The 461373-nt window shown below is 39.4% G+C and carries 407 protein-coding genes, 8 tRNA genes, 6 rRNA genes, 10 pseudogenes and 1 riboswitch (2 of these 432 only partly in view); of the genes and pseudogenes, 209 read left to right on the top strand and 222 right to left on the bottom strand.

Translation table 11 applies throughout. The features are described from left to right. Positions 1 to 907, top strand: the 3' portion of a protein-coding gene (locus ACPF64_RS05070) for a Dyp-type peroxidase (RefSeq protein WP_426455741.1). Its footprint begins 14 nt before the window's first position; the window shows 907 of its 921 coding nt (coding positions 15-921); its start codon lies off the left edge, out of view; it ends in the stop codon at positions 905 to 907. 43 nt (positions 908 to 950) lie between these two features. Here the strand turns inward: ACPF64_RS05070 and ACPF64_RS05065 are convergent, their stop codons facing one another. Next, positions 951 to 2648, bottom strand: a complete 1698-nt coding sequence (locus ACPF64_RS05065; RefSeq protein WP_426455740.1) for an NAD-dependent malic enzyme — start codon at positions 2646 to 2648, stop codon at positions 951 to 953. A 495-nt stretch (positions 2649 to 3143) separates the two neighbouring features. On the opposite strand from ACPF64_RS05065, the gene argS reads away from it, so the two are divergent. After that, positions 3144 to 4934, top strand: coding sequence for an arginine--tRNA ligase (argS, locus tag ACPF64_RS05060; protein ID WP_005037465.1), 1791 nt, complete (start codon positions 3144 to 3146; stop codon positions 4932 to 4934). 155 nt (positions 4935 to 5089) lie between these two features. Further along, positions 5090 to 5704 carry an SPOR domain-containing protein gene (locus ACPF64_RS05055; protein ID WP_311084136.1) on the top strand — a complete coding sequence of 205 codons (615 nt, stop codon included), beginning with the start codon at positions 5090 to 5092 and terminating at the stop codon, positions 5702 to 5704. A gap of 39 nt (positions 5705 to 5743) precedes the next feature. Here ACPF64_RS05055 and ACPF64_RS05050 read toward each other — a convergent pair whose 3' ends face one another. The 7 genes from ACPF64_RS05050 to ACPF64_RS05020 form a co-directional block, all read right to left on the bottom strand. Next, entirely contained in the window at positions 5744 to 6412 is a 669-nt protein-coding gene (locus ACPF64_RS05050) for a glutathione S-transferase family protein (RefSeq protein ID WP_426455739.1), read from the bottom strand. A gap of 112 nt (positions 6413 to 6524) precedes the next feature. Continuing rightward, the gene (locus ACPF64_RS05045) at positions 6525 to 6932 is read right to left on the bottom strand and encodes an OsmC family protein (RefSeq protein WP_426455738.1); all 408 of its coding nucleotides are present in this window, start codon (positions 6930 to 6932) and stop codon (positions 6525 to 6527) included. Continuing rightward, positions 6929 to 7876 (bottom strand): pirin family protein, encoded by a 948-nt coding sequence (locus ACPF64_RS05040; protein WP_426455737.1) that lies wholly within the window; start codon positions 7874 to 7876, stop codon positions 6929 to 6931. Before ACPF64_RS05040 ends, ACPF64_RS05045 begins: the two co-directional genes overlap by 4 nt. Before the next feature lie 157 nt (positions 7877 to 8033). Further along, entirely contained in the window at positions 8034 to 8339 is a 306-nt protein-coding gene (locus ACPF64_RS05035; protein ID WP_311073967.1) for a DUF3861 domain-containing protein, read from the bottom strand. A 22-nt stretch (positions 8340 to 8361) separates the two neighbouring features. Beyond that, positions 8362 to 8751, bottom strand: coding sequence for a Fur family transcriptional regulator (locus ACPF64_RS05030; protein WP_426455736.1), 390 nt, complete (start codon positions 8749 to 8751; stop codon positions 8362 to 8364). 13 nt (positions 8752 to 8764) lie between these two features. Further along, positions 8765 to 9292, bottom strand: coding sequence for a PadR family transcriptional regulator (locus ACPF64_RS05025; protein ID WP_426455735.1), 528 nt, complete (start codon positions 9290 to 9292; stop codon positions 8765 to 8767). 229 nt (positions 9293 to 9521) lie between these two features. Beyond that, entirely contained in the window at positions 9522 to 9866 is a 345-nt protein-coding gene (locus tag ACPF64_RS05020) for an SMI1/KNR4 family protein (RefSeq protein WP_426455734.1), read from the bottom strand. Between the two features lie 177 nt (positions 9867 to 10043). Here ACPF64_RS05020 and ACPF64_RS05015 point away from each other — a divergent pair, with 177 nt between their 5' ends. Beyond that, on the top strand, positions 10044 to 10439 hold the full coding sequence (locus ACPF64_RS05015) for a tautomerase family protein (protein ID WP_270903600.1): 396 nt from the start codon (positions 10044 to 10046) through the stop codon (positions 10437 to 10439). Between the two features lie 179 nt (positions 10440 to 10618). On the opposite strand, the gene hemG is transcribed toward ACPF64_RS05015, so the two are convergent. Next, on the bottom strand, positions 10619 to 11152 hold the full coding sequence (gene hemG / locus ACPF64_RS05010) for a menaquinone-dependent protoporphyrinogen IX dehydrogenase (protein ID WP_151743805.1): 534 nt from the start codon (positions 11150 to 11152) through the stop codon (positions 10619 to 10621). 427 nt (positions 11153 to 11579) lie between these two features. Next, positions 11580 to 13148, bottom strand: a complete 1569-nt coding sequence (guaA, locus tag ACPF64_RS05005) for a glutamine-hydrolyzing GMP synthase (RefSeq protein WP_004640513.1) — start codon at positions 13146 to 13148, stop codon at positions 11580 to 11582. A 385-nt stretch (positions 13149 to 13533) separates the two neighbouring features. Here guaA and ACPF64_RS05000 point away from each other — a divergent pair, with 385 nt between their 5' ends. Beyond that, the gene (locus ACPF64_RS05000; protein ID WP_171058524.1) at positions 13534 to 14751 is read left to right on the top strand and encodes a DUF445 domain-containing protein; all 1218 of its coding nucleotides are present in this window, start codon (positions 13534 to 13536) and stop codon (positions 14749 to 14751) included. 66 nt (positions 14752 to 14817) lie between these two features. Here the strand turns inward: ACPF64_RS05000 and ACPF64_RS04995 are convergent, their stop codons facing one another. Further along, a complete protein-coding gene (locus ACPF64_RS04995; RefSeq protein ID WP_003655588.1) occupies positions 14818 to 15255 on the bottom strand; it encodes a DoxX family protein in 438 nt (145 codons plus the stop codon). A gap of 194 nt (positions 15256 to 15449) precedes the next feature. Here ACPF64_RS04995 and ACPF64_RS04990 point away from each other — a divergent pair, with 194 nt between their 5' ends. Next, on the top strand, positions 15450 to 16091 hold the full coding sequence (locus ACPF64_RS04990) for a DedA family protein (RefSeq protein ID WP_042898425.1): 642 nt from the start codon (positions 15450 to 15452) through the stop codon (positions 16089 to 16091). A gap of 7 nt (positions 16092 to 16098) precedes the next feature. On the opposite strand, the gene ACPF64_RS04985 is transcribed toward ACPF64_RS04990, so the two are convergent. The 5 genes from ACPF64_RS04985 to ACPF64_RS04965 all read right to left on the bottom strand — a co-directional run bounded on the left by ACPF64_RS04985 (position 16099) and on the right by ACPF64_RS04965 (position 18932). Beyond that, positions 16099 to 16689, bottom strand: coding sequence for a LysE family translocator (locus tag ACPF64_RS04985; RefSeq protein WP_005037489.1), 591 nt, complete (start codon positions 16687 to 16689; stop codon positions 16099 to 16101). 214 nt (positions 16690 to 16903) lie between these two features. Further along, entirely contained in the window at positions 16904 to 17290 is a 387-nt protein-coding gene (locus ACPF64_RS04980; RefSeq protein WP_133976430.1) for a hypothetical protein, read from the bottom strand. A gap of 10 nt (positions 17291 to 17300) precedes the next feature. Next, the gene (locus tag ACPF64_RS04975; RefSeq protein WP_003655596.1) at positions 17301 to 18143 is read right to left on the bottom strand and encodes a ParA family protein; all 843 of its coding nucleotides are present in this window, start codon (positions 18141 to 18143) and stop codon (positions 17301 to 17303) included. 76 nt (positions 18144 to 18219) lie between these two features. Further along, a complete protein-coding gene (locus ACPF64_RS04970; protein ID WP_004640503.1) occupies positions 18220 to 18612 on the bottom strand; it encodes a SirB2 family protein in 393 nt (130 codons plus the stop codon). Between the two features lie 11 nt (positions 18613 to 18623). Then, a complete protein-coding gene (locus ACPF64_RS04965) occupies positions 18624 to 18932 on the bottom strand; it encodes a BolA family protein (protein ID WP_426455733.1) in 309 nt (102 codons plus the stop codon). Positions 18933 to 19162: 230 nt separating this feature from the next. Here ACPF64_RS04965 and ACPF64_RS04960 point away from each other — a divergent pair. Then, a tRNA-Gly gene (locus ACPF64_RS04960) sits at positions 19163 to 19238 on the top strand. Positions 19239 to 19283: 45 nt separating this feature from the next. Continuing rightward, a tRNA-Gly gene (locus tag ACPF64_RS04955) sits at positions 19284 to 19359 on the top strand. 169 nt (positions 19360 to 19528) lie between these two features. Here the strand turns inward: ACPF64_RS04955 and ACPF64_RS04950 are convergent. The 9 genes from ACPF64_RS04950 to abaR all read right to left on the bottom strand — a co-directional run bounded on the left by ACPF64_RS04950 (position 19529) and on the right by abaR (position 36582). Next, positions 19529 to 20278: a 4'-phosphopantetheinyl transferase family protein gene (locus ACPF64_RS04950; protein ID WP_426455732.1), complete on the bottom strand. Its 750-nt coding sequence runs from the start codon at positions 20276 to 20278 to the stop codon at positions 19529 to 19531. Next, on the bottom strand, positions 20278 to 22131 hold the full coding sequence (locus tag ACPF64_RS04945; RefSeq protein ID WP_426455731.1) for an alpha/beta fold hydrolase: 1854 nt from the start codon (positions 22129 to 22131) through the stop codon (positions 20278 to 20280). The genes ACPF64_RS04950 and ACPF64_RS04945 overlap by 1 nt, the downstream gene beginning before the upstream one ends. A 53-nt stretch (positions 22132 to 22184) precedes the next feature. Beyond that, entirely contained in the window at positions 22185 to 23459 is a 1275-nt protein-coding gene (locus ACPF64_RS04940; protein WP_426455730.1) for a porin, read from the bottom strand. Continuing rightward, entirely contained in the window at positions 23456 to 27097 is a 3642-nt protein-coding gene (locus tag ACPF64_RS04935; RefSeq protein ID WP_424614320.1) for an outer membrane lipoprotein-sorting protein, read from the bottom strand. Before ACPF64_RS04935 ends, ACPF64_RS04940 begins: the two co-directional genes overlap by 4 nt. A gap of 24 nt (positions 27098 to 27121) precedes the next feature. Further along, the gene (locus tag ACPF64_RS04930; protein WP_426455729.1) at positions 27122 to 31081 is read right to left on the bottom strand and encodes a non-ribosomal peptide synthetase; all 3960 of its coding nucleotides are present in this window, start codon (positions 31079 to 31081) and stop codon (positions 27122 to 27124) included. After that, positions 31078 to 31338 carry an acyl carrier protein gene (locus ACPF64_RS04925; RefSeq protein WP_056483985.1) on the bottom strand — a complete coding sequence of 87 codons (261 nt, stop codon included), beginning with the start codon at positions 31336 to 31338 and terminating at the stop codon, positions 31078 to 31080. The genes ACPF64_RS04930 and ACPF64_RS04925 overlap by 4 nt, the downstream gene beginning before the upstream one ends. Further along, complete coding sequence (locus tag ACPF64_RS04920; protein ID WP_426456105.1) at positions 31335 to 33110, bottom strand: acyl-CoA dehydrogenase; 1776 nt, start codon at positions 33108 to 33110, stop codon at positions 31335 to 31337. Before ACPF64_RS04920 ends, ACPF64_RS04925 begins: the two co-directional genes overlap by 4 nt. Positions 33111 to 33160: 50 nt before the next feature. Next, positions 33161 to 35050 (bottom strand): fatty acyl-AMP ligase, encoded by a 1890-nt coding sequence (locus ACPF64_RS04915; RefSeq protein ID WP_426455728.1) that lies wholly within the window; start codon positions 35048 to 35050, stop codon positions 33161 to 33163. A gap of 815 nt (positions 35051 to 35865) precedes the next feature. After that, positions 35866 to 36582, bottom strand: coding sequence for a LuxR family transcriptional regulator AbaR (gene abaR, locus ACPF64_RS04910; RefSeq protein ID WP_426455727.1), 717 nt, complete (start codon positions 36580 to 36582; stop codon positions 35866 to 35868). Between the two features lie 635 nt (positions 36583 to 37217). Between abaR and ACPF64_RS04905 the strand changes: the two genes are divergently transcribed. Together ACPF64_RS04905 and abaI are read left to right on the top strand one after the other, a co-directional pair. Further along, positions 37218 to 37634 carry a DUF4902 domain-containing protein gene (locus tag ACPF64_RS04905; protein ID WP_004795349.1) on the top strand — a complete coding sequence of 139 codons (417 nt, stop codon included), beginning with the start codon at positions 37218 to 37220 and terminating at the stop codon, positions 37632 to 37634. Positions 37635 to 37697: 63 nt separating this feature from the next. After that, positions 37698 to 38264 carry an acyl-homoserine-lactone synthase AbaI gene (abaI, locus tag ACPF64_RS04900; RefSeq protein WP_132072310.1) on the top strand — a complete coding sequence of 189 codons (567 nt, stop codon included), beginning with the start codon at positions 37698 to 37700 and terminating at the stop codon, positions 38262 to 38264. 141 nt (positions 38265 to 38405) lie between these two features. Here abaI and ACPF64_RS04895 read toward each other — a convergent pair whose 3' ends face one another. The 7 genes from ACPF64_RS04895 to ACPF64_RS04865 all read right to left on the bottom strand — a co-directional run bounded on the left by ACPF64_RS04895 (position 38406) and on the right by ACPF64_RS04865 (position 47006). Then, positions 38406 to 39767 carry an MFS transporter gene (locus ACPF64_RS04895; RefSeq protein WP_426455726.1) on the bottom strand — a complete coding sequence of 454 codons (1362 nt, stop codon included), beginning with the start codon at positions 39765 to 39767 and terminating at the stop codon, positions 38406 to 38408. Positions 39768 to 39887: 120 nt separating this feature from the next. After that, positions 39888 to 40913, bottom strand: a complete 1026-nt coding sequence (locus ACPF64_RS04890; protein WP_426455725.1) for an enoyl-CoA hydratase/isomerase family protein — start codon at positions 40911 to 40913, stop codon at positions 39888 to 39890. Positions 40914 to 40925: 12 nt separating this feature from the next. Then, the gene (locus tag ACPF64_RS04885; protein ID WP_416660067.1) at positions 40926 to 41699 is read right to left on the bottom strand and encodes an enoyl-CoA hydratase; all 774 of its coding nucleotides are present in this window, start codon (positions 41697 to 41699) and stop codon (positions 40926 to 40928) included. Between the two features lie 21 nt (positions 41700 to 41720). Further along, entirely contained in the window at positions 41721 to 42848 is a 1128-nt protein-coding gene (locus tag ACPF64_RS04880; protein ID WP_311084153.1) for an acyl-CoA dehydrogenase family protein, read from the bottom strand. An 11-nt stretch (positions 42849 to 42859) separates the two neighbouring features. After that, positions 42860 to 44509, bottom strand: a complete 1650-nt coding sequence (locus tag ACPF64_RS04875) for an AMP-binding protein (RefSeq protein ID WP_426455724.1) — start codon at positions 44507 to 44509, stop codon at positions 42860 to 42862. Between the two features lie 77 nt (positions 44510 to 44586). Then, on the bottom strand, positions 44587 to 45477 hold the full coding sequence (gene mmsB / locus ACPF64_RS04870) for a 3-hydroxyisobutyrate dehydrogenase (RefSeq protein WP_426455723.1): 891 nt from the start codon (positions 45475 to 45477) through the stop codon (positions 44587 to 44589). Between the two features lie 11 nt (positions 45478 to 45488). After that, on the bottom strand, positions 45489 to 47006 hold the full coding sequence (locus tag ACPF64_RS04865) for a CoA-acylating methylmalonate-semialdehyde dehydrogenase (RefSeq protein WP_151767853.1): 1518 nt from the start codon (positions 47004 to 47006) through the stop codon (positions 45489 to 45491). Between the two features lie 166 nt (positions 47007 to 47172). On the opposite strand from ACPF64_RS04865, the gene ACPF64_RS04860 reads away from it, so the two are divergent. Then, positions 47173 to 48054, top strand: coding sequence for a LysR family transcriptional regulator (locus tag ACPF64_RS04860; protein ID WP_016142532.1), 882 nt, complete (start codon positions 47173 to 47175; stop codon positions 48052 to 48054). Positions 48055 to 48111: 57 nt separating this feature from the next. On the opposite strand, the gene ACPF64_RS04855 is transcribed toward ACPF64_RS04860, so the two are convergent. The 5 genes from ACPF64_RS04855 to ACPF64_RS04835 all read right to left on the bottom strand — a co-directional run bounded on the left by ACPF64_RS04855 (position 48112) and on the right by ACPF64_RS04835 (position 54277). Beyond that, positions 48112 to 49539, bottom strand: coding sequence for an amino acid permease (locus ACPF64_RS04855; RefSeq protein WP_081407769.1), 1428 nt, complete (start codon positions 49537 to 49539; stop codon positions 48112 to 48114). Positions 49540 to 49915: 376 nt separating this feature from the next. After that, positions 49916 to 51355 (bottom strand): amino acid permease, encoded by a 1440-nt coding sequence (locus ACPF64_RS04850; protein WP_005049120.1) that lies wholly within the window; start codon positions 51353 to 51355, stop codon positions 49916 to 49918. Positions 51356 to 51517: 162 nt separating this feature from the next. Then, positions 51518 to 51877 carry a RidA family protein gene (locus ACPF64_RS04845; RefSeq protein WP_426455722.1) on the bottom strand — a complete coding sequence of 120 codons (360 nt, stop codon included), beginning with the start codon at positions 51875 to 51877 and terminating at the stop codon, positions 51518 to 51520. A 10-nt stretch (positions 51878 to 51887) separates the two neighbouring features. Further along, entirely contained in the window at positions 51888 to 52991 is a 1104-nt protein-coding gene (alr, locus tag ACPF64_RS04840) for an alanine racemase (RefSeq protein WP_426455721.1), read from the bottom strand. A 20-nt stretch (positions 52992 to 53011) separates the two neighbouring features. After that, a complete protein-coding gene (locus tag ACPF64_RS04835; RefSeq protein ID WP_056484021.1) occupies positions 53012 to 54277 on the bottom strand; it encodes a D-amino acid dehydrogenase in 1266 nt (421 codons plus the stop codon). 136 nt (positions 54278 to 54413) lie between these two features. Here ACPF64_RS04835 and ACPF64_RS04830 point away from each other — a divergent pair, with 136 nt between their 5' ends. Continuing rightward, entirely contained in the window at positions 54414 to 54881 is a 468-nt protein-coding gene (locus ACPF64_RS04830) for an Lrp/AsnC ligand binding domain-containing protein (protein WP_003655656.1), read from the top strand. Between the two features lie 42 nt (positions 54882 to 54923). Here the strand turns inward: ACPF64_RS04830 and ACPF64_RS04825 are convergent, their stop codons facing one another. Beyond that, positions 54924 to 56069 carry a DUF1624 domain-containing protein gene (locus ACPF64_RS04825; RefSeq protein WP_426455720.1) on the bottom strand — a complete coding sequence of 382 codons (1146 nt, stop codon included), beginning with the start codon at positions 56067 to 56069 and terminating at the stop codon, positions 54924 to 54926. A 74-nt stretch (positions 56070 to 56143) separates the two neighbouring features. Between ACPF64_RS04825 and ACPF64_RS04820 the strand changes: the two genes are divergently transcribed. After that, on the top strand, positions 56144 to 58243 hold the full coding sequence (locus ACPF64_RS04820; protein WP_426455719.1) for a TonB-dependent siderophore receptor: 2100 nt from the start codon (positions 56144 to 56146) through the stop codon (positions 58241 to 58243). Between the two features lie 45 nt (positions 58244 to 58288). Here the strand turns inward: ACPF64_RS04820 and ACPF64_RS04815 are convergent, their stop codons facing one another. From ACPF64_RS04815 to ACPF64_RS04785, 7 genes are all read right to left on the bottom strand, one after another. Beyond that, the gene (locus tag ACPF64_RS04815) at positions 58289 to 58666 is read right to left on the bottom strand and encodes a nuclear transport factor 2 family protein (RefSeq protein WP_426455718.1); all 378 of its coding nucleotides are present in this window, start codon (positions 58664 to 58666) and stop codon (positions 58289 to 58291) included. 28 nt (positions 58667 to 58694) lie between these two features. Beyond that, positions 58695 to 59075 carry a ribonuclease E inhibitor RraB gene (locus ACPF64_RS04810; RefSeq protein ID WP_016139626.1) on the bottom strand — a complete coding sequence of 127 codons (381 nt, stop codon included), beginning with the start codon at positions 59073 to 59075 and terminating at the stop codon, positions 58695 to 58697. 128 nt (positions 59076 to 59203) lie between these two features. Beyond that, a complete protein-coding gene (locus ACPF64_RS04805) occupies positions 59204 to 59869 on the bottom strand; it encodes an RluA family pseudouridine synthase (protein WP_035364002.1) in 666 nt (221 codons plus the stop codon). A 104-nt stretch (positions 59870 to 59973) separates the two neighbouring features. Further along, complete coding sequence (locus ACPF64_RS04800) at positions 59974 to 60681, bottom strand: DUF1003 domain-containing protein (protein ID WP_426455717.1); 708 nt, start codon at positions 60679 to 60681, stop codon at positions 59974 to 59976. A gap of 78 nt (positions 60682 to 60759) precedes the next feature. After that, on the bottom strand, positions 60760 to 61263 hold the full coding sequence (locus tag ACPF64_RS04795) for a DUF2867 domain-containing protein (protein ID WP_426455716.1): 504 nt from the start codon (positions 61261 to 61263) through the stop codon (positions 60760 to 60762). Between the two features lie 489 nt (positions 61264 to 61752). Continuing rightward, positions 61753 to 62952: an MFS transporter gene (locus ACPF64_RS04790; protein WP_426455715.1), complete on the bottom strand. Its 1200-nt coding sequence runs from the start codon at positions 62950 to 62952 to the stop codon at positions 61753 to 61755. 195 nt (positions 62953 to 63147) lie between these two features. Beyond that, entirely contained in the window at positions 63148 to 63732 is a 585-nt protein-coding gene (locus tag ACPF64_RS04785) for a TetR/AcrR family transcriptional regulator (RefSeq protein WP_426455714.1), read from the bottom strand. 252 nt (positions 63733 to 63984) lie between these two features. On the opposite strand from ACPF64_RS04785, the gene ACPF64_RS04780 reads away from it, so the two are divergent. From ACPF64_RS04780 to ACPF64_RS04770, 3 genes are all read left to right on the top strand, one after another. Continuing rightward, positions 63985 to 64686 (top strand): SDR family NAD(P)-dependent oxidoreductase, encoded by a 702-nt coding sequence (locus ACPF64_RS04780; RefSeq protein WP_426455713.1) that lies wholly within the window; start codon positions 63985 to 63987, stop codon positions 64684 to 64686. Positions 64687 to 64775: 89 nt separating this feature from the next. Next, positions 64776 to 65393 (top strand): FMN-dependent NADH-azoreductase, encoded by a 618-nt coding sequence (locus ACPF64_RS04775; RefSeq protein WP_426455712.1) that lies wholly within the window; start codon positions 64776 to 64778, stop codon positions 65391 to 65393. A gap of 4 nt (positions 65394 to 65397) precedes the next feature. Next, positions 65398 to 66468: a zinc-binding alcohol dehydrogenase family protein gene (locus ACPF64_RS04770; RefSeq protein ID WP_426455711.1), complete on the top strand. Its 1071-nt coding sequence runs from the start codon at positions 65398 to 65400 to the stop codon at positions 66466 to 66468. 78 nt (positions 66469 to 66546) lie between these two features. Here ACPF64_RS04770 and ACPF64_RS04765 read toward each other — a convergent pair whose 3' ends face one another. The 8 genes from ACPF64_RS04765 to ACPF64_RS04730 form a co-directional block, all read right to left on the bottom strand. Next, a complete protein-coding gene (locus ACPF64_RS04765) occupies positions 66547 to 67023 on the bottom strand; it encodes a hypothetical protein (protein WP_426455710.1) in 477 nt (158 codons plus the stop codon). 45 nt (positions 67024 to 67068) lie between these two features. Next, positions 67069 to 67491: a hypothetical protein gene (locus ACPF64_RS04760; protein WP_426455709.1), complete on the bottom strand. Its 423-nt coding sequence runs from the start codon at positions 67489 to 67491 to the stop codon at positions 67069 to 67071. Between the two features lie 106 nt (positions 67492 to 67597). Then, on the bottom strand, positions 67598 to 67843 hold the full coding sequence (locus ACPF64_RS04755; protein WP_426455708.1) for a hypothetical protein: 246 nt from the start codon (positions 67841 to 67843) through the stop codon (positions 67598 to 67600). Between the two features lie 9 nt (positions 67844 to 67852). Then, positions 67853 to 68341, bottom strand: coding sequence for a hypothetical protein (locus tag ACPF64_RS04750; RefSeq protein ID WP_426455707.1), 489 nt, complete (start codon positions 68339 to 68341; stop codon positions 67853 to 67855). A 5-nt stretch (positions 68342 to 68346) separates the two neighbouring features. Next, entirely contained in the window at positions 68347 to 68688 is a 342-nt protein-coding gene (locus ACPF64_RS04745; protein ID WP_426455706.1) for a hypothetical protein, read from the bottom strand. Positions 68689 to 68694: 6 nt separating this feature from the next. Further along, positions 68695 to 69051 (bottom strand): hypothetical protein, encoded by a 357-nt coding sequence (locus ACPF64_RS04740; protein ID WP_426455705.1) that lies wholly within the window; start codon positions 69049 to 69051, stop codon positions 68695 to 68697. Continuing rightward, a complete protein-coding gene (locus tag ACPF64_RS04735) occupies positions 69051 to 70292 on the bottom strand; it encodes a hypothetical protein (protein WP_426455704.1) in 1242 nt (413 codons plus the stop codon). Before ACPF64_RS04735 ends, ACPF64_RS04740 begins: the two co-directional genes overlap by 1 nt. 7 nt (positions 70293 to 70299) lie before the next feature. Further along, complete coding sequence (locus ACPF64_RS04730; RefSeq protein ID WP_426455703.1) at positions 70300 to 73080, bottom strand: DUF2345 domain-containing protein; 2781 nt, start codon at positions 73078 to 73080, stop codon at positions 70300 to 70302. 261 nt (positions 73081 to 73341) lie between these two features. On the opposite strand from ACPF64_RS04730, the gene ACPF64_RS04725 reads away from it, so the two are divergent. The 3 genes from ACPF64_RS04725 (at position 73342) to ACPF64_RS04715 (ending at position 75555) form a co-directional block, all read left to right on the top strand. Beyond that, entirely contained in the window at positions 73342 to 74034 is a 693-nt protein-coding gene (locus ACPF64_RS04725; protein ID WP_426455702.1) for a tetratricopeptide repeat protein, read from the top strand. A 682-nt stretch (positions 74035 to 74716) separates the two neighbouring features. Further along, positions 74717 to 74992, top strand: coding sequence for a hypothetical protein (locus tag ACPF64_RS04720; protein ID WP_426455701.1), 276 nt, complete (start codon positions 74717 to 74719; stop codon positions 74990 to 74992). Between the two features lie 221 nt (positions 74993 to 75213). Beyond that, positions 75214 to 75555: a hypothetical protein gene (locus tag ACPF64_RS04715; RefSeq protein ID WP_133975968.1), complete on the top strand. Its 342-nt coding sequence runs from the start codon at positions 75214 to 75216 to the stop codon at positions 75553 to 75555. A gap of 250 nt (positions 75556 to 75805) precedes the next feature. On the opposite strand, the pseudogene ACPF64_RS04710 reads toward ACPF64_RS04715, so the two are convergent. The 4 genes and pseudogenes from ACPF64_RS04710 to ACPF64_RS04695 all read right to left on the bottom strand — a co-directional run. Next, positions 75806 to 76307: pseudogene (locus ACPF64_RS04710) on the bottom strand (NUDIX hydrolase). Between the two features lie 268 nt (positions 76308 to 76575). Continuing rightward, positions 76576 to 77085, bottom strand: coding sequence for a GNAT family N-acetyltransferase (locus tag ACPF64_RS04705; RefSeq protein ID WP_151743772.1), 510 nt, complete (start codon positions 77083 to 77085; stop codon positions 76576 to 76578). A gap of 169 nt (positions 77086 to 77254) precedes the next feature. After that, a complete protein-coding gene (locus ACPF64_RS04700; RefSeq protein ID WP_426455700.1) occupies positions 77255 to 78220 on the bottom strand; it encodes a carbon-nitrogen hydrolase family protein in 966 nt (321 codons plus the stop codon). 82 nt (positions 78221 to 78302) lie between these two features. Next, a pseudogene (locus ACPF64_RS04695) lies at positions 78303 to 78416 on the bottom strand (AraC family transcriptional regulator); the annotation flags it as partial. A gap of 4 nt (positions 78417 to 78420) precedes the next feature. Here ACPF64_RS04695 and ACPF64_RS04690 point away from each other — a divergent pair. Further along, a pseudogene (locus tag ACPF64_RS04690) lies at positions 78421 to 78525 on the top strand (Mpo1-like protein); the annotation flags it as partial. 65 nt (positions 78526 to 78590) lie between these two features. On the opposite strand, the gene ACPF64_RS04685 reads toward ACPF64_RS04690, so the two are convergent. The 8 genes from ACPF64_RS04685 to ACPF64_RS04650 all read right to left on the bottom strand — a co-directional run bounded on the left by ACPF64_RS04685 (position 78591) and on the right by ACPF64_RS04650 (position 87708). Next, positions 78591 to 79169 carry a DUF4126 domain-containing protein gene (locus ACPF64_RS04685; protein ID WP_426455699.1) on the bottom strand — a complete coding sequence of 193 codons (579 nt, stop codon included), beginning with the start codon at positions 79167 to 79169 and terminating at the stop codon, positions 78591 to 78593. A gap of 122 nt (positions 79170 to 79291) precedes the next feature. Then, the gene (locus ACPF64_RS04680) at positions 79292 to 79426 is read right to left on the bottom strand and encodes a zinc ribbon-containing protein (RefSeq protein WP_004640417.1); all 135 of its coding nucleotides are present in this window, start codon (positions 79424 to 79426) and stop codon (positions 79292 to 79294) included. 408 nt (positions 79427 to 79834) lie between these two features. Further along, entirely contained in the window at positions 79835 to 81052 is a 1218-nt protein-coding gene (locus ACPF64_RS04675) for a hypothetical protein (RefSeq protein ID WP_426455698.1), read from the bottom strand. Between the two features lie 329 nt (positions 81053 to 81381). Then, positions 81382 to 81897: a hypothetical protein gene (locus ACPF64_RS04670; protein WP_426455697.1), complete on the bottom strand. Its 516-nt coding sequence runs from the start codon at positions 81895 to 81897 to the stop codon at positions 81382 to 81384. Between the two features lie 218 nt (positions 81898 to 82115). Beyond that, positions 82116 to 84722: a Fe/S-dependent 2-methylisocitrate dehydratase AcnD gene (acnD, locus tag ACPF64_RS04665; protein ID WP_426455696.1), complete on the bottom strand. Its 2607-nt coding sequence runs from the start codon at positions 84720 to 84722 to the stop codon at positions 82116 to 82118. Further along, a complete protein-coding gene (gene prpC, locus ACPF64_RS04660) occupies positions 84722 to 85879 on the bottom strand; it encodes a bifunctional 2-methylcitrate synthase/citrate synthase (protein ID WP_426455695.1) in 1158 nt (385 codons plus the stop codon). The genes acnD and prpC overlap by 1 nt, the downstream gene beginning before the upstream one ends. Positions 85880 to 86120: 241 nt before the next feature. Beyond that, positions 86121 to 87005 carry a methylisocitrate lyase gene (prpB, locus tag ACPF64_RS04655; protein WP_003655707.1) on the bottom strand — a complete coding sequence of 295 codons (885 nt, stop codon included), beginning with the start codon at positions 87003 to 87005 and terminating at the stop codon, positions 86121 to 86123. Then, positions 86998 to 87708 carry a GntR family transcriptional regulator gene (locus tag ACPF64_RS04650; RefSeq protein ID WP_003655709.1) on the bottom strand — a complete coding sequence of 237 codons (711 nt, stop codon included), beginning with the start codon at positions 87706 to 87708 and terminating at the stop codon, positions 86998 to 87000. The genes prpB and ACPF64_RS04650 overlap by 8 nt, the downstream gene beginning before the upstream one ends. A 515-nt stretch (positions 87709 to 88223) precedes the next feature. Here ACPF64_RS04650 and ACPF64_RS04645 point away from each other — a divergent pair. Beyond that, positions 88224 to 89438, top strand: a complete 1215-nt coding sequence (locus ACPF64_RS04645; RefSeq protein ID WP_003655711.1) for an aromatic amino acid transaminase — start codon at positions 88224 to 88226, stop codon at positions 89436 to 89438. A gap of 50 nt (positions 89439 to 89488) precedes the next feature. On the opposite strand, the gene dld is transcribed toward ACPF64_RS04645, so the two are convergent. The 4 genes from dld to lldP form a co-directional block, all read right to left on the bottom strand. Further along, entirely contained in the window at positions 89489 to 91195 is a 1707-nt protein-coding gene (dld, locus tag ACPF64_RS04640; protein ID WP_426455694.1) for a D-lactate dehydrogenase, read from the bottom strand. 297 nt (positions 91196 to 91492) lie between these two features. Next, positions 91493 to 92644 (bottom strand): FMN-dependent L-lactate dehydrogenase LldD, encoded by a 1152-nt coding sequence (gene lldD / locus ACPF64_RS04635; RefSeq protein WP_004640408.1) that lies wholly within the window; start codon positions 92642 to 92644, stop codon positions 91493 to 91495. After that, the gene (lldR, locus tag ACPF64_RS04630) at positions 92641 to 93375 is read right to left on the bottom strand and encodes a transcriptional regulator LldR (RefSeq protein WP_426456103.1); all 735 of its coding nucleotides are present in this window, start codon (positions 93373 to 93375) and stop codon (positions 92641 to 92643) included. The genes lldD and lldR overlap by 4 nt, the downstream gene beginning before the upstream one ends. Before the next feature lie 37 nt (positions 93376 to 93412). Continuing rightward, positions 93413 to 95080, bottom strand: a complete 1668-nt coding sequence (lldP, locus tag ACPF64_RS04625; RefSeq protein ID WP_426455693.1) for an L-lactate permease — start codon at positions 95078 to 95080, stop codon at positions 93413 to 93415. A gap of 376 nt (positions 95081 to 95456) precedes the next feature. Here lldP and ACPF64_RS04620 point away from each other — a divergent pair, with 376 nt between their 5' ends. Further along, a complete protein-coding gene (locus ACPF64_RS04620) occupies positions 95457 to 96827 on the top strand; it encodes a phosphomannomutase CpsG (protein WP_426455692.1) in 1371 nt (456 codons plus the stop codon). 27 nt (positions 96828 to 96854) lie between these two features. Here the strand turns inward: ACPF64_RS04620 and ACPF64_RS04615 are convergent. The 18 genes and pseudogenes from ACPF64_RS04615 to tviB form a co-directional block, all read right to left on the bottom strand. After that, a pseudogene (locus tag ACPF64_RS04615) lies at positions 96855 to 96974 on the bottom strand (hypothetical protein); the annotation flags it as partial. 459 nt (positions 96975 to 97433) lie between these two features. Beyond that, complete coding sequence (locus ACPF64_RS04610) at positions 97434 to 99236, bottom strand: acyltransferase family protein (protein WP_426455691.1); 1803 nt, start codon at positions 99234 to 99236, stop codon at positions 97434 to 97436. 337 nt (positions 99237 to 99573) lie between these two features. Then, on the bottom strand, positions 99574 to 100593 hold the full coding sequence (galE, locus tag ACPF64_RS04605) for a UDP-glucose 4-epimerase GalE (RefSeq protein ID WP_426455690.1): 1020 nt from the start codon (positions 100591 to 100593) through the stop codon (positions 99574 to 99576). After that, positions 100586 to 102256, bottom strand: a complete 1671-nt coding sequence (gene pgi / locus ACPF64_RS04600; protein WP_426455689.1) for a glucose-6-phosphate isomerase — start codon at positions 102254 to 102256, stop codon at positions 100586 to 100588. Before pgi ends, galE begins: the two co-directional genes overlap by 8 nt. Further along, a complete protein-coding gene (locus ACPF64_RS04595; RefSeq protein WP_426455688.1) occupies positions 102253 to 103515 on the bottom strand; it encodes a nucleotide sugar dehydrogenase in 1263 nt (420 codons plus the stop codon). The genes pgi and ACPF64_RS04595 overlap by 4 nt, the downstream gene beginning before the upstream one ends. 117 nt (positions 103516 to 103632) lie before the next feature. Further along, the gene (gene galU, locus ACPF64_RS04590; RefSeq protein WP_426455687.1) at positions 103633 to 104508 is read right to left on the bottom strand and encodes a UTP--glucose-1-phosphate uridylyltransferase GalU; all 876 of its coding nucleotides are present in this window, start codon (positions 104506 to 104508) and stop codon (positions 103633 to 103635) included. Between the two features lie 11 nt (positions 104509 to 104519). Beyond that, positions 104520 to 106394: a polysaccharide biosynthesis protein gene (locus ACPF64_RS04585; RefSeq protein ID WP_426455686.1), complete on the bottom strand. Its 1875-nt coding sequence runs from the start codon at positions 106392 to 106394 to the stop codon at positions 104520 to 104522. 141 nt (positions 106395 to 106535) lie between these two features. Further along, on the bottom strand, positions 106536 to 107711 hold the full coding sequence (locus ACPF64_RS04580; protein ID WP_426455685.1) for a DegT/DnrJ/EryC1/StrS family aminotransferase: 1176 nt from the start codon (positions 107709 to 107711) through the stop codon (positions 106536 to 106538). 23 nt (positions 107712 to 107734) lie between these two features. After that, positions 107735 to 108394 carry an acetyltransferase gene (locus tag ACPF64_RS04575; RefSeq protein ID WP_426455684.1) on the bottom strand — a complete coding sequence of 220 codons (660 nt, stop codon included), beginning with the start codon at positions 108392 to 108394 and terminating at the stop codon, positions 107735 to 107737. Then, on the bottom strand, positions 108391 to 108999 hold the full coding sequence (locus ACPF64_RS04570; protein WP_426455683.1) for a sugar transferase: 609 nt from the start codon (positions 108997 to 108999) through the stop codon (positions 108391 to 108393). The genes ACPF64_RS04575 and ACPF64_RS04570 overlap by 4 nt, the downstream gene beginning before the upstream one ends. 1 nt (position 109000) lies before the next feature. Then, positions 109001 to 110134, bottom strand: a complete 1134-nt coding sequence (locus ACPF64_RS04565) for a glycosyltransferase family 4 protein (RefSeq protein WP_426456102.1) — start codon at positions 110132 to 110134, stop codon at positions 109001 to 109003. Then, entirely contained in the window at positions 110131 to 111231 is a 1101-nt protein-coding gene (locus ACPF64_RS04560; protein ID WP_426455682.1) for an O-antigen ligase family protein, read from the bottom strand. Before ACPF64_RS04560 ends, ACPF64_RS04565 begins: the two co-directional genes overlap by 4 nt. Then, entirely contained in the window at positions 111232 to 112500 is a 1269-nt protein-coding gene (locus tag ACPF64_RS04555) for a hypothetical protein (protein WP_426455681.1), read from the bottom strand. It lies immediately after the preceding gene. 1 nt (position 112501) lies between these two features. Then, positions 112502 to 113914 carry a lipopolysaccharide biosynthesis protein gene (locus ACPF64_RS04550; RefSeq protein WP_426455680.1) on the bottom strand — a complete coding sequence of 471 codons (1413 nt, stop codon included), beginning with the start codon at positions 113912 to 113914 and terminating at the stop codon, positions 112502 to 112504. A 14-nt stretch (positions 113915 to 113928) separates the two neighbouring features. Continuing rightward, on the bottom strand, positions 113929 to 115041 hold the full coding sequence (locus ACPF64_RS04545) for a glycosyltransferase (protein ID WP_426455679.1): 1113 nt from the start codon (positions 115039 to 115041) through the stop codon (positions 113929 to 113931). Positions 115042 to 115198: 157 nt separating this feature from the next. Beyond that, complete coding sequence (gene wecC / locus ACPF64_RS04540) at positions 115199 to 116449, bottom strand: UDP-N-acetyl-D-mannosamine dehydrogenase (RefSeq protein WP_426455678.1); 1251 nt, start codon at positions 116447 to 116449, stop codon at positions 115199 to 115201. A gap of 34 nt (positions 116450 to 116483) precedes the next feature. Then, entirely contained in the window at positions 116484 to 117608 is a 1125-nt protein-coding gene (gene wecB / locus ACPF64_RS04535; protein WP_426455677.1) for a non-hydrolyzing UDP-N-acetylglucosamine 2-epimerase, read from the bottom strand. 13 nt (positions 117609 to 117621) lie between these two features. Continuing rightward, positions 117622 to 118896, bottom strand: coding sequence for a Vi polysaccharide biosynthesis UDP-N-acetylglucosamine C-6 dehydrogenase TviB (tviB, locus tag ACPF64_RS04530; protein ID WP_426455676.1), 1275 nt, complete (start codon positions 118894 to 118896; stop codon positions 117622 to 117624). 355 nt (positions 118897 to 119251) lie between these two features. Here tviB and ACPF64_RS04525 point away from each other — a divergent pair, with 355 nt between their 5' ends. The 5 genes from ACPF64_RS04525 to ACPF64_RS04505 all read left to right on the top strand — a co-directional run bounded on the left by ACPF64_RS04525 (position 119252) and on the right by ACPF64_RS04505 (position 124634). After that, positions 119252 to 120337 carry a polysaccharide biosynthesis/export family protein gene (locus ACPF64_RS04525; RefSeq protein WP_426455675.1) on the top strand — a complete coding sequence of 362 codons (1086 nt, stop codon included), beginning with the start codon at positions 119252 to 119254 and terminating at the stop codon, positions 120335 to 120337. A 5-nt stretch (positions 120338 to 120342) separates the two neighbouring features. Further along, positions 120343 to 120777, top strand: coding sequence for a low molecular weight protein-tyrosine-phosphatase (locus ACPF64_RS04520; RefSeq protein ID WP_426455674.1), 435 nt, complete (start codon positions 120343 to 120345; stop codon positions 120775 to 120777). 11 nt (positions 120778 to 120788) lie between these two features. Next, the gene (locus tag ACPF64_RS04515; protein ID WP_426455673.1) at positions 120789 to 122972 is read left to right on the top strand and encodes a polysaccharide biosynthesis tyrosine autokinase; all 2184 of its coding nucleotides are present in this window, start codon (positions 120789 to 120791) and stop codon (positions 122970 to 122972) included. A gap of 191 nt (positions 122973 to 123163) precedes the next feature. Further along, a complete protein-coding gene (locus ACPF64_RS04510) occupies positions 123164 to 123889 on the top strand; it encodes an FKBP-type peptidyl-prolyl cis-trans isomerase (protein ID WP_056484159.1) in 726 nt (241 codons plus the stop codon). A gap of 49 nt (positions 123890 to 123938) precedes the next feature. Continuing rightward, on the top strand, positions 123939 to 124634 hold the full coding sequence (locus tag ACPF64_RS04505; RefSeq protein WP_426455672.1) for an FKBP-type peptidyl-prolyl cis-trans isomerase: 696 nt from the start codon (positions 123939 to 123941) through the stop codon (positions 124632 to 124634). A gap of 49 nt (positions 124635 to 124683) precedes the next feature. On the opposite strand, the gene murJ is transcribed toward ACPF64_RS04505, so the two are convergent. Both murJ and ampD read right to left on the bottom strand, forming a co-directional pair. After that, a complete protein-coding gene (gene murJ / locus ACPF64_RS04500) occupies positions 124684 to 126234 on the bottom strand; it encodes a murein biosynthesis integral membrane protein MurJ (protein WP_171058522.1) in 1551 nt (516 codons plus the stop codon). 72 nt (positions 126235 to 126306) lie between these two features. Further along, positions 126307 to 126876 (bottom strand): 1,6-anhydro-N-acetylmuramyl-L-alanine amidase AmpD, encoded by a 570-nt coding sequence (gene ampD, locus ACPF64_RS04495; RefSeq protein ID WP_426455671.1) that lies wholly within the window; start codon positions 126874 to 126876, stop codon positions 126307 to 126309. 171 nt (positions 126877 to 127047) lie between these two features. On the opposite strand from ampD, the gene nadC reads away from it, so the two are divergent. After that, positions 127048 to 127893 carry a carboxylating nicotinate-nucleotide diphosphorylase gene (gene nadC / locus ACPF64_RS04490; protein ID WP_426455670.1) on the top strand — a complete coding sequence of 282 codons (846 nt, stop codon included), beginning with the start codon at positions 127048 to 127050 and terminating at the stop codon, positions 127891 to 127893. Here nadC and ACPF64_RS04485 read toward each other — a convergent pair. Next, a complete protein-coding gene (locus ACPF64_RS04485) occupies positions 127890 to 128057 on the bottom strand; it encodes a hypothetical protein (protein ID WP_005049256.1) in 168 nt (55 codons plus the stop codon). The two genes, nadC and ACPF64_RS04485, sit on opposite strands and share 4 nt — an antisense overlap. Before the next feature lie 424 nt (positions 128058 to 128481). Next, positions 128482 to 130650 carry a phosphocholine-specific phospholipase C gene (locus ACPF64_RS04480; RefSeq protein WP_426455669.1) on the bottom strand — a complete coding sequence of 723 codons (2169 nt, stop codon included), beginning with the start codon at positions 130648 to 130650 and terminating at the stop codon, positions 128482 to 128484. Positions 130651 to 130690: 40 nt separating this feature from the next. Here ACPF64_RS04480 and ACPF64_RS04475 point away from each other — a divergent pair, with 40 nt between their 5' ends. Next, positions 130691 to 130828, top strand: a complete 138-nt coding sequence (locus ACPF64_RS04475; RefSeq protein ID WP_016801802.1) for a hypothetical protein — start codon at positions 130691 to 130693, stop codon at positions 130826 to 130828. Between the two features lie 111 nt (positions 130829 to 130939). Here the strand turns inward: ACPF64_RS04475 and rph are convergent, their stop codons facing one another. From rph to ACPF64_RS04460, 3 genes are all read right to left on the bottom strand, one after another. After that, positions 130940 to 131656 carry a ribonuclease PH gene (rph, locus tag ACPF64_RS04470; protein WP_003655775.1) on the bottom strand — a complete coding sequence of 239 codons (717 nt, stop codon included), beginning with the start codon at positions 131654 to 131656 and terminating at the stop codon, positions 130940 to 130942. A 174-nt stretch (positions 131657 to 131830) separates the two neighbouring features. Beyond that, on the bottom strand, positions 131831 to 132994 hold the full coding sequence (locus tag ACPF64_RS04465) for a fatty acid desaturase family protein (protein WP_426455668.1): 1164 nt from the start codon (positions 132992 to 132994) through the stop codon (positions 131831 to 131833). A gap of 33 nt (positions 132995 to 133027) precedes the next feature. Next, the gene (locus ACPF64_RS04460) at positions 133028 to 134053 is read right to left on the bottom strand and encodes a ferredoxin reductase (protein WP_426455667.1); all 1026 of its coding nucleotides are present in this window, start codon (positions 134051 to 134053) and stop codon (positions 133028 to 133030) included. 173 nt (positions 134054 to 134226) lie between these two features. Here ACPF64_RS04460 and ACPF64_RS04455 point away from each other — a divergent pair, with 173 nt between their 5' ends. Then, on the top strand, positions 134227 to 134865 hold the full coding sequence (locus tag ACPF64_RS04455) for a TetR family transcriptional regulator (protein ID WP_003655781.1): 639 nt from the start codon (positions 134227 to 134229) through the stop codon (positions 134863 to 134865). 137 nt (positions 134866 to 135002) lie between these two features. After that, positions 135003 to 135650, top strand: coding sequence for a TetR/AcrR family transcriptional regulator (locus ACPF64_RS04450; protein WP_004640346.1), 648 nt, complete (start codon positions 135003 to 135005; stop codon positions 135648 to 135650). Positions 135651 to 135758: 108 nt separating this feature from the next. Here the strand turns inward: ACPF64_RS04450 and ACPF64_RS04445 are convergent, their stop codons facing one another. Next, positions 135759 to 136376, bottom strand: coding sequence for a thiol:disulfide interchange protein DsbA/DsbL (locus ACPF64_RS04445; RefSeq protein WP_080026060.1), 618 nt, complete (start codon positions 136374 to 136376; stop codon positions 135759 to 135761). A 180-nt stretch (positions 136377 to 136556) separates the two neighbouring features. On the opposite strand from ACPF64_RS04445, the gene ubiG reads away from it, so the two are divergent. The 12 genes from ubiG to ACPF64_RS04385 all read left to right on the top strand — a co-directional run bounded on the left by ubiG (position 136557) and on the right by ACPF64_RS04385 (position 147511). Further along, positions 136557 to 137270 carry a bifunctional 2-polyprenyl-6-hydroxyphenol methylase/3-demethylubiquinol 3-O-methyltransferase UbiG gene (ubiG, locus tag ACPF64_RS04440; protein WP_003655787.1) on the top strand — a complete coding sequence of 238 codons (714 nt, stop codon included), beginning with the start codon at positions 136557 to 136559 and terminating at the stop codon, positions 137268 to 137270. Then, positions 137267 to 137968: an HAD family hydrolase gene (locus ACPF64_RS04435; RefSeq protein ID WP_426455666.1), complete on the top strand. Its 702-nt coding sequence runs from the start codon at positions 137267 to 137269 to the stop codon at positions 137966 to 137968. The genes ubiG and ACPF64_RS04435 overlap by 4 nt, the downstream gene beginning before the upstream one ends. 68 nt (positions 137969 to 138036) lie before the next feature. Next, positions 138037 to 138783: a YciK family oxidoreductase gene (locus tag ACPF64_RS04430; RefSeq protein WP_005049267.1), complete on the top strand. Its 747-nt coding sequence runs from the start codon at positions 138037 to 138039 to the stop codon at positions 138781 to 138783. 217 nt (positions 138784 to 139000) lie between these two features. Continuing rightward, positions 139001 to 139414 carry an RcnB family protein gene (locus ACPF64_RS04425; RefSeq protein WP_426455665.1) on the top strand — a complete coding sequence of 138 codons (414 nt, stop codon included), beginning with the start codon at positions 139001 to 139003 and terminating at the stop codon, positions 139412 to 139414. A 243-nt stretch (positions 139415 to 139657) separates the two neighbouring features. Further along, positions 139658 to 139987: an RcnB family protein gene (locus tag ACPF64_RS04420; protein WP_004640333.1), complete on the top strand. Its 330-nt coding sequence runs from the start codon at positions 139658 to 139660 to the stop codon at positions 139985 to 139987. 121 nt (positions 139988 to 140108) lie between these two features. After that, on the top strand, positions 140109 to 141464 hold the full coding sequence (gene argA / locus ACPF64_RS04415; protein WP_426455664.1) for an amino-acid N-acetyltransferase: 1356 nt from the start codon (positions 140109 to 140111) through the stop codon (positions 141462 to 141464). 332 nt (positions 141465 to 141796) lie between these two features. Beyond that, complete coding sequence (locus tag ACPF64_RS04410) at positions 141797 to 142765, top strand: sulfonate ABC transporter substrate-binding protein (RefSeq protein ID WP_017389269.1); 969 nt, start codon at positions 141797 to 141799, stop codon at positions 142763 to 142765. A gap of 72 nt (positions 142766 to 142837) precedes the next feature. After that, entirely contained in the window at positions 142838 to 143821 is a 984-nt protein-coding gene (locus tag ACPF64_RS04405; protein ID WP_426455663.1) for a sulfonate ABC transporter substrate-binding protein, read from the top strand. Positions 143822 to 143847: 26 nt separating this feature from the next. After that, positions 143848 to 145023 carry an FMNH2-dependent alkanesulfonate monooxygenase gene (gene ssuD, locus ACPF64_RS04400; RefSeq protein WP_426455662.1) on the top strand — a complete coding sequence of 392 codons (1176 nt, stop codon included), beginning with the start codon at positions 143848 to 143850 and terminating at the stop codon, positions 145021 to 145023. Then, complete coding sequence (ssuC, locus tag ACPF64_RS04395; RefSeq protein ID WP_003655804.1) at positions 145020 to 145817, top strand: aliphatic sulfonate ABC transporter permease SsuC; 798 nt, start codon at positions 145020 to 145022, stop codon at positions 145815 to 145817. Before ssuD ends, ssuC begins: the two co-directional genes overlap by 4 nt. Positions 145818 to 145830: 13 nt before the next feature. Next, entirely contained in the window at positions 145831 to 146631 is an 801-nt protein-coding gene (locus ACPF64_RS04390) for an ATP-binding cassette domain-containing protein (RefSeq protein ID WP_133747859.1), read from the top strand. Positions 146632 to 146890: 259 nt separating this feature from the next. Further along, positions 146891 to 147511 (top strand): TetR family transcriptional regulator C-terminal domain-containing protein, encoded by a 621-nt coding sequence (locus ACPF64_RS04385; protein ID WP_003655809.1) that lies wholly within the window; start codon positions 146891 to 146893, stop codon positions 147509 to 147511. Positions 147512 to 147547: 36 nt separating this feature from the next. On the opposite strand, the gene ACPF64_RS04380 is transcribed toward ACPF64_RS04385, so the two are convergent. Both ACPF64_RS04380 and ACPF64_RS04375 read right to left on the bottom strand, forming a co-directional pair. Then, entirely contained in the window at positions 147548 to 148114 is a 567-nt protein-coding gene (locus tag ACPF64_RS04380) for a hypothetical protein (RefSeq protein ID WP_004640319.1), read from the bottom strand. Between the two features lie 81 nt (positions 148115 to 148195). Beyond that, a complete protein-coding gene (locus ACPF64_RS04375; RefSeq protein WP_426455661.1) occupies positions 148196 to 149329 on the bottom strand; it encodes a TDT family transporter in 1134 nt (377 codons plus the stop codon). Positions 149330 to 149537: 208 nt separating this feature from the next. On the opposite strand from ACPF64_RS04375, the gene ribF reads away from it, so the two are divergent. From ribF to ACPF64_RS04350, 5 genes are all read left to right on the top strand, one after another. Then, entirely contained in the window at positions 149538 to 150539 is a 1002-nt protein-coding gene (gene ribF, locus ACPF64_RS04370; protein ID WP_056484194.1) for a bifunctional riboflavin kinase/FAD synthetase, read from the top strand. Positions 150540 to 150600: 61 nt separating this feature from the next. Further along, the gene (gene ileS / locus ACPF64_RS04365) at positions 150601 to 153438 is read left to right on the top strand and encodes an isoleucine--tRNA ligase (protein WP_426455660.1); all 2838 of its coding nucleotides are present in this window, start codon (positions 150601 to 150603) and stop codon (positions 153436 to 153438) included. Continuing rightward, positions 153431 to 153961 (top strand): signal peptidase II, encoded by a 531-nt coding sequence (gene lspA, locus ACPF64_RS04360; RefSeq protein WP_005037701.1) that lies wholly within the window; start codon positions 153431 to 153433, stop codon positions 153959 to 153961. Before ileS ends, lspA begins: the two co-directional genes overlap by 8 nt. 1 nt (position 153962) lies before the next feature. Beyond that, entirely contained in the window at positions 153963 to 154445 is a 483-nt protein-coding gene (locus tag ACPF64_RS04355; RefSeq protein ID WP_426455659.1) for an FKBP-type peptidyl-prolyl cis-trans isomerase, read from the top strand. A 136-nt stretch (positions 154446 to 154581) separates the two neighbouring features. Then, positions 154582 to 155124, top strand: a complete 543-nt coding sequence (locus ACPF64_RS04350; RefSeq protein WP_347739405.1) for an NAD(P)H-dependent oxidoreductase — start codon at positions 154582 to 154584, stop codon at positions 155122 to 155124. Positions 155125 to 155170: 46 nt separating this feature from the next. Here the strand turns inward: ACPF64_RS04350 and ACPF64_RS04345 are convergent, their stop codons facing one another. The 8 genes from ACPF64_RS04345 to ACPF64_RS04310 form a co-directional block, all read right to left on the bottom strand. Further along, positions 155171 to 155482 carry an ankyrin repeat domain-containing protein gene (locus ACPF64_RS04345; RefSeq protein ID WP_198078012.1) on the bottom strand — a complete coding sequence of 104 codons (312 nt, stop codon included), beginning with the start codon at positions 155480 to 155482 and terminating at the stop codon, positions 155171 to 155173. Positions 155483 to 155663: 181 nt separating this feature from the next. Beyond that, positions 155664 to 155778, bottom strand: a 5S ribosomal RNA gene (gene rrf / locus ACPF64_RS04340). A gap of 182 nt (positions 155779 to 155960) precedes the next feature. Then, positions 155961 to 158854 (bottom strand): 23S ribosomal RNA (locus ACPF64_RS04335). A gap of 370 nt (positions 158855 to 159224) precedes the next feature. Further along, positions 159225 to 159300: transfer RNA gene (locus ACPF64_RS04330), tRNA-Ala, on the bottom strand. Positions 159301 to 159356: 56 nt separating this feature from the next. Continuing rightward, positions 159357 to 159433 (bottom strand) — tRNA-Ile (locus tag ACPF64_RS04325). 59 nt (positions 159434 to 159492) lie between these two features. Continuing rightward, positions 159493 to 161030: ribosomal RNA gene (locus ACPF64_RS04320) — 16S ribosomal RNA — on the bottom strand. Positions 161031 to 161452: 422 nt separating this feature from the next. Then, positions 161453 to 162004 carry a peptidylprolyl isomerase gene (locus tag ACPF64_RS04315; protein ID WP_426455658.1) on the bottom strand — a complete coding sequence of 184 codons (552 nt, stop codon included), beginning with the start codon at positions 162002 to 162004 and terminating at the stop codon, positions 161453 to 161455. A gap of 156 nt (positions 162005 to 162160) precedes the next feature. Continuing rightward, entirely contained in the window at positions 162161 to 163231 is a 1071-nt protein-coding gene (locus ACPF64_RS04310; RefSeq protein ID WP_215901184.1) for an alpha/beta hydrolase, read from the bottom strand. Between the two features lie 211 nt (positions 163232 to 163442). On the opposite strand from ACPF64_RS04310, the gene ACPF64_RS04305 reads away from it, so the two are divergent. Beyond that, positions 163443 to 163847, top strand: coding sequence for a hypothetical protein (locus ACPF64_RS04305; protein ID WP_426455657.1), 405 nt, complete (start codon positions 163443 to 163445; stop codon positions 163845 to 163847). A 166-nt stretch (positions 163848 to 164013) separates the two neighbouring features. On the opposite strand, the gene ACPF64_RS04300 is transcribed toward ACPF64_RS04305, so the two are convergent. Both ACPF64_RS04300 and ACPF64_RS04295 read right to left on the bottom strand, forming a co-directional pair. Beyond that, positions 164014 to 164244, bottom strand: coding sequence for a hypothetical protein (locus tag ACPF64_RS04300; RefSeq protein WP_000733015.1), 231 nt, complete (start codon positions 164242 to 164244; stop codon positions 164014 to 164016). 392 nt (positions 164245 to 164636) lie between these two features. Further along, complete coding sequence (locus ACPF64_RS04295) at positions 164637 to 165503, bottom strand: MBL fold metallo-hydrolase (RefSeq protein WP_426455656.1); 867 nt, start codon at positions 165501 to 165503, stop codon at positions 164637 to 164639. 107 nt (positions 165504 to 165610) lie between these two features. On the opposite strand from ACPF64_RS04295, the pseudogene ACPF64_RS04290 reads away from it, so the two are divergent. From ACPF64_RS04290 to ACPF64_RS04260, 7 genes and pseudogenes are all read left to right on the top strand, one after another. Next, positions 165611 to 166539, top strand: a pseudogene (locus tag ACPF64_RS04290) (LysR family transcriptional regulator). Positions 166540 to 166667: 128 nt separating this feature from the next. Continuing rightward, positions 166668 to 167222 carry a nucleotide exchange factor GrpE gene (grpE, locus tag ACPF64_RS04285; RefSeq protein WP_003656003.1) on the top strand — a complete coding sequence of 185 codons (555 nt, stop codon included), beginning with the start codon at positions 166668 to 166670 and terminating at the stop codon, positions 167220 to 167222. A gap of 118 nt (positions 167223 to 167340) precedes the next feature. Beyond that, on the top strand, positions 167341 to 169281 hold the full coding sequence (dnaK, locus tag ACPF64_RS04280; protein ID WP_017387642.1) for a molecular chaperone DnaK: 1941 nt from the start codon (positions 167341 to 167343) through the stop codon (positions 169279 to 169281). A gap of 342 nt (positions 169282 to 169623) precedes the next feature. Next, complete coding sequence (locus ACPF64_RS04275; RefSeq protein WP_005037720.1) at positions 169624 to 170067, top strand: hypothetical protein; 444 nt, start codon at positions 169624 to 169626, stop codon at positions 170065 to 170067. A 329-nt stretch (positions 170068 to 170396) separates the two neighbouring features. Continuing rightward, positions 170397 to 171314 carry a matrixin family metalloprotease gene (locus ACPF64_RS04270; protein ID WP_426455655.1) on the top strand — a complete coding sequence of 306 codons (918 nt, stop codon included), beginning with the start codon at positions 170397 to 170399 and terminating at the stop codon, positions 171312 to 171314. 111 nt (positions 171315 to 171425) lie between these two features. Continuing rightward, positions 171426 to 172407 (top strand): annotated as a pseudogene (locus ACPF64_RS04265) (M57 family metalloprotease). Between the two features lie 101 nt (positions 172408 to 172508). Next, on the top strand, positions 172509 to 172883 hold the full coding sequence (locus ACPF64_RS04260; protein WP_003656007.1) for a hypothetical protein: 375 nt from the start codon (positions 172509 to 172511) through the stop codon (positions 172881 to 172883). Positions 172884 to 172945: 62 nt separating this feature from the next. On the opposite strand, the gene ACPF64_RS04255 is transcribed toward ACPF64_RS04260, so the two are convergent. From ACPF64_RS04255 to ACPF64_RS04240, 4 genes are all read right to left on the bottom strand, one after another. Next, positions 172946 to 174238, bottom strand: a complete 1293-nt coding sequence (locus tag ACPF64_RS04255) for a lytic murein transglycosylase (RefSeq protein ID WP_426455654.1) — start codon at positions 174236 to 174238, stop codon at positions 172946 to 172948. Positions 174239 to 174949: 711 nt separating this feature from the next. Beyond that, on the bottom strand, positions 174950 to 176071 hold the full coding sequence (locus ACPF64_RS04250; protein ID WP_426455653.1) for a 5-(carboxyamino)imidazole ribonucleotide synthase: 1122 nt from the start codon (positions 176069 to 176071) through the stop codon (positions 174950 to 174952). A 9-nt stretch (positions 176072 to 176080) separates the two neighbouring features. Then, entirely contained in the window at positions 176081 to 176596 is a 516-nt protein-coding gene (purE, locus tag ACPF64_RS04245; protein ID WP_002115451.1) for a 5-(carboxyamino)imidazole ribonucleotide mutase, read from the bottom strand. Between the two features lie 362 nt (positions 176597 to 176958). Next, positions 176959 to 177321, bottom strand: coding sequence for a DMT family protein (locus ACPF64_RS04240; protein WP_174753208.1), 363 nt, complete (start codon positions 177319 to 177321; stop codon positions 176959 to 176961). Positions 177322 to 177562: 241 nt separating this feature from the next. Here ACPF64_RS04240 and mpl point away from each other — a divergent pair, with 241 nt between their 5' ends. Beyond that, a complete protein-coding gene (gene mpl / locus ACPF64_RS04235; RefSeq protein WP_426455652.1) occupies positions 177563 to 178936 on the top strand; it encodes a UDP-N-acetylmuramate:L-alanyl-gamma-D-glutamyl-meso-diaminopimelate ligase in 1374 nt (457 codons plus the stop codon). Between the two features lie 64 nt (positions 178937 to 179000). Here mpl and ACPF64_RS04230 read toward each other — a convergent pair whose 3' ends face one another. Beyond that, positions 179001 to 180251: a low temperature requirement protein A gene (locus ACPF64_RS04230; RefSeq protein WP_426455651.1), complete on the bottom strand. Its 1251-nt coding sequence runs from the start codon at positions 180249 to 180251 to the stop codon at positions 179001 to 179003. Positions 180252 to 180386: 135 nt separating this feature from the next. On the opposite strand from ACPF64_RS04230, the gene ACPF64_RS04225 reads away from it, so the two are divergent. The 8 genes from ACPF64_RS04225 (at position 180387) to ACPF64_RS04190 (ending at position 187877) form a co-directional block, all read left to right on the top strand. After that, positions 180387 to 180983 carry a phosphatase PAP2 family protein gene (locus ACPF64_RS04225; RefSeq protein WP_045437741.1) on the top strand — a complete coding sequence of 199 codons (597 nt, stop codon included), beginning with the start codon at positions 180387 to 180389 and terminating at the stop codon, positions 180981 to 180983. A 320-nt stretch (positions 180984 to 181303) separates the two neighbouring features. After that, positions 181304 to 182260, top strand: coding sequence for a TerC family protein (locus ACPF64_RS04220; protein ID WP_045437743.1), 957 nt, complete (start codon positions 181304 to 181306; stop codon positions 182258 to 182260). 188 nt (positions 182261 to 182448) lie between these two features. Beyond that, on the top strand, positions 182449 to 182808 hold the full coding sequence (locus ACPF64_RS04215) for a hypothetical protein (RefSeq protein ID WP_035358681.1): 360 nt from the start codon (positions 182449 to 182451) through the stop codon (positions 182806 to 182808). Positions 182809 to 182830: 22 nt separating this feature from the next. Continuing rightward, on the top strand, positions 182831 to 183991 hold the full coding sequence (locus ACPF64_RS04210; protein ID WP_426455650.1) for a glutathionylspermidine synthase family protein: 1161 nt from the start codon (positions 182831 to 182833) through the stop codon (positions 183989 to 183991). A gap of 281 nt (positions 183992 to 184272) precedes the next feature. Then, complete coding sequence (locus ACPF64_RS04205) at positions 184273 to 185328, top strand: Rieske 2Fe-2S domain-containing protein (protein ID WP_426455649.1); 1056 nt, start codon at positions 184273 to 184275, stop codon at positions 185326 to 185328. Positions 185329 to 185384: 56 nt separating this feature from the next. Continuing rightward, positions 185385 to 186707 (top strand): guanine deaminase, encoded by a 1323-nt coding sequence (gene guaD / locus ACPF64_RS04200; RefSeq protein ID WP_426455648.1) that lies wholly within the window; start codon positions 185385 to 185387, stop codon positions 186705 to 186707. Positions 186708 to 186924: 217 nt separating this feature from the next. Beyond that, positions 186925 to 187452 carry a hypoxanthine phosphoribosyltransferase gene (gene hpt / locus ACPF64_RS04195; RefSeq protein ID WP_004640259.1) on the top strand — a complete coding sequence of 176 codons (528 nt, stop codon included), beginning with the start codon at positions 186925 to 186927 and terminating at the stop codon, positions 187450 to 187452. A gap of 173 nt (positions 187453 to 187625) precedes the next feature. Further along, positions 187626 to 187877: a GlsB/YeaQ/YmgE family stress response membrane protein gene (locus ACPF64_RS04190; protein WP_045437771.1), complete on the top strand. Its 252-nt coding sequence runs from the start codon at positions 187626 to 187628 to the stop codon at positions 187875 to 187877. Positions 187878 to 187927: 50 nt separating this feature from the next. On the opposite strand, the gene ACPF64_RS04185 is transcribed toward ACPF64_RS04190, so the two are convergent. Further along, complete coding sequence (locus ACPF64_RS04185; RefSeq protein WP_426455647.1) at positions 187928 to 188626, bottom strand: DsbC family protein; 699 nt, start codon at positions 188624 to 188626, stop codon at positions 187928 to 187930. Positions 188627 to 188719: 93 nt separating this feature from the next. After that, entirely contained in the window at positions 188720 to 189700 is a 981-nt protein-coding gene (dmeF, locus tag ACPF64_RS04180; RefSeq protein ID WP_426455646.1) for a CDF family Co(II)/Ni(II) efflux transporter DmeF, read from the bottom strand. A gap of 42 nt (positions 189701 to 189742) precedes the next feature. Between dmeF and ACPF64_RS04175 the strand changes: the two genes are divergently transcribed. Then, the gene (locus ACPF64_RS04175) at positions 189743 to 190006 is read left to right on the top strand and encodes a metal/formaldehyde-sensitive transcriptional repressor (protein WP_003656024.1); all 264 of its coding nucleotides are present in this window, start codon (positions 189743 to 189745) and stop codon (positions 190004 to 190006) included. A 49-nt stretch (positions 190007 to 190055) separates the two neighbouring features. Here the strand turns inward: ACPF64_RS04175 and mnmE are convergent, their stop codons facing one another. From mnmE to rpmH, 5 genes are all read right to left on the bottom strand, one after another. Further along, entirely contained in the window at positions 190056 to 191411 is a 1356-nt protein-coding gene (mnmE, locus tag ACPF64_RS04170) for a tRNA uridine-5-carboxymethylaminomethyl(34) synthesis GTPase MnmE (RefSeq protein WP_127494847.1), read from the bottom strand. Positions 191412 to 191501: 90 nt separating this feature from the next. Next, positions 191502 to 193262 carry a membrane protein insertase YidC gene (gene yidC, locus ACPF64_RS04165; protein WP_017391213.1) on the bottom strand — a complete coding sequence of 587 codons (1761 nt, stop codon included), beginning with the start codon at positions 193260 to 193262 and terminating at the stop codon, positions 191502 to 191504. A 5-nt stretch (positions 193263 to 193267) separates the two neighbouring features. Beyond that, a complete protein-coding gene (yidD, locus tag ACPF64_RS04160) occupies positions 193268 to 193588 on the bottom strand; it encodes a membrane protein insertion efficiency factor YidD (RefSeq protein WP_003656027.1) in 321 nt (106 codons plus the stop codon). 10 nt (positions 193589 to 193598) lie between these two features. Further along, positions 193599 to 193991 carry a ribonuclease P protein component gene (gene rnpA / locus ACPF64_RS04155; RefSeq protein ID WP_004640245.1) on the bottom strand — a complete coding sequence of 131 codons (393 nt, stop codon included), beginning with the start codon at positions 193989 to 193991 and terminating at the stop codon, positions 193599 to 193601. A gap of 30 nt (positions 193992 to 194021) precedes the next feature. Next, positions 194022 to 194156 carry a 50S ribosomal protein L34 gene (rpmH, locus tag ACPF64_RS04150; RefSeq protein WP_000831329.1) on the bottom strand — a complete coding sequence of 45 codons (135 nt, stop codon included), beginning with the start codon at positions 194154 to 194156 and terminating at the stop codon, positions 194022 to 194024. Between the two features lie 681 nt (positions 194157 to 194837). On the opposite strand from rpmH, the gene dnaA reads away from it, so the two are divergent. The 6 genes from dnaA (at position 194838) to ACPF64_RS04120 (ending at position 202590) form a co-directional block, all read left to right on the top strand. Further along, positions 194838 to 196244 carry a chromosomal replication initiator protein DnaA gene (gene dnaA, locus ACPF64_RS04145; protein ID WP_004640242.1) on the top strand — a complete coding sequence of 469 codons (1407 nt, stop codon included), beginning with the start codon at positions 194838 to 194840 and terminating at the stop codon, positions 196242 to 196244. 97 nt (positions 196245 to 196341) lie between these two features. Further along, positions 196342 to 197490: a DNA polymerase III subunit beta gene (gene dnaN, locus ACPF64_RS04140; RefSeq protein ID WP_005045339.1), complete on the top strand. Its 1149-nt coding sequence runs from the start codon at positions 196342 to 196344 to the stop codon at positions 197488 to 197490. A 14-nt stretch (positions 197491 to 197504) separates the two neighbouring features. After that, on the top strand, positions 197505 to 198587 hold the full coding sequence (gene recF, locus ACPF64_RS04135) for a DNA replication/repair protein RecF (RefSeq protein WP_127494849.1): 1083 nt from the start codon (positions 197505 to 197507) through the stop codon (positions 198585 to 198587). Positions 198588 to 198639: 52 nt separating this feature from the next. Continuing rightward, positions 198640 to 201108, top strand: coding sequence for a DNA topoisomerase (ATP-hydrolyzing) subunit B (gyrB, locus tag ACPF64_RS04130; RefSeq protein ID WP_005037763.1), 2469 nt, complete (start codon positions 198640 to 198642; stop codon positions 201106 to 201108). A 37-nt stretch (positions 201109 to 201145) separates the two neighbouring features. Continuing rightward, positions 201146 to 201538, top strand: a complete 393-nt coding sequence (cybC, locus tag ACPF64_RS04125) for a cytochrome b562 (protein WP_209832160.1) — start codon at positions 201146 to 201148, stop codon at positions 201536 to 201538. 125 nt (positions 201539 to 201663) lie between these two features. Next, positions 201664 to 202590 (top strand): hypothetical protein, encoded by a 927-nt coding sequence (locus ACPF64_RS04120; RefSeq protein ID WP_426455645.1) that lies wholly within the window; start codon positions 201664 to 201666, stop codon positions 202588 to 202590. A gap of 50 nt (positions 202591 to 202640) precedes the next feature. On the opposite strand, the gene ACPF64_RS04115 is transcribed toward ACPF64_RS04120, so the two are convergent. Next, a complete protein-coding gene (locus ACPF64_RS04115) occupies positions 202641 to 204569 on the bottom strand; it encodes an ATP-binding cassette domain-containing protein (protein ID WP_005045347.1) in 1929 nt (642 codons plus the stop codon). 253 nt (positions 204570 to 204822) lie between these two features. Here ACPF64_RS04115 and ACPF64_RS04110 point away from each other — a divergent pair, with 253 nt between their 5' ends. The 4 genes from ACPF64_RS04110 to erpA all read left to right on the top strand — a co-directional run bounded on the left by ACPF64_RS04110 (position 204823) and on the right by erpA (position 208905). Further along, positions 204823 to 205827: a putative solute-binding protein gene (locus ACPF64_RS04110; RefSeq protein WP_426455644.1), complete on the top strand. Its 1005-nt coding sequence runs from the start codon at positions 204823 to 204825 to the stop codon at positions 205825 to 205827. A gap of 254 nt (positions 205828 to 206081) precedes the next feature. Continuing rightward, a complete protein-coding gene (locus ACPF64_RS04105) occupies positions 206082 to 207089 on the top strand; it encodes a putative solute-binding protein (RefSeq protein ID WP_003656045.1) in 1008 nt (335 codons plus the stop codon). A 351-nt stretch (positions 207090 to 207440) separates the two neighbouring features. After that, positions 207441 to 208445, top strand: coding sequence for a putative solute-binding protein (locus ACPF64_RS04100; RefSeq protein ID WP_045437800.1), 1005 nt, complete (start codon positions 207441 to 207443; stop codon positions 208443 to 208445). 124 nt (positions 208446 to 208569) lie between these two features. Next, positions 208570 to 208905: an iron-sulfur cluster insertion protein ErpA gene (erpA, locus tag ACPF64_RS04095; RefSeq protein ID WP_003656048.1), complete on the top strand. Its 336-nt coding sequence runs from the start codon at positions 208570 to 208572 to the stop codon at positions 208903 to 208905. A 59-nt stretch (positions 208906 to 208964) separates the two neighbouring features. On the opposite strand, the gene ACPF64_RS04090 is transcribed toward erpA, so the two are convergent. Together ACPF64_RS04090 and ACPF64_RS04085 are read right to left on the bottom strand one after the other, a co-directional pair. Continuing rightward, a complete protein-coding gene (locus ACPF64_RS04090; protein WP_426455643.1) occupies positions 208965 to 209807 on the bottom strand; it encodes an alpha/beta fold hydrolase in 843 nt (280 codons plus the stop codon). Positions 209808 to 209935: 128 nt separating this feature from the next. Continuing rightward, entirely contained in the window at positions 209936 to 211063 is a 1128-nt protein-coding gene (locus tag ACPF64_RS04085) for an anhydro-N-acetylmuramic acid kinase (RefSeq protein ID WP_004640222.1), read from the bottom strand. A gap of 61 nt (positions 211064 to 211124) precedes the next feature. Here ACPF64_RS04085 and tyrS point away from each other — a divergent pair, with 61 nt between their 5' ends. The 8 genes from tyrS to ACPF64_RS04045 all read left to right on the top strand — a co-directional run bounded on the left by tyrS (position 211125) and on the right by ACPF64_RS04045 (position 219470). Next, the gene (gene tyrS, locus ACPF64_RS04080; RefSeq protein WP_199991548.1) at positions 211125 to 212357 is read left to right on the top strand and encodes a tyrosine--tRNA ligase; all 1233 of its coding nucleotides are present in this window, start codon (positions 211125 to 211127) and stop codon (positions 212355 to 212357) included. A gap of 164 nt (positions 212358 to 212521) precedes the next feature. Beyond that, positions 212522 to 212824, top strand: coding sequence for a hypothetical protein (locus tag ACPF64_RS04075; RefSeq protein WP_426455642.1), 303 nt, complete (start codon positions 212522 to 212524; stop codon positions 212822 to 212824). 504 nt (positions 212825 to 213328) lie between these two features. Then, a 16S ribosomal RNA gene (locus tag ACPF64_RS04070) occupies positions 213329 to 214866 on the top strand. Between the two features lie 59 nt (positions 214867 to 214925). Continuing rightward, a tRNA-Ile gene (locus tag ACPF64_RS04065) sits at positions 214926 to 215002 on the top strand. 56 nt (positions 215003 to 215058) lie between these two features. After that, positions 215059 to 215134, top strand: a tRNA-Ala gene (locus tag ACPF64_RS04060). A 370-nt stretch (positions 215135 to 215504) separates the two neighbouring features. After that, positions 215505 to 218398 (top strand): 23S ribosomal RNA (locus ACPF64_RS04055). A gap of 182 nt (positions 218399 to 218580) precedes the next feature. Next, a 5S ribosomal RNA gene (gene rrf, locus ACPF64_RS04050) occupies positions 218581 to 218695 on the top strand. A 175-nt stretch (positions 218696 to 218870) separates the two neighbouring features. Beyond that, a complete protein-coding gene (locus ACPF64_RS04045; protein ID WP_426455641.1) occupies positions 218871 to 219470 on the top strand; it encodes a glutathione S-transferase family protein in 600 nt (199 codons plus the stop codon). A 60-nt stretch (positions 219471 to 219530) separates the two neighbouring features. Here ACPF64_RS04045 and ACPF64_RS04040 read toward each other — a convergent pair whose 3' ends face one another. After that, positions 219531 to 220223 (bottom strand): TIGR04219 family outer membrane beta-barrel protein, encoded by a 693-nt coding sequence (locus ACPF64_RS04040; protein WP_005037779.1) that lies wholly within the window; start codon positions 220221 to 220223, stop codon positions 219531 to 219533. Positions 220224 to 220878: 655 nt separating this feature from the next. On the opposite strand from ACPF64_RS04040, the gene ACPF64_RS04035 reads away from it, so the two are divergent. Then, positions 220879 to 222357 carry a sodium-dependent transporter gene (locus ACPF64_RS04035; protein ID WP_426455640.1) on the top strand — a complete coding sequence of 493 codons (1479 nt, stop codon included), beginning with the start codon at positions 220879 to 220881 and terminating at the stop codon, positions 222355 to 222357. 12 nt (positions 222358 to 222369) lie between these two features. Next, positions 222370 to 222513: a methionine/alanine import family NSS transporter small subunit gene (locus tag ACPF64_RS04030; RefSeq protein ID WP_004640212.1), complete on the top strand. Its 144-nt coding sequence runs from the start codon at positions 222370 to 222372 to the stop codon at positions 222511 to 222513. Between the two features lie 41 nt (positions 222514 to 222554). Here the strand turns inward: ACPF64_RS04030 and rsmB are convergent, their stop codons facing one another. After that, entirely contained in the window at positions 222555 to 223859 is a 1305-nt protein-coding gene (gene rsmB, locus ACPF64_RS04025; protein WP_426455639.1) for a 16S rRNA (cytosine(967)-C(5))-methyltransferase RsmB, read from the bottom strand. Beyond that, positions 223856 to 224818 (bottom strand): methionyl-tRNA formyltransferase, encoded by a 963-nt coding sequence (gene fmt, locus ACPF64_RS04020; protein ID WP_426455638.1) that lies wholly within the window; start codon positions 224816 to 224818, stop codon positions 223856 to 223858. Before fmt ends, rsmB begins: the two co-directional genes overlap by 4 nt. 348 nt (positions 224819 to 225166) lie before the next feature. Here fmt and ilvD point away from each other — a divergent pair, with 348 nt between their 5' ends. The 3 genes from ilvD (at position 225167) to ACPF64_RS04005 (ending at position 229413) form a co-directional block, all read left to right on the top strand. Next, a complete protein-coding gene (gene ilvD / locus ACPF64_RS04015; protein ID WP_003654323.1) occupies positions 225167 to 226996 on the top strand; it encodes a dihydroxy-acid dehydratase in 1830 nt (609 codons plus the stop codon). Between the two features lie 317 nt (positions 226997 to 227313). After that, complete coding sequence (locus tag ACPF64_RS04010; protein WP_080028056.1) at positions 227314 to 228603, top strand: hypothetical protein; 1290 nt, start codon at positions 227314 to 227316, stop codon at positions 228601 to 228603. 78 nt (positions 228604 to 228681) lie between these two features. Further along, positions 228682 to 229413, top strand: coding sequence for a sulfite exporter TauE/SafE family protein (locus tag ACPF64_RS04005; protein ID WP_426455637.1), 732 nt, complete (start codon positions 228682 to 228684; stop codon positions 229411 to 229413). Positions 229414 to 229422: 9 nt separating this feature from the next. On the opposite strand, the gene ACPF64_RS04000 is transcribed toward ACPF64_RS04005, so the two are convergent. From ACPF64_RS04000 to ACPF64_RS03985, 4 genes are all read right to left on the bottom strand, one after another. Further along, complete coding sequence (locus ACPF64_RS04000) at positions 229423 to 230313, bottom strand: LysR family transcriptional regulator (RefSeq protein WP_426455636.1); 891 nt, start codon at positions 230311 to 230313, stop codon at positions 229423 to 229425. Between the two features lie 106 nt (positions 230314 to 230419). Beyond that, the gene (locus ACPF64_RS03995; protein ID WP_017388876.1) at positions 230420 to 231715 is read right to left on the bottom strand and encodes a solute carrier family 23 protein; all 1296 of its coding nucleotides are present in this window, start codon (positions 231713 to 231715) and stop codon (positions 230420 to 230422) included. Positions 231716 to 232013: 298 nt separating this feature from the next. Then, on the bottom strand, positions 232014 to 234698 hold the full coding sequence (gene ppc, locus ACPF64_RS03990; RefSeq protein ID WP_003654312.1) for a phosphoenolpyruvate carboxylase: 2685 nt from the start codon (positions 234696 to 234698) through the stop codon (positions 232014 to 232016). Positions 234699 to 234868: 170 nt separating this feature from the next. Then, complete coding sequence (locus ACPF64_RS03985; RefSeq protein ID WP_426455635.1) at positions 234869 to 235492, bottom strand: TetR/AcrR family transcriptional regulator; 624 nt, start codon at positions 235490 to 235492, stop codon at positions 234869 to 234871. Between the two features lie 148 nt (positions 235493 to 235640). Here ACPF64_RS03985 and ACPF64_RS03980 point away from each other — a divergent pair, with 148 nt between their 5' ends. The 4 genes from ACPF64_RS03980 to dnaJ all read left to right on the top strand — a co-directional run bounded on the left by ACPF64_RS03980 (position 235641) and on the right by dnaJ (position 241601). Next, on the top strand, positions 235641 to 236747 hold the full coding sequence (locus tag ACPF64_RS03980) for an efflux RND transporter periplasmic adaptor subunit (protein WP_426455634.1): 1107 nt from the start codon (positions 235641 to 235643) through the stop codon (positions 236745 to 236747). Beyond that, positions 236744 to 239869, top strand: a complete 3126-nt coding sequence (locus ACPF64_RS03975) for an efflux RND transporter permease subunit (protein WP_426455633.1) — start codon at positions 236744 to 236746, stop codon at positions 239867 to 239869. The genes ACPF64_RS03980 and ACPF64_RS03975 overlap by 4 nt, the downstream gene beginning before the upstream one ends. Positions 239870 to 240007: 138 nt before the next feature. Continuing rightward, on the top strand, positions 240008 to 240385 hold the full coding sequence (locus ACPF64_RS03970; RefSeq protein WP_016139760.1) for a hypothetical protein: 378 nt from the start codon (positions 240008 to 240010) through the stop codon (positions 240383 to 240385). 103 nt (positions 240386 to 240488) lie between these two features. Next, positions 240489 to 241601: a molecular chaperone DnaJ gene (dnaJ, locus tag ACPF64_RS03965; RefSeq protein ID WP_003654301.1), complete on the top strand. Its 1113-nt coding sequence runs from the start codon at positions 240489 to 240491 to the stop codon at positions 241599 to 241601. Positions 241602 to 241715: 114 nt separating this feature from the next. On the opposite strand, the gene ACPF64_RS03960 is transcribed toward dnaJ, so the two are convergent. Beyond that, positions 241716 to 242078, bottom strand: coding sequence for a hypothetical protein (locus tag ACPF64_RS03960; RefSeq protein WP_426455632.1), 363 nt, complete (start codon positions 242076 to 242078; stop codon positions 241716 to 241718). Between the two features lie 184 nt (positions 242079 to 242262). Here ACPF64_RS03960 and dapB point away from each other — a divergent pair, with 184 nt between their 5' ends. Together dapB and ACPF64_RS03950 are read left to right on the top strand one after the other, a co-directional pair. Then, entirely contained in the window at positions 242263 to 243084 is an 822-nt protein-coding gene (gene dapB / locus ACPF64_RS03955; protein ID WP_017391117.1) for a 4-hydroxy-tetrahydrodipicolinate reductase, read from the top strand. Between the two features lie 50 nt (positions 243085 to 243134). Further along, entirely contained in the window at positions 243135 to 243788 is a 654-nt protein-coding gene (locus ACPF64_RS03950; RefSeq protein ID WP_005037811.1) for an START domain-containing protein, read from the top strand. Between the two features lie 41 nt (positions 243789 to 243829). Here ACPF64_RS03950 and ACPF64_RS03945 read toward each other — a convergent pair whose 3' ends face one another. After that, complete coding sequence (locus ACPF64_RS03945) at positions 243830 to 245020, bottom strand: MFS transporter (protein ID WP_005037814.1); 1191 nt, start codon at positions 245018 to 245020, stop codon at positions 243830 to 243832. Positions 245021 to 245024: 4 nt separating this feature from the next. Continuing rightward, entirely contained in the window at positions 245025 to 245828 is an 804-nt protein-coding gene (gene dkgB, locus ACPF64_RS03940) for a 2,5-didehydrogluconate reductase DkgB (protein WP_426455631.1), read from the bottom strand. Positions 245829 to 245948: 120 nt separating this feature from the next. Here dkgB and ACPF64_RS03935 point away from each other — a divergent pair, with 120 nt between their 5' ends. Beyond that, complete coding sequence (locus ACPF64_RS03935) at positions 245949 to 246851, top strand: LysR family transcriptional regulator (RefSeq protein ID WP_426455630.1); 903 nt, start codon at positions 245949 to 245951, stop codon at positions 246849 to 246851. Here ACPF64_RS03935 and ACPF64_RS03930 read toward each other — a convergent pair. Continuing rightward, positions 246835 to 247209, bottom strand: a complete 375-nt coding sequence (locus tag ACPF64_RS03930) for a hypothetical protein (RefSeq protein ID WP_426455629.1) — start codon at positions 247207 to 247209, stop codon at positions 246835 to 246837. The genes ACPF64_RS03935 and ACPF64_RS03930 overlap by 17 nt on opposite strands. A gap of 90 nt (positions 247210 to 247299) precedes the next feature. Here ACPF64_RS03930 and ACPF64_RS03925 point away from each other — a divergent pair, with 90 nt between their 5' ends. Continuing rightward, the gene (locus ACPF64_RS03925; RefSeq protein ID WP_426455628.1) at positions 247300 to 248724 is read left to right on the top strand and encodes a PLP-dependent aminotransferase family protein; all 1425 of its coding nucleotides are present in this window, start codon (positions 247300 to 247302) and stop codon (positions 248722 to 248724) included. A 2-nt stretch (positions 248725 to 248726) separates the two neighbouring features. Here ACPF64_RS03925 and ahr read toward each other — a convergent pair whose 3' ends face one another. The 8 genes from ahr to ACPF64_RS03885 all read right to left on the bottom strand — a co-directional run bounded on the left by ahr (position 248727) and on the right by ACPF64_RS03885 (position 254019). Beyond that, positions 248727 to 249755, bottom strand: a complete 1029-nt coding sequence (gene ahr, locus ACPF64_RS03920) for an NADPH-dependent aldehyde reductase Ahr (RefSeq protein ID WP_426455627.1) — start codon at positions 249753 to 249755, stop codon at positions 248727 to 248729. Between the two features lie 38 nt (positions 249756 to 249793). Continuing rightward, complete coding sequence (locus ACPF64_RS03915) at positions 249794 to 250354, bottom strand: DNA-3-methyladenine glycosylase I (protein WP_426455626.1); 561 nt, start codon at positions 250352 to 250354, stop codon at positions 249794 to 249796. A 30-nt stretch (positions 250355 to 250384) separates the two neighbouring features. After that, a complete protein-coding gene (locus tag ACPF64_RS03910; RefSeq protein WP_001287364.1) occupies positions 250385 to 250630 on the bottom strand; it encodes a hypothetical protein in 246 nt (81 codons plus the stop codon). A gap of 9 nt (positions 250631 to 250639) precedes the next feature. Then, positions 250640 to 251176 (bottom strand): M23 family metallopeptidase, encoded by a 537-nt coding sequence (locus tag ACPF64_RS03905; RefSeq protein ID WP_004640170.1) that lies wholly within the window; start codon positions 251174 to 251176, stop codon positions 250640 to 250642. A 47-nt stretch (positions 251177 to 251223) separates the two neighbouring features. Beyond that, positions 251224 to 252258 carry an A/G-specific adenine glycosylase gene (gene mutY, locus ACPF64_RS03900; protein ID WP_017391107.1) on the bottom strand — a complete coding sequence of 345 codons (1035 nt, stop codon included), beginning with the start codon at positions 252256 to 252258 and terminating at the stop codon, positions 251224 to 251226. Positions 252259 to 252401: 143 nt separating this feature from the next. Next, positions 252402 to 252764, bottom strand: coding sequence for an HIT family protein (locus ACPF64_RS03895; protein ID WP_005037836.1), 363 nt, complete (start codon positions 252762 to 252764; stop codon positions 252402 to 252404). A gap of 184 nt (positions 252765 to 252948) precedes the next feature. Continuing rightward, a complete protein-coding gene (locus ACPF64_RS03890; RefSeq protein ID WP_426455625.1) occupies positions 252949 to 253686 on the bottom strand; it encodes a dienelactone hydrolase family protein in 738 nt (245 codons plus the stop codon). 174 nt (positions 253687 to 253860) lie between these two features. Then, the gene (locus ACPF64_RS03885; RefSeq protein WP_000490267.1) at positions 253861 to 254019 is read right to left on the bottom strand and encodes a DUF1328 domain-containing protein; all 159 of its coding nucleotides are present in this window, start codon (positions 254017 to 254019) and stop codon (positions 253861 to 253863) included. A gap of 195 nt (positions 254020 to 254214) precedes the next feature. Here ACPF64_RS03885 and ACPF64_RS03880 point away from each other — a divergent pair, with 195 nt between their 5' ends. From ACPF64_RS03880 to ACPF64_RS03870, 3 genes are all read left to right on the top strand, one after another. Beyond that, positions 254215 to 254673 (top strand): YcgN family cysteine cluster protein, encoded by a 459-nt coding sequence (locus ACPF64_RS03880; protein WP_426455624.1) that lies wholly within the window; start codon positions 254215 to 254217, stop codon positions 254671 to 254673. 108 nt (positions 254674 to 254781) lie between these two features. Beyond that, entirely contained in the window at positions 254782 to 255954 is a 1173-nt protein-coding gene (locus ACPF64_RS03875; RefSeq protein WP_426455623.1) for a PQQ-dependent sugar dehydrogenase, read from the top strand. A 105-nt stretch (positions 255955 to 256059) separates the two neighbouring features. After that, the gene (locus ACPF64_RS03870) at positions 256060 to 257325 is read left to right on the top strand and encodes a replication-associated recombination protein A (RefSeq protein ID WP_003654262.1); all 1266 of its coding nucleotides are present in this window, start codon (positions 256060 to 256062) and stop codon (positions 257323 to 257325) included. Between the two features lie 27 nt (positions 257326 to 257352). Here ACPF64_RS03870 and ACPF64_RS03865 read toward each other — a convergent pair whose 3' ends face one another. Next, positions 257353 to 258204, bottom strand: a complete 852-nt coding sequence (locus ACPF64_RS03865; protein WP_056481961.1) for a formate/nitrite transporter family protein — start codon at positions 258202 to 258204, stop codon at positions 257353 to 257355. A gap of 193 nt (positions 258205 to 258397) precedes the next feature. Between ACPF64_RS03865 and ACPF64_RS03860 the strand changes: the two are divergent. After that, a pseudogene (locus tag ACPF64_RS03860) lies at positions 258398 to 258514 on the top strand (hypothetical protein); the annotation flags it as partial. On the opposite strand, the gene ACPF64_RS03855 reads toward ACPF64_RS03860, so the two are convergent. The 4 genes from ACPF64_RS03855 to dapA all read right to left on the bottom strand — a co-directional run bounded on the left by ACPF64_RS03855 (position 258511) and on the right by dapA (position 261175). Next, positions 258511 to 258714, bottom strand: a complete 204-nt coding sequence (locus ACPF64_RS03855; RefSeq protein ID WP_005037849.1) for a hypothetical protein — start codon at positions 258712 to 258714, stop codon at positions 258511 to 258513. The pseudogene ACPF64_RS03860 and the gene ACPF64_RS03855 sit on opposite strands and share 4 nt — an antisense overlap. A 190-nt stretch (positions 258715 to 258904) precedes the next feature. After that, entirely contained in the window at positions 258905 to 259624 is a 720-nt protein-coding gene (gene purC / locus ACPF64_RS03850) for a phosphoribosylaminoimidazolesuccinocarboxamide synthase (protein WP_004790203.1), read from the bottom strand. Between the two features lie 36 nt (positions 259625 to 259660). Then, positions 259661 to 260266, bottom strand: a complete 606-nt coding sequence (locus ACPF64_RS03845; RefSeq protein WP_209831881.1) for a lipoprotein-34 precursor (NlpB) — start codon at positions 260264 to 260266, stop codon at positions 259661 to 259663. Between the two features lie 15 nt (positions 260267 to 260281). Continuing rightward, entirely contained in the window at positions 260282 to 261175 is an 894-nt protein-coding gene (gene dapA, locus ACPF64_RS03840) for a 4-hydroxy-tetrahydrodipicolinate synthase (RefSeq protein WP_005037855.1), read from the bottom strand. Between the two features lie 329 nt (positions 261176 to 261504). Here dapA and pncA point away from each other — a divergent pair, with 329 nt between their 5' ends. The 3 genes from pncA (at position 261505) to ACPF64_RS03825 (ending at position 264647) form a co-directional block, all read left to right on the top strand. After that, positions 261505 to 262149: a bifunctional nicotinamidase/pyrazinamidase gene (gene pncA / locus ACPF64_RS03835; protein ID WP_426455622.1), complete on the top strand. Its 645-nt coding sequence runs from the start codon at positions 261505 to 261507 to the stop codon at positions 262147 to 262149. Between the two features lie 40 nt (positions 262150 to 262189). Beyond that, a complete protein-coding gene (locus ACPF64_RS03830) occupies positions 262190 to 263125 on the top strand; it encodes a bile acid:sodium symporter family protein (RefSeq protein ID WP_426455621.1) in 936 nt (311 codons plus the stop codon). Between the two features lie 178 nt (positions 263126 to 263303). After that, entirely contained in the window at positions 263304 to 264647 is a 1344-nt protein-coding gene (locus ACPF64_RS03825) for an MATE family efflux transporter (RefSeq protein ID WP_426455620.1), read from the top strand. A gap of 15 nt (positions 264648 to 264662) precedes the next feature. Here the strand turns inward: ACPF64_RS03825 and ACPF64_RS03820 are convergent, their stop codons facing one another. Then, positions 264663 to 265133 (bottom strand): DUF523 domain-containing protein, encoded by a 471-nt coding sequence (locus ACPF64_RS03820; RefSeq protein WP_426455619.1) that lies wholly within the window; start codon positions 265131 to 265133, stop codon positions 264663 to 264665. A 527-nt stretch (positions 265134 to 265660) separates the two neighbouring features. On the opposite strand from ACPF64_RS03820, the gene hppD reads away from it, so the two are divergent. Continuing rightward, on the top strand, positions 265661 to 266716 hold the full coding sequence (hppD, locus tag ACPF64_RS03815) for a 4-hydroxyphenylpyruvate dioxygenase (protein ID WP_005037867.1): 1056 nt from the start codon (positions 265661 to 265663) through the stop codon (positions 266714 to 266716). Between the two features lie 71 nt (positions 266717 to 266787). Here hppD and ACPF64_RS03810 read toward each other — a convergent pair whose 3' ends face one another. The 4 genes from ACPF64_RS03810 to fahA form a co-directional block, all read right to left on the bottom strand. Continuing rightward, positions 266788 to 267567, bottom strand: a complete 780-nt coding sequence (locus ACPF64_RS03810) for an IclR family transcriptional regulator (RefSeq protein ID WP_045126127.1) — start codon at positions 267565 to 267567, stop codon at positions 266788 to 266790. Positions 267568 to 267863: 296 nt separating this feature from the next. Further along, entirely contained in the window at positions 267864 to 268412 is a 549-nt protein-coding gene (locus ACPF64_RS03805; RefSeq protein ID WP_004790185.1) for a VOC family protein, read from the bottom strand. Positions 268413 to 268429: 17 nt separating this feature from the next. Beyond that, positions 268430 to 269062, bottom strand: coding sequence for a maleylacetoacetate isomerase (gene maiA, locus ACPF64_RS03800; protein ID WP_202743227.1), 633 nt, complete (start codon positions 269060 to 269062; stop codon positions 268430 to 268432). Further along, positions 269049 to 270356 (bottom strand): fumarylacetoacetase, encoded by a 1308-nt coding sequence (gene fahA / locus ACPF64_RS03795; RefSeq protein WP_426455618.1) that lies wholly within the window; start codon positions 270354 to 270356, stop codon positions 269049 to 269051. Before fahA ends, maiA begins: the two co-directional genes overlap by 14 nt. A 357-nt stretch (positions 270357 to 270713) precedes the next feature. On the opposite strand from fahA, the gene ACPF64_RS03790 reads away from it, so the two are divergent. The 3 genes from ACPF64_RS03790 (at position 270714) to zigA (ending at position 274355) form a co-directional block, all read left to right on the top strand. After that, entirely contained in the window at positions 270714 to 272102 is a 1389-nt protein-coding gene (locus tag ACPF64_RS03790; protein WP_004640132.1) for an amino acid permease, read from the top strand. A 158-nt stretch (positions 272103 to 272260) separates the two neighbouring features. Continuing rightward, a complete protein-coding gene (gene zrlA / locus ACPF64_RS03785; RefSeq protein ID WP_426455617.1) occupies positions 272261 to 272941 on the top strand; it encodes a D-Ala-D-Ala carboxypeptidase ZrlA in 681 nt (226 codons plus the stop codon). A 148-nt stretch (positions 272942 to 273089) separates the two neighbouring features. Then, positions 273090 to 274355 carry a zinc metallochaperone GTPase ZigA gene (gene zigA, locus ACPF64_RS03780; RefSeq protein WP_426455616.1) on the top strand — a complete coding sequence of 422 codons (1266 nt, stop codon included), beginning with the start codon at positions 273090 to 273092 and terminating at the stop codon, positions 274353 to 274355. 33 nt (positions 274356 to 274388) lie between these two features. On the opposite strand, the gene ACPF64_RS03775 is transcribed toward zigA, so the two are convergent. Continuing rightward, on the bottom strand, positions 274389 to 275501 hold the full coding sequence (locus ACPF64_RS03775) for an acyltransferase family protein (RefSeq protein ID WP_426455615.1): 1113 nt from the start codon (positions 275499 to 275501) through the stop codon (positions 274389 to 274391). 353 nt (positions 275502 to 275854) lie between these two features. On the opposite strand from ACPF64_RS03775, the gene hutC reads away from it, so the two are divergent. The 9 genes from hutC to murI all read left to right on the top strand — a co-directional run bounded on the left by hutC (position 275855) and on the right by murI (position 287397). Next, on the top strand, positions 275855 to 276607 hold the full coding sequence (gene hutC, locus ACPF64_RS03770; RefSeq protein WP_426455614.1) for a histidine utilization repressor: 753 nt from the start codon (positions 275855 to 275857) through the stop codon (positions 276605 to 276607). Beyond that, positions 276604 to 277179 (top strand): HutD/Ves family protein, encoded by a 576-nt coding sequence (locus ACPF64_RS03765; RefSeq protein ID WP_426455613.1) that lies wholly within the window; start codon positions 276604 to 276606, stop codon positions 277177 to 277179. Before hutC ends, ACPF64_RS03765 begins: the two co-directional genes overlap by 4 nt. 250 nt (positions 277180 to 277429) lie before the next feature. Then, the gene (gene hutU / locus ACPF64_RS03760; RefSeq protein ID WP_004640122.1) at positions 277430 to 279109 is read left to right on the top strand and encodes a urocanate hydratase; all 1680 of its coding nucleotides are present in this window, start codon (positions 277430 to 277432) and stop codon (positions 279107 to 279109) included. A gap of 88 nt (positions 279110 to 279197) precedes the next feature. Next, positions 279198 to 280736, top strand: a complete 1539-nt coding sequence (hutH, locus tag ACPF64_RS03755) for a histidine ammonia-lyase (RefSeq protein ID WP_003654215.1) — start codon at positions 279198 to 279200, stop codon at positions 280734 to 280736. Positions 280737 to 280800: 64 nt separating this feature from the next. After that, positions 280801 to 282213 carry an amino acid permease gene (locus ACPF64_RS03750; protein ID WP_132070679.1) on the top strand — a complete coding sequence of 471 codons (1413 nt, stop codon included), beginning with the start codon at positions 280801 to 280803 and terminating at the stop codon, positions 282211 to 282213. 51 nt (positions 282214 to 282264) lie between these two features. Beyond that, the gene (hutI, locus tag ACPF64_RS03745) at positions 282265 to 283470 is read left to right on the top strand and encodes an imidazolonepropionase (protein WP_426455612.1); all 1206 of its coding nucleotides are present in this window, start codon (positions 282265 to 282267) and stop codon (positions 283468 to 283470) included. Between the two features lie 11 nt (positions 283471 to 283481). Next, positions 283482 to 284402 carry a formimidoylglutamase gene (gene hutG / locus ACPF64_RS03740; protein WP_426455611.1) on the top strand — a complete coding sequence of 307 codons (921 nt, stop codon included), beginning with the start codon at positions 283482 to 283484 and terminating at the stop codon, positions 284400 to 284402. Between the two features lie 252 nt (positions 284403 to 284654). After that, the gene (locus ACPF64_RS03735; RefSeq protein ID WP_426455610.1) at positions 284655 to 286481 is read left to right on the top strand and encodes a DUF885 domain-containing protein; all 1827 of its coding nucleotides are present in this window, start codon (positions 284655 to 284657) and stop codon (positions 286479 to 286481) included. A gap of 115 nt (positions 286482 to 286596) precedes the next feature. Then, positions 286597 to 287397, top strand: coding sequence for a glutamate racemase (gene murI, locus ACPF64_RS03730; RefSeq protein WP_426455609.1), 801 nt, complete (start codon positions 286597 to 286599; stop codon positions 287395 to 287397). Here the strand turns inward: murI and ACPF64_RS03725 are convergent. Both ACPF64_RS03725 and ACPF64_RS03720 read right to left on the bottom strand, forming a co-directional pair. Continuing rightward, the gene (locus ACPF64_RS03725; RefSeq protein WP_005300472.1) at positions 287384 to 288007 is read right to left on the bottom strand and encodes a LysE family translocator; all 624 of its coding nucleotides are present in this window, start codon (positions 288005 to 288007) and stop codon (positions 287384 to 287386) included. The two genes, murI and ACPF64_RS03725, sit on opposite strands and share 14 nt — an antisense overlap. A gap of 186 nt (positions 288008 to 288193) precedes the next feature. After that, the gene (locus ACPF64_RS03720; protein ID WP_426455608.1) at positions 288194 to 289414 is read right to left on the bottom strand and encodes a hypothetical protein; all 1221 of its coding nucleotides are present in this window, start codon (positions 289412 to 289414) and stop codon (positions 288194 to 288196) included. Positions 289415 to 290495: 1081 nt separating this feature from the next. Between ACPF64_RS03720 and ACPF64_RS03715 the strand changes: the two are divergent. Further along, a pseudogene (locus ACPF64_RS03715) lies at positions 290496 to 290790 on the top strand (hypothetical protein). A 239-nt stretch (positions 290791 to 291029) separates the two neighbouring features. Here ACPF64_RS03715 and glmS read toward each other — a convergent pair. The 8 genes from glmS to ACPF64_RS03675 all read right to left on the bottom strand — a co-directional run bounded on the left by glmS (position 291030) and on the right by ACPF64_RS03675 (position 299292). Then, positions 291030 to 292868, bottom strand: coding sequence for a glutamine--fructose-6-phosphate transaminase (isomerizing) (gene glmS / locus ACPF64_RS03710; protein WP_426455607.1), 1839 nt, complete (start codon positions 292866 to 292868; stop codon positions 291030 to 291032). A gap of 12 nt (positions 292869 to 292880) precedes the next feature. Beyond that, positions 292881 to 294245, bottom strand: a complete 1365-nt coding sequence (gene glmU, locus ACPF64_RS03705) for a bifunctional UDP-N-acetylglucosamine diphosphorylase/glucosamine-1-phosphate N-acetyltransferase GlmU (RefSeq protein ID WP_426455606.1) — start codon at positions 294243 to 294245, stop codon at positions 292881 to 292883. A gap of 15 nt (positions 294246 to 294260) precedes the next feature. Continuing rightward, positions 294261 to 294776, bottom strand: a complete 516-nt coding sequence (locus ACPF64_RS03700; RefSeq protein ID WP_005044357.1) for a phosphatidylglycerophosphatase A family protein — start codon at positions 294774 to 294776, stop codon at positions 294261 to 294263. After that, positions 294754 to 295671, bottom strand: a complete 918-nt coding sequence (gene thiL, locus ACPF64_RS03695) for a thiamine-phosphate kinase (RefSeq protein ID WP_056482025.1) — start codon at positions 295669 to 295671, stop codon at positions 294754 to 294756. The genes ACPF64_RS03700 and thiL overlap by 23 nt, the downstream gene beginning before the upstream one ends. A gap of 16 nt (positions 295672 to 295687) precedes the next feature. Next, a complete protein-coding gene (gene nusB / locus ACPF64_RS03690; protein WP_005037915.1) occupies positions 295688 to 296137 on the bottom strand; it encodes a transcription antitermination factor NusB in 450 nt (149 codons plus the stop codon). A 3-nt stretch (positions 296138 to 296140) separates the two neighbouring features. Then, positions 296141 to 296611 carry a 6,7-dimethyl-8-ribityllumazine synthase gene (gene ribH, locus ACPF64_RS03685; RefSeq protein WP_002119264.1) on the bottom strand — a complete coding sequence of 157 codons (471 nt, stop codon included), beginning with the start codon at positions 296609 to 296611 and terminating at the stop codon, positions 296141 to 296143. 11 nt (positions 296612 to 296622) lie between these two features. Next, positions 296623 to 297744, bottom strand: a complete 1122-nt coding sequence (gene ribBA / locus ACPF64_RS03680; RefSeq protein WP_003654193.1) for a bifunctional 3,4-dihydroxy-2-butanone-4-phosphate synthase/GTP cyclohydrolase II — start codon at positions 297742 to 297744, stop codon at positions 296623 to 296625. Between the two features lie 240 nt (positions 297745 to 297984). Next, positions 297985 to 299292 carry a hypothetical protein gene (locus tag ACPF64_RS03675; protein ID WP_080028018.1) on the bottom strand — a complete coding sequence of 436 codons (1308 nt, stop codon included), beginning with the start codon at positions 299290 to 299292 and terminating at the stop codon, positions 297985 to 297987. 59 nt (positions 299293 to 299351) lie between these two features. Between ACPF64_RS03675 and serB the strand changes: the two genes are divergently transcribed. The 3 genes from serB to ACPF64_RS03660 all read left to right on the top strand — a co-directional run bounded on the left by serB (position 299352) and on the right by ACPF64_RS03660 (position 302051). Then, positions 299352 to 300575, top strand: a complete 1224-nt coding sequence (gene serB, locus ACPF64_RS03670; protein ID WP_017391083.1) for a phosphoserine phosphatase SerB — start codon at positions 299352 to 299354, stop codon at positions 300573 to 300575. A 409-nt stretch (positions 300576 to 300984) separates the two neighbouring features. After that, on the top strand, positions 300985 to 301320 hold the full coding sequence (aciT, locus tag ACPF64_RS03665; RefSeq protein ID WP_002119105.1) for a ciprofloxacin tolerance protein AciT: 336 nt from the start codon (positions 300985 to 300987) through the stop codon (positions 301318 to 301320). 251 nt (positions 301321 to 301571) lie between these two features. Then, positions 301572 to 302051: a hypothetical protein gene (locus tag ACPF64_RS03660; protein WP_003654185.1), complete on the top strand. Its 480-nt coding sequence runs from the start codon at positions 301572 to 301574 to the stop codon at positions 302049 to 302051. A 43-nt stretch (positions 302052 to 302094) separates the two neighbouring features. Here the strand turns inward: ACPF64_RS03660 and dtd are convergent, their stop codons facing one another. After that, on the bottom strand, positions 302095 to 302538 hold the full coding sequence (gene dtd, locus ACPF64_RS03655) for a D-aminoacyl-tRNA deacylase (RefSeq protein ID WP_003654183.1): 444 nt from the start codon (positions 302536 to 302538) through the stop codon (positions 302095 to 302097). A 168-nt stretch (positions 302539 to 302706) separates the two neighbouring features. Between dtd and pncB the strand changes: the two genes are divergently transcribed. The 5 genes from pncB to ACPF64_RS03630 all read left to right on the top strand — a co-directional run bounded on the left by pncB (position 302707) and on the right by ACPF64_RS03630 (position 307963). After that, positions 302707 to 303921, top strand: coding sequence for a nicotinate phosphoribosyltransferase (gene pncB / locus ACPF64_RS03650; protein WP_205468350.1), 1215 nt, complete (start codon positions 302707 to 302709; stop codon positions 303919 to 303921). A gap of 147 nt (positions 303922 to 304068) precedes the next feature. Further along, complete coding sequence (locus ACPF64_RS03645; protein ID WP_426455605.1) at positions 304069 to 304917, top strand: sulfurtransferase; 849 nt, start codon at positions 304069 to 304071, stop codon at positions 304915 to 304917. Then, a complete protein-coding gene (asd, locus tag ACPF64_RS03640) occupies positions 304914 to 305765 on the top strand; it encodes an archaetidylserine decarboxylase (protein ID WP_252611207.1) in 852 nt (283 codons plus the stop codon). The genes ACPF64_RS03645 and asd overlap by 4 nt, the downstream gene beginning before the upstream one ends. A 428-nt stretch (positions 305766 to 306193) precedes the next feature. Beyond that, entirely contained in the window at positions 306194 to 307414 is a 1221-nt protein-coding gene (locus ACPF64_RS03635) for an acetamidase/formamidase family protein (RefSeq protein WP_311084409.1), read from the top strand. A gap of 129 nt (positions 307415 to 307543) precedes the next feature. Further along, positions 307544 to 307963, top strand: coding sequence for a hypothetical protein (locus tag ACPF64_RS03630; protein WP_426455604.1), 420 nt, complete (start codon positions 307544 to 307546; stop codon positions 307961 to 307963). 72 nt (positions 307964 to 308035) lie between these two features. Here the strand turns inward: ACPF64_RS03630 and ACPF64_RS03625 are convergent, their stop codons facing one another. Further along, positions 308036 to 308797 (bottom strand): AcfC family putative adhesin, encoded by a 762-nt coding sequence (locus ACPF64_RS03625; RefSeq protein ID WP_426455603.1) that lies wholly within the window; start codon positions 308795 to 308797, stop codon positions 308036 to 308038. Positions 308798 to 309038: 241 nt separating this feature from the next. Here ACPF64_RS03625 and ACPF64_RS03620 point away from each other — a divergent pair, with 241 nt between their 5' ends. Continuing rightward, the gene (locus ACPF64_RS03620) at positions 309039 to 310235 is read left to right on the top strand and encodes an alpha/beta fold hydrolase (RefSeq protein WP_426455602.1); all 1197 of its coding nucleotides are present in this window, start codon (positions 309039 to 309041) and stop codon (positions 310233 to 310235) included. Between the two features lie 65 nt (positions 310236 to 310300). Here the strand turns inward: ACPF64_RS03620 and ACPF64_RS03615 are convergent. The 4 genes and pseudogenes from ACPF64_RS03615 to ACPF64_RS03600 all read right to left on the bottom strand — a co-directional run. Beyond that, positions 310301 to 310393 (bottom strand): annotated as a pseudogene (locus ACPF64_RS03615) (hypothetical protein); the annotation flags it as partial. A gap of 899 nt (positions 310394 to 311292) precedes the next feature. Then, positions 311293 to 312651 (bottom strand): phosphate regulon sensor histidine kinase PhoR, encoded by a 1359-nt coding sequence (gene phoR / locus ACPF64_RS03610; RefSeq protein WP_003654168.1) that lies wholly within the window; start codon positions 312649 to 312651, stop codon positions 311293 to 311295. Between the two features lie 9 nt (positions 312652 to 312660). Continuing rightward, complete coding sequence (gene phoB / locus ACPF64_RS03605; RefSeq protein WP_003654166.1) at positions 312661 to 313371, bottom strand: phosphate regulon transcriptional regulator PhoB; 711 nt, start codon at positions 313369 to 313371, stop codon at positions 312661 to 312663. A gap of 254 nt (positions 313372 to 313625) precedes the next feature. Further along, entirely contained in the window at positions 313626 to 314297 is a 672-nt protein-coding gene (locus ACPF64_RS03600; RefSeq protein ID WP_003654165.1) for a TetR/AcrR family transcriptional regulator, read from the bottom strand. A 212-nt stretch (positions 314298 to 314509) separates the two neighbouring features. Between ACPF64_RS03600 and ACPF64_RS03595 the strand changes: the two genes are divergently transcribed. Next, on the top strand, positions 314510 to 315343 hold the full coding sequence (locus ACPF64_RS03595; RefSeq protein ID WP_003654163.1) for an SDR family NAD(P)-dependent oxidoreductase: 834 nt from the start codon (positions 314510 to 314512) through the stop codon (positions 315341 to 315343). A 57-nt stretch (positions 315344 to 315400) separates the two neighbouring features. Here ACPF64_RS03595 and ACPF64_RS03590 read toward each other — a convergent pair whose 3' ends face one another. From ACPF64_RS03590 to ACPF64_RS03570, 5 genes are all read right to left on the bottom strand, one after another. Further along, on the bottom strand, positions 315401 to 316768 hold the full coding sequence (locus ACPF64_RS03590; protein WP_426455601.1) for an MATE family efflux transporter: 1368 nt from the start codon (positions 316766 to 316768) through the stop codon (positions 315401 to 315403). 106 nt (positions 316769 to 316874) lie between these two features. After that, positions 316875 to 318029 (bottom strand): pyridoxal phosphate-dependent aminotransferase, encoded by a 1155-nt coding sequence (locus tag ACPF64_RS03585; protein WP_209831693.1) that lies wholly within the window; start codon positions 318027 to 318029, stop codon positions 316875 to 316877. Positions 318030 to 318056: 27 nt separating this feature from the next. Then, positions 318057 to 319367, bottom strand: a complete 1311-nt coding sequence (locus ACPF64_RS03580; RefSeq protein ID WP_426455600.1) for a DUF445 domain-containing protein — start codon at positions 319365 to 319367, stop codon at positions 318057 to 318059. Positions 319368 to 319380: 13 nt separating this feature from the next. Continuing rightward, positions 319381 to 319944: a CC0125/CC1285 family lipoprotein gene (locus ACPF64_RS03575; protein WP_426455599.1), complete on the bottom strand. Its 564-nt coding sequence runs from the start codon at positions 319942 to 319944 to the stop codon at positions 319381 to 319383. A gap of 59 nt (positions 319945 to 320003) precedes the next feature. After that, positions 320004 to 320543, bottom strand: a complete 540-nt coding sequence (locus tag ACPF64_RS03570; RefSeq protein ID WP_426455598.1) for a DUF924 family protein — start codon at positions 320541 to 320543, stop codon at positions 320004 to 320006. 168 nt (positions 320544 to 320711) lie between these two features. Here ACPF64_RS03570 and gshA point away from each other — a divergent pair, with 168 nt between their 5' ends. The 6 genes from gshA to ACPF64_RS03540 all read left to right on the top strand — a co-directional run bounded on the left by gshA (position 320712) and on the right by ACPF64_RS03540 (position 328393). After that, a complete protein-coding gene (gene gshA, locus ACPF64_RS03565; protein WP_426455597.1) occupies positions 320712 to 322289 on the top strand; it encodes a glutamate--cysteine ligase in 1578 nt (525 codons plus the stop codon). 16 nt (positions 322290 to 322305) lie between these two features. Then, positions 322306 to 322821 carry a disulfide bond formation protein B gene (locus tag ACPF64_RS03560; RefSeq protein WP_004640053.1) on the top strand — a complete coding sequence of 172 codons (516 nt, stop codon included), beginning with the start codon at positions 322306 to 322308 and terminating at the stop codon, positions 322819 to 322821. A gap of 166 nt (positions 322822 to 322987) precedes the next feature. Beyond that, the gene (locus ACPF64_RS03555) at positions 322988 to 325864 is read left to right on the top strand and encodes a type VI secretion system Vgr family protein (RefSeq protein ID WP_426455596.1); all 2877 of its coding nucleotides are present in this window, start codon (positions 322988 to 322990) and stop codon (positions 325862 to 325864) included. 3 nt (positions 325865 to 325867) lie between these two features. Next, positions 325868 to 327463 (top strand): pesticin C-terminus-like muramidase, encoded by a 1596-nt coding sequence (locus tag ACPF64_RS03550; protein WP_426455595.1) that lies wholly within the window; start codon positions 325868 to 325870, stop codon positions 327461 to 327463. Further along, on the top strand, positions 327456 to 327815 hold the full coding sequence (locus ACPF64_RS03545) for a lysozyme inhibitor LprI family protein (protein WP_426455594.1): 360 nt from the start codon (positions 327456 to 327458) through the stop codon (positions 327813 to 327815). The genes ACPF64_RS03550 and ACPF64_RS03545 overlap by 8 nt, the downstream gene beginning before the upstream one ends. A gap of 38 nt (positions 327816 to 327853) precedes the next feature. Continuing rightward, entirely contained in the window at positions 327854 to 328393 is a 540-nt protein-coding gene (locus tag ACPF64_RS03540) for a hypothetical protein (RefSeq protein ID WP_426455593.1), read from the top strand. Positions 328394 to 328453: 60 nt separating this feature from the next. Here ACPF64_RS03540 and ACPF64_RS03535 read toward each other — a convergent pair whose 3' ends face one another. Further along, positions 328454 to 329797 carry an alpha/beta hydrolase gene (locus tag ACPF64_RS03535; protein WP_198078379.1) on the bottom strand — a complete coding sequence of 448 codons (1344 nt, stop codon included), beginning with the start codon at positions 329795 to 329797 and terminating at the stop codon, positions 328454 to 328456. A 210-nt stretch (positions 329798 to 330007) separates the two neighbouring features. On the opposite strand from ACPF64_RS03535, the gene ACPF64_RS03530 reads away from it, so the two are divergent. Both ACPF64_RS03530 and parE read left to right on the top strand, forming a co-directional pair. Then, a complete protein-coding gene (locus ACPF64_RS03530) occupies positions 330008 to 330589 on the top strand; it encodes a YqiA/YcfP family alpha/beta fold hydrolase (RefSeq protein ID WP_003654140.1) in 582 nt (193 codons plus the stop codon). Positions 330590 to 330603: 14 nt separating this feature from the next. Further along, positions 330604 to 332487: a DNA topoisomerase IV subunit B gene (gene parE, locus ACPF64_RS03525; RefSeq protein ID WP_005037976.1), complete on the top strand. Its 1884-nt coding sequence runs from the start codon at positions 330604 to 330606 to the stop codon at positions 332485 to 332487. A gap of 118 nt (positions 332488 to 332605) precedes the next feature. Here the strand turns inward: parE and ACPF64_RS03520 are convergent, their stop codons facing one another. Continuing rightward, positions 332606 to 333109, bottom strand: a complete 504-nt coding sequence (locus tag ACPF64_RS03520) for an ureidoglycolate lyase (RefSeq protein ID WP_426455592.1) — start codon at positions 333107 to 333109, stop codon at positions 332606 to 332608. Beyond that, positions 333106 to 334116, bottom strand: a complete 1011-nt coding sequence (alc, locus tag ACPF64_RS03515; RefSeq protein ID WP_426455591.1) for an allantoicase — start codon at positions 334114 to 334116, stop codon at positions 333106 to 333108. Before alc ends, ACPF64_RS03520 begins: the two co-directional genes overlap by 4 nt. Positions 334117 to 334315: 199 nt before the next feature. Between alc and hpxO the strand changes: the two genes are divergently transcribed. Next, a complete protein-coding gene (gene hpxO / locus ACPF64_RS03510; RefSeq protein ID WP_426455590.1) occupies positions 334316 to 335473 on the top strand; it encodes an FAD-dependent urate hydroxylase HpxO in 1158 nt (385 codons plus the stop codon). Positions 335474 to 335526: 53 nt separating this feature from the next. Here the strand turns inward: hpxO and ACPF64_RS03505 are convergent, their stop codons facing one another. From ACPF64_RS03505 to puuE, 5 genes are all read right to left on the bottom strand, one after another. Next, positions 335527 to 336252 carry an outer membrane protein OmpK gene (locus ACPF64_RS03505; RefSeq protein WP_004640025.1) on the bottom strand — a complete coding sequence of 242 codons (726 nt, stop codon included), beginning with the start codon at positions 336250 to 336252 and terminating at the stop codon, positions 335527 to 335529. Between the two features lie 121 nt (positions 336253 to 336373). Then, positions 336374 to 337741 (bottom strand): nucleobase:cation symporter-2 family protein, encoded by a 1368-nt coding sequence (locus ACPF64_RS03500; protein WP_426455589.1) that lies wholly within the window; start codon positions 337739 to 337741, stop codon positions 336374 to 336376. 24 nt (positions 337742 to 337765) lie between these two features. After that, entirely contained in the window at positions 337766 to 338089 is a 324-nt protein-coding gene (uraH, locus tag ACPF64_RS03495; RefSeq protein ID WP_426455588.1) for a hydroxyisourate hydrolase, read from the bottom strand. Continuing rightward, on the bottom strand, positions 338086 to 338589 hold the full coding sequence (uraD, locus tag ACPF64_RS03490; RefSeq protein WP_426455587.1) for a 2-oxo-4-hydroxy-4-carboxy-5-ureidoimidazoline decarboxylase: 504 nt from the start codon (positions 338587 to 338589) through the stop codon (positions 338086 to 338088). The genes uraH and uraD overlap by 4 nt, the downstream gene beginning before the upstream one ends. 99 nt (positions 338590 to 338688) lie before the next feature. Further along, positions 338689 to 339654 carry an allantoinase PuuE gene (gene puuE, locus ACPF64_RS03485; protein WP_426455586.1) on the bottom strand — a complete coding sequence of 322 codons (966 nt, stop codon included), beginning with the start codon at positions 339652 to 339654 and terminating at the stop codon, positions 338689 to 338691. A gap of 252 nt (positions 339655 to 339906) precedes the next feature. Here puuE and ACPF64_RS03480 point away from each other — a divergent pair, with 252 nt between their 5' ends. From ACPF64_RS03480 to dsbD, 4 genes are all read left to right on the top strand, one after another. Continuing rightward, entirely contained in the window at positions 339907 to 340257 is a 351-nt protein-coding gene (locus tag ACPF64_RS03480) for an HPF/RaiA family ribosome-associated protein (protein ID WP_004640014.1), read from the top strand. A 153-nt stretch (positions 340258 to 340410) separates the two neighbouring features. Next, positions 340411 to 340956 carry an ankyrin repeat domain-containing protein gene (locus tag ACPF64_RS03475; protein ID WP_004640012.1) on the top strand — a complete coding sequence of 182 codons (546 nt, stop codon included), beginning with the start codon at positions 340411 to 340413 and terminating at the stop codon, positions 340954 to 340956. 12 nt (positions 340957 to 340968) lie between these two features. Next, positions 340969 to 341736 (top strand): transporter, encoded by a 768-nt coding sequence (locus ACPF64_RS03470; protein WP_005037991.1) that lies wholly within the window; start codon positions 340969 to 340971, stop codon positions 341734 to 341736. An 18-nt stretch (positions 341737 to 341754) separates the two neighbouring features. Beyond that, on the top strand, positions 341755 to 343575 hold the full coding sequence (gene dsbD, locus ACPF64_RS03465; RefSeq protein WP_426455585.1) for a protein-disulfide reductase DsbD: 1821 nt from the start codon (positions 341755 to 341757) through the stop codon (positions 343573 to 343575). Here dsbD and ACPF64_RS03460 read toward each other — a convergent pair. Then, positions 343570 to 344763 (bottom strand): GGDEF domain-containing protein, encoded by a 1194-nt coding sequence (locus ACPF64_RS03460; protein ID WP_426455584.1) that lies wholly within the window; start codon positions 344761 to 344763, stop codon positions 343570 to 343572. The genes dsbD and ACPF64_RS03460 overlap by 6 nt on opposite strands. A gap of 174 nt (positions 344764 to 344937) precedes the next feature. After that, the gene (locus ACPF64_RS03455) at positions 344938 to 345849 is read right to left on the bottom strand and encodes an alpha/beta hydrolase (RefSeq protein WP_426455583.1); all 912 of its coding nucleotides are present in this window, start codon (positions 345847 to 345849) and stop codon (positions 344938 to 344940) included. Positions 345850 to 346000: 151 nt separating this feature from the next. Between ACPF64_RS03455 and ACPF64_RS03450 the strand changes: the two genes are divergently transcribed. Beyond that, a complete protein-coding gene (locus ACPF64_RS03450) occupies positions 346001 to 346438 on the top strand; it encodes a DUF2147 domain-containing protein (protein ID WP_198496663.1) in 438 nt (145 codons plus the stop codon). Positions 346439 to 346476: 38 nt separating this feature from the next. On the opposite strand, the gene ACPF64_RS03445 is transcribed toward ACPF64_RS03450, so the two are convergent. Beyond that, positions 346477 to 346827, bottom strand: a complete 351-nt coding sequence (locus tag ACPF64_RS03445) for an arsenate reductase (protein ID WP_426455582.1) — start codon at positions 346825 to 346827, stop codon at positions 346477 to 346479. Between the two features lie 454 nt (positions 346828 to 347281). After that, positions 347282 to 348106 carry an exodeoxyribonuclease III gene (locus ACPF64_RS03440; RefSeq protein ID WP_426455581.1) on the bottom strand — a complete coding sequence of 275 codons (825 nt, stop codon included), beginning with the start codon at positions 348104 to 348106 and terminating at the stop codon, positions 347282 to 347284. Positions 348107 to 348144: 38 nt separating this feature from the next. Between ACPF64_RS03440 and pyrE the strand changes: the two genes are divergently transcribed. From pyrE to ACPF64_RS03420, 4 genes and pseudogenes are all read left to right on the top strand, one after another. Then, complete coding sequence (gene pyrE / locus ACPF64_RS03435; protein WP_004639998.1) at positions 348145 to 348795, top strand: orotate phosphoribosyltransferase; 651 nt, start codon at positions 348145 to 348147, stop codon at positions 348793 to 348795. Between the two features lie 361 nt (positions 348796 to 349156). Further along, complete coding sequence (locus tag ACPF64_RS03430) at positions 349157 to 351295, top strand: DEAD/DEAH box helicase (protein ID WP_426455580.1); 2139 nt, start codon at positions 349157 to 349159, stop codon at positions 351293 to 351295. Between the two features lies 1 nt (position 351296). Further along, on the top strand, positions 351297 to 351968 hold the full coding sequence (locus ACPF64_RS03425) for a DUF2290 domain-containing protein (protein ID WP_347016809.1): 672 nt from the start codon (positions 351297 to 351299) through the stop codon (positions 351966 to 351968). An 89-nt stretch (positions 351969 to 352057) separates the two neighbouring features. Beyond that, positions 352058 to 352123, top strand: a pseudogene (locus tag ACPF64_RS03420) (hypothetical protein); the annotation flags it as partial. 51 nt (positions 352124 to 352174) lie between these two features. Here ACPF64_RS03420 and ACPF64_RS03415 read toward each other — a convergent pair. After that, positions 352175 to 354364 (bottom strand): TonB-dependent receptor, encoded by a 2190-nt coding sequence (locus ACPF64_RS03415; RefSeq protein WP_426455579.1) that lies wholly within the window; start codon positions 354362 to 354364, stop codon positions 352175 to 352177. 228 nt (positions 354365 to 354592) lie between these two features. Beyond that, positions 354593 to 354805: a DUF1737 domain-containing protein gene (locus ACPF64_RS03410; protein WP_002122004.1), complete on the bottom strand. Its 213-nt coding sequence runs from the start codon at positions 354803 to 354805 to the stop codon at positions 354593 to 354595. A 160-nt stretch (positions 354806 to 354965) separates the two neighbouring features. Between ACPF64_RS03410 and gshB the strand changes: the two genes are divergently transcribed. The 8 genes from gshB (at position 354966) to lpxC (ending at position 364201) form a co-directional block, all read left to right on the top strand. After that, the gene (gene gshB, locus ACPF64_RS03405; protein WP_017390128.1) at positions 354966 to 355910 is read left to right on the top strand and encodes a glutathione synthase; all 945 of its coding nucleotides are present in this window, start codon (positions 354966 to 354968) and stop codon (positions 355908 to 355910) included. Positions 355911 to 356147: 237 nt separating this feature from the next. Further along, a complete protein-coding gene (murG, locus tag ACPF64_RS03400) occupies positions 356148 to 357245 on the top strand; it encodes an undecaprenyldiphospho-muramoylpentapeptide beta-N-acetylglucosaminyltransferase (RefSeq protein WP_003654098.1) in 1098 nt (365 codons plus the stop codon). A gap of 11 nt (positions 357246 to 357256) precedes the next feature. Continuing rightward, positions 357257 to 358705 (top strand): UDP-N-acetylmuramate--L-alanine ligase, encoded by a 1449-nt coding sequence (murC, locus tag ACPF64_RS03395; protein WP_003654096.1) that lies wholly within the window; start codon positions 357257 to 357259, stop codon positions 358703 to 358705. 36 nt (positions 358706 to 358741) lie between these two features. Then, positions 358742 to 359668, top strand: a complete 927-nt coding sequence (locus tag ACPF64_RS03390; RefSeq protein WP_003654094.1) for a D-alanine--D-alanine ligase — start codon at positions 358742 to 358744, stop codon at positions 359666 to 359668. A 2-nt stretch (positions 359669 to 359670) separates the two neighbouring features. Continuing rightward, positions 359671 to 360525, top strand: a complete 855-nt coding sequence (locus ACPF64_RS03385) for a cell division protein FtsQ/DivIB (RefSeq protein WP_426455578.1) — start codon at positions 359671 to 359673, stop codon at positions 360523 to 360525. A 60-nt stretch (positions 360526 to 360585) separates the two neighbouring features. After that, a complete protein-coding gene (gene ftsA / locus ACPF64_RS03380) occupies positions 360586 to 361848 on the top strand; it encodes a cell division protein FtsA (RefSeq protein WP_045433761.1) in 1263 nt (420 codons plus the stop codon). 164 nt (positions 361849 to 362012) lie between these two features. Continuing rightward, on the top strand, positions 362013 to 363188 hold the full coding sequence (gene ftsZ / locus ACPF64_RS03375) for a cell division protein FtsZ (RefSeq protein WP_017388958.1): 1176 nt from the start codon (positions 362013 to 362015) through the stop codon (positions 363186 to 363188). A gap of 110 nt (positions 363189 to 363298) precedes the next feature. Further along, positions 363299 to 364201: a UDP-3-O-acyl-N-acetylglucosamine deacetylase gene (gene lpxC, locus ACPF64_RS03370; protein ID WP_080027985.1), complete on the top strand. Its 903-nt coding sequence runs from the start codon at positions 363299 to 363301 to the stop codon at positions 364199 to 364201. 97 nt (positions 364202 to 364298) lie between these two features. On the opposite strand, the gene ACPF64_RS03365 is transcribed toward lpxC, so the two are convergent. Continuing rightward, positions 364299 to 364739, bottom strand: coding sequence for a DciA family protein (locus ACPF64_RS03365; RefSeq protein ID WP_003654086.1), 441 nt, complete (start codon positions 364737 to 364739; stop codon positions 364299 to 364301). 107 nt (positions 364740 to 364846) lie between these two features. Between ACPF64_RS03365 and ACPF64_RS03360 the strand changes: the two genes are divergently transcribed. The 5 genes from ACPF64_RS03360 to ACPF64_RS03340 all read left to right on the top strand — a co-directional run bounded on the left by ACPF64_RS03360 (position 364847) and on the right by ACPF64_RS03340 (position 371725). Beyond that, positions 364847 to 365539 (top strand): M23 family metallopeptidase, encoded by a 693-nt coding sequence (locus ACPF64_RS03360; protein WP_045433755.1) that lies wholly within the window; start codon positions 364847 to 364849, stop codon positions 365537 to 365539. Positions 365540 to 365789: 250 nt separating this feature from the next. Beyond that, positions 365790 to 368507, top strand: a complete 2718-nt coding sequence (gene aceE, locus ACPF64_RS03355; RefSeq protein ID WP_005300635.1) for a pyruvate dehydrogenase (acetyl-transferring), homodimeric type — start codon at positions 365790 to 365792, stop codon at positions 368505 to 368507. Positions 368508 to 368509: 2 nt separating this feature from the next. Then, positions 368510 to 370492 (top strand): 2-oxo acid dehydrogenase subunit E2, encoded by a 1983-nt coding sequence (locus ACPF64_RS03350; protein ID WP_426455577.1) that lies wholly within the window; start codon positions 368510 to 368512, stop codon positions 370490 to 370492. A 149-nt stretch (positions 370493 to 370641) separates the two neighbouring features. Next, positions 370642 to 370920 (top strand): hypothetical protein, encoded by a 279-nt coding sequence (locus ACPF64_RS03345; protein ID WP_426455576.1) that lies wholly within the window; start codon positions 370642 to 370644, stop codon positions 370918 to 370920. Between the two features lie 28 nt (positions 370921 to 370948). Continuing rightward, a riboswitch (yybP-ykoY riboswitch) is annotated at positions 370949 to 371134 on the top strand. A 15-nt stretch (positions 371135 to 371149) separates the two neighbouring features. Further along, the gene (locus tag ACPF64_RS03340; protein ID WP_426456101.1) at positions 371150 to 371725 is read left to right on the top strand and encodes a TMEM165/GDT1 family protein; all 576 of its coding nucleotides are present in this window, start codon (positions 371150 to 371152) and stop codon (positions 371723 to 371725) included. A 61-nt stretch (positions 371726 to 371786) separates the two neighbouring features. On the opposite strand, the gene ACPF64_RS03335 is transcribed toward ACPF64_RS03340, so the two are convergent. Then, positions 371787 to 373925, bottom strand: coding sequence for a TonB-dependent siderophore receptor (locus ACPF64_RS03335; RefSeq protein WP_426455575.1), 2139 nt, complete (start codon positions 373923 to 373925; stop codon positions 371787 to 371789). 228 nt (positions 373926 to 374153) lie between these two features. Between ACPF64_RS03335 and ACPF64_RS03330 the strand changes: the two genes are divergently transcribed. The 5 genes from ACPF64_RS03330 to recJ all read left to right on the top strand — a co-directional run bounded on the left by ACPF64_RS03330 (position 374154) and on the right by recJ (position 380476). Next, complete coding sequence (locus ACPF64_RS03330) at positions 374154 to 374951, top strand: MBL fold metallo-hydrolase (protein WP_426455574.1); 798 nt, start codon at positions 374154 to 374156, stop codon at positions 374949 to 374951. Between the two features lie 203 nt (positions 374952 to 375154). After that, positions 375155 to 376621: an IMP dehydrogenase gene (guaB, locus tag ACPF64_RS03325; protein ID WP_003654069.1), complete on the top strand. Its 1467-nt coding sequence runs from the start codon at positions 375155 to 375157 to the stop codon at positions 376619 to 376621. 149 nt (positions 376622 to 376770) lie between these two features. Then, on the top strand, positions 376771 to 378108 hold the full coding sequence (gene glmM / locus ACPF64_RS03320; RefSeq protein ID WP_004639966.1) for a phosphoglucosamine mutase: 1338 nt from the start codon (positions 376771 to 376773) through the stop codon (positions 378106 to 378108). Between the two features lie 10 nt (positions 378109 to 378118). Beyond that, entirely contained in the window at positions 378119 to 378775 is a 657-nt protein-coding gene (gene pdxH / locus ACPF64_RS03315) for a pyridoxamine 5'-phosphate oxidase (RefSeq protein WP_151744165.1), read from the top strand. Next, positions 378776 to 380476 carry a single-stranded-DNA-specific exonuclease RecJ gene (recJ, locus tag ACPF64_RS03310; RefSeq protein WP_426455573.1) on the top strand — a complete coding sequence of 567 codons (1701 nt, stop codon included), beginning with the start codon at positions 378776 to 378778 and terminating at the stop codon, positions 380474 to 380476. A gap of 49 nt (positions 380477 to 380525) precedes the next feature. Here the strand turns inward: recJ and ACPF64_RS03305 are convergent, their stop codons facing one another. Beyond that, positions 380526 to 381293, bottom strand: coding sequence for a putative porin (locus ACPF64_RS03305; protein WP_198496652.1), 768 nt, complete (start codon positions 381291 to 381293; stop codon positions 380526 to 380528). 392 nt (positions 381294 to 381685) lie between these two features. On the opposite strand from ACPF64_RS03305, the gene prfB reads away from it, so the two are divergent. The 5 genes from prfB (at position 381686) to ACPF64_RS03280 (ending at position 386554) form a co-directional block, all read left to right on the top strand. Then, positions 381686 to 382781, top strand: a protein-coding gene (gene prfB, locus ACPF64_RS03300; protein ID WP_100222431.1) for a peptide chain release factor 2 whose coding sequence is annotated in 2 segments (ribosomal slippage) — positions 381686 to 381757 and positions 381759 to 382781 — 1095 coding nt in all. Because the reading frame shifts where the segments join, the coding sequence is not laid out codon by codon here. A 221-nt stretch (positions 382782 to 383002) separates the two neighbouring features. Next, positions 383003 to 383305: an ArsR/SmtB family transcription factor gene (locus ACPF64_RS03295; protein WP_002121891.1), complete on the top strand. Its 303-nt coding sequence runs from the start codon at positions 383003 to 383005 to the stop codon at positions 383303 to 383305. 32 nt (positions 383306 to 383337) lie between these two features. After that, positions 383338 to 384396 carry an alkene reductase gene (locus ACPF64_RS03290; RefSeq protein ID WP_017388964.1) on the top strand — a complete coding sequence of 353 codons (1059 nt, stop codon included), beginning with the start codon at positions 383338 to 383340 and terminating at the stop codon, positions 384394 to 384396. Between the two features lie 158 nt (positions 384397 to 384554). Then, positions 384555 to 385847: a 3-deoxy-D-manno-octulosonic acid transferase gene (locus ACPF64_RS03285; protein WP_426455572.1), complete on the top strand. Its 1293-nt coding sequence runs from the start codon at positions 384555 to 384557 to the stop codon at positions 385845 to 385847. Next, entirely contained in the window at positions 385844 to 386554 is a 711-nt protein-coding gene (locus ACPF64_RS03280; RefSeq protein WP_426455571.1) for a 16S rRNA (uracil(1498)-N(3))-methyltransferase, read from the top strand. The genes ACPF64_RS03285 and ACPF64_RS03280 overlap by 4 nt, the downstream gene beginning before the upstream one ends. Here the strand turns inward: ACPF64_RS03280 and ACPF64_RS03275 are convergent. Both ACPF64_RS03275 and ACPF64_RS03270 read right to left on the bottom strand, forming a co-directional pair. After that, positions 386551 to 387525, bottom strand: coding sequence for a mechanosensitive ion channel family protein (locus ACPF64_RS03275; RefSeq protein ID WP_056482190.1), 975 nt, complete (start codon positions 387523 to 387525; stop codon positions 386551 to 386553). The two genes, ACPF64_RS03280 and ACPF64_RS03275, sit on opposite strands and share 4 nt — an antisense overlap. 112 nt (positions 387526 to 387637) lie before the next feature. After that, positions 387638 to 388213, bottom strand: a complete 576-nt coding sequence (locus tag ACPF64_RS03270; protein WP_426455570.1) for a DUF805 domain-containing protein — start codon at positions 388211 to 388213, stop codon at positions 387638 to 387640. A 563-nt stretch (positions 388214 to 388776) separates the two neighbouring features. Between ACPF64_RS03270 and acs the strand changes: the two genes are divergently transcribed. Beyond that, positions 388777 to 390726 (top strand): acetate--CoA ligase, encoded by a 1950-nt coding sequence (gene acs, locus ACPF64_RS03265; protein WP_426455569.1) that lies wholly within the window; start codon positions 388777 to 388779, stop codon positions 390724 to 390726. A 43-nt stretch (positions 390727 to 390769) separates the two neighbouring features. Here acs and ACPF64_RS03260 read toward each other — a convergent pair whose 3' ends face one another. After that, positions 390770 to 391312 (bottom strand): cysteine hydrolase family protein, encoded by a 543-nt coding sequence (locus ACPF64_RS03260; protein ID WP_004639941.1) that lies wholly within the window; start codon positions 391310 to 391312, stop codon positions 390770 to 390772. A 105-nt stretch (positions 391313 to 391417) separates the two neighbouring features. On the opposite strand from ACPF64_RS03260, the gene ACPF64_RS03255 reads away from it, so the two are divergent. After that, on the top strand, positions 391418 to 391831 hold the full coding sequence (locus tag ACPF64_RS03255) for an Lrp/AsnC family transcriptional regulator (RefSeq protein WP_005044234.1): 414 nt from the start codon (positions 391418 to 391420) through the stop codon (positions 391829 to 391831). 93 nt (positions 391832 to 391924) lie between these two features. On the opposite strand, the gene sfnG is transcribed toward ACPF64_RS03255, so the two are convergent. Both sfnG and msuE read right to left on the bottom strand, forming a co-directional pair. Next, entirely contained in the window at positions 391925 to 393037 is a 1113-nt protein-coding gene (gene sfnG / locus ACPF64_RS03250; RefSeq protein ID WP_005038056.1) for a dimethylsulfone monooxygenase SfnG, read from the bottom strand. Positions 393038 to 393082: 45 nt separating this feature from the next. Then, entirely contained in the window at positions 393083 to 393820 is a 738-nt protein-coding gene (msuE, locus tag ACPF64_RS03245) for an FMN reductase (RefSeq protein ID WP_004639934.1), read from the bottom strand. Between the two features lie 376 nt (positions 393821 to 394196). On the opposite strand from msuE, the gene ACPF64_RS03240 reads away from it, so the two are divergent. Next, positions 394197 to 394847, top strand: coding sequence for a response regulator (locus tag ACPF64_RS03240; protein ID WP_003654038.1), 651 nt, complete (start codon positions 394197 to 394199; stop codon positions 394845 to 394847). Positions 394848 to 394893: 46 nt separating this feature from the next. Here ACPF64_RS03240 and ACPF64_RS03235 read toward each other — a convergent pair whose 3' ends face one another. Together ACPF64_RS03235 and ACPF64_RS03230 are read right to left on the bottom strand one after the other, a co-directional pair. Continuing rightward, positions 394894 to 395661: a hypothetical protein gene (locus ACPF64_RS03235; protein ID WP_426455568.1), complete on the bottom strand. Its 768-nt coding sequence runs from the start codon at positions 395659 to 395661 to the stop codon at positions 394894 to 394896. A 387-nt stretch (positions 395662 to 396048) separates the two neighbouring features. Continuing rightward, positions 396049 to 399546, bottom strand: coding sequence for a hybrid sensor histidine kinase/response regulator (locus ACPF64_RS03230; protein ID WP_426455567.1), 3498 nt, complete (start codon positions 399544 to 399546; stop codon positions 396049 to 396051). Positions 399547 to 399728: 182 nt separating this feature from the next. On the opposite strand from ACPF64_RS03230, the gene ACPF64_RS03225 reads away from it, so the two are divergent. The 4 genes from ACPF64_RS03225 to ACPF64_RS03210 all read left to right on the top strand — a co-directional run bounded on the left by ACPF64_RS03225 (position 399729) and on the right by ACPF64_RS03210 (position 404777). Beyond that, complete coding sequence (locus ACPF64_RS03225; protein ID WP_426455566.1) at positions 399729 to 400061, top strand: DUF485 domain-containing protein; 333 nt, start codon at positions 399729 to 399731, stop codon at positions 400059 to 400061. A 1-nt stretch (position 400062) separates the two neighbouring features. Next, positions 400063 to 401778 carry a cation acetate symporter gene (locus ACPF64_RS03220; RefSeq protein ID WP_056482207.1) on the top strand — a complete coding sequence of 572 codons (1716 nt, stop codon included), beginning with the start codon at positions 400063 to 400065 and terminating at the stop codon, positions 401776 to 401778. 171 nt (positions 401779 to 401949) lie between these two features. Then, positions 401950 to 402642 (top strand): ion channel, encoded by a 693-nt coding sequence (locus ACPF64_RS03215; RefSeq protein WP_426455565.1) that lies wholly within the window; start codon positions 401950 to 401952, stop codon positions 402640 to 402642. A 167-nt stretch (positions 402643 to 402809) separates the two neighbouring features. Beyond that, complete coding sequence (locus tag ACPF64_RS03210) at positions 402810 to 404777, top strand: BCCT family transporter (RefSeq protein WP_005038064.1); 1968 nt, start codon at positions 402810 to 402812, stop codon at positions 404775 to 404777. Positions 404778 to 404846: 69 nt separating this feature from the next. Here the strand turns inward: ACPF64_RS03210 and omp33-36 are convergent, their stop codons facing one another. Continuing rightward, complete coding sequence (omp33-36, locus tag ACPF64_RS03205; protein ID WP_005038066.1) at positions 404847 to 405755, bottom strand: porin Omp33-36; 909 nt, start codon at positions 405753 to 405755, stop codon at positions 404847 to 404849. Positions 405756 to 406764: 1009 nt separating this feature from the next. Between omp33-36 and ACPF64_RS03200 the strand changes: the two genes are divergently transcribed. Beyond that, positions 406765 to 408474 carry a GGDEF domain-containing protein gene (locus tag ACPF64_RS03200; RefSeq protein WP_426455564.1) on the top strand — a complete coding sequence of 570 codons (1710 nt, stop codon included), beginning with the start codon at positions 406765 to 406767 and terminating at the stop codon, positions 408472 to 408474. A 40-nt stretch (positions 408475 to 408514) separates the two neighbouring features. Here ACPF64_RS03200 and uvrA read toward each other — a convergent pair whose 3' ends face one another. Next, complete coding sequence (gene uvrA, locus ACPF64_RS03195; protein ID WP_426455563.1) at positions 408515 to 411346, bottom strand: excinuclease ABC subunit UvrA; 2832 nt, start codon at positions 411344 to 411346, stop codon at positions 408515 to 408517. 295 nt (positions 411347 to 411641) lie between these two features. Here uvrA and ACPF64_RS03190 point away from each other — a divergent pair, with 295 nt between their 5' ends. The 4 genes from ACPF64_RS03190 to ACPF64_RS03175 all read left to right on the top strand — a co-directional run bounded on the left by ACPF64_RS03190 (position 411642) and on the right by ACPF64_RS03175 (position 414038). Then, a complete protein-coding gene (locus ACPF64_RS03190; protein ID WP_426455562.1) occupies positions 411642 to 412244 on the top strand; it encodes a TetR/AcrR family transcriptional regulator in 603 nt (200 codons plus the stop codon). Between the two features lie 3 nt (positions 412245 to 412247). Continuing rightward, positions 412248 to 413225 carry a zinc-binding dehydrogenase gene (locus tag ACPF64_RS03185; protein WP_426455561.1) on the top strand — a complete coding sequence of 326 codons (978 nt, stop codon included), beginning with the start codon at positions 412248 to 412250 and terminating at the stop codon, positions 413223 to 413225. Between the two features lie 65 nt (positions 413226 to 413290). Continuing rightward, on the top strand, positions 413291 to 413644 hold the full coding sequence (locus tag ACPF64_RS03180; RefSeq protein WP_004639914.1) for a DUF1304 domain-containing protein: 354 nt from the start codon (positions 413291 to 413293) through the stop codon (positions 413642 to 413644). 52 nt (positions 413645 to 413696) lie between these two features. Next, a complete protein-coding gene (locus ACPF64_RS03175) occupies positions 413697 to 414038 on the top strand; it encodes a GlpM family protein (protein ID WP_426455560.1) in 342 nt (113 codons plus the stop codon). Positions 414039 to 414080: 42 nt separating this feature from the next. Here the strand turns inward: ACPF64_RS03175 and ACPF64_RS03170 are convergent, their stop codons facing one another. From ACPF64_RS03170 to tenA, 3 genes are all read right to left on the bottom strand, one after another. Beyond that, positions 414081 to 414887 carry an SDR family NAD(P)-dependent oxidoreductase gene (locus ACPF64_RS03170; protein ID WP_426455559.1) on the bottom strand — a complete coding sequence of 269 codons (807 nt, stop codon included), beginning with the start codon at positions 414885 to 414887 and terminating at the stop codon, positions 414081 to 414083. A 102-nt stretch (positions 414888 to 414989) separates the two neighbouring features. After that, the gene (locus ACPF64_RS03165) at positions 414990 to 415361 is read right to left on the bottom strand and encodes a MerR family transcriptional regulator (protein ID WP_005038081.1); all 372 of its coding nucleotides are present in this window, start codon (positions 415359 to 415361) and stop codon (positions 414990 to 414992) included. Between the two features lie 66 nt (positions 415362 to 415427). Beyond that, positions 415428 to 416102, bottom strand: coding sequence for a thiaminase II (gene tenA, locus ACPF64_RS03160; RefSeq protein WP_004639906.1), 675 nt, complete (start codon positions 416100 to 416102; stop codon positions 415428 to 415430). A gap of 264 nt (positions 416103 to 416366) precedes the next feature. Between tenA and ACPF64_RS03155 the strand changes: the two genes are divergently transcribed. The 3 genes from ACPF64_RS03155 to ssb all read left to right on the top strand — a co-directional run bounded on the left by ACPF64_RS03155 (position 416367) and on the right by ssb (position 419606). Further along, positions 416367 to 417449 (top strand): DUF475 domain-containing protein, encoded by a 1083-nt coding sequence (locus ACPF64_RS03155; protein ID WP_003654009.1) that lies wholly within the window; start codon positions 416367 to 416369, stop codon positions 417447 to 417449. A gap of 147 nt (positions 417450 to 417596) precedes the next feature. Then, on the top strand, positions 417597 to 418961 hold the full coding sequence (locus ACPF64_RS03150) for an MFS transporter (RefSeq protein ID WP_003654007.1): 1365 nt from the start codon (positions 417597 to 417599) through the stop codon (positions 418959 to 418961). A 51-nt stretch (positions 418962 to 419012) separates the two neighbouring features. Continuing rightward, positions 419013 to 419606, top strand: a complete 594-nt coding sequence (gene ssb, locus ACPF64_RS03145) for a single-stranded DNA-binding protein (protein WP_004639902.1) — start codon at positions 419013 to 419015, stop codon at positions 419604 to 419606. Positions 419607 to 419646: 40 nt separating this feature from the next. Here the strand turns inward: ssb and ACPF64_RS03140 are convergent, their stop codons facing one another. Continuing rightward, entirely contained in the window at positions 419647 to 419970 is a 324-nt protein-coding gene (locus ACPF64_RS03140) for an AzlD domain-containing protein (RefSeq protein WP_045433646.1), read from the bottom strand. Next, positions 419967 to 420662, bottom strand: coding sequence for an AzlC family ABC transporter permease (locus tag ACPF64_RS03135; RefSeq protein WP_426455558.1), 696 nt, complete (start codon positions 420660 to 420662; stop codon positions 419967 to 419969). Before ACPF64_RS03135 ends, ACPF64_RS03140 begins: the two co-directional genes overlap by 4 nt. Positions 420663 to 420730: 68 nt before the next feature. Between ACPF64_RS03135 and ACPF64_RS03130 the strand changes: the two genes are divergently transcribed. Both ACPF64_RS03130 and ACPF64_RS03125 read left to right on the top strand, forming a co-directional pair. After that, positions 420731 to 421279 (top strand): helix-turn-helix domain-containing protein, encoded by a 549-nt coding sequence (locus ACPF64_RS03130; RefSeq protein ID WP_426455557.1) that lies wholly within the window; start codon positions 420731 to 420733, stop codon positions 421277 to 421279. 326 nt (positions 421280 to 421605) lie between these two features. Beyond that, positions 421606 to 423048 carry an amino acid permease gene (locus tag ACPF64_RS03125; RefSeq protein WP_005038094.1) on the top strand — a complete coding sequence of 481 codons (1443 nt, stop codon included), beginning with the start codon at positions 421606 to 421608 and terminating at the stop codon, positions 423046 to 423048. Positions 423049 to 423113: 65 nt separating this feature from the next. Here the strand turns inward: ACPF64_RS03125 and ACPF64_RS03120 are convergent, their stop codons facing one another. Next, the gene (locus ACPF64_RS03120) at positions 423114 to 424613 is read right to left on the bottom strand and encodes a PLP-dependent aminotransferase family protein (protein WP_005038096.1); all 1500 of its coding nucleotides are present in this window, start codon (positions 424611 to 424613) and stop codon (positions 423114 to 423116) included. 155 nt (positions 424614 to 424768) lie between these two features. Between ACPF64_RS03120 and gabT the strand changes: the two genes are divergently transcribed. Then, positions 424769 to 426061: a 4-aminobutyrate--2-oxoglutarate transaminase gene (gene gabT, locus ACPF64_RS03115; RefSeq protein ID WP_426455556.1), complete on the top strand. Its 1293-nt coding sequence runs from the start codon at positions 424769 to 424771 to the stop codon at positions 426059 to 426061. Next, positions 426058 to 427506 carry an NAD-dependent succinate-semialdehyde dehydrogenase gene (locus tag ACPF64_RS03110; RefSeq protein ID WP_017391016.1) on the top strand — a complete coding sequence of 483 codons (1449 nt, stop codon included), beginning with the start codon at positions 426058 to 426060 and terminating at the stop codon, positions 427504 to 427506. The genes gabT and ACPF64_RS03110 overlap by 4 nt, the downstream gene beginning before the upstream one ends. Positions 427507 to 427610: 104 nt before the next feature. Here the strand turns inward: ACPF64_RS03110 and ACPF64_RS03105 are convergent, their stop codons facing one another. Both ACPF64_RS03105 and ycaC read right to left on the bottom strand, forming a co-directional pair. Next, positions 427611 to 428585, bottom strand: a complete 975-nt coding sequence (locus tag ACPF64_RS03105; RefSeq protein WP_426455555.1) for a LysR substrate-binding domain-containing protein — start codon at positions 428583 to 428585, stop codon at positions 427611 to 427613. 20 nt (positions 428586 to 428605) lie between these two features. Further along, positions 428606 to 429232, bottom strand: a complete 627-nt coding sequence (gene ycaC, locus ACPF64_RS03100; protein ID WP_002052204.1) for an isochorismate family cysteine hydrolase YcaC — start codon at positions 429230 to 429232, stop codon at positions 428606 to 428608. A 277-nt stretch (positions 429233 to 429509) separates the two neighbouring features. Between ycaC and ACPF64_RS03095 the strand changes: the two genes are divergently transcribed. The 4 genes from ACPF64_RS03095 (at position 429510) to ACPF64_RS03080 (ending at position 433383) form a co-directional block, all read left to right on the top strand. Further along, a complete protein-coding gene (locus tag ACPF64_RS03095; protein ID WP_426455554.1) occupies positions 429510 to 430382 on the top strand; it encodes a pirin family protein in 873 nt (290 codons plus the stop codon). 439 nt (positions 430383 to 430821) lie between these two features. Further along, positions 430822 to 432120 (top strand): FAD-dependent oxidoreductase, encoded by a 1299-nt coding sequence (locus tag ACPF64_RS03090; RefSeq protein ID WP_044425777.1) that lies wholly within the window; start codon positions 430822 to 430824, stop codon positions 432118 to 432120. 4 nt (positions 432121 to 432124) lie between these two features. Then, entirely contained in the window at positions 432125 to 432952 is an 828-nt protein-coding gene (locus tag ACPF64_RS03085) for an SAM-dependent methyltransferase (protein WP_426455553.1), read from the top strand. Positions 432953 to 432960: 8 nt separating this feature from the next. After that, entirely contained in the window at positions 432961 to 433383 is a 423-nt protein-coding gene (locus tag ACPF64_RS03080) for a GFA family protein (RefSeq protein WP_424608049.1), read from the top strand. Between the two features lie 537 nt (positions 433384 to 433920). Here ACPF64_RS03080 and ACPF64_RS03075 read toward each other — a convergent pair. The 3 genes from ACPF64_RS03075 to ACPF64_RS03065 all read right to left on the bottom strand — a co-directional run bounded on the left by ACPF64_RS03075 (position 433921) and on the right by ACPF64_RS03065 (position 435852). Further along, entirely contained in the window at positions 433921 to 434298 is a 378-nt protein-coding gene (locus tag ACPF64_RS03075; protein ID WP_005038121.1) for a hypothetical protein, read from the bottom strand. A gap of 471 nt (positions 434299 to 434769) precedes the next feature. Next, positions 434770 to 434845 (bottom strand) — tRNA-Thr (locus ACPF64_RS03070). Between the two features lie 92 nt (positions 434846 to 434937). After that, positions 434938 to 435852, bottom strand: a complete 915-nt coding sequence (locus tag ACPF64_RS03065) for a LysR family transcriptional regulator (protein ID WP_426455552.1) — start codon at positions 435850 to 435852, stop codon at positions 434938 to 434940. Positions 435853 to 435953: 101 nt separating this feature from the next. On the opposite strand from ACPF64_RS03065, the gene ACPF64_RS03060 reads away from it, so the two are divergent. Next, on the top strand, positions 435954 to 436286 hold the full coding sequence (locus ACPF64_RS03060) for a nuclear transport factor 2 family protein (RefSeq protein WP_003653967.1): 333 nt from the start codon (positions 435954 to 435956) through the stop codon (positions 436284 to 436286). Then, a complete protein-coding gene (locus tag ACPF64_RS03055) occupies positions 436283 to 437065 on the top strand; it encodes an SDR family oxidoreductase (RefSeq protein WP_426455551.1) in 783 nt (260 codons plus the stop codon). The genes ACPF64_RS03060 and ACPF64_RS03055 overlap by 4 nt, the downstream gene beginning before the upstream one ends. A 51-nt stretch (positions 437066 to 437116) precedes the next feature. On the opposite strand, the gene ACPF64_RS03050 is transcribed toward ACPF64_RS03055, so the two are convergent. Then, on the bottom strand, positions 437117 to 437446 hold the full coding sequence (locus ACPF64_RS03050) for a gamma-glutamylcyclotransferase family protein (protein WP_426455550.1): 330 nt from the start codon (positions 437444 to 437446) through the stop codon (positions 437117 to 437119). Between the two features lie 23 nt (positions 437447 to 437469). After that, positions 437470 to 438714, bottom strand: coding sequence for a multidrug efflux MFS transporter SxtP (sxtP, locus tag ACPF64_RS03045; protein ID WP_426455549.1), 1245 nt, complete (start codon positions 438712 to 438714; stop codon positions 437470 to 437472). A gap of 139 nt (positions 438715 to 438853) precedes the next feature. Here sxtP and sxtR point away from each other — a divergent pair, with 139 nt between their 5' ends. Continuing rightward, positions 438854 to 439765, top strand: a complete 912-nt coding sequence (gene sxtR / locus ACPF64_RS03040; protein ID WP_132070549.1) for a multidrug efflux pump transcriptional activator SxtR — start codon at positions 438854 to 438856, stop codon at positions 439763 to 439765. Positions 439766 to 439776: 11 nt separating this feature from the next. Here the strand turns inward: sxtR and ACPF64_RS03035 are convergent, their stop codons facing one another. Continuing rightward, positions 439777 to 440661: a DMT family transporter gene (locus ACPF64_RS03035; protein ID WP_198078429.1), complete on the bottom strand. Its 885-nt coding sequence runs from the start codon at positions 440659 to 440661 to the stop codon at positions 439777 to 439779. Between the two features lie 374 nt (positions 440662 to 441035). On the opposite strand from ACPF64_RS03035, the gene ACPF64_RS03030 reads away from it, so the two are divergent. The 6 genes from ACPF64_RS03030 to ACPF64_RS03005 all read left to right on the top strand — a co-directional run bounded on the left by ACPF64_RS03030 (position 441036) and on the right by ACPF64_RS03005 (position 446412). After that, positions 441036 to 441716, top strand: a complete 681-nt coding sequence (locus tag ACPF64_RS03030) for a hypothetical protein (RefSeq protein ID WP_003653956.1) — start codon at positions 441036 to 441038, stop codon at positions 441714 to 441716. Between the two features lie 15 nt (positions 441717 to 441731). Beyond that, entirely contained in the window at positions 441732 to 442622 is an 891-nt protein-coding gene (locus tag ACPF64_RS03025; protein ID WP_426455548.1) for an FAD-binding oxidoreductase, read from the top strand. 14 nt (positions 442623 to 442636) lie between these two features. Continuing rightward, positions 442637 to 443848, top strand: a complete 1212-nt coding sequence (locus ACPF64_RS03020) for an ATP-grasp domain-containing protein (protein WP_426455547.1) — start codon at positions 442637 to 442639, stop codon at positions 443846 to 443848. Further along, a complete protein-coding gene (locus ACPF64_RS03015; RefSeq protein ID WP_426455546.1) occupies positions 443845 to 445041 on the top strand; it encodes an ATP-grasp domain-containing protein in 1197 nt (398 codons plus the stop codon). The genes ACPF64_RS03020 and ACPF64_RS03015 overlap by 4 nt, the downstream gene beginning before the upstream one ends. 212 nt (positions 445042 to 445253) lie before the next feature. Continuing rightward, on the top strand, positions 445254 to 445997 hold the full coding sequence (locus ACPF64_RS03010) for a hypothetical protein (protein WP_426455545.1): 744 nt from the start codon (positions 445254 to 445256) through the stop codon (positions 445995 to 445997). A 22-nt stretch (positions 445998 to 446019) separates the two neighbouring features. Further along, positions 446020 to 446412 carry a hypothetical protein gene (locus ACPF64_RS03005; RefSeq protein ID WP_035360711.1) on the top strand — a complete coding sequence of 131 codons (393 nt, stop codon included), beginning with the start codon at positions 446020 to 446022 and terminating at the stop codon, positions 446410 to 446412. 44 nt (positions 446413 to 446456) lie between these two features. Here the strand turns inward: ACPF64_RS03005 and ACPF64_RS03000 are convergent, their stop codons facing one another. Further along, entirely contained in the window at positions 446457 to 447458 is a 1002-nt protein-coding gene (locus ACPF64_RS03000) for an aldo/keto reductase (protein ID WP_127493581.1), read from the bottom strand. Between the two features lie 112 nt (positions 447459 to 447570). Beyond that, positions 447571 to 448473, bottom strand: coding sequence for a helix-turn-helix domain-containing protein (locus ACPF64_RS02995; protein WP_086399956.1), 903 nt, complete (start codon positions 448471 to 448473; stop codon positions 447571 to 447573). A gap of 1128 nt (positions 448474 to 449601) precedes the next feature. Between ACPF64_RS02995 and ACPF64_RS02990 the strand changes: the two genes are divergently transcribed. Then, positions 449602 to 450150, top strand: coding sequence for a TetR/AcrR family transcriptional regulator (locus ACPF64_RS02990; protein ID WP_426455544.1), 549 nt, complete (start codon positions 449602 to 449604; stop codon positions 450148 to 450150). Positions 450151 to 450386: 236 nt separating this feature from the next. After that, positions 450387 to 451016, top strand: a complete 630-nt coding sequence (locus tag ACPF64_RS02985; RefSeq protein ID WP_426455543.1) for a tetratricopeptide repeat protein — start codon at positions 450387 to 450389, stop codon at positions 451014 to 451016. A 101-nt stretch (positions 451017 to 451117) separates the two neighbouring features. On the opposite strand, the gene ACPF64_RS02980 is transcribed toward ACPF64_RS02985, so the two are convergent. Both ACPF64_RS02980 and ACPF64_RS02975 read right to left on the bottom strand, forming a co-directional pair. Then, entirely contained in the window at positions 451118 to 451336 is a 219-nt protein-coding gene (locus tag ACPF64_RS02980) for a DUF6500 family protein (RefSeq protein ID WP_005038153.1), read from the bottom strand. Between the two features lie 27 nt (positions 451337 to 451363). After that, complete coding sequence (locus ACPF64_RS02975) at positions 451364 to 451699, bottom strand: winged helix-turn-helix transcriptional regulator (protein ID WP_426455542.1); 336 nt, start codon at positions 451697 to 451699, stop codon at positions 451364 to 451366. Between the two features lie 116 nt (positions 451700 to 451815). On the opposite strand from ACPF64_RS02975, the gene ACPF64_RS02970 reads away from it, so the two are divergent. From ACPF64_RS02970 to ACPF64_RS02955, 4 genes are all read left to right on the top strand, one after another. Then, positions 451816 to 452373: an NAD(P)H-dependent oxidoreductase gene (locus ACPF64_RS02970; RefSeq protein WP_426455541.1), complete on the top strand. Its 558-nt coding sequence runs from the start codon at positions 451816 to 451818 to the stop codon at positions 452371 to 452373. Between the two features lie 167 nt (positions 452374 to 452540). Then, complete coding sequence (locus tag ACPF64_RS02965) at positions 452541 to 453497, top strand: AbaSI family restriction endonuclease (protein ID WP_426455540.1); 957 nt, start codon at positions 452541 to 452543, stop codon at positions 453495 to 453497. Beyond that, on the top strand, positions 453491 to 453949 hold the full coding sequence (locus ACPF64_RS02960; RefSeq protein WP_426455539.1) for a hypothetical protein: 459 nt from the start codon (positions 453491 to 453493) through the stop codon (positions 453947 to 453949). Before ACPF64_RS02965 ends, ACPF64_RS02960 begins: the two co-directional genes overlap by 7 nt. 80 nt (positions 453950 to 454029) lie before the next feature. Beyond that, entirely contained in the window at positions 454030 to 454371 is a 342-nt protein-coding gene (locus tag ACPF64_RS02955; protein WP_045126063.1) for a DHCW motif cupin fold protein, read from the top strand. A 158-nt stretch (positions 454372 to 454529) separates the two neighbouring features. On the opposite strand, the gene ACPF64_RS02950 is transcribed toward ACPF64_RS02955, so the two are convergent. After that, positions 454530 to 454910: a hypothetical protein gene (locus ACPF64_RS02950; protein ID WP_426455538.1), complete on the bottom strand. Its 381-nt coding sequence runs from the start codon at positions 454908 to 454910 to the stop codon at positions 454530 to 454532. Positions 454911 to 454961: 51 nt separating this feature from the next. After that, a complete protein-coding gene (locus tag ACPF64_RS02945; RefSeq protein WP_426455537.1) occupies positions 454962 to 456143 on the bottom strand; it encodes an MvaI/BcnI family restriction endonuclease in 1182 nt (393 codons plus the stop codon). Positions 456144 to 456225: 82 nt separating this feature from the next. On the opposite strand from ACPF64_RS02945, the gene ACPF64_RS02940 reads away from it, so the two are divergent. Next, complete coding sequence (locus tag ACPF64_RS02940) at positions 456226 to 457788, top strand: DNA cytosine methyltransferase (protein WP_426455536.1); 1563 nt, start codon at positions 456226 to 456228, stop codon at positions 457786 to 457788. A 200-nt stretch (positions 457789 to 457988) separates the two neighbouring features. On the opposite strand, the gene elbB is transcribed toward ACPF64_RS02940, so the two are convergent. From elbB to ACPF64_RS02925, 3 genes are all read right to left on the bottom strand, one after another. After that, positions 457989 to 458651: an isoprenoid biosynthesis glyoxalase ElbB gene (gene elbB, locus ACPF64_RS02935; RefSeq protein ID WP_426455535.1), complete on the bottom strand. Its 663-nt coding sequence runs from the start codon at positions 458649 to 458651 to the stop codon at positions 457989 to 457991. An 89-nt stretch (positions 458652 to 458740) separates the two neighbouring features. Then, the gene (locus ACPF64_RS02930; protein ID WP_426455534.1) at positions 458741 to 459553 is read right to left on the bottom strand and encodes a helix-turn-helix transcriptional regulator; all 813 of its coding nucleotides are present in this window, start codon (positions 459551 to 459553) and stop codon (positions 458741 to 458743) included. Positions 459554 to 459689: 136 nt separating this feature from the next. Continuing rightward, positions 459690 to 459779 (bottom strand) — tRNA-Ser (locus ACPF64_RS02925). A gap of 118 nt (positions 459780 to 459897) precedes the next feature. On the opposite strand from ACPF64_RS02925, the gene ACPF64_RS02920 reads away from it, so the two are divergent. Then, positions 459898 to 461373, top strand: the 5' portion of a protein-coding gene (locus tag ACPF64_RS02920) for a potassium transporter Kup (protein ID WP_151744118.1). The gene runs 402 nt beyond the window's last position; the window shows 1476 of its 1878 coding nt (coding positions 1-1476); it begins with the start codon at positions 459898 to 459900; the stop codon falls past the right edge of the window.

Below are 461373 nucleotides of genomic sequence, written 5' to 3'. Positions count from 1 at the left end.
TGTCATTTTGCCGTTGCCATCAGATCATGCTCGTTTCATTGTTCTTCGTTTAAAAGACTTATCAATTGATGAATTAAAAAAACAAATTGAAGCTTTATTTGAAGCACGTGACCGCCTCATGACTCAGCATTCTGATGCTCAAATAAAAACAGCAGTCGCTTTTGGTCCGGAACTATGGAAACAGCTCTATTCGCAAATTCCGGTAGGATTTAAACAACTTGAGCCAGAACAAGGTGCATTCAATATGCCCGCTGTGCCAGCAGATGTACTCATTCATATTGCCAGCATGCGCTCTGATATTTGTTTTGCATTAAGCCAAGCATTTTTTGAAGGTATTCAAGATAAAGTCGAAGTTCTTGATGAGCGTGTTTGCTTCCGCTATTTCGATGGTCGAGATATGACTGGCTTCATAGACGGAACTGAAAATCCTCAGTTCCCAGACGACCGAGCTGAGACAGCGCTCTTACCAGAAAGTGCTGGGGTATTTGCAGATGGCAGTTTCATTTTCGCGCAGCGCTATGCCCATGATTTAGAAAAGTGGAAAAAATTGAAAGTTGATGCGCAAGAAAATGTTATGGGGCGCACCAAACTTGAATCTATTGAATTAAATGATGACGTTAAACCAGAAAACGCCCATGTTGCCCGTACTGTTGTTGAAGATGATGAAGGCGAAGAAATGGAAATTCTACGTCATAGCCTACCTTATGGAGATGGTCGAGGTGATCAAGGCCTATTTTTTATTGCCTACACCAAAGACTTGACCATTATTGATGCCATGTTAAAGCGCATGTTCGGCACAAGTGGAGATGGTATCCACGACCGCTTATTGCACTTCGTGACCCCACTTGATGGTGCTTATTACTTTGCACCTAGTGAAGAGTTGCTAGAAGAAATTCTAGAAGATTAAAATAAAAAGAGGAGCTTAAGCTCCTCTTTTTATTTTCTCATTCTTAGAAAGGAATACGCTTATATTTACGGTATTCAGGTTTCCAGAATGACTGATCAATTTTCTGTTTCAACAAATCATCACTAATTGTTACAGCGACACCATCAGCCATAGCAGCTTTTGCAACTTCGAACGCAATAACTTTAGAAACTTGTTGAATCTCACCCAATGGCGGCAATAAATCAGCTTGTGGATCTTTAAGCAATGGAGAGCAATTTGCTAAAGCACTACTTGATGCCATTAACATATTTTCTGTAACCCGCTTAGCGCCCGATGCCACAACACCTAAACCAATGCCTGGGAAAATGTACGAGTTATTACACTGCGAAATATTGTAAAGTTTGCCGTGATGATTCACAGGAGCAAACGGACTACCTGTTGCAATTAATGCTTTACCTTCAGTCCACTCCACAATATCAGCAGGTACAGCTTCAACACGTGAAGTCGGATTAGATAATGGCATTACAATTGGTCGTTCACAATTTGCTGCCAAAGTCCTAATAATTTCTTCTGTGAACAAGCCAGGCTGTCCAGAAACACCAATTAACACTGTAGGCTTAGCATTTTTAACAACATCGAGTAGTGAAATAACTTCTTCGATATTGCCCCACTGATCAACCACCTCAGCTTTTTGTGCTAACTTACGCTGGAAGTCGAGCAAGTTTGGTTGATTCTCAGTGATCAAACCAAAACGATCTACCATATAAACGCGAGCACGCGCTTCTGCATCGGTTAAACCTTCTGCAATCATTTGTGCAACAATTTGTTCTGCAATACCACAACCTGCCGAACCCGCACCTAAGAAAGCAATTTTTTGATCTTTTAATTGCTTGCTGGCTGCACGACTCGCAGCAATCAAGCTACCTACAGATACCGCTGCTGTTCCTTGAATATCATCGTTAAAACAGCAAATTTTATCGCGATATTTTTCTAAAAGTGGCATCGCATTTTTTTGTGCGAAATCTTCAAACTGAATTAATGCTTTTGGCCAACGACGCTTCACAGCTTCAATCACCATATCTACAAATGCGTAATATTCATCGCCACTAATACGCGGCTGACGCCACCCCATATAGATTGGATCATTTAACAATTGTGGATTATTCGTACCAACATCAATTGTAATTGGCAATGTATAGGCTGGGCTAATACCACCACAAGCTGTGTAAAGCGAAAGTTTCCCAATCGGGATTCCCATTCCACCAATACCTTGGTCACCAAGGCCTAAAATACGCTCACCATCTGTAATGACGATAACTTTTACATTATTTTTATTTACGTTTTGCAAAATATCATCAATCACATCACGATCTGGATATGAAATGAAGATACCGCGGTGACGACGATAGATATCAGAGAAACGCTGACATGCCTCACCTACGGTTGGGGTGTAAATAATCGGCATCATTTCTTCGAGATGATTTTCGATTAAATGATAGAACAAGGTTTCGTTGGTATCTTGGATATTACGCAAATAGATATGTCGATTGATATCATCAGTGAAAGCGCAATATTGCTGATAAGAGCGCTGGCTTTGCTCTTCAATAGTTTCAATAATATGGGGGAGTAAACCGTGTAAGTTAAAGTTACTTCTTTCTTCTTCAGTGAAAGCCGAACCTTTATTTAAAAGTGGTAACTCTAAAAGTGTAAAACCTGCATATGGGATATAAAGGGGATGTTTACTTGGGTGTCCTGATATCATTGCCTATCTCATTTTCCAGCTTAGAGTAGAGAAAAACACGTTTTGTATGGTCTCTAAAACTCTTTGTGCGTATAAGCTTAAGCCTAATTCGTTCAAAATAGATATTTTAAACCGTGATGTTAAAATTAAAGACTATTTAGTTAAAACATGTTTAAAAATAATTAATAAATATCAATACTTTAATAATTTTATATTTTTAAAAATTCTTTTATTTATCTAATTTCAAAAGCTTTTAATATATATTTCTCCTTACATAGCCATTTTTATAAGAAATAATGGTGGGATTCAAAGCTAATCTACTTTTTAAAACTTCTTAGAAGGCTTGTATTTGTTTGTTTTTAGAATAGTGAAGTGATTCACCCTGCAATATTCATTTAAAAAATAATCCTCAGTAAATTGCACAAAAAGAATTACTGGAATATTAAATCCACTCCCCTAACTCATAGGAAATTTGCTATATTTGACGTTTTTCTGCGACATCTATTTTCGATTGATATGAATACGGCAATACAAGCAGCTCTCGACCATGCAGTGCAAACTCTTCAACAAGAAGGGGTGCTTCCTTCCGACTGGAATAACACAAGCAACTTAACACGCACCAAAGACCGAAGCCATGGCGACTTTGCTTCTAATATTGCCATGATCGGCTCGAAAGCTGCTGGTATGAAACCACGTGATTTAGCTGAGAAAGTTCTAGCTGCATTACCAGAAGTTGCAGATATCAGCAAAGCTGAAATCGCAGGACCTGGTTTTATTAACTTCTTTTTAAATGCAGACCAGCGCTTTGCTATTCTTGACCAGATTCAAGCACAAAAAGAATTTTTTGGTCGCAGTCAGGCAAATGCAGCGAAAAAGATCCAAGTAGAATTCGTTTCTGCAAACCCAACGTCTAGTCTACATGTAGGTCATGGTCGTGGTGCTGCATATGGTATGACTGTTGCCAAATTACTTGAAGCAACGGGTGCTAAAGTTGACCGCGAATACTATGTGAATGATGCTGGCCGTCAAATGGATATTTTGGCGACTTCTACTTATTTACGTTATTTAGAATTACTAGGTCAAAACCTTGTATTTCCAAAAAATGCTTATCAAGGCGATTACGTTAAAGAAATAGCACAGACTATTATTGATAAAGATGGCGATGCATATCTTCGTGAAGTGGCTGATGTCTATAAAGATGTGCCAGAAGATGTACAGTATGCAGAAGAACTAGATAGCGACGGCAATAAAGTCGTTTTATCTGGCGACAAAGAAAAACATATTGATGGTCTTATTGCCAACTCTCAACAATTACTGGGTGAAGGCTACCGCGTATTCCACCAAGCAGCACTACATGCCATTTTAGATGATATTAAAGATGACCTTGCTGACTTTGGTGTAACGTTCAACCAATGGTTTAGTGAAGCATCTCTTAGCGCAAAAATTGACGAAGCTTTAGAAACACTTGATCAACGTGGTTTCCTTTATGAAAAAGATGGCAACATCTGGTTTAAATCGACTGAATTTGGCGATGAAAAAGACCGTGTTGTTAAGCGTCGTAATGGCCAAACGACTTACTTTGCATCAGACATTGCTTACCACTTAAATAAATTACAACGTGGTTATACCGACCTAATTGATATCTGGGGTTCTGATCACCACGGCTATATTTCTCGCGTAAAAGCGGCAATTGATGCAATGGGTTACGACTCTAAAAAATTGACTGTGCTTTTGGTTCAGTTTGTAAGTTTATGGCGTGGCGGAGAGATGGTTCAAATGTCATCTCGTTCAGGTCAGTTCGTGACTTTACGTGACTTGCGTAAAGAAGTGGGCAACGACGCGGCTCGTTTCTACTATGTGATGCGTAAGAGTGAACAACACATTGACTTCGACCTTGACCTTGCTGTGTCACAAAGTAAAGACAATGCTGTGTATTACATTCAATATGCACATGCACGTATTTGCCGTATGTTAGAAAAAGCGTTAAGCACAGGCTTACAATTCGATGTAAATGCTGCACGTACACATGCTACTCGCCTATCTCTTGATGCTGAAACTGAGATTCTTGCTAAACTGGCAGCTTATCCAGATGCAGTGTTGCGTGCTGCAAATGCGTATGAACCACATCAGGTGGGTAACTACTTAAAAGAATTAGCTGCCTTGTTCCACGCTTGGTACAATGAACATAAAGTATTAGGCGATGATGCTGAGCTTACACAAGCACGTTTATTGCTTTCAATCAATGTACAACAAGTGTTGCATAATGGTTTAGAATTACTTGGTGTATCTGCACCAGACTCTATGTAAAAATTATATTGCATGGCAGTAAAATAAAGGTCATGCAGCATATAGTAAGCAGTGGTTTGTAGAGTTAAAATAGCTTATACAAGCCACTGTTTTAGCATCGTAATACGAGAATCAAACTCGAATTAAAACAATCAAAATACAGAGGAATAATCCACGTGTTTGGCAAAACGCAACGCGGTGTATCTGAAAGACCTAACAAGCCTAAAAAGCCCCTAATTCCCAAATGGTTAGGGACACTTGTCGCTATTTTGGCGGTCTTATGTATCGCTGTAATGCTTATGCTTTGGAAACCTTGGCAACCTGTTCCTGCAAAAAATCAGATTACCTCTGAACATTATCAAGAAGAAGATACGAATAAAGACTATCGTTTCTACGATCTATTACCCCAACAGCAAGTAACACCTATTCCGGAACAAGCGATTCCTGAAAGCAAAAATCAAGGCACAGCCATGATTGTTGAGGCACCAAGTGCAACTCAACCAGCTGCTTCAGAAAGTGCAGGAATTGATACGAATCCATCAGTCACCGCTCCTCAGCAACCTACTTATATTTTACAGGTTCGCAGCTATAATGACCCAGATCAAGCTGATGCTCGCCGTGCAGAAATCATTTTAAATGGCTTATCTGCAGATGTAGTTAAGAGTACTGAAAATGGGCAAATATGGTACCGTGTTATTTCAGGACCTTATGACACCCAAGACGCTGCATTGGCTGCCCAACAGACTTTACAACACAGCGGCATTGACTCTATCGTGATCAAACGAAAGTAAAGTGAAAATAAAAAGGAACAAATATTTGTTCCTTTTCTTTTAAATATCAGCACAATTCCTTTCATTAGAACCAATTCCCTTTTTTTTCGCTTTTTGAAACGCTACCCTTCGCCGAATACGATGTAAAAAAGCCTGAATATTAGGGTATTTCCCTTGTAAGCGTGATTGCAAAGCTTCTAGAGGAAAACTCATTTGAATATCTGCAAATGAAAAATTGCCTGCGAAATATTCATGCTCTGCCAAATAATTTTCTAAAAAACTAATATGATCTTTCATACGTGGGCGGACAAAATTTGCCTTCACCCCTTCCGTGATTTTTTTTGCTACGGGTTGAATTAACCACGGCACATGCTTATTTACACTATTCATGACCAAAGTCATGACTAAGAGTGGCATGAGTGAGCCTTCTGCATAGTGCATCCAATAAATATACTGCTGTAAATCTTGGGGCTGTGTAGGTTTAAATTGCTGATTCTGATCATAACGTTGCTGTAGATATTCCAAGATCACAGCAGATTCTGCGATGACTTGCTCATCATCTGTCAGAATTGGAGCCTTACCCAAAGGATGAATACATTTCAATGTTTCTGGAGCGGAATAGTTAGGTAGGCGCTGATAATAATGAATATCATAATCTAAGCCTAATTCTTCTAAAGCCCATAAAATTCGAAACGATCGCGAACATTCCAGGTGATGTAAACTAATCATGTTATTGCCTGCTTTTATTTTTCTTTTTACATAAAAAACAGCATGTGAACATGCTGTTTTATTCCATTTGTGGAATGGATATAAAATCATCCACCTCCACAAAATAGCATTTTTACACTGTAACAAGCACAGTATGAATGTCTAAACTACGTAACAAAGTTTTAGTGACCGGAGTTTTACTACATACCACTAAGATTTTTTGTTGGAGCTCTTCATCTGGTAAGTCTTTAAAAACAATACGACGTTCTATATGTTCTTCATGCTCTCTATTGGTATGAAAATCAATTTCAACCGAGAATTCACCAAAATCATAACCTTTATGCTTCGCATACATTCTTAAAGTAATGAGCGTACACGCGGCTAAACTTCCGGTGAGCAAATCATAAGGCGCTGGGCCTTGATCTTGCCCTTCTAGCTTTTCAGGCTCATCACAAAAATACTGATGGCTACCACTGGTAATCTCACCCTTCCATTGCTCGGCAAGGGGCTTTGCTTTACTACTTGCGATTACTGCTGTCATTTTGATGCTCTCATTTGATCTGGAAGAACAGGGGCTTCTAAACGTGCACCAACATAATCTGGGATTTCACCAAAACGCGCATCATGATTAATCCATTGCTCACGGGCTTCTTTTAAATCATCCATTGTACGCGCAACAAAATTCCACCAGAGCAAAATCGGCGTTTCAAACGGTTCACCACCAATTAAAAGAACACGATTGCCTTTTTTTACTTCAATCTCAATTTCACTCAGTCCAATATCCAAAACAACCATGTTATCAGCAGTTAACTCATGGCCATTCACATGGGCAATACCTTCTAATGCCATAAAACCATATTCATAATTAGGATTTAATGGAATACGGGTTTTCGTATCTTCGGTAGCAATTAAGTCAACACCAACCAAAGGTGTATGTACCACTACTGGAGAAGTAGTTGCCAGATATTCGCCCACAAGAACAGTAAATTCTAGACCGTCCTTTTCAACAACAGGCAACTCAGGATAATGTTCAAATTTCGGATCCATGTTGCGCTTTTGATCTGGCAAAGCAATCCAAAGCTGCGCAGCGTGCATTTGAGTTTCTGTATCAGGTGCAACTTCTGTATGAGAAATGCCGTGACCTGCTGTCATTAAGTTCACTTGCTTAGGACGAATAAGTTGTTTTGAACCTAAGCTATCAGTATGCATCATGGTCCCTTCAATCATCCAAGTGAAGGTTTGCAAACCAATATGAGGATGAGGTCCAACATCTAAACCATCACCCGCAGGAAAGGTGACTGGGCCTGCATGATCTAAGAAACACCACGCTCCAATCATTCGTTTTTGTCGGCTAGGTAAAGCCCGCTTAATGACTGTCCCCTGTCCAATTTCAGCAGAGCGAATTGGAAATTCCTGAATAAACTGATTGGCAAATTTCTCGCAATCGTTTGAATCAGAAATATCGTAATCATTATTATTGCTCATGATATTACTCTCTTTTACCTATGCTTTTGCAATGAGTTGTTGTACTGATCTTAACAATACACTCATTATTCAATATAGTCTTTTAGTAATACACAGGGTGTTATGAATGAGACAATCCATTTTTAATTATAGAAAAATTAAAGCTGCATGAAGCAGCTTACGATGATTGTGTTTTAACGAGCTGTTTTAGGTTTTTCATGAACAATCCAAATTGTGGGAAAAACTCTTGAAATAGAGGGTGGTCTCGATTTTCCAACATAACTTCACTAAAAAGTTTTAATCCAACCCCAAAAGATTTTGTAGTTTCATCATCAAAAAAATTTGCTTTTTTTAAGCGTTCGACAATTTCAAAGATATCGTCATGATTACCCACATAGAACTCAAGACGCTCTGTATATGTAGAGGCCTCTCCTTTTGCATTCTTTAAATGTTGTACAGTGACATGATATTGATGTTGTTTCATATATAAATTCTCTATTAAAAATTTAATGACTTTGGATGATTTCGACCTGTTTAAGATCGATTTGAAATTGTGTAAATACTGACTGTAAAGATGCTAAAAATTGCTCTTGTTTAGCGGCTGTTAGATCTGTACAACGAATTTGCAATAATTGATTATTCTTGACTGCTGGTAAGTTAAATTTAGCTTCATCCCGTTGTGGTTGACGATTTGAAATTAAACCCGCTCCCGCCAAGTCGTTCACTACCCGATAAACTGTGGCTAAACTTAATTTCTGTTTTTGGGCATATAACTTTTGGTAAATCTGTTTGACAGTTAGATCTTCTACTTGCTGGTGAATTAAAGACAAAACAGCAAGCCTTGGATGAGTGACTTTTAGGCCAGCTTCTTTGATTTTATGCTGTAGGTCTAACATTTCGATTTCCAACCTATAATCGCCCAATCGAAACCGCAGCTTGATCAATTTTTTCGGCAATTTGATAAATCTGCTCTTGCTGTAAACTCGCCGAGTTCAACTTCAAACGTAAGGCTGTTTTTAGGTTTTCCATCGCACGGTGAATTTCAATTAATTCATCATTACTGTGAATTTCACGTCTAAGTCGTAATTTTTCTAGTAGCTCGGTCAACTTGTCTTGTTGTTCGGTTAAGTAAGCTTTACCCAATTCTGTGATTTGATACTGCTTACGTTCCACGTCTAACAAGATAATGAAATTCATTTCTTCCAGACTAGTTAAAGTTGGGTAAATGGTACCTGCACTCGGGGTATAGCCGTCGCCCACAAAATCACTTATTTCTTTAATAATTTCATAGCCATGCTTTGGGCTTTGCTGAATGAGATGAAGCACCAAAAGTTTCATTTTTCCCGCTTCAAAAAGTCTCCCACGACGCCCTGAACGGTGATGGCTGCGATGATGCTCATTGTGTTCATCATGATGATGTTCTGATTGCTGTCTCATCTTTAAAGTTTCTCCAATATGTTTAATTTATGTTTATTAAGATATATCTTAATATATCTTTTATCAAGTGTAAGTAATAAAATCAGATCTATTATTTTGATATTTATTAAAATTAATTTTAATCGTTAAAGTTTAAGTAATAAAAAAGAGTGCTTAAGCACTCTTAAAATCTATTCTCATCAAACCAATCTTGGTTTATTTATCTCATTTAAAATTCATTCGCCAAAAGCTAAATTTGGCATCCAGCTTTAAACCACTTCATTAAGGAATCACTAATTTTACTCATATCATTAGGATCCATACTGCCCTGATCTACTACAAAAACACCTGTCCCTAGAAACGGTATAAGAATAGATATTCCACCACTATCATCACCAATAGCCAAATAGTCTCCTGCATATTTTTGAACTTCAAAGGTTTGATTTCTTTCAAAAACTTCATCAGAAGAATAAATAACTACGCCACTTTCAAATAAAAAACCATCCGAAAATTCTAATAACTGAAAATATATATCAGGTAGTTGTCTATGGAAATCATTTTCAATTTTGGTTCTTAGTTCATTTAATAGTGGCATAACCTTATTTCCCTCTATGCTTCTTACAAAATTTTAGCTATTACCATAAAGTCTAAAAATAACTATCCGTTCTTAATAGATAATTTTCTATTTACCTACCTAATATAAAATTAGAAAGAAAGTGTTATCTAATCGATGTACTATTGTGCTCTTAATATTATAAAAGCACTAAAAATTATGCCTACAATAAGTATTGATATTAGAAATAAATATTCATCTCAGTTTGAGGAACAACTTATAAATGCTGTTTATATCGCATGTAAACAGGCATTAAAGTTACCTGATTATGATAGAGATATACGCTTAAACATACATGAGCCACATTTATTTCTCTGCCCGCCAAATTTGACGAAACCAGAATGCTTTACTTTAATTCAGATTGACTGCTTTGCTGGCCGCACAATAGAAACCAAGAGAATTTTATATCAGTCAATCGTTAAAAACTTATCCACACTAGATATACCAGATGACCATATAAAAATTCTTATTCGCGAACTACCCACAGAAAATTGGGGGATACGCGGAGGACAAGCGGCTTGTGATGTAAACTTAGGATTTGATATTCATATTTAATAAGCTCTATAACTTTTCTATTACAAAACCTAAGCAGTAGGAAAAGTACTTATGCACTCTTTCTACTGGTAATATCCAATAAATGTGTATCTCTAATATCTTTTGTTTTCTATAGATTTGATAAATATATAACTAAAAAACAAGAATAATTTTTAAATTTAGATAATACCCAATTATATTTAACTTTTTAATTTATTAGATATTTCAAGACTAAATAGCCTCACTTTATGCCAATTAGTAAATTCAAATCTCGCAGAAGTATCTATAGGTCCATCAGTTATTAACATAATCATTTGAATCATAAAACGATCAAAAAGCTTATATTTAGGGTAATCAATTGCTCCTGCTATAATTTTAACAAGAAAAGGAGTCCAACCTGTTCTTTTCTTAAGTTTTTGAACATATCTGTCTACTAAAGGATCATCTCGACCAACTTTTCTAGCAGTTGCACTCACCGAAAGAAAACCATTAGCTGTTTGCTCTATTGTACGTAAATTATCCTCAATGAATTTATAAACGGATTTATGATAATTTCCATATCGAATGCTGGCACCAATAAGAATAAATGCATAGCCCTCTTTAATTTTAGAACACTCATTAATAGAGACGATGTCAATTTGGTACCCATCATTAGCTAATATATGTCTAATTGCATTGCAAATTTTAAATGTTTGTCCATCTACACTTGAGAAGGCTATTAATATTTTTTTCATAAAGTTATTTCTTCAGCTTAAAGCTACTTATTAATAATAAATTAATTTTTCTCTTAAAAAATTGTACCTATAAAAGCATTTTGATAGGCCCATTTACCCTCATATTTCTTGGTTTTCAATTATCTATAAAATTAACAGCATAGTGCCGCTTATATGAAAAAATTAGAGCCTTTAATAGAAATCTATTACTAAGACTCTAACTTGGTTACAATATGGAAAAAGCCGACTTGGAAAAGTCGGCTTTTTATTAATCTATTCTAGAAATACCACACTGCCGTAGGCATCTTGCACTTCACTTAAAACAATGTTTTAAGTTCGTTCATGGCATAAATTTAGCTAAAAGCTACTGCTTTTAGAAAACCCTCTGCCGCGAGCATAGCTCTTGGCGTAAAATCGGCAAAATGCATTGCATTTTGAAACTCCGATTTTACTCCCATTCAATCGTTGCTGGTGGTTTAGATGACACGTCGTATACAACACGTGATACATCTTTAATTTCATTCATAATACGCGTTGAGATTTTATCAACTAATTCGTATGGTAAATGTGCAAAACGAGCTGTCATAAAGTCAACTGTTTCAACTGCGCGAAGTGCAATAACCCATGCATAACGACGACCATCACCTACTACACCAACAGACTTAACTGGTTGGAACACAGCAAATGCTTGAGCTGTTTTGTCATACCAACCGCTATCGCGAAGCTCTTGCATAAAGATGTCATCAGCAAGACGAAGAATATCTGCATATTCCTTTTTCACTTCACCCAAAATACGAACACCTAAACCAGGGCCCGGGAATGGATGACGGTAAATCATGCTGTGTGGTAAGCCAAGTGTCGTACCTAATTTACGTACTTCATCTTTAAACAAGTCACGTAAAGGCTCAACCAATTCAAATTCTAAATCGTCTGGTAAACCACCCACATTGTGGTGAGATTTAATCACATGTGCTTTACCTTGTTTGCTTGCAGCAGATTCGATCACATCTGGGTAAATCGTACCTTGCGCCAAGAATTTCACGCCATCAAGTTTACGTGCTTCTTCAGCAAAAACTTCAATAAACTCACGACCAATGATTTTACGTTTTTTCTCTGGATCAACTTCACCAGCTAATGCAGTTAAGAAACGTTCTTCAGCATCTGCACGAATTACACGGATACCCATGTTTTCAGCAAACATTTGCATTACTTGGTCGCCTTCGTTTAAACGAAGTAAACCGTTATCAACAAATACACATGTTAATTGGTCGCCAATTGCTTTGTGTAAAAGTGCAGCAACTACAGATGAGTCAACACCACCTGAAAGACCTAAAAGAACTTTTTCATCACCAATTTGCTTACGTAACTGCTCTACACGTAAATCAATGATGTGTTCAGGTGTCCAAAGGCCACCACATCCACAAATTTTATGAACAAAATTTGCAAGTAATTCTTCACCTTTTGCCGTGTGCGTTACTTCTGGGTGGAATTGCACACCATAGAAACGGCGTGTTTCGTCACTTACAGCAGCAACTGGACAACTTGGCGTGCTTGCAGTAATGCTAAAACCTTCTGGAATCTGGCTCACTTTGTCGCCATGACTCATCCAGACATGAAGTTGGTCTTCACGGTCTTGTAGGTTGCCAATCAGTTGGTCACGTTTAACGATATCAACTTCGGCATAACCAAATTCATGTACAGTACCCGGCTCAACTTTACCGCCTAACTGTTCAGACATGGTTTGCAAACCATAGCAAATACCCAATACTGGAACACCCAACTCAAACACCACTTGCGGTGCACGTGGGCTGCCTTCTTCATGCACACTCTCAGGTCCACCTGACAAAATAATGCCATTTGGCTTAAAAGCGCGAATGTCTTCTTCAGACATATCAAAAGCATACATTTCAGAGTAAACACCGGCTTCACGTACACGACGTGCAATGAGCTGGCTATATTGAGAGCCGAAATCCAGAATCAGGATACGATCTTCAGTAATTTGAGTATTGGTAGTCATGACAAACCACTAAATGGCAAAAGAATTAAGCGCGCCATTTTAACATTTTTCACGCTTCGGCGCACCGCAAATCATCATATATCTTATTTTTTTCATTTCTGAATCATTTCTATAGCTAGATTCTGTGACAAAAATCAATATTTAATTATATTTATCAATAATCTGAGTTAATCTTAAAAACTTCACACGTATTGATAAATTCATCACATTCTATGCAGCATCACCATGAATTTGATGTTAAGATGACCCGATAAAACAGGCATTACCATGGAAAGGTAAATACCATAAGCGATATTTGTCTGTGCTTAAACAATTATCCATTTTTATGGCTTGTTGCCCCCTATCAAAATCAATAGAAATCCAAGGAACAACAATGCTTCAAACTATGATTGCAGATTTCCAGCAACATTTTTGGTTGTATATCTCTATTCCTTTTATGAGTGGTTTAATTGGCTACATCACCAAGGTGATTGCCATTCAGATGATGTTTTCACCACTTGAATTTAAAGGCATTAAACCATTTCTAGGTTGGCAAGGCATCGTGCCACGCAAAGCCGAGAAAATGGCAACAATCGCCGTTGAACTGATGACAGCCAAGCTCATTAAACCTGAAGAAATTTTTGCCCGCCTAGATCCTAAACGTATTGCTAAAGAAATAGAAAAACCATTGCTGGCCGCAGCTGAAGATATTACCCGTGATGTTGCGCAAGAATATCAGCCTGGGTTATGGGAAGGCATGCCAGAGTTTGCGCGTCAAAGACTGATTCGTCGTGTGCAATCAAAAGCACCCGAGATTGTTGAACATATCATGGGTGAAGTACAACGTGATGTGAACCGATATTTTGATATTAAACATCTGGTTATTAGCAACTTGCTTAAAGATAAACGCCTACTCAATAATATTTTTAAACGAGTAGGAAAACAGGAATTTAAATTTTTCAGTAATGTCGGATTTTTCTTCGGTTTTGGTATTGGTGTGATCCAAATGTTTTGCTGGATCGTCACACAAGGAAAATACCCGTGGATGCTTCCAATGTTTGGCGGCTTTGTGGGTTTTTTCAGTGACTGGATTGCATTACAAATGATGTTTAGACCACTTTATCCTAAAAAAATATTGGGTTATACATGGCAAGGTTTATTCATTAAACGCCAAAATGAAGTTGCGGCCGATTATGCTGCGCTCATTTCTAAACAGCTTCTGACTTCACGTCATATGATGGAAGAATTATTTTCTGGTACACATTCTGATCGTGTTATTGATCTAGTTAACCGTCATGTAAAACAAGAAATTGATATGCAAGCAGGCGTTATTCGCCCGTTGGTCGTATATGCAATTGGCGGAGAAAAATATCAGGATATGAAATCGCAAGTTGCTGAACGCATTATGCAACGGCTTCCAGAGACTATGAAATACGTAGAGTCTTATGCAGAAGATGCCATGAATATTCGTAGTACTTTAATTGAACGCATGCAGAAATTAACGCCTTCTGAATTTGAAGGCATGTTACGCCCTGCATTCAAAGAAGATGAGTGGGCACTCATTGCAGTTGGTGCAGTACTTGGTTTTGTTGTCGGGGAATTACAAATCCAGTTCATGCTCTAATTTTCAAATCATAGAAATAAAAAAACCGGATGAATTGATCATCCGGTTTTTATTTTGTCTTAAATATTATTTCTCGATTGCATGATCCAGACTAATACGACCAGCACCATGAAGCATCAAGAAGAATAAGCCACCTGCCATTGCAAGATTTTTCATAAAATGAATGCCATTGTTATATTGCGCCGCTGCATCAGCACCGCCTTGGTGGAATAAAAAAGCAGTAAGAATACTAAAGATCCCAAGCCCAAAAGCCGCAAAGCGTGCTTGAAAACCAAATAACAAGGCTAAACCACCACCGAACTCAACCAAGATAACTAAAGGAAGAATTCCAGCTGGAACTCCCATTGCTTCCATATATCCAGCAGTTGCTGCATAACCGGTAATTTTCCCCCAACCAGCAACAAGAAAGATATAGGCAATAAGAAGACGCGCAACGAGGCTAATGAAACTATCTGCGCCTGATTGCGTTACGATATTTTTAACAACTACATTTGGATTAAACATATTGCCACCTTTATTTAAATGCTTATTTATTGATGAGCTCATTCTAGGTTTGAGACATTGATAATTAAATACTCAAAATCCATATATATCGTTGCATAAATGAGATGATCAATTTGTATTTTTTTGATGTTTTATACTGACTTTCTATAGGCTCACTGCTAGGATTTGAGCACGGTTTACCACTTGCTCTTATCATGGAACTTCTTGATTTTATTCTACACGTTGATCAACATCTCTCCGAATTTATTATAAATTATGGGACGTGGATTTATGGCATTCTATTTTTAATTATTTTTGTTGAAACCGGTTTAGTGGTTATGCCGTTCTTGCCGGGAGATAGTTTGCTATTCGCGGCAGGTGCTTTAGCTGCATCTACAGGTGCGATGGATCCATGGGTATTAGGCACTCTACTCTTCATTGCCGCTGTTTTAGGTGACACGGTCAACTACCATATTGGGCGTTTTATCGGTCCACGTGTGTTTGAAATGAATTCTCGATTCATCAATAAACAGCACTTAGTTAAAACTCAAGAATTCTTTGCTCGTCATGGCGGCAAAACCATTATCTTTGCTCGTTTCATACCATTTGCCCGTACCTTTGCACCTTTTGTTGCTGGGGCTGGTAGCATGAACTATAAGTTTTTCCTAACTTATAACATTATTGGCGCATTCTGTTGGGTCGCTTCTTTTGTAACTCTAGGCTACTTATTTGGAAATATGCCAATCGTTAAAGATAATTTTACCCATCTTATTTTTGGCATTATTATTATTAGCGTTTTACCAGGCATCATCGCATTTATACGTGAAAAACTAAAAAATCGAAAAGCCAACGTTTGAGATTAATTTAGAAAAACCGGAATACTACTGGAAGCATACATAAAATAAGTAACATGGCCGATCCTTTATATAAATGATCGGCTTTTATTTTTTTGATTGGACCCGTTAACAATGCCCGTCCAAAAATCATCCAGAAACTTGCAGCCGGAATTAGGATTAAAGTAAAAATACCAAACACTATGAGAAAATTTTCAGGCGAATTCCATGCTTCAGCAGGAAAGATACCCGCTGCAAACAGCAAAGCTTTAGGATTTTTTAAGGTAGATAAGAATAATTGGCGGGGGCGAATATTACGGTGACTTTGACTGAACTGTTGTAAATGGGTGTTCTTCCATAAGTGAAAAGCAAGCCAGAATACATAAAATACACTCGTAATATGCAAAATGAGTAGCAGTGCTGGCCAAATTGGAGCGGCTAAATGAATAAATACAGCCCAAAAGCTAATCCCGTAGGCATAGCCTAACCACTCCATTGGAATAAGCCAGAATGCTTTAGATAAACCTTGAGAATGAGCAGCGGTTGCAAGTAAAGCATTTGTCGGACCCGGAATAAGCAACACAGCCAACATTGCCAATACAAAAAACCAACTCTCAATCATAAAATTTCCACAACATCCAAGATGGGGCCACCTTAAACGAAATAGGCAAAATATAGCAAGTTGATGAGGCCTTTTGATTATATAAAATACAGAATTTATGAAGCTTGAAAATTTAAAATGTATTGATTTATATTAATTTTATTATGAAACATTTTGCTAAACTTTATTCATCACAATATGCCTTAACTAGCATATTGTGATGCAAAATCGCCTATTAATTGGTCTTTTTTCGAACAATAATCGGGCAATTCTTAAACTGGGCAGCCTGAACTATTGCTTCTTGCTGACCTAAAACACGTGAAAGTTCGGTGTTCTTGGTTGAAGAAGATTGTCCCATATTTACAGAGATGGATGGACCGAATCCCCAACCGCCTCGTCCCCAGCCGCCACCGAGTCCAAGTCCAACACCCATACCGGTACTTTTCGGAGTTTGTACGCCATTATCGATATATTGTTGAATACGGTTATATTCACTTTGTAGCTGCTGGCAGCCCAAAGATTGATATTGTGTCGGAGACACATAAGTCGGTTTTACCGTCGTCGCACAAGCGCCTAGTAATAAAGTGGCTGCCACCAAAGGCACAATATATAAGCCTTTCATCATTTTTCTCTTATCGTTTTGGCTCAATTTCACCAAACAATGTCTCATAAGCTTGAGTCAATTTATGTTCTGGTGCCAAATGAGCCAAAGGTAAATTTTTCTGATGCGATTCTTTCATTAAAACCGAAGGCGGTAACATGCTATTAAGTACAGGCAACCCTTCATCTTTCAACTGCTGAACCACTTCCCGAGGTAATTTTGCTTGAGCTTGAAATTGGTTGACGACAATTCCTTCAATTTCCAAGCGATCATTATGATCATCTTGCGTTTCGAGAACATTTTCAATCAATGTTTGTAACGCGCGCTTTGAAAAGACATCACAATCGAAGGGAATTAAGACTTTATCTGCTGCTATCAGTGCTGACAAAGTAAAAAAGTTAAATGCAGGTGGCGTATCTATATAGATACGATCATATCGTCCAATTAAGTTTTGAATTGAATCACGTAATTTATAGATTTTATGTTTACTTTCAAGTGCATGTTCAAGAGCACCAAGTGTTGGGCTGGCAGGAAGCACGTCTAATTTTGCAAAAGGAGTTGAGTGCACAAAGCTATCAATATCTTTATTTCGTGGGGCTTTTAAAATCGAACCTAACGCATTACCGATTAAACCCTTTTGTTGATTGTTTCCCAACACATCATCAAAGAAATTTTCGATATTTGGTTCTATAATTGATTTTTCAGCAGAATAAGTTGCGTCATCCCCTAAAAGGTACTGACTAGAGTTGGCTTGAGGATCAAGATCAATGACCAATGTCCTTAAGCCATGCTTGGCACTAATTGCGGCCAAATTTACAGTAATACTTGATTTCCCTACACCGCCTTTTTGGTTAAACACCACACGAGTTAACATGTTTCCCTCTGCATATTTTTTTACTGTACGCAGTTTAACCTAGAGCTTAAGCAAAAAGGCAAAGAATGTAGAACAATTAAGCAAAAACAGGCTTCACAATCACTAAAATAATAATAGCAATAAATGCGATAGCGCTAATCATTAAACCGGCCCTACGTTGCGCTAATAAAAGAGTGTCATCTTTTTTAAAGGCTTTCATAAGGGAAGATAATAAGACTAAAAATAGAATAATTTTAGCGTAAAACCACGGCTGTACCTGAAAGTCTTTCATAACCAATAAAATTGCGCCAGTAATAAAAACTACGGTAAATGATAGATGTTGTAAGGCAACTAATATTTTACGTCCCGCCGGATTTGGTTGTTCGCCTTGCACACCCACAAACAGAGTCGAAGCGCGTAATACAAAAACCATAAGGGCGGCAGCCACCGCGGTCATGTGAATAATTTTAGTCAGTAAATGTGCATCCATGAAATTAACCCTTAACTTTTAGGTGCATGAGCACATTCTGGGCTAGCGGGTGCCTGACCTTGCCACTCACTTGGTAAATAGGCATGAATTGCTAAAGCATGGATTTTCCCTGGATTCATTAAATCTGAAGCTAAGGCATAAACTTTTTGATGACGTTGAACCAAACGCAATCCATTAAATTCATGGCTCACTACAATCACTTTAAAATGTGATTCTTTACCCGGGAAATAACCACCGTGTCCGGCAGATTCATTGATGACTTCCAAATGGCTGGGTGCAAGGGTCTGTAACCGTTCAATCAATTGTTGTTCAAGGCTCATAGCTTTTCCTTTTACGATTATCCGTATATTTGAACCTAGTATACCCTGTCTGCACACAAACAAAAGTTGCTCTTGTACGCTTTGGCTTCAAACAAAATGTCTATTTATTCGGCAACTTAACGAGAAAAATACATCTAATTACCCATTTCTGATTTTATTTTATGCAATCAGCATATTTATTTGCATAAAGTTGTTGACCCATGTTTCGCTTAATGTATTATAAGCGGCACGCGGGAATAGCTCAGTTGGTAGAGCATAACCTTGCCAAGGTTGGGGTCGCGAGTTCGAGTCTCGTTTCCCGCTCCAAATTGGTTTTTTTTGAGAAAGTTTTCGTAAAAACTGCTTATATATGCGGGAATAGCTCAGTTGGTAGAGCATAACCTTGCCAAGGTTGGGGTCGCGAGTTCGAGTCTCGTTTCCCGCTCCAAATTTAAAAGGCCCTAGTCGAAAGACTGGGGTCTTTTTCTTTTCATTGATTTATAATTTTTGTACGGTCTATCTATTCACAGCATAATTCATTGAGAATGGTTCAGCTCAAAGCCAAATATTTCCTTACTAGATTCACATTTTTAAATCGTCAGTTATAACGATTCAATCTAGCTATATTTACAAGGCGTTGGAGTTATTCGATGCGTAGATATAAAGGGTAATAATTGAAAACAGTCCAAATTAAATCTTTCTAAGTTATGGCTTTGCTGTAAGCATATGGAAAAGATGAAGTTAGAATCATAGATATAACTTTCAAAATAATACTCGTCTGTTTTTTGAGCATTATTGGTTGAGTCGAGAAACTGTATACGTTCGGACAACACATGAAAGTTGAGCATCTTTAAATGACGACTCATTCCATCGCCAGTACATTTAATATAAGCCTCTTTTAAAGTCCATATTTGAAAAAACCGCTGATATACACTGAATGGATCAATAAGTTCATTCCCCTTAATCCATTCAATTTCACTGGCTGCTAACACACTATCAACACGCATCCAATCGAACTCACGATCCACTCGTTCAATATCGACTCCTATTTCCCCCTCTTCAGTCACAGCAAAGACAATAACGTCCGCTGAGTGAGTAAGATTAAAATACACAACCTTACTACCTTGTACAAAAGGCTTGCCGTTGGGATGTAATTGGAGGCTGACCTCATGAGGGGAGATGCCTAGTTTATCTGCCAACACAGACTTCACTAATACACGAGAGATCAAGAAAAGGCGAGCTGCCTTAGGGTGATATTGATCATATCTCAGCTTCTCTGCCGAACTAAGAAAGCCGAGATAATGACTCAATACCAAATGGTCTTGTGGTACCCGTGAAACTGGGCAGACATAAACCTGTACTTGCATTAGGAAGCTGTAGTGCTGATGTATTTCGTCAGAACCGGCGCGAGGTAGTCAGAAACCGCATCTACATGTGTAACGTGTGGATTATGGCCTGCGCCAGCGATAATATGTATAGGGATCTCTGAGCTTATTGTGGTAACAATTGGATCTTTATCTCCCACAATGATTTCAACTTTAGAACTAAGTTCATTTAACAAAGCTGTCTGAGTTGCTCGCTGCTGCGGCAAACTAATACGGTGCATATACTCACTAATATGCTTGGCTACAGACACCCGACGCAATGAATCCATCGCATAACCAACAGACGGATTTTGCTGTCCATCTGGATGTAGATCTTTAGCAATCATATCTTTCGGTACAAAACGGAAAATTAGTTTAGATATGGCTTGTATCTGAAACATTTTAGCAGCCTGCGCCTGAACAAAATAAGGCGATATGAGGATAAGGCGTGCAACTTTATCTGGATATTTCTTTGCAAGATTCAATGCAAAGAGACACCCTAGCGAGTGTGCAATAACAACACTATTTGGCGCTAAAAGCTTTGCAGCAGTGTCGATAAACTGACGGTTGTTATCCTCCACCACCTCATAACTGCCTGAACGCCCAAGTCCCGGCAAGTCCATCATAGCGACTTGATCGTATGTGATTTTATTAATTATTGGAGACCAGCATGCACTATCGAATGGAATCCCATGTAAAAATAATGCAGATGATTTTTCTGATTTAACTGGCTGTTTAGTATAAATTTCTGTCCAATATCGATTCTGATAGCCAAAACCACTAGGTGTAGGTACTTGCATGCGACCAAAACGTGTAAGAACCAAGCGATCAATCCAGCGCGAGAAATAAGGACTGATATTGATCAGGTCAGCGATACCCATCTTCGCTGCCATCGCCTCTGCCCCAGCAACATGATAGTGCTCGGTAGAAATGAAAGAGAGTTGTTCTTTAGAACCGTCAAGCAATACCTCAGGTAATTTCTCGAGTAGACCTTTGGGTACTTGTAAATGTGGTGAGCTGACTCCTAAGTGCTCAGCAGCTAGGTGAACGAGGCTATGAAATTTCGGTGTCGCAGGATCAAGCAGCATATACTCCTGAGCAATGGTCTCAGGATAAGACATCGTTCGGATCAGAAAGCTCACGATATACTGCATATTGCACAGCGGCAGGAATGTGTCACGCCCACCTGGCAATGCCAGCAAGCGGCCCTGATATAGCTTATCAATCATGTCGGCGACACCTATATACTGCATATCGCCATATGTATAGAAACCATCAATGACTGTCGCTGGATTTATTGCAGTCCATGGCACATTTAAACGCTTACAGGCCTCAATGAAGGCTTGATAACCCAAAATTTTCGAAGCTTCATAACCACCATGTTTGCAATACAGCTCATCAGCCGACTCTTGCGGTGGAGCAGCCACACGATATCCGCCAATCCAGATGAATCGCTCAAGCTGCTTCAATGTTGCAGCCCATTCAATCAAAGCGAGTCCTGATTTAATGTTCGTACGCTCTGCTTCAGCTTTGCTAATGCCCCAATTAAATGATGCAGCAAGATGATAGACAACATGAATCTTTGCCTGAGCATCCGCTAGCAGAGAGTCCAGCTTAAAATCGCGGCTTAAATCATATTCGACAAACGAAATAGAGGGATCAACTAGCCCTTGTGTTGCAATGAAACCTAACAGCTTATCTTTCTTGGTTGCGGCATTACGCAGCGCAGCAATCACCTGATGACCTTCACGTAAAAGTTCAACGATCAGTCTGCTGCCAATAAAACCTGCTGCACCTGTTACTAATATGGTCTTCCGTGAAAAATTATCTTTTTTTGCGTTATTTAAATTATCCATAAATCACCTTATTAGGGACTGGGCACTCCAGCATTGTTTTGGAGCGAATTATCTTAAAAATTATATCGAATCTGGGCATACACCAGACTGTTATCTCTAAATTGTCCTAACACCGTATCATTTTTACCCCAGAAGCGATCTCCACCTGCATTCAACTGCCAGTGATCATTGAGGCTGTAATTAATACGTACTCTCAACAATTCATTAGGCTCTGGTGCAAAATAGAATCCCGTTACTTCCAGCTTTAGATTATCGTTCAGTAAGTTAAGTGCATAGCGCAGCATAGCTCCATACTGATCCTGCTCATATTGGTCACTGATTGTTTGCTGATAACGGTAAACTGTTCTCAATGATGGATTTGTTAGACTGTCGGCAGATCTAAAGTCCTCCGTATGTTTGTACACGCCTACTAAACTCAGCGTGGAGTTCTTTAATGACAATTCCGGTCCCATGACCACAGTTAAATTATTTTTCTTATGTGAAAGATCTTCGCTACCATCCGAGTCTGTCTTTGTATACGCAGCTTCACCTCGCCACACTAGATCGTTATGGTTATAACTGAAATCAAAGCCATAGACGGACATCGGATTATTTTTCAGTTGCAATGTTGCCTCCCCTGTTGGAGATACAGAAAGAACTGACAGATCGGGCATGTGATCCAAACCTGAGAAATACGATGCCCCAACATCCAGACCATCTACGGAATAATCCCAGCGCATTGCAAATGCAGGACGACTCTTACGGTCTATGTCATACTGAACACCAGCAATCTGACGTAATGGAATCACATCTGAACGACTACGCGGATACCACAATGCCGTCCATTTATTGGTTCCAGATTCAGGAATATACGTCAATTTGAGAGCATCATTTCCAAGACGTTGATCTGTCTCATCTGGCACTAGACGCGTATAGTCACGGGGCGATAGGTTATCCGTTGGGTTAATCCCGTCAGCTCTCCCCCAGACTACAATTTGGCGACCAACATCGAGATAAAACGTCTGATCCCAGTTATAAGATGCGTACAACTCACGTAAGTTGCGATTCACCTTACTTACCTGATCTGGGTTTACAGTATGGTCCGTTTCGTCTCCAATATTTATGTCGTAATGGATCTTAAACTCAGGGTTAAACTTGAGCGTACCATTGGACCAGAAACTTGCTTGCCCAATGTTTTTTAACGAGCTTAGATCACGATCCGATGACCACACATCGAATCTGGCTGAGTTCTGGCTCACAAAACTAATTTCGCTGTCATCTGCATAAGCATGCTGCAGTAGCATAAAGCTACTGCAGCATGCAAATACCCAATAGGCACCTTGCGTCATTTTTCAAGGCTCTGCGGTGAGAAAATCTTATCAGATAAGGTTTTTTCTGCGACAAAATCACTGACGATAACTTGTGTCATATGCTGAGTTTGCAGATTCTTTGCCATAGATTTCATGGCCTGCCATCTTGGTTTCACTTTGCCGTAAGGACGGATATCCGTGAACTCAATATGTTTTAACGGCTTACCTGCTGTATCCCAAATGTCGATGGTTGCTGTAACAAAGTTGTCTTTGAGTATGCACATGCGACGTTTGCTATAACCAAAGTCACTCTTCACAGTATTATTGATTGGCGTTGCTTCAATCATGTAGCAATCTTTGCCATTAAATTTGCCATCTGCCAGTTTCGTGTATTTCCAGTCACTTAGCTTATAGCCAAGTACATCACCATAACTAAAGTCCGTACCAATAAAAGCATCGCCCTTATTCGCCGATGCAAGACGACGCACTTTTTTCAATGCAGGCAAATAGACAAACATGCTATCACTGCCTTTTGAGTTCTCAATCAACAGCGTCGTGGTACCTTGTACATCTGCTGGTGAGATGAATTCAGTCAAACGCATATTGTTCTGAGTATTTCCAGCAAGCTTAGTCATATTTTTAGTCAGACGCACGCGTTGCTCGCCGCTTTTAGACGTCAGCACAAATTTAGCACTAGCACTTGAAGACAAGAACTTAGAGGCATCATCACTACGATTAACAATGTCTTGAACTTCATCTGCATAAGATGTTTTAGGCATCGACATGGTGAGTGCAGTACCCAACAAAAGACTTGTCACAACAGTTTGTGCAACGGTAATGTTCTTTTTATTTGAGGGAAAGATAAAACGAGGTTTCAACATTAGAATCATTGTAGGTACCATAATTAAGGTTGCAAATACACTGAAAAGCATCGCAATCACAATAAACATCGCTAGCCATTGATGGACGTGGAAGCCTTGCGACAAGGACAGCACACCGTAACCACCAGCAACCGCAGTCGCGACAAAAAGTGAAGCCTTACCAGCAGTACTTAAAGTTTTACGAATAGCATCTTTGATATCGCCCCCTTCTTCGCGCAAGATTTCACGCAAGCGATAGAGGAAGTAAATGGCATAATCTGCACCAATACCGACAGCCATGGCCGAGATGAGGGAGTTCGGAATATTGAGCGGAATGTCGAGCCAGCCCATCACACCAAAGATTGCAAGAATCGAGAATAGAAGTGGTGTCAGGACAATGAGCCCCGCAGAGAGCGAACGGAAAACTAGCGCTGAGATAAAGAATACGGCAAATGAAATCTGTAGAATGTTCATGAGCTTGCCGTGAACCATCGTTTCAGTTAAAGCAATGGTCTGAGTCACATCACCACCAAAACTCACGACAGCTTTATCACCCAATTGACCCGCCATATACGTTTTTAGCGACTCAAGAATTTCTTTGATACGATGATTACTACCTGTTTTTAACAGAATCGTGATCTTGGCATAGCGCTGAGTCGTATCAATGTAAGATTCAAAATCAGTCGGTTCACCAGACATTGAGTACAATAGCAGATACTGAGCAACAACATCTTTGGTTGCTGGAACCTGAAATGCCTGTGGCTGATCGGCATTCATTGCCTGATTCATTCTCTTGATATAGTCCACGATAGAGATGGTTTTACCGACCTCTGGAATTGAATTCGCGAACTTTTCTGTATTATCAATCGCTTTTAGAATTTCTGGATTTTCAATACCATCACGAACTTTAGTATCGACCATGATGTAGAGACTGTTTGTGCCACCAAGAGACTGATTCAGAAACCTGTCATCTTGCTGCATTGGTAGGTCGCGCGAGAAGAAGTTACGGCTATCGTTATCCACCACAATACGGCTAGTGCCAATAGCAAGAAAAACACCCAGTACTGCAATCACAGTCATTAGCATCATTCGCGGACGAACTGACAAAATGACATCGCCAATGCGTTTTGGAATCCAGTCCCAGATCGGTAAACCTTTGCGTGCGACCTTGGTAACCGAAGGCGGTGGTAGCATCGAGCGAAGTACAGGAATAAAAGTCATCTCAATGATCAGCGTACTGATGATCCCGATTCCTGTAAAAATACCGAATGAACGGATGGTCGGAATATTAAAGGTCAACAGCGAGAAGAATCCAGCCGCTGCAATTCCGCCAGCCAATATCATAACCGGACCAACACGAACCATAGACTGCACCACGGCTTCGCTATTCGCAGCTTTAGGTTCCATACCTTGGGCAGTCAGTCGATCAAAGTCTTCATAGTATCGCTTGAGCAACTGCACGGCGTGCCCTGCCGCAATGGCTAGAATCAGAATAGGTGTAGGAGAGTTAAAGATATCCATTGGCTGTTTGAACAGACCCATCATACCCATACCCCATGCCACAGCCAGTAAAGCTGTAACTAGTGGAAGGATCAAACCCTGCTTACTGCGGAATGCTTCGAAGTGCAATAACCCAATGACCAGTATGGCAATCGGGAACAAGATATTGATCCGTTTAGAGTAATCTTCAGCTTTATCCAAATAAACAGGATTGCCGCCGACACTGATGGTCATATCCTTAGACTGTTCAGCCGCTACGATTTTGTTGATCGGACCCATCATCTTTTGGAAGCCCTCTGGACTTTCCTCAAGCTCAAGCAAAATAGCAGCAGTTTTCTGATCTTTAGATACGACCGAATTCATGTAGATTGGATTCAGTGCCAACAGTTTTTTCAGCTGATCGACATCACCTTCGGTCACAGAACTGTTCGGCAGTAGTTTCTTAGCATCAAAGCCATCCGAATTCGCCGTGATCCCTTTGGCCTGACGTGCAGCCAGACTCATCAGAGTAGATCGAACCACACCCGGAGCATTATCAACCTCTTCGGTAATGCGTTTGACTTTTTCTAACACTTGCGGCTGATAAATATCACCCTGCTTCGGTGTAATACCAATCACGACCATGTACTTGGAGCCGAATTTCTTTTCTATCAGCTTGGTCGAGGTGATATAAGGATGTCCTTTGGGCGCAAGCGCATCTGGATCAATAATAATTTTTACACCAGATGCGAGATACGCCAGTGCAATCGTCAAAAGCATCACCACCGTCAGCACAATACGGCGATGTTTGAGAATCCAACGCGCATATTGTTCCATCACCTGATGAGTCTTGCGGCGTGGTTTATTGGTCTCGTGCGTCTGCTTACCAACCGACTCATAGGCTTCGCCCTTCTGAGCCAATGCTTCAAGATTAGCAACGTCTTTCTTGAACTGGGCGAGAACCATTTTTTTTAGCAGCGCTGGGGGCAATACACCAAAAAAACTGCCTGGCTCAGCCTCAAACACCCATTCAATCCATGTACCTTCTGGATGTGGTTTGAAGCGGTAAGTACCTGTGTAGTGGAAAGGTCCTTCCACTACTTTGAACGCATACAATTCGTTCGGTACTAGATGGGTGATTTCACCTTTAAAGGACATCTCACGACCAATAAAGCTAAAACCGATTTCGTACTTGCTGCCCACACGCGGAGTATTGTCTAGCAGTTCAGAATGCTTACACGACAATTGCCAGCCTGCATCATTGGCCGGGTTTGCAAGATAGTTGAAAACCTTGTCAATCTCGGCCGGTATGAGGAAAGCATGTTCTATGGTCACCATAGTGGTTCTACCTTCTTGTATTTCTTATGCGGGAATTGGATACATCTGATCAATTGTCTGGGCAACAGCCACGACATTCTCAGCGTACATAATTGATGAATGGTCACCAGGCAGATCTACCTGTGTAAATCTGTCTTTGACCAGTTGGTCCCAGCCTAGACTTTCGCCAAAATCTTCCAGCTCATCTTTAGCCTTAACCAAGAGGATCGGAAAATCTTCAGGCTCTGGGAAATAGGTCTGGAGTGCGATGCCATTCGCCAAATAGGTATCAAAGTAAAGTCGGAAATCTGATGGGTCTGCATCTAGAGGTAGAACATTGATGGCCTTGGCTTCTTTAAGCACATGATCAAACATGTGATCTGGACTCAATTCACGCAAGTATTGCGCTGGTATCGTCAACTTCTTGCCATAAGGCGCAGCCAGATCACGGGCAAACCAAGACAAAAGCATTGCATCGTCGGCATCTTCAGGCACATTCTCTGTAATTGGAGCTCGGGTATCGATCATGACAATCCCTGTGACCTGCTGCCCCATTTGACGCAACTGATGACTGATCTCGTATGCAATCGCACCGCCAAAGCACCAGCCACCGAGGAAATAAGGTCCCTCAGGCTGCGTCTTTTGCATTTCAGCAATATAGAGCGTCGCCATATCTTCGATTGCCACTTCTGCAGCATCTGCTTCAATTAGTCCAGGAGACTGAATAGCGCGTAAGGTACGATTCGGATTAAGATGACGCGAAAGTTCCATATAACAGAAGGTACTGCCACCAATTGGATGGAAGAGCCACAAAGGTTGCTCGTAAGTTCCACGGCGCAGTTCAATTACGATGGAAGGCTTAATTTCTTTATTTTCACGAATGATCTCGCCCAGACTCGCCACAGTGGAATATTGGGCCAGCAAAGCAACTGATAGTTCAGTACCAAAAGCTTTTTTGAGGTGATTAACAAGCTTCACAGCCAGTAATGAATGTCCACCCAAGTCAAAGAAGTCATCATGTATACCAACCCGTTTAACCGACAAAATCTGCTCAAAGGTAGTACAGAGTTCAATTTCAATCGGATCACGTGGCGCAACATAATCGTTACTTTGCTCAAACACAGGCTCAGGAAACGCTTTACGATCTAGCTTATTGTTAGCCGTCATTGGAAACTGGTCCAATGTAATAAACGTATTTGGCACCATGTAAGCTGGTAGATGGATTTGCATCGTCTTTTTCAGATTAGCAATGTCAATCTCATGTCCGGTTAAATAGGCCACCAGTTTCTGATCATTGCTGGTAGTCGTCTTAACCAACACAACTGCGTCTGTGATACCGTCGATCTGTTTGAGAACATTCTCGATTTCGCCTAGTTCAATACGGAATCCACGAATCTTGACTTGGAAATCTAGACGTCCATGATGAGTCAGATGTCCATCCGTACGCAGACAGACTTTATCTCCGGTGCGATAGAGTCGACCAGCATTTGGTAGAGATGGCAAAGTTCTAAATTGCGCATCTGTCAGCTCAGGTCGATGCCAGTAATCAACTGCCAGACCATCACCTCCAATCCAGAGCTCTCCCATAACGCCTGGCGGGACTAAACGCTGCTGTTCATCAAGGACATAAAGCTGGGTGTTCGCCAGTGGTTCGCCTAAATCAATAAATTTTGCATCAGTGATACGAGCCGCACTTGACCATACCGTAGTTTCAGTCGGGCCATAAACATTCCAGAGACAGCCAACTTTACCCAGCAGTTTTTCTGCCAGAATAGTATCTAGCGCTTCGCCTCCACAGAGTGCAGTCAACCCTAGATTGCCGCTCCATTCGCTGTCTAAAAGCATCTTCCAAGAAGCCGGAGTTGCCTGCAAGACATTGATAGACTTAGCATTTAGATAATCTACCAATTGATTGCCATCTTGTGATACCTCACGTGGGCAAACATGCACCACACCGCCGTACATCAGTGGAATCAGTAACTCAAGAATTGAAATATCAAACGCATAAGTGGTGATTGCTAACAACTGAGTCTCAGTCGTTACTTGCAATCTATCATTCATGGATAGCAAGAAATTGATGATTGAAGGATGCCCAATACGCACACCTTTAGGCTTACCTGTCGAGCCTGAGGTATACATCACATAAGCGGTCTCACCAAAGGCAAGCGTCTCGCGTACTTGCTCAAGGGGCACAACACCAGCTTGATTGATATCCAAACGCGGTACAGAAACGTTAAGAGCATCCATCAACTCGGTTTGAGTTAAGATGACTTTAGGTTCAGCATCTTCGATGATGTTATGTAGACGTTCACTTGGGAAATTAGGATCTAGTGGTACATAGGCTGCCCCTGCCGCCCAGATCCCGAGGATTGCTGCTGGTAATAATGCCGTGCGGTCTAACATCAGACCTACACGATCGCCACGGGTAACGCCATGTACACGCAAATATTCAGCGATACCAGCGATATGTTGACCTAACTCACGATAGCTAACCGCATGATCCTTCGAGGTCAGAGCATGATGATCACCACGCTCATCGATCTGCTTTAGAATCATTCCCAATAGATCATGTTGAGGATAATCAGTAGCCTGTCCACGTAGGGCATCGAACTGGATACCATCCTTATAATCAGGTGCGATATCTAACTCAACGATCTTACGCTCAGGATGAGCCACCATTTCTGATAGTACAGCTTGCAGCAGTTGCACCATATTATCGGCAGATTGTGCAGAAAATAGCTCGGAGTTGTATTTCAGTACGCCAACGAGTTCGCCTTGATATTCACCGCCCATTTCCAGCGTAAGATCCAATTGACCTTCTTGCTGGCGAACTGGAAAACTTCCTAAGGTCAGGTCTTGGCCGACCAAAGTCGCTGGGGTCTGGATTGGCAAGAGTAGTTCTTTAAACTCATCCATGCCACCTAGACGTTCCCAGAACATTCCAACCTGCGCCAATGGATTAATACTGCCATCACGCTTTGGTGAAACAGCCTCAACTACTCTGGAAAAGGCAACTTTTTGATGCTTGAGACTTTGTCTTAATTGTTCCTGCACCTGCTGTGTAAACTGACGTAAAGTCTGATCAGCATCGATGTTCATGTGAATAGCAATCGTATTGACAAACTGTCCCAGTGCATTGCGCAGAGAACGTTCAAGTCGACCAGCTACTGGTGTGGCAATAACAAGATCATTTTCATTCGATAGCTTGTGTAGCAGGATATAAAAGCCAGATAGTACGAGTCCAAACAGCGTGATCTCATAATCTTTCGCCAAGTTCACAAGACCAGAAGACACTGACTCAGGCACACGGAAAACCAGTGAGCTGCCTTTATGTTGCTGCACAGCAGGACGTGGATAATCAAGCGGAATGCTATGCACGTGTGGTGCATGTTGCAACGCATTTTTCCAGAAGAGTAGACTCTCATCAGCATCATCGGTCACAGTGCTCTGCTGCTTATCTGCATACTGTGCAAACTCGACTCCGTTCACTACGTCTGACTCTGTAACTAGTCCAAAACGTTTGCAGACATCACGCAACAAGAGACCAATCGACCAGAAATCCATTAAGGCATGATGAATCACAACCGCAATCACATAGTGATTTTGACCGCGCTCATAGCAATGAATACGCCACAGCGGTGGCTGGGTCAGATCAAAGGGCTGCTTCGTATCCTGCTCGACTAATTGCGTCAAATCAGATGCATCGACATGGCGGGCATCCGACACGATAATATTAGGATAGATACGATCCCAGATAAGTTGCTCAATACCCTGATCACTGGCAGGCATGCTTACACGCAGCAGCGGATAATCATGCATTACCGCCTCTAGAATCTCCATCGGCTTGTTGCCCAAAGGTTGGTTGACCTTCACATCAAAGGCCACCACCATATTGTAGGCACTGCAAGTTGACTCAAGCCGCTGGATATACCAGATGCCGAGCTGTTCTGCAGAAATCGCATGGCGCGATAGAATTGCAGGTTCCAGTCGTACAAGGTTGTTCACGAAGCAACTCCCTGCTCCAACTGAGAAACGATATATTCAGCCAACGCATTAATGGTTGGGTAATCCCATAGTAGTGTCGGCTCAAGTTCCAGTTGTGTTAGATCCTCTAGATCCCCAGACACCGACAAAGCGACGATAGAATCAAGACCGTAACTGGTAAATTTTTGCTGTGGATCAAGAGTCTGGGGCTCTACACGCATTTCTTTGGCTACTAGCGTACGAATGATTTCGCTCCAGTAAGCTTTATCTTTATTCATGGGGTAATATCCTCTTTAACCGGTTTGGCATCACGCGGTGCCAGTGCAAAATCGATGACAGATAACATATGGTTGTTTGAAATTCGGTCTAGCAGATCTGCCAATGTGTTTTCACGTAGTGATGTCATTGGAGGGGACGTCTGCCCTTCAGCAGCATTTAGGAAAATGATCAGCCATGCACCATCCTGCAAAGCAGGTCTTAAGCCATGACGGTTAAAGACCCAAAAACCCAGCACAGCAATGCGGGCAAACAACTCGGCATAGTCGCGGGCTAAGCTGAAACGTAATGTTTCGAACTCTTTAGCCGCATCTGAACTTGAGAAATAATCTTGAATTTTTTGATCTAGCGTACGCTGCTCGATAAGAAGCTGATCAGCGCGCTCACGTAGCGTGGACAGCGTCTCAGCAGCCAGCCCCACTGTAACGTCAGCATCGTTGAGCATCTCGATGATCGTTCCCAGTGACTCCATCACCAAGTCACCATCTCGGTTGAAAATCTCAAGCTCGCGGAAATCAATAGCGTCGGTTTCCACCTGTAAGTCATACAACTGGCGATAGCGTGCTTTAGCTTCGGCTTGGTTGAGATAGTCGGCTTTTTTGCTACGCCCTTTATTGGCAGATTTGAGCTGAAAACTTAAGCTGTCTAGACAGACGGTACTACTGCCGTCAAATACACTAACGATCAGATGATCTCTGAAAGCTTTCTGGTACATTCCATCAGCATATGCATTTCTTAAGAAAAAACGCGACCCAAGCACTGAGGAAGTAATTTTGGCCAGTGACTCTACATACTCAGGTACGAGTACCTTGATGATAGGTGACCATGTGCTGAACTGATTAATACAGACATGTAACCCGCGCGCGCCAACGAGTGATAACACCTCAGCTGCTAATAGATAGGCATAAGCTGTAGCAAGTTGCTCACGCACCAACGGAATGCTTATTACTTTTTTGTTATACAACTCGCGTTCGATAGCAAACTCGGTCGCGATGCGTAGCATCGTATCACCCGCACCTAGAGAGAAGCTGCTGCAATATGCACGCGTCACCTGTAGCGTCTTGAGTCCAAGCTCCAATCCCTGACCTTCTTCACCGATCAGGGCATCTTTGTGAATTTCAGCATTATTAAAGCCAATACCGCTAATATCTAACCCACGCATACCCACCGTCGGCAAGCGGTTCAGGCTATAGGTTCCTTTAGAAGCCATGTGACGCTTATCAAGCCAAAATGCACTCAGACTACGCGGTCCACGATCATCTGATGTTTTAGCAATCAGACTTAAAGAGTCACCTAGAGTCGCACGATTGATTGACCATTTTTCGCCATTTAAGACGTACTTACTATCGGCAGCTTGTGCAGTTACTTCACTAGATAATAGATCGGCTCCATGCGCTTTCTCGCTATAAGCAAGCGCTGGTGCAGCACCACTCAAAATCCGACTAGCGATGTTTTGGCATTGATTAGGATTACCGCCGATCCATACGATCACAGACCAAGCATTCGTGCTATAGGTCGAATTGATTGTTAGATCACGTCGTGCCAGCACGCGATGCAGATATAGCAACTCTTCACCAATTTCCATGCGACCTCCAAGCTCTGAAGGTACATAAAAACGGTTCATGCCCACAGCATTCAAAAAGTCAACAGCACGCTGAGGGTACTGCTCCTTCTCATCACGCTCGATGGCCGCGGACCAAGAAAAATCATTATTAGTATCATGTACGGAGCCTAAAATTTGCTCCAGACGAGCAGCAGATTGAAACTGCCGCAAATTGGACGTAAGTGACATGAGTTTTTGCTCAAATGATTAAAGGGTAAGGATTAAAACAAAGCACTTTTCAGTCGATTAAAAATGAGCGCGCGCACTTCTCGTTCCTTGATCATTGAATTGAGTAGATTGGAGCTATAACGAATCAGTTGCCCCCGCTGCTCACGATCACGGATGACTTCTAAGCCGTTCTTGACATAGTTTCGGGCCATCACCGTTCTACGGTTTGGATGGGTTAAACAGATCAGTTGACCGCGCTCGATCTGCTCTTTAATTTTTCTTCTTCTAATTTTGCCGCTGGTGGTCTTGTTGATCCGACCTTGATGCAGTAAATAGACACCTTCTACAGGCAAGCCGATATCAGCCGCCACTTGCTCTTTAACCTGAGTTCTGATGGTTTCAAAATTAAGGGTCTTGTCTATCGACTTCTTCTTGATCTCAAGTACAACCGTAACACCGTCAGAATTACCGAAATTCACTGCTGCGACACAACCCTTACGGACAGCAGGATGCGCTACTTCGACGGAGCACTCGATATCTTGCGGGTAATAGTTTTTGCCACGGATGATGATCACATCCTTAAGGCGACCAGTCACATATAGGTCTCCATCTTTGACAAAACCCATATCACCAGTTCTTAAATAATGCACTTGACTAGGCTTACCTGCTTTATCGAGGATGGTTGCAGCAAAGGTTTCCTGATTGACCTCCGGCTTCTGCCAGTAACCCGCAGTGACACTCTCACCTGCTAGCCAGATTTCACCGACTTCATCAGCCCCCACCTCTTTGTGGGTATGCGGATTGACGATACGGCAATCAATGTGTGCTGATATCTTGCCACAGCTCACCACTTGCACAGCTGTCTGATCTTGGCTGGTCTGCACCAAGTTGGCATTCAACTTTTCACGGTCTATCGAGATAGCATTGAGAGGACCAGTTACACCACTGACTAAGAGCGTAACTTCTGCCAAGCCATAGCACGGCAAGAAAGTATCTAGTCTCAATTGCGACTGAATATTGAACTTCTCCATGAAACGCTGCATGACGTTGGCCTTGATCGGCTCTGCACCGTTAAACAGCACACGCACACGGCTCAGATCAAGCGATGCAGCCTCATCATCCGAGATGCGGTGTAGGCACAATTCATACGCAAAGTTTGGCCCACCACTAATCGTGACCCCTTTTTCGCTAATGAATTGCAGCCATTTAAGAGGTTTACGGATAAAATCCAGCGGTGACATCACATAGCAAGTCAGACCTACATACACGGTCTGTAAAACCGAGCCAATCAATCCCATATCGTGATAGACAGGTAGCCATGTAAGACCGATATCATCGGCTTGTGTGCCAAAAGCTTCAGCAATCATGACTTCATTTGCCATGATATTTTTATGGGTGACGATCACACCTTTAGGCCAACCTGTTGATCCTGAAGTGTATTGTAGGAAGCAAATATCTTCTTCAGAAATCAAAGGAAAATCTTTTTCCACCAAATCACGTTGCAATTCGGCATCAACGGCATGCAATATTAAATTTTCATTTTGAGCTTTTAATGTGATCAGTCCTGATAGCTCAAGAATCTTCTGAGTTGTGAGTACGATCTTTGGCTCACAGTCATTCATAATATTCAAAATATTAGAAAAACCGTTGCGATTAAAAGGCAAGCTGACAGGTACTGCGATAATTTTAGCTTTCAGACAAGCAAAGAACGATACGATAAAGTCCAGTCCAGGCTCGAACAGCAATACGGCACGATCACCACTGTCTACAAGGTTCATTAATATTTGAGCTTGATATTGAACCCGCTCGTTCAGATCTGCATACGTCAGAGATTGAATACCACCAGATTGGCGTCCCAAATATTCAAAAGCAATCCTGCCTCCATTTAAATTTGCGTGGGATTCCAAAGTTGCAATGATATTATCCATACCCATTACAGCCATAACTTACTCCAATTATTTATAATTCACCCTTAAAACTCGCTAATTCAGAAATTACATGTCTAGCTGGGGCTTTTAATAAAAAATGAATATACTTTTTTTGTTTAAAATATAAATTCACATTATATTTTATGTGCGAGTGTTTTTTATTACACCTGTAAGGGTTTACAGGTTGGCCTGTATTTATTGAAAATGAAGACACTAGATCTCTTTCATAAATTATTTTTATTCAGTCAATTTTGTGAAATCTGGAAATTAAAACTCAAATTCAATCTTTTGCATCTATTTCGATAATATTTAACAAGGTTTTTAGCCTGCCAACTTACACCCAGTTCGTATTCTTATTTTGTTGCTCTCTTGATTGTAGATCTTGTATTCAAGATCTAATTTACTGTGTGCTTTCTCTTTTTAAGAGCAATAAAAGATTCAGGTAAAATCCTCTAATAGCCTTTATTTACAAGGATAAAGCTCATAAAGGAATCTGCTTTAAATTGTATTTGAATAGCTCGAAATCATGTACAGCACCATGACTAATATATAAACTTAGAATCGATATATTTCACCCACAGATAATACAAAAAAATATTTATTATTAATATCAAAATAATAGAAAAATTAAAAATACTCAATTAGTTAAAATTTAAAAAATACAGACCCCACAGCAAATAATTTTTATACAATAATTCAATTTTAATTAAAATTTTATTAAATTAAAAAATAATTTTTAAATAATTAATTTTATTTTAAAAACACCTTTAATAATATTTTATTTTCTTAAAATCCAATATTAAAATTCTCTATCTTTTATATATCCACCTTTATAAAATCCCCAACATCACAGCCCGAATAGCTGCTGAAATTTTATTATTCACATTTAGCTTTTGCATTGAATTTCCAAGATGAAAATTTATGGTTCTTTCAGCCACTCCCAGAATCTGAGCTATCTCTGCTGACGTTTTTCCTTCCGCAGTCCAACGTAGAACCTCTTTTTCACGGTTCGTTAAATAAAGATTAAACTGAGAAAATTCTGCATCATTCACAATTTTAGCAATGCTGGAATGCACGGTCTGAGACAACCAATACATATTTGTATATTGAGCTTTCTGCTCTTTTTCTGATAATTGGTCAGCGGATCTTGCTAGTGTTAACATCCCCCTTGTACCAATAAAGTCACGGCTTGACTGTGCCCAGCCAACATTTAAACCATAAGAACGCGCCTCCTCCCAAAAATCTTTTTGAGATTGTGTGTTCGCAGATTGACTCGACCAGATAAGAGGTTGAAGTGACAGCATACAATGCTGTACAGTTGGATCTACCCTCACATATTGCTGTTTAACATAACGCTTCTGCCATGCTTCGGGATAATTATTCAACATAATCGTTTTTGGTTCAGCAATAGATAATGGCGACTGCATACCATAAGCACAATAATCAAATCCGAGCTTTAAAGCTGTAGATTTGACGACCTCAAATAGCTGATATTCATTTTTTACCATCAGAGATGCTGATAGTAGATCTTCTTGCCAATTTTCCATTTACTCTTATTAAACCTCATGCATAAATCATTTTTATTTAGTTGCATATAGTGAATTCATAATCCAATTAACAACATTTTTGAGCTTGAGAGGGTGGTAAATTCTTCGGATAAACTAGTTTCAGAAAGCTTTTAAGGTTGTTATATTGCATATGTGAATTATGCTTGAAAGTCTCAAATATAAAGAACGCATTTTATTCCAAAAATGAGTATTTTTTACTTTCAAAAGAAGTCTATTATTTACCCTTATTTGCATGTTTCTATTAATTTAACTAAATAATAATCTCTACTAACAATACACTCCGTATAAGTTTTCTATTTATTATCTGGTGAAGCGTAGAATAATTATAATGATCTCGAAAATATTATTTTAATAATAGGATAGATATTATCTACAATACATATGAAAAACTTAAACTATTGATAATCTTGCAACAAGCAACTCTCATATCGAAGCTATAGATGGCTCAATTTCTGCATAAGTAAAACTCGCTGCCCGAAGTACTTTCTAAAGAACAGCTTAACGTTGTGTACCACCAGATTACGGCTAACCTGTAAAACTTAACAGTATTTTGTTGGCAATAATTTATGTTATTTATCTATAGAACTGTAATTCAAGTCACTTGAATAGGTAGCATGGTCACAATCCCCCCTGATTTTTCAATCTCAACAGATGGTTTTATTCGGATGAATGAAATCCAGCTTATGAATTACCCCCTCCAACACCTCATATCTATTGTTGAAACTACACAAATTGAAGACTCTCAAATTCTATATTGTGGGTTTACTGAATGGGCAACATCACGGAGCCCAGCTTTAAGTACTGGATGGGACTGGGAATTTATTGAGAACAATGGAATTGCTAGCTTAAAACGAATTGGGCTACCTCGAAGCAATATCATGATTGTTGATTTATCTGGTACAGATATTGGATTTGATGTTACTGAAACATTAATCGAAAAAAAAATAGATTCTTTGTTTTGGGAACAGTTCATTTATGCTCAAATCAATACAACGCAAACAAAGACTAAATTAAGTCCAAATTTCTCTTAGAAACCTGTAAATTCTTACAGTTACCACCTTTTCAGCTGTCGAGTAAAGTCGCCTGAAAAATAAGTGGAAGCACTTGTAATGAATGTTATTGCTGGATTCCAAAACAATTTTTCAGAAGTCCTATATACCAAATTTAAAAGTTACCGCTACAAGGTATTTGTTGAACATTTGGGTTGGGAGTTGAACTGTCCAAATAATGAAGAACTAGATCAATTTGATAAAATCGATACAGCTTATGTCGTCGCTCAAGATAGAGAATCCAATATTATTGGTTGTGCCAGACTACTACCAACGACTCAACCCTATTTACTGGGTGAAATATTTCCTCAATTAATGAATGGAATGCCTATTCCTTGTTCACCAGAAATTTGGGAATTATCAAGATTTTCAGCCGTAGATTTCTCGAATCCGCCGACCTCTGCTAATCAAGCAGTGTCATCCCCAGTCTCTATTGCAATTTTGCAAGAAGCAATTAACTTTGCAAGAGAACAAGGCGCAAAACAACTCATTACGACCTCACCTCTTGGGGTAGAGCGGTTATTACGTGCCGCGGGTTTTCGCGCTCATCGTGCAGGACCGCCAATGGTTATCGATGGATATGCTATGTTTGCATGCTTAATTGAAGTGTAGTTAGTTAAATCAAAGTCTAAGAATATTGGTGACATAGCAAAGATTAAGGTCTTAAGCCAGAATCTCGTTTCGCTCATTAAATTTCAAAAGCCCTAGTCAAAAGATTAGGGCTTTTCTTTATTTGAAGATTCAAACTTAATATTAAGACTGCTCAGTAATTTTGGTTTTCAAATTTAATTCTGATTTCTTATGGTAAGCCTCATCAGTTTTAGTCTGCCAATCACGTGGCATAAATGAAGTCGATATGATCGCAACGATAGCCATAGATCCAATATAAATCATAATTAAGTAAGGATTACCCTGCCCGATACTTAAAAGTTTCGTCGCAATTAGCGGTGCTAAACCACCACCCAATACGCCAGCTAACTGTACCGAAATTGAAATTCCGCTATAACGAATTTCAGCGGGGAATTGACGCGCAAAAAGCTGAGCTTGTGGTGCATACATAATCGGGAAGACCACGCCAATCGCTAAAACAATTGCTGTCCAAACTAATACAGGATCTTTTGTGTTGAGCATGGTAAAGAATGGATAGCAGTAAAGCGCCAATATGCATAGACCAAACATAAACATATTGCGTTGGCCGACTTTATCCGACAAATGTCCACATAACGGTGTCATAAATAAAATGACGGCTGCGCCGCAAATGGTGGCAAATAAAATGTCTTGGCGTGGGATTCCAAGTTGTGCAGTGGTATAAGCCAATGTAAATGTTGAGGCAATATAAAACCATGCATTCTCAGCTGCGCGAGCCAAAATAATGGTGATGAGTTGCTTTGGATGGTTTTTAAAAACCTGTAAAGCAGGAACTTTGACTTCTTCAGACTGTTGTTTTACTTTTTCGAAATCTGGCGACTCAGGCACTTTTACACGTATATACCAACCCACTGCCAGTAAAATAATGCTGGCAAGAAATGGTAAACGCCAACCCCAGCTAAACAGTGCTTCTTCAGGTAATAACGACACTAGACCCAACGCGATTGAGGCTAGCATTAAGCCACCACCTGTACTGGCTTGAGGCAAGCTTCCCCAAAAACCCTTACCGCCTTCGGGTGCATGTTCAACTGCCATAAGCACAGCACCGCCCCATTCGCCGCCCATTGCCATACCCTGAATAAATCGCAAGACAACCAAGCCAATCGCAGCCCAATATCCAATTGATTCATAAGTCGGTAATAAGCCAATCAGTACGGTTGGGATCCCCATGAGCATTAGAGTCAGTAGCAACATCGATTTACGGCCAATCTTGTCACCAAAATGACCAAAGACTAGGCCCCCTAGTGGTCGCCCAATAAACCCAACGGCATAGGTTGCAAATGCGGCAAGTACACCTGTAAGTGCATCTAGATTGGGGAAAAATAATTTATTAAAGATGAGAGCTGCTGCTGCGCCATAAATAAAGAAGTCATACCACTCAATGGTGGTGCCGACCATGCTAGAGATGCCTGCTAATCGATGTGACGACTTTTTAGAATGTGAACCGTTTCCTTGTATTGTTTGCATCGCAATTTCCTTTCTTGGATTTTCTTGTTTTGTCTTTTTTATGCTTATGACCAGCCCTGACCATAAGCATTTTCAGGTCTCGCTTTATCTCCTTAAGCTTTTTTGTTTTTGTAATGCGGTTTAGCTCAATTTTTCTAAAATCTGTTCAAGCTCCGGATTACGTTCTTGCCACTGCGGTTGTTTGTCTTTATCAACAATGAGCGCACGAACACCTTCGATAAAGTCACCATGCTCAAACCAAATGTCCTGTAAATCACGCTCAAGCTGCATACATTGTGGCAAAGAAAGCCCACGGCCTAAATGTTGCAGCTTCAAACTCGTTTGTTTGGCAATAAATGAACGTTGCTGCAAAATGCTGAGCATCTTACTTGCCCAAGCTTTTAAGCTTTCATCTTGTTCATTTTCAAGACTTTGTTCAATTTCATCTAAATGCTGAAAACCGAAATGTTTACGGATGCCTTCGGCTAGTTGCTTTAACTCACTTTCGGCAGGACGAGTAATAAATCGGGTAATGATTTGCTCAATTCCTTCTTTACTTAAACTTGGCGTATCAACAAGTGCTTCTTGCAATGTTTGTAACTGCTCGCTTGGCACATGGTAGTCAATTAAATCGAGATAGAGTGCATCGCTACTGCTGATCTGCTCACCCGTAATTGCCATATAAACGCCGATATCATCAAGTCGAGACAAGAAATGCGTTGCGCCAACGTCTGGGAAAAAACCAATCGCTGTTTCAGGCATGGCAAATCTAGACTTTTCACTGCTCACCACAATGTGACAAGCCTGAGCTAAACCAAAACCACCACCTAACACATAGCCATCGAGTACAACGATAACTGGCTTTTCATATTCACGCAGCGTGGTCAGCATTTTATATTCGGCACTAAAGTAGCCTTTATAGTCAGCCGTACCATTTTTATAACTGTCGTAGAGATAGCGGATATCTCCACCTGCACAGAAGGCTTTCGGGCTATTTGACTTAATTAACACTGCCTGAACAGCAACATCATTTCGCCACAGTTCCAATTGGGCACCAATGCCTTCAATCATATCTAACGACAATGCATTGAGATGAGTCACACGGTCTAAGGTAATAACGCCCAACTTACCCTGTTGCTCAATCATTAAGTGACTTTCTGTATTCATTTTATTGATCTCTTATTGATTTTTAAAATTTGGCTGGCGTTTTTCAACGAAAGCCTGCATTCCTTCTTTTTGGTCAGATGTCGCAAAAATTGAATGGAACATACGTCGCTCAAAGCGTAAACCTTCGGTTAGATTCACTTCATAAGCTCGGTTGATGGTTTCTTTAAGCATCATGTTTGCTGTTAAAGATCGTGCCGCAATTTTTTCAGCTGCTTGCAAGGTTTGTTCAAGTAATTCTTCTTTGTTAAACACACGTGCGACTAAACCACTTTGTTCTGCTTCTACAGCGCCCATTTGACGAGCGGTAAAACACATTTCCATTGCTTTGGCTTTACCAATGGCATGGGTTAAGCGTTGTGTGCCACCAATACCCGGAATTACCCCTAAGGTGACTTCAGGTAAGCCAAACTTGGCGTTGTCAGCACAATAAATAAAATCACACATAAGCGCCAATTCACAGCCACCACCTAACGCATAGCCACTCACCGCTGCAATTAGAGGTTTACGGCGCTGTGCAATACGGTCTGCAAGATGAAAAAAGTCATCAAAATAAATATCTGGAAATACTAAATCAGCCATTTCTTTAATGTCTGCACCTGCGGCAAAAGCTTTTTCTGAGCCTGCTAATACCATGCAACCAATTTCGCGGTCTTTTTCGAGCTGATCTAATGCCTGATTAATTTCACTAATTAATTCACTGTTTAAAGCATTGAGCGCTTGAGGGCGATTTAATGTAATCAGTCCAACCCCATTACGCTTTTCTAATAAAATACTTTGCCACTGCATCATTCATTCCTTGTTCTGGTTTTATAGACTACGTGCGATGACTAAACGTTGAATATCGCTCGTGCCTTCGTAAATTTGGCAAATACGAGCATCACGATAGATGCGCTCAATTGGAAAGTCTTTGAGATAGCCATAGCCACCAAACACTTGTAAGGCGCTCGAGCACACACGCTCAGTCATTTCTGAAGCAAATAACTTAGCCATTGAGGCTTCATTTAGACACGGTTGCCCTGCTTCTTTTAAACGTGCAGCGTAGTGAACAAGTTGTCTGGCAGCTTCAATTTCGGTTGCCATACTAGCAAGGCGGAAAGCGATAGCTTGATGCTCAAAAATCGGTTTGCCAAAAGTAATACGTTCTTTGGCATAGCGAGTTGCTTCTTCGAGCGCTGCACGTGCCAAACCTACTGCCTGTGCAGCAATACCAATACGTCCACCTTCTAAATTGGCAAGTGCAATTTTTAAACCTTCGCCTTCTTGGCCTAGCATGAAGCTTTTATGGATGCGTACATCTGTCAGTGCAATCTGGCAAGTATCTGATGCATGCAGGCCTAGTTTTTCTTCAACACGAATCACTTCGTAACCCGGTGTATCGCGTGGGACTAAAAAGGCACTAATCCCTTTTTTACCCGCGCTCGGATCAGTCACTGCAAACACAATAATCACGCCAGCATTGTTGCCAGAGGTAATAAACTGCTTAGCACCATTTAAAATGTAATCATCGCCATCTTTCACCGCACGGGTTTTAAGAGCTGCCGCATCTGAGCCCGTATGTGGTTCGGTTAAAGCAAAAGCACCGATCATTTCACCTTGCGCCAAAGGTTTTAAAAAGCGCTCTTTTTGCTCATCGGTACCAAATTTTAAAATAGGGACACAGCCAACCGAGTTATGTACACTCATGATGGTTGAGGTTGCACCATCTGCTGCGGCGACTTCTTCGAGTGCCAATACATAGGCTAAGTTGCCCGTGTCTGAACCTCCCCATTGTTCTGAAACAAGCATGCCCATAAAACCAAGTTGCCCCATTTGAGCCAAGGTTTCCTTTGGGAATGTCCCGTCTCGATCCCAATCGCTGGCATTGGGCTTGATTTGTTCTTGGGCGAAACTTTTCGCCATATCACGAATGAGTAATTGTTCTTCGGTAAATTGCATTATTATTTCCTTTACCCTGCTTTAGCTTGTTGTTTAGCAATTTCTTGATTACGCAATAAAAAGCGCTGAATTTTACCACTTGGAGTTTTAGGTAATTCACTCACAAATTCAACTAAACGTGGGTACGCATGTGCAGAAAGTCGTCTTTTAACAAATTGGCTGAGTTGTTCAGCAAGTGCATCTGAAGGTTGAGCATCGGCAGCTAAAATCACGAATGCTTTAACGACTTCGGTACGATCTGGGTCAGGCACACCAATCACTGCTGCTTCAATGACAGCATCATGTTCGAGTAAGGCACTTTCCACATCAAAAGGTCCAATGCGATAACCCGATGTCGTGATCACATCATCACTGCGGCCAACAAAGCTCATGCTGCCATCAGCATGTAACTCGGCAGTGTCGCCAGTTAAATAGTAATGACCAACAAATGGTGATTTTCGGCTTTCTTTATAGCCGCCGAACCACATCATTGGAGACTGGCTAATATCTACCGCTAAAATTCCCGGTGTGTCTGGCGGAAGTTCTTCACCTTGTTCATTGACAATCGCAACACGGTAGCCCGGACTTGGGAAACCTGCTGAACCAGCATGAATTTCATGTTTTAAACCATGATGATTGCACACCACCATACCGACTTCGGTTTGTCCGTAATGGTCATAAATCGGAGCATCTAAGATTTGTTTAAACCAGCGAATCACTTCTGGGTTAAGCGGCTCACCTGCACTGCTAACAACACGGAACAACCCTTTTAACGGCGCCATTTGTGCTGGGTCAGCCGCCATCATCATGCGGTAAGCCGTCGGTGCGCCTGCCAAGTTGTTAATTTTATAATCTTTCACAATTTGGCATAGGCTATCTGTGCTAAAACCACCTTCATAGAACAAAGTAGCGTGGCCCAAGAATAACGGCCCAGTAATCGCATAGTACAGACCATAAGCCCAACCCGGATCGGCAATATTCCAAAACGAATCCTCTTCGGTTAAACCAATGGCATCTTGCATATATCGCCCAAAGGCAATCAATGCTTTTAAAGGCACTTCCAAGGGTTTCGCTGGCCCTGTAGTGCCTGAAGTAAACATCAATAAAAATGGATCTTGGATGCTACGCATGACCAAATCGCATTGATCAGACTGCTGCTTCACTTCATTCCAAAAGTTAAAATCACCAGCTTTGAGCGGAGTACCTTGCACATCGGCAACCGTCACAATTGGAGGGCAATTTTCAATTTCATCAAGCTTGCTGCGGTTACCTACATCGGTCACCACCAGCTTGCTTTGTGCAAGCTGAATACGGTGTTCAATCGCTTTTGGACCAAATGCAGTAAATAGTGGCTGGTAAACAGCACCAATTCGCCAAGCTGCAAAAATAGTCACGATCAGTTCAGGTGTTCTTGGTAATAAACCTGAAATACGGTCGCCTGCTTTCACACCTTGTGATTTTAAAAAGTTGGCAAACTGACTTGACCATTCTTTTAGTTCACGGAAGGTATACTGTTCTTTTCGCCCGTCTTTTCCTTGCCAATACAGTGCAATTTTATCGCCATCTGCGTGTCGATCACAGCATTCATAACAAGCATTTAAGGCATCAAGTGAACCTGATAACATCTGTTTTGCAGTACTTTCCAAATCGAAAGCCTGTGCAGCATTTTGATAATCCATCATATCTTTTCCCTCAGTCCGGATTTGTTGTTATTCACGACAGGGTTTAATTGAGTTAAAGCCATCCTTTGGCTTTACCGTTATGCCTCTTGAGGCAGGTATTGCTGAATAATGCTCGAAAAATCGAGATTGGCATTACCACGCATGCACATTTGCTGATAAAGCTGCTGTACCATGCCACCTAATAAAATTGGCTGTTTAACTTGACCTGCGGCTTCGACAGCGAGACCTAAATCTTTCAACATCAGCTGAGTTGCAAAGCCGTCTTGATAGCCTCGAGATGCTGGCGCATTTTCATTAATATGCGGCCATGGGTTACACACATCCGAGCTCCAGCAACGACCACTTGAGGTGTTAATGACGCCTGCCAATGCTTGTGGGTCGATGCCCAGCTTTACACCGAGTGCCATACCTTCGGCAACAGCAGCCATTGAAATACCTAAAATCAGGTTGTTGCAGATTTTAGCAATTTGACCTGCACCGACATCACCACAATGAACAATATTTTTGCCCATGTGGCTGAGTACAGGTTTCACTTCATTAAAGGTTTGCTCATCGGCACCCACCATGAAGGTTAGAGTTCCTGCTTGGGCACCAATGGTTCCACCAGAAACTGGTGCATCACAGATTTTAATATTTTTGCTATGTGCAACAGTGGCAATGTCTTTAATGGTTTGTGGATCAATGGTACTGCTATCAATGCATAAACTACCTGCTTTTAGCACTTCCAATACACCATTTTCACCTAAGTAAACTTCTTTAACATGCTTGGCCGCAGGTAGCATGCTAATGACCACATCAGCTTGTTTTGCTGCTGCCTGTGGGCTCTCGCATACTACGCCACCTGCCTCGGCGAAGTGCTGAATAGCAACTTCACTGAGGTCATAACCATAAACTTTGATTCCGGCTTTAAGTAGGTTATGGGCCATTCTGCCGCCCATATTCCCTAGACCGATAAAGGCGATATTCATCCGTGATCCCCTTAACGTAAACTAATGGTTGTATTTACACCGCCAACTTCATGGCTATCTTCAAACCAGCGACTGGTAATGGTTTTAGTCTGGGTGTAGAACTGTACAGCCTGTTTGCCGTATGGTCCCAAATCACCAAGTTTTGAGCCTCTTGAACCAGTAAAACTAAAGAAAGGCACTGGTACAGGAATTGGAATATTGATACCAACTTGACCCACATCAATTAAGTTTTGGAAAGTACGCGCAATCGCACCGCTTTGCGTAAATAAGCCCACACCGTTACCGAATGGGTTGGCATTGATTAAAGCAATCGCTTCCTCAAGGGTGTCTACACAAATAATGGAAAGTACAGGGCCAAAGACTTCTTCTTTATAAATACGCATGTCGGTATTTACGCCGCTAAAAATCGTTGCACCTACAAAGTTGCCCGATTCATAGCCTTGAACTTGAACATCGCGACCATCGAGCAGCAACTCTGCACCTTGCTCAACACCGCTATTAATTAAATCAAGCACACGCGCTTTGGCACGTTTTGAAATGACAGGGCCAATATCGGTATTTGGCTCATGGCCTGCATTCACTTTTAAGGTTTTCGCTTTTTCGACTAATTCTTGAATCCACTGTTTGCTTTCACCCACCATCACTGCAACCGACAATGCCATACAGCGTTGCCCTGCTGCACCAAATGCTGCGCCCACCAAGGCATTTAAGGTTTGCTCTTTATTGGCATCTGGCATAACGGCAACATGGTTTTTTGCACCCATCATCGACTGCACACGTTTGCCATGTTGCCCTGCAAGGTTATAAACATGCGTTCCAACTGCAGTTGAACCTACAAATGAAATGGCTTTAATATCTTTATGTGTACATAAACGGTCAACCACTTCTTTACCGCCATGCACAACATTCAGTACACCTGCCGGAATACCTGCTTGAATCGCAAGTTCAACGAGCATCATGGTCGATAACGGGTCTTGTTCTGATGGTTTTAAAACGAAGGTGTTGCCGCAAACGATCGCCATTGGGAACATCCACAGTGGAATCATCGCTGGAAAGTTAAACGGCGTAATGCCGGCACACACACCCAAAGGTTGCTGCAAGGTATACGTGTCTACACCACGTGCTACACCTTCAACATATTCACCCATTTGTAGAGTACCGATTGAACAAGCATGCTCAACCACTTCTAAACCACGTTGAATATCGCCTTCAGCATCTGCCAAGGTTTTGCCTTGTTCAGCCGTCAGTACTTGCGCAATTTCCTTCATGTTGGCACGAATCAAATCTTGCAGTTTAAGCATGATGCGCATACGTGCTTGAATTGGGGTTTGACGCCAAGAAGCAAAAGCATCTTGTGCAGCTTGAATAGCAGCGTCAACTTCTTTAACCGTTGCAAATGGTACACGACCAATTACTTCCTGAGTCGCAGGGTTAACAATGTCTTGCCATTCCTGTGTTTCAGATTCGATAAAATTTCCGTTAATGAGTAATTTAGCGGTTTCCAATTCGATTTTTTGGATTGTGTTCATAACCTCTCCGTAGGCCATATTTTTATTGTGTTCAATTATTGGAAAATACTTTTTGATCGTATTTTCTTTATTCCAGTTTCAATTGAGACTAGCAAAGAAAACTTTGACCACCAACGCAAATTCATGCACGATTGTTGTGCAAATATGCACAAGGATTACAACAAAAATGAAAGTGGATTGGGATCATCTACATTTTTTTCTGGTTTTAGCTCGTACTAAAACGCTGACCAACGCTGCGCGGATTATTGGTGTCGAGCACAGTACAGTAGCTAGACGGATTCAGGCACTAGAACTTGCTTTGGGTACAACGCTATTTAAGCGTGAAGCGACTGGTTATGAGTTGACACTCGAAGGAATGGCACTTGTTCCTCGAGTTGAGCAAATGGAACAAGCTTTCTTACAAATTGAAAAACCACATCAACCCTTGCAAGGTCGTGTGCGAATTGGCACACCTGAAGGTTTTGGAACTGCATTTTTAGCCCGTTTACTGGCTGAGTTCTCTATTCAATATCCATTGCTCACCATCGATCTGATTCCAGTGCCAAAAATGATTAAGCTCTCACACCGTGAGGCCGACATTGTGGTGTCAATTGACCGCCCAACTTCTGGGCCATATATCATTACGCGCTTGTCTGACTATTGTTTAAAAATTTATGGTAGCCAAAACTATCTGGCTCAGAACCCACCCATTCGTGGTTTAGAAGATTTAACCCAACACCGCTTTGTGAATTATATTGATGATCTGGTCTATAGCCCTGAGCTGTATTGTTTAGAACGATTGCCCTTAAAGCTTAACGCGAACTTCCGTAGCAGCAGTATTTTGGCTCAACAAATTGCGGTGAGTGCTGGTGCAGGACTTGCGATTTTGCCCAAATTTTTGGCCGATGATAAACCGGAACTTGAAGAAGTGTTAGAGCAGCAAGTTCGCTTTACCCATACGTTCTGGATGCTGACCTTTGTTGATTTACAACATGAACCGCGCATTAAGTTGGTTTGGGATTATCTACGTAAGCAAGCCGATAAATATCAACATTTATTGGTTGATTAAATAGTCTAAATAAAAAAGCCAATCATGATTGATTGGCTTTTTTGAAATTATGAATCATTAATCAAAAGTTTCTTGGCCTAGTTTTTTCATGCGCGGTTTATAAAACACATGATAGCTAACGCCTAAAACAACTAGCCATAATGGACTAACATATACCGCTTTTAATGTATCTGGCTCTAATGCCAAAATCACTAAAGTGAACAAGAAAAATGCAATGACAACATACGCCATCAACACCCCACCCGGCATTTTAAAGGTCGATTTAGCATGTAACTCTGGACTCAACTTACGGTAACGTAAATAGCACGCCATGATCAGAAGCCATACGCTAATAAAGAGAATCACACAGAGTGAACTTGCCAAAGTAAATGCTTCCATCGTGTTTGGGACAAAGTACTGCAACACTGCCCCACCCATAATGAAAATACATGAGAAGATTAAACCATTTGAAGGTACGGCACGTTTTGATAAACGCCCCAATGCACTTGGCGCCTGACCATCTTTCGATAAACCGAACAGCATACGACTGGTTGAAAACACACCGCTGTTCATAGAGGACATCACCGAAGACAGCACCACCAAATTCATAATGATGGCAGAAACTGGAATACCTGCATTTAAAAACAACTCAACAAACGGGCTTTTATCTGCGCGAATGTGATCCCATGGTGTCACTGACATCACTACAAAGAGTGCTAACACATAGAATAAAATAATACGAATTGGAATCGCGTTAATCGCTTTCGGTAGATTTTTCTCTGGATCTTTCGTTTCAGCCGCTGTTGTACCAATCAGTTCAACGCCAATAAAGGCAAACACGGCAATCTGGAAACCTGCCAAAAATCCGCTTACGCCTTTTGGAAATATGCCGCCATGCGACCATACATTACTTACACTCACAACCTCGCCATGTGGAGCTTGAAAATGAGTGAGGATCATGTAACCACCGACACCAACCAGGCCAATAATGGCCAAAATCTTAATGAGTGCGAACCAGAATTCAACTTCACCAAACAACTTCACCGTAAGAAGGTTAAGCCCTAAAATGAATAGTACACAGCCTGCACTAATCATGGCCTGTTGCATTGGTGAGAAACTGGCGCCTTCGGGCAGCCAGAAACTTAAATAGTTAATGACCGCAGACAAATCAGCAATACCGACCAGTACCCAGCCTAACCAATAAGTCCAGCCTATATAATAGCCAGCCCATGGTCCGATCAAGTCATAAGCCATATCGACAAATGATTTGTAATGTAAGTTGGCAAGCAGTAGTTCACCCAATGCACGCATCAGAAAAAAGAACATGCCACCAATTAACATGTAAATCACAAGAATTGAAGGACCAGCGAGGGATATGGTTTTGCCCGAGCCCATAAATAAGCCGGTTCCAATTGCACCGCCAATTGCAATCATTTGTAGATGGCGATTATTTAATTTCCGTTGTAAATGATCAGGGGAGCCTGCCTCATCTGGATGATGAACCATTGTCATATTAGAAGTCCTTTTTATATTTTGCTTAACTTAAAATCAGCAACCTATAGGGAGAAAAACGAACCGTATATCGTGGGTTGCTGAGTCTATACCTCAGGACAAGATGTTCAAGTATATTTTTCCTTAATTGATAAATCGTTTGTCCTGTTTTTTTAAGTCACATTATTTATGTAATGCCTTCACGGCAATTTTAATTAACATATCTGGATTCTCCAGATTAGCCGAAGTGTAGCACGCGATAATGCTATATGTACTTTTCCAATACCCTCAAAATCGCACCATTGACTCAAAAATAAACAATATTATTCCGATAAAAAATCGAAAGAAAATAAAAAAAGCCAATCATGATTGATTGGCTTTTTATTAAAACTTAATGATCGTTGACGAGCTCACGTCCTAGTTTTTTCATGCGTGGTTTATAGAGCACATGATAAGTGACGCCTAAAATAACCAACCATACTGGACTGACATATAGTGCTTTTAAAGTATCTGGTTCTAATGCCAAGATCACCAAAGTGAAAAGCATAAATGCCAGAACTATATAGCTCATCCAAACACCGCCCGGCATTTTAAAAGTTGATTTTTCATGTAATTCAGGACGTAATTTACGATAGCGTAAATAGCACACCATGATGAGACTCCATACACTAATGAATAGAATCACACAGAGTGAACTTGCCAAAGTAAATGCTTCCATTGTGTTTGGAACAAAGTACTGAAGTACAGCTCCGCCCATAATGAAAATACATGAGAAAATCAAACCATTTGAAGGTACTGCACGTTTTGATAAACGGCCAAATGCACCCGGTGCCTGACCATCTTTTGATAAACCAAATAGCATACGACTGGTTGAAAACACACCGCTGTTCATTGAAGACATCACCGAAGACAGCACCACCAAGTTCATAATGATCGCAGAAACCGGAATACCCGCATTTAAGAATAACTCAACAAACGGGCTTTTATCTGCGCGAATGTGATCCCATGGTGTTACTGACATCACAATAAATAGTGCCAATACATAGAACAAAATAATACGTATCGGAATCGCGTTAATTGCTTTTGGTAAATTTTTCTCTGGATCTTTCGTTTCAGCAGCCGTTGTACCTACAAGTTCAACACCGACAAAAGCAAACACGGCAATCTGGAAACCAGCCAAGAAGCCTTCAGTACCTTTCGGGAATAAACCACCATGCGACCAAACATTACTCATGCTTGCTACAGCACCTTGAGGAGCTTGGAAATGGCTGAAAATCATGTAACCACCCACTCCGATCAGGCCAATAATCGCCAAGATCTTAATGAGTGCAAACCAGAATTCGATTTCACCAAACAAACGTACTGTCAGAAGGTTAAGACCCATCACAAACAACACACAGCCTGCGCTAATCATGGCTTGTTGAGTTGGAGAGAAGCTCGCACCATCGGGCAGCCAGAAACCTAAATAGTTGATGACCGCTGAAAGGTCCGCAATACCCACCAGCACCCAACCTAACCAATAGGTCCAGCCCAAATAATAACCAGCCCAAGGACCAATCAGGTCATGAGCCATATCCACAAAAGATTTGTAATGCAGATTTGCAAGGAGCAACTCGCCCATTGCACGCATTAAGAAAAAGAACATTCCTCCAATGATCATATAGATCAAAAGGATTGAAGGACCTGCGAGGGAGATGGTTTTACCCGAGCCCATAAATAGGCCGGTTCCAATCGCACCGCCAATTGCAATCAGTTGTAAATGACGGTTAGACAGTTTTCGTTGCAGATGATCAGGAGAATTTTCTGTATCTGAATGACGAGCCGTTGTCATATTAAAATTCCTTTTTGAATTCCTTTGTTAAGATCAGCAACCTATGATGAAAATTGAACCGTATGCCATAGGTCACTGAATCTGTTCACCAAAAAATGACTGGTTAAACCGTATCTATCTTCCTTCTGTTAGATACATCATCATTTTTGGAGTAAAAACGAATTACTTTTGTGCTGCCGTCACGGCAATTTCAATGAGCCAGTCTGGATTAACCAGATCGGCCTGAATTGTGGCACGCGATGGAGCAACACACCCTTTTAACCAATCAACCCAAATGGCATTTACAGTTGAAAAGTCAGAAAGATTTTTTAAATAGAGCTGCACAGAAAGCAAGCGAGATTTATCAGTATCGGCAAGCGCCAAAAGTTCATCAATTGTTGCAAGAATTTCACGAGTTTGGCCTGCCACGTCTTGCTCGGTATTTTTAGGTACCTGACCTGACAAATAAACCACTTTGTTAAAAACAGTCACGGCACTCATGACTTCGTTAGTGTTAATCTTTTGTATATCTGAATTAGACATTCGGATTTCCTTATACCTGATTAATAAATTGAACACGGGCGGTGACGGCACACATCAGTTCATACCCCACCGTACCGGATGAAACTGCGATATCATCAATAGGCAAAATAACGCCTGTACTTGATTGCCCCCAGAGCACCACTTCACTGCCAACTTTGGCATTTTCAATACCCGTTAAATCGACTGCCAACATATCCATGCTGACGCGGCCGATTGTACGAGTGCGTACAGAGTCCACTAAAACTGGAGTACCTGTCGGTGAAATTCGCTGATAACCATCGGCATAGCCACAAGCGACAATCCCAATCGTCATTGCTTGCTCTGCGACAAAGTTTGAGCCATAACCTACGCTTTCATTCGCATCTAAATGCTGAATGGAAATAATTTCACTGCGTAAACTCATGGTGGGTTGTAACCCCCAATCGGCAATACTATGCGTTGGATAGTCTGGCGAGCTGCCATAGAGCATGATGCCGCTACGGGCATAATCTGATTTGAGCTGGTCTTGATAGCGCAAAATTGCCGCGCTATTACTTACCGACCTTTCACCCGGTAAATCTTTAATAATTTCTTCAAATGCAGTGATTTGATAATCAATACCTTGCTGGCCGAAACGATCGCCATCTGCATCTGAAAAATGCATCATGTGCGTAATCTTGTTTACGTTGGACAAGTTATTTAAACGTTCCCATGCCTGAACATAGTGCTGTGGTTTAAAACCAAGGCGGTTCATGCCACTGTTCATTTTTAGGCAAACATCAAATTGAGCTGGATAGGGATGCTGTTGAACCCACTCAATTTGCTCTTCACTATGAATAGTGAAACTGAGTTGGTACTGCACACAATCAAATAAATCTTGAGGAGAAAAAATCCCTTCGAGCAACAAAATTGGACCTGTCCAACCCAGAGCACGAATTCGTTTTGCTTCATCAAGATCAAGTAAGGCAAAGCCATCTGCTGCTTTAAATGCTTCATAAACACGTTCAACTCCATGTCCATAAGCATTGGCTTTTACAACGGCAAAGATCTTACTGTTTGGCATAGCCTTGCGTACCACCGCCAAGTTATTTTGCAAGGCTTGACGGTGGATAACTGCGGTAATAGGACGAGGCATGATTTATTTCCTAACGTCCGTTATGCAGCATGCGCATGAGAATAGCGCTGAATTGAAAGACCATCTGTACTGATTTCAGTCTTATGATTCAAGACGATGTCACTGATTAATTTCCCTGAACCACACGCCATAGTCCAACCTAAAGTGCCGTGACCTGTATTCAAGAACAGATTTTTAAAGCGAGTCGCACCAATAATTGGGGTACTGTCAGGTGTCATCGGACGTAAACCCGTCCAGAAAGATGCCTGTGCCATATCACCGCCCGGGAACAAGTCCTGAGTCACCATTTGCAAGGTTGCACGGCGGTCTTCGTTCAGACCTAAATTGAAACCACTTAACTCTGCCATTCCACCTACACGAATACGTTGGTCAAAACGGGTAATCGCAATTTTATAGGTCTCATCAAGCACTGTAGATTGCGGAGCAAAAGCTGGATCGACAATTGGAATCGTCAACGAGTAACCTTTTACAGGATATACAGGCAACTGTAGATCGAGTGGTTTCAAGAAATCACGTGAATAACTACCAAATGCTAAAACATAACGATCTGCGGTTAAGACTTTGCCATTGACCTGAACGCCCTTAATTTCATCGCCTTCAACAATCAATTTTTCTACGTTCTGGTTGAACTGGAAGTTAACCCCAAGCTCTTTAGCAATTTGAGCTAAAGCATTGGTAAATAAATAACAGTCGCCTGTCTCGTCATTTGGTAAATGCAAACCGCCAACCAGTTTATCTTGGGTGTTTGCTAAAGCTGGCTCTACACGACCAAGCTCATTGCCATTTAATAATTCGTAACTTACGCCACACTCTTGTAGCACGCTAATGTCGCGTTGAACCGCTTCCATTTGCGCTTCTTTACGGAATAACTGCAAAGTGCCTTTCGCACGGTTTTCGTAATTAATACCTGTATCTTTTCTTAATTCACGTAAGCAGTCACGGCTGTATTCAGCCACACGCATCATACGTTCTTTGTTCACGGCATAACTTTGTGGATTACAGTTTTTTAGCATTTGCGCCATCCACTGTAACTGCCACATGCTGCCATCTAAATTAATTGCAAGCGGTGCGTGGTGTTGGAACATCCACTTCACAGCTTTAAAAGGAATTCCTGGTGCTGCCCAAGGGGTCGAATACCCAGGCGAAATTTGCCCTGCGTTACCAAAACTTGTTTCTTCAGCAGGACCTGACTGACGATCAAGAACAGTGACCTCAGCTCCTTGTTGAGCTAGATAATAGGCACTTGCCACTCCGATAACGCCGCTGCCTAATACAATTACGCGCATTTCCATTCCCTCACGCACACCAGTTTATTTAACTAGTATATTTCCGCCTCAATAGTTTATTTCACTGTTTTTCTGACTATAATCTAGGTAAATTTATGTTTTTATCACAAGAATTTTAAAAAAAGAGGAAATATCTATGCGCCCCCTAGATCGTATAGATCGCATGATTCTGGATATTTTGCAGCGTGAAGGACGAATTGCGATCAGTGAATTGGCATCGAGAGTCAACCTGTCGACCACCCCCTGTTCAGAGCGTGTCAAGCGACTTGAACGCGATGGCATCATCATGGGTTATTTCGCACGACTAAACCCAGCCTACGTTGACCGCAATCTGCTTGTTTTTTTAGAAATTAAGTTATCTGCCAAATCTGGCGATGTATTTGATCAGGTTGCCAGAGACTTAGTCGAGATTCCGGAAGTACTCGAATGTCACCTCATTTCAGGTGAGTTTGACTATCTTGTAAAAGCTCGCTTAAAAGAAATGAGTGCCTACCGCCGCTTATTGGGTGATCTGTTAAAGAAACTCCCCGCTTCGGCATCTTCACATAGTTATGTAGTCATGGAAGAAGTTAAAGAAACTCTATATCTAGATGTGAGCAAGTAAAGCGAGGCCACTATTGAACTCGCTTTACCCACATTTTGAACATTAGAAATATTTTAAAATCGAAATATGTTTATTTTGATGTTTGAATTTTGAGAACCATTTAACAGCAGGATAAAGCGCAAAAGACAACACAATCGTGATTAACCACAGCATCCACACATGATTAACCGATAAATAGTTGCCATGGTTGGCTCCCCACATATTCACTGCAAACACATACATCAGTTTCAACACATATAAATGCAGTAAATAAAAGAACATAGGCACCGAACCAAACACCACTAATGGTTTTAAAAATGAATATTGCTGCATACGTTCAAAAGCAACCAGCACAATTAAACCGATTCCAACATTCAGCAAAATAAACAGTAAAGATGGTGGATACTTGGTGAGGTTAAAAAAGCTCATTAAAGTGAGTTGTAATGACTCAAAATGCTGCCACGGCTGGTCGCCATAGATATTGATAAAACGCAATAAAACGAATAACCCAATACTTACCAGACCGATACTCAATAAATAGTGGCTTCTTTGCTTTGCAGTATATTTTGAACTAAAAACTTGGCCTAGAACATAACCCAGCAAAATAACACCAATCCAAGGTAAAACAGGATAGCTTGTTCTGAGCTTTATACCTGCAAACTCAATCCAACCACGCTCATGTAAAACGAACCATATATTCTGTAAAAAACCATTTGTAAAATGCACAGAATCTAATAAGTTATGCCCCAAAATAATAACCAAAGCTGCGCCAGTAAGAACAGGTAAAGGCAAACTCACACAGCCTGCCAACACCACCATGCTAATACCAATCGCCCATATCACCTGTAAATAAATGACTTCTGGTGGAAAAGTTGCTGTCCAAGCAAAGTTCACCAATGTCAGCTCTAACACAATTAAAAATAAACCACGCTTCAATAAAAACGCACGGGTTTGCTGTAAATCTTGTTTTTTTGAATGAAATAAAAAAGCCGAAATACCTGTTAAAAGAACAAAAACCGGAGCACAAATATGTGCCAATAACCGACTACCAAATAATGCAGGTTCAGTCATTGTTACATCCATTGGATCTATGACCTGCTTATGCAAATAGAAAGTTTCTCTTACATGGTCGAGCAACATAATCAAGATGACCAAACCACGTAAGGCATCAATCGACTGTAAACGCTCAATATTTTTTTCTAAAGACATAGCGATAATCAATAAAATAATGTAACGTTATACTATTACATTTAATCCCTTTTGTCTTTCATGGCTGCTCATTTATGCAACACAAATTAGGTTTGTTGTCTTCCTTAGGTCTATCGTTTATCTCGACACTTAGTTGGGGAGAAGAAACGTCAACGGTACTGGCAACCATACGCGTTCAGGCTGAAACTACCCAAGAAGATGTAAGTCAAAATAATTCAGCGACTAAATTTTCTCATGATGTTTTGGATGTGCCTTTTAATCGTGCTTTTGTTTCTAAGCAGGTGATGGAACAACAAGACGTTCAGCGCATTGATGATGCATTAACCTTAGTCAGTGGGGTTTTTCATCAGAATAATTATGGTGGTGGTTTTTGGGATAATTACTCTTTCCGTGGTTTTAGTGGTGATCCAAATTTAGGGGCTGCCATGATCCGTAATGGTTTGAGTGTAAACCGAGGTGTTAGTGCTCCCAAAGACATCGTAAACATTGACTCTTTAGAATTTTTAAAAGGACCAATGGCTGCCCTCTACGGACGTGGAGAAACAGGTGGTTTGCTCAATCTAAATAGCAAAAAGCCACAGTGGGAACGTGAAAGTGAAATTAACTTACGCGCCAATAGCCAAGAACAATATCGAATGAGTCTAGAGCATACCGCCCCGATTAACGATGAACTGGCCTATCGTTTAGCTGTTGCCCATGAAGATAATCAAAGCTTCCGTGATCATGTCAGCAGTGAACGCTGGTTCTTTTCGCCGCAGCTCACATGGAAAATTTCAGACCAAACGCAACTCGACTTTGATAGTGAATTTACTCAGCACAAAGGAACCTTTGACCGTGGGGTAAGCACCGTTAATCACCAGTTTGTGATGGACCCGAAAACCTTTACAGGCGAGCCTGATGACGGCGATATGAAAGTAAAAGATTACTTTTACCAGCTACGTCTTAGCCATGAATTTAACTCTGACTGGAAAATTAATAGTGCGGTCAGTTATAAAGATGCTCAAATGGTCGGCTTTTCGACCGAACCACGACGCATACAAGCCGATAGTCGTACTTTAGAACGCCAACGCCGCTATCGTGATTATCAAAGTGAAGATGTGCTCGCTCAGACAGAATTACTTGGTAAGTTTGATACGTCTTGGGCTCGACATGAAATTTTAGTTTCAACTGAACTTGGTCAACTCGACTATCAACAATATCAACTGCGTCGGAACCATGACTCAAATTCCCCCACTACAATAAACACAATTGATATTTACCAACCTGAATATGGGAAATATTTACCAGATTTAGCACCGTTCACCAACACCAAAGAACAGCAACGTTACTTTGCTCTTAATGTACAAGATCAAATCTTTTTTAATGATCAATGGAGTGTACTTTTCGGCAACCGTTTTGATCAGGTCGAACAAGACTTTAAAAATCACCTGACTCAGACCGAAAGTAACCAGACCCTTCATCAAAATAGTCCGCGTTTCGGAGTAAATTTTAAAGCCTCTGACCAATGGGCTTTTTATACAAACTATGGTCGCTCATTTGCGATGAATAGTGGTATGAACAGAAATGGACAAACCTTCGCTCCTGAAAAAGGCGAAAGCTATGAGGTCGGCACAAAATATAAAATAAACGACCAAAGTGTACTCAGCCTTGCTCTGTTTAAAATGAAAAAACAGAATGTACTAACCACAGATCCAATCGACAATGCATTCCAAACAGCCGCAGGTGAAGTTAGCAGTAAAGGGATTGAATTTGACTTCAATAGCCAGATCAATGACCGATGGCTCGTCAATGCCAACTATAGTTATACCGATGCTCAAATTGAAAAAGACCAAGACCTAGCAAAAGGTGCACGTCTGAGCAATGTGCCAAAACACCAAAGCTCAGTGAGCACCAATTATGAATTCCTGCAAGAAGTCACGAAAAAGGCAGGCATAGGTGCCAACCTCACCTATGTGGGTGAGCGCAGTGGTCATAACCTAGATAATGGCTTTAATTTACCGAGTTATACACTGGTCAATTTAAATGGCTACTACGCCCCGTCTGACCGCCTGCGTTATCAGCTGAATGTAAATAACCTATTTGATAAAACTTACTATGTCTCAAGCTATAGCGATTTATGGGTTCAACCGGGTGAACCACTGAACGCTTCAATTTCGGCACAGTGGAAATTTTAATTCATCTATAAAATAAAAAAGCCCGAATCATTTTCGGGCTTTTCATTAAAACATACCGTTTTCATTGACGAGTGGATCAGGCTGTATTTGCCCAATGTCCCAAAACTCAGCAATTTTTCCATTTTCAAAACGACAAATGTGAACCACTGCCAAGGTTGTTAACCCGTTCATTTGCATTTCAATTTTAGAATGCACAGCAACTAAATCACCATCTTCAATGACATGTTGAACTTCAAAGAATTTATTTGGAGTTTCAATTGCACTTTCACGCATTCCCTCCTTCAAAGAAGTTACATCACCCGCATAATAAGAGTTGTGATGCTTGAAGTTAGGCGCGGTGTAATTGCTATAGGCTTCATCGACTTCACCAGCTGCGGCAAGCTCTAAGAACCGTACGGCAATTTGTTTTTGAGATAAGTTCATGATTATCTCCTACCCGTTATTTTAGACCTTACTGTAACAGGTCATCTTCTTCGTCGCCTTCCTCGAAGACATAAGCCATACAGCCCCATCCATCATATTCACCCTGAAATTTTTCAGCGATGCTGGCAAACCATTGTTCTAAGTCAACAATGTCTGAATAGTCGGGTTCCATATTAACGAAGATCGTAATAATCCATTCATTTGGCTCAACGGCATCATCTTGAAAGAGTGAAACCTTTTGTTCTTGGTACAGTAAATAGAGTGCACATTGCTCTGCATTTTTCTGATCTTGAAAAGCAATAGAAAATTCAATTTCATGTAGATCGGTTAAATCATCCCCGTCTTCAGCCATTTGCCAAAGTACATTGCCGTTATCGTCATCTGGAAATTGTTCGTAATCACGAGTCATAATATGATCCCTTGTTGTTGTTGCCGTATTAATATTATTCGGCATTAAGAATACCCGACTTTTATTGCAGTTTGGGTATATATTCCGTTCCCAATTGCATCAAATTAATTTTTTTAATTATATAAATTTTAAAAAGGCACCTTCGATTCAATCACCACATCGGTTCCATTTAATGGATGCTGAAAAGCCAGATATGCAGCATGTAGCGCCATACGGTTTAAGTGAAATTGCTTTGGTTCAGGGTGATATAACTTATCACCCATAATCGGATGTCCAATATGCATCATGTGTACACGTAGCTGATGTGAACGCCCTGTTACTGGTTCAAGCAATACTCGACTTTGATCTGTTTTTTCATCATAGATGAGAGGCTGAAATAAGGTTTTGGCATGTTTGCCCAACTCAAAATGCACGATTTGTCTCGGGCGATTTTCCCAATCGGTAATGAGTGGAACCTCGACGCTCCCCTCTTGATTTACTCGCCCTTGTACCAAGGCAATATAGTGCTTTTTGACCGTTCTAGCCTGAAACATTTTACTTACCGCGACTTCTGCATCACGGTGTTTAGCAAACATAAGCAAACCCGAAGTCGCCATATCTAAACGATGAGTCACTTTGGCTAAAGGGAACTTTTCAAGCACCCGTAAATAGGCACTATCATGATGTTCAGGCAACCTCCCCATAACCGACAATAGACCCGCTGGCTTATCAACCACGACCAAATCGTCATCTTCAAATAGGATTGAAAGCGGATCTTGTGGCGGAGCATAAACAAAGTGGTCGTTTAAAGGCATTGTCGTAGAAACAGCAAGGGAGCATGGCGGCAGATCATAAAGAAATTTCAAATTTATCGCAAAATATTCTATACAGCTCATCATGTTCCACGTGAAACTCAGATTCAGTTTTTACCGTTTTTATTCATTTCAGATAAAAGATCGAGCTGAATTTCTTGAATATGCGCAAGTCTTTCCCATTGATGCGATAAAAGATGATCCATTTTTTCATGTAAATGGCGAATCTCCAGCTCAGCTTTTAAATTAATTTGATAATCATGTTGAGCGCGTAACCGATCTTTTACCTCTTGCCGATTTTGACTCATCATAATGACAGGTGCCTGAATTGCAGCTAAACATGACAACACCAGATTAAGCAAAATAAATGGATAAGGATCAACTGGATGCACCACCATCACTACAGTATTTAAAATGATCCAAGCCACTAAAAATAGTCCAAAACAAGTTAAAAAGACCCAACTTCCGCCAAAAGAGGCTATTTTATCTGCTAGTTTTTCACCCAAAGTCCAATTCTGATCGAACTCTGTCTCTGTATTTCGACTAATCAGCTCATGCCGTTGCATACTGCCAATCACTTCATTTTCTAAAGTTGTTAACTCACCTTTTTCTGAACGTAATAGTGATTGCACATACTTAATACGGTAGTCCGCCAAATCAGCGCGACAAATAAAGGTTGAAAAAGACCAAGCCGGATAATCTTTCAAGATTTCTTCACCAATGACATCTCGAATGACTTCACCAGAGACCAGATCTTTTAAGGGAAAACTCTTTCCACAAACGGCGCATTGGCGACACTGGTTTTTATTGTCCATTTTATTCAGCTCGCAATTTATAATGCGTATATTATATAAACGATTTCAACAGATAACATCGTAAATAAAAATAGTACTCTAGCCCAATATCTGTAAAGTGGCTGGTACTATTTTTCGGTGGGCAGGAATCACAGGCAACATGTACAGCCGCCCAAGTAAATTTTTAATATGCACTACTGTGGTTATGGTCAGTACTTGAGTCTTTTCATTCTTATAAATAGATAAAGTCACATTTAAATGTTTATCGTCATCGCCAACCACTAACTCATTTTCGGTACGCTGTAACAAGGTAAAAATTCCAATCCGATCACCAGCTACATATTCATTTTCTTTTTTATTCGAATCAATTTGCTTAAAACTTCCTAAATCTTTAAGCCCAATCTTTGAAGTAATTTTATTACGTAAATTCATACTCCATTCTATCCATTGAGGCGTGTGATGGAACAGTTTAATGAGCTGCCCAAATACATTCAGGTCTGGTTGACCAAGCACAATACTCCACGAATCGTGGAAGTAAGCATTGTTCAATTGAGATGAGATTTGGCTGTCATGCGGCAAGGCAGAAAGATAAGGCTTATTCATAAATTATATTCTTGTAAAGTATCGTTTTTATTATAAAGAATTTTTTAGGGTGTCAAGGGAAAACATCTATGGTTTACTTCAACAATTATAACTTTGTAAGTTAGAACCTTATGCCTATAAACTTTTAATCTATAGCGTCCTAAGCCGAATCGAGACCTTTTGGGTGAGTACACACTAACGTTATACGTTTTGGTGCATGCTACTCTTTTCGATCCCTATCACACCCTTGAGATATAGTTTAGCCAGCACCCTGCGGGATTGTTTTTCTAAGAACAGCTAATTTTCATTATTTTTGGAAATTTTTACGCCATTAAGTAAATTAAAAAGAATTTATTCCCATTTCATCATAATTACTTAAATTTAAATTCCACTTTATTTGTATTTTACGGTTTATTTTACCAACTCATTAACTATTTTTTATAGCATTGCATCAAAATATGAAAATTAAATCACCCTTCACTTCTTCAGTCATGAAGGGCAAAAATCTTTTTATGAAGAAATAAAACCATGCTTACGAGCGTTGTAAACGGTGCATAACGCGATGAGAGCAAAAACCAGCATTATCCATGGAAAAGAAGCTGCACCAAAGCTTTCAAGTAGCCCACCGCCAACCATTCCACCGAATGCGATAGCAAGGTTAAACATAGTGACCAACATGGACTGTGCGACATCTGCCTCATGACCCGCAGTATTTGCTAAGGCTGTTTGTAATAATGTTGGAGCACCACCAAAAGTTACTCCCCATAACACTACGCCAGTTATAACTACAAAACTCGAAGAGCTGTAAGCACCTAACAGTATTGTTGCAATAGCAAATACAAATAAGCTTAAAAGCGTTATTTTTCTTAATGATCGATCGATAAATACACCTGTAATCAAGATGCCCACAATTGAAGAAATACCAAATACAAAAAGTATCGTCTCGACTTTGTATGCCTGCCCTGTCGAAGCCAAGAAAGGCGAAATATAAGTATAAAGAATGCTATGGGCTAATATCCAAAGGAATACGACTGCTAAAATAGCTCTAATGCCGGGCATTAAAAGAACTTTTAAAATGGGCAACCTTTTTTGTGCTGACTGTCCCGCAAAATCAGGAATACTAAAACGAATCCAGACAAATAAAATCAATGCCAGTAAAGACATTATCCAAAATACGCCACGCCACTCAAACAGCGTTCCTAACCAAGCACCCAAAGGAACACCAATAGACAAAGCAATTGGCTGCCCAACCCCAGCAATTGCTAAAGCTCGACCTTGATAAGATGCAGAGACCATGCGTCTTACATAACCCGCTAAAAGCCCCCATATAACGCCCGCCGCCATACCTGCAATGAAACGAGCAATCAAAGTCAAAATATAATCATTTGATAAGGCAGTAATCGCATTAAATAAAAGTAAACCTGCAATAGCACTGAGTAACAAGGGTCTCCGATTCCAACTACGGGTAAGACTAATGAGAGGTATTGCCGCTAAAACTGAGCCCAAGGCATACACTGCAATAAGCTGCCCTGCGTATGCCTCTGAAATATTTAGCCCTTGACTGATTTGGGGCAAAAGCCCTGCTGGCATGGTTTCTGTCATAATGGTTAGAAAACCTGCAACAGTAAAAGCCAACAGTTTCCAAATCGGTAATTGAGCAGAGAACTCTTCACTTAACTGATGAGATGTTTCATCACTCTTAATATTCATAAGGGTTTACTCTCAAATTCTTCTTCAGCGGACTTACCATGCTCTGCATAGCTATACGCTTGTTTTACAACGTTAGGATAGGAAGACATTTGTTCTCCATGTGTACTAAAAATTATTATGGAATGATCATTCCAATTTAAGTTAAATAAAAACCTTAACTATCCAGCTCAACAATAGTTAAGGTTTAAATGAGTTTTATAAAACGTTTAAAGCAACTTCGACCACATCCATTAAGCATTGCTTTCTTTGTTCAAGCGGGCTGCCTTTGCCTAAAACACGTAAACCTTGCATGGTATTTAGAAAGAAACTTGCTAATGCACGTGGGTTTTGGGTAGAAGCAATTTCACCAGATTGTTGAGCTTTAATTAACAAACTCTCTAAAGCATGTTGTAGTTTCTGTAGATTACTTACAACAAATTGAGCGACATCTTCATCATGGCCAGACAACTCTAAACAAGCATTTGCGACCAGACAGCCTTTGTGTTCTGCATCATTTAGCTCATCTTCAACCACATTAATCAGTAATTGCCGAATAAGTTCTTTCGGTGATCCTGAACCAGACAGCAACTTCACATTGTTAAGCGTGGTTAAAAGTTCATAGCGTTGTAACGCTTTTTGATAAAGCCCTTGCTTACTTTCAAAAGTACTGTAAAGGCTACTTCTAGATAATCCCGTACCATCGACTAAGTCTTGAACTGAAGTCGCTGCATATCCATGACGCCAAAAAACATGCATGGCTGCATCAGCAATTTCATCAGTTTCAAATTCTTTTGTTCGCATAAGCAGCCTTAACAGGAACGATCGTTCCAATTAATTTATGATATGAAGATAAATAAGTCAAATTAAAAATTATTTTATCAATCGTTGTCCCATCTGGATCATTCAAACCAAACTTACTCATTACTGCTTTTAAGATTTTTTGTTTTGCTCTTTTCAGTATCATTTTTTATAGATAACTTTTTCGCTTGAATACATTATAAAAACATATTATAAACTATTTCTAACCAAATAATTGGTTTTTGGAACTTTATAATGAACAACAATATTATAATCTTTGGTTATGGAACAGGTATTTCTAAAGCCGTAGCACATAAATTTGGTAAAGAAGGCTATAAAATCGGGTTAGTGGCACGAAATGCCGAAAAACTCGAAAAGGCCATTTTAGAACTTAAAACACATGGTATTGAAGCTTACGCTTTTACATGTGATTTAGCGGTTCTTGAAGATATACCAAATCTTATTCAACGCATTAAAGATCAATTAGGAGAGATTAAAAATATTCATTGGAATGCTTCCCATGATATTGAAGGCAATATCTTAGAAACCCCTCCACTGGAGCTCACCAAAAGCTTTCATATTCGCGTTTCGAGCTATATTGCTACGGTACAAGCTTGCCTACGTGATTTAGAAAAAAATCATGGCAGCATTTTATCGACAAATGGAATTTTCGCGTTCGATGCGGTCGGAATAGATTTAGTTGCTAAAGAATATTCATCTTTAGCAATTGCTGCCGCCGCTCAATATAAAACCACCAACTTACTTGCTCATAGTCTCGCTGACTCAAATGTTTACGTAAGCCAAGTAATTGTGAATGGCTTTGTTGATGGAACACCGGGTGCACAAGATAAAAGCTACACGGTACATCCAGAAACGATTGCGGAGCAGTTCTGGTACTTACATCAACATAAACAAGAAACTGTCTCTCTTTGTGGTGAAGCAATTCAAGCTGCTTAAAACAATTCCTAATGAAAAATTTATTTAATGAATTTAAAATTATTTATTAAATAACAATACATTAAAATATTTCTAATATAGAGAAAACTATGAAAGTCCTTCATATCAACTCATCAACTCGTGGTGAGAATAGTCAGTCTTTACTTATTGCTGAACAAGTAATTACTCAGCTTAAAATAAAGCACGCTGATTTGGTTGTTGATGAATTTAATCTTTTTGAAGATGATCTGCCTGCGTTCGATAAAAATGCTGTGGGTGCCAAAATGGCATTATTTACAGGACAAGATTCAAACTCGAAAGAAAAAGAAGCATGGACAAAAATTAAAGAGGTTTATGACCGCTTTGCATCTGCCGATATCTATGTATTTAACGTACCTCTTTGGAACAACAACATTCCTTACATCTTAAAACAGTTTATTGATGTCGTAACTCAGCCGGGTTGGGCATTTGGTTTTGACCTATCTACTGGTTACACAGGCTTGTTAAATAATAAAAAAGCATATGTCGTGATTGCTAGTGGCGTGTATTACCAAGGTATTTCTAATAATTTCGGTTCTGACTTTGCAACGCCTTATCTTAATGACTGGTTAAAGTTTATTGGTGTAAGTGATATTGAGAATATCCATATTTCACCTACAGTAGTGAATACAGACTATGAGAAAACAAAGCAAGATGTGATGAGTGATGTCGAGAAATTGATCGCATAAAACTATGGATAGCAAAATAAATTATGCAGTTGCTATTTGTGAACCATTAGAACTTGAGCATCCAGATTCGTTTATGGATGTTCAAATTCCTTACCCAGAAGCACTGCCTCACGATGTTATTGTTAAAGTTCAAGCAATTTCAATTAACCCTGCCGATACGCGTGCGCGACGTAGAAAAACGAAAGATAACCAAACTACAGTTCTAGGATGGGATGTTGCAGGAACAATCGTTGAAATTGGTTCTAAAGTCTCTGGAAAATTCAAAATTGGAGATACAGTCTATTATGCAGGTGATATCAATCGATCTGGGGGAAATTGTGCTTACCATGCAATTGACTCAAGACTGATTGCTCACGTACCTCAGAGTATTTCTATAGAAGATGCCGCTGCTCTACCCTTAGTATCTTTAACCGCTTGGGAAGCGTTATTTGAAAGGTTATCAGTTCAAATTAACACGAACCATGTAGATCTTCTTTTAGAAGATGATGAAAACCAGCCAAGATCTTTGCTGATGATTGGTGGTGCTGGTGGTGTAGGCTCAATGGCAATTCAACTTGCTAAACTTGTACCGCAGTTAACTGTTATTTCTACTGCTTCACGGCAAGAAACGAGTGATTGGTGTAGAAAATTGGGAGCCGATCATATTATAGATCACACTCAAGACATCCCTACTCAATTAGCCCAATTGGGTTACTCTGAGGTCGACTATGTCTTGATCTGTAACTCACCAGATTCATATTTTGACCAATTATCTAACATGACTCGGCCATTTGGAAAAATTTGCAGTATTGTGCCCTTTTCTCATCCACAAGATTTCAATCTATTGATGAAAAAGAGTTTGTCATTTCATTGGGAACTTATGTTCACTCGATCCAGTTTCCAAACCCCAGATATGGCAAAACAGTCTGAAATTTTAGGTCATGTTGCAAAGTTAATTGATCAAAATATTATTATCTCACCAAGACTTACATCTCTACATCCTATTAATGCTAAAACCATCAAACAAGCACATCTGTTGATTGAGTCAAATAAGACAATTGGTAAGATTGTAGTGGTTAATGAAAAGGCTAATTAAATAAAAGTAGAAGAAGCGTAATTGATTACGCTTCTTCTACTTTTTAAATTTATGCTTATATACCGCAAAATTATTTAACTATTTCTCATACTCTGAAGGATCAATTTTGTATTTTTTAAATAAAATAGAACGTACGGAGTCATTTATACTGTCATCATGTTTAATAATTAAATAAATATCCTTTTTTGTCAGAGGAATTTCTTTTAATAAATCGGGTAAGTCCGTTGTTCTTATAGCACTGACTTCACTAGGTTGTTTCAGGATATCTGGATCTTGTTCTTCAAATTTAAAATCAACACCTTGCAAGTTAAAATAAACCATAACTCTTCTATTTAAAGAATCACTATCATCATATAAAACAGTACCTTCTGGTAAAATATAATATTCTGGCAAAGTGCTATTTTTCGAATATTTACTTTCAAATGAATATATCTTTAAAGGTTTTTCTAAAACATGAATTTCGGGTGTTTTTGTACGGTTCCAGAAGTAATAGTTTATTAAGGACTGTATGATGAAAAGTAAAATTAGTAGGGAAATTAATAAATTCTTTTTCATACGTATCTCTTATTTAAACGAAATAAAATCATATGGTTAAATATCTTATTCATTTACAATAAATTCATAGGTCTTATCTAACTTCCCATCCCCACTAGCATAAAAACCAGCATATATATGAATCGTAAAAGTTCCCTTATATTTTGGAACTCCAGAAATTTTTAAATTGTTATAAGCATCCGCTTCATTTTCATCTATTGGGCTAATAGAGATATTCATATCACTAGGGAAATTAGTTTCAATTTCAAAAGAATATGGTATTACTCTACCACCTGATATGTTCAATTGCTGATTATATGCCTTTCCTACATAGGCTACTGGAAGACTATCAGGCTCAATTGTATATTCGTGACTACACCCTGCCATAACTAACAATGAAACACGCAAAGTTATTAATTTAAGTTTCAAATTTTTAAACAAATTATTTTTCTTCCCATACAACTGAAAATTTTTCTGATTTAGAGACATTACCAATCATTGCAGAGAAAATTGTTTGGCATTCTAAATTGATTTTTTTTAACTGAACTTATATCTATAGGCTGGCAGCTTCTATTATCATGATTTGTGCAAAATTCTACAGATACATCACAATCTTATTTATATAAGTATCTAATGTTTGCTGATGATCAATCATATTTTTACAAATAAACTTTTTTGATGATGATTTTTTTATTTTATTTAAAACTTCCTTATCTTCAATCTTGATAGAAAAATTTAATTTTTCATTACTTTTTACAATATCATCTATTGTGAAATTTGAAAAACTTTCACTACAACCAGTTAATAAAATTAATCCTAACAAACAAAGAAATTTATCCATTTAAACATTTCATTTAAAGTAAGATTTTCTTATAGCTTCTTTTGATATTAAAATATCATCTGCTATGACTTTATCTCCTTTTAAAAAGCCACCAAAAACCACTCTACAAGACATATCATTAGATAATATTTTTTCTAACTGGCTCTTATTGATACATACATTCATTGACTCATCTTTGCAGACTTTAAAGTATCCATGCGAAGTATATTTTCCATTTACCAACTTCTCGTCCTTAACTGAGATAGCACCTACAACAAGATAGTTTTTAATATTATCGCACTTAAAATGCGAGTATTTATAATTATTTTCTTGAGAAATATTATTTAATTCATTATCCGTTTCTAAATTAAATTTAAAAATATCACCACTCATACCATACATATGAGAATAAGTTAAATTCTTAAGGGTCATATCCTTAAAATTTTCTTTCTCATTTTTCGAGAAAGGATTACAACCTGAAAATAAAATAGATAAAATTATTAAAAAATATTTATACATCCATTTTATTCTACAATAATTAATTTATATTTTTTATTCAGTTCATCACTACCACCGCCATAAAAACCTGTTGAAATATTTATCGTATACTCGCCTTTATATTTTGGAATACCTTTAATTGAAAAGTCATTAAAACCGCTAGCATTATTATTTGATTGAATTTTTAATCCTAAATCATCAGGCATATTAGTATCTATTTCAAAATACTTATCCACTACTTTTCCGCCAGTAATTTTTATATTCTGGGAATATGATTTATTAACATAAGCTACAGCGAGTTCCTTTGGTTGTGCATCATAGTTGCTACAACCATTAAGAGTCATTGCCAATAGAATATATCGAAACATGTCTTTTTATTCTTTAACTACAAATTCATAGGTTTTATTTAGCTTGTCATCGCCTCGCCCATAAAAATGTGCATTAATTATAATTTCATATTTCCCTTTATATTTTGGAATTCCATCAATTTTTAAATGATTGTATCCATCTATATCATCTACAGGAGTAATTTTAATCTCCTGATCTTCTGGAATATTGGAATTTAATTCAAAATGTTGTTCAGAAACTTTCCCTCCTGTAATTTTAATAAACTGTGTATATGACTTTCCAACGTGAGCTTCAGGTAATTTATTGGGAGAAATATCATACTTATGTCCACATCCAGTTAGTATAAAAAAACTTAGAACTATTGAAAATTTATAAAGCTTCATTAAAAACCCTCTCTTTTAACAACCATTGCAAAAAAAACATTCTTACAAAAATTAGTGTAAGAAATATTCTTCCCTAATCTTTGCCTATTTTCTCCCCATGAAAACAGTTTCAATGATACTAAAGTTTTGTTAGGGTCTAATTCCTTTGTAATAGGATTCCCATTAGCTTCTCTTAGCTTATCTGTCCAAACCACCCAATGATCAGGTAAGTTCCGTGTTCCAGAACTAAAACCATTACTCAATATACTTGCAGATATTAAAGTAACTACATAAAACCCAGATTCTATATATTTATTAAGCTGATCAACCAAACTAGGAGTAAATCCCGTTATAGAGAAGGAAAATGTTTCCACTCCTTTAAAACCACTTTTCTTAAACCAATTAGTTACCTCTGTCCAGAAAGTTACACCCGGAACTTCTTGGCTAGGGTCTTTTAAATGTAATGCTATATTTTCGGACTCTCTTAAACTAGCTAATGTGATCCAATCAATTGGTGGAATTTTAGGTAATTCACCATCATAAAAATTTTTTACACGCACACATCCATCTTTAGCCGGCTTTATTTCTAATTCACCTATTCTAGTCACTCCCGTTTCCCATAATTGCTTAACTGCAAGCTTATAATTATTAGGACTGAGATTAATAAGACAAAAAAAGTAGACTGCCGGACCACATAATGAAGCCAAGTCTTGATTTGGTAAAGGTTCATTCAAACGAGCTTGTAAACCAGCTTCAATTTGTAGTTTTGAAAATGGGTCTTTCGCTTCCCCAGGCTTACAGCCAGGATCTATACATTGAAAAACTCTATCTCTGCTCAAATTTAGCTGGAATGTATTTTTAGACTTAACCTCTTTAACAACCTTAGTCATGTAAGTTGCTTCGTTATACTTTACTTTAGATATTTTAGTGTTTTGGCTAAAATTTGCAGATGGATAAGACTCAATCTTATCTGGCAAAATATAATTACTTAATACTAAAGCTTCTTTCCCACTGATACTTAGTCGGTATAAATCAAAAAAAATTACGCAGTCTCTTATATTTTCAATACCTAACTTACTACCATCTATCTCAGCAGATCTCGTTTGATAAAGATTATTTCCTACTTTTTTGAATTCCTTACTTGTAAAAAGTATCGAAGTTTCTGCTTTATTTTTTACGGTATTGTAAACATACAACCTATATTTCAATAAGCTAGGTTTTACATTTGTTTCTAAAACAACATATGGATAATACTTTGCCATTATTCTTTTACTCTATATCAATTTTTTCATCTTTAAATAAATGAAGTGATATCTCTTCTGGTTGGTAGGATTTAAATAGATCTGTATATCCTTTATCATCCGTACAACCTTCTACAATCTCCCCATTAGGTAAGAAAGCGATATATTTGTGATTTGCAAAGTTATTGCCATCTTTATCTTGCAAAAAATATCTCAAGTTATATTTATTAATTTCTCCTAATACTGGCAACGCAGGAACATTCGCATTCGCACTCCCGCCCCCCATAAACAAATGCTGCCCAGCCTTCACTTCAAACTTACCGCCTGTCGTCATAAAAATGCCTGAACCAGTAATTTTGACTTGAGAGCCACCTGCGGTGAGCACAATTTCTTTGGCTGCGGTCGCTTCAATTTTGTCTTCTGCTGAAATAATCTGAACAGCTTTAAGGGCAATTAAATCTGCTCCATCGCCTTGCGCTTGTATCTCGACCTTGCCTTTGCCTGCATAGAGTCTTGCGCCTTCTTGCGCTGCAAAAAGGCTAATTTTATTTTGGGCGTGTGCAATCAGGTTCTTTTGTGTAGACAGATTTATGCTGTCCCCAGCAGTTTGGTTTATCTGACCATCTGCGCTTAAGTGAATGTCTTCGTTACTGCTCAGCGCGATGCTATTTGGGCTCGCCAACAGCATGATCGCCTCTTTAAAGGTTTTAGCTTTTGCGTTGTCTTGCAGCTCGAGTTTTTCAATAAAGGATTTTAGGTTTTCTAAATTTTCTAAAGGGTCAGTTTGCTGATTTTTGGCAACTTCACTGAGTGCCTTGGCATTATTAAGGCCACCGTCTATTTGTTGCTTGGCCTCGTTTGCATCGAGGTGTACGCCTTGGGCTTGATCCTGTTTATGGGTACTAACGAGTAAACCACTGCCAGCTCGCACCGCTCCCCACTGGTCTGTTCTAAGTTCAAAACCTTCTCCACGACCATCACTTTCCGCTTTGTCTTTTGGATGGCTTAAGTTACCCAAGTTGAGCTGGCTTGCCGCATGGCTGCTTTGTAGCTGGGCACTGATTTGGCCTGTGGTGTCATCAAAACGGAGTTGGTTAAAACCTTTGCCATCCACTTCTTCTGAACGAATACCACTGAGTTTTTTAGTGTCGGGTAATTGGCCTTTCTGGTCGAATTGGGTTGGGTGACGTTCAGCTTCATGAATTCGACCCACCACAAACGGACGGTCAATGTTGCCGTCAAAAAAGTCGATGACAACGATTTCACCCACGCGAGGCAGGAAGCGTGCGCCATAACCTGCGCCTGCCCACGGGGTCAGCACATCGACCCAAGCCGAGTCAGTGTCATTATCGTTACTGCCTGCTCCACCGTCATGACTATGGTCGTCAGTTCGGGTAAATAGGAAACGGACTTTAATGCGTCCCCATTGATCAACATGAATGCTCTCGCCTTCCAGTCCCACCACTCTAGCGCGCTGTGGGTAAGCCGCGGGGCGATGCTCGAGCGGGTGATATTCAGGCACAGCTTTAATGTTGCGTCGAACAACATTCAGCTCAGCAAAGTGGCGCTGCTCAGGGTTTTGCGTGTCGAGTTGGGCCGCCTTGAGCTTGTCTTTTGGTAATAGGCGCTCGAGTTGCTGTTGTAATTCTTTCGGCAAATTATTCTGGTTATAGTAGTGCTTGCTTAAGATTAAAAATTCTTTATCCGCACTGTCGTGTCGTTCAAGTTCAGGGTGGTCATTGAGTTCAAACCAATAACCCACTTGTGCATCACGAACGTTGCCTGAAACGATAAACTGTTTAGAGCTCAGGTGATGGTAAGCATTGATGTGCTGGTTTAACTGTTCAATCTGGCTATTGCCTGAAGCTGTGGCTTGGTCTTCGCCTTTTAAGTCCTGCATCCACGCTGGGCTAACGTGCCATGCATCTTCAAGGTTCAGGCTAGCATTGTCAAAGTGTTCGCTGTGCTGCTGGGTGCCTTGTACGCTGCCACTGCCTTCTTCTTGTTGGAGGGCATCTGCTTGCCAACGTTGAACATGAACCGAAGTTGGTTGTAAATGGCGCTCAGCTTTAACTTGGGTAATGGTATCGAACTGTTCTGTGGCACTGCTGCGTTGGTAACGTAGGCTACGACGTTCAAGGGCCTGATAATTTTGGTTATCGTCAATTAAACGTAACACTTGTGGCTGAATGGACGCATTCGGGTCAGCGACTAAAAGCTGAGATTCATCGATTAGCCAGTTAATGCCCTCACTACGCCACAAGCGGGTTAAAAAGTCATAGTCGCTTTCGTTTGACTGCATCACAAACGGACGCACATCGTAGTCTTTAGTTAAGTCTGCCGTGTCAAGCGTTAAGCTTGAAGCAAATAACGGGCTTTTACCTTGCCATTCTTTAAACAGAATTTCACTAATATCACGTACGCTTTTGTTCATAAACACACGGCTATTGCGGCGTTTATGCCAGAGTGCAGTTGGATCTTTTAAGGTTAAGTTATAAATAGTGAGTGAGCCATCGCTTTGCCCTTGGCTGGCTTCGGTAATAATGCCTGTCGTTCTAAAAAACTGGCCCATGTCAGTGACCTGATCGACGGCAACCTGACAGCCAATAAATTGTTTTAATGCAATATGTGCGTTCGTCGACAGACACAGTAACTCAGCAACGCTGCCCTGATTGAGCGTATGTTCGCCTTCAATGCGTTGCAAGAAGACTTGCTGATTTAAAGACTGATTTGAGAATTGGATATGAACAGCGCGATTTTGTGAAACAAGGCCTAAACGCTCCAATATACTCGACACACTCATCTGCATTTTTATTATCAATCAAACTTATATTTAGGCCGCATTTTAATTAAAAAAAGACTAACCTGTCTATCTATACTCATTTTCAAAATGTAACTAGTCTAAATATGCGGTTCTACGTTAATTTGTTATTTAATGGGTATTTTGTGAGTAAAATTAGATCATTTTAAAGCGCTATAAACCAGCCAAATATATTTAATATTTTTCTTTTATATTCAAACAGATATTAAAGAAAGTAACTACTCAAATTAATAAAATTCAGGATGAGATATGAAAATAAAAAAGTCTGCTTTTTATATATTTACGGTGATTTTCTCACTTCACTCTTCAGCATTTGCTGAACCGAGTGTCGCCGATATTCAATATCGTGCGGAACAAGGGCAACCCGTGGCTCAATATCATTTGGGCATGATGCTTTTAAGTGGCGAACAAGGCGTTGTTAAAAATTATGAGCAAGCTTTTAAATGGCTAACTGCGGCTGACCAAAATGGAAGCGTGGGCGCAAAATATAGTTTAGGCATGATGTATTACACAGGCACAGGCGTCGAAAAAGATGCCAAGCGCGCTTTTGATTATTTTACTAAGGCTGCGGCCAAGGGTCATGCTAAAGCGCAATATAACTTAGGAGTTTTATATGACAAAGGTGAAGGAACTGCGCAAAATTATGTGCAGGCGTTTGAATGGTTTAGTCGTGCTGCCGAGCAATGCTATCCACCCGCAGAATATAATTTAGCTCAGCTATATAAAAAGGGTCACGGCGTCACCCAAAGTGATGAGCAGGCACTGAAGTGGTACACCAAAGCGGCTGAGCATGGCGAAAGTGATGCCCAGTACAACTTGGCCCAGATGTATTTAAATGGTGAAGGCACACCGAAAAACCTACAACTGGCAAAGAAATGGTTTCAGCAAGCTGCCAATGCAGGCGATGGAGATGCAAAAGAAATGCTTAAAAGTTTAGAATAAGGCAGCCATCTCTATAATATTTTATTTATAAGATGATGAATCTCTATTGTTAACAACATTACACTTATAATTTATTTTATTCTTTATTTTTTCTAATTAAATACAAACATTAATTTCATTATTTTAAAAATACATTTAGATTCATTATTAAATCAAAAATATTTTAAATATTAAATTGACGTAATTAAAATCACCGATTATTATCTCGTTGCTGGCCTACATTTGCCAGTCGGTTATGACAGACCGCGAATAACAAAGACGATGTGCAAAATTCTTATTTTGTGTGTCGGGAACTCGTTCGCCCCCTTTTTCTCTATGGTAGGGCGGAAGGGGGACACCTTTGTGTGTGCTGGTTCCTTTGTTTCCAGTCTGTCAACCCTCTTTCGTTCTACCACCATAATCAATTGACGGTGATCTGGTGGTAGGACTCCATTTTTTAAGGAGTTGACCATGACACTTTTCAAACTTATTTCCTCTCTAATTTAACTATTTTATTTATTTAAAATTTGGGTTTTCTATTGCCTATTTTTTTAAATTTATAAAGTATTTTTTATTTTAAAACTTAAATTATTTTATTTTCCTGTGTTTATTAGAGGATTAATTATTACCTAAAAATTATTTTAACCCCTAAACCAATTATATTCTTATTCTACTCATAGATATAAATCATTATGAGAATAATATGACAATTTATAAATCTATTTTGGCTTTAAGTTTCATTCTAGGTATTTCGGGTTGCAACCGACACACTCAGCAGGAGTTTGAAAAAATTTGCCTGTCGGGTGGGCACACCCAAGCCAGTTGCGACTGTATTTACCAACGGCTTGAACAAGCTTACTCCCCTAAGCTGATGCAGCGCCTAGAACATGTCAGTTTGCAAAGTCCTGTTCTCCCACAGGACTTTGCCCCTACTTTTTTCAGCGTCATGCAGCGGTGTGACAAAAGTAGTATGGGCTAAGCATTTGGCTTAGCTCCTTTATCTCTGTGTTGCAATGGTTTCTTACTTTAAATCAGCGCAAAAGATTAAAGCCTGTTGTGGCACGGGGGCCTAAAGAAGAATATTTTTAAGAAATTTGAACTCTTATAGTTTAGATATTTCTATACTCAGCTCGTTTTTAACGATAAAGTCATGTTTAATAAGTAGTATTTTTTATCATTAATATCATAGAGCTAATAAAAATGAGTTTTTATACAGAACTACAAGTCCGTTATACAGATTTTGACACGATTGATTTATCTACTGAAAAGCAAAAAATTCTAGAAATATTAACGGAGGATTCAATCCACGAAGATGTTTATGGTGATTTAGTAGAAGCCTTTACTAATGGTCATGCAGGTCTTCGTATTGATTCCGTTTATTGCCTAGAACTCATAGAAAAAATTACCGCCCTATTTCCAAATGCAAATTTTGAATGTCGAGGGTTAGGAGAAGAGTACTTCTATACGTGGATCCTCTGTGTTGAAAATGGCCAGATCATTTTTAGCAGCAAGCCTTGGGAAAGTGAAAATCCTTTTATATAAGAATAATCATACGTTCATATTGTTTTGTACGTTTTAACCTACAAACTTTTAGGGATTTTGCGGATTGGCTGCACCCCGCTTTTTTCCTATGATGAGTTCATACAGGAACAGGATGTTCCAGAACATAAAACTACAATAATAGGTTCATGCACTAGGAGCGTGAGATACGACAGGAGTCATATCTAGCAACCAAATACGAAAAAGCTCGACAGGATGTCGGGCTTTTTTTATATCTGCATATTAAGAGATTTTAGGGTTTGAAAATCTCAGGTAGGCTATCAATAAGAATATTAGGAATGTTATTTGGATAAACAATCTCATTTGTTTGGCTCAGTTCATCAAACGTCCACCAACGACTTTTACTAATCACAAGCTTTTCATGTTCTGACCAGTTGGCTGTATTCACTTCTTCATTTTTAATAAAAACAATAAAGAGTCTTTCATTAGAAATCACAACTTCTGCACTCGGTAGCATCATTTCAAAATTTCGTGTTGCGACATGAGTGCCCACTTCGCTTCTTACTACACCTAACTCTTCATAAAGCTCTCGGCAAGCTGCTTGCTCGAAGGTTTCCCCTTCTTCAAGCCCTCCACCGACAGTTGCCCAATATGATTGTCCAGCTAAGGCATCATTTATATGAGTAAATTGAAATAATAAAATTTGATGATTTTCATTAATCACTAATAGTCTTGAAGATTTTCTAATACGCATTTGATTTTTTTCTTGAAGTAACAAGGTGGCTATTATTCATATTCGCTTTGAAAAGTTAAATTATTTCTCAATGTACGTTTTATCCTACAAACTTTTAAGGATTTTGCGGATTGGCGACTCCCTACTTTTTTCCTATGATGGGTTCATACAGGAACAGGATGTTCCAGAACATAAAACTACAATAATAGGTTCATGCACTAGGAGCGTGAGATACGACAGGAGTCATATCTAGCAACCAAATACGAAAAAGCCCAACAGGATGTCGGGCTTTTTTTATTGCTGTTTAAAAATAATCTGAAAGAAAATTCTTATAGTGTTTTATTCACAACATACCTTTGAACTACTTGATCTTGAGTAATTTCAGAATGAAGACGGCCATTGTTTGCTTGAATTACTTTTGCGGACGCTAAATTAGATTTATAACAATGTATATGTAATTCCGTTAGGCCTAACTTCCATGCCTCCTGAATCGTAAGCTCTAATAATTTTGAACCAAAATCATTTCTACGTTTAGAAGGGCGAATACCTAGGCCAATATGCCCGCCACAATATTGAATCTGTTCATTAAGCTTAGGTCGTAAGTTAGATACACCAATAATTTCACTGCCTTCTACTAACCAATATGTAATATTGGCAACATGTCCTTCCTGTAAAGATTCCCCATTTTCATACTCTCTTAGTTTATTCAAAAACGAATCAAAATTTGTATGATCAAAATCCATTGTCAAAGGGTAACGTTCTTCATTAGCTAATTCATTAATATAGTTGTTATAGCTCTCTTTAAACCTCAAATGAGGTTTTACCAACATAACGGTCATTTCTTACTCCCGATAAAATTGTTCTTTTTACAACCAAACTTAAACATAACATATTGTTATCAATAGCAACTCTTATTCTTCTCATCACCCTAAAGCGTACTATTAAATCAATACCACGTGAGCATCTTCACGACCTGTTAATCGCTATTTGTTTAATTGGAATCTATTTTTACTTCAACTCATTTTGCCAAGGAAACTTTTTCAGTCGATGTCTCACGCGATACATCAATCCGCCATGCAGGTTGCCGACATGCCATGCTAATTTTGAAGTCAGGGTCATATCAGGAATCCAATAACGTGATTGTAAGGGTAAGACAGGTTTAGGTTCAGCCAATTCAATCTCTGCGGCGATATAGCCTTCACCATCCGCTAAACTCATACGTGCCAACACATTTCCAGTAGCATCACAGATTTGTGTTTCACCCACCATTTCCGTTAACCATTTGACGTAAGGTAACATCGGCATATCACTCAGGATTTCTCCGACATGAGCAGCATGTACCACTGGAATACCTGTTAAACGTGCCATTTGTGCAGGCAGTGCTTCACTTTGATGTTTATATATTTCATGTTCACGACGCATCCATGTACCCAAAAACCCATACCAATTGATCGGCATGGAGTACCAACACATTCCGCCTAAAATCAACTGTGCTTGCTGTTCTCGCACACGTTTGGCTGTGCGAAATCTTGCCCACTCCCAGCCCGACAGCAAAGCAACTTTACAGTTTAAGCTTGTCGAATCCACCTGCCCATCGTCCGAACCACCACGATAAAAGTTTTGCTCCCATGCAGTTGGAATATCTTTGTCATGCAGATGATAATCACCATTACGCTCCACCATGACATAACTGCCATAAGTATGCCCATCACGTATCGCTACAAATCCACCTGTGATCACCACATTTAATTGCTTAGCTAAGCGGATTAAAAGCTGTAAGGGCCTGCCCTCCAAAGGTTGTGGTGTAAGCAACGCCTGTGGTGAATAGACGTTTGGAGAAGTCATCGACTCAGGAAGTACGATCACATCAGGCGTATGCTCTTGATGTGCAGCTAAAATCAATTGTTCAAGTTTTTTTAAATTTGCTTCAACCTTTCCTAACTGTAATGCAGGCTGAATGGCAACGATTTTCATATATGTAATTCTTTTGAGTACTCATAAAAAGCTTAGCATCGAATCTTAGAAATACTTTGACCCTACTGCCTCAATGCTTGGTTTATTTTTCTGTAGAGCGACCGCTGATAAAACTAGTATTAGCTCTAAACATCGACGGCGCAAAATCCACCATACCGCGTAAAGTTCGGGTGAAATGGACTTGAACTGAAAAGCCGATCTTTTATAAGCATAATAAACCTGCGACCTTTAAACAGCTGTTCTTTGGCCTCGCCTGCGATTTTACTATGTATAAAGATATTTTATTAAAACGTGTGAAGTGGTGATATACATGGAAAACTTAGATTATAAAATTACGTCTAAGTTTTCTTATTCAACTAAATTTAAAAACTCACGATGTTGAATGAGTGATATTTTCTTGCTTTTTATGGCGTATCCAACGTATTGCCAAAATAACAGCAATAACCACCACAATCGCAACAAGCCCGGGAACTAGCAAAGCTGAAACCGAAAGTAAGATGGCTCCAATCCACTCACCTGTCGCAACTACAAAATTCCCTAAGCCACCCGTAGTTGCAGTTGAAACACCGCGTGCAGCGACTGTACTCATTTGCACCACACCAGCCGTGCCACCGCCCACAATAATGGCTGCCGCCCAACCTGCGAATTGTGACATTTCACCACTACTCACAGCCATCGTCGCTAACGTACCGGCAATCATAGCCGCAGGGGTTGCGACCGTGTCTAAGGCATTATCGACCCATGGAATATAATAGGCCGCAACTTCGCACATCGTTGCCACACCTAAAGCCAAGCAAACCGACGGCATAGCCAACCACTCAAAACCTTTTGATGGCTCAAACCATCCCATCATGGTTGCAATGCTCATGACCAATAGCGGCACAAACACGCGAAAACCGCAGGCAGCGCTCAAACCTACGCCAATACATAAACCCAATATTGTTTCCATAAAGGTTTCCTTTTTCATGCCCATCGCGGGTCTTGTTATGTAAGTCTTATTTTAAACTAACAAAAAGCCCCATCGGGTGACAGGGCTTTTTGTTAAATGCGAACGCAAATATTATTTTATTTTTAACGTTTAAACTCAGTGCAATAGCATTTAGTGCACGGCGGCAAACGATCTGTATTAATTTCTAAAAACACTCTCTGGCCACATTGAGCGCAGAAATAGAAGCCTGTTCCGGGTTTTTCGCCAGCTGTTACCATGATTGCGTTCCTATAATCGTATAGATATTAAACAGGAATATAACCCAGTTAGAGTGATTGTCAATTGTCCATTTCGCCCGATGATGATGGCATAAATGCAAAAAATGTTATTTGTACGATTTATCTTACAAGCTTTTAGGGATTTTGCGGATTGGCGACTTCCTGCTTTTTTCCTATGATGAGTTCATACAGGAACAGGATGTTCCGGAACACAAAACAACAATAATAGGTTCATGCACTAGGAGCGTGAGATACGACAGGAGTCATATCTAGCAACCAAATACGAAAAAGCCCGACAGGATGTCGGGCTTTTTTTATGTGCTTATATTCAGTACTACCAAAATCAAATAGCTTAAAAAATTTAAGCAATCTCGCACCCACTCCATTTTTCATCAAAATTTAAAATCATTAAGTGATATCTTCAAAATACTCTTTTAATAAATCCTTATTTTCGAAAAAACTATTGAGCACAATAAATAAAAAGTACTCATTTTTGTATTTACTAAAAAAAGGTATACGAGAATCATCTATTTTAAATGTTTTGACCTTTTTATGGCCTTTAATTTCAGGATTTGTTAAACGTTCACAATACTCATCTAAAGAGTAAACAATATGCTCATGATCAAGATGCACAATAAAATATTCTTCATTTTCAATTGAATATTCTAAGTGCACCAATTGTGTTACTATATTATCACCAAATAATTCAAAATCATCACACGTTTCTTCAAATGTTAAATGCTTTTTAATCCTATTATGCTTTATCAATAAAGCATTTTGATAATTATCCAAATCAAATAACTTAGATAAATCTGGAAGACTTGAAATATTATTTCTTAATTTAGCACCATGATCGAATGAGTCAAAAACGTAAAATTTATCTGTCATTCTATCTACTCTAAAAGCTAATTTTTTGATTAGCCCAGAATCATAATAATTTGATAATGCCTCCAATAAAAACCTAGGAATAGGCAAACAAAAATATATACCCAACCTTTTATCTACTAAATATCTATTAGCCTGATTACATATAATATTAGTATGCTCATTAACAGAATTTAATTTATTTTTATGAAATTCATGATCTTCTGCCAAGATATCAACTTCGACCTCCTTATATTTTAAAATTATCTCATCATATAAATGGTTTTTTATAATATTTTCTCTATTAATTTTTCCCACATAATCCTCAAAGTCACTTTCCATTAAGCACAGGTATATAAGATTAGATAAAATTTTCTCCTCCAACTCAGCATTTTCAGTTAGAAAAATATCTAAAAAACAACTTAATTCTTTTTTATAATATTCAAAAACTTCTTCTTCACTTTCATATTCTAATAAGGTCATATTTGACTTTATTTTTGATTGAATAAAAAAGACCTTACTATCTTCTAAATCACTACTATTCAACTCTTTATTAAAAGATGAAACAACTTTTTTTATATTATTCTTAAATAATTCTATAATATTTATTTTTTCAACTTCTAATAAATAATTTTTATATTGAGGAATTGCTATATCATAAAAATACTCAAAATCAGATATTACTATTTGTTGAAATTTACCAAAAAACTGATATTTATTTGAAGTCTCTTTTTTCATTATAAATTCAAAAATTTCCTGCATTACTTTCCCAATTAACAAAGGCGCACATAAATGTAGGGCTATTTTGAATAAATTTCAATCAGTTATAGACTAAATATCAAGCCATTTGGACTTCTAAAAAGTCTTGCGCAATTTCATTTTGTACGCTTTAACCTACAAACTTTTAGGGATTTTGCGGATTGGCGAATTACCACTTTTTTCCTATGATGAGTTCATACAGGAACAGGATGTTCCGGAACACAAAACTACAATAATAGGTTCATGCACTAGGAGCGTGAGATACGACAGGAGTCATATCTAGCAACCAAATACGAAAAAGCCCGACAGGATGTCGGGCTTTTTTTATATTCTTATTTTTCTGCTAAATAGCTTCTTACACGTGCATCATTGAGTAAAGTCATTACCCCTTCTGCAATACATCCATTTAAATCTTGTACTAACACACCACTCGTATGAGGAACGGTAAATGGAATAGTTTGCCCATTTCCTAAAGTCACTTCGAATTTAATTTTACTGCGCCAGAAAAGCAGATTGGTGTAGGTACTACGTAATGAATTTACTTTAATCGCCATCGATTTCGAGCCATTACCATCAATAGCTTGACCATTTTTCAATAGTTCCTTTTGAGTCTGTTGTACCATCGTTTCTGTAATAGACTTAATGCTAGAGTCCAGTTTTGTGCCCATATAAGAATATACAATCACTCGGTCATCTGAAGTTTGAGCATTGGTCACATCTGCCTTGCCAACCACTTTCACAGGTTGAATTAAACCTGCACGCAGAGGGTACTCTGTACTTACATAAGGCATCGTCCCACAAGCAGTTAATATAAGAGAGCAAATTGAAATAATGAATAAGTTACGCATTGATATTTTCCAAGAAATCTATTGTGATTTATATTTAAGTGTAAGCGCCGCGTATCTTAATGTAAGTTAAAGAGAATTTGATGACAAAAATAAAATAATTTTAAAAAATATAATATATGCAGTCATTTTTTATAATTAATGAGCTACGTGTAAATAAATAAAAACCCCACTCAAAAGTGGGGCTTTTAAAACTATATCAATTATTTTTAACTAAAGTATCAAGCCACTTGGCCTTCTAAAAAGTCTTGTGCAAAACGTTGTAATACACCACCCGCTTCATATACAGAAACTTCTTCTTCTGTATCTAAACGGCAAGTCACAGGCACTTCCACAATTTCATTTTTACCATCGGCAGTTGAGCGCTCAATCACCAACGTTAAATCAGAACGTGGCGCGATATTACCAATTACGCTATAAAGCTCAGTACCATCTAGTTTTAAAGTCTTGCGGTTTACACCTGCTTTAAACTCAAGCGGTAACACGCCCATACCCACCAAGTTCGTACGGTGAATACGCTCAAAACCTTCTGCCACAATCGCTTCAACACCCGCAAGGCGCACACCTTTCGCAGCCCAGTCACGGCTTGAACCCTGACCGTAGTCAGCACCCGCAACAATAATTAATGGCTGTTTACGGTTCATGTAGGTTTCAATTGCTTCCCACATACGCATTACTTCGCCTTCTGGCTCTACACGCGCTTTTGAACCTTGCTTAATGGTACCGTCTGAACGAACCACCATTTCGTTATAGAGTTTCGGGTTAGCAAATGTTGCACGTTGTGCAGTCAAATGGTCACCACGGTGCGTTGCATATGAGTTGAAGTCTTCTTCTGGTAGACCCATTTTGTGAAGATATTCACCCGCAGCCGAATCCATCAAAATCGCGTTTGAAGGCGACAAGTGGTCAGTGGTGATGTTGTCACCCAAAATGGCAAGCGGACGCATGTTCGCTAAAGTACGTGGTGCAGCCAACGCCCCTTCCCAATATGGTGGACGGCGGATGTAAGTACTTTGTGGACGCCAGTCATAAAGCGGACTTTCGGCCTCTACGGTTACGCCTAAATCAAACATTGGAATGTAGACTTTACGGAACTGTTCAGGCTTCACAGCTTCTTTAACTAACGCATCAATTTCAGCGTCAGATGGCCAGATATCTTTCAGGTAAATCGGGTTACCGTCTTTATCGTGACCCAAAGCATCTTTTTCGATGTCAAAACGAATCGTACCTGCAATTGCATAAGCCACAACTAGCGGTGGAGATGCCAAGAACGCCTGTTTTGCATATGGATGGATACGACCATCGAAGTTACGGTTACCAGACAGTACTGCTGTTGCGTACAAGTCGCGGTCAATAATTTCTTGCTGAATGACTGGATCTAACGCACCAGACATACCATTACAAGTCGTACAAGCGTAAGCCACAATACCAAAACCAAGTTGCTCTAAGTCTTTTAAAACACCCGCTTCTTCAAGGTAAAGTGCAGCCGCTTTTGAACCCGGTGCAAATGATGATTTCACCCAAGGTTTACGAACTAAACCTAGCTCATTTGCCTTACGTGCCAACAAACCTGCTGCCACGGTATTACGTGGGTTAGAAGTGTTGGTACATGAAGTAATTGCGGCAATAATGATTGCACCATCTGGCATTAAGCCGTCAGAACGGTTTTCAACAACACCTGCAATGCCTTTTTCTTTTAGGTCGGCAGTTGAAACACGTGCATGTGGGTTTGATGGCCCAGCAATGTTACGTGTTACTTTTGATAGGTCAAAACGAAGTACACGTGGGTACTCTGCTTTGGTCATATCAGATGCCCAAAGGCCGATTTCTTTTGCGTACTGCTCAACCAATGCCACTTGTGCATCTTCACGGCCTGTTAAGCGTAAGTAGTCGATTGTGTTTTGGTCGATGTAGAACATTGCAGCCGTAGCGCCATATTCTGGTGTCATGTTCGAAATGGTTGCACGGTCACCCACAGACATGCTGTCAGCGCCTTCACCAAAGAACTCAAGGTATGCACCAACCACACGTTCTTTACGCAAGAATTCAGTTAAAGCAAGTACGATATCTGTTGCAGTAATGCCTGCCTGACGCTGACCTACAAACTCAACACCAATAATGTCTGGCAGACGCATCCAAGATGCACGGCCCAACATCACGTTTTCAGCTTCTAAACCACCAACGCCTACAGAAATTACGCCCAAAGCGTCGGTATGTGGAGTGTGTGAATCTGTACCTACGCAAGTGTCTGGATATGCCACGCCATCACGCGCCTGAATCACCGGAGACATTTTCTCTAGGTTAATCTGGTGCATGATGCCGTTCCCCGCAGGGATCACATCGACATTTTTAAATGCTGTTTTAGTCCACTCAATAAAGTGGAAACGATCTTCGTTACGACGGTCTTCAACAGCACGGTTTTTTTCAAAAGCGTCTGGGTCTGCACCACCGAATTCCACTGCTAAAGAGTGGTCGACAATGAGCTGTGTTGGTACAACTGGATTGACTTTAGATGGGTCGCCGCCTTTGTCGGCAATTGCATCACGCAAGCCTGCAAGGTCAACCAAAGCAGTTTGACCCAAGATGTCGTGACACACCACGCGCGCTGGGTACCAAGGAAAGTCCAAATCCTGACGGCGTTCAATTAACTGCGTTAAATAAGCAGTTAAATTCTCGGCATCGGCACGGCGTACCAATTGCTCTGCAAGTACTTTAGACGTGTAAGGCAGTTTTTCGTATGCGCCTGGCTGAATATCTTCAACGGCTTGACGCACGTCGTAATATTCAAGCTGGGTTCCTGCCAGCGGTTTACGGTATTTTGTGTTCATTAACCACGCTCCGCCAATGGTTTAAATTTGAGGTTTTCAGGACCTGTGTAGTTCGCGCTTGGACGAATGATCTTGCCGTCTTGGCGTTGTTCAATCACGTGCGCTGACCAACCTGCTGTACGTGCAATCACGAATAATGGCGTGAACATTGCAGTTGGAACGCCCATTAAGTGATAGCTCACAGCACTGAACCAGTCGAGGTTCGGGAACATGTTTTTCGCATCTTTCATCACTGCTTCTAAGCGTTCAGCGATGAGGTACATTTTTGTGTTCTCTTGTGCTTGTGCCAAGTCATGTGCCACTTTTTTGATGACTTCGTTACGTGGATCAGAAATTGTATAGACTGGGTGACCAAAACCGATCACAACTTCTTTCTTCTCAACACGGCTACGGATGTCTGCTTCTGCTTCGTCTGCGTTGTCGTAACGTTGTTGAATGACAAATGCAACTTCGTTTGCACCACCATGTTTAGGTCCGCGAAGCGCACCAATACCGCCTGTAATTGCCGAGTACATGTCAGAACCTGTACCTGCAACCACACGTGATGTAAATGTAGATGCGTTGAATTCGTGCTCAGCATACAAAATGAGTGATGTATGCATTGCTTCAATCCACTCTTCAGATGGTTTTTCACCATGAAGTAAATGCAAGAAATGCGCTGCAATTGAGTCGTCATCAGTTTCAACTTCAATGCGACGACCATTGTTGCTAAAGTGATACCAATACAACAACATTGAACCTAGGCTTGCCATTAATTTATCAGCAATGTCTTTTGCGCCCGCTTCGTTGTGGTCTTCGTGTTCTGGTGTTAAACAACCTAAAACTGAAACACCAGTACGCATTACATCCATTGGGTGTGCAGACGGTGGTAATTGCTCAAGTGCAGTTTTAAGTGCTGCTGGTAAGCCACGAAGTGCTTTTAATTTTGCTTTATACGCTTTGAGTTCAGCTTTGTTTGGTAATTTGCCATGTACGAGCAAGTGAGCAACTTCTTCAAACTGGCTACCTGCTGCAAGGTCAAGAATGTCATAGCCACGATAGTGTAAGTCGTTACCGCTACGTCCTACGGTACAAAGTGCTGTGTTGCCTGCAACTTGTCCGCTAAGTGCAACTGATTTTTTTGGTTTGAAGCCTGTTGTTGTTTCATTTGAGCTCATAAGATTGTCCTTTCCTATCTATCTGAATTTATTTATTAAGCACGACGGAGTCGTACCATTTTCACTTCTTATATCGGGATTAACCTGCCGTTCGCCTTACTTTTCACGGATGAAAAGTAAGCAAAAATCCTTGTTGGCCTGACGATATATCCCTATATCGCAGTCCAACGTAGCGGCATCCATGCCGCCCTCACGATAGCCAAGACCATCGCTTCCCCCTTCTTTTAAAAAGAAGGTTGGTTTATTTCTTTTTAGCAAATGCGTTGTCTAAGTAGTCTTCAAACGCATAGTAATTAATGCGTTCATATAACTCTTTACGCGTTTGCATAATATCAACCACGTTCTTTTGAGTACCTTCTTTACGCAAGGTTTCATATACAGTTTCGGCTGCCTTGTTCATGGCACGGAAAGCAGAAAGTGGATAAAGCGCAAGGCTTACATCGGCAGATGCTAACTCTTCAGTAGTAAACAGTGGTGTAGAACCAAACTCGGTAATGTTTGCCAAAATTGGTGCGCCAGTTGTCTGAGCAAATTGCTTGTACATATCAAGCTCAGTAATTGCTTCAGGGAACAACATGTCTGCGCCTGCCTCAATATAGGCACCTGCACGGTCAATTGCAGCTTGCAAACCGTCTACAGCCAAGGCATCAGTACGCGCCATAATTACGAAGCTATCATCACCACGTGCATCAACCGCAGCCTTAATACGGTCAACCATTTCTTCTTGAGTCACAATGGCTTTGTTCGGACGGTGACCACAACGTTTTGCGCCCACTTGGTCTTCAATGTGCATTGCCGCAGCACCGAACTTGATGAGTGCTTTTGTGGTACGCGCAATGTTAAATGCAGAAGCACCAAAACCTGTGTCAGCATCGACCAATAATGGAAGATCACATACATCGGTAATACGGCGTACATCGGTTAACACATCATCAAGGTTACTGATTCCCAAATCAGGTAAGCCTAAAGAACCAGCGGCTACACCACCACCTGATAAGTAAATCGCTTTATAACCTGCACGTTTTGCCAAAAGTGCATGATTGGCGTTGATGGTTCCAACCACTTGTAATGGCTTTTCTTGGGCTACGGCATCGCGAAATAGCTGACCTGCGGATTGTTTAGCCATTGTTATGTTCTCCTTGTGCTTGTAGCAGTGTTTGCTCAATAATTTTGTAAGAGGCATTGATATGTCGATGCATGAGCAGCTCGGCAAGTTCACCATCGCCTTCTGCAATTGCATCTAAAATACGGATATGTTCGTCCCAAGCTTTGCTCGGTCGATCAGGTGTGTTTGAAAACTGAATTCGGTACATGCGGATGAGATGATAAAGCTCATCACACAGCATTTTTTCTAGGGTTTTATTGCCACTACTTTTAATAATGCAGTAGTGAAAATCGTCCTGCCCTTCTTGCAAGTAATATCCTTTACCTGCTTTAAAATTTTCATCTTCAGCATGCATACGCAATACATCACGCAATGCCAAGATTTGCTTTTTATCAATATGCTGTGCAGCAAGTTTGCAAGCCAAACCTTCTAAAGACGCACGAATCTGGTAAAGCTCTTTAAATTGTTGCAGCGAGAGCGAAACCACACGCGCGCCCACATGTGCAGTGCGCTCAACTAATTTTTGACCTTCAAGACGATGAATCGCTTCACGCAAAGGTCCACGGCTAATGCCATAAGTCCGTGCCAGTTCAGGTTCAGATATTTTGCTACCTGCCGGAATTTGACCCAAAACAATAGCCGTCTGTATTTGTTTAAATACATTCTCGGTCAGTGTTCTACCCTGACTTTGTAGAGGCTCTGGTGCGAAGGTCAAATCTTGCATATTGTCGACAATTTTTAATCAATTATGGCTTTTATAGCGGTATGAATGAAAAAAATCAAGGTGATTGTTGACACTTCGGAGAACGCATCAGGTCAATTTTTATAGATTGACCTCTTATTTCACCTTATATTTAGACTATTACACCGCCTATCTATTAGTATTTATAAAACAAAGATTTAATATAAATTTATCTATAGTTTTATAGTTCTTTCTCAAGTGTTTTTTGGGCGCTAAACTTTTGTTTCAAACTTTAGTCTACAACCCGTGTATGACAGTAAGATTGTAGACAATCTGTTGGAATGAAATCATGAGTTATAAATTAGTATCTATTTACCGTAATTTCTTTTAAATCTTTTTTATCGTTTCTTCTGGAAAATATCGATATTAGTGAAATTATCTGGTGCTTCACAGTAGCTTTATTGGTACATTATTGAGCATCGACATAGATGTAATGTATTTTTCGAGACAGAAAAAACTTAACTCTATGCATATTGTTGAATGAAAGGACTTTTTTGATGTTTCAACATATCCCCCCATACGCAGGCGATCCAATTCTCTCTTTAATGGAACAGTTCAATGCTGATACTCGTTCTGAAAAAGTAAACTTGAGTATTGGTCTTTACTATAACGAAGACAGTATTGTTCCTCAGTTAGAGACCATTATTGAGGCGCAAAAGCGTATTGAGCCGAAGAACGGTAAAACCAAACTTTATTTGCCAATGGAAGGCTTCAAACCTTACCGTGAAGCAATTCAAGCACTTTTATTTGGTGCAAACAGCCCAGCAGTTAAAGCTGGCCGTGCTGTAACCATCCAAACACTTGGTGGTTCAGGTGCATTGAAAGTTGGTGCTGACTTCTTAAAAACTTATTTCCCAAATTCAGACGTTTGGGTAAGCCAACCAACTTGGGATAACCACGTTGCGATTTTCAATGGCGCTGGCATCAAGACTCATTTCTACCCATATTTCGATAACGAAACTCGTGGTGTAGATTTTGACGGTATGTTGTCTACGCTTAAAACTTTGCCTGAGCAAAGCATTGTTTTATTGCACCCATGCTGCCATAACCCAACAGGCGCTGACTTAAACCCAGCGCAATGGGACCAAGTGATTGCGGTATTAAAAGATCGTAACCTTATTCCTTTCCTAGACATCGCTTACCAAGGTTTTGGCGATGGTATGGAAGAAGATGCGTATGCAATCCGTGCTTTAGACCAAGCGGGTCTAAACTTCATTGTGAGCAACTCGTTCTCTAAAATCTTCTCTTTATATGGCGAGCGTGTTGGCGGCTTAACTTTCGTATGTGACGATGCAGAAGCTGCTCAGTGCACATTCGGTCAGTTAAAAGCGACTGTACGCCGTATTTACTCTAGCCCTCCTACAACAGGTGCATGGTTAGTTGATGAAGTGTTAAATGACGCTGAACTTAACCAACAATGGCAAGGTGAAGTGAAAGAGATGCGTGAGCGTATTATTAAAATGCGTAGCATCTTAAAAGATGAACTCACTAAAGCATTACCAGACCGTGACTTTAGCTACCTTGTAAACCAAAAAGGTATGTTCAGCTACACAGGTCTAACTGCTGAGCAAGTTGATATCTTGCGTGAAGAATATGCAATCTACTTAGTACGTAGTGGTCGTATTTGTGTAGCAGGTTTAAACATGAACAATGTTTACACTGTTGCTAAAGCAGTTGCTGAAGTGCTTGCTAAATCAACAGAAGCAGCATAAAACAGCTTTAAAAGAAAAGGCGCTTCGGCGCCTTTTTTTATATCTCTAACTTAAGATTTCATTTTGCCCCAATACTTCAGTTTTGAGGTATGACCAATACCCACATTAAAGCTATTGGTTGGGTCGAGTTTTTGGTAAAAGTTCGCTAAGGCAGGTTTGGCAATGTAAAGATGCCCAACATTATGCTCTGCCGGATATTCAGCACGACGCGCATCCAGCAATTTCCACATTTGATGTTCCATTTCTAATGGATCATTGCCTTTTTTAAGGATATAGTCCTGATGGAAAACATGGCAAAAGAAATGTCCGTAATAGAGTTTATGGATAATATTCTTTTCCATCTCGGCAGGTAGTTGTTCCACCCACTCACGATCATTACGACGCAAAGCAATATCAAGCGCCACAATATCTTCAACTTCACTACGGTGCGTGTCACGATAACGAATCGCCGCTCCTGCAATCGCAAAACGGTGTAAGAAAGCTTTTCGGCCTTCCTCTTCGCTACATACGAAATAGCTACCTGACTGATGTACTGCAAAATATTCTTTTAAAAATTGCTCGGTTTGAGCTTTTGAATTATTTTCGACACGTAGCACTAAATGGTGCTCATAACGATCTCGATATTCGGTCATACGCTTAGGCAAATGGCTTGGTAAAAAGAACGTAATAGCCTGTAAAATATGATCAGTTAAGCCTTTTATTTTAAATCTTTCTAAAAAGCCATCGACTTTATCTTTCATCGCAAAAGCTTTGGGAACATTGGCTGTACCGAACTTTTCAATAAACAAAAAAGTATCTTTTCCATACTTTTCACCAATCAGATAAGCATCTCGGTGAATATACTCACCCGCAATCGGTAGGCTTGGCAAAGAGGTGAGTAAATAACGACGAATGGCTGTTAAATCATCGGCATCATTAGTCCCAATATAAAAGACATTGCTCTCTACTTTTTCATACGTATCAAGGCGTACAGCAAAAACACAGACTTTACCCGCCGAACCAGATGCTTCAAATAAACGTGACGGGTCAGCATTAAAACGTGCTGGTGAATCTTCATCGACTTGAGTCACATCATGTGCATAGCGATGGTCTGATGCCTGCTTTTCACCATCATCTAAAATATCTAAGGCTTGGTATTGTTGCTTCTCTAAACGAGTCAAAATTTCTTCGGGTGTCGAGCCTAAATTCACACCCAAATGATTCACCAGTTCTAATTGACCAGTAGCATTCACCTGAGCATAGAGTGCCAGTTCCGTATACGCAGGACCACGGCGTACCAATGCACCGCCAGAGTTATTACATACACCGCCGAGTACCGATGCACCAATACAAGATGAACCAATCACCGAATGCGGTTCACGGTCATAACCTTTTAAAATTTGCTCCAAATTGTCTAAAGTCGCACCCGGTAAACAAATGACTTGCTTACCATCATGAATGACTTGAATGCCCTTTAAACGGCGCGTACTCATGACCAACACAGGGCGATCATAATCATCACCATATGGGGTTGAACCACCAGTGAGTCCTGTATTTGCCGCCTGCATAATCACCACACAATCTGCATCAATTGCAGCTTGTAGCACCTGCCATTGCTCTAGCAATGTGCCCGGCACCACCACAGCCAGCACTTTCCCCTCACCAAAACGACGACCTTGGCGGTACTGGCGTGTGCTTTGATCATCGGTCAAAACATGCGAACGCCCTACAATATTCTGTAAACGTTCAATCATTGCTTGAGGAGAAAATGTTTGCATGATGGCTTCCTTCTGGTCATCCATTTATCAAATTAGACCAACACGACGGCGTCTTACCGTTTGTAATTTATAATTTAATTAGCTCATTCTCTAATTCGAATCAGCCCTATATTTACTATCTCGGTTGGCGGCATGGATGCCGCCTGTTGAGTAACTGTACAAGGAAGTACGGTTTGCTCAACAAAAGGTTTTTGGTTACTTTTGACCTTTCAAAAGTGACAAATGCCTATACGCAAAACATTAGCAAATCACCAAATTTTAAGGCTGTGCTTACTGCTTCACTTAAAAAGTTATTTCTTAAAAACCTTGCTTCATTGCCTGTACTAAACAATCCGCATTAATATCCGAAATCGACTTAGCACCCGTGAGCGTCATCGCAACACGCATTTCCTTATCAATCAAATCAAGTAAGTTCGATACCCCTTGCCCACCTGCTGCTGCCAAGGCATAAACAAATGCACGACCCAGTAACACTGTATCCGCACCGAGTGCCAACATACGCACCACATCTAAACCATTACGAATGCCCGAGTCAGCCAAAATAGCCAAATCACCTTTAACTGCATCAGCAATTGCAGGCAATGCACGAGCAGATGACATCACGCCATCTAACTGACGACCACCATGGTTCGACACCACAATACCATCCGCACCAAAACGCACAGCATCTTTGGCATCTTCAGGGTCTAAAATGCCTTTAATTACCATTGGGCCATCCCAAAATTCACGAATCCACTCAAGGTCTTTCCATGAAATTGATGGGTCAAAGTTCGAGCCTAACCAACCAATATAATCTTCAAGACCAGTCGGTTTACCTAAATATTTAGAGATATTACCCAAGTCGTGCGGACGTCCCATTAAGCCGACATTCCACGACCAGTGTGGATGGAACATAGACTGCATATAACGACGCATCGCAGCATTTGGCCCACTCATACCCGAATGTGCATCACGGTAACGTGCACCTGGCACAGGCATATCTACGGTAAACACCAGTGTTGAGCAGCCTGCTGCTTTTGCACGTTCCAAAGCATTACGCATAAAACCACGGTCACGTAATACATAAAGCTGGAACCACATTGGTCGGCTAATTGCAGGTGCAACTTCTTCAATCGGACAGACCGAAACCGTTGAAAGCGTAAATGGAATACCCTTTTTATCGGCTGCCATCGCGGCTTGAACTTCACCACGGCGTGCGTACATACCCGTTAAACCAACAGGAGCCAATGCAACCGGCATCGACAATGTTTCATTAAACAGTTTTGTCTCTAAACTTAACGCCGACATGTCATTGAGTACACGTTGACGCAATGCAATTTCTGACAAATCTTGTACGTTACGCTTTAAGGTATGTTCCGAATACGCTCCACCATCGATGTAATGAAATAAAAACGGGGGTAAGCGACGCTGTGCCGCGGCACGATAATCATTGCCAGAAGAAATAATCATTTTGAATCAACTCTATTTAAACGGTTTGCACGTTTCTGGCGAGCTTCGTCTTCATCCAGAGAACGCACATGATTAATCACAAATTCAATATGACCGCAGACAGCTTGGCGTGCGGCCTCGGGATCTTTACGATCGATCGCATCCATGACCTGAAAATGCTGTTCACTCAGCAAGTCACTATTTATTGGATCGTTATAAACTTTTTTACGTCCCAACAAGACGTTGTATTGCAGTAGATCAAACAGGCTACGCATCATTTGAATCAACACCACATTGTGCGATGCTTCTGCAATCGCCAAGTGGAATTCAGCATCCGCCACCGCAGCCTGCGCTGAGTCACCCGCATTTTGATGGCGACTAATTTCATTAAAATAATGATGAATTTTGACACGGTCTTCAGGCGTTGAACGTAATGCGGCATACCATGCGGTACCGCCCTCAAGTAATAACCGCGCCTCTTGCACATCAAAACGATAGAGTGGATCTTCTTCAATCAGGTTGCTAATCGGGTTCACAATGAGTTGCTGTGGCCACTGTTCAGGTAACTGCTGAATATAAGTCCCATCACCCCGACGGCTAATAAGCACACCTTGACTATTGAGCTGTTGAATCGCTTCACGCAAAGACGGACGAGAAACCCCCAAGCTAGTTGCAAGCTGGCGCTCGGCAGGCAAACGGTCACCTTTTCTCATGTGACGTTCTTCAATTAATGCCTGCAATTTCATGACCACTTGATCGGAGATTCTCATCGCGTTTCCTTCACTCGAGTTATGGAATCATCCACGGAACCAGATAAGCCTGAACCGTAATAATGATGCCAACAAAGACAGTGAATATGATGCTATGTTTTACCGTGAAACGGAACAAGTCAGATTCTTTTCCAACCAAGCCTACTGCTGCGCAAGCAATTGCAATCGACTGTGGAGAAATCATCTTACCTGTCACACCACCACTGGTATTCGCTGCTACAAGCAATACTTCTGGAATACCAATCTGCTGAGCAGTGGTCGCTTGTAATGCGGAGAACAAAGCATTTGAAGATGTATCTGAACCCGTAAGAAACACACCAAGCCAACCTAAGAATGGTGAGAAGAAAGTAAAAGCATGACCCGTATGCGATAGAGCCAAAGCTAAAGTTGCAGATAACCCTGAATAGTTCGCAATAAAAGCAAACGCCAACACCATACCAATTGAATAAATTGGTGTTTTTAACTCATTTAGCGTTTCACCAAAGGTCGTTACTGCCTCACTCGCTTTCATTTTCAAGAAAATAGCAGTGATGATTGCAGCAATAAAAATTGCAGTACCTGTCGCAGAGAACCAGTCAAACTTATAAATCGCTTCATATGGCTTCATCTCTGAGACAATCGGCGGCATTTTTTCGACTAATTTATGTAAGTACGGCACTTCAATTTTAAAAATTAAATGTTCCAGTGCACCATCTTTTGCAAATAATGCTTTAAACGGCTTAACACTCCAGATGGTTACCATCACTGTTAAGATGGCAAATGGAGACCATGCCTTAGCAATTTTCCCAATACTATAACGCTGAATCGTTGTAGGTTGCTGAGTTAGCGTTTGACCAGCTTCAGGTTCAAAACGGAAAATATGTTTTGGTTTCCAAAAACGGAACAACACAGTCAGGCTGACCAATGAAGCAATTGCCGCTGTAATATCCGGTAATTCAGGACCAATAAAGTTAGATGTTAGATATTGTGCAATCGCAAAAGCGCCACCACCCACCAACACCGCAGGCCAAGTTTCCTTAACACCACGCCAGCCATCCATGATCGCCATAATCCAGAACAGCACAATCAGCGTTAAAAACGGCAACTGACGTCCAACCATCTGGCTAATTTCCATGGTATCTACACCAGAAACCTGCCCCGCCACAATAATTGGAATACCCATCGCACCAAATGCAACTGGCGCAGTATTCACAATCAAACATAAACCAGCTGCGTAAAGTGGTTTAAAACCTAAACCAACGAGTAGTGCAGCGGTAATTGCGACAGGAGCACCAAAACCGGCAGCCCCTTCAAGGAAAGTACCAAATGCAAAACCAACTAATAGCATTTGTAGGCGCTGATCTTCGGTAATTGACAAAATGCTTGAGCGAATCACCTCAAACTGGCCTGTTTTTACCGAAATTTTATATAGAAAGACTGCCCCAATAATAATCCATGAAATTGGCCATAGACCGTAGAAGAAACCATAAATGATGGATGCAAAGGCCATTTGACCCGGCATTTGATAGAAAAAGAGAGCGATCAACAATGCAATAATGACTGTGCCCGTACCCGCAATACTGCCTTTTAAACGAAAAACCGCCAAGGCCAAAAAGAAGAAAATAATCGGGATTAATGCAACCGCACTGGACAGCCAAATATTATTTAAAGGGTCATAAAGTTGTTGCCACATATTGAGCATTGTCATCTCCTTGAAATGCTGGGGCGAATTTTTTGTACCTTAAAATTTTAAACATTTAACACAATTGGTATGACCAATTAAAATTTACGTGCAAATGTTATTCCTTAAACCACAGATCGCATCATAAACACGAGCATTAGCAAGTTCAAGCATTAAATAATTAACACAATTGGTATGACCAATAGTACCAAGTAAAATCAAGCTATTTCTAATTCATAAATTTATTTATTAGACTAAAGTCGTAAAAATACTTTCTTATAAACTTAAATATAAACTACAGAAATGAAGCGTAGAACTTGAATATAAAAACTATAAACATAACCATTAATTGATAAATGTATAATAATGCTCAAAACTCAAATCATTTGTATTGAACTGAATAATGACTACTTTAACGTGTTTTAAAGCCTATGATATCCGAGGTAAACTCGGCACCGAATTGAATGAAGAAGTCGCCTATAAAATTGGCCGCGCTTACGGACAAATCTATAAACCAAAGACTGTAGTTGTAGGTTGTGATATTCGTCTAAGCAGTGAGTCTTTAAAACAAGCGACCATTCGCGGCCTAAATGATGCTGGTGTGAATGTGCTTGACTTAGGCATGACGGGTACTGAAGAGGTCTATTTCGCCGCTTTTCATTTAGATGTACAAGGTGGTATTGAAGTTACAGCTAGTCATAACCCAATGGACTATAACGGTATGAAACTGGTACGAGAAAATGCTCGTCCAATTAGTGCAGATACGGGTTTAAAAGAAATTCAGGCTTTAGCAGAAACTAATACCTTTGAAGAAGTTAGTCAAAAAGGTACTACTCAAAGCTATAACATCTTGCCTGAATTTGTCGAACATTTAGTCACTTATATTGACCCAGCAAAAATTCGCCCGTTAAAGTTAGTGGTAAACGCGGGTAATGGTGCGGCTGGCCACGTCATTGATGCCGTTGAAGCAAAATTTAAAGCGCTTAACGTACCTGTTGAATTTATTAAAATTCATCATGAAGCAGATGGTACGTTCCCAAATGGGATTCCCAACCCAATTTTAATTGAAAACCGGGACAGTACCCGTAATGCTGTACTTGAACATCAAGCAGATATGGGTATTGCTTGGGATGGCGACTTTGACCGCTGCTTCTTGTTTGATGAAAAGGGTCAGTTCATTGAGGGCTACTATATTGTTGGCCTATTGGCTCAAGCTTTCTTGATTAAGCAACCTGGCGAAAAAATTGTTCATGACCCACGTTTGGTTTGGAACACCTTTGATATAGTCGATGAATATAAAGGTGTTGCAGTACAGTCAAAATCTGGTCATGCCTTCATTAAAGATGTCATGCGTGAACATAATGCCGTATACGGCGGCGAAATGAGTGCCCATCACTACTTCCGTGACTTTGCTTACTGCGACAGCGGCATGATACCGTGGTTACTCACCGTTGCTCTACTCTCGGAAACTGGACAATCTCTTTCTACCCTCGTTGAAAATATGATTGCCAAATTTCCTTGTAGCGGTGAAATCAACTTTAAAGTGGCTGATACACAGACCACTATTCAAAAGATTTTCGATTTCTATGCTGATCAAAACCCGCAAATTGACCGTACCGATGGTGTAAGTCTGGACTTTGGAACATGGCGTTTTAATGTACGTGCATCAAACACAGAGCCATTGCTACGTTTAAACATTGAAAGCCGTGCAGACCGTCAAGCCCACCCTATGCAGTATTATGTAGATGAGTTGACTAGATTAATTCAGTCTTAGTAGCATTCGTATTAAAGAGATGGAACATTATTTTTCCATCTCTTTTTGCCTATTCTGTATAATCTTATAAGTATGATTATGCCCATCTAATACATCCTTATTTAGATTTTCATAACCTTTTAACAATACTTTCTTATCAAAAACACAAAAAAAATGTCTTCACAACTTGAATTACCAGATAGATCTTGTGGCTTCCTTTTGTTAATAAAATTTAAAACAAAGCCCCCATTCGAATTCAAATATGTAAAAACTTGCTTAAGCTTGCTGCATACCACACTCAACATACAATCCCAAATAAACTGAAAGAAAAAGAAACTGTTGATGCAAAAAGTTGTAACCTTTAACAGAAGGACAAAATACAATAGCATATATTACTATAAAAACTAGTTGCACAGTTATTAGAGTTAATTGATTTAGAAGTCTCGAAATCCAGATAAATATTAATTATAGAACAGTCAATATTAAATTTTAATCAAAATTTAATATAAATGAATTAAAAATCTTATATCTAAATAATCTAAATGAAATTTTCAGTTTAAAAAATAGGGCTATAGCTATTAAATAGCTACAGGATGTTTTAGTATTTAAAACATAAATTATTTATTATTAATTTATATTTTTCTCTATGGGATAATAAGAAACGATTTTTTGAAACACTGGTATTAGCAACTTAGCTCCAGTAAGGTTCAAATGGTTACTATCAAAATAGTATGGATATTTATTTTCATCACTAATTATACAAGTAGGTCTACAAAGTATTTGCTTCACATGATATACCTTAAAATTACTATATTTAGACTCTAACGTTTCAAGTTTATTAAAAAATATAGCATTATCACTCATATACTTTTTTACATCATATTGTGCAGTAGTATTATTCTCATAAAGAATTTTTGGTACTGGTTCTTTATAGATAGGTACAGGCATAATAAAATCAATTAGAATATTTTTCTTTTTAAGAAGAATTTCTATTTTTTCAAGTAACTTATCATCTAATGCTGGTGATGAATAATGCATTACAATTCGATCTATTTTCAATCGATTAGATTCTTTAAGCAAAATATCTAGAGTAAAAGGTCCTTCAATTAAGGGAGTATTAGAAACTACAAAATAAGTATTATATTTTTTCTTAGCAGCCTCTTCAGAAAATGCCATTTTAATTGAATCAGAATGACTGTTTCCTACTAACAAAATTGATTTATCAAAATTTTCAGTATTAATCTTACACGTGAAAGCTTTAGGATTAGAAATACGTTTAAGCCTACCACAGCGATATGTTGCTCGGTCCTTCACACCTTTAGAAATATTTTTTTCTTGAGAATTGTAGAAATAATTTTGTATAAATTTAGTTATACTGATTAACGCAACTATTGAAATAATAGAAACTAAATACTCCTTTTTTATATTTTTAAAGTTTCTAGTTTCTATCAACTTATGCATTAGTATAGAAGATACTGTAATTATAAAAAATAAAATAACTTTATCCACTAAGCTTTCAGGGTGTAAATTAGTTCCAGTAAAAGGTTTATATAAATAGAGGACAATTATAGGAAAATGTACAAGATAAATAGAATAAGAATAGTCACCAATTCTTGAAAAAAGTAATCCTAATTTACTATTTTGTAAAAATTTAGGTAATCCAAAAGTTAAAACTAATGCTGTAGCAATACAAACGATTAATGCATGTACACCAGGATGTGCATTTAAACGATTTACAGAGTTCCCATCAATATGAAAAAATGGTATAGCACAAATTATAGTTAAACCAACGAATCCTAAAAAACTATAATTATTAAATTTAATATTACCATTAATTGTTAAATAATAAGCCACCAGAAATCCTATTAAAAACTCCCAAATACGTAAAGGCATCATAAAAAATGATGTTTGAGGAGCAATACCTAGAATAAAAATACAGCTTAGAAATGAGCCGATTAGTGCGAATAGAAATAGAAAATTAGACTTTCTAAAGAAAAAAACTAAAATAGGTACTATTAAATAAAACTGGATCTCAACACCAAGAGACCAAAGATGAAGTAGAGGCTTAAAATCTGATTTACTAAAATAAGAGTTTTGTAGCCAGAAACCAAAGTTGTTAGCAAAGAATATACTGTATATTGATTGAGTTATAACGGCTTCCTGTTCAGATGGAAGAACAATAAATATGGCAAAAATTAATGTAAGAATGACCGTTACAAAATATGCAGGTAGTAAACGCTTAGCTCGTCTTTTGAAGAACTTTTTTGCCTCTCCTGGTCTATAGAGAATAGCCATTAAAAAACCGCTTACTACAAAAAAGACATCAACACCAAGGAAACCACTTTGTATACCAGTAACTTCGAGATGGAATAGTACGACAAAAATAACAGCACAAGCTCTTAAAATTTGTATATCAACTCTTTTATTCATATATTAATATCATGTATAAAAAATATTTTCAAAATTCTATCAACTACCCTATTCTTTTCTCTCTAGATTACTTAGATCAGAACAAGCTGTAAGATATAGATTTAAAAAATAAGGAAAACATTAAGTCACCTTACTCAATAAAGTTGCTTAATCTAGAGCCACACCATCTAAATCTATCATTTTTCAACTTCTAAGATTTTTCCTTTATACTTAAAATTACATTTCTCTAAACAAGAGTTTGTTTTAAACTAAATAAAAAATAGTGATAAAGTTTTAAATTAAAATCTCTCTTATAACTGTCCAAACTTTATCACCATCATTATTTAAGCAATATAACCTAATTTTTATAACCTATCGGATTCTGCTTCTGCCAGTTCCAACTATCCTTCAGCATATCCTCTAAGCCATATTGAGGCTGCCAACCTAACTCAGCAACTGCACGACTATTGTCTGCAAAAGATGTTGCAACATCGCCAGCTCGACGTGCTACAAACTCAAAGGCTACAGGTATGCCATTAACTTGTTCAAATGTGTCTTTAACTTGCAAAACAGATGAACCATTACCTGTGCCGATATTCCATGCTCGGCAACCCTTCGACTGTAAACGGTTATTTAGAGCACACAAATGCGCATTCGCCAAGTCAACCACATGAATATAATCACGTACACCAGTGCCATCTACTGTGTCATAGTCATTGCCATAAATGGACAATTTTTCACGACGGCCCACAGCAACTTGAGTCACATACGGCATTAAATTATTTGGAATACCTTGTGGATCTTCACCAATACGTCCACTCTTATGTGCACCTACTGGATTAAAATAACGAAGCAATGCGATTGACCATTCTGGATTAGACGCTGACAACTTTTGCAATAATTGTTCAACAATCAACTTAGTATAACCATAGTTGTTACTTGGCATACCTGTTGGCATGTCTTCATTTAATGGCGATATATTGGCTTCGTCATACACCGTTGCAGAGGAGCTAAATACAAGTGTATAAACACCAGCCTTTTCCATCGAGTTAACCAGTTGAATGCTACCCGCAATATTATTATCAAAATAAATGAGCGGTTTTTCTTGGCTTTCACCTACGGCTTTTAAACCCGCGAAGTGGATCACAGCGTCAATTGAATGGCTCTGAAAAACACGATCAAGCTCATCTGCATTACGAATATCGCCCTGTACAAAAGTTAAACTTTTTTGAGCGATATCTTGAACTCTATTTAGAGATTCTTCTGAACTATTCGAAAGGTTATCAAAAACGATAACTTCATGACCAGCCTGCAAAAGCTCAACACATGTGTGTGAACCAATATAACCTGCACCACCAGTGACTAGAATTTTAGCCATCTACTTTTCCTAACAATATTTTAATTAATCCACGCGTTGAAGCATCAAGTGCTGAAAGGTCATTTTGAACACCGTTTAAAATCGGAAGTAGCTGATCAGCAATCTGCTTACCTTTCTCAACTCCCCACTGATCAAATGGATTAATATTCCAGATCACAGACTGCACAAAAACTTTATGCTCATATAAAGCAATCAACATTCCTAAACTATAGGGATTTAATTCTTTCAATAATAATGTAGAACTTGGTTGATTACCTTCATATTGCTTATAAATTGGTAAATTCTCTAATTCAGTCGAGTCTAAAGCTTCATTACCAAAGGCTAGTAATCTTGATTGTGCTAAACAGTTTGAAAGTGCAAGATGATGTTGTTCGACCAGAGCTTCTGCATTTTCCACATAGGTAAAATGATCTGCATTATAACGTTGGACTGGGGCAATAAAGTCACAACTTACAGCTTGCGTTCCTTGGTGTAACAATTGATAGAAGGCATGTTGAGCATTTGGTCCAACCTCACCCCATATAATAGGACAAGTATCAAGCTCAACTTTTAGGCCATTGCGCTGTACTGACTTCCCATTAGATTCCATTTCTAGCTGTTGCAAATAGGCTGCAAAATACTTTAATCGTCCATCATAGGGTAATACGGCATGAGTCTGAATATTTAAAAAGTTATTATTCCAGATTCCTAACAATGCCATCAAAACTGGAATATTTTGATCAAAACTCGTATTTTGAAAATGCTCATCGACTGCATGAGCCCCTGCTAAAAGTTGCTGGAAGCCTTCCACACCAATCGTCAAAGCTATAGGTAAACCTATACAAGACCATAGAGAATAACGTCCACCTACCCAGCCCCACAGCAGTAACTGGTTTTCAGGCGCGATTCCCCATTCTGACATTTTGTCAGCTTTTGTAGATATGCCAATAAAGTGACTTTTTAATACACGGGCATGTGTGCCTAAGGCTTTTTCAAGCCACTGACGCACCGTTTGAGCATTTGATAAAGTATCAACCGTACCAAAAGACTTAGATGAAATAATAAATAATGTTGTTTCAGGACGAAGTTGATGGAGTAATTCTGATAACTGGCTACCATCCATAGTCGAAACAAAGTGAACATTTAAAGGCTTAGCCGTTTTCACCTTGAAATCAGACAACGCATGAGTGACCATTTGCGGTCCTAAATCAGAACCACCCACCCCAATATTAACAACATCTTGAATCACCTCACCAGTTGAACCACGATATTGTCCAGCATGGATTTTTTCTACTAAGGCATACATACGTTGTAACTGGTTATGAACTTGTTCTGTTAAATCTGGGAACTTCGAATAGTCAGCAGGTAAACGCAATGCCCAGTGCATTGCTTCACGTTGCTCAGTACAGTTAATTTTAGTTTGTGAAAAAAGGCGATTAATCCATTCAGTTAAGTTTTTAGTATTCGCAAGAGCTACTAATTGTTCTAAAATATCTTTGGTTAAGCGATGCTTACTATAATCAAAAAATAATTGATCAAATTTTACAGAATAATTTTGAAAACGATCTGGCTCTAAAGCAAATAGCTCTTTTATATGTAATTTCGAGTTTTTTTCACCTAAAGTTTGCAGATGAGTTAAAGGCGAGACTAATTCCTTTGGAAATTGCTCAATTGATTTACTCATAAGCGACCTACTCCTTCATAAGCAAAACCTTTCGCCTTTACATACGCAGGATCATAGATATTACGTCCATCTAAAATTAAAGGATGGTTCATTAACTGTTGTAGCTGTTTAAAGTCAGGACTCCAATATTGCTTCCATGGCGTGACTAGACATAGTGCATGAGCATCTCGTACCGTCTCATATTGATTAGTACATAAAATTAAATCATCACGAGGTCCATAAGTTGCAGCTATTTCATCTAAAGCTTGAGGGTCATGCAGACGCACTACTACACCCTGCGCCCATAATGCAGCTAATAAAATATGAATCGGTGAATTATGTATATTTGAAGTGTTCTCTTTAAATGATGCACCCCAAATCGCAACCGTTTTGCCATTTAGACTACAGTGATAATAATTCCATAACTTACGGAATAAAATTTCTTTCTGCTGCTCATTAATAGCCCAAACTTGTTCCAGAAGGCGGCTTTTTGTTCCAGTTTCAGACACAGTGCTCGAAAGTGTTAAAATATCATGCGAAAAATTCTCACCGCCAAATCCTACGCCTGGCGATAAATATGCAGCACCAATACGTGTGTCAGCAGCTATACCATGCTTTACATTCGCAATATCAATGCCTAACTTTTCAGCAACCATAGCCAAGTCATTCATATAACTAATGCGGGTAGCCAACATGCCTGAAATACTAAGTTTTGTGAACTCAGCATCTAAAATCGGCATAAATAAATATTGGTAACTAAATTGGAAAAAAGGACGCAATAACTCCTGCATAGTTTCACTTCCATCTCTAGACTCCACACCGATAATGACATGCTTTACATTCAATACACTATTAATGGCATTACCTTCCTGAATCACATCAGGGAAGTAAACCCACTCATCTTTTGGCAAATGCTGTTTTAATTTTTCTGTACCGTGCAAACCAAAAGTAGAACCATTAATCATTAACCGTGGGTGAACAATTGGTCGTTCACCCAATTTTTCAACTGTTTTTAATCCAAGTTCAATTTGTGTTGGGCTAAAACAGAATAAATAAACTTCAATATCTAAAGGAATCTCAGAAAAAGGGCTCTCTTTTAAGAAACCCGCTTTTCGCTGCTTATTTAAGTAATTATTTACGTCTTGATCTTGATACGAAAGTACAGAAATATTTTCTTCACAGGTGACACTTGTACACCAGTAAATTTGATTACCATATTCAGCTAATAACGCTGCCATCACGCCGGCATGTAACGTTGTTCCAAATACTGCGATTTTCATTGCACACCTGATTTTTTCGTATTTTATAGATTTCTCTTCCCTTTACAGGAAGAGAATATACTGCTCAGCTACTATATTCAGTAGTTTTTACAAATGCTTAAGCAGAACTACAAAACTTTATAATTTAAGTTCTTGAATCAGCTGTTTAAATTCCAATCCTAACTTAGGGTGTGCAACACCATAGTGTAGTACAGCTTTCAAATAGCCAAGCTTGCTACCACAGTCAAAAGTTTGGCCTTGCATCCGGTAGGCTTCAACGGTATCAGTTTCTTGAAGCATCGCAATAGCATCAGTTAACTGTATTTCATTGCCCGCACCTTTGGGTGTATTTTCCAAAAGCTGCATAATCTTAGCAGGTAAAATATAACGCCCCACCACGGATAAATTAGAAGGCGCAGAACCTATAGCAGGCTTTTCGATAATTCCCTGCATAGCAATACTTTCACCCTCATTCGGGCTCTGCTTCACATCAACAATTCCATATTGATCTACAAGATGATCTGGTACTGCCTCAACCATGATTTGAGCAGCTTGACTTGCTTCATAGCGTGAAATCATACGCGATAGATCATTTTTCCCTGAGTTATCTTGAACCAATACATCTGGCAATAACACAGCAAAATCATCTTGCCCAACAATACTTTTTGCACATAAAACAGCATGCCCCAAACCCAAAGGTTGAGGCTGCCTTACACTTACCACACTCACATGAGATGGAATAATCTGTGTAATTTCTTCAAGTAAATCGAACTTTTTCTTTTGCTCTAGAGTCGTTTCTAGTTCAAAGTTTCGATCAAAATAATTTTCAATTGATGCCTTAGATGAATGAGTGACCAAAATAATTTGCTCAATTCCAGCCTCTACAGCTTCACGCACTACATATTCAATTGCAGGACGATCTATCACTGTGACCATTTCTTTGGGAATTGACTTACTTGCTGGTAAAAAACGTGTACCTAATCCAGCTACCGGTAAAACTGCCTTTTTAATCACACATTCACTCTCTAATTAACCATAATATCTTTGCTACGTTTATAACCATCGACATAGTGTTCGAGTTGACAAAGAGCCCAATCAATATCTTTTTGAACCGCAGTCATATTATTAACCCGCTCAAAAACTTCTTGAATCTCTGTAAGAGGATAAAACTTTTCAAATGACCGAAGAATTCTACTGTGCTCGGTGTATTCAGTATTTTCTTGATCAATTAATAATTCTTCATAAAGTTTTTCACCTGGGCGTAATCCACTGTAGTGAATTGCGATATCCCCTTGCTCTGAGTCTTGTTCACGCACAGTTAAACCACTTAAAGAAATCATTTGTCGAGCTAAATCCTGAATACGGACAGGTTCACCCATATCAAGTAAAAAGACATCTCCACCTTTACCTAGGGCACCAGCTTGAATAACTAACTGAGATGCTTCAGGAATGGTCATGAAGTAGCGCGTTACATCTGGATGAGTCACAGTAATAGGACCACCTTTTGCAATCTGATTTTTAAATAAGGGAACTACAGAGCCTGAAGACCCTAATACATTACCAAAACGTACAATACTAATTTGAGTCCGTTGCTGGGCTTCAGCCATTGCCTGACAATAAAGTTCGGCCATGCGTTTTGATGCACCCATAACATTGGTTGGACGTACTGCTTTATCAGTCGAAATTAAAACGAATGTCTCAACACCCTTTTTCACAGCTGCATTTAAACTATTCGCTGTTCCAATCGCATTGTTCTTGAGGCCAGCAATAGGGTTACATTCTACTAAAGGTACATGTTTATAGGCAGCGGCATGATAAACCGTCTGTACACTATACTGCTCAATAATACGCTCTAATTTTTGTTGATCCTGAACAGTACCTAAAATTGGAACAATCTCACATTGAGCGCTTAGACGTAATTCTCTATCTATGCTGTAAAGAGCAAATTCCGTAATTTCATAAATGATCAACATTTTAGGTCGATTTTTAATAATTTGTCGACATAACTCTGAGCCAATAGAACCACCGGCACCAGTTACCATTACGATTTTATTATGAATATTTTTTGCAAGTAAATGATCTACAGGTGGTACTGGGTCACGTCCCAATAAATCAACAATGTCTACTTCACGAATATCAGCAACTTTTAGTTCACCATCAACTAGCTGAGTAAGGCCAGGAAGTTCAGTAATTTTGAGATGTGCAGGTTCTAACTGTTGAATAATTTCACTTTTGCGTACGCGACCTACTGAAGGTAATGCTAATAAAATTTCATCAGTTTTATATTTTTCAAACCGTTGTAAAGCTTTTTCTAAAGATAGTACTTTTAAACCACCAACCATATGGTCTTGCAAAGAACTATTATCATCAATGAAGAAGACAGGTAAATGGTTGCCTGAACGATAAAGCACAGCTGCAATTTGCTGACCAGCATCACCTGCACCATAAATTGCTATACGCTTTCTCTCTTCCCCTGTGAGTAATGCAGACTTTACAATAAATCGGATAAATGCACGGCTACACCAAACCCAACTAAACATTAAGAAACCAAACATCAATGGAATGGATGTTGGAACAAAAGCTGCCGAGAACGCATTTAGGCCATATAAAACAACTACCATCAATGCAACAGCAAGCGCTAATTTTGCAATAAAGGCTTCGTTAAAAGTACGAACAATAAAGCGATATACCCCAGTTACCATTAAACTTAAAATAGCAACGATAGTAACGATCGCTACTCCATAGTTAATCCCTGGGATAACTTCAGCACCTAAATCAAACAGTCGAATGGCATAACATAGCCACAAAATAACAGGAAACGCAAAAAGGTCTACAAGAACCAAAAAACATTGTTTGGCGAGTCTTGGGGCAGACGCAAACTGATAAATAATCTTTTTCACAATACTCTTCTATTCGTTTTAGTAACCGTGCGATAGTTATACTCATTTCTTATTTAACTAGAAATGAATTTTACGCAGCGGTTACATAACTTTAAATCAGATCATAATTCAAAAGAAAGCTATGCGAATAGCTTCACATTTTTATGATTGTATAGCCCTACTAACAGCATTAATTGCAATAATTGTTTTTTCTATACTGTCTGGACTCAAAGTCGGATGCACCAAAAACATTAAGCTTGTTTCACCTAATTGCTGCGCATTTTCCAAACGTTTTTCTGGACGCCATGGGGTATTATCAAATGCATGCTCTAAATAAACTTCTGAACAAGAGCCACTAAAGCAAGGGACGCCTTGCGCATTAATTTCTTGCATTATACGATCACGTGACCAACCCTCTGGTAACGCCTCTAAATTTACTTGCACATAACATTTATAATGCGCATGAACATACTCATCTGAAGGGATATGAACGTTAAAGTAAGGAGAATTTTCAAACGCTTTTAAAATCTTTTCTGCATTTTCAGTACGCTTTTGTGTCCATTCAGTCATACGTGTTAACTGAATTCGACCAATAACTGCTTGCATTTCCATCATGCGCCAGTTGGTACCAAATGAGTCATGCAACCAGCGGAAACCTGGAGGGTGTTGTTTATTATAAATACTGTCATAGCTTTTACCATGGTCTTTATATGACCACATTTTTTTCCAAAGCTCTTCATCATTTGTGGTGACCATACCGCCCTCACCACCAGTTGTCATAATTTTATCTTGGCAAAAAGACCAAGCAGAGATATGACCGATTGACCCAGCAGCTTTACCTTTATATTTTGCACCATGAGCCTGTGCGCAATCTTCAATAACATAGATACCACGCTCAGCAGCAAGTTGCATAATCGGATCCATATCACACATCCAACCCGCCAAATGCACACAAATAATCGCTTTAGTATTTGGTGTAATTACAGCTTCAATCGTACGACGTGAAATATTCTGAGAGTCCAACTCTACATCTGCAAAAACAGGATTAGCACCCGCCGTTACAATAGAACTTGCTGAAGCAAGAAAAGTACGAGACGTCACAATAACATCATCACCTGCGCCAATGTTTAAAGCTTTTAATGCAACATCCAATGCAACAGTTCCGTTTGCCAAAGCTACCGCATATTTTGTACCAGAAAAATCGGCAAATTCTTTTTCAAAAATTCTACATTCTTGTCCGGTCCAATAATTTACTTTATTTGATAGTAATACATTTTTGACTGCGTCAGCTTCTTCTGTTGTAAAACTTGGCCATGGTTCAAATGCAGTGTTTAACATTCTGATTTCCTAATAAAAAATTTTTACTTTCTTTCTAAAATTCTTGCAGGGTTACCTACAACGGTTACACCTGGTGGTACACTTTTAGTCACTACAGCACCCATTCCAACGATAGCACCTTTACCAATCACTAAAGGCCTATCAGGTGTACCTTGCTTTATTAATGCTCCAGCACCAATGTAAGCATGATCTTCAATACGAATATTACCATTACACTTAACACCCGGTGCAAAAGTTACATAGTCACCAATCACGCAATCATGCTCAACATAGCTGTATAAATTAGCATGAAAACATTTACCGATTTTTATATTTGATGTAATTGAAACGAAAGGACTCAAAGCAGCACCTTCACTCATTTCAACATTATCCATAATTACTGTATTATCAGCTTGTACCGACCAAAGCTTAATACCATCAGCAACCAACTGATTTGCAATTTTTTCACGAATTTGACTATTCGCAATAGCAATTAATACATATTTATTAGAGCACTCTATTGATTTAAATATTTGATAGTTTAAAGCTGTATGTCCGTTTACTATTTTTTCTTCTTGTAAACTATCATCAATAAAATAAATTTCAGCTGAAATGCCCTGACGTTGAAGCTGTTGCCTTGCAACCGGCATCAAACTACGACCACAGCCTGAAGCGCCATAAATAGCGTAGATCTTCTTACTCATTTATCTGCTTCCGACTTTGAACCAGTAAACTTGGTCATCGTGGCTTCACCCGCTTCATTAATATCATCTTTAGCGATTACTTTTTTAACGGTTTGGAGCATTATTTTAAAATCTAACCAAAGCGATCTGTTTTCAACATACCATGTATCAAGCTTAAATTTTTCTTCCCAGCCTATTGCATTACGCCCATTGACTTGAGCATGGCCAGTCATTCCAGGACGTACTTTATGACGTTTCGCCTGCTCTTTGTTGTAAAGCGGTAAATATTCCATAAGCAAGGGCCGTGGGCCAACAATACTCATATCTCCTTTAATTACATTCCAAAGTTCTGGCATTTCATCAAGGCTTGTAGAACGTAACATTTTACCAAAGGCAGTTAAACGTTCACTGTCTGGTAAAGGATTACCCTGAGCATCTGTTGCATCTTTCATCGTTCGAAACTTAATCATTTCAAATGCTTTACCATGTAGACCTGGACGGACTTGACGAAACAAGACTGGAGAGCCTAGATTCTTTTTTACCTTATAAGCAACATAGAGGTATAACGGTGAAAGTAGAATTAAAGCAATAGTTGCAATAATAATATCCACAAAACGTTTTAACATTTTATAGTCCTAAGATATCCATCAGTTTTTGATTCACTTTATTAGCATCAAATTTCTCAATTGCTATTTTATGACTAGCTTCACCCATTATTTGAGTTTTTTCTGGATGCTCGATAAAGTAAATCATTTTCTCAGCTAACATTTCAGGGTTCCATCGAGGTACAATAAAACCATTAACTTCATCTAAAACCGTTTCACGACAGCCTGGCACATCTGTAGTAATTACTGCCCGTCCAATTGCCATCGCTTCTTGTGTACTTCTTGGTACACCTTCCCTATAAGAAGGCAAAACAAAAACATCACTTTTTACGATCCATTCTTGAATATTGTCAACATGCCCAGGATATTCAATTATTCCAGCTTGTTTTAAATTACTAACTTCTTCTTCAGATAAAGCACCTAAATTACTCTTATCAACAGCACCTAATACTGTAAATTTAGTATTGGGATATTTTTGTTTTACCAACTTAATAGCTGCAATAAAATCATGAATGCCCTTTTCTTTTAACAAACGACCTATAAATAAAAAATTAAGGTTGACTGGTACTTTAGAAATAGGTCTATAAGGATAACTTTCTAAATTTAAACCAATCCCACCTAAAATATTAACTGCTTTTACAGGAAGGTTATGCTTTTCTAAAAGATCAACAGGGTCATCAGGATTAAGGAAAACAAGCTGATCAAGACAAGGCAGGGCAATTCTATATAAAAACACCTGAATATTACGTATAAGTTTAGTTTTAGGTGATAAACCTTCAGGCTGCTCAGTAAAGGTATAACCTAAACCTTCTAACATACCAATAATTTTAGGTACTTTCGCCCACTTAGCAGCCAATGAACCAAAAATTACAGGCTTAGTAAAATAAGAAAATACTAAATTTGGTGAAATTTCTTTAATTTTTTTTGCGAGTAAGTATGTTGCTTTAATATCTGCTAATGGATTTAAGCCACCTCTATTCAAGTCATAAGTTACAGGAATAGCACCTAGGTTTTCTATCTTCCGTAAATCAGCTTCTGAATATTCTGAGGTAAAGGCATATACAACATGACCTTTTTTATATAATTCGCGAATTAAGTCTGCCCGAAAGCCATAAAAGCTACTAGCTACGGTACCTATTAAAACAATCTGCACTATATTGATCCCTTTTTATATTTATTCAGTAGAGACATCTGATAAAAACAAGCTAATAAAATCCAGAAAATTACTGTCCGAGCACCAAAAGTTGAGAAACTATACATTAAGGGCACTAAAAATAGTATTTTTTGATAAATATTTAAATTCTTAAAAATATTTATTAAAAAAAACAAGAATAAAGATATACCTATTATACCGTAATAAAAAAAGATACCAGCCCAAGTTGAATGAATCTCAACTGGGGAGTTGAATCTCATATCCAACCCTTGCCCAGCACCAAATAGTAGATATTCTTTAAAGTTAAGAATACGTGTATAGCCGCGTACGTCCGACTGCTCGCCGATATCAGCTTCAGAAAATCTCTCAACAACAGACTGAACATAACTAATTTGTAACAAATACTCTGAAGAAATCATTAAAACTAAAGAAACAACAAGCACTAAGCTCATAAAAACTAAAACTGAGTTTTTATTTCCGCGCCAATACAAAAATAATAAACTAGAAACCAGCATAAAAACACCCAAAATAGCAGAGCGAGATTGAGTAAAAAGTATTAATGCAAGTGCAAAAAACAAAGTTAAAGAAAATAAATAAATATTTTTTATATATAAGCAGGCTATCGTAGTAACGCATAAAACAAAGAAAGCCATTTGGTTCGGATCATTAAAATAACCATTATAACGAGGATAATATTTATACTCTCCCAACCCAAAAAACCACACGGAGAATAACATGATTAAAATAGTGAAAACAAAGTATGGGACTTTTTCTATTATATTACTATTTGCTTCTTTTAAAAAAGTAACCAATGAAAACATTATTAATAAATCAAAAGTTAAGTTTAAAGGATAACTGAAAAAACTAGTATCTTGATAATACAATGAATAAACCAAATTCACTATAAGTACATATGCAAAAAAAGGCATAGTCATTAAAAATAATTTTTTCTCAACATAAAATCCTTTCTTATATATTAAGAAAAAAAATACAAATAAAAGCAAGAAAAAATGGGAGGGCTGTAGACTTCCACTTGAAAATATATAAAAAGGTGTAGTGAATATACCTAACAAAAGGAAAGTTTTTGAAATCCCATTCATTTAACCACCTACTTTCTTACTTTCAATAAACTGATAAATTTTATTAACTTGACTATTCCTACCTGCAATTTCTTCAATAAATTTTATATTTTGGCTATATTCTTGATCATTTTTTTTATATTTATCAATATATCCAGCAAACTCATTTAACTTAACTAAAAGTCCTGTTGATTTTAATAATTGAACAGATTCAAAATTATCTTGCGGACCTACATTAATTATTGGCTTACCTAGTGCAATTAACTCGAATATTTTCCCAGGTATAACACCTTTTGCATCACTTTCACCTGATTCCAAAAATAAATTAAAATCACTTGCCTTTAAAACACCAAACATTTCATTTCGTGGCAATGGATCATGAAAAAAACAATATGAATTTGCATTATTTATATCCACTAACTCTTTAAGGTTGGCCAGATAATAACCAAAAAAATGGATATGAATTTTATCCTCTAAATTATGTTTTTTAATAATTTGAAAAAGAGCTGTAGGGTCACGGCGATTCTTATAAATGTTACCAGCATATACTATATTTATTTTATTTTTATCTAAAAATAAATCTTCCTTCTTTATAATATCATCATATTCTTCAGGAACGAATCCATTTCTAACCAAAAGCACATCTTTATTATGAAAATTACGCATCTGATCAGATAAATCTTCTGATACCGTTGTTATTAAATCAGCTTTCGATAAAAACTTTTTTTCAAAAAAAGTATCAATTTTTTTTGAAAAAAAGTTATATTCTACCAAATGGTTTAATGTCCACAAATCTCTAAAATCAGCAATCCATAAAGTTTCTTTATTTTGACATTTGATATACCACCCCAACCAAGTTACACATGCTGGCAAACTTGAAGTCAATAGAACATCATATTTAACATCACTATTTTTAATATACTCAATAGAATTATACGCCCATACTGTCCTATAATCGAATAATTGACCAGTAAATTTCACCAAAATAGATTTAATTTTTTTTAAAAAATCACGTCTATTATTCATAAAAGAATTGGTATCAACTACATCATTTTTTTTATTATTACTCTTATTTTTAAAATTACTGGGTATTTCTATAAAATTAGCTTTATCTTTTAATTTATTATATTTTTCAAAATCCTTGATAGGACCATCTACAGCACGTTTTTTTGATGTAAGAACATCTACGTGATATCCTTTAGCACAAAAGAAATCAATAAAATGATTAATCCTCTGTGATGAAATTAAATCTAAGGGAGCAACATCATATGCAACAATCAAAATTTTCATATTAAAATCCTTTCCTGAGTTGCATTACAACTTTTTTAAGTGTATGCCAGAAAATAAAAAAACCTGCTATTAACAATAAAAACCATACCAAAATAAAGCCAACTAAATAATCTTTTAAAAAAAACATACTCGTAATTGAAGTAAAAATTAATATACCTGTCACTATATAAGCTTTTTTCACGGGGATTTTACGCCAAACCAATTTGGAAAATTCAGTTCTTAAAATAAAAAAGAACCAAAATGCCACAGCAGTTGAGGCAGTAGCTCCTATTGCACCATACTTTAAAACAAGAAAGTAATTTCCTAATAAATTTATAAGCATAGCAGAAATAGAAGCAAGCATAGACAATTTAGTTTTTCTAACCAAAGTAATACCTACTGCCGTTGTTTCAGATAAAGTATACAATAATGGTCCTAGTAGGCAGGAAGTAATTAAAAATTGTATTATTTGATAATCCTGTGGTAATAACAATGGAATAATCCATGAAAATAATCCTGAAATAACGATGATAAAGTAAATAATAGTCAAGATTATTTCTGAAATATAATCTATTTTATCTATATCAACTAAATTTTCACTTTCCCACTTATACACCATTGGAGCCCAAATCGTATTAAAAACACTTGACAAGATTGCTGCAACTGCAGCAATACTCATTGCAACAGAGTAAACACCTAACTCCGAATAACTAGACATTGTTCGAAGAAAAAGTCTATCCATTACATTTAACCCCCAGAAAGCTAATCCACCAATGACTAAGGGCAAACCAAATGCGAATAATTTTTTCAATTGCTCTTTATCAAGAGAATTATTTAAAAATGCACACCAATCCTCTCGTGTATTCCAAGAAAAAATAATGAATACACAAATTATTGATAAAATATTAGCTGTAATTAAATTAAATGTATCTCTTGAAAAACCCATCCACACAGTTATTAGTATAAAAACTAAAAATAATATCTTAGGCAACAATTGACTCATTGAAAAAGCTATAGCTCTTTCCTGCATTCTGATTACTAAAGACAAAAATCTAGTTATCAAGGCAACAATAAAACAAATTATAGTTATTAAGCTTAAATATAAATCAGATATTCCATATAACCATTTTGAAATAAGATTAGAATCATATAAAAATATAGTAGCGAGAAATATAGTACCAAGAAAAACACCAGGTAATAATGTTGATTTTAATAGTAGTATTTTTTGTTCCGATCTATGGTATTCTCTCACATATGCCTGATCCAAGCCCAAACAAAATAACATTACAAAAAAGCTAGTGAAAATTTGTAGCATAGAAACGCGCCCAACATCTTCAACAGAGTAATACCATGTAATAACTGGCAATGTTACAAAACCTAAGATGCTAGCACCTACTGGACCAATAGCGTAACCTGCTAGTTTCTTAATATCCATAGCTCTTTCTACAATTAACTTTTAAAAACTATTTTATCCCAAATTGGTAAATTTCTTTCCCAACTGGACTCATTTTTTATAAATGCTCTAATATTCTGAGTATTTTCTAAAGAATTGGTAGCATTTGCATTAATCAACTCGACAAGTTTTATTCCAACCTCTTCTTTCTCCTCAATCAGAATCATTTTTGGATTTAATTCCATTATTTTTTCATATGGTAACCACGCACCAGTCAATATCCAGCCGCCAGCATATAATGTTTCTTGCATTGATCCACTAAATTGATCTGTAGGTTGTATATTAATTAAAATATCTGTTATTTTTCTTAATTTTGCTACCTCATCAAAATTATAAAATTTATCTAAAATTGTATATTTTATATTTATATTTTCATTTAAAATATTTTCAATTAATTTTTTATTTTCTTTATTTCCATACCCCATAGGGAATATTAAATGAATTTGATCCAATATATCATTTTCAAACTTGACAATTTGACTTGCTATTAATTCCTGTTGGTGTGCTAAACTTGCATTATAACCAACGGCTATTTTAATTTTATTCTCAGGCACATTAAAGCCACCACACAATTGAGCCTTTTCACAGTTTTCTAAATTATCTATTTTATCAAGTACAGGAAGTCCAAATCTCGCGACCGCTAATTGAGTACGAATATATGATTTTCTTTTAGTGAACAACTCCTTAGTTTTAGGATTTGTAAAAACAATAATATCTGATTTTTTATATATAATATCTTGAAGAAATTTCTTGACTATTGAAGTCACACGATAAAAGTCACTCCCCCATACTACTGAAACAATTCTCTTTGTTTTATGTTTTAATTGAAATATATAAGGAGCTAAAAAAAAATAAATAAAATGAATAACGATAACATCATAATCACTATCTATTTTATCTATAATTTCTGTTCTAAATTTATAAAAATTCTTCAGAGAAGAAAAACTAAGACCTAATTGAACGTGAAAATTTTTCTGAATCCTAACTTCATTATTATTCTCCTTACCATAAGAAATGAGATCTACCAACACACCACGTTTATGATATTGAGTTATAAAGTCTTTGACAAAGGCAGAATCACCATCTCCTATAACAAGCATTTTTTGCATTATTTCACCAAAAATTAAAATCTACTCAGAACATTGATTCGAATATATGATAAGGGCCATCACACCCTTATCCCACGACAAAAAACTTAACTATCCCATAGTATTTCATAATTCATATTATGGGACGAGTATGATAATCTCAATACAAAAAATATTATTAGGATTTAACACTAACAACCCACTTTTTCCCAGCCGTGTCTAACACCCTAAATTCTTTATGCGCGACAAGTAATACTGCTATCTCTGCTGAATCTGCCTGTTCTATAGAATTAAGTTGAATATTTTCAGATACACTCTCGGGTAACGCTAGAATATTCGGTTCTACTGCAAGAATATTTAAACCTTGTTCTGCCAATTTCTTAGTGATCTCTAATGCTGGACTCTCACGAAGATCATCAATATCAGGTTTAAAAGCCAAGCCATAGCAAGCAATAGTTACATCTTGAATTGTCTTATTTGGATTCGCTTGTAAAAATTCGGCAATTTTAATTTTAACTTGATCGATAACCCATTCAGGTTTTGCATCATTTACTTCACGTGCGGTACGAATCAACCGCGCTTGCTCTGGTGTTTTAGCAACAATAAACCATGGATCAACAGCAATACAGTGCCCACCCACACCTGGACCTGGTTGTAAAATATTTACTCGAGGATGACGATTTGCTAGAGATATTAACTCCCAAACATTAATATCCAACTTATCACAAATAATAGAAAGCTCATTTGCAAAAGCAATATTAACATCTCGGAAAGAGTTTTCTGTTAATTTACACATTTCTGCGGTGCGTGCATTTGTTTCTATACATTCACCTTTGACAAAAGTTTTGTATAGCTCACAGGCTGCTTTTGAACAACGCGGTGTCATACCACCGATAATACGGTCATTGCTAATCAGCTCTTGCAAAACCTTACCTGGTAATACTCGTTCCGGGCAGTGGGCTACCAAAATATCTGCTTCTTCACCTTTTTGCTGAGGAAAACTTAAATCTGGACGTGCTTCACTCAACCATGCTGCCATTTGTTCCGTGGCTTCCACAGGGGAGGTAGATTCAAGAATAACAAGATTACCTTTTTTCAAAAAAGGGGCTAAAGCTTTGGAAGCTGCTTCAATATATTTTAGATCAGGCTGATAATCATCTTTAAAAGGAGTAGGAACTGCAACTATATATGCATCTGCTTCTAATGGTGTAGTTTGAGCAGACAACTTTCCTTGTGCAACAACATCACGTACCAATGCATCTAAATCAGGTTCAACAATGTGGACTTTTCCTTGGTTAATCATATCTACAGCATGTTGGTTAACATCCACACCCGTAACTTTTATTCCATGTGCAGAAAAAGTTGCTGCTGTTGGTAAACCAATATAACCTAAACCTATAACGCAGATATGTTTAAATGACTTATTCATATTCAATACTTTAAATTAAAATAATAAAAATAAATTAATTTCTTTTTAAGAAATCAATAATTTGCTGACAAGAGGTGCCATCACCGTAAGGATTATGTGCGGCAGCCATAGCATTATATAGTGAGGTATTTTCCAATAACTCCGACACTGATTTTTCAATTGTACTCACATCAGTACCAACTAAACGTACAGTGCCTGCATCAACAGCTTCTGGTCGTTCAGTAGTATCACGCATAACCAAAACAGGTTTTCCAAGCGAAGGAGCCTCTTCTTGGATACCACCTGAGTCAGTCAGAATAAGATAACTGCGGTTCATTAAATATACAAATGGCAAATAATCTTGGGGTTGAATTAAAAAGATATTATCTATACCTGATAGCAATTCATTTACAGGCTTTTGCACATTAGGATTCAAATGAACGGGGTATACAATTTGAATATCACTATATTTTTTTGCAAGATTAGCTAATGCAGTACAAATATTTAAAAAACCTTGACCAAAGTTTTCGCGTCTATGGCCTGTAACTAAAACTAGCTTTTTACTTTTATCAAGAAATTTAAATTCTTGCTCGAACTTCTGAATTAAATCTTCATCTTGTTCAACTTTATCTTTCACTTGTAATAGTGCATCAATAACTGTGTTTCCAGTCACAATAATTGTTTCTGGATTAACATTTTCTTTAATTAAATTTTGATAAGAAGAGTTCGTAGGCGCAAAATGATAATTTGCCAAAACACCTGTAAGTTGGCGGTTCGCTTCTTCGGGCCATGGAGAGTAAAGATCGCCCGTTCTTAAGCCAGCCTCAACATGCCCAATTTTAATTTTATGATAATAGCCAGCCAATGTAGCGGCAAATGTAGTAGCCGTATCACCATGAACTAAAATAATATCTGGCTTCCATTGTTCAAAAACTTGCTCCAAGCCTTTGAGTACTCCTGAAGTAACATCAGATAATGTTTGTCCTGGCTTCATTAGATTTAAATCAAAATCGGGTTTTAAATTAAAGAGCTCTAAAACTTGATCCAGCATTTGACGATGTTGCCCAGTTACACAAACTTTGGTTTCGAAGTCTTCAATATTTTGCTGTAACTTTAAGGCCAATGGCGCCATTTTTATTGCTTCTGGTCTTGTTCCAAATACCAATAAAACTCTTTTCACCTGAACTAATTCCTTATAAACGTATCGATGATTCTTGTTGATCTAATACATATTTCAAATCATAAAGTACATGATTGGTTTTACCTAACGCGTGAAACTCTTCTGCGGTCATTGCCTTAAACTGATCGTGAGCAACAGCAATAACGACCGCATCATACACACCTTGCTTCAATTCTTTAACTGGCGCTAAACCATATTCGTGTTGGACTTCTGTATCATCTACCCACGGATCACAAATATCTAAATCTAAGTCGTACTCTTTAAGGGCTTTAATAAAGTCAATAATTTTTGTATTACGAATATCTGGACAGTTTTCTTTAAAACTAAGGCCCATTACTAAAATACGAGCACCAACAACCTGAATACGCCGTTTTACCATTTCTTTAATGAGTTGAGTCGCCACATACTCCCCCATACGATCATTTAAACGACGAGCTGCTAAAATAATTTCTGGGTGCAACCCAATAGATTGGGCTTTATGAGTTAAATAATATGGGTCGACTCCGATACAGTGCCCACCGACTAAACCTGGGCGGAATGGTAAGAAATTCCACTTGGTTCCTGCAGCCTTAAGTACATCTTCTGTATCTATACCCAATTTATTAAAAATAAGGGCTAATTCATTAATAAGAGCAATATTGACATCACGTTGAGTGTTTTCAATAACTTTAGCAGCTTCTGCTACTTTTATATTCGGTGCCTTATGAGTTCCTGCTTCAATAATCAGGTTATATACTTCATCAACATAATCAGCCACTTCAGGAGTCGAACCTGAAGTGATTTTTAAAATGTTAGTTACACGATGCAACTTATCGCCAGGATTAATTCGTTCAGGGCTATAGCCTGCAAAAAAATCTTGGTTAAATTTCAAACCTGAAACTTTTTCCAAAACAGGTATACATACCTCTTCTGTTGCACCCGGATACACAGTAGATTCATAAACGATAACATCCCCCTTTTTAAGCACTTGACCAATACTAGTTGATGCTTTAATTAAAGGGGTGAGATCTGGTTGTTTAAAGTCATCAATTGGTGTTGGAACGGTTACAATAAAAAAGTTACTGTCTTTTAAATCGTTCAAGTCAGCGGTATAGCTTAATTGCACCGCCTGTTTTAATTCTTGTGGCGACACTTCTAAGGTATGATCCTTATCGCTTTTGAGCTCATCAATACGTTTTTGATAAATATCAAAACCAACTACGGGTACTTTTTTCCCAAACTCAACTGCCAATGGCAAGCCTACATAGCCCAACCCAATAATTGCTATTTTTAAATTGGCAATTTGCATATAAACGAGCCTTTTTCCTTAGAGTTTATATCTAATAAATCATGCTTTTGGCACTTACAATGCAGCGTACTATATCAGATTTTAAGTGAGCTCCGCATACCAATTGTATAAATGTGTTTACTACACTTAGAAGTAGAATTTATTAGTTTAGCTAAAATAGTACATTTTTAATATTTCTGATAAGTGACTATAGTCTAAATGGGCAGTTCAGATAAACTAAACATACAAAGCTATACGATTTTTCGATGTTTTTTGGTTTCTTTTCAGCTAGAATCTCTTCAGCCTGCGTTTAATAGACACTTGTTACTATGCAGTGGACAATATCAATTAAAGATAAATACACAAAGGGTCGCGTGTGAAGTATTGCCAGTTTTTTTCTGTTCTTGCCTTGAGTCTAAGTGCTGCCAGCTGTGCGGTTACTTCTGGTTTACAAACTTATGATGTTCCAAATGAAGGTATGTATAAAACAGACCTCGGAACTACAGTTAACGTGGTTAAAATTTCTCAAGAAACTCTACCAGCAATTCAACCAGCTCAAATTGACTATCAACGCGACTACGCATCTTTATTTAAAAATCAACAACCTATATATCGATTAAGCCCTGGAGATGTGCTCTCGATTCAACTTTGGGCATACCCTGAAATTTCTGGTAATACCTCTACTGATCCTAAAGTAAATGGTTATACTATCGATCAAAATGGATATATTCAATTACCATTGGTTGAACGATATAAAGCTGCAGGAAAGACAGTAGCTCAAGTTAATAAGGAATTACGTAATAAGTATTCTCAATTTTTAAAAACACCAGATGTTGTTGTACGTGTACTATCTTATGAGGGTCAACGATTCTCTGTTCAAGGTAGTGTTACTAAAGGTGGTCAGTTTTATTTAAGTGATCAACCAGTAAGTATTTACACAGCACTAGGTATGGCTGGTGGATTATCTACAACTGGAGACAACACCTACATTCAACTCATTCGAAACGGCGTAACATATAATTTAAATACAATTGAGTTAGAAAGAGCAGGCTATTCATTACATAAGCTGTTGGTTCAAGCTAATGATACAATTTACGTAAGTAATCGAGAAAATCAGAAAATTTATGTTATGGGCGAAGCTGGCAAAAATCAGGCAATTCCTATGCGCGATCAAGGCATGACTTTAACTGACGCATTAGGTGAAAGCTTAGGGATTAACCCGAACTCAGCAAGTGCTAGTCGAATTTATGTATTACGTACAAATCCAAATGACCGAACAACTGAACTCTATCATTTAAACTTAATGAGTATTGGTGACTTTGGTTTAGCCAATCAATTTAAATTGCGCAGTAATGATATTGTGTATGTTGATGCGACTGGCTTGACTCGTTGGCAACGTATTATTAATCAAATTGTTCCTTTCTCAAATGCAATTTATAGTTTTGATCGTTTGGGACAATAGTTTATATGCACTTTAAAAATATTCTCGTAGTTTGTATAGGAAATATCTGTCGTAGTCCTATGGCAGAGTATTTCTTAAAACAGCAACATCCACAGTTAAATATTGAGTCGGCTGGTATATCAGGGCTTATTGGTCATCAAGCTGATGAAAAAGCCCGACTTTGTATGCAACGATTAGGTATTGATATGCAACCACATGTTGCACGTAAACTTAGTGCTGAACATATTAAAAAAGCTGATCTGATTTTGGTTATGAGTCATAACCAACAAAAACATATTGAACAAACATGGCCCTTTGCAAAAGGTAAAATCTATCGATTGGGTCATTGGCAAAACAAAAATGTGCCTGACCCCTACCAGCATGATCAAGCTTTTTTTGATGAAACTTGCCAACTCATTCAGCAATGCGCGGCTGACTGGAAATCTCATTTTAACGTTTAGATTTTAAGCTTATGAACCCAAAAACTAATACTGAAGATACAATTGATTTAAAAGAATTGTTTTTCTCATTGATCGCACAATGGAAACTTGTTGCTTTATGTACTATTTTGAGTTTGGTATGTGCTTTACTCTATTTACGTGCAACACCAGATATTTACTCAGTTGATGCTTTGGTTCAAGTAGAAGATAGTAAAGGAGCTTCTGCAGCATTATTGGGTGATCTATCTAACATGATGGAACAGAAGTCTCCGGCACAAGCAGAAATTGAAATTCTGAAGTCTCGTTTGGTTTTAGGTTCTGTAATTAAAGATTTACATCTGAATATTCAAGTTTCTAGTACAGAAAACACCTTAACTCATCGCTTATTGACCAACCCTCAATACAAAACTGAATACAATAAAAATTTGGTTATTTTCAAAGATGGCATAAAAAGTTTTGAGATTCAAAAACTTGAAATTCCTTCTTATTATTTAAATAAAAATTTACATCTTAATTTTGATAAACAATCTTTACGTTTAACTGACCCTAATACTAAACAGACTATTTTAACTGTACCACTTAATCAGTTAAACCAAGTTTCTGGGCCCCATGGGACTTGGAAAGTTGCTATTTTTACAAAAGATCAACTTGATGCAACCTATAATATTAGAAATCTTTCTTTACCTGCAGCAGTAAATGCAATCAGTTTAAATTATTCAGTTGCAGAAAAAGGAAAACAAACAGGCATCCTTGGTCTAAATTATCAAGGTCAGGACAAAGAACATATTACTCAAGTCTTAAATGAAATTTTAACAGCTTATAGCGCACAAAATATCGAGCGAAGAACAACAGAAACTACCCAAACTTTAAAATTTCTTGATGAACAACTGCCAGATTTGAAAAAACAATTAGACGATGCTGAACGTCAATTTAACAAGTTTCGCCAACAATATAATACGGTTGATGTAACCAAAGAATCTGAGCTGTATTTAACTCAAAGTATTACTTTAGAAACGCGAAAAGCAGAGCTTGAACAAAAACAAGCTGAAATGGCATCTAAATATACTGCAGAACACCCAGCAATGCGTGAAATTAATGGTCAGATTACTGCTATTAACAAACAAATTGGTGAGTTAAATAATACGCTAAAACAATTACCAGATGTACAACGTCAATATTTACAACTCTACCGTGAAGTAGAGGTTAAAACTCAGCTTTATACGGCCCTGCTCAACTCTTACCAACAACTTCGTATTGCGAAAGCAGGAGAAATTGGAAATGTACGTATTGTTGATACCGCTGTTGAACCTATTGCTCCAATTAAGCCACAAAAATTTCTAGTTCTTATCTTATCAATATTTATTGGCGCATTTATTGGTATATTATTTGCCTTATTACGTAATATGTTACGTACGGGAATTAAAGATTCTAGCCAAATTGAAAACGAATTGGATTTACCAGTCTATGCAACTGTACCACGCTCTCCAATTCAAGAAAGTCGCGTTAAAATTTTAAAGAAGAAGAAAAATATTCCTATTCTGGCAGTTAAAAATAGTGATGATATTGCAATTGAGAGCTTACGTAGTATCCGTACTGCAATTCACTTTGCATTGGCGAGTGCGAAAAATAATATCATTATGATTGCAGGCCCGTCACCAGAAGTCGGTAAATCATTTATTTCGACGAACCTAGCAACGATTTTTGCACAAGGTGATAAACGTGTATTACTGATTGATGCCGACATGCGCCGCGGTTATATGCATAAGTACTTCGATGTTGATGTCAAACCAGGTCTTTCTGAATTATTGAGTGGACAAGCTGATCTACAAAAAGTATTGCACAAAACTCAAGTTGCTAACCTTGATGTGATTACACGTGGTAAGAGCCCAACAAATCCTTCAGAAATTTTAAGCTCAAACCAATTTAAAGAATTACTTGAACAGCTACAAAGTCAATATGACCACATCATTATTGATACTCCACCAGTACTTGCAGTAACCGATGGTATTATTATTTCGCAATATACTGGTGTGAACTTAATTGTTGCTCGCTATGCTAAGTCACAAATGAAAGAGCTTGAATTAACACTTAATCGCTTTGAACAAGCGGGTGTTAAAGTCAACGGCTTTATTCTCAATGACATTCAACGTGCTAGCGCGGGTTATGGTTACGGTTATAACTACGCCTATGCGTATAAAGCACAAAAAGAAGATTAATCGTAAAGTGAGAATTAAAACCGGATCAAATGATCCGGTTTTTTATTTAAGATTTTTTAAGTATATCCCTACTAAAACTAACTAAAATATATAAAAAACCACTCGTTTTTTTTCTTAAACATTCTATGCTTAAGCATGCTAAGATCAAAAGCAGCCTTTTTAGACTCAAATGATTATTTTTGGAACCTTTTATGAGTAAAGCCTTACCCATTGCTGTCGCTGTAGTTTTAGGCGGTGCTGCACTTGTACCAGTATATTATGCAAGCCAACATCCGACCACAGAAGTCGGAAGCAAAGCAAATAAAAATGCCACCCCAATTGAAAAAATTAGTTATGTTCTTGGATATGAAGTTGCTCAGCAAACTCCGCCTGAACTAGATACAAAATCATTTGTGAAAGGGATTCATGATGCTCGCAGCAAGCAGCCAAGTGCTTATACTCAAGAAGAGTTAAAAGCTGCTGTAACCGCTTATGAAAAAGAATTACAGCAAAAAATGCAGCAACAGAATAAACCAGAACAAGCTGCTGGTGTTGCTCCTGAGTCTGCCGATGCTCAATTTCTTGCAGAAAATAAAACAAAAGCTGGTGTAAAAACTACGGCGTCTGGCTTGCAATATATCATTACTAAAGAAGGCACAGGTAAACAACCCACTGCGCAGTCTATGGTTAAAGTACATTATGAAGGCCGTTTAATTAATGGTCAGGTTTTTGATAGTTCATATAAGCGTGGTGAGCCAGTTGAGTTTCCACTCAATCAGGTTATTCCAGGCTGGACTGAAGGACTTCAATTGATGAAAGAAGGCGGTAAAGCGACGTTCTTCATTCCATCAAATCTTGCCTATGGCCCTCAGGAAGTTCCTGGTATTCCAGCAAACAGTACACTGATTTTTGATGTAGAACTCATTTCAGTGAAATAAAAACATTCAGGAGAGTAGAACACTACTCTCCTTTTTTTTGGAAAACGGCATGAAAAAAATTGGTCTAATTATTGCAACATCAACAATGAGTTTATCTGTTCTTGCTGCAACTCCTATAACGAATAAAAGCCCAGCAAAAGAACAATTTAGCTATAGTTATGGCTATTTGATGGGTCGTAATAATACTGATGCATTAACAGATCTAAATCTTGATACTTTTTACCAAGGTCTTCAAGAAGGCGCACAAAGTAAAACAGCACGCCTAACTGATGAAGAAATGGCAAAAGCGATTAATGACTATAAGAAAACCTTAGAAGCCAAACAACTCGTCGAATTTCAAAAAACAGGTCAACAGAATGCCCAAGCAGGTACAGCATTTCTTGCTGAAAATGCAAAAAAATCAGGTGTAATCACGACTAAGTCTGGTCTTCAATACCAAGTATTAAAAGAAGGTAATGGTCAAAAGCCGAAAGCCACATCTCGTGTTAAAGTGAATTATGAAGGTCGTTTACTCGACGGGACCGTATTTGATAGTTCGATTGCCCGTAATCATCCAGTTGAGTTTCAACTCAGTCAAGTGATTACAGGTTGGACAGAGGGTCTACAGACCATGAAAGAAGGCGGAAAGACTCGCTTCTTTATTCCAGCTAATCTTGCTTATGGTGAGGTCGGTGCTGGCGACAGTATTGGCCCAAACAGTACTTTAATTTTTGATATTGAATTACTACAAGTTTTACCGAAATAAATTCATTAGATATAAAAAAAGCGATCAGTTAAGATCGCTTTTTTTATTTTTAGTGTTTTAAGTCTCTAGGACGAAAACCTGTAACGACGAGAGCAACCAGATAAGCGACTACGCCGACTACACACAATCCAACCACTTCGGCAACACGTAACCACTGTGAAAGTTCACCGTTATACCAATTTAACGCAAACCAAAGTGCTCCAATCATGGCAAGGTTCGCTAAACCATATTGAAGAAACAGCTTTTTCCAATGTGAACCAAATCGAAAAATATTCCGCTTATGCAAATAGAAGTAGAGTAAACCTGCATTCACCAAAGCCGAGCCTGAAGATGCCAAAGCAAGTGCCATATGCTCTGCGTGCCAATCAATCAGCTTAAAGAAACCAATAAATATAACGTTTAAAATAGCATTCGCTGCGACTGACATTAAACCGACACGTACAGGTGTTTTGGTATCTTGCTGTGCATAGAAACCTGGAGCAAAGACTTTAATCAGCATAAACGAAATCACGCCAGCGCTCATACATTGCAGTGCTAGAGCTGTCATTTGTGTATCACGTAGGTCAAACTCGCCACGCTGGAATAATGCCTGAATAATCGGTGTAGAAAGCATAAATAAGGCAATACTTGCTGGTAAGCCAACCAATACAATAATTTTTGCAGCCCAGTCGATCATACCGCGGAACTTTGCTTGATCTTGTTCTGCATGACGGGCAGAAAGTGAAGGTAAAATCACTGTACCAATCGCAACACCAATTAAACCTAACGGCAATTCAGTCATACGCTCTGCACTGTAGAGCCAAGATACTGAACCATCTTGCATGAAAGAGGCCCAAATCGTATTTAATAACAGGTTAATCTGGGTAACAGATACCCCAAATAATGCTGGCAGCATTAATTTTAAAATACGTTCTACACCTTCGTGTTTAAAATCAACTTTAGGTGGGATCAGAAGATTTTTACGCCATAGCTCTGGAATTTGTATCGCTAACTGCAAAACACCCGCCACAACAACTGACCAGCCTAATGCTTTGATCGGTTCAGCCATATACGGCGTAAGCCACCATGCACCAGCAATCATCGCGACATTCAGCAAAACTGGTGAAAAAGCTGGTGAAGCAAAAGAACCATAACTATTTAAAATACTGCTGGCAAAAGCAGTCAGTGACATAAACAGTAAATAAGGAATGGTCAGTCGGAACATGCTGACAGCTAAATCGAACTTTTCAGGATCGCTATGGAAACCTGGTGCGTACATATAGATGATCGCAGGCGCTAAAACCATAGCCACAAAAGTCAGTAAGGTCATGATTGTCAGCAAACAGCCAAATACCCGACTAATTAAGATCTGCACTTCAGCGTGTGCTCGGCCTGTTTTATATTCAGTGAGTACCGGAATAAAGGCCTGAGAAAAGGCGCCTTCGGCAAATAATCGTCGAAAGAAGTTGGGAATACGAAAAGCGACGACGAAGGTATCAAAATCTTTACCCGCACCAAACACGTTGAGCAATACGACGTCACGCACTAACCCTAACACTCGTGACAACATCGTCATTGCACTGACAATAAAAGTCGATCGCCATAATGCCATCGTACTCACCTACAGCTATATTCGAAAGACGCTATTGTAATGAAACTAGAAAATCTTTTCGTTGTGAAATGATGAACAAACTCAAGTTTTTTTCTTACCCAACAATTGTCTAAAGTGCTGCCATTTAAAATAAGGTCCCGGATCAGTTTTTCGGCCAGGTGCAACATCTGAATGTCCTGCAATATGGTTTTTAATTTCAGGATAAGCCTGACGAATGGCAGTAACGACGTCGGTTAATACATTGTATTGTACTTCTTCAAAGGGCAAATCATCACTCCCTTCAAGCTCTATACCAATTGAATAATCATTGCATTCCACTTTGGCTAAATAACTCGAACGCCCTGCATGCCATGCCCGATCATTAAAATTAACGAACTGTAGCACTTCCCCACTACGTAAAATCAGCAAATGCGTAGAAACCTGCATCCCTTCAATGGTCTGGAAATAAGGATGGACTGACCAATCTAACTTGTTTTGAAAAAACTGCTCAATATACCCGCCTCCAAATTGAGACGGCGGCAAACTAATATTATGAACCACAATCATTTGAATTTCGGTACCAGTCGGACGCTGGTTAAAATTTGGAGAAGGGATTTGTCTCGCCCCTTTTAATTGCCCATCTATAACTTCATACGGTGTGATTTGCTTCATTGAGATGCCAATAAATTGCTTGCCAATTGTTTTAGTTTAAAACAGTTATCTACTTTTCAAAGTAGTAAATGCGATTGTTTATCGCGATTAATCTGATAAAACAGCTTATTTTTAAAGTCGACGGTGCTAATATATCGCAAGTTTTAGGGTCATCGACAAAATGGAAACCGTATGAGCATACCTCAGTCTTTGCTTGAACAATCAATTCAAATCAATATTCAACAAGCATTACAAGAAGATATTGGGGACGGTGATATTACCGCTATGCTCACACCCGAAGATGAGCAAGCCACTGCGACTATTATTAGCCGTGAAGATATGGTCTTAGCTGGCCAACCTTGGGTAAATGCACTCATCTCAGCTTATGACAATACCGTTCAGGTGACTTGGTTAAAACAAGAAGGTGAGCGTGTTGCTGCAAACGAAGCATTTTTAAAGCTTGCTGGTTCTGCACGTAGCTTACTCACTGTAGAGCGCCCTGCTTTAAACTTTATTCAAACTTTATCTGCGGTTGCAACAAAAACAGCTGAATATGTTCAACAGCTCGAAGGTTTAAATACAAAACTCCTCGATACACGCAAAACCTTACCGGGCTTACGCATTGCACAAAAATATGCTGTAGCTATCGGTGGTGGTCAAAACCATCGTCTAGGTTTATTTGACGCTTTCTTAATTAAAGAAAACCATATTATGGCGGCTGGTGGTATTGCTCAGGCAATTACCAAAGCCCATCAAATTGCACCGGGTAAACCTGTTGAAGTCGAAGTTGAAACTTGGGATGAGCTAAACCAAGCACTTGAAGCAGGTGCTGATATTGTTATGCTAGACAACTTTAGTCAACAAAAAATGATTGATGCTGTAAAACATGTTGCAGGCCGTTGTAAGTTAGAGGCATCAGGTAATATCACCATTGAAAACTTGCGCGAAGTTGCCACCACAGGTGTTGACTACATTTCTATGGGCGTGCTGACTAAAGACGTTAGAGCTGTTGATTTATCAATGCGTTTTAATGCTTAAATAAAGTCCACGTCGTTATTCGTATTTTTTTGCGACTTGGTCATGTCCGCTGCTTGTGTTTTTTGCCATGCTGACTGAGTCGCTTGTGCCCCACTATCACGTGGGTCAGCAGCCATTAAAACAAATGTCACTACTGCTAATAATACAATAAAACCTTGTAGCATAAATTTTCCCCATCACTCTTAAAAAATTAAGATCCTACAATAAAAGATAAATATGACCAGGCTTAGGAGATTCTGTTACAAAAGGTAAGTCTTTATTTTTATTATTCATCTACACAACAAGATATTACCTCTCTTAATTTATATTTCCCATCATTAGATTGTGCGAGATGTCATCTACAACCTGAGCAAGACAAAGCGATTATAGCTTTGTCGAAGCGCAAAAATGTTTTAAGCCTGTCTTTGTCTTTCGGTACGTAACAAAGATTAATTAATCTTTGTTACGTACCTCACTTTGGGCAAAACCAAAGTAACGAATTAGCTACTTCCACTGGATGAATAAGCGATAAGACTCCATCGTGCTAGCTAATTTAAAATAAATTATTAACCCAAAACTTCAGCTTAATCACTCATCCGTTATAGCAACTTAAGACTCTAAATAACCCATATATGGATCAGAAATTGAATCTTCTTGAGTTTCAATACGTCCTGCAAAGCGACGGCTAAAAGTAGCATCATCAGCTAATGTCACAGTGAAGTCATACCAACCACCAAATTCAGACATATCCCAAACCAGTTCTTTTTCAGAATGATCGGTTTCTATATTCCATGTCTTATTTGCAAGATAAGCATTTGCTTTGACTGTCAGCTTGACTGACTTACTACCATCATGACGAACTTTTAAATATAAATTCGCATCACACTCTTCTACACACACTCTAATTTCCGGCAATGCTTGAGTCTGGTTAACTTGGCTTAAATTACCTTTAAATGCGCGATGGAAACCATTTGGACCGAGTACCCACAAATCGTACTGCCCATTTGTAGCATTCCAGACATCATCTAACTGTTTACCCGCTTCAACCATATAACGGCGTGGAATCGCTGTAAGATCTAATCGGTTATACACATGGAAAACCGCTGCCTGTTTACCTGTATTTGAAAACATCAGCTTGACTGTCTTTTGTGCTGCATCAACTTTAGCACTGGTATGCAAAATATAAGGCAAAGCACGTGAAGGTCTAATACCCATTTCCTGCTGTGCAAATTGTTGCTGGCTTGGAACCGGAACTTGTGGCAATAAAGCTTGAGCAACACGAATCGCATCGGCTTCTGCTTTTGTTTTCTTACCTACTAACTCATTTACAGGCAAAAGGTTCGGAGTTTTAAAATCAAAAGCCGTCGTTAAATCACCACATACAGCACGGCGATATGGGCTGATATTCGGCTCTTGCACACCAAAGCGTTTTTCCAAGAATTGTAAAATAGAAGTATGGTCAAAGACTTGTGAATTCACCCATCCCCCACGACTCCATGGTGAAATCACATACATTGGAACGCGTACACCCGGTCCATAAACACGTCCATCTGTTGCGGGTTGAGATTTTGCTGTAGCTACTGCTGGATGATTAAAGTACTCATAAGACACTTGTTGATCACTTAAAGTCGTTTTCCCCTGAACTACACCTTTTTCATCTTTAGATGGTGCACTTGGTGAAGGAATATGATCAAAGAAACCATCATTCTCATCAAAGTTCACTAATAAAACCGTCTGACTCCAAACTTGAGGGTTTTCAGTTAAAGCATTTAATACTTCCTGAATATACCAAGCACCCTGTACAGGGCTAGATGGCCCTGGATGTTCACTGTAGGTCGCAGGAGCAACCAACCAACTGACTTGCGGTAATTTTCCTTGAGCAATATCTGTTTTAAAAGTTCCTAAAAAACCACCATCCGGCATGGTATTGGCAATACCCTTATAAAGCGGCTGTGTTGCATCGATTTTTTCATCGTATGCAGGGCAAACGAGAACATCATTACTTACAGGTTGCCCTGACTGCTCATTTGCACGGCGGTACTGTTTGAAACCGGCTAGAGGATTGTCGGTAAAGTTATCCGGCATATTTTGATAGATTTTCCAACTAACGCCAGCCTGTTGTAAGCGCTCAGGATAAGTCGTCCATTCATAACCCTCATTTGAAGGACCAATACCATCAAACTCATTTACCACACTGGCAACACCTGCACCCGTAGGGCCATTCGTTCCAGTCCAGATAAATTTACGGTTTGGATTGGTACCTGCATGCATCGCACAGTGGTAAGCGTCACAAATGGTAAAAGCATTGGCTAATGCAAACTGATATTCCACTTCCTGTTTTTTGTAGTACCCCATTGACTGCGGCTTTTTATGCGCTACCCAATCACTCATACGACCATTATCCCAAGCGGCTTGACCATCCGACCATGAATGAGGCGTACCTGAAACGCGCTGTGCATTTCCTAAGCGGCTATCCAAATGGTAAGGCAATATTTTATTTTTCTTAGCATCATATTGTTCCCAAACCTTTCGGCCTTCGGTCATTGGAATGGTAAAGCGGTCTCCAAAACCACGCACACCTTTTAGTGTTCCAAAATAATTATCAAACGAGCGGTTTTCCTGAGTCAAAATCACGATGTGTTTAACATCTTGAATAGTTCCACTTTCAACTTTGGCATCAATAGCTAAGGCTTTTTGGATACTAAGCGGGAAACTCGCTAAAGCAGCTGTCCCAAACATGGTTTTTGTAGAATTTAAAAGAAATTCGCGACGATTCATTAGTTCTATCCTGAGTTCTTATTATGGTGCACAGTGCATTTTGCAATTACTGGTCGGCGGTGTTGTTGGCGATGAATTATCTGAGTCGTTATCATCGTTACAAGCACTGAGCATGAGTGCTAAAGACGTAATTAATAAAAGTGAAAGTTTTCGCATTGGTTTTTTCCAAACGGTTTAAATGCGAACTACTAATAAAGCGTAAAAGTGACAAGCAAGTGATGTTTTTATGTCGATTTGATGAAGGCATAAAAAAACGCATCCGAAGATGCGCTTTTTGGAAAGCGTAAAATTACCAGCCTAAAGCTTCTTGTTGCTTTTTAACGAGCTCGGCAATGCCCTTTTCAGCCATTTCTAACATGGCATTGCTTTGTGCGCGAGTAAACGGTTTGTCTTCAGCAGTACCTTGAATTTCAATAAATTCGCCAGCTTGTGTCATCACTACATTTAAGTCAGTTTGACAGTTCGAATCTTCTTCATAACAAAGATCAAGTAGTACTTCATCTTGATACATACCCACAGAAATTGCAGCAACTAATCCTTTAAGCGGATCATGCTTAATTTTCTTTTGAGACAATAAAACATTCATAGCATCAACCAATGCTACAGCTGCACCAGTAATTGCTGCCGTACGTGTACCACCATCTGCCTGAATCACATCACAGTCGATGGTAATCGTGTTTTCGCCAAGCTTTTTCAAATCGACCATAGCACGTAAGCTACGACCAATCAGACGTTGGATTTCCTGTGTCCGGCCCGACTGTTTACCACGCGCTGCTTCACGGTCACAACGTGAGTGTGTTGAGCGCGGTAACATGCCATATTCAGCAGTGACCCAGCCCTGTCCTTTTCCTTTTAAAAACCGTGGAACCGAATTATCGATACTTGCAGTACAAAGGACTTTGGTGTGACCAAACTCAACCAGAACTGAACCTTCTGCGTAACGGGTATAGTTACGTGTGATTTTTACTTCACGTAACTGGTCTAATTCACGTTGGTCAATACGCATAATCCTTCCTAACTTCTCTTAAATACAAATCTGGGCATAGTATAGCAAAGGATTTTGACAGGTTGAGTTTATTCCCTACTTTCAAATGTAAGTCTGCACTTTTAATGACTCAAAAATAAAAATAGCCCCCTAAAAGGAGCTATTTGGAATACCTTAAACAATGCTCTATCTTTATTAAGCAGTTTTGCCAAACATACCTTTTACCGCCTCAACAAAGGTCCGCTTGGTCGCCACTAAACGATCAACCACATTGTCAGGCAAAGAGTGAACAGCCAGACGTTTATACACACTCAAAATTTGAGATCCAAAGGGCGCGGTATTGTACTGTTGACCGAACTCTGCACAAACTTCACGTACTTTAGGTGCCATCTCTTGATAGCGGTTGGCAGGCACATCAGGAAATAAGTGATGTTCGATTTGATGACTCAAGTTGCCACTCAAGAAATGCATGATTTTACCGCCAGTAAAGTTTGCTGAACCACGGATCTGACGCAAGTACCACTCTGCTTTGGTTTCATTATCAATATTGTCAGTGATAATTTCAGAGTCTTCTGTGAAATGACCACAATAAATCACGGTCGATGCCCAGTAGTTACGGATCAAGTTAGCAAAAAAGTTACCAGCCAATACTGGCAAGAACATTGGTCCTGCAATTAGTGGGAATAGCACATAATCTTTACCAAACTGACGTACCATTTTTTTACGTAGATTTTTAGATTCTACATACACTTCTTTCCAAGTTTTGGTGCCATCAAACAATACTTTTTCCATCTCTAGACGTTGCAAAGCCAGTAGCCATTCAAAACCCGTTGATAATACAAAACCCATTGGCACGTTGAATAAAAAACGAGGTTCCCACTTTTGTTCACGGCTCATGCGCATCACACCATAACCGCTAATATCATGATCCATGCCAAACACATTGGTATAGGTATGATGCTTATAGTTATGGGTATATTTCCAGTCTTCACCCGTACACACCGTATCCCAGTCATAGGTTGCACCATTAAGCGTTGGATCATTTAACCAGTCAAACTGACCATGCATCACATTATGACCGAGTTCCATGTTTTCAACGATTTTAGATACGCCTAGCATAGCCGTACCCAACAACCATACTGGTGGAATCCAACCACCAAACATCAACATGCCACGTGATGCAATTTCGGTGTAGCGTACAAAATTACGTACTTTGTAAATATATTTTGAATCTTTTTCACCGAGATCTTTCATCACTTCAAGACGAATTTCTTCAATGCGGCGACCAAAAGCTTCTGTTTGCTCTGGGGTTAAATGTGCCGATTTTGATGTTGCTTTAATTTCCACTGCCATATTCATAAGGGTATCCTCAAATCTCTTTTATGTTTGTTTTTATAGATCAATCGTGACTGGGCTAAGGGCTTGGTTCACGCATAACTTAATTGCACGATTTGGTTGATCGTCAATTTCACCTGTTAATATATTCTGGGTGACACCACTGACTTTGGTACACGTACATTGGTTGCATACACCCATACGACAACCATGCTGTGGACGTAAACCAGCTTGCTCTGCACTGCTTAATAACGTTGTCGTGGCAAGAAAGTTTTGTTGCGAACGACGGAATATGATTGGTTGTGCTTCATTAAACTGTTCGATTTGAACAGGCATGAAAAACTCTTGATGGAAGTTTTCCAACACATCATGTTGCTTATAAATATCTTGTGCCTGACGCATCATGCCGTGATGACCACATGCATACATTTGTAGGTCTTTAAAGTTCGGGACCAGTTTCGTCAACAATTTCGCATCTAAATGCTGCTTTTGCTCAGCGGTATTAAAAAAATGATATTGAAGCTCTGGATGCTTTTCTGCCAAAGCTTTTAATTCAGCATGAAAAATTTCTGCACGATTAAAGTAAATGACATGAATCTGTTCGAGCTGCTGTTTCAAAGCTTGCTGCAAAAGTGAATAAATTGCAGTAATGCCACTACCTGACGCAATTAAAATCGCAGGTTGCTTGCCTTGGTGCAAAGTAAAATCACCTTGTGGCTGTGAAATCTCAATGCACTCTCCAACATGTAATAGTTGAGCTGCACTAGACACTAAGCCCTGTACTTTAATACCTAAAGAGATTTCACCTTCATTCGTTACTTCAATAATTGAATAACTACGCTGGTGGTAAACCCCATCTATAAGTAGGGTCAATAAAATACTTTGTCCAGCACATACCTGATCGAATTTAAAATTACGATTCGGTTTTAGCTTGATAAGCACCATATCGGTATGTAGAGACTGAACTGCGGTAACTTCTGCAAGTACGCGTTTCCAAGCCCAAGTCACGTTAATTTTCTGCAAAACAAAATCAACGAAATCTTCTCGAACCAAATGTGGCTGATAACTAAGTGTTGCGTTCATACGTTCCTCTTTTGTATCTGGCTATTTATTTGAGTGAACACATGTTCGTATAGTGAACATATGTACACTATATTTATAACTGTTCACTCAGTCAACACTTGTTCACTATTTTTTTTATGAAAGTTTGCTCTTTTTTGTTAGACTCTGGCTCACGGTTTAAATAGGTTCTTTTAATGTCGATACGGGATGAACGAAAACAGCAAAGTCGTCAGGCACTCCTCGATGCAGCCTTGCATCTGAGCACGTCTGGGCGTTCGTTCAGTAGTATCAGTTTGCGTGAAGTTGCACGTGAAGTTGGTTTGGTGCCGACAGCGTTCTATCGTCATTTTCAAGACATGGATGAACTTGGTAAAGAACTGGTTGATCAAGTCGCACTACACTTAAAAAGTGTTTTACATCAATTGGGTCAAAGTTATTTACAACATAAATCTACTAAAACTCAGACCAGCATTGAGCTATTTGTTCAGGCGGTAAATCATAGCCCTAAGCAGTGGCAATTTATGATTTCCGAACGTTGGGGAGGTTCAGAAACAGTTCGTGCAGCAATTGCACGAGAAATCGAATTTCTGATTGAAGATTTGACTACAGATCTCACCAAACTCGAAAATTTCAAACATATTCAACAACCTCAAGACTTAAATGTCTTGTCTACTATTTTGACCAACATGTCATTTACGTGGGCAATGACGTGGCTCAACCTATCTAAACAATATCAAGACGAGCAGCTCAAACAGCAACAAACTGCCTTTATCGAAAATGCCTCTACACAAGTTCGCTTACTCTTTAGAGGGATTGCAAACTGGGAACGGTAAAAGCGGCAAATGACAAAAAACAGGTTATGTGGTAATACGTAAAGAGAGAAAGAAAAAGGCTAAAAATTTCGAGAAAAGTCTTTTTCTTTTTACAGGAAGTAAACTATTAGTTAGGCCAAACTGGTGTGGGAATACCTATGAATCTTGATCGTCATACACAGTTTTTGATGCGCAAAGAAAAAATTCTGAGCGTGGCAGAAAAATTGTTACTAGAAAACAATCAGGAAATTACTCTAGATGAGTTAGTGGCCGAGCTGGATATTGCTAAAGGCACACTTTACAAGCACTTTAGAAGCAAAAATGAGCTTCTACTTGAGTTAATTATTCAAAATGAAAAGCAAATTTTAGAAATTTCTAAAAAATATAATACAGATTTCAAAGAATACGCTCCTCATTACATGCTTCATCATTTGCTTACGCCTGGAAAAACGATTCTATTGCATCAACTTGAAGAAAATCTGACGATGACAGAGTCTAAGTTGAAGCATCTTTTCGAAGAGCTTTATGAAATCCGCCAACAGCGTATTTTGGCTATTAAAGATATTACGGAAAATTATTTAAAATCATTAAATTATGATATGTCGATTCGTGATTATTTGTCTTACATCTGGTCACTGACTTATGGCGCATCATTGCTTTTAAATTCTACGTATTACCAGCGTTCCATTGGTTCTCGCCAGAAATTAATTAATTTATATATTAATCAGGCTTTATCCCTACCTACACAAACTGCTAATTTTGATGTTTTAAATTTTCAAATTGAAGATGAAAACCCAAAAAATTAATTGAAATATTTCGTGATAATTAACAAAAATTTGAACATCGATATAAATTTTAATTGAATAAAAATGGGCTTCAGATGAAGCCCATTTTTGAAGTAAAGCCTAAACAACTTATTTTGCTTTACGTTCTTTCTCAATTAAATAATTAAGAACTTGAGTGACTTTACCATCTTCACCCTGCACAACATATTTACCATTAACTACAACCGCAGGTACGCCGGTTAATTGGTACTGTTGAGCAAGTTTATTTGACTCGGCAACTTTTGCAGTCACAGCAAATGAGTTGTAAGTGCTATTAAATTTCTGCTCAGGAACACCGTAACGAGTAAAGAACTTCGCAGCAGAAGCCTGATCAAAAATTTGTTGACCGTTTACCTGAATCGCATGGAATAATGGTAAATGCGTGCGCTTACGTACACCTAATGCCTCAGATGTATAATATGTACGCGCCCCTTGTTCCCACATTTTATTCATTGCAGCCGGTGTACGTACAAAACGCACATCTTTAGGAATCTGTTTTAACCACGTTTGCATATGTGGTTCAAGTTTAAAACAGTGTGGACAACCATACCAAAAGAACTCTCGAACTTCGATTTTCCCCGGAACTTCCACTTTGCCTGGATTGGCAATCACGGTGTAGTCTTTACCAGCAACAAAATCTGCTGCCATTACACTACCCGATACGGCCATAATTGCTGCACTCAAACCACCCAAAACCAATTTTTTCATTGCTACAGCTTTTCCTCTAAGTTGTTATGCATTAGCTTATGCCCTAAATATAAAACAAATATGCTAAATTCGTTTTGCTTCTGTGAAGTTTTTTATTGGGTTTATCGCTTTTTTCCCAATAATCGCTACACTAACGGCGAACTACATCCAAAAAGATAACTCAAGTTTAGAGGTAGCACCATGTCGCAATTGAATGTTGATTTACAAGAAATCGCAAAGTTTGAAGCACTTGCTGCCAAATGGTGGGATCAACATTCTGAATTTCGCCCACTTCATCAAATTAATCCACTACGTTTAAACTGGATTGATGAGCGTGTAGGTGGTCTTGCTGGAAAAAAAGTACTTGATGTCGGCTGTGGTGGCGGCATTTTGGCCGAGAGCATGGCACGTCGTGGAGCAGATGTACTCGGTATTGATATGGGTGAAGCACCGCTAGCTGTAGGCCGTTTACATGCTCAACAAGACAATGTTCAAAATATTGAATATCGCCAAATTCCTGTAGAAGAATTAGCACAAGAACAAGCTGGTCAATACGATGTGGTGACGTGCATGGAAATGATGGAACACGTTCCAGATCCTGCATCTATTGTAAGAGCTTGTCAGGCTTTGGTTAAACCGGGTGGTCATGTGTTCTTTTCAACCATTAACCGTAACCCAAAATCTTATTTATTTGCCATTATTGGTGCAGAATACGTACTACGCATGTTGCCAAAAGGTACACATGACTATCATAAATTTATTCGCCCATCTGAAATGGCACATGACATTCGTAATGCAGGCCTTACTTTAAAAGAAATGACTGGACTGCACTACAACCCACTGACCAAGCATTACTGGTTAGCGCCAAATGTCGACGTTAATTATATGGTTCACACGATCAATACAGGTGCATGATGAAAGCTGTTTTATTTGATTTAGACGGTACTCTTATCGATACGGCTGCCGACTTCATTCGTATTATTCAGCAAATGTGCCGTGATGAAAGACGTCCGGTTGTTGATGCCGACCTCATTCGCACTCAGGTTTCTGAAGGTGCACGTGCGATGGTTAAATTGGTCTATCCAGAGCTGGATGTGGCCAATCCAATTTTCTTGGCACATCGTCAAAACTTTTTAGATATTTACGGCAATAATATTGTGGTTGATACAGACCTGTTTGAAGGCATGTATCCACTTTTAGAAGAGTTAGAGGCTCAGCAAATTCCGTGGGGTATTGTGACCAATAAACCACGCGGATTAAGTGAATCTCTTTTAGAAAAGTTAAATCTGACCGAACGCTGTGCGGTTTTGGTGTGTCCTGAAGATGTCAGTAAAACCAAGCCAGATCCAGAACCAATGTATTTGGCGGCTAAACAGTTAAATATCCCAGCAAATGAAATTATTTATGTGGGCGACCACCCACGTGATATTGATGCTGGTCGATATGCCAATATGTATACTATTTTGGCTGCATATGGCTATTTACCAATCGAACATCGTGATGATCTCGCTGCATGGCAGGCCGATTCGATTGTAAATACGGTGACAGAATTACACGATATGTTACGTCAAAAGCTTCCTGCTCTACAGGAAAATCAGCGTATGATAAGTTAACATAAGAGTTTTATAGGCTTTTTTAACAGTTATTCGTTTTATCAATATAAAAAGAAGGAGGTTTACCAATGAAATATTCAGAATACCAACCTCGTCCGGATCTACTCAAAGATCGAATTATTTTAATTACTGGTGCTGGCGATGGAATTGGGCGAGCTGCAGCTCTGACTTATGCTCTACATGGCGCAACCGTTGTACTGCATGGTAGAACCTTAAATAAACTTGAAGTTATTTATGATGAAATTGAAAGTCTAGGTGCACCGCAACCAGCAATTTTACCATTACAGCTTTCGAGCGCTTCTGACCGTGATTATGACTTTTTAGTCGATACGCTCGAAAAGCAGTTTGGACGCCTAGACGGTATTTTGCATAATGCGGGTATTTTAGGTGAGCGCGTAGAACTAGCACATTATCCAACCGAAACTTGGGATGATGTCATGGCGGTTAACTTGCGCGCGCCTTTTGCTTTAACTCAAGCATTATTACCACTTTTGCAAAAATCAGAAAATGCCTCTGTCGTATTTACCAGCTCTGGCGTAGGTCGCGAAGCACGTGCCTTATGGGGTGCATATTCTGTTTCAAAAATTGCAATTGAAGCGGTCAGCAAAATTTTTGCAGCGGAGAATACTTATCCAAATATCCGCTTTAACTGCATTAATCCAGGCGCGACACGTACCGCAATGCGTGCTAAAGCCTACCCACAAGAAGATCCGAAAACACTACCTACACCAGAGTCAATCTTACCCGCTTATCTCTATTTGATGGGTGAAGATAGCTTGGCGCTCAATGGTCAAAGTATCGATGCACAGGATTAAAATGTTAAAGATGAAAAGCTAAAGAAAATTACAGCCGATCATCAAATCTGGCTTGCCTATACCTGAAAAGATATATACAAGCCTTTTTTATTATTGATAAAAACTCTTGATCTATCCGTAATTTTAATTGAACCATTAAATGATCTTCACAGTTTCTCTGCATTTTGCGCGTAGAGTATTCAACATGAGAGACATCAGATGTAAACGAGGATGCATCATGAAAAAGTTGTTCACAATCTTAACCCTTTCCATAGCCGTGCTCACTACAAGTATAGCGAGCTTTGCTGATCCTCCTTTTGACCGAGGCCATGGCCACAAAGGTCCTAAAGGTGGAGGACCACGCGGCGAATGGAACGATCGTGGGCCAGGATTTGGACGTGATCATGATGAAGATCGTGTCCGTGACGAACGCCGTATGCGCGAGGAACGTGGCTTTGAACGGCTTAAACAGCATCGCTGGCAGCCGGGCTATGTCATGCCACAGCACTATCGTGGTAATGGCTACAAAGTCGACTATAAAGACAGTAACTTGCCGAAACCAGGCCGCAGTCAACAATGGTATAAAATCAATAATGACTATATTTTAGTCGACACTGATTCTAATAGTATTGTTAGCATCCGTGGTTTTTAAAACGATAGATCCTCGCTATCGCTGAATAAAAAAAGGATAAAGCCTCTGGGTTTTATCCTTTTTTTATTACTTATATATTTTAAAAATAAAAAGATTTTTTATAGTCTTACACTTCGTATTTTCTTAATTTCTTCTTATTTCATCGTTAGTTTTCACATTTATTCTTCGTAGCCTCCACGATTTATCTGTAATTGTTCACTAATCTTTAGTTATTGAAATTTAATTCATCATTCGAGGTTTACAATGAAAAAACTAACAACAGCAATTGTTCTTTCACTCAGTGGTTTAGTTGCAACAACAGCAATGGCAGCACCTAACGATCATAATCACCATGGCAATTACCAAAACCATGAAGTAAAAACCGTTAAAGTAATTAAAAAAGATGACCATCGCAATGTATGGCGAGCAGGTCAGGTTGTACCCCGTGAATATCAACACTCACGTTACGTAATTGACTATCGTCAACATCAGAAATTAACTAAACCGGGTCGCTACCAGAAATGGTACAAAGTGAACGGAAATTATGTGCTGGTAAATGAACAAAGCCACAAAATCATTAGAGTTGTTCACTAATTCTAAAATTCTTTAAACACCCAAACTCTGATTTGGGTGTTTTTTTATCTAAAACATGCGGCTTTAATCTTTTTTGTTTAGAATCATCTCTATATCTTTTTGCTGTTGATTCGAGATCGGTATGCCAAGCAAGTCTTTAGAAAAGTCGCATAATAACACCCAGCATTATGTACACTGGTTTCGACACTCAGCGCCCTACATTAATGCTCACCGCGATAAAACATTCGTATTGATGTTTGGTGGTGAAGCAGTCCGTCATCCTAATTTCGAACATATCATTCACGATATTGCTTTATTACACTCTCTTGGTATCCGTTTAATTCTCGTGCACGGCGCACGTCCGCAAATTAATCAAAATCTTAAAGAAAAAGGAATTGAAACCCCTTTTTATGACAACTGCCGCATTACTACACGTGAATCTTTAGGCTGTGTCATGAGTGCCGTAGGTTCCATTCGCCTAGAAATTGAAGCATTGCTTTCTATGGGCTTAGCGAACTCTCCAATGTACGGCGCTCGAATAGATGTGATATCGGGTAATTTTGTGACTGCTAAACCTTATGGCATTCGTGATGGAATGGATTTCCAGCTCACAGGTGAAGTTCGCTCTATTGATACCGATGCGATTGATCGACACCTCGATAATCATAATATTGTGCTACTGGGACCAACAGGTTATTCCACTACAGGCGAAGTATTTAACTTAAGAGCAGAAGAGGTTGCGACCAAAACTGCAACTTATTTAAAAGCAGATAAACTCATTTTTCTTGGGGAACAACAAGGGCTTCTTAATGAGGGTGAACAAATATTACGTGAGTTAAGCCCACATCAACTCGACTACTATATTCAACAATACCAAACTATTAGTCCGACACTCACTTTACATTTGCAACAAGCCAAAAAAGCGTCTTTATCTGGCGTACATCGCGTACATCTCATTTCATACGCCTATGATGGCGCCCTTCTTCAAGAGTTATTTACTCGAGATGGTATAGGGACCATGATTACCGATGCACATTATGAAGAAGTTCGTACAGCCCATATCCAAGATGTGGGTGGTTTAATGAATTTATTACGCCCTTTAGAAGAAGAAGGCATCTTGGTTTATCGTTCACGTGAACGTCTGGAGCAAGAAATCAGCCAGTTTGCTGTCATTGAACGCGACGGTATGATTCTAGCGTGTGCTGCACTTTATCCAATTCCGACTGAGTTTAACGAAACTCGTTCTGCAGAAATTGCCTGTGTTGCCGTGCATCCAAGTTATCGTAAATCAAACCGTGGTAGCCAAATTCTGCAATTCCTTGAAGAAAAAGCCAAAGAACAAGGTATTCATCAATTATTCGTTTTAACAACGCGTACCGCTCACTGGTTTTTAGAACATGGTTTCCATCAAGTCAGTGTTGATGAGTTGCCCAATGCTCGTCAAGCGCTCTATAACTACCAAAGGAATTCTTTAGTGTTTAAAAAGCTGCTCCCTTAGCCTTTGCTCTTTTTAAGATATTCTTATTTCAGATAAGCTTAGTTAAAAAAGTACAACCATAAATGCTATTAATTTATGGTTGTACTTTTTTTAAATCTCTATTTTTAATGTTTTAATATTTTTTATTTTATTTACATCAACTTAATCACAATTCATTAAACATATTTCTTTTAGATAAATCATTTTTTTGCATAAGTTTATAGCCTATTGTGTTTAGCTTTTTTTTGCATAAATAAAGACCGAATACTTATTTTTTCTGAAATAAAAATCCCTTTAGGGTATCTGCTCACCCAATTATTTTTTCTTTTCTCTTTCGGGGAGCACGAAACCTCATGGCACTTTTCAACACCACTTCATGGGCAAAATATTCAGTCATCGCGGCCAGCCTAGCAGGAGTGATGATGCTAAGTGGTTGTGCCAAAAAAGAGGAACAAGCCACCACAACTTTAAATATTGGCTATCAAAAATATGGCATCCTTCCTATTTTAAAGGCCCGTGGTGACCTAGAAAAAGTACTAAAAGATCAAGGTGTACAAGTAAAATGGGTTGAGTTTCCTGCTGGTCCTCAATTGCTTGAAGGCTTAAATGTAGGGAGTGTTTCACTCGGGGAAGCAGGTGAAGCACCACCTATTTTTGCTCAAGCTGCCAATCCAAATTTGGTCTATGTTGCAAACCAGCCTGCTGCACCAAAAGCCGAAGCATTATTGGTACAAAAAGACTCTCCAATCCACTCTATTAAAGATTTAAAAGGCAAACGTGTTGCTCTTAATAAAGGCTCGAATGTTCATTACCTGTTATTGAAAGTTCTAGAAGCCAACAACTTAAGCTTAAGTGATATTCAACCTGTTTATTTACCGCCATCAGACGCACGTGCTGCCTTTGAAAAAGGTGCGGTAGATGCATGGGTGATTTGGGACCCGTTCTTTGCAGCGGCTGAACATCAAATTCAGGCACGAGTTTTAGCAACAGGTGAAAATTTGGTAAGCAATCATCAGTTCTATTTAGCTGACCGTAAGTTTGCAGAAAATAATCCGAAAGTTCTCAACACAGTTGTACAGACACTTAATCAGACAACTGAATGGGTCAGCACACATCAAGATGAAGCTGCCAAGCTACTCGAAAAACCTACAGCACTTGAGTTTGATGTACTCAAAACCTCCATTTCACGTATGGGTTTTGGAGTTCAGCCAATATCAGACAAGGTGGCACAAGAACAACAACAAGTAGCTGATGCCTTTTATGCGCAAAAGCTCATTCCAAACAAACTTACCATTCAAGACGCCATTTTAAAACTGAAATAAACCCAGCTTGGGCACAGCTTAAATAATCATATAAATGCTGTGCCTGACCTCAAGGGGAACAAGGATATCAATATGCAACATCAGTCATTTTTCAATAAAAGTCAGTGGGTCCAGTTAGCTAAACGAATTAGCGCAGTCACTGTACTAGGTTTAACAATTGCAGCGCCAGCTTGGGCAATTGATCCAACTGTGAAAGAACTTCGTATTGGTTTTCAAAAAAGCTCTATTAATTTTGCGATTGCCAAACAGCAAAAATTATTTGAACAAGAATTTCCAAATGCCAAAGTTACTTGGAATGAGTTCCCTGCTGGCCCACAAATTTTAGAAGCTTTAGCTGTCGGTTCACTTGATGTTGGAGTCACTGGAGATACCCCACCAGTCTACGCACAAGCAGCTGGCAAGCCTTTATATTACATTGCTTATGAAGCGGCTAAACCGCTGGCATCGGCAATTTTAGTTCCTAAAAACTCACAACTGAAACAGCTTAAAGACCTTAAAAGCAAACGTATTGCGCTGCAAAAAGGTTCCAGTTCACACTATTTACTTGTACAAGCCGTACGTAAAGCAGGCCTAAACTGGAGCGACATTACTCCAATTTGGCTTACTCCTGCCGATGCTCGCGCTGCATTCCAAAAAGGTGCCGTTGATGCATGGGCAATTTGGGATCCTTACTTCGCTTCAGCACAACTAGAAGACCAAGCCCGTGTTCTTGCATCAGGTAAAGGCTTAAGTCCGAACTATACATTTTACTTAGCCGCTCCAGATTTTGTTAAACAACATCCTAAAGCGGTTTCTGGACTCATCAAACAAATCAATCAAGCCGACAAATGGGTTCAAAGCCATCAAGCAGAAACGGCAAGTGCCATTGGCCAAAGTACAGGCCTTAAGCCTGCGACCAGTGACTTATTCATTAAACGTCGTCCACGTCCATCATCGGCAGCGCCACTCAACAGCAAAGTTATTGCTGAGCAACAGCAGCTCGCAGACATTTTTACCCAACAAGGCATCATTCCAAAACCAATCAGCATCAAACAAGCTGTTTGGATTGCCAAGTAATTTCAATAGACATATAGGTAATGCACATGAAAATTTTCTGGTTTATTCCTACCCACGGTGATAGTCGCTATTTAGGTACAAGTAAAGGCGCTCGTCAGGTTGACCATGCCTATATGAAGCAAATTGCAGTGGCGGTAGATAATTTGGGTTATGAAGGCGTACTTATTCCAACAGGTCGTTCATGTGAAGACCCATGGATTGTAGCGGCTAGCCTGATTGATGCAACACAACACCTTAAGTTTTTAGTCGCGTTACGTCCGGGTGTAACTACACCAGCTTTAGCAGCACGTATGGCTGCAACATTCGACCGTTTGTCGAATGGTCGCGTGTTACTCAACTTAGTCACTGGTGGCGATGAAGTCGAGCTACGTGGTGATGGATTATATGAAGATCATTCAACACGTTATCAAACAGCCAACGAATATGTGAAAATCTGGCGTGAGATTTTGACGCGCTCACATACGGGTGAAGCATTTACATTCCACGGCGAGCGTTTACAAGTTGATGATGCAAAACTGCTTTATCCACCTGTTCAAAAGCCTTATCCACCACTTTGGTTTGGCGGTTCTTCAGACGTCGCTGTCGACTTGGCCGCTGAGCAAGTCGATACGTACCTCACGTGGGGTGAGCCACCAGCAGCAGTCAAACAAAAGATCGAACATGTTCGTGCCAAAGCTGAGGCTAAAGGCCGTAAATTAACTTATGGCATTCGCTTGCATGTCATTGTTCGCGAAACCAATGAACAAGCATGGGCAGCAGCTAACGAACTTATCCAATATCTTGATGATGCGACCATTGCTGCCGCACAGAAAAAATTTGCACAAATGGATTCTGTCGGTCAACAACGTATGGCAGCTCTCCACGGCGGTAACCGCGACAAGCTTGAAGTATCTCCAAATCTCTGGGCAGGTATTGGCTTAGTCCGTGGCGGTGCGGGTACAGCACTTGTAGGTGACCCTGAAACAGTCGCTGCCCGTATTCAGGAATATGCTGACTTAGGTATTGATACCTTTATTTTCTCAGGCTATCCACATCTTGAAGAATCAATCCGTTTTGCAGAGTTAGTATTTCCACTACTACCAATCGAAACCCGTGCCAAGCTTGCTCAGCCAAATCTAACTGGTCCATTCGGTGAAATTATTGCCAACAACTATGTTCCCGACGAGAAGAAGCAAAATAGTTCCGTCAAGGAGCCTGCATGAGTAAAGATGAAAGTATTGTTTCACGTGGAACAAAACAAATCGGGCAGCATTTGCTGCCTTGGATTTTCCCGATCATCCTATTGATTGTCTGGCAAATTGCATCGAGTTCTGGTCTTTTAGAAAGCCGTATTTTGCCGGCACCCACTGCTGTCATTTCCGCTTTTTGGCACTTACTCGTTAGCGGAGAATTATGGCATCACGTTAAGGTTAGTGCAGGTCGCGCTTTGCTTGGCCTTTTAATTGGGGGCGGTTTAGGTTTGCTATTGGGTTTACTGAATGGCTCTTCGCGGTTTGCCTCTACCCTACTCGATACGACCTTGCAAATGATTCGTAACATCCCAGCATTAGCACTTATTCCACTTGTAATTTTGTGGTTCGGTATTGATGAAACAGCAAAATTATTTTTAGTCGCAGTAGGTGTTTTTTTCCCAATTTATATCAATACCTATCACGGGATTCGATCAGTTGACCCTCAATTGATTGAGATGGGTAAAAGCTACGGACTTTCTCGCTGGCAACTTTACAAAGAAATTATTCTTCCAGGTGCGATGCCTTCTATTCTAGTCGGTTTACGTTTTGCTTTAGGTTTAGTTTGGGTCTTGCTAATTGTTGCCGAAACCATTTCTGCTCAAGCTGGTATTGGTTATATGACCATGAATGCACGTGAGTTTTTACAAACAGATGTGGTACTGGTCGGTATTCTTCTTTACGCCTTACTAGGCAAACTGGCAGATGTCTTAGCACAGATTTTAGAGCGCTATTTACTACGTTGGCACTCTGGATATCAGAAATAAGGGAGCTTAAAACATGACAAATCTGAATTTAAATATTAATCAGAATGACGTGCAGCTCATTCCTGAAGAGCCAACAGAATCACAAGAGCCTACGTTAGGCGCAGAGATTCTGATTGAGCAGCTGTATAAATTTTATGGTGAGGTTAAGGTTCTTGAAGATCTTGACTTACACATCCAACCTGGTGAATTTTTAGCAATTGTTGGTCGAAGTGGCTGTGGTAAAAGCACCTTACTACGTTTAATTGCCCAACTTGAAAAAGCCAGTTTTGGAGAAATTAAATTTAAGTCTGCTCGCCATTTGCGTGAAGGCATTACCAATGATGATATTCGAGTTATGTTCCAAGATCCTCGTTTACTTCCTTGGAGAAATATTCTTCAAAATGTTCAACTTGGACTACCAAAAACCCAACATGCTTTAGCTGAAGAGTTACTAGAAAAAGTTGGTTTAAAAGAAAAATCGGGACAATGGCCTTCACAGCTCTCTGGCGGCCAGCGACAACGTACAGCTTTAGCACGCGCACTATCGCATACGCCACGCATTTTGTTGTTAGATGAACCTTTGGGTGCATTAGATGCCCTCACCCGTCTTGAAATGCAAAGCTTGATTGAGCGCTTGTGGAAAGAACAAGGCTTTACCGCCATTTTAGTGACACATGACGTAAGTGAAGCAGTGCAATTGGCTGATCGTATTATCTTATTAGATAAAGGTCAGATTGCTCAAAGTTTCCAAGTTAATTTGCCACGCCCACGCAAAAAGAGCATTAGTTTTGCCCAACTTGAGCAACAAGTACTCGATGCTGTTTTGGCAACTTAGGTTTGCAATGAGTAATGAGAACCGTTCAACCGAAAAATGCCCAATTTACGAGCAATAAAGCTGCTGTTTTATTGCTCTTTTTTAGGGCGAAATTTTAAAAATATTTTTAAGAATAACAATAAACTAGTTAAATTCTTTATTTTTTGCACAATAGTATATCTATTACGCAAATAACTAGCCGTTTTTTGATTAAAAAAGCAAGACACCTGTGCACAAATCAAACAATTTCCCTTACAATGGGAATATTATTTTTTTAATTATGCAGCAGATGGAACAAAAAAAGAGTACCCAAAAGCGCAATCAGCTTCTTGCTGCCGCCCTTGACGTATTTTCGGTCTATGGGTTCACTGGCGCAAGTCTGGATGAAATTGCCCAACTCGCCGACATGCATAAGTCGAATATTTTCTATTACTACGAAAATAAAGAGTCTTTATATGTAGAAGTGCTCACAACTGTTTTACAAAAATGGTTGGCCCCCTTACAAACATTAGAATCTGAATTAGAACCAGCCGAAGCCCTATCTCACTATTTAATACAAAAAATCGAACTGTCTCGTAGCCAACCGAAAGCATCTAGATTGTTTGCATTAGAAATAATTCAAGGCGCTCCGCATATTTTACCTATTCTCAAAGGACCATTAAAAAAACTATTTAAGCGTAAAGCTAAAGTCATTCAGACTTGGCAAGAAGAAGGAAAGATTTCACCAGATATCGATCCAGAATTATTAATTTTAAACATTTGGGGCCTTACGCAAAACTATGCAGATTTTGCAACCCAAATGGAAATGGTGACTGGAAAAACTCTTCGTAACCGAAGCATGTTCCAACGCTCAATTGAGCACACAGTACACCTGATGCTCTACGGCGTATTGCCTCGTTAAAACAAAAAAAAGATCGGCAAAATTGCCGATCTTTTTTTAGAAATGATTTTGATAAAGGGCTAAAAGTTTTTGGGCACCTAATAATAAATTTTCTTCCCAATCCAGATGTGCAGTGTCATCTGCTCCATCAGTAATATACTTCACCGAAATCAAGCGAACTCCTAACTTATGGCAGACTTTGGCTAAAGCATAACCTTCCATATCCACCACATCGCAAGCTACCTTTGGCTGGCCTGTTTCAAATGAATCGCCAGTACCACAAATCCCCTTTGGCAAATCAGCAAAATGTGGTTGAAGGTGAATTTCAGCTGGCAAGTGATCATCTAACGGCGTTACACCTACTTCAAACCCTAACGGTGAAACATCCATATCACGTTGTACAAAAGTCTTCACCTCGACCAAATCATGTCGATTAAACGCAGAGCTTCCTGCTGTACCCAAATTAATTAAAGTTTTACACCCTGTTTTTTGAATAACCTCAAATGCTTTAAAAGCAGCATTAATCTTGCCAATACCACTGTAATGGACTTCAACACCTGCCTGTTCAAATAAACCTTTAGATTCATTAGGAAGTGCCATAATTAAAGCAATATCAGTGTTCATTCAAAAAGCTCAAATCAAAATTAAATAAAATTAGAAAATAAGTATAAATCAGGTGCAAAAGCTTTTTGCACCTTTTCATGATCACTGCATTTTTTGTTGTAAGGCGATTAAGCATGGAGAGAAGAACAGTTGACCACTATATGCTCCTGCTAGCGTTTTCTTCATTACAACGCCCCACATCGTCAATAATAGAATACTCAATGCCACAGCAACGTATTGTAAAAATACAATTTCAACCTGATGTCCTAAATTAAATAGCGCCAAAATAAATACGCCTAATGGAAAGGTTAACCCCCACCAACCTAAGTTGAATGGAATACCTGTCTTTGCATGACGAAGCGTTGTTAAGATTGCTAGACCAAGCCACCATAACCCGAAACCTAAAAGCACCAGACTGCCCACGATTCCTAAAGCTTGAAAGACATTCGCGAATTGGTCAAATCCTACATTTGGCGCCACTCTTTGTGCCTGTTGCCCTAGCAACAATAATCCTAAAGCACCTGTACCAATTGGGCCTAAAGAGAGCCAGCTAGAAATCGCGACTTCTTTTTCAGGTAATTGATGCAAAGCCATACGCAACATTAAAATTGTCAAAATAGCGAATGCCGGTAAAACAGAGATTCCCCAAAGCACATAACCAGCCAGTAATAAATGAAAGCTATGCAGATCTGCTGGTAAATGAGCTACTAACATCCCCGCAGAGCTTGCAGCCACCTCACATGCAACTACAGGTAAAAGCCAGATTGCAGTCATGGTGTGTAGTTGATGGTTCTGACGGCTAAACATGCAAAACGGCACAATCCACGCAATTGCTAGAGCTAAAAAGACATCGATGTACCATAAAGCTTGGGCAATATGGATTGCCACTTCACCGTAAAGCCCAATACCAAAGCTTAAGAAACCATTTAGTATAGTAGCTAACCCCATCGGAATAGCACCTAAAAACAAGCTCATATTTGGATGCTTAAATATTTGCTTCGCTTCATGAGGGAAAAGCAACCACCGTAATAAATAGAGACCTGAAAAAACACTAAATAGGACAATATTAAATTGCCATAACAAGGTTGCTAGCATGAATAAAAATGATTGAGCAAAAGGAAGCTGAATTAAAATCATACTTACCACACCAGTACCCATAGTCGCTGTAAACCAATTTGGGGTAAAATGTCGTATAACATCTTTGCTTTGATTTAATTGGTAAAAGGGTTTTTTCATCTTAATTCTCTAATCAAAGAGTGGATGAAAATATAGTAGAGTAAATAATTAATAAGAAAAATTGATTTATTTTTATTTAATTCATCAATATTTTAAATATAAAGAATATTCATATTGAAAAATAACTGAGTAAAAACACAACAACAAGACGAATCTGTGAGATTATGGCAATATATAGCCCTTGCAAAAATAGCCATATTTTAAGTTCATGAAACTGCTTCGTCTTAATGCGTTATCGCCCAATTTTCAGTTACCACCAACAGCGGTAACTATTGGTAATTTTGATGGTGTCCATTTAGGTCACCAAGCGATGATTGCTCAACTCAAAAAAATTGCTGCAGCACAAGGCTTAAAAACATTGGTCATGATTTTTGAGCCACAACCTCTTGAGTTCTTTCAAGGCTACGATGCTCCTCCTCGTATTAATTCATTACGGGAAAAAGTCGAATATCTAGCCGAACTTGGGGTAGATTACATTGCGGTTGCTAAATTTGATCAACACTTTCGTAGCATGAGTGCTACTGAATTTGCCGATTTATTAAAAGACAAATTAAACGCACAAGCTTTGGTTTTAGGTGATGATTTCCATTTCGGCAAAGACCGTCAAGGCAATAGCGAATTTTTAAAAGATTACGGATTTGGGGTCACCAACTTACATACCATTGAACTCGAAGGTGAACGTGTAAGTTCAACTCGTATTCGTCAGGTACTTCAGGCAGGAAATCTTGCCTTAGCCGCTAAATTATTAGGCCGTCCATACAGTATTACTGGACGTGTTCAATATGGCGACCAGATTGGACGAACTCTCGATTTCCCAACCATTAACGTTCGCCTCAACCGCCATAAGCCTTGTTTAAATGGCATTTATGGGGTTGAAGTCATTTGCGAAACAATGTCGTTAACTCAAAAAGTACTTCAGGACGCACCTGAAAAACCGGGAATTGCCGGATATCATGAAAACAGCCTATATGGCGCGGGTCATGTCGGTACACGTCCAGCCATTCAGCAAGAACATCCAGAGTGGAGATTAGAAGTACATTTCCCTGATGTTTCTGCTAATCTGTATGGCTTATTTATGCGGGTGACTTTTCTTCACTATCTTCATGGTGAATTGAACTACCCTTCGCTTGAAGCACTTAAGGCAGGAATTGATAATGACGTGCATCAGTTACGACAATATCGTAACGACACGACACAATTTCCTTTTTAATTCGAATTTTGATTGTAAAACATGTCGGCTCCCAAGCTGATTAAACTGGATGAAAACTTGCATGAGCGATAAGCAAACTCCTGAGAATGCAGTGGACTACAAAGCCACGCTAAACCTGCCGGATACTCAATTTGCAATGAAAGCAAATTTGGCAGTACGTGAAGTGAAATGGTTAGAAGAGTGGTATACCGACAACATTTATCAGCAGATTCGTGCATCGCGTATTGGCAAGAAAAAATATATTTTGCATGATGGCCCTCCATATGCGAACGGTACAATTCACTTAGGCCATGCGGTCAACAAAGTACTCAAAGATATTATTGTAAAAAGCCGTACTCTGTCAGGTTTCGATGCGCCTTATGTACCGGGCTGGGACTGTCATGGTTTGCCAATCGAACTAAAAGTTGAAGAAAAAGTAGGTAAAGTTGGCGAAAAAGTTGACGCGGCTACTTTTCGTAAACTTTGCCGTGAATACGCACTAAAACAAATTGATTTACAGCGTAATGACTTTAAACGTCTAGGTATTTTAGGTGACTGGGATAATCCTTATCTCACCATGAACTATAAACAAGAAGCTGATATCGTTCGTGCTTTAGGTTTAATTCAAAAAAATGGTCATATCCAGCCGGGCTTAAAGCCAGTGAACTGGTGTATGGACTGTGGTTCTGCGCTTGCTGAAGCTGAAGTTGAATACGAAGATAAAAAATCTGACGCAATTGATGTTGGTTTTGGTGTTGTCGATCTAAAAGACTTAAGTACTCGTTTAAATGTAGACGTTCAAGATCCAACTGATATCGTGATCTGGACCACTACACCATGGACATTGCCTGCGAACCAAGCCGTTGCTTTGCACGCCGAAATTGAATATCAATTGGTACAAGTGACTACTGAGCGTGGTAAGCAAAACTTCATTCTTGCTAAAGACCTTGTTGCTTCAGCAATTGAACGCTATAAACTTGAAAATCCAGTAGTTCTAGCGGACTTTACTGGTAACAAGCTTGAAAACCTTACACTACAACATCCTTTACTTACCGATCGTCAAGTTCCGGTGATTTTAGGTGAACACGTTATCGCAACAAGCGGTACAGGTGCAGTACATACAGCTCCTGGCCATGGTGCAGACGACTATAAAGTAGGTCTTCAATATAACCTTACAGTAGATAATCCAGTCGGTGGTAACGGTGTTTATTTACCAACTGCCCCTATCTATGCTGGTGAGCACATCTATAAAGCCAATCCAAAGATTATCGAAGCTTTGGGTGCTGTAGGCCGTTTATGGGCGCATCAACCAATCAAACACAGTTATCCGCACTGCTGGCGTCATAAAACCCCTATTATTTTCCGTGCAACCCCGCAATGGTTTATTAGCATGGATCAAAAGGGTTTACGTGAAGGTGCCATTAATGCAATTGAAAACGATATCGAGTTTGTACCGAACTGGGGTAAAAACCGTATCGAATCAATGATTGAAGGACGTCCAGATTGGTGTATCTCACGTCAACGTACTTGGGGTGTGCCAATTCCATTCTTCGTTCATAAAGATACGAACGAATTACACCCGCGTACACCTGAATTAATCGAAGAAGTTGCTAAACTTATCGAACAAGAAGGTATCGAAGCATGGTTCAAACGTGACGCGAAAGACTTCATTGGTGAAGATGCTGAACAATATAACGCTATTCGCGATACCCTCGATGTATGGTTCGATTCTGGTACAACGCATTACGCTGTACTTGAACAACGTGAAGAATTAGAAAGTCCTGCTGACTTATATTTAGAAGGTTCAGACCAGCACCGTGGTTGGTTCCAGTCTTCTTTATTAACTTCTATGGCTATTCACAATCGTGCACCATACAAAGCATTGTTAACACATGGCTTTACGGTTGATGAAAATGGTCGTAAGTTATCGAAATCTTTAGGCAACTATATTCCGCTTGAAGAAATCATCAAACAGCTTGGTGCTGATGGTTTACGCTTATATGTAGCTTCTAGCGACTATCGCTATGAAATCGCGGCATCAAAAGAAATCTTTAGCCGTGTAAGTGATAGCTACCGTCGTATTCGTAATACATTACGTTTCTTGCTTGCTAACTTAAATGGTTTCAAACCAAGCACAGATGCTTTGGCAGTAGATGACCTCATCGCTCTTGATCAATACATCTTGCAACGTGCAAATGAAGTACAACAAACGATTATCACTGCATATGAAGAAATGAACTTCCATGTCGTGTGTAGTGCGTTAACAAGCTTCTGTATTAATGACTTAGGTGGTTTCTACCTCGATATTATCAAAGATCGTCAGTACACCACTAAAGCAGATTCTCAGGCACGTCGTTCTGCACAAACAGCGCTTTACCATATTGTCCAAGCATTTATCCGTTGGATGAGCCCAATCTTAAGCTTTACCGCACAAGAAGCATGGCCACTCATTCCAGAACAAACTGAAAAGTATGTATTTACTTCAGAATGGTACGACTTGCCGGTTTCATCAAAAGCAAACTTGCTTTCTGAAGAAGATTGGCAAACATTGATTAGCGTAAAATCTGCAGTAAATAAACAGATTGAAGCAGCGCGTAACGCTAAACTTGTCGGCAGTAATCTTTCAGCCAAAGTTGAACTTTGGGCAAATGAATCATTACAAACAGTTTTAAACCAACTGGCTGATGAACTCCGTTTTGTTCTTATTACTTCAGAAGTAGTAGTACATCCATTTGCTGAACAAGGTGAAGCAACTGAAATGGAAGGCTTACGTGTACAAATATCTGCAGCTGAAGGTGAAAAATGTGCACGTTGCTGGCATGTCCTTCCAGATGTAAATACACATGCCGATCATCCTGGTTTATGTGGTCGTTGTATTGTGAACGTCACTGGTCGTGGCGAAGTGAGAAAATATGCCTAATTCACAAGCTAAAAAAGGCTTATTCCAGTTTTATCCACACAACCTAATTTGGCTTGGACTTTCTGTCCTTGCCATTGTGTTGGATCAATGGACAAAATGGATTGCAAGTACACATCTGAACTACGCGGATCCAGTACCTGTGCTTCCATTTTTAAACTGGACACTATTACATAACTATGGTGCAGCCTTTAGCTTTTTATCTGATGCAGGAGGATGGCAGCGCTATTTCTTCACATCTTTAGCAGGCTTAGTTTCAGTTCTTTTTGTATTTTGGTTGCTTCGTATGCCTAAAAAAATGGTGGTGCTACCTGTAGCCATCGCTTTAATTTTAGGTGGAGCATTAGGCAATTTAATTGACCGCATTACTTTAGGCTATGTGGTCGATTTTATTCATGTCTATTACCAAAATCATCACTTTCCAGCTTTTAATATTGCGGACAGTGCCATTACCCTAGGTACCATCTTGCTACTCATCGATACATTCTTCCTTGAGAAGCAACGTAACCAAAATTCGGATGCATAACATGACCGAAATTATTCAACCTAACGAAGAAATTCGTATTACAGACGGCTCTAAAGTTGATCTACATTTTTCAGTAGCTATTGAAAATGGCGTAGAAATCGATAATACACGTAACCGTGAAGAACCAGTTACTCTTACTATTGGCGATGGCAACCTTTTACCTGGTTTTGAAAAAGCATTATTTGGTTTACGTGCAGGCGACCGTCGTACAGTACATCTTCCGCCAGAAGATGCATTTGGCCCATGGAATCCAGAAAACATTCAAACTTTCGATACGGTTAAGTTTAAACAACGCCCTATTCCTGGCCATATGATTGAGTTTGAAGATAAGGCAAAAACAACCTTATTCGGCGTAGTGAAGTCGGTAAATGATGACATTACAGAAATTGATTTTAATCACCCGTTAGCTGGGAAAAATATTACCTTTGAAGTAGAAATATTCAAGGTAACTCCCGAAGGCCAACAGGGCATTAAGCTCATATAAATAAAAAGCCCTCTTAATGAGGGCTTTTTATTATTCAATTTTTTATTGATGACATAAGAATCCTTACAAATTCTATATTCTCTCCCACCTATATAATGAATTAACTTATAAAGATAAAAATTCTTAGGAAACATACATGCTGGTCTATATTATCGTAGGAAGTGTTCGTGAAGGACGTACAGCAATTAAAATTGCCAATTGGCTAGAAACCACAATTCCAACATTGGGTCTAAACGATTTCCAAACTGAAGTCGTCGATTTAAAAGAATGGGATTTACCTCTTTTTTCAGGCTCTCACCCACCCGCCACCGGAATTTATGATCAACCTAAACAACAAGAATGGGCAAACAAAATTGCTCAAGCAGATGCTTTTATCTTTATTAGCCCAGAATACAATCATGGTTACAGTCCAGCCTTAAAAAATGCTCTCGACTATGTTGGTAAAGAATGGAGCGATAAACCTGCTGCATTTATTGGATATGGTTCAACTAATGGCTCTCGCTCTATTAGCCAAATACGTCAAGTCACCTCAAGTTTAAGTATTGTTGACCCGAATGCTGTACTAGAGATTCGGGATATATTTAAACGTAATAAAGATGAAAAATTCGAAGCTAATGAATTTGAAGTAAAGGGACTTCAATCAATTGTTGAAAAACTACAGAAATATCATTTAGCTTAAAAACAAAAGGCCTCCAATTAAATAAAAGAGGCCTTTATTTATAGTTTCATAAACTCTTTAAGTAATTCACTATATCTATATTACTAGCCATTTCTGCAAGCTGTAGTGCTGTGTATTCACTCTTATAATCGACAAGAGCTCCCTTTTCGACTAATAGTTTAACCACCTCTAGATGATCATTCTCGGCAGCTGCTTGTAGAGCACTGTAACCTTCATCATCTGTCTGATTAGGATCTTGTCCTTCTAAAAGTAATTGCTCTACTTCATCTAGATCGCCTAAAGAAGCCCAATAGACCAATTCAGGGAGAGAGAGTTCTTCATCGTCTTCAGGTATTGAAGAGAAGGAATTAATTTTCACGTAAACACCTAAAAATAAGAAACTTCATCGTTATTATATTCATAGAACACGGCTAGTATACAAATCTGATTTTGAATCAGTATTTTTATTGCCCTATATTTCTCAACATTTTATGTGTGTATTTTAATTTAGTCATAAAAAAACACCCCCAACTGTTAAGTTGAGGGTGTTTTGAATAATGAGCTGGCGATGACTTACTCTCACATGGGAAACCCCACACTACCATCAGCGCTAAGAGGTTTCACTTCTGAGTTCGGGAAGGGATCAGGTGGTTCACTCTTGCTATGGTCGCCAGCACAACTGGTATGGATACTTGCATTGGTCTTATTGGCTGCCGATGCGTTTTCCAAATCTTTACAGATGGGCTGATTGAATCTTACTTTATTTTGTTCATTTTAGCTAAGCGTATAACTAAATCAAGTTGCTTTGCATATTAATGAATCGATTGATGCTTTATATACAACTGCTTGGGTGTTGTATAGTCAAGCCTCACGAGCAATTAGTATTGGTCAGCTTCACATATCACTATGCTTCCACATCCAACCTATCAACGTCCTAGTCTCGAACGGCTCTTTAGAGGACATAAAGTCCTAGGGAAATCTTATCTTGAGGTAGGCTTCCCGCTTAGATGCTTTCAGCGGTTATCCCTTCCGAACATAGCTACCCGGCGATGCGACTGGCGTCACAACCGGTACACCAGAGGTTCGTCCACTCTGGTCCTCTCGTACTAGGAGCAGATCCTCTCAAATTTCCAGCGCCCACGGTAGATAGGGACCGAACTGTCTCACGACGTTCTAAACCCAGCTCGCGTACCTCTTTAAATGGCGAACAGCCATACCCTTGGGACCTGCTTCAGCCCCAGGATGAGATGAGCCGACATCGAGGTGCCAAACACCGCCGTCGATATGAACTCTTGGGCGGTATCAGCCTGTTATCCCCAGAGTACCTTTTATCCGTTGAGCGATGGCCCTTCCATACAGAACCACCGGATCACTAAGACCTACTTTCGTACCTGCTCGACTTGTGGGTCTCGCAGTTAAGCGCGCTTTTGCCTTTATACTCTACGCGTGATTTCCGACCACGCTGAGCGCACCTTCGTACTCCTCCGTTACTCTTTAGGAGGAGACCGCCCCAGTCAAACTACCCACCAGACATGGTCCTCGCCCCGGATTACGGGGCAGAGTTAGAACCTCAACATTACCAGGGTGGTATTTCAAGGACGGCTCCATTGGAACTAGCGTTCCAACTTCAAAGCCTCCCACCTATCCTACACAAGTAAGGTCAAAGTTCAATGTCAAGCTGCAGTAAAGGTTCACGGGGTCTTTCCGTCTAGCCGCGGGTACACTGCATCTTCACAGCGATTTCGATTTCACTGAGCCTCTGCTGGAGACAGCGCCGCCATCATTATGCCATTCGTGCAGGTCGGAACTTACCCGACAAGGAATTTCGCTACCTTAGGACCGTTATAGTTACGGCCGCCGTTTACTGGGGCTTCGATCAAGAGCTTCGCTTACGCTAACCCCATCAATTAACCTTCCAGCACCGGGCAGGCATCACACCCTATACGTCCACTTTCGTGTTTGCAGAGTGCTATGTTTTTAATAAACAGTTGCAGCGGCCTGGTTTCTGTGGCTGTCATCAGCTCAGGAAGCAAGTTCCATCACCAACAACAGCGTACCTTCTCCCGAAGTTACGGTACCATTTTGCCTAGTTCCTTCAGCAGAGTTCTCTCAAGCGCCTTGGTCTACTCGACCTGACCACCTGTGTCGGTTTAGGGTACGATTCCTGTGTAACTGAAGCTTAGAGACTTTTCCTGGAAGCATGGTATCAGCCACTTCGCTGTACAAGTACAGCTTGCTATCAGATCTCAGCATAGAGCACCCCGGATTTGCCTAAGATGCATGCCTACTTCCTTTCACCTGGACAACCAACGCCAGGCTGACTTAACCTTCTCCGTCCTCTCATCGCATTACACAGAAGTATTGGAATATTAACCAATTTCCCATCGACTACGCCTTTCGGCCTCGCCTTAGGGGTCGACTCACCCAGCCCCGATTAACGTTGGACTGGAACCCTTGGTCTTTCGGCGAACGGGTTTTTCACCCGTTTTGTCGTTACTCACGTCAGCATTCGCACTTCTGATACCTCCAGCATACTTCTCAATACACCTTCATCGGCTTACAGAACGCTCCCCTACCACTTGACTTAAAAGTCAAATCCGCAGCTTCGGCACATAGTTTTAGCCCCGTTACATCTTCCGCGCAGGCCGACTCGACTAGTGAGCTATTACGCTTTCTTTAAAGGGTGGCTGCTTCTAAGCCAACCTCCTAGCTGTCTATGCCTTCCCACATCGTTTCCCACTTAACTATGATTTTGGGGCCTTAGCTGGCGGTCTGGATTGTTTTCCTCTTGACTACGGACGTTAGCACCCGCAGTCTGTCTCCCGGATAGTACTCATAGGTATTCGGAGTTTGCATCGGTTTGGTAAGTCGGGATGACCCCCTAGCCGAAACAGTGCTCTACCCCCTATGGTATTCGTCCGAGGCGCTACCTAAATAGCTTTCGGGGAGAACCAGCTATCACCAGGCTTGATTAGCCTTTCACCCCTATCCACAAGTCATCCCCTGGCTTTTCAACGACAGTGGGTTCGGTCCTCCAGTTAGTGTTACCCAACCTTCAACCTGCTCATGGATAGATCGCCTGGTTTCGGGTCTATACCCAGCAACTAAACGCCCTATTAAGACTCGATTTCTCTACGGCTCCCCTATACGGTTAACCTCGCTACTGAATATAAGTCGCTGACCCATTATACAAAAGGTACGCAGTCACCGAACAAGTCGGCTCCCACTGCTTGTATGCATGCGGTTTCAGGATCTATTTCACTCCCCTCACAGGGGTTCTTTTCGCCTTTCCCTCACGGTACTGGTTCACTATCGGTCAGTCAGGAGTATTTAGCCTTGGAGGATGGTCCCCCCATATTCAGACAAGGTTTCACGTGCCTCGCCCTACTCGTCATCATTATGTGTGCCCTTTCGTGTACGGGAATATCACCCTCTACGTTCGCACTTCCCAGAGCGTTCCACTAAAACACACATAACTTAATGGGCTGATCCCCGTTCGCTCGCCGCTACTAAGGGAATCTCAATTGATTTCTTTTCCTAAGGGTACTGAGATGTTTCACTTCCCCTCGTTCGCCTTGCAACACTATGTATTCATGTTGCAATACCTACCTTAAAGTAGGTGGGTTCCCCCATTCAGAAATCTCCGGATCAAAGGATATTTGCCGCCTCCCCGGAGCTTATCGCAGGCTATTACGTCTTTCATCGCCTCTGACTGCCAAGGCATCCACCACATGCACTTAATTACTTGACTATACAACCCCAAACAGTCGTTATTACCTACAAGGAGTAATAAGACATGATCAATGATTTCTCATCAATCTCTTACAGTTTGAAGTACTGTGTATTTAAACACTGTACAGCTTCAATCTAATTCATATACCAAAACGCTTGATTCAGTTAATTTGCTAGTTCTCAATTAATTCCAAGATCAGAATTACTTCCTCTCTTTTCATTATTGAGTGAACAATTTATTTCAGACTCAATTTTGCCAATCTGTTAATGAATAAACATGCCTTCGTCAGGTCATGCTTAATACCGTGATACTTAAATCACAGAAGTTAATAAACCAAGATCTAAATCTTTATTTACTAATTTCTGTAATCCGAACTTCTCTTAAGTTCTGGTGGAGACTAGGAGAGTCGAACTCCTGACCTCCTGCGTGCAAAGCAGGCGCTCTACCAACTAAGCTAAGTCCCCAGCTTACATCATCAGTTATGTATCTTCTTTTCTATAACTTCAACCAGTCAAAGTCATGGTGGGTCTGACAAGACTTGAACTTGTGACCCCACGCTTATCAAGCGTGTGCTCTAACCAACTGAGCTACAGACCCTCAGATACATCTATGAAGAACAACTTGTTGTGGATTCTTACCAATCGTCAATCTTTCGTTAAGGAGGTGATCCAGCCGCAGGTTCCCCTACGGCTACCTTGTTACGACTTCACCCCAGTCATCGGCCACACCGTGGTAAGCGTCCTCCTTGCGGTTAGACTACCTACTTCTGGTGCAACAAACTCCCATGGTGTGACGGGCGGTGTGTACAAGGCCCGGGAACGTATTCACCGCGGCATTCTGATCCGCGATTACTAGCGATTCCGACTTCATGGAGTCGAGTTGCAGACTCCAATCCGGACTACGATCGGCTTTTTGAGATTAGCATCCTATCGCTAGGTAGCAACCCTTTGTACCGACCATTGTAGCACGTGTGTAGCCCTGGCCGTAAGGGCCATGATGACTTGACGTCGTCCCCGCCTTCCTCCAGTTTGTCACTGGCAGTATCCTTAAAGTTCCCGACATTACTCGCTGGCAAATAAGGAAAAGGGTTGCGCTCGTTGCGGGACTTAACCCAACATCTCACGACACGAGCTGACGACAGCCATGCAGCACCTGTATGTAAGTTCCCGAAGGCACCAATCCATCTCTGGAAAGTTCTTACTATGTCAAGGCCAGGTAAGGTTCTTCGCGTTGCATCGAATTAAACCACATGCTCCACCGCTTGTGCGGGCCCCCGTCAATTCATTTGAGTTTTAGTCTTGCGACCGTACTCCCCAGGCGGTCTACTTATCGCGTTAGCTGCGCCACTAAAGCCTCAAAGGCCCCAACGGCTAGTAGACATCGTTTACGGCATGGACTACCAGGGTATCTAATCCTGTTTGCTCCCCATGCTTTCGCACCTCAGCGTCAGTGTTAGGCCAGATGGCTGCCTTCGCCATCGGTATTCCTCCAGATCTCTACGCATTTCACCGCTACACCTGGAATTCTACCATCCTCTCCCACACTCTAGCTAACCAGTATCGAATGCAATTCCCAAGTTAAGCTCGGGGATTTCACATTTGACTTAATTAGCCGCCTACGCGCGCTTTACGCCCAGTAAATCCGATTAACGCTTGCACCCTCTGTATTACCGCGGCTGCTGGCACAGAGTTAGCCGGTGCTTATTCTGCGAGTAACGTCCACTATCTGAAGGTATTAACTTCAGTAGCCTCCTCCTCGCTTAAAGTGCTTTACAACCATAAGGCCTTCTTCACACACGCGGCATGGCTGGATCAGGCTTGCGCCCATTGTCCAATATTCCCCACTGCTGCCTCCCGTAGGAGTCTGGGCCGTGTCTCAGTCCCAGTGTGGCGGATCATCCTCTCAGACCCGCTACAGATCGTCGCCTTGGTAGGCCTTTACCCCACCAACTAGCTAATCCGACTTAGGCTCATCTATTAGCGCAAGGTCCGAAGATCCCCTGCTTTCTCCCGTAGGACGTATGCGGTATTAGCATTCCTTTCGAAATGTTGTCCCCCACTAATAGGCAGATTCCTAAGCATTACTCACCCGTCCGCCGCTAAGTGATAGTGCAAGCACCATCACTCCGCTCGACTTGCATGTGTTAAGCCTGCCGCCAGCGTTCAATCTGAGCCATGATCAAACTCTTCAGTTAAAAATCATTTTGCACCTTATTAAAGACAAGGTGCCAATTCTGGCTCATCAATTTTCTGACTTAAATTTCGCTCAAATAAACTTCGAGTAATTTAAACCAATCAATCAATGATAATATTTCGATCAATCAATCAGTAAAAATCCACACAAGTTGTTCTTCATAATCTCTTAATGATCTTTCTGCTCTTCGTCAGAGACAGAATTCAACGCAATACTAAGCTTTTCATCTTAACCCTGTAAGCTAAGATATTCTCATGTATCGCGTCGGGATGAGTGCATTATAGGGGAAAAAAAATGGTACGCAAGCACTTTTCTAAATATATGTGTTTGATCGATTCTTTTTCACCCAATCAAAGTTAAAAAAAGCAAAAATATCAGTTTAAATTATTGATAATAAACAATAAATATTAAAATATTTTATTTTCATTCTTTTTTGATTTTCACCTCTATTATCTTAATAGGTTGTTTAGGAACGTTCTGATGCATTCCATCAGTGATTGTCGGTACTTTTACAATACGGTCAACCACATCCATTCCTTTAATCACTTTTCCGAAAACTGCATAACCAGCATTACCAGCAGAGCGATTTAGAAAACTATTATCTGCGACATTAATAAAGAACTGGCTAGTAGCAGAGTCAGGATTTGCGGTACGAGCCATCGCTAAGGTTCCACGTGTGTTAGCAATCCCATTTCCAGCTTCATTTTTGATTGGTGTTCGAGTGGGCTTTTCCTGCATATTTGCAGTAAGCCCACCACCCTGTACCATGAAACCAGGAATTACGCGATGGAATATCGTATCTTTATAAAAGTTCGACTTTATATAGCTTTTAAAATTCTTGACGCTGATTGGGGCTTTCTCATCATAAAGTTGTATTTCTATGTTGCCTAAATTTGTTTGCATTTCAACTAAAGTGTCAGCCCAGACTGAATGACTGCTTAAACCCAAACAACATAGCATTAATAATTTTTTCATATCTTCCTACAGTAAAATGCAAAACTTAATAAGGTTAAATTTAATCGTCTATATAAAAGAATTCTAGTGAGTATTTATTATCTTTTATTTAAAGCCTTATATTTTAGATTTGAGTATGAGTCCACGTTCCACGTGAAACATGGACCAAACTTTTATTTAGCTATTTTTATCCCAAAATTTTCTAAAGTTTTTACTGAACTCAATGGTGTTACGTTTGGCCTTTTTAGAAATAGGCGTCAGATTTATAAATCCATGCGTTTGATCTGAGTATTCTTCATAATGCATTTTGACGCCATTTTGGCGTAGCTTATAGCTATAAATTTTCCCTTCATCATGTAATACGTCATGCCCAGCAGTAATCACAAAAGCCGGTGGATTCTTCTTCAAGTTTCCATAGGTTGGAGAAATAATAGGATCATCTAATTCTACGTTATGCTGGGTTGCATAATATTGAGTGACATTATTGATATCTTTATCTGTCAAAACCAATCCTTCGTTATAGGCATAGAAGGATGGATGTCGACTCTTGAAATCGACTGCAGGGTAAATAAGAAGTTGGGCCTGTGGAGCATAAGGTTTATTTACTGATCTTTGAGCCACGACTGTACTAATGTTTCCACCTGCACTATCACCTGCTACCGCAATTCGACCTTTTAATATTTTTAATTGTCTACGATTTTGATATACCCAAGCCAAAGCATCTTCACAGGATTGGATTAAATGTTGAGGAGAAACCTCAGGCGCAAGAGGATAATCAATACTGAGTACTTGTACTTTTGCATATTTTGCCAATATACGACACGCCTCATCATGAGTATCTAATCCACCCACAACAAATCCCCCTCCGTGATAAAAAACAAGAAGAGGTAATTTTTTATTAGGTGCTGGATGATAGTGTCTAGCGAAAACGGTTCCACTTTGAAGAGGTAAACGAATATCTTCTACTGAATCAATCTCTGTTGGTTTCTGGCGTATAGCCAGCATTTGCGTATCAAACTGCCTTCTGGATTCAATTGGATCTGGACCAATAAAACCGATACGCCCCTGCTTAATTTGTACAGCCATCAGACATTTAGTAAATGAGTCCAAGTCAGGATATTGGTAAGAATACCCAAGAATTTTGGCAAGTGATTCTTGAGCTAATCGAGGTAACTTATCAAGAGCTCGAGCAGCGGGCCCTTGGCCCTTATCTAGCAATGTTTGAATTTTTTGATTAAATGCTGTCATGCCTATCTCCATGAATTCCTCTTATCCTTCATATTTTCTACAGAATTCTGTTGCTGTTTGACTATATTCGCATACAACTCATGTAATCAAGATACAAAGGTAAAAACTAAATTACGCTAATCTGATTTAAAGCAAATGTCATTAACAAATCTGTCGTTTCAAGCAGGAGTTTTTTGCCAATTATTGTTAACAGACAAAAAGAGGTAAGATTATGTCAACAAAACTAGTTGTTACTTTATTAGCAACCAGTCTCTTAACTGTAGGCTGTGTTGCTTATACGGATGACCCTTCTTATCGTGGTGGCTATGGTTACCATGATACTAATCGCTATGATCGCAATGATGGACGTCGATATAATGATTGGGAACGAAAACGCTGGGAAGAACGTCAAAGAATATATGAACAACAACGAAGAGTTGCTCGCGAACAAGATCGAAATCGTCATGAGTGGGATAAAAGACGCCATGACGAGGATAAGAAACACCGTGATGACGATAAAAGACGCCATGACGAGGATAAGAAACACCGTGATGACGATAAAAGACGCCACGAGTGGGATAAAAAACGGGTAGAAGATCGTGATCATAATCGTCGAGATTCTCGTCATGATGACTAAATTCTTTACTATATAAAAAGCCCCAATAAGCTACGTCTTTTGGGGCTTTTTTGAGAACTCTAAACTCTCTTAATTATAGAGTAATGAGTAGCAGCTCACTTCATACATAAATCGGCATCTTAAATATATGACTCTATAACCTTTTAACTCTTCTTATCGCTAAGAATTACTGAGCTGTTGCAGAACCTGAAACAGAACCAGAAGCACCAGCATCAACCTGACCTGGTTGTGCTTGACCAGAAACACCAGCATCTACACCTACACCTGCTTGTACGCCAGATGGGCTAGCACTTGTTTGAGCAGAACCTGATGCGTTTAAACCAGCTTCAGATGCACAACCAACAGCTGTAAAAGCAACACCAGCAAGTACTACAGAGATAAGACCTAATTTTTTCATAATCGCTTTCCTTTCATTACGACAAACACTTAAATGCAAAGATCATCTTTGCGCTGCCTATAATTCACAATTTTTTTTTCTGGCGTGCGTATCATTGGTTGTCTTTTGTAGTAATAGAAGTACAAATTGTGCAATTTTTTATTAAATTCTCTTCCCTACTCTTAGCTCTATCTTTTATATAAAAGTAGCAACTTAAGCTTTTGTTTAATTTTATCAATTTCTAATTTTTATCTTAATCTTTTTCTCTGCTCAAAAAAATTCTCTTTATAGAAACACTATATAAGGTGCGTAGAATGTTACAGAGGTTTTTTTGATTAAAAATTCCTTTTCGCATTAAAAAAGCCGGGTATAGACCACGGCTTCTCTAAAAAATTATTATATTCCGATTTAAATTACGGCCATTGCATCTCGCCTTTTACAACTTTTGCACCTAACTCTAAGCTATCCACACTTTTTAATGTTGGATATTGTTTTTGCATGAGCTGACTTAGCTCACTCGCATTTTTACTTACTTTAACGGCTTTCTCATAGCTCTTGAGATAGTCAATCGAAAAGTTAACCGCATCCAAACCTTGTGGAGCTCCCTCAACCATATGGGCAGGAACAACTGTCTGAGGTTGAAGTGCTTTAATGTTTTCTAGCGTTTGAATTACTTCATTACGGTCTTTAACTTTTGGTGTATCTGCCATCCATAAATGAATGCCTGAAGATACAGGAATACCACCTACTACTGCCTTAGAAGAAGGAATCCATAAATAAGTGAGTTCTTTCTTACCTTTAATCTCGATTGACTCATTCTCTAATTTTAAAGTTTTAGCAGTGTAAGCTTGAGGCACAATAATTTGGCTAGGCGAATTTGCACCCATTTGTGGACCCCAATACTTCACCTTGAGCGCTTGAGTATCTTGAATATGTTTAACAGTTTCCGGCGTTGCGATTATTTGTACATTTGGGAAGTATTGTTTAAATACGTCTAAACCAAAATAATAGTCTGGATCACCATAGCTTACGAAAATTGTTTTTAGCGTTTTACCGCTATCGATAATGTCGGCAGCAATACGTAATGCTTCAGATTTTGAGAATTGCGCATTGACCAATAGAACTTCTTTATCACTTTCAATTAAAGTAGACGTCACGCCAAAATGTTCGGGTTTAGCCAGAAAACTTTGGATTTTTAGATCTTGTGCAAAAGCTGAGGAAGCCATCGTTAAAGCAGTGGCAGTTGCTAGAGCTGAAGCTGTTAATTTAAAAAATTTCATTATGTATTCTCCAATTTCATGAGAAATACTTTAAATTGCAATTCCTGTAAGGTAAATGCACTAAATTAAGATAAACTGTTGCATATATTGTAACAATGATAATGCATATGGACACATTAAAAGCCATACAAGTCTTTGTTTCTATTGCTCAGCATGGCAATTTAACCAAAGCAGCAGAACATCTTAATTATTCCCGTGCCATGGTTTCTCGCTATCTTGAACACCTAGAGCATACATTCTCAACTCGCCTATTTCAGCGGAATACTCGAAAAATATCTCTCACTCCAGCAGGTGAAAAAGCTCTACTCTACTGCGAAAATATTTTACAACAACAACAACTTCTACAAGAGCTAGCAGCACCCGAACAACATAACGGTACGATTCGTTTTACTTGTGGTTTATTTTTATTTCAATTAGGTGTTGGGGAATGTATTCGTCAATTTAAAAAGCAACATCCACATATTCAATTTGATGTATATCTTACTGAAAATACAATTGACTTGATTGATGCACAAGTCGATTTAGCTTTGCGTATAACGCAAAAAGTTGCAGATGGATTAATTGCGAGACCAGTCTGCCAGATCGAATCGGTATTTTGTGCTCATCCAGACTATTTAAAACAGCACAGCCCCCTCTCTCACCCAAGACAACTTATTCAATACGAATGTTTAGCTCACCACAGCCAACATCAATACTGGACTCTTTTTGATGAAGAGCAACAACCACAGAATTATCCTTTAAACGTTACCTTTAAAAGTAATGATGTAAATGCTGTTTATGATATGTGCCTACATGCTCAGGGTGTAGCTATGTTGCCTTCGCTATTAGTTAAAAAAGATTTAAAAGAAAAACGACTAGTTCCTTTATTTAAAAACTTTTCAGCTCCAGAGCTAAGTCTGTCAGTGGTATATGCATCTAGGCAGCATTTACCCAAAATAACGCAGGAATTTATTGCTTTTATGATCGAAAATTTAGATTTTTACTTAAAACCGCAAAATTAAAAGCTTTAAATTGTCGTGCACGCTTGAATTTTTAGGCAGTGCCCATACTTCATACCTATTAATGAATTACAGCATATGCATGGCAGTTCAGGTTTTACACAGTAAATACTGATGCCAAAAAGGACTGTACATGTTTAAAAACCCATTTAAACGGAGATCATCAATGGCTAATGAGCAAAATGAGCAAGCTCAAGACATTCAACACGAGCAAGCAGAGCAATCTAATGAGCAAACTCAGGCTGAAGGTGGAGAGCAAGCAAACGACGTTACCGTTGAATCTTTACAAGCGCAAATCACTAAATTAGAAGAAAGCCTTAAACTTGAAAAAGCACGTACAGCGAATGCTGTTTACGAAGCACAAAAAAGTGTAGAGCGTATTCAACGTGAGTCTGAGAAGCATAAGGAAACTGTGCTTGAAAAATTTGCAAAAGAATTGCTGGATTCTGTAGACAATCTAGAGCGTGCAATTCAAGCAGCGGGTGATGAAGAAACTCCTGTACTTGAGGGTATTAAGTTAACCTTGAAGTCACTATTAACCACGCTGGAAAAATTTGGTGTTGTAGAAGCTGACACTCAAAATGGTTTCAACGCAGATTTACATCAAGCAGTGGGCATTGCCCCAGACGCTAAAGCGAATGAAATCGGTACCGTTTTACAAAAAGGCTATACCTTAAATGGTCGCTTATTGCGCCCTGCTATGGTTATGGTTGGTCAATAAATAAAAATTTGAGAGTTTTTAGATTTTTTTTCGCTAAAACGCTTGAAAAAAATAGATTCACTCTCATATCGGATAACAAGCAAAAACATTGCAAAAGAATTTTTGAGGAAAACGTCACATGGCAAAAATTATTGGTATTGACTTAGGTACTACCAACTCATGCGTTGCTGTACTTGAAGGCGATAAAGTAAAAGTAATCGAAAACGCTGAAGGCACACGTACAACTCCATCGATCATTGCTTATAAAGATGGCGAGATCTTAGTGGGTCAAAGTGCTAAGCGTCAGGCAGTAACTAACCCGAAAAATACATTATTCGCTATTAAGCGTTTAATTGGTCGTCGTTATGAAGATCAAGCGGTACAAAAAGACATCGGCCTTGTACCTTATAAAATCATCAAAGCTGACAATGGTGATGCTTGGGTAGAAGTAAACGATAAAAAATTAGCGCCTCAACAGATCTCTGCTGAAATCTTGAAAAAGATGAAGAAAACTGCAGAAGACTATTTAGGTGAAACAGTTACAGAAGCAGTTATTACTGTTCCTGCTTACTTTAACGATGCTCAACGTCAAGCAACTAAAGATGCGGGTAAAATCGCTGGTTTAGACGTTAAACGTATCATTAACGAACCAACTGCTGCTGCACTTGCGTTCGGTATGGACAAAAAAGAAGGCGATCGTAAAATTGCTGTTTACGACTTAGGTGGTGGTACTTTTGACGTATCAATCATTGAAATCGCAGACCTTGATGGCGACCAACAAATCGAAGTGTTATCAACAAATGGTGATACTTTCCTTGGTGGTGAAGACTTTGATAACGCGTTAATTGAATTCTTGGTTGAAGAATTTAAGAAAGAACAAAGTGTGAACTTGAAAAATGACCCACTTGCGTTACAACGTTTGAAAGAAGCTGCTGAAAAAGCAAAAATCGAGCTTTCTTCATCAAATGCAACTGAAATCAACCTTCCATACATCACTGCTGATGCAACTGGTCCTAAACACTTAGTGATCAATGTAACACGTGCAAAACTTGAAGGTTTAGTTGCTGATTTAGTTGCTCGTACAATTGAGCCTTGCCGTATCGCGCTTAAAGATGCTGGTCTTTCGACTTCTGACATCTCTGACGTGATCTTGGTTGGTGGTCAGTCTCGTATGCCACTTGTACAACAAAAAGTACAAGAATTCTTTGGTAAAGAGCCACGTAAAGACGTGAACCCTGATGAAGCAGTTGCAATTGGTGCTGCGATTCAAGGTGCGGTATTGTCTGGTGACAAAACTGACGTTCTTTTATTAGACGTAACACCATTAACTTTAGGTATTGAAACAATGGGTGGTGTATTAACACCAATCATTGAGAAAAACACGACGATTCCTGCGAAGAAATCACAAGTGTTCTCTACTGCTGCTGACAACCAGCCTGCTGTAGACATTTCTGTTTACCAAGGTGAACGTAAGATGGCTCAACAAAACAAATTGTTGGGTAACTTCCAATTAGGCGACATTCCACCTGCTCCACGTGGTGTGCCACAAATTGAAGTATCTTTCGACATCAATGCTGATGGTATCTTGAAAGTATCTGCTAAAGATAAGAGCACTGGTAAAGAGCAATCAATCCAGATTAAAGCAAACTCAGGTTTGTCTGATGCTGAAATCGAAGCAATGATTAAAGATGCTGAAGCGAATGCTGAAGAAGATCGTAAGTTTGAAGAACTTGCAAAAGCTCGTAACGAAGCTGATGCATTAATTTCAAGCTCGAACAAAGCTGTAAAAGATCTTGGTGATAAAGTTACTGAAGATGAAAAAACAGCTGTAAGTACTGCGGTTTCTGAACTTGAAGCAGCAACAAAAGAAAATGATGTTGAAGATATCAAAGCTAAAACTGAGGCTTTACAAAACATCTTAATGCCTATCACTCAACGTGCTTATGAACAAGCACAGCAAGCTGGTGGTGCAGAAGGCTTTGATCCAAATGCATTCCAAGGTGGCGATGCAGGTCAACAAAAAGCAGATGATGGCGTTGTAGATGCTGAATTCACAGAAGTAAAAGATGACAAAAAATAATTTGTCGCTTTAAAAAAGACCGCGCGAAAGCGCGGTTTTTTTTAAGATAAATCCTGTTATTCTCAAGTATTGGATTTTTAAATTTTGCCTCAGATGATGAAATTGTACTCCATGCTGAATGAGATGCTTCAAGTAAGTATTTTCGGCGTGTAACTTCCTTCACATTTTATTTATCGGTAATCATTTTATTTCAGTATCTTAACTACTGCAGCTGTATACATTGTTGACAAGTAATTGCTAGGATTATGTACATTCAACTTTAGCCAATCAGACTACATCAATTTGATACAGATACAATATTATATATATAATCTAAAACATTAAAATATCACTCTATAAAAAATGAAAATCGAACCAATTATCACAAAAACCAAATTTAGATTAATGCTTATTTTTTCTCTACTCTTCGCCATTTTTAGTGCAACATTTGATGCCTATGATGAAACGTTTATCTCAATCAATGAGACGTTATCAATAGATCCCCAAAACTGGGAATTAGCCATTACTTGCCTTCTTTCAATTATTTTTTTGATCATATTCATTGGTTTGCTTCTATTCAAAGAATGGGCGAGGAAACTATATATTTATACTTTTTTCCCAATTTTACTCATTTATTTATTACCGAGTTACTATTGGACATTAATGTCTGGTCTAAGTGCTATTTTTTATGAGCTAGGCAATATTCTCTCTACACTAATTTGGGGCATTTTAGTTGTACCTAGCCTCTACCAACCTTTATTTAAAAAAGATGCTGAATTCACTGAAGTTAAAGATGACAAAAAATAATTTGTTTCTTTAATAAAAAACCGCGCTTAGGCGCGGTTTTTTATTAGTTACAAAAAATAACAATAGCTTTTTAAAGGAGATTTTTAATTATCTTAATGTCAAAAAGATCAATAATAAAAACTAATCTATTAATTATAAAAAAGATTTTATAAACTAAAAGACATTGTTACTTATTACATTAATTATTCCATTATTGCCAAGTCTAAAAACATCTTTTTAAATTTTTATAGCCAGATCACAAATTCTCCCTCTCTCCTGCATTTTTTATCATTTTGACGAAATTAATTAAGTAGCTAACAATAAGATTTATTTATATTTTTTATTTTGCCATGAAAAAATTTCTATGGTGGGGACTTAGCTTGTGTTTATGCATAGGCTTACAAACGACGAGCTTTGCCCAAAATAATCTACCAATGGTTTCCTCTAATCAACCTTTAAAGTATCGAATTGCTTTTATTGACCCACGGTTTCAACTCACTAAAGAACAACTTATTGAAGTATGCCAACAAGCTGCTGAAATCTGGCACAAAGAGACTGGAAAAACCTATTTTTCTTATGATTCAGAAGCGCAGTTAAAAATTAACTTAATTTATGATGATCATCAAATTATTAAAAGTGAACAACAAGAAAATTTAAATGCTCTTTTACAAAAGCAGGAACAATGGCGCATTAAAAATGAAGAGATTATTTTAAACAAACAAGAAATTGATCAGCTATCATCTGATTTGAACAAAAAAAAGATCAGTCTAAAAGCTGAATTTGAACACTATCAACGAGACGTAACACGCTTTAATCAAGGAGAACATCAATACTATCGTGCCGATGAGTTAAAAGAACGGCAAAAACAACTAGAGCAAAAATCAGAAAATATAAAAAATGAATCAAACGATTTAAATTTTATAATTCAATCACTTAACTTAAAAATTAAAGAACTAAATCAAGAACAAAGCGATTTAACAACTTTAATGACACAATTTAAGCTAGAACAAAAAGCCAATATTCAGATCTTTCATAAAGGCTTATTCAGTCAAAACCAAATTCAAATTTACGGTTATGCCTCTTTGAATGATTTACGTTTGACCCTTGCTCATGAGTTTGGCCATGCTTTAGGGCTAAAACATACCACCGATCCTAAATCTTTAATGTACCCCCGTTTAAAAGAGCAAGATATTCATAATTTCAAATTAACAGATTCCGATTTAGAGTTATTAGGCTCAATTTATAGCTCAATTAAGAAAAATCATTAAAGTTAAATGATTAAAAAAACTAAATAAAACCAAACATATTGAATTTTTTCTAAAAAATAATTTTGCATTTGGTAAAAATTAATGAGACTAAAGTCTCATTTATTTATCTGAATTGTATGTTTTTTGATTGATTTTTCACTTTATATTCTTATAATACGTTTTTTTTAAAATCTCCCCCTCTTCTATTATGCGTTTAACATCTTTGTTACTAGGCGTAGCCTTTGCTTTTTCTAATTTTCAGGCTAATGCTAATCTTGCCACTCCAGCTCATACTCAAATTCAGCAAAAAGCGGGTCAGCACCTGACTTATAAAATTGCTGAAATTGATCCACGTTTTGGTTTGAGCCAAGATCAATTGATTCAGATTAGCCAACAAGCTGCAGATATTTGGAAACAAGGCACTGGGCAGGATTATTTTACTTATGATCCAAATGCAAAGTTAGAAATTCGCCTAGTTTACGATAATGGTCAAAGTCGTTCTGAACAGCGTCAAAAAATTGCAGCTCAGTTCCAGCAAGAACAGCAACGTGTAATTGATGAACAGCAACAAATTAAGCAATTAAAGCAAACCCTTGGTCAAACTCAATCTGACCTTGAAAATAAAAAGCAGATTTTGAATGGAAAATTGAAAAATCTTGACCAGCAAATGATGCAACTTAACCAAGGCAAATTAGCACCTGAATACAGTGCTAAATCTTTGGCTAAAACCCAGAAAGATTTGCAAAAGCAAACTGTTGCTTTAAAGAAAGAAATTGCTGCATATAATGAGCAAGCTAAAGATTTAAATACTAAAGTTACTCACTTTAATCAGATTAATAATAAGTTTAATGAATCATTAAACGAATTTAAGCAAAATGCTCAAGCGGATGTCTTTAAAAAAGGTATCTACAACGGCAAACAAATCGTGATTTATGAGTTTAAGTCTATTGATGATTTACGTTTAACGATTGCTCATGAGTTAGGACATGCGCTTGGTTTAAAACACAGTGATCAACCAAATGCATTGATGTACTCAGTTCGTAAAGATGGTGACAAAAAAATCACTGGCCTTACCGATGCTGATCGCGATCTATTGAGTGCTTTACCTCAATAATTAAGAACTTGATATAAAATGATGTATCTATTTCTAGATAGATACATCGAAATTCATATCAAAGTCATGTTATTGTGGTCATAAGAGCTAACGAAAATAGAATGGAGATCAAGATGAGTTACTATCATATCCTGATTGAAGTAAATGATCATATCAGCACAATTGAACAAACACGCGATATTGAACTGTTTGATATTATTGAAATCAAACCGTATCTTCATTCTATTCTAATCCCCTTTTTCAATGAGCATGAAATCGAGCTTGAAGATGAAAATATTGAATACAAAGATATTTTGCATCTTGAAGTGAAACAGACTCTGCTACCGATTGAACATTTAATTGAAGAAGAACAAAAGCAATTACCAAGTGATACAGATGTTACGATCACTGCGTATGAAATCTTTAATGATCGAGATTTAAGCCAAGATGTCACTTCAGTTATTTTTGATATATTGGAAGCGGTTAAATTAGATTAGCAATCTTGTACAAGTACCTATAAAAAAGGTCTGCATATGCAGACCTTTTTATTATTTTCAGTTTATTGCATCATTTTTTGGGCTTGTTCTTGACGGAATGCGCGTAAGATTTGTTGCCCTGCTCGTCCGCTTGGATTTAAACCTAAACGAGTTTGCTCTTGACGAATAGCCACACGGGTTTTATCCCCAATAAGACCATCAACCGCACCAATATCGTAGCCGCGATTAATCAAAAACTGTTGGATTTCACGACGTTCTGCACGTGAAGTTCCTGGATCATCAGTTGGCCAAGATGTCGCAAAAGGACGAGCACCTTTTAAACGATCAGATAGATGAGCAATTGCAAGGCCATAACTTTCCGCAGCGTTATAACTATAGATAGCATCAAAATTCTTAAATACTAAGAATACTGGACCATTTACGCCTGCCGGTGCCATTAAACCTGCCGAAGTACTGCTAGATAAAGTCCCTTGAACAAGTGGAGAACCATCAATCCGAGTAACACCTCGCGCACTCCAGCTACTTAAAGCTTTCTTTGAACGTCGCCCTTCTCCATCAATTGACATACCTTGGGGAACTTTTACTTCAAAACCCCATGGCATCCCTGCTTGCCAACCCGCTTTATTTAAGAAATTAGCCGTTGAAGCCAATGCATCAACTGTACTAGACACCAAATCGCGACGACCATCTCCATCAAAATCAACAGCTAAACGTTCATAGGTCGATGGCATAAATTGGGTATGACCAAATGCACCAGCCCATGAACCTTTCAGTTGATCTTCAGTTAAGTCACCACGCTGTAAAATACGCATGGTGGCAAAAAATTCAGTACGGAAATAACTTTGTCGGCGACCTTCACAACTTAAAGTTCCGAGTGCTTGTAATAAAGGATATTTTCCAGAAATATCACCAAAATTACTTTCAACACCCCACACTGCCACAATTGTTTCTGGTGGCACGCCATAAGTTTGAGAAGCACGATTTAAAACATCGCGATATTGCGCCAACTTTTGTTTTCCAAGCTCAACACGCTCTTCATCGACTAAGCCAGAAAGATAATCCCAAATAGGCGTCGAAAATTCTGGTTGATAATTTAATTTATCAATAACCGAATAATCTGGAGTTAAGTTTTGAGTATAACGATCATAGGTTGTACCAGAGACTCCAGCAGCAACCGCTTGAGAGCGTAAATTTGCCAAACAACTTTGGAAATTATTATTAGGCGTATAATTTTCGTTAGTCACTGCCGGAACAGTGGCACTGCTAGATATTGTAGAACCATTAATTACGAGCTCTGCTTGAGCCTGAGTCATTGCTAAAAATACAGAGCCAACAATACAAGAAAAACGTCGCATATTATCCCAGTTTCAATTTTTGAATTTAAATTTTTAAGTACCATACCATTATGAGTCTAAAATTTCAGAGAGAAAACGTAATTTTGAATTCATAATCTCTTCTTTAAATTCATTTCCCGTGTTTTAAATTCAAATTTTTCACTTTATTTTGAATTTAAAACTTCGACCAGTGTGCATCACCAGTTTTGAATTCAAAATAATAGTGCATATTTAAATTCAAAAACCTTATTTTAAATTTAAACTATGAAACATGTGTTTCTGTGGATAAACTTATCCACAGTCGAGGAAAAACAATACTATTTATTGATTCTATTCTATATTTAATCATTCTTCATGACACGGCAAATCCAATCAACCGAACAATCTGTATTTTCAAATTCAAAAATCGACCCATGTTTTAAATTCAAACTTGCCGCGTTATTTTAAATTTAAAAACACTTCAACAAACATGATTAGTTTTGAATTCAAAAAATACAACCTCTACCGCATGGTATAAATTAAATTTTCTTGTGGATAACTAACTTTAAATTCAAAACAATGAAGAAAACTTGTTTTCACTTTTTTAAATTTAAAAACACCACCAATATTTAAATTCAAAAATTCACGTAAAAAGTTATCCACAAACCCTGAATAATTATGATTTATTATTTTTTAAATTTAAAAGATAAAAAAAGCGATCCGAAGATCGCTTTTTTGCAAAATCAAAAGTATTTAGAGGGTCATATCTTCTGTTAGAGCGAGTGGTTCAGGCAAAATTTTCGCCAATTGACGGCATAACGTCGTCAATTCATTACTATCCACAGGCATTAAAGTGATATGACCTAACTTACGACCAGCACGTTCTGACTTGTTATAAAGATGTAGATGAGCACCATTTAAGGCAAGTACATCTTCAGTTTTAGGATGCTGACCAATGATATTGATCATGACCGTTGGGCGAACAACGTCTGTTGAACCTAATGGCAGGTCTGCAACAGCTCGAATATGGTTTTCAAACTGAGAACAAACAGCGCCTTCAATTGACCAGTGACCTGAGTTATGCACACGGGGTGCCATCTCATTTGCACACAAACCTTGTTCAGTCACAAACAGCTCTAGAGTCAACACACCAACATAGTTGAGGTGATTCAACAACCGTGTAATGTAGTCTTGAGCAACAGGCTGTAAAGCTTCACTATTCGGTGCTGGAACAATTGAATGCGATAAAATGCCATTATGGTGGTGATTTTCAGCCAATGGCCAAGTTTTTACCTCACCATTTTGGCCGCGCACCGCAATAATTGAAACTTCGCGAGAGAATTTAACAAAGCTTTCGGCAACTAGACTTTTTGCAGGACCAAGTTCAGCCCACGCGATGTCAATCTGGTCTTCTGAACGAAGTACAAACTGACCTTTACCATCATATCCGCCAGTTGCAGTCTTAAGCACAATCGGTAAACCAAGCTCAGCAACAGCCTTTTTCAAACTTTCTAAACTATCTACAGCACGATACGGCGCAACAGGAATAGTAAGTTCATCAAACAATGCTTTTTCTGACAAACGATTTTGCGCAGTCGCTAAAGCAACACGGGGAGGGTGCAATGCTTTGGTTTGTGTTAAAACATCAACATCTTCAACTGGTGTATTTTCAAACTCAAGACTGAAAACATCAGCACTTTCAATAAACTGCTTTAAACCTTGCTCATCTTGGCTAGAAAAGACTTGGCCTAAAACACCTGCTGGACAATCTGTATTTGCTTCAAAAAAAGTACACTGAATATTTAATGGTAAAGCCGCTTGAGCCATCATTCGGCCCAGTTGCCCACCACCAAAAATACCGATAGTTTTATCCATCTCAGCCTCTTACACCTGACCCGGAATATTTTTGCTTGCAACTTTATCAGTTTGCGCAGCGCGGAAATCAGCAACATTTTTTGCGATTTCAGGACGAGTTAAACCTAAAATTTGTGCCGCCATAATTGCAGCATTCGTCGCACCAGCTGGACCAATCGCTAAAGTACCAACTGCAATACCTGCTGGCATTTGTACGATTGAAAGCAAAGAATCTACGCCATTTAAAATTGATGATTTCACTGGCACACCCAAAACTGGTAAATCAGTTTTTGCGGCACACATTCCAGGTAAATGCGCTGCACCGCCTGCACCAGCAATAATCACTTGAATACCACGATCACGCGCAGTTTCTGCATATTCAAATAAACGATCTGGAGTACGATGAGCAGATACCACTTCCGCTTCAAATGGGACACCAAGCTGTTTAAGCATATTGGCTGTGTTTTCGAGAGTTGCCCAATCAGATTGAGAACCCATAATAATTCCAACGAGAGGTTGAGCGTCTTGTGCTGCGGCCGCATTCATTGCTAATGTTCCAGAGACAAAAGTAAAAGAAGATAAATCTCGACGAGAGCCAAGTTTTAAATGGTTCGAAAGCCCATTATTATAGACTGATTTTTCATCTCACGAAAATTTAACTGACCAGCTCTGCGAATATTTTTAATCTCATAAAAAAATGTCATGGTTTAACAGTGACACATTCTCAAATTTTATTAATATAGCGCGCTTAATCAACTCAATGCTTTTGACTATGAAGATCCAACGCCAAGAGATCAACAATTTTCTAAAATTCTAAAAAAAGCGTGTAAACACCCAGCAAGATCATCAGGTATTTGGAAAAGTAATCGCTTGTATAGAATCAATTATTCAATACAAGCTATTGCAAATTATTGGCTTCTAAATACGAAATAAACACAACCAAATAGACATAACATCGCCCACAAGTAATCTAGTTTAAATGGTTGTTTAAACAAGAAAATCATAAACGGTACAAACACAACCAGCGTAACCACTTCCTGTGTGATCTTCATTTCACCGAGTAACCAGCCTTGTGCACTCAGCATACGAGTAGCAGGAATCATAAAACTGTATTCAAGCAGGGCAATAATCCAACCGAATAAAATCGCTTGCCAGAGTGGGGCATGGTGCAAAAATTTAAGGTGCCCATACCATGCAAGTGTCATAAAACAGTTAGAAATAATTAATAGCGTAAAAGCTAAAACCGTTGGGCTCAAAGGCACATCCCTCATCATCACGATGATTTAAGTATTATTAAAGATACAAAACATTATAAAAGATAAAACTGTAATTCAGCTTAAATACAAAAAATAAAGCTGTACCTTTTATAAGGGCCTCAAACACATAGAACAACAACGATTTTTGACTATCTTTTCCAGTTTAGCCTTGCTATCGTTGCTGCCAAATTTATCAATAATGCACACACAGCAATTCATTTCATGTTGTGTACAAAAGCAGTGGAGAAGGCGAGCAATGCATCTGCATATCTTGGGTATTTGTGGCACTTTTATGGGCTCTTTAGCACTTTTAGCTCGTGATTTAGGACATAAGGTAACCGGTTCCGATTTAAACGTTTACCCGCCAATGTCTACCCAGTTAGAAAACGCAGGTATTACCCTCATGCAAGGCTATGATCGTAGTCATTTGCAGCCTCATCCAGATTTAGTCATTGTCGGAAATGCCATGAAACGTGGTATTGATGCTGTGGAATATATGCTTAACGAAGGTCTACCATATATTTCTGGTCCACAGTTCCTTGCTGACCACGTTTTACAAGGTAAACATGTACTTGGTGTAGCTGGTACTCACGGTAAGACAACAACAACGACAATGCTGGCTTGGGTACTTGATCAGGCGGGTTTAAACCCAGGCTTTTTAATTGGTGGTGTTCCACTTGGTTTTAGTGAAAGCGCTCGTTTAGGTGGCGGCAAATACTTCTGCGTTGAAGCCGATGAATATGACTCAGCTTTCTTTGATAAGCGCTCTAAGTTTGTTCACTATCACCCAAAAACGGCGATTTTAAACAACCTTGAATTTGACCACGCCGATATTTTTGATGACCTAGCGGCTATTCAAAAGCAATTTCATCATCTTGTTCGCACCATTCCAAGTGAAGGTCGCATTATTGCGCCAATTACTGAAACACATATCGACGAAGTACTTGAAATGGGCTGCTGGACACCAGTCATTCGTACAAGTCTAGAAGCAAATGAAAAAGCTGCTTTATCTGCTGAATTAATCTCAATTGATGGCAGCCATTTTAAAGTACTCGAACATGGTAACGTCGTCGGCGAAGTGAAATGGAGCATGACAGGGCAACATAGCGTAGCTAATGCTTTGGCAACGATTGCAGCCGCTCAGCATGTGGGTGTAGCGCTTGAGCAAGCTTGTGAAGCTTTGTCTAACTTTGGTGGCGTGAAACGTCGTATGGAGTTACTCGGTACAGTCGATGGTATTGAGGTTTATGATGACTTTGCTCACCATCCAACTGCAATTGACACGACTTTAGATGGCGCACGTAAACGCTTAGGTGAACGCCGTTTATGGGCAATTATCGAACCACGTTCAAACACCATGCGTATGGGAAGCCATAAAGATGGCTTAGCACACTCAGCACGCTTAGCAGACGAAGTCATCTGGTATCAGCCAGAAGGTTTAGATTGGGATTTACAACCCGTGATTGAAGCTGCGTCTAACCATGCTCAAGTCAGCCGTTCACTTGATGAAATTATTGAACGTATTGTCAATGAAGCAGGTGAGGGCGATGCTGTTGTGATTATGTCTAATGGTGGCTTTGGTGGATTACATCAAAAATTAATGAATGCATTAAAAGCAAAAGCTGCCTAAATTGCTCCTTTAAGATTTAAAAAAACGGGTTTCAAATTGAAACCCGTTTTTTTATTCAGCCATTTTAAACCTTCTCTGGCTCTATATTTTCTATAAATTTATTAGAAACCATTAAACGTAAACTATAGACAATACCCATCGCAAAAACGCTATATCCCACGTTATTACAAATAAACGGAATACATAAAATGATGAGGGCCGTAATAGGGTAAAACCATTTGCTGATTCCTGCTAAACATTCAAATTCATATAGTAGCCAAATACATGTGGTATAAAGCACTACACTCACCGCAACGACTATTCCCATATATAAATCGGAAATATCTGCATGATGGGTTGTGACATCCACTGCCGCTGCAAGCGCAGCGCCCACCGTAGCAATACTCACAAAAACAAAGTAATGACCATACCCCCATACAAATGGACGTACACCTTTTAAACGATGATGCTGTTCACTACGATCGAAATAAGCCCACCACATCGCAAACATAAGCATTAACCCACCGATCATTAAGAAAACGGCAGGAATATTAATAGATTGAGCAGTCAGCGCATCGCGGATTGCATTAAAGCTACCAATAATTGATTCACCCAACACAATAATCGTAAGCAGGGCATAACGCTCTACAATATGATGTGGGTGCCACGGCGTAGGTGAATATTTTTCTGCATAGTAGGGAACAAATAGCTCCATCGCAGCCAGAAATAAAAATAAAGGGGCCGAAATTACGTGGGTAAAATTGGCAACCAACCAACCAATCTGTACCAGTACAATCCCTATCGCATAACGATAAGCCGTAATACGTCGAGCAGGATCGTATTTTGCTGCACGCAACCACTGGGTCACTAACGCCATTCGCATAATGACATAACCGATGATCATTACGTCAAAATCCTGACTATGAAATACATCGGGAATGCCTGCTGCCATCACCAATGAACCCACAATTTGCACAAAGGTGAGGCATCGATACAACGCATCGTCGTTATCGTAAGCCGAAGCAAACCATGAAAAATTCATCCATGCCCACCACAGCGCAAAAAATACCATCAAGTAGCTTGGTAACGCATGCCATAGATGATTTTCAATAATGGCGTGGTGTAACTGCTGACCTGCTGTTGCAATCGCGACCACAAAAATTAAATCGAACAATAATTCGAGGGGAGTCGCTGCTCTATGCGGCTGTTTTGGATCTCTTGGAGATAAAGGCCTCAAACTTAATTTTTTCTGTTTTTCTTGAGTAGTCATAAAATAACGTTCTCGAATAAAATGCCAACACGTTAGCACTTTAATATCAACGCTTAGATCACGCATTAAAAATTATCGTTCTAAGCTGCTTAATCTTTACTCACAAACAAACTATATTTCATTTTTGTGACAATTCTTTATCAAGACATTAAGCTTAATTCTTTATCATAGCTCACGTTTTTGTTCTCGTTTGGAATATGAATGTCTTTAGAAACACTCAACCTTAGCTTATTCCATGTTATTAATGGGGCTCAGGATGCGAGTCAATTTATCATTCGTCTTGCTATCTTTTTTGCTAATGATCTCCTCTATATTCTTTTATTCATCCTTACATTTTTATGGTTCTATGGCGACCAAGATTTAAAAAATAGGGTTGTTAAATCTGTCTTTTTGACCTGCGTGTCGCTTTTAGTAGGTTATGTTATTTCTCTGTTTTACCATCACGCAAGACCGTTTGTGATGGGTGTAGGTACCACTTTCATCGAACATGCACCAACGGCATCTTTTCCAAGTAATCATATGCTGATTTTCAGCACCATCGCTCTGTCTTATTTATTTGCTCAGCGCAAACTGATTGGAATAATTCTTCTATCCTTGTCATTTGTCGTGGCATGGTCACGTATTTATTTAGGTGTGCATTTCCCTTTAGATATGTTGGGCGCTTTTATTGTAGCGCTATTGGTCAATACAGCCGGATATTACTTCTGGAATGCCTACGGCACGCGCTTAACCGCATTCTTTATTCACCTTTACCAGATCATATGCAAACCGCTTTTAGATCGGGGTTTGATTAAATAGGCACTAAATCCATTTTTTACGTTAAAAAACTACGAAATTAAGTTCAGTTGCGTAATCCTAAAAAATCTGCCATTCTATGTGTACTTGGATATGTTTTATCCAAAACAGAATTTAGTTTGACAAGGGGAGTAGCCTCCTCCAAACATAACAGCAATGTTATGTGTCAGATATCGTCAATACACTTTTATTAAAAAGTCGGTATCTGAGCATCATGAAATTCATGATGTAGGCAAGACCTTGATCATGTTGGCACAGATGTTTAATTCATCTGGCAACGGGTCAAGGTTTTTTTATGCCCAATTGCCGGATGTGGAGGTTTTATGGAATCGATCGGCAATTTATGGCTGTATGTAGCATTCTTTGGCATTGTCATTGTCATGCTCCTGATTGACTTTTTAGGCTTTAAGCAAAAGCAAGGTCAGGATGTTTCAATTAAGCAAGCTGCTTACTGGAGTGTGGCGTGGGTGAGTGTCGCAGCGTTATTTGGTGGTGGTTTATGGCTGTATCTACAGCAAACTGCTGGTGTGACCTTAGCAAATCAAAAAACAATGGAATACTTTGCAGGTTACTTGCTTGAAAAGTCGCTCGCAATTGACAACGTTTTCGTCTGGTTAATGATTTTCGCAGCGTTTGCTATCCCAGCTGCACTACAACGTAAAATTTTGCTCTACGGCGTATTAGGCGCAATCGTACTGCGTACTCTCTTTATCTTTATTGGTGCATGGTTCGTTCAAGAGTTTTCTTGGGTGCTTTATATCTTCGGTGCATTCTTGGTATACACAGGCTTTAAGTTCTTAAAAGGTCAAGAAGAAGAAACCAATATTGAAGATATCAAAGTTTTAAAATGGTTACGTAAGCACATGCGTATTACTCCGCAGCTTGAAGGTGACAAATTCTTTGTACGTCAAAATGGTTTATTGTGGGCAACGCCGTTATTTCTAGTTTTGATTTTGGTTGAAGCTTCTGACGTTATTTTCGCGGTAGATTCTATTCCTGCTATTTTCGCGGTAACTAGCGATCCGTTTATTGTTTTAACAGCGAACTTAATGGCAATTTTAGGTTTACGCGCAATGTTCTTCTTGCTTGCTGGCGCTGCAACCAAACTGCATTACTTACCATACGGCTTAGGCATCATTTTATTGTTCATTGGTGCAAAAATGTTGTTGCTTGATGTATTCCACATGCCAATCTGGATCTCGTTAAGCTTTATCGTAATAGTGTTAGCAATTACTGCTTATCTATCCTTACGACACAACAAAAAGCAGTTACAGTCTTAATTCATCAAAACAAGGCATCTACAAGCGAGATGCCTTGTGCTTTAAATTTTAAAAATAAGCTGTACTTTAAAAAAACAGATTAATATTATATGCCAACTTAAAATTTATCTTTCCTAATCAGAAACATAATAGACAATATCTATTCGACATTGTATGTCGAACATACTTATTAAAATGTGTGGGAGCTTATGCGTTCTAAAAAAATTAATCTTGTCGTGGTGCCTTTATTACTCACGGCATGTAGTCATAATGATGGTCCTTTAGTACAAGATGTATATAACAACCAATATGACTGTGCTCGCGACTGGAATACTGAAACTTGTGAAGAAGAAAATAGCTCAAGTGGACATAGTTCTGGTTCAGGCCATTATTTAGGACCTGCGTATTATCGAAATAACCGAGAAGTTTCTTTTCGCGGCAATACCTTACATCCTTATAGCAACTTGAGTGCTGGTCGCCCCATCATTTCAAGCACGGCGAAAAGCTCGTCTTTTTCATCGCCAATTCGAGGTGGTTTTGGCCGTAGCGGTTTTTCTTTCGGCGGCTAAGTCATTCAGGCATTAACATAAGATGAAAAGAAAAATCTTTACTCCACGCCCAGACTGGCAAGTGGAGCATCAAAATATTGGTTTTGATTATTTTAATTTACCTTCTCTCGACGGCTCAATTTACTGGTCTGAAGGGATTGCTTACGAGTTTACCCTTAAGCAGATTGAACAACTTGAAGACGCAGCAAATGAACTGCATCAGATGTGTTTATCTGTTGTAGGAGAACTCATTCAACGGGGTGACTATCCCGCTTATTTTCAAATTCCTGAAGCAGCCCTAAGCCATATTGAAAGCTCATGGAAACAAAATGCACCAATGCTCTATGGTCGCTTTGATTTCGCCTACGATGGGCGGAATATCAAAATGCTGGAATACAACGCCGATACACCTACCGGCTTACTAGAAGCATCTGTAGCGCAGTGGCTGTGGATAGAACAAGTCTCAGGCATTCCGAACCGAGACCAGTTCAATAGCATTCATGAAGATCTGATTAAACGCTGGAAGACGATTTTACCGCGCGGTAGTCATGTGCATTTTACTGCCTGTCAGGAAGCGGGAAGAGAAGACTGGGGCAATTTAGAATACTTGATGGATACGGCTTACCAAGCTCATCTACAAGTTTCCGAGCTTTCTATGGAAAACATAGGTTGGAACGGACAAAATTTTGTTGATCTTAATAATCGCCCCATTCAAAACCTGTTCAAGCTCTATCCATGGGAATGGATCTGGGAAGAATCATTTTCTCAATATATTCATCCACAAACCCAGTGGATTGAACCTTGTTGGAAAATGCTACTTTCAAATAAAGCCATTCTGGTTGAGCTTTGGAAACGTTACCCAAACCATCCTTTATTGGTCGAAACCCATACTTATGACCCACAACAAACATTGGCTGGCAAATGGGTGAAAAAACCGATTTTGGCAAGGGAAGGGGCTAATATTCGGGTTTTACAAGATGGCCATGACCAAGGTGCCGCTTCTGGTAGTTTCTATTTTGATGACTATGACAAATATGGTTATGTCATACAAAAATGGGTAGATACCCCATTATTTTCAGGACAACTACCTACACTCGGATTATGGATGGTCGGTCATCAATGTGCAGGTATGTCCATTCGTGAAGATTGCTACGACATTATCGGTAATGATGCTCACTTTGCAGCGCACTACTTTGTTGAGTAATAAACGCCTAGATATGCATAAAAAAGCACTTTAAAAGTGCTTTTTTATTGTGCCCTCAACGCAGTCAATCAGTGCATAGCGAATAATGAACTTTAGTCTCTAAAGCTAAATTAGAACAAATATTCAAAAATATAATGACTTAATCTTATGTAATTTAATACTTTTATTCTTATTTCTTTAATTAAAAATCAATATTGGCAAGCTCTTTGCATCTCCTAAAAAGAAAAAAGCCTAGATTTTAAGGGCTCGTGAGAGCCCTAATTTTTTTAAGGAGTAATGCCATGAATGCTATCCCAACTTTAACGCCACTTGCTATGCCATGTAACAGCAGTTTTGATGCAAAAGATTGGGAAATTTTATCTACTCACTGGTATCCGGTTGCTCGTATTCAAGACGTCTCTACTGCACCCCAGCGAGTGACACTATTAGACGTGAATATGGCACTGTATAAAACAGAAAGTGGTGAAATTCATCTGGTCCGAGACATTTGCCCCCATCGTGGTGTGCCTTTAACCAAAGGTTGGGTGGATGGTGAGGAGATTGTGTGTCCTTATCATGGTCTACGCTATAACACCGAAGGGAAATGTACCCAAATACCAGCTCAACCCGAACTAACCAAAATTTCTGATCGTTTTTCTCTGACCAAATTTCCAGTTATTCAACGTTATGGCCTCATTTGGACCAGTATTCATGGTCGTGATGTTGCTCAAGCCAATATTCCAGTATTAGATACTTGGGACCAGACAGAGCATCAAGCGATTTTGCCACCTTTTGTCGATATTGGCGGTTCTAGCGGACGTCAACTTGAAGGTTTTATCGATGTCGCTCATTTTGCATGGGTACATTACAATGCCTTTGCAAATCGCGATAATCCCATCGTCCCTAAATATCTTACTGAACGTACCAACTACGGCTTAAAAACGGTCTATATCAGTAATGTTAGTAACTATCCGCATGAATTAAAACATCTCGAACCAGAAGGCTTTTTGTGGAAGCGCACCTTTGATGTCTATCCACCTTTTTCAGCCGTGCTTAAGGTCGATTTTCCAGAAGGCGGTGTTTTAAAAATTTTGAACGCCTGTTGTCCTATCTCAAGTAATAAAACTCGTTTATTTGTTCCATTAACACGTAACTTTGATCAAACAGGCGATTTAGAAAACGTATATGCATTTAATGCTCAAATTTTTGCTGAAGACCAAGACATGGTCGAATCACAAAAGCCAGAAGAATTGCCTCTAGATTTAATGATGGAAGCTCATTTTGAAGCTGACCGTTCATCAACGACTTATCGTCGTATCTTGGCTGAATGGGGACTAAGTAAACGTTATACCGTTTAAATCTTGGTTAACTGGGGTACAATCAACCGAAAAAAGTGAAAATATAAAGGCTTTCCATGTCATTGATCGCAAATACCACCGTTGTGCGTGGTCGTTTTTTAGATATTCTGCAAACTGTCTCTGAGCCAACTGATATTCCAAATCAAGTACGTTATTTGGAAGATGGTGTATTGATTAGTGAACATGGAAAAATCAAATGGTTTGGTACATGGGATGAAGCTCAAGAGCATCTTCCTGCTGGGGTTGAAGTTCAGCATTACCCAGAACAATTGATTGTACCTGGCTTTATTGATACCCATATCCACTTCCCGCAAACCGAAATGGTTGGGGCATACGGCGAACAACTTTTAAGCTGGCTCAATACCTATACATTTCCAACTGAAATCCAGTTTCAGGACAAAGCATATGCAAGTGAAATTGCCCAGTTCTTTGTTCAAGAACTCTTAAAACACGGTACAACCACCGCTCTCGTTTTCTGTACAGTCCACCCTGAGTCTGTTGATGCTTTATTTGAAGCTGCAGAACACGTTCAGATGCGTTTAATTGCCGGTAAGGTTCTCATGGACCGTCATGCACCTGAAGCACTGTGTGACACACCAGAAACGGCTTACAGCGACACAAAAGCACTCATTGAAAAATGGCATGGCAAGGGTCGTGCACTTTATGCCATTACGCCACGTTTTGCGCCAACTTCTACACCTGAGCAATTAGAAAGAGCAGGGCAGTTAAAGCAAGAATTTCCTGATGTTTATGTACATACACATTTAAGTGAGAACAAAGATGAAATTGCTTGGGTGAAATCTTTATTTCCAGAACAGACTGGTTATTTAGATGTTTATCAACATTATGGCCTTACTGGTAAGCGCTCCGTGTTTGCTCATTGCGTTCACCTAGAAGACGAAGAATGGCAATGTATGCATGATACGCAATCGGCTATCGCATTTTGTCCAACTTCAAACCTGTTCTTAGGTAGTGGTTTATTTCCATTGAAAAAAACGTGGGAAAAACAAGTGAAAGTGGGCTTAGGTACAGATATCGGTGCTGGTACATCATTTAGTTTGCTACAAACAGTTAACGAAGCCTATAAGGTTCAGCAATTACAAGGCGATAAAATTTCAGCTTATGAAGCGCTCTATCATGCAACTTTAGGTGGAGCAAAAGCGCTTGACCTGCAAGATCAACTAGGAAACTTCAACATCGGTAAAGAAGCAGATTTTGTTGTCTTGAATCTTAAGCCAACAGCATTACAGCAACTGCGCCAGTCTAAATCCAAATCTGTTGAAGATTCACTGTTTGCATTATTCACGTTAGGTGATGACCGAAATATTGAGGCGACTTATATTTATGGAAAACGTGCTTATCAAAAAGAAACAGCCTAAACAAAATCGTGCTGTTAAGTTTTTGTTATTACTTGGAATATGCGCACTAGCATTAAAGCGTGATCGACATATTGCTCAAAATGATAAAATTTCTGGCTTATCAAAGGGTGCATGAAAAGTCATTTTGCTTTAAAATTTTACCATTAACTCAGATTTTAGAGGTGTTGCAGGTCAACACCTTTTTTATTTTTTCTTTTATATCTTGTAGGAATCTGACATGACTGTTGCAATGAGCATCATGATTTCAACCGAAGAAATTCAAGCAAAAGTCAAAGAGCTCGGCGAGCAAATTAACGCTCACTATGCAAATAGTGACAAAGAGTTGGTCCTGATTGGGCTACTGCGTGGTTCTGTTATTTTCATGGCAGACTTATGCCGCACGATTACCAAACCGCATGAACTCGACTTTATGACAGTGTCTAGCTACGGCGGCGGTACAACTTCAAGTCGAGATGTTAAAATCTTAAAAGATCTTGATGGTGAAATTCGCGGTAAAGATGTCTTGGTAGTTGAAGATATTATCGACTCAGGTAATACCTTAAGCAAAGTTATGGAAATGTTGCAAACTCGAGATCCAAATTCAATTCAATTGTGCACATTGGTGAGTAAACCATCTCGCCGTGAAATTGATCTTGAAGTTAAATTTTTAGGTTTTGAAGTTGAAGATAAGTTTATTGTTGGTTACGGCTTAGACTACGACCAAAAATATCGCCACTTACCATTTATTGGTGAAATTGGTTTATAAATTTCAAAAAAAATAGCACTGAAAGGTGCTATTTTTTTATATAACGTTTTAGTTTTGAACAAAAAAGACACAAAAATTCGCAATCTGCTACAGACAAACTAGCAGGCTCTGAAGCACGATAGAATATGAAGCAAAATCATTAATTTCATCAAAAAAACAACTGGAGAACAAATATGTGGTCACTTATTGTTGCTATTGTGGTTGGTTTCTTTGCTGGTTTAATCGCTCGTGCCTTACATCCTGGCGATGATAAAGCAGGTTTTATCGTAACAACCCTCATCGGTATTGCAGGTTCACTTCTAGCTACCTATGGAGGACGATTACTGGGGCTTTACGGAGAAAATTCAGCGGCGGGCTTTATCGCATCTGTTATTGGCGCAGTGCTTATTCTCTTTATTTACAATTTAATTGCACGAAAAAGTTAATTACTTTCAGGCAATAAAAAAGCACCGAATGGTGCTTTTTTTAATTTGTTTTATAAACCTAACTCTTTCCAAACAGCTTGAATTTCTTCTGCAGAACGAGCACCTACCAGTTTAAAACCATTTGCAAAAATCAGGGTAGGGGTGCCATTAAAGCCTAATTTTTTCCCAAGTTCTAAGTTACGGTCAATTGGATTAGCGCAGCTCGTAACTGTGGGTTTAACCCCTTGCTGAATCAGTTTTTTCCATGAATAGGATTGATTTGGCGCACACCATACTTGTCTAGAAACTACAATAGACTGGGGCTTTAAAGGATAAATAAACGTATAAATTGTCACATCTTTCAGCTTATCGAGTTCAGGTTCGAGCTGCTTACAATAAGGACAGTTGGGATCAGAAAATACTGCTAAAACATGCTGCCCACTACCTTTAACCGTTTTAATCGCATCTTTTAAAGGAAGTTGATTCCAGTCAATTGAGTTCTGTCCTAGAACTAGATCTTTGGTCAAATTCTTCTGATCTTTTAATCGAATCATAGAACCAACAAACATATGCTGACCATCTTCGCCCACATAGATGATTTGTTGATCCAGATTAGCGCTATATAGCCCAGTCATTTCGGTTTTCTGAATATTGCTAATTTTTAAATTAGGATATTGTTTTTTAATATTTTCTCTGACCGAGTCTACATTAGCGAAACTCAAACTCGCCGTTAAGCTAAATAATGCCAATATTCCTAATTTTTTAAGCATAAAACCAACTCATAGGTAAGAGAAGTTTATTCTAATCAGTTCAGATGATTAAAACAGAACTGCTTACCGAGTTATAACCAAAATCCCACTTAGTTATGCCAATGTTTCACGTGGAACATAAGCAGGTTTTAAATCGTTAATTTCTACCGAAATATGGACGATTTCATCATGAATCGATAAAGCATGACGGATCTGGTCTGCTGTTAAGGAAATATCATCAGTTTCGAGCGCCAAAATACAAGAAAACTTGCCTTTTGCAACTTTCCAGACATGAATATCTGTAATTTCGATGTGTTTAGGAAATTCAGCAATCACTTCACGAATTTCTTCAACCACAGGATGATCCATTTCTGCATCAAGAAGGGTTTTTCCTGTCTCTTTGATTAACCCAAGAGACCATTTTGCAACCAAAATAGCACCTAAAATTCCTAAAAGTGCATCTAAAAAGTCCCAGCCAAAATATTTACCCGCACAAAGCGCAATAATTGCAAAAACGGAGGTCACAGCATCTGCAACCACATGTAAAAATGCAGCTTTTTGGTTTAAATCGTGGTGGTGATGGTGATGGTGATGGTGATGGTGATGGTGATGGTGATGGTGATGGTGACCATCATCATGAAGTAACCACGCACAAATCAAGTTAATTACTAAACCTAAAATTGCAATCGGAATAGCTTCATTATAAAAAATCTCAACCGGATTAAATAAACGCTGAACCGACTGAAATGCCATAAAAATAGCTACAACCATAAGCAAAATTGCGCTGCTATAACCCGCTAAAATCTCAATTTTCCAAGTTCCAAAGCTAAAACGGTGATCATTGGAATAATGACGGGCCGCACGATAGGCAAAGTAGGCTAAACCGAGTGCCAACATGTGCGAACTCATATGCCAACCATCAGCTAATAATGCCATTGAGTTAAAGAACCACCCACCAAATACTTCTAACACCATCATGGAAGCCGTTAAAATGGTTGCAATCAAAATACGTTTTTGTGCAAGTGGATTTCCTTCATCAAACTGATGTTGATGATGACGTGATACACTATGATCCTGCATAAAATTCAAACCCAATATACTCCCTACCAGTATATTGAATTATACAAGAGAACACAGATGAGTCACATTGGTCAGGATAAAAAAATACTTAATCGTGTAAAACGACTAAAAGGACAAATTAACAGTATCGAGCATGCCGTTGAACAGTCGGATCTTTCATGCATAGAAATACTGCAACAAGTTGCCGCAATTAAAGGTGCGATAAACGGTTTGATGAGTGAATTGATGGAACAGCATTTACATCACCATGTGCTCAAAGAAGCACAAGTTGATCAGAATGAATTAGATGAGTTTTTAAAGGTTCTAAAAAGATACGGTTAACGAGGTTACTGAATGACACACTCCTGTGCATCATTCAGAATTTTTTTAATTATTTTCCAATACAAAATGAACCAAAGATTTTGCCTAATAGGTCATCGGCGCTAAAGTCACCGGTAATTTCACCTAAAGCATTCTGAGCAAGACGTAATGATTCAGCAACGAGTTCACCTGCATTAAATACAACAAGTTGCTCATGTGCCTCTGATAGATAGAGCTGTGTGCGCTTCATTGCGTCTAAATGACGCGTTCTCGCAATAAAGGTGTCTTCCTCAGGATGAAAGCCTGCATGCGCTGTAATCGCCTCTACGAGGCCTTGAACACCCATCTCTTGTTTTGCAGAAACGGTAATATGACGGAATCCTTGAAAATCACTTATTTCAGCTAACTGACCAGTTAAATCGCATTTATTACCAATTAACATTAAACGACGCGGCTCAATATGTTCAGCAAAATATTCTTGAGCGAGTTTTAATGGATCATCGCCTTGATTTAAGTCATAAACCAGCAATAACAAATCAGCTTGTTCAATTTCTTTGATTGCTCTGCGAATCCCTTCTTTTTCAACGATATCACCCGTTTCACGAAGGCCCGCAGTGTCGGTTAAGGTGATTGGTAGGCCATTTAAGCTAATTTTTTCATGCAAAACATCACGAGTTGTACCGGCAATATCGGTCACAATTGCACGCTCAACACCAGCAAGCGCATTCAACAAGCTCGATTTACCCGCATTTGGTTTACCGGCAATAACGACTTGTAAACCTTCACGTAATAATTGACCTTGTCGTGCAGATGTTTGAACGGCATGTACCGACTGCTGAACATTTTCAAGTAAAGCTAAAATTTTACCATCTGCCAAGAAATCGATTTCTTCTTCAGGAAAATCAATTGCGGCTTCCACATGTAACCGTAAATGAATCAGTTTTTCTAAAACGGTATTAATTTTGGTCGAAAAAGCACCTTGCAAAGAGCGAACAGCAGAACGCGCGGCAGCTTGCGATGTCGCATCAATCAAATCGGCAATGGCTTCTGCTTGAACCAAGTCCATCTTGCCATTTTCAAAAGCTCGCATGGAAAATTCACCAGCTTTTGCAGCGATTGCACCAAGCTCAAATAGACGACCAAGTAAGGCATTCTGAATGACTGGACCGCCATGCCCTTGTAGCTCTACAACATCTTCACCTGTAAAAGAATGAGGATTTGGAAAACATAAAACAATCCCTTCATCCATAATGCTTCCATCAGCATCATAAAACTTACGAAAACCAGCCATACGTGCTTCAGGTAAGTTTTTTTGTGTCAGGTTTTGAGCAATTTCATAAGCCTTAGGTCCCGATAGGCGAATCACGCCCACACCACCACGCCCTGGTGGCGTTGCAATTGCAGCAATCGTGGTTTGACTTTGCATATTATTCACCTAAAAACCTAAAATCCAGCCAAAGAAAAATCCGCCTAAGATTACCATCTTAAGCGGATTTATTCAGCAAAAGTTCAACGATTAAGATGCTGATTCAGTCTTACTTAAACGACTTTTCTCAACGCTCTTATTAATAAACGACTGCTGTAAAATAGTAATACTGTTGTTCACAATCCAGTACAACACGAGACCTGCAGGGAAGAACAGCATAAATACCGTGAACATAATCGGCATAATGCGGAATACTTTTGCCTGCATTGGGTCAGCTGGTTGTGGGTTCAACATTTGCTGTGCAAACATGGTAGCACCCATGATCAACGGCAAGATGAACCAAGGATCCATTGCTGACAAGTCTTGAATCCAGCCTAACCATGGTGCATGACGTAATTCCACACTTTCCATGAGTACCCAGTACAAGGCAAGGAAAATTGGCATTTGTAGCAACAATGGTAAACAACCTGAAAGCGGATTCACTTGTTCACGTTTGTATAAAGCCATCATTTCTTGCGAGAAGCGCATACGGTCTTCACCGAACTCTTCTTTCATGCGTTGCATTTCTGGTGCAATCACACGCATTTTCGCCATAGAACGATAACTTTTTGAAGATAAAGGCCACAAAATCATCTTCACCATAACGGTAAGTAAGATGATTGACCATCCCCAGTTGCCCACAATGCTATGGAAGAATTGAAGACCTAAGAACAATAACTTGGCAATCGGCCATAACCAGCCATAATCAACAGTCTGATTCAAACCAACCGCTAAATCTTTTAATTCAGCTTGAACTTTAGGACCTGAATAAAGTTTTGCGTCCACTTCCATTGAAGTGCCTGCTGGAACATTAATCACTGGTGAGGTAAAACCAATGATATTCATATGATCAGCAGATTGACGAGATTCAAGTTTAGCTACATAAGGCTGACCATTCGCTTGAGTCAGTTTAAGATTCCCAGGAATCCAAGCACTTACAAAGTAATGCTGAACAATCGCAACCCATCCACCTTTCGCTTCAGTGCTTACTTTTTCTTCTGAGAAATTAGCAAACTTCAGCTTATTGTAATGTGACTCAGGCGTCCCCCAAGCTCCACCTAAGAAAGTTCCTAGAGTGAAAATACCTTGAGAAGATTTACCAGGATCGTCAGAGTTATCACGCTTTAATTGTCCAAACATCTGACCTTGCCAGCTTTGTTGGCTACGGTTAATAACTTGATGTCTTACAACAATTGGATATTGCCCTTGGGTGAAAGTAAAAGTTTTAATAATTTCAACGCCTTCAGGTGTCTTAAATACCATTGGAACGTTTAAAACTTTTTCAGATTGACCCTTTTGATCCTGCACACCCTTAGCATCAGCCAAAGTATATGATGTTTTTTCAACAGCATATAATGGACGACCACCACGACTGCTATCTGGTCCATTCAAACCAATTAAGCCAGATTGAGCAACATAAGTACGCTTGGCATCATTTTCAAGCATAACAAATGGCTGATCGCTGTCTTTGCTTTTGTCGTGTGAGAGTAATTCAATACGAACAATATCACCACCTTTTGGATTGATCCAAATATGGTAAAGGTCAGTTTGTACTGAAATAAGCTGTTGATTCACAGGTGCAGTTGCATCTGTGGTTTGTGACTGCGCAATATTTGCTTGTGGCACATCGGAAGCCACTGTTGCATTTTTAGCATTTGGCAAATCAGCAGATACTTCATGTGAACTTACAGCCGCCGCTTGTTTTTGCGGTGCAGTTGCAGCATTTCCATAATCTTTTTGCCAAGCCAAAATGAGCAAATATGCGGTGACAAACATGGCCCCGAGAATTGCAAACCTGGCCCATTGTTGCATATCTATTACCCCAAATGGTTAGAGAGATTTTGCTTCAGTAAACGATCACGAAAGGGTACAGCAACATGATGCGTTTGAGAATCTATTTGATGAAACGAAATAAAACGAATTGCTTTTGGCGGTACCGGATCATATCCAGATCCTCCCCACGGATGACAACGACAAATCCGTTTAGAAGATAGCCAAACGCCTTTTATCGCACCATGAGTTTGCAATGCTTCTATCGCATATTGGGAACAAGTCGGGATATAACGACAACGGGGTCCAAGAAGCGGACTAATCGCAATTTGATACAGTCGAATCAACCAACGTAGAAAACGAACCATTGGCTATCTCTTAATTCTGCGAGGTTGTGCCAACTTTAGAATGTTTTTTTGCTAAGCGCTGTAATTTTTGCCAAGCAAAATCTAATTGTTGATATAGCTCAGCATTCGTAATCGTTTCTATACCAACTTTTGGCATTACCACAATATCTATGTCTGATCCAAAATTCGGCTGATGTAGACGAAAGCTCTCACGAGCAAGACGTTTTATTCGATTTCTTTCATGTGCACGGCGCACTTTTTTCTTAGCAACAACAATACCCAAACGGCTATTAGGCTGTTCGGTTAATTTTGCAAGAAATAAAAAATGGGGTTGATGCACTTTAAAAAGCGCACCATCGAATACACTTTTATAATCTGCAGCACAGCGTATTCGCACATCTGTGCTAAAATTGTAAAGTGTCATCACACCCAAGTCTGGTCAGCGTAACAGTAATTAAACAGTTAAGCTATGACGACCTTTTGCACGACGACGAGCTAATACTTGACGACCAGCTTTAGTTGCCATACGAGCGCGGAAACCATGAACGCGTTTACGCTTTAATTCAGATGGCTGGAAAGTACGTTTCATATCGAAACTCCCAAAAATGATCTTTCTATAAAGGTCCGCGATTTTATTGTGCAATGTTTACGCTGTCAATGAAAAACCAAGAAAGTTTTGTATTTAACCCAAATTTTTAATCTCTCTACTTCTTTTTTATGATTTTCATAATTCAGTGCAATATATAGTTTTTAAAGTTATACACAAAGTAATTGTCTATTTTTATTAGAGCTTTTATTATATACACACCTTATATACACACTTATCAACAAAACAAGATATCATCTTGGCTTTGATTTGCTGCGTTTGAATTTAAATTCATATTTTGTAGTTATCCACAAAAGATCACATCCCTATTAAATAAATTCAAATTTTAAAATTTATATTTATTCTTATTAGGAGCTGCTTTTTCTGTGGATTTCGCACTTTTAAATTTAAAAAACATGTGCTTGGGTTGTTGATAACTCTGTTTCTATTATATTTATGGATTGTGGATAAGTTTGTGTGATAATTTATCCACAGGTTGTGCAAAAAGTTATTCACAAGTGATTTTGAATTTAAATTTATTCACAAGAGATTTCTTTTTAGGCAAAATCAGTCGAATTCGTCATGACAGATGTGGATAACTTGGTTAGAATGGCGACCCCTTCTCATCAGGAAGGGTTAATCTTTAGATTATTTGAATTTAAAACGCAGAAATAGGGGATACACATGCTTTGGACAGACTGCTTAACTCGCTTGCGACAAGAGCTCTCTGATAACGTCTTTGCGATGTGGATTCGCCCATTAGTTGCTGAAGAAGTAGAAGGGATACTACGTCTCTATGCTCCTAACCCTTATTGGACGCGTTACATTCAAGAGAACCATTTAGAATTAATTTCTATATTGGCTGAGCAGTTGTCAGAAGGGCGTGTTCGTCAGGTTGAGATTTTAGTTGATTCTCGTCCTGGGAGTATTTTGTCATCTGCTGAACAACCAGCAACCACTACTGCTGCTTTGCAATCTGCGCCACCACAAAGTATTAAAGTAAAAAAAGAGCCCGAGTCTGTTTCTAGTCCTCATACCAATAGTGTGGTCAACCCAAAAACAGCGAAAAAGAAACTACTCAATCCTCAGTTTACTTTTTCTTTATTTGTTGAAGGCCGTTCGAACCAGATGGCTGCTGAAACATGTAGAAAAGTATTAACTCAATTAGGTGCTTCACAGCATAACCCTTTGTTTTTATATGGTCCCACAGGGCTAGGTAAGACTCACTTAATGCAGGCAGTTGGCAATGCTTTATTACAAGCCAAACCTAACGCCCGTGTGATGTATATGACTTCTGAGAGTTTTGTTCAGGATTTTGTGAGTTCTTTACAAAAAGGCAAAGTAGAAGAGTTTAAGAAAAACTGCCGTTCTTTAGATTTATTATTGGTTGATGATATTCATCTCTTAGCAGGTAAAGAGGCGAGTCTGGTTGAATTCTTCTATACATTTAATGCTTTACTTGATGAATCTAAACAAATTATTTTAACTTCAGACCGTTATCCAAAAGAGTTAACAGAGTTAGATCCGCGTTTGGTTTCCCGTTTTTCTTGGGGACTTTCAGTAGGTGTTGAACCACCAGATATTGAAACTCGTATCGAAATTTTATTAAAGAAAGCGGAAAATAGCGGCGTTGATTTACCTCGAAATTGTGCCTTATTTATTGCACAACAAGTTGTTGCGAACGTGCGTGAACTTGAAGGGGCACTTAATAAAGTCGTTGCAATTTCCCGTTTTAAAGGTGCACCAATCGATCTTGATGTGGTTCGTGAGTCTTTAAAAGATGTGTTGGCGATCCGTGCACGAACAATTAGTGTAGAAAATATCCAGCGTGTGGTTAGTGAATATTTCCGTATCCCATTAAAAGAATTAGTAGGGCCAAAACGTACGCGAATTTATGCTCGACCACGTCAGTTGGCAATGGGACTTGCTCGTGAGTTGACCGGTGATAGTTTTCCAGAAATTGGAATGGCTTTTGGTGGGCGCGATCACAGTACAGTGATGCATGCTTGTGAAAAAGTAGCAAGTCTGCGAGAAGAAGATCCAATTTTTGATGAAGATTATAAAAATCTACTGCGCCTACTTCAGAGTTAATGAAATGATAAGACCTTGTTGCAAAGTCTACGTAAGTGCAGCATAGTACACAGCTAAAAAATGAAATATTTGCTCCAAGTTGCTAGAGGAATGAATCGTGCGTTTGAAAATCGCTAAAGAAAGTTTACTCAATGTTTTATCGCATGTTGTCGGTGCGGTAGAACGTCGTCATACATTGAATATTCTTTCAAACGTCAAAATTCAGACTAATGCTCAGGCGCTCACCATTACTGGTTCTGATCTAGAAGTCGAGCTGGTTGCGAGCACTGTTTTATCAGAAGGGGCATGCCTTGAAGCAGGGGAAACAACAGTCCCTGCTCGTAAGTTAATGGAAATTTGTAAATCATTGCCTACAGCTGCATTAATTGATTTACAAATTACTGAAGATCAAAGATGTATCTTAAAGTCTGGTAATAGCCGTTTTGTATTAGGTACTTTACCCGCAGAAGATTATCCATTATTGACGACTGAAAATAGTCAGGGTACTCAAGTACAAGTAACCCAACGTGAGTTAAAGCGTTTATTTGAAAAAACTGCTTTTGCGATGGCTGTACAAGATGTACGTTTCTATTTAACGGGTACTTTATTGGAAATTGATGAAAATCAATTACGTGCAGTAACAACAGATGGTCACCGTTTAGCACTTTGTGAAATTACAGCGTCTTCTACATCGGCTCAATTGGTGCAGGCTATTGTACCTCGTAAAGCTGTTGGTGAATTACAGCGTTTACTGAGTATTGAAGATGAACAATTAACTTTGTTGATTGGTCGTGAATTGTTAAATGTAACCATCAATACACCAAGTCGTGATAAAGAACAGGGCAACATTACTGTTCGTTTTACTACAAAATTGATTGATGGAAAATTCCCTGATTATCGTCGTGTAATTCCACGTGGTGGCGATAAACATGTCTTAATTAGCCATGATGTATTTAAGCAATCATTACAACGTGTCGCAATTTTGAGTAATGAAAAGTTGCGTGGTGTTTTCTTGAATTTTAATCAGGATTCTTTACAGCTTCGTGCGAATAATCCTGAGCAAGATGAGGCTATTGAAGATTTAGCTATTCAATATCAAAATATACCGCTCGAAATGTCATTTAATGCGCAATATTTACTTGAAGTATTGGGTGTACTTGATGGCGATGACGTAAATATGAGTATGAGTGAGGCGAATCAGTCTGTTTTGGTTCAAGACCCAGCACATACTGATCAAACTTATGTAGTTATGCCGATGCGTGTATAGTCTGGCTATCTAATATGCATCTTACGCGCTTAAATATTGAACGTGTGCGTAATTTAAAAACGGTTGCACTCCAAGGGTTGCAACCGTTTAATATATTTTATGGCGCTAATGGTTCAGGAAAAACCTCAATTCTGGAAGCAATTCATTTGCTTGCAACAGGGAGGTCGTTCCGTACTCATATTCCTAAAAATTATATTCAGTATGCGGCTGAAGATGCGATTGTCTTTGCACAGTCTAGTACTGAGAAAATTGGCATGCAAAAGTTGGCCTCTGGTGAGCAGTTGATGAAGGTCAATGGAGACACCGTGGCTACCCAAGGCCAACTTGCTAAATTACTTCCTTTGCAACACCTTGATCCACAAAGTACAGATATTATTGACCATGGGGCCAAACCACGACGCCAACTTTTGGATTGGCTGATGTTCCACGTGGAACCTGAGTTTTATTTTGCATGGCAATACTACTCGCGTGCATTAAAACAGCGAAATACTTTACTTAAAACCCGACGGAATTTGTCTTTGGCTGATTTAGAGCCTTGGAACAAAATGTTGAGTGATTATGGTGAAATTTTGCACTCTCAGCGCTTGGGTATTGTGGAACAATGGAATGTTTTTTTTCAAAATGATTTGAGTCAATTACTCCCTGATCTTGAAATTGAACTGGAATACAGTCCAGGTTTTCATACGGAGCAGGGACTCATGCAAGACCTGCTTAATCAACACCAAAAAGACATCGAACGACGTTATACCGAATATGGTCCACATCGAGCCGATTTGCGCTTAAAAACGCCTTATGGACATGCTGATGTGGTTTTATCAAGAGGTCAGAAAAAACTGCTGATTATTGCCTTAAAACTGTCACAAATTGCAATGTTGCATGCGAGTAATAAGGAAACTGTGGTATTATTAGATGATCTGACAGCAGAATTAGACTTAACCGCACAACAACGGTTAATTGAACGATTAAGCCAACTTGGTAGCCAGGTTTTTATGACAACTTTAGATCATGCATCGGTAAAAAAACATTTACATGATTTGTCTATTTCATATCAATTATTCAATGTTGAATCCGGTCAAGTTAGTCTTGCTTCACCATAATTTTTTGATGTTACCCATCTTTGAATAAACCTATATTTGCTAGGGAGAAACCATGAGTTCAGAGTCTCAATCAGCCTCTCAAACAGAACAAACCAATGAAAAGGCTTATGATTCCTCTAGTATTAAAGTATTACGTGGATTAGATGCAGTTCGTAAACGTCCGGGTATGTATATTGGGGATACAGACGACGGTACCGGTTTACACCATATGGTATTCGAGGTAGTCGATAACGCAATCGATGAAGCTTTAGCTGGGCATTGTGATGAAATTATTGTCACTATTCATGAAGATGAATCGGTGAGTGTTTCTGATAATGGTCGTGGTATTCCAACAGATATTCACCCTGAAGAAGGTGTTTCTGCAGCGGAAGTAATTCTTACCATTCTGCACGCAGGCGGTAAGTTTGATGACAACAGTTATAAGGTTTCAGGTGGTTTACACGGTGTAGGTGTTTCTGTAGTAAACGCACTTTCGAGTAAATTACATTTAATGATTTCTCGTGCTGGTCAAGTGCATGAGCAAGAATATCAACACGGTGATCCGCAATATCCATTACGTGTGATTGGTGAGACGGATAAGAGTGGTACAACAGTACGTTTTTGGCCAAGTGAATTAACATTTACCCAAACCATTTTTAACGTAGAAATTCTAGCACGCCGTTTACGTGAGCTTTCATTCTTAAACGCGGGCGTACGTATTGTATTACGCGATGAACGTATTAACCTTGAACATGTATATGACTACGAAGGTGGATTATCTGAGTTTGTAAAATACATTAACGAAGGTAAAACTCATCTAAATGAGATTTTCCATTTTACTGCGGATACAGATAACGGTATTGGTGTAGAAGTAGCCTTGCAGTGGAATGAAAGTTATCAAGAAAACGTTCGTTGCTTTACCAATAACATTCCTCAAAAAGATGGCGGTAGCCATTTAGCTGGTTTCCGTGCAGCTTTGACGCGTGGTTTAAACCAATATCTTGAAAATGAAAATATTCTCAAGAAAGAAAAAGTCAATGTAACGGGCGACGATGCACGTGAAGGTTTAACCGCTATTATTTCGGTAAAAGTACCTGATCCAAAATTCTCATCTCAAACCAAAGAAAAACTGGTATCGAGTGAAGTAAAACCTGCTGTTGAGCAAGCAATGAACAAAGAGTTCTCTGCTTACTTACTTGAAAACCCGCAAGCTGCAAAGTCAATTGCTGGTAAGATTATTGACGCTGCACGTGCGCGTGATGCTGCACGTAAAGCGCGTGAAATGACGCGTCGTAAGAGCGCACTTGATATTGCAGGTTTACCAGGTAAATTGGCAGATTGTCAGGAAAAAGATCCAGCACTTTCTGAATTATATCTTGTCGAGGGTGACTCTGCGGGTGGTAGTGCCAAGCAAGGCCGTAACCGTAAAATGCAGGCTATTTTGCCGTTGAAAGGTAAAATCCTGAACGTTGAACGTGCACGCTTTGACAAAATGATTTCTAGTCAGGAAGTGGGTACTTTAATTACTGCTCTCGGCTGTGGTATTGGCCGTGAAGAATATAATCCTGACAAGCTGCGTTATCATAAAATCATTATCATGACCGATGCCGACGTTGATGGTTCGCATATTCGAACCTTGTTGTTAACGTTCTTCTTCCGTCAAATGCCAGAATTGGTTGAGCGTGGGTATATCTATATTGCACAGCCACCTTTATACAAATTGAAAAAAGGTAAGCAGGAACAATACATCAAAGATAATGATGCATTGGAAAATTATTTAATTTCAAATGCGATTGATGAGCTATCTTTGCATACCAATGCTGAAGCGCCATCAATTACCGGTGAAGCACTTGCTAAAGTCATTCAGGATTATCAAGTTTCGCAAAAGAGCTTACAGCGCTTAACGTTACGTTATCCTGCTAGCTTACTAGATGCTTTACTTGAAATAGAGGCATTCAAGAGCGATCAAAACCACGATGAAGCTTATGTACAACAATGGGCTGATCAAGTAAAAGATATCATTACAAGATTACAGCCAAGTTTACGTCCGGAAATTACGCTAGAGTCATTTGAGCGTGAAAATGCTCAGGGTGAAAAATCTGCGCATTATTGGCCGCGTATTACTGTATATGTTCATAACTTGCCACACGCATATTTGCTTGATGCAGGTTTATTGAACTCAGCTGAGTATGCTCGTTTGCTGAAAAACTCGAAGAGTTGGTTCAGTTTGCTTGAAGATGGTGCTTATTTACAAAAAGGTGATCGCCGTATTCAAGTGGCTAACTTCCATCAAGTTTGGCAGCATATTTTGCAAGATTCGCGCCGCGGTATGATGATCCAACGCTATAAAGGTCTTGGTGAAATGAATGCTGAACAGCTTTGGGAAACGACAATGGACCCAGAGAATCGTCATATGTTACAGGTAACCATTGACGATGCGATTGAAGCAGATCGTATGTTCTCTTGCTTAATGGGTGATGATGTGGAACCACGTCGTGCATTCATTGAAGAGAATGCTTTAAATGCTGATATTGATGCTTAATTCATAACACGATTCTAAATCAGTCTAAGGAGAGAAGATGATGGGTCAGAAATTGTTAGCTAGCTTGTTAATCTCATGTGTTTTTTTAGGAAGCTCTGCTGTTTGGGCGGCTGATTTAGAAACGAATATGAAAACTTTAGCTAAGAGCACTAAAGCATTTGCTGAAGCGAAAGATGCTGCTAATGCGAAACAACAGCTTGTTGTAATGCGTGAAGCAGCAGTTTCTTCTAAGCAACATTTGCCGCATAAACTCGAAGGTTTACCTTCAGGAAATGTGCAGGTAAAAGAGTACCAAGCCGGTTTAGATCAGCTTGTTGCTGAGATTGATAAAGTAACTGCATTGGTTGAACAGGGACAGTTAGATCAAGCAAAAGCTGAAGCAATGAATTTAGTCAAAATTCGAAATGAAAATCATAAAAAATTTAGATAATCTTTTTTATGATGAGTTAATAAAAGGCTTTGTTTAATTTTAGACAAAGCCTTTTGTTTTATAAGAAAATAAATTTGTAAACTGCTATTCTCTTGGATACTCATTTATTACAAGAGAATATAATTTTGAAAAAAACACAAAAACTTTTATACATTGTAATCTTATTTTTTAATTGCTTATTTCAACTGCATGCTGCCACAGCACCCACTTTTTACGGAAAATTAGTATTTCATCGTTATAGTGATTATGACGCATGGGACAGTAAGCTTTATCTTTATAATTTCACAACGCAACAAACTACATTACTGGGCACAAACTGGAAAATTGACCACATGATGAATGGTCATTTTTCTCCAGATGGAAAATGGCTCACTTTTATGGGAGTTAATTCTGGACAGCATTATGGAGATGCATGGGATGTTTATGCTTGGAGAGTTGGAAGCACGGAATTACCAATCAATTTAACCCAAGGGAATAACAAGCGGGATGAAGATCCTAAATTTATAGATAATCAGCGTATTATTTTTAAGCAAAATGGCGATTTAAAAATCGTTAAAATGACTGATCGCACGATTACTTCTGTCACTCAAAATGGTTGGGATATCGAAGAGTCAATGCCTTATCCAATGGTCAATACTACGCAAATCTTATATGCCAAAGGTGCAAGTAGTAATTCTAGAATTTTTAGTATTGATCAGTCGGGTGCATATGATACACAGCTAACCAATATTGCCTCATATTATCCAGTATGGTGGAAGGGAAGCCAGTTTTTATATGTACGCTGGTATAGCTCAACAAATGCTCATGATCAGATCTATGTTTATGATACGACCACCAAACAAACCACCCGTTTGCCTTTTAATAGTACAGACGTAAATACATCAGATCCGGCCCCTTTAGACCAGCGGTATATGGTGGTTTCTCTAGCGGGGCAGACAGGAAGCCGTGGCGGTTATGATTTATATATTGCAGATAGTTTATCAAGCAATGTTTGGCCTTTGCCAATCAATAGCAATTTGAATGAATTAGGGGCTTTTTATACCCCTTATTAATTAATAAAAAAGCCGATTAAGAAATCGGCTTTTTTATTTTGAAAAATAGATTAATCAAAAGAGGCTTCCATCTCTTCTAATTCCATCATAAGTTCTAAAAGCTGTTCTTCATATTGCTCAAGTTTAGCTTTCAGCTCAGTCTGTTCATTCATAAGCTTGAGTAGATCATCCTTACGTGCTGCATCATATAAAGATGTATCTGCTAAAGACTCTTCAATTTTGGCAAGTTGTGGTTGAAGTTTCTCAATTTGAGACTCAATTTTTTCGATATTTTTACGAATAGGTCTGGTTTGTTCACGACGGCGAGCTGCTTCTTTACGCTGTGCTTCTTTATCGACTTTAGTGGGAGTCGGAGCGGCAGAGGAAGAATTATTCTGTGCTACAGCAGTCTGAGCATTGATGAGTTGCTGACGTGCTTCACGTAGCCATTTTGCATAATCCTGTAAATCACCTTCAAACTCGGTACATTTACCGCCGTGTACCAAAAGAAGCTCGTCACAAACACTTGCAATCAGTTGACGTTCGTGGGAAACCAATACGACAGCGCCTTCAAAATCTTGTAATGCCATGCTTAGTGCATGACGCATATCAAGATCTAAATGGTTCGTCGGTTCATCCAGAATCAAAACATTTGGACGCTGCCATACAATCAGTGCGAGGGCCAAACGAGCGCGCTCTCCACCAGAAAAGGTTTCACATGGAGTATCCATGCGTTCACCACTAAAGCCAAAACTACCTAAAAAAGAACGTAAGGTCGCTTCACTAATTTGTTTACCTGCTAAACGGGCAATTTGTAACATTGGAGTAGCATGGCCATCTAAAGCATCCATTTGGTGCTGTGCAAAGTAACCAATATTAAGTAACTCTGATGCCTTGCGTTCACCAGCTAAGAGCGGTAAATCACCCACTAAGCTCTTAATTAAGGTTGATTTACCTGCGCCGTTCATACCAAGTAAACCAATACGAGAGGTTGGTGTAATTTGTAATCTGATTTTTTCGGCGATTTGTTTATCGCCATAACCAATGCTGGCATTGTCTAAAGTCAGTAACGGCGAACTCATTTTGGTTGGTTCACGGAAACTAAACGTAAAAGGTGTATCAATATGGGCTGGAGCGAGCTCTTGCATGCGCTCAAGTTGTTTAATTCGACTTTGTGCCTGACGAGCTTTAGTCGCTTTTGCTTTAAAACGGTCAATAAATTTTTGTAGGTGAGCACGTGTTTCTTGTTGCTTCTCAAAAGCTTGTTGCTGCTGAGCAAGACGTTCACTACGCGTGGTTTCAAATGTAGAGTAATTTCCAGTGTAAAGCGTGAGCTCCTGATTTTCAATATGCAAAATATGATCTGTAATCGCATCTAGAAAGTCGCGGTCATGCGAAATTAGAATGAGTGTACCTTCATAGGCTTTAAGCCAATCTTCTAACCACAAAATTGCATCTAAGTCTAAGTGGTTTGTTGGTTCGTCTAGTAATAATAAATCTGAACGGCTCATTAGGGTACGCGCCAAATTTAAACGCATACGCCATCCACCAGAGAAACTCTCAACGTTTAAACGCAATTGATTTTCTAGAAAGCCAAGACCAGCCATAAGCTGAGCTGCTTTAGATGGTGCTGAATAACCATGAATTTCATCAAAGCGGCCATGCAATTTAGCCAATTCGAAGTCACTCAGTTGATCTGGTTGAGCAAGCTTATTTTGAATATCCCAAAACTCTTCATCACCTGAGAGAACGAAATCAATTGCAGGCATGTCTAATGCTTTTATTTCTTGCGCCATATGCGCCACGATCCAGCCTGATGGACGAGTAAGTGAACCTTCATCTGCACCTAAGCTACCTAGTAACGCTGCAAATAATGTTGATTTACCTGCACCATTGACCCCAGTCAGACCAATTTTCCAACCTGGGTGTAATTGCATAGACGCTTTTTGAAATAGAATACGTCCACCGCGGCGTAAAGAAACTTGGTCAAATTGAATCATCTTATTGTATCGAGGTGAGTGAGGAATGCCGTATTTTAAAGAGAACTGCCGATGAAAACAAAACTTTCCGGATTTTAGTTAGAAGCGGACAACAATTGTATACATCGAAATATTCTAGGTTCAGCTATTCATCCGAAATGTCTTCAATATTGAACAAGATAGAACACTTTTTAAAAAAAATGACTAAAATAAAAACAGTTTAAAGTTTGGTTGATTAATGAGCTACTAATAAAACTAGACTAGGGAAAGTCAAATGAAAAAAAGATTGGGGATAATTAGTGCAGTATTTTGCTGCGCTATGGGAACAGCACATGCGGGACAAAATGTGTGTGTATTTGATTTATTAGGGAAGTCAGGTGAATCTTATAAATTGATGGAAGAGTGGGCGCTTGCAGCAAAAGACTGGCAAGCTGATATCACCTTAATTCCATTTCAAGATGAAGCTTTGGTGGACCGTAGACTTCGTGAAGGCAAATGTGATGCTGCTTATATGACCTCCATGCGGGCACGAAACTATAATAAATTTGCAGGTTCTATCGATGCGATTGGTGGGGTAACCAGTAATGCTATTGCGCAAAAAGCGATTAGCTACGTTTTAGATAAGCGTAATAAACATCGCATGGTGACTGCACAAAATGGAACGAATTACGAGGTCGTTGGTATTGTTCAGATTGGTCTGGCATATTTATTTGTAAGAGATAAAAATCTGAATTCCATTGAAAAAGTTCGCGGTAAAAAATTCGCTATTTTGCATTATGACCTTGCTCAAAAAATTATGGTAGAAAGTGTAGGTGCGCAGCCTATTCCTTCTGAAATTAATGATTTTGTGAAAAAGTTTAATAGTGGACAAGTCGATGCAATTGCTGCGCCTGCTTATGCTTATAAACCACTAGAGATTGGCAAAGGTATAGGCACTAAAGGGGCCATGTTTAATTTTCCAGTGGTGAATGTTACTGGAGATTTAATTGCGAGAACTGATAAGTTCCCTACAGATTTTGGCATAAAATCACGTGATTGGTTTATACAAAAATTACCTCAAAACTTTGCCATGATAAAGCGGTTAGAAATGGGTGTACCATCAAAAATTAGAATGAATTTTTCAGCAGAAGATAAAACCAAATATCAAAAACTTTTAAGAGAGGGGCGTCTCAACTTAACCAAACAGGGCGTATACGATGCGACCATGATGAGTGTACTTAAGCGTGCTCGCTGTACAGTTGAACGGACAAATTTTGAATGTACGCTTAATGGAGAGTAGATTATTTTTTCATCACAAAAACCCTACATATATTTCCATACTGAATATGGGTATGAAAATTGTGAATATAAAAAGTAACTTACGGAAACGTAGTGATTTTTATCACTAATAAATAATTTAAATTGAACAAACAATGGTTCAATCAGATAAAAAAATTGAGTAAATGCTCTATTTTTTTCTAAAAAACATGATTAATATCTGTCTTTGAAAGGAAACTTCAAACAAAAAATCTGTTCCGTGGAAGGATGAAGAAAATGAAAAAAATCGTACTTGCTATGGCTGCCGCTTCTGTTGTTGGTTTTTCTGCTTCAGCGCAAGCAGCGAGTACCGTGTGTGTATTCGACCTCTTAGGAAAAGCAGGCGACTCATATAAAATGATGGAAGAATGGGCTCTAGCTGCAAAAGGCTGGGGTACTGAAATTAACTTAGTACCTCGTCAGGACGAGGCTGTTGCTGATAATGATTTTAAAGCGGGTAAATGTGATGCTGTAGCAATGACAGCAATGCGTGCACGCCAATATAACAAATTCGCAGGATCTATTGACTCACTTGGCGGTGTTCCAAATAACCAAATCGCTCAACGTGCAATTACCTATGTATTAGATGCGCGTAATGCAGCAAAAATGACCACTAATATGGGCGGTAAAAAATACGAAGTAGCTGGTATTTCTCCGCTAGGTTCAGCGTTCATTTTCGTACGTGACAAAAACATCAACTCTGTTGAAAAAGCTGCGGGTAAAAAATTCGCTGTATTGGGTTATGACGATGCGCAAAAAATTATGGTGCAGCGTGTAGGTGCTCAAGCAGTTCTTTCTGATATTTCAAACTTTGCTGCGAAATTTAATAATGGCCAAGTAGATATGGTAGGTGCGCCTGCTTATGCTTACAAACCATTAGAATTAAATAAAGGTTTGGGTGCAAACGGTGTAATGTGGAACTTCCCTGTATTACACGTTACAGCTGATCTAGTATTACGTTCTGATAAATTCCCAGCTGGTTTTGGTCAAAAATCTCGTGACTGGTTTGTTAAACAGTTGCCTAAGAACTTTGCAATGATCAACCGTTTAGAAGCTCAGATTCCTGGCAAATACAAAATGAATTTAAGTGCAGAAGACAAACTTAAATATCAAAAAATGTTGCGTGATGGTCGTATGGACTTAACTAAACGCGGTGTTTACGATGCAGGTATGATGTCTGTATTGAAAAAAGCGCGTTGTTCTGTAGACAAGGCTAACTTTGAATGTTCAATGCCTGGTGAATAATCTTAATTTTTCTCAGAAAGCCTAGACTTAGTTCTAGGCTTTTTGTTTTGTATATGCTGTCAATTCTGCCATTGTGGATAACTAGAAAGACGTTAAGCTAAATTTAGATAAAAACTTCATAAGGAAACATGAAGGTATAAAAATGGATCAAGGACTTCTGTGATTAAAATAATTGCTAATAGATAGACGACTATCTATTTTTCATGGAAATAAAATCATAAAAGCAAAATGGATCTGTAAAAATATCTTCAACATGATTTTTTATATGAAGCCTATCCGACTCATACCATATTGGTGTGAAATTTCTTGGTATCGAAAAACAAAAAACTCCACAAGGAAAGGAAAAAGAATATGCAATTTTCCAAAATGCTATTACTTGCGATGGGACTGACCACAGTTTCTTTTGCAGCTCAGGCTAAACAAACAGTATGTGTTTTTGACTTCGTTGGTAAAAATGGTGATGTCTATGCGCTGATGAAGGATTATCAACTTGCAGCAAAAAACTGGGGAGCTGATATCGAACTGAAAGTAAACCAGAATGAAGCCGTTATTGCCGAAGATTTTAAAGCAGGCAAATGTGATGGCATTAGTGTGTCAGGCATGCGTGGTCGTCAATTTAACTCGTTTACAGGGTCATTAGACGCAATTGGGGCCATTCCTGACCTCAAGCTTGCTGTAAAGGTAATGCAGGGTTTAGCGAGTCCGACTTTTAGTAAATATATGGTTAACGGCCGCTATGAAGTTGTAGGTGTTATTCCAGTTGGCGATGCTTATCTTTTAGTAAATGATCGCAGCATCAATACAGTAGCGAAAGCAGCAGGTAAAAAAATTGCAGTTCTTGACTATGATGAAGCTCAAAAAATTATGGTTCAGCAGGTAGGCGCGCAAGCTGTTAGTGCCGATATAACGAATTTCGGTGCTAAATTTAATAACCATCAGGTAGACATTATTGGTGCGCCAGCGGCGGCCTTTAAACCTTTGGAATTACAAAAAGGTTTAGGAACAAAAGGGGCGATCGTAAACTATCCGATCTTACAGGTGACAGGAAATATTATTATCCGTCCTGATAAGTTCCCAGCAGGTTTTGGTCAGAAATCTAGAGAGTGGGTTTCGGGTCAGTTACCACGTGCCTTTACGATCTTGGGTAAAATGAAAGCTGATATTCCACAAAAATATTGGATGGATGTTCCACCAGCAGATAAACCGGGTTATCAAAAGCTCATGCGTGAGTCACGAATTAGCCTTACACAACGTGGTGTGTACGATAAACGTATGATGAAACTATTATGGCAATTCCGCTGTAAGCAAGATGCTAAAAACTTCGAATGTGGCTTGCAAGACGAGAATTACAAATAATCTTGATAAAAATACTCAAGATTCGCTTTAAACTTCGAAGACAGACCCTATATTGATTATGCTATACTCAATATAGGGTCTTTTTTATTTTGAAAGGCACAGCAAAATCCGAGGAACAATCATCATGAATGCCCAAGCTCTAGTTTTGACAGATAATGCTGCCAATAAGGTACGCCAACTCCGTGATAGTGAAGGGAATGACGATCTCATGTTACGTGTATATGTAACGGGAGGCGGGTGTTCAGGGTTTTCATATGGCTTTAATTTTGCTGAAAGCGTAAATGAAGATGATGCAGAATTTGTTAATGGCGATGTAAAAATGCTTGTTGATTCACTCAGCTATCAGTATTTAATTGGCTCAGTGGTTGATTATGTAGAAGGCCTTGAAGGTTCACGTTTTATTATTCAAAACCCGAATGCAACAACAACATGTGGTTGTGGTTCTTCATTCTCGATTTAAAAAGAATTTTAAAATTTAAAAACCTCTCTATTTTGAGAGGTTTTTTATTGATCAGATCATTACTTTTCACGGGTAGATTCTAAAAAATATTGCACAAGTTCTGGGGCATTTTGATAGGGAATCCAATGCGAAGCATCCATAAAAACTGCACGATAACTATTTTTAAAATAACCGGAGTTTAGCTTGGCACTTTTTTCTGTAACGGCAATATCATGTTTACCCCAAATAAAAAGAGTAGGGACATTTATTGTTTTAAACGGATTTTGAGGTTTATCCCAAAAAAAGCCACGATACCAATTTAACGCCGTACCTAATCTATTTTCCTTTATAAACTCGGTCTCGAATGTTTCAATTTGCTGCTCGGTCATGCCAGATGACTGAAGAAATTTACGACCTAATTTAGGCAACTTTTTAAATAAAACTTCAGGAAGAAGAGGCAGCTGAAAAATTGCAAAATAATAAGATTTAAAAAGTTGTTTGCTGCTTAAGCAGGCTTTTAAAAAAGCAGCTTGATGTGGTACAGAAACTAAAGTGAGATGTTGAATATATTGTGGATACTTCATTGCAACACCCGACGCGATTGCAGAACCCCAATCGTGCCCTATTAAATAGACTGGTTGACCGAGTTGCTTAATAAAAATTGCAACGTCTTCTACCAGTTCACTCAGTGAATATTGAAATCGGCTTTGAGGTCTAGCATTTAAACTATAACCACGTTGATGAATCGCAAGTGTTCTAAATTGATCCTGATGCAATAATTCCGAGGTTTGCTCCCAACTATGAGCAGTTTCTGGAAAACCATGCAATAAAACAACGAGTGGGCCATCAATAGGGCCTGAATCAATCACATCGAATGTCCAGTCGCCACGGGTGTACTGATGGATACGTTTGGTCAGGTCCATGATGAAAGTGCCTCAAATTATTTTTGTTGGCACTTATCATGAGTTTTTATGCTCATTTAAATAACAGCATTTCGGGTCAGTAAATGTGCTATGAGGTCGAATCTAACCAATCAAATCGATATGAAGCTTTATACCGCCGTGATCGTACCTAGAATTCTAAAATCCGACGCACCTGTTACCGCTGGTAAATTACCACTTAAACCATTTACAAAACGCATTGCTAACCATGCAAATGCTGTAGCCTCAACCCAAGTAGGAGAGAGTCCTAAAACATCTGTAGGTTGAACTGACCAATTATGCTTACGTAAACGCCAACGTAATTGCTCTAATAAATAAGAGTTATAAGCACCACCACCACAAACATATACTTCACCTGTTTCCATCTCTGAGCGATAAATCGCCTTTTGAATGGCACGTACAGTAAGCTTTAATAAGGTGGCTTGGACGTTTTCAGGTGTGTCTTCTAACTCATCATAAGTTAAATCATTTCGCCAATCGATTAACTGATCATCTAACCAGTCAATATTGAAATCTTCACGTCCTGTACTTTTCGGTGGTTCTTTAGAAAAATATTCATGTGCATGAAGGCGATCGAGTAAAGAGCGGATAGGGTGCCCATAAGCTGCCCAATCACCATTTTCATCATATGGATGACCAGTATGACGATGACACCACGCATCCATCAAAATATTTGCAGGACCCGTATCAAAACCAAATACGCCGTCTGCATTGTTGGCAGGCAGCATACTCACATTAGCAATACCACCCAAATTTAAAATCACACGATGGATACTTGGATGTTGAAATAATGCTTGATGGAAAGCAGGCACTAATGGTGCACCTTGACCACCTGCTGCCATATCTCTACGACGGAAATCTGAAACAACTGGAATTTGAGTGATTTCGGTAATGATATTGGGATCGCCAATTTGTAGCGTAAACCCATGTTCTGGACGGTGACGAATTGTCTGCCCATGCGAACCAATCGCTTTAATTTGACTACGATCTAATTGATGTTTTTCAATGAGAGTATTAATCCCGTGACCAATCATTTGGGCCAGAGCAACATCAGCTTTACCCATGCGGTCAATTTCATTGTCATCAGGTAAAGTTAATGCCATAAGCTCATCACGTAACTCGGGTTCAAATGGAACTGTAAGAGTGGCATGAAGCTGTAGTGGCTCAAATGAAGCCGCTACAATATCCACACCATCCATACTAGTGCCAGTCATTACGCCGATATAGATTGCGCTCATATGCAACTTCCCCTGCAAGACGCTGAAAAAATGTTAGTATATCGCACAAATTGAATAACTGATGTGTTTAGGTTTTGTGATGTCAAATTTCTTGCCCGCCGAAGAACAGCTTGCCCTCATCCAACGAGGCACGCACGAAATTATTTCAGAAGAAGATTTACTGAAAAAGCTCAAAGAGAACCGTCCTCTTAAAATTAAAGCTGGTTTTGACCCTACAGCACCAGATTTACATTTAGGACATACTGTTCTTATTAATAAATTAAAAACATTTCAAGATTTGGGTCATGAAGTAACCTTCTTGATTGGTGACTATACTGCCATGATTGGTGACCCGACAGGCAAAAGCGCAACACGCCCGCCGTTGTCACGTGAACAAGTAGAAGCGAACGCTAAAACTTATCAAGAACAAGTTTTCAAAATATTAGACCCAAATAAAACAAAGGTACGTTTTAACTCAGAATGGTTTAATCAAAAGTCTGCTGCTGACCTTATTCAGTTGGCAAGCCAACAAACTGTATCTCGCATGTTAGAACGTGATGACTTTACAAAGCGTTATAGCAACCATCAGCCGATTGCAATCCACGAGTTTTTATATCCTTTAGTTCAAGGCTATGACTCTATTGCACTTGAAGCTGACGTAGAGCTAGGTGGTACAGACCAGACCTTTAACTTACTTATGGGCCGTACTTTACAAAGTCGTTATGGCCAAGAATCACAAGTGTGTATCACTGTACCGATTCTAGAAGGTTTAGATGGCGTAAATAAAATGTCTAAATCTTTGGGTAACTACATTGGTGTATTTGATACACCAGGTGCAATGTACCAAAAAGTTTTATCAATGCCAGACTCTTTAATCGAACGCTATTTCGATTTACTCAGCTTTAAATCTCTAGATGAGATCAAAACTTTATTAGATGAAATTGCTGCTGGTCGTAATCCGCAAGAAGTAAAACGTATTCTTGCACTTGAACTGGTTGAACGTTTCCATGATGCAGAAGCTGCAGCTAATGCACATAAAAGTGCTGGTAACCTTATTACAGAAGGTGAAGTACCCGAAGACACCCCAGAGGTGACTATTTCACGTGGTGAGTTTGGTGGAGAAATCTTTATTGCCACGATTCTACGTGTAGCTGGATTAAATCCGAATGCAGCTGCTGCAAAAGATGCTGTAGCTCGCGGAGCAGTAAAAGTTGACTGGAATGCTGTTGATGCAAGTTTCTCTGTAAAAGAAAACGGTACTTTCATTATTCAGTCAGGTAAGAAAGCAATTGCTCGTGTAACGTTCACTGACTAAGAAAGTTGTGTAGTGATAAAAAGCAGGAGTAATCCTGCTTTTTTTATTTAAGGATCATAAAAACAATTCAGCGTTCCACGTGGAACAATCTAAAGATCAGTAATTCAGTAATAATAAAAGAAGTAAATTAAAAATAAGAAGAAATATAGAGTGGGGTAGAGTATTTGCTCTATTATTTCTTTGGAATCTTTGGAATCTTTGGAATCTTTGGAATCTTTGGAATCTTTGGAATCTTTGGAATCTTTGGAATCTTTGGAATCTTTGGAATCTTTGGAATCTTTGGAATCTTTGGAATCTTTGGAATCTTTGGAATCTTTGGAATCTTTGGAATCTTTGGAATCTTTGGAATCTTTGGAATCTTTGGAATCTTTGGAATCTTTGGATTAGAAGAAGCTATATATGCCTCTAAGCCCTATAGAAGACATATAAACTTCAAGATGACCTACATTTCTGAATATAAGAATTAAGAAAAAGCAGTAAAAATGCCTAAAAAAAAGGCATATACCTCACTTTTTTCGTAAAATAGTAGAAAAAATCGGCACTCAAGAGAAAAAGGCTGAAATACCCCTTGCCAAGGGAATTTAATCGTCTATAATGCACATCCATCGGCGGTGATGCAGATAGAAACTTGTTGAAAAACAGTTACTTGGAATTGAGTTGATTGCTTTGAGCAGTAGATTTGATAAGAAGTTGGTTTTGAGAATAAGTTTTAAAAATATCGAAATTACCTGTTGACTTTTAAGAGATTAAGAGTAATATAGCCGACCTAGCTTGCTGGTGACGAACCAGTAAGAAGATCATTAAGAGATTATGAAGAACAACTTGTGTGGATTTTTACTGATTGATTGATCGAAATATTATCATTGATTGATTGGTTTAAATTACTCGAAGTTTATTTGAGCGAAATTTAAGTCAGAAAATTGATGAGCCAGAATTGGCACCTTGTCTTTAATAAGGTGCAAAATGATTTTTAACTGAAGAGTTTGATCATGGCTCAGATTGAACGCTGGCGGCAGGCTTAACACATGCAAGTCGAGCGGAGTGATGGTGCTTGCACTATCACTTAGCGGCGGACGGGTGAGTAATGCTTAGGAATCTGCCTATTAGTGGGGGACAACATTTCGAAAGGAATGCTAATACCGCATACGTCCTACGGGAGAAAGCAGGGGATCTTCGGACCTTGCGCTAATAGATGAGCCTAAGTCGGATTAGCTAGTTGGTGGGGTAAAGGCCTACCAAGGCGACGATCTGTAGCGGGTCTGAGAGGATGATCCGCCACACTGGGACTGAGACACGGCCCAGACTCCTACGGGAGGCAGCAGTGGGGAATATTGGACAATGGGCGCAAGCCTGATCCAGCCATGCCGCGTGTGTGAAGAAGGCCTTATGGTTGTAAAGCACTTTAAGCGAGGAGGAGGCTACTGAAGTTAATACCTTCAGATAGTGGACGTTACTCGCAGAATAAGCACCGGCTAACTCTGTGCCAGCAGCCGCGGTAATACAGAGGGTGCAAGCGTTAATCGGATTTACTGGGCGTAAAGCGCGCGTAGGCGGCTAATTAAGTCAAATGTGAAATCCCCGAGCTTAACTTGGGAATTGCATTCGATACTGGTTAGCTAGAGTGTGGGAGAGGATGGTAGAATTCCAGGTGTAGCGGTGAAATGCGTAGAGATCTGGAGGAATACCGATGGCGAAGGCAGCCATCTGGCCTAACACTGACGCTGAGGTGCGAAAGCATGGGGAGCAAACAGGATTAGATACCCTGGTAGTCCATGCCGTAAACGATGTCTACTAGCCGTTGGGGCCTTTGAGGCTTTAGTGGCGCAGCTAACGCGATAAGTAGACCGCCTGGGGAGTACGGTCGCAAGACTAAAACTCAAATGAATTGACGGGGGCCCGCACAAGCGGTGGAGCATGTGGTTTAATTCGATGCAACGCGAAGAACCTTACCTGGCCTTGACATAGTAAGAACTTTCCAGAGATGGATTGGTGCCTTCGGGAACTTACATACAGGTGCTGCATGGCTGTCGTCAGCTCGTGTCGTGAGATGTTGGGTTAAGTCCCGCAACGAGCGCAACCCTTTTCCTTATTTGCCAGCGAGTAATGTCGGGAACTTTAAGGATACTGCCAGTGACAAACTGGAGGAAGGCGGGGACGACGTCAAGTCATCATGGCCCTTACGGCCAGGGCTACACACGTGCTACAATGGTCGGTACAAAGGGTTGCTACCTAGCGATAGGATGCTAATCTCAAAAAGCCGATCGTAGTCCGGATTGGAGTCTGCAACTCGACTCCATGAAGTCGGAATCGCTAGTAATCGCGGATCAGAATGCCGCGGTGAATACGTTCCCGGGCCTTGTACACACCGCCCGTCACACCATGGGAGTTTGTTGCACCAGAAGTAGGTAGTCTAACCGCAAGGAGGACGCTTACCACGGTGTGGCCGATGACTGGGGTGAAGTCGTAACAAGGTAGCCGTAGGGGAACCTGCGGCTGGATCACCTCCTTAACGAAAGATTGACGATTGGTAAGAATCCACAACAAGTTGTTCTTCATAGATGTATCTGAGGGTCTGTAGCTCAGTTGGTTAGAGCACACGCTTGATAAGCGTGGGGTCACAAGTTCAAGTCTTGTCAGACCCACCATGACTTTGACTGGTTGAAGTTATAGAAAAGAAGATACATAACTGATGATGTAAGCTGGGGACTTAGCTTAGTTGGTAGAGCGCCTGCTTTGCACGCAGGAGGTCAGGAGTTCGACTCTCCTAGTCTCCACCAGAACTTAAGAGAAGTTCGGATTACAGAAATTAGTAAATAAAGATTTAGATCTTGGTTTATTAACTTCTGTGATTTAAGTATCACGGTATTAAGCATGACCTGACGAAGGCATGTTTATTCATTAACAGATTGGCAAAATTGAGTCTGAAATAAATTGTTCACTCAATAATGAAAAGAGAGGAAGTAATTCTGATCTTGGAATTAATTGAGAACTAGCAAATTAACTGAATCAAGCGTTTTGGTATATGAATTAGATTGAAGCTGTACAGTGTTTAAATACACAGTACTTCAAACTGTAAGAGATTGATGAGAAATCATTGATCATGTCTTATTACTCCTTGTAGGTAATAACGACTGTTTGGGGTTGTATAGTCAAGTAATTAAGTGCATGTGGTGGATGCCTTGGCAGTCAGAGGCGATGAAAGACGTAATAGCCTGCGATAAGCTCCGGGGAGGCGGCAAATATCCTTTGATCCGGAGATTTCTGAATGGGGGAACCCACCTACTTTAAGGTAGGTATTGCAACATGAATACATAGTGTTGCAAGGCGAACGAGGGGAAGTGAAACATCTCAGTACCCTTAGGAAAAGAAATCAATTGAGATTCCCTTAGTAGCGGCGAGCGAACGGGGATCAGCCCATTAAGTTATGTGTGTTTTAGTGGAACGCTCTGGGAAGTGCGAACGTAGAGGGTGATATTCCCGTACACGAAAGGGCACACATAATGATGACGAGTAGGGCGAGGCACGTGAAACCTTGTCTGAATATGGGGGGACCATCCTCCAAGGCTAAATACTCCTGACTGACCGATAGTGAACCAGTACCGTGAGGGAAAGGCGAAAAGAACCCCTGTGAGGGGAGTGAAATAGATCCTGAAACCGCATGCATACAAGCAGTGGGAGCCGACTTGTTCGGTGACTGCGTACCTTTTGTATAATGGGTCAGCGACTTATATTCAGTAGCGAGGTTAACCGTATAGGGGAGCCGTAGAGAAATCGAGTCTTAATAGGGCGTTTAGTTGCTGGGTATAGACCCGAAACCAGGCGATCTATCCATGAGCAGGTTGAAGGTTGGGTAACACTAACTGGAGGACCGAACCCACTGTCGTTGAAAAGCCAGGGGATGACTTGTGGATAGGGGTGAAAGGCTAATCAAGCCTGGTGATAGCTGGTTCTCCCCGAAAGCTATTTAGGTAGCGCCTCGGACGAATACCATAGGGGGTAGAGCACTGTTTCGGCTAGGGGGTCATCCCGACTTACCAAACCGATGCAAACTCCGAATACCTATGAGTACTATCCGGGAGACAGACTGCGGGTGCTAACGTCCGTAGTCAAGAGGAAAACAATCCAGACCGCCAGCTAAGGCCCCAAAATCATAGTTAAGTGGGAAACGATGTGGGAAGGCATAGACAGCTAGGAGGTTGGCTTAGAAGCAGCCACCCTTTAAAGAAAGCGTAATAGCTCACTAGTCGAGTCGGCCTGCGCGGAAGATGTAACGGGGCTAAAACTATGTGCCGAAGCTGCGGATTTGACTTTTAAGTCAAGTGGTAGGGGAGCGTTCTGTAAGCCGATGAAGGTGTATTGAGAAGTATGCTGGAGGTATCAGAAGTGCGAATGCTGACGTGAGTAACGACAAAACGGGTGAAAAACCCGTTCGCCGAAAGACCAAGGGTTCCAGTCCAACGTTAATCGGGGCTGGGTGAGTCGACCCCTAAGGCGAGGCCGAAAGGCGTAGTCGATGGGAAATTGGTTAATATTCCAATACTTCTGTGTAATGCGATGAGAGGACGGAGAAGGTTAAGTCAGCCTGGCGTTGGTTGTCCAGGTGAAAGGAAGTAGGCATGCATCTTAGGCAAATCCGGGGTGCTCTATGCTGAGATCTGATAGCAAGCTGTACTTGTACAGCGAAGTGGCTGATACCATGCTTCCAGGAAAAGTCTCTAAGCTTCAGTTACACAGGAATCGTACCCTAAACCGACACAGGTGGTCAGGTCGAGTAGACCAAGGCGCTTGAGAGAACTCTGCTGAAGGAACTAGGCAAAATGGTACCGTAACTTCGGGAGAAGGTACGCTGTTGTTGGTGATGGAACTTGCTTCCTGAGCTGATGACAGCCACAGAAACCAGGCCGCTGCAACTGTTTATTAAAAACATAGCACTCTGCAAACACGAAAGTGGACGTATAGGGTGTGATGCCTGCCCGGTGCTGGAAGGTTAATTGATGGGGTTAGCGTAAGCGAAGCTCTTGATCGAAGCCCCAGTAAACGGCGGCCGTAACTATAACGGTCCTAAGGTAGCGAAATTCCTTGTCGGGTAAGTTCCGACCTGCACGAATGGCATAATGATGGCGGCGCTGTCTCCAGCAGAGGCTCAGTGAAATCGAAATCGCTGTGAAGATGCAGTGTACCCGCGGCTAGACGGAAAGACCCCGTGAACCTTTACTGCAGCTTGACATTGAACTTTGACCTTACTTGTGTAGGATAGGTGGGAGGCTTTGAAGTTGGAACGCTAGTTCCAATGGAGCCGTCCTTGAAATACCACCCTGGTAATGTTGAGGTTCTAACTCTGCCCCGTAATCCGGGGCGAGGACCATGTCTGGTGGGTAGTTTGACTGGGGCGGTCTCCTCCTAAAGAGTAACGGAGGAGTACGAAGGTGCGCTCAGCGTGGTCGGAAATCACGCGTAGAGTATAAAGGCAAAAGCGCGCTTAACTGCGAGACCCACAAGTCGAGCAGGTACGAAAGTAGGTCTTAGTGATCCGGTGGTTCTGTATGGAAGGGCCATCGCTCAACGGATAAAAGGTACTCTGGGGATAACAGGCTGATACCGCCCAAGAGTTCATATCGACGGCGGTGTTTGGCACCTCGATGTCGGCTCATCTCATCCTGGGGCTGAAGCAGGTCCCAAGGGTATGGCTGTTCGCCATTTAAAGAGGTACGCGAGCTGGGTTTAGAACGTCGTGAGACAGTTCGGTCCCTATCTACCGTGGGCGCTGGAAATTTGAGAGGATCTGCTCCTAGTACGAGAGGACCAGAGTGGACGAACCTCTGGTGTACCGGTTGTGACGCCAGTCGCATCGCCGGGTAGCTATGTTCGGAAGGGATAACCGCTGAAAGCATCTAAGCGGGAAGCCTACCTCAAGATAAGATTTCCCTAGGACTTTATGTCCTCTAAAGAGCCGTTCGAGACTAGGACGTTGATAGGTTGGATGTGGAAGCATAGTGATATGTGAAGCTGACCAATACTAATTGCTCGTGAGGCTTGACTATACAACACCCAAGCAGTTGTATATAAAGCATCAATCGATTCATTAATATGCAAAGCAACTTGATTTAGTTATACGCTTAGCTAAAATGAACAAAATAAAGTAAGATTCAATCAGCCCATCTGTAAAGATTTGGAAAACGCATCGGCAGCCAATAAGACCAATGCAAGTATCCATACCAGTTGTGCTGGCGACCATAGCAAGAGTGAACCACCTGATCCCTTCCCGAACTCAGAAGTGAAACCTCTTAGCGCTGATGGTAGTGTGGGGTTTCCCATGTGAGAGTAAGTCATCGCCAGCTCATTATTCAAAACACCCTCAACTTAACAGTTGGGGGTGTTTTTTTATGCCTAAATTAAAATACACACATAAAATGCTGGGAAATATAGGGCAATAAAAAGAACTCTATGAGAGAGCTGTGCTATAAATAATAAAAAATTGTCTATTTAAGCATAAATAATAAGAGAGAAGCACATATGAAAATCTATGGTGATGTGGGTTCGGGTAATTGCTATAAAATCAAACTTTTACTTTCCTTATTAAATATTAATCATAGGTGGATTCATATTGATATTTTAAAAAAAGATACTCAAACCCAAGAGTTTTTATCTCTAAACCCTAATGGAAAAATACCTGTATTAGTTCTGGAAGATGGTCGTGTTTTAAGTGAATCGAATGCTATTTTAGGCTACTTAGCTGAGGGAACAAAATTCATTCCCATAGATCCTTATATTAAGGCGAAAATGTACCAGTGGATGTTCTTTGAACAATATAGCCATGAACCTTTTATTGCAGTTGCACGTTTTATTAATAAATATTTAGGTTTACCAGAAGATAGAAGAACCGAATATTATAATTTACAGCCAAAAGGTCATAAAGCATTATCTATTATGGATAAAGTATTAGCAGAGCACGACTATCTTACAGGACCAAACCTCACCATTGCTGATATTGCGCTATATGCTTATACACATGTAGCTAATGAAGGTGGCTTCGATTTAAAGTTATACCCAAATATTCAAGCATGGTGTCAGAGAATTCAAGAATATCCCAGATATGTGAGTATGATTGAATAAAAAAGAACTCTATAAGAGTTCTTTTTTATATATGAGAGAAATTTCGTGCTTTTTTAGGATTTAGAAGTGAGCTTCTAAACCAACATATGGGCCTTTAAATTCAAATTTAAGGTCATTGTTATCGTAGTCATCTAAATCGATATTGAGTACGCGATAGCCTGCTGTTAAACCAAGATCTATTAGTAGGTTATCTGCAAACTTATATTTTACTTCTGCTAGCGCATCTGTAATTCGTGCATCGTCAAAGTTTGTATAGGTTGCTTCACCTTTAGCACTTAAACCTGTAAATGGAAGTTTTACTTCACCTGATAAATAAGCAATAGGATATGTTTTATCAATATCCACGCGCTTACCTGTATACGCAGTGATATCACCATTTAGTACAGTTGCACCAAGTCCGGCATCTACACTCACAATATTATCTAGTAATTCGTAATAGAGAATAAAATCGCTATGATCTAAATCAACTTTATAGTTTGCTTGACCTAGAGTTTCTGATTTAGTTTGAGTATCTAAATTTACATAACGAATTTTTGCATTTGGAATAAATGGGATTGGGTGTTCTACTGACAATGAGAGTTGAGCACTACCTTTTTGATCTAGATCCTGATCATCAGGGAATTGAGAAGACATATTAGCTTTACCGTCATAAAACCAGTAGCCTACTTCTCCTTTGACTCCAACAAAGTCTGCTTGAGCAAAGCCACTTAAGCCCATCCCGAGCGCTAATAAAGACATTTTTAATATTTTCATTTTAACATCCGAATAAAAGAAATCTTCGAGCGCATGATATAGACATCTTGCTACAGATGCATTGATAAAAAATAAGCCTATCGAGTATATATCTATAAGATTTTTTGAGACTGAATAAAAATTCATGTATTTCAAATAACTAATATTTATTTATTAATTTTGATGTCACTAAGCGTATAAAAATTTTAGTATAAATTTTGTCATCTAACAGAAAGGTGACATTTAAATCTTAATTGAAAACTGAAGAGTTAAGAATAAATTACTGGATAAGTCGAGTAATTGAAGAGCTCTTTCAATGAATTGGAATAAAATATCATTGAACAATTATGTCTGAACCTAAGCTTTAGAGCGTAAAGATAAGCTGAAAAATAACCAATTGTGAAAAAAACTTAGAAAATTCGTAAAATTTCTGACGGAAATTACAGTAAAAAGAAATAAAAACAGGTATTGTTCAGCTATATAGGAGCAAAAAATGGACAAAAATCTTTAAGGAAGAATTTTCTATTTTTGCTTGTTTGTTAAGGGAATAAAAATACTCAAAAGGTTCTTTTTATTTTCTACAAACACAAAAGTATTTTTTGGTTCTTTTTTTGCATGCGGAATAACAATCAACAATAGCAGTAAAAATAAGTAATCTTTTAACGTTAGGTGTTTTATGGCAGATTCTCGTGAAAACTGGACGTCACGATCTGGTTTTATTATTGCAGCCGTTGGTTCGGCTGTAGGTTTAGGTAATATTTGGCGCTTTCCATACGTTGCTTATGAAAATGGTGGTGGTGCGTTTCTTATTCCCTATCTATTGGCACTCATTACTGCTGGTTTACCGTTACTATTTTTAGATTATGCGGTAGGCCATCGTAGTACTGGTTCTCCTCCAAAAGCATATCGTGCTTTATTTAAAGGCGGAGAAACTTTAGGGTGGTGGCAGGTTTGTGTCTGTATCATCATCGGTTTGTATTATGCAAGCGTCCTGACATGGGCAGGTAGTTACGTTTACTTCTCTATTGGTCAAATGTGGGGAAGTGATCCAGAAGGTTTCTTCTTTAATACTTATTTGCAAACCTCAAAAGCGACTGGTTTTGATCTACAGTTTGTAGGTCATTTATTCTGGCCGATTGTAGGGATTTGGGCACTTACTTTAATCATTCTTTATGGTGGTGTGAAAAAGGGTGTTGAATTATCCAATAAGATTTTCATGCCGTTATTATTCGTTCTATTCACGATTCTGGTAGTCCAGTCATTGCGTTTACCGGGCGCTGTTCAAGGTTTGAATGCATTCTTTACGCCAAACTGGTCTGCAATGATGGATTATAAAGTTTGGTTAGCCGCTTATGGCCATACTTTCTTCTCTCTCTCTGTTGGTTTCGGGATCATGGTGACGTATGCATCATATTTGAAACCAAAAACTAATTTAACGGGTTCTGGCTTAATCGTTGGTTTTGCAAATGCATCAACAGAGATTTTAGCGGGTATTGGTATTTTTGCAGCGCTAGGTTTTATGGCACATGCTGCTGGTACTGAAGTTAAAGATGTGGTGAGTGGCGGGATTGGATTGGCATTTATTGCATTCCCTAAAATTATTTCAAGTTTAGGTACAGGTGCCGATTTATTTGGTCTCTTATTCTTCTCTTCACTTTTCGTCGCAGGTATTTCTTCGATGGTCAGTATTTTGGAAGTGCCTATTGCAGCAATGCAAGATAAATTGAAATGGGGCCGTAAAAAAGCTGTAACCATTATTGGTGGTGGTAGTGCGCTCGTATCAATTATTCTATTCTCAAGTGTAAATGCAATTAAACTGGTTGATATTGTCGATCACTTTATTAATAACATCGGGATTATTGGTGGCGCATTAATATCAATTATTAGCGTAGCTTGGTTTAAACGCTCAGCTCTTAAAGAACTTAGTGACCATATAAATCGTATCTCAACCATCCAAGTTGGTAAGGGATGGGATTTCACTTTAACGGTTATTACATCTTTAATCTTGTTAACTACACTCTGTTTGACTGTTTTTAATTTGATCAAAAATGGCTATGATACTTATAGTATGAGCTTACAAGGTGTATTCGGCTGGGGCAGTGTGATTTTCTGTGCGGTCGTTGCAATCGTGTTAAGCAAAATGAAAGATCGCTAGGAGGATAAAATAATGAATACTTCGGCAATCGTGATGATGGTGATTTCGATGGTGTTTTTATGGGGTGGATTGATTTTATCCATTCTACATTTGTCGAAACATCCTGAAGAGTTAGATGACGTTTTAGAAGATGTAAAAGATCAGCACACGCTTTGATGTTGATTAAGTAAAAAAGCAGGCTCGAAGCCTGCTTTTTTTTATGCAATTTTTTGAATTTTACAATAATAAAATCCATCACCAGACTGCGCTTGCGGCAGTAATTGGCGACCATGGGTTTGCTCAATTCCCCAATCAGCTTCAATTTTGATTTCTTTCGCATCAGTATGTTCTGCGAAGAAATCTATCATTTGCTGTTCATTCTCAGCTTTTAAAACTGAACATGTGATGTAGAGCAGTGTACCGCCAGCTTTGAGCTGTTGCCACATGTGCTGCAAGATCTGCTTTTGTAGCTCAATCGTTTGGCCTATATCGCTAGATTGGCGTAAAAGGCGTATATCAGGATGACGTCGAATAACCCCTGTTGCCGAGCAAGGTGCATCTAGCACAATACAATCTACAGGCTGCGCTGGAACCCATTGGGTTGCATCAGCTGCCAAAATTTCTGTATGAGTTTGATCGAGTGCTAAACGGTTTAAATTTTCAGTCACACGGACTAAACGATTAGAATCTTGGTCAATAGCAATGAGCTTAGCCAGTTTAAACTTTTCGAGTAAATGAGCCGTTTTTCCACCGGGTGCTGCACAGGCATCAATCACTGTTTTATTATTTAAATCTGATAATAATTCTGCACAAAGCTGAGCGTGTTCGTCTTGTACAGAAAACCATCCCTCTTCAAAACCAGGTAGCTGGGTAATTTGAACAGATTGCTCAAGGACGATGCCTGCTTCAGATAAAATACACGCACGTGCTTTAATTTCTAAACTTTGTAATTTTGCTAAATAAGCGTCTCGGCCAATGTGGCGTTGATTAACCCTTAAGGTTAAAGGTGCGACTTGCTTTAATGATTGGCATAGAGATTCGGTTTGTTCACCCCAATCTTTTTTCACACGCTTATAAAGCCAACTTGGTAAGCCATGCGCCTGTTGTAAACCTTGTTGAAATTCATCAGTTTCACGCGTCGCTCGGCGCAAAATAGCATTCACAATGCCGCTGAGTGCTGGGAACCCAAGTTGTTTAGTGGCATCTACTGTTTCAGAGATCGCAGCATGTGCGGCAATACGCGTGCATAAAACTTGATAAAGACCGACGTAAAGACAGGTTTCAACAGTTTCATTATTTAAGGGTTTGCTGAGCAAAGGTAAGCTAATTGATTTAAGTGCAAACCATTGACGCAATGTACCCAAAACCAACTCGTGAAACAAAGCACGATCACGTTCTGCAACTTGATTCAGCTGTGTATTTAAAATACTAGCGAGTGATTGGCCTTGCTGAACTTTTAATAACGTCTGGACGACTTGAGCACGTAAGTTAAATCGTGACGAATTTGATGAAACCTGACTCATGGCAGAATTTGTCCTACATGAAGTTTTTGAGTTTGGGCAATTTGTTGGGCATTCATTGCTTTGCCGCCCGGCCATTGCACACTGGTCAGACAAATAAAGGAATCTTGCCCACAAGCCACATGTACGCCTTGCTTATCAATCGCGATAATTTCACCAGCTTGGGCATTCACTTTGTTTTGACTAGAAATTGTTGAGCTCCAAACACGCAGCGCATTATTTTCATCTAACTGAACGAAGGCAACAGGCCAAGGGTTGAACGCACGAATATTTCGGTCAAGTTGAATAGCATCAGTTGACCAGTCAATTCGAGCTTCTGATTTCACGAGCTTGTGTGCATAGACAGTTAGGCTTTCATCTTGAACTTCACGTTCTGCCAAATATTTTTGTAATGTTGCTTCTGACTCGAGTACTGCACAAATCGCTTCTGCACCTTGAACAGCTAATTTGTCATGCAAGCTGGCAGAGGTCTCTTCGGCGGTGATTGGGCAGTAGGTTTTATACATCATATCGCCTGTATCTAAACCAGCAGCCATCTGCATAATGGTAATGCCTGTTTCATCATCACCTGTTGCGATTGCGCGCTGAATTGGTGCTGCACCGCGCCATCGTGGTAATAATGAGCCATGAATATTTAAACAGCCATATTTAGGTGTATCGAGTACAGCTTGTGGAAGAATCAAACCATAGGCAGCAACCACCATCACATCAGCACCTAAAGCAGCGAGTTCTTGTTGCGCTGTCAAGCCTTCTTCAGTTGAAGCTTTAAAGTGAAGCGGTTGATAAACAGGAAGATTATGTTCAAGGGCAAGCTGTTTTACAGGAGATGGCGTTAATTTTTGTCCGCGACCAGCTTTACGATCTGGTTGAGTATAAACTGCGATAATTTCATGGGAAGTTTTTAATAAAGCCGCCAATGCTGTTGCAGCAAATTCGGGGGTGCCAGCAAAAATAATTTTCACAAATGCAATCCAAAAAGAGTTTGTGGATAGTATACGTGAAAAACGATTGAAGCCCTAAACTCATGGCTATGGAGAGATTTGGTTTTTAAATAGTGAACAAAAAATTATTGAAAAACTTTTATTGATAAAAAAAGGTTATGAAAAAATAAAAAATTATTCATGTAAGTTTTGCTAAATATTGACTGACTATTACTGTTCTTGGCTTTCCGAATATTATTTGCTTCTATAGAATGGAGAATGATCAAATTATGATGATGAGTCAATATTCCGACTGATCTAACGCTATATCAGTATCATTCAGCCAGAGTGGGAGAAATTTCGCTCAAGCACAACTTGTTGGAAACACTAATGCCTGACTATCGTTCAAAAACATCGACACACGGAAGAAATATGGCTGGCGCACGTGGCTTATGGCGTGCAACAGGAATGAAAGATGAGGATTTCGGCAAACCGATTATTGCGGTGGTCAATTCATTTACTCAATTTGTTCCGGGCCATGTACATCTTAAAGATCTAGGGCAGCTTGTTGCAGCAGAAATTCAGGCATCAGGTGGTGTTGCTAAAGAGTTCAATACGATTGCAGTAGACGACGGGATCGCAATGGGGCATGACGGCATGCTTTATTCTTTACCATCACGTGATTTGATTGCTGACTCAGTAGAGTACATGGTGAATGCGCATTGTGCTGATGCTATGGTCTGTATTTCTAACTGTGACAAGATTACTCCGGGAATGCTCATGGCTGCGATGCGCTTGAATATTCCTGTGGTTTTTGTGTCTGGTGGACCAATGGAAGCAGGTAAGGTCAAATTCCGCGGTAATGAAAAAGCGATTGATCTTGTTGATGCAATGGTTGTTGCAGCTGATGAAAGTTATACAGACGAAGAAGTTGAAGAATTTGAACGTTCAGCATGTCCAACCTGTGGTTCATGTTCAGGTATGTTCACTGCAAACTCAATGAACTGTTTAACCGAAGCGTTAGGTTTATCTTTACCGGGTAATGGTTCGATTGTCGCGACACATGCTAATCGTAAAAAATTATTCTTAAAAGCAGGTCAGCTTATTGTTGAATTGGCTAAGCGCTATTACGAACAAGAAGATGCAAGCATTTTACCTCGTTCAATTGCAACTAAGGCTGCATTTAAAAATGCCATGACGCTTGATATTGCAATGGGTGGTTCAACCAATACCGTTCTACACTTATTGGCTGCGGCAAGTGAAGCAGAAGTTGACTTTACCATGGACGATATTGACGAACTATCACGTCGAGTGCCTGTATTGTCTAAAGTAGCGCCTGCAAAACAAGATGTTCATATGGAAGATGTACACCGTGCAGGTGGCATCATGGCCATTTTAGGTGAACTTGATCGTGCGAATTTACTTGATGTATCACTACCAACCGTACATGAGAAAACTTTAAAAGATGCATTGGATAAGTGGGATATTATTCGCACTGAAGATGCAGACGTATATGAGTTCTATCGTTCATCTCCGGGGGGTGTACCAACACAAGTTGCATTCTCTCAAAATCGTTACTATGCAACTTTAGATGGCGATCGTGAAAAAGGCGTTATCCGCAATGCAGAACATGCCTTCTCTAAAGATGGTGGTTTAGCTGTGCTATACGGCAACATCGCTCTTGATGGTTGTATTGTAAAAACTGCGGGTGTAGATGAATCTATCCTAAAATTTACTGGCACAGCACGCGTGTTTGAGAGTCAAGATGCTGCTGTAGATGCAATCTTGGGTCATGATATTAAAGCTGGCGATGTCGTTGTTATTCGTTATGAAGGTCCACGTGGTGGTCCGGGTATGCAAGAAATGCTTTACCCAACCAGCTATCTTAAATCAAAAGGTTTAGGAAAAGACTGTGCATTAGTGACAGATGGTCGTTTCTCTGGTGGTTCATCAGGCCTTTCGATCGGACATGTTTCACCAGAAGCTGCTGAAGGCGGTGCCATTGGTTTGGTTGAAGATGGCGATACCATTGAAATTGATATTCCAAACCGTACCATTCACTTGAACGTTGATGATGCGACTATGGCGCACCGTCGTACCGTTCAAGAAGCGAAAGGCTGGCATCCAAAAGAAGAACGTAAACGTAAGGTATCAAAAGCATTAAAAGTTTATGCAATGCATACAACAAGTGCAGCGAAAGGAGCGGTACGCGTTCTATAAAATATTCAATTTTAATCATTGAGTAGAAATTATGCACTCTTCAACACGATGAATTATTATCTGTTGAGGGTGCATTTTTTTCGCCTGATGAAAAAAATAGGCTTGTAGATGAGGGTGTTGCAAGTCATTCTATGGGTTTGTCATAAAATGATGATAAAATCTTCACCGATGCAGGAACACGTGCAATAACATGATATTTGTTCTGCGTAAGCAGAGCCCGTCAGTATTTTGTATATTAAGCTTCTGCTGCACTTTGTACTGCGATCAAAGCAGTTTTTTGGTCTAGCTTAGGATTTTATTTTTTAGAGGCACTATTCATGTCACTGCTACGCCGTTGGTTTGACCCTATCCGATCGAGTTGGTTTTACCAAAAACCCTCTCGTCAAGCGGTGTTACCCACGGAAAATGGTTTAAGTATTTATTTACGACTTGATGATGTGTATAGCTATTTGGCTGTTCAGCAATTGTCTCAGCTCGATGAGATTTTAAGTGATGAACTTAAGCCTTTAAAGATTATTATTTCCCATACGGCTTCTGAACCTCCAAATGGTATGTCACATGAAGAGTGGCAAAATTATTGTCTGAATGATGCAAAAATTTTAGCCAAGCAACACCGTTTTGCTTTTGATGAATTTCCAGAAATCCCAAGCCAAGAATCTTTAAAACAAGCCGCTGTCATATTAAAAAGAACTCCATTACAAGGTCAGAATTTCTTACATTTACTAGAAGATATTTTTCACATGCTTTGGCAGCAACAATATGGAAAGCTGCGTACTTTACATGCCATGGCAGTTAAACATCAGCTTCCTCAACATTTTTCAGAACGTATTTTTACGGATGAACCTGTACCAGCGGCATACTTTGAATTTGGTGGACGTAAGTATCATGCAGTAGATGATTTATTACGTTTAACCCGTCGTCTAAAACAGCAAAAGTTACTTACTGGTAATCCGATCTTTTTAATTAATCATATCGAATGGCGTGAACATTTGATTAATGACGCTGAGGCACTTACCGAAATTCAGACACTTCGTCCTGAACTCGATATATATATTGCCTTAGAAGATCCAATGAGTTGGCTGTTACTTGCTTATATTAAGGAAGAGCTGGCCGATTATTATGACATTCAATTAAAAGTTTACCCTTTAAGCTATCAAGGCCGAGATTGGTTTGACTGGAGTTTGGCAACCCGTGTTTCTAAACGAACAGATGTAGCTTTTACCCCTTTTTGCCGTCCTACAGAAGAAAGTACGCTTGAAATGGCAAAGCTTTTCTATAGCGTACCTGAAAATCAGCAAATCGATACGGTTTTTACGATTTTGCAGGCTGTTTGGACAAAAGGCAAAGATTTATCTTTCAAAAAGCATTTCCAAGAATTACAGCAACAGTTGGGAATTGAGCAGTTAACTGAGCAGGATGTGCCAGCTGTTCTGGCGCAAAATGACGCATTTTGTAGAGATAAGCATCAGCCTGATTTACCAGTTTTAGAGTTGCGTATTGATGGGCAAAGCTATGTATTTAATAGTTTGTATCGTGTTTGGATGATTGAAAGTATTTTTAGTAATGTTTTAGAAGAAAAATACAAAACGGCCTCAACTTCTAATTGAGGCCTACTCCTAAAAACAAGAATAGGGCAAAACCTGTTTTTTCCGTAGCATAACCATGTAGGGAATCGGAGATAAACAGTGACATTTCTAGCAATTATTATGATGGTGTTTGCCTTTGCTGGCATGATTAAAGGCATGATTGGTCTAGGGTTGCCCGCAGTATCGATGGGCTTACTCACCATCGCAATGAGTCCTTTTCAAGCAGCCTCTTTACTCATTGTTCCTTCAATGGTCACTAATGTTTGGCAGCTTTTCGCTGAAGGACATGTCTGGGCTTTTATTCGCCGTTTCTGGACTTTGCTTGTAGGCATTGTAGTGGGCTCAATATGGAGCTTTCTGCCCACCTTGAGCCAAAGTCATGGGCATAGTAGTGAAATTTTATTGGGCTGCATGCTAGCTTTATATGGGCTCTATGGTCTATGCGTGAAGAAGCTTCCACACTTAGGGGCACATGAACGTTGGTTATCGCCCATCATTGGTTATATTGGTGGGGCAGTGACCGTAGCTACTGGGGTTATTATTATTCCAGTAGTGCCTTACTTGCAGTCGTTGCATTTAAAACGTGATGAGTTGGTACAGGCTTTGGGGCTGACTTTTACTGTCTCTACCATTTGTCTTGCAGTCTTTTTACACCACAACCCTATGTCAGGAATAACGCTAGACTATCGTTTATCTTTTGCGGCTTTATTTGCTGCATTAGTTGGAATGTGGTTAGGTAAAAAAATCCGTTATCGACTGAATGAGCAGTTATTCCGCCGTATTTTTTTCATTGGTTTAGTGTCATTAGGGATTTATATGGTTTTGCACTAAGCCAAGTATTTAAGGGCGATATTGCAGTAAAAAATCTGCAAATTGCTGATAATTGTTGGGAAGCTGACTGAAATCTTGTGTGGCTAAAAGCAGTTTACGATTTGCCCACGCGCCTATCAGTTGAATGGAATGAAAATCATAGTCCGATTGCAAACGCTGTGCAGCACGGGCGGGCATAATTGCAATTCCAACACCTTTCGCCACAACCTCAGCAATTGCGCCAAAATTAGGTAAACGTAAACGGTACTGTATGTTAAAGCCTAGTAATTTAGCTTGGGTTTCGATGGACTGTTGCAAAGAGTGATGGGCTTTAAGACCAATAAAGCCATAACTTAGAGCATCTACCAAATTCAGCTTTTGGTGTTGAGCTAAATTGTGAGTAATAGGGCAAATCAGAACTAACGGATCACTCGCAAATTCCTTAGTTTGCAAATGTCGGGTATCGAAAAAGCTTGAGACTAGACCGAGACTCGCACTTCCTTGGGTTAATGCATCTACAATTTCTGAGCTTTCTGCCTCATGCAAATCGATATTTATTTTAGGATGAAGCACTAAATATTGCGGTAATAATGTAGGCAAATATTCACTTTGAGCAGAAGAGTTACACCAAAGGATCAATGATTCTGTGGTCTTTTGCCTAAAACGCTGCATTTCTTGTTCGAGTTGATCTTTTTGCGCTAAAAGCTGACGAGCATGTTCTACAAAAGCATGACCAGCTGTAGTGAGTTCGACTCCTGTTGTCTGGCGAATAAATAAAGGAGTTTCAAAATATTGTTCGAGTTTTTTTATACGTTCGCTAGCAGCTTGAAGTGAAATCGCGGAACGATCTGCACCTTTAGTTAGGCTACCTGTAGAAACAATATGGAGAACCAGTTGTAAATCAAAAAAATCAAAACGCATGACAGGGAACGTATTGAAGGGTAAGAGATCATCATACTAAAAAGTGATCAAGAAAGGGCGATGAAAAATAATAATAAAAAAGGCAGCTGATGCTGCCTTTTGGAACTTACGTTTTATCTTTTAAACTAAACAACCAGTTCAAAATAATGGCTGCAAACGTTGCTGTACCAATGCCGCCTAAATTGAAATTACCAAACATCAATTCAAAGTTTCCAGCACCTAAAATAATCGTCACAGAAGCAACAATCAGGTTTTTATTGTTAGAAAAATCGACTTTATTTTCAATCCAGATTTTTGCACCAGCAATGGTAATTAAACCAAACACGACAATAGACGCGCCTGTTAAAACAGCATTTGGGATGGTACTAATCACTGCACCAAATTTTGGAGATAAACCCAAGAAAATAGCGAAGATACCAGCAATGACAAAAACAATCGTTGAATAGACACGAGTTACCGCCATGACCCCAATGTTTTCACCATAAGTGGTCATACCCGGTGCACCTACGCTACCAGACAGCGTTGTTGCCAGACCATCTGCGACAAACGCTTTGCCCAATTGTGGAGTCAGGTTTTCACCAGTCATGGCACCTACAGCTTTAATATGCCCTAGGTTTTCTGCTACTAAAATAAGCGCAACTGGAGCAATAATGAGCATAGCTCTGGTGTCAAAAGTAGGGTGTGAAAAACTTGGGATACCGAACCATGCAGCTTGAGAGATCTGGCTAAAATCGATTGGTTTACCTAAACCTAGCCCATTGGTGGTGATGGCATAAATCACATAAGCCAAGATTAAACCGACCAATAGAAGTAGACGTTGCAATAAGCCACGAGTAAAAACCGCAATACTTCCCATACAAAGTACGGTAATGAGTGCCATCCACATTTCAAATGGTTGGCCTGCAACACCTTTAATCGTAACAGGTGCAAGGTTTAGACCAATAATCATCACAATCGCGCCAGTAACGACAGGCGGCATAAGTTTTTCAATCCAGCGTGTACCGGTGAGCATCACAATAAAACCGATCAGGGCATAAAACACGCCGCACGCAACGATTCCACCTAAAGCCATAGATAGGTTTGGATTTGCACCTGAACCTGTAATATGCCCAGTCGCTGCTGCAACGACCCCAATAAAAGCAAAGCTTGAACCTAAATAACTTGGAACGCGACCACCTGTAATTAAGAAGAACAGGATGGTACAGATGCCAGACATTAAAATGGCAAGATTTGGATTAAAACCCATGAGTAATGGTGCTAAAACAGTTGCTCCAAACATGGCAAACGCATGTTGGATACCTAAAATAGCACTTTGAACAGGAGGGAGATATTCGTTGGTAGAGACTGGTCGATGGTCAATATCACCTTGGTAAGGCTGCCATTTTGGAAACCAATTGGACATAAAATAAACTCGTTATTCTTTAATTGGTGCAATGATACTCTTTCTTGAGAATGCATTTAATCTCTAGAGAGAAGTATGTCAGTGAAAATTAATTATTTTTTAACGATTGGTATAATTTTTTAAATTCTAAATGTACGTATTTAGTTATTTTTTTCTTATAAAAATTAATTTTATGATTTTTAAAAAATATTTAAAAAAATAGAAAATCGGGGAAAATTTAAGAAAACTGGGGAACTTTGTAAGTAAAAAGCAGCGCATCGGTAATGCACTGCTTTGTTAAACAATCGGTAAAATCAGCTTAGCCAGTGTTACGTAAACCAGCAGCAATACCTGCAATACTCACCATTAGCGCATGATCAACAGGGGTGTTTTCTGCTTGACGCTCAGCGAGATAATCACGACGGCGTTTCATCAGTTCAGCCTGTAAAAGGTGTAAAGGTAGTAAATAAGGTTTGCGAACTTGCATAGACTGATCAAGAACTTCGTTATTGCTCAGAAGTTTTGATTCATCTTTTAAAGCAAGTAGGGTTTCAACAGCATCTTTTAATCGCTGACGTAATTGGTTGCCGAGTACTTTTAAATCTTCATCTTCAGTCAGATGTGATTCGTAGTAGAGCGCAATATTGGCATCGGCTTTTGATAATACCATTTCCAGCATATCGATGAGTGTCTGGAAATAAGGCCATTGCTGGAGCATTTCATCAAGCGTTGCTTTTTGCTGATCAGCAATCACTTCATTAATTGCTGCCCCAGTGCCTAACCATGCAGGCAACATTAAACGGATTTGTGTCCATGCAAACACCCATGGAATGGCACGTAAAGACTCGATGCCGCCACTCACTTTACGTTTTGCCGGACGTGAGCCTAAAGGCAACATTTGTAACTCAAGCTCAGGCGTAACGGTCCGTAAATATTTCACGAAGTGTGGGTTTTCACGAACTGTTTGACGATAGACCTTAACAGAATGATCTGTCATACGGTTCATGAGTTCACGCCACTCAGCTTTAGGTTCCGGTGGTGGTAATAAGGTCGCTTCAAGTGTTGCTGCGGTATAGATTTCAAGGTTTTGCATGGCAATCCCTTCTAGACCGAATTTGAAGCGGATCATTTCACCTTGTTCTGTAACTCGGATTGCACCCGAGATCGAACCCGGTGGCTGTGAAAATAGAGCCTGTTGAGTTGGAGCACCGCCACGACTAATTGAACCACCACGACCGTGGAACAGAGTCAACTGTACGCCGTGTGTTTGAGCAATTGCAGTCAGCTCTTCTTGAGCACGATATTGCGCCCAGTTGGCAGACATAAATCCAGCATCTTTTGCAGAGTCGGAGTAACCGATCATAACTTCGTGCTTGCCCTGAATATGCTGTTTATACCAATGCATATTGAACAGCGTATTCATCGTAGTTGCAGCGCCATCTAAATCCTTTAAAGTTTCAAATAAAGGAACTACTCGTAAAGGATGCTGAATACCTGCTTCTTTTTGCAATAACAATACAGCTAAAACATCACTTGGATATTCAGCCATAGAAATAATATAAGCTCCTAAAGATTCAGGCGGTTGGTCTGCCAAAGTACGCATGGTTGCAAATACTTCTTGAACATCTGGGTGTCCAATCAAACTGCCTTCAGGTTCATTAATATATTTCGGTAAAAGAGGACGTTTGCTTTGTAATTCCTGAATTAGAAAGTTTTGGCGCGCTTGTTCAGTCCACGATTCAAAATTACCTAAACCTAAGTATTCGGTAATTGCTGAAATTGCTTGGCGGTGACGACCTGATTCTTGGCGAATGTCGAGTTTAAGTAGTTCAATACCAAAACAGTTCACACGGTAGATAAAGTCGAGTAGTTGACCATTCGCAATTTCAGGCAGATTACTGTCGATTAAAGAGCGATAGCACAATAATAACGGTTGTAAGAGCTCATCTTTACTTTTAATCACATTCGTATCGTCTGCTTCGAGTCCTTGCAAACGTTGAGCTAACCAGTGACGAGTCGCTTTTAAGCGTTCTCGTGTTGCACGTAAATACTCACGATAAGGTTCTGCATGTTGGTTACCAATTGCCTGAATCATTTCTTCAGAACAGGTTTGAATTGAGAGTTCCCAACGCAAGTTTTCGATATCTCTTAAATAGAGATCGGCAGCTTGCCAGCGCGATAACCACAGAACTTCTTGTGTAATTTGATGGGTAACATTTGGGTTACCATCACGGTCTCCACCCATCCAAGAGGCGAAACGCACTGGTGCAATGTTAAGGGGTAAGTTTTGTTGGCAATTTTCTTGAACCAACTCATTTAACTCACGAATAAATTTAGGTACTGCATTCCAGAGTGTTTGCTCAATCGTCGCAAAGCCCCATTTTGCTTCATCAACAGGAGTCGGACGATGTTGACGAATTTCATCTGTTTGCCATGCCGAACTAATTTGTTGCTTTAGGTTCGCAAGTGCACTTTGACGCTCTCGTGGAGTAAGTTTTTGCTGATCAAGCTGTGATAGACAAGCATTGATATCATCATATTTCTGAATGAGCGTACGACGGCTAACTTCGGTTGGATGTGCCGTAAGTACCAGCTCGATATCAAGATCACAAACTTGTTGGAATAGTTTTTCTGTCGAAATACTTTTATCTTTAAATTTTTCAAATAGGTGAACAAGTGGATTCGGAGAGTTGGCATCCGAATCAAACTCTGCCTGTCTGCGGCTACGGACCACATGATATTGTTCGGCAATATTGGCAAAATTTAGGAAATGAGAAAAAGCTCGGGTAAGGGGAAGTAGTTCATCGTCGGGTAAATTTAAAAATAATTGTTCTAGTTGCTTTTGGGCTTCAGCTTGGCCATCACGTGCACCTTTAGCAAGGGCACGAATTTGCTCGATCTGATTAAACAGCTCTTGTCCTGCATGTTGCTTTAGGGTTTCACCTAATAAATTACCAAGTAAGCGGACATCCTCGCGCAGTGGCGCATCGATTTGCTGAACCATGCTATTTTCTCCTGTTCTTATCCTTATCGAATATAGCGTGATTAACAAACATTCCAAGCTTTGAGCGTAAGAAAATGTGAATTTTTGCTTAAAAAATAACATTTAATTTGCATGCGATAGTGTTAACGATGACATGCACTCAGTACAACTTTTGGCAATGGTACTTTGGTTTAAGTCCGATATTTGAGCAGGAATAAAGCAATTGTATCTTGAATAATTTGCTCAAGCTCGTGAGCATTTGGTACAGCAATGATCCCAAGTAAAACCTTCTGGTGGCGTACGCCAAGCAATAAGGACATAAGAAGCTCGGTTTGATAAGTAGGATTATCGGTTTGAATAAAACCTAATTGAGCCGCTTTTTGCAAAAACTCAGCTAATTGATTTTGCAGGCGGGTATGGGATGCATCAAAAAACTGTAGAGCGAGAGGACTTTGTTCTGCTGCAAGTTCAAATAAAACGTGCTCGAGCTTAAGCGCTTCAGGTGAGTAAATAATCTGCAAAGCACGTAAACAAACACTGTGGAGTGTCTGGCAAAAGTCTGCCGAGGCATCTAATTCAAATTGTTTAGTGCAGAGAGACTCTTCACAGGTTTCTGTAATTGCGCAAATAAATAGATTGGCTTTGTCTTGAAAGTGATTATAAACCGTGAGCTTAGTGACACCTGCTTCCTGTGCAATCTGGTTCATGCTGGTACCGTGATAGCCAGATTTTAAAAAAATAGCTTTCGCGGCTTGTAAGATACGAGCACGTTTTTCTAGATCTTTGGGGCGCCCACTTTGATTAACTGTTTGCACAAAACCCTCTGTTAAAAATTTAAAAAATAGCGATTTATAAGTTTTTCTTTAATTAATGTACCCATGAGTATATTAATTAAAAAACAAACAATTTATGATGCAAGCATATTGTGCCTTAAAAAATCAGTTTGAATAAGAGCGATAAGATATGAATCTGTTAAAACCTCTCATCATGAGTATGGTGATTGTTTGTACGGTCACATTAATGGGGTGTAGTAAAGAAGCCCCAAAAACAGAAGAAATACCCTATGTGATGGTGGCTCAACCCTTGACCACACTCAATGAACAAAAAAGCTATGCAGGGGATGTGCAAGCCAGACAACAAACGGCTTTAGCGTTTCGAGTCGGTGGGCAAGTTACGGCACGTTACGTGGACGTCGGTGACCGAGTTAAGGTTGGACAAGTTTTAGCAAAGCTTGACGTGGCAGATGCTCAGCTACAGTTAAATGCTGCTAAAGCCCAACTGGACAATGCACAGGCAGCAGCAAAAACGGCATCAGATGAATTAAAACGTTTTCAGCAGTTACTGCCAATTAATGCGGTTAGCCGTTCGCAATATGACACAGTAAAAAATCAATATGACTCGGCACAAGCAGCGTTACAACAAGCTCGTTCTAACTATGAAGTTTCTGCCAATCAGACAGGATATAACCAACTCGTTTCTAATAAAAACGGGGTGATTACTGCGCGAAACATTGAAATTGGACAAGTGGTTGCAGCGGGTCAAGCCGCTTATCAACTGGCAATTGATGGAGAGCGTGAAGTTGTCATTGGCGTACCAGAACAAGCGGTTGCCGAGATCAAGGTTGGTCAGGCAGCTTGGGTCACTTTATGGTCTAAACCGAATGACCGATTTGCTGGTTATGTACGTGAAGTTTCTCCCGCGGCTGATCAGTCTCGTACATTTACGGTTAAGGTTGCACTCAAAGAAGGTCAATCTGTTATTCAGCTTGGACAAAGTGCACGCGTATTTTTTAGCTCGACTCAAACCAATGTGATGAGTGTGCCACTTTCGAGTGTCTCAGCAACAGATAATCAACCTTATGTATGGGTTGTTAATGCGAATCAGACATTGCGTAAAGTACCTGTAACGATTGGTGCATATGGAAAAGACAGCGTACCGGTATTATCTGGCTTGGCCCCAAATGATTGGGTTGTGATTGGCGGCGTACATTTGCTACGTGATAAACAGAAGATTTACCCGATTGACCGTGAAAACCGTGGGGTGAAAATTCAGGGAGCAACCCAGCCATGAAATTCAATCTCTCGGAATGGGCATTAAATAATAAAGGCATCGTCCTTTATTTTATGCTGTTGCTTGGTATTATCGGTGCGATCTCTTATTCAAAATTATCACAAAGTGAAGACCCACCCTTTACCTTTAAGGTAATGGTGGTACAGACCTACTGGCCTGGAGCGACTGCCAAAGAAGTTTCTACTTTAGTTACGGACCGTATCGAAAAGGAACTCATGACAACAGGGCAGTATGACAAGATTATGGCTTACTCCCGTCCAGGCGAGTCGTTGGTCACTTTTGTTGCTAAGGATTCACTTACTTCTGACAAGATTCCCGATGTTTGGTACAACGTTCGTAAGAAGGTCAATGACATTCGCCATGAACTGCCAAACGGTGTACAAGGTCCATTTTTCAATGACGAATTTGGAGACACTTACGGCAATATTTATGTACTGACAGGCAAAGACTTTGACTATGCACTTCTTAAGGAATATGCAGATCGTTTGCAATTACAGCTTCAACGGGTCAAGGATGTCAGTAAGGTCGAATTAATTGGTCTGCAAGATCAAAAAATCTGGATTGAGATTTCTAACACAAAAGCAGTACAGCTCGGTATTCCGGTGACTGCGATTCAAGATGCCTTACAAAAGCAAAATAGTATGGCAAGTGCAGGTTTTTTTGAAACAGGCACAGACCGCATTCAGATTCGGGTAAGTGGTCATTTACAAAACATTGATGAAATTAAGAAAATGCCTTTACTGGTAGGCGATAAAACCATTCAGCTCGGAGATGTCGCTGATGTCTACCGTGGTTTTAGTCAACCTGCTCAGCCACGTATGCGTTTCATGGGTGAAAATGGCATTGGTATTGCTTTATCGATGCGTAAAGGCGGTGACATTATTGCCTTAGGTAAAAATCTCGACACAGAATTTGCCCAACTGCAAAAAACTTTGCCTTTAGGCATGAAACTCCAAAAAGTTTCTGACCAACCTGTAGCGGTACAACGCAGTATTCAGGAGTTTATAAAGGTACTCGCTGAAGCAGTTATTATTGTCTTGTTAGTGAGTTTTTTCTCTTTAGGTTTCCGTACAGGATTGGTTGTCGCTTTTTCTATTCCTTTAGTTTTAGCAATGACCTTTGCGGGTATGAGTCTATTCGATGTCGGCCTGCATAAGATTTCACTGGGTGCCTTGATTCTGGCGCTAGGTTTGTTAGTCGATGACGCCATTATTGCTGTCGAGATGATGGCAATTAAGATGGAGCAGGGGTATAGCCGAATTAAAGCCGCCGGATTTGCGTGGAAAACAACAGCATTTCCGATGCTCACTGGAACACTGATTACCGCGGCTGGTTTCTTACCGATCGCTACTGCTCAGTCTGGTACTGGTGAATACACACGTTCTATCTTTCAGGTGGTGACGATTGCCTTATTGGTGTCTTGGGTTGCAGCAGTTTTATTCGTACCTTATTTAGGCGAAAAGCTATTACCCGATTTTACTAAAACAGGTCATCAGGCACCTTGGTATGTCCGTTTATGGGCAAGATTAACTAAAAAACCGCAACCGCAAACTGTGGCTATTTCACAGGACCATCACTACGATCCTTACCAATCTAGCTTCTATTTACGTTTTAGAAAGATGGTCGAGTTCTGTGTGACTTACCGTAAAACCGTAATTGCGACTACGGTGGGTATTTTTGTGCTATCTGTGCTGATGTTTAAGATCGTTCCTCAGCAGTTTTTCCCACCATCGAACCGTGCCGAGATTTTAGTTGATTTAAAACTTGAAGAAGGCGCTTCTTTAACAGCGACAGAACAAGCTGTGAAAAAGGTTGAAAAATTCCTGTCTAAACAAAAAGGTATTGATAACTATGTGGCCTATGTCGGTACAGGTTCACCACGTTTTTATTTACCGTTAGACCAGCAATTACCGCAAGCCAGCTTTGCGCAGTTTGTTGTACTCGCATCATCACTGGATGATCGTGATGAAATTCGTCGCTCGTTAGAAACACAAATTAAGCAACTACTTCCGCAAGTTCGTACTCGCGTGTCATTACTGGAAAATGGTCCACCTGTTGGTTATCCGTTGCAATATCGTGTGTCGGGTGAAGATCAAAATCTGGTACGTCAAGAAGCACAGAAAGTCGCTAAACTGATGAGCGAAAATCCGAATACCACCAATGTGCATTTAGATTGGGGTGAGCCGAGTAAGATTATTTCAATTCAAATTGACCAAGACCGTGCTCGACAAATGGGTGTGTCTAGTCTGGATTTAGCGAACTTCATTAATGCATCAATTACAGGTAGTGCGATTGAGCAATATCGTGAAAAACGTGAACTCATTGAAATCCGTTTACGTGGTGATCAGGCAGAGCGAGTTGAAGTGGCTTCACTGGCAAGTTTGGCTGTCCCAACGACCAATGGAACGACTGTGCCTTTAGCCCAGATTGCTAAAATTGAGTATAAGTTTGAAGATGGCTTAATCTGGCATCGTAACCGCTTACCAACCATTACCGTTCGCGCAGATATCCGAACTCAATTACAACCAGCTACAGTTGTTGGTGAGTTAGCTGAATCAATGGATAAGTTACGTGCTGAATTACCAAGTGGCTATCTTGTTGAAGTTGGTGGAACGGTAGAAGAGTCTGCACGTGGGCAAAATTCCGTTAATGCGGGTATGCCACTGTTTTTAGCGGTTGTCATGACATTACTGATGATTCAGCTCAAAAGCTTATCGCGCGCGACCATTGTGTTGTTAACAGCTCCACTAGGTTTAATTGGTGTGGTTTTATTCTTACTGTTATTTAACAAACCATTTGGCTTTGTGGCCATGTTAGGCACAATTGCACTCTCTGGCATGATCATGCGTAACTCACTTATCTTGATTGATCAAATTGAACAAGACAGGCAAGCAGGTCATTCAACATGGGAAGCGATTATTGAGGCGACTGTACGTCGATTCCGTCCGATTATTTTGACTGCTTTGGCCGCGGTTCTGGCCATGATTCCACTTTCACGGAGTATTTTCTTTGGTCCGATGGCAGTTGCGATCATGGGTGGATTGATTGTTGCCACGTTATTGACATTATTTTTCTTACCTGCACTCTACGCAGCATGGTTTAAGGTGAAAAAAACCGCATAAAATACATAAATTTTTTGTGAATAAAGGTGCGAAATATTGAAAACTCCAATATAGTAGCACCTGTCTTTACACAAAAAATACAGGATTATTTCACTGCATAAAAAATAGGCAAATGCAGTGAATTGAGGTGAAATACAGATGGGGCAAGACCATATCGAACAGCATCGCCGTTATATTGTAATTTCTTATGCGTTCATGTTTCTTGCATTGTTTACAGTTATTTTTGCAGCCTTTGCTTATTTGGTTGCTCGTAAAGTAGCAGTTGTAGATAATGCGGAAGTTTGGATTCATGCGCATGCACTATGGATTATGCGAAACGGGATTCTATTTCTTTGTATGGCAATTTTTGCTGCGGTCTGGTTTATTCCGCTCTTCTTTTTTGCATGGGACAGTAATCTTTGGGTAACTGCCTCTACGGTTGCTGGTGTGGTATTTAGCGCGATTGCGTGGTTATTTCTATTAAATGCATGGTTAAAAGGCTTGTCTAAATATTTAAAAAATAAGGCAGTTTTTTAATATATCTATTTTTTAAACATTTTCCCCTTGTAAATTCGGCTAAAGCACCCCATTTAGTCGGCAATAGAGTATTGATAAAATTCCGTGAGGAGCACCGCCAAAAATGGCTAAACGTGATTATTATGAGGTTTTAGGCGTTTCAAAAACCGCAAGTGATGATGAGATCAAAAAAGCCTACCGTAAATTGGCGATGAAATATCATCCTGATAGAAACCCTGACAATGCCGAAGCTGAAGAGAAATTTAAAGAAGCTGCTGAAGCTTATGAAGTTTTATCGGATAGCGAAAAGCGTAGCATGTACGATCGCATGGGTCATAATGCGTTCGAAGGTGGCTTTGGCGGCGGTGGTGGCGGCTTTGGCGGCTTTAGTGCAGAAGATATTTTTAGCCAGTTCGGTGATATCTTCGGTGGTGCATTCGGTGGTGGTGGACGTCAACAGCGTCAACGTCGCGGATCAGATTTACGCTATGTAATGGAACTTACCCTTGAAGAAGCTGTAAAAGGGGTGAAAAAAACCATTACCTTTACTGCTCCTGCACCATGTGATGTGTGTGATGGTAAAGGTTCAAAAAATCCAAAAGATGTTGAAACTTGTAAAACTTGTCATGGTTCAGGACAAGTGCGTATGCAGCAAGGTTTCTTCTCTGTACAACAAACATGTGGTACTTGTCGTGGCCAAGGTAAAATTATTAAAAACCCTTGTCAGGCATGTCATGGTTCTGGTGTAGCTGATCGCCAGCAAACGTTGGAAGTTACAATTCCAGCGGGTGTAGATAATGGTGACCGCGTACGTTTGAGTGGCAAAGGCGAAGCAATTCGTGATGGCCAATCAGGTGATTTGTACGTTGAAGTGGTTGTTCGCGAACACGAAATTTTCCAACGTGATGGTGCCGACCTTTATATGGATGTACCTGTTAGCATTGCTGATGCTGCACTTGGTAAAGAAATTGAAATTCCAACTTTGGAAGGTCGTGTTAGCTTGAAGATTCCTGAGGGAACTCAAACAGGCAAATTATTCCGTTTACGTGGTAAAGGCGTTCGTCCAGTACGTAGCAGCATGGTGGGTGATTTACTCTGCCGTATTGTGATAGAAACACCAGTGAACTTGAATGCTCGCCAACGTGAATTACTTAAAGAATTGCAAGCTTCTTTTGATGGAGAAGACAGTGCTTCTTCACCAAAGAAAAAATCATTCTTTGATCGTTTGTTTGATTAATACTTGATTAGATAAGAAATTAAAAAGAAGGCGGATATTGATAAAATATCCGCCTTTTTATTGCGCTGATTCATCTTATTATTTTTATTCTGCTTAAAAGAAAATTACGTCTGCTTACTCTGTAGGGTGAGCAACATCAATGTCGTCAACACTTACAGTCGGTTCGCTAGAAGCAAGAGTAGAAGCATTTTCGATAACTGGTGCGACTACTGCTTCTGCCTGTACAGCTACTTTAGGCGTTTCTGTCGTTGTTTCGCCAATAATCGGGTCAATATCTTCAACTTTAACGGCGGTATTGGCATCGGTTACTACGCTAATTTGAGCTGTAGGCGTTGCTGTTTGAGTATTTACGTTAGTCGTAATGCGTGCTTTAGATAAGCTTTCTAATGTGTCTCCTGGCTGGATTGCAGGCTCTGCAAATGCCACTGAACTCATAATCCCCATCATCGCTGTGAAGCCAATAATTCTCGAATGCATGTTGAACTCCTTATAGTCATCTTTTTTTCATTCGTGGCTGAGTAGTGTGCCGATCAATTCTTTAACTTTTGTGAAAACAGATTAAATTTCAGCTGATCTTAAAAAATAATTTTTACTTTTTATCGTGAGCAAAGAGTTTTGATATAGTAGACAAATTACGTAAAACAGAAGATTGAGAAGGATTATGTCAGCAGCTCCACGCATTGGTGTTTTAGGTGCAGGCGGTCGTATGGGCCGTACGCTTATTCAAGCAGTTCAACAGGCAGGCTATCAATTGGCTGCTGCGGTAGAGCGTCCGGAAAGTAGTTTGGTAGGCACTGACGCTGGTGAGCTTGCTGGTATTGGTTCAGTGGGTGTGAAGGTTTCAGGAAGTTTGGCAGATGTTCTGAAAGACTGCGATGTAATCATTGATTTTACTGCACCAGTTGCAACTGCTCAGCATTTGAAGCTTTGCCGTGAAGCTGGGGTTGCCATGGTTATTGGTACAACGGGCATGTCAGATGAACAAAAAGCTGAGTTAGACGAAGTTGCCACTCATACACCTGTGGTTTACGCTGCGAACTATTCAGTAGGTGTAAATGTATCAATCAAGTTACTTGAGCTTGCAGCAAAAGTATTTGGCGATACAGTAGATATTGAAGTGATTGAAGCTCACCACCGTCATAAAGTAGATGCGCCGTCAGGTACAGCGTTAATGATGGGTGAAGCGATTGCAGATACTTTAGGCCGTAACTTAAAAGAAGTTGCTGTTTATGGACGTGAAGGACATACAGGCCCACGTGACCGTCAAACGATTGGTTTCGAAACCATTCGTGGTGGTGATATTGTTGGCGAACACACAGTTATGTTCATTGGTGAAGGTGAGCGCGTTGAAGTGACTCATAAAGCAACTAACCGTATGAACTTTGCTGCTGGTGCAGTGCGAGCTGCGGCATGGGTTGTGGGCCGTGAAGCGCGTAAATATGACATGAAAGATGTTTTAGGATTGAACGACGTACAGGTTTAAAACCCTGTACGTATTCCATGTGTAGCGAGAAAAAAAAGATAGAGCAGAACATGAATAAAAAACAAATTGCCCTGACCACTCTTCTTTGTTTAAGTAGCCTCTGGACGGGGGCTGCTTCTACAGAAAAAGCTAAATTAAGCTTAGACCGCAATAATATTAAAGTCTGGACCTATCAGAAGACTGATAATCCAGTCTTTCAATATAAAGCAGAAACGACATTTGATGTGCCACTCGAACGCGCTGTCGCCGTGATTTTAGATGTGAATCGTGCCGATCAGTGGGTGCCTTATATGGGCAAAGTTGAAATGTTGTCTCAAGATGAGAAAAAAGGTGAGTTCACACTGTATATGGTGTTGGATTTTCCATTTCCTTTGAAAGATCGTGATGTCGTTGTAAAAGGAAAAATGAGCAAGGCTGCAAATGGCGTTGTGACAATTAAAAATACTGCAATTAGCGGAAATTATCCGATACAACCCGATGTGGTGCGCTTAACACGCTATGAAGGGGACTGGACATTCCAGAAACTTGCAAATAATAAGGTGAAAGTAACCACCAGTGGCTATGCTGATCCTGCTGGTGCAATTCCATTAAGTTTTGTGAATATGTTTGTTCAACAGCAGCCTTACCAGATGCTGCTTAAAATGAAGCGCGAAGTGACCAGTCCGATTTATGAACAACCGAAATTACCAGATATTTTAAAATAAATAACTTAAAAAAAAGCGCCTGAAATCAGGCGCTTTTTTTATTAATCTGAACACTGCTGTAACGCTTGGGCAGGGCTGCTCTCGCGTTTGATTTGCAATAAAACCAATAACAACGCTAACCCAGCCAGTAATGCGCCAGCAAATGATACTGCGCTATAACCCCAACCTAAATCGAGTACTAATGCGCCTGCTGCTGCTCCTACTGCGTTACCTAGGTTAAATGCACCGATATTTACTGAAGAGGCAAGGCCTGGTGCTTCGTGAGCGACGGACATTACACGCATTTGTAATGGAGGCACTAAAGCAAAGGTTGCTGCACCCCAGATCACTAAAGCAATGGCTGCACCAATCTGACTTTGTGCAAGAATCGGGAAAGTCACCATCATCACAATCAATAGAACCAAGAAACCAATCAGGGTTTTGTTGATGGACAAATCTGCAAAACGTCCACCTAAATGGTTACCAATCGAGAAACCGACACCAATCAGCATCAGCATAAAAGTAATGAAGGTCGGTGAAGCATGGGTAAACTCAGTCAAACTTGGCGCAATATAGGTATAGAGCGTAAACATTGCACCCGCACCGAGTACGGTGGTGAGCAAGGCAAGTATTACAGGAGTGCGCGTTAACACTTTCAACTCAGCTTTCACATTTGGTTTTTGGGCAACCATACCTTGTGGGAGGGCTTTCCATAAAGCGAGCATGGTAATCACACCAAGCAAGGAAATTGCAAGGAAAGACATACGCCAGCCAATGTTTTGCCCAACCCATGTTGCCAAAGGCACACCACCAATATTGGCAATGGTTAGGCCCATAAACATGGTTGCTACAGCACTGGCCTGTTTATGTGCGGGCACAATGCTTGCTGCTACAACTGAACCTATCCCGAAGAACGCACCGTGGTTCAAGCTTGTGATGAGACGAGCACCTAATAAGCTCATATAGCTTGGTGAAAATGCTGCGATCAGGTTACCTACCGTAAAGATCGCCATGAGAAAAATAAGCGCATTACGTCGTGCAAAACCACCAAACCAAAGGGTCATGAACGGGGCACCTAGCATTACGCCAAGTGCATAACCTGTAATTAACATACCGGCTGTTGGAATTGAAATCCCTAAATCATTAGCGATATTCGGCAATAATCCCATTGGTGAGAATTCGGTGGTTCCAATGGCAAAGGCACCAATTGCCAATGCCAATAACGAGAACGCCGTATTTGATTGAGTGTTCATGAGTTTAGTCCCAAACTGGTGCCCATGGCTCTGGGCTAACTTCACGACTGTTACGGTCGAGCTCAGCAATCATTTGCATTTCAGCTGAAGTTAACTCGATATCCTGTGCTTTTAAATTGCTCATCAGGTTTTCACGTTTAGTCGAAGATGGAATGACTGCAAAACCACGTTGCAATGCCCACGCAAGTGCAATTTGTGCTGTTGTTGCTTGATGAGCTGCTGCAATTTTAGCTAGAACTGGGTCTTGAAGCACTTTGCCGTACGCAAGCGTCATATATGAAGTGACATCAATATTCTTCTCTTGTAAGAAGTTCACAAGTTTGTGGTTTTGAAGATAAGGGCTTAGCTCAATCTGATTAGTTGCAATATGTTCTGCACCAATTGTGTCAATTGCTTGTTGGGTAAGCTCAATATTGAAGTTTGAGATACCAATTTTTTTAGTAAGGCCTTGTTGCTTTGCCTCAAGTAAAAGCTGCATGATTTCAGGAATCGAAACGTCTAAGTCCGGTGCTGGCCAGTGAATCAACGTTAAATCGACATGGTCAGTACGAAGTTTTTGTAAGCTCTCTTTTAAGCTTGGAATAAATTTATCTTGAGCAAAATTATCTACCCAGATTTTTGTGGTTAAAAATAAATCCTGACGTGATATGCCGCTTTCGGCAATGGCTTGACCAATCGCTGCTTCATTGTCATAAATTTGAGCAGTATCAATTGCACGGTAACCTACATCTAAAGCATTTTTAACAGAATCAATCACCGCTTGCTCTTTTAGACGGAAAGTTCCTAGACCAAAACGTGGGATATTCATGTGTTCACCTGAATTTAAATAATTGTTTAACTTGAGGTGCATTTTGCTCGGATTATTGTTGCGAAAAAATAGATGAATAAGCAAAATATCTTTGATGATTAGTCAATAATAGAATAAGCCATGAAATCAACAATTGAAGAACTTGTTGCCTTTATCACAATTATTGATACAGGCTCATTTGTAGCTGCCGCAGAACATTTAAAACAGACACCTTCAGGGGTAAGCCGTTCTTTAACACGCTTAGAGACTAAGTTAGATGTGACCTTGTTAGAGCGAACGACACGTAAGTTGAAACTGACTCAAGAAGGGCAACAGTTTCTGGTAAAGGCTCGTAAAATCTTAAATGAGCTTAATGCAGCTGAAGAAGAACTACAAAAATCTGATCAGGGTACGGCAGGACTCATTCGTATTGATTCGGCTACTCCGTTTGTTTTACACGTGATTGCACCATTAATGCATAAGTTTCGTGAGTGCTATCCAGATATTGAAATTGAGTTAAATAGCAATGATCAGGTGATTGACTTGCTGCAACATAAAACGGATGTGGCATTTCGGTTTGGGGAGCTCAATGATTCGAGCCTACATGCCAAACTAGTTTGTAAAAGTCGCTTATTTATTGTGGCGAGCCCAGAATATTTAGCGATTAAGGGTACTCCAATACAACCAGAAGAACTCGAACAACATGATCTGATTGGTTTTACCAGACCTACCTATATCAATAGTTGGCCGATTAAAGTTGGCGATGAATATTTTTTTGCACAAGCAAAAATTAAAGCTTCCAGTGGAGAGACGGTACGTCAACTCACCATTAGAGGGCATGGTATTGCACGGCTATCTGAATTTGAAGTTTGGAAAGATATTGAAGAAGGGCGATTGATTGCATTATTTGAAGATCAAATTGAACATCAATATCAAAGCATCCATGCTGTGTATTATCAACAAGAGCATCTACCAAAACGAATCCGTTTATTCATTGAGTTTTTGGCAGAACAGTTAAAAGATGGTTTTAAAAACGCTCTCTAAAAGTAGCATAGCCATCAGTAGGAAAATGAACCTCTAGAAGTGGAGTGGTTTGTCCTTCTGATGAATGCTGGGCCAGAAAATAGCTTTTTTGCTGTTGGCGGCAACTAAAATATAATTTGGAATAGGCCGAGTTCACCATCACAACTTCATTTGAGCTATTACGCTTATATTGATAATGAGAAATCGTACTGGCCTCATCATCAGTGCGCTGCTCCAATTTGTAGTCTTGTTGATTCGTCATTTTTAAATAACCCTCAATCAGACTTTGGCAAACCGTATGTCTGTACTGTTCGTTTTTTGGTTGAGGTTGGCAACCTGCTAAAACAATAGTCAATAACAATATAGCTTTTAATTTCATGATTTTGCTACTCTTTGAGTTGATTTCTATAGCGTAAAGGTGTTCTATAAACCAGTACAGATACAGAAATTTTTAAAAAAGCAGCACAGAATGACTTTCCAATATCAGGTTCTTGCCAATCAATTAGCACATCGTATTTATCAAGATGAGCTCAAGTCTCATCAGAAGCTGATTTCTTTACGAGATTTTGCTCGTCAGCACAGTATTAGCTTAAGCACGGCAAAAAGTTGTTATGAGTTACTTGAGGCAAGGGGACTCATTTATGTAAAGCCGAAATCGGGTTATTTTGTGGTTGCCAGAACCCAATCTAGTCCTATTCCTGATAGCCCAGATTTTTTGTCTTTACCTCGGCAAGTCTCAAATCTGGAGTTGCATAACCAAATTCAAGAGGCTGCCTTACAAAGTCATCTGGTACCGTTAGGTTCGATCCAGTTGACGCCTCATTTTATTCCGGTAGAAGGCTTACGCCGTTCTATTCAACGTGCTTTAAAAAATTGTCAGCCACAAGACTTTCTCTACTGTAACAAACAAGGACATGAACAATTAAGAAAAGCGCTTTCTGATCATTGGCGTGAAGATGGCATTTTTATCGCAGCAGAAGATATTTTCATTACCAATGGTTGTATACCTGCTTTGTCTTTAGTGATTCAGCATCTAACAGAAGTAGGGGATAGTATTTTGATTCCGACACCTACTTTCAATGGGCAACTACAGCTTTTAGCCAGTTTAAAACGACAAATTATTGAAATTCCAGCGCACCATCGCGGAATCGATCTTGAGCGTTTAGAGTCATTAATGCAGCAAGGTTTGGCGAAGGTTTGCCTCATGACAGCCAACTATCAAAACCCTTTAGGTTATTGTTTAAGTAATACAGAAAAACAAAAGATTGCTGAATTAGCTGCAAGATATCAGTGCTTTATTATTGAAGACGATATTTTTGGTGAATGTGGTTACAGTAATGAACGCCCGCTGCCGATTCGCTATTGGGACCGTGAGGGCTATGTCATTTGGTGTGGGTCGGTTTCTAAGTCGCTGTCGAGCGCGTATCGGGTAGGGTGGTTTTGTTTAAGTGCAAAGTTACAGCATTTAAGACTTGAGCTTCTGGCAAGTAATATTGGGGTGAATACGCCCTTACAATTAGGTCTGGCAGATTTTATTTATAGCCGTGGTTATCGAGAGCATTTAGAGCAGCTACGGCCAAATCTGATGCGGCAAGTTGAGCAATACCGCAGCTGTATTTTGAGAGCGTTTGACGGCCTTCCAATTGCATTGAGTCAGCCAGAAGGCGGCTATGCACTCTGGATACAATTACCTAAGGGTGTGGATACATTAGCGCTGTATTACACTGCGAAAGCTCAAGGAATTACTGTGGTTCCCGGTCATGTTTTTGGTGAAGATGAACGCTATCGGCATTTCATTCGTTTAAATGCCGGCCATGAATTAACAGCAGATGTCCGCCAAGCAATTAGTGACTTGGCAGACTGGTCGCGACAACAGATGAAAACAGTAAGTTAGTTTTATTCTGCAAAGTCTGCTTTAAGCACAATACGGTAACGGGCCTGACCTGAGTGTAAACGTTCAATTGCTTCATTAAGCTGTGACATTGGGAATAGCTCAATTTGAGGTGCAATTTTTTTGCGTGCAGCAAACTTTAAAAGTTGACGCAGTGCAGCAGGTGAACCTGTAGGTGAGCCTGTCACTGACTTGGCACCGTCAATAAGCGATCCGACAGAAACTGGAACAGGTTCAAGGGTAAGTCCCAAGAAATGCAAAGAGCCGTTTGGTGCTAGTGTAGAAATGAAAGCGCGCCAATTTAAGGTCACATTCACGGTACTCAGCAATAAATCAAATTTACCTTTTTGTGCTTTTACCGCGTCTGTGTCACGGCTATTCACCACATGGTCGGCGCCCATTGCTTTGAGCTCTTCCGTTTTGTCAGGATTAGAACTGAATGCCGTGATTTCACAGCCCCAAGCCTTAAGTAGTTTAATGGCCATATGACCTAAACCGCCAATCCCAATCACACCTACATGGTGTGTTGCCTGAATTTTGTGTTTGAGTAGCGGATCAAAAACGGTAATTCCGCCACATAGTAAAGGACCTGCGCTTTCTGGGTCTAAATCATCGGGGAGGGGAATAATCCACTGCCAACCTGCACGTACTTTATCGGCAAAACCACCGGCATGCCCCACGATTGTTGCAACATTTTCACCCGTACAAAGGACTTGCTGACCACCAATACATTCATCACATGCTTGGCAGCTCTCCGCTGTCCAGCCAATGCCTACACGTTGTCCAATTTGTAAACCTTTGGCTTCTGAGCCTAAAGCAACAATTCGTCCAATAATTTCATGGCCTGCAACGACAGGGTACACAGTTGAACGCCATTCATTGTTTAGAACAGAAATATCAGAATGGCATAAACCACAGTATTCAACTTTTACTTCAACCTGATGCGGTTGTAATTCACCTGCATCAAATTGGTAAGGAACCAGTTTTTCACCTGCCTGCATAGCGGCATAAGCTTGAATTGTATTATTGCTCATCGGAAACTCCTTAAGCGGATTTGATCCGTTATGGTGGGTTATGAAGCTTTAAACTGACAATTGTTTTCATGATCATTGACCATGCCGACTGCTTGCATAAAAGCATAACAGGTGGTTGGACCAACGAATTTGAAGCCATTCTTTTTGAGTGTTTTGGAAAGTTTTACACTGAGTTCAGTTTGTGCTGGTGCCTGACGATAATCTACAACATCGTTTTGTTGAGGGGCCGCATCTACAAATTGCCAAAGCCATGTAGTGACATCACCGACTTGTGCTTTGAGTGCTTGCCAAGCAATTGCATTATCACGAATTGCTTTAAGTTTGCCTAAGTGGCGAATTAAACCCGCATCGGATAATTTTAGTTCTAAAAAGTCATCTGTGAATGAGGCAATTTCTGCAATTGGGTGATTAAAGAAGTGGTCTCGGTAACTTTCTCTTTTTTTGAGTACGGTAATCCAAGATAAGCCAGCTTGTTGACCTTCCAGACAAAGCATCTCAAACAATCGTGCTTCATCATGTTCTGGTTTACCCCATTCTTCATCATGATAGGTAATGTAGAGGGGATCATTGGAACACCATCCGCAGCGTTGAGTTTTCATGATGATGTTCCTTATATTTATCTTAGAATTTTAAAGTTTAAATAACACCCATTCATTTGGGCGCGTATCCCAATAATACAGTTCAGCTTGAGTTAAGTCTTCAAACTTTAGCCAAAAGTCTTTGCCCACTTTATCTGAAAAACCGGTACTGATTAGCAGGGCATCGTCGCTGATTTCCATGATCCAGCCTTGATAGCTATTGCCATTTAAAATGATCTTTTGCTGATTGCCTGACTCGGCAAACTCTACTAAGCGATTGATCAGCGCTTCCGACATACAATGTTCCTAGCGTAAATAAGAATAAGGGTTAATAGCACCACGCCCTTTACCATCTAGATAAAGACCATAATGCAAATGAGGTGAAGTATAACGTGCATTGCCCGTGTTGCCGACATAGCCGATCAGATCACCTTTTTTGACATAGTCACCGACATTTAGTCCACGTTTGTGACCATCAAGATGAGCATAATAATGCCATGTTCCTGCTGGACCTAAAATCCAGATGACTTTACCACCGAGATTATTATTGCGCAGATCTGCAACAAGCCCTTCGGTTGCACTGTACACTTTGGTTCCACGTGGAGCCAAAATATCAATTCCTTCATGACTACGGCCCTGACTGCGTGCAGCTCCCCACGTATCTTTTAACTCATCTCGGTCGACACCTTTCACAGGCACAGGAAGTCGATTTGCGAGTTGCATACTTTTAAGCTTGCTGACTTGAGCTGGTGGGAGTGGGGCTGGTTTTTTAGGTGCACTGGCACAGGCAGCCAATAGAAGAATTAAAAAACCAAGTGAGAAATGAGAAACAAAACGTCGCACAAAATACTCCCTGTCACTGCCATATCAAAATTATTTTACTCAATATGTCATGAACGGCTTGTCGAGATCAATTTTTTCATCGCTGTTGGAACGCCCTTGGCAACAGCTTGTTCTGGACTGAGCCATTGTCCTTCGAGTTCAATCGCCAGATGTTCTTTTTGATCAGGTTCCACGTGGAACGTGTGCGCATTAAGTAACCATGTGAAATGAGTGAAACTATGACTGATCTGAAAGGTTTGCGTTTGAGGTTGTAATTTAAATTGCTGACTTAAGCTAAGACGTTCGTGTTCAATTTCTAAAATGGGTAAACAGAATAAGCCACCCCATAAACCATGAGATTGTCGTTGTTGCCAGAACCATTCATCTTCACACTGGATGATAAGAACATCTGCAGTTCTAACGGGTGGTGTTTTTTTAGGTTTTTTAAATGGGAGTTCTTGTTCTAGGCCTTGTTGGTAAGCTTGGCAGTGGGCTTGCATTGGACAATATAAACAGAGTGGTTTTTTAGGCGTACAAATGGTCGCACCTAGGTCCATAATTGCTTGAGTGTAGTCATGGTTACGCTGGGTTGGGCAAAGCACTTCAGCTAGTTTCCACATTTCACGTTCATTTTGGGGTTTACTTAAATCATCCTCAATAGCAAAGAAACGGGCTAAGACACGTTTCACGTTGCCATCCATAATCACGCCATACTGACGTAAACCCAAAGACATGAGCGCACCTGCGGTAGAGCGGCCAATGCCTGGTAGAGCAATCCATTCTTCTAGTGTTTCAGGAAATTTTCCCTGTTGCGTTACAAGACCTGCGGCCTTGTGCAAATTACGAGCACGAGCGTAATAACCCAGACCTGCCCAATAAGGTGCTACTTCATCCCAAGTTGCATGACCTAAAGCTTCTACAGTCGGGAAGCGCTCCATAAAGCGGTCGAAATATTGCAGAACTGTTTTAACTTGAGTCTGCTGCAACATAATTTCAGAAACCCAAACTTTGTATGGATCATCTGCGACTTGCCACGGCAAATCATGACGACCATGTTGATCGAACCAGTTTAAGAGGGCATCAGAAAAAGAAAAGTCGGGCATGAACAGCTAAAGAAGAAAAGTAAGAGTTAAATTATAGCTGAAATTTGTGGGGAGATTTTGTTTAAAGCAGGTGAAGTACAAGTACCAGTTAAAACAGAGATGACCTTAAAAAGCGTGATCTCTGTTTTAATAATAAAAAAGGATTAATCCTTTTGTACACCCCAACGCTGATCAAGTTTCAACGGCTGGTTTTTGTAGTACGGAATGACATGAATGTGGAAATGATCTGAATTTTGTCCGAACACTTCACCATCATTGAAGCTAATATGGAAACCGTCTGGTTGATGGCGAAGCTGCGTTTCGTGGCGTGCAATTTCAAGAAGTGTAAGCAAGCCTTGGTGTTCTTTAGAAGTGATGTCAAAAAAAGAACGAACATGGCGTAGTGGGGTTACCACACAGTGGCCTTTAGATAGCGGATTAGAATCAGGTAAAATTACAGCAAATTCATTCTTATCAATGATGTCATATTCATCAAATTCGCAATACGGACATTTCTTGTCAGTCATTGTTGTATCCTCTCATGTTATTCCATTAAACCCCGAGTGCGGGAAATAAGACTAGGCTTTGCTCTAGCTCAACGGGAGTATAGTTATTGAAGTATGGTTTAAAAAATACAGTAAAAATATTGCAAAGTTATAAACATTTAAGGGAGCAAATGCAAATAAACAATTTGCTCCAAATTCGCTTCTTTTATTTTAAAGTACGTTCTAATAAAGCGTACATTTTAGCAAGGCCTTGTTTTTCCGCTTCGCTATTGTAGCCAAGGTCTACACCGTTCGCTTTAGCTCTTTCATCTGCAAGCGGGTTACTAAAGCCATGTTTAGCACCTTTTAAAACCACTACTTCGTGTTTAACCTCAGCAGCTTGCATCTCTTTTTCAAAATTAGCAACATCTTCTAAGGTGACCATGCTGTCTAGTTCACCATGTAGTACTAAAACTTCACCTTGAATGCTGCCTTTTTGAGCAGGTGCCTTAGGTGTTAGCGTGCCATGGAATGTTGCAACTGCTTTTAGGGGAGCACCTGAGCGAGCAAGGTCTAATACCACTTTACCGCCATAACAAAAGCCAATTGCAGCCAGTTTTTCACCGTTTACTTCTGGTTGGGCTGCAAGAGTTTGAAGACCAGCATTTGCGCGAGTGGTGACAGTGTCTAATTTTTCAAATGTCTGCATCATCCATTCATAGGCTTGAGCTGCAGTAGTTGTGACTTTTTTATCACCATACATGTCAATTGCAAGCGCAGCATAACCATGTTCAGCAAGCTCACGCGCACGTTGTTCGGTATATTCGTTACGGCCCCACCATTCAGGAGCAACAATCACACCCGCAACAGGTGTTTCACTATCTGGAGCAGCAAAGTAACCAATTAAATGGCTGCCATCTGGTGCAGTATATTGAATTTCACGGGTTTTAATTGCTGTACTCATAACCTTAATCCTGAAATTTAAAGAGATTTAAACACGCTTGATTAAAGCATAAAAAAATAAAGTAATATAAATAACTATGTAAGAATCTACATCAAAAGAAAAAGTTAGAAAATTTTTTGCAATAAAAAAAGAAGGAAACTGGTTCCTTCTTTTTTATATATGGTCATGATTAAATTAAGTCCTGCCTCGCGAAATGAACCCAATTACAGCAAGAATTACAGCTATAACTAATAAAATCACGGCAAAGTCTTTAGATAACCCTGCAACACCACCAAACCCTAATAGACTGGCAATGAGTGCAATCACTGCAAAAATTATTGCCCAACGGAACATATGCTGTCCTCCTACTTATTTTTCATTGTCCTTTAACTATATAGGGTGTTTTTTGCACCGAATGTGTCGTTTATGTGGTTGAAATGTATATTAAACAATCATTTTGTGATGTTAGGAATACAGCTTCTTTTTTCGTACAGATCACTTCAATGCTATACTTAGATACTGTTTTATCTCATCTGCTGCTAAAAAATTATGTCTACCGAGACCTCACTTCGTCCATTGTTTTGGAAAAATTACACGCTTGAGCAACTGACTCAGGTTGAGTGGGAGGCTTTATGTGACGGGTGTGGTTTATGCTGTCTGGTAAAGCTAGAAGATGAAGATACGCATGAAGTCGCGTACACCAAAGTGGCTTGTAAGTTACTCGATTGTGATACAGGACGTTGTACCGATTATCCAAATCGTCAGCAGCAAGTGCCTGACTGTTTGCAATTAACCCCAGAGTCTTTAAAAACAATTCACTGGTTGCCATCAAGCTGTGCCTATAAACGCTTGAATGAAGGCAAAAATTTACCTTCTTGGCACTATTTAAATACAGGTTCTCGACAAAGCGTGATGAATGCGAAAAAGTCGGTTGCAGGACGTTGTATTTCTGAAGTTGATGTCCATGAAGATGATCTTGAAGATTACGTTGTACGTTGGGTACGTTAAACAGATCGGCATGGCATTTCTAATTACAGCGTATAATAAAGTAACACTTTTATCGTAAATTTTTTGCTCATCTCCGTTATATAACAATAAAAACAAAAGGAGATAAAAATGATGAGACGACTAGCAGCCCCGTTATTATGTAGTAGCTTTTTTTTATTAATGGCTTGTGGTTCTAATAATACCAATTCAAAAAATCTTGAACAAAACACCTCTGCTAAAACAGAACAGTCTAATTCAGTCAAACAATCTTATCAGGTTGAAACAGTTGCACATTTTGATGAGCCTTGGGCAATAGCAAGTTTGCCAGATCAGCGTTTATTAGTGACGGAGCGCCAAGGTAAATTAAAAATTTTTAATCCTAAAAATAAGCAAATGCTGGATGTTTCAGGAGTACCTCCAGTGAGTTATGGTGGGCAAGGTGGTTTGGGTGATGTAGCTTTACATCCCAACTTTGCGAAGAACTACTGGATTTATCTGAGCTATGCAACCAAAGGACAAGGTGGTTATGGAGCAGTTATTTCACGTGCAAAATTAGATTTGTCCAACCCCAATCAACCTAAACTTACAGATGTGAAGCAGATTTGGCAGCAAGTACCCAAAGTTTCAGGTCAAGGCCATTATGGGCATCGCATGGTTTTTGGGGCAGATGGAAAACTTTGGGTGAGTTCAGGTGAACGACAAAAGTTTGATCCTGCTCAAAACATGAAAAGTAACTTGGGTAAAATCTTGCGTTTAAATGATGATGGCTCAGCGGCCACAGGTAACCCTTTTTATCAGCAAGGCGGGGTAACAGCTGAAATATGGTCGCTTGGACACCGTAATCCGTTAGGCATGGCATTTGACCCTCAAGGGCAACTATGGGTTGTTGAAATGGGCCCGAAAGGTGGTGATGAGCTTAATATCATCACAAAAGGTGAAAATTATGGTTATCCAATCGTTTCAAATGGAGATCATTATTCGGGCCAACCTATTCCAGATCATCACACTCGCCCAGAATTTAAAGCACCTGAAATTGACTGGACTCCTGTAATCTCTCCGTCGAGTTTGATCATTTATCGCGGACAACAATTTCCGGCATGGCAAAATAAGGCTTTAATTGGAGGCTTATCTTCCGAAGCGATTATTGTTGTGGATTTACAGCATAAACCTGTGAAAGAAGTGCAAAGACTAGATATGAAGCAACGTATTCGTGGTTTGCATGAAGCACAAGATGGTTCGATTTGGGTCATTGAAGATGGTCCAAAGGCACGCTTACTTAGGTTGAGTAAGAAAGCATCTTAAGGCGATAAAACCGCCTGTAAATAAAGGCTGTGTCTCATAGATTCAAATTGTAGATTTCTGTGAGACACAATAGACTATAGATAAAAGACGATAAAGCTATTTGAAATGTCAGACACCCATATTCCACTTCCCGAACGCCTACGCCCGAGAGACTTGTCTGAAATTATTGGGCAAGATCATTTATTAGGTGAGAATGCACCACTGCGTCAAATGATTGATCAGGGTCATTTACCTTCTATTATTTTTTGGGGGCCACCGGGAGTTGGTAAAACCACAATTGCTTTGCTGTTAGCTCAGGCGATAGACCGCCCATTTGTGAGCTTATCTGCGCTGAATACGGGTGTAAAAGAATTACGTGAAGTCATTGCAGAAAGTGGTGATTTACTGACACCTGTGGTTTTTATTGATGAAATTCATCGTTTTAATAAATCGCAGCAAGATGCTTTATTGGGTGCAGTTGAAAAAGGTAAAATTACCTTAGTTGGAGCAACCACCGAAAACCCGTCTTTTGAGGTGAATAGTGCGCTTTTATCACGCTGTCAGGTTTATACCTTAAACAGTTTAGACAGTGAGGCGATCCAGACTCTCATTAATAATGCACTTCAAGCCGATAAATTTTTAAAAGAACGCTATATTCATATTGAAGAATATGATGCTCTCATTCAATTCGCTGCTGGTGATGCCCGTAAAGCGCTTAATTTACTTGATCTGATTGCCAGTACATTTGAACCAGAGATTGAAAACACGATTACTAATGCGGTTGTGGTGAAAGTAGCACAGCAAAATATTGCACGTTATGACAAATCTGGGGAACAGCATTACGATTTAGTTTCTGCCTTCATTAAATCGATTCGTGGCAGTGATCCAGATGCAACCTTGTATTGGATGGCACGTATGCTCAAAGGCGGAGAAGATCCGGTTTTTATTGCTAGACGTATGTTGATTGCAGCCTCGGAAGACATTGGAAATTCTAACCCGAATGCATTATTACTTGCTGGTGAGTGCTTTCGTTCAGTACAAGCGGTAGGTATGCCTGAAGCTCGAATTATTCTGGGCCAAACGGCGGTTTATTTAGCAACGAGTGCAAAGAGTAATAGTACTTATTTAGCGATTAATAAGGCCTTGGAACTTGCTGATAAGACTGCAAATTTACCTGTGCCTTTACATTTAAGAAATGCACCAACCAAGCTCATGAAGCAACAGGGTTATGGAATTAATTATCTCTATCCTCACGATTATCCTGAGCACTTTGTGCTGCAAGACTATTTGCCGCCTGAGTTAAAGGGAACCAAACTCTACGAGTCTGCGAGAAACAAGCGTGAAGTTGAAGGTGAACGCTTGCAACAACGAAGATGGCAGCAAGAACAGTAATAACCTATTCGTTTTATCAAGCTGCACCTAACGATGATCATGCTGTTCCAGCTCTTCAGTCACCTGACCATAAATCAGTAGCGTGAACACGCCTGTACCACCAATAATATTGCCAATGGTGGTTGGGACTAGAAAAGTAAACAGATATTCATTAATGGAAGCCTCTCCTTGCCAGACGAGATAGGACATTTCGGTAGAGCCAACTACTACATGGGTAAAGTCACCTAGTCCTATCAGATAAGTCATGAAAAAGATGAGCAGGAACTTATTGCTGACTGAAGGTAACATCCAGACCAATGCTGCAATTAATAGCCCTGACATAATACCTTTGAGCATATTCTGGGTCGCAGTAAAGGAAGCAACATGATGGGCTAGCTCATCGAGTGCTTGGTCAATACCGGGAGTAAACAGGTGAGTAGTTAGGAAAAATAAACTCGCTAAACCTGTTCCAATCACATTGCATAGAATCACAATCCCCCATAAGCGGCCTACTGCTCGTAATTTATCGAAGGTAAAGGGCTTGAATAAAGGTACAACTGTGGTGATGGTATTCTCGGTAAAGAGCTGCATGTGACCCAAAATTGCGATCAGGAACCCAATGGTATAACCGATATTGGTGATTAAATCGGTCCAGATCGCATCAGTCGGGAGATAAGAAGCAATAATCGCTTTAAATACAAATGAAAAACTGATAACCAGACCTGCAGCAATTCCTGAAAAGATCAGCGCAGCCGTCGGGCGATCCAGTTCCTCGGCGCCATCACGACGGATAATTTCATAGACCAGACGGGGTGACAGCTTCTCATGTTCTTCAACCGCTATTTTTTCACGCCAACTTAAGGTTTGATCGACTTTTTCTTCCTCTATTTTATGATCCATCAGGTTTACTCCTCACTGAATAAATATTTTATATTTCTAATTTTTATTTATTGTTAAGGCAGAGTTCAGGATAAATCCAGTCTATTCCTAACAGCTTTGTGTGTCTTTTTATAAATTGAATGATGCAGCGTAGCAAAGAAGCAAAAATAATGCATGAACAAGAGCAATCAGCCCAGATACAAAGGAAGATTGAGAGCACTTTGTGCTACAAGATGATTTGCCGCCTGAATTAAAGGGAAGCTATGAGCCTGCAAGAAATAAGCATGAGGTGGAAGGTGGGCGCTTGCAGCAAATTATGCAGCCATACTAGCTAAAGGTGTAGGCTCTTAAGGTGCGAATAAGCGCCATATAATCGCCTTGAGAAGCCTTGGAAATTACTGATTCAACTTCTGCCTGAGTCCAGCCTTGTTTTAAGGCTGAGCTGCTAAAGTTCGTTAATAACACCAAAGGATTTTCACCAAAATGGATTGGATGATTCATTAATCTCTTTTCAAGCTTAGATATTTCCATAGGTCTACCCTGGTTTTAAATTTAATTATTGTGAAGTGCTTAATGTTTTTTTAGATTTTAGTGTTTAAATTTAGGTTTGTGCAAGTGCTAATTTATTTTAATAGACAAATCTGTCTACATTATTTATTTTCTAAAGTACCTAATGTAAAAAAACCGGGCTAAGACCCGGTTTTTCATGAAGTTTGAACGATTAGAGAGCAGATAAATCTACGCCTAAACGAGCAGCAACTTCTTCATAAGCTTCAACAACACCGCCTAAACCTTGACGGAAACGGTCTTTGTCGAGTTTCTTCTTAGAGTCTTTATCCCATAGACGGCAACCGTCTGGAGAGAACTCATCACCAAGCACGATACGGTCATGGAAAACACCGAATTCAAGCTTGAAGTCCACCAAAATCATGTTGCCTTCAGCAAATAATGCTTTTAAGACATCGTTTACTTGGTAAGTTAACACTTTCATTTGCTCTAATTGTTCAGCAGTCGCCCAACCTAAAGCAATCGCTTGAGATTCGTTAACCATTGGGTCGCCTAGACCGTCATCTTTATAGAACAATTCAAATGTAGGAGGAGTTAACTCTTTACCTTCTTCTACACCTAAACGACGGCATAGAGAACCAGCTGCGTAGTTACGAATTACGCATTCAACAGGAATCATTTGAAGTTTTTTAACAAGCACTTCAGTTGGAGAAAGCAATTTTTCAAAATGCGTTTCAATACCCGCAGCAGCAAGTTTTTCCATGATGAAGGCGTTAAAAAGGTTGTTCACCTTGCCTTTACGATCTAGCTGTTCGATTTTTTCGCCGTTGAACGCAGAGGCATCATCACGAAAGACTAAAATCAGATGGTCGGCATTGTCTGTTTCATATACAGATTTTGCTTTACCAGTATAGAGCAAGGTTTGTTTTAACATGAGGGAACCTTTTTAAAAAAAATGCCTAGTAAACGACTAGGCTGGCCAATTTTGGTAAATCTGGTTTAACACTTCAGCAGCCACATCTGGACTTGCAAAAGTGTTGTCTACATTAAATAGAGCAAGAGTATGACTAGAACCAACACCAGTCAGCTTAAGCACATAAGTATTGTCATTTACTTTAATCGTCGCCTGATTGCTGCCTTGGGCGATGATGTTGTAATTTAAAGTACTTAATGTCGCTTTGGCGTATTGCCAGATCTCGGTTGTATTCCCATCAACTTTTAACAATGGGTTTTTATTACCGTCGGTCACAAGCTGAGGGCGTCCAAGCGCAGTCGTCGTTTGAGCAGATGCATCTGCTGTTGCATTGCCATCCTGTGTTTGTTCAGGACGTGGCAATGCAAAACGGTTACCACGCTGGTTTTCAAACTTCGGCGCGTGCTCGATAGCGAGCTGGTCAACAGTTGGTGCAGGATACAAAGGTGTCGCTGGTCGTACAGTTGCGTCGGCAGGATACTCAAGCGGGGCAAGTTGCTTGGCATTTTTATAATCTAAAGAGTGATTATTAATTGCGAAGCGACCACAACCAGCTAAACTCAAGGCTGAAACTGCAAGGACTAAACCAAGACGTAATTGCATCATAAATTGCTCTTATTAAATAATTCCCGCATCGTTTAGGGCATTGCGGAGAGGTTCGCGATATTGCTCAGCGAGAGGAGTGAGTGGTAAACGAATACCAGTATCAATCAGTCCCATCTCATGTAGTGCCCATTTCACAGGAATTGGGTTTGATTCGCAAAATAGAATATTGTGTAAATTTGCAATCTTATTGTTAATCGTCTTCGCTTGTTGTTCATCTTTGGCAATCGCAACAGCACATACTTCGCTCATGGCTTTAGGTGCAACATTTGCTGTAACAGAGATATTGCCGTCTGCACCAAGAAGCATAAGTTCCCATGCAGTTTCGTCGTCACCTGAGTACACAGCCATCTTGCCATCTAAAGCGTCAATTAAAGCTTTACCACGAGGTACGTCACCTGTTGCGTCTTTAATACCGACAATATTAGGGATCTCTGCTAAACGTACAGCTGTATCGTTTGCAAGATCTACACCCGTACGGCCAGGTACGTTATAAAGAATAAGTGGTAATTCTACGGCTTCAGCAATCGCTTTATAGTGTTGATAGAGGCCTTCTTGAGTTGGCTTATTATAATATGGCGTAACAAGTAAGGCTGCATCTGCGCCAAGATCTTTAGCAGCTTTAGTTAATTCGATTGCTTCACGGGTTGAGTTTGCACCAGTACCGGCAATAATTGGAATACGTTTATTGGCTACACGAATAATTTCTTTAATAACCTGTGTGTGCTCTTCCATGCTCAATGTTGAGGCTTCGCCGGTAGTACCGACGGCTACAATACTGTTTGTACCTTGTTCTATGTGCCACTCAACCAGCTTCTCAAGACCCTTCCAATCTACACCACCATCTTTCAACATTGGTGTGACGATTGCGACGATTGAGCCTTGAATGGTCTGTGCTTGCTGAGTCATTTTTAAAAATATCCTATTTATCCATCCGAATCTGAGGTAAGAAAAACAAAATGTGGGATGGTTGCAGTATTTTGATTGTCCAGTTCTAACAATAACAGATTGTTGAATGACAATTATGCAAATTATGACTGATCAGACGCATAAGAACAATACGCCTAACGGATAATCGCTATGTAAACTTGAGGAAAAGATAGGATGTATTCGTATTGCAGGGGTGAGAAGGGTTCGTAAATATAACAATACAGCTCGATTCAACGGAGCCTTACTTAATATCGGCTTTTTTTATGGCAAGATAGAATGCAATTTTCCCTGTTGGGATTGAAGATGACATGAAAATGAATAAACAACCACAAAATGCGGCTTTAATCGTAGTTGATGTACAAAATGGTTTTACACCGGGTGGAAATTTAGCCGTTGCTGACGCCGACACAATTATTCCAACGATTAACCAACTTGCTGATTGTTTTGAAAATGTTGTTCTGACGCAAGACTGGCACCCAGATAATCATATATCTTTTGCACAAAATCATTCGGGCAAGCAGCCATTTGAAACCATTGAACTCACCTATGGACCTCAGGTACTTTGGCCTAAACATTGCGTACAAGGCACCAAAGATGCCGATTTCCATCCTGATTTAAATATTCCCAAAGCTCAGCTCATTATTCGAAAAGGCTTTCATGCTCATATTGATAGTTATTCGGCTTTTATGGAAGCAGATCAGTCCACAATGACTGGCTTAACGGGTTACTTAAAAGAGCGTGGCATTGATACGGTGTATGTGGTTGGAATTGCGACCGACTTTTGTGTGGCATGGACTGCTTTAGATGCAATTAAACAAGGTTTTAAAACTTTAGTGGTTGAAGATGCTTGTAAAGCTATTGATCTGAATGGCTCGTTAGAACAGGCATGGCAAACCATGCAGCAACAAGGGGTTGTCCGTATTCAGTCTACGGATCTGTTGAGTGAGCGCTAAGTCTATTGCTCTAGTATTTTAATTTTTAGGGAACGAAAGTATGTCAGCATTACTGCGCTTTACCCAATTTATTCAAAAAACTTTTGCCCTATGGGTGATTGTTTTTGCAGCATTGGCGCTATGGCAGCCTGAATTTTTTGTCTGGCTGAAAGCTTATATTCCATGGATTCTGGGCATTATTATGCTTGGCATGGGAATGACCATGACCGTAGACGACTTTAAAGGTGTGCTACAAAGTCCTAAAGCGGTGTTGATTGGGGTAGTGGCACAGTTTGTGGTCATGCCGGGTTTAGCATTTGTCTTATGTAAATTATTTCAACTACCCCCTGAAATCGCGGTTGGAGTCATTTTAGTGGGATGTTGCCCCGGTGGAACGGCTTCAAACGTGATTACCTATATGGCTAAAGGCAATGTGGCTTTATCGGTGGCCTGTACTTCAGTTTCAACGCTTTTAGCTCCCGTGTTAACACCTGCTATTTTCTATTTGCTTGCTAGTCAGTGGCTAAAAATTGATGCAGCTTCTATGTTCGTTTCAATTTTGCAGGTGGTACTGCTTCCTATTGTCGTTGGTCTAATTTTAAGAATATGGCTCAAGCGTCAGGTCGAGTCCTATATTCAAGTCATGCCGTTAGTTTCCGTTATTGCAATTGTAGCGATTGTGGCCGCCATTATTGGTGGAAGCAAAGCGGCTATTCTACAATCGGGTTTACTCATTTTGGCTGTAGTGATATTGCATAATGGATTTGGGTATTTGTTAGGTTTTACCGCAGCTCGTTTCTTTAAACTACCTTATGCAGACAGTAAGGCAATTGCTGTTGAGGTGGGAATGCAAAACTCAGGCTTAGGCGTTGCTCTTGCAGCGGTACATTTTGCTGCTTCCCCAATTACAGCAGTGCCAAGTGCCATTTTCAGCCTTTGGCACAATATTTCTGGGCCTGCACTTGCGACTTATTGGGCGAGTAAACACAAAAAATAATAACTGTAGAAAAAACATGAATTAGAAAAGAAGGCCAAACGGATAGTTTGGCCTTTTCATTTAAAACAATTTTATTGGAGTTAAATTTAGAACTGGTATGTCTTTTGCTTTGGATTGATGCACTAAAAATAACGTGAATATGAATATAACTCGCAAAGAAAAATAAGGCATTTCCTAAATGAACCAGATTTTTAAACTATTTATTCCCATGCTCTCAAGCAATTTAATTCTAGTTTTAAGTGGATTGATTGATATTGCTTATGTAGGGCATTTTAGTAATGACCATGTAGCCGCATTATCGGTGACCTTATCTTTATATACAGTGATTTATGTCATTGGGATGGGGATTCTGCAAGGTGTGATGCTCAAGCTCTCAGAAGCTTATGGTTGCCATGACATACCACGTATTCGTCAGATTTTTATTCAAGGCATCTGGCTGATGTTATGTTCGGCATTGATTAGTATTGGCTTGCTTTACTTGTTCCGTGATTTACCAAAATTGTTTGGTGCGTCTGAACATGTCATTTCAATTACTAAAAATTGTATTTGGGCTTTGGTATTTATTTTACCTGCGCATTTACTAATGCGTTTATTTACAGCTTTATCTCAGGTCACTGAAAATGCGCATAAGGTTTTACTATCAGATAGCATTTTCTTCATTCTTAAAATTATTTTGTCCTATATTTTAATTTATGGTGTTGATTCATTTTCAATTCCGCCACTCGGTGCGATAGGAGCTTTGTTAGCTACTCTCATTGTACGGTGGTTTATGTTGGCTGTTTATTACCTGTTTTTCTTGGAAAAAGGATACATCTTTATTGAGCATTCCGAACAGTCGGCTGACGATAGCCGACAAAGTCTGCGGATGATTTTAAAAATAGGGATACCGACAGCAATCATGGCGTTGATGGACGTCGTTGCATTTTGTTCGGTTGCTATTCTGATTTTGCCTTTTGGGAGTGTAGTGTCAGCAGCCCATCAAATTGTCGCGAGCACTGGAGGGTTCATGTTTATTATCCCTTCCTCCATTGCCTCGGCTTATAGCATTTTGGTGTCACGATCTATGGGCAGCGGGAACATGGAAGAAGCAGATAAAATTGCCACACAAAGTATATGGGTGATTATGGTAGTGAGTGGCAGTCTGTCTCTGTGTTTATGGTTGGAGCGGGACTTAATTGTTACGTTGTATTCAGATGATTTGGCCGTGCAGATTTTGGCTGCATCCTTGTTGTTGATTGTCTGTATGTTTCATTTTCTAGATGGCTTAATGGCGTTATTGACCTCTTTGTTACGCTGTTGGGATGTGTCGATTTTACCGATGCTAATTTTCTTGGTCGTGGTGTTATTTTTCGGATTAGGCGGTGGTTGGTGGATGGCCTATAAAGGACTGCATTGGCAGAATATCTCGATTTTTGCGATGGGAGTTTATGGTTTTTGGTGGATGGCAGCTATAAGTTATTTAGTGGCTTGCCTATTGAGTGCCACCTGTTTCCATTTTAGAAAACAATTAAGAGGATTTTGAGTGAGCAGACAACCATTAAAGAGGATGGGTTGCTAACCAATCTTCAATCTCGTTTTCAGAAATCACCTCAAAACCATGGCGCTGTAAAAGTGCCGTGGTGATTCCAGTTCCCACAATTTTTTCGCCTTGAAAAGTACCGTTATAAATTTTTTGACTACCGCAAGACGGACTATTTTCTTTTAAGACGACACAGCTTGCTTTTATGTGCTGTGCAATTTCCAGAGTGCGGTAGGCACCTTTTAAATATAAATCTGTTACATCTAAACCAGATGAATCGGTAATTTTTGCTTTGCCATCAAGCACATCTTGTCCTGTACCTCCCACAATTTCTGCTGGTAAGCGCGGAGTGGTAAAACCACCTAATAATTCTGGACAAAGAGCATGAGCTTTTTTATTGATTAACAGCTGCTTAAGTAAAATATTTAGGCAAGATTTACCGTCATAACGAACAGGTTCGCCAATTAAACATGCGCTGACTAAAAGCATAGTTTTCCAAACTCAAAGCAGGTGAGATTTTTGAAGATTAAGAATCATAAACAGAATATGGAATATGACAATTCATTTTAAAAACAGACAAATTAAAAGATTACTAAAATTATGCAATTCATAATTAAGTTATGTATTGCATAATTTAATTGTTTTTAGTAGCATCTGTTTTAAGGTAAATGGCCATTGGAGATCCAACAAGGATGTTGGTCTCCATAAATCTATAAATGATTTTAGGAAAAGACGATTTTTAAGGGTTTAGTGAAAAATCTCAATCGTACTTTTAGATAAGAAAGGACAGTGTGTATGGAAAACAAACACCAAATGGAACGGGAATTAATCATCAAAAGCTTCACGCTCATCATATCTTCGTTTTAGTGATTCGTTTTTTTCTCATAGGATGCGTTGGGTTAAGGCATTTTGACGGTTCAAAGACCTTGCCAATAAATACGTATTCTATAGAGAAAGGAGCTGAATTGATCAGCAATAGAGATAAACGGAACAGGTAATCACCAGAGGGAAACTAGATGGATATTTTAGAGAACCCATTAGAATTATGCGGTTTTGCATTTATTGAGTTTGTTTCAAAAGAAAATGAATTAGATCCAGTTTTTGAAACAATCGGCTTTTCAAAAGTAGCCAAGCATAAATCGAAAGAAGCGTACTTATGGCGTCAAGGAAATATCAATATTATCCTGAATTATCAGCCAGAATCTTATGCTTCATTCTTCTTTAATGAACATGGTCCATCGGCTTGTGCGATGGGCTTTAAAACACGTGATGCAGCAAAAGCTTTCCAGAAAGCAGTAGAGCTTGGTGCTGAACCGATGTATTCAAAAGTTGGGCCAATGGAGCTCAACATTCCGGCAATTAAAGGTATTGGTGGCATGCCAATCTTTTTAGTTGACCGCGATATTTATGAAAATGACTTTGTTTTCTTTGATGATGCTCAAAGACATCCAGTAGGTGCAGGCTTAAACGAAATTGACCATTTAACCCATAACGTTTACAAAGGCCGTATGGAGTATTGGGCAAACTTCTATGAAAAAATCTTTAACTTCCAAGAAATTCGTTACTTTGATATTAAAGGCGAATATACAGGCTTAACGTCTAAAGCATTAACAGCGCCAGACGGCATGATCCGTATTCCATTAAACGAAGATTCGGACAAAGGAAACGGCCAAATTGCAGAGTTCCTGTCTGATTTTAATGGCGAAGGTATTCAACATATCGCGTTTATTTGTGATGACTTAATTTCGACTTGGGATAAGTTAAAAGGCCTTGGTCTGAAATTTATGACACCGCCACCAAATACTTATTATGAAATGCTACCAGAGCGTTTACCTGAGCATGGTGAGCCGACTGACGAGTTAAAACAGCGTGGTATTTTGCTAGACGGTAATACCAAAGACGGTCAGAAGAAACTGTTATTGCAAATTTTCTCTGAGAACATGATTGGTCCAGTCTTCTTTGAATTTATTCAACGTAAAGATGATGATGGTTTTGGTGAGGGTAACTTCAAGGCATTATTTGAGTCAATTGAACGTGACCAGATTCGCCGTGGTGTTCTAGAAACTAAATAAAATAAGCTGAGCTTTGTTTCTGATCTAAAAAAACCAAGAGTTTGATCTCTTGGTTTTTTTATGGCTACTGATTAGCGGCTTTTAATATATTGATTAATGAGCTTCACTTCACTTTTTAAGATTTCAATCGTTTTACTGTGAGGGTCGACTGGTAAAAACATTTCGCTATCCAGTGCGACGATACAAAATTCAATGCTTTGATTTGAGTTAAACACAGGTAAACCCACTGCATTAATTCCTGTTAGTAAATCACCTTTTGCTGCCGACATTTCTTGTTGGCGAATCGTTTCTTTAAGCTCTGTAAACGCTTGCCAGTTTTGTGGTGCAATATTAAGACCAAGTTCTTGATGCTTTTGCCATTCTGTTTCCATTAAGGGGCGAACAAAATGCTCTGGAAGATAAGAAGCAAATAAACGTCCAGCAGCAGAATTGACTAAAGGCATAATTGAGCCGACTTTAGTGACAATCGAAATAGGGTGGTTTGATTCAATCGATTGAACTACCACAGGGCCTTTAGGCGACCATTTACTAATTTGTATGCCGCAACCAATTTTGTTTTGTAGGTCGTAAATTAAATGCTGTACCAGCTGTAGTGTGTCGCTATGCTGAACACAGTTGAGACCTAAGCGCCATGCCTGATCACCTAAAGCATATTGCCCATCATCAAGTTGTTTTGCATATTCCATGCGAATAAGGCTGACCAGATAGCGATGCACTTTGGCAGGATGCATTTCTAGCTTGCTCGATAGGTCTTTGAGAATAATAGGTTGATTGTGCTCTAAAAGGGCGTTTAGTACAGATAAACCGACTTCAAGTGATTGAACCCCCCCAGATACTTTTTCTTCAATCATTTAAATACCCTTAATAAAGTTACTTCAGCTGTTAAACAGTGACGATCAAAACATAAATTGAAATTGCTGCGTTTTACATCATGCCTGAGCCTAGTAAGAAATAGAAATCACCTTTTTCTATTAGCGAAATTGGCATGTTTAATAATCAACAATTTTTCTAAAATCCCGACACTCTTATTTATAGCGCGTTTTTCTAGAAATTTAGCAGTTTTAAATAATATAAATCGGCATTGATATAGAACCGTTCATTTAAACAATTCTAATCAATGCCGACTTTTTAGTTTGCTCTTTTTAAATTAGGTTCCTAACTCTGCTTCATGTAAGAAATGAGTGTGGTGTGGAGCACGTTTAGTTTTACTCCATTCCTCTAGCATTTCAGCTTTCATTTCTTCAGTAATTTTTGCAATTTTTTCTTCAGCATGCACATCGTTATAAGTCAGTTCTAAACGATGGCCATTTGGATCGAAGAAGTAAATTGAGTGGAAAATGCCATGGTTGGTTACACCCAAAACTTTCACGCCATTTTCTTCTAAATGTTGCTTCGCAGCCATTAGGGCATTTAAGTCTTCAACTTCAAAAGCAATGTGTTGTACCCATTGTGGGGTATTTTCGTCTCGGCCCATGTCTGGTTGAGTTGGCAATTCAAAAAATGCCAAAACGTTACCTTGACCAGCATCTAAGAATAAATGCATATATGGGTCAAAAGCTTTAGTTGATGGGACATGGTCTTCAGCAAAAGCTAAAATGAAGTCCATGTTGAGCATTTTTTTATACCACTCAACAGTCTCTTTCGCATCCTTACAACGATATGCAACGTGATGTATTTTTTTAATGGCAAATGTCATATTAAAACTCCTTTTTACTATTCCCAATCTGGTTGTTGTTCTGGCGCCGCGTTATAAAAGGCTGGGATAGACAAACAATGGTGATAAATCGATTCAATTTTTGGAAACGCAGATAAATCAATCTTGAAGCGTTTCGCGTTGTAAACCTGTGGAATCAGACAGCAATCGGCAATTGTTGCTTCGTGTCCAAAGCAAAATTGGCCATTCGAATTTTGTAATTGCTGTTCCAGATTTTGAAAACCTTCAAGAATCCAGTGTTGATACCAGTAATTTTTTTGCTCATCTGAAACATTTAACTCATTTTTTAAATATTTCAGAATCCGTAGGTTATTTAAGGGGTGCATATCACAGGCAATAGCTTGTGCAAAAGCACGAGCTTTAGCTCTCTCTTGCACATCTCTTGGGAGTAATTTGGTTTCTGGATATTGTTCATCCAGATATTCCAAAATACTTAACGATTGAGACAAGGTTAAATCGCCGTCAATTAAAGTCGGGACCAGAGCACTAGGGTTTAACTTTAAATAGTCTTCGCTTTGCTGTTCGTTTTTTACTAGATGTACCGGAACAGTTTCATAAGCTAAACCTTTAATGTTTAGACCAATCCGTACTCTGTAGGCTGCAGAGCTACGAAAGTAACTATACAGCTTCATAGTCAGGCTCCGAAGTTTCTGCAAAATCGAACGTTAATGCAGGAAGAACTGTATTTTTCACTTCACCAAAGCCGACACGGATTCCATTTTTCTCACAGTGGCCTTTCATGATGAGCGTATCGCCATCTTGTAAGAAACCACGAGTTTCACCGTTGGCAAGTGTCAGAGGTTTGGTTGTATTCCATGTAAGCTCAAGCAAACTACCATATGAATCTGGTGTAGAACCTGAAATGGTACCTGAACCCATTAGGTCACCAACCTGAACATTACAACCAGCAATGGTATGGTGGGTGAGCTGTTGAGACATAGACCAATACATATATTTAAAATTGGTTTTACAGATCACATCAGCTTGTGCCGATTTCGGGCTTTGAATTTCGACACTCAAATTAATGTCGTAACTATTAGCGACATTTTCTTGTAAATAGCCCATTGGCTTCGGGTCTTGTTTTGGGCCTTCAACTTTAAATGGTTCAAGTGCTTCAAGCGTCACCACCCAAGGTGAAATCGAACTGGCAAAAGTTTTAGCGTTAAAAGGGCCGAGTGGAACATATTCCCATTGCTGGATATCGCGTGCTGACCAGTCATTCAGCAATACCATTCCAAAAATATGATCCCAAGCATCTTCAATAGCGATAGGCTGACCGAGCTGCGTTGGTTTACCCACAATAAACGCTGTTTCAAGTTCAAAATCGAGTTTACGCGTTGCAGAAAAAACTGGGCGCTCTTCATTTGGAAGTTTAATTTGACCAGATGGGCGTACGACTTGAGTGCCACTGACTACTACAGAGCTAGCACGACCGTTATAACCGACAGGTAATTCAGTCCAGTTTGGCAGTAAAGCATTTTTTGGGTCGCGGAACATACAACCCACATTAGTCGCATGTTCTTTAGAAGAATAGAAATCGGTGTAACCAGGTACGTGAATTGGTAAATGTAAGGTAACGCTGTCTTGCTTAACCAGAACTTCCTGACGTAATGCTTCATTTTGTTGAAGCGTTAAATTATCAGCCGAGAGAAGAGACTGTAGTGTCTTACGCACTTTTGACCAGTTTGCTTTGCCAGACTCAATAAATTTATTTAGGGTCGGTTGATTAAAGTAGGTGTCTTGTTCTGAAAGTTTTAAAAGACCATGCTTTTCAAGAGCAGCGAGATCAATGACCCAATCACCAATAGCTACACCGACTTGGCGTTCGCTTTCGGCAGTTCTGCTAAAAATACCATAAGGCAAATTATGAATAGTGAAATCTGATTGAGGTGAAACTTCAATAAAAGAATTTAGGTTTTGTTCCATTTTCGCGTCCTTGTCTTTATCTCGGGTCTTATTCAAATAAAAGTTCGGTCTAGGACTGAGCTACTCGATAAGTTTTTAACCTTTGCTGAGAGCATCTTTTGTCTTATGAGTTTGATATAGACCGAGCACAACCAATTGCTTCATGTCTCTATAATACTGAATTCATCAAATTACGCAATACATAATTTAATTACACATTTCATAATAATTGTCATTTCTTGTATTTTCTGTTTTCATTCGCGGTCATGAGAAAAGTCACGCAATTATTTTTTCATGAATCTCTATGAAAGTTTGATTAATTTATGATATACGTAATTTATTGGAAAAAAATTACGTGACAAGGATGAGAATAATCATATGTCAGCACAAGAGCAAGGAAACCTGAAACACGGTTTGAGTAATCGGCACATCCAACTTATTGCATTGGGTGGGGCGATTGGCACAGGGCTTTTTCTTGGTATATCACAATCGATTAAATTAGCAGGTCCATCGGTCATCCTTGGCTATGCAATTGCAGGATTTATTGCTTTTTTAATGATGCGTCAGCTTGGTGAAATGGTGGTTGAAGAGCCAGTAAGTGGGTCTTTTAGTCATTTTGCCTACAAATACTGGGGACCATTTGCTGGGTTCATGTCTGGATGGAATTACTGGGTACTAAATGTCCTAGTCTGTATGGCAGAACTAAGCGCAATTGGTCTTTATATTCAATATTGGTGGCCACAAATTCCAACGTGGGCATCTGCTTTAACCTTCTTTGTCTTAATTAATGGCATTAATTTGCTGCATGTTAAGTTTTTTGGCGAAATGGAATTCTGGTTTTCTATTGTAAAAATCTTAGCAATTCTGGCAATGATTGGTTTTGGCTCATATTTACTAGCAACTGGTACAGCCGGTCCGCAAGCCAGTATCAGCAACCTTTGGGCACTCGGTGGCTTTTTCCCATTTGGTGTTGAAGGCTTAGTGATGGCAATGGCGGTTATTATTTTTGCTTTTGGTGGTATCGAACTTTTTGGTATTACTGCGGCTGAAGCACGTGATCCGGACAAAACCTTACCTAAAGCTGTGAATCAAATTATTTACCGTATTTTGATTTTCTATATTGCGACACTTTTGGTTTTATTCTCGCTATTCCCGTGGAACCAAATGGCTGAAGGCGGTAGCCCGTTTGTGATGGTCTTTGCTTCTTTAGATAGCCAAGGCATTGCAACGTTGCTGAACTTTGTGATTTTGACTGCTGCGGTTTCAGTTTATAACGGTACAAGTTATTGCAGTAGCCGTATGCTATTGGGTCTTGCACAACAAGGAAATGCACCAAAAGCATTTGCACATATTAATAAACGCGGTATTCCAACCAATGCAGTGATTCTTTCTGCTGCGGTGACTATTTTATGTGTGCTGTTAAATTACATTTTCCCTGAAAAAGCATTTGGTTTGCTCATGATGTTGGTTGTAGCAGCCATTGTGATTAACTGGGTTGTAATCTCATGGACACATTTAAAATTCCGTAAATACACGCAAAGCCAAGGTCAAACTACAAAGTTCCCAAGCTTTATGTATCCATTTAGCAACTATCTTTGCATCGTGTTTATGTTGGGCATTTTAGTTGTAATGTCTTTAACACCAGACATGCGTATTGCAGTCATGATGATTCCTGGGTGGATTCTATGTTTAATGGTGGCTTATCAATTTAAACGTCGTAAGCTGAAAGCAGAGCAACCTGTGCCTGCACTTGAAGCTGATTTGTAAGATTGATTCAACCATAAAAGGACGTATCTCATACGTCCTTTTTTTATTTTTAAAATTTAGCAACAGAAATTAAAGGACTTTATTATTGTTATAATATAACATTTCTTGAATTTAATGATGAGCATCTTTCCCTTTTTTGGTGAAGATAGAGCATATTTATGAAGCGTTATTTAGGTTTACTTTTATTATCTCTCACAGCGTGTAGTACTCAAACACCCAAGCCAACAATTCCTTTGCAACCGCAGTCCAAGTTGCCTCAACCTTCAAAGATAGTCGGCAAAATAAAGCCACAACCTGAGGATTATATTGCATGGTTAGCAACAGGGGAGCATCGAGAATCTGTACAGGCTTACAAGCAATTTCTGCAAAAAAATGGCCTTGCTACTTTAATTCCAGACCATGAATTATTACGTTCAGCCAGAGATTGGCAAAAATGTGGAGTTGAACCCTATGCAGTGCCTCCACGCGAGATTTGGTCCAATATCGTTCCGACACTCAGCATCTTAAAAGCATTGGTTAACGATGGGGTAATAAACGATTTTGAAGTGACATCGGTTTATCGAGCTTTATCTCTAAACCGCTGTGCTGGTGGTGCGGATGCTTCTCGACATGTCTTTAATGCAGCGCTGGATTTTCGAATTGGGCCAGAACAGCCTACCGATTTAGACCAGTTTAATATTCAACAAACTAAAACTAAACTTTGTCAGTTCTGGGAAACCAAGGGCCAAGCACTTAACATGGGTCTGGGTGTTTATGCTTCGGGACAAATCCATATTGATAGCCAAGGATTCCGTTCATGGGGGCCTGACCATCACTATAGAACCTCAATTTGTCAGTAACTATAAAAGCAATTTTTTCAAAGACTAAATGAATTGGCTTAAATAAAACTGGAATAAAAACTTGATCAATAGTTATGTTATAACATAACATTATTATGGTTTAGAAATAGATTACGTCTGTGATCTGGTCATATTTAAATGGCCAGCCATGATCAGTTTAAATATTATTCAAAGAGATCAAGCCATGCGCACTGCAATCGCCAACTCATTTGCCAAGCTTCCCGTCACTGTTTTATCTGGCTTTTTGGGTGCAGGAAAGACCACATTACTCAACCATATTTTAAATAATCGTGAAGGTCGCCGTATTGCCGTGATTGTGAATGATATGTCTGAGGTGAATATTGATGCGGCTTTAGTACGCGAAGGTGGGGCGGAGCTTTCAAGAACAGATGAAAAGCTGGTTGAAATGAGCAATGGCTGTATCTGTTGTACGTTACGAGAAGATTTACTGGTTGAAGTTAGACGTTTAGCCGATGAAGGCCGCTTTGACCAATTAGTGATTGAGTCAACAGGCATTTCAGAACCGTTGCCTGTTGCAGAAACCTTTACTTTTGAAGACGAAGATGGAAATTCTTTAAATGAATTTGCTCGACTCGACACCATGGTCACTGTAGTCGATGCTTTTAACTTCCTTAAAGATTACAGCTCTCTGGACTCACTACAGCAACGTGGAGAGTCGCTAGGTGAACTAGATGAACGAACTGTGGTCGATCTTCTTATTGATCAGATTGAATTTTGTGATGTGATTGTGCTGAATAAAATTGATTTGATTGACCAAGCTCAGCAAGAGCAGCTCACCGCAATTCTAAAGACATTAAACCCACGTGCCCGAATTGAAATTGCTCAATTTGGAAAAATTGCTTTAGATAAAATTTTAAATACACAGCTATTCGATTTTGATGAAGCAGCACAAGCACCGGGATGGTTAAAAGAATTGCGTGGTGAGCATACGCCAGAGACCGAAGAGTATGGAATCAGTAGCTTTGTTTACCGTGCGCGTCGACCTTTTCATCCACAGCGTTTTTATGATTTGGTACAGGCTGAATGGCCGGGAGTCGTACGTTCTAAAGGCTTTTTCTGGTTGGCTGCCGAACCGACATTGGCTTATTCATGGTCGCAAGCGGGCGCAATGGCACGGCACGGCTTAGCTGGTTATTGGTGGGCCGCTGTTGCAGAAGAAGACTGGCCAAGTGATTTAGACAGCATCGAACAAATTAAAAAGGTTTGGGATGCAAAAACAGGTGATGCAAGGCAAGAGCTAGTTCTCATTGGTATGCAAATGGATGAGCAAGCCTTAATAGAACGCTTAGACCGTTGTTTATTAAGTGATGAAGAAATGGCTTTAGGACCACAAGCTTGGCAGAACTGGTCGAATCCTTTTAAACAAGAAGATGAAACTATGTTAATTGCTTAATTAAATAAGCCCCTATTTTAAAGGGGCTTATTTTTATGATTTGTCTTTAATGAAAACCTTTCGAATGTAGCTGTTAAGCGGGGTGGAATAATATTTTTCAATCGCTGCGCTAATGATGAAAGTTAGAATCAGATAGCCAATTAAAAGCATAATTTTGATGCTAGAGTCAGTTTGAGCTGGAATAAAGGCAACTTTCATCAGACCCAGCACAACCAGATGAAACAAATAAGTTTCATAACTTCTCTGCCCCAACCAGACCATGATTTTTGTAAATAGACTATGCGCTTGCGTTCCCGCAGGATGTTGAAAACACAAAATGAGTAAGCCTGTGGCAAAAGCAAATAAGCTAATACCCCATGTACTGACTTCTTTAATGGGAGCATATAAATAAAGGGCTGTCATACTCAAAATAATGAACCAAGAAAGAGGTTTTTTATAAGTCCAATTTGGTCGATATGTATGAGAAAATATCGCAGTTAAGCAACCAATGGCTATGCCGTCAAAACTCGAAAAATAATGATATAAATAGGCACCGCTTTCTTCTCCAAAATGGAGCGATCTAAAATAAGGTCCGTATAAAATTACTCCAATAAGCACGGCAATAAATACCTTATTACTACGCGTGAACAGGCACAATAATGGAAACACAAAGTAAAAAACTTCTTCTACAGAGAGCGACCACAACACACCCAAAGCGTAGTTTACCCAACCGAATTTAATGATCAGGATATTCATCCAGAAGGTTAAAGCTGCAAATATGGTTAAGGGATATGAGACCTCAATGCCATTGGGAGCTTGGTTTATAAAGGGTTTTAAGTCAAATGACCCAAGTAAACTTACGCCTAAAATGAGTAAAACCAGACACGGTAAAATGCGGGCTGCTCGTCGGATATAAAAATGTTTGAGGTTAATTGCGGAGAATTGTTTGTCTCTTTTTAAAGTGTGATGGGTAATTAAAAAACCCGAAATCACAAAAAACATGGTCACGCCATAATTTCCGTTTCTTGCGATTAAGGTACTAAATGCTTCACCTAAAAAATTAAAACCTAACCATGTATCTTTAAGTTTATAGGGAATATTAAAATGGTGTAAAAGAACCAAAAGGATAGAGATTCCTCGAAGAATATCTATTTTATAATTACGCATTCGATGTGCTTCCAGTTTTATTAATATACTGTGTGGCAGAAGAATACTATCGATCAGTTATTTTAAATAAAATTTTTAAGCATCATTTCGTAAACCTAAAAGGATCATACTTTTTTCATCTTTGAATGGGGCAAAGGCATAGCAGAAATAATTATTAAATAAATATTGATAAAACCTTTATATATTTGAATTTATCTACATAAAACTTTAAATTAGCTCTTGTTGAGCTATGTTTATTTTTTAAACTTTTTAAAATCTATTTAATTCATAAATTAACATATTGTATGTGGTTGTATATACATAGCATGTCAACTAAAATATGATTTTGCCTGCTGCCTTTTTGAGTATTTGTTATGCCCAGAACATCAAAACAAGAACATGCTGAGCTTTCGATTGAAGCTGATAGTCCAGTTCCTTTATATCAACGCGTCAAACAACTGATTTCACAAAAGATTTATGAAGGATCTTGGGCTGTAAATAAAAAAATTCCTTCTGAAAGCGAGTTGGTCAATCAACTTGGTTGCAGTCGCATGACGGTAAACCGTGCGCTACGAGAGTTAACGACAGAAGGTCTGTTGGTACGTATACAGGGTGTTGGCTCTTTTGTTGCTGAAGGGCAAGGCCGAACTGCACTTTTTCAAATTAATAATATTGCCGAAGAGATTGTTGCACGAAACCATAAGCACCATGCTGAAGTTTTAATTTTAGAACAAATTTATGCAAATACAGAGCAAAGTGTATTAATGCAGACTCGTGAAGGGCAAAAGCTGTTTCATTCAATTATTGTGCATTATGAAAATGATGTGCCAGTTCAGGTCGAAGATCGTTTGGTTGATGCTGCACTCATTCCAGATTATCTACAACAAGATTTTAAAACCATTACTCCAAATGCATACTTAATGGCAAAAGCACCTGTGACAGAAGGTGAGCATATTGTTGAAGCCGTTTTAGCATCTCCGCAAGAGTGTAAGTGGCTAAAAATCACTAAAACTGAACCATGTTTACTCATTCGCCGTCGTACATGGTCCAATAAGCAACTCATTTCTAGTGCCCGTCTGACTTATCCCGGCAGTCGTTATTATCTCGAAGGCAAATTTACGCAATGATTGAAGTACTCAAGGCAGACCAATATACAAAAATGCTTTGGAAAAATGGGGCAGGCTATACTTTAGAAATTGCGCGAAGCCAAGGTGATCTTGATTTTGACTGGCGAATTTCGATGGCAGATGTGACAACTTCTGGACCATTTTCTATTTTTCCCAATAAGCAGCGAATTATTACTGTACTTGATGGGAAAGGTATTGAATTACATGTCGATGATCTGCCCGCTAAGTCTTTAAAGTTGGGTGATATTTTTGCTTTCCATGGCGAAAGTCAGGTGCATAGTGAACTGGTTGACGGTGTAATCCGAGACTTAAATTTAATTTATGATCCTGCAAAATTTCATGCCCGCTTTCAGAGAGTAGATGGTACAGAAGCACAGACTTTTTTAAGCTCGGCAGACCTGATTTTCATTTTTAATAGTGGTTCTGACACTGAAGTAGCGATTGAAGGAATAGCCTTTTTGCTTGCTGCTCACGAGACTCTAAAAATTGAGAAAACCACTGCGTTTACATCGGTTCATTTCCCCCAGAATTGGACAAAAAATTGTTATGTTATTGAGTTAATTCAACGTTAAAACTAAATAAGTTATTTTTTAAAAGCACATATCTAGTGAAAGGATATGTGCTTTTTTTATGCGGATTATAAAAATAAATTATTTTAATTCATGTGCTTATTAATTTTTTTCAAAAAAATAGGAGCAAGCCTCTTCACGCCGTAAAATATTTGTGTAGTATATGGATGTATATACAAGTTAATACATTACTATACAAATGCAGAAACAAGTGATGTTCTGCTGATGTAAGCTCAAAGGAAGGAGTCCGCCTGTGACAACAACAACGACAACAAAATTTCGTGATGTAGAAATTCGTGCGCCACGCGGCACTGAATTGACGGCTAAAAGTTGGTTAACTGAAGCTCCATTACGTATGTTGATGAATAACCTTGATCCGGACGTTGCAGAAAACCCGAAAGAGTTGGTTGTATACGGTGGTATTGGCCGTGCAGCACGAAACTGGGAATGTTTCGACAAAATTGTAGATACTTTAAAAAATCTTGAAACTGATGAAACTTTATTAGTTCAATCAGGCAAACCAGTCGGTGTATTTAAAACTCATAAAGATGCACCACGTGTTTTAATTGCAAACTCAAACCTTGTACCGCACTGGGCAAACTGGGAACACTTTAACGAGCTAGATGCAAAAGCACTCGCAATGTACGGTCAAATGACAGCAGGTTCATGGATCTATATTGGTAGCCAAGGCATTGTGCAGGGTACTTACGAAACTTTCGTTGAAGCAGGCCGCCAACACTACAATGGTGATTTAAATGGTCGTTGGGTGCTTACTGCTGGTTTAGGCGGTATGGGTGGTGCTCAACCTTTAGCTGCAACACTTGCAGGTGCGTGTTCTTTAAACATTGAATGCCAACAAGCAAGTATCGATTTCCGTTTACGTACGCGTTATGTAGATGAACAAGCAACTGATTTAGATGATGCCTTAGCGCGTATCGACCGTTACACGAAAGAAGGTAAGGTTATTTCAATTGCACTTCATGGCAATGCTGCAGAGATTTTACCTGAGCTTGTTCGCCGTGGTGTGCGTCCAGACATGGTAACAGACCAAACAAGTGCACACGATCCACTGAATGGTTACTTACCAGTAGGTTGGACTTGGGATGAATACCGTGAACGTGCAAAAACAGAACCCGAAGCTGTTGTAAAAGCTGCAAAACAGTCGATGGCGAAGCATGTACAAGCGATGCTCGATTTCCAAAAAATGGGTGTTCCAACATTTGACTATGGTAATAACATCCGTCAAATGGCGAAAGAAGAAGGCGTAGAAAACGCTTTTGATTTCCCTGGCTTCGTTCCTGCATATATCCGTCCATTGTTCTGCCGTGGTATTGGCCCATTCCGTTGGGCAGCGCTTTCTGGTGACCCAGAAGACATTTATAAAACAGATGCTAAAGTTAAAGAATTAATTCCTGATGATGAACATTTACATCACTGGTTAGACATGGCACGTGAACGCATTAGCTTCCAAGGTTTGCCAGCTCGTATTTGCTGGGTGGGTTTAGGCTTACGTGCAAAACTTGGTTTAGCTTTTAACGAAATGGTTCGTAGTGGTGAATTATCTGCACCAGTCGTAATTGGTCGTGACCACTTAGACTCAGGCTCAGTTGCGAGTCCAAACCGTGAAACTGAAGCAATGCAAGACGGATCAGATGCAGTATCAGACTGGCCTTTATTAAATGCATTGTTAAATACAGCAGGCGGCGCAACTTGGGTGTCTCTACACCATGGTGGCGGTGTAGGTATGGGCTTCTCTCAACACTCAGGCGTTGTGATTGTGTGTGATGGTACAGATGACGCTGCTGCACGTATTGCTCGCGTACTGACCAATGACCCTGCAACAGGTGTTATGCGTCATGCCGATGCAGGTTATGAAATTGCGATTAACTGTGCGAAAGAGCAAGGCTTAAACTTGCCAATGATCACTCAATAAAAACACATGGAAAGAACTAGCGGTGCTTTTTGCAATTGTGAAAAGCACCGTCTCAGCAGAATATAGTGCCAAAAATTAGGAAGCCAACATGGAATTATTGATCCAACCGGGAAAATTAACCTTAGCTGATTTACGTCAAGCTTACCTCAACCCGATTAAAGTTAAATTAGATGACAGTGCTTCAGCTGCAATCAACGCAAGCGTGGCTTGTGTAGAACAGATTGTAAATGAAGGGCGTACAGCTTACGGCATTAACACAGGTTTTGGTTTACTTGCTTCAACCAAGATTGCTCCTGAAGATTTAGAACAATTACAGCGTTCATTGGTTCTTTCGCATGCAGCAGGTGTAGGTGAGCCACTTGATGATGCAATGGTTCGTTTAATTATTCTATTGAAAGCAAATAGCTTGGCACGTGGTTTCTCAGGTATTCGCCGTAAAGTCATTGATGCATTGTTGGCTTTAATTAATGCAGAAGTTTATCCGCACATTCCTCTTAAAGGCTCAGTAGGTGCTTCGGGTGACTTAGCACCACTTGCACATATGTCATTGATTTTGTTGGGTGAAAGTAAGGCGCGTTATAAAGGTGAATGGATACCAGCAGTTGAAGCTTTAAAAATTGCAGGCTTAGAGCCAATTTCTTTAGCAGCTAAAGAAGGCTTGGCACTTCTAAACGGTACACAAGTTTCGACCGCTTATGCTTTACGTGGTTTGTTTGAAGCTGAAGATTTATTTGCTGCTGCAACTGTATGCGGTGGTTTAAGTGTCGAAGCAATGCTGGGTTCACGTTCACCGTTCGATGCACGTATTCATGAAGTACGTGGTCAACGTGGTCAAATTGATGTGGCTGCGGCTTATCGTGACCTCTTAACAGAATCAAGTGAAATTGCACATTCACACGAAGACTGTAGCAAAGTTCAAGATCCGTATTCTTTACGTTGTCAGCCACAGGTGATGGGTGCATGTCTAACTCAAATCCGTCAGGCTGCTGAAGTTTTAGCAATTGAAGCAAACGCAGTGTCTGATAACCCTCTTGTTTTTGCAGCAGAAGGTGATGTGATTTCAGGCGGTAACTTCCACGCAGAACCTGTTGCTATGGCGGCAGATAATCTGGCATTGGCAATTGCAGAAATTGGTTCACTTTCAGAACGTCGTATTTCGATGATGATGGACCGCCACATGTCACAGCTTCCACCGTTCTTGGTCGCAAATGGTGGCGTTAACTCAGGTTTCATGATTGCTCAAGTTACAGCAGCAGCGCTTGCGAGTGATAACAAAGCACTTGCACATCCTGCGAGTGTTGATAGTTTACCGACTTCAGCGAATCAGGAAGACCATGTTTCGATGGCGCCTAACGCAGGTAAACGACTTTGGCCAATGGCCGATAACGTGCGCGGCATTCTAGCTGTTGAATGGTTAGGCGCTTGTCAGGGTTTAGATTTCCGTGAAGGCCTAAAAAGCTCGCCTAAACTTGAACAAGCCCGTAAAATCTTGCGCGCTCAAGTGCCGTACTACAGCGAAGACCGTTTCTTTGCTCCTGATATTGAACAGGCAAGTGAATTACTTTCGAGTGGTTGTCTAAACGAGTTAATTATTCCAAACCTACTCCCTAGTCTATCTGAAGTGTGATTAATAAAACGGTCACATGGAGTGGCCGAATCTAACTAAATATCCTCAAGGATTGGAGATTATAATGTCACAAAACTCCACACTACAGCGGGGGTTGAACACCCGTCACATTCGTTTCTTGGCATTGGGCTCAGCAATTGGAACTGGGCTTTTCTATGGTTCGGCAACTGCCATTAAAATGGCTGGGCCTTCAGTATTACTAGCGTATATCGTTGCAGGGATTGCAATTTATATTGTTATGCGCGCACTGGGTGAAATGGCTGTCCATAACCCAGTATCCGGTTCATTTAGCCACTACGCATCACAGTACATTAGTCCACTGGCAGGTTTTACCACAGGTTGGACTTATGTATTTGAAATGGTGATTGTTGCACTTGCCGATGTCACTGCTTTTGGTATTTATATGGGATTCTGGTATCCCGATGTGCCGAGGTGGATCTGGATTTTATCGTTAATTATGTTTTTAGGCGCTATTAACTTAATTCACGTTAAAGTTTTTGGCGAGCTCGAATTCTGGTTATCCATTATCAAAGTTACTGCCATTGTTGCCATGATTCTAGGTGGTTTAGGGCTTATGTTCTATGGCTTCCAAGCTGATCATAGCAATTTCGTACCGGGTATTTCAAACCTATGGATTTATGACGGTTTTATGCCGCATGGTATTGCAGGTTTGGTGGCATGTTTATCTGTAGTGGTATTTGCCTTTGGTGGTATTGAGATTATTGGCATTACAGCGGGTGAGTCTCAAGATCCGAAAACGACTTTGCCAAAAGCAATTAATGCTGTTCCAGTTCGTATTTTACTTTTTTATGTACTCACGATTTTTGTTCTGATGTCGATTTTCCCATGGAACCAAATTGGTAGCCAAGGTAGTCCATTTGTCCAGATTTTTGAAAATTTAGGCATTAAATCAGCAGCAAATATTTTAAATATTGTCGTGATTACAGCGGCTGTTTCAGCAATTAACAGTGATGTATTCGGCGCAGGCCGTATGCTTTATGGTATGGCAAACCGTGGTCAAGCACCTCGAATCTTCCAAAAATTGTCACGTAATGGTGTGCCATGGATGACTGTTGTGGTGATGGCTGGTGTGCTATTGACGGGTGTGGTACTGAACTACCTGATTCCTGAAAATGTATTCATGATCATTGCATCAATTGCGACTTTTGCAACCGTCTGGGTTTGGCTCATGATTTTGCTTTCGCAAGTGGCAATGCGCCGTAAATTATCTACTGCTGAAATTAAAGCACTTGATTTCCCTGTATGGGGTTGGCCATATGCACCTGCATTCGCGATTGGTTTTATGGTGTTCATTTTAGTCATGATGGGTTATTTCCCTGATTCACGTCCTGCAATTTATGTAGGTATAACATGGCTTGTACTCTTAACTATTGCTTATCGCATATGGGTAAAACCAGAGCAAAATCTGGGAAAGGAAAGTAATCCTATCCAGCAAAATGTTGAGATAGAAAGCTAACAAATGAACTGCCCAATGGTTTAACTATTGGGCAGTTTTGAGGAAAGGCTCATGAAAAAACTTTGGCAAAATTGCCACATTGCGACCATGCAAAATGGGCAATATTCTTACATTGAAGATGCAGCAATTGTCACAGAAGGGCATCTCATTCAGTGGATTGGAAAACAACAACAACTTCCTACCGACACATATTCAGAAACAGTTGACTTAAAAGGCGCTTGGGTAACCCCAGGGTTTATTGACTGTCATACGCATAGTGTATTTGGTGGCAACCGTAGTGTTGAGTTTGAAAAACGCTTGCAAGGTGTGAGCTATGCTGAAATTGCAGCAAGCGGTGGCGGTATTGCCAGCACAGTGCGTGCAACCCGTGAAGCAAGTGAAGAACAATTATTAAATTCGGCGCTTAAGCGCATTCGTTGTATGCAACAAGACGGTGTAACAACCATCGAGATCAAATCTGGTTACGGACTCAATTACGAAAATGAGCGCAAAATGCTGCGTGTCATTCGTCAAATTGGTGAAGCTTTACCAATGACGGTAAAAAGTACTTGTTTGGCTGCTCATGCTTTACCGCCAGAGTACAAAGATCAAAGCGATGCTTATATCGACCATATCTGTACAGAAATGCTGCCTAAACTACATGCTGAAGGTTTAGTCGATGCAGTTGATGCCTTCTGTGAACATTTAGCATTTTCACCAGCTCAAGTTGAACGTGTTTTTAAAACAGCACAGTCTTTAAATTTACCCGTTAAGCTGCATGCCGAGCAGCTCTCATCATTAGGTGGTTCAAGCTTGGCAGCACGTTATCATGCTTTGTCAGCCGACCATTTAGAGTACATGACCGAAGATGATGTTAAAGCCATGGCAGAGTCGGGTACGGTTGCTGTGTTATTGCCGGGTGCTTTTTATTTGCTGCGTGAAACACAATATCCACCAGTTGAAAGCCTGATTAAGCATGGTGTGCGTATTGCACTGTCGAGTGATTTAAACCCGGGCACATCTCCAGCACTTTCTTTACGTTTAATGCTGAATATGGGCAGTACGTTATTCCGTTTAACACCTGAGCAAGCATTAGCGGGTGTCACCATTCATGCTGCACAAGCACTCGGTTTAGAGCAAACGCACGGTAGTTTAGAGCAAGGTAAAGTCGCTGACTTTGTGGCTTGGGATATTGAGCATCCATCTGAAATTGTTTACTGGCTTGGCGGAGATTTGCCTAAGCGAGTAATTCAGCATGGACAAGAAGTTATTTTTTAAACGGTATCACCATGAATCACACATTTAAATGGCAAGGCCGCCATGATGGCGAAGGTGACGCACACCAACGCATTCATCATATTATCAACAAAACTCAACATGCTGAATTTGCGCTGATTGGTTTTAGCTCTGATGAAGGCGTGAAACGTAATAAAGGTAGAGTCGGTGCGGCAGATGCTCCAGATGCAATCCGTAACCAGCTTGCCAATTTACCTATTCATCGACCAGTCAGTCTGGTCGATTTGGGTACAGTGACCTGCGAATATGAGAATTTAGAGCAAGCACAAGCTGAGTTAGCTGAACAAGTCGCAAACAGCTTGCAAATTGGTTTAAAACCGATTGTATTGGGCGGTGGACACGAAGTCGCATTTGGCAGCTTTAGCGGTTTATTCCAATATGTACAAGCACATGCGCCTGAACAAAAAATAGGAATTATTAACTTCGATGCCCATTTTGATTTGCGTGAAGCAGAGCATGCCACCTCTGGAACACCTTTTTTACAAGCAGCTCGACTTTCAGAACAACATCAAAAACAATTTAATTATTTATGTATTGGGGTCGCTAACCATGCCAATACTAAAGTTTTGTTTGATACAGCCGATGCTTTAAATTGCTCATATTTACGTGATCATGAGGTTAATATTTTTAACCTGAACAACGTACTTGCGGCGGTTGATGCTTTTATTGAAAAAGTAGACTGTTTGTACGTTACGATTGATTTAGATGTCTTCGCAGCTGCGGTTGCACCGGGAGTCAGTGCGCCTGCTGTAAAAGGAATTGATTTAGCCACTTTTGAAGCAATTTTTAAGCATATTCAAGAGACTGGAAAAATCAAGCTTTTAGATATTGCTGAGTGCAATCCAAAATTTGATTTAGACAATAGAACAGCAAAACTGGCTGCGTATATTGTTTATCAATATTTATTTTCTTGAGAAAGATTTTTTAATGTAGAAATTAAAAAGTGCACTGAGATCGCTCATGTGCACTTTTTTAAGTGTCTGAAACATTAAAGTCAGATACGGAATATAGATAGCAACTATAAATAATTTAATTAAAAAGAAAATTAATTTATAAAATCATTGAGTTAAAAAAATACTCGATTTTTACACCATTTTATATGCTGCTTGGCACGTAATTTGTTTTGTCTTTATTTTAACCTTTGTTAAATATTTCTGGATAATTAAATGAAAAACAGAACCTTACATTTTGCTTGTATCAGTGTTTTATTTTGGATGTCTCATTCTTCTGGTGCTGCAACCCCCGAAATAAATACAAATACCATCGAAAAATCACAATCTAAACAAAACAGTAATGTCTCTGTTCGGGTGAAAGCTTTAAACCAGCTTTTACAAGAACAGTGGGAATATACTTTGAAAAATAATCCTGAAACTGCAACTACTTTAGGAGATTTACGCTACAACAATCGATGGACTGAGCTTTCAAAAAATCAGATCGAGAAAGATAAAAAAAGTACACAAAATTTTTTAAAACGTTTTGAAGCAATTGATAGCACAGGGTTTTCAGCAACTGATCAATTAAATAAAGATTTAATGATTTATCAGTTGAAAGAGTCACTTAAAAATTATGATTTGAAATTGTATGAGATGCCTTTTAATCAAATGTGGGGGTTACATTTACAATTTCCGGGATTTATTAGTTCGATTCCATTCGATAATGCGAAGCAATATCAAGACTATATTGCTCGTTTAAAACAAATCCCTCTTATTCTTGATCAAGGTATTCAGTTAGCGAAACAAGGGCAAAAAGACGGCTTGATGCCACCGAAATATTTAATTGAAAAAGTGGCAAAGCAGATTAATAGCATTGCAGCTCCAGCAGGGGCGGACAGTGTGTTTGCTTCTCCATTAAAGCAATTTCCAAACAACATTTCGAAAGCAGAACAAGAACGTTTAAGCCGTGAAATGCTACAGGCCATAGATCAGCATGTTCGGCCTGCCTATCAAAAACTTGGCGCGTTTATTCAGAAAGATTACTTACCCTATGGACGACAACACGAGGGTATATGGAGCTTGCCAAACGGTGACGAGCTTTATCGCTATTATGTAGAAAATAATACGACCACGTTGGAAAGCCCTGAAAATATTCATCAGCTCGGATTAAAAGAAGTTGCTCGTATTGAAGCGGAAATGCTGAAAATTGCGAAAGCACAAGGTTTCAATGACTTAAAAAGTTTCCAACAATCCTTAAAAACAAATCCCGCTGTTTTCCCAAAATCTCGCGAAGAAATTTTAGAGATTTATCGGGGGTATATTGCCCAAATGCAACCAGAGTTGCCGAAGCTCTTTGGTTTATTACCTAAAAATAAAGTCGAAGTTTTACCTGTAGAGCAATATCGAGAAAAAGAAGCGGCAGGTGCGGAATATCACCAAGGCACGCCTGATGGTTCACGCCCCGGACAAGTATATGTAAATACAGGGGACTTCTCTGAACGTTCAAAAATATCAATGGAAGCGACCGCTTACCATGAGGCAATTCCGGGGCATCATATGCAGATTGATATTGCCCAAAACCTGCCAAATTTGCCGATGTTCCGAAAGCAACCCAACCATACCGCTTATATTGAAGGATGGGCACTTTATGCAGAGCAACTGGGTAAAGATGTTGGTTTCTATAAAGACCCACTTTCAGACTATGGAAGACTATCGAGCGAGTTGTTCCGTGCTTGTCGGTTAGTGGTTGACACTGGTGTACATTATAAAAAGTGGACTCGTCAGCAAATGATTGATTTTATGCGAGAACATTCTGCTTTAGATGAACTAGATATTCAGGCAGAGACTGATCGATATATTGCTATTCCTGCACAAGCATTGGCATACAAGATGGGCCAACTAAAAATTTTAGAGCTACGAGAGCTCGCGAAACATGAGCTTGGAGATCGTTTTGATATCAAAGCATTCCATGACATGATCTTAAATGCAGGAACATTGCCTTTAAATATACTGGATGCCCGTATTAAAAATTGGATTAAGGAACAAAAAGCGGCAGCTTAAAATAAAATTCGAAATTTAGGTCAGGTCCTCGTTGGGCCTGATGTAAAAACCGATAGAAAACAGAATATAATAATGAAAAATATAGTTTCTTTTAGAATTTAAAATTGGAAAAATAATGAACCAGAAGAATAACCCGATTGGAATGATTGATTCTGGTTTAGGTGGGCTGTCTCTATTTAAGTACATTCGGCAGGCACTTCCGAATGAAGACATTATCTACTTCGCCGACTCGAAATATGTCCCTTATGGAGACAAAGAGAGTGACTGGATTGTTTCAAGAACCACGCATCTAATTTCAAATCTAGTTGCACAGGGTAAATGTAAGGCGATCGTGATTGCTTGTAACACCATGACGGCTGTAGCGATTGAAACGATTAGAGCACAAATTAGTGTTCCACTGATTGCGATAGAACCCGCCGTAAAACCTGCTGTAGCAATCACACAAAGTAAGCATATTGCTGTCTTGGCAACTGCAACGACGGTTAAGGGCAAAAACTTAAAAAGTTTAATTGAAACGTATGCGCAAGATATTAAAGTGTCTTTAGTACCTTGTATTGGTTTAGCCGAAAAAATCGAAACGGGCAAAGCACATACCGCGGAAGTTAAGGATTATTTAGAAAATATTTTGGCGCCGTTGGTCGAGCAAAAAGTCGATACGATTATTTTAGGATGCACACACTATCCGTTTGTCTCAAATACGATTCAGGAAATTGTAGGTTGTGATATCCAAATTATTGAGCCTTCCGAAGCTGTAACAGCGCAATTAATTCGGCAGCTCAATCAATATAAGTTAAGTTCTGAAAGTCCAAATGAGGGGAATCATATTATTTGGACCAGTTCAGACCCGTTGGAAGTTGCGGACGTTACTTTTTCATTGTTAGGTAAACATTTACCCGTAGAAACTACTGGTTTTTAAAGCCAAGAAAAACGCCTAGTCCCATAAAAATGAGTCCACCCATAACTGACATAGATTTTTGGGGCTTCTTTGATTTAGTTAATTTTTGACTGATGTAATTGGCTAAAAACACACAAACAATATCAGCAGAAACAAAGATTAGATTCACAATCAGTCCCAGAATGATGAATTGAGACCAAACTGGAAAATCTAATGAGGTATTAATAAATTGAGGTAAAAATGCGATATAAAAAATAGCGGTTTTAGGGTTTAAAACTTCGACCAGAATGCTCTGCTTTAAAGATAATTGACCATTTTCAACATTTTGCTGAACAGTAGGGGACGAGGTAGATCTAATTAATTTAATGCCTAACCAAACTAAATACAAAGCACCTAAAATCTTAATAATATCATAGAGTTTTGGAATAATTTGAAAGATGGTCGTTAAGCCTAAAGAGGCTGCAATGATATGAAAACAACCTCCTAAGAAAATTCCAAATGCTGCCATCAAACCAGATTTTCTGCCGCGAGAAAGCGTCTGTGCAGCCGTATAAAGCATTGCCGGACCCGGAATATAAGCAAAAATAATTGTAGTAATTAAAAATGTAATGAAAAGCTCTAAAGAAATCATGTTTTACCTATCTTATTGTTACTATTTTTGAGTGAATTTTAAACAATTTAAAGTATATGAAATTTATAAGTATTTCAATTTTATAATCAGATTTACTTCTACAAAACCCAAAATCATCCAAAGAATGATTTTAAATTCTTTGGATGATTGAAAATAAGCTTATTTAGCTTTTGGAGTCACTGCTAATTAAGCACTTTTAAGTTCCCAGCGCTGTTTTGGGTCATTAGATCGTTGACTAATACCTACAGATGAACCCCAGAGATGTGTTAGTACAGCATCTGGTTGGCCTTCTACAAAGATATAACCATCTTCAAATGCCCATTTAGTTTGGTACTGGCGACCCGCGCCTTGCAAGAAAACATCGCCACTGTGCCAATTAACTGGTTTTAATTCTTTACCATTGGTACTGTTTAACGCTGTTTGCAGTTGTTCAAAAGACTCATTTGATTTTAAGCTTACCTTTAAAATCTTTTTGACCGTATCCATATTTTTTTCATTCGTATGTAAATCTAGCGTTTTTCTAAGCTCTAGAAGGACTTTTACGGCTTCTTTTTTAAGGTCTTGAGTATTTTCATATTCTTTATATGCTTTTACATGAAGTTCCATCATGCTCTCTTTCTTCATATTTTTTAGAAGAGCATCGATATTGTCATGGCGTAAATGCAATCGGAACTCTGACCTTGTAGTCCAATCTTTTTGATCCAAGACATCTAATTGCACAGCGGCAAGAATAATTTTATAGAGTTGTTCGTTATGCTGAGCGAAAGGATTTTCAGACAAACCTTTAAGTTCAGGAATATTTAAAAAGAGCCAAGGAGAGGAAGCATATTCATGGAACTTTTGCTCAATACGACGAATTGACTCATGAGCGAGTACGGCATTTAAATATTCGTTCAGCTTAGTCTCATCGAGTTTGCCAATGAGTTCGGATTTAATATTTTCTTCGCCGTTACTATGAATAAATGTCTCTAATAAACCAACAATATCAAGACAATCACTGGTTTTTAAGTGGGCGAGTGTTTCTTCATCTTGCTTTGGTAAAAGATTAAGGAAATTTTCTAAATCTTTATCTAATAATTTATATGCAATCGCATCTGTTTCAACACGAGCACCGAGAGCCCAACTAGAGCGAATATCAGTCACTTTGTTATAAAGCATATTCACTCTACGACCCCAGCCGTCTGCGTGACTGTCAAAATACCAAAGCTCTTCTTCTATGTTTTTAACCTTGTCATGTACCGTAAATTCACGGTCATTTGTATGAGAGTAAGGTAAGACACCCGTTTCACCACGTGCAGTTACAGCATCTTGTAAGCCATGGGTTTGGCCACCATACAGACTTGAAATACATGCACCTGTTTCTTTGTTAATGATTCTAAAGTTTCCTTCTGGGAATCCATTAGCCATGATAAGTCACTCCTTATAATTAGAAAGTTTTTGTAATAGTCGAAATTAATAGTTATCAAGTAAATTTCGAAGCGTGATTTATACCATAATTTCATATCTATAAATCCGAGTGTTTTTGTTGGTTTTTGTATATAATATATTGATTTAGATATATTTATTAGAATATCTTAATAAAAGCCAGAAACTATGCTTTAGAGCTTTATGAGCACAATAAAAAGCCCAATATACTTTTAAATCTGTACAACGTATTGATGTTACTTTTTCTTTGTTAGGTGCACATTTACCCGTAAAAGCTTAGAAAAATAAGCTCTCGAAAAGATGGTAAGAGGTGTTCGCTTATCATCTTATGGAGTAGGGGCTTTCTATAAGATGTTTTATGCATAGTGTTTTCGTCATCTTAGACATATTTATATAAACTGTTAAATTAGAATTAACGATTAATCTATTTTATTAACTAAATGTATATAACCTAAGTTTATATTTTAAATTTAATTAAAAGCCATAAATATAATAAAGAGAATAATATTATTTAAATATGAATAAAATTATTATATTTAAACTTTTTTATTAAAATAAATTGACGTTCTTTATTATACCAATTATGATTTCGTTGCTGGCCTACATTGCCAGTCGGTTTTAGCAGACCGTACCCTAGCGTGTCGGGTTATACTTTCTCAGTATTTCCCGTGTTGAACCTTTGTGCCCCCTTTTTCTCTATGGTAGGGCGGAAGGGGGACGCGTTCGCGCGTGCTGGTCGCTAGGTCAGTCTGCTAACCCTCTTTCGTTCTACCACCATAAATTAATTCGCGGTGATCTGGTGGTAGGACTCCATTTTTTAAGGAGTTGGCTATGCCACTATTCAAACTCATTTTCTCTCTTATTTAATTATTTTATTTATTTAAAATTTAGGTTTTTTGCGACCTGATTTTTTAAATCTATAAATTATTTTTATTTTAAAATTTTAATTATTTTAATTTCCTGTATTTGTGGGAGGGTTAATTATTATTTAAAAAAATATTTTAATATTTAGATGAATCATATTTTTATTTTATTTAAAGATATAAATAATCATGAGAATAATATGAAACTTCATAAATTTATATTAGTTTTAAACCTTATGGTCGGTGCTTACAGTATTACAAATGATGATGCCAATGCTCAGCAGGAATTTAAAAGAATTTGTTTGTCAGGTGAACACATGCAAGCCAGTTGCAATTGTGTTTGCCAACAGCTTGCACAGGTGTATTCACCTCAAACCGTACAACGTTTAAAACACACCAGTTTGCAAAGTCCTGATCTCCCACAGGACTTTGCCCCTAACTTGTTCGGCATCATTCGACGCTGCGACAAAACTGAAATGGGCTAAGTTCGCTTAGCTCCTTTATCTCTGTGTCGCAATGATCTCTCAAACTTTAAATCAGCGCAAAAGTAAAAAGTCCGTTGTGACACAGGGTCCTAGGGGACTTCTCTATTATTAAACTCGATTTTCTTTCACGGGAAAGGGGCTGTGAGGCGTTATGAACGCAATAAAAAAGCCCGATATGCACTTACACATATCGGGCTTAATCAATCAGTTATTAAAGCAGGTGATGCCTTAATAATGATCTCTTTTGAATTACTCTACAGTTACTGACTTCGCCAAGTTACGTGGCTGGTCAACATCTGTACCACGTAATACAGCAACGTGATAAGACAATAACTGTACTGGCACGCTATAAATAATTGGAGCTAACCATTCGTTTACCGCTGGAATTTGTACAACGTGCTGACGGTCTTTTTCATTGATTCCGCTATTTTCATCAGCGAAAACAAATAATTCACCACCACGTGCTTGAACTTCTTCCATATTTGATTTGAGCTTATCAAGCATTTCATCATTTGGCGCAAGAATCACGATTGGCATTTCATTATCAACGAGTGCTAACGGGCCGTGTTTTAACTCACCAGCTGCATAGCCTTCTGCATGAATATATGAAATTTCTTTAAGCTTTAATGCGCCTTCCAATGCGATTGGATAATTCGTACCACGGCCTAAGAATAAGCAGTGATTTTTTTCAACGAATAATTCAGACAAACGCAAAATTTCTGGGTCATTTTTGAGGGTATCAAGAATAACTTTCGGGCTGTGCCATAACTCACGTGTAATTTCTTCAAGAATAGCAGGGCTAATACGTTGTTTCACTTGTCCAATTTTAAGGATCAACAACATAAGCGCAGCGAGCTGAGTCGTGAACGCTTTAGTTGATGCAACACCAATTTCAGGACCAGCAAGCGTCAATAAGTGATGATCAGTTTCACGAACCATTGAAGACGTCGCAACGTTACAGATAGTCAAAGTCTGAATATCGATATTGTTGGCTTTCGCACGTTTTTGAGTTTCGCGTAGTGCCGCTAATGTATCGGCTGTTTCACCTGACTGTGAAATACAAATATAAAGTGTATTTTCAACAATTACAGGGGTGCGATAGCGGAATTCACTCGCGATTTCAACTTGGCAAGGCACACCAATCAGTTGTTCAAACCAATATTTCGCAATCATTCCTGAGTGGTAACTTGTACCACAAGCAATGATTTGTACGCTTTGAATTTTATTGAAATCTGCTTCAGAATTTTTCAAGAAATCATCACGTAAGTTATTGCCATCAAGTGCTTGAGAAATCGTTTGCTTGATTGCTTCTGGTTGCTCATAAATTTCTTTGAGCATGTAGTGCTTGTATTCACCTTTTGATGCGCTACTTACGGTTGCATCAAGCTCTCGCACTGGACGTTCAACGCGTTCGCCATTTGCAAATACTTCAATTGAAGTACGTGTAAGACGGGCAATATCGCCTTCTTCTAGGTACATAAAGCGGTTCGTCACCGGTAAAAGAGCAAGTTGGTCTGAACTGATAAAGTTTTCGCCAATACCCACGCCAATCACTAAAGGTGAACCTTCACGTACAGTAATCAGTTCATCTGGATAATCACTATGGATAATACCTAAAGCGTAAGCACCCTTAAGCTGTGGTACAACAGTTTCAACAGCTTCTAAAAGGCTATCTGTACTTTTTAGAGCTTCAGCAACTAAGTGTGCAACAACTTCAGTATCTGTTTGAGAAGTAAAAACATAACCTAAAGCTTGAAGGTCATCTTTTAGTTCTTGATAGTTTTCAATGATACCGTTATGTACAACAGCAACCTTACCGGACATATGCGGGTGAGCATTATTTTCAGTTGGTTTACCGTGTGTTGCCCAACGAGTATGCGCAATGCCGATAGCCCCTGTAAGTTGGTGTTCAGCAACTGCATCTGCAAGATTGATGACTTTACCTACACGGCGCTCACGTAAAATTTGTTGATTATTTAGTAAAGCAACACCCGCAGAATCATAACCACGGTATTCAAGACGTTTTAAACCTTCAATTAAAATCTCGGTTACACAACGCTCTGCAACGCCTCCGACGATACCACACATACTTCAATCCTCTTATTTTTTAACCTTTTGGGGACGTTGATAATTTGCTTTTGAAATTTGTTGCGCACGTTCAAAGGAGAGACTTTGTTCGGCTACATCTTTCGTAATCACAGAACCCGCACCAACTGTTGCGCCATTCCCAATGGTCACCGGAGCAACCAGCGAGCTATTAGAACCGATAAAAACGGCATCGCCAATAGTGGTTTTGTGTTTATTTGCACCGTCATAATTGCAAGTAATTGTACCTGCCCCAATATTTGATTCCGCACCGATTTCTGCATCACCTAAGTATGTGAAATGGTTAGCTTTACTACCTAGCCCAATCGATGTGTTTTTAACTTCAACAAAGTTGCCGATATGCACTTCATTTGCCAATTTAGCCCCTGGGCGTAAGCGTGCAAATGGTCCAATTTGAGCATTTTCGCCTACAACTGCGCCATCAAAAACGCTATAGGCTTGAACTTTAGTGCCTGCTGCAATTTTGGTGTTCTTTAAAATACAGCCAGCGCCGATTTCTACAAAATCACCAAGCTCACATTCACCTTCAATAATAACATTGATGTCAATACGAACGTCTTGTCCAACTTTTACAGAGCCACGTAAATCAAAACGTGCAGGATCAAAGAACATTACGCCTTGCTGCATTAGCTTTTTGACTTGCTCTTGCTGGAACTGGCGTTCTAAAGCTGCAAGTTGTAAGCGGTCATTTACACCTTCAACTTCAAAAGCAAGCTCTGGTTCAACAGAGGCAACTTCTAAACCATCTGCAATTGCCATTGCAACGATGTCGGTTAAGTAATATTCGCCCTGTGCATTTTCATTTGAAAGTTTAGGCAACCATTCATGGAGTTTTGCATTGCTAACACAGTAAATGCCTGTATTAAATTCTTTAATTTGGCGTTGTTCTTCGTTTGCATCTTTATGTTCAACAATGGCTTGGATTTTGCCATTTTGGCGCACGATACGGCCATAACCTGTTGCATCATCTACAGTAAGCGTAACTAAGCCAATTCCTGTCTGGGTCGATGCATCTAATAATTTTTGTAGCGTATTTGCATTAATACATGGTACATCGCCTGATAAAATCAGTGAAACACCTTCTTTTGGAAGTACGGGTAAAGTCATTTGTACTGCATGACCTGTACCAAGTTGTTCAGCTTGTTCAACCCACTGAATATTTTCTTGGGCAAATGTTTGTTGTACGCGGTCACCACCATGACCATAAATCGTAATAATATTTTTAGCTTGTAATTGTTTTGCTGTTTGAATGACATGCCCTAATAGTGGGCGACCTGCTAAAGGTTGTAGTACTTTAGGAAGCTGAGAACGCATACGCGTTCCTTTGCCAGCAGCAAGAATAATGACGGTAGTTGACATGTATAACTCTAATGATTAAGTCAAATGGATAATAATTAGTGTACAAAGAGCAGCCCATACACCGGCAATAATATCGTCAAGCATAATACCAAAACCACCATGCACTTGACGATCAATAACACGGATAGGCCAAGGTTTCCAAACATCGAAAATTCGAAATAATATGAAGCCGACGATCACCCACATCCAGTTCATTTGTTGTAAGTAAATGAGAGGAAGAAAGGTAATAGATTGCCCTGCAAATTCATCCCACACAATTCGACCATCATCGTGTACGTTTATAACTTTTGCAGTTTGACCACAGATATAAATCCCGACCAAGGACATGATAATCATCGCGATTAAGCTTAAGTTAAATCCAAGCGATAACCAGATCGGAACGAAGAGTAGGGCAAAGGCAGAGCCAAAAGTACCAGGGGCTTTAGGTGCGAGACCAGATCCGAAACCAACTCCACAGAAAACGATGCAGCGGTTGAACCAAGACATGTCTTTAAAATGAATCGGCGGCTTATGCAAAGTGTTGGTATCCATGAATTTGCAATGGGTAATCTGAACCCAAATGCTCAAAAGTTAGTTGAGTTTGCTCAACGATCTGTCCGATCATTGTAATCTTAATGTCTAGTTGTTTTTGCAAAAGTTTTTCATAATTTTGCGGTGTTATTGTAAAACATAATTCGTAGTCATCACCACCAGCTAGCGCATATTGCCAACGCTGCTGTTCTGGTAGTTTCTCTAGCGTTGAATCAATCGGTAACTTTTCTAAAAGTAATCGAGCACCGACCTTTGAAGCTTTTAAAATATGGCCTAAATCTTGGGCTAATCCATCAGAAATATCAATCATGCTAGAAGCAAGACCCTTCAACTGTTGTCCAAGCTGACAACGTGGTGTTGGGTAGTCTAGTCGTTGTTGTAAGGGATGACCTAGGTGTTGTAAACCATAAGCTGCATCTCCAACTTGACCACTCACACAAACATAGTCACCGACTTTTGCGCCTGAACGTAACACAGCTTGTCCGGTTTCAATCCAGCCCATAGCCGTGACGGTAATGGTGAGATGTGGACCTTGGGTCGTATCTCCACCAATGAGAGCAACACCAAATTGATTACAGCAGTCATAGATTCCCTGACTGAATCCTTCAAGCCATTCATGGTCAATGGTAGGTAAGCTTAACGCAAGTAAAATACTATGAGGTTTAGCACCCATGGCAGCAATATCTGAAAGATTGACAGCCACACTTTTCCAGCCAATTGCATGGGGAGAGGTATCAAGAGGGAAGTGACGACCAGCAACTAGTGTATCTGCACAGATCACCAATTGTTGATTTTGGGGAGGGGTGATTAAGGCTGAGTCATCTCCAATACCTAAGGTGACATCTGTGTAAGATTGTCTGTTAAAGTATTGGTCAATAATAGAAAACTCAGCCATATCAACTTCAAACCTATTAGTTTGCTTGTTGTTTTTCAGCACTACGTAGTGTTGAACTTAAACGATCTAAAACGCCATTAATGTATTTATGGCTATCTGCTCCACCAAAGTGTTTGGCGAGTTCAATGGCTTCATCAAGAACTACACGATAAGGTACTTCTAAATGATCACGTAACTCGTAAGCACCTAAACGTAAGGTTGCGAGCTCTACACCATCAAGTGCACTAAGTTCACGGTCAAGTACCGGAATTAACAATGCATCAAGATCTTCGCGCTGTGCAATCACTTGCGTTAACAGTTCGTGATAGTAATTTAAGTCTACCTTGTGCATCGCATTTTCAGCACGAGTACGTGCTTCGATTTCATGTACAGGATTGTGACTCATTTGCCACTCATAAATACCTTGTACAGCAAAACGACGTGCTTTGCGTTTTGCTGCATAAGCGGCTTGCAGTGTTTGAGACATGCTTTAAATTGCCTTTAATAAATTAACCATTTCAATTGCAGTTAAAGCAGCTTCGCTACCTTTGTTTCCTGCTTTTGTACCTGAACGTTCGATGGCTTGCTCGATGCTATCAGTAGTTAATACACCATTGATGACAGGCAAGCTGCTTTCTAACGCGACTACACCTAAACCTTTTGCACATTCACCAGCAACGAAGTCAAAGTGTGGTGTGCTACCACGAATAACTGCGCCAAGTGCGATGATTGCATCAAACTGGTTTGATGTAGCTAATTTTTTAGCAACAATCGGGAGTTCCCATGCGCCAGGAGCATGAATAACAGTAATGTTATCTTCATTTACACCATGACGTTTTAATGTGTCGATTGCACCATCCAATAAGTGTTCAACAACAAAACTGTTGAAACGACCCACTAAAATCGCATAACGACCTTCGCTTGCGAGATGTAATAAACCTTCAATACGGCGAATTGCCATAGCAACCTCGATTATTTCGTTGTGATTTGATCAGCAGTGACATATTCCACTACTTCTAAATTAAAGCCAGATAAAGCATTGAAACGTAATGGTGAGCTAAGAAGCTTCATTTTTTCAACACCTAAGTCACGCAAAATTTGAGCGCCTACACCAATGGTTTGATATTGATGTGAAAGTGCTGCATTGGATTTCACCGGTTTTGGCTTATTTAAATCATCCAACGCTGGTCCCAAGTCTTGCAAATGATCTTGCCCGATCCAGACTAAAACACCGCGATCACTCGCTGCAATTGTCTGTAGTGCACGGTCTAGATTCCACGCAGGTTCACCATCAGCCTTATTTAGCTTAAGCAAATCACGAATTGGACTGAAACCATGTACACGTACTGTTGTAACACCTTCTTTTGGCTCGCCTTTGACTAAAGCCAAATGGATGTCTGGGTTACCAATCTCACGATAACGATAGAGTTCAAATGAACCATATTCTGTTTGAATGGTTTTTTGATCCAGACGTTCAACCGTTTGCTCATTGGTCATGCGATAGTGAATCAAGTCCGCAATTGTACCAATTTTTAAGCCATGCTTCTCAGCAAAAATTTCTAAATCTGCACGGCGTGCCATTGTGCCATCTTCATTGATGATTTCACAAATGACAGAAGCTGGTTCAAGACCTGCTAGGCGTGTTAAATCACAGCCCGCTTCAGTATGACCCGCACGATGTAGAACACCGCCTGGCTGTGCCATTAATGGGAAAATATGGCCCGGTTGTACAATATCACTTGGCTTTGCATGCGCTGCGACAGCAGCTTGAATTGTATGTGCACGCTCTGCTGCTGAAATACCAGTTGTAATACCTTCAGCTGCTTCGATTGATAGTGTAAAGTTTGTACTATGCTGGGCACCGTTTTGGTCAACCATCAATGGAAGGTTTAACTGCTTACAGCGCTCACGGCTTAACGTTAGGCAAACTAGACCACGTGCATGGGTAATCATGAAGTTAATATCTTCAGGACGAACATGCGTTGCTGCAATGACAAGATCACCTTCATTTTCACGATCTTCGTCATCCATCAAGATAACCATTTTGCCTGCACGAATATCGGCGACAAGATCTTCAACACGACTCAGCGGCATTCGCTTTCACCTTTTTTTGTCGTAAGACAATTTCTATTTAATAAATTTTGCATAGTTTACGCTGTTTAGAGAATTTTGCCTATGATTCTGATTTATCCAAATTTGCAACGAGATAGAATAGATCCAGCTTTATTTATACAAATAAATCATAAGAAAATGGAATAATTTAAAATAAAAACGATGAATTTAAATAAAAAAAACCTAGCCAAAAGGCTAGGTTCCAATATGCGCACTTACTTTTTAGGAAGCTGCACTGCTTGGACTATCATTTTGTGGGATTGATTTTTTCCCCATCAAAATTTCAGTCCGGATATTTTGAGCAAGTTCAGCACACTCTGCATTCATGCCATTGATCATAAAGGCATGGCGAGTCATGACATTGCTTGGATTTGGCATTGCAACAAGTTGATAGCTGTCTTGAATTGCCTTGAGTTGATCATTCTCAAGATATAAAGCAGATTCTTTCGCATGAAGATGCTGTGCTAAACGTTGAGCAGCTTCTTTCGCATCAATTTGCATCGCTTCCACAGCATTACAAGTTGCACTACGCGTTTGCAAAGCAAAGCGTTTATCTTCGCGGTAACGTTTATATAAAACGTCAGAGAGCAATTGGAATACGGTTCCAACCATAAGCAGACACTCTACAGCGTGAGTATGCGAAGTTGAAATCGCAAGTGTAGCGCCTTCAGCATTAAATTCATTTACGACTTCAATGTCCGATAGCTTTAACTGGTAATGCTTAACGCATAACTCAATACTCTTGTTTAAAAAGAGCTGACAGAGTTTAAAGTACGGAACAGATACTGACTGGTTAACACTGCTTAATAACTGTTTAGGGTCATAAAACTGAATATTGAGTGCCAACATATGTTGGTCAGCTGAATCTGCTGTTTTCTCTGGCTGAGGACGAACCGCTGGTTTACCTTTCGCTTGTTGTTGGGCTTGAGCAACCAACGTTACTGTATTTTGTTTTTCTAGAGCCAATGCCTGAGTTAACTGCTGAATTTCATGTTTTAAGCGGTTTTCTTCGTTAATACGTGCCAAATATTCGCTACGGGTCGGACGAGCAATGGCGCGATAGGCAAGCCATAATAGAACATGCAAAAACAGAGAAGCTAAGATTGCCAGCCATTGAGTGCGGAGAATTTCCCCAATACTTGGCTGAATAAGCGTAATCTCGATAGAACCCACTTTCTTTTCATTTTGCAGCGCATCGCGAGCAAAAATCTCACCTTGGCGAGTTTTCGAAATTCCGCTCGTTGCCAACACTTGTTTGTTGGCGTCAAGAATGCGAATAGACGCAACGCTTGGATTGGTCGCATAGCGATTGGCAATCAGAGCTAAAGAGACCGTATTTGCCGGTTCTAGCTCGGATAAGCTGTCTGCAACGAGCTGACTGGTCATGAGCTGACCTTGACTCGCACGGTTTTCATTGAGCTGGTGTGTCGTTGCAATCACCAATAAAAAGGTATGCAATGCAAAACTAACGATCAGTAGGCTAGCAAATAGCCCTTGTCTAGGCGCAATCAAGTTAAACTTCCAAGGCAATTATATTGAAATTCGATTATGATTCTTACAATAGTTGTCACTCAGACTAGAGTCAATTCATGCGAGAAATCATTCTTATATCCTTTTTAGGACCAGACCAACCAAACCAGTTTACCCGATTAATGCAAGTACTATCCGTACATTCATTGCAAATACTGGATGTAGGTCAGGCTGTTATTCATAATCAACTCACATTGGGCATTGTAGTCGCGTCAGATAATGAAACTGCGACCGCATTGGCAATGAAAGAAATTCTGATTTTAGCACATGATATTGGCTTAACAGTGCGCTTTAAACCAATCACAGGCGCAGAATACGATCAATGGGTAAGTGAAGGTGGTCGTACTCGTTATATCGTCACGGCTTTGGCACCTGAACTCACTGCTGCCCACTTACAAGCAGTTACACAAATTGTGTCTAGCCAAGGCTTTAACATTGAAACTGTTACCCGTTTATCAGGCCGTGTCGACTTTGAAAAGGATAGCGCATTTCCACGTCGTGCATGTGTACAGTTTGGTTTAAGTAGTGGTCCAACTTTAGACGCACAAGCCATGCGTGCAGCATGTTTACGTCTTTCAAGCGAATTAAACATTGATGTTGCTGTTCAAGAAGACAACGCTTATCGACGTAACCGTCGTTTAGTTTGCTTTGATATGGACTCAACATTAATTGAACAAGAAGTTATTGATGAGCTGGCGATTGAAGCAGGGGTAGGCGCACAAGTTGCTGAAATTACTGAAAGAGCGATGCAAGGTGAACTTGATTTCCAGCAAAGCTTCCGTGCTCGTGTTGCATTATTAAAAGGGCTAGATGCTGCTGTTTTACCTAAAATTGCAGAGCGTTTAACTATTACTGAAGGTGCAGAGCGTCTCATCTCGACTTTAAAAGCACTTGGTTATAAAACGGCAATTTTATCTGGTGGATTCCAGTATTTTGCTGAATATCTACAAGGCAAACTTGGTATTGATGAAGTTCATGCCAACATTTTAGATGTGCAAGATGGCTTTGTAACAGGTGAGGTTAAAGGTGCGATTGTTGATGGCGCACGTAAAGCTGAGCTATTACGCGAACTTGCGAATAAAATGGGCATTTCTTTAGAACAAGCCATGGCGGTAGGAGATGGTGCAAACGATCTACCTATGCTTGCGATTGCGGGCCTAGGTGTTGCTTACCGTGCTAAACCTTTAGTTCGTCAAAATGCAAATCAGGCTATTTCAAGTGTTGGTTTGGATGGTGTGCTGTATTTACTGGGTATGCATGACAAAGATTTAAACCGTGCTTAACCTATAGTGCTAAGCTTTAAGCGCTACTTCAGAGTAGCGCTTTTTTTATGCAGAATAGTTATAAAATCAAGGGTGTTATGCTCAAATCGTGCACAGAAAAAAGGCAATAAAAAAATCTGAAAAAAACTTATTTTGGTCCTTAAAAACAGCATATTTTTTTGTAATGACACGCCAGAATTGATGCCATATAGGGAATCGAACTTTTTTAATTTTACAAAAATGTAATGACAAAAGAATGTTGCGACAAAGTGTGTCGCATTAAGAAATAACGGGTCTTTTTTTCTAAAAAAAAACATCCATAATGCATCCTAAGCTTCAACACAAATTATGAATTAAAGTTGTTTTTGGAATGAGGTCGGGTTTTTAAGACCGAATCTTTTTAGACGTTTTCATTAAGACGGAGGTTTCTATGGTAACAGCGAATTTTGCCGCTATCGCCGGATTCAGCTTGATCGCTGTCGCGCTTGTTGCTGTTTTCTTTTCTCCTTACCGTCGTTGGCTTGGTTTTATGCTTGCAGGGATGTTCTTTTGGGGGCTATTGGAAGTGGTCCGTTTTGGAGTTCAAGTCACTTTTGAAATGCCAGTCACATATAGTTATTTAACTGCACTAAGTCTAGCGATGGTAATGGTTACATTTATTTTGTTACGTGAGGATAAACAGGCACAAAAGGCTTTGGCAAATCGCCAATATATAGAACACACGCCAGTATATGAAGATGATCAGCAGCAATGTTCTAGCCGATAATTAAATTGTTATCTAACGGTAAAGAGGTATGCACAGCATGCCTTTTTTATTTACGAAACGTGATTTTTATTATACAAAGCATTTATTAAAAAATAGCCAGTTATGCTACGATACATGGGTCTGTTGACGTTTCATCTAGATTGCGTTGCCAGCTAAAAATTATCAGTTAATGCACAAAACACAGGCAATGGTATGTCCTTACTGAGTTTTGCTCTAAAGTTTTCATAAAAATACAATAGGCGTGAATGTTCATGAAACTTTCTTCTATACCTGTAGTCAAATTACCTCTCGTTGATGTCAGTACAGACCCGTTAGATTTATTGGTAGCAGGTTTAGTGCTGCGTATGAAGCAATTGGCACGTACTAGCCCTAAGTTTATTGAATTGATTCATGACCGCGCTTTCCGTATCCAGATCGGTACGGATTTAGGTGTTGCACGTCAGATCATTATTAATAATGGACAGATTGACACGGTTGCAGGTGCACCTGAAAAAGCTGATTTTATCTTGCAGTTTGCAGATAGCGAACAGGGTGTAAAAACTTTGATTAAAGGTGACCCAACAGCATTTATGACAGGTATGCAAAACGGCAGCATTAAAATGGAAGGTGACTTCAGCCTATTGGTTTGGTTTAACCAAGTGGCTAGACTCATTCCACCTAAGTTGCCAAAACCAGTTAAAGATAAAGTACGTCAGGCGCGTGCTTTTATTAAAGAGAAAACTGGCCGTTAATCGCCAGATATAAAAAAACTCCCGTTCGGGAGTTTTTTTATATCTACGCTTCGACTTCCAAGTTAAATGTAACTGGACCATCATTAATTAAATGAACTTTCATATCGGCTGCAAAAATGCCGGTTTGAACTTTTTCAAATTGTGAATGTGTATATTCAACCAACTGTTCATATAACGCTTTGGCATCTGCTGGCGGCATGGCTGGGCCAAAATCTGGACGTAAACCTTTTTGAGTTTGAGCCATTAGGGTAAATTGCGAAACAAGCAGGATTCCACCGTTTGCTTGAGAGACATTCCAGCCCATTTTGCCCTGTTCGTCATCAAAGATACGATATTTCAAAATCTTATCAATAAGCTTTTGGCCAATCGCTAAAGTGTCATCTCGGCCGATGCCTAAAAAAACCAATAAGCCTTGTTGGATTTCACCGGTAGTCTCACCGTCAACCACCACTTTAGCTTCAAGAACTCGTTGTATTAAAGCACGCATAGTTAAAGCAAATTTCTGCAATTGATTGAATTGGCGTAGTTTAGCAGAAATTAAATTAAATGATTTTTAAAAGGAAATTTCACGGAGCTGCAACAATGGTCTAAAAGCTCGCAATTCATTTATAAAAATATGCTTTAATGCTAAGAAGCAAGCGAATAATCACTGACTATGTCTCCAATTATCCATTCTTTACTAGATACAGACTTGTACAAATTTACGATGTTACAGGTGGTTTTGCATAAGTTTCCGCAAACTCATAGCGTCTATCATTTCCGCTGTAGAAATTTAGAAGATACTGTCTATCCACTAGTAGATATTTTGGATGATTTAAATCAGCAACTCGACTATTTATGTAGCCTTAAATATAAAGAAGACGAGCTTCAATATTTGCGTAAATTACGCTTTATCAAAAGTGACTTTGTTGATTATTTGGAACTATTTCAACTGAAAAGGCGCTTTATTCAGGCCAGCATTGATGCGGAAGGTCGTTTGGATATTCGTATTGAAGGTCCGATGGTCCAAGCCATGATGTTTGAAATTTTTGTATTGGCAATTGTAAATGAACTTTATTTTAGCCGTATTAAAAACGATGAAGTATGGGCTGAGGGTGAACGCCGTTTACAAGCCAAGCTTGAATTGGTTCAGCAATATGAAAAAACTCAAAAACCGAATGACCCACCATTTTTAGTCTCTGATTTCGGTACGCGTCGCCGTTATAGCTTCGTATGGCAAAAGCATGTTGTGGCAGCCTTTCATAAAACGGTGCCAAATGTATTCCGTGGTACAAGTAATGTGTTACTTGCTAAAGAGTTAAACATTACGCCAATTGGAACCATGGCTCATGAGTTTTTACAGGCTTTTCAGGCACTTGATGTACGACTACGTGACTTTCAAAAAGCTGCTTTAGAGACGTGGGTTCAGGAATATCGCGGAGATTTAGGAATTGCCCTAACAGACGTTGTTGGTATGGATGCGTTCCTCCGAGATTTTGACTTGTATTTCGCCAAACTATTTGATGGCTTACGTCATGACAGTGGTGACCCTTACGAATGGGGTGATAAGGCCTATGCGCACTACCGTAAATTAAAAATTGATACTAAAACCAAAATGCTGACTTTTAGTGATGGCCTTAATTTGCCAAAAGCATGGGAATTACATCAATACTTTAAAGATCGTTTTCAGGTGAGTTTCGGTATTGGAACTAATTTGACTAATGATATGGGGCAAAAGCCGCTCAATATTGTGTTGAAACTAGTCGAATGTAATGGTCAGTCGGTTGCGAAAATTTCTGATAGTCCCGGTAAAACCATGACTGATAACGATACTTTCTTGGCTTATTTACGTCAGGTTTTTGAAATTGAAGAACTTGAAGCAGTGGTTTAAGTAAAAAATAGTCTCGCTATTTTGTATTTTTAAAAGTAAGAATGCTGATATCTGATTTTCTGCTAAAGAGTTGCAGAAAATCAGAGTTTGTTAGATATAAGCTTATGCTAATATGAAATTAAGCTGGTATAAAAAGAAACCATGACGATGACACTCCCAGATTTTAAACTCGATTTATTAATAGAAGCAGAAGAATTAGTGCCTTATCTAGGCAATGAATATATTCGCATTGTAGATTTGAGCCGTGCTTCTGTGTACGAGCAACTTCATATTCCGCATGCTATTCACTTACAACCTAAATGGTTAGTGTCTCAACACGAAGAAGCCACTGGTATTTTGCCAGATGAAGCAGGTTTACAAGCACTGATTGAGAAATTGAATATTTCACCTAATCATCATGTTGTGGTCTATGACGATGAAGGCGGAGCATGGGCTGGACGTTTAATCTGGAATTTGCATTGCTTAGGATTCACACGTACCAGTTTAATTAATGGCGGTATCCATGCATGGTTAGGAGCAGGGTTACCAACTACAGCAGAAGTCGAAGAAGTTTCTCCTGTTGCAGACTTAATTCAGATTGATTTATCGCATGCCGCTCAGTTCCGAGTGAATTACGAAGAATTACGCAAACAAGTAGAACAAGAAAATGTTCAATTGTGGGATTGCCGAACGAGTGATGAATATAGTGGGGTCCGTTTAGCAGCGCGACGCGGTGGTCACATTCCAAATGCCCTCCATTTTGAATGGAGTACTGCACTTAATCGTGAAAATCATCTAAAATTGCATCCGCTTGAACGCACGCGGCAGCGCCTTGAACAACTCGGGTTTGATTTAAAACAACCTGTAGTTGTGTACTGCCAGTCACATCACCGTTCCGGTTTGGCCTATATTTTGGCTAGACTCTTGGGCTGGGAAGCAAAAGCCTATGATGGTGCGTGGAGTGAATGGGGCAATCGCCTCGATAGTCCTATTATTACTGGAGAATCACCGTCGTGAGTTTCACATCTCGATTAAAAAAAGAATTATTTATTAAGGCACAAAATCTTGTACCACAGCATCAATTGAGCCGTGTGGTAGGTAAAGTTGCTGCGAGTGAAAATCCAGTTGTGAAAACTGCTGTTATTCATGCATTTAAAACCAAATATGGGATTGATTTATCGATTGCTGAACAAGGCAATGCACTAAAATATAAATCTTTTAATGACTTTTTTACTCGTGCTTTAAAAGATGGCGTGCGTCTCGTTGACGAAAATACAGATAGCATCGTGTCGCCTGCTGATGGTGCTATTTCTCAGATTGGTAAAATTACTGCGGGTGAAGTATTTCAAGCAAAAGGCCAAAGCTTTTCTGTAGAGAAACTCATTGGCGACCCACAACTTGCTCAGCCATTCCAAGAAGGTGAGTTCGCGACAGTCTATCTATCTCCACGTGATTATCACCGTGTACATATGCCATTTGCAGGTACATTAACTGAAACTTTGTATGTACCGGGTGAGCTATTTTCGGTAAATCAGGTGACTGCTGAAAATGTACCGGGACTATTTGCCCGTAATGAACGCATGGTGTGTTTGTTTGATACTGAACTTGGCCGTATGGCTGTTGTGTTAGTGGGTGCAATGATTGTTGCTGGTATTGAAACTGTGGCGACAGGTAAAGTGAAACCTTCAGGTCGTATTGAATTACAGCATCATCAGTTAAAGCTAGAGAAAGGTGCTGAGCTTGGACGTTTTTATTTAGGTTCTACAGCGGTTATTTTATTTGAAAAAGATAAGATCGAATGGGAACAACGTTTTAAAGCTGAGTCTGTGGTTGTAATGGGCGAGCGCATGGGACATACAGTTTAGTAAACGATATAACCCCTATATGACATATAAACCCTGACTTTAATTATTCAGGGTTTATTTTTTGATTTAAATTATATAAACGTAAAGTATATAACTATGTTTGGATTTATATTATATAGAAATATAATTATTATTAAGTGATCTGAAATAGGACATTATAGAAGCTAGTCCAAAAATATGTGTCTGGAGAGAGCACAGATATTAATATGATTGAAAATTAATAAATAAAAAAAGAAAGAAATATTTAAGTTAGACTTAAGTCGTAATTTTAATTTTACTTGCAGATAAGTTATTAAATCTAAAAAAATTATTTAATTTTATAAATATGAAGCGCTTTTTAGATATTGCACAGCCTTTAGCCTTGGCACAATGCTTGCTAATTATTCAGGACCTTACAGTAATTTTCATATTTTTTAGGTTCTGAAATCATGTTAAAAGTTAAACGCCTGACAGCTTCGGTTTTATCTGTACTTTGTATTTCACTCAGCCATGCCAATGATTTTAAAGTTTTAAATCAAATTTCAAAACAGCCTACTCAACTTCAAAGTGGCGAATATAAAGGTAATTATTACGTTCCATCTACTTTAAAAACCATTACATGGGGTTATTTACCGAATCGGGATGCCAAACCCGTCCTTACCGTTCCGTCGGGTAGTGTTGTGACATTTGATACGGTTTCTCATGAGGGTTTGCTTGAAGACCAAGGGCGTAATGCTGAAAAGTTCTTTCAATCGAAAGGTGTCAAATCTAATGAAATTTTGGAAGATGCAAAAATAATTACACAGTCAAATTTAAAGCATGATTTTCATAAAGATGGGCCACATATTGTGACAGGCCCTGTTGCAATTGAAGGCGCACAGCCCGGTGATATTTTGAAAGTTGAGGTACTTAAAGTTGAGCCGCGTGTACCTTACGGTGTTATTTCAAATCGACATGGTAAAGGTGCTTTAGTTGGGGAATTTCCTAAAAAAGCAAAGCAAGAAAATGCATCGGCTGAGCATCCTGAACGCTATGGAAATGTCTCAATTTTCACACCAATTGAAAAAAATGCTAAAGGTGAGTACGAAGGTGTATTAAAAACGGAATCGGGTAAATCAATACGTTTCCCGCTTTATCCTTTTATGGGAATTATGGGGGTAGCAGCCAATACTTCTGAGCCTGTTCACTCTGTACCCCCTGCAATGTATGGTGGAAATATTGATATTAATGAACTAGGTGCAGGTTCAACAGCCTATTATCCTGTTCAGGTCAAAGGCGCATTATTCTATACAGGTGATAGCCATTTCGCGCAAGGGGATGGTGAAGTAGCATTAACTGCACTCGAAGCTTCAGCACGTGCGACACTAAAATTTACCTTACTCAAAGCAGGTAAAGATAAAATACCGGGCAAAGAGTTAAAACAACCTTTAGCTGAAAATGCTGAGTTTTGGATTACACCGGGACTTGATGAAGATCTAGATGAAGCGATGAAAAAGTCTACACGTGAAGCCATTCGTTTCCTAAATCAAGAATACGGTATTGATGAAGCAACAGCTTATGCGTATTTAAGTGCCGCAACTGATTTTGAAGTTTCACAAGTTGTAGATAAAACCAAAGGGATCCATGCAAAAATTAGAAAAGCTGATTTTAAAGAGTTTGAGAGTAAATAATTAAGTGAACTAAGCTTGGTATTTAAAATATTAAATACCAAGTTAAATTCATTTTAACTATTAATAAGTTTTATATATTTTATAATTGAGTATAATAAATATCACATATATTTATTAGTATAAAATCTAATGCACTCACTTCCGAACGCTCTACTTTATATTGCTGCATTATTAACATTCTGTGCTGCATTACTTCATTTTGTTTGTGTGTTCTGGGGGGAAAATGGTTTTCGGTTTTTAGGGGCCGGGAAAAGTATTGTTCAGATGGTCGAAAGAGGGCATTGGTATCCTAATTTTATAGCTATAGCTGTGGGGTTAATTCTAACTGTATGTGCTACTTATGCTTTCTTTGCAGCAAAGGGAATACAGGTATTACCATTTACTAAACTTATTTTGTCGTTTGTTGCAGCGGTTTTTCTTATCCGTGGTCTGGCTTTTCCGTGGTTAAAGTCAAAATTTGTCGGTAATAGTGATTTATTTTGGTATGTCAGCTCAGCTTTTTGTTTAATTCTGGGAGCTTTATATGCCGCAGGAGTATATTTAATTTGAAATGAATATACTTTAAGTTAAATAGAATTAATAATTTTAAAAAATTAAAAGGGAGCTTAGCTCCCTTTTAAATTATTTAGTCCAACCATATTTTTTGAAAATAGTATTGCCTTGCTGAGACGATAAGAACTCTACAAAACGTTTAGCTTCAGCATCTTTTAAACTATGTTTGGTTAAGGCAATACCTGTATCACGATAGACAACCAACTCTGGTTCGATAGGGATAATTTGCCCAACATCAGGATTACTAATTCCCCAAATATTAAAGACTAACCAAGCATCGTAGCTACTATTTTCCACCCAGTTTTTCTTGGCAATACCTGTGTTGGCTGCATAAGTGGCAATATTTTTTCGAACAGATTTGGTTAATTTAATATTTCCAGTTCTACCCGCAATATCCTCCCACATACCGACTTGACCTGCACCATGCGTAACTAAAACCTTAATGTTGGATTTAGCTAGGTCTTTAAATCCTTTAATATTTTTAGGATTTCCTTTGCGTACTAAAATGGCTGCGGGGCGTAAATATAAAGGTTCCACCGAATCTTTTATAATTTGCTCAGAAAAAGCATTTTCAAAATCAGACATCATGGCTTCGGAACCACTATATATAATATCGGCATCTAGTTTCGCTTTGTCAGACCATTGAGAAGTAGGCCCAGACGTTACATGGACTGCTATGCCCGTTTTATTGGTAAATTGTTTGGCAGCTTCTTTCATGGAGGGTGCTGGCCCACTAGGACCATACACTTGTACGTCTGCAAAACTATGGATGGGTAGAGAACCGAGAATAAGACAAATCAGGTACGGTATAAATTTATATTGTTTTGACATTTTAATCGCTATAGTAATTAAGAAAATATCAGCATATATTTTTTATTATTTAAACGGGATTAATTTTTGCAACGATATTTATAATACATTTCTTTAAAATATATTTTAATTAGATTTTAAGTGACTGTATAAATGTAAATTCTTTTGAAGTAAATATAACTATAGAAGTTTTTATGGTAATTTATATTTTATAAATTGATTATTTGAATAGATATATTGTAAATAATAGAGGAGTAATCCCTTGATTAAAAAAAGTAATTCTTTTTTAAAAATTTTATTTAGCAGCGCTTGTTTGGTTTCTGGTTCTGCTATGGCTGCTCCCATTACAGATTTGGGTAAGCAAATTGTGAGCGACAAACCGGGTTCAATACTGTCTCTAGAACAGCAAGATGTGACGGATTTATTTCCTCATGCTGATCAGCGTTTGTTAGTTAATTATCGTAGTCGAGGGATTCAGGGCGAGCCCATTGTGGCATCGGCTTTTATTTTATTACCAAAAGGCACTCCGCCAAAAAATGGTTGGGCGATACTGGCTTGGGCGCATGGCACGACTGGAGTTGCCGATACTTGTGCACCTTCGGGCGACTATGTCGGTGGACCAGTTCATTCATATCAAGAAGTTGCTTCCAAAGCTTTAGATGATTGGCTTGCACGTGGCTATGCAGTTGTTGCACCTGATTATCAAGGTTTAGGTACACCGGGTGGGCATCCTTACATGAATGCAAAGAGCCAGCTTCATACGGTGGTTGATGCAGTGCGGGCATTACATATGCTCAAGCCTAAGAATTTTAATAAACAGTGGTTGGTGATGGGGCATAGTCAAGGCGGGGCTGCGGCAATTGCAGTGTCTGCCTATGGTCAAAAAGATGCGCCCGAACTAGATTTAAAAGGGGCAATCGCTCTTGCTCCGGGTGGCTATCAATATGAAGGTATTGCAGAATATGTGCAGAGTCATCCAAACCCAGAACCTAGCGTAGCTGCTTTCTTCCCGATTGTGCTATTAGGAGCACAAGCAGCAGAGCCGAGCATAGTTGCTGAGAATTTAGTCAGTCCAGAAATGAACGCGGTGCTGACCCAAGCGCGCAGCCGCTGTTTATCTGAACTTCAATCTGATTTAAAAAAATCTCCTTCTAGCATATTTCGATCTGATGCTGATTTAAAACCTCTCTTGGCTTATCTAAAACAACAGTCGATTGAAAATATGGTACCTACCGTACCGTTAATGATTGTTCAGGGTTCTAAAGATCATTTAGTCGATCCGAGAGGGACATTTGCTTATTATCAGCAGCTATGTAAATTAAAAAAACCAACGGTATATCAAACGATTGATGGTGGAGATCATCGTGATGCACTACGCCAGAGTAATACTTTTGCTACTCACTTTTTAAATGTAATAGAGAAGAACCAAAGTAAATCCTATTGCTCGACTTCTAAGTAAATTGGTTTAAATGCTAAAAAAGCCGACTTTTCATGAGCCGGCTTTTTATATTTGAAGGGGTGACTTTAGGTCAGGTTATACAGTCTTTCTTTAGGGAAAACTGCGTTAAAATCAGCCTTCATATTCACGTCCATTTTTGCGCCATTTTCCATCAGCACCTTTATACCAGTCTGGGGCTACAGCTGGGCCTCGTGCTCCTGAGCCTTCTCGTGACTCATCTATATAATCAATTTTATCAATGTACACTGTATCTTCTCGGCCTTCATAAACTCTGCTGCGCAACAGTATTGTACGGTGCTTCCAATCAATACTTTTAAGTTCTCCCTGTTCACAAGTTTGATTTATTGAACCACCAAAATGTCCCCAAACCATTAAATACTTGCCCATAGGGATACGTTTTAATTGATCATCAATAGTTTCTATATAAGGTTCTTCTTCAAGCGGTTCAAGCATCTCAATTTGATCAAAAGAGATTAACCGAGTTGATTCGTCTTCTATGGATACGTGAATGATTTTTTGAGTTTGATCAACCTGAAGAATTTCCACTTTTAATGTTTCTCCACTTTTTAAACCGAGAATAAAGCAATCAGTTATTTCTGCATTATTCGATATTATTTCTATAGGGTTAATAGTCATTTAAGCCTCGCTTAATTATTATGTTAGCTGTTCTTATGGATTAAGTTTTTTGTAGCGAGTTAATAATACTAATTTTATTTAAAAATGAAAGTGGTTTTTAAAACTGTTAAATAATTAGTTTAAATGGTGTTTTTTATTTTAACCATTTTTAAATTATCAATGACATTGATTATATATATTGTATAAATTGGGTGGTTTTATTTTTTTAAGTACAGTTAGTATATCTATTTCATAAATTCTAATCTATGAAATAGATATGAGAGAAAAAGAAGATTTATTAAATAACTTATATAGGCTGTATTTGATATTATCAATGACAAAAAATTAAAATCATGTTCATAATAACTTATATATAAAAAATGGCTAAGTATCTTTCACTGCGTCTATTTAATATCCACTCTTTATGTGAAATGAATACTTTTTAAGCCATGTTATATAGTCTTTCTTTAGGAAAAACCACTGTAAAAGTTGAACCTTCATTTTCTTTAGACTGGACATCTAAATAAGCGCCATGTTGCATTAATACATGCTTCACAATGGCCAAACCTAAACCTGTACCGCCTGTTTGACGACTACGGTCGCTGTCAACACGATAGAAGCGTTCAGTCAGACGTGGTAAATGTTTCGGATTAATTCCAATGCCTGTGTCTTGTACACTAAAGTAGGCATGTTCACCGTCGTCATGCCAGCCAATCGTAATCGTTCCGCCTTTTGGCGTGTATTTGATGGCATTGGTAATTAAGTTACTAAACGCGCTGGCGATTTCCATGTCAGAACCAATCAGGTCACAGTGACTATCAATATGTAAATTGAGTGTATGGCCATAATCGGCATTGTAGGCCTGAGCATCATCAAACAGTTGATTCATTAAACTCGGCATTTCAATAATCTGATTTTTTGCAATTTTCTTATTATTTTCTAAATTCGATAATAGCAGTAAATCATTCACCAAAGCATTCATACGTTTGGTTTGTGACTGCATCTGATCAAACGCACGTTTCCAGCGTGGACTAATATCTTCTTGATCGGTAAATGTCTCGATATAACCACTCAGTACAGTTAATGGTGTACGAAGTTCATGAGAAATATTATCTACAAAGTCTTTACGCATTTGCTCAAGGTTGTGCATACGAGTAACGTCGTAAGCCACCAATAAACGGCTTTCTCCACCAAATCGTGTGAGCTTGACCTGCACATATCGGTCATCGTCAAAACTCGACTGTAGTTTAATACCGTCGGGTGCTTGATCAATATTGTTAAAATATTCAATAAAGGTCGGCTGGCGTAAAATCGTTAATAAATTTCGACCACGGTCGAGAGGGCTGATACCCAACAAACGTTCAGCAGCAGGGTTCCACCATTCAATTTTATGTTGGTCATCAATGAGGACAACAGCTTCGGCAAGCGCGACTAAAGAAGACTGAGCGCGATCAATTAAACCGACCATTTCTGCTTGAACAATTCGTTCCTGACGCTGGGCACGGTAAACATTAAACAATAACGCTCCCCAAATCCCGTTTAGGTTTGGAGGAACGTCATAAGGTTTATTTGCAATCCAGTCATTGACCAGATAAAGCGAACGCAACTGGAGTGTAAAAAACACCACAAAGGCGATAAAAATACAGCTCCAGAAATACCCAAGGCCTAAACCGACTAAACCGGCAATAATTATAAAAAATAATAAAAGCCGTAAATCTTGTTTGGCAAACGTCCATAAACTACTGTAGCGGGAAAGCTTTTGTTCACGTACCTGTTCGGGGACGGGGTAGGGTTCATACATAAATCTTGGTTAACCTGCGGCTAAATCTGCACGTGTTGAGAAGCGGTAGCCAGTTCCACGCACGGTCTGAACAAATCGGTCAACACCAAAAGGTTCTAAAACTTTACGCAAACGACGGATGTGCACATCGATAGTTCGATCTTCGATATATACATTACCGCCCCAGACCTGATCGAGCAACTGGGCACGTGTATATGCACGCTCTGGATGGGTCATAAAAAACGCAAGTAAGCGATATTCAGTTGGGCCCATATCTAAAATACTGTCGCCAAAGCTGACACGTTGGCTAACAGGGTCAAGAATCAAGCCATTGGCGTCAATCATTTTTTCGCCACTTAATGCATTTGCACGACGCAGAACCGCTTTAATACGTGAAACCAGTTCACGTGTTGAGAAAGGCTTCGTCATGTAATCATCTGCGCCAGCATCCAGACCTTGTACTTTGTGGTCTTCTTCTCCGCGAGCGGTAAGCATAATTACTGGAATTTCTGCTAAGTTCTCATCACGTTTTAAGCGGCGACATAAATCGACACCACTTACGCCTCCAGGTAACATCCAATCGAGCAAGATAAGCGCCGGACGTTGGTCGACGATAATTTGATGAGCCTGTTTGGCATCTTCTGCCTGCAAACATTGAAAGCCTGCCATGTCCAAAGAAGTATGGATCATTTCACGAATAGGAAGCTCATCATCGACAATTAAAATATAGTCATCTTTCACAGCGCAATATCCTATAGATTTAACGGTGAACCGTTTTGTAGTTATGACAGGCTTATTACAAAGATTAATTATGACAATTTCATTGCAGAAAAGTCTATAAAATTGAATTTAGCAATAATTTGTGACAAAAGTAAGGCAAAGGTGTGACCGAATGATGACATGAAAGCTTAAATATTCTTAAAATCATTCAATAAGTTATCACCTTCAACGTTTAACTGGTTTTGCACATTGTAGAGTGTCAAAAAACTTTAATATTATTTTGAAACCTTGGCCAATAAAGATAAGAAAACAATGCGGCATGCGGTTAAAACCTGTTCAAGAGACTGCTCAAAGCCTCCCATGACCCATCGAATTGCAATTTGAGTGACATATCCATTTAAGCCAGTTGCGATTAGAGAGAGCTCATTTTCGTTGTGTTGGATTTGCGGCATGGTCAACATAACAAAGGCCTGAATCATTCGATCAAACTGTGCAAGAGTTTCTTGAATGGTGGCTTGATTATGTAATTCTTGTACCAAAACTGCGTCAACATAGACAATGCGAGCTAATCTCGGGTCGTCTTTTAATGTCGTCAGCAGTGCCCTTAAACCAGCATCGACCATTTTTTCTGGATCTGGTGTCGCTTTAATGACGGCTTGCATCAGGTTTTGCTGCAATTCTTCAATCATTTTTAAAAAGATGGTTTGAAATAAATCTTCGCTCTTTTTAAATGATTCATAAAAATAACGTTCTGTGAGTTTTGCCTCTTGGCAGACATCTTTGACCGTCACGGAAAAAAAGCCGAGTGTTCCATAAGTCGCAATGCCAGCTTCAATCAGTTTTTCTCGGCGTGCCTCTTTACGTTCAGATAGAGATAACCCTTTGAACTGACGTTCTTTACTCACAGTTTTTGTTTTCTTTTTACTGGTTGAGTCGTTTGTCGCCATAAATAAGTCGTTTCCTAAAGAATGGTTTCCTAATTTATAGGTTTTAGCCAAATATGCTCACTATGATAAAGCTCTCAGCAGAATTGTGCCATTCTATCTGAAATTACAGTGTACTATATTGACAATGGATATTGTCAAAATTATATTAAAGATGTCTAAGCTGCACATGCAATGAACCGGTTGTGCAAATATCGAAAAACAAAGGATGGACAATGAAAAATTTTAAAAACAAAGTCGCTGCAATTACGGGCGCAGGTTCTGGCATTGGGCAACAACTCGCAATTCTTTTGGCAAAACAGGGCTGCCATCTTTCGTTGAGTGATATTAATGAAAAAGGATTACAACAAACTGTCGAGCTTTTAAAACCGTATAGCACGATTACTGTGACGACCAAAAAGCTTGATGTTTCTGACCGTGAAGCGGTAAAGCAGTGGGCCCAAGAAACTGTTCAAGATCATGGGTCAGTTAACCTGATTTTCAACAACGCTGGCGTAGCTCTAGGTTCAACTGTCGAAGGTGCTACCTACGAAGATTTAGAGTGGATCGTTGGGATTAACTTCTGGGGTGTAGTGTACGGAACGAAAGAGTTCTTACCGTTCATTAAGCAAACGCAAGATGGCCATATTATTAATATTTCAAGCCTATTTGGTTTAACCGCTCAACCAACTCAATCTGCTTATAACGCGACTAAATTTGCTGTGCGTGGTTTTACCGAGTCATTGCGTCAAGAGTTAGATATTGAAAAAAGTGGCGTAAGCTCTTTGTGTGTACATCCGGGTGGAATCCGCACCAATATTGCTAAATCTGCAAAAATGAGTGATAGCTTGAATAGTTTGGGTATGGACCCGACTAAATCGATTCAAAATTTTGACAAGTTATTACGTACTCCACCTGAAGAGGCGGCTAGTCAAATTTTACAAGCAGTATTAAAAAATAAACGTCGTTTATTGATTGGTAGTGATGCAAAAATTCTTGATGCATTCCAGCGTTTGTTCCCAACTGGATATCAACGTGCTTCTACCATTGTGACTAAGTTAATGAAATAATTTTAAAGTCAAAAAAAGCCATCAAATGATGGCTTTTTTTATAAGAATTGATTGGTTCTAAATAAGAATTTTGATCTTCTTTTTCTTCCAGATGAATTGGTAATAGAGCCCTTGAATAATACATAAACTCACAAATGCCAAGGCATAGGCAACCCAGATTCCTTTAAGCCCCCACATTGAGCTAAACCAGTAAGCACATGGAATTTCAATAAACAAAATAGCGGAGATATTAAGTAGCATCGGGACGGTCACAGTTCCACTGGCACGCATGATCGATGCAAAAATGGCACCCGCACCAAAGAATAAAATTGCCCAAAGTACAATAAATAAAAGTTGTTGGCCCAGTACCACCACGGTTGGGTCGGTAATGAATAAAGCCATTAAATATTTTGAAAATAAATAGCCAAGTGCAATTAAAGTACCCGTAAATAAAAAGTTCATGCCTAAGGCAGTACGAGTCACACGAGATAACAAGTCAGATTTACCAGCACCAATCGCTTGTGCTGCAAAAATTGAAGCTGCAATTGAGATTGATAAGGCAGGGAACTGGATGTAATTGAGCACCTGATTTACCGCACCATACGCTGCTGTTGCATGCGATCCGTAATGGTTAACCAACCCAACAATAACCAAGCCAGCCATTGAGGTGGTAATCATTTGAATACCAGTTGGGACACCTAAGCGTAAAATGATTTTGCTTAGTTCTGGATTGTGACGGATATGTTGCAGAAGCTGACGATTCGGTCTAAGCGGATGCTTTTTCTTGTTCAGATAAATCGCAAGAAAAATTAAGATAGCCACATATCCTGTTATGGTGGCAATTGCCGGAGCAATAATCCCTAGAGCGGGTAAGCCAAAATAACCTTTAAGCAATATTGGGGTAATTACCAAACCAATGACGCTAGTTAAAGCAAGGGCAAGTAAAGGCGTGGTACTGTCGCCTACACCACGTAAAATTGAAGTATAGATAATATAAACAAACAGAAGTGGGCTGCCTGCCAGCATCCATTGCACATAAGGCAAAGCAAGGTGCATCACCTTGGGGTCAGTCCCCAATAACTCTAAAATATCATGGGCAAAAAACACACCAATAATCGCGGTAATTACTCCACCAATCAGTGTCATAAAGAGGGTAGAACCCACCACACTTTGGACTTTTTCAATATTTTGCGCGCCCCATGCTTGCCCTACTAAAACAGTAGTACCCGTTGAAATCCCGATAATAAAAGCGAGTAGCAAAAATAAAATAGGGAAGAAAACAGAGACGGCAGCAATTGCATCTACCCCCATCATTTGACCAACAAAGATGGTGTTAATAGTTCCGGACAAGTTCTGCAAAATATTGGTTGCAATTAAGGGCAGCAAGAAAACAAAAAATGTTTTCCATAGATTTTGCTGGTGAATTAAAGACTGTCTTGGTGGCATGCATTCTCCATCGCCCATCTCTTTGATGAGCGGGGCAGATATCCAACTTAGCATAGTTAGAGCAAATGGCTTGTAGTGTTTTTACTATGCTAAGTGGCTAAATTTATTAACATTGATTCAGAATTTCTCCTGCTTTTTGCAATGTCTCATCATTTTTAGCAAAGCAGAAACGAATCAGACGTAAAGACTCGGGCGCTTGCTTGTAGAAAACCGAAACCGGAATAGCCACAATCTTATGTTGTTCTGCTAGAAACTGGCACATTTCAACATCGTTTAAGTCGGGTCTAATTTGACTGTAATCGAGATTTTGGAAATAAGTACCTTGAGATGGTTTTAGCAAGAAACGGCTATGGTGAATCGCCTGATTAAAATGATCTCGCTTAGTTTGGTAGAACTGTGGCAGCTCTTGAATATGTTCTGGATGTTGCTCCATATATTGCGCTAGGGCAATCTGACAAGGTGTTGTGCCACAGAAATTCGCATATTGGTAAATTTGGCGGAATAAACGCATTAACTCAGGTGAAGCGACGCAATAACCTGTTTTCCAGCCTGTTACATGAAAGGTTTTTCCAAAAGAACCGATCACAAAACTACGCTCTCTGAGCTCTGGAAAATGCAATGCGCTGAAGTGTTGTTGACCATCAAAGACCAAGTGTTCATAGACTTCATCAGATAAAATCACAATGTTTTTATCTTGAATTAGTTCAATGAGTTCTAACCAATCCTGTTTATCCCAGATTGTGCCTGTTGGATTATGGGGAGTATTCACCACAATCATTCGAGTTTTGTCGTTAATCAGATCTTTAACCTGTTGCCAGTTCACCTTAAAGTCGGGTGCTTCAAGAGCGATATGAATGGCTTTACCACCAGCTAACTGCACGGATGGGCCGTAGCTGTCGTAACTTGGGTCAAAAATAATGACCTCATCGCCCGCATTAATGCATGCCTGTATGGCACAAAAAATTGCAATGGTTGCGCCGGGAGTAATCGTGATTTGCGTTACAGGATCTAGTTGAAGTTGGTCACGTTGCTGAAATTGTAAAGCAAGCTGTTCACGTAAACCGAGAATACCATCGCCGGGTGGGTATTGATTATGCCCAGCCAAAGTCGCCTGAGATAAGGCTTCCAGTAAGGCTGGTGGAGCCGGAAAATCTGGAAAACCTTGTGACAGGTTGAGTGCACCTAGTCGATGTGCCATTGCTGTCATCGTACTGAAAATCGTCACGCCTTGAGTGGCCAATTTTGACTGAAGCTGTAGCATATTGTTCTCTTATAAAAATATTTAAAGTTATAAAATTGATTCAATCACTGCCCGAATTACACCGAGTGTTAAACCAATAAATGCCCCGACTACAACGCCGTTCACACGGATCATATGTAAGTCGCCACCGACTTCATTTTCAATTTTTCCGATCATTTCGCGCGAATCCCATTCATGAATGCGTTCGCTGACATAGCGTATGATTTTATGGCTATATTGATCTGTAAAAGTCAGCGCAAGGCCTGTCATTTCTTTGTTCAACACTTCACGTACTTTGGCATTTTGAACAAGATTTTCACCCAGTTGCTGAATAGCAGCCCGAAGGTTCATTGCAATACCTGAGTCTTTTTTCATTAAATCTTCTTTAATGGCATCACACAAAATGGTGACGGCACCACTAATGAAATTTAGGACTTGAGGGCTGTCTAAAAGAGCATCTTTACCGCTGTTTAGGCGTTGGCTGGCAGCACTGTCTGGTTTTGCCAGCTCTAGCATGAGCGAATGGGCAATGGTTTCAATTTCTTGTCGCCATGGGTGTTCAGGGTCTGCCAGCATCGATTCTACTTTTTCAACGAGTGAGTCGATGGTGCGTTGTTGAACATCAATACCAATCCAGCTTGCACCTTTTGCAAGTGACCATACACCCAGTGCTTTAAACATCTTTCGGGTCAATTCACGGGTTTTATCTGGGTTTTGTACCACCCACTCATGGGCGATATCGAGACCACGCTGTAAAACGTCTTGGTGGAAATCATTTTCCAATACCGCGCGGAGCATTTCACTTGCAAGTTTATTGACTTCGGTATTACGCACCCATTGCACACTATTGTTTTGCACGAAGTTGGCAATTTGATCTTGGCTAACAAACTCAAAAATTTTCGGAACAGTTTGCTGAATGAGCTGTACCACTTGCGTATTATTTTGTGGACTCGCTAACCATTGACCAATTGCGAGGCTTAAGTCAGTTTTTTCTAAGCTTCGTTCTACCACTTGAGGCGAAAGAAAATTTTCCTGTACAAAACGGCCCATTGACTCTGCAATGCGTGCTTTGTTGCGTGGAATAATCTCGGTGTGGTCCCTTAAAAATTTAGGAATCGGTAACTTACCAAATGGGTTCCGAAACAGAACTGTAATCGCGTACCAGTCGGCTAAACCACCGACTACACCAGCTTCTGCCCCTAACATTAAAATATGAATAAAACCTGTGTACTCTGGCAGAAAACGATCAGCCACCATCAGTGCAATCCACAGCACAACGACAATAATAAGCGCCAGAGTAGCAAAATATTTGCTACGTTTTAGACTGGGCACGTGGTGAACTTCTTCTGCCATGTTCATAAATTTATCCTATTCATTTTTGTTTTACTGGAGGCTCAGGCGGTGGCAACAGCTCTCCTGTCGGACTCAATCCATATTTTTGTCCGATTGATTTCAAGATCAAGGTTGCATCAAAAGCATCCTGAGGAGCCTGCTTCTGATCCCGATAACATTCAATAGTATACGACACTTGAACAGGATCGATATTGACCACTTGTGGGTAATCATAGAACGGATCATGCCAGAAACCAGGGTAACGACGACCGTAACCATATGGGTAAAAACTTGGAGCAGATGGGTAAACCACGGCTTGACGTGGCGGTTTCTGACTTTGATTACTTGGATCATTTTGCACTTTAAAAAAGCGGAAACCTTTTTGTATCGTCGTTTGTGCTGATTTTACCAAAGTGATTTCTTCAGCTGCGCCATAGCTCATATTCGGGTCAGCTTGAAAACTAATCCGAAAAGTTTGGGCATTTAAAGGATATGCTGAAAACTGACCAAGCTGATCAAAGGTTCTTGGTTTACTTGGCGTCGTTGCACAAGCATTTAAAGTTAAGGCAGTGCCTAAGGCTAAACAAAGAGAGAGATATTTCATGATGAACTCCCAGCTGAGTATTAGAAAATAGATGGCTCAGCGTTAAAAATTAAGAAGTTTTAAAAACTACTGTTCGGTTCTAATAAAAATTCGGTTTCCTCTGGAGTGGAGACACGTCCAAGAATCGCATTGCGATGAGGATAGCGCCCAAAGCGATCGATAATCACTTTATGTTTTTTCTCAAAGCTTAAATTAATTTCATTACCGAGGCGTTGAAATAGTTTCAAGGCAAACTCATGGATCAATTTTGATTCACTATGCATAAACGGCATATATAAAAAGGAGCGTTGCTCTGGATTAAGCTGTGCATCTAATTGCAAGCTAATGGCTTCTTGTGACAAAGCTAAAGCAAGGCTGTCGTAAGCAAAAGATTGTGGTTGATCACGATAAATGTTGCGAGAAAACTGGTCTAGTACAATAATCTCTGCCAGACGGCCTTCAGCCGTTTTTCGCCAAGACCAAAGTTCTGCTTGAGTTGCCTGTCGATGAACGTCAGAAAAATTTTCACAAATCTTTTTGTCAAAATCATCACTTTTTGCAAACCAAAGTGAACGGTGTTCAGGTGAAAACCAGAAGTTTAAAATGTCTTGTTCGTTCATGATATTGACAACTCTTTAGCAATTATTCTTCAATAAAATCACAATTCTTTCGTGTCTTAAATAACAAGATTGTGATAAAAATTGCCAAACTGGAATGATGTGATTATATAAGTAACCGTATCATCTCACGATTTTGTATATAGTGATCTTTAATAAGCGAGCAAATGCATGAGTCAACCCACTACACCATCTCAATCAGTTATTCCTGCTTGGGTGGATTCGTCGCTACTACAAGGCATGTTACGTGGAATAGAGCGTGAAAGCCTACGTATGCAAAGTAATGGGTTCTTATCGCAAGAGTTACATCCAAAAGCATTAGGTTCGGCTTTAACACATCCGCAAATTACGACTGATTATTCAGAAGCATTAATGGAGTTTATTACTTCTCCAAAGCCAACCATTGGTGAAGCTTTGAATGAGCTCACCGATATCCATGCCGTTGTGCATCGTCATTTAGAAAATGGTGAAAAACTTTGGCCGTTATCTATGCCATGTATGTTAGATGACAATGAAGAACGAATTCGTCTAGCGCAGTATGGCACTTCTAATATTGGTCGCTTTAAAACACTATACCGTCGTGGGTTAGGAATTCGTTATGGTCGTCGTATGCAGACGATCTCAGGTGTGCATTACAATTTATCTTTTCCAGATACGCTTTTTGCTGAGTTGCAAGCTCATGAAACTGATGAGCAATTAAAATCATTAAGTTTGCAGGATTATCGTAGCCATCGTTATTTTGGTCTTATTCGTAATTTTATCCGTTTAACGCCACTGGTTATGTTTTTGGTGGGTGCAAGCCCAACGGTATGTCGTTGTTTCTTAACCGGACATAAACATCAGTTGTTGCCTTTAATCAAAGGTTCATACTATTTACCGTATGCTACAGCTTTACGCATGGGGCGATTGGGCTATCAAAACTCAGCCCAAAAAAGCTTAGGTATTCATTACAACAATTTATGTGGTTATTTGGATGGTTTACAAAAAGCAGTTCATTCTCCTTACCCACCATTTAGCCGTTTAGGGTTAAATGATGCCTCTGGTGAGCCGTTGCAAATTAATGATCATGTTTTGCAGATCGAGAATGAATATTACAGTCTCGTACGTCCAAAACAGGTGCCTCAAGCGGGTGAAACGCCATCTCAAGCCTTGAAAAATCGAGGAGTGGGTTATGTTGAACTACGTGCTGTTGATGTAAACCCATATTCGTCAATTGGCGTTGATGAAACGACGGCTGGCTTCCTTGAAGTGTTAGCACTTTATTGCTTGTTAAGTGATAGCCCAGAGCTGTTAGGCCCTGAGCAAGATTTGATTGAAAAGAACCAGACTGAAGTGGTGAATCGTGGCCGAGCGCCGAATGCAACCATTACAGATTTAAACGGTTCTTATCACATCGAAGATTGGGCACGTTTGTATATTGCTCAAATGCAAGGTTGTGCGCAGTTACTCGATCAGACCTATGCAACAGAGCTGTATGGTTCTGCATTAGCGATCATGCAAGCAAGAATTGATGAAGTTGATGAAACTTTGTCAGCCCATGTTATTGACGATACGTTAAAGCATGGGGGAACTTGGAGTTTTGGTAGCCACATGGCGCAATTACATGCTGAAAGTTATGAGGAGCATGAGCTTAGTGTGGAAACCTTGAAACATTTTGAGCAATTGGCTGCACAATCTTTACAGCAGCAAGAACAACTTGAGCAAGATACTCAGGTCAGTTTTGACCAATATCTTGAACAATATCGATAATAAAATGAGGTTTTACATGCGATTAAGTTACCGTTTGGTGAGTGGACTACTTGTTTTAGCAAGTATTGTCGGCATGTCTTTTGCGTTGTATCTGGAACATGTAAAAGGTTTAGAGCCATGTCCGCTCTGTATTTTTCAACGTGTTGGCTTAATGGCAATGGGCCTTGTGGCACTGATTGCATTTTTGCATAACCCTGTTTCCAATGCTGTTAAACGCTTTTACGCATTTTTGGCTGGCATCGCAATTTTATGGTCAGTGGGCGTAGCAGGCCGTCATGTTTGGATACAGCATTTACCAGCCGATCAAGTACCGAGTTGTGGACCAGGTTTAAATTATTTAATTGATGCTTTACCTGTGAAAGCAGTTTTGCAAGAAGTGCTTTCTGGTTCAGGTGAGTGTGCAGCTATTGACTGGACCTTTTTAGGTCAGTCTTTACCAGTTTGGTCATTGGTTTATTTCCTTTTGCTATTACTCGTATGTTTATGGCAATTGTTCCGTTTTTATCCAGTGTTTAAGACTGCTAAAAAGTAAGTTTAAACAGATTAAAAAAAGCTCAATATTATGTTGGGCTTTTTTTATTGTTTTATAATTAATCAAACTATAAAAAAACAAATTGAAAAAAAGCATAACGATATAGACAGATAGTTCTGTTTTTTATAAAGTGCAGCCGTTTATATATCCTTATGATTATAAAAAAATGCTTTTTAATATTTTTAGTGTACTGGAAAAAATAGGATTAAGCGCACAGAAACGTGCGATCCACGTGCAATTTTCTAATGAATTGCTCAATCACCAAGTTTTTTTACAACGTATAGAAGGCCAACATCAGCTAAATGGGGGAATTGAAGCTGAGTTAATTTGCCTTTCGACGAGTGCCCAAATTGCATTAAAGCAGTTTATAGGCGTTCAGGTTGCTGTTGATCAGGTTACAGATTCTGGACAATTATTTCGAACTACAGGAATTGTGACTGAAGTCAGTTATGGCCAAAGTGATGGTGCTTTAACGCTTTATAAATTGACCTTAAAAGACGCGACAAATTTATGGCACAAACGCCGTAACAGTCGTGTTTTTATGAATAAAAGTATCGTAGAAATTACCGAAGTTCTATTCAAAGAATGGCAAGAAAAAAGTCCACTTTTTGCGACAAGTTTAAGCCTAGACCTGAGTGGGTTAAGCCTGAGTTATGATACTCGCCCATTTATCATGCAGCATAATGAATCCGACTATGACTTTCTTACGCGTTTATGGCGAAGTGAAGGTGTTAGTTGGCTAATTGATGAATCAGAGCTTTTTGTTCCTCATTTTACTGCCCCAGTACAAGCCCAAAAGCTTAGATTAATTGATGATAATAACCAGTACCAAGCTTTAGCACGCCGTAGCATTCGCTATCACCGAAGTAGCGCGACAGAATATCAAGATAGTATTACGGGTTTTGTTGCGGTGCGGAGTCTGCAACCGACTGCGGTACATGTGCAACGCTGGCAGCCCGATGCCTTAGTACAAGAAGAAGGCGCTGGTTCCGTCATCACGACCCATACACATTCAGATAACTTTGATTCAGCGAGTTTAAGCCTTGAGCAAGCATGGCACATAAGTCCTGCTTGGATGCAAGATTTAAAAGGTGAGGATCAAGCTACTGCTTCAACCAGTAATCAGCTAGAGAAACTGAATCAGCAATTTAATGATATGTATGCAAGTCAGGCCAAATACTTTAAGGCTTATAGCAGTGTTCGAGATAGCCAAGTCGGCTATTGGTTTAATTTTCGAGAGCATCCTGAAGTTGATCAACATGAAGGGGTTGATCAAGAGTTCCTGATTATCGCTAAAAATTTCTACAACCAAAACAATTTACCAAAAGATCTACATCAGCAAGTTAGTCAGTTGCTAAGCCAAAGTCGTTGGGACAAACATGGTTATGACGATATTGAGCGTCAAGGTAATGAGCTGACTTTAATTCGCCGTCAAATCAAAACGACACCTGAATATAATCCAGAACAACATCGACCAATTGCCTACCCACAAAGAGCGAAAGTCGTAGGGCCAGAGGGAGAAACCATCCATGTCGATGAATGGGGGCGCATCAAGGTGCGTTTTCTGTTTACCCGCAGTGATGATCATGGCCATGATGGTGGCGCAGGTAGCAATGACAACGATACAGATTCAGCTTGGGTCGATGTACTGACTCCGTGGGCGGGTGAAGGCTATGGAGCACGCTTCTTACCGCGTATTGATGAAGTAGTGGTCATTGACTTCTTTGATGGCAATATCGATCGTCCATTTGTGACGGGACGAATCCATGAAGCGCAGCGTTCACCAACCAAGTTCGATGTGAAAGGAAAGCTTCCCGATACTAAAAAACTCAGCGGTATTCGTAGTCAGGAAATCAGCGGTAGTGGTTTTAACCAATTACGCTTTGATGACACAACTGGGCAAATCAGTACCCAACTACAAAGTAGCCATGCAGCAACACAGCTGAATTTAGGTAATTTAAGCCATCCTAAAGAACAATCGACTAGTCAAGGTCGTGGTGAAGGCTTTGAGCTGAGAACCGATGCTTGGGGAGCTGTGCGTGCTGGAAACGGTTTATACATTAGTACTCACAAACAAGATCAAGCCCAAGGACTTCACCTTGATGCGAATGAAACCAAACAGCAGCTTGAAGGCGGGTTAAACAACAGCAAAGCTCTAAGTGAAGTTGCTAAAAATCAGCAGACAGATCCGTTGGAAGTTCTTGATCATTTAAAAAACTTTTTAGATCAGATTGAACAGCAAGACAAAGATAAAGCTACTGCATTTAAACAAGCGGTTATGGTGTTAAGTGCGCCAAATAGTGTAGCGGTTGCAAGTAATGAAGACATTCATCTGAGTGCAGATGGACAGATTAGCCAAATTGCTGGTGATAGTATTAACCTGAGTACTCAAAACAATTTGATTGCTCATGCCCAAAATAAGATAAGTTTTTTTGCAGCTCAAGATGGAGCAAGAATGTATGCGGGTAAGGGCAAAATCGAGTTACAAGCACAAAGTGATGGTACTGATATCATTGCACGAAAAGGAATACAGATTATTTCAACAGAAGATAGAATCGAAATAATTAGCCCAAAAGAAATTATACTCACTGCGGACGGTTCACAACTCAAGATTAATGGTTCAGGTATTTTCCCAGTAACTGGAGGCAAGCTTGAGGTTAAGGCCGGTCAGCATTTATTTATGAGTGGCGCAAATATTGTTGTTCCCAAGATAAGCTTGCCCACTATAAAAACACCTTTTAGTAACAAAATTAACTATAACTGGAATATAAATTCGGAAGGTAAAAAAGAACTATTTATTATAAATAAAAAGAACACTAGCCTTATAAAAACTTATAAAAATGAGCTTGATAAGAAAAATAATTTAAGTTCATTACGGTTTTATACACCAGAAGAAGCAGACTTTACTGCAATGATTTTTAATTCGGATTATATTCAGTTAAAGCAAAATATGCCTGATAGTGAAAATATTGATGAGCTTTTAGAAGAAACACTTTTGTATGACGAAGAAAATGATGACGTCTATACAGAAGAGGAGTTTTGATTAATGAGTAAATTAGTCACTATTACTACTAAGTTTTATGATAAATCTGGAAAGCAGATTATTAACTTAAATGTACAATCTAGATATAAAGATTCATTAAATGCTAATAGCCAAAAAACAAATAATTTGGGTTTGTTTGTTTTTCAGGCCTCACCAAATAGAACTGTTGAAATATTAGCAAAACCTCCTAATCAAAAAGATTATACAGTATTTAAAACGCTAAACTCTTCTATTCATTCCTCAGAAAAAAATCCTATTAAAGTCCAGTTGCCAAAAACAATTGATGAATATAAACAACTAAAGCAATCCAGATCAACCAAAGGAATTGTAAGCACTTTTTTTAAAATTGTTGATATGAATGGAAAAGTTATGAAAAACTTTCCTGTTCAATCACGACCAAAAGGTAAAGGAAATTCACCCGATAAATATACAAATGATGAAGGCATAGTAGAAGTATGCTCATCACCTAATAGAGATATAGAGGTCTTAGTATTAACATCAAATGATACATTTGTTTTAAAAAGTTCAATAAACTCTGCTAACGGTAGTTCCCAACCAACTTTTATTAAATTAGATGAGCCTTATGAAAAGTTTAAAAGTACATCTACGATTAAAATTTTAGATCGAGATGGAAGTGACTACATTGTAGAAAAAACTAATGTGGAAATGTTAGTTGTAGAGAATGGTAAAAAACAGCTTTTTAGTATATCGAATGGAAAATTACCATTACAAAGCATGGTAGGGCAGAAACTAGAATTTACGGTGTATAAGCCTGATGGTAAGCCTTTAAAGACACAAACCTATATGGCAACACGAGTCAAAAACAACCCTGTTGAGTTCCATCTGGATGTAGATATAACAAAAGGCAGTACGGCACAGAATGATCCAGAGATTAATAAGAAAGTTAAGGCTAAAGATTGCCCATCTAAATGCGTAGTTCAGACTATTTCATTTGATACTACACCTGGACCTTATATTATTTCGATGGAAATGTGGAAAAAAATATTAGAATTTGAAAGATATGAGCCAAGACCTTATCATCCAGGTGATGATTCAAGTGGGGTTACAATCGCTATAGGATATGATTTAGGTCAACAATCGAAATCACAAATTCAACAAGATTTAGCAAAATTTTATACTAAAGATCAAATAGAGCGTTTAATGATCGCACAAGGTAAAAAAGGTAATAATGCCCATAACCTTATACAGAAGTTATCAGATATTACGATTACTAAAGATAATGCATTGAAATTAGCAACTGTATTAAAAACACGTTATGCAAATCAGGTATTATCTATTTATCCTGAAACCCTAACCTTACACCCACATTGCCAAGGCGTGTTGCTTTCTTTAGTTTTTAATAGAGGACCAGGTTTAGTAGATCCAAAACCCCCTAAAAAAGGTTTAACACGTAAGCATATGAGACAAGTTCAAGACGCATTAAAAAATAAAAAGCCTGAAGAAATCCCTAATATTTTAAGAGATATGTCTAAACTTTGGAATAAAACGGGACCAAAAGGAAATAGTGGTGTGGGCAAACGTCGAAGAGAAGAAGCGAATATTTTTGAAAAAGGATTAAAGTGTGATTGTTATGAATAAAAAAATCCAGATTTATATTTTGACTATCTTTATTTCTTCATGTGCCTTCGCAGATAAAGTTAGTTCAGCCTGTATTCCAGATAGTACGGTTTTTAATGACATATTGAACTGTTATTTAGCTGATTATAAGAAAAATGATAAAATATTGAATGCATTATATCAAAAAAAGATCTCAAACCTATCTAAAGGAAATAAAGAAAAGTTAAGAGAATCTCAAAGAGACTGGATTAAAGAGAAGGAAACTGTATGCGTTGCAGATGAAAATGAATATGGGAGAGAGAGCCATTTTGAAGCTATAAAATGTCAAACTGAAATGACAAAAGAAAGAATTTCTTTTTTAAAGAAATATTAAATTTCTTCTAGCTAGATAATGTTTTGTGATGAGAAAATATGAGTATTTTAAATGATAAGATAATCCTTATTTTTTCTGTATTTTTATTATTAGCAACATGTAGTTATAATTTATTTGCAAAGGATCAATGTAATATTGACAAACAAGTAAAATTAAATATATTTAAGAAAAATGATTATAAATTCTATAATTATATATGTGAGTCTTCAGAAGGTTCATATCTTAAAGGTTATCTAGGAGATCAAGAGAAGAAAATATTTGTTGGTGATTACTCTGATTTTTCAGCTAAAGAAAGTCCTAAACTTTTAGCTGTAAGTATCTATAAATCAACTAAAAGAAAATCTCCAATATTGATTACTATTAATTCAACATACTACTGTTGTACTCCACAAATAGAAGGGGAAATGTATCAAGTTAACCTATATCAAATTAATGAAAATAAGATTTTAAATCTGAAAAATATAACAAATATATTAGGTAGTAATGCAGAGGGTTTTGAAGGGATTGCAGAAGGGAAAGTCTATTATAAATATAAAACCATTTCTGAAATTAAAAAATGGTTAGATAAAAATTATTGATGGATTGATGATCTTGAAAATAATTTAAATTTAAAAAGCCCAACATAAGTTGGGCTTTTTTTATGTCTCTACAATCCCTTCCAAATCTTCAAGCGTATAGTTCGGCATATCAATAATATGAGTTTGAATACCTTCTTGCACATAATCATTCGCATGAGGATATAACCAACGAGTGATCTGTTCGGCAACGCTTGAATGATACTGAATTTCAAAGTGATTTAAGCCATAAAACACAGCTTTATGCGAATCTGGAACTTTAAGCTGAAAACGTGGATTAGGATGTTCACCCAGCGCGCTTTTCACACTCACCAAGTAATCACCAATCACAGTAAGCGCTTTATTGCGTACTTTTTCAAACTCGAGTGTTCCTGCCACTAAAAAAGTATTGATATGTGAAGGCAAAGGAGCTGGTGCACGGTTATCATCCATCATGCCAATTCGGGCATCCATATATTCCCAGTCATCATCACGAACACTACCGTGGCGTAAGTCTAAAATACCATTACTGCGAATATTAACCAGTTGACCAAGTAAACCTACAAAAGGGAAAGCCCCGAGCTTATCTTGTATGGTAAAACCAAAGCGCTCCAAGACCGCACCATGATGTGGGGAACCAATACATACTAGATTCTCGACCATATGAATCCATTGGTACATATTTTGTTTACCGTAGAACAATGCACTACGTGAAACCAGTCCACCCATACTATGGCCAATCACATCAATGCTGGTAATTCTTGGATTATTTTTTACGAGATCTTCTAATAAGTTGGAGAAACTGCGTCCATTTGCTGAAATACGTCGACCTGTATTGTAATTTAAATACAGCATGGTGTTATGGTCACGCTGGGCTAATAGACGCTCTCCAATTCCACCATAATTGGCGTTTGACCAAGTCAGATGATTCATACACAAACCATGAACCATAATTACAATACGGCCTGCAAGCTCACCTTGCTGTATAGCTCCATAGTGATCGTATAGCACCATTGGTAGGGCGAGAGGACTATGTTGTTTAAGTAAGTAATCTCCAAAAACACCATTCAAAATTCCCACCAAAAAATGTAGGCTTGGGGTGAGTGGTTTTTCATGAAGTGTTGGATATTTTTCAATAATGCGACGCAAACCGGGTGCTAAAAAATAACGACCATATTTTTGTAAAGCGCCATAAGAAAATTGATATGCCTTTTGCACAAATGGTCGTTTTTGAAAGTTTTTTGCGTTTTGTGTGCTAATACCAAAAGCATTTTTTAAGACTTCAATATTAATAACTTGTATTAATTCATGTACACCATTTAAGCTGGTGCTGAACAGTTGAGCTAAACCTTCTAGTACGTCTGCCTGACTAGGTGGCGTACGATCCCATTTACAATAAGTTTCATGTAGTGGTGTTAAGCTCGGCATATCTTTTCCCCATATACGTTATAACCGACGTTTTAAGCTGTACTTTTTATCAACGGCAGTAAACGTTTCCATCTTAGTAGTTTAAATAACACATTTTTTTAAAATACTGATGAATGGTTAGTTGAGTGGTTTTTCTTGTCTAACAATTGTGCTTTTCTATACAAACTGAGAACAAAATTGTGAAATTAGTCTCAATTTAGAGGGAAATATATGAATATTATCTACCTCCATGGTTTTAATAGTAGCTCTCTTTCGATTAAAGGATTGAGCTTAAGGCAGTATTGTAGCGAATTAGGGATTAATGTGCATTTGCCAAACCTCAATAGATCTCCAGATCAGGTGGTTGAGCAAGTTTCAGAGCTTATTGAAAGTTTGGATGATGTTGCACTTGTAGGTAGTAGTTTAGGTGGTTTTTTTGCGACATACTTTGTCGCGAAATATAATATTCCGGCTGTACTGATTAACCCTGCTATGCAACCATGGAAGTTGTTTGATGAGTTATTTCAGGTTGAAAGCATGCCCTATGTGGTGAATGATCAATGGTCGATTGATCATGTTCAGCTACGACAGTTGCAGCAACTGGAACTGAAACAGCCTGAAAATGCCGACAAAATACTCGTCTTGTTGCAACAAGGCGATGAAATTTTGGATTATCGTCAAGCACAACGCTATTATAGTGCTGCAACGCCATCCTCATTGATTTTGACGGATGCTCATGGCAATCATGCTATGGAAGATTTTGAAGAAAAATTACCGTTAGTGATCGAATTCTTTGCGCACACCATCAAATAAGGAAAACGTACAACGTGACACAATATACGGCTCAATCGCTTGAAGTCCTTTCCGGTTTAGACCCTGTTCGTCGTCGTCCAGGAATGTATACCGATACGACTCGACCTAACCATTTAGCTCAGGAAGTTATTGATAATGCTGTTGATGAAGCATTAGCGGGTCATGCCGACAAAATATGTGTCACGGTTTATAAAGATGGTTCATTGTCGGTTGAAGATAATGGCCGTGGTATGCCGGTCGATATTCACCCTGAATATGGCCAAAGTGGTATCGAAATCATTCTGACCAAGTTACATGCTGGCGGTAAATTCAGTACCGATAACTACCAGTTTTCTGGTGGTTTGCACGGCGTGGGAATTTCAGTTGTAAATGCTTTATCAACACGTGTTGAGGTCGAAGTACAACGTCAGGGCAACCTCTACCAAATGGCATTTGAGCAAGGGGAGCCTGTTGCGCCTTTAGCCGTGCTAGAGGGTAAGGCACCAAAACGTGCGACAGGTACGACAGTACATTTTTGGCCTGAAACTAAATATTTTGATAGTCCGAAATTCGCTTTAAAAGCCCTTAAACATAATTTAAAAGCCAAAGCTGTTTTAGCCGCAGGCTTAAAAATTATCTATATCGATCAAATTAATGATGAAAAAATTGAATGGCAATTTGAAAATGGCCTCGTCGATTATTTGATGGATGAATTGCAAGACCGTGAAATCTTGCCAAATCCAGCTTTTGTGAGCAGTGGACAAGCCGATCGTGCGGCATGTGAATTTGCAATTTGTTGGAATGTAGAAGGCGGTGAGCAGGTTCAAGAAAGTTATGTAAACCTAATTCCAACCGCACAAGGCGGTACTCATGTGAACGGTTTGCGTTCAGGGGTAACCGAAGCATTACGTGAGTTCTGTGAGCTGCGTAACTTGTTGCCACGTAATCTCAAACTATCAGCAGAAGATGTTTGGGATGGTGTGAACTATATTTTGTCACTCAAGTTCCAAGAACCACAGTTTTCAGGTCAAACTAAAGAGCGTCTTTCTAGTCGAGAGGCATCCAATATTGTTTTAAATATTGCCAAAGATGCTTTTTCACTTTGGTTGAATCAACATGCTGAAATTGCCATGCAATTGGCAGAAATGGCGATTTCTAAAGCGGGTCGTCGTTTAAAAGCCGCGAAAAAGGTTGAGCGTAAAAAGATTGTTTCTGGTCCTGCTTTACCGGGTAAATTGGCTGACTGTGTGGGGCAAACTCGCGAAGACAGTGAGCTATTTATTGTCGAGGGTGACTCGGCAGGTGGTAGTGCCAAGCAAGCACGCGATAAAAACTTTCAGGCCATCATGCCAATTCGTGGAAAAATCTTAAATACTTGGGAAGTTTCTTCAGATGAGGTTTTGGCTTCTCAAGAGGTTCACGATATTGCGATCGCAATTGGGGTAGACCCGGGTAGCGATGATTTATCCGAGCTACGTTATGGCAAAGTTTGTATTTTGGCCGATGCGGACTCCGATGGTTTACATATTGCCACTTTGTTATGTGCGCTATTCGTTAAACACTTTCCGACACTGGTGGAAGAAGGCCATTTGTATGTGGCGATGCCACCATTGTTCCGTATCGACATTGGTAAAGATGTCTTCTACGCCTTAGATGATGATGAACTCGAAGTCATCTTGAAAAATGTGAAAGGCAATCGTAATCCGCAAATTACCCGATTTAAAGGTCTGGGTGAGATGAATGCGATTCAGCTACGTGAAACCACGATGGATCCAAACACACGCCGCTTGGTGCAGCTTGATCTTGACGATGCTCATTTTACGGCAGGTTTACTCGATAAATTACTTGCCAAAAAGCGTTCAGCGGACCGCAAGCAGTGGCTTGAGCAGAAAGGTAACTTAGCCGATATCACCGTTTAAAATAAAATTAAAAAAACCCCGCTTAATAGGCGGGGTTTTTATGTAAACCTAGATTATTAGAAATCACCACAACGATTGCTGTCATTAAACTAAAATAGACAGATCTGTATATTTTAATTTAGACCATAATTTTTATAGCGTGTGGAAATTGAAAAACATCACAATTCGCTCCGCCTCCAATTCGATCCACTACTGCAAAATCACTCGGTGCTTCAAAGGTAAGCAAAGGATGATGCCATGTACCTGCCCGATAATTTATGCTTTGTTTTCCATTTGAAACGAATGCACATAATTTTGAAATATCGGGAGTATTCTCGTCCAAAGCAGGTGCCACAATAATTAAGAACTTTTGCTGTTGTAATGGAATAAATGCCTGAGAGCCTTTCGGATGACGCTCTAGTATTGAAATTTCCAGAGGTAAAACGCTGGTCTTAATATTACGGAAAATACTGATTCCTGCTTTTGCTTCACCTTCAATTTCTGTTTCAACGAGCGCGTGGTATCGCTCGGTGTGTGCATCATTAATATGAAAAAAGTCATGCCCGTCACAACAAATGACTTCTCCGAATGGCTGAAAGCTCTCAATGGTTAAGGGCTGAATATGGACATTATTCATAATCATGACTGGACAATTTTTCCCCATAAGCGTACACGGCTAATACCACCATCTGGAATCATGTTGATACGAATATGCGAGATTTTTTCATGTTGTAAAATCTCATTCACATATTCATGAATATGGTCCATTTGCATAGGTTGGGCTTCAAGTAAGTAAGACCAGAACATACTCTGTGGAATTAGCTGTGCATCAGTTGCATTTTCAAGGTAAACCGCCTGAATGGATACTTGGGCAGGGAAATTCCCTTTAAAGTGAGCTGTATCAATTTCAAGCTTATCAATTTTCCCGCCTTTACCCAGAGCAAGAATACACCAGTCATAACCCGGTGCTCGGCGGCGTTTGGTTTCCCATCCATCGCCCATGTTTATACCACGACCGGGATTAATCAAATTGCGCGGATGTCCAAAATGGGCATCGCTATAGGCAACTACACGACCACCATTTTCGAGGGCTAATAAATCGAGAGTTTGCTCGCTATCAGTCACCTGAATATGAACATCGCCATAGACACGTAAACGAGCAATTCCGCCATCTGGGAAAATATTGAGGCGTATATGAGTGAAAAGTGCATCATTATTGACCATAAAAATATGATGCTGGCTTGGGCCTAGTTCAGTATTTTCTAAAACACTCTCCCATTTTGCTCCTGTAAGGTCACCATTTGGTGCATAACAAGCTTCTAATGATGCAGATGCTGGATAATTTCCTGTGAAAAAGCTGGTATCAATATCAAGTGCACTGATTTTCCCACTTACACCTAGTTTTACAATGCACCAGTCATAACCTGCGTGACGTTTACGGCGCGTTTCCCATCCATCCATCCATTTGCCGTTATCATCGAATTTATCTTCAACAAAAATAGGTGCATCAAATTGCAGCATACGCTTTGCTTCTGCAAAGAAATCATCTGAACACTCAATGACTTGTGCACCAATTCGGGCATCTGCCAAATTGGTTTTCATATTCAAAATTTCAGGAAGTTCAAAAGCTGGAGCATGCAGTGTTGCCATAATGGAGTATCCGTATTTCTTGTTAAAAACATGATTTTTCATTTAAAACTGCCCTAACACTGAGCGTGCTAAGACAAGTTTTATACTTAAATATATAAGCATGGTGCATGCCAGTTTTGTGGAAAAGCTAAATAAATTTTGAACGATGGCATGTTTTTAGCATAAGCACCCTATAGGTGAATATCTATAGGAGAGTGTTATGAATGTGGTGATTATTGGTGCGGGAATGGGAGGTCTAACCACTGGCATTGCATTAAAGAAATTTGGTCACCAAGTTCGCATTTTTGAGCAAACTGAAAAAATTCTTCCAGTTGGCGCTGCAATTTCGCTGTGGTCGAATGGTGTGAAATGTTTAAACTATCTGGGATTAACCGAGAAAATCGCCCAACTTGGCGGACAAATGGACGATTTGGCTTATGTAGATGGTTTAACTGGAGACGTAATGACACAATTCAGTTTATCGCCATTAATTGAAGAAGTAGGGCAAAGACCTTATCCAGTTGCACGCTCAGATTTACAAAACATGCTGATGGATGAGTTTGGCCGAGACCAGATTTATTTAGGCAAAAAAATGGTCAGTCTTGATGACAAGGTTGATTTTGTTGAGGTGCATTTTGCTGATGGTAACTCTACACAAGCCGATTTAGTGATTGGGGCAGACGGTACTCACTCTCTTACACGGGCCTATGTGTTGGGCCAGCAAGTACAGCGCCGTTATGCGGGTTATGTGAATTGGAATGGTCTGGTTGAAATATCTGAAGATTTAGCTCCAGCACAGCAATGGACAACTTATGTGGGCGAAGGTAAGCGTGCTTCTCTGATGCCGGTTGCGGATGGGAAATTCTATTTCTTTTTAGATGTGCCTTTACCAGCAGGTTTAGAAAATAATCGAGATGAATATAAAAAACTTTTAAAACAATATTTTTCTGATTGGTGTTTGCCAGTGCAGCAACTCATTGAGCGTTTAGATCCGCAAAAGACCAATCGGGTAGAAATACATGATATTGAGCCGTTCACCCAGTTTTATAAAGGTCGCGTGGTGATTTTGGGTGATGCCGCACACAGCACAACACCTGATATTGGACAAGGCGGTTGCCAAGCAATGGAAGACGCTATTTATTTAGCACGTTCTCTGCAAATTAATACTTTAGGGTTAGAGGATGCTTTGCGTCGCTATCAAAACAAGCGTAATGAACGTGCAAATGAGTTAGTACTTCGTGCGCGTAAACGTTGTGATGTGACCCATATGAAAGATGAAAGCGTTACACAAGCTTGGTATGCAGAATTACGCCGTGAACAAGGTGGACATATTATGCAGGGGATTATTAGCAATATTGTGGGTAATCCACTCGATTAAAACAAAAACAGCAAGGACTTCTCCTTGCTGTTTCAAGCTTCTAAATCATAATTTTAGAAGTGGTATTTAACCAGTGCACTGACGTTGTTTTCGTCTCGTCCTTGAAGGCCAAATTTATTATTCCATACAGAGTGCTCTATACCGAGGTATAGACGTGTATCAGGAGAAATGTGTTTACCCACATTCCATTTCCATTGTGTTGTCCAGTTCAACTCGCTGGCATGGTCGCCTTCAGCAGTTGACCAGTCAAGGAAACCATCTACCAAGAAATCTTCAGATGCGATTTTAAATGGAATACCATAAACGAACGTCATTTGATAATCGTCGTCAGTGTTCTCATTATTTGCACGGTAGAAGTTTAAATTCGCATATTGGAAATATGGGATATTTAAGTCGACAGCAAAACCATAAAGGAAATTATCGAAGTTGTTGCCGTCTTCACTATTGCCTTCCCAAGTGGTACTAATTAACACATCTTTGATTGGGCCATACGCCAGTTTTTTACCTGATATTTCACCTAAGCTTAAACGTGGTGATAACTCGAAGTAAGTACTCTTGTGGTCATTTTCACCACGCATACGGTCCATAAAGAAAAATACATCAGCGTATTTAACTTTCGCTGCATATTCCAAAGTAAGAGTGGTTTCTTTGTCATCTACAACTTCATAGTTTTCACCATAAAGTCCAGTCACGCTAAAATCTTGCCAGATTGGTTTTGCCTGAACCATGGCAGTTGCAGATAACAAGGCACAAGTCGCCGCAAGTTGCTTTAATTGCATTTAAATGATCTCCCCCCAAATAAAGCACGCTAAGGATACAGTGTCTTAAGCAAAAATGAAGCCAAATTTGATCAACGGTTAAAAAAAGGCCCACCGAAGTGGGGCGCTAAAAACTAAATCTTTAATGTGTATTTCTGGTATTTATTGTTTGGCTTAAATGAGGGGGATGCGAGCTGCGAAATGTAGGTAAATGATTAAATAATAAATTCAACAAGATAGCAAAGATACAAGTTGAACTAATGCCCGAATGGAACAAAGTTTGTACCCAAACTGGGAAATGAGCATAAAATTCATGGTTAATAATTGGAATCATCCCTGCCGATAAAGCGGTCGCGACAATAATTAAATTTTTCTGATCGTTATAATCTATTTTTGCCAAAGTGCGAATTCCACTTGCTGCAACCGATCCAAATAAGACCAAACCTGCACCACCAAGTACGGGCATTGGAATTGCTGCAATCAAACGACCCATAATAGGGAGTAGACCCAAAATAATTAGAATGACACCGCCTGCTGCTACTACAAAGCGGCTTTTTATACCTGTAATCGCAACGAGTCCAACATTTTGGGCAAAAGCACTTTGCATAAACGAACCAAAGATGGGTGCAAAAGCACTTGAAAACATATCCGCACGTACACCATTGGCGATACGTTTAGCATCTACTTCAGTTCCTACAATGTCTCCGACAGCAATAATATCGGCTGTGGTTTCCGTCATAATGACTAAAGTCACAATCAACATCGACAAGATTGCGCTGAGCTCGAATGTTGGCAAACCGAATGCAAATAAGTGTGGAAATTGCAGCCATGCGCCTGAGCTCACCTGACTAAAATCACCAAAGCCCATGAAGTAGGCCAGTATGGTGCCTGCAACAATGGCTAATAAAATTGATAAACGACGAATGCTGGCTTGCGGTAGAATATTTAAAACAATCACAATGCCTAAGGTCAGTAAGGCCAAAGAGATATTTTCTACGCTACCCCAGTCGGGTGCTTTATTGTTACCACCCATCATCCAGCGAACTGCGACAGGTAACAGAGATAAACCAATAATCGTGATGACGCATCCCGTTACAACAGGCGGGAAAAATCGAATAATTTTAGAAAAATAAGGCGCAAGACATAGTCCAATCAGAGATGCGGCAATGACCGCACCGTATACAGCAGGTAAGCCACCGCCCGTGGTGATAATTGCGACCATGGTTGCAACACCTGCAAAAGACACGCCCTGAACTAAAGGTAATTTTGCACCTAGATATTTGGTCCCAATTGTTTGTATGAGTGTTGCCAATCCACCGACAAATAGAGCAGCAGCAATTAACATTCCGACTTGTGCTGAGCTTAATCCAGCCGCTGTTCCAATAATAAGGGGCGGTGCAACAATGCCACCGTACATGGTAAGCACGTGCTGTAACCCGTAAGCAAAACTTTTGGATATTCCTAAATATTCATGCTCTGGAGAAATCGCATTCTTTTGCCGATGATTCATATTTTTCTCCTCGTTATATTTGAGTTAGCTACCGCGATAAGTGGAGTAAGCAAACGGGCTAATCAGTAAGGGAATGTGGTAATGCTGATTAATGTCTTCTATAAAAAATTGAATGCAAACACGCGGGAAAAAAGTTTTGACTTGCTGCAATGAAAAATAAGGGGCGATTTCGAACTCAAGTTGATAAGCACCCTCTGCAAACTCTCTTATTCCAAAATCACTCACTCGACCGTCTGGGTTAGTGGTTGCGGTCGCAATCAGCTCATGGGTTTCTGCATGAAACAACTTCACTTCTACGTGTGCAGCTGGTTTGCCTAAATTCGTATCTAAAATATGAGTGCTGATCATGCTTGTATTTCCTGAGATAGACGTAATAGAGCAATCGCTGCGAGTTGCTCATGTACAATTATTTTTTCGATAGCTAAGTCATGTTGTAAACGTTCATGTAGCTTTTTTAAAATCTCATCGCTACTGAGGCCCGCTGCTCTAATTAAAAAAATAAAGCCAAACTTTTGTTCATAATCGAGATTGCCTTGTAGCAGAGCTTGCTGCGTTTTTTCGTCTAGAGAAATGCCGGCTTGTTCTTGATTTGAAAAATGTTGCTCTTTTGCATTGATTTGCTTTTTTGCCTGCCGTTCACCAATTTTTGGGTGAGTTGCTAATGCTGCTTGAATCTCTTGCCATGACCACATTTGACTTAAATTTTCTGCATATTCCAAAAGAGATGCTTTTGTTGAATAGGGGCGTTCTGAGATGATTTTTTCGGCCCATGTTGGAATGTAGACACAGTTTTTTAACAAAGTCTTGAGTTGTTCGGGTGGGGCTTGATTAAACTCGGCTAAAAACACTGTTATTCCTAAACTCATTGTCGTGATATAGAGTTTTAGCAATAACAGTGCCAATAGCTGTTAATCAACAGCTTAAGAATTTAAAAAGTTAAAAATCAATTATTCAGTTATGTGATTTTTATACCAATGTTCAGCGATATCCTGACGACGGCATACCCAGACACGATCGTGCATTTGAATGTAGTCGAGAAACTTTTGTAAGGCTTTAAAACGACCCGGATGCCCTAAAATACGGCAATGCATTCCAATTGACATCATTTTTGGTGCAGTTTCACCTTCTGCGTACAGCACATCAAAACTATCTTTTAAATATTGAAAAAACTGTTCTGAATTATTAAATCCACCTGGTGAACAGAACTTCATGTCGTTACATTCTAAAGTATAAGGAATAATTAAATGGGGTCGGGATGCACCCGCAGCATCGGTAAGTATGGTCCAAAAAGGCAGGTCATCACCATAATAATCAGAGTCATATTGTATTTGTGGGAACTCTGCAAGTAACTGACGAGTATTGGGGCTATCACGTCCGGTGTACCAACCTATCGCTTTATTTTCAAACAAGTTTTCTAAAACAGATAGGGCCTGTTCCATGTGCTGTTTTTCTACTTCAATATCGGTATCTTGATAGTGAAGCCAGCGGTAGCCATGAGACACTACATCATAATCAGCTTGCTTAATGGCTTCCACAATATAAGGGTTGCGCGTCAGCGCCATTGCAACTCCAAAAATGGTCATTGGAAGCTTGCGCCGTTCAAACTCACTATGAATGCGCCAAAATCCAGCACGTGAACCATATTCGTACATAGAGTCCATCGACATGTGTTTAGCTGGGTAGCTTGCAGCACCAATAATCTCTGATAAAAACTGTTCCGAATCCTCATCGCCGTGTTCAATATGTTTTTCGCCACCTTCTTCATAATTAAGCACAAATTGCACAGCAACCTTGGCATTATTAGGCCATTTAACCTGTGGAGGCTGCCCGTGATAACCGATTAAATCACGTGAATAAGGAGACTTTTGAATTTGCTCAATGAGCTCGGCGCCAGATAGATAAGATTCGGTCACGATTGCTCTCCTTTTGTTCAATTTTTCATAAATATTTAAAAAATCAGCTTGCATATTTTTATAGATGGACTGATATTGAAGATATGAAGATCTTCAAAATAAATTAAAAGCAGTACGTTTAAGTCAGGAGATAACAAACCATTACACCATCAAAATGTACAATTGAAGTCAGTTCATGCATGCTTAAAACATGCCAACATAAAAAAGTTTTGCATAGAAAAGATCCACAGTAAGAAAGAGAGGATGGTATTTATGAATATAGAAATCCGCACAGATAAAAACATCCATAATAGCGAACGTTTAATTACTTATGTACGTGCAGAACTTACTCAAGAATTCCAACGTCATAGCGAACGTATTACGCATTTCTCGGTTCATTTTAGTGATGAAAATGGGGACAAAAGTGGTGACAAAGATATCCACTGTATGATTGAAGCACGTCCTTCAGGTTTGAAACCAGTTGCAGTGCACCATAAAGCAGGAAATATTGATGCTTCAATTCATGGTGCAATTGAAAAATTAAAACGTAGCCTTGAACATACTTTTGAGAAAAAAGAACACCCGAGAGGTGGACAACCAGAATTCATTGATGATGAAGTTTAATTGAAAACGGTAAAAAGCCCTTCGGGGCTTTTTTTATATCTGATGAAAATAAAACTATTCACAACATTAGGTTTGCAATGCAATGCAATCAACCTCTAAAATCTGGAGAAGAGATTAGGCATAATAGCCCTAATATATTTTTGAGAGATGGTCATGTTAACCACCCAGCAGCAAGCTTTAATTAAAGCCATAGAAGAATTAGAACTCGCGCAAGTGCAAAAATTACTTGCTGAAGGACTTGATCCGAATTTTATTGATCCGGAACAGGGGCCACCTGTATCAATGATCTGTGACGGAATTTTTAAATGGTGGGAAAATGTATCGGAAGCTTATGAAGCAGGTACACCATTATCAAAAGAAGAAAAGCAACAAGCGTTGCAAGTTTACCTCGATATTCTTGAAGCTTTGATTCAGGCCAAAGCCAATGTGCATCTTTGGGATGCAGAAGAGTTTTACGGTCCATTATGGGATGCTGCAAGCTCGGCATGTGCTCCAGCTGTTCAACGTTTACTCGATGAAAAAGTTGATCCAAACTCACGTGATGAAGAAGGACTCACTATTTTATCTTCAATCAGTCAGTTGTTCTTTGATTGTGATTTTGATGAAATAGATTGGTCAGAATCACTTGAAGAAGAGCGCGAAACATTAGAATTATTGCGCCGTCATGGGGCAAAGATGTCAAAAGAATTAACTACTTAATTGGATATTAGAATGAAAATAGTACAAGTCTTAACTTTTGCTTTATCTACTGTTGCTGCTGGAAGTACTTTTGCAGCTGAGTTCTCGTTTGACCGCCCAGGGGCAGGAATGGGGACGGGTATTACCCCTGTAGGCAATTTGGCTTGGGAGCAAGGTTTACCAAGCGTAACTTATACTGAAGCAACTGTTGATGGTGTTAAAGAAAAGACCGTAACCTTAAATCAAGATATGTTGTTCCGTACAGGTTTAGGTCGTGACTTAGAATTACAGTTAGGATGGCAGGGTCCAGCGTGGACTCAGACTAAACGTGCTGGCAAAAAAAATGATACTTCGGGCTTTGGTGACGTAAGCATCGGTTTAAAAAAAGCGATTGATTTAAAAGATGACAGATTGTCTATGGCAGTGTTGGCTGAGGCGATCATTGCAACCGGAAATGATGAATTTACGGCACATGACGACATTTATAGTCTTACCTCTGCAGTAGCTTACCAATATAGTGATTTAGTAGGTACTTCAATTACCATGCGCTATGAAGTGCAAAATAGTGATTGGGCAGTGACAGCAGTACCAACCATTGACTATAAAATCGCAGGTAAGCTCTCAGGTTATTCAGAGTTCATTTACCGTAAAGCTGAAAGCCAAGACTATGAATATGGTCTAGGTACAGGTCTAGTTTATGCGGTAAATAATCGTACCCAGCTTGATGCAAGCATAGGCGTCGATTTAAATGGTCAAGATAAGAGCTACAACGGTGGCTTAGGCGTGTCATTCTTGTTCTAATCGAAGCAATTTAAATTTATGTTAATGAAAAAGCTTATTCATCAGGGAATTCTTTATTTTCTAGCAGTTGCTGTTTGTGTGTTTAGCCAGTTGGTTTCTGCGCAAGACAAGTTGCTGTCACCCGAACAAGCTTTTTCATTTTCGGTTGAATCTTCTGAACCGCATACTGCAAGTTTATCTTGGCAGATTCAGCCAAATTACTATCTATATCAGCATAAATTTACCGTACAACAAGGTACTCAACCTTTAGCTTTAAAGTTACCTAAAGCTGTTGCTCAATATGATGAAAATTATGGGCAAAGTCAGGTTTACTACAATCAAGTTAATTTTCAAATTAAGACAAAGCCCTCAGAACACTACAGTGTGACTTGGCAGGGTTGTGCCAAAGACCGTATTTGCTACCCACCTCAAACAATTGAGTTTCAAACTGATGCCGATGGTTTGGTCGGTGTGCAAAACCAAGCAGGAATCGCACCAAAACGATTACTAGATTTAGCAAATACACAAGCAGATGCTTCTTCAGAAACTCTAGAAAAAGAGCAGGGCACAGCACAGGCAGCTGATACAACTACTCCGCAAGTTGCGCAAGATCAGATTTGGTCAGCTAAACTGATCGAACACTCTCTTTGGTATGGGATTTTATTATTTTTAGGTTTAGGCATGCTGCTCGCATTTACGCCATGTTCTTTACCAATGCTTCCTATTTTAACTTCGTTGATTATTCGAGAGCATAAAGGTTTAAAAGCTTGGGTTATTGCGCTTACCTTTGTGTGTAGTATGGCATTGGTTTATGCAGGTTTAGGTTTAATTGCTTCTTCAGCAGGCTTAAATTTCCAACGCTGGCTACAACAGCCTGCTACTTTAATTGCTTTTAGTTTGCTGTTTATAGTATTTGCTCTGAACCTATTTGGCTTGTTTGAACTTCGTTTACCGCAAACATGGTTAAACCGCCTTGACCGCATTCAGTCCATGCAACAAGGTGGAACTTTAGTAGGTGCTGGCATCATGGGTGTGGTTTCTGCGCTCTTGGTGGGTCCTTGTATGACTGCACCACTTGCTGGAACTTTATTATTTATTTCTCAAACACAAAATCAATGGCAAGGGGCTTTGCTTTTATTCTGCCTAGGTTTTGGAATGGGAATTCCCTTATTGCTCGCGAGCATATTGGGGGCAAAATTTTTACCTAAAGCTGGTGACTGGATGCATCAGATTAAAGTGATTTTTGCTTTCCTGATGTTGGGTTTAAGCCTCTACTTTATTCGTCCTTTATTGCCTGATTGGGGCATGCAAGTACTTAGTCTAGGATTAGGACTCGCTTTTATAGCTTATGCTGTTTATCAGTTTTTCTGGAAAAAAGGGCAGCTACAATGGCTCTATGCGATTTTATTGTTAATCGTTACACCTTTTGTAGCCTATAACCAGTATCAACATATTCATAATCGAAATTTGCAAAGTTCTGATCACATGGCCGAGTGGCATATTGCAACTACAGCAGCAGATTTTCAGAAAATTTTAGCGGCTGCTCCAGCTGATCGGGCTATTGTGATTGATGTCTATGCAGACTGGTGTGTTGCTTGCCAACCTATTGAGCACCGTATTTTAAAAGCACCCGAGGTTCAATCTGCTCTTGCGCCATATTATTTAATTAAGCTTGATTTGAGCCATTATGATCAGTCACATGAAGCGCTACTCAAACAATGGAATATTTTAGGGCCACCGACCTATTTATTCTTAAGCCCAGAGCAAAAAGAAATTCGTTCATTGCGTTTAACTGGTGCCTTTAGCCAACAAGAACTTTTACAGCAACTCGCGAGTTTGGCAAAACTAAAAGAATCATAGCGTATTAACAGCCTCGGTCTGATGAAATGTACGTACCTGATTACGTCCTGAGGCTTTTACGGCATAAAGCGCTTGGTCTGCTTGTCTAATCACAAGATAAGGGTCTTGTGCAAAAGCTGAACTACTTATTCCAAAACTTGCACTAATATGAATGGGATTATTTTGAGTGCTAAAAACTGGCAGTTCTTCTAAAGCATGGCGGCAGCGCTCAGCAATTTTTTCTGCTTGGATAATATCGGTATGGGGGAGCAATAAAATAAACTCCTCGCCACCAAATCGACCAATAATATCTTCACTACGCACGTTGTTTGATAGGCATTGGGCAATTTCAATTAAAACCTGATCGCCTTGATGATGCCCGTAAATATCATTAATTTTTTTAAAGTGATCAATATCAAGAAGTACGACCGCATAATCAAATTGCTGTTGGTGTAGTGACTCTAAATGCGTATTTAAACTACGTCTATTTAATACGTTGGTTAATGGGTCGAGTTGGCTTAGGCGTTGAATATAAGTTTCCCGTTGGCGCCATTGGGTGAGTAATATCTCAAATAAAATAAAACAGGCTAATAAAATCGGCATAATAAAAAATGCCATACTTCCTAACCAAAAGGGGTTAGTTTGAGCACGTTGCATAGCAATAAGATTAAATAACGGCGCATAAGGTAAAGTACCTTTCATACTTAAATAAGTACATACCGTTAAAATAATGGTCGCAGGTACGAGAGCGCTATAAACAATTTTTCGGTCGAATAACACGAGTCCTACACCAATGGTACCGACATAACCCACCATGGTGGCGGGGCTAATACTGCCAATTAAATATCCATCGTGACATAGCATGAGTGCAAAGAATTGAACGCTAATAAATGGAATAATTTTTTGTGCCCACTCATGATTTTTGTAGCGATAGCAGGGAATAATCAATGAAGCTAATAAAAATAAGGTAAATAGATTTAACCAGATTTGCGATTCAACTAAAGGTAAATGTGCCCATTGCCAGACACTTGGTGTAATTAAAATATAGCCTTTCCATAAAATCCAGCTGAAATTCATTGCACAGGCAAGTGTGAGCATGAGGGCGCTTTTTTGTAATGGCGTCCAGTTAATGATGTGATTATTGTGGATGAAATCGATTATCACCTGTTTTGTTCTATGTATTGGATGAGTGATTAAACGACTTTTCATAATAAGTAAGGGCTCCTAAATATAGATGCCTCTTTGTTGGACCATCCTAAAATTGAATTATCTAAATAATTTATTTTTTAAACATAACATGATTTTCAATTTATACATGATGACTTTTTATAAAGAAAATAATGTGAAAAGTTTTATTCACTGTTCACATCATTCATAGATAAATTAAGTTTTATCGAGTTCATGGGCAAATTCAGCAATATCTGCCAAAGCTTGTTTTGCTTCATCAAACCATGCATTAAACATCTGGAAGTTATGCCACATACCTGTATAAAGTTTGAATTGAACTTTAACACCTGCATCTTCGGCTTTTTCTCTAAAACGCTTGGCATCGTCTAATAATATTTCTTTAGAACCTACTTGAACCAAAGTCGGCGGTAGGCCATGCAAGTCATCGAAAATAGGCGAAACACGTGGGTCATCTGCTGCAATCTGATTGCCAATATAATGCTGGATCCCTGTTTGCAGGGCTTCAAGCGAAAGTAGGGCATCATGTTTCTGGTTAAATCTTAATGATTCGCTTGTCAGCGTTAAATCTAAAAAAGGCGACAATAAAATCAGGCCACTCGGCATGAGCTCAGGTTGTTCTTTTAAGCGTAAACAAAGTGCTAATGCTAAATTGGCTCCGCACGAATCACCCGATAAAATAATATCTTTTGGCTGAAAACCTTGTACCACTAAAGATTGATAGATGTCATATAGAGCTTCGGTTGCCTCAGGGTATGGGTGTTCAGGCGCAAGTGGATAGTCCACATGAATAACTTGCATTTGGGTGCGAGCGGCCAAATCTGTCATAAAAGCATGGTGTGTTTTGACACTGCCAAGAAAAAAAGCACCGCCGTGAATGTGAAAAATCAGTTGAGTAGCATGATCTTGCGGTTTGATTTCTTCACCTTTAATGCCTGCTAGCCGGATTGGGCGAACAGAGACATCTTTTTGTCGTGGAAAAGCACGACACATTTGGTCTAAAACAGGACGTAAGGCAGTAGGCGGTAAATTTAGCTGACTTGGCTTGCGAATTGTTGTTTTAAGAAAAGTTTCTGTAAAGTAATATTTCCAAACATTTGATATATTCATAGAGCATCCATTTTTATGCTAGTTTCTTGTTTTCTTGTAAATTTTATTTTGCAAGATTACAAGGTTACACGAAACAGTCACATTCAAAAATTGCAATATCTTTGCGACTTCTGAATACTAAAATCTTGAAAGACCCAAGGATATTACAAAAATGAAAAAGATTGCTTTAGCTTTAGGACTCATTGGTATGGCTGCATTTGCCAATGCGGCTGATTCACTCAATGGAACGGTATGGAAAACAATTGATGATCAGACCAATAAGCCAAAAGCCGTAGTTAAATTTACGGAACAGAAGGATGGAACCTTAACTGCAACCATTCAAAACATTTTGACACCAGGCGAAGAAAACGTTTGTACAAAATGTGAAGGTCCGTACAAAAACAAACCACTTAAAGGTGTCACCATTGTACATAATTTAAAAAATGTAGGTGACAACAGTTATGAAAACGGTACGATTTTAGATCCTAAATCTGGCAAAACTTACAAATTGAAAGGTGAGTTAACAGATGGCGGTAAGAAGCTTAAATTACGTGGATATATTGGCGTTTCTGCACTTGGTCGTAACCAAACATGGATTCGCGCTAACTAAAAGTTTTAATAAAAAACGAGCCAAATGGCTCGTTTTTTTTATGCTTGGATATTTTGATAGGTTGTTTCATCAAAACCGACGATAAAACCTTGAGAGGTTTGTAAAACTGGTCTTTTAATTAAACTTGGTTGAGCAACAAGTGCTTCAATAAGATGGTCTTCACTGCTTAACGCATGCGTTTGTTCTTCTTCTGATAGCTTACGCCAAGTGGTTCCTTTTTTGTTTAGAACAATGTCTTGCCCAATTTCTTTTAACCAAATTTTTAGGGTATCTGCATCAATCCCTTGTTTTTTATAATCATGAAAATCATAGTTAAGCCCTTTAGCTTGCAAGGCATCAAATGCTTTTTTCATTGAATTACAGTTTTTGATTCCATAAATTTTTAACATTTTATCGGACCATGTCAAAAAGAAAGAGCACACAGCCTAACCCAAAAAGCATTTGAGCACTACTTTATACAGATACTTTTAAAACAAATGAAAAATTATGATTAATCGAAAGAGAAATGTCATGTTATTGTCATAAGACAAGGCGATAATGAGCTTAATAAGAAGAAGTTAAAACTAAAAGAACTTAGCGCAAAAAATAAGAGATTGAAAAGAGAAAACCCGCATTTAATCATCCTGATCATGCGGGTCTCATTTCAACGTCCAATGTCACATCCTTGCAAATAAACTTATCATAAGTTTATTTTATCTTCCTACGGCGTCCTATCCTTTTGCGTCATCCTGACTGCTTCCCTGTGCCGTGGGGCTATAATGCCGTTAAAGCTGTGTAAGAAAAATACTCAAAAACGACATCTGCTGTAAGCGAAAACGACAAGGTAAGTGAACGAGTGTTCACTTAATCTTGAATTTTATAGTCGATGATAACGGGTGCATGGTCACTAAACCATTGATCTTTAAAAACCCAAGCATTAGTTGTACGTGTTTTCCAGTCTGGTGAGCAGGCTTGATAGTCAATACGCCATCCAACATTTTTTGCGCGAGCTTGGCCGCGATTTGACCACCATGAATAAAGTTCTGCTTCTGCTCGAACTACACGGAAGGTATCGACATAGCCAAGTTCATCATAAATATGGTCAAGCCATGCACGTTCATGCGGTAAACAGCCAGATGATTTTTGGTTACCCGACCAGTTTTTAATATCAATTCGTTTATGAACAATGTTGTAGTCACCACAAATGATGACTGACTTATTTTCATCACGCCATTGCTTCAAGATTTTCGCGTATTCACCTAAAAATAAATCTTTACGTGCTTGCGCTTCTTCACCACTTGAGCCTGAAGGTAAGTATAATGACGCAATATGTACCGGATGTGACAAACCTAAATCGAATTCAGCAGAAATAAAGCGACCTTGACTGTCAGCCAGTTCAAACCCTAAACCATCTTTAACAGAGACAAAGGGTAGGCGGCTATATATGGCAGTTCCTGCGTAACCTGCACGCTCTGCTGGAAATAGATGGGTATGCCATCCTTCGGGTCTAAATTTTTCAGTCCATTGTTCATGGGTAATGCGGCTTTCCTGCATGCATACGACATCGGCATCTGATTGTTCTAACCATTCAAGTAAGCCTTTCGTCACCGAAGAACGCAAGCCATTTACGTTAATGGAAACGACTCGAAGAATTTTTACATCACTTGGATACTGATCCTTTGGTATCATGCGAAAATTTAACCTCAATTGTGAATTTGGAGCACCTCATGACAACGCCTGTGTCATTTAACCCGCAAGCATTTATCGAACTCGCATTATCACGCGGTGTGCTTAAATTTGGTGAGTTTACTTTAAAATCTGGACGCGTGAGTCCTTATTTTTTTAATGCAGGCCTACTCAACGATGGTGAAGCTTTATCTCTTTTAGCACAAGGCTATGCTGATAAATTAACACAATGCCAAAATGTTGATGTTATTTTTGGACCAGCTTACAAAGGCATTCCGTTTGTAGCAGCGACTGCTGTTGCCTTGTCGCAAGTACACAACAAAAGTGTGCCATGGGGCTTTAACCGTAAAGAAGCGAAAGATCATGGTGAAGGCGGTGTTTTAGTCGGTGCTGCGGTTGAAGGTAAAAAAGTCTGGATTATTGATGACGTAATTACCGCAGGTACAGCAATTCGTGAAGTCGTAACGATTTTGAAAAATGCTGGTGCAACTATCGCTGGTGTTTTAGTTGCGCTAGATCGTCAAGAACGTGGTCAAGGTGAACTTTCTGCAATTCAAGAAGTTCAAAAAGAATTAGAAATTCCTGTGCATGCACTCATTACTATGAAAGATTTAATGGATTATTTAGATGCGAAAGGCGAAAAAGAAGCACTAGCAAATATGCAAGCTTATCGCGAAAAATACGGTATCTAATAGTTAGGTATAAAAAAGGAAGCTTCTGCTTCCTTTTTTTATAATTTAATCAAATTATTGAGTCGGTTAAATTATAGCCGTAGAGTATGGGAAGTTATAAAAAAGCTGCTCAAGTGAGCTGAATTCTAGAGTGGCTGTGTGTAAGGTATTGATGCAAAAAAGGTAAAATTTCAAGGACTGTGTATAAGCCGTATTATGTTAATTTTAGGAAACCTAAAATATAGAGATAAAAAATACCTCTAATTAAATCTTTTGATCTGAATGGCCCCCTTAAGTGGCTTCTTAACTTGATACCGATAAGACTTATAAATAATATAGTAGGTCATCGATTGATTTTCTGATCTAAATTAAAGGTATTACTGTGATTAAAGTTATTTGGGGCACTAATAAAGAAAAACCAATTGCTTCAAGACAACTTGCAGAAACATTATCATCTGATGAAAACTTGAATGGCTTTCTTTATATTGGATATCCAATTGTTGGTTCACCATTAGGCCCAACTAAATTTGATGCACTACTTTTAAGTGAATCAAAAGGGATTGTAGCTTTTGATTTAGTCGAAGGAAAAGACCTAAGCAATTATATAAATAATCAAGATGAAATGGCTTCTATGTTAGAGGTCAAACTAAAACCTTATAAAAAATTAAAGCAAGGGCGTAATCTTAAATTTGATATCAAAACAATAACTTTTTGTCCTGCAATAAAGAATAATCTTCCAACAGTTGATGATGAACTGTACAACATCGCAAATATTTCCAACCTAAATGAAATTATTAATTCATTCCATTGGGAATCAGATCAAAATACATTTCAAGAACTGAAGGCAGCTATTCAAGTCGTCACAAATATTCGTGCAGGCGTTGCTAGAAGACAAATTATAAAAGAAAATTCTTTAGGGAGTCGTCTACAAAAATTAGAGGACTCTATAGCTAATTTGGATCAACACCAGTCTGAAGCTGTTATTGAAACAGTTGAAGGCGTACAAAGAATTAGAGGACTTGCAGGTTCCGGTAAAACTATTGTATTAGCTTTAAAAGTTGCTTATTTACATGCTCAGAACCAAAGTTGGAAAATAGCCGTAACCTTTCATACACGTGCTTTGAAAGAACAGTTTAGAAGATTAATCAATAATTTCACAATTGAACAGTTAGGCAGTGAACCTGATTGGAATTCTATTGATATCTTTAACTCATGGGGTGCTCCAGGAGAGAAAGAGAATGATGGAATGTATCATCGTTATTGTGTTGAAAATTCAATAGATTACTATGATTTCCAAACAGCTAAAAATCAATTTGGAACTGATAAATCTTTCCAACAAGTCTGTAAACTTGCTTTAGAGCAATCTGCATCAAAAAAAGTAGAAAAATATGATTTAATTCTAATTGATGAAGCTCAAGATTTTCCTCCTGAATTCATCAAGCTCTGTTATAAATTTTTAAAAGATCCTAAACGATTAGTTTATGCTTATGATGAACTACAATCACTAAATGGATTATCAGTTTTACCGCCAGAACAACTATTCGGTAAAGATGCAAATGGTGTTCCTCTAGTCACATTAGAAGAGGATGACCCAACTCAACCTAAGAAAGATATCATCTTAGAAAAATGTTATCGCAACTCGCGTCCATTACTTGCAACAGCACATACATTAGGTTTTGGTTTAACAAGACCAAAAGGACTAGTCCAATTCTTTGATAATGATTCACTATGGGAAGATGTAGGCTATTCTCTTAAAAAAGGGAAGATCGAGGGTGGAAAAGAAGTTGAATTAGTTAGAACAAGTGAGTCAAGTCCTCTATTTTTAGAAGAGCATACTCCCCTTGAAGAACTAATTAAATTTGAAGTATTCGATTCAGTTCAAGATATGAATCAAAGTTTATTCAATTCTATTTTAGAAAATATTAATGAAGATGAACTAAAACCTGAAGATATATTAGTTATTAACCCAAATCCTCTTACGACTCAGAAAAATGTAGGAATTGTAAGAAGAGCGCTTCAACAGCAAAATATAGAATCTGAAATTGCTGGTGTTACAACATCTAGAGATATCTTCAAAAAAGATGGAGCTGTTACCTTTACTGGAATTTTTAGAGCAAAAGGTAATGAAGCGGCAATGGTATATATTATTCATGCTCAGGATTGTGCTGATTCATACGATCCAAATCATTTAGCCTTAATTAGAAATAGATTATTTACAGCGATTACCAGAAGTAAAGCATGGGTCCGTATTTTAGGTATCGGCCCATCAATGCAGTCCTTGAAAGAAGAGTGGGAAACTTTAAAGAATAACGACTATTCTTTAAAATTTATTTATCCAACGGAAAAACAAAAAAATACTTTAAAATTAATTAATAAAGATATGTCTATTCAAGAAAGAAATAAAAGAAAAAGACTAACAAATAATATTCAAGAAATTATCAATGCTATTAGTACAGGAGAATTACCACCTGAATTAATTCCTGACGAATTAATTAATATTTTAAAACAATCAGGGAAATAAGATGAACCCTGATTCTATATTAAGACAATGTAAGGAAGTCATTGATCGTCTTGTTTTATCGGGTTTATCAACAGAGCAAAGTTATCCATCTGCTCGTACCAACGCTAGTGGAGACTATGAAATTGGTTTTAAAAAAGGTATAGAAATATCAAGTGCATTAAAGAATATTCCATATCAAGATATTTATACATCTGTTCTTGAAGAAAAAAGTTATCATGTACACCTTATTGATGGTGGGTTAATATCGTTTAGCTATATATTTGAAAAAAAAGATGATCATTTTGTATTAAAAAAACATAGATTATCTTTTTATCCCTCACCATCATTACCTTCATTTGAAGATTGTCCTGACCTTTATGAACAAGATGAAATTTTTTTAGAGTGTACAAAAAAAAATTTAGTTAAATTTCCTATTCGATTTGATTACGATCCTAAAAATCATATAAATGTTAGCCATCCGGCTTCCCATGTAACATTTGGTCAATTTCTTAATTGTCGTATACCTGTTTCAATGCCAGTTACTCCAAGGAAATTTATTTTGTTTTTGTTACGAAATTTCTATTATTCTGGGTATGTAAAAAGTAAAAATATTTTTGATAGGAAGATGTGTAATGTGATTCCAGTTCATAGCATTACAGATGAAGAAAGAAAAATTAGTCATTTCATTTTATAGCCCAAACATGTATTAAATCATTTAAAATAAAATCTCATCTGCGAATCACTTCTTACACCCCAACTTGTATTGTTGACCTTGTTCAGTCATTACCCAAAGGCGAAAAAGAAGCGCTAGCAAACATGCAAGCTTATCGCGAAAAATACGGTATCTAAAAAGAAAAAGGCATACCTCTAAATAGAGGGATGCCAATTTAATATTTTTACTTAGAACTGATAATTCAAACGTAATAACACATTACGGGGGGTGCCCGGCATGCTGTCTGAGCGCCAATATTCTTTATTAGTTAAATTATTCACCGCAAGTGTGACATTCCATGGGTCTGCACTATAGCCAATCGCCGCATCAACACGGTTAAAGCCTTCCATTTTTACTTGATTATTAAGATTTGGATAATAAGAACCTACATAGGTTACGCCCACCTCGGTATACCACTGTTCAGTTGGTAAATAACGAACAAATAAATTACCCGTATTTTTTGATGTGTTGGCTAAATAATTGCCTTCTCGCTCTGGGTTTTGTTTATCTTCTTTTACCTTAGCGTCGGTATAACCATAACCACCGCGAACAAAGACATTATCAAGCACACGGCCAATAAAGCTAAATTCAACACCACGTGATTGATGCTGACCAGCAGTTGCCCATACCTCTGATTCACTGTCAGGATTCGGTTTATAGCGAATATTATTTTTACGAATATCAAAAACAGAGAATTGAGTATTTAAACGATTATCTAACCATTCGCTTTTTACCCCAACTTCGTATTGCTCGTTATATTGAGGCTCTTTGTCCATTTTTTCGACATCGGTGCTTCCAGTAACTTGGTTAACACCCATTTGCCCACCGAATGGCGCAAAGCTTTTAGAGTATGAGGTGTAAAAACTATGTTCAGGAAGCGGTTGCCATACCAAACCAACATTTGGGCTAACAGTACTGTCTTTTACATTACGGTGTTCATTAGTTAATTTGTTAGTGGTTGAAAAATCGAAGTAATCGTAGCGTAGGCCCATCATGAGTTTAAGTTGGTCATTTAGACCAATTAAATCTTGAATAAATACGCCGTAAGTTGTGCCTTCATTATAATTATGCTGACTAATCTTTAATGGGCCATTGCCACGACTTGATTCTCGTTCACCTGTGAATGGATTGACGTAACCATAAATGGCTGAACCATTTTGAGTCTTATTGGCTAGACGCGGTTCTCGTTGTTCATAGGCCCAGTCTGTACCGACCATGATTTGATGTTCAAGCGAGCCTGTTTTGAACTTGCCCTTAATATCAAATGTATTGGTGGTGGTTTTATTGCTGGTTTGTTGCCAGTAGTAAATTTGGTCGATGTAGCCTTTTTTTGTACAAGTCTCATTCTTTGAGTTTTTTCCATCTAACCCACAATAAGTCCCAGAATAAAAGTGGTCAAAGTTCTGTTCTGCTTGTCGGTAACTTACTGCCCAGTGGAAGTTCCAATCAGGCGCATATTCATAATTCACATCGGTGCGCACAACTTGCAAAATATCATCAACATAATCTCCGTCTTGCGCAAATCCTGTTTTGATAGAGGTTCCCACAGGCAAGTTTTCATATGCTGGACCACGATCAGGCACACGGCCTAATTTGTCATACGTATATTGTGTGGTCCAAGTAAGCGTTCCATCGTCATTTTTATAAGTAAAACTTGGTGAAAACATCTCAATTTTATTTTCAATACCAGAACGGAAACTGCCTGACTCGCCATATTCTCCGGTAAGGCGCACTGCTAAATTGTCATTAATGACTTGGTTGATGTCAGCAGTGGTTCCATAGTTATCGTATGAACCTGCGTACGCACCAACTGAACTTTTAGAGTCGAAATTGGCGAATTTACTTACCATATTCACAACCCCGCCACCAGCACTACGGCCATATAAAACAGAAGCGGGGCCTTTTAAAATTTCAATACGCTCAATATTGGCAGTACTACGGCGTACTTGCCCACTTTCACGTATACCATCACGGTAAATATCACCTGTATCAGCACCAAAGCCACGAATCGTGATGCCATCACCGCGCATATCGTAACTGGTTGATACGCCAGGGGTGCCTTGCAACATAACGCTTAAATCATTTGATCCATAAATTTTATATTTCTGAACATCAATCGTATCAACAGTTTGAGGAATATCTTTTTTGTTTAAACCATTACGTGTGACATTGGCCTTGTCATAGTCGATATAACTTTTAATTGGGTCGAGTTCACTCATGGCCTCAATTTTTATGGTAGGCATGGTGGCTGCAACTTTTGCGGCTGAATCAGTCGCTTCCTCTGCGTAGGCACCTTGAATATTCAGGATCATTAAACTGAGTAAGCTCAGCGGGAAAAGACGCTTAATTTGGGGAGATGATATAGAAATTCTTAACATAAAGATAAAATCAGTTAACAAAAATAAAAGTATAAATGATAATTATAATCATTTAATTGTTTAGAATAAAAGAACTATTGTCTTAAAAAATGACATATTTATTTTTTAATAACTGATTTTTGGTAGTGCAATGAGTAAATTAAAAGAACTGGCAGAATCAACTTATTAGTTTTTCTTGTTAATTGAGTCTAAAAGGGTGCTTTTTATAGAGAAAAGCACCTCTTAGAATTAAGCATTATTTTTGAGAACATCTAAAATATCCATTTCTGGATCATAATTCTCGTCAATTGTTTTGCAAATTGCTTGCCCAACAATTACATGTGTGCCATTAAAGGTCATGGTTGGTGCTTCATATAATTCCCAGCCATGATTCAGTGCTTTAGTTACTCGTGCACAAAAAGCAGAGTCATCAGGGCCGGTTAAATAGCGATAAAGTTTCATCTTTAGCCTTTAAAAATAATATTTTATGGTCATAGTTTAACTGAATTTACTTGAGTTCTAGTTAAAGGAATAACAGATAACGATTTACTGAAATTAAGAAAAACGAGTGAAAAATCTCAGCTATACTCATGCTAATTTAAATTTTATGAAGAGCTTGAGCATGCGTGTACTTGTCGTCATGGATCCGATTGAAACCGTAAATCTTAAAAAGGATTCAACCATGGCAATGTTGTGGGCGGCGAGCCGTCGTGGACATGAATTGGGTTATGCATTACAACAAGATTTATATATCGATCAAGGTAAGGCTTACGGTCTAATCTCGCCATTAAAAGTATTTGAAGATTACAATCATTATTACGAATTGGGCGAAAAGAAAAAAGAATCTATCGCGGCTTACGATGTGGTGTTGATGCGTAAAGATCCACCGTTTGATATGAATTTTGTCTATACGACTTACGTGCTTGAGCAAGCTGAACGTGAAGGCTCATGGATTATTAATAAACCTCAGTCATTGCGCGATTGCAATGAAAAGCTATTTGCAACGCAGTTCCCAGAGCTGCAAGTACCTACACTTGTAACATCGCAACAAAGTTTAATTCGTGAATTTCTTAAAGAACATGGCGATGTCATTGTGAAACCACTTGATGGTATGGGTGGTACGGGAATTTTCCGTTTATACCAAGACGGTGTAAATATTGGTTCTACTTTAGAAATGCTTACAGAGTTAGGTACTCGTCCAATTATGGCTCAGCGTTATATTCCTGAAATTGTAGAAGGGGATAAGCGTATTTTGATGGTAAATGGCGAGCCTATTCCTTACTGTCTAGCTCGTATTCCACAAAATGGTGAAGTGCGCGGTAACTTAGCGGCAGGTGGCTTAGGTCAAGCGCGTCCGCTGACTGAAAATGATAAGCTGATCGCAGCTAAAATTGGTCCTTTCTTGCGCGAAAAAGGTTTGGTTTTTGTTGGTTTAGATGTGATTGGTAATTATGTCACTGAAATTAATGTCACCAGCCCAACATGTATTCGTGAAATTGATGCTCAATTTGGCACATCAATTGCCGATAATCTGTTTGATGTATTAGAAGCTGGTCGTACGGCTTAATTATTTATTTCAGGTGATTTTCAGCGGTATTTATGGGAAATCACCTGAAAATATATGAATTAATAAAATCACAATATGAAATACGCTAGTGCTTTGTAGGCATATTTTCAAAAAAGCACATCTTTCTGTTATAAACGAGTGAAATTAGCTTTTCGTTAATGAAGCTTTAGGATTAAAATAAACGGCTACAAAAATAGATGACAATTTCCATTGTTTTTTGAGTTGAAGAATTAGACCGTGACCGATTCACAGCAAAGCAAACCCAAACATGTCATGATGATGGCTGCCGGTACAGGTGGACATGTTTTTCCAGCCCTCGCCGTAGCCAAACAACTTCAACAACAAGGTTGTCAGGTTTCATGGTTAGCCACGCCAACAGGTATGGAAAATCGTTTATTAAAAGATCAAAATATTCCAATTTATCAAATTGATATTCAAGGTGTTCGTGGGAACGGTGTGATCCGTAAACTTGCTGCGCCTTTTAAAATTTTAAAAGCGACTTTAAGCGCAATGCGCTATATGAAACAGCTTAAAGTTGATGCTGTGGCTGGATTTGGCGGTTATGTTGCGGGGCCGGGTGGTTTAGCAGCACGATTGTTAGGTATTCCAGTACTTATTCACGAGCAAAATGCGGTTGCTGGTTTTACCAATGCACAGCTAGCGCGTGTTGCTAAAGTCGTGTGTGAAGCATTTCCAAATACTTTTCCTGTTAGCGAAAAAGTTGTTACAACTGGAAATCCAGTACGTCGTGAAATCACCGATATTTTAAGCTCTAAGTGGCGTTACGATGCACGTGAGCAAGCGGGACAACCTTTAAATATTTTAATTGTTGGCGGTTCTTTAGGTGCAAAAGCGCTTAATGAACATTTACCGCCAGCGCTCAAAAAAATACAAGTTCCACTCAATATTTTTCATCAAAGTGGTCAACAGCAAGTTGAAGCAACTCAAGCACTTTATGCAGATGCACCAGCCAACTTAAAGGTGCAGGTTTTGCCGTTTATTGAAGATATGGCAAAGGCTTATAGTGAAGCTGATTTAATTATTTGCCGAGCTGGAGCATTAACGGTGACGGAAGTTGCAACAGCAGGCGTTGCTGCAGTTTTTGTACCACTTCCGATAGCAGTTGATGATCACCAAACTGCAAATGCCAAATTTCTGGCTGATATCGGTGCTGCAAAAATTTGCCAGCAATCGACTATGACACCAGATGTTTTAAATGAATTGTTCACTTCGCTGATGAACCGCCAATTACTTACAGAAATGGCAGTGAAAGCGCGTCAACATGCCCAACCAAATGCGACTCAGCATGTGGTTGATCTTATCCAAAAAATGTAATCGGATTTACTATGTCTCCATCAACAGCTGCGAACCAAGCAAAAAAACTGATTAAAGTGCCTGAAATGCGCCGTATCAAACACATTCATTTTGTGGGGATCGGTGGTGCTGGGATGTGTGGCATTGCAGAGGTATTAGGTAACCAAGGTTATAAAATTTCTGGTTCAGACATTAAAGCATCTAAAACTACAGAACAATTAGAGCAAAATGGCATTAAGGTTTATATCGGCCATCAAGCGGAAAATATTAAAAATGCCAATGTACTTGTAGTTTCTACAGCGATTGATCCAGAAAATCCGGAAATTAAAGCAGCGATTGAGCAACGTACTCCAATCGTACGCCGCGCAGAGATGCTAGGTGAGCTTATGCGTTACCGTCATGGTATTGCTGTAGCTGGTACACATGGTAAAACCACGACGACTAGTCTTTTAACTACAATGTTGGCTGAAGAAAACCTTGATCCAACTTATGTCATTGGTGGTTTACTTAACAGTACAGGTGTAAATGCTGCACTGGGTGAAAGTCGTTTTATCGTGGCTGAAGCTGATGAGTCAGATGCGTCTTTCCTTTATTTGCAACCGATGGCAGCCATTGTAACGAACATTGATGCTGACCATATGGATACCTATGAAGGTAGCTTTGATAAATTAAAAGATACGTTCGTACAATTCCTTCATAACTTACCATTTTATGGTTTGGCTGTAGTTTGTGGTGATGACGCCAACATTCGTGAAATCATGCCGCGTGTAGGCCGTCCAGTTATTACTTATGGTTTTAATGAAGATAACGACATTCGCGCAATTGATGTTGAACAAGATGGCATGCGTTCACACTTCACGGTGTTACGTAAAGGTCGTGAGCCGCTACGTTTAACCATCAACCAACCGGGCATGCATAATATCTTAAATGCTCTAGCTGCTATTGGTGTTGCGACTGACGAAGGTGTTTCTGATGACGCAATTAGTCGTGCTTTAGCAGGCTTTAGTGGTGTTGGTCGTCGCTTCCAAGTACAAGGCGAATTCGAGCTTGCCGATGGCAACGTTAAGCTAGTTGATGACTATGGGCACCATCCGAAAGAAGTAGAAGCGACTATTAAAGCTGCTCGCCAGAGCCATCCGGATCGTCGTTTGGTTATGTTATTCCAGCCACACCGTTACTCTCGTACCCGCGATTGTTTTGATGACTTTATTGAAGTGCTTTCTCAAGTCGATCAATTATTATTACTGGAAGTTTATCCTGCCGGTGAGAAGCCTATTGTAGGTGCAGACAGCCGTACTTTGGCGCGTAGTATTCGTTTACGTGGACAGGTGGAGCCGATTTTGGTCGATCCAGTTGAAGGTAATTTGCAAAACATCATGCAAAATGTGTTACAACCAAATGACTTGTTATTAACGCAAGGTGCGGGTAACGTTGGAGCAATTTCAGTAGAACTTGCACAACACCATTTGTATGTGAAATAAACAAAAATATTGAATTATCGGGTTAAGGATTTAAACGTGTCAAATGCTACAAAATTCGGCAAAGTTGCCGTGCTATTTGGTGGGAAATCGGCTGAGCGTGCTGTGTCTTTAGATAGTGGTCAGGCAGTTCTGGATGCTTTATTGCGTTCAGGTGTTCAGGCTGAAGCATTTGATCCGCAAGACCGCAGTGTGACTGAACTTGTAAATTATGATCGTGCATTTATTGTATTGCATGGTCGTGGTGGTGAAGATGGCCAGATTCAAGGTGTGCTTGAATGGTTAAATCTGCCTTATACCGGAACTGGCGTGCAAGGTTCTGCGATTGGCATGGATAAAGTCAAAACCAAGCAAATCTGGCAAGGTAGCGATTTACCTACAGCGCCATATCGCATTATTACTAAAGAGACAGATTTAGATGCGGTTATTGCTGAGTTAGGCTTGCCTGTAATTATCAAACCTGTACATGAAGGCTCAAGTGTGGGCATGAGTAAGGTTGAGAAAGCAGAAGACTTTGCTGCTGCAATTGAAAAGGCGACTCAGCACGATGCTGTTGTGATGGCGGAAAAATGGATCACAGGTCGTGAATTCACAATCTCGTTCTTAAATGGACAGCCTTTGCCGGTTATTCGTTTACAACCACCAGCAGACGTTGCTTTTTATGACTATGAAGCAAAATATGAACGTAATGATGTTGAGTATGGTATTCCTTGTGGTCTAAGTGAGACAGAAGAGAAAAACCTGCAAGCATTGTGCTTACGTGCTTTTCAAGCAGTTGGTGCAGAAGGTTGGGGCCGTATTGATGCGATGCAGGATGAGCAGGGTAATTTCTGGCTTTTAGAAGTAAACACTGTGCCAGGTATGACTAGCCACTCTTTAGTTCCAAAAGCTGCTCAAGCTGTTGGCTATAGTTTTGATGAATTGTGTGTTGCCATTCTTGAGCAAACATTGGAAGGTACGGCTTAAATATGGCACAACTTCCGGCTTCCATGCGCCGTAAACGTGCGGCCATCACCTCTATTCATGATAAACCGCCTACACGTAAGCAGAAGCTTGCGAATGCTGGTGGATGGGTGCTGTTGGTTATTGCTTTTGTAGTGCTGGCAGTCGGAATTTATGGGCTATATAAAGTTATTACAGATGCAAAAGTTGCAAAGCTAGAGGTTGTGGGATCGGCGTCTTCAGTTGAAACACAACAAGTGATACAGCATGTTGCTCCAATTATAAAAGCGAATTATTTCACATCTGATTTAGAACAGATTCGTGATAAAACATTAGAAATTTCGTGGGTAGACCGAGTTGTCGTATCTCGTGCCTGGCCCAATGGTATTCGTGTTCGTGTCATGCCTCGCCATGCCATCGCCCGTTGGGGAACAGGTCGCTTGTTAAGCGATGGAGGCGATGTATTCAGTGAGGCAGAGCCGACAATTCATCCTGAGCTTCCGTTACTACATGGTCCGGTAAGCCAGTCGAAAATGATGATGCGACGCTATAATGAAATCAATCAATTATTCCATCCTGCCAATTTGCGCCTAAAAGAATTATATCTGACGGAGCGAATGACTTGGTTTATGCAGTTTGACACAGGTTTACGAATTATTGTTGACCAAGATCAAACAATGAATAAGTTGCAACGTTTAAGTCATCTGGCACAATCTGACTTAAAACCGGTGTGGTCGAAAATCTCAGCCATTGATTTGCGATATCGTAATGGATTATCTATTCAATGGAAGAACGCAACACCACCTAAAATTGTGAATGGTCAGTTTGTTGTAACGATTGATGACACAAGCATTGCAGGTGGAACAAAAGCAAAGCCATAATACGTGGCTTTAAAATAGGCAATTTGCCTGGTATTAAACAACAAAGAAATGGTATGAGTGATGAATGAAGCTGTTCCCTCAGTTGTTGCGATTGACATTGGGACGCATAAAGTTTCAGTTTTGATTGGAAAAATTCATGCGCCGGATAACATTCAAGTTATCGGTATGGCAACTGCTCGCAATCGTGGCATGAATAAAGGAAAAATCGTAAGCCTCGATAAAGTCATCGCTGCGATTAAAAATGCTGTTGCTGAAGCGGAAAATATGGCCGAATGTCGCATTCATAGCGCATGGGTATCGATTCCGAGTACCGAGTTGCAAAGTTTTTATGCCTCTGGCCGCACACCAGTTGCTAATCCAGCACATGTTATTACAACAAATGAAGTCGTGCGCGCGTTAGAATTGGCAAAAGCAAGTCATGTGACTTCTGATTACTATTTAGCAAGTGCAGTGCCGTTAGGCTTTGAATTGGGTGATTCTGCTGAATGGGTGCAGAATCCAATTAACATGACTGCCCATAGTATGACAGGACATTATCAGTTAATGATGATGCCTATAGCGACTATGCAAAACCTTGATCGTGCTATGAAAGGTGCAAATATCGGGGTTGAAAAAATGGTGGTATCTTGCTTGGCAACCGCTGAGGCAAGTTTGCTTAAAGATGAAAAAGAATATGGTGTTTGTCTGGTCGATGTTGGCGCAGGTATTACCAATCTTGCGGTTTATCTGGATGGGCGTTTGGCTCTGGCACGTACATTACAGCGCGGTGGTGAACACGTTACACGTGATATTGCTGCTGTATTGCAAACCACGACAGAAGAAGCTGAACGCATTAAAATTCTGTATGGTTGTGTCGATTTAAGTGCTGTTAAGCCAGATCACATGATTCAGGTAGAAGGAATTGATGGCCCTCAAACCATTAGTCGAATTGAGTTGTCTGAAATTATTATTGCCCGTTATGAAGAGATCTTTAGCCAGATTCGCGATGAACTCGAACACAGCGGCGCAATTCATGGTTTATACCATGGTGTAGTGCTGACAGGCGATGCTTGTCAAATCGAAGGTATGGTGAGTTTAGCTCGCCGTATGTTGGGGGTATCTGCACATTTGGGCAATCCACCGTTACAGGTTTATGCTGATGATCAGCATCAAGCCGCGTTACGTCGTTCGATGTATGCAACAGCAGCTGGTTTGCTCATGTTTAGCCAAAGTGAGTTGCAAGAAGCTGTTGAAGAGCCTGAAGAGGCAAATGACCGTTCGGTATGGGAACGAATGGTAAATGGCTGGAATGCGTTTAATAGCAAGCTAAAAGCCATTTTTTAGGATGTATGGATTTATTGGTAGAATTGTTAGGAAGTTGTAAGAGAAAACCACTGTACTTGACAAGGTTTGTATTGCACAGCATTCTTAAAATTAGTTGTTTTTGAAAATCAAGGCAGTATACGGGCTGAAGTGACTGCCATAATGTATTAGGAACCCTAAAGGTCATGGCCTCATTTGAATTTATAGAAGATGAACTAAACGATGGCAACGGTCAAGCCCGTTTCACTGTATTTGGTGTAGGTGGTGGTGGCGGTAATGCCGTTCAACATATGGTGCAGTCTGATATTCAAGGTGTTAAATTCGTTTGTGCCAATACAGACAAACAAGCACTGGACTGTATGAATGCACCTTTCAAAATTCAGTTAGGCGAGCAAAGTACACGTGGTCTAGGTGCTGGCGCTAACCCTGAAGTAGGGCAAGTTGCAGCAGAAGAAAGCCGTGAAATTATTCGTCACCATCTTGAAGGTACGGATATGGTATTCGTTACCGCTGGTATGGGTGGTGGTACGGGTACAGGTGCGGCACCTGTGGTAGCTGAAGTTGCCAAAGAAATGGGTATTTTGACTGTTGGCGTTGTGACAACCCCATTTAACTTTGAAGGCCGTCGCCGTTTAAAGTCTGCTGAACGTGGTATTGAAGCGCTTGAAGCACATGTTGATTCATTGATTATTATCCCTAACCAGCGCTTACTCAGCGTATATGGCGATATTTCAATGAAAGATGCTTATAAAAAAGCTGATGATGTATTGTTAAACGCTGTACGTAGTATCTTTGACCTTGTTGTAAACCGTGGTCATATTAACCTTGACTTCGCCGATTTGAAAACTGCAATGAGTACACGTGGTTATGCCATGATGGGTGCTGGTTTAGGTCGTGGTGAAGATCGTGCGCGTCAAGCTGCTGAACAGGCTATCCGTAGTCCATTGCTTGATAACGTAAATATTATTAATGCTAAAGGTGTGTTGATTAACATTACTGGCGGTGATGATATTACTTTACGCGAAACTGAAATCATTACTGATGTCGTGAACCAGATTGTTGACCTTGATGAAGGTGAAATCTTCTACGGTACTGTATTTGATCCAGATGCGCGTGATGAATTGCGTGTAACAGTGATTGCAACTGGTTTAACACGTAATGCAGCAGATGCAGAGCCGAGAAAACGTAATACGGTAAGTCATGCATCGGCTCAATCAGCTCAATCTGTTGATGAAGATGATGTTCCTGCTATTAATAAGCGTCAAAATGCAGACAATGAAGTGAGTAGTACTGCAAGTTCTTCTCCACGTTCTTCTCCGATGAGTATTCAAGATTACTTGAAAAATCAGCAACGTAAGTAAAAAATTATTAAATTTAAAAAAAGGCAGTGTTTAAACACTGCCTTTTTTTGTTTTTGATCAATGACTAAATATGCTAACGTATAGCGGTTTTAAAAAAGAAGTTACAAAGCATGGTGAAACAACGTACTCTCAATCGTGTGGTAAAAGCGAGTGGAATAGGTCTTCATAGCGGTCAAAAAGTGATGATCAATTTCATTCCACATACCGTGGATGGAGGTATTGTATTTCGTCGTATCGATTTAGATCCACCTGTGGAAATCCATGCGAATGCTTTGCTGATTCAAGAAGCTTTCATGTGCTCCAATTTAGTAATTGGAGATATAAAAGTTGGAACGATTGAGCACGTGATGAGCGCAATTGCAGGTTTGGGAATTGATAACCTTATTGTTGAGGTATCTGCGTCCGAAGTTCCGATTATGGATGGAAGTGCAGGCCCATTTATTTACCTGTTAATGCAAGGTGGATTGCGTGAGCTGGATGCACCGAAAAAATTTATAAGAATATTAAAACCAGTTGAAGCATTAATCGATGATAAAAAAGCAATTTTTAGCCCGCATAATGGTTTTCAGTTAAATTTTACGATTGATTTTGACCATCCAGCATTTGCTAAAGAATATCAATCTGCGACTATCGACTTTTCTACTGAAACTTTTGTATATGAAGTTAGTGAGGCTCGTACTTTTGGTTTTATGAAAGATCTGGATTATCTCAAAGCAAATAACTTAGCTTTAGGTGCAAGTTTAGATAATGCGATTGGTGTAGATGACACAGGCGTTGTTAACGAAGAAGGCTTACGTTTCGCCGATGAATTTGTGAGACATAAGATTTTAGATGCAGTAGGTGATTTGTATTTGCTTGGTCATCAAATTATTGCCAAGTTTGATGGCTATAAATCGGGACATGCTTTAAATAATCAGTTGTTACGCAATGTTCAAAGTGATCCGAGTAATTATGAAATTGTAACATTTAATGACGAGAATGAATGTCCAATTCCATATGTCAGCGTGACATAAGTCATTGTCTTTACTTGGCTACGTTATAGTGTAACGTTATAAAGTGTGATTATTATCACATAATAAGAACGATTCTAATTAAGAAATAGAAAGCTCATTATTTTTTATTGCTTGCCAAACGTAGTAAAGCTTGGCTAAGCTTAGGGTCGCTCACAAAGTCGGCTGCACTACGTAACATTTCTTGTGTTTCCGGGGGAATGGGTTTAGATGGCTCAGATGAGGGTGGATTTGGAATGTTTTTATTTCTCAAGCGAACCTGAATTCTTTGTAGGTCTTTTAACCCTTCAAGTTGAGATAATTTAGATACATATTGGTTCTGTAAATAACTGAGTTGACTAATCATCGCCTGATTTTCACCAGTAATGATCAAAGAACCATTTTGATAACACACGACCTGCCATTGTTCCGGTTGGGGCAATAAGGGTTGGATAATTTTCGTAAGTCTTTGCCATTGCGCGACTTGCGTTGTTAGAAACGTAAGGTTTCCTGTTTTTATGTGTTTTCCGGATTGTTGAAAAACGTTATCGGGCTTAGACATGGGTCATTCTCGGATAGATTCTTGTCTTCATCTTAAGCGTTCATTTCAATCGATATCAAGGAAGAGATCATAAGGAACTTAAGTAAGAACAGTTTCAAGAGGTTTTTATGCACACGCGTCGTATTTTATTAGCGTTTTCACTTGCCGCTTCGGCAGCATCAGTTGCTTTTGCAGATTATCAAACAATTAACCAATCTACTGATTCAGATCGATTGGAACAACTATCAAAAACATTATCTCAAGGTTCATATACTCATCCTGATGATTTAGATCTTCCAGCGAGTGCGAAAGTTTCTGTGACCTTACGCCAAAAAACGGTTGAGCTCAACAATGAGTCACTCGCTAAAAAATATGGCAATACGACAGCTAAGAACTCTTTCAATACCTCTTCTTCAAATGCTTATTCGTGGTTAGTTTCTCATCCTCTTCCTGATACAGTGCGTGTTTCTTCCAACTTTGGTGGCCGTACGATGAGCGGTCGTGCCGAACATCATGGTGGGTTGGATATGGCTGCTCCAAGTGGTACACCAATTTATGCTACAGGCCCAGGTATTGTAACTAAATCTGGTTGGGGCACTGGCTATGGTCAATATGTTGAAATTAACCATGGTAATGGCTATTTAACACGCTATGCGCATGCTTCGCGTTTAATGGTACGCGTAGGTGAACAAGTCTCGGCAGGTGAACATATTGCCAATGTAGGTTGTACTGGTCGCTGTACTGGTCCACATTTGCACTACGAAGTAGTAAAAGATGGTCAACGTAAGAATCCAACAACTTACTTAGCGATGCTTCCTTAAAAGCATAGTGAAAAAGGTTAAGGTTATTGAATTTATGAATCTGAAATTAACTTAAACCTTTTTTAACGTAAAGATTGTATAAAAAAACGCCATTATTGGCGTTTTTTTGTTATTTTGTTTAATGCTCGGTCAATGACTATTCATTCAGAAAATAATAGGCCCCCCTCACATTCACCCGTGGCAATAACTAGAGAGGGGTAAAACGTGGTAAAAATACAAAGTAGATTAAAGAACAAGGAACAGGTGAATTATGGCGTTTTACGGTGACTCCGATGCACAAGAAACCCAAGAGTGGCAAGATGCATTCGATTCAGTTTTACAACATATGGGAACTGAGCGCGCGGCATTCTTATTGGAAAAACTTTACCAACAAGCAATTGCCAAGCATGTTCCCATTCAACGTCTCAATACACCTTACTTAAATACAATTTCTGTTGAAGAACAACCTGCAATGCCAGGCGACCAAGATATGGAACGCCGTATTCGTGCATTGATTCGTTGGAATGCCTTAGCAATGGTACTTCGTGCGAATAAAACAGGTGATGATTTAGGTGGACACTTGGCGAGCTTCGCATCAAGTGCAACATTATATGACGTAGGTTTTAACCATTTCTTCCGCGCAAACAGTAATAACTTTGGCGGAGATATGATTTATTACCAAGGACACTGTGCTCCTGGTATTTATGCACGTTCATTCCTCGAAGGACGTTTAACTGAAGAACAGTTAAGTAATTTCCGCCGTGAAGTTGGCGGTAACGGTTTACCAAGCTATCCACATCCATATTTAATGCCGGACTATTGGCAATTCCCAACTGTATCAATGGGTCTTGGTCCAATCATGTCGATTTATCAAGCACACATTCAAAAATATTTGATGAACCGTGGCTTGATTAAAGAAGAAGATCGTAAAGTCTGGGCTTATCTTGGCGATGGTGAAATGGATGAGCCAGAAAGTACTGGTGCAATTTCACTTGCTGGTCGTGAAAAGCTTGATAACCTAATTTGGGTGGTTAACTGTAACTTACAGCGTCTAGATGGCCCTGTACGTGGTAACGGTAAAATCATTCAAGAATTAGAATCTTTATTCCGTGGCGCAGGCTGGCGTGTCATTAAAGTAGTATGGGGTCGTCATTGGGATCCGCTACTTGCAAAAGACAGCACTGGCGCTTTAAAAGCGGTAATGGGCGAAACAGTTGATGGTGAGTATCAACGCTATCAAGTGAAAGGTGGTGCTTATACACGTGAGAAATTCTTTGGCAAGTACCCAGAAGCTGCGGAACTTGTAAAAGATTTAAGCGATGAAGACATCGATAATCTTAACCGTGGTGGTCATGACCCGTACAAAGTTTTTGCTGCCTATGCAGAAGCAATGAAAGCCAAAGGTCAACCAACAGTTATTCTTGCGAAGACTGTTAAAGGTTACGGTTTGTCTGAAGAAATTGAAGCGGTGAACAAAACTCACCAAATCAAAAAAATGCAGATCGACTCTTTGAAATATGTACGTGACCGTTTCAATCTGCCATTTACAGATGATAAGTTAGAAGAGCTTCCATTCTACCGCCCAAGTGAAAACTCTCCAGAAATGAAGTATATGAAGGCGCGTCGTGAAGCTTTAGGTGGCTATTTACCTGCACGTCGTAAAGAGAGTGAAATTTTAGCGATTCCTGAATTATCTGTATTTGATGCAGTATTAAAAGGTTCTGCAGGCAAAGAACAATCAACTACCATGGTGATGGTGCGTTTAATTGCTTCTTTACTTAAAGAAAAAGCAATTAAAGACCGCGTAGTGCCAATCGTTCCAGATGAAGCGCGTACATTTGGTCTAGAAGGTATGTTCCGTCAGCTTGGTATTTATGCCGCTCACGGTCAAAAATATACCCCAGAAGACCAAGAACAGTTAATGCATTACCGCGAAGCAAGTGATGGTCACATGCTTCAAGAAGGGATTAACGAAGCTGGTGCGATGAGCGCATGGGCTGCGTTGGCAACAAGTTATTCAACGAATAACTTGCCAATGATTCCAATGTACATGTACTACTCAATGTTTGGTTTCCAGCGTATTGGCGACATCGCATGGGCTGCTGGTGATGCGCAGGCACAAGGTTTCTTGTTAGGTGCTACTGCTGGTCGTACCACATTGAACGGTGAAGGTTTACAGCACCAAGATGGTCATTCACATATCTTGGCGAACACGATTCCAAACTGTGTATCTTACGATCCATGTTTTGGTTATGAGTTGGCTGTAATCGTACATGATGGTTTACAACGTATGTATGTGAACCAAGAGCGTGTGTTCTATTACCTAACTGTAATGAACGAAAACTACGAGCATCCTGCAATGCCTGAAGGCGCTGAGGAAGGCATTAAACGTGGTATGTACTTGTTCGAAAAAGATGAAAAAGCAACTGTTCAATTACTTGGTTCAGGTGTAATTCTTCGTGAAGTGATCAAAGCTGCGAAAATCTTACGTGATGAATACCAAATCCATTCAAACGTTTGGAGTGTAACAAGCTTCAATGAATTGTCTCGTGATGGTATGGCATGTGAAGAATACAACCGCTTACACCCACTTACTGAAGAAGTGAAAGAGTCTTGGGTATCTAAACAATTACGCGGTACAGAAGGTATTGTTGTTTCAGCAACAGACCATATGCGTGCGTATAGCGAACAAATCCGTGCCTATCTTCCAGATGGCCGCCCATTTGTTGCGTTGGGTACAGATGGTTATGGTCGCTCAGATACACGTGCTAACTTGCGTAGTTTCTTTGGTGTTGATGCTGCACATATCGTTGTTGCTACTTTGAAAAAATTAGCTGACGAAGGTGAGGTAGATGCACGTTTAGTTAAAGATGCAATTTCTAACTTTGAGTTAGATACTGATCGTCCAGTGGCATGGGCTCCACAAGCACATCCAGAAGTTCAAGCAGTTGCTGAATACCATGAAGCGCAAACAGGTGAGGGGAACTAAGCATGCAAATTAAGACCCCTGATATTGGCGTAGATAAAGCAGTTGTTGCTGAAATTTTGGTAAAAGTTGGTGACAGCATTGCTGAAAATGACAGCCTTGTTTTGCTTGAGTCAGATAAAGCCTCTGTTGAAGTGCCTAGCACTTCAGCAGGCGTAGTGAAAAGCATCTTGATCAAAGAAGGCGATAGCGTAACTGAAGGTACGGTATTGTTTGAACTTGAAGCTGAGGGTGCTGCACCTGTAGCTCAAGCAGAAGAAGTTGCAAAACCTGCACCAGCAGCTGAACAATCAGCAGCACCGGCAGCGGTACAACAGGCTTCAACTGCTCCCCAACCAGCAGCGGCAACCACTAGCCAAGTGGTTGAAGTTCAAGTTCCCGATATTGGTGTTGAAAAAGCACTAGTTGGTGAAATTTTAGTAAAAGTTGGTGAGCAAATCGATGTTGAGCAAAGCATCGTTGTTGTTGAATCTGACAAAGCAACTGTAGAAGTGCCAAGCAGTGTTGCTGGTACTGTAGAAAGCATTCAAGTTAAAGAAGGCGATACAGTTAAAGAAGGTGTTGTGCTCATTAAAGTGAAAACAACATCTGCATCAAGTACGCCAGTTGAAGCTCCTGCTTCTACAGCAGCCCCAGCGGCAGCGCCTGCTCCAGTTCAACAAGAAACTGTAGCTGCGGCTGCTACTCAATCTGGTCCAGTTGATATTAACGTTCCTGATCTGGGCGTAGACAAAGCAGTTGTTGCTGAAATTTTGGTACAAGTTGGCGATAAAGTTGATGTAGACCAAAGCCTTGTTGTGGTTGAGTCAGATAAAGCGACTGTTGAAGTTCCAAGTACTGTTGCTGGCGTTGTGAAAGCGATTCACTTGCAAGCAGGCCAACAGGTTTCACAAGGTATATTACTTGCAACAATTGAAGCTGAAGGCCAAGCACCTGCGGCTGCACCAGCGGCAAAAGCAGAAGTAGCTCCAGCTCCACAGGCAGCAGCACCTAAAGCGGCAGCTCCTGCTCCGACTCAGGCTGTATCTGCTCCAGTTTCTGGTAGTGATAAGTTAACGAAAGAGCAAGAAGCTGAAAACGCTAAAGTTTATGCTGGCCCTGCTGTTCGTAAGCTTGCTCGTGAACTTGGTGTGGTTTTATCACAAGTTAAAACTTCTGGTGAACATGGTCGTGTGATTAAAGAAGATATCTTTGCTTATGTGAAGACTCGTTTAACTGCACCACAAGCGGCTCCAGTAGCTGCGGCTGCACCAGCAGTTTCAGGTTTGCCAAAGCTTCCTGACTTCACTGCGTTTGGTGGCGTGGAAGAAAAAGTACTGACGCGTTTGCAGCAAGTATCAATTCCGCAATTGTCATTGAACAACTTTATTCCGCAAGTCACCCAGTTTGATTTGGCTGACATTACTGAGTTAGAAGATTGGCGTAATGAACTGAAAGGCAACTTCAAAAAAGAAGGTATCAGCCTGACGATTATGGCATTCATTATCAAAGCGGTTGCGTATTTGTTGAAAGAAGAGCGTGAGTTCGCAGGTCATCTATCTGATGACGGTAAATCAGTGCTCTTGCGCAATGAAATCCATATGGGAATTGCGGTAGCAACACCTGATGGTTTAACTGTGCCAGTACTTCGTAACCCAGACCAAAAATCAATTAAGCAAATTGCAGTTGAATTGGGTGTGTTAGGTCAAAAAGCACGTGATAAGAAATTAACACCGAAAGACTTGCAAGGTGCGAATTTCACCATTTCAAGTTTAGGCGCAATTGGTGGTACAGCATTTACACCACTTGTAAACTGGCCGCAAGTTGCGATTTTGGGTATTTCACCTGCAACGATGCAACCGGTTTGGAATGGTAAAGACTTTGACCCACGCTTAATGTTGCCGTTGTCATTATCTTATGATCACCGTGTAATTAATGGTGCAGACGCTGCTCGCTTTACCAATAAACTTACGAAACTTCTTAAAGATATTCGTACTTTATTAATCTAATATTTTGAAATGAATCATTAAAACCTCGCTTCGGCGGGGTTTTTATTTTGATATTTAATTTAATTGGTTTTAGGTTAATCTAAAGATTAGATATGAATTATTGAGAGAGAGGAGAAATTTCTCGTTATTAGGTAAAGGAGAAATAATAAATGGCGGGTTTTTTAAAAATCATGGTACCAATCCTATTGATTGTATTTTTATTAATGGGGGTATGGATCAGTGTTTTACACTTTCCTTGGGAATGGATGACCTATGTTGCAATGGGGTTGGAAGTATTTGTAGCAATGCTTATTTTACCGTTTGAATTTCAGTCACAGCACATAGCAGGCATTAACAATTTTGGGTTTATTAACTTAAGTATTTGTTTAGCCTTACTATTGGGATTAGGTCGGCTGTTGGTGTGGGCATGGATAAAATTTTTTGTTTGAAAAATAGAACTGCTCGAATATAATAAGCACATACTTCATTGGGGAGTAGCCGCTATTCATTTCTGAATGAATAGGTGATGATCAACATAATTGTTCAACAGAACATGGTCATCATAGCTTAAACGTCTCATCGTTTCCGAGTTGGCAAGACCTTTGATTTACCACTCTGCAGATATTTGGCTAGCAGGAGGGGTAGGTCATGGGCATTTATGCTAGCCAGAGAAACGACATGCAAGAATTTCTGATTTCTACCTCAATTGTTGCCCTAGCTGAAATGGGTGATAAAACTCAATTACTCGCCCTTTTACTGTCTGCACGTTTCCGTAAGCCAATCCCTATTCTCATTGCGATTCTTTTAGCAACTTTAATTAACCATGGTATCTCTGCTGTGCTTGGACAGTGGATTACGACGGTCTTAAGCCCCGAAATATTAGTTTGGGTTCTTGCGGGTGGTTTTATTGGTATGGCGTTCTGGATGCTTATTCCAGATAAGTTAGATGATGAAACAGATAGTATTAATAGATGGCAAAAATTTGGTGTTTTTGGCGCAACCTTTATCTTGTTTTTCTTGGCTGAAATTGGCGATAAAACGCAGATTGCAACAGTGGCCTTAGCTGCTCGTTACGACAGTATTTTCTTGGTTATGCTGGGTACAACGTTAGGTATGATGATTGCTAATGCACCAGCTGTATTTATTGGTAATAAATTAGCTGAACGTTTATCTATCTCGCTCATTCATAAAATTGGTGCGGCTATTTTCTTAATTGTAGGTGTCTCTACTTTAGTGCAGCATTATTTTTTCTAAAACATTTAAAGCTGCCATAAAAAAACGCACTCAATTCGAGTGCGTTTTTTTGTCGATCGTTTTAGTAGTTAAATTTCACTGTAAAGTTAATTTGGCGTGGATTACCCAGTGTTACCATATTTTCATTCAGTGCTCCGGCATAGTAATCTTTATCAAATAGATTACGGATAGCAAGTTGAGCGCCCCAATGCCCAGCGTCATAGCCAGCTTCAGTGTCAAAGACTGTATAGCCTGGAATATGAACATCTAACTTATCCATGGTTTTATAAGTTTCTCCACGGAATCCACCACCCACATACCAACCAAGTTTTGATGCTGGGTCAAATTTATAACGTGCTGATAAGCTATAAGCATGTTCTGGAATATTATCAAGAGGTTTTCCAACATTGCTAATATTTGTATCTTTACTAATTTCTGCATCAGCCGTGTAGGTATAAGTTGCGGTGAGCTTTAAACCATCAAGAATATCTGCATTTAGTTCAGTCTCAATCCCACGGGTTAACTGTTCACCGCGCTGGATTTTGAAAGTAGTATCCGTAGTAGTAGGATCGTTGACCAAAACATTTTGACGTTTTAAATCATACCAAGCGATACTACCTTGTACACGCTGATCAGGACTTTGTAATTTCATCCCGACTTCAATCTGTTTGCCTTTTTCAGGATCAAAAGTATTTCCAGCAGAGTCTGAGCCACTTGTTGGGAAGAAGGAGGTTGCATAGCTGACATAAGGTGCGACTACATCATTGATTGTATATAACAATGAGGCGTTACCCGTAAAAGCCTCTTCCGATTTTTTAGTATTGGTATTTTTAACTAAATCTACAGTTTGGGTTTGAGCCCAATCTTGGCGGCCAGCAAGATTCAAAACGAGCTGGTCATTAATTTGAATGCGGTCGCGTAAATATAACCCCATATATTTTAGACGGTTTATATCATGGTTCGTGACTTTTTCAGGACAAGTAACTGTTGTGCCGTACTCTGGTGAATAGAGATTCAAATTTGTGGCAGTACAGCGATTATTTAGATAATCATTTTTATCTTGCAGACCATCTATTCCGACCGTTATCTGGTGTGCCATATCCGCAATTTGAAAGGTCTTTTGGACACTATTGTCGATTGAGAAACTTAGATTGCTGACATCCTGATAGCGTGCTTGACGCTTAAGTGTTGTATAGTTTTTATCCGTCCAGCCATTGTAAAATACGGCAGGACCAATCATTTCGGTTTTTTGAATTGCAAAGTTTTGCTTAAACTCCCAGCCATTATTAAAAGCATGCCTAAAGTTATAACCTGTACGGAATACGTCGGCATCATAAGCTCCGTAGCTCGGTTCACCAATAAATAAGTCTTTAGGTAAGCTTCCATTAGGATTATCTTTTAAGGTACCAATGACGGGTAAACCTTGCTGACGAATATATTCGCGGTGCTGGTAACTTGCGATGACAGAAAGGTCCGTGTTATCTCCTAAATCGAAGTTATAAGAAGGGGAGATGTAGTAATTTTTAAAATACACATAATCTGTCGGGTCATCTTGGTCAGAAATACGACCATTTAAACGGAAAGCACCTTTTTCACTATTATTGGGGCTATAGTTGAAATCGAAGGTACCTTCTTTAAGGTTGTAACTACCATAAGTCATGCTAGCACGAGCAAAACTTTCTGCTTGAGGGCGTTTAGTGACTAAATTAACAATACCACCTGGCTGGACCAATCCAAAATTAACAGAAGCTGGACCTTTTAATATTTGTACTTGGTCAAGTCCTGATATTTCGGCACCTACAAAAGTATTTTGTTGGGCTTGTCGTAAACCATCTATGAAAATTTGATCAGAAGATGTTTGTCCACGAATAATAAAATCATCCCAACCCCGACGACCAAGTTGCCCAGCAGAAATACCAGCTACACCATTTACTGCTTCTGCTAGAGTTCTTGCTTGTTTTTGGTCAAGCTGCTCACGAGTGACTACCGAAACCGACTGCGCAGTTTTAAATAAGGGTGCGTCTGATTTTAAAACCGATGCAGCTTTCGTTGCGACATAGGGAGATGTAGTTTCTTTTTGTGCCTGAATAGAAATTGTGGGTAGCACACTGGTCGAATTTTTTTGTTCTGCTGTTTCATCAGCATGACTTGCTGTCATCGAACTAAAAATAGCAACTGCTAACAATGTTTTGGAGCTTGAAAAATAAGGTGCTTGGTTCATGGGAGGCCTAGACAGCGCAAAAGACAAAAACTGATAATGAGAATTATTTTAATTTATTGTGAGTTAATTTTAAATAACATTATGATTCATTTATAAAATAAGAAAAGCAAAAGCTATTTTAAAATATTATGAGAAAAATAAAGCAATTCATTGCAAGAATTATCGAATCCCTTTATTTTAGTATGGATATAAAAATATCTAATATTTAAAGTTTTTTTGGGGAATTGTATGGGGTTTGAAAAAACAACATCGCAGATATTATTTGATAATGGCGTACATAAATGTATTAGTTTTACCAGTTTGGTCAAAGGGGAAGGCATACAAGCCAATCAATTTTTAATTATTGATCATGAACGAGCTGCGGTGATCGACCCAGGTGGCGATTTGACCTATGTTCCGTTGACTATGGAACTTAATAAATATACGCGATTGAAAAATCTGGATTATGTGATGGCTTCTCATCAAGATCCAGACATTATTACTTCAATGCCGCGCTGGTTAGTCTATACCGATGCCAAAGTGGTCGCTTCTAAATTATGGGCACGATTTTTACCGCACCTCAATTCTGCATTCATGAGTGAACGTATGAAAGGGAATTGGGAAGATCGCCTAATTGAACTACCAGATCGTGGTCAAGTGATTCAATTGGGAGAATCAAAGCTTGTGGTGGTTCCAGCTCATTTTCTACATTCGGTGGGTAATTTTCAGTTCTATGATCCAGTCGCGAAAATTTTGTTTTCTGGCGATATGGGTGCCTCGATTGTTGAGGATGCTAGTCAACCTTTAACAGATTTCGATACGCATGTTATGAAAATGAAAGCTTTTCACCAACGCTATATGTGTTCAAATAAGGTCATCCGGTTATGGGTCAACATGGTCCGTCAGATGGATATTGAAATGATTGTTCCACAGCATGGCAGCCCATTTATTGGTAAAGAAATGATTAATCAATTTTTAGATTGGATTGAGATTTTACCTTGTGGTGTCGATTTAATGTCAGAGCAAATTTTTAGTTGCCCTGCATAAATCTAAATATTATTTCTAATAATTAACCCAGATGAAGTTCTGGGTTATAAAAAGATAAGAGCTAGAAAATAGAGCTAAAAGTATAATTAAGTGGGAATTATTTAGAGTAGGCCGATATCTATTGCTGAAAAAGGCAAAGATAATATGAAAATTGCATTGAAATTTGTTTATAATAGCTCACGGAATTTACCAGTGAGATTGTTATGCTGACCATCGTTCAAGAAGCGCTAACCTTCGATGATGTCTTATTACTTCCTGCCTACTCTACTGTTCTCCCAAAAGATGTCTCTCTAAAGACACGTTTAACTCGCGGCATTCATTTAAATATCCCATTAGTTTCTGCTGCAATGGATACAGTGACTGAGTCACGTATGGCGATTGCGATGTCACAAAATGGCGGTATCGGGATTTTGCACAAAAACATGGATATTGCTGCTCAAGCTGCAGAAGTACGCCGTGTAAAGAAATTCGAAGCGGGTATGGTGAAAGACCCTATCACTGTAACGCCTGAAACTACAGTACGTGAACTGATTGCAATTACTACCGCTAATAACATTAGCGGTGTACCTGTTGTTAAAGACGGCAAGGTTGTTGGTATTGTGACAGGTCGTGATACGCGTTTTGAAACCAATTTAGAACAACCAGTTAGCAACATCATGACAGGCCAAGATCGTTTGGTGACTGTACGTGAAGGCGAGTCTAAAGAAAATATTCAAGCATTATTGCAAAAACACCGTATTGAAAAAGTCTTGGTCGTTGGCGAGAGCAACGAACTTAAAGGCTTAATTACAGTGACTGACTTCCGTAAAGCTGAGAGTTATCCAAACAGTTGTAAAGATGATCTTGGTCGTTTACGTGTTGGTGCTGCGGTAGGTACAGGTGCTGATACACCAAGTCGTGTAGAAGCATTGGTTGAAGCTGGTGTTGACGTAATTGTTGTTGATACAGCACATGGTCATTCAGCTGGTGTAATTGAACGTGTACGTTGGGTGAAACAAAACTTCCCTCAAGTACAAGTAATTGGCGGAAACATCGCAACTGGTGACGCTGCATTAGCATTATTAGATGCAGGTGCAGATGCAGTAAAAGTGGGTATTGGTCCTGGTTCTATCTGTACGACACGTATTGTGGCAGGTATTGGTATGCCACAAATTTCTGCGATTGACAGCGTTGCTAATGCACTGAAAGATCAAATTCCTTTAATTGCAGATGGCGGTATCCGTTTCTCTGGCGATATGGCAAAAGCGATCGGTGCGGGCGCAAGTACAATCATGGTTGGTTCACTTTTAGCTGGTACTGAAGAAGCGCCTGGCGAAGTTGAGTTTTTCCAAGGTCGTTACTACAAAGCATATCGTGGTATGGGTTCATTGGGTGCAATGGCGGGAGCAACCGGTTCTGCTGACCGTTATTTCCAAGACTCAAAAGCTGGTGCTGAGAAGTTAGTACCAGAAGGCATTGAAGGTCGTGTTCCATATAAAGGCCCAATGGGTAACATCGTTCATCAAATGATGGGTGGCTTACGTTCATCGATGGGTTATACAGGTTCATCTGTGATTGAAGATCTTCGCCAAAATGCGAAATTTGTGAAAATTACTTCAGCAGGTATGTCTGAGTCACATGTTCATGATGTAACGATTACTAAAGAAGCTCCAAACTATCGTGTTGGTTAGATTTTGGTAACCAAAACAATGAAGAAAGCCGTCATTACACTGACGGCTTTTTGTTTTTGGTGTAAAGTAAATCTAACGAAAAGAAATATGGCGGAATTGCCATATATGAAGTGAGCCACCGCTGAAGTGGCGTAAGAATGAGATAAGCTATGAGTTATTTTGGAACGGATGGTATTCGTGGAAAATTTGGGCAGATGCCTATTACTCCAGAGTTTGCTTTAAAACTCGGTTTTGCTGCAGGGAAGGTATTAAAACGAACGAGTCCAAAAAATAAACCGCTCGTTGTATTAGGAAAAGACACACGTTTATCTGGTTATATTTTAGAATCTGCTTTGCAGGCGGGCTTAAACGCTGCTGGCGTATATGTTCATCTACTTGGTCCATTACCAACACCAGCAATTGCACACCTTACTCGTGCTTTGCATGCACATGCAGGTATTGTTATTTCTGCATCACATAATCCATATTATGATAATGGGATTAAATTCTTCTCAAGTGAAGGCAAAAAATTACCTGATTCATTACAAGAAGAAATTAACCTTGAATTAGAAAAAGACTTATTCATTGAGGACACTGCAAACTTAGGTAAAAGTGTTCGTGTAAATGATGCAAACGGTCGTTATATCGAATTTTGTAAATCTACTTTCCCTTACCACTTTGATTTAAATAATTTAAAGATTGTGTTGGACTGTGCTCATGGTGCTGCATATAGCGTTGGCCCTTCAGTTTTTCGTGAGCTAGGTGCAAAAGTCATTGCTTTATATAATGAACCAGATGGCTTAAATATTAATGAAAGCTGTGGTTCAACACATCCTGAACACTTGCAAAAAGCAGTGGTTGAGCACCAAGCAGATTTAGGTATTGCCTTTGATGGTGATGCTGACCGTGTTGTGATGGTTGATAAGTTTGGTAACTTAATTGATGGCGACCATATCCTATATATCTTGGCGACTCAGGCGCAAAATAAGCCAGCTGGTATTGTTGGTACTGTCATGAGTAATATGGCACTTGAAGTTGCACTTGAAAAAGCAAATGTTAATTTTGTTCGTGCAAAAGTCGGTGACCGCTATGTATTACAGGCTTTAGAAGAAAATGGTTGGGTGACAGGTGGCGAACCTTCTGGTCATATTCTAACTCTAGACAAGAGTACGACTGGCGATGCCATTATCGCTGCACTTCAAGTTTTAACTGTGATGGTCGAGCAAAATAAGGCTCTTCATGAATTGGTTCAAGACTTTAAACTATTCCCACAAGTTCTCTTAAATGTACGTTTAGAACAAATGCTTGATCCATATTCTATTCCGGCATTGGTTACTGAATTTGATAAAGCAGAAGCACAGCTCAAAGGCCGTGGACGTATCTTAATTCGTAAGTCGGGAACAGAGCCTGTGATTCGTGTCATGGTTGAAGGTGACGATGAGCACGAAGTGAACGCTTTAGCTCAGCATTTAGCAGATTCAGTTCGCTCACAAGCACAAGTCGCATAAGGTACATGACATGAGTGATGTCATTAAAGATTTAAGTGAATTACGCTTGAGCTATGAGCAAGGCGAGTTGTATGAGGGGCAGGTTGAATCAAACCCTCATCAGCAGTTTCTTGGTTGGTTTAACCATGCTCTAGCAGCCAATTTGCATGAACCCTATGCCATGTCGTTAGCAACAGCGGGTGCCAATGGCAGACCACATGTTCGAACAGTTTTGTTGCGCGGTGCTACAGAAGCTGGCTATGATTTTTATACTAACTATGACAGTCAGAAAGGTATAGATTTGGCAGAAAACCCATATGCTGAATTATTATTTTACTGGCCGAGTCTAGAGCGTCAGGTGAGAGTTGGTGGTCATGTAGTAAAAATTTCTGAACAGGAATCTACAGATTACTATCGTAAACGACCACGTGATAGCCAGATTGCAGCGCATATCAGTACTCCACAAAGTGGCAAAATTGAAAGCCGAGAGCTGTTACAGCAGCGCTTTCAAGACTTACAACAGCAAGTCGAAAGTCGTGAAGTGCTTGATAAGCCAGAGTTCTGGGGAGGCTATCGTCTGCAACCAGATTATTATGAATTCTGGCAAGGGCGACCAAATCGTTTACATGACCGCTTGAGTTATGAAAAAATTGACGGTCAATGGATGCTGCACCGGCTGATGCCTTAAATGACAAAAATACAAATCAAACAAAGACCTTTATTGACACGCCCTGAACAGTTTCAGGGCGTGCCGCCGTTTATTGCCGAGATTTTGGCAAGACGTGGAGTCCAATCTGAACAGGAATTAGAGCTCAAGCTTAAGAATTTACTTGCTCCAGAGCTCAAAGGTCTAGAAACCGCTGTAGCATTAATGGATCAAGCCATTGATGAGCAGAAAAAGATTGTTATTGTCGGGGACTATGATGCCGATGGAGCAACCAGCACCGCGTTAATGGTATTGGTGCTTCGCGATATGGGGGCACAAGTCGATTATTTGGTTCCCGATCGGTTTAAGTACGGTTATGGGCTTACGCCTGCAATTGCAGAGCTTGCTCATCAAACTTATCAACCAGATCTATTAATTACTGTCGATAATGGAATTTCCAGCCATGCAGGTGTGGAAACTGCTCAGGCCTTGGATATGCAGGTCATTATTACCGACCACCATTTAACAACGAAAGAAACACCTCCAGCACAAGCAGTTGTTAACCCAAATCAGTTAGGTTGTGATTTCCCAAGTAAAGCGCTTGCAGGTGTTGGCGTTGCATTTTATGTGCTGGCGAATTTGGCAAGTTTACGTAACAAGCAAGGCAAAAGTACAAGTAAAGTCACACAATATCTAGATTTAGTGGCTTTGGGAACTTATGCCGATGTTGCTGTATTAGATTATAACAACCGTATATTGGTGGATGCAGGTGTAAAGCGAATCCAACAACACCAATGCCGAGTTGGAATTTTAGCGCTATTGGATATTGCTCGTAGAGAGGCGAGTTCATTACGTGCACAAGATCTAGGATTTGTTATAGGACCCCGTATTAATGCTGCTGGACGTATGGAAAGCATGCGTATTGGGATTGAATGTTTACTTGCAGAGAATATGGAAACTGCCTATCCAATTGCTCAGCAATTAAATCAACTCAATATAGAGCGGCGCCAGATAGAAGGGGAGATGAAGCAACAAGCTTTGTCTGCTTTAGATAGTTTGCAACTTTCAAAAGAAGATATTCCACAAGCCCTTGTACTCTTTGAAGAGAGTTGGCATCAAGGTGTGATTGGGATTGTAGCAGGGCGTTTAAAAGAACAGTTCCATCGCCCAACTATTGTTTTTGCACCAGATGAAGATGGTATCCATATTAAAGGCTCTGCGCGTTCAATTGATGGAGTACATATTCGAGATACAATTGAACAAGTTGCTGAACAACATCCAGAATTGGTGAGTCATTTTGGTGGACATGCAGCAGCGGCTGGCTTAACGATTCGAAAAGAAAACTTTGATGCTTTTAAAACTGTTTTTACTGGCTATGTTGCAGCCATGGAAGAATCTCTATTCCAAGCAACACTATGGACGGATGGAGAGTTACCAGCTTCTGCTTTGCAACTAGATACACTGGACTGGATAGAGCAGCTTGGACCATGGGGGCAAAAATTCCCTTTTCCTCAGTTTGAAGGGAAATTTAAGGTCGTTGATTATCGCTGGCTTAAAGAAACACATTTAAAACTTAGATTAGCCCTAGATCAATATACTTTTGATGCGATTGCATTTAATGCAGCTGGTCGTTTTGAATTTAATCCTATGCGAGATGAAGTTCATTTAGTATATGAAATGGATCGTAATGCATTTAATGGCAATGTAAATTTGCAATTGCGTATTGTGCATTTAAACCAATAAAAAAAATCCGCTCATTAGAGCGGATTTTTTTATGTGCTTTTAAGCGATATTAGAAGCGGTATCCTGCACGAACACCATAAGTGTTGTCGTTGTCACCGAAACCAATACGACCTTCAAGACTTACTTGTTGATTTAAGAATTTTTTAGCATTAATACCAAATTCATCTTTATCAGTTAAGTCGTTATTGTAGTAATCCACACCAAGACTTAAAGTTTTATCGATGTAGTAGTCACCACGAACTTTATATTCGTCAAGGTCACCAAACGCACCAAACGCTTCAAGGTTTACGTCATGTTGACCTACTTGAGTTACGTATTTAGCACGAACTGTTGGATCAGCGCCGTCTTTACCGTCTTTTTCGTCGTAACCTTTAACACCTAGAGCAAGTAATAAACCAGGAGCTGGTAAATAACCTACTTCAGCAGCATAAGTCGTAACTTTCTGGTCGTAATTAGTGTTGTCAATTTCACTCTCATTTCGACCTACATCACCGCTAAGGTAGAAATCTGAGTTAGGAACGTAGTATTCAACACCTACGCCATACTGAGTGTCTTTAGTACCGCTGTTATCGCCATAGTTGATAAGAGCGTTAACATTACTTGCACGGCTTAAGAAAGCTGCTTCAGCAAGTGGAGCGTTACGAGTTTGAACAGGATTAAAGTAATAAGTCCCGTCAACACCGAATTTGCTTACACTGCTGCCGTCATCTGGATCAAGATAATTGTAAGAACCACCAACTTCAGCTTGGTAAGCATTTGCTGCGCCACTTACTGCCAGTGCAGATAAAAGAGCTGATGCAATTGCTAGTTTTTTCATGGAATCTCTCCCCTCTAAAAAGCGATTTTATAAATGTTTTGTTACAACTTTTAGTCTAGACCAAAATGCTTATGCGTCAATCTTACTCAAGTAACCGTATTGTAACCATGTTCATTTTGTGTAAATGAGTTTTAATTAATATATTGATTATTAAGTAAAAATTAAGAATGTTTTATTTTATTAAAATTGAGGATATTTTGTGTAGATCATAAAAAATGCTGTAAAAGTACCCAATTTTGTATGTGGATATTACAGATTAAACTTAAAATGGAGTGAATAAAATTTAGAAATTAAATGAGTGAAATATAATGAGAAATACAAAGCAGGTTCGAAGATAACCGCAGCTATGCTAAAATAATCGACTGTTTATCTGCTTTTATGGGAACACTCGCGTGGAAATTAATCCTTATCTAAACCAATTGAAAGACTTAACTGATCGTAGCCAAACACTACGGGGGTATCTTTGACTACGATCTGAAAAAAGAACGTTTAGAAGAAGTTTTACGTGAGTTAGAAGACCCTGCGATTTGGAATGACCAAAGCCGTGCTCAGGCAATGGCGAAAGAAAAGGGCGAACTAGAAAACGTTATTAATGTGTTGGATGGCTTGTCAACACAACTTGAAGATGCAAAAGCAATGCTAGATTTGGCCGTAGAAGCCGATGATGAAAGCTTACTTGAAGATGTTCAGTCTGAGCTTGGCGCTGCCGAAGATGAACTGGCTAAACTTGAATTCCGTCGTATGTTTAGCAACCCGATGGACCCGAATCCTTGCTATGTCGAGATTCAATCAGGTTCGGGCGGTACTGAAGCACAAGACTGGGCATCTATGCTATTACGTATGTATATGCGCTGGATCGAACGTCATGGCTTTAAAGCTGAACTCATGGAAGTATCTGATGGCGATGTGGCGGGCATTAAGTCTGCAACGATTCGTGTTGAAGGTGAATATGCCTACGGTTGGTTGCGCACTGAATCAGGTGTACACCGTTTAGTTCGTAAATCACCATTTGACAGTGGTAACCGCCGTCATACCTCATTCTCTGCGGTATTTATTTCTCCAGAAGTTGATGACAATATTGAAATTGATATTAACCCTTCTGATGTTCGTACAGATACTTACCGTGCATCTGGTGCAGGTGGTCAGCATATTAACAAAACCGATTCGGCAGTTCGTTTGACTCACACTCCAACAGGTATTGTGGTGGCGTGTCAGAACCAACGTTCACAACATGCTAACCGTGACCATGCATGGAAACAGTTACGTGCGAAACTGTATGAGTTGGAAATGCAAAAACGTAATGAAGCGGCTCAAGCCTTAGAAGACTCGAAGTCTGATATTGGTTGGGGAAGCCAGATTCGTTCGTATGTATTAGATGATTCGCGTATTAAAGACTTACGTACGGGCGTTGAAAATTCTAATACGGGTGCTGTTCTTGATGGTGACCTTGATCGCTTTATTGAGGCGAGCTTAAAACAAGGTTTATAAGAGTCTGCTGAACTTTTAGTTTAAATACAGTTCATCTATGAATATGTAGAACTCTTGGATTTTTAGCGATTAAAACGGCAAAGCAGTTCAGCCTTTAAATGTTAATCGAAAAAATGCGATATGAATATCGGAAAAAATAGATATGAATATCGCAAAAATGCGATATGATGTTTTCGAAATGCTGAATAAAGCTTTGTTCGTTTAAAAGACGTGTTGAGCCTATGGATATTGATGCAATTAGCAAAGCCCTTTCCAATCCGCTACGTCGGCAAATTTTACAATGGTTGAAAGAACCTGCGCATTATTTACCGGTGGAAGAGTGCGGTGGTAGTTTTGAGAAGGGTGTTTGTGCAGGTCATATTGAACGATTGGGTAAAGTAGCGCAGTCTACAATGTCTAATCATTTGTCTGTTTTACAACAGGCGGGCCTAATTCAGGTCCAAAAATATGGTCAATGGTCTTATTTTTCACGTAACGAAGCTTTGATTCAGCAATATATCGAACATTTAAAACAAACACTTTAACTCTTTAAATTAAAGTGTAAGTCGAGGCGACTATGGCTGAACTCAATACTCCTTTAACGGTTGGTGATTTTGAAATTAAAAATCGATTGGTAATGGCTCCATTAACGCGTGCACGTAGTGGTGAAAGCCGAGTACCGAATGATTTAATGGTTGAATATTATCAACAGCGTGCAAATGCTGGTCTTATTTTGACTGAAGCAACAGTGATTGGTTCAAAAACTGTGGGTTATGCAGAAACTCCAGGATTATGGTCACAAGAGCAGGCACAGGCTTGGAATAAAATTATTGAGGCAGTTCATGCTCAAGGTTCAAAAATTGTAGCCCAATTATGGCATGTGGGCCGTATTTCGCATCCTGAGCTTTTAGATGGTGATACTCCTGTTGCACCGAGTGCGATTCAACCTGCGGGTGAAGTGAGTTTATTACGTCCTAAACGTCCATATGTAACGCCACGTGCGCTTTCAATTGAAGAAATTAAAGAGGTTGTAGCTCAATATAAACATTCCGCAGAATTGGCTAAAGCAGCTGGTTTTGATGGTGTTGAGTTACACGCGGCAAATGGTTATTTAATTGACCAGTTCCTTCAAAGTAACACCAATCAACGTAATGATGAGTATGGTGGTCCAGTTGAAAACCGTGCACGTTTATTATTAGAAGTGATTGATGCGTTTATTGAAGTGTGGGGCGCTGGCCGAGTTGGTGTTCATATTGCACCACGTGGTGATTCGCACGATATGGGTGATGAAAATCCGTTAGCGACATTTGGTTATGTCGTTGAGCAGTTGAACCAACGTAATGTTGCTTTCATTTTCTCTCGTGAATATGAAGCTGCCGATAGTATTAGTCCACAACTTCGTGAAAAATTTAATGGTGTATGGATTGCTAATGAAAATCTAACACCAGAGTCTGCAAAACGTATTTTGCGTGATGGTGAAGCTGACGCAGTATCTTTTGGTAAAGCATATATTGCCAACCCAGATCTTTTACAGCGTTTAGAGCAAGACTTGCCTTTAAATGAACTTCAACCTACGACTTTATATGCTAAAGGCGCTGAAGGTTATACAGACTATCCAACGCTAGAAGCTTCGTAAATTTTTTGAAATGATTGTTTACTGACCTAGTTTATTTATGAACTCAGTAAATCGCTTTTCTTGTAATGGTAGAGTTTAGGTATCGAAACTCTGCCATTTTTTCTATCTATGTTATATTTTCCCCAGTTTTTAAATTTTGACTATTTGAGGCAAACCGCTTGGCGACCCCTTTTTGGTACAACACCGCACTTCATTTATTAAAACCCTTTTACCGCTGGCGGATAAAAAAACGTGCAGAAAGCCAGGAATTATATAATCAGGAATGTCTTGAAAGATTTGGGCCGTTTGAATCTCCGAAGAATGTGAGAGCAATCTGGTTCCATGCTGTCTCGGTTGGAGAAACTAACGCCGCGCAGCCTTTAATCGAGCATTATCTTAAACTTGGACAGCCTGTTTTAGTGACCAATACGACTAAAACGGGGCAGGCACGTGCCAAATCGTTATTTTTAAAAGCCCCTTATTTAGACTTGTTTCAAGCAGTTTATTTGCCTGTTGACCAGAAGCATCTTTTAAAACAATTTTTTGAGTTGTATCAGCCAAAACTTTTAGCATTGGTTGAAACAGAACTTTGGCCAAATTTAATTGATCAGGCTAAACAGCAGCATGTTCCATGTTTATTATTAAATGCACGGTTATCAGAAAAATCAGCGAAGGGTTATGGGCGAGTTACAGGTCTAACAGCAGGAATGCTGAAAAAAATTGACTGGGTGTTGGCACAAGATAATGCGACTCGACAACGTTATGTAGAACTTGGCTTAGATCAACAAAAAAGTCAGGTGGTTGGAAATATTAAATTTGATATTCACGCCCCTGAAGCATTTGTAAATCAGGCTGCAAAGCTACACCAGCTATGGTATTTGGGGCAACGCAAAGTCCTGACCATTGCCAGTACGCATGCACCCGAAGAACAACAAATTTTGCAGGCACTTCAGCCTTATTTAAAGTCAGATCCAGATTTAGTTTGTATTGTTGTACCTCGACATCCTGAACGTTTTGACGAAGTATTTGAAATTTGCCAAAACTTAGATTTAATTACTCATCGTAGAAGTTTGAACCAAAGTATTCATACCAGTACACAGGTTTATCTAGCCGATAGCATGGGTGAACTTTGGTTATGGTACGCCTTAAGTCAGGTGTGTTTTGTGGGCGGCTCTTTAAATGAACCGGGTGGTGGGCACAATATTTTAGAGCCTATGGTTTTAAATGTTCCAACAGTAATTGGACCTCGTTATTTTAACTTCCAAACCATTGTTGATGAGTTCATTGATGAAAATGGTGTATTGATTGCTCAAAATGCAGAGCAGGTTGTGGCAATCTGGATGGCTTGTTTAGCTGAACCTGATCAGACCCAACAAGTGGTAGAGCAAGCGCATAAAGTCTTACAACGTAATCAAGGCTCATTGCAAAAACATATTGGCGTAATTAATCGGTATTTGGCCGAAAAGCCATGAATATCGTTTTACTAGAGTCTGAAGATATTCAGTCAGACACGTGGTCAATTCACTCAAAGCGCCAATTACAGCATTTACGTGATCATCTTGATATTACAGTCGGCCAAAATCTAAAAGTTGGTATCCGTAACGGCGCACGTTATATCACGGAAATTGTTTCGATTAACGAGCAAGAAGTCTGTCTTCAGCCTATCAGTGAAGAAGCTGTACCTGCAAAAATTCCGGTTCATTTAATTGTGGCATTACCCAGACCTAAAGTTTTACGCCGTTTAATTATGGACAGTGTGACTTTAGGTGTTGAAAAAATTAGTCTGATTCATAGTTATCGGGTCGATAAAAGTTACTGGCAGACTCCCTTTTTACATCAAATCGACAACTACGTTACTTTGGGACTTGAGCAAGCAGGGGACACGATTGTTCCTGAAATTCAAATGTATAAACGCTTTAAGCCTTTTGTTGAAGATGTCTTATCTACATTTATTTCAGAAGAGTGCCCTGCCTATGTGGCCCATCCATATGTAGAGCAAAGTATGCCAATTAATATTGATCACGCCTGTAGTGTTGTGGTCGGACCCGAAGGTGGTTTTATCCCTTATGAGGTTGATTTACTCATAAAAAACGGCTGCCAAGCAGTGAGCTTAGGCAACCGTATTTTAAGAACAGAAACGTCTATTTCTTATATTTTAGGGCGTTTATTCGCAGCTTAAGCATTTGGCTTAACGGTTTCTTCAGCTGGTTGATCACCACGATACATTTTTACTTCTTGTACCGGATATGGAATTGAGATGTTATTTTCATCAAACGCATCTACAACCCTTTCCTGAATTTCACTAATCGAAGCAGAGGTGGTTGTTTCCGTTGTGTCTACCCACCAACGAACTGTTAGATTGACAGAGAAATCTGCAAGAGCCGTTACGTTGACCGAAAATGCAGGTTGGCTAAGCACATTACGGCTGTTGTCGAGTAGTTTAAGAATGACTGCTTTTGCCTTTTGAACATCGTCTTCATAGCCAATTCCGACTACAAATTCACAGCGGCGACGTTGATAGGCAGTATTTACAGTTACTGCACTGGTGTAAACAGTCGCGTTAGGAATAACAATACGACGGCCATCGGGGGAACGTAAAAAGGTCGCACGGATTTGAATATCTTCTACGGTTCCTTCCATGTTGTTGACAATAATGTCATCGCCAATACGGAAAGGTTCGCTGAGTAAAATTAAAATACCAGAGAGTAAGTTCTGAAAGATATCTTTAAATGCGAAACCAATTGCGACGGAACCAATCCCTAGAGCACTCATTAATTGACCCGGTGTAAACCCTGGAATCGAGATAACTAAAGCAATTAAGAAGCCAAAGAATAGAATCGCTGTACTGCCTACACGGTTCAACACAAGCACAAGGTTTTGACGCGTGTAAGAGCGGTTTTCTAAGGTTTTGCGAACAAAGAATTTAAATAATTTGGTCAGTAGCCAAAAAATAATAAAAACGATAATCGCAATACAAATATAAGGCACACGTTCCCAGAAGCTATCCACAATTTTATCGATTGTGGTATAGGCATCATGATACTTTTCAGTATGGGCTAAAACTGTTTGAGTGGTTTTAGTACCCGCCTCTTGTAAAAGTTCGCCTGTATTTTTTGCGACATCTGTTAAGGATGTTTGTTCATCAGCCACGACAAGTCTCAATTAAAAAAATTATGAAAGCAATTTTCAGCTTTCATCATAGTAGGAGATAAAATGTGCGCCTACTATAATGAGTTCATCTGAATAATAAAGTGTTTTTTAATTAAAAGTATTCCGTTCCTTTTTGTAAGATTTGTGTCGGTGTCTCTAGGGTATCGGTTCCTGAGAAATAATAAAAAATTCCTGCTGTTGAAATGAGGCTAATTAAAATAGCCACTAAAATAAGCCAAGCCATGAGCTTTTCTATAAACGTTGAAGGTCGAACAGGACCATATTGATTGGTACCTGCTGTACCTGAGGCAAGCAGTAAATAAATCATAAAAAAGAATTGAACAACCGGAATAAGCAACAGCAACCCCATCCAGCCACTCTTATTTAAATCGTGCAGACGTCGAACAACGAGAACAATATTTAAATAAATTAAAAACAGCGAAAAGGCCCAGACCACTGATGCACTGGCTCCAGAAAGAGAGCTATAAAATTCAAAATTAAATAAATTGCTTGAAAGCTGAAAACTTCCAAGAAATGAAGCCAAAATGAAATAGCCCAAGAGGGTGACTAAATAAATCAGTCCATAACCACCTAAATAGCTCATACGATTAAAACGTCCATGAATTGAAAACGGACTATCTTTAAAAGGGAGTTGTGGTGGGCGTGAGGAGCTTGTTTGGGCAAACATATTATTTTATTCCTGTGTTGCGTATAAGAGACAAAATAATCTTTGTTGATGATCAAAACCATCAAATCTTGAAAAAATTATAAAAGTAATGCGAGGGTCTGTTTATATTTTATCTATGATTGCGACAGAGAATACTTTTTAGATGATGTTAGGCAGATATTATGAATATTTAGTCATTCTAAATGAGTAATGTCTAACGACACAGCATCAAAAAGTATTTCTGTCCCAAAGGGTTGTAGCTAAAATTACCCAAAACTGCGTTATGAAATTTGACAATAGAGACGCTATTTTCTGCATTTCATGCCTTGTTTCGTGAAATTTTAGCTTACAACGCAATTTATATATAAAGTATGAACAGACCCTATAGACAAATGTTTTAAATCAACTTAATTTTATAAAAATGTTCACAATTTCGTATGCTTGAGTAGGTGGTTAATATATGACCAAAGTCGCATTGTTTGGACTTTGAAAGAGCCATCATACTGCAAAGGCATGCAAATAAGATCCAGTAAAATAATAGCCACAGTCTCGAGATGGGATGCACAAGATCAAGGAAGTTGCGTATGAATGAGATCTATCCAGTACCAGAGGAATTTAAAAAAACAGCTCGTACTGTTGAAGCAGACTACTTTAAACGTTATCAACACTCTATCGAGAACCCAGATGAATTCTGGGCAGAGCAAGCTAAAATTGTCGATTGGATAAAGCCATTTACCCAAGTTAAAAATACGAGTTTTGACAAAGACAATTTCAAAATTGAATGGTTTGCTGATGGTGAGTTGAATGTATCGGCAAACTGCCTAGACAGGCATCTTAAAGAACATCCTCATAAACCTGCAATTATTTGGGAAGGTGATCATCCTTCTCGCCATAAAATCGTTTCTTATAAAGAATTACATGATGAAGTCTGCCGCTTTGCCAACGTTTTAAAGAAATATGGCATTGGTAAAGGTGATCGCGTTGTGCTCTATATGCCAATGGTCACTGAAGCTGCAATTGCCATGTTAGCGTGTGCTCGTATTGGCGCGGTTCACTGTGTGGTATTTGGTGGGTTCTCGCCAGATTCTTTGGCAAGTCGTATTGAAGATAGCCAAGCTAAACTTGTGATTACAGCAGACTCAAGTCTACGTGCGGGCAAGTTGTTACCACTCAAAGAAAATGTCGATTTGGCTTTAGCGTTGCCGGGTACAGAGTGTGTTGAAAATGTAGTTGTGGTTTACCGTAATGCGAACCCGATTGAAATGAAGCCGGGCCGTGATTTGTGGTATCACCTTATTATTATGGAGGTTGATGCAAACTGTCCTCCAGAGCCTATGAAGGCAGAAGACCCATTATTTATTCTCTATACATCTGGTTCTACAGGTAAGCCTAAAGGGGTCTTGCATACCACAGGTGGTTATTTAGTCTATGTAACAAGTACTTTTAAAGAAGTTTTTGATTTAAAACAAGATGATGTGTACTGGTGTACGGCAGATGTAGGCTGGATTACAGGACATAGTTATCTGATTTATGGCCCACTTGCAAATGGCACCACAACCTTAATGTTTGAAGGGGTACCTCAATATCCAACATGGGCACGTCTTGGTCATGTGGTCGATAAGCACAAAGTCTCTATTTTATATACGGCTCCAACTGCGATTCGCGCCATGATGCGTGAGGGCGACACTTATGTGCGCGAAAGTAATCGTAGTAGCTTGCGTTTACTCGGTTCGGTTGGTGAACCTATTAACCCTGAGGCTTGGAACTGGTACTACAATGTAGTTGGTGAAGGCCGTTGCCCAATTGTTGATACGTGGTGGCAAACCGAAACTGGCGGTATTTTAATTGCGCCATTGCCGGGAGCAACAGCTTTAAAACCGGGTTCCGCAACACGTCCGTTATTTGGTATTCAACCTGCCATTGTAGATGGTGAAGGTAATGAGCTAGAAGGTGTAGCAGAAGGCAATCTAGTCATTAAAGATTCATGGCCAGGCCAAATGCGTACCATTTGGGGTGATCCAGATCGCTTTATTGAAGCTTATTTCTCGACCTTTAAAAATAACTACTTTACAGGTGATGGTGCTCGCCGTGATGAAGATGGCTATTACTGGATTACAGGCCGCGTAGATGATGTCTTAAACGTTTCAGGTCACCGTCTGGGGACGGCTGAAATTGAAAGCGCTTTGGTGTCGCATGAATCAGTAGCAGAAGCTGCGGTGGTGGGAATGCCACATGATATTAAAGGGCAGGGTATTTGTACTTTTGTGACCTTACAAGCGGGTGTTCCAGAGTCGGAAGAACTACGTAAAGAATTAATTAATTGGGTACGTAAAGTGCTTGGACCAGTTGCATCTCCTGATGCACTACACTGGGCACCAGCATTACCTAAAACGCGTTCTGGTAAAATCATGCGCCGTATTTTAAGAAAAATTGCGGCAAATGAGTTAGATAGTTTAGGTGATACCTCAACTTTGGCTGAACCTGCTGTGGTAGATCAGTTAATCGCAACGGTCTATCCTGATAAGCAAAACTAATTTTTAAAAAAGCCCCAAATGGGGCTTTTTTATTGGACCTTATTTAAGATTTTGCTAGAAAATCGGCAGTATTCTGTACATTCGCAAACGTACTAAGCGCAGTTAAAAAAGCAGTTTGCACGTCTTCAGCTTTTACAGTTTTTCCGTCATGGCTTAAATCACGTGTTGCGGTGGCATCTGCAATTAAGATTGGTTGATAACCTAGCTCCTTAGCGGCACGTGTCCCTGAGTCAATACACATATGCGTCATCATGCCTGTAATCACGAGTTGCTCAATTTGATGTGCTTTTAAAAGTTCATCTAAATTGGTTTCTAAAAAACTGTTTGGATAATGCTTTATCACAATTAATGCATCATTTTGAGCGTTGAGTTCAGGGTGAAGTAAAACACCGTCGGTATTTTCTTGAAAGAAGCTGGCCTGTGGTGGGTTAATATGTTGTACATAAATAATTGGAAGGTTTTTCTCACTGAAATATTGTTCAAGCTGTTTTATTTTTTCTAGTGCTTGATCTGGCCCAACCAATTCCATTTTGCCATTTTTAAAATAATCATTTTGTACATCGATAATTAATAGTGCTTGTTTCATGAGATCACTCTTGTTGATATGAGATAAAACAAGATTATTCTCTGCCAGTAAAATCAGCTATAGTCAGATGAAAGCATTATCGCCAGTTTTCTTTCGCCATGAAAAATGAATATTGAATTAGACCCGATTGATCTAAAAATTATTGCATTACTTAAACAGGATTCTCGGCTAACCAATAAAGAAATTGGGCAGCGTGTCCATCGGACAGGACAGGCGGTGGGCGCTCGAATTGCTCAGTTAATGGATGCAGGGATTATCAAAAATTACACCATTGCCGTTCAATACAGCCATAAACAATTTATTCATTTACATTTAAATGAACAACGCGCATTTGAAGAAATTGAAAATTTGGTTAAGCAATATGAACAAATCGATGAATGCTTTAAAGTTATGGGCAATGCTTGCTATATGATTGTCAGCCATTTCGAGCCCTCCGCATTAAATGAATTTATTGAGAAACTTTCAAAATGGTGTCGCTATTCGGTTGAAACAGTGATTCGAGAAGTTGAAAAATCTTAAAAAATAAAGGCTCCAAGCCGAGTCTTGGAGCCAATAAGTCTTTATTTTTAATTTATTGTTTTTATTGTCTTGCGCTGCTTTAACTGAAGTTTTTTAGGCTGATTTGGCTTGAATTTCTATCTCCTTTTCTTGTTGAAGTTCTAATTGGCGTACGAGCGGTAGAACTTTTTCCCCAAAATATTCTACCTCTTCAATGAAATGTAAGAATCCAGAAAGAATCAAATCAACACCAACCTCTTTAAGCGCCACAATACGCTCTGCAATTTGTTGGGGTGTACCAATTAAATTGGTTTTAAAACCATCGTTATATTGCACTAGATCTTCAAAACTTGATTTCGCCCAGTTACCTTGTTGCTCTGGTGAGGCTGCACCTGCTTCACGTGTTGCATCGCCAAATGCATTCACGGCTTCCGTATTGGCTTTATCAATAATTTCTTGAAGTACCGCTTTTGCTTCTTCTTCGGTATCTCTGGCAATAATGAAGGCATTCACCCCAATTTTGACATGATGATTGTTGGCTTTTGCTTTAGTACGAATGTCTTCGACTTGTTTTTGAATCTCTTCTACCGTATTACCATTGGTGAAATACCAGTCAGATACACGAGAAGCCATGTCACGTGCAGCGCGGGAGCTACCACCCTGAAACACTTCAATATAAGGCTTTTGTAAAGGCTTCGGTTTAAGTGTGTAGTTTTGGAATTGGTAGTATTTACCATCGAAACTATAGTTATCGGTGGTCCAGATTCCTTTTAGAGTGCGAATGAATTCTTCAGAGCGGACGTAGCGTTGGTCATGCTCTGGCCATTCTTCACCAATCGCATCAAATTCTCCTCTAAACCAGCCACTGACCACATTAATGGCAATACGGCCTTCGGTTAGATAGTCGATTGTTGCAAGTTGTTTAGCAGCGAGTGCCGGTTTCCAAGGGCCGGGCAGAATAGCAGCAATGACCTTAAGTTTTTCAGTTTTTGCTAATAATGCATGACTGAAACTGACTGATTCATGCTGATTTTCTGCCCCATAGCCCGCCGTAAAACGAATTTGAGTGAGCGCATATTCAAAACCATTTTTTTCGGCAGCCTGTGCAAGTCGAACATTGTAGTCGTAACTCCAGTCTGTACGCTGCTCGATGTTACTTACTACAAGGCCACCGCTTACATTTGGTACCCAATAAGCAAATTTAATCGGTTGTTGTAATTGCGTCATGGTGCGCTCTCCCAAATTCGTTATTTTTATTTAGACATATTGCGGTTAGGCAACATGCGTTAATGATTTGCCAGACTTGTGATGTAAGCGAGATTCCGCTGCATCAAGATCTGGAACGGCTGCTGAAGGTAAGACTTCTTCTTGCTCAATCTGTTTATTAATCCCAAGCTCTTGGTTCGCTTGCTGAGATTTAGATTTGATGACTTCAGCACGCTTACCTTTGGCTGGTGCCCATTCTAAAATTGGTAATGCGCGAGCTACTGCTAGCGTAATACGATCTGCTAATTGCTCGCTTTTAACCGTGTATTCAGGAGTAAAGTCGCGATCTGTTGCATATACGCCAATTGGTAAAGTTTGTGCTTGGAAGAAGCTAAACAATGGACGAAGCTGATGCTCGAGTACAAGCGCATGTCGATCACTACCGCCAGATGCAGCTAAAAGTACAGGCACATCAACCAAAGCTGTTTGTTCAACAAAATCGAAGAAATGTTTGAACAAACCTGTGAAAGAAGCACGGTAAACAGGTGTACCTACAATTAAAGCATCTGCTGCTTCAACCGCTGCAAGGTCATCTTGTACACGCTGTGGAAGTTGGTTGCGATAAAATGCGCCGCCTAATAAAGGCCCAATTTCGCTTAATTTAATAAAATGAACTTTAATATCGATTGCTTCAGATAATTCATCAAGAATGGCTTGAACCAGACTTTCCGTTTTAGATGGGGTATTTAAGCCACCAGAAACAGCAACAATATTCAAAGGTTTTGGTGATGTGATACCAGTCATAATTTGGTTCCTAAGCCTAAAAAAGGTGATTGGACCTATTAATCAACAACGACGGTAAACTGTAAAATAACGAAATTGGTCAACCTTATCTGTTTTAAATATAAAAGATAAATAGTGGATTTTTATACTTTGTTTTTTTATTAAGTTATTGTTTTTATTTTATATAATTATTGGTGATATATTTTTTATAATAAAAAGGAAGCTTATATAAAAAACAGATTAATTTTGATTAAAAGTTAAAAAACATCTGAAAATTTTTGCTAAGTTCTGCATTTATCAACATTTTGCATAAAAATGGATAAGATGAACGTATCTTTCATCTAAATAGTAGGGTTACAATAGGCCACAATTATGCTCAAGATTACTTTAATCGCTTATGAATATTTTAATCGTTGATGATCATCCTTTGTTTCGTCATGCTTTAATTCAAGCAGTACGTTATAGCCTGCCACAGGCACAAATTCATGAAACAGCTTCGGTTGATGAGTTTTATGAGCGTTTGGAAAATGGGGCAGAACCTGATCTGGTATTGCTTGATTTAAATTTACCGGGTGCTTCAGGCTTTTCTGCTTTGGTTTATGTGCGAGCACAGTATCCAGCTATTCCAATTATTGTGGTTTCTGCACATGAAGAAACTTCAATCATTCAGCGTGCGATTGCACATGGCGCGATGGGTTATATCCCTAAATCTGCGCATCCAAGCCATATTGGCGAAGCGATTCGTCAGGTCTTAGAAGGTGATATCTGGTTACCACCTAACTTGCCATCTAACCTTAATCTTGACCCTCGAGCGGCAGATGAAACGGCATTGGCAGAACGTATTCAGTCATTAACGCCTCAGCAGTTCCGTGTTTTGATGATGGTTGCAGAAGGCTTATTAAATAAACAGATTGCCTACGAGCTAGATGTTTCAGAAGCAACGATTAAAGCCCATGTGACAGCCATCTTTAGAAAATTGGGTGTGCAAAACCGAACACAGGCAGTACTGGCAATTAGTGCATTAAATATTGAAGATAGAAAAATCTAAAAATTAAAAAAAAGACCTCAATTGAGGTCTTTTTTATATATGTGAATTAAGCAAGGCAGTCTTGTTTTGGGGTTAGGCTGTCGCAGTACAATGGGTTGAGTGCGCATTGCAAATCATCAATTTGTTCTTGCGTCACATAACGTTTCATTTTTAAATATTCAGCTACGCGGTCATCACGCAAGCTTAAGAACGCCGCATCATAAACACCCAAATCAACAAACAGGGCAGCTGTTTCTAGGCTGTTGAATCGATCAAGGAAAATATCGTTGCCATACATTAAGAAGATATGGTCGAGTTTTGCTTTTGCATCAACATGTAGACGTTCAGCAAGTTGATCTGGATGAGTCTTAATAAAGAGTAAATCAGAGAGTTCATCAAACTGAGTCATGTCTAACTGATTTTCTCCGAGTTTGACATGACCAAGCCAAGCTTTGAAAACGAGTACAGCCCCTCCGCGAAGCAACATGCTCCAGATTTGATGACGGGTATCGTGATCTAGATTTTCACTTTCCGCAGTGAGGACTTGTAAGAAGTTTTCTTCTTGTTGACCTAATTTATCAAATAGACCCAAACCTTGTGGATGGTAAGCAGCTGGGGCAAATACATCAAAATTCAAATCATGAAAAATATTGAGCGCGAGCGGAACGGCGCACTGATAAATGGTATTTAATGCTTTGATATGTGCTTCATTGAGTTTGCTGTTGGGAAAAATACTTTGCCAATCTAATTCAGGAAGTAAAGCATTGGCACTGTATTGACGATAAAACTGTTGAGATGAGAGTTGCCCTTGTTGGGATGTATCAAAAGTATTCATGGCAATTGTCCTTTGCATTAATAAGTTGGTATGGATGTTTTATAAATTGGAAATGGGCTATGAAATCTTGAAGCATATAAAATGCACATCGATTATTTATGGAACATGAAGAATGCAAGTGGAATACGACTAAAGTTGTATATGAGAGTTTTTGGTTTATTTTCTTATAAAAAATATAAGCTTATTAAATTGTAACTAGGTGTACACGTGTTCACTTACAAAAAAGGTGGGCTTTGCCATAGGAAAAGGGGCATTGGAAAGTTTGGTCAATTATTTCTTGGGTAAAAGTAGACTTTTTGAGCAGTTCTGCCTATTGGCTTAAATTAAGCCAATAATTTTTGCCAAGGATCTCTCCCAAACCTATAAAAAGTCTGGAAGAGAAAATATTTAATCTGCTGTGCTGGCAATTTTAAGCCCAGATAACCAAGCTCTTAATGAAGCAGGTTTAAGTGGTTTCTTGAGTAAAACAATATTCAGCTCTTTAAGCTGCTGAGGTAACTCGGGGTGAGAGTCAGCGGTAATTAAAGCAACTGGAATATCCTGCTGTCGATTTTGCATAATAAAATCGACGCCGAGTTGGTTGTTATTCAGGTGTTGGTCGATGAGCCAGACCTGAATATTTTCCTTTTGAATAATCTCAAGCGCTTGTTCGGGTTCAGTGGCTTTAAAGACCTGATAGCCCCATTTACCTAATAAACTACTCATACCTTCTAAAATAGTTTCATCGTTGTCCAGACATAAAATACGGTAGGCTTTGGTTTTTAAAGGTACTGTCTGCACGGTTGGGGTAATGACTTTTGGTGCTTCTACGACTGGAACTTCAATCATAAAGCATGAGCCTTTATCGAGCTGAGAGTAGACATGAACTGGATAATTCAGCAAACCTGTCATACGCTGCACAATAGCCAGCCCTAAGCCTAGACCTTGTTCTCCCCAAGGTGATAGATGTCCACAGCGTTCAAACTCTTGAAACAGTTTAATTCGCTGTTCTTCCGCAATTCCTGGTCCTGTATCCCACACGCCAATACGAATATGACCCGACTGTTGCGCTGAGCGTAGAACACCCACAACTACTTGGCCTTTTGCTGTATAGCGTAAAGCATTGCTGACAAAGTTCTGAATAATACGTCGAATCCATTGGGGATCTGTGTCAATCCAGAAAGATACATCATGAACTTTCAGTGAAATATTTCGCTGAGCAGCAATCGATTTAAACTGTAGTTCAAGATCGCTGAGTAAATCATGTAAAGGATAGGGCTGTCTTTTTGGCTGTATGCTGCCGCCTTCTAAACGGGCAATATCGAGTAGGGCAGAGAGCATGCTTTCTGCACCATATAGAGCACGATCAAGTTGCTGCAAAGTCTGACGGTCTTCTTCTGTTGCAATGCTTTGTTCAAGAACGGTACTAAACAGGCGAGCGGCATGCATGGGTTGTAATAAGTCGTGGCTTGCCGCGGCGATAAAGCGGCTTTTCGACATATTTGCCATATCGGCTTGTTCACGTGCAAGTTGCTGTTCGGTTAAGGCATCGGCAAGCTGCTGGGTTCTGTTTTTTACGCGAGCTTCGAGTATTGCTTCATTCGCACGGAAGGCGGTAATGTCGGCAAACGTAGTAACAAAGCCCCCACCTGAAATAGGGTTACCCCGCATTTGAATAACCCGACCATCTTTACGGATTCGTTCAAATTCATGAGCACTTCCAACTTTCATCCAGTGCAAACGTTTGCGTACATGTTCTTCGACTGAACCAGGGCCACATTCACCGCGTTCAGCGTTATAACGAATTAAGTCGGCAATTGGACAGCCAACGTACACCAAGTCTTTAGGGTAACCAAACAGTTTTAAATATTGATTATTCCATGCCACTAGACACATATTTTTATCAACTACGCTGACACCTTGGGTCATGTGGTCAATCATGGTCATGAGCAGGTTTTGGTTAAAACGTTGCCATTGCGAGGCTTGGTCCAAAATATTAGCAACTTGGCCTAAAGCCAGACCATTATTAATCATTGCTGTAGTGAGCAAAGTACGTGCAGAGGCCGCCCCAATAATGCCGGCTAGATATTGCTCGGTAAACCGCCACCACATACCATTCGCAATGCTATTTTCATTAAGTATTAAATGATTTTGTTCACAGAAATTTTCAAAGGCTTGTGTTGTTGGTTGCTCACCAGTAATTCTTTTGGCAAGTGCAAAGAGATCACCTACTTTTAAACGTGCTGCATCATGCGGTAAATAGGTTAAATCGGTAGAGGTGTGCGGTGATGGCAATGGTTTTGTTTCATAATAGAAGAAACTTTCCGCCTGAATTTGCTCTGCCACACTTGGGCGGTAGAGTTTAGAAATCCAGATATATAAAAGAATATTTAAACCAAGCGACCAAATTACACCATGTGTGAGTGGTGCAAATGATTCAAAGCCAAATAATGATTCAGGGCGTAACGCATTGATTCCAAAAGGACCAAAAAGCAAAATACTCTGAGCCGCTTCCTGATAGGCTTCTGGCAAACTACGTAAGATCGTTGGACATAGTAAAGTATAACTCCACATTAAAAATCCAATGATGAGTCCCGCATATACGCCCTGACGACTTCCACCACGCCAGTACAAACCACCAATAAGAGCAGGGGCAAATTGAGCCACAGCACTAAAAGCCAATAAACCAAATACTGAAAGCTGGTTAATATCATTAAAGAAATGGAAGAATAAAAAACCAAGGAGCATCACTGCAACAATACTAATGCGGCGACTAAACTTAAGAACTTTAGGAAGATGCTTATCATGGCGCGAGAGCACTTTAAAACGCCAGAGCGCAGGCATAATTAAGTCATTACTTAGCATGATAGACAGGGCAACTGACGAAACCAGTAACATACCTGTCGATGCAGAGAACCCACCTAAAAAAGCCAGTAAAGCCAGCCCTTCTTGGTTATAGCTAAGCGGTAATGACAATACGGCAACATCAGGTACAGTCAAGAACTTCGGTGCTGCATGCAGCGCCCAGCTTGCGATCGGAATAATGGCTAAAATTGTTAAAATGAGATAAACCGCAAACCATTTACGCGCACCACGGATATGCTTTTCGTCACGCAGCTCGACTACTGCCACATGAAATTGACGTGGCAGGCAGATAATTGCTAAACCTGCCAATAAGGTCTGAATCCAGAATGTTTCAGGTACTCCAAACAACTGAACTTCCTGAAATGTTTGGTTCACATCGGCTGTAACTTGGACTAGGTTCGCTGGTGTTTCAAAAATAAAAAATAAAGCGACGCAAATGAGTGCGAATAATTTTACAAAAGATTCAAATGCGACGGCGAGCATGAGGCCGCCATGTTGCTCGGTATTGGCGATTTGTCTTGTACCAAAAATCATGGCCAAAATAGCCAGTACACTGGTTAAAAGCAAAACACTATTGGTGGTTGTATGGATATGAGCATTCTGTTCCATAATGACAGACGTACTTAAAGCAATCGCACGTAGCTGTAGGGCCAGATAGGGGATAATTGCGATTACGGCCAAAATGGTAACCAGTGATGCCAAGACACCGCTTTTTCCGTAACGTGCAGCAATAAAGTCGGCAATTGATGAAATAGCATGGTGTTGGCGTACTCGACCTAAACGTCGCCAAATGTCATAGCCGAACCAGACAAATAAAAGCGGACCTAAGTAAATCGGTAAGAAAATCACGCCTTCGCGAACAGCGGCTCCAGTCGCGCCGTAAAATGTCCATGATGAGCAGTAAACACCTAAGGTTAAGCTGAACAAGAACATGCGGCCACGTGTACTCAGACGGCTGGCATGCTTTTCACCAAAAAAAGCACAAATAAATAAGAGTGCTATATAAAGGGTGAGTACCCCAATAATCAGCCAGCTGTTCATATGACTCACATGATTAAAACCTTGTGCCTATCATACCCCAAGCAGAAACAAAGCTATAAATTGATTAAATTTTAACGACCAAAGTCTAAGTTACGAATTACACGGAATTTTGCTAACTTAAATCCTGAGAAACTACTATTAAAAAAGTGGCCAAGGCTGGGCACTGGGCAAGGAGTTTGGTTATGGATCAGAACCAAGTAGAACAGATTCTACACAATCCAAAGTTTCAAAAGATGGTCAAGAAAAAAAGTGCATTAAGTTGGACGCTCACAGTCATCATGTTAGTGCTTTATGTGGGCTTTATGCTACTTGTGGGCTACAACAAAGAATTTTTGATGAGTTCATTTAGTGGTGGTGTTACGACATGGGGAATCCCGCTAGGTTTAGGAATTATTGTTTTATCTTTCCTACTGTGTGGTGTGTATTCCTTCATTGCAAATCACACCCTTGATCAGTTGAGTGAAGAAGCGTTGAAGGAAGTTGAAGCCATCACGCACGATAAAGGACTACACTAATATGAAATGGAATTCATTAAAGGCGAAAGTCTTGCTGACAGCAACATCGCTATATTCAACGGTAGCTATGGCAGGTCCTGACTTAGGTGAAGCTGAGCAACAGGCGACAAACTGGCATGCCATCATCATGTTCTTAATTTTTGTTGGTTTCACTTTGTTCATTACTAAGTGGGCTGCAAAACAAACTCAATCAACACAAGACTTCTATACGGCAGGTGGCGGTATCAGCGGTTTCCAGAATGGTCTGGCAATTGCGGGTGACTATATGTCTGCTGCATCTTTCCTTGGTATTTCTGCACTTGTGTTTAGTTCGGGCTTTGATGGCTTACTTTACTCGCTTGGGTTCATGGTAGGTTGGCCAATCGTTTTATTCTTAATTGCAGAACGTTTGCGTAACCTTGGTAAATATAACCTTTCAGATGTGGTTTCATTTCGTCTTGAAGAAAAACCAGTACGTACTTTAGCTGCGGTCAGTTCACTTGTTGTTGTGGCATTCTATTTGATTGCTCAAATGGTAGGTGCGGGTCAGCTCATCAAATTACTATTTGGTTTGAACTACAACATTGCTGTAGTCATCGTTGGTCTATTAATGATGGCCTATGTAATCTTTGGTGGTATGTTGGCAACGACATGGGTACAAATTATCAAAGCGGTAATGTTACTCAGTGGCGCAACCTTCATGGCATTCATGGTCATGAAAGGAGTTGGCTTTAGTTTCAGCAACATGTTTACCCAATCAATTGAAGTATTCAGTAAAGTGCATGATGTAAGCTTGACCGATGCTGCAAAAATTATGGGGCCAGGTAAACTTGCAGCAAACCCGATTGATGCCTTGTCTCTTGGTTTGGCATTAATGTTTGGTACAGCTGGTTTACCGCACATTCTTATGCGTTTCTTTACAGTAAAAGATGCAAAAGAAGCTCGTAAATCGGTTGTGGTTGCGACAGGTTTTATTGGCTACTTCTACCTTTTAACTTTCATTATTGGTTTCGGTGCGATTCTTTTCGTATCAAACAATCCGCAATTCCTTGACGTTGCAAAAATGGCAGTAACAGGCAAACTTGAGCTTGTTGGTGGTAACAATATGGCAGCCGTGCATTTAAGTGACGCTTTAGGCGGTGACTTATTCATGGGCTTCATTTCAGCAGTAGCGTTCGCCACTATTCTTGCTGTTGTTGCTGGTTTAACACTTTCAGGCGCATCTGCAATCTCTCATGACTTATACGCTAACGTATTCAAAAAAGGTCAAACGACGCCTGCTTCTGAACTTCGTATGTCAAAAATTGCGACACTTGGTTTAGCTATTTTTGCCATGATTTTAGGTATTTTGTTTGAAAAGCAAAATGTGGCGTTCATGGTAGGCTTGGCATTCTCTGTAGCTTGCTGTGCAAACTTCCCAATACTTGTTCTTTCAATGTTCTGGAAAGGTTTAACGACTCGTGGCGCAGTTATTGGTGGTGTGGTTGGTCTTGTAACAGCAGTGGTATTGATTGTGCTATCTAAAGCAGTTTGGGTAGATACTTTAAAAATCTCTGATACACCAATCAATCCATTCAATGGTCCTGCATTATTCGCAATGCCGTTGTCTTTCCTTTGCTGTTGGTTGTTCTCGGTTACCGATAACTCTGCACGTGCTAAAAAAGAGCGTGCTGCTTTCGATGCTCAATATGTTCGTTCAATGACAGGTATTGGGGCATCTGGTGCATCGGATCACTAAGTGCAATATCGTTATCTAATTCTTAAAAAAAGCCCTACGGGGCTTTTTTTATACTTATTTAATTTTCAATTTAGGGCTTAGATATTAATAAAGAACAACTTGTTTGCCTTGTTTTGTGTACAGTATGATTTGCTAGACCTCAAAAAGCATAATGAAACAAGGAAAATAATAATGCGATCTATCATCGAGTTCTGGGCGAGCTTTCGATTGCTACCTTCTGCATGGTTGCTGCTTGTGCAATTTATCTTACTCATTTTGGCTATGCTGACTTTTCATGATGTATTTTACCGCACCCTTACATGGGCTTTAGGGGTGCTGGCGCTACTTATTATTGCCAAGGTTATTCGTCAAACCCCAATGTTTACTTTTCTCGGGTTAACATTTGTGAGTGGGGCGATTATATCCTCGGTATTTATTTTATTGGGTTATGGCAATTTATACGTTCAGGTTTTTGCACATGGCTGTGAAGCGCTAGCCTACTTTTCAGCAGCTTATGGCTTATTTCGTTATATGTTTGCCGATCAGTATTTAACAAGAGATGAGTTGTTTGCGGCAGCAGCAGTTTTTACGCTTATTGCTTGGGGTTTTGCATTTTTATATAACATTTGTCAGCTTATTCTTCCGTCTAGCTTTCAAAATCCAAATAACGTTCACCATTTACAGACGTGGTTAGATCTATTATTTCTCAGCTTTAGCTTGCAATCGGCTACAGGTTTATCTGACTTAATGCCTCTGAGCCCACCAGCGCGCGTTTTAGCCATGCTCCAAATGTTCTGTGGAGTTATGTATTTGGCCTTAATCGTAACTCGATTAATTGCTTTACAATATATTACCCACCTCCCTAAAAAAAAATCAGATAAATAATGGAGGAGGTGTTTTAATTTATTTACACCTTTGTAACTGCAATATTCTTTAAGTTTATTTAAAGTGTTATCGGCTTTCTCTATTGAAAGCCCTAGCTTTGTTCATTCTATGAATATCTTATCGGCATTTAAGCCTGTCACTTGTCATTAAAATAACATGGAGGATTTATGCCTTCCAAACAGTCCAGTTGGTTCGCAAACGTTAATCCTAACGTATTTTTTGGTACGGTCATTATTATTGCTTTGTTTTTAGCAGTAGTGGTGATTGCTCCGAGTTCTTTTGAGCTTCTAACGCAACAATTAAAACAATGGATCACTGATTCATTTAGCTGGTTTTATGTTTTGTCTGTTGCTTTCTTTCTCATCTTATTGATTTATATCGCCTGTTCATCGATTGGACGTATTAAATTAGGGCCTGATCATAGCCAGCCTGATTATAATAATGGGTCCTGGTTCGCCATGCTGTTTACAGCAGGGATGGGGATTGGGTTGATGTTCTTCGGTGTTGCTGAACCCGTCATGCATTACGTTACCCCGCCAAGTGGTGAGGCACAAACCATTGATGCAGCACAGCAAGCACTAAGAGTAACCTTTTTCCACTGGGGGTTACATGCGTGGGCGATTTACGCTGTAGTCGGACTGGCTTTAGCTTACTTTGCCTATAGACATAATTTACCTTTAAAGACCCGTTCCGCACTTTATCCTCTGATTGGAAAAAAGATTTATGGCCCATTGGGCGATAGCATTGATATTTTTGCAACGATTGGAACTGTATTTGGTGTCGCGACATCTCTTGGCTTTGGGGTAACGCAGATCAATTCTGGTTTGCATTATTTATTTGGTGTAGAGCAAAGTACTCATGTTCAAGTTCTACTCATTATTTTTGTGAGTATTCTGGCCTCTTTATCTGTATTTTTAGGTCTAGATAAAGGTGTAAAACGTTTATCAGAAATAAACTTAGTTTTAGCTGTAATTCTCTTAGTATTTATTTTTATTGCTGGCCCAAGCATTTATTTACTCCAAACCACTATTCAAAATACTGGGCAATACCTCTCTAATCTTTTTACCATGACGTTCAATTTATATGCCTATCAGCCAAATGGATGGATTGGGGGCTGGACGATCTTGTATTGGGCTTGGTGGATTTCTTGGTCGCCATTTGTTGGAATGTTCATTGCCCGCGTATCACGTGGTCGTACCATTCGAGAATTTATTGTTGGGGTTTTGCTTATCCCAACTGGCTTTACCATTATCTGGATGGGCTTTTTAGGAAATGCTGCGTTATTTAGCATTATCCATGAGCATCAAACCACCTTAATTCAGGCGGTTCAACAAGATTCATCAGTCGCATTATTTGAATTTTTAAATCATTTACCTTTCTCTGGGGTAATGAATGTCTTGGCAACTGTTTTAGTGGTTTTATTTTTTGTGACCTCGGCCGACTCAGGTGCATTAGTCACCGACTATTTAACTGCAAAAACAGAAAACTCACCGACTTGGCAACGTCTGTTCTGGACAGTGCTTATGGCTGTACTCGCCATTATTTTATTATTGGTGGGTGGGTTGGCTGCACTTCAGTCCTCAATCATTATGAGTGCATTACCATTTACTGTCGTCATGCTGTTAATGAGCTGGGGACTAATAAAGGCCTTGCATCTTGATGTCACTAAAATGACCGCTATTCAGGAAGCACGAATTACACCGCGTGCTATTCATAATCCACGAAGCTGGCAACAGCGTCTAGGATTAATCATGCACTATCCTCATAGTGAAGACGAAGTAAAGCAATATATTGAAAATCAGGTAAGCCGTGCTTTTGAAAATATTAAGCATGAGTTGAAACGCCGTCATTTAGAAGTCTCAATTAGTCAGCTTGAAGATGGTATGCAGCTTAGGGTAGACCATCACAATGAAATTAATTTTATTTATAAAGTTGTTTCACGTGAAACATTGCCACCAAGTTTTCTTATGGGGCGTATAGAAGCAGAAGATGGGCAATATTTTCAGGCTGAAGTGTTTTTACGAGAAGGTGGCCAGAACTATGATGTAATGGATTGGACGCAAGAAGATTTAATTCAAGACATTATTGATCAATACGAACGTCATCTGTATTTCTTAAATATTGTACGAAGCTAATATTTAGGTGTATAGGTATAAAAAAAGGACTCTATTGAGTCCTTTTTTTAATTCGATTTCTAAATTAAATTAGAAACGGAATTTAGTATTTAAACCGATAGTTTGTGTATCGTAGCTAGTAGACGCATTTTTAACGTCAGCTTTCATGTACGATGCACCAACTGCTAAAGCAGGAGTAATGAAGTAGTTTACGTTACCACCCCAAGCTTGACGGAATTCACCAAGGTCATTACCTTTGATGTCAGCTACGCCATCGTTACCCACGAAAGATGCGCCAACACTTAACTTAGGAGTTAAGTAAAGGTCAGTTTTTAAACCGTATTGGTTTTCTTCACCGAAAGCACCAGCAGCTTCAAAACCGATTGCCATGTTAGTTCCATCGATTGGACCTACATATTTAGCACGTGCAGTAATAGCATCTTGGTCATTTTGGATCGCAGCAGTTTGGTTTACAGCAGAGTAGATACCGTTGCTGATGATGCCAAAGTTGTCTAAAGCGAATTGGTTAGCAACACTTGTATAACCGACAGTCATCAAGAAGTTAGGTAACAACATAGCACCAACTTCTAATGCATAACGGTCACCGTTATCATCTTTAGAGAAGTTGTTTTTACCATCAACATCAGTATGGTTGTAAGTTGCGCTAGCATATACAGGAAGGTAAGGAGTAGGAACGTAAGCCTCACCTTTAACGCCGTATGTACCAACGTGGTAGTTTAAACCATTGTTTTGGTCATACTGTTGGTAGCTATAACCTAAAGATACGCTAGAAGCTTGGTTCAAGAAAGCTGCTTCAGCTAATGGACCTTTAGCGGTATCAACATTTTTTAAATAGAATGTACCAGCAACGTCACCAGTGAAGTTTTTATCATTTGCAGTTGTGTCAACATATTCAGATTGACCTTGAACTTCAAATTGATAAGCATGAGCACCGGTCATGGCTAATAATACAGCAGTGGCTAAACCAAGTTTTTTCATAATCATTTCCAGCAATAACAAGAGATAAAGCTGGGGTCATTGTATTGTAACAATTTATGAAGTCAATAATGAAAAAAAAGGAATGTTAAAGATATTTGACACTTATGTTAAAATTGGTGAAAAACTAATCAAATGAAAAGTAAATTGTCAACCTGATAAAAAAATGAACATTTACAAGAGGCTAATAATTATATTTCATAGGGAATTTAGAAGTAAATGTTTAAAAGTTATTACAATTGTGATTGGAAAAATAGATTAATGTGATCGGTTTTAACATTAATAAAAGTATAATATTGTTTACAATGCGAATAAAAAATCATCGTTTTCTTATCGAATTTGTAATATTTTGAGGAATAGTTAACAATATTTGGATTAGTTTAACTAAAAAATTTAACTATTTTTAATTATTATATAAGTGAATAAAATAAAAGAAATCTCTATTTTAAGTTGAAAAATCGATTAAATTTTGAATTCTGATTAATTTAATCGACTTTACAAAAGTAGAGATAAGTCACATAATTCAATTGCAAAGTTCACTACCTAACGTTTTTAGGATTTAAAGTGCTTTCCTAGATACGATGTGTGTAGCACATCAGATTTTACGAGCTCAGCTTTCCCCAAGGTTGAGCTTTTTTTTATCTATAAGAAAATCTTAAAATTATAAGAAAAGTTATATGAAATTTATTGGAAAATAATAGATCAAAAAGAACCCAGCTTAAAGCTGGGCAATGGATGCTGGGAGAAGTGCATCCAAGAGGATAACTAAATATGTTTTACTATCATTGCTAAAAATTTTTAATCTGTAAAATAGAGTTTTTTTATAAATATCATTTAATTTTTCGATCCCGTTTATTATTTAAGCTTACTAAAAGGTAGGAAACGTATAATTATTAAAAGAGAAATGAAGGGTTTATTGATGAAATTCTAGTTATTAAAATGCTAGGATGGATTTAAGCCTAATTTATATCGTAGTAAAAATGGCAGGACATTTACGGAGTACCAGCTAGAAATGTCAGGGTTACGTTCAGAGCACATTAGTAATCGACTGTTCTTTTTTATGCTGGTTATTATTTTGTCCTTATTATTCATGGCGATCCCCCTCATTGTGGGAAGCTATCAGGATTATATAAAAACTAGACAAGCCTTAGCCGAAATAAAAAGCTTAAGAGCTGTAGCCGATATTGCCTATAAAGTTTCTAAGGAGCGTGCTCCAGCCAACAAAATGATGTCGAGCAGTTCTCATGATTTATTAAAGAATCAGCAAGAATTAAAAAAATTTCGTTTAATTGTTGATGCGCAAATTGATACAAGTATCCTTATCTTACAACAAGCAGGTTATGTTTCATTAGCAAATGAGCTGCAAACCAACTTCAAAGAAAATCTTAGACAAGCTCGGTATGTGGTCGACTATTATGGTGAAATTCCATATGGAGCGCGAAATTCCGTCCAAATGGATAATGCCATTTTAGGGATGTTTGGAGCATGGGATAATTGTAGGGAAATACTGCAAAAACTGATGTTACAGCTAAAAAGTAAAGATAGCCGTATTTCTAATTATTTTACGCTGATTATAGTTCTGACCGATATGCGAGATCAGGCCGGACGTATGGCATCTAATATTATCGCTCCTGTGAGCTTTAATGAAGAAATTCCAAGTAATAATCGTGCGCGTTCTCTACAAACTCAGCATCAATCTAGATATCTATGGATTTTGGTTGATACCTTGCAGCCTGAACAGGCAAAGACCCCAGAATACCGTCGGTTATATTCCCGCGTGAAATCAGAATTTATCGACAAAGGTATTCCGATTGTAGAAAAGTTATTAGAAGAAAGCCAAAAAGGGGAGCCATATTATTTAAATGGCACTCAATTGACAGAAGCAATCGTGGGTAAATTTACCACTGTGGTTGATTTACAAAGTTATATTCTTGATGAAAGTGTTGTAATTGCCACTCAAGAAAATGTAATTGCTCGAAATGATTTTCTCTTAACGTTATTAATTTCTTTAATTTCTTTAGCCACAGCGTTACTTACGCTTAATTATGCACAAAGAAGAGTGTTTTCTCCTTTAATTAAAGCGAGGACTTTAATTTTAGATTTATCGCATAGTTCTGATCATTGGACAGATGAGATGAATGTAACAACAAAAGGTGAATTTTTTTCCCTATTTGAAGCGATTGATCGATTACAGCGTATGTTGCAACAACGCGATGCTTTTGAATTTCAATTAAAGAATATTGCCAATACAGATCCATTAACTGGTGTGTCCAATCGTTTAGCTTTATCTGAATATTTAAAAATTGTTGAAAGTTACCCTCAAAAATTTACGCAGACTTGTTTAATGATTATAGATATTGATCGTTTTAAACAGGTGAATGACCAATATGGGCATATTGTAGGTGATCATGTCATTGTTAATATTGCCGAGCAATTAAAGCAAAATATAAGAAGTTCAGATTTAATTGTCCGTTATGGTGGAGATGAATTTTTAATATTGTTAGAGCAGGTGCAATTTGTAGATGCTCGCCTTTTGGCAGAAAAAATTCGTATTGCGATTTCTTTACAAGAAATTGATTTGTCAGGTTCAGATGAAAAATTGCATGTGTCTGTGAGTATTGGTTTTGCGATAGGAGCGGCGAGTTGGATAGAGCTCTTAGAGAAAGCTGACCGTTCACTATTAAGAGCTAAAGCCCGAGGGCGAAATGCAGTTGAGGGATAAAAAAAGCCGGAAATGATTTCCGGCTTTTTCATTCAATAAATTACTTCAACATCGGCTTTAAGAAACGGCCCGTATGGGAAATCTCGACCTCTGCCACTTGTTCAGGTGTGCCTTCGGCAATGATCATCCCACCGCCTGAACCACCTTCAGGGCCTAAGTCGACAACCCAGTCTGCTGTTTTAATCACATCAAGGTTATGCTCAATCACCACAATGGTATTACCCTTGTTGCGTAGCTCGTACAAAATGTCGAGTAGCTTGGCAATATCATGGAAATGTAAGCCTGTCGTCGGTTCATCCAAGATATATAAGGTTTTACCCGTATCACGTTTTGCTAACTCGCGAGCTAATTTAACGCGTTGCGCTTCACCACCTGAAAGTGTCGTTGCAGCTTGACCTAAACGAATATATCCCAGACCTACTTGCATTAAAGTATCTAAACGACGATGAATCACAGGAATTGCATTAAAGAACTCAGCCGCATCTTCAACGGTCATTTCTAATACGTCTGAAATGTTCTTGCCTTTATAACCAACTTCTAAAGTTTCACGGTTATAACGCTTGCCATGACAAGCATCACAAGGCACATACATATCAGGTAAGAAGTGCATCGCGACCTTGATCATGCCATCGCCTTCACAAGCTTCACAACGTCCACCTTTCACGTTAAACGAGAAACGACCTGCGCTATAACCACGCGCTTTGGCTTCAGGCGTTTGCGCAAATAACTCACGAATAGGCGTAAATAAACCTGTATAGGTAGCAGGGTTAGAACGTGGGGTACGACCAATTGGACTTTGGTCAATATCAACCACTTTATCTAAATGCTGTAAGCCATCAATCGAATCAAACTTTTCTGCGGTCAGCGTGGTTGCACCATTGAGCTGTGTTGCTGCTAATGGAAGCAAAGTACGGTTAATCAGTGTTGATTTACCGGAACCTGAAACGCCCGTCACACAGGTCATGATGCCAAGTGGAATGGTGAGATCGACATTCTGTAGGTTGTGACCACTTGCACCAGAGAGTTTGATGAACTCATCTGGGCGTGGTGATTGGGTACGTTGCGCAGGTATCGCAATTTTTAGGCTACCTGAAAGATATTTACCTGTAAGAGAGTCTTTATTGTTCGCAATCTCGTCATAGCTACCTTCACCGATAATGACACCGCCGTGAATCCCTGCACCCGGTCCGATATCAATAATATGATCTGCAGCACGAATTGCATCTTCATCGTGTTCAACCACAAGCACGGTATTGCCGAGATCGCGTAAGCGAATTAAGGTTTGTAGTAGGCGATCATTATCACGTTGATGCAGACCGATCGATGGTTCATCGAGTACATACATCACGCCCATCAAACCTGCACCAATTTGCGAAGCGAGACGAATACGCTGAGCTTCACCGCCTGACAAGGTTTCTGCTGAACGAGCGAGACTGAGATAATTTAAGCCGACACTGACGAGGAAGTGTAAACGCTCGCGAATCTCTTTAAAGATTTTATCGGCGATTTCACCTTTAGCGCCTTCAAGATTGAGATCTTGATAATAGTTTTCAGCATCACCAATCGACATCTTGGTGATTTGTGCAATCGTCTTATCTTTGACCCGAACGTTGCGTGAAATTTCATTTAGACGCGAACCGTCGCAGGCATCGCAAGCGGCATTAGATAAATATTGAGCTAAATCGTCTCGTACATAGTTACTTTCAGTTTCACGGTAACGACGTTCAAGGTGCGGCAAAATTCCTTCAAAAGGTTGTACGCGCGTGTGTTTGCGGCCACGTTCATCGATATAACTTAAATCGACTTTTTCTTTGCCCGTACCTTGTAAAAATTTCTTTTGAGTATCTTTATCTAACTGGTTCCAAGGTGTATCAAGTTGGAAACCAAAATGGTCGGCAACTTTTTGCAGCATCGAATAATAATATGGACGTTGACGATCCCAACCGCGGATAGCACCTTCACTAATCGCAAGCTCAGGATTTGGAATGAGCTTTTCAGAGCTAAAATGACTGCGTGTACCTAAACCATCACAAACAGGGCAGGCACCAAACGGGTTGTTAAATGAAAATAAACGAGGCTCAAGTTCTGCTACAGCTCGATCACATTTAGGACATGAGTGTTTTGCAGAAAAAACGCGGTCTGGGTGTTCGCCATTCATCCATGACAAAACCGCAATATCACCACCTAAACGTAAAGCAGTTTCAAATGATTCGGCAATACGGTTACCTAAATCTTCGCGTACTTTAAAACGGTCAACAACAACTTCAATGGTGTGCTTTTTCTTTTTGTCGAGTTCAGGTGGCGTATCAATATCAATGATTTCGCCATCAACACGCGCACGAACAAAACCTTGTCCTTGTAGCTGTTCGAACAAGTTGCTGTATTCACCTTTACGTTCACGAACTACAGGGGCAAGCAACATCAGTGCTGTGCCTTCTTCAAGTGTTTTTACTGCATCGACCATTTCAGAAACAGTTTGTGCAACCATCGGCAAGTCGTGTTCAGGGCAGTAAGGTGTACCGACACGCGCATAAAGCAGGCGCAAATAGTCATAAATTTCAGTAATAGTACCCACGGTTGAACGTGGGTTATGACTGGTAGATTTTTGCTCAATCGCAATCGCTGGAGATAAACCTTCAATCGAGTCTACTTCAGGCTTTTCCATTTGCGATAAAAACTGACGGGCATAGGCTGAAAGTGATTCGACGTAGCGGCGTTGTCCTTCGGCGTAAAGGGTATCGAAGGCAAGAGAAGATTTTCCTGAACCTGATAACCCCGTAATTACCACAAATTTATCGCGTGGAATATCGAGAGACACATTTTTTAAATTATGGGTACGTGCGCCTCGAATACGGATATGACTTTGGCTCATAAAACATCTCAATTATGTATTAATGAAAATTTAGGTGTTGATTGATCAGTCTCGTGCAGTGTGACTGGTTATAAACAACCGACCCTATATATGATAACGATTTAAAATTGTTCAAGTGGTACAAAATGATTTAAAGCGACAAATTGTGACGGTTAAACGACAATCGACAAAATTTGTTTAATTAAGCAGGTTGTATTTTTAACATTCCTCTCTTTTGATTTCTACTCTTAGCAAATTTTAATGAGCAACATAATTTTACTAGACGACTGGTCTAATAGTGGGGTATTGTGTATGCATGAAACGATTAAATAAAAGTGAAACCACGCGACAACACATTTTGGATACCAGTTTTGAGCTGGTATTACACAAAGGATTTGTCGGCGTTGGTTTACAAGAAATCTTAAAGGCTTGTGACGTACCTAAAGGTTCGTTCTATCACTACTTTGCTTCGAAAGAGGCGTTTGGCTGTGCGTTGCTAGAGCAATACATGGCTGACTATAAAGTTCGTATGGAACAGCTTTGGCAGCACAGTGAACAAAGTGCCCACGCCCGTTTAATGGCGTTATGGCAGGCATGGATTGATGATCCGGTAAATGGTAGCTGGGCTGAAAACTGCCTGATTGTGAAGTTGGCGGCAGAGGTTTCTGACTTGTCAGAAGATATGCGCCAAATTCTCAATGACGGTGTGCACAAATTAACGCAACGTTTGGCTTTGCTACTCAAAGAAGGCCAACAACAAGGATCAATTCCAAAACATATTGATCCTTTAAAAACTGCGCAAGTCATGTATCAGTTATGGTTAGGTGCTGCTTTACTCACAAAATTGTCGCAAGACAAAGCACATCTATATCTAGCTTTAGAAACTACCCAACAACTCTTAAAACCGATAGAGGAATAAAGCATGCGAAGTATTATCCATGGTAATTTTGGCGAACCTGTAGACGTTTTAGAGCAGGCGGATATGCCAAAGCCAGAACCAAAAGCAGGCGAAGTTCGTATTAAAACAATCATGTCTCCAATCCATAATCATGATGTATGGACGGTACGTGGAAGTTATGGCTACAAGCCTACTTTACCCGCTATTGGTGGTAGTGAAGCTGTTGGTATTGTAGATGCGCTGGGTGAAGGCGTTACTCATGTACAGGTAGGTCAACGTATTGCAGTTGCAGCTGTGCATGGTAGTTGGGCTGAATACTTTATTACACCAGCTCAAGGGCTTATTCCACTCAATAATGAAATTGATGACGAAACAGCAGCACAGCTGATTGGTATGCCAATTAGTGCCCTCATGCTGTTGGACTTTGTAAATGTTCAACCGGGTCAATGGTTAATTCAAAACACAGCGAATGGTGCAGTAGGTAAAACGGTTGCCATGATTGCGCAGGCACGTGGTTTACCCGTAATTAATTTAGTTCGTCGTACTGATGCAATTGCAGAGATGCAAGCATTAGGCATTCAACATGTTGTAGCAACCGATCAGGCTAACTGGAAAGAGCAAGTTAAACAGCTTCATGGTGACCAACCTTTAATTGCTGGCGTGGACTCGATTGGCGGAAGTGCAAGTGGTGAAATGCTGAACTTGCTTAGTGAAAATAGCCTATTGGTTTCGTTTGGAAGTATGACAGGTGAAACCATGCAAATTTCATCTGGTGATCTCATCTTTAAACAAGCAACTGTAAAAGGTTTCTGGGCGAGTGTGGTCAACAAAGAAATGCCAGCAGAACGCAAAAAAGAGCTTATTGTTGAGTTATTAACGTTAGCAACTCAGAAAAAATTAACTCTGCCTGTTGAAGGTGTATTTAGTTTTGATGAGATTAAAACTGCTGCCCAAAAAGCGACACAAGGTGCTCGCCAAGGCAAAGTATTGTTAAAGCCGTAAAACACTAAAAGATCAGTCGAGAGACTGATCTTTTTTCATATCTTTAAAATAAAAAGGAAAATTGTATGATCGGACAAGTTTTAGTGGGTTTAATTGCAATATTACATGTCTATATTTTGGTGTTAGAGATGTTTTTGTGGGACAAGCCCTATGGCATGAAAGCCTTTGGAAATAATGCAGAAAAAGCAAAACTCACCAAAGTGATGGCACAAAACCAAGGTCTTTATAATGGCTTTTTGGCTGCGGGTTTATTCTGGGCTTTATTTGCAGATGCACCGTTTGCGACATCCATTGCTAATTTCTTTTTAGGCTGTGTGCTCATTGCAGGTATCTATGGTGGACTGACTGCCAGTAAAAAGATTATTTATATTCAGGCAGTTCCAGCACTGATTGCTTTGGTCGCTGTTAATTTTCTCTGAAAAGCGCACAATACAGCGTTTTGATATGGAAATGACCAGATAGGATAAGCGCATGTGGGCGTTATTTTTAAAATGTATGTTGGGGGCTGGGGTTGTCCTCATTATTTCGGTTTTATCGAAAAGTAAGGCATTTTATATTGCAGGTTTAGTCCCGCTTTTTCCTACATTCGCTTTGATTGCTCATGTGATTGTTTATCAGCAAAAAGGAGTTGAGGCTTTACAGAAAACAGCTCTGTTTGGTCTATGGTCACTTATTCCATATGCCATTTATTTAGTGGCGGTCTATGTACTTGCAACGCGTCTGTCGATGTGGTCATGTCTAGGTCTGGCAACACTGTGTTGGGTAGTTGCCGCGGCAGGTTTAATTTATGGCTGGCAACTATTTCAGCATTAAAAGATTAAGAGATAGCCCTTAATCTTTTAAATTGAATTAGCTTTATGACGGATCGATAACGCGGGTTCTGAGCATCCCTTCAACTAAATTAATCATCTTTTGGCGAGAAAGAATTCGAGGCAGTTGAGACGTTAAATAGTTGCTACAACCTACAACAAGAGTTGGTTTATTCTTATCTAATGCTTTAACCGTTGCAGATACAACATCGTCGACTGTAGAGCTTTTCATACCGCTGGTATCGGCATTAGCGACCTGAGTAAAATTGGTTTCCGTATTGCCCGGACAAACTGCCAAAAATTTAACACCCGAAGATGCATATTCTCCTGCCAGCGCCTCAGTAAATTGTAATACGTAAGATTTACTTGCCCCATAGACGGCAATATAGGGGAGAGGTTGGAATGCTCCTGTAGATGAAATATTAATCATGATGCCTTTTTTGTTAGCAAGCATGTGAGGCAAGAATAAATAACATAAAGACGTTACGCTGCTGATATTCAGCGTGATCATTTCTTGATAGGTAGATACAGATTGATCTAGAAATTTAGTCCATTTTCCAAATCCTGCATTGTTAATTAAAATTTCTACCGATAATTTTCTAGCCTGAACTTCATCAAATAATATTTGAGCTGAATTGGATTGAGCTAAATCTAAAATGATAACTTCAACATTTACGTTATATTTTTTTCTAAGTTCATCCGCTAAATCATTCAGCTTTTGTTCGGAGCGTGCAGTCAAAATTAAATGAATGCCTAAAGATGCAAGTTTTTGAGCATAGGCTTTGCCTATTCCTGAAGATGCTCCTGTAATTAATGCTGTTGAATTTTTAAATGTAGAAAGATGAGCGCTCATTTTATTTATCCGTAATAAACGAAGTCACTACGATAAACCTTTACCCTAAGGTCAGAGTCAAGCACTAATTTTGAAAGCTATTTTAAATTTTAATGGGCTGTTTTAAGCCGAAATCTTATTGGTAATATAAGTTTGAATAATCTCATTCTCAAGTTGCTTTAAATCTTCTTGTAAACGGTTTAATGCTGCTTTTTGCTCAATAATTTGTTGATGCTTTTTATGAATGAGCTGTTGTGCAACTTCTACAGGAAATCGATTATTTTTATATTTTAAAGCTGACAAGTCATACAGTTCTGAAAGGCTAAATCCCACAGCTTGCGCGAGGCGAATCATCTTAACCGACTGAACATCAATCGCTTCATAAATACGATAATTTCCCTTTCTTTTTGCCACAGGTAGCAAGCCTAATTTCTCATAATGCCGAATGGCTTTAGGAGTGGCTCCAGTTAAAGATGCTAATTCGCCGATATACATATCTGTCTCACATTTTAGTAAAAATCGATCAGAGTATTGAACCATCTGACCGATTCATTTGAAGTTTTAAATATGATCTAAACCTAACCATTGTCTTTTGTGGTAGGCGCTATCCCAAAATAACCACTCAAGTTTTGCACCCATGGTGTATGCAGCATGCATTTTCTCTAACGTATCAGCATCACAACGTGCTGCAACTTTATCAACTGTCGCAATTACATTGCGAACGGCTGTATGGAACTCTTCGCCTGCATAGGTATCAATCCATGCTTGGTAAGGATTGTTAGGAATTGATTTATCTACAATATCTTTACCGACTTCGGCATAAATCCAGAAGCAGGGTAAAAGGGCGGCCAGTACCACAGGATAGCTCTCAGACCAAGCAGTTGCGGTTAAAAATGAAGTGTAATGATGGCCGGCCAAAGTTAATGGCGTATTTTTAAATTCTTCTTTGGTTACCCCAAAATTTTTCATGAAGTCATCATGTAAACTGCGTTCAACCACAATTGCAATTTTGGCTGCATCTGAAAACTGCATAATATCGTCAGCTTCAAAAGCCTTTGCTGCTGCAACGGCTAAAACGCGGCCATAAGCAACGAGATATTGAGCATCTTGAATCACATAATGACAAAACGCTTCTTTATCTAAAGTTCCACTGGCAAGTTCCTGATTAAAAGGAAGGTCTAGAATTTTTTGATATAAATTTAAATTACGTTGCCAGAGTTCTTGAGAAAAAAGCATAAAACCATTCCATTTAAAATAAGACGTACAAAATAGGATTCTAAATCAATTTTAAAATACAAAAATAATAATGGCACTTATATATTAGGAAAATATTTAATACGATTAATGAGTTAATTGAAATTTATAAATTTCTTTATTTAACATAGGGATAAAGTAAGCGTAATAACGGCACAAAACGACATCATTTTATGGTGAATTATCGATATAATAGCCGCGTTTTTAAAGAAAGATTAAGTTTAATTCTTGGCATAGGTCTGATCCATGAAGCATTTCCGATTTTCGATATTTTTTACGGTGGTGTGTTTAGCACTATCCGCGTATTGGGGTTTTACCCATGGACCTGAAGCGGGCGTGTCTACCATGCTTAAAGCTTTAACGATTACAGCCATTTTAGCTGTAATGGAGGTTTCTTTATCTTTTGACAATGCTGTTGTCAATGCATCGGTTCTGCGTAATTGGGATCCTTTCTGGAAAATGCTGTTTTTGACGGTGGGTATTTTAATCGCCGTTTTTGGTATGCGTTTAATTTTCCCAGTGGCGATTGTTGCCGTGACTGCGGATATGGGAATGATTGAGGTGGCTAAATTGGCACTCAACGATCCAAAAACGTATTCTGAACGCTTAATGGCCCATCACGCCGAGATTTCTGCTTTTGGTGGAACATTCCTATTATTAGTTTTCTTAAACTTCTTCTTTGATGAGGAAAAAGAAACTCATTGGTTCAGATGGCTTGAAGCTAAACTTTCTAGCTTAGCTAGCGTACCTGCAATGTCTGTTTTTATTGCCCTAATCGCGATGTTAATTATGGCAGCTAATGTTGATGAATCGCAGCGCCTTGTTGTGACTATGGCTGGTATTTGGGGCATTGTGGTTTATATCGGTGTAGAAGTATTAAGCCATATGTTAGGCGGTGAACCTGAAATTGATGAAGATGGCAACGCCATTATGAAAGATGGATCAGGCGCTGCTTCTGGTGTAGTTAAAGCGGGTATCGGTGGCTTCTTATATCTAGAAGTATTAGATGCATCTTTTAGTTTTGACGGTGTGATAGGTGCATTTGCAATTACCAGCGATGTTGTCGTGATTATGCTTGGTCTTGCAATTGGTGCTATTTTTGTCCGTTCAATGACAGTTTATCTTGTTGAAAAAGGCACGCTAGATGCTTATGTGTTCTTAGAACATGGTGCACATTATGCAATTGGTGCTTTAGCATTCATTATGATTGCAAGTGGTACAGGCGTACATGTACCAGAAGTGGTAACAGGTTTAATTGGTGTAGCATTTATTGTTTGGGCTGTATTTGCTTCAATTCAATATAGTAAACGCCATCCACATTCGTCTTAAGCTAATTTTCAGTAAAGATGTTTAAAATAAAGAGGCTAAATGCCTCTTTATTTTTTTAAGCTGAAATCGTTAATTTAAATAAGGTGTCCCGTATTTTTAGAAACGAATCGGCTTATAATTTGCCTAGTTTGATAAACGTGTATTGATATGATGAATGCTTTGGAACGTCGCTCAACTTTTGCCTTAAGTAGTATTTTTGCGCTACGTATGTTGGGTTTGTTCATGATTATTCCTGTCTTTTCTGTAGTCGGGCAGTCATATCAATATGCGACTCCAGCACTCATTGGTTTGGCTGTGGGTGTCTATGGTTTAAGTCAGGCGATTTTACAGATTCCATTTAGCTTACTTGCTGACCGTTTTAGCCGTAAACCTCTCGTGGTGCTTGGCTTGTTACTCTTTGCTATTGGCGGTGCGATTGCCGGTTTATCTGACACGATTTATGGCGTGATTATTGGCCGTGCTATAGCAGGTGCGGGTGCTGTTTCAGCAGTCGTGATGGCGCTTTTGGCAGATGTTACGCGCGAAGAGCAACGTACTAAAGCCATGGCTGCCATGGGCATGAGTATTGGTTTGTCTTTTGTGGTGGCTTTTAGTCTTGGACCTTGGCTCACAAGCATTGTGGGTATTTCAGGCCTATTCTTTGTCACGACAATTATGGGCTTAATCGCGATTTTGATGTTATTGCTTGTACCTAAAGTGACTCGTCATCATCGTAATTATCAGCAAGGCTACATGGCACAGCTTAAGCAAGTCATCCAAATGGGTGATTTAAACCGTTTGCATGTCTCGGTTTTTGCACTGCACTTACTGCTTACCGCCATGTTTATTTATGTGCCTTCACAGCTCATCGAGTTTGCACATATTCCTTTAGCCAGTCATGGTCTGGTGTATCTGCCGCTGTTAGTAATTAGTCTATTCTTTGCATTTCCAAGCATTATCGTGGCTGAAAAATATCGCAAAATGCGAGGTATTTTCTTAACGGCAATTACAGGAATTATTGCAGGTTTGCTGTTACTCATATTTGGTTATCAATCAAAATATGTATTACTCGCAGGCCTAGGTATTTTCTTTATTGCCTTTAATGTGATGGAAGCCTTATTGCCATCGTGGTTATCAAAATGTGCTCCAATCCAGTCAAAAGCAACTGCTATGGGTGTAAATGCCAGTAGTCAGTTTTTAGGTGCTTTTTTTGGTGGCACACTAGGTGGTCAATTATTGATGTTACATAATACTGCGATTGGATGGAGTGTCTTAACAGGGATTGCTATAATATGGTTGCTAATTAGTTTTGGTTTAGCTCAGCCGCGGTATTTGTCATCTATTGTGTTGCCATTGCCGCAAGTGCAACAGGTGAATGAGTGGACCACACAGCTATTGGCAATTCGTGGTATAGAAGAAGTTGTGGTAATGCCTGACCAGCAAGTTGCTTATATTAAAGTCGATAAACAGTCACTTGATGAGGCTGCGCGACGTGATTTAACGCAGTTGTTCGGTAAAGAGGTAGCCATTTAAGCATAACTCTTATAAAGTAAAACATAGAAATGTATAGGATGAAGACAGCTAATGCGTGGTGTAAATAAGGTTATTTTGGTTGGTACTTTGGGTCGTGATCCTGAAACAAAAACCTTTCCAAATGGGGGTTCGTTGACTCAATTTTCAATCGCGACAAGTGAAGCTTGGACCGATAAAACTTCAGGTGAGCGTAAAGAACAAACAGAATGGCACCGTATTGTTTTGCATAACCGTTTAGGGGAAATTGCTCAGCAGTTCTTACGTAAAGGTTCTAAGGTTTATATTGAAGGTTCATTACGCACGCGTCAGTGGACTGATCAAAATGGTCAAGAGCGCTATACAACAGAAATTCGTGGCGAACAGATGCAAATGTTAGATGGTCGTCAACAAGGTGAACAAGGGTTCGCTGGCGGTAATGATTTTAATCAACCACGTTTTAACGCACCTCAACAAGGTGGTAATGGTTATCAAAATAATAATAACCAAGGTGGTGGTTATAACCAAAATAGTGGTGGCGGCTATGGCAGCAACCCAGCAGGTTTTGGTAATGGTGGCAACAGCCCGCAAGGTGGTGGCTTTGCTCCTAAAGCACCACAACAGCCTGCGTCTGCACCAGCTGATTTAGACGATGATTTACCGTTCTAAGCAAAATTTTAAAAAAGGCGAGTTTATCTCGCCTTTTTTATTACTCAATTCCAAGCAAACGTAACAGTGCTGTACCAGCGGCTGCCAAGCAAATTACCAATAACAGCGGTACTTTTTTCCAAACTAATAAAAGTGCAAATCCAACACCCAATATACGCGCGAATCCAGCGAAGTGCTGGCCTTCAAAAAATGTCGTCGTCACTGCAATCGCACAGAGTAAAACAGTTGCACCGTTTGAGAGTAAAACTTGGTATTTTTCGGAAAAAGTAAACTTTGCACCTAAGTGAAAACCAGCAAAACGGATCCCATATGTTCCAAGTGCTAGCAAGCCTATGCCCAAAATAATCAGTAATTGTTGATTCATTTTTTTCTACCAAATATTAAGCCAAAAAGTGAAAGCAGAATTGGAAGTCCTGAGGCCAAAAAAGGTGTGGTAATCAGTGCCAAAGTTGATCCAGCAAATGCAGCTTTTCGAGTAGATTTATTCTTTAAAGCATTAAAAGTAAGTGCAATTAAAATGGCAGGGAAAATGGCATCTAGACCAAATGTTTTTGGGTCTGGAATAGCGGTTCCAATAAAATAACCCGCAGTGACACCGAGTGGCCAACTCAGCATAATGCTGATACCACATAACCAGTAAGCAGCTTTTTTCGTTTCGAAATCGGGCTGTGCCATGCCAAACAAAACGCTTTCATCGTTCATGATATGGGCCCCAAAATATCGATAGAATTTACCTCTGATTAATTCATTGACTGCAATACCAAAAGGTAAATGCCGTAAATTGACGAGTAGTCCTGCAATTGCAGCAGCAATCGGGCTACCACCTACTGCTAAAAAACCAATAAAGATAAATTCAGCAGTTCCTGCGAGCACAAATACGGATAGGGAAAGTGGAATCCAGAGTGCTAAGCCATAACTTGCAGCCAGTGAACCTAAAGACATACCAACGACACTCGTCGCTAGACACACAAAGAAAATCGAGCGGGTAGTATCTTTACTAAGTTTCTTAATGAGAGTGTATGTGGTCATAGGATGATATAACGAACGATTTTCCATTATAATGAATAAGTCTGATTGTTTTGTCAAAACGAACGATCGTTTTTTTTATAGAACGGATGTGGTGAATGTCTCAGCCAATTGAAATTATTGCCAAAGGTTTAAACCGTGAACGCCAACGAGTAGGGCTTTCTTTGGCAGAGGTTGCTCGTCGTGCAGGTGTTGCCAAATCTACACTTTCACAATTAGAGGCAGGGCAAGGTAATCCAAGCATTGAAACCTTATGGGCACTTTGTGTTGCACTAAATATTCCTTTTGCGCGTTTGATGGAAGAGCCAAGCAATCAGGTGCAAGTCATTCGTTGTGGAGATGGCCCAACCGTTAGCTCTGAAATTGCTAATTACAAGGCCATTTTGTTGGCGACTTGTCCACCGCATGCGCGCCGCGATGTGTATTTACTGATTGTTGGACCGGGTGAAGACCGTCTTTCAGAACCACACCCCGTTGGTTCTGTGGAGCATATTATTGTGGTGGAAGGTAAGGCTCTGGTTGGTCTAATTGATGAGGCCGTTGAACTCAGTGTTGGAGACTATATTTGTTACCCTGCCGATCAAAAACATATATTCAGAGCTTTAGAAAAAGGTACGAAAGCTTTATTAATTTCTGAGCAAAACTAAATAATTCCAATCTAATTAAAGTAAAACTTATTCATTTTTAAAATAAAAACAAAAAACCATTTACCTACATGCAATCTAAAAAGAGCCAATTTTGCGTATAAATTTTGCAATTGGCTCTCTCTTTTATTACAAAAATGGCTCTCGTTTCTTCAGGGCCGAAACGACAAATTAAAGCCATTGGAAGTATGCATACGGAAGCGCCGGATAAGCTCAGTGAATTTTCTGTTTTAGGAATTGGGCAAAACGGCTAAATTTTTAGGGGATATAGTTGGCTTCGGAGGATTTCCGAGATTGGCCGATATCCTCCATATATTAAGGAAAATGATATGGCAGCTCATCAAAGTGGTTCTGAAGCCAATCACTCCCAAAGTTTAAAACATGGACTTAAATCACGCCACCTAACGATGATCTCAATTGCAGGGGTTATTGGTGGTTCTCTATTCGTGGGCTCAGGTAGCATTATTTACAATACGGGCCCTGTTGTTTTTCTAACTTACGCTTTGGGTGGTCTACTCGTTTGGTTCATCATGCGGATGTTAGGCGAGATGGCCGTTTTAAACCCTGACAGTGGCTCTTTTTCAACTTACGCAGACCGTGCGATTGGCCGTTGGGCAGGCTTTTCAATTGGCTGGTTGTACTGGTGTACTCTCGCAATGCTCATGGGATGGGAAGCCTATGTGGCAGGTAAAATTCTAAACAATTGGTTCCCGTTTATACCAATTTGGGCCTATATGGTCGTGGTCATTGTCGCATTGGTCGTAGTCAATTTACAAAACGTGAAAAACTATGGCGAATTTGAGTTCTGGTTTGCCCTTATCAAAGTTATCGCGATTGTTATTTTCCTTGTGATTGGTAGTTTGGCCATCATGCATTTATGGCCGTGGGGTAATCCGGCTGCTTCTGGTATTAGTAACTTAACCTCTCAAGGCTTTATGCCAAATGGAGGATCATCCGTCATTACCGCCTTGCTTGGGGTCATGTTTGCCTATATTGGCGCTGAAATTGTTACTGTAGCGGCGGCAGAATCGGCAAATCCCTCTAAAGAAATTCGTAAAGCTTCTAACTCAGTGGTTTGGCGAATTATTTTGTTCTATGTGGGATCAATGTTTGTCGCGGTATGCTTAATTCCTCACAACAATGAACTTTTGAAAGATTCGACTTGGGGAACCTATAGCGTAACGTTAAGTGCACTTGGTATTCCGGGGGCTCGCCATATTGTGAATTTTGTGGTGTTAACGTCGGTGTGTAGCTGTTTTAACTCAGCACTTTACACGTGTTCACGTATGTTGTTCTCATTAGCTAAACGTGGTGATGCACCGAAAAGTTTTGGTTCTGTGAACAGTAAAAGCAGCCCGTGGGTTGGCGTAATTGTGTCATGCTTTTTCTCTGTGATTGCCGTGATTTTAACTGCAACCAAGAGTATGGATGTTTATGACTTTTTCATGCTAACGACTGGCGCGGCAACACTGTATGTGTATTTGACCATTGCTTATTCGCAGCTTCGTATGCGTAAAAAACTAGAAGCTGAAGGGGTGAAAATTGACTTTAAAATGTGGATGTTCCCTTATCTGACTTATGTGGTGATCTTTGCAATTATTGGGGCAATTCTCACCATGCTGATTGAAGGCACATATTTCAAAGAAGTGATTTACACCACAGCATTGTTCGGCATTATTGTGTTCTTTGGAATATTGTCGGAAAAACTGGGTTGGGGTAAAGACCGTAGAACAACTCATCTCACTCATACTCAAGAAGAAAAGTTAGTTTAATATTTTAGAAACCAAAGAGCCTCTTTATGAGGCTCTTTTTTATTCAGTATGATGAGATTAAAGAATTAATTCAGGGTTGATACGCCTGCTTCACGTAAGCACTGGAGTAGTACACCAAAAGCCATCACCATGTCTTTTTCATTGACGCAGGCAAAGCCCATGAGCAAACCACGTTGCGCGTGGGCATGTGATTGCATGTAATACTGTGAAAGTGGGCGAACTTTGACACCACGTTCGAGCGCGGTCGCTGCAATCGCGACATCATCGCAAGAGTTTGGTAGTTTTAAAACCAGATGTAACCCTGCTGCTTCATCATATTCGTGGATGAATTCAGGCCCTAGATAGCGTTTAATCAGGCTCACCAAGTAATCGCGCCGTTTGCCATAGAGCAGACGCATACGACGAATATGTGCTTCATAATGGCCTTCACGAATAAATTCAGCTAAAGCTTTTTGTTCGAGCAAATGTCCACCACGATAGAGTTCAGCTGCCACAATCCGTAAGGGTGAAAAGAGCGGCTTAGGTACCACCAAATAGCCAATTCTTAAAGATGGATAAATGGTTTTGCTGAATGTGCCCATGTACAGCACTGGCGCATCATTTTCTAAACCTTGTAAAGATGGATACGGCTGGCCTGAGAAACGGAATTCACTGTCGTAATCATCTTCTACAATCCAACTATTGTGCTGGCGGGCAATCTCAATCAATTTGCGTCGGCGATCTAGACTTAAATGTGAGCCCAGTGGGTATTGGTGTGAGGGAGTGACAAAAATTAATTTGGGCGGTTTAACCGGATTTTCTTCGGGGATAATACCTTCGGCATCGACTGGCATGGGTTGAATATCAACGCCATTAATACGTAAAGTATTACGCATTCCCCAATAGCCTGGATCTTCAATCCAGATCCGGTCACCAATGTCACTGAGCGCACGTGAGACTAAATCAATCGCTTGGTGAATACCTTCGGTAATAATAATCTGGTCAGCATCACACTGGACTGAACGGGCAACCCGTAAGTAGTCTGCCAATGCACTTCGAAGTTCAATACATCCGCCCGCGTTGCTATAGATAAGGCGGTTAATGTCTGGCTCACGGCTTAATTTTGCTTGAATACGGCTAAAAATATGATGTGGAAACTCGGTAACGTCCGGAGCTCCAGGCACAAATGCACCCCATTGATGTGGAGAAGCTGCTGCATAGCCTAATAAATTTGAACCGCGTTGCGATAGCGCATAAGAGTTTTGAACCTTATGAATATTAGTGTTCTTTTTTTCATTTTTTGTATTTAAAAAGCTTTCGGGTAGTTTCTCTGCAACCCATGTGCCGTGTCCCGTACGTGCTTCTAAGTAACCTTCAGCCTGTAGTTGTTCGTAGGCCGTAAGAACTGTATTTCTCGAAACATGAATTTCACTGGCCAAATCCCGTGAAGCGGGCAAGCGCGTTTTTGGTTGAACCACTCCATCAATGATGGCAGCGCGTAGACAACGAAAAAGTCGCTGATGGAGTTTACCCTCGATGTCCTGTTGGAGCCGTTGTAACAAATGATCTCCAAGTAAACTACGCAATTGGCTCTCTCCTACAGTTAAAAAATGGCTCTCGTCAGTTGCCGCCAGACGAGCGAAATTACATGCATAGGCAGTTGTTGTAAAGCACCCTGAAAATTAAGCACAGGATGTAAAAACCAAAGCTGCAACTGATGATGAAAATATGAGGGAATCAAATGGATAATCAACATTCTGCACTTAACGCACGTAAACAGCAAGCAACTCCACGTGGCGTAGGCGTGATGTGTCAGTGGTACGCTGAAAAAGCTGAAAATGCCACGCTTTGGGACAAGGAAGGCAACCAATTTATCGACTTTGCTGGTGGTATTGCGGTTTTAAATACAGGCCATCGCCACCCTAAAGTGATTGCAGCGGTAACTGAACAATTAACTAAATTTACTCATACTGCCTATCAAGTTACACCTTATGAGAGCTATGTCGCTTTAGCTGAGCGTATTAATGAGCGCGCACCAATTGCAGGACCTGCCAAGTCTGCTTTTTTCACAACAGGTGCAGAAGCAGTTGAAAATGCGGTGAAGATTGCCCGTTGTTACACTGGTCGTCACGGCATTATCACTTTTGGTAACGGTTTCCACGGTCGTTCATTCATGACCATGGCAATGACAGGTAAAACTGCGCCTTACAAACGTGACTTTGGTGTTATGCCAGCTGGTGTGTTCCACGCACGTTACCCTGTGCCTGCAAAAGGTATTTCAGTAGACGTGGCAATTGAAAGCGTTGAAGATATTTTCAGTGAAGATATTGCACCACATGATGTTGCAGCGATTGTGCTTGAGCCAGTACAAGGTGAAGGCGGCTTCCATGTTGTACCAGCCGAGTTCTTAAAACGTTTACGCGCAATTTGTGATAAGCACGGTATTTTATTGGTAGCAGATGAAGTTCAGTCTGGTTTTGCACGTACTGGTAAATTGTTTGCAATGAACCATTACGAGACTAAAGCTGACTTGATCACGATGGCGAAAAGCTTAGGTGGTGGTTTCCCAATTTCGGGTGTAGTTGGTCGTGCAGAAGTGATGGATGCACCAAACCCAGGTGGATTAGGTGGTACTTATGCAGGTAGTCCGATTGCGGTTGCTGCCGCGCATGCAGTGATTGATGCGATTGAAGAAGAAAACTTATGCGACCGTGCAAATGAATTAGGCGCCGAGTTAGTTGTTGCGCTTAAAGACATTCAGCAAGCAACAGGCAATGTAGTGACTGATATTCGTGCATTAGGTTCAATGGTTGCAGTAGAACTAGAAACTGCTGAGCAAGCAAAAGTTGTACAAAACTATGCAATGGAAAACGGGTTGTTACTTCTTACTTGTGGTAAATACGGTAATGTAATTCGTTTCTTATATCCATTAACCATTCCTGCTGAGCAATTCCGTCAAGGCCTTGATATCCTGAAACAAGGTTTTGCGACACTCAAAGCAGGTAGTGCAAAAGCGATGGAGCAATCTGCATGATTCAAAACAATTTGCAGTATTTATTAAAACATCCTGATATTTCATTAGAAGCGCCTGCATCAAATGATTATATCGAGGTAAATGATGCTGCTACGGGTGAAACTTTGGCATGGGTGAAAACCTATGACCGTGCAGGGGTTGAAGCCGCAATTAACCGTTCAGCAAAAGCGCAAGCTGCTTGGAAAAAGCAAACTGCCTTGGCTCGCGCTGATGTGTTATTGGCATGGTACAACCTCATGCTTGAGCACAAAGAAAATCTGGCACAGATTTTAACTGCTGAGCAAGGTAAACCATTGGCAGAAGCACGCGGTGAAATTGGTTATGCAGCATCATTCATACGTTGGTTTGCCGAGCAAGCTCGTCGTGTGGATGGTGAAGTGTTAACACCAACCTTGCCAAACCAACGTCTTTTAGTGATTAAACAAGCGATTGGTGTCACTGCTGCAATTACGCCGTGGAATTTCCCGGCTGCCATGATTACGCGTAAAGCAGGTCCAGCTATTGCTGCGGGTTGTTCAATGTTGGTTAAGCCAGCAGAGCAAACGCCGTTAACAGCTTATGCACTTGAAGTTTTGGCATTACAAGCAGGCTTACCAGCTGATGTTTTAATTAACATTAGTGGTGATGCGGCTGAAGTGGGCAAAACTTTATGCGAAAGCGATATTGTTCGTAAGCTCAGCTTCACAGGCTCAACACAAGTTGGCCGTATTTTGATGCAACAATGTGCGCCAACCATTAAAAAGCTTTCACTTGAACTCGGTGGTAATGCACCAGTTGTAGTATTTGACGATGCCAATCTTGAACAAGCGGTTCAGGGCATTATGGCAAGTAAATATCGTAACAGCGGTCAAACATGCGTTTGTGCAAACCGTATCTATGTTCAAGACGGTATTTACGATGCATTGGCAGAGCGTTTGGTTGAAGCGGTGTCTAAGCTTAAAGTTGGTGACGGACGTCAAGAAGGTTCAACTCAAGGGCCTTTAATTGATGAAGATGCGATTGCAAAAGTGCAGTCTCACATTGCAGATGCAACTGAGAAAGGCGCAACAATTCGTATTGGTGGTCAACGCTCGGCACTTGGTGGCACATTCTTTGAACCAACAGTTTTAACTGGCGTAACGCAAGACATGAAAGTGTCTAAAGAAGAAACTTTTGGTCCGCTTGCACCGCTATTCCGCTTTAAAACTGAAGATGAAGCAGTGGCAATGGCGAACGATACCGAGTTTGGTTTAGCTGCTTATTTGTTTACACAAAGCACAGCTCGTCAATGGCGAGTAGGCGAAGCACTTGAGTACGGTATGGTCGGCATTAACACAGGCGCAATTTCAAATGAAGTTGCTCCGTTTGGTGGCGTAAAACAGTCAGGTCTAGGTCGTGAAGGTTCAAAATTCGGCATTGAAGAATATGTTGAAATGAAATACCTATGCGTAGACTTATCTGAGTAAGGAACAAAGCGAGTTCGTTTTGTTCTGAACGAAAACATGCAGTTATGCTGTATGTGATGTTTCACAAAAACCGGTCATGCCCATTCATGACCGGTTTTTTCAGTTTAAGTCGACAGATATCCTTCATGGCTTTCAGGCAAACGTCGCAGTTCTTCAATCAGCGTTTCAATGAGTTTTTCAACCACAAGACGTTGGCCTTTTCTAGACACATAAACCAATTGTAGCATGCCAATATTTGACTTCCAGTCAGGCAGAATATGAATAAGTTTGCCTTTACGAATTTCAGATTCAACGGTTAAAAAGGGAAGGTCCGCGATTCCTAGGCCGTCCATAACGGCATAGTAGACACCTGCCAAGTCATTACTTTTTATTCGTGGTTGATAAGGCACATCAACCGATTCGCCATTACGGATATTGCATAAATGCCAGATATAATTTTGCTTTTGGGTTCCCAAGCTAATACTTGGAAAGTCTTCTAATTCGGAATAATGCTCAATAGTACGGCCTTGAAGTAATTCAGGCGAAGCCACTAGACAGTGGTCAGTTTTAATCACATCACGAACAATTAAATTTGAATCTTCATTCGGTTCAAAATTGGTCCGAATGGCAAGATCGATATCATCATGCAAAATATCTACTCGACGGCTGGTTAGCTCGAGTGCGATTTCAACTTTAGGGTAGGTTTTTAAAAACTGATTTAAAATTTTTCTAATTTGAAAATGCATCATCAAAGGTGGGCAACTCACTTTTACCAACCCTTGGGGTTCACTTTTTTGCTTTAACAAAACGTTTTCTGCACATTCAACTTGAGCAATAACTTTGCAGCATTCCTCATAAAACTCTTGACCCAAGTCGGTCACTTTAAAATGGCGGGTCGTTCTTTGAATGAGGCTAACGTTAAATTTATTTTCAAGGTCAATAATGCGTCGGCTGAGCTTAGATTTACTAATATTTTCAGCATCACTGGCCGCACTAAAGCCGCCGTGTTTTACGACCAAATAGAAATAATAAAAATCATCAAAAGAGCTTATCAATGTCCGATCAATCCATTTAAATTTAAGATTAGAGCGCTTAAGCACTCTAATCTTGGCAATAGAACTTATTTTTGTGAGGTATTAAAGCTATAGCTTGTCATCAGGTTGCGGTAATCAGGGATATGATTTGAGAACAACGCACCTAGACCTTCCACATCATTACGCCAGTCGCGGTGTAACTCACACGCCATACCAAACCACGTCATAAGCTGAGCACCTGCTTTTGACATACGGTCCCAAGCAGCATCACGTGTTAATTCATTGAAAGTACCAGAAGCATCGGTAATCACAAACACTTCAAAGCCTTCTGCGAGTGCAGATAAAGCAGGGAATGCTACACAAACTTCAGTCACTACACCTGCAATAATCAGTTGTTTTTTACCTGTCGCTTTCACAGCTTTTACGAAGTCTTCATTGTCCCATGCATTGATTTGGCCAGGACGTGGAATAAATGGCGCATCTGGAAAAAGCTCTTTTAATTCTGGAACTAAAGGACCGTTTGGACCGTTTTCAAAACTCGTGGTAAGAATAGTCGGTAAATTGAAATATTTCGCAGCATCTGCAAGTGCTAATACATTATTTTTAAATTTATCTGGATCGATATCTCGAACTAAAGAAAGTAAACCTGCTTGGTGGTCAACTAAAAGAACCGCAGCATTATCCTTGTCTAAACGTACGTAATCTTGAGCCATTTTTTATGTCCTCGTGTTATCAAAATAAATAATCAAAAATTATTAAGTAGGTCATCATTGCCTAAAATTATGCTAGTTGAGTTTTATGTTGTGATTAAGTCTAAAAAATAGGATTAAGAATTTTAAAAATAGGACGATAGCCGAGACATATTCTGAAAAGGCACGATTGTCTCATAGATGAAATAATGTGTTGCTAATCCTGATCTATAAACTGCAATTATTGAGGCGTAAAATCAATACCAGTTCAAGAAAATCCTACATATATAGGAGAGATCAGATGAAGAAATTTCTTGGTGCATATCAAAATAACCAGATGCATTGGGTGGGTGATGGTTTCCCTGTATATAACCTGTTCTCTTATGATCGTTTAGGCCAAACCCTAAGCCCATTTTTGCTACTGGATTATGCAGCGCCTTATACTTTCTCACCAACGACTGAACAGCAAGGTGTAGGTTCACATCCTCACCGCGGTTTTGAAACAGTAACAATCGCCTACCAAGGTGAAGTGACGCATAAAGACTCAAGCGGCGGTGGCGGAACTATTAAAACTGGTGATGTGCAATGGATGACTGCTGGTGCAGGCGTGTTACATGAAGAGTTCCATTCTCCTGAATTTGCAGAGCATGGCGGTCTTTTTGAGATGGTGCAATTGTGGGTAAATTTACCTGCCAATTCAAAAATGACGCCTGAAAAATACCAAGCGATTGAAGCCAAAGATATTCCAGACATTGCACTAGATGAGCATGGTAGTCACTTGCGTGTTATTGCAGGTGAATATGCAGATGCAGAAGGTGCAGCAACTACATTTAGTCCATTAAATGTATGGGATGGCAAACTGGTTAAAGGCCAAAAACATACCCTTTATGTACCTGAAGGTCATACGACGCTTGTTGTGGTGTTAGATGGGGCAGTTGTGGTTAATGACTCAAACCGTCTTGAAGGTAAAACTGTTGCGATTTTATCGCGTGAGGGTGTTGATTTCACTTTAAGTGCAGAAGAAGACACTAAATTCTTGGTGTTAACTGGTCAACCGCTTAATGAGCCAATTGAAGGCTATGGCCCATTTGTAATGAATACCAAAGCTGAGATTATGGAAGCGATTAATGATTTTAATCGTGGAAAATTCGGTTCACTCATGCAAGAAGGATAAATTGTTTAATTGCGCTTAATTCGCTATTAAAGCAAAGTAATAAAAAGCCCGCTATCAAGTGTGAATAGCGGGCTTTTTCGCTGTAAAGGTTCTGTTTTTATGATGGATTTCATTGTTGTTGCGGCATTGTTTTATGTGACTTGGTTCTCATTATTGTGTTGCTATGATATCTCAAAAAAAGATAGTTGTAAAACACATGATATAAATATAGTTAAATTATCTTATTTTATTTAAAAGATTTTTTTTAAATTTATAAAAAATATGAGTTTTTATGTGGTTGTATATTTTTGTAAAAAAATATACAAAGCCGATCTGATTAGCAGCTAAATATTTTCTATATAAATTGATGCAAAAAATAAAAATCTGGTAGTTTTTAATACGGTGTTTTTTTAGGGTATGAGTGATAATCAAAAAAATTCTCGAAAAATGGGACATCATTTTGAATATCGCAATTATTGGCAGTGGAATGGCAGGTCTTGCGGCAGCAAGAATTCTGAAAGATGCAGGACATACGATCACGATATTTGAAGCACTTCCTGGCCGGGGAATGGATAGCCATAGTATTGAGTTCGATGGTGGAATTATTGATGCACCACTGCGTGTTATGAATCCACATTTGTGGAAAAACACACTCAGCCTTGCTGCTCATTTAGGCATTAAAACCTTTCCGGTTCGTACTTATATGTCATGTAGCTGGTTATTTGAAGACCGTACTGAAACATGGTTAACTACATCTCGTAGCCGTATTGGTAATTTCCCAATTATCAATAACCGTAAAGGCATCCAGCAATATGGCTGGCGTCTTGTGAAAGGGATGTTGCAATTAAAAACAGCAATCCACCAGTTTTTCAAATCTAAAAATCAAGATATTACGCTCGCTGAATTCATTAATCAGAACGATATAGAAGAAGTATTCTGGCATGGTGTTGTAATGCCAGTGCTATATACCATTTGTACTTGTAACCCAAAAACAATTGGCGACTGGCCTGCAAAAAATCTACTTGAGTTTTTACGTCACTTAACTGATGGCGACATGCTGTTACGTATGAAAGGTGGTACACCTGCATTTGTAGATAGCTTAATTAAAGATATCGACATCCATAGCGGATCAGCGATTAAGAAAGTTGAATTACAAGGCGAAAAAGTACTGGTTGAAAACAGCCAAGGTGAACAGAATTTATTTGATCGCGTGATTGTTGCAACTCCGACATCTAAGATCGATGAGTTTTTAAACCCTGAACAATTTGCTGAAGATATGAAGCTGCTGAAGCAATTCCGTTTTGAGCAAGGCGATCTTGTGATTCATACAGATGCCACAGTCATGCCACCACGCCGTAAAGACTGGTCGGTGCTTAGCTATATGATGGATCGTAAGTTTACGCGTCAGCAATTCACAGTTTGGATGAATGCAGTTGAACCAACACTCGTTGGTAAAAATCCTGTATTCCAGACTTGGCGTCCAGTCACTGATATTGACCCTAAAAAAGTTATTTCAAAAGTGACCTTAACGCGTGCAGTAGTTGACTCGCAAACAATTGCTTTAAATAAAGAATTGCAACAACGTCATTTAGACTTAAACCGTAAAGTATTCTACTGTGGTTCATGGTCATGTGATGGCTTGCCAATTTTAGAGTCAGCCGTTACTTCTGCAATGCACATTGCTGAAATTTTAGGTGCACCTTTACCATTTGTAGGTTTAAAACCTCAGGTTGAAGTTGCTCCTGAGCTCGGTTACTAAAATTGTGAAAACAAAAGTTCGAGCAGCTCTTTCTAAACTCATTCCCCATAAATATGCAATTGATGCATCAAGCTTGGGAGATGATGGAGAGCTTGCTTGGACAAATTTGGGCTTTTGGAAAAATACCCAAAACTATTGTGAAGCTTGTTGCCAATTGGCAGATCATTTGGCACAAGCAGTTCATTTAAATTCAAAAGATCGTCTCTTAGATTTAGGCTGCGGACAGGGTGCAAGTTTAATGCACTGGTTACAACACTATCAGCCCAAAAGCCTTAGTGCAGTTGAACTACAATCTAAATGTGTTAATAAAATTCAAAAACTTATTCCCGAAGTAAACCAGATTTACATGGGTTCATTTTTAAATTTAAAACAATTTGAATTTAAACAACGCTTCGATGTGGTGTTGTGTATCGACGCGGCTTATCACAGCAATTTAAATTCATTTCTAGATTCAGTCACTCCAGTTTTAAATTCAAAAGGCCGATTAGGTTTTCATTACTTAATGAAAGCTGATTCATGTCAAAACATGACAGTCTTACAAGAACAAAAGTATCGCTATCTGCTTAAAGCAGCAGACGTGGTTTGGGACAATGTGCCAAACGAGAAAACGCTACGAAATGCTTTAGAACAACAAGGTTTTGTCGATATTCAAATTGAAGATTTATCAGAACCTGTATTACTCGGTTTTTCACAATATATTCAAAACCAACAAGACCAAAACCAAAGCCGAGGATTGGCAAATTTTAAAATTCAAATGACTGCAAAGTTATGCCAACAACTCTACCAAGCTGGATATGTACGTTATATTCAAATCACAGCAATAAAAAAATAGGATGAGCTATGTCAGCTAAATATCAGGGATCGTGTTTGTGTGGAGCAGTGAGCTACCAAAGCGAAGTAGAGCCACGTTATAGCTTTAATTGCCATTGTCGAGATTGCCAGAAGGCGACGGGTTCGGCATATGCACCAATTGCTTTTTTTCATCAATCTGAATTAACAGTGAGTGGCGAGCTTAAATATTTTGAGACGTTAGGTTCTTCTGGTCGCTCCATTAAAAGAGCGTTTTGCCCAACTTGTGGTTCTCAGCTTTTTGGCTTGCCTGAAATTGCCCCTGAAATGATTTCAATACGTGCAGGAACTTTAGATGACCCAAGTCTCTATCAGCCTAGGGCGGAAGTCTTTGTGAGCCAAGCCTATAATTGGGATACGCTCAACCCAAACCTTAGACACTTTGAAAAAATGATAGAGAAGAGCAAGAAATAAAACTTAATTAAAGAAGCCAAATATTCCTAAAATAATCATTAAAGTAAGGCTACTCATCGCTAGAAATAATATAGTTTTTCTATATTTTAGCTGCGGCATTTTACTTACAATAAAAATAAGGCATGCGAGTATGAGCGCTAAGGGTTGAAAAAGATTTGATGGTAAAGTAAACATTTAAGTTCCTTGTTGTTTTTAAATTTATTTTAGAAATAAAGTAATAAACTCATTATATCGTTTTCTTATTTAATTGACGAACAGAACTTGTTTATAAATTCATATTTTTATTTCAATGATAGATAAATCAAGTTTTAAATTTAAAAGAATCATGTACGCTTTTTCTTACATACATTCGGGAAATTTGCGTCTTTCTATGATTTCATAAATTACCTATGATGCACTTAACGGGAACAGGAAGTTCCAAAACGTAAAACAACAACAATAAGTTTATGCATCAGGACGTGAGGTATTACAGGAAGTGTACCTAGTAACGAAATACGAAAAAAGCCCAACAGGATGTTGGGCTTTTTTCATTTTGTATTAACGAATTTCTTTTCCACCTAAGGCTGCACAATCAACAGGCGTATTCCATTTCACAGCAGTTCCTGTGAGTACTGGACGAACAATACGCCACGGCCAGAAGCCAAATCTTTGGCTTTGATGATAATTAATCACCACATCTGCACCATATTTACGGGCAACAATGGCTAATTTAGGTTTTATTTCTTCAAAACCACCATATGTTCCTTTTGCGACTTTGACTCGTTTAATAGATTTATAGTGTTCGGCTGAAGGAGTACCCTCAATTAAGCAAATTGGTGGGTTTGCAACGTTTTGAATTTGAGATGTGGTGTCTTGGGCATATGTTGTTAAAGGCAACGTTAGAAATAAAGCAGGTAAAATAAAACGGAGTTTCATATTTTTCCTTGTTGGTATCGTAATGAATTAAAGTTTATAAAATAGGTCTTATTAACATGACCTTGTTTGGGGCGCATTATAATCTTATCTTTTTAATATTTCTTATTTTAATCCTATATTTTTTAATAAATTAGCGGCATCATATTTTGCTTTTAAAAAAATAAATTGGTTTTATAAAGTTATTTTGAAGTTTAAATTTATAATAAGTGTCTATCGAATTTAAAAACAAAGTTTTTGACAAGAGTTTTTTCTCGAAAAGATATTCTTTAAAACTATTATTAATATGTTTTGCCTAAAATTATAGCAGCGGCAAAAGAGATGGTTACTGAATTGGAGAAATACCAAAAATAATTTGAAGGGTGTAGATCAATAGATCTGTACCAGATTTTGGAAATAGCTATAATTTTTGCGTATTGCAAACCTATAGATAACAAAAAACCCCATAAATCAAATATTCATGAGGTTTAATGATGGTGCCGGCACACGGATTCGAACTGTGGACCTACTGATTACAAGTCAGTTGCTCTACCAACTGAGCTATGCCGGCGATGTGGAATGAATTTTACAGTTTCTTAAAAAAAATACAAGCCAAAAAATGAGCAGTTAGATGGTTTTTCACATCTGATAATGAAAGATAGTTTAAAGAATTGGATGGGAAGGAATGAGTCGTTGTTCACGTGCTAAGTCAATGAAAGCACGTAATGCGGCACTCGGGTGTTTTCCTTGTGGGTAATATAAGCATAAACCAGCATAGAGAGGCGTCCAGTCCTCCAAAACCCTTACCAGTTTACCTTGTTCGATGAGCGGAGCTACAAACCAATGCCCTGTGTAGGCCAAGCCAATCCCAGATAAAGCACTGTCAATGGCTAACATATAGGTGTCAATTGTGAGATGTCCTGAAACATCAATAGTTAAAGATTCATTGTGTTGGGAAAACTCCCATTTATAAATTTTACCGCTAGGCAATCGTAGACGGATGCATTGATGTTTTAACAAATCAGAAGGTATGTCGGGGATGCCATGTGTATTTAGATAAGTTGGGGCTGCAACTACGGCCATGGATTGCTTTGGGCCTATTTCAATAGCAACCATATCTTGTGGGACGGTACTTGAGAAACGTATGCCAGCATCAAAACCTTCTTTTACAATGTCAATAAACTCTCCATCAGAAACGAGATCAACTCGTACATCTGGATAGCGACGTATATATTCAATGATTACAGAATGCAGAATTTGCCGAGACATGCCTTCTTCCGCATTGATTCTTAATGTTCCTGAGGGAGTGGCACGACGGTCTAATGTCTCTTGCACAGCAAGATCAATTTGTTCTAAAGCTGGTGTAATACGCGTTAAAAACTGTAGACCTGCTTCGGTCAGTGAAACACTACGGGTTGTACGGTTAAATAATCGTATCCCTAAATTATGTTCTAGCTGAGCAATATTTCGGCTGAGTGCTGAAGATGACATATCTAATTCAACGGCGGCTGAACGAAAATTACGGTGGTTGGCAAGAGCAATCACAGCTTTTAGGTCCGTTAGACTTGTGTTATTCATTGTCCCGATTTATGCATTAATTCATCCCATATTATCCCTCTTATAACAAGAATATTGTGAAGCTACAATCAAAAGCATCAATTCACATAAGGCTTAGAGATATGGTTCATCAAATTTTATTGCCATCAATAATTCAATACTATTTTGAATCAGATCGGCAGACGGCAGAAGCTGTAGTTGCTTGTTTTACAGAGCATGGCGTTGTACGCGATGAAGGTCGTGAATATGTTGGTCATAAGGCCATCTTAGGCTGGAAGCAGCAGGCTTCAACTCAATATGAATATCATGTGGAACCCCTGAGCATTGATGTGCAAGATGGGCAGCATTTAGTTGTAGCACGTGTGGAGGGTAACTTCCCTGGCAGCCCGATCAATTTACATTATGCCTTCCAGCTAAACGATGAAAAAATTGAAGTATTGGAGATTACAGTATGAATTTTCCTTTACAACTGTTGGGAAAAAGGGCGTTGGTTACAGGCGGCAGCAAAGGAACTGGAGCCGCTGTTGTAAGAGCACTACATCAGGTTGGTGTGGATGTCATGACTGTCGCTCGCCATCCTGTACGGGATTTACCACAAAATGTGCATTTTATTGAAGCTGATTTAACTACAGCTAAAGGATGCCGTGATGTAGCGCAGGCTGTGCAGAAACACTGGAGGAAAATTGATATTGTTGTACATGTCTTAGGTGGTTCATCTGCCCCGGCAGGCGGGTTTGCTGTATTGGGTGATGAAGAGTGGGAGCGAGAAATCAATTTAAATTTGATGCCTGCCATTCGTTTGGATCGGGCATTGATACCTTTGATGCTAGAGCAAGGTACCGGCGTTATTATTCATGTAACATCTATTCAAAGAGAATTACCTTTACCAGAATCAACAACTGCATACGCAGCAGCAAAAGCGGCGTTATCTACATATAGTAAAAGTTTATCTAAAGAGATTTCTCCAAAGGGGATTCGTGTTGTGCGTGTGGCGCCGGGATGGATTGAAATCAAAGCTGCTGTAGCTTTGGCAGAACGTCTTGCACTTGAAGCGGAAACAAATTATGAAGGTGGCAAGCAAATCATTATGAACGCTTTGGGTGGGATTCCGTTAGGACGCCCAAATAGACCGGAGGAGGTTGCAGATTTGATTACTTATTTAGTGTCTGATCGTGCTTCGGCAATTACTGGAACTGAGTTTGTGATTGATGGTGGAACTGTGCCTACCGTGTAAAATACGCGGATGCGTGCGGTCTACTTTTGAGAAGACAGCACGCTATCATATTTAGTTAGTTTTCAGCACATAAATAAAAGAATCAACACGTTCGCCACTATTTAAAGTGACCTGAACAGGTACTCTTTCATATTCTTCACCTTCAAAATCATCAAGCAATTTCCAGTTCGAATCTAAGTGTTCTGAGCTAAAAACAAAACCTTGAACTTGATTAGCAGCATCATCGAGCACAATTCCGGGATAGCCTAAATCTGCGCCCCAACCTTCGTTACGTAAGGTTCCCTTTACCCAGCCTTCTGCCCATTGTCCGCCAATATTTTCAAGGATATGAGCGTTAGGTCGGCCCGGACCTAAAGTGCCATAAACAAATAGACTCGACATGTGAGGTTCCTTTAAATTAAAAATTAATGAGCTTTTGCGTGTGAGGTAGAAACCGCTAAAAATATTCCAAGTAATGAAAGTACAACGGTTAAACCGACTATGGCGCTCCATCCGCCATGTAACCAGAACCAACCACCTGCCGAGCCAACAATGCTCGAACCCATATAGTAAAAAAGTAAGTACAGTGAACTGGCGTGGGCTTTAGCTTGTTTGCTTTCAGCACCTACTGAGCTGCTTGTGAGTGAGTGGGTAATGAAGAAACCCGTTGTAATAAATGCAATACCGATAATAATGCCAAAAAGAGAGGTGAGCAGCGTCATGAGACTGCCCACAATCATTAAGGCAAAGCCACTCATCATCATGGTTTTTTTACCGAAGCGGTCGGCTAGGCCACCTGCTAATGATGAAGACACCATACCGAAGCTATACGACAAGAAGATAAGGCTAATTTGAGTTTGGCTGAGTGAATAAGGCGCTCCGCTTAAACGGAAGGTAGCGTAGTTAAATAGAGTCACAAATACACTGGTCAGTAAGAATCCAATGGCAAACAGACGTAGTAATTTGAAATTACTTAAATGGGTACGCCACATTTGTATGTGAAAATCTAAATTTAAACCTTTTTTCTGGACGAAATTACGCGAAGCAGGAAGTAAATTCAAAAAGGCAATCGAGCAAATAAAACAAATTACCCCAAGTAAGCCTAAAGCAGTGCGCCAAGAAAAATATTCAATCAAAATGCCCATGCCGACACGGCCCATCATTCCACCAAATGCCGTACCTGCAATATATAAACCCATGGTTTTACCAAAGTGTTCAGGTGCAATTTCTTCAGCAATCCAAGCCATAGTTACAGCGGGTACTCCACCGAGTAACAGACCCTCTAGTGCTCGAGCTATCAGTAAACTGTGCCAGTTAGGTGTAAACATCGCCACAATATTAAGAATAGCTGCACACAGCATTGAGCTAAAGATCACACCACGACGGCCAATCGCTTGTGAAAAAGCGCTCGATAGTACAATTGAAATCGCTAAAAAGGCGGTCGTTAAAGACAAGGCTAAAGAGCTGCTTGCAGGGCTAATCTGGAAGCTTTGGCTAAACGCTGGCAGAAGTGGCTGTACGCAATAAATCAGAGAGAAACTAGCAAAGCCTACGAGGAATAAAGCGAAACCAGCGTGCTTATAGGCTTTAGTACCTTTGTGAATCCAATCGCGGGAAAGAACAGAAGTTGCTTCAGTGCTTAAGGTACTGGGTGTAGATGAAGAGCTCATATCATGACCATGACAGAAAAGAGGTGCAGCGCCTTTCGGCGTGCTTCATCGAGAAAATTCGATAAATTAAAATTAGCAATTTAGATGGTATTTTTCTAATATATTTAACAATAGGTCATGATATGTTTTATATATAGCGATGGAACTCAGACATATACGCTACTTTTTAGCGGTAGCAGAAGAAAAAAACTTTACCAGAGCAGCGCATCGCTTAAACATGAGCCAGCCTCCTTTAAGCATGCAAATAAGAGACTTAGAAGAAGAGTTAGGTGCAGATTTATTTATTCGTTCTCCGCATGGGGTGGAACTGACCGAAGCTGGGCTTGCCTTTTTAAATGCCATTCAGCCTGTGCAGCAGCGTGTAGAAGATGCAGCGAACTTGGTCAAACAAGTGGCAAATGGTGAAGTTGGGCAATTGCGATTAGGTTTTACAGGCACTTCAATGTTGAATCCTCTAATTCCTAAATGCGTTCGCTATTTTCAGCAGCAATATCCTAAAGTGAATTTAAAGCTTGAAGAGGCTAACACGTTGCTGCTCATAGACTTACTGCTTGAAGATCGTTTAGATGTCGCGATTATTCGGCCTCCAAGTCACATTCCAGAGAGCTTAATCGTTCAAGAATTATTGGCTGAACCTTTAATTGCAGCCTTGCCTTCAGAGTCTTTTAAACTAGACGAGTCATCAAAAGAAATTGATTTAGCTTCCCTTCGAGAGCTTGATTTTATTGTCTCTCCACCTTCAATTAGTGCAGGACTTTTTGATGCGATCAGACAAGCCTGCCAAAACTGTGGTTTTGAACCTAAAATTGGACAAAATGCTCCGCAAATTGTGTCAATTTTATCGTTAGTGTCTGCAAACTTGGGGGTATCTTTGGTTCCAGAGTCGACCAAACAATTGCAAATACAGGGTGTGGCTTATCGGTCGCTGCAAGCGCCAGTACCTACGGTGGGCTTAGCGCTTGCATATAAAAAACATGCCCCTTCACAAATGGCGATTAATTTTGCCAGTGTGGTGCAAGTGGCTTGCCACCACGCAGAGCAATATAAATGAAATTAGCCAAATTATGATTTAGGCGCTCTATTCATTAAAAAGATGCCTGAAATAATGAAAATTGCGCCATATAAAAAAGATAAAGTTGGTTGCTCATGAATGAAGACCCAAGCCATGAGTGCCGCAAAAATTGGCTCAGAAAGCTCAGTCACTTGTACTTTTGCCGCACTCATGTAAGACAAAGCTTTGGTGGTACAGAAAAAGCCAAGAATGGTAGGCAAGACTGCTAAGCCAACCAAACCTAAAATAATGTCAGTGTTAAAGTTTATGCTATGAAAGTTGATTAAAAAGGGAACAGCAAGATAAACACTACCAAAAAGTAATAAGTACTTGGTTAGAAATAAACCACCATTTAATTTGAATTTTTTAATTAATACTGAAAATAAACCATATCCAATACCTGCAATAGAAGCATTGATAAGCATTAATAAACTATTTTCACCTTTCCAAGAAATTACACTAATACCCGTTACAGCTAATAATGTTCCAATAATTGAATGAATATAAATACTTTCTTTTAAAACTAACCTGCCAAAAAATAAAGCTGAAATAGCTGCTGAAGCCATGAGTACCACGACCACATTGGCCGCAGCACCGTGGTTGTAGGCAATGGTCTCGAAAAAGAATAGAGAGAAAATGCCTAAAAAGGCACATATCGCAATTTGAGCAAAAACACTGAGCTTGCTCGGAGTGCTACTTATGTATGCAATCTTCTGGCTAACAGGGACTTTAAATAAAAAAACACTTAAAAAGAAAAAGGCAATAATGGTTTTTAAAAAGGCAATATCTTGTGGGTTTAAACCACTATGCATGAGTAATTTACTAATTACACCAATAGAGGCATTGAGTGCAGCTGCACAGAGCGCAAATAGGGTTCCGATAATTAAATTATTCACTTTTATAATACTTCCATATATTTAGCCACAAGGATTCTACATTATTTTTTGTAATAATATAGCCCTGTTAAATTCCTTCTTTTCCATGAAGTGTAAGTTATTTAAATTTTGTTGGTGGTGAATAATAATTGGAATTAATTTTTTTGTTTAAATAATATTGTTGCTTAATTGTTAATTAAATTTATTACTTTTATTTTTGATTAATAATACTTATTTTAGTTAGAAATTCTAATAAATAATATTTTGTTGACATTTTATAAAATATATTTAAACATAATATTTGCTTGTTTTAAGTTTAATTAATAACAATCTTAATTCTAGCTAAATAAGTATTTAATACTTGGATAATAATTTAAATATAACGGAGATAAAACGTGTTTTTTTCACAGGAAAGTCTGAAAAAATTAGAAAGTGCGGTTGATCATGCTATGCATAGCGAGTTTAAAAAAGATGAAATTATGCATAAATTTCATAATGAAGACTGGTTCGATGAAAAATATTATAAACGACATATTTTAGAGTGCGTTATTCGCATTCATATGAATAATGAGTTAGATGCAAATGCTGTACGCGTTGCAGCAATCAATAATATCTCTGCTGCAAAACAGCTTTCATATTATTTATATGATGAATTTGGACACGATGAAATGTTTGGTCAAGACTTGACTAAATATGGATATTCTTCAGATCAGATTATTTCAAAAAATGCATTTCCTGAAACATGGAAACTGATGGGGTATTTAAACTTTTGTGTAGAGAAATTTGGTGCATTGCCAGCAGTCGTTTGGGACTGGTTCCTCGAATATTATGGCGACAAATTTAATAATTTTATTACGCAAAAAGCGGGTGTTCATATGGGGAATCAGGCTGTATCGGGCGCAGCTTCGCATGTTGCATTTGATGAAGCTGAAGACCATAGCGGCATGATGACAGATATGCTTTCTTCTGTAATTAAAACACAAGAAGACTTTGATCTTGCAATCAAGCATATCAATAGCTTTGTTCCGATGGTAGGAGAGTATTTTCAGGCTGTGCGTGCTGAAACCCTTTCATAGCAATGGAATTAGAATATGCCAATGGTGAATGTTCGCATTAAAGAGCATATTTTCATTGCTGATTCTGAGCAGCCTCTTATCAATGCAGTGCCTGATAGCACAGTGATGAAAGGCTGTTTAAAAGGTGTGTGCCGAGTTTGTCGATGTAAACTAAAAGGTGGAGTCGTATATGAATCGGGAAACCACGTTGCCATAGATAAAGAGTTCTTGCCTTGTATTAGCTATGCTCAGAGCGATGTTGAAATCGCACCATTGGTTAATAATTTTAGTGTGGCTCAATTAATAACTCGAAATTTTCTTTCTGAAAATATTGTTGAGCTCACATTTAAAATTAAAAGGACCTTCTTTAGTTCTAAAGCAATTGTAAATATCAAACACCCATCAGAATCTTTAATTCGAAGTTACTCTGTGGTTTCACTGGGTGTGAAAAATTATGATTTTTTTGTTTTGCACATAAAATTAAGACCAAATGGAATATTTTCTAACTTATTTCAAATGCTAGCGATTGGTGACCAATTAGAATACAACCTGAATAATCATATAGAACCTGAATACGAGAAGGCCATATCTACGCTTAATATTGTAAGCGGTGGAAGTGGCATGGGTGCTGCACTTACTCGGGGATTGGATCTCATCCGAAAAAATCCTATTTCTAAAGTGAATATTTATGCGATTAATCGGTCAGTTTTAAGTCATTACCATCAACATTGCGTCAATGTTTTTCGAGAGCAAGTTGAAGCTGAGGTCAATATTATAAATATCCCGTTTTGTACGTGGACGAATAATGGATTTGATTTTTCAAATTATTTGGACTCTCACGAGTTAACTGTGGGTGTCGGTTCTACCCCAATAATTAATAAAATTTTAAATCAGCCTCTGTGTGAGTTGGAAAGTTTTGGTCTCTAACGGAGACTGTAACAATGACTGTAGTAGTTATAGAACCTATTTCTTCAGGCATCACTTATTTAAATGCCGCTCAAGAATTAGGTATAGATTTATATGTTTTTTCTACTGACGAAGGAGAGTGCAGCATTGATGGAACAATGCGACAAAAAGCAAAAGAGATAATAAAAATAGATACCAGTGATTTTCATAGCCAACTCTCTAAAATTAATGAGTTAAAGACCGTAAGAGCGATATTACCGGGGGTTGAATATGCCGTACCTATGGCAGCACAGCTAGGTAATTCATTTGCCAAAAATTCTCTTGAATATACGACAGCTCAAACGGTTCGAAATAAATTCAAATTTCGTGACAAGCTAACCAAGTCAGGTTTAAGCGATATTAAATATGCCTTGATTTCACAGGGTAAAGAGATCTGCTTACCTCAAGGGTTTAAGTTTCCAGCTGTAGTGAAGCCGGTTGATATGGCGGGCAGTATGTCTGTTAAAAAAGTTGCAGATTTTGAGGAGCTTTTACAAACAGTTGAAGCGATCTGGAAATCTAAACCGAATGATATTGGCTTCTATGCAAGTGGTGATTTAATTGTTGAAGAATATATCGTTGGGAAGGAATACAGTGTTGAAGGAATTGTTCATACAGATGGAAAGATAACCTTCGCTTCACTGACAGAAAAACTATTAGGCCCAGAACCTTACTTTGTCGAAATTGGGCATATTGTGGGTAATCAATATGACGGTCAATTTTCTGAACACGTTTTTGATTATGCCGCAAAAGTCATTCAAACCTTAGAATTAAACATCGGACCTTTTCACCTAGAACTGAGAGTAACGCCTCAAGGAAAAGCGATTGCAATTGAGTTAGCTGCACGTTTACCGGGTGACAATATTGTTGAGTTAATTAAACTGGCGACTAATTTTGACCTCGCACAAGCTGTACTGAGCGAATACCTCGACCTGCCATATTCACCTTCAATAGAGAAAAATATGGTCTCTGCAATTGCGTTTATTCCACAAGGCAATCACCGCCTTTTTAAAGGTTTTAGTGGGCTAGAGCAACTGTTAGAAGCGCCTGAATGTGTACACCATCACTTTTACTATGAAGCAGACGATGAACTCGCTTGTAACCATGATTGGACCTCGCGATTAGGCTACATCATCCTTTGTTCTGAAAGTGAAGATAAGATCCGTAGTTTAGTCACACATATACATGAGCAGGTGAAAGTCATATGAAACATGTATTAATCATCAATAGATATGACGATGAATTGTCTGACTTTAATAAATATATAGATCACAATGCCGTCCATGTCTCTTATATTTCATTAACAGAAACGATGCGCTATATCACCTCTTCAAACTGTTACTACATAGCGGGTTTAGAACAATTAAATGAAGAGGATGTATTAAAAGAAGCCGTAAAAATCTATGAAAAAAAGCCAATAGATTACGTGATTGCTATCTCGGAATATGACCTCGATGCTGCCGCTCGCATTCGAACTGAATTGAATATTGTGGGTGCAACAGTTGAAGACAATTTGTTGTGCCGTAACAAGAAAAAAATGAAGGATGCTTTAGCTCATTCTACTGTCCGTTATCCAAAATATGCAGAAGTGTCTTCACACCAAGACATTGAAAAGTTTCTGCAAGAAAGTGGCTCAGCGATTATTTTAAAACCTCAAGTAGGTGCAGCTTCTGAAGGCGTAATAAAAATCAGTGAATTGGCTGATATACCACGACTGTCTTCCTATGCGGGCTACGAAGTAGAGGAATTTATTGAGGGAGATATCTATCACGTCGATGCGATTATTTCTGACAATAAAATGCCTTACTTTAAAGTCTCAAAATATATTAATACCTGTTTAGACTTCAGAAACGGTGCGCCATTAGGCTCAGTCACGATTGATAATTCTGAGTTTATTCAAAAAGTAGAAAGATTTACTTTAGACGTATGTAAATTCTTAAAATTAAAAGATCAGGCGATTCATCTCGAATTTATTGAGTCTAAAGGTGAGCTGGTCTTTTTAGAGGTTGGCGGGCGAGTCGGTGGCGGGGAAATTCCGTTCATTACATTACGCAATGAGTCAGTCGATTTATATGAAATGTGGATTAAGGCGGCAATGAATATTCCACAAGAGCCAGTAAATACAAAAATCACTGGTTTTCTGATGATGCCGAATCCCTATAGTTCTGGTTTTTTATTTAATGGCATTAAAGAATTAGAGAATGAAACGATTACTTATCAGTTAATCCAAGAAAGCGGCGACCATAACAATTTTAGTTATGAAAATATTCCTGCAAAAATTCATTTCATGGGAGAGAGTCAAATACAGGTGGAAGATGCGATTAAAAATAGTATGAAAATTTTGCAAAGCGCAATTTGTCAAAATCATCATTCTAGTTTGAGTCTAACAGAGTCTTCTTAGCTGAGTATCTGTAAACCCAGTTTGTTTGTGGTTAGAGTTTAAAAATCAAAAAGGCTTGAGCTTAAATGTTCAGGCCTTTTTATATGTGTTGATAAATGGATCATGGACATACATTTTAATAAGCCATTCTAATGGACTTTTGTTGCAGAGAATTGTGATTTGTCGAACTAGCTCATATTATATAATTAGTTAATTATTAAAGAATTTTAAAAATGATTAAATCTGTTATTTCAGGTTGCGCGGTTCTCACACTTTCGGCTTTATCGGTTACTCATGCAGAATTTTCTTTTGCACAAGAGCTACAACAAAGCTGTAATAAAGTGAAGCAATACGCGAGCTTAGGTAAGAAAAATTACGACCAAAAACAATATAAAAAAGCCCTAGAAAATTTTCAAAACCAAGCATCTTGGACTGCATTTTGTAAAGCCAATGCAGATGAAACCACCGTTAAATTTACTGACCGAGATATAGAAGTTGCTAACAATAACGTGGGTTTAGCCTATGCCAAACTGGGTCAGCCACTTTGGGCAAGATCGTGGTTTATGCTCGATGAAAAATCAAAATCGAGCCAATTTAACCTTAAGCAATTACCTGCACCTAAAGCATCAAATGACTTGTCTGGTGAATATGTCCGTTACTCAGGTTTTGGTGAGTGGGACCACATCACGGTAAGCCGTGAGAAGGGGCAATATGCAATCAGCTATGCTGGTTTATATATGGGCCTTAGAAGCTTAATTTACGGCCCGAACATGGGTGAGTTTGGCACCACAATGCCGAGCAATAAAAAGCAAATCGTCTATAAAGATCAAGACTGCCGCATTCAGCTCGATTTTAAAACCAATGCGAAATTAGGAAACTTCATTCAGGTCAAACAAAACGAGGGTAACTCGGGTTGTGGCTTTGGACACAACGTGTATGCAGACGGAACTTATTTAAAAGTTGAGTCTGGAAAATAAGTCTAAAAATATAGGGAATTAAATAATGAATATATTTGCACGGTTGCTACTACTTTCTACGATTGCGATTTCTTCTCAAATTTATGCAGAGCCAACGAGCGTATGTAAAGAGGTGAAATTTCAGCAAGCCGATCAGGCTTGGAGTGGACACTATTATTTAAATGGTGTGATGGAAGTTGGTTCGGAACTTTTACTTCAGCCAGACGGCAAGTTTAAATGGATGTTAGCTTATGGCGCTTTAGACCAATATGCCGAAGGCACATGGTGGAAAAATGGCAACTGTATTGGTTTAAAACCAGACTCTAAATTCAAAAAGAATTTAAGTATATTTCCAGAAAGCCTGACGATTTCTGAAAAATCATTAGACGTAACTTGGAACGATGGACGCCAGCAGGGCAGTTATAGCAAAGACTAAATAAAAAGTCCGACATTAAGTCGGACTTTTTTATAGCTCATATTTTAATGGTTTACCGCAGCAAGTTGCTCAGCGTTATAGCGTGCGCCCATGTTTGGGTATCTCGCAATAATTGCGTCGATTTCTGCTAAATCCGCCGCTGTTAAATCAAGGTCTACAGCGCCAGCATTTTCTACAAGTCGCTCGATTTTACGCGTACCCGGAATTGGAATAATGTCTTCACCTTGCGCCAAAATCCAAGCCAAAGCCAGTTGAGCCGCTGTCGCGTTTTTGCTTTGGGCAAATTCGCTAAATGCTTGCGCTAAACTTTGGTTATTTTTCCAGTTATCGCCCTGATAACGCGGTAATTGGCGACGGAAATCGTTTTCTTCTAGGTTGCCCACATCGAGCGTATTGGTAATTAAACCACGCGATAGCGGTGAATACGGTACAAGACTAATGCCTAACTCACGAATGGTTTGCAAATGGGTTTGCTCAAATTCACGGGTGAGTAGCGAATATTCATGTTGAACCGCTGCAATCGGGTGAATCGCATGTGCTTTACGAATGGTTTCAGCCGAAGCTTCACTGAGTCCTAAGTAGCGAACTTTACCTTGTTGGACCAAGTCAGCCATTGCGCCAATGGTGTCTTCAACTGGAATATTCGGGTCAATGCGGTGCGCATAATACAAATCGATCACGTCTGTATTTAAACGTTTTAAACTGTTTTCGACCGCAACTTTAATCCACTCTGGAGAGCCGTCGATATAAGACTCTAAAGAGTTTTGTGGGTTGAGGTTATCTTCTTTATAGCGAAAGCCAAATTTGGTCGCCAAGAATACTTTGTCGCGGTGTTTTTCTAAAACTTTTGACAGCAAAACTTCGTTTGCGCCGTTGCCATACATGTCGGCGGTGTCCCAAAAGTTAATGCCGAGGTCTAAGGCTTTTTCTAGGGTTGCAATGCTTTGTGTGTCGTCTGAGGCACCATAGGCAAAGCTCATTCCCATGCAACCTAAACCAAGTGCTGATACTTTTTCGCCTGTTTGTCCTAAAGTTCTATATTTCATTTTTCACACTCTTTTTTGCAAAATCACTTGAGTAGGAAAACTATAAAATGCTTTGGCTTAAACTGACGTATAACATTCAAACCAATAATTATAAAATTCAAACAATCTGTTTTTAGGCCACACAGTCTTCACGGAACTTTTTAGGCGAAAAACCCGTATTTTTCTTAAAGAAGTTGGTGAAATACGCTGAATATTCAAAGCCTAAGCTATAAGCAATTTCGGAAATATTCCAACTGGTGTGTTGCAATAGCGCTTTGGCTTCTTGCGTAATGCGCGAGCTAATATGTTCAGACGTGGTTTTGCCTGTGGCTTCTTTTACAGCGCGGTTTAAATGGTTTACATGCACCGATAGACCATAGGCATAGTCATTTGCCGTTTTGAGTTTAAGTTGAAAATGGGGTGAGTCGATTGGGAACTGGCGCTCTAATAACTCAAAGAATAAATGACAAATCCGAACCGCAGCATTGCTATGTTTTTCAAACTGTTGGGTGGGTTGCATTTTCATGGCTTCATGTACAATCAGGTGCAAATAGTTTCTTAAAACGTTGTATTTATGAATGTAGTCTGAATTTATTTCAGTCATCATCTTTTTGAAAACAAATGAAATTTCATCAACTTGTTGATCATTTAAAAAATATAGCGGGTCGCCGTCGACTTTAAACAGTGGGGAGTCTTTTAAAAAGCTTTGTCTTGATTCTTGGTTTACAAATTCTTCGGTAAATAGGCAAAACCAGCCTGCTTGTTCGGGCGAATTAATTTCCCAAGCGTAGGGCACCATCGGGTTTGAAAACAGTAAAGCAGGGCGGTCTACCCGAATCCAGCGGTTGGCGTAGTGAAGGTCACCTGTGCCTAAAACCAGTGAAATTTTATAATAATCGCGGCGGCTATAAGGCGTGAGAAACGAGCAGGCATCGCGTTGGAACACATTAAAATGTCCAAACGAAGTCGATGGAACCGAGTAATCGCTATCTCTGGTTAAAGAAAAGCGGCGATAAAAATCATGTATGGTTTCCATGTCTTTGCCTGCATGCGTTATCAATTTATTTAAAGTTATAAAATTCAAACTTTATTTACTGTAGCTTTTATTTATGGCGTGATCAATCGATTCATTTAAACAGGTTTGAAAATGAATGATAAATTAACAATGAAAAAATGAGCCAATGAGAATAAAAATATTTTATAAATTAATAATATATGAACATTGACACTTAAAATCTTGAGAATTATTCTTTGCCTGTAAACTACTTTAGGGTAGAGCGATAAGGGGACACTTTCGGGTGTGCTGGTACTGTGCCCAGTCTGCTAACCCCTTATCAATCTGCCACCATTCTACGGTAGAACGATAAGGGAACACCTTCAGGTGTGCTGGTTGCTTTTGTACCAGTCTGCTAATCCCTTTTCGTTTTGCCACCATTTTATGGTAGAGCGATAAGAGGACACCTTCGGGTGTGCTGGTTCTGTGTGTCCAGTCTGCTAACCTCTTTTCGTTCTGCCACCATTTTTATTATTACCATGGTATCTTTAAATTTAAGTTGAATGACTGTTTAGCTTAAATATCTAATTGAATAAACAACAATAATTATTTAACCAATTTCTATTCAACCTTACATTGACACTCAAAAACGTGCGGATTATCCTTTGCGTGCTGGCCTACATTGCCAGTTAGCTTTTGACAGAGCTGGAACAAAAGGCGCACAACAACGTATTATTTCGTTTTGTGCGTTCTCTTAAGTCACGCCTTTATGGTGAGGCTAGGAGGGGCACGCTTGCGTGCGCTGGTTTCCTTTTGTACCAGTCTGTCAACCCTTCTAGTCTTGCCACCATTATTTGACAGTAATTGGTAAGACTCTTCTAAATCAAAAGGAGTCCGCCGTTATGCGTACTATTTCATCTCTCTCATTGGCAATCTTTGCCAAAATCTTTACCTCTCTACCCAACTGGTCTTTAAAAAGGTTTAACCGACTCTAGGTTTTAAGCCATAGGTCATTACGACTAAAAAATCATAGCAACAATAAAACCCGAGATAGGCAAGCACACCATTTTTGTGTCGTTTTCGCATGCCTGTTTTTAGCGCTCAATTTAAGAGTGACGGCATTTCTATCTCTTTTACATACAACAAAAAATTATTTTAAACGGTATAAAAATGCCAAATTTAGAAGCATCATTTAGAGCATTAAGCGTGCTCCACGCAGCAAAAGATTTATTTAATCAAAATGGGTTTTACATCGGGATAGATCGAATTATTGAGGAAGCCAAAATCCCTAAAGCCACTTTTTATAACTATTTTCACTCAAAAGAAAGGCTCATTCAGATGAGCTTAACTTTTCAAATAGATGCCTTAAAACATGAGGTGTTTTCAATTATTCATTCGTATCGTGAACTCATGGCATTCGATAAACTCAAGAAAATTTACCTCTTACATGCAAATTTAGAAGGCTTTTATCGTTTGCCATTTAAAGCCATTTTTGAAATTGAAAAGATCTATCCAGCAGCATATAAACTCGTGATTGACTACCGAAAATGGTTCATTAAAGAAATTCATAAACTGCTTTTAACTGTAAAGTCTACCTCTACAGTTGCAGATGCGCACATGTTTTTATTTGTGATTGATGGCGCGATGGTTCAGCTTTTGGGGACCAATAACACCGATGAAAGGGATTTATTACTTGAATACTTTTTAAGTCGGGTTTGATGAGAATAGGAGGAAAGGCCTGACGGAAGTTGGGCTTTTTGCTTGTTAATATTGAAATGCTGAGAATATTAGTAATATTTTTTTATCTTTAGCTATAATAATTTGGATATTATATTTAAATATTAATTTCATGTTTCTTTATTAAATTTATGTCTAATATTAAAAAATTTTTCTTAATATTTTCCATATACGTAATTTCACACTCTATTTATGCACAGGAAATTAGGACTCTTAATATGAATAATGCTCTAATTGAAGAAATTAAAAATATGGCGCATCAAGAAGATACAGATGCTCAAGTAAAATTGGGCCTTTTTTATATTCAAGGTTTGGGTGTTCCTCAAGATTATATCTTAGCAAGACAGTGGTTCGAAAAAGCTGCCAAACAAGGTAATAGAGATGCTGAATATAATCTTGGAGTCATCTATGAAAATGGGAATGGTATACCTCAGAATTATAAATTAGCAGCTGAGTGGTATCAAAAAGCAGCTGAAAAAGGACGATCTAGTGCTCAATACAATTTAGGTAATTTATACGCAAATGGGGTAGGAGTTGCACAGGATTATAAAATAGCAAAGCAATGGTTTGAAAAGGCAGCGGAACAAGGAAACGCCGATGGTGAATATAGTCTGGGCGTTATGTATGAGTATGGAGATGGTACTGCTCAAGATTATAAGATAGCAGTAGAGTGGTATCAAAAAGCGGCAACCCAAGGTAATGCGAATGCTCAGTTTAACCTAGGTATTTTATACGCTAAAGGTTTAGGTGTTTCTAAGAATTATGAAATAGCTAAACAATGGATTGAGAAAGCAGCTGAACAGGGCCATGAGAACGCTCAAATAATTATCACCCAATTAGCTTCTTAATAACTCTTAACCAAATAGAAGGCTTAAACCAGATCTGACAGTTACCCATTTCTCAGAGTATCTGTCAGATTAAATCTAAGTTTTTTTAAATGATACTATTTCTAACTTTCACTCAAAACCAACTTTTTAATCTTAACTGCCTTCTCGAAGTGGTCCAGCTTATGCAACATAATCCACCAATGGGCTGCTTCCATAAGTAGCTCAGGGTTATCATTCTTATTTTTAAAAAAAGCATAAAAAGACAGACCGACATTGTCTCCTTTCTTTTCAATTTTATCGTCGCATCCCTTAATAAAAATTTCTCTTAATTCATTTCTCATATTTAGTATCACTTCAAGTCTATAAAACTAAGACGGCTTATTGCGCTCGCCCCAATCGCACATCATATCTAATAAAGGAATCAAAGACTGTCCTCTTTCTGAAAGGCGATATTCAACCTTTGGCGGAATTTGAGGATATTCCTTGCGAGTAACCAGTCCATCTCTTTCCAATTCTTTAAGTGTATTGCTGAGCGTTCTAAACGAAATATTGCCAATGCAGCGTTGCATCTCATTAAAACGCATAACATTTTTTTCATACAGCCAATACATAATAATCATTTTATATTTGCCATTAATCAAAGAAAGGGTGTAGCCGAAACCTGTCTCTTCTAATGACGTATGTGATGGAATGCAATCAGTCATTTTTAAAATCTATACTATCTTTTAGTATAGTATATAACATAAATTACCGTACTTATATTTAGGAAAGCACACTTCTATAATCGATTTATCAACTTTTCGATAAGAGTGTTTTCATAATGAAAAAGACATTAGTCATTGTTACCCATCCTCACATAGACCAGTCTGTTGTAAATAAAAGATGGGTAGAGGAACTAGAAAAGCATCCCGATCAATTTACGGTTCACCAAATTTATCAAGCTTATCCAGACGGGGTGATTGATGTTGCCAAAGAGCAAGCACTTGTCGAAGAACATGAAAATTTAGTCTTTCAATTTCCAGTGTATTGGTTTAACTGTCCGCCGCTTTTGAAACAATGGTTAGATGAAGTTTTGGCATATGGTTGGGCTTACGGTTCAGAAGGCGACAATCTCAAAAATAAAAAGTTTATGTTGGCTTTATCTGCTGGTGGGCAAGAACAAGTTTATTCAGAAAGCGGAGAGTATCAAATTTCTTTAGAGAAGATTTTTACACCATTTGAGCTAACAGCTTTATATGTTGGGGCAGTCTATCAACCGCTTCATGCATTTTATGGTTTAGACACAAATCCGTCAGAAGACGATGTTGTTCCGACGCACCAAGACATAGACAATAATGCGATTCAGTATGTTCAGAAGTTGTTAGCGTTGTCTGAGTAAGTTTAAAGATGGGAAAGGCCTAAACGGGAGGGTTTGGGTCTTTATAAGTGGAAAATAGTTTTGTTATCTTTCTGATTTAAATAATGATTGTTTTTCTAACTAAGCGACAAGGAAACTTTAGAGGAGTAAAATTACAACATCACTTATAGATTATTAAAAATTCAGTCATGCTCAGTTCAGATTTAACAGATTATGTCATTCGGCAATTAGGACGCACTAAAAATAAACGTTATGAAGCATATGTAGTTAGTCGAATTATTCATTTACTCAACGACTTTACTTTGAAATTTGTCACTCAACAGTTTGTTAGATTATCAAATAAGAAAATTGCTTTAACTGATTTATATTTTCCTCAACTTGGTATTCATGTCGAGGTTGATGAGGGGCATCACTTTTTAAAAAATAATAAAATGGAGTATTCATTTAACCTAGCAGATGAGCCAATTTATAGTATTTCTCAAACACAAAGTGATGCTATGAGAGAGGAAGATATTATTAATATTACTGGTCATAAAATTTTTCGGGTAAATGTTTATAAAAATCAGGAGGGTGAACCCAAAAACCTAGAGAGTATTCATCAACAAATTGATAAAATTATAGAAGAAGTAAAAACTGCAAAGAATAAGCTGGTAGAAGAATCTAAGTTCAAAGAATGGAATATAGAAACAGAATATAATCCTCAAACTTATATTGATTTAGGAAGCATTAGCCTAGCTGACAATGTAGTGTTAAAAACTACAAAAGATATTTGTAATTGCTTTGGCTATAACTATAAAAATTATCAGAGAGGTGGAGCACTTCATCCATACGAAAAAGATACCTTAATCTGGTTTCCTAGACTTTATGAAAATAATGATTGGATTAATACCATATCGTCTGATGGCTTAACGATTACTGAAAAGTCGACGAATGAATCTATTACACTGAAAAAATTAGAAGAGTGGGAAAATGGTCCACAGAAAAGAATCGTCTTTGCACGAGTGAAAGATAATTTGAGTAGTCGAGCTATGTACCGTTTTATGGGCCTATATGCATTTCAAAAAGCGGATTTAAAGGATGGGGCGGTATGGAAACGGGTAGCATGTGAAGTGGAAACGTATTCTCCAAAGGAAGCTAAATGCTAAAGTCTAGAATCTATATAACTATAGGACTACTTCTTGCTGGATTATGCTTGTTTGCAGCCTTTAACTCATATGAGAAAAAGGCTAATTCTGAAAAAGAAATGGCAAGTCGAACAGCTATTTCCTTTTTAAATTCACTTTCTAATGGAGATTCAGCCACAGCTTTTAAGTATGTTTGGTCAGGTGAGGAATTAAACATTCGAAGTACTGAAACAGCTCAGTACTATAAAGACTCAAAAGTTCTAGAAGTGCTAAAAGTTCGTTACGATTCAGCAAAAAATAGACCTGATTACTATCAACAATTTTATAAAATTATTTCAGTCCAAATAAGTATAAAAACAGTACATGCAGATATTGCTGGTAACCCCGCGGGTACCTATATTTTGTTTATAAATCTTGTGCAAATAGATCCTAAATCTAATTGGCTCGTTACTGAGTTAGGCAGTGGACCTTAAGAGGAAATATTTTTAAATCGTTTGCAAAAATCAAATTTGTCTATAAGTTGAAAATACAATAATACGTCTTTGGAAAAATTATGAATATCGCGCCTTTTCCATTTCAAATTACAAACTGGGAAGAAATTGAAGTCACTGTATATAGCGGTGAAACTGGAAAAGCTTACTGGAAAACTCAATTTTTTGGTGAAGAAGGAAATAAAATAAGAGTAAGACTTGTCGAGTACTCAGCAAACTATTTAGCTGACCATTGGTGTGAAAAAGGACATATTTTATTTTGCCTAGAAGGTGAGTTAGAAAGTAGATTGAAAGACGGGCGAACATTTACTTTAACTTCAGGTATGAGTTATCAGGTAGGGGATAATTCAGAACCACATCAGTCTTTTAGCCTGAATGGTGCGAAGTTACTTATAGTTGATTAGATTGATTTTTTTAAGCTGAATAAAAAAGACCTAAATCAAAATGACTTAGGTCTTTTTTCAATTCTGGCGGTGAGAGAGTCCGTCAGATTTAATATCTAAATAACTGAATTATTTAAACATAAAAAATCAGCACTGTAAATATACCGACATTTATACCGTCAAGGGGATGTAACAGGTGTCCAACTAGAATAGCCAGTATTTTGGCTAGGGAAAATGACTATTTCTATATTTCCATTTTTAGTTTGACCAATAAAAATGTCATCTCCAGTACCTAATTGGCGTATTAAGTGTGCGCCACTAGCAACATAGTAAAGGCGATATTCTTGTCGAGAAGGGTGATTGGCTCGTGCATTATACCAAGTAATATTAATCGGTTCAGGTGTTCCAGAATGCCCGACTTTAATGGTAGCTGCATATCTATATTTAGTGTCATCGTTAGAAGCTATTGTTCCAAAAATATCCTGAAGTTTACTTACTCCATGTAATTCATGTTGATTTGAAACTGAAGCATCTATGTCAGATGCAGTTACAGTTTTCATAAAAGCTTTATCATAAGCTTGCATAAAATTTCCTATTGATAGATATAAAAATTATGAGATTAAAAAGTAATCTTTGGGTTCAGGGAATAACAATTCAAGATGTTGAGGTCTAATTTTAAATAAAGGACCTTTTTCATTTGCTCTACCTGTAATATTCTTCCGCTTAATCAAATGATCCATCGTAATAATCCCTTGCTCCATTAAAAGCAAAAACTGGCTCGCTAATGGATTCTTGGTGTGTGTAATTGATCTAAGCGTGAAGTATTCATCGTCATTACTCGTGTGAGTATCCGCTTTAATCCAGAAGGTTTCACGGTGTTTTTCGAGCAATTTATTTCTAAGATTTTGCCCCAGCCAACTAACGACAGAGCCATCTTGAATATGAATTTCATTCAATACATCATTATTGAAATCCACTTCAAAGCCCAATCCTTGAGAGTTATATTTGTTGGCTGCTAAGGTACAGTAAAGCTTTAAGTCGCCGTCACGCTCATAACCATATTTATCGACAATTTGTTGACTGCTTTTAAGTGTACTTATAGACCAATCTGGAACTTGCGCAAATAGATTAGTACGATTGGATGCTTTATTTAAACGCGATGATTTAAGCTCAATGCCTTTGTAATCAGGGAAAGGGGATGAATTAGCCGGAATACCTAAAGCATGCTCTATAGTCATGCCAATCGCTGTATCACCTTTCATGATTGCTTGCAATGGACCTTTCTCGCTTAATGCTTGCAGTAGCCCAAGTAACTCATTTGCCACGGCTTCATAGTCATTCACAATTTGAGTTAGAACTTGATTTACGGATAGGTCTAGTTTTGAAATGTTGAAAACGTATAGTTCACCTTTATCGACAATCAACGCAATTTCATCTCCGGGTTGAGCACAGGTTTTTAAACCATAGATCCAAATACGAGGATCACCTTTTTTTGTCTCCGGTCGATATAAGCTAACTTTCTGATTTTGTGCTTCATTGTCTGAGATAACTAAAAAGCAAGGATTTAGGACTTTATGCGGAGTACCTTGTGATTGACTATCGTAGTCATGATATTGCTGCTCTTTAAGATAGGCACGTAATGAACCTACGGCGTCCATAATTGATTTATCTAGACCGGTTTGAGTAATAGACAGCAAGCCGTAATCAATGCCTTTTTGAGCTAAATAATGGCGGTTTTTAAGAGAAATTTGATTTTGTTCAGATGTTAAAAGTATGGGAGTTCTTTGATTCATTTTTAATGGATTTAAGCCCTGGATTTTTAGTTAAGTGTACTTTAGAATAGGAATATTTTAAAAATTTAACAGAGTTTATTTTTTGAACTATATTGAATTGTTCGCCGGTTGTGGTGGTTTGTCTCTAGGTCTTGAAGCATCAGGATATAATTTAGTCATTGCAAATGAGCTGTCTCCAATGGCGGCAGAGACGTTTTCCTATAACTTTTTCGATGAAAAGTTAGAGGGGAATAGTGCACCGGAACATGCACTATGGATCAATTCAAGCTTTTCAAAAGAAGAAATGAGTAAAAGGCTTCGGGAAAATCCAAAGGCTTATCCGCCGATAGAAGAGGGTGGATATTCGGATATTTCATCAGAAACAGTGCTGAATAAGAAGTTATTAGTCGGCAGCATTGTGGAATTAAATAAATTGATGGGGCAGTCTCCAGAATTATTAAAGCAAATTCAAGATCAAGGTTTACCGAATGGATTAGATTTGGTTTCTGGTGGTCCGCCGTGTCAAAGCTTTAGTATGGCTGGCTTACGTCAGTTAGGTAATGAAAGAAATACCTTGCCGTGGGAATTTGCGAAATTTGTTGGACTAACTCAACCTAAGTTTGTCCTTCTAGAAAATGTAACCGGGATTTTAAGAGCATTTAACACTGAAAAAGGTCAATTCTATGCTTGGTATGAAGTCGCTAAAGCTTTTGCCGGCATGGACTATATTCCTTTGTGTCTACACGTAAATGCAAAGTATGCCGGTGTAGCGCAAAACCGACCTAGATTTATCTTATTGGGTATGCGTGTTGATGTGTTTAAGCACATCATTGATAAGCTTAATAGTGTGGAAAAATTAGCATTTAATCGCTGTTTCGAGTTCTTTGAAAAAGTGAAATCTAATCCGGAACTTGAATACGGACATCTTGATTTTTACGATGTAGATAGTGATACGGAGTTTTTTGCTCAATCCTTCTTGAAGCCGTTAATTGCTTATAAGGGTAAAGAAATCTCTGTTCAAGATGCAATTCAGGATTTATCTATTACTGACAAAATTGATAAATCGCCATATGTGACTCGATTAGATGAGCTTTTTAATCCGCTGTTAGAGGATCATGAGAAAATAAGTAATTATGAATTAAGAGCTAATGGCATTCATGTCCAAAAGCGTTTTAAGCTCTATCAAAACCTTAATGCAGTATCAAAAGAAACGAAGAAAGAAGTACAACAAGTTTTAAAAGGTACTGAAGACAGTATCTCTGAAAAAGCTTTTAATGAATTACATACTTTAGCTTTCTTGAATGATGAATGTAAGCCAGTTCACTTTTATAGTCGTGATGATTTGGTTCAATATTTAAAAGCTCATCAAACCAAAAAACAAACACAAAAAGCCTTAATACCACATCAACCTGCACCAGCTGCGTTATCAATCCCAGATGATGCCTGCCATTACAGTGATTTAAGAACACTTACTGTTCGTGAAATGGCGCGTATTCAGTCTTTTCCGGATAACTTTAAATTCCTTTCTAAAGTTACAACAGGTGGGCAGATGCGTAAATTTGAAGTACCCCAATATACGCAAGTGGGTAATGCTGTTCCGCCTCTTTTAGGTTACGCACTCGGTTTATCGATTAAATATTTGATTGACTTGTATGCTTCAGTGTAAATGAAGTTAAGTTATAGATAATATCTATTTTATATAAGAGATAGTAACTTAACTTCTTTAAATTATAAATTTGTTGATATGTTAAGTTTTAATTGATACTTATAAAAAGCCCTAAATCAAAACGATTTAGGGCTTTTTATAAGTAGTGAAAGCCCCTTTGAAAATATAACGTGGAAATCTCTATCCCTCATAAAAAAACCTTAATTTGCTAAAGTTGTCATCGCCTCAACCAAGCTTGTAATCCCTGTATAGATATTCTTTAAACAAGCTTGATCATCCATATAGGCAGGCGTAGTAACAAATAAGTTTTGTTTATCTACTACGATCTCTGAAGTTTGGCAGACATGATGAATCGCACCAGTTTTTTCAATTTCCTTAGCAATGTTGGTGTCAGACCCTAAAGTGATATTTGGGTGTAAGTTTCCAAAAGTCAGTGCTAATAGTGCAGGGGATATGCAAATTGCCCCGATAGGTTTCTTACTTTGATGAAACGCTTTTAGAATTGAAGCCACTGTAGAATGTACGCTTGCTTCTGCTCCTTTAAAGGCAAAAGTTGATAAATTTTTTGCGATGCCAAATCCACCGGGAATAATAAGCCCATCAAATTCATTTTCATCAAGTTTATCGAGTGTGGAAATTTCACCTCGGGCAATTCGTCCTGCTTCTTGTAAAATATTTCTGCTCTCACCTTCGCTTTTTTCTCCACTCACATGGTCGATGACATGAAACAAAGGCTCATCGGGTGCAAAAATTTGATATTCAATATTTGCTGTGTCTAAAGCTAAGAGGGTTAAAACAGATTCTCTAATTTCAGAACCATCTAAATAACCACAACCCGATAAAATCACCGCTACTTTTTTCATCTGCTTTCTTAAGACCCTTTTTTAGTGTGCAAAAGATCTTAAGTTTTCTTCTTAAATTTTTTTATACGCAGATTTTCCATAAATTCGCCTTAACTGAGCATTTTGGTCTTACGTAGTTCACGAGGGGTGATTCCAAACAAATTTTTAAATTGTTCAGTAAATCTAGATTGAGACTGATAGCCACATTCAAATGCAATATTTCCAATACTAGTGTTAGTGGTTTGAATTAAGTGTAATCCATGCCCCAGCCTTACTCCATTACGAATATCTTGAATGCTATTTCCTTCACTTTTCAGCTTTCTTCTTAACGTCGATGAACTCATAAAAAGTTGGGAAGCAATAAATTCAGCTGTGAGTTCTGTAGATAAATGATCAGAAATTAATGCCTGAACTTTTTCACTCAAGCTTGTAGTCATATTCAGGCTAGAGATATCGGTATAACCAGAATGATAAATAAGCTCTAAAAGTTCTCTTCTTCTAAATTTAAAAACAGAAGGCGGGGCAATGAGAGAAAAATCTATAAATTGAGAAAGTGCATTTTCGAGTAAGGCGTTGAGTTGGCCTTGTACAAACTTTTTAGGAGTTCCTGAAGGGGGAGGAAGGTCTTTAAAATCATCAAAGTCGAACTCGATGAGGAGCGCGAAATATTCTTCTTGATTTGGAATATTACGCATATCAATGCTGGCGCTATTTGATAAAAATATAAAAGAGCCAGTTCCACATACAATATTTTCAGTTCTGCCTAACTCTTTAACACCACTTAAAATAGCGATGAGTAAAGGTTTCGTAATCGGAACATTTCTAATTTTTTGTTCTTTATAAGCTGAATAAATTGAAAAGGGTAAATTAAAATTGTTATGGGAGTGAATTGCTTTCTTAGCTAAAGAAGTGAGATTTTTCATTGAGTTGAAATATTTAATTTAATCTGGGGCTTAAATAAGGTGAGAAAATTATCGGCTTTTTCTGACAGTTTTTTAATATTTTGGCTAATAAAAAAGCCTAAACCTATTAGGTTTAAGCCTCTTTAAATTTCAATTCTGGCGGTGAGAGAGGGATTCGAACCCTCGATACGCGCAAACGTATACACACTTTCCAGGCGTGCTCCTTAAGCCACTCGGACACCTCACCAAGGCGTGCGATAGTAACTAAAAAAACAAGTTCTGCCAAGATTTAAGATGAGCTTTACAGAAAAAAAATAATAGAGGTGATAAGATTGCGATAAAAATCATATTGGTTTAATTACACAATGCAAAATACGGCCAAAAAAGCAACCTTGCCTGCCACGGCTTTGGCAGCTCTTGGGGTGGTCTTTGGAGATATTGGAACAAGTCCACTCTACGCCTTAAAAGAGTCCTTCCATGCCGCGCATGGGTTGGGAATTCAGCCTGAAAACGTATTAGGAATTTTATCTATTATTTTTTGGTGCTTAATGCTGATCATCAGCATCAAGTATGTCGCCATCGTCATGCGTGCAGACAACAATGGCGAAGGCGGAATCATGGCCTTACTCGCATTGAACTTACGTAAAGCCAAAATTGCCGATAACAAAAAAATCTACATGATTGCCATCGGCTTTATTGGTGCATCGCTGTTTTTTGGTGACGGTATTATTACCCCAGCCATTTCAGTACTCTCGGCAGTCGAAGGCTTATCGATTGCAACCGATGTGTTTGACCCGTTCATTATGCCAATTGCGATTACCATTATCATCGCGCTGTTTTTAGTACAAAAACACGGTACGGCCTTTGTCGGTAAGTTTTTTGGCCCGATTACGATGGTGTGGTTTTTATCGTTAGGATTATTAGGTCTTCACAGCGTCATTCAAACCCCTGTGGTGTTAGGCATGTTTAGTCCGCATTGGGCGATTCAGTTTATCTATCACAATCCAGTCATGACCTTTTTCGTGATGGGTGCTGTGGTATTAACAGTCACTGGTGGTGAAGCACTTTATGCCGATATGGGACATTTTGGACCAATTCCGATTCGTCTTGCATGGTTCATTGTGGTGTTGCCATGTCTGGTTTTAAACTACGCAGGGCAGGGTGCATTGTTGCTCAGAGACCCAGCGGCGATTCAAAACCCGTTCTATTTATTGGTGCCACAGTGGGCACTTTACCCAATGATTATTATGGCGACCATGGCAACCGTAATTGCCTCTCAAGCCGTAATTTCTGGGGTGTTTTCACTTGCACGTCAAGCGATTCAATTGGGCTATTTACCGCGTTTAAGTATTAAACATACCTCTGAGTCTGAAGAAGGCCAGATTTATGTTCCTTTCTTAAACTGGTTACTTTTAATCGCAATTATTATCTTAATTTTGATTTTCAAAACCAGCTCAAACTTGGCAAGTGCTTATGGTCTTGCTGTAACCTTAACGATGCTGTGTGACACGATTTTGGTTGCTGTGTTCATCTATTCGGCTTGGAAGTGGAGCATGCCAAAAGTGCTACTCCTGATTATTCCATTCTTTGTTTTAGAGTCGGTTCTAGTCGCAGCAACGTCACTTAAAATCTTGTCGGGCGGTTGGGTGCCTTTACTGATTGGTGCCATTGCAGTGACCATCTTAATGACATGGAAACGTGGTCGTGAGCTCACTTTTGCCAAGCTCGAACACGATACGTTATCGTTAGATTTGTTTGTGAAAAGTATTGGTAATAGCGTGCACTGGGTTCCGGGCGATGCCGTCTTTATGACAGGTACACCGAACGTTGTACCACATGCC

Source organism: Acinetobacter sp. KB005 (assembly GCF_049949095.1).
In the GTDB taxonomy this organism is placed as follows: Bacteria; Pseudomonadota; Gammaproteobacteria; order Pseudomonadales; family Moraxellaceae; genus Acinetobacter; species Acinetobacter calcoaceticus.
The sequence above is the reverse complement of the archived record's forward strand: the minus strand, read 5'-3'. Positions and strand labels throughout refer to the sequence as shown.

Excerpts from the sequence above, each read along its gene's own strand:
- ppc (WP_003654312.1), bottom strand. The coding sequence starts at position 234,698 with ATGGTTCAGCAAATCGATGCGCCACTGCGCGAGGATGTCCGCTTACTT.
- ACPF64_RS03165 (WP_005038081.1), bottom strand. The coding sequence starts at position 415,361 with ATGTATATCGGCGAATTAGCATCTTTAACTGGAGCCACTCCTAAAGCC.
- ACPF64_RS03350 (WP_426455577.1), top strand. The coding sequence starts at position 368,510 with ATGCAAATTAAGACCCCTGATATTGGCGTAGATAAAGCAGTTGTTGCT.
- ACPF64_RS03915 (WP_426455626.1), bottom strand. The coding sequence starts at position 250,354 with ATGAAAACTCAACGCTGCGGATGGTGTTCCAATGATCCCCTCTACATT.
- ACPF64_RS03190 (WP_426455562.1), top strand. The coding sequence starts at position 411,642 with ATGAAACGATTAAATAAAAGTGAAACCACGCGACAACACATTTTGGAT.
- ribF (WP_056484194.1), top strand. The coding sequence starts at position 149,538 with ATGAAACTGCTTCGTCTTAATGCGTTATCGCCCAATTTTCAGTTACCA.
- ACPF64_RS03735 (WP_426455610.1), top strand. The coding sequence starts at position 284,655 with ATGAAAAACAGAACCTTACATTTTGCTTGTATCAGTGTTTTATTTTGG.
- hutC (WP_426455614.1), top strand. The coding sequence starts at position 275,855 with ATGCCCAGAACATCAAAACAAGAACATGCTGAGCTTTCGATTGAAGCT.
- ACPF64_RS03345 (WP_426455576.1), top strand. The coding sequence starts at position 370,642 with ATGGCGGGTTTTTTAAAAATCATGGTACCAATCCTATTGATTGTATTT.
- ACPF64_RS04795 (WP_426455716.1), bottom strand. The coding sequence starts at position 61,263 with ATGAATAAGCCTTATCTTTCTGCCTTGCCGCATGACAGCCAAATCTCA.
- ACPF64_RS03480 (WP_004640014.1), top strand. The coding sequence starts at position 339,907 with ATGAATATAGAAATCCGCACAGATAAAAACATCCATAATAGCGAACGT.
- ACPF64_RS03700 (WP_005044357.1), bottom strand. The coding sequence starts at position 294,776 with ATGGATACCAACACTTTGCATAAGCCGCCGATTCATTTTAAAGACATG.
- ACPF64_RS04725 (WP_426455702.1), top strand. The coding sequence starts at position 73,342 with ATGAAAATAAAAAAGTCTGCTTTTTATATATTTACGGTGATTTTCTCA.
- ACPF64_RS05030 (WP_426455736.1), bottom strand. The coding sequence starts at position 8,751 with ATGTTAGACCTACAGCATAAAATCAAAGAAGCTGGCCTAAAAGTCACT.
- ACPF64_RS04740 (WP_426455705.1), bottom strand. The coding sequence starts at position 69,051 with ATGAAGCTTTATAAATTTTCAATAGTTCTAAGTTTTTTTATACTAACT.
- ACPF64_RS04845 (WP_426455722.1), bottom strand. The coding sequence starts at position 51,877 with ATGTCTAATTCAGATATACAAAAGATTAACACTAACGAAGTCATGAGT.
- ACPF64_RS04425 (WP_426455665.1), top strand. The coding sequence starts at position 139,001 with ATGAAAAAGTTGTTCACAATCTTAACCCTTTCCATAGCCGTGCTCACT.
- tviB (WP_426455676.1), bottom strand. The coding sequence starts at position 118,896 with ATGCAAATTGCCAATTTAAAAATAGCAATTATTGGGTTGGGCTATGTA.
- ACPF64_RS05000 (WP_171058524.1), top strand. The coding sequence starts at position 13,534 with ATGATTGCAGATTTCCAGCAACATTTTTGGTTGTATATCTCTATTCCT.
- ACPF64_RS04980 (WP_133976430.1), bottom strand. The coding sequence starts at position 17,290 with ATGAAAGGCTTATATATTGTGCCTTTGGTGGCAGCCACTTTATTACTA.
- ACPF64_RS04040 (WP_005037779.1), bottom strand. The coding sequence starts at position 220,223 with ATGAAAATATTAAAAATGTCTTTATTAGCGCTCGGGATGGGCTTAAGT.
- ACPF64_RS03885 (WP_000490267.1), bottom strand. The coding sequence starts at position 254,019 with ATGTTCCGTTGGGCAATAATTTTTGCAGTGATTGCACTCATTGCCAGT.
- ACPF64_RS03925 (WP_426455628.1), top strand. The coding sequence starts at position 247,300 with ATGACTTTCCAATATCAGGTTCTTGCCAATCAATTAGCACATCGTATT.
- hemG (WP_151743805.1), bottom strand. The coding sequence starts at position 11,152 with ATGAAAAAAATATTAATAGCCTTCTCAAGTGTAGATGGACAAACATTT.
- ACPF64_RS03750 (WP_132070679.1), top strand. The coding sequence starts at position 280,801 with ATGTCACAAAACTCCACACTACAGCGGGGGTTGAACACCCGTCACATT.
- ACPF64_RS03210 (WP_005038064.1), top strand. The coding sequence starts at position 402,810 with ATGCCTTCCAAACAGTCCAGTTGGTTCGCAAACGTTAATCCTAACGTA.
- ACPF64_RS03225 (WP_426455566.1), top strand. The coding sequence starts at position 399,729 with ATGGATCAGAACCAAGTAGAACAGATTCTACACAATCCAAAGTTTCAA.
- ACPF64_RS04460 (WP_426455667.1), bottom strand. The coding sequence starts at position 134,053 with ATGAACGCAACACTTAGTTATCAGCCACATTTGGTTCGAGAAGATTTC.
- ACPF64_RS04115 (WP_005045347.1), bottom strand. The coding sequence starts at position 204,569 with ATGATTCAATTTGACCAAGTTTCTTTACGCCGCGGTGGACGTATTCTA.
- ACPF64_RS03975 (WP_426455633.1), top strand. The coding sequence starts at position 236,744 with ATGAAATTCAATCTCTCGGAATGGGCATTAAATAATAAAGGCATCGTC.
- tyrS (WP_199991548.1), top strand. The coding sequence starts at position 211,125 with ATGTGTTTAGGTTTTGTGATGTCAAATTTCTTGCCCGCCGAAGAACAG.
- ACPF64_RS04375 (WP_426455661.1), bottom strand. The coding sequence starts at position 149,329 with ATGAAAAAACCCTTTTACCAATTAAATCAAAGCAAAGATGTTATACGA.
- ampD (WP_426455671.1), bottom strand. The coding sequence starts at position 126,876 with ATGAAGCAAATCACACCGTATGAAGTTATAGATGGGCAATTAAAAGGG.
- ACPF64_RS04790 (WP_426455715.1), bottom strand. The coding sequence starts at position 62,952 with ATGAATATTAAGAGTGATGAAACATCTCATCAGTTAAGTGAAGAGTTC.
- ACPF64_RS03545 (WP_426455594.1), top strand. The coding sequence starts at position 327,456 with ATGAATAAAAAAATCCAGATTTATATTTTGACTATCTTTATTTCTTCA.
- ACPF64_RS03590 (WP_426455601.1), bottom strand. The coding sequence starts at position 316,768 with ATGCCACCAAGACAGTCTTTAATTCACCAGCAAAATCTATGGAAAACA.
- lldD (WP_004640408.1), bottom strand. The coding sequence starts at position 92,644 with ATGATTATTTCTTCTGGCAATGATTATCGTGCCGCGGCACAGCGTCGC.
- ACPF64_RS03875 (WP_426455623.1), top strand. The coding sequence starts at position 254,782 with ATGATGAGACGACTAGCAGCCCCGTTATTATGTAGTAGCTTTTTTTTA.
- acnD (WP_426455696.1), bottom strand. The coding sequence starts at position 84,722 with ATGAACACAAAATACCGTAAACCGCTGGCAGGAACCCAGCTTGAATAT.
- ACPF64_RS04390 (WP_133747859.1), top strand. The coding sequence starts at position 145,831 with ATGACAAATCTGAATTTAAATATTAATCAGAATGACGTGCAGCTCATT.
- ACPF64_RS03215 (WP_426455565.1), top strand. The coding sequence starts at position 401,950 with ATGCGATCTATCATCGAGTTCTGGGCGAGCTTTCGATTGCTACCTTCT.
- ACPF64_RS04240 (WP_174753208.1), bottom strand. The coding sequence starts at position 177,321 with ATGAGGGATGTGCCTTTGAGCCCAACGGTTTTAGCTTTTACGCTATTA.
- ACPF64_RS04855 (WP_081407769.1), bottom strand. The coding sequence starts at position 49,539 with ATGGTTCATCATCCAGATGAGGCAGGCTCCCCTGATCATTTACAACGG.
- ACPF64_RS03980 (WP_426455634.1), top strand. The coding sequence starts at position 235,641 with ATGAATCTGTTAAAACCTCTCATCATGAGTATGGTGATTGTTTGTACG.
- mnmE (WP_127494847.1), bottom strand. The coding sequence starts at position 191,411 with ATGCAAAGTCAAACCACGATTGCTGCAATTGCAACGCCACCAGGGCGT.
- ACPF64_RS04230 (WP_426455651.1), bottom strand. The coding sequence starts at position 180,251 with ATGCGTGATCTAAGCGTTGATATTAAAGTGCTAACGTGTTGGCATTTT.
- ACPF64_RS04260 (WP_003656007.1), top strand. The coding sequence starts at position 172,509 with ATGGAGATCAAGATGAGTTACTATCATATCCTGATTGAAGTAAATGAT.
- hppD (WP_005037867.1), top strand. The coding sequence starts at position 265,661 with ATGGATATTTTAGAGAACCCATTAGAATTATGCGGTTTTGCATTTATT.
- ACPF64_RS04560 (WP_426455682.1), bottom strand. The coding sequence starts at position 111,231 with ATGAATGGGATTTCAAAAACTTTCCTTTTGTTAGGTATATTCACTACA.
- lspA (WP_005037701.1), top strand. The coding sequence starts at position 153,431 with ATGCCTAATTCACAAGCTAAAAAAGGCTTATTCCAGTTTTATCCACAC.
- omp33-36 (WP_005038066.1), bottom strand. The coding sequence starts at position 405,755 with ATGAAAAAACTTGGTTTAGCCACTGCTGTATTATTAGCCATGACCGGT.
- glmM (WP_004639966.1), top strand. The coding sequence starts at position 376,771 with ATGAGTTATTTTGGAACGGATGGTATTCGTGGAAAATTTGGGCAGATG.
- ACPF64_RS04620 (WP_426455692.1), top strand. The coding sequence starts at position 95,457 with ATGACTACTTTAACGTGTTTTAAAGCCTATGATATCCGAGGTAAACTC.
- alr (WP_426455721.1), bottom strand. The coding sequence starts at position 52,991 with ATGCCTCGTCCTATTACCGCAGTTATCCACCGTCAAGCCTTGCAAAAT.
- ACPF64_RS04780 (WP_426455713.1), top strand. The coding sequence starts at position 63,985 with ATGAACAACAATATTATAATCTTTGGTTATGGAACAGGTATTTCTAAA.
- hutI (WP_426455612.1), top strand. The coding sequence starts at position 282,265 with ATGAAAAAACTTTGGCAAAATTGCCACATTGCGACCATGCAAAATGGG.
- ACPF64_RS04705 (WP_151743772.1), bottom strand. The coding sequence starts at position 77,085 with ATGACCGTTATGTTGGTAAAACCTCATTTGAGGTTTAAAGAGAGCTAT.
- hutG (WP_426455611.1), top strand. The coding sequence starts at position 283,482 with ATGAATCACACATTTAAATGGCAAGGCCGCCATGATGGCGAAGGTGAC.
- ACPF64_RS03330 (WP_426455574.1), top strand. The coding sequence starts at position 374,154 with ATGGGGTTTGAAAAAACAACATCGCAGATATTATTTGATAATGGCGTA.
- ACPF64_RS03865 (WP_056481961.1), bottom strand. The coding sequence starts at position 258,204 with ATGGATCATAAAATAGAGGAAGAAAAAGTCGATCAAACCTTAAGTTGG.
- ACPF64_RS04815 (WP_426455718.1), bottom strand. The coding sequence starts at position 58,666 with ATGAACTTATCTCAAAAACAAATTGCCGTACGGTTCTTAGAGCTTGCC.
- ACPF64_RS04675 (WP_426455698.1), bottom strand. The coding sequence starts at position 81,052 with ATGCAGGAAATTTTTGAATTTATAATGAAAAAAGAGACTTCAAATAAA.
- ACPF64_RS04700 (WP_426455700.1), bottom strand. The coding sequence starts at position 78,220 with ATGAAAATCGTTGCCATTCAGCCTGCATTACAGTTAGGAAAGGTTGAA.
- ACPF64_RS03520 (WP_426455592.1), bottom strand. The coding sequence starts at position 333,109 with ATGATTATGAATAATGTCCATATTCAGCCCTTAACCATTGAGAGCTTT.
- ACPF64_RS04035 (WP_426455640.1), top strand. The coding sequence starts at position 220,879 with ATGGCAGATTCTCGTGAAAACTGGACGTCACGATCTGGTTTTATTATT.
- ACPF64_RS03125 (WP_005038094.1), top strand. The coding sequence starts at position 421,606 with ATGGCAGCTCATCAAAGTGGTTCTGAAGCCAATCACTCCCAAAGTTTA.
- ACPF64_RS03135 (WP_426455558.1), bottom strand. The coding sequence starts at position 420,662 with ATGGAAAATCGTTCGTTATATCATCCTATGACCACATACACTCTCATT.
- ACPF64_RS04940 (WP_426455730.1), bottom strand. The coding sequence starts at position 23,459 with ATGACGCAAGGTGCCTATTGGGTATTTGCATGCTGCAGTAGCTTTATG.
- ACPF64_RS04595 (WP_426455688.1), bottom strand. The coding sequence starts at position 103,515 with ATGAAAATCGCAGTATTTGGAACAACGTTACATGCCGGCGTGATGGCA.
- rnpA (WP_004640245.1), bottom strand. The coding sequence starts at position 193,991 with ATGACACTTTACAATTTTAGCACAGATGTGCGAATACGCTGTGCTGCA.
- murI (WP_426455609.1), top strand. The coding sequence starts at position 286,597 with ATGAACCAGAAGAATAACCCGATTGGAATGATTGATTCTGGTTTAGGT.
- acs (WP_426455569.1), top strand. The coding sequence starts at position 388,777 with ATGAATGAGATCTATCCAGTACCAGAGGAATTTAAAAAAACAGCTCGT.
- hutH (WP_003654215.1), top strand. The coding sequence starts at position 279,198 with ATGGAATTATTGATCCAACCGGGAAAATTAACCTTAGCTGATTTACGT.
- sfnG (WP_005038056.1), bottom strand. The coding sequence starts at position 393,037 with ATGACGCAATTACAACAACCGATTAAATTTGCTTATTGGGTACCAAAT.
- gyrB (WP_005037763.1), top strand. The coding sequence starts at position 198,640 with ATGAGTTCAGAGTCTCAATCAGCCTCTCAAACAGAACAAACCAATGAA.
- ACPF64_RS03855 (WP_005037849.1), bottom strand. The coding sequence starts at position 258,714 with ATGGAAATATCTAAGCTTGAAAAGAGATTAATGAATCATCCAATCCAT.
- ACPF64_RS04100 (WP_045437800.1), top strand. The coding sequence starts at position 207,441 with ATGCAATTTTCCAAAATGCTATTACTTGCGATGGGACTGACCACAGTT.
- fahA (WP_426455618.1), bottom strand. The coding sequence starts at position 270,356 with ATGGAACAAAACCTAAATTCTTTTATTGAAGTTTCACCTCAATCAGAT.
- ACPF64_RS03020 (WP_426455547.1), top strand. The coding sequence starts at position 442,637 with ATGACTGTAGTAGTTATAGAACCTATTTCTTCAGGCATCACTTATTTA.
- pncA (WP_426455622.1), top strand. The coding sequence starts at position 261,505 with ATGAAAATGAATAAACAACCACAAAATGCGGCTTTAATCGTAGTTGAT.
- ACPF64_RS02955 (WP_045126063.1), top strand. The coding sequence starts at position 454,030 with ATGAATATCGCGCCTTTTCCATTTCAAATTACAAACTGGGAAGAAATT.
- ACPF64_RS03540 (WP_426455593.1), top strand. The coding sequence starts at position 327,854 with ATGAGTATTTTAAATGATAAGATAATCCTTATTTTTTCTGTATTTTTA.
- abaR (WP_426455727.1), bottom strand. The coding sequence starts at position 36,582 with ATGGAAAATTGGCAAGAAGATCTACTATCAGCATCTCTGATGGTAAAA.
- ACPF64_RS03335 (WP_426455575.1), bottom strand. The coding sequence starts at position 373,925 with ATGAACCAAGCACCTTATTTTTCAAGCTCCAAAACATTGTTAGCAGTT.
- ileS (WP_426455660.1), top strand. The coding sequence starts at position 150,601 with ATGAGCGATAAGCAAACTCCTGAGAATGCAGTGGACTACAAAGCCACG.
- ACPF64_RS03820 (WP_426455619.1), bottom strand. The coding sequence starts at position 265,133 with ATGCTTTTAGTCAGCGCATGTTTAATTGGCGAACCTGTTCGTTATGAC.
- ACPF64_RS03060 (WP_003653967.1), top strand. The coding sequence starts at position 435,954 with ATGGTTCATCAAATTTTATTGCCATCAATAATTCAATACTATTTTGAA.
- ACPF64_RS04750 (WP_426455707.1), bottom strand. The coding sequence starts at position 68,341 with ATGTATAAATATTTTTTAATAATTTTATCTATTTTATTTTCAGGTTGT.
- ACPF64_RS03415 (WP_426455579.1), bottom strand. The coding sequence starts at position 354,364 with ATGTTAAGAATTTCTATATCATCTCCCCAAATTAAGCGTCTTTTCCCG.
- ACPF64_RS04680 (WP_004640417.1), bottom strand. The coding sequence starts at position 79,426 with ATGGTAACAGCTGGCGAAAAACCCGGAACAGGCTTCTATTTCTGCGCT.
- ftsA (WP_045433761.1), top strand. The coding sequence starts at position 360,586 with ATGAATGAAGCTGTTCCCTCAGTTGTTGCGATTGACATTGGGACGCAT.
- ACPF64_RS03455 (WP_426455583.1), bottom strand. The coding sequence starts at position 345,849 with ATGAATATATCAAATGTTTGGAAATATTACTTTACAGAAACTTTTCTT.
- ACPF64_RS04435 (WP_426455666.1), top strand. The coding sequence starts at position 137,267 with ATGATGAAAGCTGTTTTATTTGATTTAGACGGTACTCTTATCGATACG.
- ACPF64_RS04935 (WP_424614320.1), bottom strand. The coding sequence starts at position 27,097 with ATGGTGACCATAGAACATGCTTTCCTCATACCGGCCGAGATTGACAAG.
- ACPF64_RS04110 (WP_426455644.1), top strand. The coding sequence starts at position 204,823 with ATGAAAAAAAGATTGGGGATAATTAGTGCAGTATTTTGCTGCGCTATG.
- ACPF64_RS04380 (WP_004640319.1), bottom strand. The coding sequence starts at position 148,114 with ATGAACACTGATATTGCTTTAATTATGGCACTTCCTAATGAATCTAAA.
- wecC (WP_426455678.1), bottom strand. The coding sequence starts at position 116,449 with ATGAATAAGTCATTTAAACATATCTGCGTTATAGGTTTAGGTTATATT.
- ACPF64_RS03425 (WP_347016809.1), top strand. The coding sequence starts at position 351,297 with ATGAACCCTGATTCTATATTAAGACAATGTAAGGAAGTCATTGATCGT.
- ACPF64_RS04090 (WP_426455643.1), bottom strand. The coding sequence starts at position 209,807 with ATGGACCTGACCAAACGTATCCATCAGTACACCCGTGGCGACTGGACA.
- ACPF64_RS03065 (WP_426455552.1), bottom strand. The coding sequence starts at position 435,852 with ATGAATAACACAAGTCTAACGGACCTAAAAGCTGTGATTGCTCTTGCC.
- ACPF64_RS03830 (WP_426455621.1), top strand. The coding sequence starts at position 262,190 with ATGTCAGCATTACTGCGCTTTACCCAATTTATTCAAAAAACTTTTGCC.
- ACPF64_RS03895 (WP_005037836.1), bottom strand. The coding sequence starts at position 252,764 with ATGACTGACAAGAAATGTCCGTATTGCGAATTTGATGAATATGACATC.
- ACPF64_RS04185 (WP_426455647.1), bottom strand. The coding sequence starts at position 188,626 with ATGCTTAAAAAATTAGGAATATTGGCATTATTTAGCTTAACGGCGAGT.
- ACPF64_RS03945 (WP_005037814.1), bottom strand. The coding sequence starts at position 245,020 with ATGAACACTCAATCAAATACGGCGTTCTCGTTATTGGCATTGGCAATT.
- ACPF64_RS04270 (WP_426455655.1), top strand. The coding sequence starts at position 170,397 with ATGAAAAAATTTCTATGGTGGGGACTTAGCTTGTGTTTATGCATAGGC.
- ACPF64_RS03385 (WP_426455578.1), top strand. The coding sequence starts at position 359,671 with ATGGCACAACTTCCGGCTTCCATGCGCCGTAAACGTGCGGCCATCACC.
- serB (WP_017391083.1), top strand. The coding sequence starts at position 299,352 with ATGCGAGAAATCATTCTTATATCCTTTTTAGGACCAGACCAACCAAAC.
- ACPF64_RS02975 (WP_426455542.1), bottom strand. The coding sequence starts at position 451,699 with ATGACTGATTGCATTCCATCACATACGTCATTAGAAGAGACAGGTTTC.
- purE (WP_002115451.1), bottom strand. The coding sequence starts at position 176,596 with ATGAATGCGGCCGCAGCACAAGACGCTCAACCTCTCGTTGGAATTATT.
- guaD (WP_426455648.1), top strand. The coding sequence starts at position 185,385 with ATGTCATTGATCGCAAATACCACCGTTGTGCGTGGTCGTTTTTTAGAT.
- ACPF64_RS03230 (WP_426455567.1), bottom strand. The coding sequence starts at position 399,546 with ATGAACAGCTGGCTGATTATTGGGGTACTCACCCTTTATATAGCACTC.
- ACPF64_RS03220 (WP_056482207.1), top strand. The coding sequence starts at position 400,063 with ATGAAATGGAATTCATTAAAGGCGAAAGTCTTGCTGACAGCAACATCG.
- sxtR (WP_132070549.1), top strand. The coding sequence starts at position 438,854 with ATGGAACTCAGACATATACGCTACTTTTTAGCGGTAGCAGAAGAAAAA.
- dsbD (WP_426455585.1), top strand. The coding sequence starts at position 341,755 with ATGTTAATGAAAAAGCTTATTCATCAGGGAATTCTTTATTTTCTAGCA.
- ACPF64_RS05015 (WP_270903600.1), top strand. The coding sequence starts at position 10,044 with ATGCCTACAATAAGTATTGATATTAGAAATAAATATTCATCTCAGTTT.
- mpl (WP_426455652.1), top strand. The coding sequence starts at position 177,563 with ATGCATCTGCATATCTTGGGTATTTGTGGCACTTTTATGGGCTCTTTA.
- dkgB (WP_426455631.1), bottom strand. The coding sequence starts at position 245,828 with ATGAATATCCCACGTTTTGGTCTAGGAACTTTCCGTCTAAAAGAGCAA.
- recF (WP_127494849.1), top strand. The coding sequence starts at position 197,505 with ATGCATCTTACGCGCTTAAATATTGAACGTGTGCGTAATTTAAAAACG.
- ACPF64_RS04520 (WP_426455674.1), top strand. The coding sequence starts at position 120,343 with ATGCACTTTAAAAATATTCTCGTAGTTTGTATAGGAAATATCTGTCGT.
- ACPF64_RS04480 (WP_426455669.1), bottom strand. The coding sequence starts at position 130,650 with ATGAATCGTCGCGAATTTCTTTTAAATTCTACAAAAACCATGTTTGGG.
- alc (WP_426455591.1), bottom strand. The coding sequence starts at position 334,116 with ATGGCAACACTGCATGCTCCAGCTTTTGAACTTCCTGAAATTTTGAAT.
- ACPF64_RS03170 (WP_426455559.1), bottom strand. The coding sequence starts at position 414,887 with ATGAGCGCTCATCTTTCTACATTTAAAAATTCAACAGCATTAATTACA.
- ACPF64_RS03575 (WP_426455599.1), bottom strand. The coding sequence starts at position 319,944 with ATGAAATATCTCTCTCTTTGTTTAGCCTTAGGCACTGCCTTAACTTTA.
- ACPF64_RS03290 (WP_017388964.1), top strand. The coding sequence starts at position 383,338 with ATGGCTGAACTCAATACTCCTTTAACGGTTGGTGATTTTGAAATTAAA.
- ACPF64_RS04275 (WP_005037720.1), top strand. The coding sequence starts at position 169,624 with ATGAAAATCGAACCAATTATCACAAAAACCAAATTTAGATTAATGCTT.
- ACPF64_RS04950 (WP_426455732.1), bottom strand. The coding sequence starts at position 20,278 with ATGCAAGTACAGGTTTATGTCTGCCCAGTTTCACGGGTACCACAAGAC.
- argS (WP_005037465.1), top strand. The coding sequence starts at position 3,144 with ATGAATACGGCAATACAAGCAGCTCTCGACCATGCAGTGCAAACTCTT.
- pncB (WP_205468350.1), top strand. The coding sequence starts at position 302,707 with ATGTCTCCAATTATCCATTCTTTACTAGATACAGACTTGTACAAATTT.
- ACPF64_RS04175 (WP_003656024.1), top strand. The coding sequence starts at position 189,743 with ATGAGTCACATTGGTCAGGATAAAAAAATACTTAATCGTGTAAAACGA.
- ACPF64_RS03365 (WP_003654086.1), bottom strand. The coding sequence starts at position 364,739 with ATGTCTAAGCCCGATAACGTTTTTCAACAATCCGGAAAACACATAAAA.
- ACPF64_RS04205 (WP_426455649.1), top strand. The coding sequence starts at position 184,273 with ATGAATGCTATCCCAACTTTAACGCCACTTGCTATGCCATGTAACAGC.
- ACPF64_RS04760 (WP_426455709.1), bottom strand. The coding sequence starts at position 67,491 with ATGTCTCTAAATCAGAAAAATTTTCAGTTGTATGGGAAGAAAAATAAT.
- ACPF64_RS04105 (WP_003656045.1), top strand. The coding sequence starts at position 206,082 with ATGAAAAAAATCGTACTTGCTATGGCTGCCGCTTCTGTTGTTGGTTTT.
- ACPF64_RS02965 (WP_426455540.1), top strand. The coding sequence starts at position 452,541 with ATGCTCAGTTCAGATTTAACAGATTATGTCATTCGGCAATTAGGACGC.
- ACPF64_RS04505 (WP_426455672.1), top strand. The coding sequence starts at position 123,939 with ATGAAAAAAATTGGTCTAATTATTGCAACATCAACAATGAGTTTATCT.
- ACPF64_RS04975 (WP_003655596.1), bottom strand. The coding sequence starts at position 18,143 with ATGTTAACTCGTGTGGTGTTTAACCAAAAAGGCGGTGTAGGGAAATCA.
- hpt (WP_004640259.1), top strand. The coding sequence starts at position 186,925 with ATGACTGTTGCAATGAGCATCATGATTTCAACCGAAGAAATTCAAGCA.
- ACPF64_RS05050 (WP_426455739.1), bottom strand. The coding sequence starts at position 6,412 with ATGATTAGTTTACATCACCTGGAATGTTCGCGATCGTTTCGAATTTTA.
- ACPF64_RS03305 (WP_198496652.1), bottom strand. The coding sequence starts at position 381,293 with ATGAAAAAACTAGCAATTGCATCAGCTCTTTTATCTGCACTGGCAGTA.
- ACPF64_RS04720 (WP_426455701.1), top strand. The coding sequence starts at position 74,717 with ATGACAATTTATAAATCTATTTTGGCTTTAAGTTTCATTCTAGGTATT.
- ACPF64_RS03935 (WP_426455630.1), top strand. The coding sequence starts at position 245,949 with ATGAAATCAACAATTGAAGAACTTGTTGCCTTTATCACAATTATTGAT.
- ACPF64_RS05035 (WP_311073967.1), bottom strand. The coding sequence starts at position 8,339 with ATGAAACAACATCAATATCATGTCACTGTACAACATTTAAAGAATGCA.
- ACPF64_RS04190 (WP_045437771.1), top strand. The coding sequence starts at position 187,626 with ATGTGGTCACTTATTGTTGCTATTGTGGTTGGTTTCTTTGCTGGTTTA.
- ACPF64_RS03505 (WP_004640025.1), bottom strand. The coding sequence starts at position 336,252 with ATGCAATTAAAGCAACTTGCGGCGACTTGTGCCTTGTTATCTGCAACT.
- prpB (WP_003655707.1), bottom strand. The coding sequence starts at position 87,005 with ATGGCTAAACAATCCGCAGGTCAGCTATTTCGCGATGCCGTAGCCCAA.
- ACPF64_RS04745 (WP_426455706.1), bottom strand. The coding sequence starts at position 68,688 with ATGTTTCGATATATTCTATTGGCAATGACTCTTAATGGTTGTAGCAAC.
- ACPF64_RS04300 (WP_000733015.1), bottom strand. The coding sequence starts at position 164,244 with ATGAAAAAATTAGGTCTTATCTCTGTAGTACTTGCTGGTGTTGCTTTT.
- zigA (WP_426455616.1), top strand. The coding sequence starts at position 273,090 with ATGATCAGTTTAAATATTATTCAAAGAGATCAAGCCATGCGCACTGCA.
- ACPF64_RS04670 (WP_426455697.1), bottom strand. The coding sequence starts at position 81,897 with ATGCGTAACTTATTCATTATTTCAATTTGCTCTCTTATATTAACTGCT.
- aceE (WP_005300635.1), top strand. The coding sequence starts at position 365,790 with ATGGCGTTTTACGGTGACTCCGATGCACAAGAAACCCAAGAGTGGCAA.
- ACPF64_RS04965 (WP_426455733.1), bottom strand. The coding sequence starts at position 18,932 with ATGAGCCTTGAACAACAATTGATTGAACGGTTACAGACCCTTGCACCC.
- ACPF64_RS04250 (WP_426455653.1), bottom strand. The coding sequence starts at position 176,071 with ATGGATAAAACTATCGGTATTTTTGGTGGTGGGCAACTGGGCCGAATG.
- ACPF64_RS02950 (WP_426455538.1), bottom strand. The coding sequence starts at position 454,910 with ATGAAAACTGTAACTGCATCTGACATAGATGCTTCAGTTTCAAATCAA.
- ACPF64_RS03645 (WP_426455605.1), top strand. The coding sequence starts at position 304,069 with ATGACACTCCCAGATTTTAAACTCGATTTATTAATAGAAGCAGAAGAA.
- ACPF64_RS04755 (WP_426455708.1), bottom strand. The coding sequence starts at position 67,843 with ATGGATAAATTTCTTTGTTTGTTAGGATTAATTTTATTAACTGGTTGT.
- hpxO (WP_426455590.1), top strand. The coding sequence starts at position 334,316 with ATGAATGTGGTGATTATTGGTGCGGGAATGGGAGGTCTAACCACTGGC.
- ACPF64_RS04970 (WP_004640503.1), bottom strand. The coding sequence starts at position 18,612 with ATGGATGCACATTTACTGACTAAAATTATTCACATGACCGCGGTGGCT.
- ACPF64_RS02995 (WP_086399956.1), bottom strand. The coding sequence starts at position 448,473 with ATGGAAACCATACATGATTTTTATCGCCGCTTTTCTTTAACCAGAGAT.
- ACPF64_RS03110 (WP_017391016.1), top strand. The coding sequence starts at position 426,058 with ATGATTCAAAACAATTTGCAGTATTTATTAAAACATCCTGATATTTCA.
- tenA (WP_004639906.1), bottom strand. The coding sequence starts at position 416,102 with ATGCTTTTTTCTCAAGAACTCTGGCAACGTAATTTAAATTTATATCAA.
- ACPF64_RS04580 (WP_426455685.1), bottom strand. The coding sequence starts at position 107,711 with ATGTTAAACACTGCATTTGAACCATGGCCAAGTTTTACAACAGAAGAA.
- ACPF64_RS04085 (WP_004640222.1), bottom strand. The coding sequence starts at position 211,063 with ATGAGCGCAATCTATATCGGCGTAATGACTGGCACTAGTATGGATGGT.
- galE (WP_426455690.1), bottom strand. The coding sequence starts at position 100,593 with ATGGCTAAAATTCTAGTCACTGGTGGTGCAGGTTATATTGGTTCACAC.
- ACPF64_RS02990 (WP_426455544.1), top strand. The coding sequence starts at position 449,602 with ATGCCAAATTTAGAAGCATCATTTAGAGCATTAAGCGTGCTCCACGCA.
- ACPF64_RS04610 (WP_426455691.1), bottom strand. The coding sequence starts at position 99,236 with ATGAATAAAAGAGTTGATATACAAATTTTAAGAGCTTGTGCTGTTATT.
- ACPF64_RS04905 (WP_004795349.1), top strand. The coding sequence starts at position 37,218 with ATGGTCACAATCCCCCCTGATTTTTCAATCTCAACAGATGGTTTTATT.
- ACPF64_RS04570 (WP_426455683.1), bottom strand. The coding sequence starts at position 108,999 with ATGTTAAAACGTTTTGTGGATATTATTATTGCAACTATTGCTTTAATT.
- nusB (WP_005037915.1), bottom strand. The coding sequence starts at position 296,137 with ATGTCTCAAACACTGCAAGCCGCTTATGCAGCAAAACGCAAAGCACGT.
- ACPF64_RS03570 (WP_426455598.1), bottom strand. The coding sequence starts at position 320,543 with ATGAACGAACAAGACATTTTAAACTTCTGGTTTTCACCTGAACACCGT.
- mmsB (WP_426455723.1), bottom strand. The coding sequence starts at position 45,477 with ATGAATATCGCCTTTATCGGTCTAGGGAATATGGGCGGCAGAATGGCC.
- ACPF64_RS03550 (WP_426455595.1), top strand. The coding sequence starts at position 325,868 with ATGAGTAAATTAGTCACTATTACTACTAAGTTTTATGATAAATCTGGA.
- ACPF64_RS04310 (WP_215901184.1), bottom strand. The coding sequence starts at position 163,231 with ATGACAGCATTTAATCAAAAAATTCAAACATTGCTAGATAAGGGCCAA.
- ACPF64_RS04885 (WP_416660067.1), bottom strand. The coding sequence starts at position 41,699 with ATGCAGTGGCAAAGTATTTTATTAGAAAAGCGTAATGGGGTTGGACTG.
- ACPF64_RS03910 (WP_001287364.1), bottom strand. The coding sequence starts at position 250,630 with ATGTCGGAAGCGCTGATCAATCGCTTAGTAGAGTTTGCCGAGTCAGGC.
- ACPF64_RS03260 (WP_004639941.1), bottom strand. The coding sequence starts at position 391,312 with ATGAAACAAGCACTATTAATTATCGATGTACAAAATGATTATTTTAAA.
- ACPF64_RS03470 (WP_005037991.1), top strand. The coding sequence starts at position 340,969 with ATGAAAATAGTACAAGTCTTAACTTTTGCTTTATCTACTGTTGCTGCT.
- ACPF64_RS04455 (WP_003655781.1), top strand. The coding sequence starts at position 134,227 with ATGTCGATACGGGATGAACGAAAACAGCAAAGTCGTCAGGCACTCCTC.
- ACPF64_RS04925 (WP_056483985.1), bottom strand. The coding sequence starts at position 31,338 with ATGAATAAAGATAAAGCTTACTGGAGCGAAATCATTCGTACGCTAGTA.
- ACPF64_RS03765 (WP_426455613.1), top strand. The coding sequence starts at position 276,604 with ATGATTGAAGTACTCAAGGCAGACCAATATACAAAAATGCTTTGGAAA.
- ACPF64_RS03595 (WP_003654163.1), top strand. The coding sequence starts at position 314,510 with ATGAAAAATTTTAAAAACAAAGTCGCTGCAATTACGGGCGCAGGTTCT.
- uvrA (WP_426455563.1), bottom strand. The coding sequence starts at position 411,346 with ATGAGCCAAAGTCATATCCGTATTCGAGGCGCACGTACCCATAATTTA.
- ACPF64_RS04430 (WP_005049267.1), top strand. The coding sequence starts at position 138,037 with ATGAAATATTCAGAATACCAACCTCGTCCGGATCTACTCAAAGATCGA.
- ACPF64_RS04830 (WP_003655656.1), top strand. The coding sequence starts at position 54,414 with ATGCGCCCCCTAGATCGTATAGATCGCATGATTCTGGATATTTTGCAG.
- ACPF64_RS03880 (WP_426455624.1), top strand. The coding sequence starts at position 254,215 with ATGTCTACCGAGACCTCACTTCGTCCATTGTTTTGGAAAAATTACACG.
- ACPF64_RS03050 (WP_426455550.1), bottom strand. The coding sequence starts at position 437,446 with ATGTCGAGTCTATTTGTTTATGGCACTTTAGGTCCGGGCCGACCTAAC.
- recJ (WP_426455573.1), top strand. The coding sequence starts at position 378,776 with ATGACAAAAATACAAATCAAACAAAGACCTTTATTGACACGCCCTGAA.
- ACPF64_RS04825 (WP_426455720.1), bottom strand. The coding sequence starts at position 56,069 with ATGTCTTTAGAAAAAAATATTGAGCGTTTACAGTCGATTGATGCCTTA.
- mutY (WP_017391107.1), bottom strand. The coding sequence starts at position 252,258 with ATGCCCGACTTTTCTTTTTCTGATGCCCTCTTAAACTGGTTCGATCAA.
- ACPF64_RS03010 (WP_426455545.1), top strand. The coding sequence starts at position 445,254 with ATGATTAAATCTGTTATTTCAGGTTGCGCGGTTCTCACACTTTCGGCT.
- ACPF64_RS03660 (WP_003654185.1), top strand. The coding sequence starts at position 301,572 with ATGAAACTTTCTTCTATACCTGTAGTCAAATTACCTCTCGTTGATGTC.
- ACPF64_RS03580 (WP_426455600.1), bottom strand. The coding sequence starts at position 319,367 with ATGAACATGGCAGAAGAAGTTCACCACGTGCCCAGTCTAAAACGTAGC.
- ACPF64_RS03080 (WP_424608049.1), top strand. The coding sequence starts at position 432,961 with ATGTCAGCTAAATATCAGGGATCGTGTTTGTGTGGAGCAGTGAGCTAC.
- rsmB (WP_426455639.1), bottom strand. The coding sequence starts at position 223,859 with ATGAGTCAGGTTTCATCAAATTCGTCACGATTTAACTTACGTGCTCAA.
- ACPF64_RS03530 (WP_003654140.1), top strand. The coding sequence starts at position 330,008 with ATGAATATTATCTACCTCCATGGTTTTAATAGTAGCTCTCTTTCGATT.
- ACPF64_RS04045 (WP_426455641.1), top strand. The coding sequence starts at position 218,871 with ATGAAAATCTATGGTGATGTGGGTTCGGGTAATTGCTATAAAATCAAA.
- ACPF64_RS03445 (WP_426455582.1), bottom strand. The coding sequence starts at position 346,827 with ATGTTAAAAATTTATGGAATCAAAAACTGTAATTCAATGAAAAAAGCA.
- ACPF64_RS04800 (WP_426455717.1), bottom strand. The coding sequence starts at position 60,681 with ATGGACAATAAAAACCAGTGTCGCCAATGCGCCGTTTGTGGAAAGAGT.
- ACPF64_RS03825 (WP_426455620.1), top strand. The coding sequence starts at position 263,304 with ATGAACCAGATTTTTAAACTATTTATTCCCATGCTCTCAAGCAATTTA.
- ACPF64_RS04220 (WP_045437743.1), top strand. The coding sequence starts at position 181,304 with ATGGAATCGATCGGCAATTTATGGCTGTATGTAGCATTCTTTGGCATT.
- ACPF64_RS04420 (WP_004640333.1), top strand. The coding sequence starts at position 139,658 with ATGAAAAAACTAACAACAGCAATTGTTCTTTCACTCAGTGGTTTAGTT.
- ACPF64_RS03635 (WP_311084409.1), top strand. The coding sequence starts at position 306,194 with ATGTTAAAAGTTAAACGCCTGACAGCTTCGGTTTTATCTGTACTTTGT.
- ACPF64_RS04875 (WP_426455724.1), bottom strand. The coding sequence starts at position 44,509 with ATGATGGATTATCAAAATGCTGCACAGGCTTTCGATTTGGAAAGTACT.
- ACPF64_RS04945 (WP_426455731.1), bottom strand. The coding sequence starts at position 22,131 with ATGGATAATTTAAATAACGCAAAAAAAGATAATTTTTCACGGAAGACC.
- ACPF64_RS03175 (WP_426455560.1), top strand. The coding sequence starts at position 413,697 with ATGTGGGCGTTATTTTTAAAATGTATGTTGGGGGCTGGGGTTGTCCTC.
- ACPF64_RS04770 (WP_426455711.1), top strand. The coding sequence starts at position 65,398 with ATGGATAGCAAAATAAATTATGCAGTTGCTATTTGTGAACCATTAGAA.
- ACPF64_RS03240 (WP_003654038.1), top strand. The coding sequence starts at position 394,197 with ATGAATATTTTAATCGTTGATGATCATCCTTTGTTTCGTCATGCTTTA.
- ACPF64_RS03790 (WP_004640132.1), top strand. The coding sequence starts at position 270,714 with ATGTCAGCACAAGAGCAAGGAAACCTGAAACACGGTTTGAGTAATCGG.
- ACPF64_RS04915 (WP_426455728.1), bottom strand. The coding sequence starts at position 35,050 with ATGGCTGTAATGGGTATGGATAATATCATTGCAACTTTGGAATCCCAC.
- ACPF64_RS03930 (WP_426455629.1), bottom strand. The coding sequence starts at position 247,209 with ATGAAATTAAAAGCTATATTGTTATTGACTATTGTTTTAGCAGGTTGC.
- ACPF64_RS04405 (WP_426455663.1), top strand. The coding sequence starts at position 142,838 with ATGCAACATCAGTCATTTTTCAATAAAAGTCAGTGGGTCCAGTTAGCT.
- ACPF64_RS04735 (WP_426455704.1), bottom strand. The coding sequence starts at position 70,292 with ATGGCAAAGTATTATCCATATGTTGTTTTAGAAACAAATGTAAAACCT.
- ACPF64_RS03295 (WP_002121891.1), top strand. The coding sequence starts at position 383,003 with ATGGATATTGATGCAATTAGCAAAGCCCTTTCCAATCCGCTACGTCGG.
- ACPF64_RS03055 (WP_426455551.1), top strand. The coding sequence starts at position 436,283 with ATGAATTTTCCTTTACAACTGTTGGGAAAAAGGGCGTTGGTTACAGGC.
- ACPF64_RS04835 (WP_056484021.1), bottom strand. The coding sequence starts at position 54,277 with ATGCGCGTAATTGTATTAGGCAGCGGCGTTATCGGAGTGGCAAGTGCC.
- zrlA (WP_426455617.1), top strand. The coding sequence starts at position 272,261 with ATGAAGCGTTATTTAGGTTTACTTTTATTATCTCTCACAGCGTGTAGT.
- ACPF64_RS03810 (WP_045126127.1), bottom strand. The coding sequence starts at position 267,567 with ATGATTGAAGAAAAAGTATCTGGGGGGGTTCAATCACTTGAAGTCGGT.
- cybC (WP_209832160.1), top strand. The coding sequence starts at position 201,146 with ATGATGGGTCAGAAATTGTTAGCTAGCTTGTTAATCTCATGTGTTTTT.
- uraH (WP_426455588.1), bottom strand. The coding sequence starts at position 338,089 with ATGATCAGCACTCATATTTTAGATACGAATTTAGGCAAACCAGCTGCA.
- ACPF64_RS04555 (WP_426455681.1), bottom strand. The coding sequence starts at position 112,500 with ATGAAAATTTTGATTGTTGCATATGATGTTGCTCCCTTAGATTTAATT.
- ACPF64_RS04860 (WP_016142532.1), top strand. The coding sequence starts at position 47,173 with ATGAAAGTGGATTGGGATCATCTACATTTTTTTCTGGTTTTAGCTCGT.
- ACPF64_RS04785 (WP_426455714.1), bottom strand. The coding sequence starts at position 63,732 with ATGCGAACAAAAGAATTTGAAACTGATGAAATTGCTGATGCAGCCATG.
- yidD (WP_003656027.1), bottom strand. The coding sequence starts at position 193,588 with ATGGTTCGTTTTCTACGTTGGTTGATTCGACTGTATCAAATTGCGATT.
- yidC (WP_017391213.1), bottom strand. The coding sequence starts at position 193,262 with ATGCAACAATGGGCCAGGTTTGCAATTCTCGGGGCCATGTTTGTCACC.
- ACPF64_RS03360 (WP_045433755.1), top strand. The coding sequence starts at position 364,847 with ATGCACACGCGTCGTATTTTATTAGCGTTTTCACTTGCCGCTTCGGCA.
- ACPF64_RS04350 (WP_347739405.1), top strand. The coding sequence starts at position 154,582 with ATGCTGGTCTATATTATCGTAGGAAGTGTTCGTGAAGGACGTACAGCA.
- ACPF64_RS04485 (WP_005049256.1), bottom strand. The coding sequence starts at position 128,057 with ATGCTACAAGGTTTTATTGTATTATTAGCAGTAGTGACATTTGTTTTA.
- gabT (WP_426455556.1), top strand. The coding sequence starts at position 424,769 with ATGGATAATCAACATTCTGCACTTAACGCACGTAAACAGCAAGCAACT.
- ACPF64_RS05045 (WP_426455738.1), bottom strand. The coding sequence starts at position 6,932 with ATGACAGCAGTAATCGCAAGTAGTAAAGCAAAGCCCCTTGCCGAGCAA.
- ACPF64_RS03995 (WP_017388876.1), bottom strand. The coding sequence starts at position 231,715 with ATGTCCAATTGGTTTCCAAAATGGCAGCCTTACCAAGGTGATATTGAC.
- ssb (WP_004639902.1), top strand. The coding sequence starts at position 419,013 with ATGCGTGGTGTAAATAAGGTTATTTTGGTTGGTACTTTGGGTCGTGAT.
- ACPF64_RS04465 (WP_426455668.1), bottom strand. The coding sequence starts at position 132,994 with ATGAATATGGCAGTGGAAATTAAAGCAACATCAAAATCGGCACATTTA.
- pgi (WP_426455689.1), bottom strand. The coding sequence starts at position 102,256 with ATGAGTAAATCAATTGAGCAATTTCCAAAGGAATTAGTCTCGCCTTTA.
- ribBA (WP_003654193.1), bottom strand. The coding sequence starts at position 297,744 with ATGCCGCTGAGTCGTGTTGAAGATCTTGTCGCCGATATTCGTGCAGGC.
- ACPF64_RS04820 (WP_426455719.1), top strand. The coding sequence starts at position 56,144 with ATGCAACACAAATTAGGTTTGTTGTCTTCCTTAGGTCTATCGTTTATC.
- murC (WP_003654096.1), top strand. The coding sequence starts at position 357,257 with ATGTCTCCATCAACAGCTGCGAACCAAGCAAAAAAACTGATTAAAGTG.
- ftsZ (WP_017388958.1), top strand. The coding sequence starts at position 362,013 with ATGGCCTCATTTGAATTTATAGAAGATGAACTAAACGATGGCAACGGT.
- rph (WP_003655775.1), bottom strand. The coding sequence starts at position 131,656 with ATGCGTATTGACCAACGTGAATTAGACCAGTTACGTGAAGTAAAAATC.
- ACPF64_RS04510 (WP_056484159.1), top strand. The coding sequence starts at position 123,164 with ATGAGTAAAGCCTTACCCATTGCTGTCGCTGTAGTTTTAGGCGGTGCT.
- ACPF64_RS04575 (WP_426455684.1), bottom strand. The coding sequence starts at position 108,394 with ATGAGTAAGAAGATCTACGCTATTTATGGCGCTTCAGGCTGTGGTCGT.
- ACPF64_RS04225 (WP_045437741.1), top strand. The coding sequence starts at position 180,387 with ATGTCTTTAGAAACACTCAACCTTAGCTTATTCCATGTTATTAATGGG.
- ACPF64_RS04000 (WP_426455636.1), bottom strand. The coding sequence starts at position 230,313 with ATGCGTTTTGATTTTTTTGATTTACAACTGGTTCTCCATATTGTTTCT.
- dnaA (WP_004640242.1), top strand. The coding sequence starts at position 194,838 with ATGCTTTGGACAGACTGCTTAACTCGCTTGCGACAAGAGCTCTCTGAT.
- purC (WP_004790203.1), bottom strand. The coding sequence starts at position 259,624 with ATGTTAAAACAAACCTTGCTCTATACTGGTAAAGCAAAATCTGTATAT.
- ACPF64_RS03015 (WP_426455546.1), top strand. The coding sequence starts at position 443,845 with ATGAAACATGTATTAATCATCAATAGATATGACGATGAATTGTCTGAC.
- ACPF64_RS03130 (WP_426455557.1), top strand. The coding sequence starts at position 420,731 with ATGTCTCAGCCAATTGAAATTATTGCCAAAGGTTTAAACCGTGAACGC.
- ACPF64_RS04445 (WP_080026060.1), bottom strand. The coding sequence starts at position 136,376 with ATGAAAAAATTGGTTTTGGGTGGTTTGAGTGCAGCAATTATGGCCGTA.
- ACPF64_RS04410 (WP_017389269.1), top strand. The coding sequence starts at position 141,797 with ATGGCACTTTTCAACACCACTTCATGGGCAAAATATTCAGTCATCGCG.
- ACPF64_RS04550 (WP_426455680.1), bottom strand. The coding sequence starts at position 113,914 with ATGGATATTAAGAAACTAGCAGGTTACGCTATTGGTCCAGTAGGTGCT.
- ACPF64_RS02970 (WP_426455541.1), top strand. The coding sequence starts at position 451,816 with ATGAAAAAGACATTAGTCATTGTTACCCATCCTCACATAGACCAGTCT.
- ACPF64_RS04450 (WP_004640346.1), top strand. The coding sequence starts at position 135,003 with ATGAATCTTGATCGTCATACACAGTTTTTGATGCGCAAAGAAAAAATT.
- prpC (WP_426455695.1), bottom strand. The coding sequence starts at position 85,879 with ATGAGCTCAAATGAAACAACAACAGGCTTCAAACCAAAAAAATCAGTT.
- ACPF64_RS04730 (WP_426455703.1), bottom strand. The coding sequence starts at position 73,080 with ATGCAGATGAGTGTGTCGAGTATATTGGAGCGTTTAGGCCTTGTTTCA.
- ACPF64_RS04995 (WP_003655588.1), bottom strand. The coding sequence starts at position 15,255 with ATGTTTAATCCAAATGTAGTTGTTAAAAATATCGTAACGCAATCAGGC.
- ACPF64_RS03475 (WP_004640012.1), top strand. The coding sequence starts at position 340,411 with ATGTTAACCACCCAGCAGCAAGCTTTAATTAAAGCCATAGAAGAATTA.
- phoR (WP_003654168.1), bottom strand. The coding sequence starts at position 312,651 with ATGTATGAACCCTACCCCGTCCCCGAACAGGTACGTGAACAAAAGCTT.
- ACPF64_RS03185 (WP_426455561.1), top strand. The coding sequence starts at position 412,248 with ATGCGAAGTATTATCCATGGTAATTTTGGCGAACCTGTAGACGTTTTA.
- ACPF64_RS04315 (WP_426455658.1), bottom strand. The coding sequence starts at position 162,004 with ATGAAAAAATTATTAATGCTATGTTGTTTGGGTTTAAGCAGTCATTCA.
- ACPF64_RS05040 (WP_426455737.1), bottom strand. The coding sequence starts at position 7,876 with ATGAGCAATAATAATGATTACGATATTTCTGATTCAAACGATTGCGAG.
- ACPF64_RS03440 (WP_426455581.1), bottom strand. The coding sequence starts at position 348,106 with ATGATACCAAAGGATCAGTATCCAAGTGATGTAAAAATTCTTCGAGTC.
- ACPF64_RS04210 (WP_426455650.1), top strand. The coding sequence starts at position 182,831 with ATGAAAAGAAAAATCTTTACTCCACGCCCAGACTGGCAAGTGGAGCAT.
- erpA (WP_003656048.1), top strand. The coding sequence starts at position 208,570 with ATGAATGCCCAAGCTCTAGTTTTGACAGATAATGCTGCCAATAAGGTA.
- ACPF64_RS05025 (WP_426455735.1), bottom strand. The coding sequence starts at position 9,292 with ATGAGACAGCAATCAGAACATCATCATGATGAACACAATGAGCATCAT.
- ssuC (WP_003655804.1), top strand. The coding sequence starts at position 145,020 with ATGAGTAAAGATGAAAGTATTGTTTCACGTGGAACAAAACAAATCGGG.
- ACPF64_RS04715 (WP_133975968.1), top strand. The coding sequence starts at position 75,214 with ATGAGTTTTTATACAGAACTACAAGTCCGTTATACAGATTTTGACACG.
- ACPF64_RS02985 (WP_426455543.1), top strand. The coding sequence starts at position 450,387 with ATGAATAATGCTCTAATTGAAGAAATTAAAAATATGGCGCATCAAGAA.
- ACPF64_RS03235 (WP_426455568.1), bottom strand. The coding sequence starts at position 395,661 with ATGAATACTTTTGATACATCCCAACAAGGGCAACTCTCATCTCAACAG.
- ACPF64_RS03950 (WP_005037811.1), top strand. The coding sequence starts at position 243,135 with ATGAATAAAAAACAAATTGCCCTGACCACTCTTCTTTGTTTAAGTAGC.
- lpxC (WP_080027985.1), top strand. The coding sequence starts at position 363,299 with ATGGTGAAACAACGTACTCTCAATCGTGTGGTAAAAGCGAGTGGAATA.
- ACPF64_RS04990 (WP_042898425.1), top strand. The coding sequence starts at position 15,450 with ATGGAACTTCTTGATTTTATTCTACACGTTGATCAACATCTCTCCGAA.
- dapB (WP_017391117.1), top strand. The coding sequence starts at position 242,263 with ATGTCAGCAGCTCCACGCATTGGTGTTTTAGGTGCAGGCGGTCGTATG.
- ACPF64_RS03140 (WP_045433646.1), bottom strand. The coding sequence starts at position 419,970 with ATGAATCAACAATTACTGATTATTTTGGGCATAGGCTTGCTAGCACTT.
- ahr (WP_426455627.1), bottom strand. The coding sequence starts at position 249,755 with ATGAGCAATAATACAATTCAAGCTTATGCCGCTATGCAGGCAGGTGAA.
- ycaC (WP_002052204.1), bottom strand. The coding sequence starts at position 429,232 with ATGGCTCAAGATTACGTACGTTTAGACAAGGATAATGCTGCGGTTCTT.
- pyrE (WP_004639998.1), top strand. The coding sequence starts at position 348,145 with ATGACAACGCCTGTGTCATTTAACCCGCAAGCATTTATCGAACTCGCA.
- ACPF64_RS04850 (WP_005049120.1), bottom strand. The coding sequence starts at position 51,355 with ATGACAACGGCTCGTCATTCAGATACAGAAAATTCTCCTGATCATCTG.
- ACPF64_RS03585 (WP_209831693.1), bottom strand. The coding sequence starts at position 318,029 with ATGCTACAGCTTCAGTCAAAATTGGCCACTCAAGGCGTGACGATTTTC.
- ACPF64_RS03845 (WP_209831881.1), bottom strand. The coding sequence starts at position 260,266 with ATGCAATTACGTCTTGGTTTAGTCCTTGCAGTTTCAGCCTTGAGTTTA.
- ACPF64_RS02960 (WP_426455539.1), top strand. The coding sequence starts at position 453,491 with ATGCTAAAGTCTAGAATCTATATAACTATAGGACTACTTCTTGCTGGA.
- ACPF64_RS04985 (WP_005037489.1), bottom strand. The coding sequence starts at position 16,689 with ATGATTGAGAGTTGGTTTTTTGTATTGGCAATGTTGGCTGTGTTGCTT.
- sxtP (WP_426455549.1), bottom strand. The coding sequence starts at position 438,714 with ATGAGCTCTTCATCTACACCCAGTACCTTAAGCACTGAAGCAACTTCT.
- ACPF64_RS04650 (WP_003655709.1), bottom strand. The coding sequence starts at position 87,708 with ATGCAAGATTTGACCTTCGCACCAGAGCCTCTACAAAGTCAGGGTAGA.
- ACPF64_RS03725 (WP_005300472.1), bottom strand. The coding sequence starts at position 288,007 with ATGATTTCTTTAGAGCTTTTCATTACATTTTTAATTACTACAATTATT.
- gshB (WP_017390128.1), top strand. The coding sequence starts at position 354,966 with ATGCGTGTACTTGTCGTCATGGATCCGATTGAAACCGTAAATCTTAAA.
- ACPF64_RS03960 (WP_426455632.1), bottom strand. The coding sequence starts at position 242,078 with ATGCATTCGAGAATTATTGGCTTCACAGCGATGATGGGGATTATGAGT.
- ACPF64_RS04810 (WP_016139626.1), bottom strand. The coding sequence starts at position 59,075 with ATGACTCGTGATTACGAACAATTTCCAGATGACGATAACGGCAATGTA.
- ACPF64_RS03625 (WP_426455603.1), bottom strand. The coding sequence starts at position 308,797 with ATGTCAAAACAATATAAATTTATACCGTACCTGATTTGTCTTATTCTC.
- glmS (WP_426455607.1), bottom strand. The coding sequence starts at position 292,868 with ATGTGTGGTATCGTCGGAGGCGTTGCAGAGCGTTGTGTAACCGAGATT.
- ssuD (WP_426455662.1), top strand. The coding sequence starts at position 143,848 with ATGAAAATTTTCTGGTTTATTCCTACCCACGGTGATAGTCGCTATTTA.
- guaA (WP_004640513.1), bottom strand. The coding sequence starts at position 13,148 with ATGACTACCAATACTCAAATTACTGAAGATCGTATCCTGATTCTGGAT.
- nadC (WP_426455670.1), top strand. The coding sequence starts at position 127,048 with ATGAGCATACCTCAGTCTTTGCTTGAACAATCAATTCAAATCAATATT.
- ACPF64_RS03600 (WP_003654165.1), bottom strand. The coding sequence starts at position 314,297 with ATGGCGACAAACGACTCAACCAGTAAAAAGAAAACAAAAACTGTGAGT.
- ACPF64_RS04305 (WP_426455657.1), top strand. The coding sequence starts at position 163,443 with ATGTCAACAAAACTAGTTGTTACTTTATTAGCAACCAGTCTCTTAACT.
- elbB (WP_426455535.1), bottom strand. The coding sequence starts at position 458,651 with ATGAAAAAAGTAGCGGTGATTTTATCGGGTTGTGGTTATTTAGATGGT.
- ACPF64_RS02980 (WP_005038153.1), bottom strand. The coding sequence starts at position 451,336 with ATGAGAAATGAATTAAGAGAAATTTTTATTAAGGGATGCGACGATAAA.
- dnaJ (WP_003654301.1), top strand. The coding sequence starts at position 240,489 with ATGGCTAAACGTGATTATTATGAGGTTTTAGGCGTTTCAAAAACCGCA.
- ACPF64_RS04255 (WP_426455654.1), bottom strand. The coding sequence starts at position 174,238 with ATGCGACGTTTTTCTTGTATTGTTGGCTCTGTATTTTTAGCAATGACT.
- gshA (WP_426455597.1), top strand. The coding sequence starts at position 320,712 with ATGAGTCAACCCACTACACCATCTCAATCAGTTATTCCTGCTTGGGTG.
- ACPF64_RS03560 (WP_004640053.1), top strand. The coding sequence starts at position 322,306 with ATGCGATTAAGTTACCGTTTGGTGAGTGGACTACTTGTTTTAGCAAGT.
- ACPF64_RS03535 (WP_198078379.1), bottom strand. The coding sequence starts at position 329,797 with ATGCCGAGCTTAACACCACTACATGAAACTTATTGTAAATGGGATCGT.
- ACPF64_RS03410 (WP_002122004.1), bottom strand. The coding sequence starts at position 354,805 with ATGAAACTTTATCGCTATTTAACCGGCCCTGATGACTCTGCTTTTTGT.
- argA (WP_426455664.1), top strand. The coding sequence starts at position 140,109 with ATGCCAAGCAAGTCTTTAGAAAAGTCGCATAATAACACCCAGCATTAT.
- ACPF64_RS04865 (WP_151767853.1), bottom strand. The coding sequence starts at position 47,006 with ATGAACACAATCCAAAAAATCGAATTGGAAACCGCTAAATTACTCATT.
- ACPF64_RS05020 (WP_426455734.1), bottom strand. The coding sequence starts at position 9,866 with ATGCCACTATTAAATGAACTAAGAACCAAAATTGAAAATGATTTCCAT.
- ribH (WP_002119264.1), bottom strand. The coding sequence starts at position 296,611 with ATGGCAATTCGCCGTATTGAAGGTTTATTACATCTCGCAAGCGAAGGT.
- ACPF64_RS03555 (WP_426455596.1), top strand. The coding sequence starts at position 322,988 with ATGCTTTTTAATATTTTTAGTGTACTGGAAAAAATAGGATTAAGCGCA.
- ACPF64_RS03500 (WP_426455589.1), bottom strand. The coding sequence starts at position 337,741 with ATGAATCATCGGCAAAAGAATGCGATTTCTCCAGAGCATGAATATTTA.
- lldP (WP_426455693.1), bottom strand. The coding sequence starts at position 95,080 with ATGACAATGCTCAATATGTGGCAACAACTTTATGACCCTTTAAATAAT.
- dld (WP_426455694.1), bottom strand. The coding sequence starts at position 91,195 with ATGCAAACATTTTCTCCTCAAGCAATGATTGAACGTTTACAGAATATT.
- ACPF64_RS03450 (WP_198496663.1), top strand. The coding sequence starts at position 346,001 with ATGAAAAAGATTGCTTTAGCTTTAGGACTCATTGGTATGGCTGCATTT.
- ACPF64_RS03630 (WP_426455604.1), top strand. The coding sequence starts at position 307,544 with ATGCACTCACTTCCGAACGCTCTACTTTATATTGCTGCATTATTAACA.
- ACPF64_RS04645 (WP_003655711.1), top strand. The coding sequence starts at position 88,224 with ATGTTTCAACATATCCCCCCATACGCAGGCGATCCAATTCTCTCTTTA.
- maiA (WP_202743227.1), bottom strand. The coding sequence starts at position 269,062 with ATGAAGCTGTATAGTTACTTTCGTAGCTCTGCAGCCTACAGAGTACGG.
- ACPF64_RS04685 (WP_426455699.1), bottom strand. The coding sequence starts at position 79,169 with ATGGAAACAATATTGGGTTTATGTATTGGCGTAGGTTTGAGCGCTGCC.
- ACPF64_RS03280 (WP_426455571.1), top strand. The coding sequence starts at position 385,844 with ATGAATATCGTTTTACTAGAGTCTGAAGATATTCAGTCAGACACGTGG.
- grpE (WP_003656003.1), top strand. The coding sequence starts at position 166,668 with ATGGCTAATGAGCAAAATGAGCAAGCTCAAGACATTCAACACGAGCAA.
- dtd (WP_003654183.1), bottom strand. The coding sequence starts at position 302,538 with ATGCGTGCTTTAATACAACGAGTTCTTGAAGCTAAAGTGGTGGTTGAC.
- ilvD (WP_003654323.1), top strand. The coding sequence starts at position 225,167 with ATGCCTGACTATCGTTCAAAAACATCGACACACGGAAGAAATATGGCT.
- ACPF64_RS03255 (WP_005044234.1), top strand. The coding sequence starts at position 391,418 with ATGAATATTGAATTAGACCCGATTGATCTAAAAATTATTGCATTACTT.
- ACPF64_RS03805 (WP_004790185.1), bottom strand. The coding sequence starts at position 268,412 with ATGACATTTGCCATTAAAAAAATACATCACGTTGCATATCGTTGTAAG.
- ACPF64_RS03720 (WP_426455608.1), bottom strand. The coding sequence starts at position 289,414 with ATGGCTAATGGATTCCCAGAAGGAAACTTTAGAATCATTAACAAAGAA.
- ACPF64_RS03075 (WP_005038121.1), bottom strand. The coding sequence starts at position 434,298 with ATGAAACTCCGTTTTATTTTACCTGCTTTATTTCTAACGTTGCCTTTA.
- guaB (WP_003654069.1), top strand. The coding sequence starts at position 375,155 with ATGCTGACCATCGTTCAAGAAGCGCTAACCTTCGATGATGTCTTATTA.
- ACPF64_RS04355 (WP_426455659.1), top strand. The coding sequence starts at position 153,963 with ATGACCGAAATTATTCAACCTAACGAAGAAATTCGTATTACAGACGGC.
- ACPF64_RS03870 (WP_003654262.1), top strand. The coding sequence starts at position 256,060 with ATGTCAGACACCCATATTCCACTTCCCGAACGCCTACGCCCGAGAGAC.
- ACPF64_RS03970 (WP_016139760.1), top strand. The coding sequence starts at position 240,008 with ATGGGGCAAGACCATATCGAACAGCATCGCCGTTATATTGTAATTTCT.
- ACPF64_RS04895 (WP_426455726.1), bottom strand. The coding sequence starts at position 39,767 with ATGCAAACAATACAAGGAAACGGTTCACATTCTAAAAAGTCGTCACAT.
- ACPF64_RS03025 (WP_426455548.1), top strand. The coding sequence starts at position 441,732 with ATGCCAATGGTGAATGTTCGCATTAAAGAGCATATTTTCATTGCTGAT.
- ACPF64_RS03095 (WP_426455554.1), top strand. The coding sequence starts at position 429,510 with ATGAAGAAATTTCTTGGTGCATATCAAAATAACCAGATGCATTGGGTG.
- thiL (WP_056482025.1), bottom strand. The coding sequence starts at position 295,671 with ATGGCTGAGTTTTCTATTATTGACCAATACTTTAACAGACAATCTTAC.
- msuE (WP_004639934.1), bottom strand. The coding sequence starts at position 393,820 with ATGACTGGTATCACATCACCAAAACCTTTGAATATTGTTGCTGTTTCT.
- ACPF64_RS04880 (WP_311084153.1), bottom strand. The coding sequence starts at position 42,848 with ATGCAATTTACCGAAGAACAATTACTCATTCGTGATATGGCGAAAAGT.
- ACPF64_RS03150 (WP_003654007.1), top strand. The coding sequence starts at position 417,597 with ATGATGAATGCTTTGGAACGTCGCTCAACTTTTGCCTTAAGTAGTATT.
- ACPF64_RS04215 (WP_035358681.1), top strand. The coding sequence starts at position 182,449 with ATGCGTTCTAAAAAAATTAATCTTGTCGTGGTGCCTTTATTACTCACG.
- aciT (WP_002119105.1), top strand. The coding sequence starts at position 300,985 with ATGGTAACAGCGAATTTTGCCGCTATCGCCGGATTCAGCTTGATCGCT.
- ACPF64_RS04890 (WP_426455725.1), bottom strand. The coding sequence starts at position 40,913 with ATGAATACAGAAAGTCACTTAATGATTGAGCAACAGGGTAAGTTGGGC.
- ACPF64_RS04030 (WP_004640212.1), top strand. The coding sequence starts at position 222,370 with ATGAATACTTCGGCAATCGTGATGATGGTGATTTCGATGGTGTTTTTA.
- ACPF64_RS03000 (WP_127493581.1), bottom strand. The coding sequence starts at position 447,458 with ATGAAATATAGAACTTTAGGACAAACAGGCGAAAAAGTATCAGCACTT.
- ACPF64_RS02930 (WP_426455534.1), bottom strand. The coding sequence starts at position 459,553 with ATGAAAAATCTCACTTCTTTAGCTAAGAAAGCAATTCACTCCCATAAC.
- ACPF64_RS03200 (WP_426455564.1), top strand. The coding sequence starts at position 406,765 with ATGTCAGGGTTACGTTCAGAGCACATTAGTAATCGACTGTTCTTTTTT.
- glmU (WP_426455606.1), bottom strand. The coding sequence starts at position 294,245 with ATGTCAACTACCGTCATTATTCTTGCTGCTGGCAAAGGAACGCGTATG.
- ACPF64_RS04805 (WP_035364002.1), bottom strand. The coding sequence starts at position 59,869 with ATGCCTTTAAACGACCACTTTGTTTATGCTCCGCCACAAGATCCGCTT.
- dapA (WP_005037855.1), bottom strand. The coding sequence starts at position 261,175 with ATGACTCAGCAAGCACAGACCATTCAAGGCTCAATCGTCGCAATCGTC.
- ACPF64_RS05065 (WP_426455740.1), bottom strand. The coding sequence starts at position 2,648 with ATGATATCAGGACACCCAAGTAAACATCCCCTTTATATCCCATATGCA.
- ACPF64_RS04515 (WP_426455673.1), top strand. The coding sequence starts at position 120,789 with ATGAACCCAAAAACTAATACTGAAGATACAATTGATTTAAAAGAATTG.
- ACPF64_RS03155 (WP_003654009.1), top strand. The coding sequence starts at position 416,367 with ATGAAGCATTTCCGATTTTCGATATTTTTTACGGTGGTGTGTTTAGCA.
- ACPF64_RS03270 (WP_426455570.1), bottom strand. The coding sequence starts at position 388,213 with ATGTTTGCCCAAACAAGCTCCTCACGCCCACCACAACTCCCTTTTAAA.
- ACPF64_RS02945 (WP_426455537.1), bottom strand. The coding sequence starts at position 456,143 with ATGAATCAAAGAACTCCCATACTTTTAACATCTGAACAAAATCAAATT.
- pdxH (WP_151744165.1), top strand. The coding sequence starts at position 378,119 with ATGAGTGATGTCATTAAAGATTTAAGTGAATTACGCTTGAGCTATGAG.
- dnaK (WP_017387642.1), top strand. The coding sequence starts at position 167,341 with ATGGCAAAAATTATTGGTATTGACTTAGGTACTACCAACTCATGCGTT.
- ACPF64_RS04775 (WP_426455712.1), top strand. The coding sequence starts at position 64,776 with ATGAAAGTCCTTCATATCAACTCATCAACTCGTGGTGAGAATAGTCAG.
- rpmH (WP_000831329.1), bottom strand. The coding sequence starts at position 194,156 with ATGAAACGTACTTTCCAGCCATCTGAATTAAAGCGTAAACGCGTTCAT.
- ubiG (WP_003655787.1), top strand. The coding sequence starts at position 136,557 with ATGTCGCAATTGAATGTTGATTTACAAGAAATCGCAAAGTTTGAAGCA.
- ACPF64_RS03460 (WP_426455584.1), bottom strand. The coding sequence starts at position 344,763 with ATGAAAAGTCGTTTAATCACTCATCCAATACATAGAACAAAACAGGTG.
- ACPF64_RS03890 (WP_426455625.1), bottom strand. The coding sequence starts at position 253,686 with ATGAGTACAGCAATTAAAACCCGTGAAATTCAATATACTGCACCAGAT.
- ACPF64_RS04545 (WP_426455679.1), bottom strand. The coding sequence starts at position 115,041 with ATGCAAAAAATGCTTGTTATAGGAGATGGTGATTCTGCCTTTGTCAAA.
- ACPF64_RS04295 (WP_426455656.1), bottom strand. The coding sequence starts at position 165,503 with ATGAAATTTTTTAAATTAACAGCTTCAGCTCTAGCAACTGCCACTGCT.
- ACPF64_RS04010 (WP_080028056.1), top strand. The coding sequence starts at position 227,314 with ATGTCACTGCTACGCCGTTGGTTTGACCCTATCCGATCGAGTTGGTTT.
- ACPF64_RS03340 (WP_426456101.1), top strand. The coding sequence starts at position 371,150 with ATGCAAGAATTTCTGATTTCTACCTCAATTGTTGCCCTAGCTGAAATG.
- ACPF64_RS03180 (WP_004639914.1), top strand. The coding sequence starts at position 413,291 with ATGATCGGACAAGTTTTAGTGGGTTTAATTGCAATATTACATGTCTAT.
- ACPF64_RS04765 (WP_426455710.1), bottom strand. The coding sequence starts at position 67,023 with ATGAAAAAGAATTTATTAATTTCCCTACTAATTTTACTTTTCATCATA.
- ACPF64_RS03775 (WP_426455615.1), bottom strand. The coding sequence starts at position 275,501 with ATGCGTAATTATAAAATAGATATTCTTCGAGGAATCTCTATCCTTTTG.
- ACPF64_RS04385 (WP_003655809.1), top strand. The coding sequence starts at position 146,891 with ATGCAGCAGATGGAACAAAAAAAGAGTACCCAAAAGCGCAATCAGCTT.